The organism is Variovorax sp. V15, from assembly GCF_041154425.1.
Classification (GTDB): domain Bacteria; phylum Pseudomonadota; class Gammaproteobacteria; order Burkholderiales; family Burkholderiaceae_C; genus Variovorax; species Variovorax guangxiensis.
The window spans coordinates 4252509-4696327 of sequence record NZ_AP028659.1 but is presented as its reverse complement, the minus strand read 5'-3'; the positions used below and the strand labels follow the sequence as shown (position 1 = coordinate 4696327).

General features: G+C 68.2%; 415 protein-coding genes and 4 pseudogenes (2 of these 419 cut by a window edge). 199 read left to right on the top strand and 220 right to left on the bottom strand.

Translation table 11 applies throughout. From position 1 onward, the window contains the following. The 12 genes from ACAM57_RS22290 to ACAM57_RS22235 form a co-directional block, all read left to right on the top strand. On the top strand, positions 1 to 753 hold the 3' portion of the coding sequence (locus ACAM57_RS22290; RefSeq protein ID WP_369658966.1) for an alpha/beta fold hydrolase. Its footprint begins 66 nt before the window's first position; 753 of the gene's 819 nt are visible here — the last part of the coding sequence; its start codon lies off the left edge, out of view; its stop codon occupies positions 751 to 753. Positions 754 to 926: 173 nt separating this feature from the next. Then, positions 927 to 1133, top strand: coding sequence for a hypothetical protein (locus ACAM57_RS22285; protein ID WP_369658965.1), 207 nt, complete (start codon positions 927 to 929; stop codon positions 1131 to 1133). Beyond that, positions 1130 to 1729 carry a peroxiredoxin-like family protein gene (locus ACAM57_RS22280; RefSeq protein WP_369658964.1) on the top strand — a complete coding sequence of 200 codons (600 nt, stop codon included), beginning with the start codon at positions 1130 to 1132 and terminating at the stop codon, positions 1727 to 1729. The genes ACAM57_RS22285 and ACAM57_RS22280 overlap by 4 nt, the downstream gene beginning before the upstream one ends. A gap of 102 nt (positions 1730 to 1831) precedes the next feature. Next, a complete protein-coding gene (locus ACAM57_RS22275) occupies positions 1832 to 2845 on the top strand; it encodes a bestrophin family protein (RefSeq protein ID WP_369658963.1) in 1014 nt (337 codons plus the stop codon). Between the two features lie 177 nt (positions 2846 to 3022). After that, positions 3023 to 3502 (top strand): carboxymuconolactone decarboxylase family protein, encoded by a 480-nt coding sequence (locus ACAM57_RS22270; protein ID WP_145760058.1) that lies wholly within the window; start codon positions 3023 to 3025, stop codon positions 3500 to 3502. Positions 3503 to 3525: 23 nt separating this feature from the next. Then, on the top strand, positions 3526 to 4281 hold the full coding sequence (locus tag ACAM57_RS22265) for an SDR family oxidoreductase (protein ID WP_369658962.1): 756 nt from the start codon (positions 3526 to 3528) through the stop codon (positions 4279 to 4281). Between the two features lie 178 nt (positions 4282 to 4459). After that, the gene (locus tag ACAM57_RS22260) at positions 4460 to 5035 is read left to right on the top strand and encodes a YceI family protein (RefSeq protein WP_369658961.1); all 576 of its coding nucleotides are present in this window, start codon (positions 4460 to 4462) and stop codon (positions 5033 to 5035) included. A 10-nt stretch (positions 5036 to 5045) separates the two neighbouring features. Beyond that, positions 5046 to 5417 carry a cytochrome c family protein gene (locus ACAM57_RS22255; protein ID WP_369658960.1) on the top strand — a complete coding sequence of 124 codons (372 nt, stop codon included), beginning with the start codon at positions 5046 to 5048 and terminating at the stop codon, positions 5415 to 5417. Positions 5418 to 5467: 50 nt separating this feature from the next. Beyond that, positions 5468 to 5962, top strand: coding sequence for an Ohr family peroxiredoxin (locus ACAM57_RS22250; RefSeq protein WP_369658959.1), 495 nt, complete (start codon positions 5468 to 5470; stop codon positions 5960 to 5962). A gap of 95 nt (positions 5963 to 6057) precedes the next feature. Further along, positions 6058 to 6699, top strand: coding sequence for a DNA-binding response regulator (locus ACAM57_RS22245; protein ID WP_369658958.1), 642 nt, complete (start codon positions 6058 to 6060; stop codon positions 6697 to 6699). A gap of 32 nt (positions 6700 to 6731) precedes the next feature. After that, positions 6732 to 7358, top strand: coding sequence for a LuxR C-terminal-related transcriptional regulator (locus ACAM57_RS22240; RefSeq protein ID WP_369658957.1), 627 nt, complete (start codon positions 6732 to 6734; stop codon positions 7356 to 7358). Next, the gene (locus ACAM57_RS22235; protein ID WP_369658956.1) at positions 7351 to 10101 is read left to right on the top strand and encodes a winged helix-turn-helix domain-containing protein; all 2751 of its coding nucleotides are present in this window, start codon (positions 7351 to 7353) and stop codon (positions 10099 to 10101) included. Before ACAM57_RS22240 ends, ACAM57_RS22235 begins: the two co-directional genes overlap by 8 nt. Positions 10102 to 10108: 7 nt before the next feature. Here the strand turns inward: ACAM57_RS22235 and ACAM57_RS22230 are convergent, their stop codons facing one another. Continuing rightward, positions 10109 to 10858, bottom strand: a complete 750-nt coding sequence (locus ACAM57_RS22230) for an SDR family NAD(P)-dependent oxidoreductase (RefSeq protein ID WP_369658955.1) — start codon at positions 10856 to 10858, stop codon at positions 10109 to 10111. 97 nt (positions 10859 to 10955) lie between these two features. Here ACAM57_RS22230 and ACAM57_RS22225 point away from each other — a divergent pair, with 97 nt between their 5' ends. Then, positions 10956 to 11843, top strand: coding sequence for a LysR family transcriptional regulator (locus tag ACAM57_RS22225; protein ID WP_369658954.1), 888 nt, complete (start codon positions 10956 to 10958; stop codon positions 11841 to 11843). 2 nt (positions 11844 to 11845) lie between these two features. Here the strand turns inward: ACAM57_RS22225 and ACAM57_RS22220 are convergent, their stop codons facing one another. After that, a complete protein-coding gene (locus ACAM57_RS22220; RefSeq protein ID WP_369658953.1) occupies positions 11846 to 13720 on the bottom strand; it encodes a CocE/NonD family hydrolase in 1875 nt (624 codons plus the stop codon). A gap of 86 nt (positions 13721 to 13806) precedes the next feature. Between ACAM57_RS22220 and ACAM57_RS22215 the strand changes: the two genes are divergently transcribed. Both ACAM57_RS22215 and ACAM57_RS22210 read left to right on the top strand, forming a co-directional pair. After that, positions 13807 to 14898: an acyltransferase family protein gene (locus ACAM57_RS22215; RefSeq protein ID WP_369658952.1), complete on the top strand. Its 1092-nt coding sequence runs from the start codon at positions 13807 to 13809 to the stop codon at positions 14896 to 14898. A 470-nt stretch (positions 14899 to 15368) separates the two neighbouring features. Then, the gene (locus ACAM57_RS22210) at positions 15369 to 16466 is read left to right on the top strand and encodes an ABC transporter substrate-binding protein (RefSeq protein WP_369658951.1); all 1098 of its coding nucleotides are present in this window, start codon (positions 15369 to 15371) and stop codon (positions 16464 to 16466) included. A gap of 9 nt (positions 16467 to 16475) precedes the next feature. Here the strand turns inward: ACAM57_RS22210 and ACAM57_RS22205 are convergent, their stop codons facing one another. Continuing rightward, entirely contained in the window at positions 16476 to 17369 is an 894-nt protein-coding gene (locus ACAM57_RS22205; protein WP_369658950.1) for a LysR family transcriptional regulator, read from the bottom strand. Positions 17370 to 17461: 92 nt separating this feature from the next. On the opposite strand from ACAM57_RS22205, the gene ACAM57_RS22200 reads away from it, so the two are divergent. Together ACAM57_RS22200 and ACAM57_RS22195 are read left to right on the top strand one after the other, a co-directional pair. Continuing rightward, entirely contained in the window at positions 17462 to 18250 is a 789-nt protein-coding gene (locus tag ACAM57_RS22200) for a class II aldolase/adducin family protein (protein WP_126024542.1), read from the top strand. Between the two features lie 27 nt (positions 18251 to 18277). Beyond that, positions 18278 to 19255, top strand: a complete 978-nt coding sequence (locus ACAM57_RS22195) for a Bug family tripartite tricarboxylate transporter substrate binding protein (protein ID WP_369658949.1) — start codon at positions 18278 to 18280, stop codon at positions 19253 to 19255. Positions 19256 to 19353: 98 nt separating this feature from the next. Here ACAM57_RS22195 and ACAM57_RS22190 read toward each other — a convergent pair whose 3' ends face one another. The 7 genes from ACAM57_RS22190 to ACAM57_RS22160 all read right to left on the bottom strand — a co-directional run bounded on the left by ACAM57_RS22190 (position 19354) and on the right by ACAM57_RS22160 (position 25571). After that, positions 19354 to 20412 carry an MBL fold metallo-hydrolase gene (locus ACAM57_RS22190; RefSeq protein ID WP_369658948.1) on the bottom strand — a complete coding sequence of 353 codons (1059 nt, stop codon included), beginning with the start codon at positions 20410 to 20412 and terminating at the stop codon, positions 19354 to 19356. Positions 20413 to 20587: 175 nt separating this feature from the next. Then, on the bottom strand, positions 20588 to 21592 hold the full coding sequence (locus tag ACAM57_RS22185) for a zinc-dependent alcohol dehydrogenase family protein (RefSeq protein ID WP_369658947.1): 1005 nt from the start codon (positions 21590 to 21592) through the stop codon (positions 20588 to 20590). Between the two features lie 29 nt (positions 21593 to 21621). Further along, positions 21622 to 22200, bottom strand: coding sequence for an amino acid synthesis family protein (locus ACAM57_RS22180; protein WP_184635894.1), 579 nt, complete (start codon positions 22198 to 22200; stop codon positions 21622 to 21624). 7 nt (positions 22201 to 22207) lie between these two features. After that, positions 22208 to 23176, bottom strand: a complete 969-nt coding sequence (locus ACAM57_RS22175; protein ID WP_369658946.1) for a Bug family tripartite tricarboxylate transporter substrate binding protein — start codon at positions 23174 to 23176, stop codon at positions 22208 to 22210. Positions 23177 to 23325: 149 nt separating this feature from the next. Continuing rightward, positions 23326 to 24189: a fumarylacetoacetate hydrolase family protein gene (locus tag ACAM57_RS22170; protein ID WP_369658945.1), complete on the bottom strand. Its 864-nt coding sequence runs from the start codon at positions 24187 to 24189 to the stop codon at positions 23326 to 23328. A 53-nt stretch (positions 24190 to 24242) separates the two neighbouring features. After that, on the bottom strand, positions 24243 to 24794 hold the full coding sequence (locus ACAM57_RS22165) for a VOC family protein (protein WP_126024564.1): 552 nt from the start codon (positions 24792 to 24794) through the stop codon (positions 24243 to 24245). Positions 24795 to 24854: 60 nt separating this feature from the next. Beyond that, entirely contained in the window at positions 24855 to 25571 is a 717-nt protein-coding gene (locus ACAM57_RS22160) for a GntR family transcriptional regulator (RefSeq protein ID WP_369658944.1), read from the bottom strand. A 35-nt stretch (positions 25572 to 25606) separates the two neighbouring features. Here ACAM57_RS22160 and ACAM57_RS22155 point away from each other — a divergent pair, with 35 nt between their 5' ends. Next, positions 25607 to 26206, top strand: coding sequence for an NADPH-dependent FMN reductase (locus ACAM57_RS22155; protein ID WP_369658943.1), 600 nt, complete (start codon positions 25607 to 25609; stop codon positions 26204 to 26206). Positions 26207 to 26262: 56 nt separating this feature from the next. Then, positions 26263 to 27909 carry a phospholipase D family protein gene (locus ACAM57_RS22150; protein ID WP_369658942.1) on the top strand — a complete coding sequence of 549 codons (1647 nt, stop codon included), beginning with the start codon at positions 26263 to 26265 and terminating at the stop codon, positions 27907 to 27909. Here ACAM57_RS22150 and ACAM57_RS22145 read toward each other — a convergent pair. The 3 genes from ACAM57_RS22145 to ACAM57_RS22135 all read right to left on the bottom strand — a co-directional run bounded on the left by ACAM57_RS22145 (position 27906) and on the right by ACAM57_RS22135 (position 29661). Beyond that, positions 27906 to 28325 carry a low affinity iron permease family protein gene (locus tag ACAM57_RS22145; RefSeq protein WP_126024568.1) on the bottom strand — a complete coding sequence of 140 codons (420 nt, stop codon included), beginning with the start codon at positions 28323 to 28325 and terminating at the stop codon, positions 27906 to 27908. The two genes, ACAM57_RS22150 and ACAM57_RS22145, sit on opposite strands and share 4 nt — an antisense overlap. A gap of 147 nt (positions 28326 to 28472) precedes the next feature. Further along, complete coding sequence (locus ACAM57_RS22140; RefSeq protein WP_369658941.1) at positions 28473 to 29084, bottom strand: hemerythrin domain-containing protein; 612 nt, start codon at positions 29082 to 29084, stop codon at positions 28473 to 28475. 85 nt (positions 29085 to 29169) lie between these two features. Further along, on the bottom strand, positions 29170 to 29661 hold the full coding sequence (locus tag ACAM57_RS22135; protein ID WP_369658940.1) for a hemerythrin domain-containing protein: 492 nt from the start codon (positions 29659 to 29661) through the stop codon (positions 29170 to 29172). A 317-nt stretch (positions 29662 to 29978) separates the two neighbouring features. Between ACAM57_RS22135 and ACAM57_RS22130 the strand changes: the two genes are divergently transcribed. The 4 genes from ACAM57_RS22130 to ACAM57_RS22115 all read left to right on the top strand — a co-directional run bounded on the left by ACAM57_RS22130 (position 29979) and on the right by ACAM57_RS22115 (position 31938). Continuing rightward, the gene (locus ACAM57_RS22130) at positions 29979 to 30314 is read left to right on the top strand and encodes a hypothetical protein (protein ID WP_126024569.1); all 336 of its coding nucleotides are present in this window, start codon (positions 29979 to 29981) and stop codon (positions 30312 to 30314) included. Positions 30315 to 30367: 53 nt separating this feature from the next. Beyond that, positions 30368 to 30805 carry an Hsp20/alpha crystallin family protein gene (locus tag ACAM57_RS22125; RefSeq protein WP_369658939.1) on the top strand — a complete coding sequence of 146 codons (438 nt, stop codon included), beginning with the start codon at positions 30368 to 30370 and terminating at the stop codon, positions 30803 to 30805. A 19-nt stretch (positions 30806 to 30824) separates the two neighbouring features. After that, positions 30825 to 31235, top strand: a complete 411-nt coding sequence (locus ACAM57_RS22120) for an Hsp20/alpha crystallin family protein (protein ID WP_206169560.1) — start codon at positions 30825 to 30827, stop codon at positions 31233 to 31235. A gap of 214 nt (positions 31236 to 31449) precedes the next feature. Beyond that, complete coding sequence (locus ACAM57_RS22115; protein WP_369658938.1) at positions 31450 to 31938, top strand: PA2169 family four-helix-bundle protein; 489 nt, start codon at positions 31450 to 31452, stop codon at positions 31936 to 31938. A 5-nt stretch (positions 31939 to 31943) separates the two neighbouring features. Here ACAM57_RS22115 and ACAM57_RS22110 read toward each other — a convergent pair whose 3' ends face one another. Together ACAM57_RS22110 and ACAM57_RS22105 are read right to left on the bottom strand one after the other, a co-directional pair. Beyond that, positions 31944 to 32942 (bottom strand): OBAP family protein, encoded by a 999-nt coding sequence (locus ACAM57_RS22110; protein WP_369658937.1) that lies wholly within the window; start codon positions 32940 to 32942, stop codon positions 31944 to 31946. 20 nt (positions 32943 to 32962) lie between these two features. Further along, entirely contained in the window at positions 32963 to 33238 is a 276-nt protein-coding gene (locus ACAM57_RS22105) for a DUF2934 domain-containing protein (RefSeq protein WP_369658936.1), read from the bottom strand. Between the two features lie 238 nt (positions 33239 to 33476). Between ACAM57_RS22105 and ACAM57_RS22100 the strand changes: the two genes are divergently transcribed. Beyond that, the gene (locus ACAM57_RS22100; protein WP_369658935.1) at positions 33477 to 34007 is read left to right on the top strand and encodes a DUF4142 domain-containing protein; all 531 of its coding nucleotides are present in this window, start codon (positions 33477 to 33479) and stop codon (positions 34005 to 34007) included. 69 nt (positions 34008 to 34076) lie between these two features. On the opposite strand, the gene ACAM57_RS22095 is transcribed toward ACAM57_RS22100, so the two are convergent. The 4 genes from ACAM57_RS22095 to ACAM57_RS22080 all read right to left on the bottom strand — a co-directional run bounded on the left by ACAM57_RS22095 (position 34077) and on the right by ACAM57_RS22080 (position 37619). After that, positions 34077 to 35882 carry a thiamine pyrophosphate-requiring protein gene (locus ACAM57_RS22095; protein ID WP_369658934.1) on the bottom strand — a complete coding sequence of 602 codons (1806 nt, stop codon included), beginning with the start codon at positions 35880 to 35882 and terminating at the stop codon, positions 34077 to 34079. Positions 35883 to 35895: 13 nt separating this feature from the next. Then, positions 35896 to 36660: an SDR family NAD(P)-dependent oxidoreductase gene (locus ACAM57_RS22090; RefSeq protein WP_126024574.1), complete on the bottom strand. Its 765-nt coding sequence runs from the start codon at positions 36658 to 36660 to the stop codon at positions 35896 to 35898. Between the two features lie 184 nt (positions 36661 to 36844). Further along, entirely contained in the window at positions 36845 to 37243 is a 399-nt protein-coding gene (locus ACAM57_RS22085; RefSeq protein WP_369658933.1) for a VOC family protein, read from the bottom strand. A gap of 37 nt (positions 37244 to 37280) precedes the next feature. Next, entirely contained in the window at positions 37281 to 37619 is a 339-nt protein-coding gene (locus ACAM57_RS22080; protein ID WP_369658932.1) for a PRC-barrel domain-containing protein, read from the bottom strand. A 294-nt stretch (positions 37620 to 37913) separates the two neighbouring features. Here ACAM57_RS22080 and ACAM57_RS22075 point away from each other — a divergent pair, with 294 nt between their 5' ends. The 4 genes from ACAM57_RS22075 to ACAM57_RS22060 are packed head-to-tail and all read left to right on the top strand — an operon-like array spanning position 37914 to position 41006. After that, positions 37914 to 38927 carry an acyl-CoA dehydrogenase gene (locus ACAM57_RS22075; protein ID WP_369658931.1) on the top strand — a complete coding sequence of 338 codons (1014 nt, stop codon included), beginning with the start codon at positions 37914 to 37916 and terminating at the stop codon, positions 38925 to 38927. Further along, positions 38915 to 39673, top strand: coding sequence for a PIG-L deacetylase family protein (locus tag ACAM57_RS22070; RefSeq protein ID WP_369658930.1), 759 nt, complete (start codon positions 38915 to 38917; stop codon positions 39671 to 39673). The genes ACAM57_RS22075 and ACAM57_RS22070 overlap by 13 nt, the downstream gene beginning before the upstream one ends. Then, complete coding sequence (locus tag ACAM57_RS22065) at positions 39670 to 40275, top strand: class I SAM-dependent methyltransferase (protein ID WP_369658929.1); 606 nt, start codon at positions 39670 to 39672, stop codon at positions 40273 to 40275. The genes ACAM57_RS22070 and ACAM57_RS22065 overlap by 4 nt, the downstream gene beginning before the upstream one ends. Beyond that, on the top strand, positions 40272 to 41006 hold the full coding sequence (locus ACAM57_RS22060) for a glycosyltransferase family 2 protein (RefSeq protein WP_369658928.1): 735 nt from the start codon (positions 40272 to 40274) through the stop codon (positions 41004 to 41006). The genes ACAM57_RS22065 and ACAM57_RS22060 overlap by 4 nt, the downstream gene beginning before the upstream one ends. Positions 41007 to 41044: 38 nt before the next feature. Here the strand turns inward: ACAM57_RS22060 and ACAM57_RS22055 are convergent, their stop codons facing one another. The 9 genes from ACAM57_RS22055 to ACAM57_RS22015 form a co-directional block, all read right to left on the bottom strand. Next, positions 41045 to 42994 carry a PAS domain S-box protein gene (locus ACAM57_RS22055; RefSeq protein WP_369658927.1) on the bottom strand — a complete coding sequence of 650 codons (1950 nt, stop codon included), beginning with the start codon at positions 42992 to 42994 and terminating at the stop codon, positions 41045 to 41047. Positions 42995 to 43208: 214 nt separating this feature from the next. Beyond that, complete coding sequence (gene arsB, locus ACAM57_RS22050; protein WP_369658926.1) at positions 43209 to 44291, bottom strand: ACR3 family arsenite efflux transporter; 1083 nt, start codon at positions 44289 to 44291, stop codon at positions 43209 to 43211. Between the two features lie 6 nt (positions 44292 to 44297). Further along, positions 44298 to 44807: an arsenate reductase ArsC gene (locus tag ACAM57_RS22045; RefSeq protein WP_369658925.1), complete on the bottom strand. Its 510-nt coding sequence runs from the start codon at positions 44805 to 44807 to the stop codon at positions 44298 to 44300. 23 nt (positions 44808 to 44830) lie between these two features. After that, on the bottom strand, positions 44831 to 45265 hold the full coding sequence (locus ACAM57_RS22040) for an ArsI/CadI family heavy metal resistance metalloenzyme (RefSeq protein ID WP_369658924.1): 435 nt from the start codon (positions 45263 to 45265) through the stop codon (positions 44831 to 44833). Continuing rightward, positions 45262 to 45603, bottom strand: a complete 342-nt coding sequence (locus ACAM57_RS22035) for an ArsR/SmtB family transcription factor (protein ID WP_369658923.1) — start codon at positions 45601 to 45603, stop codon at positions 45262 to 45264. Before ACAM57_RS22035 ends, ACAM57_RS22040 begins: the two co-directional genes overlap by 4 nt. 72 nt (positions 45604 to 45675) lie before the next feature. Then, the gene (locus ACAM57_RS22030) at positions 45676 to 45924 is read right to left on the bottom strand and encodes a hypothetical protein (RefSeq protein ID WP_184635936.1); all 249 of its coding nucleotides are present in this window, start codon (positions 45922 to 45924) and stop codon (positions 45676 to 45678) included. Between the two features lies 1 nt (position 45925). After that, positions 45926 to 46228: a hypothetical protein gene (locus ACAM57_RS22025; protein WP_369658922.1), complete on the bottom strand. Its 303-nt coding sequence runs from the start codon at positions 46226 to 46228 to the stop codon at positions 45926 to 45928. 11 nt (positions 46229 to 46239) lie between these two features. Beyond that, positions 46240 to 50097 (bottom strand): OmpA family protein, encoded by a 3858-nt coding sequence (locus tag ACAM57_RS22020; protein ID WP_369658921.1) that lies wholly within the window; start codon positions 50095 to 50097, stop codon positions 46240 to 46242. Next, the gene (locus ACAM57_RS22015; RefSeq protein WP_369658920.1) at positions 50094 to 58109 is read right to left on the bottom strand and encodes an SdrD B-like domain-containing protein; all 8016 of its coding nucleotides are present in this window, start codon (positions 58107 to 58109) and stop codon (positions 50094 to 50096) included. Before ACAM57_RS22015 ends, ACAM57_RS22020 begins: the two co-directional genes overlap by 4 nt. 281 nt (positions 58110 to 58390) lie before the next feature. Between ACAM57_RS22015 and ACAM57_RS22010 the strand changes: the two genes are divergently transcribed. Together ACAM57_RS22010 and ACAM57_RS22005 are read left to right on the top strand one after the other, a co-directional pair. Further along, entirely contained in the window at positions 58391 to 59227 is an 837-nt protein-coding gene (locus tag ACAM57_RS22010; RefSeq protein ID WP_369658919.1) for a helix-turn-helix domain-containing protein, read from the top strand. Between the two features lie 75 nt (positions 59228 to 59302). Further along, positions 59303 to 61564, top strand: coding sequence for an ATP-binding protein (locus ACAM57_RS22005; RefSeq protein WP_369658918.1), 2262 nt, complete (start codon positions 59303 to 59305; stop codon positions 61562 to 61564). A 24-nt stretch (positions 61565 to 61588) separates the two neighbouring features. On the opposite strand, the gene ACAM57_RS22000 is transcribed toward ACAM57_RS22005, so the two are convergent. After that, complete coding sequence (locus ACAM57_RS22000; RefSeq protein ID WP_369658917.1) at positions 61589 to 61810, bottom strand: hypothetical protein; 222 nt, start codon at positions 61808 to 61810, stop codon at positions 61589 to 61591. A 222-nt stretch (positions 61811 to 62032) separates the two neighbouring features. Here ACAM57_RS22000 and ACAM57_RS21995 point away from each other — a divergent pair, with 222 nt between their 5' ends. Genes ACAM57_RS21995 through ACAM57_RS21980 form a run of 4 tightly spaced genes read left to right on the top strand, consistent with a single transcriptional unit; the run spans position 62033 to position 67241 of the window. Continuing rightward, a complete protein-coding gene (locus ACAM57_RS21995; protein ID WP_369658916.1) occupies positions 62033 to 63856 on the top strand; it encodes an FAD-dependent oxidoreductase in 1824 nt (607 codons plus the stop codon). After that, the gene (locus tag ACAM57_RS21990) at positions 63853 to 65703 is read left to right on the top strand and encodes a 2-oxoacid:acceptor oxidoreductase subunit alpha (RefSeq protein ID WP_369658915.1); all 1851 of its coding nucleotides are present in this window, start codon (positions 63853 to 63855) and stop codon (positions 65701 to 65703) included. Before ACAM57_RS21995 ends, ACAM57_RS21990 begins: the two co-directional genes overlap by 4 nt. After that, positions 65700 to 66755, top strand: a complete 1056-nt coding sequence (locus ACAM57_RS21985; protein WP_126024593.1) for a 2-oxoacid:ferredoxin oxidoreductase subunit beta — start codon at positions 65700 to 65702, stop codon at positions 66753 to 66755. Before ACAM57_RS21990 ends, ACAM57_RS21985 begins: the two co-directional genes overlap by 4 nt. 48 nt (positions 66756 to 66803) lie before the next feature. Next, positions 66804 to 67241 carry a CBS domain-containing protein gene (locus ACAM57_RS21980; protein WP_184635955.1) on the top strand — a complete coding sequence of 146 codons (438 nt, stop codon included), beginning with the start codon at positions 66804 to 66806 and terminating at the stop codon, positions 67239 to 67241. Positions 67242 to 67259: 18 nt separating this feature from the next. Here the strand turns inward: ACAM57_RS21980 and ACAM57_RS21975 are convergent, their stop codons facing one another. Further along, complete coding sequence (locus ACAM57_RS21975; protein ID WP_126024595.1) at positions 67260 to 67949, bottom strand: GntR family transcriptional regulator; 690 nt, start codon at positions 67947 to 67949, stop codon at positions 67260 to 67262. 114 nt (positions 67950 to 68063) lie between these two features. On the opposite strand from ACAM57_RS21975, the gene araD reads away from it, so the two are divergent. Genes araD through ACAM57_RS21955 form a run of 4 tightly spaced genes read left to right on the top strand, consistent with a single transcriptional unit; the run spans position 68064 to position 72712 of the window. Beyond that, entirely contained in the window at positions 68064 to 69794 is a 1731-nt protein-coding gene (gene araD / locus ACAM57_RS21970) for an L-arabinonate dehydratase (protein ID WP_369658914.1), read from the top strand. Between the two features lie 43 nt (positions 69795 to 69837). Beyond that, on the top strand, positions 69838 to 70548 hold the full coding sequence (locus ACAM57_RS21965) for a ribonuclease activity regulator RraA (RefSeq protein ID WP_369658913.1): 711 nt from the start codon (positions 69838 to 69840) through the stop codon (positions 70546 to 70548). A 36-nt stretch (positions 70549 to 70584) separates the two neighbouring features. Then, positions 70585 to 71565 (top strand): Bug family tripartite tricarboxylate transporter substrate binding protein, encoded by a 981-nt coding sequence (locus ACAM57_RS21960; protein WP_369658912.1) that lies wholly within the window; start codon positions 70585 to 70587, stop codon positions 71563 to 71565. 40 nt (positions 71566 to 71605) lie between these two features. Then, on the top strand, positions 71606 to 72712 hold the full coding sequence (locus tag ACAM57_RS21955; RefSeq protein WP_369658911.1) for an SMP-30/gluconolactonase/LRE family protein: 1107 nt from the start codon (positions 71606 to 71608) through the stop codon (positions 72710 to 72712). A 50-nt stretch (positions 72713 to 72762) separates the two neighbouring features. Here ACAM57_RS21955 and ACAM57_RS21950 read toward each other — a convergent pair whose 3' ends face one another. The 25 genes from ACAM57_RS21950 to ACAM57_RS21830 all read right to left on the bottom strand — a co-directional run bounded on the left by ACAM57_RS21950 (position 72763) and on the right by ACAM57_RS21830 (position 101859). Continuing rightward, positions 72763 to 73632, bottom strand: coding sequence for a hypothetical protein (locus ACAM57_RS21950; protein WP_369658910.1), 870 nt, complete (start codon positions 73630 to 73632; stop codon positions 72763 to 72765). A gap of 134 nt (positions 73633 to 73766) precedes the next feature. Then, positions 73767 to 74993, bottom strand: a complete 1227-nt coding sequence (gene tssA / locus ACAM57_RS21945; RefSeq protein ID WP_369658909.1) for a type VI secretion system protein TssA — start codon at positions 74991 to 74993, stop codon at positions 73767 to 73769. After that, complete coding sequence (locus tag ACAM57_RS21940; protein WP_369658908.1) at positions 74993 to 79057, bottom strand: type VI secretion system protein; 4065 nt, start codon at positions 79055 to 79057, stop codon at positions 74993 to 74995. Before ACAM57_RS21940 ends, tssA begins: the two co-directional genes overlap by 1 nt. Before the next feature lie 40 nt (positions 79058 to 79097). Continuing rightward, on the bottom strand, positions 79098 to 79859 hold the full coding sequence (locus ACAM57_RS21935; RefSeq protein ID WP_369658907.1) for a DotU family type IV/VI secretion system protein: 762 nt from the start codon (positions 79857 to 79859) through the stop codon (positions 79098 to 79100). Between the two features lie 7 nt (positions 79860 to 79866). After that, a complete protein-coding gene (gene tssK, locus ACAM57_RS21930; protein WP_369658906.1) occupies positions 79867 to 81207 on the bottom strand; it encodes a type VI secretion system baseplate subunit TssK in 1341 nt (446 codons plus the stop codon). A gap of 59 nt (positions 81208 to 81266) precedes the next feature. Further along, entirely contained in the window at positions 81267 to 81743 is a 477-nt protein-coding gene (locus ACAM57_RS21925; RefSeq protein ID WP_184635970.1) for a hypothetical protein, read from the bottom strand. Next, on the bottom strand, positions 81740 to 83206 hold the full coding sequence (locus tag ACAM57_RS21920; RefSeq protein ID WP_369658905.1) for a dicarboxylate/amino acid:cation symporter: 1467 nt from the start codon (positions 83204 to 83206) through the stop codon (positions 81740 to 81742). The genes ACAM57_RS21925 and ACAM57_RS21920 overlap by 4 nt, the downstream gene beginning before the upstream one ends. Next, a complete protein-coding gene (locus tag ACAM57_RS21915; protein WP_369658904.1) occupies positions 83194 to 83928 on the bottom strand; it encodes an aspartate/glutamate racemase family protein in 735 nt (244 codons plus the stop codon). Before ACAM57_RS21915 ends, ACAM57_RS21920 begins: the two co-directional genes overlap by 13 nt. Before the next feature lie 13 nt (positions 83929 to 83941). Further along, the gene (locus ACAM57_RS21910; protein WP_126024608.1) at positions 83942 to 85216 is read right to left on the bottom strand and encodes a dicarboxylate/amino acid:cation symporter; all 1275 of its coding nucleotides are present in this window, start codon (positions 85214 to 85216) and stop codon (positions 83942 to 83944) included. A 24-nt stretch (positions 85217 to 85240) separates the two neighbouring features. Then, positions 85241 to 86299, bottom strand: coding sequence for an ABC transporter substrate-binding protein (locus ACAM57_RS21905; RefSeq protein ID WP_369658903.1), 1059 nt, complete (start codon positions 86297 to 86299; stop codon positions 85241 to 85243). Between the two features lie 17 nt (positions 86300 to 86316). Beyond that, positions 86317 to 86541 carry a hypothetical protein gene (locus ACAM57_RS21900; protein ID WP_126024610.1) on the bottom strand — a complete coding sequence of 75 codons (225 nt, stop codon included), beginning with the start codon at positions 86539 to 86541 and terminating at the stop codon, positions 86317 to 86319. Between the two features lie 39 nt (positions 86542 to 86580). Continuing rightward, positions 86581 to 86970: a DUF4280 domain-containing protein gene (locus tag ACAM57_RS21895; RefSeq protein WP_126024611.1), complete on the bottom strand. Its 390-nt coding sequence runs from the start codon at positions 86968 to 86970 to the stop codon at positions 86581 to 86583. 3 nt (positions 86971 to 86973) lie between these two features. Beyond that, positions 86974 to 87714, bottom strand: coding sequence for a toxin-antitoxin system YwqK family antitoxin (locus ACAM57_RS21890; RefSeq protein WP_369658902.1), 741 nt, complete (start codon positions 87712 to 87714; stop codon positions 86974 to 86976). 8 nt (positions 87715 to 87722) lie between these two features. Then, positions 87723 to 89669: a type VI secretion system Vgr family protein gene (locus tag ACAM57_RS21885; RefSeq protein WP_369658901.1), complete on the bottom strand. Its 1947-nt coding sequence runs from the start codon at positions 89667 to 89669 to the stop codon at positions 87723 to 87725. Positions 89670 to 89691: 22 nt separating this feature from the next. Then, the gene (tssH, locus tag ACAM57_RS21880) at positions 89692 to 92445 is read right to left on the bottom strand and encodes a type VI secretion system ATPase TssH (protein WP_369658900.1); all 2754 of its coding nucleotides are present in this window, start codon (positions 92443 to 92445) and stop codon (positions 89692 to 89694) included. A gap of 13 nt (positions 92446 to 92458) precedes the next feature. Further along, positions 92459 to 93499: a type VI secretion system baseplate subunit TssG gene (gene tssG, locus ACAM57_RS21875; RefSeq protein ID WP_369658899.1), complete on the bottom strand. Its 1041-nt coding sequence runs from the start codon at positions 93497 to 93499 to the stop codon at positions 92459 to 92461. Further along, positions 93463 to 95256 (bottom strand): type VI secretion system baseplate subunit TssF, encoded by a 1794-nt coding sequence (tssF, locus tag ACAM57_RS21870; RefSeq protein WP_369662463.1) that lies wholly within the window; start codon positions 95254 to 95256, stop codon positions 93463 to 93465. The genes tssG and tssF overlap by 37 nt, the downstream gene beginning before the upstream one ends. Before the next feature lie 10 nt (positions 95257 to 95266). Continuing rightward, positions 95267 to 95728, bottom strand: a complete 462-nt coding sequence (gene tssE, locus ACAM57_RS21865) for a type VI secretion system baseplate subunit TssE (protein WP_369658898.1) — start codon at positions 95726 to 95728, stop codon at positions 95267 to 95269. A 32-nt stretch (positions 95729 to 95760) separates the two neighbouring features. After that, complete coding sequence (locus tag ACAM57_RS21860; RefSeq protein WP_126024616.1) at positions 95761 to 96243, bottom strand: type VI secretion system tube protein Hcp; 483 nt, start codon at positions 96241 to 96243, stop codon at positions 95761 to 95763. 59 nt (positions 96244 to 96302) lie between these two features. Next, entirely contained in the window at positions 96303 to 97805 is a 1503-nt protein-coding gene (gene tssC / locus ACAM57_RS21855) for a type VI secretion system contractile sheath large subunit (RefSeq protein ID WP_126024617.1), read from the bottom strand. A 61-nt stretch (positions 97806 to 97866) separates the two neighbouring features. Continuing rightward, entirely contained in the window at positions 97867 to 98448 is a 582-nt protein-coding gene (gene tssB, locus ACAM57_RS21850) for a type VI secretion system contractile sheath small subunit (protein ID WP_369658897.1), read from the bottom strand. A 460-nt stretch (positions 98449 to 98908) separates the two neighbouring features. Beyond that, the gene (locus tag ACAM57_RS21845) at positions 98909 to 99148 is read right to left on the bottom strand and encodes a hypothetical protein (protein WP_126024619.1); all 240 of its coding nucleotides are present in this window, start codon (positions 99146 to 99148) and stop codon (positions 98909 to 98911) included. Positions 99149 to 99342: 194 nt separating this feature from the next. Further along, a complete protein-coding gene (locus tag ACAM57_RS21840; protein ID WP_369658896.1) occupies positions 99343 to 100485 on the bottom strand; it encodes an App1 family protein in 1143 nt (380 codons plus the stop codon). A 10-nt stretch (positions 100486 to 100495) separates the two neighbouring features. Then, positions 100496 to 101020: a dihydrofolate reductase gene (locus tag ACAM57_RS21835; protein WP_369658895.1), complete on the bottom strand. Its 525-nt coding sequence runs from the start codon at positions 101018 to 101020 to the stop codon at positions 100496 to 100498. Then, the gene (locus ACAM57_RS21830; RefSeq protein WP_369658894.1) at positions 101017 to 101859 is read right to left on the bottom strand and encodes a thymidylate synthase; all 843 of its coding nucleotides are present in this window, start codon (positions 101857 to 101859) and stop codon (positions 101017 to 101019) included. The genes ACAM57_RS21835 and ACAM57_RS21830 overlap by 4 nt, the downstream gene beginning before the upstream one ends. A gap of 70 nt (positions 101860 to 101929) precedes the next feature. On the opposite strand from ACAM57_RS21830, the gene nthA reads away from it, so the two are divergent. The 4 genes from nthA to ACAM57_RS21810 all read left to right on the top strand — a co-directional run bounded on the left by nthA (position 101930) and on the right by ACAM57_RS21810 (position 105040). Next, positions 101930 to 102619, top strand: a complete 690-nt coding sequence (nthA, locus tag ACAM57_RS21825; RefSeq protein ID WP_369658893.1) for a nitrile hydratase subunit alpha — start codon at positions 101930 to 101932, stop codon at positions 102617 to 102619. Next, on the top strand, positions 102616 to 103281 hold the full coding sequence (nthB, locus tag ACAM57_RS21820; RefSeq protein ID WP_369658892.1) for a nitrile hydratase subunit beta: 666 nt from the start codon (positions 102616 to 102618) through the stop codon (positions 103279 to 103281). The genes nthA and nthB overlap by 4 nt, the downstream gene beginning before the upstream one ends. Beyond that, on the top strand, positions 103278 to 103646 hold the full coding sequence (locus ACAM57_RS21815; RefSeq protein ID WP_369658891.1) for a nitrile hydratase accessory protein: 369 nt from the start codon (positions 103278 to 103280) through the stop codon (positions 103644 to 103646). The genes nthB and ACAM57_RS21815 overlap by 4 nt, the downstream gene beginning before the upstream one ends. A 170-nt stretch (positions 103647 to 103816) precedes the next feature. Next, positions 103817 to 105040: a glutamate carboxypeptidase gene (locus ACAM57_RS21810; protein ID WP_369662462.1), complete on the top strand. Its 1224-nt coding sequence runs from the start codon at positions 103817 to 103819 to the stop codon at positions 105038 to 105040. A gap of 32 nt (positions 105041 to 105072) precedes the next feature. On the opposite strand, the gene ACAM57_RS21805 is transcribed toward ACAM57_RS21810, so the two are convergent. Together ACAM57_RS21805 and ACAM57_RS21800 are read right to left on the bottom strand one after the other, a co-directional pair. Beyond that, a complete protein-coding gene (locus ACAM57_RS21805) occupies positions 105073 to 105777 on the bottom strand; it encodes a glutathione S-transferase N-terminal domain-containing protein (RefSeq protein ID WP_369658890.1) in 705 nt (234 codons plus the stop codon). Between the two features lie 108 nt (positions 105778 to 105885). Continuing rightward, positions 105886 to 106725, bottom strand: a complete 840-nt coding sequence (locus ACAM57_RS21800) for a phosphate/phosphite/phosphonate ABC transporter substrate-binding protein (protein ID WP_369658889.1) — start codon at positions 106723 to 106725, stop codon at positions 105886 to 105888. 343 nt (positions 106726 to 107068) lie between these two features. Here ACAM57_RS21800 and ACAM57_RS21795 point away from each other — a divergent pair, with 343 nt between their 5' ends. Further along, positions 107069 to 107254 (top strand): hypothetical protein, encoded by a 186-nt coding sequence (locus tag ACAM57_RS21795; protein WP_126024628.1) that lies wholly within the window; start codon positions 107069 to 107071, stop codon positions 107252 to 107254. A 33-nt stretch (positions 107255 to 107287) separates the two neighbouring features. On the opposite strand, the gene ACAM57_RS21790 is transcribed toward ACAM57_RS21795, so the two are convergent. Further along, positions 107288 to 110305, bottom strand: a complete 3018-nt coding sequence (locus tag ACAM57_RS21790) for a PAS domain-containing protein (protein WP_369658888.1) — start codon at positions 110303 to 110305, stop codon at positions 107288 to 107290. Positions 110306 to 110551: 246 nt separating this feature from the next. Here ACAM57_RS21790 and ACAM57_RS21785 point away from each other — a divergent pair, with 246 nt between their 5' ends. Beyond that, a complete protein-coding gene (locus tag ACAM57_RS21785) occupies positions 110552 to 112042 on the top strand; it encodes an FAD-dependent monooxygenase (RefSeq protein WP_369658887.1) in 1491 nt (496 codons plus the stop codon). Positions 112043 to 112057: 15 nt separating this feature from the next. Here ACAM57_RS21785 and ACAM57_RS21780 read toward each other — a convergent pair whose 3' ends face one another. Continuing rightward, positions 112058 to 113407 carry a M20 family metallopeptidase gene (locus ACAM57_RS21780; RefSeq protein ID WP_369658886.1) on the bottom strand — a complete coding sequence of 450 codons (1350 nt, stop codon included), beginning with the start codon at positions 113405 to 113407 and terminating at the stop codon, positions 112058 to 112060. 154 nt (positions 113408 to 113561) lie between these two features. Here ACAM57_RS21780 and ACAM57_RS21775 point away from each other — a divergent pair, with 154 nt between their 5' ends. Continuing rightward, positions 113562 to 114482, top strand: coding sequence for a LysR family transcriptional regulator (locus ACAM57_RS21775; protein ID WP_369658885.1), 921 nt, complete (start codon positions 113562 to 113564; stop codon positions 114480 to 114482). A gap of 45 nt (positions 114483 to 114527) precedes the next feature. On the opposite strand, the gene ACAM57_RS21770 is transcribed toward ACAM57_RS21775, so the two are convergent. Next, a complete protein-coding gene (locus tag ACAM57_RS21770) occupies positions 114528 to 114752 on the bottom strand; it encodes a hypothetical protein (protein WP_369658884.1) in 225 nt (74 codons plus the stop codon). A gap of 305 nt (positions 114753 to 115057) precedes the next feature. On the opposite strand from ACAM57_RS21770, the gene ACAM57_RS21765 reads away from it, so the two are divergent. After that, positions 115058 to 115849 (top strand): transporter substrate-binding domain-containing protein, encoded by a 792-nt coding sequence (locus ACAM57_RS21765; RefSeq protein ID WP_369658883.1) that lies wholly within the window; start codon positions 115058 to 115060, stop codon positions 115847 to 115849. 31 nt (positions 115850 to 115880) lie between these two features. On the opposite strand, the gene ACAM57_RS21760 is transcribed toward ACAM57_RS21765, so the two are convergent. Then, positions 115881 to 116693: an alpha/beta fold hydrolase gene (locus tag ACAM57_RS21760; RefSeq protein WP_369658882.1), complete on the bottom strand. Its 813-nt coding sequence runs from the start codon at positions 116691 to 116693 to the stop codon at positions 115881 to 115883. 372 nt (positions 116694 to 117065) lie between these two features. Here ACAM57_RS21760 and ACAM57_RS21755 point away from each other — a divergent pair, with 372 nt between their 5' ends. The 4 genes from ACAM57_RS21755 to ACAM57_RS21740 all read left to right on the top strand — a co-directional run bounded on the left by ACAM57_RS21755 (position 117066) and on the right by ACAM57_RS21740 (position 124681). Next, positions 117066 to 122249 carry an AAA family ATPase gene (locus tag ACAM57_RS21755; protein WP_369658881.1) on the top strand — a complete coding sequence of 1728 codons (5184 nt, stop codon included), beginning with the start codon at positions 117066 to 117068 and terminating at the stop codon, positions 122247 to 122249. 40 nt (positions 122250 to 122289) lie between these two features. Beyond that, positions 122290 to 122937, top strand: coding sequence for a response regulator transcription factor (locus ACAM57_RS21750; protein WP_369658880.1), 648 nt, complete (start codon positions 122290 to 122292; stop codon positions 122935 to 122937). Positions 122938 to 123074: 137 nt separating this feature from the next. Further along, entirely contained in the window at positions 123075 to 123452 is a 378-nt protein-coding gene (locus ACAM57_RS21745; protein ID WP_126024648.1) for a response regulator transcription factor, read from the top strand. A gap of 158 nt (positions 123453 to 123610) precedes the next feature. Next, positions 123611 to 124681 carry an ATP-binding protein gene (locus ACAM57_RS21740; RefSeq protein ID WP_369658879.1) on the top strand — a complete coding sequence of 357 codons (1071 nt, stop codon included), beginning with the start codon at positions 123611 to 123613 and terminating at the stop codon, positions 124679 to 124681. 30 nt (positions 124682 to 124711) lie between these two features. Here the strand turns inward: ACAM57_RS21740 and ACAM57_RS21735 are convergent, their stop codons facing one another. Beyond that, positions 124712 to 126004, bottom strand: coding sequence for an epoxide hydrolase family protein (locus tag ACAM57_RS21735; protein WP_369658878.1), 1293 nt, complete (start codon positions 126002 to 126004; stop codon positions 124712 to 124714). 265 nt (positions 126005 to 126269) lie between these two features. Here ACAM57_RS21735 and ACAM57_RS21730 point away from each other — a divergent pair, with 265 nt between their 5' ends. Then, positions 126270 to 129131, top strand: a complete 2862-nt coding sequence (locus tag ACAM57_RS21730) for a winged helix-turn-helix domain-containing protein (protein WP_369658877.1) — start codon at positions 126270 to 126272, stop codon at positions 129129 to 129131. Between the two features lie 128 nt (positions 129132 to 129259). On the opposite strand, the gene ACAM57_RS21725 is transcribed toward ACAM57_RS21730, so the two are convergent. The 3 genes from ACAM57_RS21725 to ACAM57_RS21715 form a co-directional block, all read right to left on the bottom strand. Further along, on the bottom strand, positions 129260 to 129643 hold the full coding sequence (locus tag ACAM57_RS21725) for a helicase SNF2 (protein WP_369658876.1): 384 nt from the start codon (positions 129641 to 129643) through the stop codon (positions 129260 to 129262). Between the two features lie 196 nt (positions 129644 to 129839). After that, on the bottom strand, positions 129840 to 130439 hold the full coding sequence (locus tag ACAM57_RS21720; protein WP_369658875.1) for a cytochrome P460 family protein: 600 nt from the start codon (positions 130437 to 130439) through the stop codon (positions 129840 to 129842). A gap of 265 nt (positions 130440 to 130704) precedes the next feature. Then, positions 130705 to 132849, bottom strand: a complete 2145-nt coding sequence (locus tag ACAM57_RS21715; protein WP_369658874.1) for a glycoside hydrolase family 3 N-terminal domain-containing protein — start codon at positions 132847 to 132849, stop codon at positions 130705 to 130707. Positions 132850 to 132984: 135 nt separating this feature from the next. On the opposite strand from ACAM57_RS21715, the gene ACAM57_RS21710 reads away from it, so the two are divergent. Genes ACAM57_RS21710 through ACAM57_RS21695 form a run of 4 tightly spaced genes read left to right on the top strand, consistent with a single transcriptional unit; the run spans position 132985 to position 139728 of the window. Beyond that, positions 132985 to 134280: a glucoamylase family protein gene (locus ACAM57_RS21710; RefSeq protein ID WP_369658873.1), complete on the top strand. Its 1296-nt coding sequence runs from the start codon at positions 132985 to 132987 to the stop codon at positions 134278 to 134280. After that, a complete protein-coding gene (locus ACAM57_RS21705) occupies positions 134277 to 135665 on the top strand; it encodes a glycoside hydrolase family 15 protein (protein ID WP_369658872.1) in 1389 nt (462 codons plus the stop codon). The genes ACAM57_RS21710 and ACAM57_RS21705 overlap by 4 nt, the downstream gene beginning before the upstream one ends. 2 nt (positions 135666 to 135667) lie before the next feature. Next, a complete protein-coding gene (locus tag ACAM57_RS21700; protein WP_369658871.1) occupies positions 135668 to 137431 on the top strand; it encodes an ABC transporter ATP-binding protein/permease in 1764 nt (587 codons plus the stop codon). Continuing rightward, positions 137428 to 139728 (top strand): CocE/NonD family hydrolase, encoded by a 2301-nt coding sequence (locus ACAM57_RS21695; protein WP_369658870.1) that lies wholly within the window; start codon positions 137428 to 137430, stop codon positions 139726 to 139728. The genes ACAM57_RS21700 and ACAM57_RS21695 overlap by 4 nt, the downstream gene beginning before the upstream one ends. A 4-nt stretch (positions 139729 to 139732) precedes the next feature. Here the strand turns inward: ACAM57_RS21695 and ACAM57_RS21690 are convergent, their stop codons facing one another. Then, entirely contained in the window at positions 139733 to 141352 is a 1620-nt protein-coding gene (locus ACAM57_RS21690; RefSeq protein WP_369658869.1) for an alpha-amylase family glycosyl hydrolase, read from the bottom strand. Positions 141353 to 141785: 433 nt separating this feature from the next. Between ACAM57_RS21690 and ACAM57_RS21685 the strand changes: the two are divergent. The 3 genes and pseudogenes from ACAM57_RS21685 to ACAM57_RS21675 all read left to right on the top strand — a co-directional run bounded on the left by ACAM57_RS21685 (position 141786) and on the right by ACAM57_RS21675 (position 145596). Next, positions 141786 to 143101: pseudogene (locus tag ACAM57_RS21685) on the top strand (MFS transporter). 24 nt (positions 143102 to 143125) lie between these two features. Next, positions 143126 to 144553: an FAD-binding oxidoreductase gene (locus tag ACAM57_RS21680; RefSeq protein ID WP_369658868.1), complete on the top strand. Its 1428-nt coding sequence runs from the start codon at positions 143126 to 143128 to the stop codon at positions 144551 to 144553. A gap of 68 nt (positions 144554 to 144621) precedes the next feature. After that, a complete protein-coding gene (locus ACAM57_RS21675; protein WP_369658867.1) occupies positions 144622 to 145596 on the top strand; it encodes a LysR substrate-binding domain-containing protein in 975 nt (324 codons plus the stop codon). Positions 145597 to 145611: 15 nt separating this feature from the next. On the opposite strand, the gene ACAM57_RS21670 is transcribed toward ACAM57_RS21675, so the two are convergent. Then, positions 145612 to 146250 carry a TetR/AcrR family transcriptional regulator gene (locus ACAM57_RS21670; RefSeq protein ID WP_206169545.1) on the bottom strand — a complete coding sequence of 213 codons (639 nt, stop codon included), beginning with the start codon at positions 146248 to 146250 and terminating at the stop codon, positions 145612 to 145614. Positions 146251 to 146490: 240 nt separating this feature from the next. On the opposite strand from ACAM57_RS21670, the gene ACAM57_RS21665 reads away from it, so the two are divergent. From ACAM57_RS21665 to ACAM57_RS21655, 3 genes are read left to right on the top strand one after another with little or no spacing between them, the layout of a single operon-like run. Next, a complete protein-coding gene (locus ACAM57_RS21665; protein ID WP_369658866.1) occupies positions 146491 to 147294 on the top strand; it encodes an SDR family NAD(P)-dependent oxidoreductase in 804 nt (267 codons plus the stop codon). Positions 147295 to 147329: 35 nt separating this feature from the next. After that, on the top strand, positions 147330 to 148466 hold the full coding sequence (locus tag ACAM57_RS21660; protein WP_369658865.1) for a DUF5938 domain-containing protein: 1137 nt from the start codon (positions 147330 to 147332) through the stop codon (positions 148464 to 148466). Between the two features lie 5 nt (positions 148467 to 148471). Then, positions 148472 to 150025, top strand: coding sequence for a long-chain fatty acid--CoA ligase (locus ACAM57_RS21655; protein WP_369658864.1), 1554 nt, complete (start codon positions 148472 to 148474; stop codon positions 150023 to 150025). On the opposite strand, the gene ACAM57_RS21650 is transcribed toward ACAM57_RS21655, so the two are convergent. Both ACAM57_RS21650 and ACAM57_RS21645 read right to left on the bottom strand, forming a co-directional pair. Beyond that, on the bottom strand, positions 150007 to 151620 hold the full coding sequence (locus ACAM57_RS21650) for a class I adenylate-forming enzyme family protein (RefSeq protein ID WP_369658863.1): 1614 nt from the start codon (positions 151618 to 151620) through the stop codon (positions 150007 to 150009). The genes ACAM57_RS21655 and ACAM57_RS21650 overlap by 19 nt on opposite strands. Positions 151621 to 151733: 113 nt before the next feature. Then, positions 151734 to 152498 (bottom strand): hypothetical protein, encoded by a 765-nt coding sequence (locus tag ACAM57_RS21645; protein WP_369662461.1) that lies wholly within the window; start codon positions 152496 to 152498, stop codon positions 151734 to 151736. Positions 152499 to 152824: 326 nt separating this feature from the next. Here ACAM57_RS21645 and ACAM57_RS21640 point away from each other — a divergent pair, with 326 nt between their 5' ends. Further along, positions 152825 to 153496 (top strand): DUF1345 domain-containing protein, encoded by a 672-nt coding sequence (locus ACAM57_RS21640; protein WP_369658862.1) that lies wholly within the window; start codon positions 152825 to 152827, stop codon positions 153494 to 153496. 18 nt (positions 153497 to 153514) lie between these two features. Here the strand turns inward: ACAM57_RS21640 and ACAM57_RS21635 are convergent, their stop codons facing one another. From ACAM57_RS21635 to ACAM57_RS21625, 3 genes are read right to left on the bottom strand one after another with little or no spacing between them, the layout of a single operon-like run. Then, positions 153515 to 154465 (bottom strand): DMT family transporter, encoded by a 951-nt coding sequence (locus ACAM57_RS21635; protein ID WP_369658861.1) that lies wholly within the window; start codon positions 154463 to 154465, stop codon positions 153515 to 153517. A gap of 53 nt (positions 154466 to 154518) precedes the next feature. Continuing rightward, positions 154519 to 155016 (bottom strand): methylated-DNA--[protein]-cysteine S-methyltransferase, encoded by a 498-nt coding sequence (locus ACAM57_RS21630; protein WP_369658860.1) that lies wholly within the window; start codon positions 155014 to 155016, stop codon positions 154519 to 154521. Positions 155017 to 155022: 6 nt separating this feature from the next. Next, positions 155023 to 156624: a DNA-3-methyladenine glycosylase 2 family protein gene (locus tag ACAM57_RS21625; protein ID WP_369658859.1), complete on the bottom strand. Its 1602-nt coding sequence runs from the start codon at positions 156622 to 156624 to the stop codon at positions 155023 to 155025. A 112-nt stretch (positions 156625 to 156736) separates the two neighbouring features. Here ACAM57_RS21625 and ACAM57_RS21620 point away from each other — a divergent pair, with 112 nt between their 5' ends. Together ACAM57_RS21620 and ACAM57_RS21615 are read left to right on the top strand one after the other, a co-directional pair. Further along, on the top strand, positions 156737 to 158119 hold the full coding sequence (locus ACAM57_RS21620) for a phosphomannomutase/phosphoglucomutase (protein ID WP_369658858.1): 1383 nt from the start codon (positions 156737 to 156739) through the stop codon (positions 158117 to 158119). Positions 158120 to 158282: 163 nt separating this feature from the next. After that, complete coding sequence (locus tag ACAM57_RS21615; protein WP_184636071.1) at positions 158283 to 159671, top strand: 3-deoxy-D-manno-octulosonic acid transferase; 1389 nt, start codon at positions 158283 to 158285, stop codon at positions 159669 to 159671. Positions 159672 to 159701: 30 nt separating this feature from the next. Here the strand turns inward: ACAM57_RS21615 and ACAM57_RS21610 are convergent, their stop codons facing one another. From ACAM57_RS21610 to ACAM57_RS21595, 4 genes are read right to left on the bottom strand one after another with little or no spacing between them, the layout of a single operon-like run. Further along, positions 159702 to 161252, bottom strand: a complete 1551-nt coding sequence (locus tag ACAM57_RS21610; RefSeq protein WP_369658857.1) for a TolC family outer membrane protein — start codon at positions 161250 to 161252, stop codon at positions 159702 to 159704. A gap of 21 nt (positions 161253 to 161273) precedes the next feature. Further along, on the bottom strand, positions 161274 to 161618 hold the full coding sequence (locus ACAM57_RS21605; protein ID WP_126024088.1) for a rhodanese-like domain-containing protein: 345 nt from the start codon (positions 161616 to 161618) through the stop codon (positions 161274 to 161276). A gap of 20 nt (positions 161619 to 161638) precedes the next feature. Beyond that, positions 161639 to 162316: a protein-L-isoaspartate O-methyltransferase gene (locus tag ACAM57_RS21600; protein ID WP_369658856.1), complete on the bottom strand. Its 678-nt coding sequence runs from the start codon at positions 162314 to 162316 to the stop codon at positions 161639 to 161641. A gap of 21 nt (positions 162317 to 162337) precedes the next feature. Then, positions 162338 to 163060, bottom strand: a complete 723-nt coding sequence (locus ACAM57_RS21595) for a TetR/AcrR family transcriptional regulator (protein WP_369658855.1) — start codon at positions 163058 to 163060, stop codon at positions 162338 to 162340. Positions 163061 to 163162: 102 nt separating this feature from the next. On the opposite strand from ACAM57_RS21595, the gene msrA reads away from it, so the two are divergent. From msrA to ACAM57_RS21565, 6 genes are all read left to right on the top strand, one after another. Then, a complete protein-coding gene (gene msrA, locus ACAM57_RS21590) occupies positions 163163 to 163714 on the top strand; it encodes a peptide-methionine (S)-S-oxide reductase MsrA (RefSeq protein ID WP_369658854.1) in 552 nt (183 codons plus the stop codon). Positions 163715 to 163735: 21 nt separating this feature from the next. Further along, complete coding sequence (locus ACAM57_RS21585) at positions 163736 to 164116, top strand: hypothetical protein (RefSeq protein ID WP_369658853.1); 381 nt, start codon at positions 163736 to 163738, stop codon at positions 164114 to 164116. Positions 164117 to 164199: 83 nt separating this feature from the next. After that, a complete protein-coding gene (locus ACAM57_RS21580) occupies positions 164200 to 166299 on the top strand; it encodes a TonB-dependent receptor (RefSeq protein WP_369658852.1) in 2100 nt (699 codons plus the stop codon). A 159-nt stretch (positions 166300 to 166458) separates the two neighbouring features. Next, a complete protein-coding gene (locus ACAM57_RS21575; protein ID WP_369658851.1) occupies positions 166459 to 167412 on the top strand; it encodes an AEC family transporter in 954 nt (317 codons plus the stop codon). 171 nt (positions 167413 to 167583) lie between these two features. Beyond that, positions 167584 to 167964, top strand: coding sequence for a hypothetical protein (locus ACAM57_RS21570; protein WP_369658850.1), 381 nt, complete (start codon positions 167584 to 167586; stop codon positions 167962 to 167964). Beyond that, the gene (locus ACAM57_RS21565; protein ID WP_369658849.1) at positions 167958 to 169169 is read left to right on the top strand and encodes an OmpA family protein; all 1212 of its coding nucleotides are present in this window, start codon (positions 167958 to 167960) and stop codon (positions 169167 to 169169) included. Before ACAM57_RS21570 ends, ACAM57_RS21565 begins: the two co-directional genes overlap by 7 nt. A 205-nt stretch (positions 169170 to 169374) precedes the next feature. Here the strand turns inward: ACAM57_RS21565 and pdxH are convergent, their stop codons facing one another. Then, entirely contained in the window at positions 169375 to 170028 is a 654-nt protein-coding gene (gene pdxH, locus ACAM57_RS21560; protein WP_126024097.1) for a pyridoxamine 5'-phosphate oxidase, read from the bottom strand. 29 nt (positions 170029 to 170057) lie between these two features. Between pdxH and ACAM57_RS21555 the strand changes: the two genes are divergently transcribed. Next, positions 170058 to 170627 (top strand): NTP transferase domain-containing protein, encoded by a 570-nt coding sequence (locus ACAM57_RS21555; RefSeq protein WP_369658848.1) that lies wholly within the window; start codon positions 170058 to 170060, stop codon positions 170625 to 170627. A 16-nt stretch (positions 170628 to 170643) separates the two neighbouring features. Here ACAM57_RS21555 and ACAM57_RS21550 read toward each other — a convergent pair whose 3' ends face one another. After that, positions 170644 to 171183, bottom strand: coding sequence for a superoxide dismutase family protein (locus tag ACAM57_RS21550; RefSeq protein WP_369658847.1), 540 nt, complete (start codon positions 171181 to 171183; stop codon positions 170644 to 170646). Continuing rightward, positions 171180 to 171881 (bottom strand): gamma-glutamylcyclotransferase, encoded by a 702-nt coding sequence (locus tag ACAM57_RS21545; RefSeq protein ID WP_126024100.1) that lies wholly within the window; start codon positions 171879 to 171881, stop codon positions 171180 to 171182. Before ACAM57_RS21545 ends, ACAM57_RS21550 begins: the two co-directional genes overlap by 4 nt. A 135-nt stretch (positions 171882 to 172016) precedes the next feature. Here ACAM57_RS21545 and ACAM57_RS21540 point away from each other — a divergent pair, with 135 nt between their 5' ends. From ACAM57_RS21540 to ACAM57_RS21525, 4 genes are all read left to right on the top strand, one after another. Next, positions 172017 to 172583, top strand: coding sequence for an OmpA family protein (locus ACAM57_RS21540; RefSeq protein WP_184636094.1), 567 nt, complete (start codon positions 172017 to 172019; stop codon positions 172581 to 172583). Between the two features lie 193 nt (positions 172584 to 172776). After that, positions 172777 to 174618 carry a phosphogluconate dehydratase gene (gene edd / locus ACAM57_RS21535; RefSeq protein ID WP_369658846.1) on the top strand — a complete coding sequence of 614 codons (1842 nt, stop codon included), beginning with the start codon at positions 172777 to 172779 and terminating at the stop codon, positions 174616 to 174618. Between the two features lie 54 nt (positions 174619 to 174672). Then, complete coding sequence (gene eda / locus ACAM57_RS21530) at positions 174673 to 175308, top strand: bifunctional 4-hydroxy-2-oxoglutarate aldolase/2-dehydro-3-deoxy-phosphogluconate aldolase (protein WP_369658845.1); 636 nt, start codon at positions 174673 to 174675, stop codon at positions 175306 to 175308. An 11-nt stretch (positions 175309 to 175319) separates the two neighbouring features. Further along, positions 175320 to 176051: a haloacid dehalogenase type II gene (locus tag ACAM57_RS21525; RefSeq protein ID WP_369658844.1), complete on the top strand. Its 732-nt coding sequence runs from the start codon at positions 175320 to 175322 to the stop codon at positions 176049 to 176051. Here ACAM57_RS21525 and ACAM57_RS21520 read toward each other — a convergent pair whose 3' ends face one another. From ACAM57_RS21520 to ACAM57_RS21490, 7 genes are all read right to left on the bottom strand, one after another. Next, positions 176052 to 176618 carry a DUF1697 domain-containing protein gene (locus ACAM57_RS21520; RefSeq protein WP_369658843.1) on the bottom strand — a complete coding sequence of 189 codons (567 nt, stop codon included), beginning with the start codon at positions 176616 to 176618 and terminating at the stop codon, positions 176052 to 176054. Positions 176619 to 176640: 22 nt separating this feature from the next. After that, positions 176641 to 177054, bottom strand: a complete 414-nt coding sequence (gene gloA, locus ACAM57_RS21515; RefSeq protein ID WP_369658842.1) for a lactoylglutathione lyase — start codon at positions 177052 to 177054, stop codon at positions 176641 to 176643. Between the two features lie 66 nt (positions 177055 to 177120). Further along, positions 177121 to 177804, bottom strand: coding sequence for a glutathione S-transferase family protein (locus ACAM57_RS21510; RefSeq protein ID WP_369658841.1), 684 nt, complete (start codon positions 177802 to 177804; stop codon positions 177121 to 177123). Positions 177805 to 177908: 104 nt separating this feature from the next. Continuing rightward, on the bottom strand, positions 177909 to 178604 hold the full coding sequence (locus ACAM57_RS21505; protein ID WP_369658840.1) for an ABC transporter ATP-binding protein: 696 nt from the start codon (positions 178602 to 178604) through the stop codon (positions 177909 to 177911). A gap of 1 nt (position 178605) precedes the next feature. Then, complete coding sequence (locus tag ACAM57_RS21500) at positions 178606 to 180285, bottom strand: ABC transporter permease (protein ID WP_369658839.1); 1680 nt, start codon at positions 180283 to 180285, stop codon at positions 178606 to 178608. A 40-nt stretch (positions 180286 to 180325) separates the two neighbouring features. Further along, the gene (locus ACAM57_RS21495) at positions 180326 to 181387 is read right to left on the bottom strand and encodes a Fe(3+) ABC transporter substrate-binding protein (protein WP_369658838.1); all 1062 of its coding nucleotides are present in this window, start codon (positions 181385 to 181387) and stop codon (positions 180326 to 180328) included. Positions 181388 to 181573: 186 nt separating this feature from the next. After that, on the bottom strand, positions 181574 to 182122 hold the full coding sequence (locus ACAM57_RS21490) for a PaaI family thioesterase (RefSeq protein ID WP_369658837.1): 549 nt from the start codon (positions 182120 to 182122) through the stop codon (positions 181574 to 181576). Positions 182123 to 182197: 75 nt separating this feature from the next. On the opposite strand from ACAM57_RS21490, the gene ACAM57_RS21485 reads away from it, so the two are divergent. From ACAM57_RS21485 to ACAM57_RS21470, 4 genes are all read left to right on the top strand, one after another. After that, on the top strand, positions 182198 to 182653 hold the full coding sequence (locus ACAM57_RS21485) for a MarR family winged helix-turn-helix transcriptional regulator (RefSeq protein WP_126024114.1): 456 nt from the start codon (positions 182198 to 182200) through the stop codon (positions 182651 to 182653). A gap of 110 nt (positions 182654 to 182763) precedes the next feature. Next, entirely contained in the window at positions 182764 to 184077 is a 1314-nt protein-coding gene (locus tag ACAM57_RS21480) for an MFS transporter (RefSeq protein WP_369658836.1), read from the top strand. Positions 184078 to 184096: 19 nt separating this feature from the next. Continuing rightward, the gene (locus tag ACAM57_RS21475; RefSeq protein WP_369658835.1) at positions 184097 to 185518 is read left to right on the top strand and encodes an MATE family efflux transporter; all 1422 of its coding nucleotides are present in this window, start codon (positions 184097 to 184099) and stop codon (positions 185516 to 185518) included. 43 nt (positions 185519 to 185561) lie between these two features. Further along, entirely contained in the window at positions 185562 to 186278 is a 717-nt protein-coding gene (locus tag ACAM57_RS21470) for an SDR family oxidoreductase (protein WP_369658834.1), read from the top strand. 42 nt (positions 186279 to 186320) lie between these two features. On the opposite strand, the gene ACAM57_RS21465 is transcribed toward ACAM57_RS21470, so the two are convergent. The 5 genes and pseudogenes from ACAM57_RS21465 to ACAM57_RS21445 form a co-directional block, all read right to left on the bottom strand. Then, complete coding sequence (locus tag ACAM57_RS21465; protein ID WP_184636118.1) at positions 186321 to 186632, bottom strand: hypothetical protein; 312 nt, start codon at positions 186630 to 186632, stop codon at positions 186321 to 186323. 194 nt (positions 186633 to 186826) lie between these two features. Further along, positions 186827 to 187573: pseudogene (locus ACAM57_RS21460) on the bottom strand (aldolase); the annotation flags it as partial. Positions 187574 to 187595: 22 nt separating this feature from the next. Next, positions 187596 to 188243 carry a 2-dehydro-3-deoxy-6-phosphogalactonate aldolase gene (locus ACAM57_RS21455; RefSeq protein WP_369658833.1) on the bottom strand — a complete coding sequence of 216 codons (648 nt, stop codon included), beginning with the start codon at positions 188241 to 188243 and terminating at the stop codon, positions 187596 to 187598. Continuing rightward, complete coding sequence (locus tag ACAM57_RS21450) at positions 188240 to 189148, bottom strand: 2-dehydro-3-deoxygalactonokinase (protein ID WP_369658832.1); 909 nt, start codon at positions 189146 to 189148, stop codon at positions 188240 to 188242. Before ACAM57_RS21450 ends, ACAM57_RS21455 begins: the two co-directional genes overlap by 4 nt. Next, positions 189149 to 190885 (bottom strand): IlvD/Edd family dehydratase, encoded by a 1737-nt coding sequence (locus tag ACAM57_RS21445; RefSeq protein ID WP_126024122.1) that lies wholly within the window; start codon positions 190883 to 190885, stop codon positions 189149 to 189151. A gap of 149 nt (positions 190886 to 191034) precedes the next feature. Between ACAM57_RS21445 and ACAM57_RS21440 the strand changes: the two genes are divergently transcribed. The 5 genes from ACAM57_RS21440 to ACAM57_RS21420 all read left to right on the top strand — a co-directional run bounded on the left by ACAM57_RS21440 (position 191035) and on the right by ACAM57_RS21420 (position 196143). Continuing rightward, positions 191035 to 191778: a FadR/GntR family transcriptional regulator gene (locus tag ACAM57_RS21440; RefSeq protein ID WP_126024123.1), complete on the top strand. Its 744-nt coding sequence runs from the start codon at positions 191035 to 191037 to the stop codon at positions 191776 to 191778. A gap of 104 nt (positions 191779 to 191882) precedes the next feature. Then, entirely contained in the window at positions 191883 to 193265 is a 1383-nt protein-coding gene (locus ACAM57_RS21435; RefSeq protein WP_126024124.1) for an ABC transporter substrate-binding protein, read from the top strand. Between the two features lie 49 nt (positions 193266 to 193314). Beyond that, positions 193315 to 194199 (top strand): carbohydrate ABC transporter permease, encoded by an 885-nt coding sequence (locus ACAM57_RS21430; RefSeq protein WP_126024125.1) that lies wholly within the window; start codon positions 193315 to 193317, stop codon positions 194197 to 194199. Beyond that, positions 194196 to 195047 carry a carbohydrate ABC transporter permease gene (locus ACAM57_RS21425; RefSeq protein WP_126024126.1) on the top strand — a complete coding sequence of 284 codons (852 nt, stop codon included), beginning with the start codon at positions 194196 to 194198 and terminating at the stop codon, positions 195045 to 195047. The genes ACAM57_RS21430 and ACAM57_RS21425 overlap by 4 nt, the downstream gene beginning before the upstream one ends. A gap of 25 nt (positions 195048 to 195072) precedes the next feature. Then, on the top strand, positions 195073 to 196143 hold the full coding sequence (locus ACAM57_RS21420; protein WP_126024127.1) for an ABC transporter ATP-binding protein: 1071 nt from the start codon (positions 195073 to 195075) through the stop codon (positions 196141 to 196143). 12 nt (positions 196144 to 196155) lie between these two features. Here ACAM57_RS21420 and ACAM57_RS21415 read toward each other — a convergent pair whose 3' ends face one another. Together ACAM57_RS21415 and ACAM57_RS21410 are read right to left on the bottom strand one after the other, a co-directional pair. Continuing rightward, positions 196156 to 197193, bottom strand: coding sequence for an endonuclease/exonuclease/phosphatase family protein (locus tag ACAM57_RS21415; RefSeq protein WP_369658831.1), 1038 nt, complete (start codon positions 197191 to 197193; stop codon positions 196156 to 196158). A 143-nt stretch (positions 197194 to 197336) separates the two neighbouring features. Continuing rightward, positions 197337 to 199109, bottom strand: coding sequence for a DEAD/DEAH box helicase (locus ACAM57_RS21410; RefSeq protein ID WP_369658830.1), 1773 nt, complete (start codon positions 199107 to 199109; stop codon positions 197337 to 197339). A gap of 300 nt (positions 199110 to 199409) precedes the next feature. On the opposite strand from ACAM57_RS21410, the gene ettA reads away from it, so the two are divergent. Beyond that, positions 199410 to 201071: an energy-dependent translational throttle protein EttA gene (gene ettA / locus ACAM57_RS21405; RefSeq protein ID WP_126024130.1), complete on the top strand. Its 1662-nt coding sequence runs from the start codon at positions 199410 to 199412 to the stop codon at positions 201069 to 201071. Positions 201072 to 201177: 106 nt separating this feature from the next. Here ettA and ACAM57_RS21400 read toward each other — a convergent pair whose 3' ends face one another. The 5 genes from ACAM57_RS21400 to ACAM57_RS21380 are packed head-to-tail and all read right to left on the bottom strand — an operon-like array spanning position 201178 to position 206308. Further along, complete coding sequence (locus tag ACAM57_RS21400) at positions 201178 to 201633, bottom strand: carboxymuconolactone decarboxylase family protein (RefSeq protein ID WP_369658829.1); 456 nt, start codon at positions 201631 to 201633, stop codon at positions 201178 to 201180. Beyond that, a complete protein-coding gene (locus tag ACAM57_RS21395; protein WP_369658828.1) occupies positions 201560 to 202048 on the bottom strand; it encodes a MerR family transcriptional regulator in 489 nt (162 codons plus the stop codon). The genes ACAM57_RS21400 and ACAM57_RS21395 overlap by 74 nt, the downstream gene beginning before the upstream one ends. 51 nt (positions 202049 to 202099) lie before the next feature. Beyond that, positions 202100 to 203881 (bottom strand): aminodeoxychorismate synthase component I, encoded by a 1782-nt coding sequence (gene pabB / locus ACAM57_RS21390; RefSeq protein WP_369658827.1) that lies wholly within the window; start codon positions 203879 to 203881, stop codon positions 202100 to 202102. Further along, a complete protein-coding gene (locus tag ACAM57_RS21385) occupies positions 203871 to 205259 on the bottom strand; it encodes a TAXI family TRAP transporter solute-binding subunit (RefSeq protein ID WP_369658826.1) in 1389 nt (462 codons plus the stop codon). The genes pabB and ACAM57_RS21385 overlap by 11 nt, the downstream gene beginning before the upstream one ends. Before the next feature lie 17 nt (positions 205260 to 205276). After that, the gene (locus ACAM57_RS21380) at positions 205277 to 206308 is read right to left on the bottom strand and encodes a P1 family peptidase (protein ID WP_184636140.1); all 1032 of its coding nucleotides are present in this window, start codon (positions 206306 to 206308) and stop codon (positions 205277 to 205279) included. A gap of 41 nt (positions 206309 to 206349) precedes the next feature. Between ACAM57_RS21380 and ACAM57_RS21375 the strand changes: the two genes are divergently transcribed. Then, positions 206350 to 207645 (top strand): NAD(P)/FAD-dependent oxidoreductase, encoded by a 1296-nt coding sequence (locus ACAM57_RS21375; protein ID WP_369658825.1) that lies wholly within the window; start codon positions 206350 to 206352, stop codon positions 207643 to 207645. Here ACAM57_RS21375 and ACAM57_RS21370 read toward each other — a convergent pair. After that, positions 207642 to 208538, bottom strand: a complete 897-nt coding sequence (locus tag ACAM57_RS21370) for a LysR family transcriptional regulator (protein ID WP_369658824.1) — start codon at positions 208536 to 208538, stop codon at positions 207642 to 207644. The two genes, ACAM57_RS21375 and ACAM57_RS21370, sit on opposite strands and share 4 nt — an antisense overlap. 107 nt (positions 208539 to 208645) lie before the next feature. Here ACAM57_RS21370 and ACAM57_RS21365 point away from each other — a divergent pair, with 107 nt between their 5' ends. After that, the gene (locus tag ACAM57_RS21365) at positions 208646 to 209539 is read left to right on the top strand and encodes an isocitrate lyase/phosphoenolpyruvate mutase family protein (protein ID WP_369658823.1); all 894 of its coding nucleotides are present in this window, start codon (positions 208646 to 208648) and stop codon (positions 209537 to 209539) included. Here ACAM57_RS21365 and ACAM57_RS21360 read toward each other — a convergent pair. From ACAM57_RS21360 to ACAM57_RS21265, 20 genes are all read right to left on the bottom strand, one after another. Beyond that, a complete protein-coding gene (locus ACAM57_RS21360; RefSeq protein ID WP_184636164.1) occupies positions 209508 to 209798 on the bottom strand; it encodes a copper-binding protein in 291 nt (96 codons plus the stop codon). The genes ACAM57_RS21365 and ACAM57_RS21360 overlap by 32 nt on opposite strands. A gap of 41 nt (positions 209799 to 209839) precedes the next feature. Next, complete coding sequence (locus ACAM57_RS21355) at positions 209840 to 210295, bottom strand: DUF411 domain-containing protein (protein ID WP_369658822.1); 456 nt, start codon at positions 210293 to 210295, stop codon at positions 209840 to 209842. A gap of 10 nt (positions 210296 to 210305) precedes the next feature. Further along, positions 210306 to 210833: a plastocyanin/azurin family copper-binding protein gene (locus ACAM57_RS21350; RefSeq protein ID WP_369658821.1), complete on the bottom strand. Its 528-nt coding sequence runs from the start codon at positions 210831 to 210833 to the stop codon at positions 210306 to 210308. Between the two features lie 40 nt (positions 210834 to 210873). Beyond that, the gene (locus ACAM57_RS21345) at positions 210874 to 212262 is read right to left on the bottom strand and encodes a multicopper oxidase family protein (RefSeq protein ID WP_369658820.1); all 1389 of its coding nucleotides are present in this window, start codon (positions 212260 to 212262) and stop codon (positions 210874 to 210876) included. Between the two features lies 1 nt (position 212263). Further along, positions 212264 to 213772, bottom strand: coding sequence for a TolC family protein (locus ACAM57_RS21340; RefSeq protein ID WP_184636172.1), 1509 nt, complete (start codon positions 213770 to 213772; stop codon positions 212264 to 212266). A gap of 80 nt (positions 213773 to 213852) precedes the next feature. Further along, positions 213853 to 214257 (bottom strand): DUF2946 family protein, encoded by a 405-nt coding sequence (locus ACAM57_RS21335; RefSeq protein WP_369658819.1) that lies wholly within the window; start codon positions 214255 to 214257, stop codon positions 213853 to 213855. A gap of 36 nt (positions 214258 to 214293) precedes the next feature. After that, positions 214294 to 214524 carry a hypothetical protein gene (locus tag ACAM57_RS21330; protein ID WP_369662460.1) on the bottom strand — a complete coding sequence of 77 codons (231 nt, stop codon included), beginning with the start codon at positions 214522 to 214524 and terminating at the stop codon, positions 214294 to 214296. A 47-nt stretch (positions 214525 to 214571) separates the two neighbouring features. Continuing rightward, entirely contained in the window at positions 214572 to 215564 is a 993-nt protein-coding gene (locus ACAM57_RS21325) for a glycerophosphodiester phosphodiesterase (RefSeq protein ID WP_369658818.1), read from the bottom strand. After that, positions 215561 to 216142 (bottom strand): DUF1439 domain-containing protein, encoded by a 582-nt coding sequence (locus ACAM57_RS21320; RefSeq protein ID WP_184636180.1) that lies wholly within the window; start codon positions 216140 to 216142, stop codon positions 215561 to 215563. The genes ACAM57_RS21325 and ACAM57_RS21320 overlap by 4 nt, the downstream gene beginning before the upstream one ends. Next, complete coding sequence (locus ACAM57_RS21315; protein WP_369658817.1) at positions 216139 to 216684, bottom strand: GNAT family N-acetyltransferase; 546 nt, start codon at positions 216682 to 216684, stop codon at positions 216139 to 216141. The genes ACAM57_RS21320 and ACAM57_RS21315 overlap by 4 nt, the downstream gene beginning before the upstream one ends. 28 nt (positions 216685 to 216712) lie before the next feature. Beyond that, positions 216713 to 217204, bottom strand: a complete 492-nt coding sequence (locus tag ACAM57_RS21310; protein ID WP_369658816.1) for an AAA family ATPase — start codon at positions 217202 to 217204, stop codon at positions 216713 to 216715. A 192-nt stretch (positions 217205 to 217396) separates the two neighbouring features. Continuing rightward, complete coding sequence (locus ACAM57_RS21305; protein ID WP_126024150.1) at positions 217397 to 218179, bottom strand: amino acid ABC transporter ATP-binding protein; 783 nt, start codon at positions 218177 to 218179, stop codon at positions 217397 to 217399. Further along, positions 218163 to 218816, bottom strand: a complete 654-nt coding sequence (locus tag ACAM57_RS21300) for an amino acid ABC transporter permease (RefSeq protein ID WP_019654918.1) — start codon at positions 218814 to 218816, stop codon at positions 218163 to 218165. Before ACAM57_RS21300 ends, ACAM57_RS21305 begins: the two co-directional genes overlap by 17 nt. A 24-nt stretch (positions 218817 to 218840) precedes the next feature. Continuing rightward, complete coding sequence (locus ACAM57_RS21295) at positions 218841 to 219503, bottom strand: amino acid ABC transporter permease (RefSeq protein ID WP_369658815.1); 663 nt, start codon at positions 219501 to 219503, stop codon at positions 218841 to 218843. Between the two features lie 119 nt (positions 219504 to 219622). After that, positions 219623 to 220423: a transporter substrate-binding domain-containing protein gene (locus tag ACAM57_RS21290; protein ID WP_126024152.1), complete on the bottom strand. Its 801-nt coding sequence runs from the start codon at positions 220421 to 220423 to the stop codon at positions 219623 to 219625. Further along, on the bottom strand, positions 220420 to 221184 hold the full coding sequence (locus tag ACAM57_RS21285) for a GntR family transcriptional regulator (RefSeq protein ID WP_369658814.1): 765 nt from the start codon (positions 221182 to 221184) through the stop codon (positions 220420 to 220422). The genes ACAM57_RS21290 and ACAM57_RS21285 overlap by 4 nt, the downstream gene beginning before the upstream one ends. 99 nt (positions 221185 to 221283) lie before the next feature. Further along, a complete protein-coding gene (locus ACAM57_RS21280; RefSeq protein WP_369658813.1) occupies positions 221284 to 222624 on the bottom strand; it encodes an MFS transporter in 1341 nt (446 codons plus the stop codon). A 46-nt stretch (positions 222625 to 222670) separates the two neighbouring features. Further along, entirely contained in the window at positions 222671 to 223744 is a 1074-nt protein-coding gene (locus tag ACAM57_RS21275; protein ID WP_369658812.1) for a hypothetical protein, read from the bottom strand. 48 nt (positions 223745 to 223792) lie between these two features. Then, positions 223793 to 224566, bottom strand: coding sequence for an SDR family NAD(P)-dependent oxidoreductase (locus ACAM57_RS21270; RefSeq protein WP_369658811.1), 774 nt, complete (start codon positions 224564 to 224566; stop codon positions 223793 to 223795). Next, entirely contained in the window at positions 224563 to 225081 is a 519-nt protein-coding gene (locus ACAM57_RS21265) for an ester cyclase (RefSeq protein ID WP_369658810.1), read from the bottom strand. Before ACAM57_RS21265 ends, ACAM57_RS21270 begins: the two co-directional genes overlap by 4 nt. Positions 225082 to 225222: 141 nt before the next feature. Between ACAM57_RS21265 and ACAM57_RS21260 the strand changes: the two genes are divergently transcribed. Beyond that, positions 225223 to 225945 carry a Crp/Fnr family transcriptional regulator gene (locus ACAM57_RS21260; RefSeq protein WP_369658809.1) on the top strand — a complete coding sequence of 241 codons (723 nt, stop codon included), beginning with the start codon at positions 225223 to 225225 and terminating at the stop codon, positions 225943 to 225945. Between the two features lie 15 nt (positions 225946 to 225960). On the opposite strand, the gene ACAM57_RS21255 is transcribed toward ACAM57_RS21260, so the two are convergent. Together ACAM57_RS21255 and ACAM57_RS21250 are read right to left on the bottom strand one after the other, a co-directional pair. Next, on the bottom strand, positions 225961 to 226929 hold the full coding sequence (locus ACAM57_RS21255) for a tripartite tricarboxylate transporter substrate binding protein (protein WP_184636197.1): 969 nt from the start codon (positions 226927 to 226929) through the stop codon (positions 225961 to 225963). Positions 226930 to 226974: 45 nt separating this feature from the next. Beyond that, complete coding sequence (locus ACAM57_RS21250; RefSeq protein WP_184636200.1) at positions 226975 to 227415, bottom strand: OsmC family protein; 441 nt, start codon at positions 227413 to 227415, stop codon at positions 226975 to 226977. 226 nt (positions 227416 to 227641) lie between these two features. Between ACAM57_RS21250 and ACAM57_RS21245 the strand changes: the two genes are divergently transcribed. Then, complete coding sequence (locus ACAM57_RS21245) at positions 227642 to 229339, top strand: long-chain fatty acid--CoA ligase (RefSeq protein WP_369658808.1); 1698 nt, start codon at positions 227642 to 227644, stop codon at positions 229337 to 229339. A gap of 30 nt (positions 229340 to 229369) precedes the next feature. Here ACAM57_RS21245 and ACAM57_RS21240 read toward each other — a convergent pair whose 3' ends face one another. After that, on the bottom strand, positions 229370 to 229825 hold the full coding sequence (locus ACAM57_RS21240; RefSeq protein ID WP_369658807.1) for a hypothetical protein: 456 nt from the start codon (positions 229823 to 229825) through the stop codon (positions 229370 to 229372). After that, positions 229822 to 230301 (bottom strand): tetratricopeptide repeat protein, encoded by a 480-nt coding sequence (locus ACAM57_RS21235; RefSeq protein ID WP_369658806.1) that lies wholly within the window; start codon positions 230299 to 230301, stop codon positions 229822 to 229824. The genes ACAM57_RS21240 and ACAM57_RS21235 overlap by 4 nt, the downstream gene beginning before the upstream one ends. Positions 230302 to 230442: 141 nt before the next feature. Between ACAM57_RS21235 and ACAM57_RS21230 the strand changes: the two genes are divergently transcribed. Continuing rightward, the gene (locus ACAM57_RS21230) at positions 230443 to 230997 is read left to right on the top strand and encodes a thermonuclease family protein (RefSeq protein ID WP_369658805.1); all 555 of its coding nucleotides are present in this window, start codon (positions 230443 to 230445) and stop codon (positions 230995 to 230997) included. 96 nt (positions 230998 to 231093) lie between these two features. Next, entirely contained in the window at positions 231094 to 233037 is a 1944-nt protein-coding gene (locus ACAM57_RS21225) for a PhoX family phosphatase (RefSeq protein ID WP_369658804.1), read from the top strand. A gap of 21 nt (positions 233038 to 233058) precedes the next feature. Here ACAM57_RS21225 and ACAM57_RS21220 read toward each other — a convergent pair whose 3' ends face one another. After that, complete coding sequence (locus tag ACAM57_RS21220; protein ID WP_369658803.1) at positions 233059 to 233307, bottom strand: hypothetical protein; 249 nt, start codon at positions 233305 to 233307, stop codon at positions 233059 to 233061. Between the two features lie 11 nt (positions 233308 to 233318). Continuing rightward, the gene (locus ACAM57_RS21215; RefSeq protein WP_369658802.1) at positions 233319 to 234665 is read right to left on the bottom strand and encodes an NAD(P)/FAD-dependent oxidoreductase; all 1347 of its coding nucleotides are present in this window, start codon (positions 234663 to 234665) and stop codon (positions 233319 to 233321) included. Between the two features lie 167 nt (positions 234666 to 234832). On the opposite strand from ACAM57_RS21215, the gene egtB reads away from it, so the two are divergent. The 5 genes from egtB (at position 234833) to ACAM57_RS21190 (ending at position 239522) form a co-directional block, all read left to right on the top strand. Then, on the top strand, positions 234833 to 236092 hold the full coding sequence (gene egtB, locus ACAM57_RS21210) for an ergothioneine biosynthesis protein EgtB (RefSeq protein WP_369658801.1): 1260 nt from the start codon (positions 234833 to 234835) through the stop codon (positions 236090 to 236092). 131 nt (positions 236093 to 236223) lie between these two features. Further along, positions 236224 to 237120 (top strand): L-histidine N(alpha)-methyltransferase, encoded by an 897-nt coding sequence (egtD, locus tag ACAM57_RS21205; protein WP_369662459.1) that lies wholly within the window; start codon positions 236224 to 236226, stop codon positions 237118 to 237120. Positions 237121 to 237914: 794 nt separating this feature from the next. Next, a complete protein-coding gene (locus ACAM57_RS21200; RefSeq protein ID WP_126024165.1) occupies positions 237915 to 238199 on the top strand; it encodes a DUF427 domain-containing protein in 285 nt (94 codons plus the stop codon). Continuing rightward, complete coding sequence (locus ACAM57_RS21195) at positions 238196 to 238951, top strand: 2OG-Fe dioxygenase family protein (RefSeq protein WP_184636216.1); 756 nt, start codon at positions 238196 to 238198, stop codon at positions 238949 to 238951. The genes ACAM57_RS21200 and ACAM57_RS21195 overlap by 4 nt, the downstream gene beginning before the upstream one ends. Positions 238952 to 239081: 130 nt before the next feature. Further along, on the top strand, positions 239082 to 239522 hold the full coding sequence (locus tag ACAM57_RS21190) for a universal stress protein (protein WP_007833935.1): 441 nt from the start codon (positions 239082 to 239084) through the stop codon (positions 239520 to 239522). 16 nt (positions 239523 to 239538) lie between these two features. On the opposite strand, the gene ACAM57_RS21185 is transcribed toward ACAM57_RS21190, so the two are convergent. Further along, positions 239539 to 240189: an RluA family pseudouridine synthase gene (locus ACAM57_RS21185; RefSeq protein ID WP_369658800.1), complete on the bottom strand. Its 651-nt coding sequence runs from the start codon at positions 240187 to 240189 to the stop codon at positions 239539 to 239541. 87 nt (positions 240190 to 240276) lie between these two features. Between ACAM57_RS21185 and ACAM57_RS21180 the strand changes: the two genes are divergently transcribed. After that, positions 240277 to 241593, top strand: a complete 1317-nt coding sequence (locus ACAM57_RS21180; protein WP_369658799.1) for an MFS transporter — start codon at positions 240277 to 240279, stop codon at positions 241591 to 241593. Here ACAM57_RS21180 and ACAM57_RS21175 read toward each other — a convergent pair. From ACAM57_RS21175 to ACAM57_RS21165, 3 genes are read right to left on the bottom strand one after another with little or no spacing between them, the layout of a single operon-like run. Continuing rightward, on the bottom strand, positions 241590 to 241877 hold the full coding sequence (locus ACAM57_RS21175) for a 2Fe-2S iron-sulfur cluster-binding protein (protein ID WP_126024168.1): 288 nt from the start codon (positions 241875 to 241877) through the stop codon (positions 241590 to 241592). The two genes, ACAM57_RS21180 and ACAM57_RS21175, sit on opposite strands and share 4 nt — an antisense overlap. Then, on the bottom strand, positions 241874 to 242149 hold the full coding sequence (locus tag ACAM57_RS21170; protein WP_369658798.1) for a VF530 family DNA-binding protein: 276 nt from the start codon (positions 242147 to 242149) through the stop codon (positions 241874 to 241876). The genes ACAM57_RS21175 and ACAM57_RS21170 overlap by 4 nt, the downstream gene beginning before the upstream one ends. After that, positions 242149 to 242298, bottom strand: coding sequence for a hypothetical protein (locus ACAM57_RS21165; RefSeq protein WP_165909684.1), 150 nt, complete (start codon positions 242296 to 242298; stop codon positions 242149 to 242151). Before ACAM57_RS21165 ends, ACAM57_RS21170 begins: the two co-directional genes overlap by 1 nt. Before the next feature lie 87 nt (positions 242299 to 242385). Here ACAM57_RS21165 and ACAM57_RS21160 point away from each other — a divergent pair, with 87 nt between their 5' ends. The 3 genes from ACAM57_RS21160 (at position 242386) to ACAM57_RS21150 (ending at position 244612) form a co-directional block, all read left to right on the top strand. Continuing rightward, entirely contained in the window at positions 242386 to 242904 is a 519-nt protein-coding gene (locus ACAM57_RS21160; protein WP_126024170.1) for a GNAT family N-acetyltransferase, read from the top strand. A 15-nt stretch (positions 242905 to 242919) separates the two neighbouring features. Further along, on the top strand, positions 242920 to 243612 hold the full coding sequence (locus ACAM57_RS21155; RefSeq protein ID WP_184636220.1) for a PepSY-associated TM helix domain-containing protein: 693 nt from the start codon (positions 242920 to 242922) through the stop codon (positions 243610 to 243612). A 91-nt stretch (positions 243613 to 243703) separates the two neighbouring features. Next, positions 243704 to 244612 (top strand): DUF808 domain-containing protein, encoded by a 909-nt coding sequence (locus tag ACAM57_RS21150; protein ID WP_369658797.1) that lies wholly within the window; start codon positions 243704 to 243706, stop codon positions 244610 to 244612. 202 nt (positions 244613 to 244814) lie between these two features. On the opposite strand, the gene ACAM57_RS21145 is transcribed toward ACAM57_RS21150, so the two are convergent. Then, positions 244815 to 246236, bottom strand: a complete 1422-nt coding sequence (locus ACAM57_RS21145; protein WP_369658796.1) for a lactonase family protein — start codon at positions 246234 to 246236, stop codon at positions 244815 to 244817. A 355-nt stretch (positions 246237 to 246591) separates the two neighbouring features. Between ACAM57_RS21145 and ACAM57_RS21140 the strand changes: the two genes are divergently transcribed. After that, positions 246592 to 247173: a hypothetical protein gene (locus tag ACAM57_RS21140; RefSeq protein ID WP_369658795.1), complete on the top strand. Its 582-nt coding sequence runs from the start codon at positions 246592 to 246594 to the stop codon at positions 247171 to 247173. A 136-nt stretch (positions 247174 to 247309) separates the two neighbouring features. Here the strand turns inward: ACAM57_RS21140 and ACAM57_RS21135 are convergent, their stop codons facing one another. Together ACAM57_RS21135 and ACAM57_RS21130 are read right to left on the bottom strand one after the other, a co-directional pair. Next, entirely contained in the window at positions 247310 to 247522 is a 213-nt protein-coding gene (locus ACAM57_RS21135; protein WP_369658794.1) for a hypothetical protein, read from the bottom strand. 40 nt (positions 247523 to 247562) lie between these two features. Then, a complete protein-coding gene (locus tag ACAM57_RS21130; RefSeq protein WP_369658793.1) occupies positions 247563 to 248750 on the bottom strand; it encodes a YncE family protein in 1188 nt (395 codons plus the stop codon). Positions 248751 to 248840: 90 nt separating this feature from the next. Between ACAM57_RS21130 and ACAM57_RS21125 the strand changes: the two genes are divergently transcribed. The 4 genes from ACAM57_RS21125 (at position 248841) to ACAM57_RS21110 (ending at position 250949) form a co-directional block, all read left to right on the top strand. Beyond that, positions 248841 to 249350, top strand: coding sequence for an N-acetyltransferase family protein (locus ACAM57_RS21125; RefSeq protein WP_369658792.1), 510 nt, complete (start codon positions 248841 to 248843; stop codon positions 249348 to 249350). Continuing rightward, entirely contained in the window at positions 249347 to 249619 is a 273-nt protein-coding gene (locus ACAM57_RS21120; RefSeq protein WP_369658791.1) for a DUF2164 domain-containing protein, read from the top strand. Before ACAM57_RS21125 ends, ACAM57_RS21120 begins: the two co-directional genes overlap by 4 nt. Before the next feature lie 75 nt (positions 249620 to 249694). Further along, positions 249695 to 250117, top strand: a complete 423-nt coding sequence (locus ACAM57_RS21115; protein ID WP_126024179.1) for a hypothetical protein — start codon at positions 249695 to 249697, stop codon at positions 250115 to 250117. 31 nt (positions 250118 to 250148) lie between these two features. Continuing rightward, positions 250149 to 250949: an enoyl-CoA hydratase/isomerase family protein gene (locus tag ACAM57_RS21110; protein ID WP_369658790.1), complete on the top strand. Its 801-nt coding sequence runs from the start codon at positions 250149 to 250151 to the stop codon at positions 250947 to 250949. A 17-nt stretch (positions 250950 to 250966) separates the two neighbouring features. Here the strand turns inward: ACAM57_RS21110 and ACAM57_RS21105 are convergent, their stop codons facing one another. Continuing rightward, positions 250967 to 252070, bottom strand: a complete 1104-nt coding sequence (locus tag ACAM57_RS21105; RefSeq protein ID WP_369658789.1) for a M14 family metallopeptidase — start codon at positions 252068 to 252070, stop codon at positions 250967 to 250969. 44 nt (positions 252071 to 252114) lie between these two features. Next, positions 252115 to 253443, bottom strand: coding sequence for an MFS transporter (locus ACAM57_RS21100; RefSeq protein WP_369658788.1), 1329 nt, complete (start codon positions 253441 to 253443; stop codon positions 252115 to 252117). Between the two features lie 131 nt (positions 253444 to 253574). Here ACAM57_RS21100 and ACAM57_RS21095 point away from each other — a divergent pair, with 131 nt between their 5' ends. Continuing rightward, a complete protein-coding gene (locus ACAM57_RS21095) occupies positions 253575 to 254477 on the top strand; it encodes a LysR family transcriptional regulator (protein ID WP_184636240.1) in 903 nt (300 codons plus the stop codon). Here ACAM57_RS21095 and ACAM57_RS21090 read toward each other — a convergent pair. Further along, positions 254474 to 255133 (bottom strand): glutathione S-transferase, encoded by a 660-nt coding sequence (locus ACAM57_RS21090; RefSeq protein WP_184636242.1) that lies wholly within the window; start codon positions 255131 to 255133, stop codon positions 254474 to 254476. The two genes, ACAM57_RS21095 and ACAM57_RS21090, sit on opposite strands and share 4 nt — an antisense overlap. 69 nt (positions 255134 to 255202) lie before the next feature. Here ACAM57_RS21090 and ACAM57_RS21085 point away from each other — a divergent pair, with 69 nt between their 5' ends. The 3 genes from ACAM57_RS21085 to ACAM57_RS21075 all read left to right on the top strand — a co-directional run bounded on the left by ACAM57_RS21085 (position 255203) and on the right by ACAM57_RS21075 (position 257851). Then, positions 255203 to 256072, top strand: coding sequence for a helix-turn-helix domain-containing protein (locus ACAM57_RS21085; protein WP_369658787.1), 870 nt, complete (start codon positions 255203 to 255205; stop codon positions 256070 to 256072). Positions 256073 to 256125: 53 nt separating this feature from the next. Further along, complete coding sequence (locus tag ACAM57_RS21080) at positions 256126 to 257028, top strand: SDR family NAD(P)-dependent oxidoreductase (protein WP_184636246.1); 903 nt, start codon at positions 256126 to 256128, stop codon at positions 257026 to 257028. Between the two features lie 100 nt (positions 257029 to 257128). Beyond that, complete coding sequence (locus tag ACAM57_RS21075; protein WP_369658786.1) at positions 257129 to 257851, top strand: DUF899 family protein; 723 nt, start codon at positions 257129 to 257131, stop codon at positions 257849 to 257851. Here ACAM57_RS21075 and ACAM57_RS21070 read toward each other — a convergent pair. Then, positions 257845 to 258453 (bottom strand): GNAT family N-acetyltransferase, encoded by a 609-nt coding sequence (locus tag ACAM57_RS21070; RefSeq protein ID WP_369658785.1) that lies wholly within the window; start codon positions 258451 to 258453, stop codon positions 257845 to 257847. The two genes, ACAM57_RS21075 and ACAM57_RS21070, sit on opposite strands and share 7 nt — an antisense overlap. 101 nt (positions 258454 to 258554) lie before the next feature. Here ACAM57_RS21070 and zigA point away from each other — a divergent pair, with 101 nt between their 5' ends. Then, complete coding sequence (gene zigA, locus ACAM57_RS21065; RefSeq protein ID WP_369658784.1) at positions 258555 to 259748, top strand: zinc metallochaperone GTPase ZigA; 1194 nt, start codon at positions 258555 to 258557, stop codon at positions 259746 to 259748. A gap of 6 nt (positions 259749 to 259754) precedes the next feature. On the opposite strand, the gene ACAM57_RS21060 is transcribed toward zigA, so the two are convergent. Continuing rightward, positions 259755 to 260228 (bottom strand): Fur family transcriptional regulator, encoded by a 474-nt coding sequence (locus ACAM57_RS21060; protein ID WP_369658783.1) that lies wholly within the window; start codon positions 260226 to 260228, stop codon positions 259755 to 259757. A 135-nt stretch (positions 260229 to 260363) separates the two neighbouring features. On the opposite strand from ACAM57_RS21060, the gene ACAM57_RS21055 reads away from it, so the two are divergent. From ACAM57_RS21055 to ACAM57_RS21005, 11 genes are all read left to right on the top strand, one after another. Further along, complete coding sequence (locus ACAM57_RS21055; RefSeq protein ID WP_369658782.1) at positions 260364 to 261335, top strand: AraC family transcriptional regulator; 972 nt, start codon at positions 260364 to 260366, stop codon at positions 261333 to 261335. A gap of 81 nt (positions 261336 to 261416) precedes the next feature. Next, the gene (locus ACAM57_RS21050; RefSeq protein WP_369658781.1) at positions 261417 to 262355 is read left to right on the top strand and encodes a tryptophan 2,3-dioxygenase; all 939 of its coding nucleotides are present in this window, start codon (positions 261417 to 261419) and stop codon (positions 262353 to 262355) included. Between the two features lie 38 nt (positions 262356 to 262393). Further along, positions 262394 to 263584 carry an amino acid aminotransferase gene (locus ACAM57_RS21045; protein WP_184636259.1) on the top strand — a complete coding sequence of 397 codons (1191 nt, stop codon included), beginning with the start codon at positions 262394 to 262396 and terminating at the stop codon, positions 263582 to 263584. After that, positions 263581 to 264765: an FAD-dependent oxidoreductase gene (locus ACAM57_RS21040; RefSeq protein ID WP_369658780.1), complete on the top strand. Its 1185-nt coding sequence runs from the start codon at positions 263581 to 263583 to the stop codon at positions 264763 to 264765. The genes ACAM57_RS21045 and ACAM57_RS21040 overlap by 4 nt, the downstream gene beginning before the upstream one ends. Positions 264766 to 264847: 82 nt before the next feature. Beyond that, positions 264848 to 265846, top strand: coding sequence for a Bug family tripartite tricarboxylate transporter substrate binding protein (locus tag ACAM57_RS21035; protein WP_369658779.1), 999 nt, complete (start codon positions 264848 to 264850; stop codon positions 265844 to 265846). A 135-nt stretch (positions 265847 to 265981) separates the two neighbouring features. After that, positions 265982 to 266644 carry an alpha/beta hydrolase gene (locus ACAM57_RS21030; protein ID WP_369658778.1) on the top strand — a complete coding sequence of 221 codons (663 nt, stop codon included), beginning with the start codon at positions 265982 to 265984 and terminating at the stop codon, positions 266642 to 266644. A 33-nt stretch (positions 266645 to 266677) separates the two neighbouring features. Continuing rightward, entirely contained in the window at positions 266678 to 266995 is a 318-nt protein-coding gene (locus tag ACAM57_RS21025; protein ID WP_369658777.1) for a putative quinol monooxygenase, read from the top strand. Between the two features lie 137 nt (positions 266996 to 267132). Continuing rightward, positions 267133 to 268692: a glutamate--cysteine ligase gene (gene gshA, locus ACAM57_RS21020; RefSeq protein ID WP_126024194.1), complete on the top strand. Its 1560-nt coding sequence runs from the start codon at positions 267133 to 267135 to the stop codon at positions 268690 to 268692. A 149-nt stretch (positions 268693 to 268841) separates the two neighbouring features. Further along, positions 268842 to 269768, top strand: a complete 927-nt coding sequence (locus ACAM57_RS21015) for an SDR family NAD(P)-dependent oxidoreductase (protein ID WP_126024195.1) — start codon at positions 268842 to 268844, stop codon at positions 269766 to 269768. 115 nt (positions 269769 to 269883) lie between these two features. Further along, positions 269884 to 270303 (top strand): nuclear transport factor 2 family protein, encoded by a 420-nt coding sequence (locus ACAM57_RS21010; protein ID WP_369658776.1) that lies wholly within the window; start codon positions 269884 to 269886, stop codon positions 270301 to 270303. Next, a complete protein-coding gene (locus tag ACAM57_RS21005; RefSeq protein WP_369658775.1) occupies positions 270293 to 270760 on the top strand; it encodes a MerR family transcriptional regulator in 468 nt (155 codons plus the stop codon). Before ACAM57_RS21010 ends, ACAM57_RS21005 begins: the two co-directional genes overlap by 11 nt. Here ACAM57_RS21005 and ACAM57_RS21000 read toward each other — a convergent pair. From ACAM57_RS21000 to ACAM57_RS20990, 3 genes are all read right to left on the bottom strand, one after another. Next, on the bottom strand, positions 270747 to 271106 hold the full coding sequence (locus ACAM57_RS21000) for an HPF/RaiA family ribosome-associated protein (protein WP_369658774.1): 360 nt from the start codon (positions 271104 to 271106) through the stop codon (positions 270747 to 270749). The two genes, ACAM57_RS21005 and ACAM57_RS21000, sit on opposite strands and share 14 nt — an antisense overlap. A 102-nt stretch (positions 271107 to 271208) precedes the next feature. Then, complete coding sequence (locus tag ACAM57_RS20995) at positions 271209 to 271637, bottom strand: CBS domain-containing protein (protein ID WP_126024199.1); 429 nt, start codon at positions 271635 to 271637, stop codon at positions 271209 to 271211. Positions 271638 to 271783: 146 nt separating this feature from the next. After that, a complete protein-coding gene (locus ACAM57_RS20990) occupies positions 271784 to 272410 on the bottom strand; it encodes a cell envelope protein SmpA (RefSeq protein WP_369658773.1) in 627 nt (208 codons plus the stop codon). Positions 272411 to 272638: 228 nt separating this feature from the next. Between ACAM57_RS20990 and ylqF the strand changes: the two genes are divergently transcribed. Further along, a complete protein-coding gene (gene ylqF / locus ACAM57_RS20985; RefSeq protein WP_369658772.1) occupies positions 272639 to 273595 on the top strand; it encodes a ribosome biogenesis GTPase YlqF in 957 nt (318 codons plus the stop codon). A gap of 12 nt (positions 273596 to 273607) precedes the next feature. Here ylqF and ACAM57_RS20980 read toward each other — a convergent pair whose 3' ends face one another. Further along, the gene (locus ACAM57_RS20980) at positions 273608 to 274429 is read right to left on the bottom strand and encodes a hypothetical protein (protein ID WP_369658771.1); all 822 of its coding nucleotides are present in this window, start codon (positions 274427 to 274429) and stop codon (positions 273608 to 273610) included. Between the two features lie 140 nt (positions 274430 to 274569). Here ACAM57_RS20980 and ACAM57_RS20975 point away from each other — a divergent pair, with 140 nt between their 5' ends. The 7 genes from ACAM57_RS20975 (at position 274570) to ACAM57_RS20945 (ending at position 282456) form a co-directional block, all read left to right on the top strand. After that, the gene (locus ACAM57_RS20975; RefSeq protein WP_369658770.1) at positions 274570 to 275664 is read left to right on the top strand and encodes a suppressor of fused domain protein; all 1095 of its coding nucleotides are present in this window, start codon (positions 274570 to 274572) and stop codon (positions 275662 to 275664) included. 44 nt (positions 275665 to 275708) lie between these two features. Further along, positions 275709 to 276164 carry a Fur family transcriptional regulator gene (locus ACAM57_RS20970; protein WP_369658769.1) on the top strand — a complete coding sequence of 152 codons (456 nt, stop codon included), beginning with the start codon at positions 275709 to 275711 and terminating at the stop codon, positions 276162 to 276164. 104 nt (positions 276165 to 276268) lie between these two features. After that, positions 276269 to 276418 (top strand): type B 50S ribosomal protein L36, encoded by a 150-nt coding sequence (gene ykgO, locus ACAM57_RS20965; protein ID WP_125951190.1) that lies wholly within the window; start codon positions 276269 to 276271, stop codon positions 276416 to 276418. 159 nt (positions 276419 to 276577) lie between these two features. Beyond that, entirely contained in the window at positions 276578 to 277285 is a 708-nt protein-coding gene (locus ACAM57_RS20960; RefSeq protein ID WP_369658768.1) for an ABC transporter ATP-binding protein, read from the top strand. Between the two features lies 1 nt (position 277286). After that, positions 277287 to 278690 carry an ABC transporter permease subunit gene (locus ACAM57_RS20955; protein WP_369658767.1) on the top strand — a complete coding sequence of 468 codons (1404 nt, stop codon included), beginning with the start codon at positions 277287 to 277289 and terminating at the stop codon, positions 278688 to 278690. A 12-nt stretch (positions 278691 to 278702) separates the two neighbouring features. Next, positions 278703 to 280220, top strand: a complete 1518-nt coding sequence (locus ACAM57_RS20950) for an ABC transporter permease subunit (RefSeq protein WP_369658766.1) — start codon at positions 278703 to 278705, stop codon at positions 280218 to 280220. A 49-nt stretch (positions 280221 to 280269) separates the two neighbouring features. After that, positions 280270 to 282456 carry a TonB-dependent receptor gene (locus tag ACAM57_RS20945; RefSeq protein ID WP_369658765.1) on the top strand — a complete coding sequence of 729 codons (2187 nt, stop codon included), beginning with the start codon at positions 280270 to 280272 and terminating at the stop codon, positions 282454 to 282456. A gap of 13 nt (positions 282457 to 282469) precedes the next feature. Here the strand turns inward: ACAM57_RS20945 and ACAM57_RS20940 are convergent, their stop codons facing one another. Beyond that, the gene (locus ACAM57_RS20940; protein WP_369658764.1) at positions 282470 to 284119 is read right to left on the bottom strand and encodes a DUF4139 domain-containing protein; all 1650 of its coding nucleotides are present in this window, start codon (positions 284117 to 284119) and stop codon (positions 282470 to 282472) included. 223 nt (positions 284120 to 284342) lie between these two features. On the opposite strand from ACAM57_RS20940, the gene ACAM57_RS20935 reads away from it, so the two are divergent. Beyond that, entirely contained in the window at positions 284343 to 284789 is a 447-nt protein-coding gene (locus ACAM57_RS20935) for a PaaI family thioesterase (protein ID WP_369658763.1), read from the top strand. Here ACAM57_RS20935 and ACAM57_RS20930 read toward each other — a convergent pair. Then, positions 284701 to 285948, bottom strand: a complete 1248-nt coding sequence (locus ACAM57_RS20930) for an acyltransferase (protein ID WP_369658762.1) — start codon at positions 285946 to 285948, stop codon at positions 284701 to 284703. The two genes, ACAM57_RS20935 and ACAM57_RS20930, sit on opposite strands and share 89 nt — an antisense overlap. 166 nt (positions 285949 to 286114) lie before the next feature. Here ACAM57_RS20930 and ACAM57_RS20925 point away from each other — a divergent pair, with 166 nt between their 5' ends. From ACAM57_RS20925 to ACAM57_RS20910, 4 genes are all read left to right on the top strand, one after another. Further along, positions 286115 to 287065, top strand: coding sequence for a LytTR family DNA-binding domain-containing protein (locus ACAM57_RS20925; protein ID WP_369658761.1), 951 nt, complete (start codon positions 286115 to 286117; stop codon positions 287063 to 287065). Between the two features lie 152 nt (positions 287066 to 287217). Continuing rightward, on the top strand, positions 287218 to 288420 hold the full coding sequence (locus ACAM57_RS20920; RefSeq protein WP_019654985.1) for an ammonium transporter: 1203 nt from the start codon (positions 287218 to 287220) through the stop codon (positions 288418 to 288420). A 63-nt stretch (positions 288421 to 288483) separates the two neighbouring features. Further along, a complete protein-coding gene (locus ACAM57_RS20915; RefSeq protein WP_369658760.1) occupies positions 288484 to 289461 on the top strand; it encodes an MBL fold metallo-hydrolase in 978 nt (325 codons plus the stop codon). 111 nt (positions 289462 to 289572) lie between these two features. Beyond that, complete coding sequence (locus tag ACAM57_RS20910) at positions 289573 to 290508, top strand: succinylglutamate desuccinylase/aspartoacylase family protein (RefSeq protein ID WP_369658759.1); 936 nt, start codon at positions 289573 to 289575, stop codon at positions 290506 to 290508. A 39-nt stretch (positions 290509 to 290547) separates the two neighbouring features. Here the strand turns inward: ACAM57_RS20910 and ACAM57_RS20905 are convergent, their stop codons facing one another. The 8 genes from ACAM57_RS20905 to ACAM57_RS20870 form a co-directional block, all read right to left on the bottom strand. Further along, complete coding sequence (locus ACAM57_RS20905; RefSeq protein ID WP_369658758.1) at positions 290548 to 290880, bottom strand: DUF86 domain-containing protein; 333 nt, start codon at positions 290878 to 290880, stop codon at positions 290548 to 290550. A gap of 20 nt (positions 290881 to 290900) precedes the next feature. Then, positions 290901 to 291191, bottom strand: a complete 291-nt coding sequence (locus ACAM57_RS20900; protein WP_369658757.1) for a nucleotidyltransferase family protein — start codon at positions 291189 to 291191, stop codon at positions 290901 to 290903. A gap of 369 nt (positions 291192 to 291560) precedes the next feature. After that, on the bottom strand, positions 291561 to 293414 hold the full coding sequence (locus tag ACAM57_RS20895) for an AAA family ATPase (RefSeq protein ID WP_369658756.1): 1854 nt from the start codon (positions 293412 to 293414) through the stop codon (positions 291561 to 291563). Between the two features lie 254 nt (positions 293415 to 293668). Continuing rightward, positions 293669 to 293992 (bottom strand): M23 family metallopeptidase, encoded by a 324-nt coding sequence (locus tag ACAM57_RS20890; RefSeq protein ID WP_369658755.1) that lies wholly within the window; start codon positions 293990 to 293992, stop codon positions 293669 to 293671. Positions 293993 to 294145: 153 nt separating this feature from the next. Continuing rightward, a complete protein-coding gene (locus tag ACAM57_RS20885; protein ID WP_369658754.1) occupies positions 294146 to 294469 on the bottom strand; it encodes a hypothetical protein in 324 nt (107 codons plus the stop codon). Positions 294470 to 294483: 14 nt separating this feature from the next. Continuing rightward, positions 294484 to 295368 carry a restriction endonuclease gene (locus tag ACAM57_RS20880; RefSeq protein WP_369658753.1) on the bottom strand — a complete coding sequence of 295 codons (885 nt, stop codon included), beginning with the start codon at positions 295366 to 295368 and terminating at the stop codon, positions 294484 to 294486. Between the two features lie 142 nt (positions 295369 to 295510). Continuing rightward, positions 295511 to 296419, bottom strand: coding sequence for a peptidoglycan DD-metalloendopeptidase family protein (locus ACAM57_RS20875; RefSeq protein WP_369658752.1), 909 nt, complete (start codon positions 296417 to 296419; stop codon positions 295511 to 295513). A 37-nt stretch (positions 296420 to 296456) separates the two neighbouring features. Further along, positions 296457 to 297038 (bottom strand): pseudouridine synthase, encoded by a 582-nt coding sequence (locus tag ACAM57_RS20870; RefSeq protein ID WP_369658751.1) that lies wholly within the window; start codon positions 297036 to 297038, stop codon positions 296457 to 296459. Positions 297039 to 297142: 104 nt separating this feature from the next. On the opposite strand from ACAM57_RS20870, the gene ACAM57_RS20865 reads away from it, so the two are divergent. Further along, a complete protein-coding gene (locus tag ACAM57_RS20865) occupies positions 297143 to 297439 on the top strand; it encodes a hypothetical protein (protein ID WP_369658750.1) in 297 nt (98 codons plus the stop codon). Between the two features lie 87 nt (positions 297440 to 297526). On the opposite strand, the gene ACAM57_RS20860 is transcribed toward ACAM57_RS20865, so the two are convergent. From ACAM57_RS20860 to ACAM57_RS20845, 4 genes are read right to left on the bottom strand one after another with little or no spacing between them, the layout of a single operon-like run. Further along, positions 297527 to 298561 carry a hypothetical protein gene (locus tag ACAM57_RS20860; RefSeq protein ID WP_369658749.1) on the bottom strand — a complete coding sequence of 345 codons (1035 nt, stop codon included), beginning with the start codon at positions 298559 to 298561 and terminating at the stop codon, positions 297527 to 297529. Between the two features lie 8 nt (positions 298562 to 298569). Further along, positions 298570 to 298986, bottom strand: coding sequence for a hypothetical protein (locus ACAM57_RS20855; protein WP_369658748.1), 417 nt, complete (start codon positions 298984 to 298986; stop codon positions 298570 to 298572). Continuing rightward, positions 298976 to 299563 carry a DGQHR domain-containing protein gene (locus tag ACAM57_RS20850; RefSeq protein WP_369658747.1) on the bottom strand — a complete coding sequence of 196 codons (588 nt, stop codon included), beginning with the start codon at positions 299561 to 299563 and terminating at the stop codon, positions 298976 to 298978. The genes ACAM57_RS20855 and ACAM57_RS20850 overlap by 11 nt, the downstream gene beginning before the upstream one ends. A 46-nt stretch (positions 299564 to 299609) precedes the next feature. Next, positions 299610 to 301427, bottom strand: coding sequence for a glutamine--tRNA ligase/YqeY domain fusion protein (locus ACAM57_RS20845; protein WP_369658746.1), 1818 nt, complete (start codon positions 301425 to 301427; stop codon positions 299610 to 299612). Positions 301428 to 301575: 148 nt separating this feature from the next. On the opposite strand from ACAM57_RS20845, the gene ACAM57_RS20840 reads away from it, so the two are divergent. Beyond that, a complete protein-coding gene (locus ACAM57_RS20840) occupies positions 301576 to 301917 on the top strand; it encodes a hypothetical protein (protein ID WP_126024215.1) in 342 nt (113 codons plus the stop codon). A gap of 82 nt (positions 301918 to 301999) precedes the next feature. On the opposite strand, the gene ACAM57_RS20835 is transcribed toward ACAM57_RS20840, so the two are convergent. Genes ACAM57_RS20835 through ACAM57_RS20815 form a run of 5 tightly spaced genes read right to left on the bottom strand, consistent with a single transcriptional unit; the run spans position 302000 to position 305744 of the window. Continuing rightward, positions 302000 to 302839: a LytTR family DNA-binding domain-containing protein gene (locus ACAM57_RS20835; RefSeq protein WP_126024216.1), complete on the bottom strand. Its 840-nt coding sequence runs from the start codon at positions 302837 to 302839 to the stop codon at positions 302000 to 302002. 24 nt (positions 302840 to 302863) lie between these two features. Then, positions 302864 to 303934 carry a sensor histidine kinase gene (locus ACAM57_RS20830; protein ID WP_369658745.1) on the bottom strand — a complete coding sequence of 357 codons (1071 nt, stop codon included), beginning with the start codon at positions 303932 to 303934 and terminating at the stop codon, positions 302864 to 302866. Then, positions 303931 to 304233, bottom strand: a complete 303-nt coding sequence (locus tag ACAM57_RS20825) for a 2TM domain-containing protein (RefSeq protein ID WP_184636322.1) — start codon at positions 304231 to 304233, stop codon at positions 303931 to 303933. The genes ACAM57_RS20830 and ACAM57_RS20825 overlap by 4 nt, the downstream gene beginning before the upstream one ends. Next, a complete protein-coding gene (locus ACAM57_RS20820; RefSeq protein ID WP_126024219.1) occupies positions 304230 to 305183 on the bottom strand; it encodes a sterol desaturase family protein in 954 nt (317 codons plus the stop codon). Before ACAM57_RS20820 ends, ACAM57_RS20825 begins: the two co-directional genes overlap by 4 nt. 39 nt (positions 305184 to 305222) lie before the next feature. After that, on the bottom strand, positions 305223 to 305744 hold the full coding sequence (locus ACAM57_RS20815) for a DUF6622 family protein (protein WP_369658744.1): 522 nt from the start codon (positions 305742 to 305744) through the stop codon (positions 305223 to 305225). Positions 305745 to 306054: 310 nt separating this feature from the next. On the opposite strand from ACAM57_RS20815, the gene ACAM57_RS20810 reads away from it, so the two are divergent. The 4 genes from ACAM57_RS20810 to ACAM57_RS20795 all read left to right on the top strand — a co-directional run bounded on the left by ACAM57_RS20810 (position 306055) and on the right by ACAM57_RS20795 (position 316373). Then, positions 306055 to 307725, top strand: coding sequence for an efflux RND transporter periplasmic adaptor subunit (locus tag ACAM57_RS20810; RefSeq protein ID WP_369658743.1), 1671 nt, complete (start codon positions 306055 to 306057; stop codon positions 307723 to 307725). A gap of 49 nt (positions 307726 to 307774) precedes the next feature. Then, complete coding sequence (locus ACAM57_RS20805; protein WP_369658742.1) at positions 307775 to 310894, top strand: efflux RND transporter permease subunit; 3120 nt, start codon at positions 307775 to 307777, stop codon at positions 310892 to 310894. Positions 310895 to 311582: 688 nt separating this feature from the next. Further along, positions 311583 to 314879, top strand: a complete 3297-nt coding sequence (locus ACAM57_RS20800; RefSeq protein ID WP_369658741.1) for an efflux RND transporter permease subunit — start codon at positions 311583 to 311585, stop codon at positions 314877 to 314879. An 18-nt stretch (positions 314880 to 314897) separates the two neighbouring features. Beyond that, a complete protein-coding gene (locus ACAM57_RS20795; protein ID WP_369658740.1) occupies positions 314898 to 316373 on the top strand; it encodes an efflux transporter outer membrane subunit in 1476 nt (491 codons plus the stop codon). A gap of 42 nt (positions 316374 to 316415) precedes the next feature. On the opposite strand, the gene ACAM57_RS20790 is transcribed toward ACAM57_RS20795, so the two are convergent. Then, the gene (locus tag ACAM57_RS20790) at positions 316416 to 316781 is read right to left on the bottom strand and encodes an SPW repeat protein (RefSeq protein ID WP_369658739.1); all 366 of its coding nucleotides are present in this window, start codon (positions 316779 to 316781) and stop codon (positions 316416 to 316418) included. Positions 316782 to 316869: 88 nt separating this feature from the next. Continuing rightward, the gene (locus ACAM57_RS20785) at positions 316870 to 317871 is read right to left on the bottom strand and encodes a phosphotransferase enzyme family protein (RefSeq protein ID WP_369658738.1); all 1002 of its coding nucleotides are present in this window, start codon (positions 317869 to 317871) and stop codon (positions 316870 to 316872) included. A gap of 92 nt (positions 317872 to 317963) precedes the next feature. On the opposite strand from ACAM57_RS20785, the gene ACAM57_RS20780 reads away from it, so the two are divergent. From ACAM57_RS20780 to ACAM57_RS20760, 5 genes are all read left to right on the top strand, one after another. Further along, on the top strand, positions 317964 to 318773 hold the full coding sequence (locus tag ACAM57_RS20780) for an alpha/beta hydrolase (RefSeq protein WP_369658737.1): 810 nt from the start codon (positions 317964 to 317966) through the stop codon (positions 318771 to 318773). Positions 318774 to 318866: 93 nt separating this feature from the next. Then, positions 318867 to 319451 (top strand): TetR/AcrR family transcriptional regulator, encoded by a 585-nt coding sequence (locus ACAM57_RS20775; RefSeq protein WP_184636334.1) that lies wholly within the window; start codon positions 318867 to 318869, stop codon positions 319449 to 319451. Between the two features lie 35 nt (positions 319452 to 319486). Then, positions 319487 to 321754, top strand: a complete 2268-nt coding sequence (locus tag ACAM57_RS20770; protein WP_369658736.1) for a molybdopterin cofactor-binding domain-containing protein — start codon at positions 319487 to 319489, stop codon at positions 321752 to 321754. Positions 321755 to 321795: 41 nt separating this feature from the next. Beyond that, on the top strand, positions 321796 to 322257 hold the full coding sequence (locus ACAM57_RS20765; RefSeq protein WP_369658735.1) for a (2Fe-2S)-binding protein: 462 nt from the start codon (positions 321796 to 321798) through the stop codon (positions 322255 to 322257). 251 nt (positions 322258 to 322508) lie between these two features. Continuing rightward, complete coding sequence (locus tag ACAM57_RS20760; RefSeq protein ID WP_369658734.1) at positions 322509 to 323204, top strand: GntR family transcriptional regulator; 696 nt, start codon at positions 322509 to 322511, stop codon at positions 323202 to 323204. Positions 323205 to 323211: 7 nt separating this feature from the next. Here the strand turns inward: ACAM57_RS20760 and ACAM57_RS20755 are convergent, their stop codons facing one another. Continuing rightward, positions 323212 to 324090 carry a MurR/RpiR family transcriptional regulator gene (locus ACAM57_RS20755; protein WP_126024230.1) on the bottom strand — a complete coding sequence of 293 codons (879 nt, stop codon included), beginning with the start codon at positions 324088 to 324090 and terminating at the stop codon, positions 323212 to 323214. Positions 324091 to 324211: 121 nt separating this feature from the next. Between ACAM57_RS20755 and ACAM57_RS20750 the strand changes: the two genes are divergently transcribed. The 3 genes from ACAM57_RS20750 to ACAM57_RS20740 are packed head-to-tail and all read left to right on the top strand — an operon-like array spanning position 324212 to position 327197. Next, positions 324212 to 325558 carry an aspartate aminotransferase family protein gene (locus tag ACAM57_RS20750; RefSeq protein ID WP_369658733.1) on the top strand — a complete coding sequence of 449 codons (1347 nt, stop codon included), beginning with the start codon at positions 324212 to 324214 and terminating at the stop codon, positions 325556 to 325558. Positions 325559 to 325616: 58 nt separating this feature from the next. Next, a complete protein-coding gene (locus ACAM57_RS20745) occupies positions 325617 to 326519 on the top strand; it encodes an amino acid ABC transporter substrate-binding protein (protein WP_126024232.1) in 903 nt (300 codons plus the stop codon). Between the two features lie 18 nt (positions 326520 to 326537). Next, the gene (locus ACAM57_RS20740; RefSeq protein ID WP_369658732.1) at positions 326538 to 327197 is read left to right on the top strand and encodes an aspartate/glutamate racemase family protein; all 660 of its coding nucleotides are present in this window, start codon (positions 326538 to 326540) and stop codon (positions 327195 to 327197) included. Here the strand turns inward: ACAM57_RS20740 and ACAM57_RS20735 are convergent. After that, on the bottom strand, positions 327189 to 328070 hold the full coding sequence (locus ACAM57_RS20735; protein ID WP_369658731.1) for a hypothetical protein: 882 nt from the start codon (positions 328068 to 328070) through the stop codon (positions 327189 to 327191). The genes ACAM57_RS20740 and ACAM57_RS20735 overlap by 9 nt on opposite strands. A gap of 146 nt (positions 328071 to 328216) precedes the next feature. Here ACAM57_RS20735 and ACAM57_RS20730 point away from each other — a divergent pair, with 146 nt between their 5' ends. Next, entirely contained in the window at positions 328217 to 329044 is an 828-nt protein-coding gene (locus ACAM57_RS20730; RefSeq protein ID WP_126024235.1) for an undecaprenyl-diphosphate phosphatase, read from the top strand. A gap of 15 nt (positions 329045 to 329059) precedes the next feature. Here ACAM57_RS20730 and ACAM57_RS20725 read toward each other — a convergent pair whose 3' ends face one another. After that, positions 329060 to 329878: an IclR family transcriptional regulator gene (locus tag ACAM57_RS20725; RefSeq protein WP_184636346.1), complete on the bottom strand. Its 819-nt coding sequence runs from the start codon at positions 329876 to 329878 to the stop codon at positions 329060 to 329062. A gap of 114 nt (positions 329879 to 329992) precedes the next feature. Here ACAM57_RS20725 and ACAM57_RS20720 point away from each other — a divergent pair, with 114 nt between their 5' ends. Both ACAM57_RS20720 and ACAM57_RS20715 read left to right on the top strand, forming a co-directional pair. Next, entirely contained in the window at positions 329993 to 330967 is a 975-nt protein-coding gene (locus tag ACAM57_RS20720; RefSeq protein ID WP_369658730.1) for a Bug family tripartite tricarboxylate transporter substrate binding protein, read from the top strand. Positions 330968 to 330978: 11 nt separating this feature from the next. Next, positions 330979 to 333327, top strand: a complete 2349-nt coding sequence (locus ACAM57_RS20715) for a cytochrome P450/oxidoreductase (RefSeq protein ID WP_369658729.1) — start codon at positions 330979 to 330981, stop codon at positions 333325 to 333327. Positions 333328 to 333331: 4 nt separating this feature from the next. On the opposite strand, the gene ACAM57_RS20710 is transcribed toward ACAM57_RS20715, so the two are convergent. The 6 genes from ACAM57_RS20710 to ACAM57_RS20685 form a co-directional block, all read right to left on the bottom strand. Further along, positions 333332 to 335236, bottom strand: coding sequence for an ATP-binding protein (locus tag ACAM57_RS20710; protein ID WP_369658728.1), 1905 nt, complete (start codon positions 335234 to 335236; stop codon positions 333332 to 333334). Next, on the bottom strand, positions 335146 to 335853 hold the full coding sequence (locus tag ACAM57_RS20705; RefSeq protein ID WP_369658727.1) for a response regulator: 708 nt from the start codon (positions 335851 to 335853) through the stop codon (positions 335146 to 335148). The genes ACAM57_RS20710 and ACAM57_RS20705 overlap by 91 nt, the downstream gene beginning before the upstream one ends. A gap of 70 nt (positions 335854 to 335923) precedes the next feature. Further along, positions 335924 to 336520 (bottom strand): N-acetyltransferase, encoded by a 597-nt coding sequence (locus ACAM57_RS20700; protein ID WP_126024241.1) that lies wholly within the window; start codon positions 336518 to 336520, stop codon positions 335924 to 335926. A gap of 73 nt (positions 336521 to 336593) precedes the next feature. Further along, on the bottom strand, positions 336594 to 337397 hold the full coding sequence (locus ACAM57_RS20695) for an SDR family NAD(P)-dependent oxidoreductase (RefSeq protein ID WP_369658726.1): 804 nt from the start codon (positions 337395 to 337397) through the stop codon (positions 336594 to 336596). A gap of 97 nt (positions 337398 to 337494) precedes the next feature. Continuing rightward, a complete protein-coding gene (locus ACAM57_RS20690; protein WP_126024243.1) occupies positions 337495 to 337875 on the bottom strand; it encodes a YciI family protein in 381 nt (126 codons plus the stop codon). A 53-nt stretch (positions 337876 to 337928) separates the two neighbouring features. Further along, positions 337929 to 339179, bottom strand: coding sequence for an RNA polymerase sigma factor (locus ACAM57_RS20685; RefSeq protein ID WP_369658725.1), 1251 nt, complete (start codon positions 339177 to 339179; stop codon positions 337929 to 337931). 117 nt (positions 339180 to 339296) lie between these two features. Here ACAM57_RS20685 and ACAM57_RS20680 point away from each other — a divergent pair, with 117 nt between their 5' ends. Further along, positions 339297 to 340769, top strand: coding sequence for an amidase (locus ACAM57_RS20680; RefSeq protein ID WP_369658724.1), 1473 nt, complete (start codon positions 339297 to 339299; stop codon positions 340767 to 340769). A 20-nt stretch (positions 340770 to 340789) separates the two neighbouring features. On the opposite strand, the gene ACAM57_RS20675 is transcribed toward ACAM57_RS20680, so the two are convergent. The 4 genes from ACAM57_RS20675 to ACAM57_RS20660 form a co-directional block, all read right to left on the bottom strand. Then, positions 340790 to 341590 carry an alpha/beta fold hydrolase gene (locus ACAM57_RS20675; RefSeq protein ID WP_369658723.1) on the bottom strand — a complete coding sequence of 267 codons (801 nt, stop codon included), beginning with the start codon at positions 341588 to 341590 and terminating at the stop codon, positions 340790 to 340792. Between the two features lie 90 nt (positions 341591 to 341680). After that, positions 341681 to 342520 carry a proteasome-type protease gene (locus ACAM57_RS20670; RefSeq protein ID WP_126024247.1) on the bottom strand — a complete coding sequence of 280 codons (840 nt, stop codon included), beginning with the start codon at positions 342518 to 342520 and terminating at the stop codon, positions 341681 to 341683. Positions 342521 to 342554: 34 nt separating this feature from the next. Beyond that, positions 342555 to 345185: a DNA mismatch repair protein MutS gene (gene mutS / locus ACAM57_RS20665; RefSeq protein WP_369658722.1), complete on the bottom strand. Its 2631-nt coding sequence runs from the start codon at positions 345183 to 345185 to the stop codon at positions 342555 to 342557. Positions 345186 to 345251: 66 nt separating this feature from the next. Then, positions 345252 to 345503, bottom strand: a complete 252-nt coding sequence (locus ACAM57_RS20660; RefSeq protein ID WP_369658721.1) for an XRE family transcriptional regulator — start codon at positions 345501 to 345503, stop codon at positions 345252 to 345254. Between the two features lie 188 nt (positions 345504 to 345691). Here ACAM57_RS20660 and ACAM57_RS20655 point away from each other — a divergent pair, with 188 nt between their 5' ends. The 3 genes from ACAM57_RS20655 to ACAM57_RS20645 are packed head-to-tail and all read left to right on the top strand — an operon-like array spanning position 345692 to position 347795. Next, positions 345692 to 346741, top strand: coding sequence for a cyclopropane-fatty-acyl-phospholipid synthase family protein (locus tag ACAM57_RS20655; RefSeq protein WP_369658720.1), 1050 nt, complete (start codon positions 345692 to 345694; stop codon positions 346739 to 346741). Next, the gene (locus ACAM57_RS20650) at positions 346741 to 347367 is read left to right on the top strand and encodes a DUF6134 family protein (protein WP_369658719.1); all 627 of its coding nucleotides are present in this window, start codon (positions 346741 to 346743) and stop codon (positions 347365 to 347367) included. The genes ACAM57_RS20655 and ACAM57_RS20650 overlap by 1 nt, the downstream gene beginning before the upstream one ends. Continuing rightward, positions 347364 to 347795, top strand: coding sequence for a DUF2177 family protein (locus ACAM57_RS20645; protein WP_369658718.1), 432 nt, complete (start codon positions 347364 to 347366; stop codon positions 347793 to 347795). Before ACAM57_RS20650 ends, ACAM57_RS20645 begins: the two co-directional genes overlap by 4 nt. Here ACAM57_RS20645 and ACAM57_RS20640 read toward each other — a convergent pair. Together ACAM57_RS20640 and ACAM57_RS20635 are read right to left on the bottom strand one after the other, a co-directional pair. Beyond that, positions 347758 to 348417, bottom strand: a complete 660-nt coding sequence (locus ACAM57_RS20640) for a ChrR family anti-sigma-E factor (RefSeq protein ID WP_369658717.1) — start codon at positions 348415 to 348417, stop codon at positions 347758 to 347760. The genes ACAM57_RS20645 and ACAM57_RS20640 overlap by 38 nt on opposite strands. Then, positions 348417 to 348989 carry a sigma-70 family RNA polymerase sigma factor gene (locus ACAM57_RS20635; RefSeq protein ID WP_240650761.1) on the bottom strand — a complete coding sequence of 191 codons (573 nt, stop codon included), beginning with the start codon at positions 348987 to 348989 and terminating at the stop codon, positions 348417 to 348419. The genes ACAM57_RS20640 and ACAM57_RS20635 overlap by 1 nt, the downstream gene beginning before the upstream one ends. A gap of 187 nt (positions 348990 to 349176) precedes the next feature. Here ACAM57_RS20635 and ACAM57_RS20630 point away from each other — a divergent pair, with 187 nt between their 5' ends. Genes ACAM57_RS20630 through ACAM57_RS20620 form a run of 3 tightly spaced genes read left to right on the top strand, consistent with a single transcriptional unit; the run spans position 349177 to position 352588 of the window. After that, entirely contained in the window at positions 349177 to 350589 is a 1413-nt protein-coding gene (locus ACAM57_RS20630; protein ID WP_369658716.1) for an NAD(P)/FAD-dependent oxidoreductase, read from the top strand. Next, on the top strand, positions 350586 to 351374 hold the full coding sequence (locus ACAM57_RS20625) for a DUF1365 domain-containing protein (protein WP_369658715.1): 789 nt from the start codon (positions 350586 to 350588) through the stop codon (positions 351372 to 351374). Before ACAM57_RS20630 ends, ACAM57_RS20625 begins: the two co-directional genes overlap by 4 nt. Further along, positions 351371 to 352588 (top strand): class I SAM-dependent methyltransferase, encoded by a 1218-nt coding sequence (locus tag ACAM57_RS20620; protein WP_369658714.1) that lies wholly within the window; start codon positions 351371 to 351373, stop codon positions 352586 to 352588. Before ACAM57_RS20625 ends, ACAM57_RS20620 begins: the two co-directional genes overlap by 4 nt. A gap of 33 nt (positions 352589 to 352621) precedes the next feature. On the opposite strand, the gene ACAM57_RS20615 is transcribed toward ACAM57_RS20620, so the two are convergent. Then, positions 352622 to 354208 (bottom strand): cryptochrome/photolyase family protein, encoded by a 1587-nt coding sequence (locus ACAM57_RS20615; protein WP_369658713.1) that lies wholly within the window; start codon positions 354206 to 354208, stop codon positions 352622 to 352624. Positions 354209 to 354369: 161 nt separating this feature from the next. Between ACAM57_RS20615 and ACAM57_RS20610 the strand changes: the two genes are divergently transcribed. Continuing rightward, positions 354370 to 354924: a DUF2878 domain-containing protein gene (locus ACAM57_RS20610; RefSeq protein ID WP_369658712.1), complete on the top strand. Its 555-nt coding sequence runs from the start codon at positions 354370 to 354372 to the stop codon at positions 354922 to 354924. Positions 354925 to 354961: 37 nt separating this feature from the next. On the opposite strand, the gene ACAM57_RS20605 is transcribed toward ACAM57_RS20610, so the two are convergent. Then, positions 354962 to 356479 (bottom strand): sensor domain-containing diguanylate cyclase, encoded by a 1518-nt coding sequence (locus ACAM57_RS20605; protein WP_369658711.1) that lies wholly within the window; start codon positions 356477 to 356479, stop codon positions 354962 to 354964. Between the two features lie 232 nt (positions 356480 to 356711). Between ACAM57_RS20605 and ACAM57_RS20600 the strand changes: the two genes are divergently transcribed. The 3 genes from ACAM57_RS20600 to ACAM57_RS20590 all read left to right on the top strand — a co-directional run bounded on the left by ACAM57_RS20600 (position 356712) and on the right by ACAM57_RS20590 (position 359764). After that, positions 356712 to 357689, top strand: a complete 978-nt coding sequence (locus ACAM57_RS20600) for a magnesium and cobalt transport protein CorA (protein ID WP_369658710.1) — start codon at positions 356712 to 356714, stop codon at positions 357687 to 357689. Between the two features lie 72 nt (positions 357690 to 357761). Then, on the top strand, positions 357762 to 358235 hold the full coding sequence (locus ACAM57_RS20595) for a MarR family winged helix-turn-helix transcriptional regulator (protein WP_369658709.1): 474 nt from the start codon (positions 357762 to 357764) through the stop codon (positions 358233 to 358235). After that, entirely contained in the window at positions 358232 to 359764 is a 1533-nt protein-coding gene (locus tag ACAM57_RS20590; RefSeq protein ID WP_369658708.1) for a DHA2 family efflux MFS transporter permease subunit, read from the top strand. The genes ACAM57_RS20595 and ACAM57_RS20590 overlap by 4 nt, the downstream gene beginning before the upstream one ends. Positions 359765 to 359810: 46 nt before the next feature. Here ACAM57_RS20590 and ACAM57_RS20585 read toward each other — a convergent pair whose 3' ends face one another. Together ACAM57_RS20585 and ACAM57_RS20580 are read right to left on the bottom strand one after the other, a co-directional pair. Further along, entirely contained in the window at positions 359811 to 360656 is an 846-nt protein-coding gene (locus tag ACAM57_RS20585) for a siderophore-interacting protein (protein WP_126024263.1), read from the bottom strand. Between the two features lie 56 nt (positions 360657 to 360712). Beyond that, positions 360713 to 361294 carry a PadR family transcriptional regulator gene (locus ACAM57_RS20580; protein ID WP_369658707.1) on the bottom strand — a complete coding sequence of 194 codons (582 nt, stop codon included), beginning with the start codon at positions 361292 to 361294 and terminating at the stop codon, positions 360713 to 360715. Between the two features lie 277 nt (positions 361295 to 361571). On the opposite strand from ACAM57_RS20580, the gene ACAM57_RS20575 reads away from it, so the two are divergent. Continuing rightward, positions 361572 to 362372 (top strand): DUF1266 domain-containing protein, encoded by an 801-nt coding sequence (locus tag ACAM57_RS20575; protein ID WP_369658706.1) that lies wholly within the window; start codon positions 361572 to 361574, stop codon positions 362370 to 362372. Here ACAM57_RS20575 and ACAM57_RS20570 read toward each other — a convergent pair. The 3 genes from ACAM57_RS20570 to ACAM57_RS20560 form a co-directional block, all read right to left on the bottom strand. Further along, positions 362345 to 364246: a hypothetical protein gene (locus ACAM57_RS20570; protein ID WP_369658705.1), complete on the bottom strand. Its 1902-nt coding sequence runs from the start codon at positions 364244 to 364246 to the stop codon at positions 362345 to 362347. The genes ACAM57_RS20575 and ACAM57_RS20570 overlap by 28 nt on opposite strands. A gap of 95 nt (positions 364247 to 364341) precedes the next feature. Then, a complete protein-coding gene (locus tag ACAM57_RS20565) occupies positions 364342 to 365577 on the bottom strand; it encodes a PrsW family intramembrane metalloprotease (RefSeq protein WP_369658704.1) in 1236 nt (411 codons plus the stop codon). Next, entirely contained in the window at positions 365574 to 366134 is a 561-nt protein-coding gene (locus ACAM57_RS20560; protein ID WP_369658703.1) for a hypothetical protein, read from the bottom strand. The genes ACAM57_RS20565 and ACAM57_RS20560 overlap by 4 nt, the downstream gene beginning before the upstream one ends. A gap of 96 nt (positions 366135 to 366230) precedes the next feature. Between ACAM57_RS20560 and ACAM57_RS20555 the strand changes: the two genes are divergently transcribed. The 8 genes and pseudogenes from ACAM57_RS20555 (at position 366231) to ACAM57_RS20520 (ending at position 375253) form a co-directional block, all read left to right on the top strand. Beyond that, the gene (locus ACAM57_RS20555) at positions 366231 to 367145 is read left to right on the top strand and encodes a hypothetical protein (RefSeq protein ID WP_369658702.1); all 915 of its coding nucleotides are present in this window, start codon (positions 366231 to 366233) and stop codon (positions 367143 to 367145) included. A gap of 145 nt (positions 367146 to 367290) precedes the next feature. Then, positions 367291 to 368595: a glycosyltransferase family 2 protein gene (locus ACAM57_RS20550; RefSeq protein WP_369658701.1), complete on the top strand. Its 1305-nt coding sequence runs from the start codon at positions 367291 to 367293 to the stop codon at positions 368593 to 368595. 20 nt (positions 368596 to 368615) lie between these two features. Continuing rightward, entirely contained in the window at positions 368616 to 369569 is a 954-nt protein-coding gene (locus ACAM57_RS20545) for a hypothetical protein (protein WP_369658700.1), read from the top strand. Between the two features lie 396 nt (positions 369570 to 369965). Next, a complete protein-coding gene (locus tag ACAM57_RS20540) occupies positions 369966 to 370265 on the top strand; it encodes a hypothetical protein (protein ID WP_369658699.1) in 300 nt (99 codons plus the stop codon). A gap of 304 nt (positions 370266 to 370569) precedes the next feature. Then, entirely contained in the window at positions 370570 to 371976 is a 1407-nt protein-coding gene (locus ACAM57_RS20535) for a hypothetical protein (protein ID WP_369658698.1), read from the top strand. A 321-nt stretch (positions 371977 to 372297) separates the two neighbouring features. Then, a pseudogene (locus ACAM57_RS20530) lies at positions 372298 to 373913 on the top strand (TIGR04141 family sporadically distributed protein). A gap of 112 nt (positions 373914 to 374025) precedes the next feature. Beyond that, the gene (locus ACAM57_RS20525) at positions 374026 to 374622 is read left to right on the top strand and encodes a 2'-5' RNA ligase family protein (RefSeq protein WP_369658697.1); all 597 of its coding nucleotides are present in this window, start codon (positions 374026 to 374028) and stop codon (positions 374620 to 374622) included. A 139-nt stretch (positions 374623 to 374761) separates the two neighbouring features. Further along, positions 374762 to 375253 (top strand): hypothetical protein, encoded by a 492-nt coding sequence (locus ACAM57_RS20520; protein WP_369658696.1) that lies wholly within the window; start codon positions 374762 to 374764, stop codon positions 375251 to 375253. 73 nt (positions 375254 to 375326) lie between these two features. Here the strand turns inward: ACAM57_RS20520 and ACAM57_RS20515 are convergent, their stop codons facing one another. The 3 genes and pseudogenes from ACAM57_RS20515 to ACAM57_RS20505 all read right to left on the bottom strand — a co-directional run bounded on the left by ACAM57_RS20515 (position 375327) and on the right by ACAM57_RS20505 (position 378965). Then, complete coding sequence (locus ACAM57_RS20515) at positions 375327 to 376655, bottom strand: sulfatase (protein WP_369658695.1); 1329 nt, start codon at positions 376653 to 376655, stop codon at positions 375327 to 375329. Positions 376656 to 376788: 133 nt separating this feature from the next. Beyond that, a pseudogene (locus ACAM57_RS20510) lies at positions 376789 to 377738 on the bottom strand (Bug family tripartite tricarboxylate transporter substrate binding protein). A gap of 210 nt (positions 377739 to 377948) precedes the next feature. Then, complete coding sequence (locus ACAM57_RS20505) at positions 377949 to 378965, bottom strand: Bug family tripartite tricarboxylate transporter substrate binding protein (RefSeq protein ID WP_369658694.1); 1017 nt, start codon at positions 378963 to 378965, stop codon at positions 377949 to 377951. A gap of 132 nt (positions 378966 to 379097) precedes the next feature. On the opposite strand from ACAM57_RS20505, the gene pcaQ reads away from it, so the two are divergent. The 3 genes from pcaQ to ACAM57_RS20490 all read left to right on the top strand — a co-directional run bounded on the left by pcaQ (position 379098) and on the right by ACAM57_RS20490 (position 382008). Continuing rightward, positions 379098 to 380039 (top strand): pca operon transcription factor PcaQ, encoded by a 942-nt coding sequence (pcaQ, locus tag ACAM57_RS20500; protein ID WP_369658693.1) that lies wholly within the window; start codon positions 379098 to 379100, stop codon positions 380037 to 380039. Further along, on the top strand, positions 380036 to 381232 hold the full coding sequence (locus ACAM57_RS20495; protein WP_369658692.1) for a DUF418 domain-containing protein: 1197 nt from the start codon (positions 380036 to 380038) through the stop codon (positions 381230 to 381232). The genes pcaQ and ACAM57_RS20495 overlap by 4 nt, the downstream gene beginning before the upstream one ends. Before the next feature lie 92 nt (positions 381233 to 381324). Further along, positions 381325 to 382008: a hypothetical protein gene (locus tag ACAM57_RS20490; RefSeq protein ID WP_369658691.1), complete on the top strand. Its 684-nt coding sequence runs from the start codon at positions 381325 to 381327 to the stop codon at positions 382006 to 382008. 42 nt (positions 382009 to 382050) lie between these two features. On the opposite strand, the gene ACAM57_RS20485 is transcribed toward ACAM57_RS20490, so the two are convergent. Then, positions 382051 to 382683, bottom strand: a complete 633-nt coding sequence (locus ACAM57_RS20485; RefSeq protein ID WP_369658690.1) for a LysE/ArgO family amino acid transporter — start codon at positions 382681 to 382683, stop codon at positions 382051 to 382053. Between the two features lie 107 nt (positions 382684 to 382790). Between ACAM57_RS20485 and ACAM57_RS20480 the strand changes: the two genes are divergently transcribed. Continuing rightward, positions 382791 to 383255: an Lrp/AsnC family transcriptional regulator gene (locus ACAM57_RS20480; RefSeq protein ID WP_369658689.1), complete on the top strand. Its 465-nt coding sequence runs from the start codon at positions 382791 to 382793 to the stop codon at positions 383253 to 383255. Here the strand turns inward: ACAM57_RS20480 and ACAM57_RS20475 are convergent. Genes ACAM57_RS20475 through ACAM57_RS20460 form a run of 4 tightly spaced genes read right to left on the bottom strand, consistent with a single transcriptional unit; the run spans position 383252 to position 388068 of the window. Further along, positions 383252 to 383656: a YbaN family protein gene (locus ACAM57_RS20475; RefSeq protein ID WP_369658688.1), complete on the bottom strand. Its 405-nt coding sequence runs from the start codon at positions 383654 to 383656 to the stop codon at positions 383252 to 383254. The two genes, ACAM57_RS20480 and ACAM57_RS20475, sit on opposite strands and share 4 nt — an antisense overlap. A 7-nt stretch (positions 383657 to 383663) precedes the next feature. Continuing rightward, the gene (locus ACAM57_RS20470; RefSeq protein ID WP_369658687.1) at positions 383664 to 384749 is read right to left on the bottom strand and encodes a mechanosensitive ion channel family protein; all 1086 of its coding nucleotides are present in this window, start codon (positions 384747 to 384749) and stop codon (positions 383664 to 383666) included. Continuing rightward, the gene (locus ACAM57_RS20465) at positions 384749 to 387001 is read right to left on the bottom strand and encodes an FUSC family membrane protein (RefSeq protein ID WP_369658686.1); all 2253 of its coding nucleotides are present in this window, start codon (positions 386999 to 387001) and stop codon (positions 384749 to 384751) included. The genes ACAM57_RS20470 and ACAM57_RS20465 overlap by 1 nt, the downstream gene beginning before the upstream one ends. 2 nt (positions 387002 to 387003) lie before the next feature. Continuing rightward, positions 387004 to 388068, bottom strand: coding sequence for an inositol monophosphatase family protein (locus ACAM57_RS20460; RefSeq protein WP_126018166.1), 1065 nt, complete (start codon positions 388066 to 388068; stop codon positions 387004 to 387006). Between the two features lie 110 nt (positions 388069 to 388178). On the opposite strand from ACAM57_RS20460, the gene ACAM57_RS20455 reads away from it, so the two are divergent. After that, positions 388179 to 388946 carry an RNA methyltransferase gene (locus ACAM57_RS20455; protein WP_369658685.1) on the top strand — a complete coding sequence of 256 codons (768 nt, stop codon included), beginning with the start codon at positions 388179 to 388181 and terminating at the stop codon, positions 388944 to 388946. Positions 388947 to 389003: 57 nt separating this feature from the next. Then, complete coding sequence (cysE, locus tag ACAM57_RS20450; RefSeq protein ID WP_338067686.1) at positions 389004 to 389807, top strand: serine O-acetyltransferase; 804 nt, start codon at positions 389004 to 389006, stop codon at positions 389805 to 389807. Between the two features lie 39 nt (positions 389808 to 389846). Here cysE and ACAM57_RS20445 read toward each other — a convergent pair whose 3' ends face one another. From ACAM57_RS20445 to cadR, 6 genes are all read right to left on the bottom strand, one after another. Further along, positions 389847 to 390212: a copper-binding protein gene (locus tag ACAM57_RS20445; protein ID WP_369658684.1), complete on the bottom strand. Its 366-nt coding sequence runs from the start codon at positions 390210 to 390212 to the stop codon at positions 389847 to 389849. Further along, positions 390209 to 393394 carry an efflux RND transporter permease subunit gene (locus ACAM57_RS20440; protein ID WP_369658683.1) on the bottom strand — a complete coding sequence of 1062 codons (3186 nt, stop codon included), beginning with the start codon at positions 393392 to 393394 and terminating at the stop codon, positions 390209 to 390211. The genes ACAM57_RS20445 and ACAM57_RS20440 overlap by 4 nt, the downstream gene beginning before the upstream one ends. Beyond that, positions 393391 to 394899, bottom strand: coding sequence for an efflux RND transporter periplasmic adaptor subunit (locus ACAM57_RS20435; protein ID WP_369658682.1), 1509 nt, complete (start codon positions 394897 to 394899; stop codon positions 393391 to 393393). Before ACAM57_RS20435 ends, ACAM57_RS20440 begins: the two co-directional genes overlap by 4 nt. Then, positions 394896 to 396137, bottom strand: a complete 1242-nt coding sequence (locus ACAM57_RS20430; RefSeq protein WP_184636444.1) for a TolC family protein — start codon at positions 396135 to 396137, stop codon at positions 394896 to 394898. The genes ACAM57_RS20435 and ACAM57_RS20430 overlap by 4 nt, the downstream gene beginning before the upstream one ends. A 76-nt stretch (positions 396138 to 396213) precedes the next feature. Further along, positions 396214 to 396609 (bottom strand): hypothetical protein, encoded by a 396-nt coding sequence (locus ACAM57_RS20425; protein WP_369658681.1) that lies wholly within the window; start codon positions 396607 to 396609, stop codon positions 396214 to 396216. An 80-nt stretch (positions 396610 to 396689) separates the two neighbouring features. Continuing rightward, positions 396690 to 397160, bottom strand: a complete 471-nt coding sequence (cadR, locus tag ACAM57_RS20420; RefSeq protein WP_369658680.1) for a Cd(II)/Pb(II)-responsive transcriptional regulator — start codon at positions 397158 to 397160, stop codon at positions 396690 to 396692. 70 nt (positions 397161 to 397230) lie between these two features. Here cadR and ACAM57_RS20415 point away from each other — a divergent pair, with 70 nt between their 5' ends. After that, positions 397231 to 399552 carry a heavy metal translocating P-type ATPase gene (locus ACAM57_RS20415; RefSeq protein ID WP_369658679.1) on the top strand — a complete coding sequence of 774 codons (2322 nt, stop codon included), beginning with the start codon at positions 397231 to 397233 and terminating at the stop codon, positions 399550 to 399552. A gap of 7 nt (positions 399553 to 399559) precedes the next feature. On the opposite strand, the gene ACAM57_RS20410 is transcribed toward ACAM57_RS20415, so the two are convergent. Further along, complete coding sequence (locus ACAM57_RS20410; RefSeq protein WP_369658678.1) at positions 399560 to 400132, bottom strand: carboxymuconolactone decarboxylase family protein; 573 nt, start codon at positions 400130 to 400132, stop codon at positions 399560 to 399562. Positions 400133 to 400261: 129 nt separating this feature from the next. On the opposite strand from ACAM57_RS20410, the gene ACAM57_RS20405 reads away from it, so the two are divergent. Together ACAM57_RS20405 and ACAM57_RS20400 are read left to right on the top strand one after the other, a co-directional pair. Next, positions 400262 to 400579 carry a winged helix-turn-helix transcriptional regulator gene (locus ACAM57_RS20405; protein WP_369658677.1) on the top strand — a complete coding sequence of 106 codons (318 nt, stop codon included), beginning with the start codon at positions 400262 to 400264 and terminating at the stop codon, positions 400577 to 400579. Between the two features lie 31 nt (positions 400580 to 400610). Beyond that, positions 400611 to 401864 (top strand): cation:proton antiporter, encoded by a 1254-nt coding sequence (locus ACAM57_RS20400; protein ID WP_184636454.1) that lies wholly within the window; start codon positions 400611 to 400613, stop codon positions 401862 to 401864. 6 nt (positions 401865 to 401870) lie between these two features. Here ACAM57_RS20400 and ACAM57_RS20395 read toward each other — a convergent pair whose 3' ends face one another. Both ACAM57_RS20395 and ACAM57_RS20390 read right to left on the bottom strand, forming a co-directional pair. Continuing rightward, positions 401871 to 403193 (bottom strand): heavy metal sensor histidine kinase, encoded by a 1323-nt coding sequence (locus ACAM57_RS20395; protein ID WP_184636456.1) that lies wholly within the window; start codon positions 403191 to 403193, stop codon positions 401871 to 401873. Further along, on the bottom strand, positions 403190 to 403867 hold the full coding sequence (locus ACAM57_RS20390) for a heavy metal response regulator transcription factor (protein WP_126018189.1): 678 nt from the start codon (positions 403865 to 403867) through the stop codon (positions 403190 to 403192). Before ACAM57_RS20390 ends, ACAM57_RS20395 begins: the two co-directional genes overlap by 4 nt. Before the next feature lie 176 nt (positions 403868 to 404043). Here ACAM57_RS20390 and czcI point away from each other — a divergent pair, with 176 nt between their 5' ends. The 7 genes from czcI (at position 404044) to ACAM57_RS20355 (ending at position 412788) form a co-directional block, all read left to right on the top strand. After that, positions 404044 to 404418 (top strand): cation efflux protein, CzcI family, encoded by a 375-nt coding sequence (gene czcI / locus ACAM57_RS20385; protein WP_369658676.1) that lies wholly within the window; start codon positions 404044 to 404046, stop codon positions 404416 to 404418. A gap of 99 nt (positions 404419 to 404517) precedes the next feature. Further along, positions 404518 to 405867, top strand: a complete 1350-nt coding sequence (locus ACAM57_RS20380; protein WP_369658675.1) for a TolC family protein — start codon at positions 404518 to 404520, stop codon at positions 405865 to 405867. Positions 405868 to 405893: 26 nt separating this feature from the next. Next, complete coding sequence (locus ACAM57_RS20375) at positions 405894 to 407288, top strand: efflux RND transporter periplasmic adaptor subunit (RefSeq protein ID WP_369658674.1); 1395 nt, start codon at positions 405894 to 405896, stop codon at positions 407286 to 407288. Between the two features lie 10 nt (positions 407289 to 407298). Next, positions 407299 to 410511, top strand: coding sequence for a CusA/CzcA family heavy metal efflux RND transporter (locus ACAM57_RS20370; protein ID WP_369658673.1), 3213 nt, complete (start codon positions 407299 to 407301; stop codon positions 410509 to 410511). Beyond that, on the top strand, positions 410501 to 411415 hold the full coding sequence (locus tag ACAM57_RS20365) for a cation diffusion facilitator family transporter (protein ID WP_369658672.1): 915 nt from the start codon (positions 410501 to 410503) through the stop codon (positions 411413 to 411415). Before ACAM57_RS20370 ends, ACAM57_RS20365 begins: the two co-directional genes overlap by 11 nt. 150 nt (positions 411416 to 411565) lie before the next feature. Then, complete coding sequence (locus tag ACAM57_RS20360; RefSeq protein ID WP_369658671.1) at positions 411566 to 412318, top strand: SDR family oxidoreductase; 753 nt, start codon at positions 411566 to 411568, stop codon at positions 412316 to 412318. 92 nt (positions 412319 to 412410) lie between these two features. Next, positions 412411 to 412788 carry a hypothetical protein gene (locus ACAM57_RS20355; protein WP_369658670.1) on the top strand — a complete coding sequence of 126 codons (378 nt, stop codon included), beginning with the start codon at positions 412411 to 412413 and terminating at the stop codon, positions 412786 to 412788. 9 nt (positions 412789 to 412797) lie between these two features. Here ACAM57_RS20355 and mog read toward each other — a convergent pair whose 3' ends face one another. Beyond that, complete coding sequence (gene mog / locus ACAM57_RS20350) at positions 412798 to 413391, bottom strand: molybdopterin adenylyltransferase (protein ID WP_184636469.1); 594 nt, start codon at positions 413389 to 413391, stop codon at positions 412798 to 412800. Then, positions 413388 to 414044: a ribosome biogenesis factor YjgA gene (gene yjgA, locus ACAM57_RS20345; protein WP_369658669.1), complete on the bottom strand. Its 657-nt coding sequence runs from the start codon at positions 414042 to 414044 to the stop codon at positions 413388 to 413390. Before yjgA ends, mog begins: the two co-directional genes overlap by 4 nt. A gap of 104 nt (positions 414045 to 414148) precedes the next feature. Here yjgA and pmbA point away from each other — a divergent pair, with 104 nt between their 5' ends. Beyond that, entirely contained in the window at positions 414149 to 415519 is a 1371-nt protein-coding gene (gene pmbA, locus ACAM57_RS20340) for a metalloprotease PmbA (protein WP_369658668.1), read from the top strand. 40 nt (positions 415520 to 415559) lie between these two features. Next, on the top strand, positions 415560 to 416507 hold the full coding sequence (locus ACAM57_RS20335) for an AraC family transcriptional regulator (protein WP_184636472.1): 948 nt from the start codon (positions 415560 to 415562) through the stop codon (positions 416505 to 416507). Positions 416508 to 416509: 2 nt separating this feature from the next. Here ACAM57_RS20335 and ACAM57_RS20330 read toward each other — a convergent pair whose 3' ends face one another. Further along, positions 416510 to 417739 (bottom strand): MFS transporter, encoded by a 1230-nt coding sequence (locus ACAM57_RS20330; protein WP_369658667.1) that lies wholly within the window; start codon positions 417737 to 417739, stop codon positions 416510 to 416512. A gap of 283 nt (positions 417740 to 418022) precedes the next feature. On the opposite strand from ACAM57_RS20330, the gene ACAM57_RS20325 reads away from it, so the two are divergent. The 9 genes from ACAM57_RS20325 (at position 418023) to ACAM57_RS20285 (ending at position 427452) form a co-directional block, all read left to right on the top strand. Next, positions 418023 to 419267: a sugar ABC transporter substrate-binding protein gene (locus ACAM57_RS20325; protein ID WP_369662458.1), complete on the top strand. Its 1245-nt coding sequence runs from the start codon at positions 418023 to 418025 to the stop codon at positions 419265 to 419267. Further along, positions 419267 to 420160, top strand: coding sequence for a carbohydrate ABC transporter permease (locus ACAM57_RS20320; RefSeq protein ID WP_369658666.1), 894 nt, complete (start codon positions 419267 to 419269; stop codon positions 420158 to 420160). The genes ACAM57_RS20325 and ACAM57_RS20320 overlap by 1 nt, the downstream gene beginning before the upstream one ends. Next, positions 420157 to 421008, top strand: coding sequence for a carbohydrate ABC transporter permease (locus ACAM57_RS20315; RefSeq protein ID WP_369658665.1), 852 nt, complete (start codon positions 420157 to 420159; stop codon positions 421006 to 421008). Before ACAM57_RS20320 ends, ACAM57_RS20315 begins: the two co-directional genes overlap by 4 nt. Positions 421009 to 421055: 47 nt before the next feature. Beyond that, entirely contained in the window at positions 421056 to 422168 is a 1113-nt protein-coding gene (locus ACAM57_RS20310; protein ID WP_369658664.1) for an ABC transporter ATP-binding protein, read from the top strand. Positions 422169 to 422207: 39 nt separating this feature from the next. Beyond that, positions 422208 to 423257 carry an NAD(P)-dependent alcohol dehydrogenase gene (locus tag ACAM57_RS20305; RefSeq protein WP_369658663.1) on the top strand — a complete coding sequence of 350 codons (1050 nt, stop codon included), beginning with the start codon at positions 422208 to 422210 and terminating at the stop codon, positions 423255 to 423257. A gap of 114 nt (positions 423258 to 423371) precedes the next feature. Beyond that, the gene (locus ACAM57_RS20300) at positions 423372 to 424193 is read left to right on the top strand and encodes an SDR family oxidoreductase (protein WP_369658662.1); all 822 of its coding nucleotides are present in this window, start codon (positions 423372 to 423374) and stop codon (positions 424191 to 424193) included. Further along, positions 424190 to 425527, top strand: coding sequence for a flavin-containing monooxygenase (locus ACAM57_RS20295; RefSeq protein WP_369658661.1), 1338 nt, complete (start codon positions 424190 to 424192; stop codon positions 425525 to 425527). The genes ACAM57_RS20300 and ACAM57_RS20295 overlap by 4 nt, the downstream gene beginning before the upstream one ends. A 24-nt stretch (positions 425528 to 425551) precedes the next feature. Next, entirely contained in the window at positions 425552 to 426454 is a 903-nt protein-coding gene (locus ACAM57_RS20290) for a bile acid:sodium symporter family protein (RefSeq protein ID WP_369658660.1), read from the top strand. Beyond that, on the top strand, positions 426451 to 427452 hold the full coding sequence (locus tag ACAM57_RS20285) for an SDR family oxidoreductase (RefSeq protein ID WP_369658659.1): 1002 nt from the start codon (positions 426451 to 426453) through the stop codon (positions 427450 to 427452). The genes ACAM57_RS20290 and ACAM57_RS20285 overlap by 4 nt, the downstream gene beginning before the upstream one ends. Here the strand turns inward: ACAM57_RS20285 and ACAM57_RS20280 are convergent. After that, positions 427436 to 428347 carry a LysR family transcriptional regulator gene (locus ACAM57_RS20280; RefSeq protein ID WP_126018232.1) on the bottom strand — a complete coding sequence of 304 codons (912 nt, stop codon included), beginning with the start codon at positions 428345 to 428347 and terminating at the stop codon, positions 427436 to 427438. The genes ACAM57_RS20285 and ACAM57_RS20280 overlap by 17 nt on opposite strands. Before the next feature lie 102 nt (positions 428348 to 428449). Between ACAM57_RS20280 and ACAM57_RS20275 the strand changes: the two genes are divergently transcribed. Then, complete coding sequence (locus tag ACAM57_RS20275; protein ID WP_369658658.1) at positions 428450 to 429205, top strand: sulfite exporter TauE/SafE family protein; 756 nt, start codon at positions 428450 to 428452, stop codon at positions 429203 to 429205. Between the two features lie 17 nt (positions 429206 to 429222). Here ACAM57_RS20275 and ACAM57_RS20270 read toward each other — a convergent pair whose 3' ends face one another. The 15 genes from ACAM57_RS20270 to nirB form a co-directional block, all read right to left on the bottom strand. Then, positions 429223 to 429693: an NUDIX domain-containing protein gene (locus ACAM57_RS20270; RefSeq protein WP_369658657.1), complete on the bottom strand. Its 471-nt coding sequence runs from the start codon at positions 429691 to 429693 to the stop codon at positions 429223 to 429225. Between the two features lie 2 nt (positions 429694 to 429695). Next, positions 429696 to 430145, bottom strand: coding sequence for a GatB/YqeY domain-containing protein (locus ACAM57_RS20265; RefSeq protein ID WP_369658656.1), 450 nt, complete (start codon positions 430143 to 430145; stop codon positions 429696 to 429698). A gap of 108 nt (positions 430146 to 430253) precedes the next feature. Beyond that, entirely contained in the window at positions 430254 to 430466 is a 213-nt protein-coding gene (gene rpsU, locus ACAM57_RS20260; RefSeq protein WP_007833691.1) for a 30S ribosomal protein S21, read from the bottom strand. 269 nt (positions 430467 to 430735) lie between these two features. Beyond that, positions 430736 to 431965, bottom strand: a complete 1230-nt coding sequence (locus ACAM57_RS20255) for an NAD(P)/FAD-dependent oxidoreductase (RefSeq protein WP_369658655.1) — start codon at positions 431963 to 431965, stop codon at positions 430736 to 430738. Continuing rightward, the gene (locus ACAM57_RS20250; RefSeq protein WP_369658654.1) at positions 431962 to 432750 is read right to left on the bottom strand and encodes a YaeF family permuted papain-like enzyme; all 789 of its coding nucleotides are present in this window, start codon (positions 432748 to 432750) and stop codon (positions 431962 to 431964) included. Before ACAM57_RS20250 ends, ACAM57_RS20255 begins: the two co-directional genes overlap by 4 nt. Next, positions 432750 to 433880, bottom strand: a complete 1131-nt coding sequence (locus tag ACAM57_RS20245) for a sterol desaturase family protein (protein ID WP_184636500.1) — start codon at positions 433878 to 433880, stop codon at positions 432750 to 432752. Before ACAM57_RS20245 ends, ACAM57_RS20250 begins: the two co-directional genes overlap by 1 nt. A 65-nt stretch (positions 433881 to 433945) precedes the next feature. Further along, positions 433946 to 434836, bottom strand: coding sequence for an ABC transporter permease (locus tag ACAM57_RS20240; RefSeq protein ID WP_369658653.1), 891 nt, complete (start codon positions 434834 to 434836; stop codon positions 433946 to 433948). Between the two features lies 1 nt (position 434837). Beyond that, positions 434838 to 435755: an ABC transporter permease gene (locus tag ACAM57_RS20235; RefSeq protein WP_369658652.1), complete on the bottom strand. Its 918-nt coding sequence runs from the start codon at positions 435753 to 435755 to the stop codon at positions 434838 to 434840. Positions 435756 to 435895: 140 nt separating this feature from the next. Next, complete coding sequence (locus ACAM57_RS20230) at positions 435896 to 437161, bottom strand: PotD/PotF family extracellular solute-binding protein (protein WP_126018250.1); 1266 nt, start codon at positions 437159 to 437161, stop codon at positions 435896 to 435898. Positions 437162 to 437237: 76 nt separating this feature from the next. Beyond that, positions 437238 to 438359, bottom strand: a complete 1122-nt coding sequence (locus ACAM57_RS20225) for an ABC transporter ATP-binding protein (RefSeq protein ID WP_369658651.1) — start codon at positions 438357 to 438359, stop codon at positions 437238 to 437240. Positions 438360 to 438445: 86 nt separating this feature from the next. After that, complete coding sequence (gene cobA, locus ACAM57_RS20220) at positions 438446 to 439255, bottom strand: uroporphyrinogen-III C-methyltransferase (RefSeq protein WP_369658650.1); 810 nt, start codon at positions 439253 to 439255, stop codon at positions 438446 to 438448. Continuing rightward, on the bottom strand, positions 439252 to 440163 hold the full coding sequence (ybiB, locus tag ACAM57_RS20215; RefSeq protein WP_369658649.1) for a DNA-binding protein YbiB: 912 nt from the start codon (positions 440161 to 440163) through the stop codon (positions 439252 to 439254). The genes cobA and ybiB overlap by 4 nt, the downstream gene beginning before the upstream one ends. Positions 440164 to 440359: 196 nt before the next feature. Continuing rightward, a complete protein-coding gene (locus tag ACAM57_RS20210) occupies positions 440360 to 443152 on the bottom strand; it encodes a molybdopterin-dependent oxidoreductase (RefSeq protein ID WP_369662457.1) in 2793 nt (930 codons plus the stop codon). 7 nt (positions 443153 to 443159) lie between these two features. Next, positions 443160 to 443558 carry a nitrite reductase small subunit NirD gene (gene nirD / locus ACAM57_RS20205; RefSeq protein ID WP_126018258.1) on the bottom strand — a complete coding sequence of 133 codons (399 nt, stop codon included), beginning with the start codon at positions 443556 to 443558 and terminating at the stop codon, positions 443160 to 443162. Between the two features lie 36 nt (positions 443559 to 443594). Then, positions 443595 to 443819, bottom strand: the 3' end of a protein-coding gene (gene nirB, locus ACAM57_RS20200; RefSeq protein WP_369658648.1) for a nitrite reductase large subunit NirB. Its footprint extends 2214 nt past the window's final position; only the last 225 of its 2439 coding nucleotides appear in the window; its start codon lies beyond the right edge, outside the window; the stop codon is at positions 443595 to 443597.

The following is a 443819-nucleotide window of genomic DNA, read 5'->3' as shown; positions in this document are numbered from 1 at the left end:
GCCCCCGCCAGCACGGCGAGTGCCGCCGCCTCGCCGGAACGCCCCACCATCGTGCTGGTGCACGGCGCCTTCGCCGAGTCCGCGAGCTGGAACGACGTGGCGCGCGATCTGCGGGCGCGCAGCTTCCATGTGATCGCCGTCGCGAATCCGCTGCGGGGCGTGAAACGCGATGCGGACTATGTCGGCGCAGTCGTCGACTCCGTGAAAGGACCTGTCGTTCTGGTCGGTCATTCCTACGGCGGCTCAGTGATCTCCGCCGCTGCGCAGGGAAAGCCCAACGTCAAGGCGCTGGTTTTCGTGGCCGCGTTCGCGCCTGAGGTCGGAGAGTCCGCTGCGGACCTGTCTGGCAAGTTCCCAGGCAGCACGCTGGGGCCCGCGCTGGCACCGCCGGTCGCGCTGCCCGACGGCAACAAGGATCTCTACATCCTGCAGGACAAGTTCGGCAGCCAGTTCGCCGCCGACGTGGCGCCGAACACGACGCATCTCATGGCCGTGTCGCAGCGTCCGATCACGCAGTCGGCGCTGGCCGAACCGGCACCCGCCGCCGCATGGAAGAACGTGCCGTCCTGGTTCATCTACGGCGACAGGGACAAGAACATTCCTCCGGCTGCGCTGTCCTTCATGGCCGAGCGCGCGAAGTCGATGAAGACCGTCGTGGTCAAGGGGGCGTCGCACGTGGTCATGATCTCCAGGCCGGGCCCGGTGACCCGCCTGATCGTCGAGGCCGCCGGATCGGATGCACAGCAGCCCTGATACCGCCGCGACGCACGGGCAGGGCTTCGCACAAGTCATTGTTGCCCGTCGTGCAACACCGTGGTCCCCTGTGCCGGCCTACCGGCACGCCTTGGCGAGCACTACGCTTGGTCGGCCTCGTTGATAGGCGCATGAGCGCCGGTGACGACGCTCTACCGCCCTGGAGACTTTTCATGAACCCATTGCGACGCTCTCTCCCTGACATCGGTGGCCTGTCGCGCCGCCTGCAAGACGCCGTGAGCATCGCGGTACTGACTACGGCGGTCGTCGCCGGCTCCATCCTCGCTGCCTACGAGGCATTGCAGGAAACTTCCGGTGATGTCGCCATTGCCGCGCATCGTGCAGTGGGCCCTGGTTCGGCACTGGAACACCCGCAATGAGCCCCGAGGACACGCTCAGCGAAGCCGACGCCGTGTTCGACGCCACCGGCATCGCAGCCCGGGCTCTGCGCATCGGAACCCAGGCACCCGACGTGACGCTGCCGGACGCCTCGGGCAAGCCTGTGCGTCTCTCGGATGTCTGGCGGCGCGGCCCGCTGGTCGTCGTTTTCTACCGCGGCGGATGGTGTACCTACTGCAACCTCCAGCTTCGCGAATGGCGACAGTACACCGACGCCTTGACCCGGCTCGACGCGACCTTGCTGGCCATCTCGCCGCAGCTGCCCGAGCACTCGATGCGCACGGCCCAGGACAACGGACTCGGGTTCACCGTGCTGAGCGACTGCGCCCTCGAGGCCGCCAACGGCTTCGGGCTCGCCTACACGCTGCATCCCGACGTGGTGGACTACTACGGCAGCGTTGGCACCGACATCCCCGTGCTGAACGGCAACGGGCAGTGGGTGCTGCCGGTTCCCGCCACCTATGTGATCGACAGAACTGGCGAGATCTGTTTTGCCTCGATCGAGGAAGACGTGCGTGAACGCACGCGTCCGCGCGAGGTCGTTGCCGCAATCGAGGTCCTGCGACAGCGGCCCTGACGGCCGCACGGGCTGCCGCCCACCCTCAGAAATCCATCCAGAGCGAGCGCGCATCCGCCGAACGGGCGGCCGCTCGCTCTTTCGCATCTCCGAAAGCTCACCATGCACCTGGGCAAGACCTACAAAGTTTCCGAGTTCATCGCCTGGACGCGGCGACAGATCTATCTGCTGCTGGCCGTCGGCACCGTGCCCGTGCTGCTCTACCAGGTGCTCGGGCTGCGATGGCTCACCATCCCCCTGACCGTGGTGGGCTTGCTGGGCACCGCGACCTCTTTCATCGTCGGCTTCAAGAACGTGCAGACCTACAACCGCACGGTCGAGGCCCAGCACCTCTGGACTTCGATCCTCAACAGCAGCCGGTTCTGGGGCGCGAGCGTCGGCGGCTTCGTGCGCAACCCCATCGAGGCGCGCGAGCTCATCGATCGCCACGTCGCATGGCTGACCTGCCTGCGCTACGAGCTGCGCAGTGCCAGGCCGTGGGAGACGATGGAGAAGGCGTCGAACGTCGAGTACCGCGATATCTATCGGATCCCCGAGCGCGAGACACCCATCGACGAGGAGCTGCGCAGACATCTTTCGAACTCCGAGCATGCGCAGATCCACGAGGCCAGGCTCAGCCTCAAGGCGACGCAGGTGCTCTGGCTGCAAAGCCGTGCATTGAGGCGGCTTCACGATCAGGGCGACCTGTCGCTGACCACGTACATCGAACTGAACAAACTGCAGAAGGAGTTCATCGACCAGCAGGGGCGCGCGGAGCGCCTGAAGAACTATCCCTACCCGCGGCAGTACGCGATCATCAATACGCTTTTCGTGTGGGCGTTCTGTGTTCTCCTGCCATTCGGGCTCTTGAAAGAGTTCGACAAGCTCAACGATGGCATCAGTGGCCTGATGCAGGGTTGCATGGTGTGGCTCGTGATTCCTTTCAGCGCCACGATCTCGTGGATGTACACATCGCTCGAACAGGTGGGCGAAAGCACCGAAAACCCGTTCGAGGGAAGCGCCAATGACGTACCCATCACGCTCATCGCCAGGACCATCGAGCGCGAGATGAAGGAGTTCATCGGCGAGACCGATCTGCCCGTGCTGCCGGTACCGGTCCACGAAATCATTCTTTGAGACCTCGCGCCTACCGGTGCGCATTGGTGCGCATCGGTCAACACGGTGAGGCCCCTTGCATGGCTACCGGCCGGGCGCGACGAAACCTAGCATCAAGTCTCCCTTTTGCGAACCCTCGTGAACGGTGGCTCAGTCGCCCTGAGCCCAGGCATCCGCCGATTCTTCAAGGACCCAACCATGACCCAACGCATCAAGTACGCTGAGAAGTCCCCCGAGATTTTCAAGAAGTTCGTCGAGTTCCTCAACGCCATCAAGGAAGGCTCGATCGAGGAACCGATCCGCAACCTGGTCGCGATCCGCACCTCGCAGCTCAACGGCTGCACCTTCTGCCTGGACATGCATGTCAAGCAGGCCAAGATCCAGGGCGAGCGCGAACTGCGCCTGTTGCATCTGGCCGCATGGCGCGATTCGACGCTCTTCATCCCGCGCGAGCGCGCAGCGCTGGCCTGGACCGAGGCGCTGACGAAGCTGTCCGAGCAAGGCGTGCCCGACGAGATCTACGAGCGCGTGCGCACGCAGCTGTCGGAAAAGGAAATTTCCGACCTCACGTTCCTGGTGATGTCCACCAACGCGTGGAGCCGCCTGAACATCGCCCTCAAGACGGTGCCCGGCTCTTCCGACAAGGTCTTCGGCCTGGACAAGGCCAAGCTTTCCTGAACCCATCGCACTAGGAGTACCCCATGAAAATCGTCGTGATCGGCGGCTCTGGCCTCATCGGCTCTAAAGTCGTCAACAAGCTGCGCGAGGCTGGACATGAAGTCGTCGCGGCTTCGCCCGCGTCGGGCGTGAACACCATCACCGGTGAAGGCCTGGATGCCGCCATGGCGGGCACGCAGGTGGTGCTGGACGTGGCGAACTCGCCGTCGTTCGAGGACAAGGCCGTGCTCGAGTTCTTCCAGACCTCGGGGCGCAACCTGCTGGCGGCCGAATCCAAGGCCGGGGTCAAGCACCATGTGGCACTGTCGGTGGTCGGTACCGACCGCCTGAGCGAGAGCGGCTACTTCCGCGCCAAGATCGCGCAGGAGGCGCTCATCCGCGATTCCGGCATTCCGTACACCATCGTCCATTCGACGCAGTTCTTCGAGTTCCTGGGCTCGATCGCGCAGTCGGGCGCCGACGGCGACTCCGTGCACCTGTCGCCGGCCTTCGTCCAGCCCATCGCGTCGGACGACGTGGCGGCGGCGGTGGCCGACTACACCCTGGGCCAGCCGCGCAATGGCGTGGTCGAGATCGCGGGTCCCGAGCGCGTTCGCCTGTCGGATCTGGTGGCGCGCTACCTCAAGGCCACCAACGACAAGCGCACCGTGGTGCCCGACGTGCATGCGCGCTACTTCGGCGCCGAGCTGAAGGACGACACCCTGGTGCCGGGGCCGAATCCGCGCATCGGTGCGCTGGACTTCGATGCCTGGTTCGCACTGCCCAAGGCGCCGCGCTGACGCGTCGCCGCAGCGCTGCCGGGGCTCCCTCGATGCGAGCGCCTCCGCCGCGACAGGCCGTCAAGGCAGGCACACACGACAGGCGTCCCCTGACGTGTGCGCAGTCTTGCCCCACGGCGTTCGCGGCGGAGGTCGTGAGCTCCGGCCAGCAAACCGTCACCCGGCTCCATCCAGAGACATGACCGATACCGTCACTTCCCCCTCAACGACCCTGCCGCAGGAACTGAGTGCGGTACGCCGCGGCCACTACCGGCTGGACCCGGTGCACACGCGCGTGCTTTTCAGCGTGTCGCACTTCGGCATCTCCACATACTACGGCGAGTTCCTGAGTCCTTCGGGCGTGCTCGACCTCGCATCGCCGCAACCCGGCGCGGGAGCGCTGACGGTGTCGGTGCCCGTCGCCAATGTCCTGACCTCGAGCCGCGTGCTCGACGAAGAACTGCGCAGTCGCGACTGGCTCGACGCCGAGCGCTTTCCGGCCATGACCTTCACGTCGACGTCGCCGGTCTCCCTGGCGGCCCGGAGCTTCCAGGTGGCCGGCAACCTGTCATTGCACGGCGTGACACGCGAGATCGTGCTGGATGCGAGCTTCGTCGGGGCAGGCGTCAATCCGACAAAACAGGTCTACACGATCGGCTTCGATATCCGCGGCAGGCTTCGCCGCGGCGATTTCGGCGTGATGGCTGCACTGCCTCAGATCGGCGAAGAGGTCGGACTGGTCATCGGCGCCGCTTTCGAGCTGGAGACGCCTTGAGGGGCGGGTAATGAATATGCGTCGAATCATTCCGCTCTTCGGCTTCCTGTGGATTCTGCTGGTCGCCTTCGACGCGAGCGCGCAGGACGTGGCTGCGGGAAAGCAGGCCTACGCCCAGTGCGCGGCTTGCCACTCGATCGACGGAAGCCATGGCGTCGGTCCCAGCCTGCAGGGCGTGATCGGGCGTCAGGCAGGCAGCGCGCCGGGCTTTCGTTTCAGTCGCGCCATGAAGGGTGCGGGCTATCCGTGGGATGCGAAGACGCTCGACGCCTACATCGCGAACCCGCAGGGTGCCGTGCCGGGCAACGTCATGCCCTATGCCGGGCTGGCGGATGCCAGGCAGCGCGCCGATCTCATCGCTTACCTGGCTTCGCTGAAATAGTCCGCAGGCGCGGTGCTCGGCGCGCCGCGTCCTTTCGTGCAACCTCGACCATGACCAAGCTGCAACCTCCCCCGGTCTCCCTCCTGAACAGGTACCGGGGACCGGAGTTCCAACCCCTTTATTCGACCAAGGTCACCGTGAGCGGGGGCGAGGCAGCACACGGACGCGCCTCGGGCGTTGCTCGCTCGAACGATGGTTGCCTCGATATAGCGCTGCGGCTTCCCGTCGAACTCGGCGGCGGAGGAGGCGGGACCAATCCGGAGCAGTTGTTCGCCGCAGCCTATGCAGCATGCTTCCATGGCGCGCTCAACTTGCTGGCGACTCGCAAGGGCATCCCTCTCGTGGACGCCCGGGTCGAGGTGTCGGTGGCATTCGGGCGCGATCCCATGGACGGCCTTTTCATGCTCACGGCCGACGTCGCCATCCATCTGCCGGGTGTCGAGAAGAGCCTTGCCGAAGAGCTAGTGCGCCATACCGAGCGGTTCTGCCCCTACGCGAAGCTGGCTCGCAACGGAATGACCAGCATCGTGGCGCTCGCCGCATAGCCGTGCCGGCCTTAACAAGGTTTGACAGGCTTTAACTGGCGTACGGAACGCCCTTTGCCCAGACTCCATCCATGGTTTCAATAAGGACCGAGCCCATGACCGCACCGGCCCATGCCCTCAGGATCAACGTGTCGATCGCACATCACGACCCGTACGTCGCCACGGGCATCGCCGCGCTGCTGCGCTCCAGCACCGATTTCACCGTCCAACCCGAAAGCCTCGGCGAGGTCGACGTGGTGGTCACGGACTATTCGACCGGAATGCTTCGGGCTGCGGCTACGGCTACGGCACCGCGCCGCGGTGCAGCCAAGGTGGCATCGCTTCTCATCGTCAGCGAGCAGGACCGTGGGTGGCAGATCCGCCGCGCCGTCGACGCCGGCGTGCGTGGCTACCTTCTGCAAGACTGCTCGGCCAACGAACTCGCGGATGCGGTGCGTTGTGTGGCCGGCGGGCGCCGCTACCTGTCGCGGTCGGCGGCGGACCGGGTGCTGGACACGCTGGTTCAGTCCGTCCCGACTGCCCGTGAGTTCGAAGTGCTGCAGCACATGGCGTGCGGCCTGGGCAACAAGAACATCGGGCGGTTGCTCGGTATCAGCGAGGGCACGGTCAAGACGCACGTGAAGACGATCCTGGCCAAGCTCGGCGAGCAGACACGCACGGGCGCGATCACCGAAGCGATCCGTCGCGGGTTGCTGGATGCCCGGCACCCTCTCGCCGATGTGCCGTTGTCAGCCTGAACACCTTTCCAAAGTCTCCGAGTTTCTCCGCCATGACACAAAACTCCATCATCTCCGTCCTGGTCCGGCATGCGGACCCGCTTGTCATGGCAGGTCTGGTCGCGCTCCTCGACCGGGAGCCGGACTTCGACGTTCAAGCCGCTTCGGACATTTACCGGGGCTGCGCCGACGTGATCGTGACGGACTACGGCAGTGCAATGGGATTGCTGGCGGCCTCGCCGGAGGCTGGCAACGGTGCAGATGCTTCGCTGCGGAATCTTCCGCGACCCCGCGTCGTGGTGATGACACGCCAGGACAAGGAGGGCGAGATCGCGCAAGCCATGCACAGCGGCGTGCGGGGCTATCTGCTCCAGAGCGCCGATCCGCTCGAACTGGTGGACGCCATCCGCCATGTGGCGCGGGGCGGCTCGCACTATCTCTGCAACCGCGCGGCGGCCCTGTTCGACAGCTGCCCCCCTCGCACCTGGCTGACCGCCCGGGAAGAGGATGTGCTGCGCTTCCTCGTCAAGGGCGATTGCAACAAGGGCATCGCGCGCAAGCTCGACATCTCGGCCAACACCGTGAAGGCGCACGTCGCCCGGATATGCGAGAAGCTGCACGTCCGTTCGCGTGCGCAGGTGGCGATCCAGGCCACGCAACGTGGATTGGTTCGTGCCTGACGCATCGGCCGAAGCCGGCTCGCGCGTCTGGCGCTTCGGATCGTTCTCGCTGTGGGAGGCGCAAAGGCGGCTTGAACGCCATGGACTGCCGATCCGCTTGGGCTCCAGGGCCTTCGGCCTCCTGCTCGAGCTGCTGAAGCGAGCGGGGGAGGTCGTCGGAAAGGACGAACTGCTTGCGGCGGTGTGGCCTGACGTCGTGGTCGAGGAAGCCAGTGTCCGCGTGCACATGTCTATCCTGCGCAAGGCGCTGGGCGAGCCCGACGACGGGAATGGCTGTGTCGAGTGGATTTCCAATATCCCGCTTCGCGGCTATATCTTCCTGGGCAGGGTCCGTCGTGAATTCGGCCCGTCCGAGGTCGTCGCACTCGCGGAGGCTTCTGCCCCCATCGCGGAAGATGCAGCCGTATTGGCGGCGTTGCCCGTGCGCTTCTCCAGGCTGATAGGGCGCGACGTCGAGATGGCGCGGCTTCTTTCCATGCTGTCCGAGAGCCGACTGGTCACCCTGGTTGGGGCGGGTGGCGTGGGCAAGACCAGCGTTGCGGTGCGTGTCGCGGAGCGATACAGGGAGGTTCACGGTGGAAGCGTCTGCTTCATCGATCTGGCGCCATTGACTTCGCAGGACCACGTGCTGAGTACGGTCGCGCGCGCCCTGGGGGTGCGTGGCGACGTGGCGGACGTCGCTCAGGCCATCATCCAGCGCCTGGAAGGCACGCAAGCCCTGCTGTTGGTCGACAACTGCGAGCACGTCATCGAGACGCTGGCGCCGTTGCTCCACAGGTTCCTCGCGGCATTGCCGGACCTGCACATCTTCGCGACCAGCCGCGAGGTCTTGCGCATCGAGGGTGAGCATGTGTCCAGGCTCCTGCCTCTGGCGGTTCACGAGGGTGCTTCCGTCTCGCTGGCCAGCGCCTTGGACTCACCGGCGGTGCAATTGCTCGTCGAGCGCGCCCGTGCGGCGGGCACCGATGCATTCGACGATGCGAGCGCGGCCCCGCTCGCACGTATCTGCCAGCAGGTCGACGGCATCCCGCTCGCCATCGAACTGGTGGCGGCACGTCTTGGCGCGCAGTCAGCCAGCGATCTCGCGCTGAGGCTCGACGATCACATGCGTCTTCATTCGACGATCCGGCGGGCCGTGCTGCCACGGCAGCGCACGCTCGCGGCGACGCTCGACTGGAGCGTGGGCCTCCTCGGCGCGCCCGAGCTGATGCTGTTTCGCAGGCTGTCGATCTTCCGTGCGCACTTCGATGCTGAGGCCGCGCTCAGCGTCGTGGCGAGCGATCTGGATCCCGACGTGGCTTCGGATGCATTGATCTCGCTGGCCAGCAAGTCCCTCGTGGTCTACGACGAGGAGAAAGGAGTGCACCGCCCCTATCGGCTGCTCGACACCACCCGAAGCTATGCCCAGGCACTCATGCTGCGCGCGGGAGAGCAGAAACTGGTGTCAAGGCGGCACGCGCGGGTGATGCTCGACCTGATGGGCAGCGCCACGGCCGACCTGGCCTCGCTCGATGCTCGGGAGTGGGTGCAGTGCTACGGCACGTTGCTGGACGATGTCCGCGCGGCCTTGGACGCCTGCGTGGCCCAGGACGAGGATCCGGACATCGCAGGGGCGTTGACCATCGGCTCGGCGCCGCTGTGGTTCCGCCTGTCGGAGGTCGGCGAGTACCGCGACCGGGTCCGGGCGGTATTGACCTATGTGCAGACGCTGCCGCGACCTGACCACCTGGCTGCCGGTTGGCTTCAACTGGCGCTCTACAACGCGCTGTGGCACACCGGCGGCAGCGTGGCGGACATGACGCAGGCCTGCGAGCGCGCCCTGGATGCCGCGCTGGAGTTCAAGGTGAGAACCCTCGAATTCCAGGCACGCTGGGGCTTGTGCGCGCTCAATGTCACGCGCGGCGACTATCCCTCTGCGTTGCAGCATGCCGAGGCACTGAGGGCCTATGCGCTCCAGTCGGAGAGCGAGGTGACGCGCAACCTGTCGCATCGCATGCTCGCGCTCGCAAGCTTCTTCTGCGGTGCCTTGGCAGAAGCGCAGACGCACGCCGAAGCCGCGATGGACGTCGATGCTGCCATCCGGCACAACCAGGGCAATACCTTCCAGCCAGATGCGCGTATCACGGCCATGGCCATCCTGGCCAGGACACTGTGGATCCAGGGCGACATGCAGTCGGCGATGAGCACTGCCCGGCGCTGTGTGGAGGAGGCCGAGGCACTGGGTCACGCGATGTCGCTGTGCGTCGCGCTGTTCTGGATCTGTCCCGTGGCGATCTGGGCCGGTGAGCGGACGACGGCGCGCGCATGGGTCGATGCGATGCTGCGCGAGACCCGCTCGAAGGGGCTCGACTACTGGCACGAATGGGCATCGTGCTACGACGACGCACTCAGGCTCGAGGAATTCGATGCCGCCGAGGAGCGCAAGGCCTACATCGAGCAGTTGGCCGGCAAGGCCCTCGGCATGGACATGCCACGCCGGGAGATGCTCGTGACCTTCTGCCCGGCATGGGTGGACGACGATCTGCTGGCGCGTGCGATGCGCGGAGGAGGGCTGTGGAGCGCGGCCGAGGTATATCGGGCCATGGCCCGGCGTGAAGCACTGCAGGGAAATGCCGGCATGGCGGAGTCGCTTTGCCGGCAGGCCCTGGAGCTTGCTCGCGCGCAAGGCGCCCATGCCTGGGAACTGCGTGCCGCGCGCGATCTGGCCCGCATGGGAGATGAGCGCGGCAACGTTTCTGCCTGAGCTGGTCTCAGGTCAGCGACATGCCGCCGTCGACCTTCAGGTTGACGCCGGTGACGTACATGCTGTCGTCACTGGCCAGGAAGAGTGCCGCTTTCGCGAGTTCGTCGGGCCGACCCATGCGGCCCAACGGGATCGCGGCGGCCATCTGCTTGTCGAACGCCGGGCGCACGTCGTCGGAGATGCCGAGCTTCGCCAGGATGGGCGTATCGACCGGCCCGGGGCTCAGCACATTCACCCGGATGCCGCGCGCCTTGAGTTCCAGTGCCCAACTGCGCGCGAAGGCTTCGACGGCCGCCTTGCTGCCTGCATACACCGCATGGTTGTCCATGACCTTGGTGCCGGCGATCGAGCTCGTGAGAATGATCGACCCCTTGTCGCGCATGAGGGGCAATGCGCGGGTCACGCCAAAGAACACCGCGCGCGTGTTGATCGCGAACTGCAGGTCGAAGTTGTCCACTGTGACGGCCGAGGAGGGCTCGAGGATGGCCGTGCCCGCGTTCGCCATGTAGATGTCGATGGCACCAAAGCGGTTCTTGACGGCCTCTATCAGCCGGTCGTGCATCGAGAGATCGGCGACGTCGCCGACGAAACCCATCGCATCCGGTCCGAGATGTGCCAGCGCGGCATCGACGGCGTCCTGGCGCCTTCCCACGATGGCGACGCTAGCGCCTTCGGCCGCGAAGGCCTGGGCTGTCGCGAGGCCGATGCCGCTGTTGCCACCGGTGATGAGGGCGACCTTGCCGGAGAGTCTTTGCATGAAGTTTCCTTGGTTGATGCAGAAGACTTCCATCTAGGTTCCCCCTGCCAATGAAGTAGTGGGTAGAAATGGAAACACTTGTGCCCAGGAGTCCGCAATGAACCCCCTCGATCACGCACCCGGCCTGGTCGCCTTTGCAAGTACGGTGGAGGCCGGCTCGTTCAGCGCGGCCGCACGAGTGCTCGGCACCTCACCGTCGGCGGTTTCCAAGGGCGTAGCGCGCCTGGAGCAATATTTCGGCGTGCGCCTCTTTCAGCGCTCGACGCGCGTGCTGTCGCTGACCCAGGAGGGCAGCGCCTACTACGAGCGGATTGCCCCCTTGCTGCGCGCGCTCGATGAGGCGAGCGATGTGGTGAAGCCTGTCAGCGGCGCCCGGGGATTGCTGCGCGTCACCGCCCCCGGCGATCTCGGGCGCATTCTTCTGGGCCCCATGGTCGAGAGGTTCATTCCCCGGCATCCGGGCGTCAAGCTGGAGGTGAGCCTGGTCGATCGGCAGGTCGACCTGATCCGCGAGGGCTACGACGTCGCGATCCGCGTCGGCCGGATCGCGGATTCCGACCTGACGGTGCGCCGCCTCGCCGAGATGCCGCTCGTGCTGGTCGCGTCGCCCGGCTACATCGCCCGCCGGGGCATGCCGGACTCGGTCGAGGCGCTGCGCGAGCACGCGCATGTGCGCTACATGCTGGGCGGCAAGGCGTTTCCCATCCGATTCGCCGACGGCACGGTGCTGCACACAGACAGCGTGTTCGATGCCGACAACAGCGTAGCGCTGCGCATCGCGGCGCTGGGCGATCTCGGTGTCGCACAGGTCCTGCGCCTGTTCGTGCAGGACGACATCGAAGCGGGCCGGTTGGTCCCCCTGCTGCCGCGCCGGCCACTGCCGCCCGTGTCCATTTCCGCCTTGCACGCGTTCGGCCGGCAGGCGCCGGCGCGCGTGCGCCTTTTCATCGAGTTCGTCGCCTCGGAAATCGCGCGACTGTCCTGAGCTCAGGGGCCGGCCAGCGGGTCGCGGCGGCAGGGCTGCAGCAGCGTCTGGCCGCACTCCGGGTAGGTCGGCGGGCCTTCGACATCCGCAAGGATGCCCAGGCGCACGACAGAGTCGTATCGTGCGTTGTGCAGTACGTACACCCGCTGCTGCTGTGTGAAGGTGTCGAACACGAGGCCGCCCGTCTGGGCCGGCGTATCGATCCAGATCCGCAGCCTGGAACCCTTGCGGAAATAGTGGCCCATCTTGTTGATCTCGACGCGCGCGAAGACCGGGCGACCGGGCAGCAGTGGCATCAGTTGCCCCGGATCCTCGAGATGGATCGGCAGCAGCGGCGTCGACCGCGCGGTATCGAGTGCACGGTTGGACAGCCGCAGCCAGCCGCGCTGGACGTAGGTTTCCTGGCCGTCGGGTCGCAGTTCGGTGACTGTCACCTGGATGTCTGCGTCCCCGGCGTTGGCCATGATCCAGAGGTCGGCGCTGCCGGGGCCGTAGACCATCATGTCCTGCTCGAGGGCCGGCGAGGTGTAGGCCACGCTGGCTTTCTTCCAGTCGCCCGGCAGCGGGCCCCAGAAGGTGGTGCCGGCGACGTCGTTGACGACGACGCCGGTGCCGGGATAGTCGAACGCGTCGGCGGCGCCTGGCGTGAGCGTTTCGGCAAGAACATTGCCGGCGCCCAGGTGGAATTCCTTGACAGAGAGGTCGGCCGGCCTGATTGGCCCCTTGCGTACGAGCCAGCGCGGCTTGGGTGAAGAGCGTCGCTCCAGCACGCTGTCACCGGTGCGGGAAGCCTCCATCCACACCGTGGTGCAGGGTGTGTCGCGCTCGAAGCCGTTGTCCTGTCCTTTGACGAAGCGGTCCAGAAAGCGGATGGCCGTCTCCTGGAAAGCCTTGGCAAGGTACATGTCGTGCGGGCCGTTCGTCTGGAAGAGCCACAGCTTTTCAGGGTTCAGCTTGCTCTGGTAGTGGCTGCTGCGCGGCGTGATGGCCTGGTCCTGGAAGGCTTCCAGTGAAAGGACGGGGACGTCTATGCGATCCGCATGGCGCGCCAGGTCGAGGGTTTTCATGTATTCGTCGCGCAGGGGGTGTGCCACGGAGAGATGCATGCCCGAGTTCGTTTCTTCGGCCTCGAGGTTCTGCTCGACCTGCTTCAGGCAATCGGCGTCGCCTTCTTCCTTGGCGACCCCGGCGACGAGTTCGCTCCAGAAGGCACGGAAGAGAATGCGGAAGGGCGTCAGGAATCCCGGCGCCGGCACGCCGCCCGGCGCGACGGCGTCGCGGTAGTCCGTCAGCACCATGCCGGGGACGATGGCTCGCAGATGCGGCGGCCGGTTCTGCGCCGTCGCGACCTGAGACGAGCCGCTGTACGACGAACCGACCATGCCCACGCGGCCGTCGGACCATGGCTGCGCCGCGGCGAACTCGACGGCTTGCGCGCCGTGCAGGCCCAACTGTGGGCGGATGTATTCGAGTCTGCCGTTCGAGCAGCCCGTGCCCGCCGCGTTGACGCCCATCACTGCGTAGCCTGCTTCCACGAGCCGCTTGTCGAGCTCGACGGACATGGATGTCTTGTGCCTGAGGTAGGGCGCGCCGCCGATGGAGCCGGCGTCGTAGCCATTGAGGGTCAGGATCACCGGAAACCTGCCGCTTCCCTTCGGCAGGAGAACGCTGTAGCGCAGCCGTGTGCCGTCCGAGGTCGTGATGTAACCGGTGTGGCGGGCGGACCAGAACGGCGAAACGCGCCCCAGGTCGGGGAAGGCGAAGGGGCGTGATGCGGGCAAGCCTGTGTCGGGATCCAGCTGGGGCTCCTGGCCGTGTGTCAGCGGCGCGACCATGGCGGCCGCCAGCGCCAGTGCGGCTGTGATGACTCTCTTCATGTCCTGTCTTGTCGGGATGTCGTTTTCTCGGGTGGCGCTTCTCTATCCAGGCGCGCCCGAAGCGTATCGCTTTCCGCCAGGAGGGCATGGACCGTCGCGGAGATCCCGAGTACGAGAAGGGCTGGCGCGTGCGCGTGATAATTCCGCGCTTTCGATCTGCGGCTGCGGGCGCCCTCCATCCCTTCATGCAATACAACCCTGCGCTCGACGGTGTCCGCGCCATTTCAGTGCTCGCCGTCGTCCTGTTCCATTGCGGGATACCAGGCGCCCGGGGCGGGTTCGTGGGGCTGGACGTGTTCTTCGTGCTGTCCGGGTTCCTCATCACCTCCTTGCTGGCGGCGGAGTACCGATGCGGTGCCATCGAAGTTGCCCGCTTCTATGTGCGCCGCGCCATCAGGCTCTATCCGACCCTGCTGATCCTGCTGGCCGCCTACTTGGCGCTGGCTCCCTTCCTCTGGCCTTCGGATACCCAGTGGCTCGCCGCCACGCTCGCCGCGTTCTACATCTACGACTACGCGCTGGCCTTCTGGAATCCGACGAACACCGTGGGGCATACGTGGTCGCTCGGGGTCGAGGAGAAGTTCTACCTGCTCTGGCCACTTCTGCTGCCGCTGCTCCTGCGGACACGACGTCCCGTCATCTGGCTGCTTGCTGCATTCGCGGTGATCACGGCGTGGCGCTATGGCGTTGCGTGGGCGTGGGGATGGAAGCAGGCCTATTTCAGCTTCGATACGCGCACGAGCGGCATCGTGCTGGGCGCGATCGCGGCGCTGACGCAGTTCAGGGTGTCGAGATGGACATTGGCGGTGGCCCTTGTTGCCCTGGTCTTCGATGCTGCATTGCCGTCGCTGCCGACCACGGATCAGCTCGAAGCGGTGACGCTTCGCATCACCGTGGCCGAACTCGCCGCCTTCGTGCTGGTCTGCCACGCGGCGGCGAACGCGGGGGGCAGATTCTTCTCCTGGCCACCGCTGGTCTACATCGGAAGACTGTCGTACGGCATCTACCTCTGGCACTTTCCGATCGTCTCCCTGTTCGCCAAGTCGCTCTCTCCATGGTTCAAGCTGGGCGTGACCTTGCCATTGTCAATCGCCCTGGCGGCGATCTGCCTCCAAGCCGTGGACGTACCGCTTCGGAGATGGCGGGAGCGACGGGTCAGGTCGTTGCGAATCTCCTAGGCGCTTGGAAATCTGCCATTGGCGCAGGCAGGCATCACTGCGCTCATGTTCAGTCAGTCGAACAATTGCACCACGACGGACGACTTGTTCGTGATCACCCAGCTTCCCTGCATCTTGTGCAGGACGAAATGTTCGTTGAACAGCTTCGTCCCGATCCGCATTCTTACGGTTGCGGTTGAAAAGGCTGCCCGAGATGTTCTCCAGGGAGAGGATCGCCTCGTCTCTGAGCGCCCCCCATTGATCGGGGCCTCGGCCTGCCGAGGAGTAGCTGCGGTTTGGCGATGACAGCATCTGCAACTGGTCTTCATGAAGCCATTGCAAAAGACGGCTTGGATGAAAGACCTTGTCCAGTGTGAAGGGTATCTGTCGGTAAGTGTGCGTTGGCGCACATCCTCGGTCGAAGGGAGGGCCTACGCTGGGTGCTTTCCATTCTTCCCGACGCGATCATGAAGCTGTTCCGCTCCTTTCCCATGACTGTCCTGGCGGCCGTGCTGGCAGCCGGAACTGTCAACCTCTCGGCTCATGCCCAGCAAGCACCGGCGGTGGCTCCCCCGACGGCCACCGCAGCAGAGCGCGACGGTGGCGGCCTGAGCCTGAACGATCTCTACCAGGCGGCCCTGAAGGAAGGCGGAACGCTGACCGTCTACGCCGGCGGCGACGAGGTGACGCAGGGGTTCGGCATCAAGTCCGCCTTCGAGCGCCAGTTCCCGGGCATGAAGCTGGACCTGGTCGTCGACCTGAGCAAGTACCACGACGCGCGCATCGAGGAACAATTGCTGCGCAAGGACCTGCAGGTGGACCTCGCCCATCTGCAGACGCTGCATGACTTCGACGATTGGGCGGCCCGCGGGCTGCTGCTTGCGTACAAGCCCATCGGCTGGGAGCAGATCCCCTCGGCCTACAAGGACCCCCTGGGCCGCTTCACCGGCCTGTTCATGCTGACCTTCGCCAACAGCTACAACAAGAACTACGTCTCGGCCGAGAACGCGCCTCGCGACTACGCGGATTTCCTCAAGCCGGAGTTCAAGAACCGCATCATCATCACGTACCCCAACGACGACGACGCGGTGCTGTATGTGTTCGACAAGATCATCCAGAAGTACGGCATCGGCTTCATCGATCAGCTGAAGGCCAACGGCGTGCAGTGGGTGCGCGGCACGCAGACGCCGCGCGACGCAGTCGAGGCCGGCAAGTACGCCGTCTCCACGGGAACCTCCGGCAGCTTCGTTCCGGTCGAGTCGTCGTCGCTGCGGTTCGTGCTGCCCAGGACCGATCCTTTCCTGACCTGGGCCCAGACCGGCGCGATCTTCAAGGACGCCAGGCATCCTGCGGCGGCCAAGCTCTACATGAGCTGGACGCTGTCGCTGCCCGTGGCTTCCAACCCGCGGCAATTCCCTATCCGCAAGGACGTGCAGCCGCTGCCGGGCTTCAAGGGCATCGAGCAGTACAACACCAGCCCCGAGGACTTTCATGCCTTCATGAAAGACCGCGCACGCGTGGAGCGCCTCAAGAGCCTGTTCGAACGCCTGATCGGGCCGGTGCAGGGCATCTCGCCGCTGAAGGACTGACGCAAAGCGTCAGGGCTGGTACTGGAAGAGCGCCTGGCCGTCGCTCTCCAGCAGCTCCAGCGTCCTGCGTACGGCGGGCGAAAGGTAGCCTTCCCTGCGCAGCGCGACGCCGAACTCCCGGGGCATGGCGAGTTCGGGCACCGCCAGCGCGACCAGTCCTTCTGGCAGCATGCTGTGCGAGGTGAACACGATCACGTCGTGGAGCCTGGCGATGCCCAGCAGCAATGTCGGCGAGTTGGACTGCATCTGGATGGCTGGCGCGGCCAGCTGCAGGTCCTGCAGGCGGCGGTCCCACCACTGGCGGCTCGGGATCTCGCGCGTCGGCATCGCCCAGGGCCACGCCATCAATTCAGCGGCGGTCACGGATCCGCGAGCTGCGAGCGGATGGCCTGCACTTACCGCCGGGCCGACCATGTCGTCCGCCAGCGGCACCGTGCGCAGATCGGGGTCCGGCGGCAGCAGGCCGATCAGCAGGTCGATGCGGCCCTCCCGCAGTTCGCGGCGCATGCCCACGTTGGTGCCGAGCAGCACCTGCAGCCGGATGCCGCTTTGCTGCAGCAGCCGCGCGCAAATCTGCGGCAGCACGTGCGCGGCCGTGCTGAGGCCGCTGCCGATGCGCACGTCGCCGATCGCACCGGTCGAGAAGTCGCGCAGTTCCTGCTGTACTTGGCTCGCGTGCTGCAGCAGCGGCCGTGCGCGTTCGAGCAGCAGCAAGCCGGAGGGTGTCAGCGTCACGCCCTGGCCGTCGCGCTCGATGAGCCGCTCGCCCACCGCGGCTTCGAGGCGGCGGATGCACTTGGTGATGGCAGGCTGGCTGCGTCCGAGGAGCTCGGCGGCGCGGCTGACGTGGCCCAGGGTCGCCACCGTCTCGAAGAATTTGAGGTCCCGGAGGTTGTAGTCCATGAAAAAAGGATATGGCGTCCGCACCATTAGCGATTGGACCTCGCCAGGGCGACGCCGGACGATATCGCCATTTTCAGGAAGGATGGCATTTCATGCTTGTGCAAGACGGAAGGGTTCGGATCGCCTCGATGCGCGACCGCTGTTCGGAAGCGGAATGGCAGGCGAGGGTGGACCTGGCAGCCTGCTATCGCTTGATCGACTTCTACGGCATGGCCGACATGATGGCCAACCACATCTCCATGCGCGTGCCGGGCGAGGAGGCGTTCCTCATCAACCCGTACGGCATGATGTACGAGGAGATCACCGCCTCGTGCCTGATCAAGGTGGACCACGCCGGCACCATCCTTGACAGCCCCGATTTCGGCGCGCTGGGCTATGGCGTCAACAAGGCCGGCTACGTGATCCACAGCGCCGTGCACGAAGCACGGCCCGAGGTGGCCTGCGTGATCCACACGCACAGCTGGGCTTCGATGGCGGTGTCCGCGCTCGATTGCGGCCTGTTGCCCATCACCCAGACCGCCATGCGCTTCCTGAAGATCGGCTATCACGACTACCAGGGCGTCGTGCTCGATACGAAGGAGCAGGCCTCGCTCATCGAGGACCTCGGCCAGGGTGAGGCCCTGATCCTGCGTAACCACGGTGTGCTGACAGTAGGGCGCACCGTCGGCGAGGCGTTCAACTGGATGCACCGCCTGGAACTGGCCTGCCGGGCGCAGCTCGGCGCGATGGCCTGCAACGTGCCCTTGCGGCCGGTGCCCGCGCAGGTGCTGCAGGACACCTGGAACCAGTACCAGCCCGGCACGCGCCGACCTTACGGCGTGATGGAGTGGCCGGCCCTGCTGCGCAAGCTCGACCGGCTGGACCCCAGCTACGCGCTCTGACCACGACCAGAACATATGGAGACATCGATGAACATCCCCAATCCCTCGAGAAGGCGCGCACTGCTGCTGGCGGGCGCCGCGGCGTTCAGCTTCTGCACGGCGGCTACGGCCCAGACCTACCCGTCCAAACCCGTGCGGGTCATCGTGGCGTTCACTGCCGGCGGAACCACCGACATCCTGGCGCGCGCCGTGACGCAGAAGCTCTCGGAGAAGCTCGGCCAGCCCTTCGTCATCGACAACAAGCCCGGCGCCGGCGGCAACATCGGCACCGAGATGGCCGTGCGTGCCGCGCCCGACGGCTACACGCTGATCGTCAACTCGGTGGGGCCCATGGCCGTGAACCAGACGCTCTACAAGAGCTTGCCCTACGACCCGCTGAAGGACCTGGTGCCGATCGTGCAGATCGCCGACGTGCCCAACGTGCTGGTGGTGCACCCCAGCGTCCCGGCGAAGACGCTGGAGCAATTCATCGAGTACGCGAAGGCTCATCCCGGCAAGCTGTCCTACGGCTCCACCGGCGTCGGCACTTCGTCGCACCTGTCGAGCTACATGCTGGGCCAGCGCAGCGGCATGAACACGGTGCATGTGCCCTACAAGGGCGCCAACGTGCTCAACGACCTGCTGGCGGGGCGGCTTCAGTTCATGTTCGCCACGGTACCGTCGGTGATCCAGCACATCCGCGCGGGCAAGCTGCGGGCGCTGGCCGTCTCCAGCGAGGGGCCCTCGCGCTCCTTGCCCGGCGTTCCGACGGTCGCCGAGAAAGGCTTCCCGGGTTTTTCCGCCGGTTCATGGTTCGGTTTCTTCGCGCCCAAGGGCACGCCGGCGTCCGTCATCCAGCTGGTGAACAAGACCGTGAACGATGTGCTGCCATCGCTGCAGGAGCAGATGGTGCGGGAAGGTGCCGATCCGGTGGGAGGCACCCCCGAGCAGTTCGGGCAGTTCGCTCAGCGCGAGCACGAGAAGTGGAAGGCGATCGTGCGGGATTCCGGCGCCTCCATCGATTGAGCGGCGCCTTGCCCACGTTCCGCGGGGCGCTGTGCTACCTGCCAATTCGATTGCCGGAGACGACTTCATGGGCGCTCGAGGCGCATCGCACCGAGTGCCTACGCGCTCCACACCACCTGTGTGGCCCGCGCGCATTCGTTCATGACCGTCAGTGCCCGCACGACGTTGGCCGTACCCATGACGAAGGGGTTGCGGCCGCTGCCGCCCTGTTGGCGGGCCTGCAGCTTCTTCACCGCCTCGTCGAAGAGGTCGTGATTGGAGATGAACACGTCCACGCCCTGCGCCTCGACCAGGCGGCGCACGCGCTCCGTCTGGTCGATGTAGGCCTGCAGCCTCTGCATGCGGTCGGGGCTGCGCTGGAAGTTGAACGCGGTGCCTCCCCACAGCAGCGCACGGTGGCGTTTCGCGCCTTCGCGCACGTCGAAGAGCAGCGAGACCGTGCCCATCGTGTGGCCGGGAGTGAGCAGCACGTCTATGCGCGTATCGCCCGAGCGCAGCGTCTCGCCTTCCTTGAGCACCAGGTCGCGCTTGGGCGGACGGCCCCAGTCGGGGCGGTCGAATTCCAGCTTCGTTTCCGTCATCGTCCAGTCCGCCTCGCTCATGGCGGCGCGGGCACCGGAAATCGACTTGAGATGACCGAAGCCGCCGTAGTGGTCGCCATGGCCATGCGTGATCAGCACCGTGCGGATGGTGGCCGGGTCCTGTCCCAGTGTGCGCAGGCCGGCGGCCACCAGGGTGCGGGCTTCGTCGTCGTTGTCCATCGCATCGATCACGACCAGGCCTTCCGAGGTGGACAGGCCCCAGGCGCTCACCCATTTGTTGCCGACGAAGCACAGGTTGTCGAAGGCCCAGCCCGGGGCCGGCGCGGGCAGTGCCATCAGCGCTTCCGGCGACACCGGTGGCGCGCTGGGCGTGGGCGAGATGCCGTCGCCCAGGCGCATGTACGCGAGCAGATCGTCGCCGGCGGCTCGCCGGGCCGCCTCCAGGTGGGCCTGGGCCTTGGCCGGAAGAGGTCCGGTGGTCTGCGCACCGGCCAGCGGGAACGCGCAGCACAGGCAGCCTGCGGCCAGCAGGCGCCGGCGGTTGAGCGCCACGCCCTCGGGCGTGGGGGAGGCCCCCGATGGGGTGCGCAGGAACGCGAACAGCGAAGAAGCCATGGTCGATCTCCTCAAGGTTGAACGTATGCAGTCTTGACGGTGGTGTGGAACGCGGACGATGGCATCCCGCATTTCGATGCGGTCAAGGCAAGCGCCTGAAGCACGGGGCTGCAAATGCGGGCAAGGAGGGAGAGAGCTGATTCATGGACTGCCGGCATGGCCGTCGGTGGCGCTCTCAGGGCTTCAGAACGATCTTGCCCAAGGTAGCGCCCACGTCCAGCAGCTCATGGACCTTGCGGGCCTCGCCGAGGCCATAGATGCTCGTGGGCGGGGCCTTCACCGCACCCTGGCGCATCAGCTCGATGGCCTTGACCATGAGGCCGCGGCGCTGCTCTCGATCCGCATCGAAGGTGTGGATGGAGAAGGTCCGAACGGCCAGGCTCTTGGTCAGCAGGGCCCGCAATTCCTGGAACACGTCGTTGGAGGGAGGGCCCCCTGCGATGTTGTAGGAGACCGCGGTGCCCATCGGCGCGAGCGAGCGGATGCAGGCCACCAGCAGGCGGTCGCCCACGTGGTCGAAGGCCAGGTCGACGCCCCGGCCATCGGTCGCTTCCATCACGCGCTGCGCAAGGCCTTCGGGATCGGGGTCGACCAGGATGCTGACGCCATGCTTGAGCGCATGCGCCTGCTTGGCGGGGGTCGAGGCCGTGCCGATGACGGTGATTCCGTGGAAGGCCGCGAGCTGGGTGAGTGCCGTGGCCACGCCGCCGGCAGCGCCGGGGACGAGAATGGAGCGCAGGGGCTGAACGGCCGGCACGCCGAGCAACAGGGCCTGTGCCAACTGCACGTTGCCCAGGCTGCAGGCGTCGGCGTCCGGGATCTCGTCGGGCAGCAGGAACGGCGCTTCGGCGGGAACGCTGATGTATTCCGCGTAGCAACCTCCGCGTTCGGGCAGCTCGCGCGAGCTCACGAGCACGCGGCGGCCGAGCAGGCTCGATGCCACGCCTTCCCCCACGGCCTCGATCACGCCGACCATCTCGTTGCCCGGGATGGCGGGAAGTGGAGGCATCCACTTGTAGATGCCCTTGCGAATGAGGACATCGGGGCCGCCCGCGCCGATCGCCGACGCCTTGACGCGCACCTGCCCCGGCCCGCAGGCCGGAATCGCGAGTTCCACCGCCTCCAGCGCATCGGGGCCGCCGGGCGTGCGGACCTGGATCGCTCTCATCGTTTCAGCCATTGCTCGTTCGCTCCTGTCCGCCTGAGGGTTCAGCGTTGCCCGTCATGGACGGAAACCTGCTCGGTCGTCAGTCCGCCGAGGCGTGAATGCACGCGTCCGCCGGTGCCCATGACCAGCGCGAACAGGATCTCGTTGGGCCGCGGTGCGTCCTGGATGCCGATCTCCATGCTGTTGAAGTGGCTGCGCACGTAGCAGGCATGGATGTAGTGCAGCGGCACCATCAGGCGGTAGCCCGTCGCGGCCACGGCCTTGGCGGCCGGCACGATCGCCTTGGGCTCGTTGAGCACGGCGCGCATGGCCCAGCCGCCGGCCTCGTGCCAGACCGCGCCATGCTCCATCTCGCCGTTCACGCCGACGATGGCGGCCTTGCTGTAGACCTCGACCTTGTCCCTGCCCAGCGTATCGACCAGTTCCGTCGCCAGCAGGGTGCCGAGCGATCGCAGCTCGGCCATGAAGGGCATCAGGTCGGGTTCGTAGCGGCCGGCATAGGGGTTCTGGATGACGGCGCAGCTGGCCGCGAGTCTGAGCGGCGTGTCGACCGCCGGGCCGCCTTCATGGAAGACGGTCTCGATGGTCAGGCTGCGCTTGCGGATCTGGATCAGGGACATGGGGACCTCACTGTTTGGGGATATGGGCTTCGTTCACCACCGTCGTCCACTTGCGCAGCTCGTTCTGGACCAACTGCCGCATTTCTTCGGGAGTGCTGCCGCGCGCTTCGCCGCCGATGTCTTCGAGGCGAGCGCGCACTTGAGCGGATTCCAGCGACTTCTGCACGGCGGCGTTGAGTTGTTCGACGATGGGGCGGGGCGTCCCGGCAGGCGCCATCAGGCCCGCCCAGGACGTGACTTCATAGCCGGCGACGCCTTGCTCCTGCACTGTGGGCAGTTGCGGCATCTGGGACCAGCGGCGCGGGCCGGTGGTGGCCAGTGCGCGCAGCTTGCCCGCCTTGAGGTTGCCCATGACGGCCGTCGGCGGCGAAATGATGAAGGGTACCTCTCCCGAGAGGATCGCGGTGATCGACGCCGCATCGCCGCGGTACGGCACATGGAGCATGGGCACGCCCGCGGTCTTGACCAGCAGTTCGCCCGCCAGGTGGTGCGTGCTGCCGATGCCCGCCGTACCGTAGGAGATATTGGCACCAGGTGCGCGGGCTGCTTTCAGCAGATCCTGCAGCGAGGCATAGGGCGAGTCGGCACGCACCACGATCAGGAAGGGGAAGAAGGTGATCGTGGAGATCATCTCGAAGTCCGAGACGGTCTGGTAGCTGAGCTTGCCGTAGAGCGCGCCGGCCACCGCATGGCCGCCGGTGGCCAGCAGCAGGGTGTAGCCGTCGGGCTTGGCGCGGGCCACCGCAGCCGAGGCGATCGTGCCGCCGGCGCCCGTCTGCGCCTCCACCACCATGGGCTGGCCCAGGGTCTTCGTCATTTCGTTGCCCACCACGCGAGCGATGGTGTCCGCGTTGCCGCCTGCGGCGAAGCCCTGCAGGATCCGAACGGGCCTGTCGGGATAGCCCTGGGCCCGGGAGATCGAAGGGACGGCGCAGGCCAGGCTCAGGCCTGCGGCGAGAAAGTCTCTGCGCTGCATGATGTTGTCTCCGTCGTTTTGAATGAGGGTCCGCCTGCAAGGCGGAGGGCAGGCGGCGGCCCTGGAGGCGTGCCGCTGCCAGCGCCGACGGGATCAGCTCCGCAGGCGGCAGGAAAGGCGCCGACGGTGTCGGCGCGCAGCAAGGGGCCTCAGGCCTGCTGGACGATCGGGTTGCGCAGCACGCCGATGCCCTCGATCTCGACTTCGCACACGTCGCCCGGCTTCATGTACTGCGGCGGCTTCTTGCTCCAGCCCACGCCGGCGGGCGTGCCGGTGATGATCACGTCGCCCGGGCTGAGCGTGAAGATGGTGGATGCGTAGTTGATGAGCCTGGGCACGCTGAAGATCATGTGCCCCGTGTGGCTGGACTGCACCACCTGGCCGTTCAGCCGCGTCTCGAGCTTGAGTTCGCGTCCCGGCGCGATCTCGTCGGCCGTCACCATCCAGGGACCGAAGCCGCCGGTCGACTCGAAGTTCTTGCCCGAGGCGATCTGCTTGGCGTGGAACTGCCATTCGCGCACGCTGCCGTCGTTGTAGCAGGAGTAGCCGGCGATGTGGTCGTACGCATCGGCTTCCGCGATGTTGCGGCCGCCCTTGCCGATGATGACGGCGAGTTCGCCTTCCCAGTCGAGCGAGTCGGACACGTTCGGCCGCACGATGGGCTGGTTGTGGGCCGTCTGGGAGCGCCACACGCGCAGGAAGATGGGCGGCTCCGCCGACAGCTCGCGCTGCATGCCCGCGGCCAGGACCTCCTGGTGGTGATCCATGTAGTTGCGCACCGCGCAGACGATCTTCTCGGGGCGAGTGATCACCGGCAGGTAGGTGATGTCCGCCAGCTTGGCGACCGCCGGCAGGCCTTCCACATGTTGCGCGGCGTGCAGGTAGTCGCCGGACGCGATGTAGTCGAGCAGCGTGGGCTGCTGCGGGCGGGACTGGGCGAGTTCGACGACGCCGTCGCCGACGACGGCGCCCCAGGTTTCGCGACCTTGGTGCAGGAAAGAAAGCAGCTTCATGGGATCTCCGTGGAATGGGAAGGGTGGATGCGGTGACTGAAAGGCGCCGGCGCTCATGGCGCGGCAGGTGAACGGGCCTGGAACTGGGCCTGCCACTGCTCCAGCGGCATGAAGGTCGGGTCGCTGCGGCAGATGGCCTCGGTCTCACGCATCAGGGTCTCGTCGTCCTTGCTCAGGTCCAGCGGATCGCCGTGCGGCTGCGACACGTAGAACGGCATGTCCACGTAGATCTCGACCGTGTTGCCTTCGGGGTCCTTCAGGTAGATCGAGAGCGCGTTGCCGTGGTTGAGTCCGCGCAGATCCGTGGCCCCGCGTTCCAGGGCCCGCTGCGAGACGTCGCGCAGGTGCTGGATGCTGGGCACCACGAAGGAGATCTGCATCACCGTGCTGAAGGTCGCATCCGCCGGGCGGCCGGAGGCGAGCACCAGCTGATGGTGCTGATCGGGGCTCGCGCTGGTGAAGACCAGCTGGTTCTTGAAAGTCCTTCCCACGCCACGGTCGGTGACGGTCAGCTCGAAGGTCTCTGTGTAGAAGGCGACCATCTTCTCCAGATCGGTCACGAAGATGCCGAAATGGGAAGGCGTGGGTCTGAGGACCTTGAGCATGCTGTCTTGTCTCCGGCGAAAGCGGTGTTGTTATGGAAAACGGGGCGATCCGGGAAAGGGTCAGGGGACCGGTGGCACCCCGTCCTTGAGGATGGCCTCGACGTTGCGCAGCGTGCCGAGCATGTGCTCCTCCAGCAATGCGCACGCGGTATCGGCATCGCGCTTGAGCGCCGCATCGAGGATGCGGCGGTGCTCGTTGGTCTTGCGCTTGAGCGTCTTGCGGAAGCGTCCGCTGAATCGGCGGTACCTTTCGGCCTGGTCGAACAGGCTCTCGCTCCAGCGAAGCTGGCGCTGCGATGCGCAGGCCGCCAGCAAAGAAAGGTGAAAGCCGCGGTGCAGATCGGCCCAGGTGTCGTCCAGGATCACGGGACCGTCGGACAGGCGCGACTCCACCAGTTCCAGCCGGTGAAAGGCCGCGACCACATTGCCTTCCCATGCGTCGTCGCCGCGCTGGATCGAATCGCGCAGCGCCTGCACGTCGAGCATCAACCGCATGTGCGTGATGTCGGCCATGTCGGCCGCCGACAGGAGCGCCACGCGGAACCCGCGCCGCTCGTCGGCGGTGACCAGCCCTTCCTGCGACAGCCGGCTGAGGGCCTCGCGCAGCGGGCTGCTGGAAAACCCATAGGCGTTCTGCAGATCGTCGACCTTGAGCTTGGTGCCGGCCGCGAAGGTGCCACTGAGCACGTCATGCCGCAGCCGCGCCAAGGCCTGGTCGACCAAGGTGGGCTCTCGCTGGGCTGTCTGCATTTTTTGCATGGATTGCATTTTGTGCATAAAATTGGTTTTGTCAATATTTTGTTGGGATCCTGATGATGACTGCTTCCCGTTTGGATGTCGTTCCTTGCGCTGTTCGCCTTCTCGGCATTTCCGGCAGCCTGCGCCGGGGCTCGTACAGCACCATGCTGTTGCGCCACCTCGCGGCACGGCTGCCCGCCGAAGTGACGCTGCAAGTGGTCACCCTGGAGGAAGTGCCTCTGTACGACGCCGATCTGGATGGCGCAAACCCGCCGGCAGGCGTGGCCGCACTGAAGGCCGCCATCGCAGAAGCCGACGGCCTGGTGCTGTGCTCGCCCGAATACAACTACGGCATCCCGGGCGTGCTCAAGAACGCCATCGACTGGGCTTCGCGTCCGGCATTTGCTTCGCCGTTGAAGGGCAAGCCGTCACTGGTCGTCACGTCCTCGCCCGGCGCACTCGGCGGCGTGCGGGCGCAGGCGCAAGTCAGGGATGCGCTGGCCGCCACCCTGGCTCGGCCGCTGTCGCGCCCGCACGTGGCCATTCCCGTCATCGGCTCGCGCTTTCGCGACGGCGAACTCGTGGATGCCACCGCCCTGGAAATGCTCGACGGCGCCGTGGCCGATCTTCTTCAGGAAGTGCGGTTGATACGCGCCGCGACGGAAGCGGCGTGACGAGCCCCTCGCGACAAAGCTCGCCTGGAACTGCCTTCACTCGATCGTTCATCGTCATGAAGAAGACCTGCTGGACGCCACTGTTGATCGCCGCGCTGCTGATGCTGCTCCTCCAGGGCTGCGCGTCGTTGCCGCCACCTTCGCAGAGTCGGCAGGCCGATACATCCATCGCGGCCAGTACCGGCACCGCGCTTGGGCGCATCGCAGCGCAGAGCGTTCCTGCAGGAGAGTCGTCGGCCTTTCGACCGCTGCCCTTGAGCGCCTACTCGATGGATGCACGGCTGGCCTTGGCACGCCACGCCCAAGGCTCGCTGGATCTGCAGTATTACCTCCTGCAGAACGACGTGACAGGGCACGTGCTGCTGCAAGCCGTGAAAGATGCGGCGCTTCGCGGCGTGAGGGTGCGTGTGCTGGTGGACGACATGTACACGGCCGACAGCGACGGCATGTTGCTCGCGCTGGCGGCCTATCCCAATGTGCAGGTTCGCCTGTTCAACCCGTTCCCGGCAGGTAGGGCCTTCGCGTCGACGCGCTGGGCATTCTCATTGCTCGACTTTTCGCGCGTGAACCATCGGATGCACAACAAGATGTTCATCGCCGACGGTGCCTTCGCGGTTGCGGGTGGGCGCAATATCGCTAACGAATATTTCTTTCACGACAAGGAAGGAAATTTCCTCGACTTCGATCTGCTGCTGGCGGGAGCCGCGGTGCCGAAAATGCAGGCCATCTTCGACACCTACTGGAACAGCCCGCACGTCTATCCGCTCCATGAGATCGAAGTCAGCCGGGAGACGCCGCAAGCCCTGCGGGATTCCTTCGACAAGCTGGTGGCCGACGGCGAAGCGGCTTACCCAACGCCGCCGCCGGACTCGCCAGACCTGCTCGGCTACAGGCCACTGTCGGGCGACCTCTCGAGGCCCGTGCCGCTCAAGATGCTGTATGGGCATGTCGACGTGTTTGCCGACAACCCCGAGAAGGTGGGCGGTCGTGCCGAGCAGGGCGACGACGCGAGCACCGTCACGTCGCGGGTGATCGAGGCGATGCGTGCAGCCCGGTCGGACATCGCGCTGTCCACTCCCTATTTCATTCCTGGGCAGCGGGGTCTCGCGCTGTTTGGAGAACTGCGCCAGGCAGGACGGCGCATTTCGCTGCTTACCAATTCGCTTTCGTCGAACGACGAACCGTTCGCGAGCGCAGCCTACGCCAGATACCGTGTCCCGATGCTCAAGCTGGGGGTGGAGATCGACGAAGTCGACGCGAGCCAGCTCAAGCAGCTTGCGATGCGCACCACAGGCGTGCCTGACGATGAGGCCGGCGCGGGCGACGCCAGGGCGGCATCCGGAATCACGGCCTCGTCGCTGAAGAATGCGGTGGGACGTTCGCATGCCAAGCTACTGGTGATCGACCGTCGCAGGAGCTTTGTCGGGTCCATGAACATGGATCTGCGCTCCTCGCGCCTGAACACCGAGCTCGGCCTGATCATCGATTCGCCAGCACTTGCCAAGGACATATTCGGCCTGATCGACGGGGCGCGCGCATCGGGTACCTATCACCTGCGCCTGCTGGAACCAGGCGATCGGCTGCAGTGGATCAGCACCGGGAACGGCACCGAAGAAATCCACGACCATGAGCCTGAAGTGGGACTGGGAACGCGCCTGCAGCTGCTGTTTTTCTTTCCATTCGTCAGCGAAGGTCTGCTCTAGTCTCCTGCGGGGGGCTCGTGCCCGCGCCTGCGGCGTTCGGCCCGCGTCTGCTCGAGCGCGGCATGACCTTTCCTGGCCGCTGCTTCGCATCTTTCATGCAGAGCCGTCAGTTCCTGGTCGGTGAGCTTCTCGATCCCCATGAATTCGTTCTGCGCGTCGGACGAGCGAATGAGTTCGTCGAGCTTGGTCTGCAGCGCCACGCCGTCGCGGTTCTGGGTGTTCTGGATCAGGAACACCATGAGGAAGGTCACGATGGTCGTGCCGGTATTGATGAGGAGTTGCCACGTTTCCGAGTACCCGAAGAACGGTCCGGCGATGGCCCATGCAATCACCACAGCCACACAGGCCAGGAAGGTGAGGGGGCTACCCGCGATATGGGCGATCCGGTTGGCGAAGCGGGCGAAGATGTGGTCCATGGGGTGAAACTCTCCTGCGGCGGAGAGCGAGATTGGCCGGTGCCGCGGTGCCCGAACGTCGGCCATTGCCGCAAGAAGCCTGCAGGAAAGATCCGGAAATGCGTCAGCGCCGGCCGGACGATTCGATGCCGATGGGCCTTTCGCCGCTCAAGCCGCCTTGCCACCCTTGTCGCGAGCCGGCATCCCCGTATGCCCCGTGCGCTGGGCCATCAACAAGCCCACGGCGCCGATGCCGAGCGCGGTGAGTGCAAGGACGTTGCCCGATGCGGCCCGCCCCATGTCGAGCGCGATCTCGCCGCTGCGCGGACCCACCAGCTGGAGGCGACGCTTGGTCATGCGCATGCCGAGTTCGCCCAGCTCGTCGGCCAGGAGGCGCTCGGCCTCGGGGATCACGAGCGTTTCCTCGTCCGCCACGTGGTGCATCACGTCGCGCATCAGGTTCGCCACGGTTTCGTCGTAGTCGCGCGCTTCGGGCTCCATCTGCCGCAGCAGGCCGATCAGCCGCCGCATCTCCTGGTGCTCCTCCAGCGACTTGGCGATGAGCTCGTTCTGCGTGACCGCGCGCACCGCCGGGTAGAAGATCTCTTCCTCCAGCTGCGCGTGGATCTCCAGCGCAGTGCACATGGTGTTGACCAGGCCTTTTTTCACGCGCCTGGGCGCGCCCGCCTTGTACTGATGGAAGGTGGAAAGCACGTGCGTGTGATCCAGCCGGATCATGTTCGTCGCGCTCGGGAAAAGTCGGGAAAGAAGTCCGGTCACGAGGGCCTCCAGAACAGTAAGGCAGCGTGATGCTGGGTGAATAGGCCCGAAGTCGCCCGCCGGCGTCTTCGGGGGGCGGGCGAACTCAGGCGACGGCGCCGAGTTCCTCCATCAGTTCTTCCTTGCGGGCGGCCAGTTGCTCGCGCATGGCGACCAGGTCCAGCCCACGGGCGGCGCGCGCCTTCACGAAGATCTCGTTGCGCTCCTCCTTCACATGGTGATCGATGTACTCGCCCAGCACGATGACCTTGGCGTCGAACATCTCGTCGACCGCCGTGGCTCCCTGGATCTGCGCGATCAGGTCCTTGGCGCTCGCATGTTCCACCGCGGCTTCGTCGAGCAGGTCGGTCTCCTTGAGTGCCTTGCGGAGGGCGGGATAGAAAACCTCTTCCTCGATCTGCGTGTGGACCGTGAGCTCCATGCAGATCTCGTTGGCAAGCTCGCGCTTCTTCTGTTCGGCCGAAGCGGCGCGCGAATGGGTGAGTTCCTCGTATTCCTTGAACATCTTCTTGACTTTGCGGTGGTCGGCGTCCAGAAGGCTGCAGGCATCGGGTTCTGCGCGTCGGGAAGTTGGCATCGTGGGCTCCATCGGTTGGGTTGTCGAAGGCCGAACCATGGGGTGGCGATCGAAGCACCGGCGTAGGAAGGCGCCGTATCCGCGTAGCGGAGGGCGTGAGACGCGGCTTCCTGCGGTCTCTTCCCCGCAGGCTTGCGGCAGACCTCAGCCCGGCCCTCGTGGCCGAGCTTTTTACTCGGCTTTGTGAAGGCACCGCGATGCCTTTCCCGGCATGCCGCGCAGGTTCGGGGTGCCGAAGATTTTCCTCTTGAAATTCGCGGCACGTCGCCTATCTTCACCTCCGTCGGAAATTGGTCGACCGAAAAGGAGGTATCGAAATGACCATGAACTTGCTCAAGCAAATCGCCGGCTCTCGCCTGCCTGTCACGTTCTACCGCACGGAGGACATCGATCAGGTCAGGGTGTTGCGCGCCGCCGGGCTCGTCGTCGCCCTGGTGCCATCGCCTTCGGACCCGCTGTCCCTTTCCGGTTCCGCCCTGGCCGCGCAAGTGCTGGCCGTCACCCAGAAGGGGCGCGAGGAACTGGCGAAATTCAACTATCCGGAATCACGACCTCCGCGCTGGCGAAACCGTTTGCCGCGCATCACCGCACGGCTTCGCCCCTATGCGAACGGCTCCTCGCAGCCGACCCGTGCGCATCACCTGCCCCAGTAAGGGCTGCGGCCCATTCCAGGTTTTGTCCGTTCCAGTTTTTTGGAGGTTCAGCCATGTACCGGTCTTTCTTTCCCCGCGACATGCTCGCGGAAATGGATCGCCTGCAGCGGGACATGCAGCAGGCGTTCGATCTGGCCCCCACCATCCGGGGCTTCGGCAGCAACGGTTTTCCGGCGCTGAACGTCGGCACGACCCCGCAGGCGGTGGAAATCTATGCCTTTGCGCCCGGCGTCGACCCGGCCACGCTGGAGGTCCACCTCGAGCGCGGCCTGCTGACGATCGCCGGGGAGCGCAGGAGCGTGCTGCCTGAGGCGGGCGCGAAGGCCGCGGTGCACATCAACGAGCGCTTCGAGGGAGCGTTCCGCCGCATGCTCACGCTGCCCGACGATGCGGATCCCGAAGCGGTCGACGCCAAGCTGCGCGACGGCGTGCTGCGCATCACCGTTCGCCGCCGCGCGTCGGCCCAGCCGCGCCGCATCGCCGTCCAATGAACCCAAGGAGATGAACACCATGAGCAACGACATCCAGACCCGTTCTTCCGGTGCTCCGGACAGCACCGATTCCAGGCAGAAGGCGTCGCGCTACGGCAGCGCGGCGCTCACGCCCCCGGTCGACGTGATCGAGGACGCGGCCGGTATCACCCTCTACGCAGACCTTCCGGGGGTCTCGCGCGAGAACCTGAACCTGCATGTGGAAGCGGAGACCCTGACCATCGAGGCGCAGTCGAGCCTGAGCGTGCCCGATGGTCTGAAGACCAGCCACACGGAGGTCGGGCTCGGGCGCTTCCAGCGCGTCTTCACGCTCAGCAAGGAGCTGGACACCGAGAAGGTTTCCGCCGAGCTCGCGCAGGGCGTGCTGAAGCTGCGCATACCCAAGGCCGAGCACGCGAAGCCGAGGCGCATCGACGTCGAAGTGAGCTGAGCGGCGAGCCGGCACGCGGGACGGCTGCCCCGGCGGCTGTCCTGCGCCGGCTTGCATGCGGCGGGAAATGACTGACAGTGCTCCTGCGGGGTGGACGACACCGTCCCCGCGGCGCGTGCGCACCATGGACTGCAGCGGGCCATTCCGGTCCGTCGGTCGAATGCAGGCGCAAGCCGCCTGTTTCGGCCTTTGCCTCAACTTGAAGGAGCTTTCCATGCCTGACTACACAACTGCCAGCAACCCCGGCACCACTGGATCCGATGAGGTGGTCGATGTACTCGACGACCTTCTCGAGAACGCGCGCGACGGCGAATACGGCTTCAAGGCCTGTGCCGACGAAGTCAACTCCACTCAGCTCAAGCAGGTCTTCCAGGACCGGGCTTCGCAGTGCGCCGCAGCTGCCTCGGAACTGGCGCAGCTGATCCGCCGGCTGGGCGGGAAGGTCGACGACGGCGGGACTGTGAGCGGCGCAATGCACCGAGGCTGGGTGCACGTGAAGGGGTCCCTCGGCGCCGACAGCGCACTGTCGATGCTGGAGGAGTGCGAGCGCGGCGAGGACGCCGCGGTGGCCCGCTACCGCAAGGCCCTGAAGGCGCCGATCCCGGCGGATGTGCGCTCCGTGGTGGAACGTCAGGCTCAGGGGGCTCAGCGCAACCACGACCAGATCAAGGCCTTGCGCGACCAGATGCGCGCGAAAGCGTGAGGTCGCTATGACCGACGCATCTGAAAAGGCGTCCCGGCGACCGCCGCAGCTGTCGCCGGTGAACATCGACCAGAACCGCGCGGTGGGGCAGGACAGTCCCGCCGAGGGCAGCCGCATGGGGCGCGAAGCCGGCAAGAAGCACGGCTACCCCGGCTCGCGCGACATCGGCACCAACGCAGCGCAGAAAGAAGACGCGGGAGAGAAGCTCCCGCCCTCGGACGCCTGAGCGGCGCGCCCGAGGCAGGCGCAGGCGCGTGCGGCATCCCGGTGGGATCCGGCAACTGCATCGCGCGCCCGGTTTGCCAGGCGTCCGCGCCCGCCGCTACGGCCGGCGCGGCGATGTCCTCCCTTTCCTTGCGCTTCTCTGTGCTGCGCACGCCGAAGCGCCAGTCCCGCTCTTCGACCATGGCGGCATCGGCCTGGCCGTCGGCGGTGAAGCCCATCATGAGCTGCGGCACACCCACAGGCAGTTCCTTGTGCTGGTCGGTGTGCCAGGTGTGGAAAGTCTTGCCGTAGGTTCCGACCAGCTTCTTCATCAGTGCGTGTTCCGCGACAGCAGGAATGTCCGGTGCGATCAGCTGGCCCGATTTCACCTCGTGCGCATGGCTGTGCCAGAGCGATTTCTCCGCCTCCGGCAGCGTGTTGAAGAGGCTCTCGCTCACGATGTATTCGACACCCATGAGCTTGGCCTGCTTCGTGTTGCCATCGAAGATGACGCACTGGATCACTTCCTCGTTGAGGATCGCGCAGTAGTGGTGTGCCTCCATCTGAGCGTCCATCCGGCCGCTGTAGAAGTGGAAGCCGTCGAGATAGGCGTTGAGCGCCTCGACAGGGGGCTTGCTCTGCAGCAGGACCGCGCCGGCTTCGAGCACCGCGGTATCCGGGCGCTTCTGCGCGCCGGGCACCTCCACGTTCGATGGGCCGGGCTCGTCGCCGCAGCCCCCGAGCGCAAGAGCGAGCCAGAGCAACGCCGCCGCGCAGCGACGGTTTCGTGTTCGATTCATGCGATACCTGGGGCCGGGCGTCAGTCTTTGCGCGCGTCGACTTCCGCCTCGGCCTGCAGCCAGTCCTGCACGGCGTCGCCGGGGCCCTCGCCGCGAAGCACGTAGGCCTCGTAGGCGGCGCGGCGTATGCGTTCCTCGCGAGCGACGTCCAGGCCCGAGTCCTGGCGCCCGTCCTGCATCGACGGCTGCGACTGCGGTAGTGGCGTGGGCACCTCTTCTGCCGGCGGGGCCTGCGTGGCCGGGGCGGCGGGAGCGGCTGTTACGCCGCCGTTCTTGTTGATGGTCGTTCTTGGCATGGTCACCTCCGGAAAAAGCACTTGATCGTTGAAGAGACTGGCCAAGCTAGGTCGCCGCCGCGGCGGCGGTGTCGGACGGAGGCTCGAACTCGCGCGGATTGGCGGGAAGAAAGAGAAGGGCGAGAAGGGCGAGGACAGACGAAGGACTGTTCGGGCACATCGATCTGTTCCTTCTCCTACACCGCGCGCGGTGCGGGAATGGGAGCGTTCGGCGTTCGATCAACCCAGGAGTGCACCCATGACACCTTCTCAACGCCAATTCGCGGCAAGCCTCGCCGTCGTTTCCTCGCTGCTCGCGGCACCTGCCGGCTGGGCTGCGGACCGGCTCGCGGCGGCCGATGCAGCGATGCTCAAGGACATCGCCCAAGCCAATATCGCGGAGGTCGAGAGCGGCAAGATCGCGCTCGACAAGAGCTCGGACGCGGAGATCAAGAAGTTCGCGAAGATGATGGTCGACGACCATTCCAAGGGCCTGTCCGACGTGAAGACGCTGGCGGCCGCGAAGGGCACCGAACTGCCCGATGGCCCGGACGCGAAGCACAAGGCCGTGGCGCTCGAATTCAAGGCGCTCTCGGGCGGCATGTTCGACAGCCGCTATGTGAAGCAGGCGGGCGTCGGCGACCACGAAGCCACCGAGAAGCTGCTGAAGAAGACCCAGTCAGAAGCGAAGGACGCGGACCTCAAGGCCCTGGCCGGCAAGATGCTGCCTGTGGTGCAGACGCACCTTCAGCACGCGCGCACTCTCGAAGCGGGCATGGCCAGGAAATAGCGCGCTGCGCTGGCCGGCGGGCGTCCGCGATGCGGCATCCGAAGCTGCCCGGCAGCCTGAGATGCCGCATCAGGAAGTCGTTTCCAGCCGGCCAGCCTTGAGGCTCGCCCAGTATTCCCGTATCACCGCCTTCAGCGTGCGCATGCCCTCTGGGTCCCCCTGCCACAGCGCGGAGAAGTACGCCCGGGTCTGCGCCAGCGAAACGTCCGGCGGCAACGGCGGAACCGCCGAATCGGTCACCATCTCGAGCAGCACGGGCCTGTCGGCCGCGAAGGCCGCGTCCCATGCGTCGCCGATGGCTTCGGGCGTGTCCACGCGGATGCCTTCCAGTCCCAGCATCTGTGCGAAGCGCGAATAGGGAAAGTCGGGCAGCTCCTGCGATGCCTCGAACTTCGGATCGCCGCCCAGCACGCGCTGCTCCCAGCTCACGAGGTTCAGGTCGCGGTTGTTCAGCACCATCACCACGAGCCGCGGATCGATCCAGTCGCGCCACAGCCGCGCGATGGTGACGAGGCCGTTGATCCCGTTCATCTGCATTGCGCCGTCGCCCAGCAGGGCGACCACCGGCCTTTCGGGGTGAACGTGCTTCGACGCGATCGCGTACGGAATGGCCGGCCCCATGGTCGCCAGCCCGCCGGAGAGGCTGGCCTTCATGCCGCGGCGCAGCTTCACGTCGCGCGCATACCAGTTGGCGGCCGAGCCGCTGTCGCAGGTGATCACCGCGAAGTCGGGCAGGCGTGGCGAGAGTTCCCAGAACACCCGCTGCGGATTGACCGGAGAAGCCGGCACATGGGCGCGCGCCTCGAGCACACGCCACCATTGCGCGACCTGACTCTCGAGGGCTTCGCGCCACGAGGTGTCCTCCTTCTGAGCAAGCAGCGGCAGCAGGGCCGACAGCGTGGCGCGACTGTCGCCCGCCAGGCCCAGTTCGACTGGATAGCGCAGGCCCAGCGCGCGTGCGTCGGTGTCGACCTGCACACAGAGCGCCTGCCCCTCTTCGGGCAGGAACTCTGCATACGGAAAGGAAGAGCCCACGATCAGCAGCGTGTCGCACTCTTCCATCATCCACGAGCTGGGCCGCGTGCCGAGCACGCCGATGGCGCCCGTCACGAAGGAAAGATCGTCGGGCACCGCGGCCTTGCCAAGCAGTGCCTTGGCAATGCCCGCGCCCAGCCGTTCGGCCACCGCGATGAGTTCGTCGCCCGCATGCAGCGCACCCGCGCCGGCGAGGATCGCCACCTTGCGCCCGGCGTTCAGGATGTTCGCCGCGTACTGCAGCGCATCGGGCGGCGGCACCACCGACTGCGCCGTGGTGCCGATGCCGCTGTGCACCGTGCCGTGCTCGCGCGGCGGCACCGGCACGGCGGGAAGCTCCTGCACGTCGTTTGGGAAGATCACGCAGGTCACGGTGCGGCGGTCGCGCGCGATGCGCATCGCGCGGTCGATCAGGTGGCGCACCTGCTCGGCGCTGGTGGCCATCTGCACGAACTCGTGGGCCACGTCCTTGAAGAGCGAGACGAGGTCCACCTCCTGCTGGTAGTCGCCGCCCAGCGCGCTGCGCTTCTGCTGGCCGACCAGCGCCACCACCGGCTGGTGGTCGAGCTTCGCATCGTAGAGGCCGTTCAGCAGATGGATCGCGCCAGGCCCCGAGGTCGCGAGGCACACGCCCACCTCGCCCGAGAACTTGGCGTGCGCGCAGGCCATGAATGCGGCCAGCTCCTCGTGGCGGGCCTGCACGAACTCGATGGCGTCGCCCGCGCGGTCGAGCGCGCCCACGATGCCGTTGATGCCATCGCCCGGGTAGCCGTAGATGCGGCGCACGCCCCATTCGCGCATGCGCTCGACGACGAAGTCGCCGACTGTCTTTGCTGCCATGGCGTGCCGCTCCTCAGCCCATGTCGGGCTGGCCGTTGGAGGCCATCAGCCCGCCGTCCACCGGCATCGCGATGCCCGAGACGAAGCTCGCGTCGTCGCTCGCCAGGAAGGCGACCACGGCCGCGATCTCCGAAGGATCGGCGCCGCGCCCCAGCGGAATGCGTTCGGCGAACTTCGCCATCAGCGCGCTGTCGTCCTTCATGTCCTGCGTCATGGGCGTGAAGGTGAGGCTGGGGCACACCGCGTTCACGCGCACGCCGTCCTTGCCGTGGTCGAGCGCAAGGGCCTTGGTGAAATTGACGATGGCACCCTTCGACGCGTTGTAGAAGCCCATCGCCCAGTCGCCGCCCAGGCCCGAAACCGAGGCCGTGTTGACGATGCAGCCCTTGCTGCGCACCAGGTGCGGCATGGCCGCCCGGCAGCCGTGGAACACGCCGCCGGCGTTGACGGCCATGATCCTGTTCCAGTCTTCCAGCGGCGGCTGCGTGACCGTGCCTTCGACCGCGATGCCGGCATTGTTGAAAAGCACGTGCAGCGCGCCGAAGCGTTCGACGGTTGCGTCCACCAGCGCCTGCACCTGGCCGAAGCTGGAAACGTCGGCCACCTTCACCAGCGTGCGTTCTTCCGGCAGATCGCGCGCCACGCGCTGCAGCTTGGCGAGCGTGTCGCCCGCGAGCACCACGCTCGCGCCTTCCTGCGAAAAGCGGCGCGCCGTGGCTTCGCCGATGCCGCTGCCTGCGCCGGTCACGATGACGACGCGATCCTTGAAACGTTGCATATCGTCCTCTCGATCATCAGGGTCGGGTGGGTGAAGGAAACGCGCTTCCTGAATCTCCGAATCCTTCGGGAACGTTGACGATCACGCTGTGCGCGCCGCGTAGGAGAGCGGCGTGCGTAATTGGCAGTCCCGGTCTTCCGCGGCAGCGGGGCGCAACAACCTGTGCGTGTGGATGCGCGCGCAGCTAGGAGCCGTCCGTATGTACGAAGCAGAGCTTGTTCCCCTCGGGGTCGCGGCAGTAGGCTGCGTAGAAGTCCGGCGCGTAGCGCGCCCGCAGTCCGGGGGCGCCTTCATCGCGCCCGCCATGGGCGAGGGCGGCTGCCCACATCGCGTCCACCGTGCCGCGTCGATCGGCCAGGAAGCTGACCTGCGTGCCGTTTCCGACGCCGGCTTCCATGCCATCGAACGGGCGATTGATCACGAACTGCGGCCAGCGCCGTCCCGGCCGTCGCCAGTAGAGGCCAGCAGGTCCGATGTTCTCCAGTGCCACCACCCGCTCGAGCCCGAGGTGCGCAAGCACCTGGTCATAGAAGGCGCACATGAGGGGCAGGTTCCGGGCGCCGAGCTGGATGTGCGCGTACATGGGCTTTCAAGGACCTGCCGAAGGGGAACACCCGGACTCAGAGGCCGTAGTACTTGTTGATGCTCGCGGTGTAGCTTTCGTCGTAGTCGGGAACGCTGTTGTCCGCGTAGCGGGGCGCGCCTTCGAGCGTCTCCTTCTGAAGGGGAACCACGTAGCCTTCCTGTGCGGTGTCGTACTTCAGCATGCTCCAGGGGATGGGATAGCGATCCTTGCCCATGCCGAGGAAACCGCCGAACTCGAGCACCGCGTAACGCACCTGCCCGGAGAGCTTGTCGATCATGAGGTCGTCGATGCTGCCGAGCTTTTCGCCCCCGGCGTTGTAGACGGTGGTTCCTTCCACCCGGTCGGACGAGATGACGTTTGTGACCATGGCCATGACTTTCTCCTTGCCGACGCATCTGGGAGACGCCGACGCTCGCTTCAAAGCCCAGGCCACTGGTCTCCCTCCGATCGGCGGCGCGTCTCATCGGGAATGCTCGGGTCGGGGTGTAGGACTACTTGCCCACGATGGCCCACGATGGCCCGCGATGCTCCGGCAGCCCGGCCCTCGCGGTTCCTCCTACAGGTGCGAGCGCAGCCCACCGACGAACCGCGAGGCGCGGCCTGCCTAATTTCGCTCCAACGAAGTCCTTTCTGATCTTTCCCTTCCTTCGCTTCATTTCATATTTCCATGTACGACCAGCCCTCCGACGACGACTTGCGGCACCTGCAGCTTCGGCACGGCAGCCGCCTGGCGCTCAGGCACCTTGTCGAGGCAGGGCTCGACATGCTGCCCATGCCGGGCGCCGGCCAGACACTCGCGCGTTGGCGCGTGCTGGAGGAAGTGGCGGCCCACGATCTCTCGCTGGTCAAGCTCTTCGAAGGCCATACGGATGCGCTCGCGATCCAGGCCGAACTCGGTGGCGGGCTGTCCGCATCCGAAGGAGCGCGATGGGCGACCTGGTGTGCCGAGCCGCCGGATGCCCGGGTGATCGCCGAGGAGGAAAGAGGCACGGCCATCCGGTTGAGCGGCACCAAGGCCTGGTGCTCCGGCGCCGCCAGCGTCTCGCACGCGGTCGTGAGCTGCTGGAACCGCGACGACGAGCCCTGGCTTGCCGCCGTCGCCATGGACCAGCCCGGGGTTCGCGTCACGGACGAGGGATGGCACGCGGTCGGCATGGCGGACAGCGCCAGCGTGGACGTCCGCTTCGACCACGCGGCGGCCACTGCGATCGGCCGCCCCGGCGACTACACGCGGCGCCCCGGCTTCTGGCAGGGCGGTGCGGGCATCGCCGCATGCTGGTTCGGCGGCGCCCTGGGTATCGCCCGGGCGGCTCACGCGCTCATGGGCAAGGCGCCGGACCCGCACCGGCTCGCGCATCTAGGCGCCATCGACGCGGCATTGACGCCCGCGGCCGCGCTGCTGCGCGAGGCGGCCGCGTGGATCGACCGGCATCCGCGCGACGACGCCAGGCAGGTCGCCCTGCGCGCCCGCCTTGCCGTGGAGCAGGCCGCCAACGAGGTCATGCGCCATGCGGGCAGGGCGCTGGGCGCGGGCCCGCTGTGCCGCGACCGGGGCTTCGCCCGGGCGATGGCCGATCTGCCGGTGTTTCTTCGCCAGAGCCACGCCGAACGCGATCTCGCCGCCCTGGGCCTGCTCGCCGCGCAGGACGTCGGAAAGGAGCCTTCTTCATGGATGCTGTAGCCCGTCCCGCCATCCGCGGAGAAGGCACGGCCGAGACCGAATGGAACGGCTGGCCGGTTCTGGCCGCGTTGCCCCGCATCGATGCGCGCACGCTGGTTCCGCGAAACGCCCGCGCGGTGGTGGTGGCTCCGCATCCCGACGACGAAGTGCTGTCGGTGGGCGGGCTGCTTGCACAACTGGCGGATGCCGGTGCGCGGATCGAAGTCATCGCGGTGACCGACGGCACGGCAAGCCACGGCGGCTCGACGGAGTGGCCTGTCGAGCGGCTGGCGACGGAGCGCCCGCTCGAATCCCGGCTCGCGCTCGAGCGCCTTGGGCTGCCTGTCGAACCCGTGCGGCTGGGCCTGCCCGATGGCGGCCTGGCGGCTGTACGCGGCACGCTGGCTGCACGGCTCGTATCGCTGCTGCGGCCGCGCGACGTGGTGTTCACGACCTGGCGCCGCGACGGCCATCCCGATCACGAAGCCACGGGCCAGGCCTGCGCGCTCGCCTGCGCTGCTGCCGGTGCGAGGCTGGCGGAAGTGCCCGTCTGGGGCTGGCACTGGTCGCACCCCGGCGACACGCGCATGCCCTGGCGGCACGCGGTCCGCATCGACCTGGACGAAGAAGCCATGAGGCGCAAGCGCGCCGCGGTGCAGGCATTCACGAGCCAGCTGCGGCGCGATGCATCCACCGGCGCCGGCCCCGTGCTGCGCGCCACCACCGTCGCGCGGGCGCGGCGTCCCTACGAGGTGGTGTTCCTGTGAGCGGCGGGCGCAGGTCTTACTTCGACGCGCTCTATGCGGGCAGCGAGGACCCTTACGCAGTGCGCCATCGCTGGTACGAGATCCGCAAGCGCGCGGTGCTGCTGGCCGCGTTGCCCCGGGCCCGGTACAGGCGTGCCTACGAGCCCGGCTGCGGCACCGGTGAACTCACGCAGGCGCTGTCGCAGCGCTGCGACCACGTGCTGGCGAGCGACTTCTCGCCGCATGCGCTGGAGATCGCCCGCAGGCGCACCGGTTCACTCGCCAACGTACGCCTGGAGCGGCACGCCTTGCCCGCGGAGTGGCCGCGCGATGCAGGCGGCTTCGACCTGATCGTCCTGAGCGAGCTGGGCTACTTCCTCGAGCGCGACGAAATGCGGCGCGTGGCCGGATGCTGCGGCGAATCGCTCGACGCGGACGGCACGCTGGTCGCCTGCGACTGGCGCGCGGATTTCGCGCAGCGCAGTCTGTCCACGCACGAAGTGCATGCGGCGCTTTCTGCGCTCGGCCTGCCGCGCCTCGTGTTCCATGAGGAAGACGACTTCGTGCTGCAGGTGTGGGCACGCGATGGCCGCTCGGTGGCCGAACGGGAGGGCATCCGGTGATCGGCGTCGTCATTCCCGCGCACAACGAAGGCGAACGCATCGGCGCGTCGCTGGCATCGGTCCTGCGCGCGGCGGCCCATCCTGGGTTGGCTGGCGAGCCGGTGGAGGTTCTCGTCGTGCTCGACAGCTGCAGCGACGCGACCGCAGCCGTGGCCGAGCGTCACGGCGTTGCGCGCATTGCCATCGAGGCCCGCAACGTGGGCCTCGCCCGCGCTACCGGCGCCGGGCTCTTCGTCGATGCCGGAGCCCGCTGGCTCGCGTTCACCGACGCCGATACCGAGGTCTCGCCGGACTGGCTGGTCAGGCAGCTGGCCGAGAACGCCGACGCGGTCTGCGGCTCGGTCGGCGTCGACGACTGGAGCGCGCACGGCGCAGACGGCCATCTGCTGCGGGAGCACTTCTCGCGCGCTTACGTCGATGCCGACGGACACAGGCACGTGCACGGCGCCAACCTCGGCGTTTCGGCCGATGCCTATCGCCGTGCGGGAGGCTTCGAGCCACTGGCTTGCGACGAGGACGTGATGCTGGTGCGGGCCCTGCAGGCCAGCGGTGCCCGCATCGCCTGGAGCGCGCAGCCGCGGGTGACGACCAGCGCCAGGACCGATGCGCGGGCACGCGGCGGCTTCGGCGACGCGTTGCTTGCGATGGTCGGGAATCTCGCCGGCGCGGTGAATGCGCGGGAGGGTTCTCGAAGTCCTCCCGCGATGCAGGAGGCCCCGGGTCAGGCTTGACGCGGGTGATCCGCGCCCGGCTGGCACGTACGCAAGTTTCAGAAGCTCAGTTGCGCCGCCGGCCGCAGCAGATGCATGAGGATGTCGGCCAGCCGATCGACGTCCACCGGCTTGGTCAGGTGGCTGTGGAAGCCGGCCTCGTAGCTGGTCTCGCGGTCGCTGGCCTGTCCATAGCCCGTCACGGCGATCGCCGTGGGCGGATCGACCAGCTCGGCGCGCAGCCGCCGAACCACGGCGTGGCCGTCGAGGTCGGGCATGCCGATGTCGATGAGCATCACGTCGGGCCGCAGTTCCTTCGCCGCCTCGACGGCGGCGAGCCCGCCGTGGACCACCTTGGTCGCGTAGCCGAGGGCTTCCACCAGCAGGGAGAGCGTTTCGGCCGCGTCCTTGTTGTCGTCCACCACCAGCACCAGCCTGTCTCCGGCCGACCGGGGCGTACCGCTGCCCGGCTCGGGCGGCGGCGATGCGGGCAGCTGCACCAGGAACTCGCTGCCTTCGCCAGGCCGTCCGCTGGAGAACACGCTCACGCGGCCGCCATGCAGCGACACCAGCTGCTGCACCAGGCTCAGGCCAAGGCCGAGCCCGCCGCTGCTGTGCGAGGCGTCCTGCTCGCCCTGCACGAAGAGATCGAAGATCCTCTGCAGGTCCTGCGGATGCACGCCCACGCCGCTGTCGCGAACGGCGATCTCCGCCTCGGGCAGGCCGGTGACGGCATCGACCGCGCCGAGGCCCACCGCAACGCTCACCTGTCCGCCCACGGGCGTGAACTTGCAGGCGTTGTGCAGCAGGTTGCTCACCACCTGCACGATGCGCGCCCGGTCTCCGGTGATCCAGGGGTCTGCTGCGTCGACCCGCACGTCGAACTGCTGGTCCTTCTGCGCGGCCAGCACCCGCACCGCGTCGGCCGCGTCCTGCACCGCTTCGCGCAGCCGCACGGGCTTGGCCTCGAGCCGGATCTTTCCGCTGGTGATGCGGCCGACGTCGAGCAGGTCGTCGATCAGCCGCGTCATCTGCTTGAGCTGGCGATCGATGATGTCGCGGGTGCTGCGCAGCACCCGCGACTCGCTCTGTTCGCGCTTGAGCAGCTCCACCGCGTTGGAGATCGGCGCGAGCGGGTTGCGCAGCTCGTGCCCGAGCATGGCCAGGAACGTGGTCATGCGCCGGCCCTCGTCCTCCAGCGCCGTGATGCGGCGCCGCTCGGTGAGGTCGCGCGTGACCTTGGCGAAGCCCTTGTGGCGGCCCGCCCGGTCGTAGACCGCGGTGATGACTACGCTGGCCCAGAAGCGGGCGCCGTCCTTGCGTACGCGCCAGCCTTCGTCCTCGAAGCGCCCGTCGCGCAGCGCGTTGCGGAGCTCTTCCGCCGGCCAGCCGCGCGCCGCGACTTCCGGCGGGTAGAACTTCGAGAAATGCTGGCCGATGATCTCCTCGGCGGCGTAGCCTTTCGTCTGTTGCGCGCCGAGGTTCCAGCTCGCCACGTGGCCGTCGGGGTCGAGCATGAAGATCGCGTAGTCCTTCACGCCCTCGACCATGAGGCGGAAGCGTTCCTCGCTCGCGCGCAGAAGCTCTTCCTGCTGGCGCCGCTCGGTGAAGTCGCGCGTGATCTGCGCGAAGCCGCGCAGCGCGCCGTTCGCATCGTCGAGCCGCGTGAGGGTGGTTTCCGCCCAGAAGCGGGTGGCGTCATGGCGCACGAGCCAGCCTTCGCCGTGCGCCCGGCCGTTCTCGCGCGCCAGCTGCAGATCTCTGGCGGGCAAGCCCTCCTCGAGCGCCTCGGGCGGATGGAAGCGCGAGAAGTGCTGCCCCACGGCGCCATCGCGTTCGCAGCCGCACAGCACCTGGGCCGCCGGATTGCAGTCGACGATCAGGCCGTCCGGATCGAGCAGGAAGACTGCGTGGTCCCGCAGCGCCTCCACCATCAGGCGGAAATCGGCGTCGGCCAGGGTCAGGGGCGAGAGCGCCGCCGGCGAGCGAGGTGGCGGATCAGCGGCCATGGGGTCTGGCCTCTGCGGCGGTTCTGCCGGGTGTCACGGGAGTCTTGTGGGGCATGACGGAAAAATGTAGCAAAGCAGGCTCGACGCGCTTGTCGGCGTTTTTCCCGCGCTGCTGTGGCACACGCAAGAAGAGGCGAATCGGCAACGGTCGGGTTGACTCGCCGCAAGTCGCGGTGTGCGAAGCCTTCGCCGCCGCCGGCCCCGCCCGTACGCTTCAGCGCGGCAGCCCCTGCTCGTACCAGCGCCGTGACCGCGTCACGACCGACACGACGGCCAGCATGAGCGGCACCTCGATGAGCACCCCGACGACCGTGGCCAGTGCCGCTCCCGACTGGAAGCCGAAGAGGCTGATGGCAGTCGCCACCGCGAGCTCGAAGAAGTTGCTCGCGCCGATCAGCGCCGAAGGTCCCGCGACGCAATGCGCCACGCCGAGCTTGCGGTTCAGCAGGTAGGCCAGCCCCGAGTTCAGCACCACCTGGCAGAGGATCGGAACGGCCAGCAGCGCGATCACCATCGGCTGCGCGATGATCGCCTCGCCCTGGAACGCGAAGAGCAGCACCAGCGTGAGCAGCAGCGCGCCGATGGACCAGCGGCCCAGCCGCGCGCCCACGGCCTGCAGGCGCGACGGGCCCTTCTTCAGGAGATGCCCGCGCAGCAGCTGCGCGATGGCGACCGGCACCACGATGTACAGGCCCACCGAGATCAGCAGCGTGGCCCACGGCACCGTGATCGACGACAGCCCCAGCAGCAGCGCCACCAGCGGCGCGAAGCCCACCACCATCAGCGCGTCGTTGAGCGCGACCTGCGACAGCGTGAAGTACGGGTCGCCCCGGCAGAGCTGGCTCCACACGAAGACCATCGCGGTGCAGGGCGCCGCCGCGAGCAGGATCAGGCCGGCCACGTAGCTGTCGAGCTGGTCCGCCGGCAGCAGCGTCGCGAACGCATGGCGCACGAAGAGCCAGCCCAGCAGCGCCATCGAGAAGGGCTTGACGATCCAGTTGACCACCAGCGTCACGCCGATGCCGCGCCAGTGCGCCCTGACCTGCCCGAGCGCTGCGAAGTCGATCTTCAGGAGCATCGGCACGATCATCACCCAGATGAGCAGGCCCACCGGAAGGTTGACCTTGGCGAGTTCGAGGCGCGCCACCGCCTGGAACGCGGTGGGGAACCATTGGCCCAGGGCCACCCCGGCGACGATGCACAGCGCCACCCACACGGTGAGGTAGCGTTCGAAGCCGCCGATGGAAGGCTGCGCGGCGGGCTGGTCCGCGCCAGGCGGTGCAATGGAGGACGACATCGCGCGTCAGGACCCGGCCAGTTCGCGGGCGGTGGCCTGCAGCGCCATCCTGTCGAGGCTGGCCGCCGGCAGGTTCACCAGCAGCTCGAGGCGACGGCGGATGGCGTGCAGCGTCTGGCGGAAGGCTTCGCGCTTGCGGTCGTCGTCGCCTTCGACCGCCGAGGGATCGGCGTAGCCCCAGTGCGCGGTCGCCGGCTGGCCGGGCCAGTAGGGACAGGCCTCGCCCGCGGCGTTGTCGCACACGGTGACGACGAGGTCCATGCGGGGCGCATCCGGCTTCCCGAACTCGTCCCAGCTCTTGCTGCGCAGGCCCGATGTGTCGATGCCGGCCTTGTGCAGCACTTCGATGGCCATCGGATTGGGCTGCTGGTTCGCGCGCGGGCTGCTGCCGGCCGAATAGGCCCTGAAGCGGCCGGCGCCGATGTCGTTGAGCAGCGCTTCGGCAAGGATGCTGCGCGCGGAGTTGTGCGTGCACAGAAAGAGCACGTTGAGCGGGGCGGTGTTGGTGTCGGTCATGAAACGAGGAGGGGCTTGGTGGCTCAGCAGCAGGCGCTGGCCTTGCCAGGGGTGACGCAGCAGGCGGATGACCGCTCGCGCGCAATGCCGTGCACGGGCACCGTGTCGAGCGTGCGGTAGTGCTCCCAGGCGATGCCCTGCGGGTCGGTCACCCAGTGCTTGTCGCTGCGGGCGTAGCAGCAGGTGGTTTCGCCTTCGTCGAGCAGCGACCGGTCAGCCAGTTCGGCGCGCGAGCGCAGCTCCCGCAACTCGCCTTCGTCCTCTGCCTGGATGCCCAGGTGGTCGATGCCCTTGCCGCTGCCGAAGGTCGAGATGGCGAAGTTCACGCGCGGGTCTTCGAGCATCCACTTGGCATAGTCGGCCTCGACGCGCGCGGGCTCGGCGGCGAACAGGCTGGAATAGAAGGCAATGCTCTTGTGCAGGTCGTCGACGTGAAGGTGAACGTGGAATCGCTTCATGGGGTGGCTCCTTGGGTGTTGCAGGATCTGGTTCTGTCTTCCACCGCGCAGGGGGCGCCCGCACAGCAGTTCTCGGTGAGGAAGCCCAGCAGCGCATCCATCTGCTCGAAGGCGGCGCGGTAGACCAGGTTGCGGCCGCTGCGCTCCTGCGTGATGAGTCCGGAGTTGGTCAGCTCCTTCAGGTGGAACGAGAGGCTGGTGGCCGGCACTTCCATCGCTTCGACCAGCGCCCCGGGCGTCAGGCCCTCGGGGCCGGCCACGACGAGGGCGCGAAAGACGCGAAGGCGCAGCGGCTGGGCAAGCGCGGCAAGAGACTGAACGACTTTTGATTCTTCCATGATTCGAGAATATTTGAATTATTGAATGAATGCAAGCGCCATGTCGTGGGCGCCTGCATTGCTCCTGCCTGTTTATTCCGGCTGCTTCAGCTCTTGCGGCAGCAGACCCTTGGAGGAGGGCGGCGCCAGCATGCCGTGTTTCAGGCTCCATACGCACGCGCCGAGCCGCAGCAATCTCTCCACGTTGGCGTCGTGCAGTGGATTCTGCTTGTCTTCCCGCTCGATCAGCTCGCTGATGCAGGCGAGCGCGTCCGTGGGCGTGAAGCCCAGGCCGGCGCGCGCCATGCCGATCAACGTCACGAGAACATCCGTCTTCTTCATTTCAGCGCACGCCGGCGGCAAGCCGCATCTCGCTGCACAGCCGAGGGCCGTAGTCCTCGCTGCGCGCCGTGAAACCGTAAGCGGCGGCCCGGCGCAGCGCGAAGGCGGTCACGTCGCGCAGGTAGGTGCTGCCCGGCTCGCGGCCGGCGGCGGCGCGGGCCTCGAAGTCGGCCTGGAAGTCGCGGGCCCATTCCTCGCAGAGCCTGTAGCGCTCTCCTCGGGCGTCGAGGAAGCCCGCGCGCGCCAGCGTCTGCGCGATGTCGATCAGCGGCACGTTGAAGGGCATCTCCTTGGGTTCGCTCATGGCCAGCCTCTTCAGAACTTGCCCAGCACGTTCAGGAACCAGCCCTTGCTGCGGTAGCTCATGTCGGTGAGGTTGTCGGAGTAGTCGGTGAAGTTGTAGCCGACGCCGACCTTCAGGTTCTCGTTGACGTGGTAGTACGCGGCGGTGACCCAGCCGCTCTTGCGATCCTTGAGTTCCTTCGCGCGCAGGGTGCGCCATTCGAGCATCCAGTCCCAGTTGCGCACCAGCTTCCAGTCGACGCGCAGCACCGCGAGCTCGGCCGAGCTCTTGAACCACGGCGCGGAGCTGTCGCGGCTCGCGCGCAACTCGCCGCGGCGCCAGGCGTACTTGCCGCCCAGCGTCCAGCGCTCGTTGAGGTCCCAGGTGGCGTCGATGGCGAAGACGTGGCTGCGCTGCTGGTAGTCGACGCCGGTGGTCGAGACCGTGCCCAGCGTGGAATCGACGCCGCCCGACACCACCTGGCCCGGCGACGAGAGGTCGTACAGATAGGTGTACTTGAACAGCAGGTTGAGCCTGTCGTTCAGCGCCGGGCGCAGCGCGTAGCCCAGCATGGCCTCGGTGTACTTGGCCGCGGCCAGCGTGCCGGTGGTGCTGTCGCTGTCGGCCCAGTTGAACTTGCCGATCCAGCGCGAGTCGTCGTCCACCTTCCAGCTGAACGAGTTCTTCACCAGCCAGCTGGTGCGCGTCTCGGCGGTGGTGCGGTCCTTGCGGTATTCGAGGCCGCCGCTGTATTTCAGGCGCTCGCTCGAATAGCCGCTGGTGAAGGCCACGGCCTGGCGGCGCGTGGCGCCTAGCGTCTCGGCACCGATCCAGCCGTTCTCGAAGTTGACGCCGAAGGTCCAGCGCGTGTCGGGTGCGTACTGCACGCCGTAGGCATGCGTGAGGCCCGGCTGCGCGCCGGTGGCCTGGCGGTGCTCGGTGAAGAGCGTGAGGCCGTCGCCCACGCGCGAGCGCACGCCGGTCACCAGGCTGCCGCCGCGGCCGATGAGGTTCTCGTCGGTGCGGCCGGTGTCCGACACGTAGGTCATGTAGACGCTGGAGCGGTCGTCGTACTGGTAGTCGACGCCGGCCTTGCCCGCGAAGCCGCCGTCGCCGGTGGAGAGCTCGCCGCGCAGCGCCAGCTTGTCGTTGACGCGGTAGCGCCCGCCCAGGCCGATGCGGTCGTTCTCCAGCCGCGTGCCGGTGCGCCGCAGCGTCTTCTGCGCGAAGCCGTAGGCGCTCCAGCGGTCGGCGCCGGTGTATTCGAGCTGCACGGCCGCGTCGGCGCGCTCGCCAGACACCGCCTGCGTGGTCGGCAAGGAAGGGCTGGTGATGAGCGCGTCGCCGGTCTTGTCGTCGTAGCGCAGGCCCAGGCCCAGCTTCCACTCGGGCGACAGGGCGAGCGAGTACTGCGCGTCGAGCACGCTGCTGTTGTAGCCGTTCTGTTCGTCGCGGCGATCGGCCTTCAGGCGCAGCTCGCCGTTCTCCGCCTTCTCGCCGAAGGGCACGGTGGCCTGCACGCCGACCTGCCGCGTGGCGTTGCTCGCGTACTGTCCCGGCGCCGAGAAGCCGGCGCCGCGCGACTGCGCGTAGGCGCTCACGCGGCCGCCGCCGCGGATGTCGAAGTCGCCGAGGTCTGCCTGGCCTTCGAGGCGCCATGCGCTGGCGCTGCCGGTGGGGCCGTTGCCCAATCCGTTGGTCAGCGATCCGTTGCGGCCTGTGAAGCTGAAGCCGCCGTCCGTCGAGTCGAGCTGGCTGGTGCCCGGGCCCCGGCTGCGCGCGAACTCGCCCTTGAGGTAGGTGTTCTCGGTCTTGCGCAGCGTGATGTCGGCGCCGGCCAGGCGCTGGTCGCCGCCGATCTGGTCCTGCCGCGAGGCGGTGACACCCACGCCCACGTTGTCGTTGGCCCACCACGAGACGCGGCCGCCCACGGCCAGCGTGTCGAGCGATGTGGCCAGCGGCGTGTATTCGTAATCCACCACCAGGTAGGTCGGCATGCCGGTGAAGCCGCCGGCGCGCACCAGCGAGCCGTCGTCCGACAGGCTGGGCAGCGGCGCCGACAGCAGCACGCGGCCCTGCAGGTAGTCGATCTCGTAGTCGGTGGTGGGCACGAGCTGCGTGCGCTTGAGCACCAGGCCGGAGTCGCGGTCGCGGATCTCCAGCGTCACGCGCTCGGCGCCGTGCGTGATGTCCTGGTTGCGCAGGTAATAGAGCGAGCCGCCGGTGCCGCGGAACTCCTCGCGCGCGGCCAGCGTGCCGGGCTCGGCCGCGAAGGCGTCGATCTTCAGCCGCGCCTCGCCGAAGGAGGTCGACTCCTCGCCGAGGTAGCGGCCGTGGAAGCCGTAGAGGCCGCGGCTCACGCGGGTGAGTTCGGTGTCGCCGAAGTTGAGCTTGAAGTTGCCCCACATCGCCTGCGAGCGGCCGTCGTCCACGCGCAGGTAGAAGCGGCCCTGGGTGGGCGCGTCCTCTACGGTGGTGGAGTCGTCGCCGAAGGTGCTCCAGGAATCCTCGGGGTCGAAGCGGCGGAAGAGCGAGGTCGGGTCCTTGCGGTCGAGGTTGCGCAACAGCTCCTTCAGCGGACGCTCTTCGGTGTCGACGCTGGCGGTGAGCGTCCAGCGGTCGTTGAGCTGGCCCTTGGCGTAGCCGGCGATGCGGCCTTCGCTCCAGCCGCCGCCGCCGTAGCGGTTCTTGTCGTTGGTCATGATCGCGGCCGGGCCGCTCACGCTGTTGCTGCCCACGGTGAGGTCGGCCTGGCCCACGAAGAACCAGTCGCTGCTGGGCAGGTCGAAGTCGCGGCGGTAAACGCGCGTGGCGCCCTGCGCGTCGGTGACGGCGATCTCGCCGGTCTGCACGCGGCGCGGCACCAGCTGCTGGAACACGAAGCGCCCGCTATCGTCCACCGGCACCGCGAAGCCCAGCGCGCGCACGCTCTCGCCGGGGCGGATGGCCGCGCCGCTGGCGGTGACGGTGCCCGCGCTCAGCGGAATGTTGGCGATGGCGATGTTGTTCTGGCCATAGCCGCGCAGCAGCTCGCGCGCCGCGTCGGGCGGCGTGCCGGCCTCGGGCTTGTGGCGCTTCGCGAGCGTGAGCGAGAGGTCGTCGGTCTCGTCGAAGCGGCCCTGGCGGTCGTACACGCGAACGCGGTAGTAGAGCTTGCCGCTCGCGCTCTCGGGCAGGCGGTCGAGCAGGCCCTCGGGCACCTGCCACTCGCCGCGCAGGCCGGCGTCCAGCGGCACGGTGGCCAGCAGGCGGCGCTGCATCGCCTCGTTGGCGGTGTACACGCGCAGTTCGGCCTTCGAGGTGAAGAGCAGGTAGTTGCTGTAGCCCGCGAAGCGCACCGTGTCGCCGGCCACCACGGTGGTGGGCCAGGCGCTGGCGCTCAGGCGGCGCGGCTGCGAGAGGTTGTCGTACTGCAGGCGCAGCTGGTTGCGCTCGAGCTGCACGTCGACGCAACGCTGGCGGTCGGCGCTGGTGGCGCCGTCGGCCGCGGGCTGCTTGCCGTCGGGCGACAGCAGCTGGCCGTCCACGCTCAGGCGCAGCGGCGCGTCGTCGGTGCCGAAGGCGGTGAAGGTGCGGCACACGCCGGGGCCGGCGGGCGCGGCGACCGCCGGCGCGGTGGCGGGCAGCTCGCGTTCGCTGCTGCGCGGCAGGCGGCGTGCGCCGTCGATCTCCACCGCGCGCGGGTCGGCCGCGGCGTGGTCGAGCATGCGGCCGCGCACCGCGGTCTCCTGCGCGGCGGCCAGTCCCATGCCGAGGCAGGCGGTGGCCACGGCGCTCGCAAGGGCCATGCGCTTCGGAAGCGCCTTCTTCTTTCTTCTCATGTCGGCTCGCTCGATCGGGTTCGGTGTCTGTTGTCGGGTCATGGCGGCGGTGTCTTTTCCTCGCGTCATGGCTTGGCCTCCTCGGAAGAGGCGGCGGCAGGCACCAGTTCGATCTCGACGTCCAGGTTGAAGAGCGGCGGCTCGTTGCGCGAGGCGCGCTGCTCGCCGAGCTGCTTCCAGCGCGAGAGCACAGCGGCCTTCACCGCGTCGGTGCGGTCGCGGCCCAGCGAGGCGGGCTCGCCCGGCGCGGCCTTGTAGGCCAGCCGCAGCACCGATGTCTTCTCGGCCAGCACGGCGACCGTGCGGTCGAGTTCGCCCGCGAAGGCGGCGCGCAGCGTGGCGGCGCCTTCGTCGAAGGCCGCGCCCTGCAGCGCGAGGCGCACCACGCGGTGCACGGTGGCGCCGAAGTTGATCTTCAGCACCTTGCCGCGCGTGGCGCGCTCGGCCGCCGGGTTCTCGCTGGTGGTGCGATAGCCCGAAGGCAGGGTGCGCTCGTCGAGCTTGAGCACCAGGTTGCTGCCGGTGCCTTCCTTCGGTATGGCGGCGCAGGCGATGTGGTAGCGGCCCTCGGCGTCGGTGGTGGCCAGCACGCCGTTGACGGTGGCGATGCGCACGTTGGCCAGGCCCGGTTCGCCGTCGTCCTGGTAGCCGTTGGCGTTCCTGTCGTCGTAGACCTTGCCGATCACGTCGGTGCAGTCGAAGAGGGCGTCGGGCACCACGCGCACGCTGGCGGTGGCCAGGTTCGACAGCGTCCTGCCCCCCACGCCCTGCGTGGCGACGACCTGGTTGACGAACTCGCCTTCGCCCACGCCCACGCCGACGCCCGCGACCATCAGGTATTCCTTGGTCTCGTTGGGCGCGAAGTTCTGGCCGGGCACGATCACCTGGCGGCCGCTGACCTGCGGCACCACCGGCAGCGCCACGCCGCCGGGCAGCGTGCGCACGCTGAGCGAACCCTGGATGTACCGGAAGCCCGGCGGCAGCGTGTCGACCACGGCCACGCCCGGCACCGTGGTGCCGCGCGTGTTGCGCGCCGTGATGCGGTAGGGCAGCAGCTCGCCCTTCTTCACGGTGAGCTTCGAGGTGGTCTTGCGCAGCTCGATGAGCGTGGCGTCCGACGGATCGAGCGGGATGTTGTTGGCCACCACGTGCTGGCCGCCGCCGCCCGGCATGTTGAACAGCATGTAGTAGCCCGCGCCCGGCACCAGTGCCGCGCCGGGGCTCACCACGCAGGGCTTGGTCTGCGCGGGTGCCGGGCCGTTGGCAGGCGCCGCGCAGGACTGCGTGCCGAGCGCGCCGGCCGCGGGCGGGTACATCGAGGAGGGCAGGTAGGCCCCCGGCGGCGTGATGACGAGGCGGTACTCGCCAGCCGGTGCGCCCGGCAGCAAGAAGAAGTCGTAGTAGCCGCTGGTGCCGGTGGTGTAGCTGTCGCGTCCGTCGAGCAGGTGCTGCGAGGGGTCGAAGCCCGCCGGGCCGACCAGCTTCACCAGCGCGCCGGGCACGGGCGTGCCGCTCACGCTGTCATACACCACGCCGCCCGGGTCGTAGGGCAGGTCCTGCTTCTGGATGTTGGCGCCCGCGCTCACGCGCACCTTGATGCTGAAGCGCGGGTCGCTCGCGGCAGGCGTCGGGTAGGGGCCGTTGGCGCCGTTCTGCGCGGCATCGGTCGGCCACACGCCGCCCACGACGCGGCCGTCGGGCGAGCGGAAGCGCACGCGGTATTCGCCGGGCACGAGGTCGCCGAAGCGGTAGCTGCCGTCGGCGCCGGTGGTCACGGTGTAGAGAACGGTGGCCGCGTTCTCGGCGCAGGCGTTGCCGCCGTCGGCGCAGCGCATCAGCTCCACCGTCCAGCCTTCGCCCTGGCCCTCGCCCGATTCGCGGCTGCGGTTGTGGTTCTGGTCGAACCACACGGTGCCGGTGAGCGACGCGGGCTGGTTGCTGTGCTCGGTGAAGTCGTAGCCGGTGCCGTTGGCTTCCAGGCCGGTGAAGTTCACGCGGATCTGGTTGGTGCCCTGCGCGGTGCCGCCCAGCGTGCCGGGAATGGCGATGCCTTCGTCGTAGCCGCTCGGCTGCGTCTCGGTGACGGTGTAGCCCCCGCTGCCTGGCAGCGGAAGGCCGGGCAGCTCGTAGCGGCCGTTGGCGTCGGTGACGGCGGTGCGCGTCACCGGCTGGCCGGCCGCGTCGGTGCCGGTGAGCGTGATGGTCACGCCGGCGATGGGCAGGTCCTGCGGCTCGCGCTTGCCGTTGCGGTTGGCGTCGTTGTAGACCGTGCCCGCCAGCGATGCGCCGCGTTCGCCGAAGTTGTAGTTGTCGCCGTTGCCGCCTCGGTAGGCGATGGCGCTGATGACGTCGTTGCCCAGCGTGCCGGTGGCCGCGCCCTCGACCGTGCCCACGGCGTCGAGGCCGTCGGCGTAGGTCACGGGCTGCGTCTCGCGGATGGTGTAGCCCGCCGCGTCGGCCGGCAGCAGGCCGGTGAAGACATAGCGGCCGTTCGCGTCGGTGACCACCGTGGCGTTCACCGCGAGGCCGCTGGCGGAGCGGCCGGTGAGCGTGAGCGTCACGCCCGGGATGCCGGCCTCGGTCGGCTGGCGCACCCCGTCGTTGTTGGTGTCGACGTACACCCAGCCCGCGATCTGGCCGCCGCGTTCGCCGAAGTTGTAGTCGATGCCCGCGTCTTCCGACACCAGCGCGAGGCCGCCGAAGCGGTCGTTGGTGCCGCCGGGATTGGCGGTGCCGCGCGGCGCGCCGCCCACGGTGCCGAGCGACTCGGGGCCGTCGGCCACGCCGGCGGGCTGCGTCTCGTCGATCTGGTAGGTGCCGGGCGTGAGCGCGTCCACCAGGTAGTGGCCGTCGGCAGCGGTCTGCACCGTGCGGTCGACCGGGTTGCCCTGGAAGTCGGTGCCGGTCACGCGGATGGTGGTGCTGGCGATGCCAGGCTCGCCGGGGTCGCGCGTGCCGTTGGACGGTGCCACGTCGGCGTACACGTAGCCGGAGAGGCTCGCGGGCTTCACGGCCGAGAAGTTGTTGCCGGCGGAGCCTGCGCCCGCGGCGCCCAGCACGATGTTCTGGATCACGTTCGCGGTCGAGCCGTTGGGGCCGTTGGTCACGCCGCTGCCGCTGGTGGGCACGGATCCCGCCGTGCTGCCCGCACCGCTGACGGTGCCGGCGCGCGTGATGCCGGGCAGGTAGCCCGCGGGCCGCGCCTCGGTCACGGCGTAGCTGCCCGGCGCGAGGTTCGGGAAGCTGTAGTCGCCGCTGGCGTCGGTGGTGGTGGTGCGCGACACCGCCTGGCCGTTGACGTCGGTGCCGGTGAGCGTGATGACCACGCCCGCCAGGCCCGGCTCGGTGGCCGGCGCGCCCTGCGCGCCGTTGCCGTCGCGGTCGTAGTAGACGCGGCCCGAAATGCCGCCGGGCAGCAGTTCGCCGAACCAGTATTCGCCCTGCGTCAGCGGCACGTTGGTGCCCGGGACGGTCACGCCGCTGATGACGTTGCCGCCGCCTTGCGGCGTGCCGGGCTGGCCGTTGTTGTTGGCCTTGCCGGGCGCGTAGTTGGCCGGCTGCGTCTCGGTGATGGTGTAGCCGCCCGCGCCCGAGGGAGGCACGTTGCGGAACTCGTAGCCGCCCGGCGTGCCGGTGGCCACCGCGAGCAGGTTCACCGGGTTGCCCGCGGCGTCGGTGCCCGTCAGGCGCAGTTCGACGTTCGGGATGCCGGTGTCGCCCGCCTGCGGGACGCCGTCGTTGTTGCCGTCGACGAACACGCGCGTGGTGATGCGGGTGAGCAGCTCGCCGAAGTTGTAGCCGGTGCCGTTCACGTTGGAAGCCAGTGCGATGGCGTTCACCACGTCGTTGCCCGCGGTGCCGCCGGCGCTGCCGGCCGTGTCGCTGCCGTCGGCGAAGCCCGCGGGCTGCGTCTCGGTCAGCACGTAAGTGCCGGGCGTGAGGTTGTTGAAGGCGTAGTTGCCGGTACTGGCCGCCGTGGTGGTGGTCAGCGATACCGGGTTGCCGAACATGTCGGTGCCGGTGAGCGTGACGGTCACGCCGGCGATGCCGGGATCGCCCGGGCTGGCCGTGTTGTTGTAGTCGGCGTCCTGGTAGACGCGGCCGGCCAGGCTCGAGGCGCGCACCTCGCCGAAGTTGTTGGCGCTGGAGGCGCCGCCCGTGCCGAGCACGATGTTGTCGATGCGGTTGGCGTTGGAGCCGTTCGGGCCGTTGCCGGTGCCCGGCGGCACGGTGCCGGGCGTGCTGCCCGCACCGCTGACGGTGCCGGCACGCGTGATGCCGGGCAGGTATGCGGCGGGCTGGTCCTCCGTCACGCTGTAGGTGCCTGCGGGCACGGTGAAGGCCCAGTTGCCGCCCGCGTCGGTGGTGGTGGTCATCGAGACCGCATTGCCCGAGCTGTCGGTGCCGGTCAGGCGGATGGTCACGCCGGCGATGGCGGGCTCGCCGCCGTCGATCAGGCCGTTGCCGTTCAGGTCTTCATACACGCGGCCCGAGAGCGCGCTGTTCTGCACGGTCACGGAGCCGTCGTTGAAGTTGTTGCCGCCGTCCGGATCGGTGCCGCCGTTGGTGTCGCCCGAACCGGTGGTGACGATGTGGGCGCGGTTGGTGAGCACGGTGCCGTTGGCCGGCGCCGCGCCGCTGAAGCGCACCGGAATGCGCACGGCGGCCGTGCCGTTGGCCGGCATCGAAGCGATGGCGCAGCTCACGGCGCTGCTGCCGGCCGTGCCTGTGCAGGTGGGCGCGGCGGGCGTGAAGCTGCCCCCGGTCACGGTGAACACCGGCGTGCCGGCCAGCACCAGCGGTGCGGGCAGGTTGTCGGTGAAGGCGGTGGTCTCGGCGCTGTCGGGGCCGTTGTTGCGCAGCTGCACGATCCAGTCGAAGGGCACCGCCGAGGAGACGGTGCCCAGCGGCGTGTTGGTGCCGGCCACGACGGCGGCCTTGGAGACCACCTGCACGTCGGCCTTGAAGCGGAAGGTGGTGTTCTCGGCCACCGCGTTGTTGCCCTGCACGGTGTCGAAGGCGTTGCGCGCGGCTTCGAAGAAGTCGACCCTGGCGTTGTTCTGGAAGGTGCCGCGCGAAACGCCGCGCAGCACCACGCGGAACTGCAGCGTGTCGGGCTCTCCGGTCGCCCCCGACGAACCTTGCTTGCCGCCCAGCGTCGGGATGGTGAAGACAATCTGCCCGCCGGCCGAGCCGATCGCGGCGCCGTTGGCCAGCGCGAAGGTGGTGCCGCCCGGCGCGGTCACCGACACCAGCGTGGGCGGCGCCTCGCCGCTCGGCCCTGGCAGCGGCAGCGTGTCGACCATGCGCACGTCTTCCGCCGTCGAGGCGCTGTTGTTCGACACCGTGATGGTGTAGCCCACGTCGTCGCCCACGTTCACCGGGTCGACGTCGTCGCGCTTGGTGACGACCAGGTCGTACACCGGCGCACCGATGGTGGCCGGCACGGTGGCGTCGTTGTTGGTGGTGCTGATCTCCGGCGTGGCCGTGGAGACGTGCACGCTGTTGGTCACCGTGGAGCCGTTGAGCACGTACAGCGGCCGCACGCGCACCGTGACGGTCTGCTGCACGTTGCGGTCGAGCGAGGTCCACGCGCACTCGAGCTGGTTGTTGGTGGTGCCGGTGCCCGTGGGCTGGGTGGTGTTCGGCTGCGTGCTGCAGCTGCCGCCGCCCGAGGCTGTGGCCGAGATGAACATCAGGTTGGCCGGCAGCGTGTCGACCACGTGCACGTCGTAGGCGCGGCTCATGTTGCCCTGCGCGAGGCTCTGGTTGCGTGCCGTGAGCGTGTAGGTGAGCAGCTGGCCGACCGGCACCGTGGCGGGGCTTGCCGACTTGGTGACCGTGACATCGGCGCGCGCCAGCAGGTAGGCGGTGGCGCTGCCGTCGTTGTTGGCCAGGTTCGGATCGGCCGGCGTGGTTGCCAGCGCGTTGGCGGTGTTGTTGATCTGGAAGCCGTGATCGGTTGCCGATGCGCCGTCGCCGTAGTGCTTCGCGACCACCTGGATGACGGGGCACAGCGGCAGGGCGCTGGCGGGGTCGGTGCTCGCGCGGCAGACCGGCAGGGTCGACAGCGTGCAGTTCGACAGCGACGCCTGCCCGAAGCCGCTGCCGTTGGCCGGCAGCGCGCAGGTGCCCGCGAAGGTGCCGCCGTTGGGCGTCTGGGTGACGGCGCCCGCGCCGATCACCTGGGCGAAGGCGTCGGTGACGACCACGTTCTGCGCCTCGGAGGGGCCGGCGTTGACCACCTCGATCTGCCAGGTGACGTCCTGGCCCGCGACCTGCCGGTTGCCCGCGCTGTCGCCGATGCCCACCACGCGCTTGAGCACCTTCACGTCGGCCGCGGTGGCGCCGTCGTTCGCGCCGGTGCCCAGGCTCACGCAGTCGTTGCCGGTGTTGGCGTCGGGGTCGGCGCCGAGCGTGGGCGCTGCCGCGGGCAGCGCCACGTTCACGCACATGCTGTTGACGATCTGGCCGCCCGCCGGCAGCGACGGGATGGTGGCGTTCACGATGATGTAGCCGCCGTTGCGCGCGCTGCTGCCGTTGGAGGTGTCCACGCCGATGTCGGCCGCGAGCGTGCGCGTGCAGGTCACGGTGGCGGGGCCGGGCACCGGCGTCGCGGGCGTCGGCACGACGGTGGCGCCGCCCTTGGTCACCGTGCAGGTGTAGCCGTCGCGCTGGGTGACGCTGTTGATCTGCACGCCGGCGGGCAGGTCGTCCACCAGCTGGATGGTGCTGCCCGCGAGCAGGCGGGTGCCGCCGAGGTTGGTGCTGCCGACCTGGTAGTCGAAGGCCTGGCCCAGCGGCACGTTGTTCTGCGGCCAGCCGCGGCGCTTGTCGGCGCGGAAGTCGGTGGCCGAGACCGCCACGTCGGCCGGCACGCTGCCGGTGGCCGAGTTGGCGATGGGGCCGGTCGCGCTCACGGTGGCTTCGTTGACGATGCCGGTGCCGGCGGTCATCGCGATGACCGGCACCACGATGTCGCCGAGCGCCACGTTCGCGCCGCCGCTGCCGCCGATGTTGCTGCGCGTGCAGCTCACCGTCTGGCCGCTGGCGGAGCAGCTCCAGCCGGCCGGCTGGCTGGGCAGCGTCTGGATCGCGAAGTTGGCGGGAATGGTGTCGGTCAGCGTCACGCCCGTGGGCGCGGTGCCGCTGAAGCTCGGGCTCAGCCTGAAGTTGAAGCGCTGGCCCACCAGCAGCTGGCCGCCGTCGTGGCTCTTCGCGAGCGCGAGCACGTAGCCCGCCGTCACGGTGGTGTTGGCGGTGGCGCCGTTGTTGGTGGAAACGCCGTCCTCCACCGAACCCGCGGCCGCCACGGCCGGCTGGTGCGTGATGGTGGAGCCCGCGCCCGCGGTGACCACGGCGTTGATGCTGTAGGTGCGGCTGTTGCTGCCGGCGGTGGCCGGCGTGGCCGGCACGTTGCAGCGCAGTTCGCTGCCCGTGATCGAACAGCCCGAGGGCAGGCCGCTGCCCGACACCGACAGGCCCGTGGGAATCGGGTAGGTCAGCGTCGAGCCGGTGCTGGTGTCGGGGCCGTTGTTGGTGAGCGTGAAGACGATCGGCACCGTCGAGCCGCTCGGCGCGGTGGCCGGCGCGCTGATGGCCACCGCCACGTCGGCGCCCTGGTTCACGGTGATGATCTTCGTCTCGCTGGAGCCGCCACCGCTGGGTGTGGCGGTCACGGTCAGCGTGCCTTGCGAGACCGTGCGCAGCAGCACCTGGAAGTCGCGAAGCTGGTTCGCCGCGAGCGTGATGCCCGAGCAGGTCAGCGTGCCGGGGCCGGCCGTGCCCACGGAAATGGTCGCCGAGCAGCTGCCCACGGGGACCGTGCCGGTGCCCATGTAGATCGAATTGCCGGGAATCGTGTACGTGAACGACGCACCCGGTGCGCCGATCGGCAGGCTGTCGGTCTCGGCGATGGTGACGGTGCTCGTCACCGTGCCGCCGGCGGGAAGGATGTCCGGCGAATGCACCAGGCTCGACACCTGCGGCACCGCGTGCGCGGCCGTGGCGAAGAGCAGCCCCGCGAGAGGCGCGGCGATGCGCCTCAGGCAGTGCCGCAGTCGCGCGGCGTTGGAAGACAAGTCGCGGCGCTCCTGCGCGTGCGACAGATTCGATGGGGTCCTGAACATCCCGTCCCTCGTGATGGCTCTGGTGGCCGGGCACCTTTCGTTCTGGCGCCGCGAAGGCGGCGGGGTGCTCCGGAAAGGGCGGGATTCTTCGGCGGCCCCCCAGGGGCCACTTTTGCGATTCAGGACAAAAGCTTTGCCAATGATGACATTTGTTTACTAATGCAACATAATGTGAACTGAATGTGAACTAATTCACGCTGCGTTTAGGCGACGCACTCCTACGCTCGACGCCCATGTCCTACTGGTCGACCACGCCGCCCCGGCGCGCGCACATCCTCGTCATCGACGACAACATCGAAGAGCTGCAGCTGTTGCTGGCAACGCTGCGAGAGGCGGGGCACCGCATCAGCCTCGCATTCGATGCGCTCGAGGGCTACCGCCGTGCGACCGCGCTGCAGCCCGACCTGGTGCTGCTGGACGTGCGCATGGGCGCCACCGACGGCTACGCCACCTGCCGGCTGCTGAAGGCAGATCGCGCGACCGCGCGCATCCCGGTGATCTTCGTGACCTCGTCGAGCTCGGTGGAAGAGCGCCTCACCGGCCTGCGCGAAGGCGCCGTCGACTACATCCTCAAGCCCTTCGAGCCGGCGGAAGTGCTGGCGCGCGTGGCGGTGCACCTCGCGCTCGCGAGCTGCCGCGAGCAGGCGCAGGCCTGCATCGAAGAGGCCGAGAGCGCGCTGGAGCACGCCCGTGGCGAGCCCGCTGCGGACCATGCCGACCGTGTGCTCGCCCAGGCCGTCGAGCGGCTGGTGCGCGCCGACCTCGCCAACGTGCCGGCGCTGCCCGCGCTGGCCGCGAGCGTGGGCACGCACGAGAAGCGCCTGTCGCGCGTGTTCAGGGAGCAGACCGGCCGCACGGTGTTCGAGTTCGCGCGCGAGGCCCGGCTTGCCGAGGCGCAGCGGCTGCTCGCGGGCTCGGCGCTCAGCGTGGAAGAAGTGGCTCTGGCAGTGGGTTTTTCGGGTGCCGCCAATTTCTCGACCGCATTCCGCGAACGCTTCGGCCGCACGCCCACTGCATTCCGCCAGGCGCGCGCCGCGCCAGTCGCGCCGCCGTCGGTGCCTTCGGCCTGACGCGGCAGCGCAAAGGCGGTGACCACCCCGGGCCCTTGCGGCATTCGCGGCATTCACTGCGCTCGCGCGCTCCTGTTGTGCGCCGTCCTCTGGCTGATGGGGCTTCCCGCCGCCTGGGCGGACGTGCTGCGCATCGACGACGAGACCCGCTGGCCGGTGCTGCTCGACACGCGCGTCGAAATGTTCGAGGACACCGGCGCGCAGCTCACGCTCGACGAGGTCGATGCGCTGCAGGACGACTCGCCCGACGGCTTCCAGCCCGGTAACTCCGCGCGCATGCGTCCCGGCTTCTCCAGATCCGCCTTCTGGCTGCGCCTGACCGTGGTGAACGGCAGCGCCACCATCCAGCCGCTGCGGCTGGTGCTCGATGCCACCTGGCTGCAGTTCGTCGACTTCCACGCCCGCCGCGAACTCGCCGGCTGGGCCAGCTGGACGCACGAGCAGGCGGGCGTGTCGGCGCGCTCCAGCGCGGGCCGCGACCGTGACCGCGTGCCCACGCTGGACCTCGACCTGCGCCCCGGCGAGCAGGCGCGCGTGCTGGTGCGCGTGCGCACCGACAGCAGTGTCAAGCTCGTGCCGAAGCTGTATTCGGCGGAGGCGTGGCGCATGTCGGAAAGCAGCCACGCGCTGATCGACGGCCTGCTCATCGGCGGGCTGCTGGTGCTGTCGGTGTATTCGCTGTCGCTGTGGGTCATCTCGCGCAACCTCGCGATGGCGCTGCAGAGCATGGGCTTCGCGCTGGTGGCGCTCTACGAGAGCACCTACCGCGGCCACGCGCGGCTCGCGCTGTGGCCCGACAGCATCGAGTGGAGCTACCGCGCGGCCGGCGTCACCGCGGGCTGCTGCGTGCTCTCGCTGATGTGGTACCTGTACACCGTGTCGCGGCGCGGGCCGGTGCGCGTGCCCGGGCTGCGATGGCTTTTCGTGCTCGCGGTCGCGCAGTGCGTGGTGGTGCTGGGCACGCTCGTCGGCCCCTATGCGCCCTTCGCGATGGCGGGCACGCTGAGCGCGCCGCTGGTGGTGGTTTCGCTGACCGTCAGCACCTTCATCTACATGCGCCGTGCGGGGCCGGGCGGGAGGCTGGCGTTTCCGGTGATGAGCATCGTCGCCGTCGGCGTGTGCCTGCGGCTGGTCGAGCTGGCGATGCCGGCGCACATGATCCGCGGCTTCGACGCCTATGCGCTGGGCTTCCCGGGCATGCTGGTCGGTCTGGTGGCGCTGGCGGCGTGGGCGCAGCACCTGTCGCGGCAGCGGCATTCGGCGCAGCGCACGCTGGCGCACTGGCAGGCGGAAGAGCAGCAGCGGCTGCGCGAGGAAGTGGAGCGCAAGACGCACGCGCTGAACGCGGCGCTGGAGCAGGCCGACCAGCAGGCGCGCGAGCAGACGCAGCTGCTGGCCTACATCAGCCACGACCTGCGCGCGCCGCTGTCGACCATCATCGGGAACGTGCGCCGGCTCAACGACGACGACGCTGTGCCGCCCGAGAGGCTGCAGGCCATCGAGCGCAGCGCGGCCTATCAGCTCGCGCTCGTGGACGACCTGCTCGACTACGCCAGGAGCGAGCTGCTGCCCTTTTCCTTCGAAGCGAAGCCGGTGCACCTGCGTGCGCTGATCGACGACATCGCGCAGTACGCCGACACGCTCGCGCAGCGCCAGCACAACCGCTTCGAGCTCGACGTGCTCGGCGCGCTGCCGACCGCCGTGTACCTGGACAGCAAGCGCTTCCAGCAGCTGCTGCTGAACCTCCTGTCGAACTCCGCGAAGTTCACGCGCGACGGCAAGATGGGCCTGCGCGTGCAGGCCCGGCCGCGCGAGGATTCATGGCGGCTCGAGTTCGACGTGTGGGACAGCGGCGTGGGCATCGAGAAGGAAGAGCAGGCGCGCATCATGCGCGCCTTCGAGCAGGGTGCGCCCAGTTCCAACGGCCATGGGCTCGGGCTGGCCATCGCCCGGCGCATCGTGCAGCACATGGGCGGGCGGCTGCAGCTGGAGAGCCGCCGCAACCTGGGCACGCGCGTGCGCTTCTCGGTGATCGTGAAGGAGGCGCCGAAGGAACTGGTGCCCGTGGTCGCAAGGCCGCTGCCGAACCCGGCGCTGGTCCACAAACCCAGGCGCATGCCGGTGCCCGCCATCGAACCGTTGCCCGCGGCGGTGCGCGACGAACTGGAAACGCTCGCGCGCGACGGCCGCTGGAGCGACCTTCACGAATGGGCCGACCGCCTCGCGGCCGACGCGCGCCATTCGGCGCTGGTCGAGGCCGTGCGGCACGCACTGGACCTGCTCGATTTCGAGCACATCCGGCTGCTGGCGCGCGCGACGCCGAACGCCAGCCAGTGATCTTCGGCCCGGCTGAGGCCGGAGCTATTGCGGCGAGGCCTGTGCCTGTGCTTCCTGCGGCGGTGTCTGTGCCTGCAGCTGGGCCTGCTGCGCATCTGCCGCGGCGGCCTGTTCGCTCCCGGCGTGGTGCCTTATCGCGATGCCCTTGACGAGGTGGCGGGGCAGGTGGTGCGTCTTCCGCAACTGAGCCAGCGCCTCGCTGCGCGCCGGCTCGCATACCGGTAGAAACATGTGCAAAACGCTCATGGTGTCGTCCCGTGGAGTAACCGGCGGACATTGTGAGCGCATGAAGACCGCAATGGGGGAATCGCCCTCCCGGCGCAGATGCTTTGGCCGCAGCGCCAGCGGCCCCGGTGCGGGATTCCACCAAGCTTGCGCTTCCGTAGGCGGGGCGCATACTGCGCAGAAAACACCACCAGCCACTCGTCGGCCCCTGCGGGGTTCCGGGCGACAGCCAGGAGACACGTGTTGCAGCGAACGAACATTGCCAACCCGGCCTACTTTCACAAGGTCGTCGATTGCCAGTACGCCTGCCCGGCGCACACTCCCGTCCCCGAGTACATACGCATGATCGCGCAACGCCGATACGGCGATGCGTACATGGTCAACTGGGTCTCCAACGTCTTCCCCGGCATCCTGGGGCGCACCTGCGACAGGCCCTGCGAACCGGCCTGCAGGCGCGGGCGTGTGGAAGAAAGCAATACAGAGGCCCCGGAGCCGGTCGCCATCTGCAGACTCAAGCGCGTGGCCGCCGACATGAAGGAGGACGTGCGCGCGCGCATGCCCAGGCCCGTGCCGAAGAACGGCAAGCGCGTCGCTTGCATCGGCGCGGGGCCGGCCTCGCTCACCGTCGCGCGCGACCTGGCGCCATTGGGCTATGAGGTGACGGTGTTCGACGGCGAAGCCAAGCCCGGCGGCTTCATCCGCACGCAGATACCGCGCTTTCGCCTGCCCGAGTCGATCATCGACGAGGAGACGGGCTACGTGCTCGACCTGGGCGCGGAGTTCCGCGGCGGCGAGCGCATCGATTCGATGAAGACGCTGATGGGGCAGGGCTGGGACGCGATCTTCGTCGGCTGCGGTGCGCCACGCGGGCGCGACCTGGACATTCCGGGCCGCAAGGAAGCCGCAGCCAGCATCCACATCGGCATCGACTGGCTGAGCTCCGTCTCTTTCGGCCACGTCAGCAGTATCGGCCGGCGCGTGATCGTGCTGGGCGGCGGTAACACGGCCATGGACTGCTGCCGCTCGGCGCGGCGCCTCGGCGGCAGCGACGTGAAGGTCATCGTGCGCAGCGGTTTCGAGGAGATGAAGGCTTCGCCCTGGGAGAAGGAGGACGCCGCGCACGAGGGCATTCCGATCATCAATTTCCATGTGCCCAAGGCCTTCGTGCACGACAACGGCAAGCTCGTGGGCATGCGCTTCGAGATCGTCAGGGCCGTGTACGACGACAAGGGCCGCCGCACGCTGGAGCCCACGGGCGAGCCCGAGGCCTACTTCGAATGCGACGAGGTGCTGGTGGCGGTGGGCCAGGAAAATTCCTTCCCGTGGATCGAGCGCGACTGCGGCATCGACTTCGACAAGTGGGGCCTGCCGGTGCTGGACGCGAACACTTTCCAGTCGACAGTGCCCAACGTGTTCTTCGGCGGCGACGCGGCCTTCGGGCCGAAGAACATCATCACCGCCGTCGCGCACGGCCATGAGGCCGCGGTGTCCATCGACAAGCTGCTGCGCGCGGAGCCGATCGAGGTCCGCCCGCCGCCGATGACCAACCTGGTGTCGCAGAAGATGGGCATCCACGAGTGGAGCTACGACAACGACACCTCCAACGACCTTCGCTACAAGGTGCCGTGGGCCAAGGCCGAGGCGGCGCTGGCCAGCATCCGGGTGGAGGTCGAACTGGGCTTCGACGCCGCCACCGCCTTCAAGGAAGCCGCGCGCTGCCTGAACTGCGACGTGCAGACGGTGTTCAACGAGCCCGCCTGCATCGAATGCGACGCGTGCGTGGACATCTGCCCCATGGACTGCATCAACTTCGTCGAGAACTCCGATGAAGAGGGGCTGCGCTCGCGCCTGAAGGCGCCCGCGCTCAATCTGGCGCAGGACCTGTACGTATCCGGCGGGCTGAAGACGGGCCGCGTGATGGTGAAGGACGAGGACGTCTGCCTGCACTGCGGCCTGTGCGCCGAACGCTGCCCGACCGGCGCGTGGGACATGCAGAAGTTCCTGCTGAAGATGACGCTCGCCGGGCAGGAAAAGACCCCGGAGCAAAGCCGGAAGGAGACCGCATGAAGCAGATCGAGGCGGTCAACGACTTCGTCATCAAGTTCGCCAACGTCAACGGCTCGGGTTCGGCCTCGGCCAACGAACTGTTCGCCAAGGCCATCCTGCGCATGGGCGTGCCGGTGAGCCCGCGCAACATCTTCCCCAGCAACATCCAGGGCCTGCCGACCTGGTACGAGGTGCGCGTGACCGAGGAGGGACACCTGGGCCGGCGCGGCGGCACCGACATGATGGTGGCGATGAACCCGCAGACCTGGGACGCCGACATCGCAGAGCTGGCGCCCGGCGGCTATCTCTTCTACGACAGCACGCGGCCGCTGCCGCCTTCGAAGTTCCGGGAGGACATCCGCGTGATCGGCATGCCGCTCACCGAGATCTGCAACGCCGTCTACCAGGACCCGCGCCAGCGGCAGCTGTTCAAGAACATCGTCTACGTGGGCGCGCTGGCCATCCTGCTGGGCATCGAGCCCGAGGTGGTCGAGAAGCTCTTCGGCGAGCAGTACAAGGGCAAGGAGAAACTGCTCGCCTCCAACGTGCAGGCCCTTCACCTGGGCTGCGACTTCGCGCGCGAGAACCTGCGCGAGCCCGTGGGGCTGAAGGTGCGGCGCGCCGACCGGGTGGGCGACAGGATCTTCGTGGACGGCAACAGCGCGGCGGCACTGGGCTGCGTGTACGGCGGCGCGACGGTGGCCGCGTGGTATCCGATCACGCCTTCGTCTTCGGTGGCCGAGGCCTTCCAGAAGTACTGCACCAAGTTCCGCGTCGATCAGTCCACCGGCCAGCACCGCTTCGCCATCGTGCAGGCCGAGGATGAGCTCGCATCGATCGGCGTGGTGGTTGGTGCCGGATGGAACGGCGCGCGGGCCTTCACCGCGACCTCGGGGCCGGGCATTTCGCTGATGACCGAGTTCATCGGGCTGGCCTACTTCGCTGAGATTCCGGTCACGCTCATCAACGTGCAGCGCGGCGGCCCCTCGACCGGGATGCCGACGCGCACGCAGCAGGCCGACATCCTCTGCTGCGCCTATGCATCGCACGGCGATACCAAACATGTGCTGCTCTTCCCCGAAGACCCGCACGAGTGCTTCGAGCATGCCGCCGCGGCGCTGGACCTGGCCGACCGGCTGCAGACGCCGGTGTTCGTGATGACCGACCTCGACATCGGCATGAACCAGCGCCTGTGCAAGCCCTTCGAGTGGGACGACAGCAAGGCCTACGACCGCGGCAAGGTCATGACCGCCGAGGAGCTGGAGGCGGGCCGCGACTTCGGCCGCTACAAGGACGTGGACGGCGACGGCATCCCCTGGCGCACGCTGCCGGGCACGCACCCGACCAAGGGCAGCTACTTCACGCGCGGCACGACGCGCGATGCCTATGCGCGCTACTCGGAGCGCGGGCCGGACTACATCTACAACATGGAGCGGCTGCTGAAGAAGTTCGCGACCGCGGCCACGCTGGTGCCGCAACCGGTGCTGCGGCCTGCAGCCCAGAAGACCGGGCTCGGCGTGATCTATTTCGGCTCCACCAGCCCGTCCATGCACGAGGCGCTGCAGGAGCTGGAAGGGCGCGGCATCCATCTGGACGCGATGCGGCTGCGGGCTTTTCCGTTCCCCGACAGCGTGTTGCAGTTCCTGGCCGAGCATGAGCGCGTGTTCGTGGTGGAACAGAACCGCGATGCGCAGATGCGCAGCCTGCTGGTCAACGAGCTGGATGCCGATCCGGCGAAGCTGGTGCGGGTGCTGCACTTCGACGGAACGCCCATCACCGCGCGCTTCATCGTGCAGGCGATCGATGCGCACGTCGGCAAGGCGAACGTGCAAGGCAACACCACGACCGGCGCGAAGGAGGCCGCATGACTTACCTCGCCAAGCCGAAGCTGCGCCACCCGACGCTGGCCACCAACAAGGTCGGCTATACGCGGCGCGACTACGAAGGAAAGATCTCCACGCTGTGCGCGGGCTGCGGTCACGACTCCATCTCGGCCTCGATCATCGAGGCCTGCTGGGAGCTCGACATCGAGCCGCATCGCGTGGCCAAGCTCTCGGGCATCGGCTGCAGCTCGAAGACGCCGGACTATTTTCTCGGCGCATCGCACGGCTTCAACACGGTGCACGGCCGCATGCCCAGCGTGCTGACCGGCGCCAACCTGGCCAACCGCGACCTGCTTTACCTCGGCGTCTCGGGCGACGGAGATTCGGCTTCCATCGGCCTGGGCCAGTTCGCCCACGCCATGCGCAGAGGTGTGCGCATGGCCTACATCGTGGAGAACAACGGCGTGTACGGCCTCACCAAGGGCCAGTTCTCGGCCACGGCCGACCAGGGCTCCAAGAGCAAGAAGGGCGTGGTCAACACCGACAGCCCGGTGGACCTGGTGGCCATGGCGCTGCAGCTCGGCGCGAGCTACGTGGGCCGGGGCTTCTCGGGCAACAAGGCGCAGTTGGTGCCGCTCATCAAGGGCGCGATCAGCCATGGAGGCTCGGCCTTCATCGACGTGATCAGCCCCTGCGTGGCCTTCAACAACCACCCGGGCAGCACCAAGAGCTACGACTACATCCGCGAGCACAACGAGGCAGTGAGCCGCATCGATTTCATCAGCGGGCGGGAGGAGATCGCCGTGGACATGGAGCCCGGCGAAGTGATGGACGTGCGCCAGCACGACGGCACGCTGCTGCGCCTGCGCAGCCTGCACCCGGACTACGACCCGGGCGACCGCTTCGCCGCCATGGCCTACATGCAGCGGCATCACGAAATGGGCGAGGTGGTGACGGGGCTGCTCTACGTCGACCCGCTGGCCACCGACCTGCACACCGCACTCAACACCTGCGACCGGCCGCTCAATGCGTTGGGGCCGCAACAGCTGTGCCCCGGCGCCCAGGCGCTGGAACGGCTCAACGCCTCCTTGCGCTGAGCAACGGCCGGCGGCACCATTCAGGGTTCGACTCACGGAGGGCGCATCATGTCCGAGCGCACCGTTTTCCAATCGATTTCGCGCAAGCACGTGCTCAGCGTGGCCCCGCAGGCCACCGTGCGCGACGCCGCATGCGTGATGACGCGCGCCAACTGCGGCAGCGTGCTCGTCATGGAGCTGCCCGACACGCTGCTGGGCATATTGACCGAGCGCGACCTCATGACCCGCGTGCTCGCCAAGGGACTGGACCCCGACGGCACCTCGGTGCGCGAGGTGATGACACCCAACCCGATCTGCGTCCCGCCCGAGACGCTGGTGTCCGACGCCGTGGTGCTGATGCTGGAGCGGGGCTTTCGACATCTGCCGCTGGTGGCGGGCGCGAAGGTACTGGGCGTGTTCTCGGTGCGCGATGCGCTGCCGAGGGAGATCGGCGCGGCGGTGAGCCTGAGCGAGTTCAGGGAGCAGGTGAACGACGCGCTGGGCTGAAGCGCGGCGAGGCCCCGTTCAAGGGGTCACGTAGTCGGGATACTGCTTGCAGATATCGTTCACCGCGCTGAGCGTGCCCGACAGGTGCTTGCGCAGCGCGGCCTGGGCTGCGTCCGGATCCTTCGCCTCGATGGCCCGCACGATGGCGCGGTGGTCGCGCAGGATCGCCTCGGTCTTGCCGGCGGTCGGCAGGTGCAGGCGGCGCAGCCGGTCGACGTGGCCCGAGACGCGGCCCACCAGGTCCCACAGGCCCAGCACGCCGCCGGCTTCGTACATCAGGCGATGGAATGCGCGGTCGGCGCTGACGAAATCGCTGTAGCGCTGCGAGTTGGCGAGCGATGCCTGCTGGGCGATGACGCCCTTGAGCTGGTCGACCAGCCCCGGCGATTCTTCGATTGCCAGCTGGTGCACCAGCTCCAGCTCGATGGAGCGGCGAAGGAAGTGCGCTTCGCGCGCGGCGGAGATGTCGATGCGGCTCACCAGCGTGGCGTGCTGCGGATACACGTTCACCAGCCCTTCCTCGTCGAGCCTGAGCAGCGCCTCGCGCACGGGTGTCTGGCTCACGCCGAAACGATCGGCCAGCTCCTGCCGCTGCAGCACGGTGCCGGGGACGAGTTCGAGCGCAAGGATGGCTTCGCGCAGTTTCTCCAGCACCTGGGGCGCGGCAAGGCGGGTGCGGTCAAGTCGGATCTTCGGGGAGGCGCTCATCGCCGGCGATTGTGTCATTGACGCACTAATATACTAGTGTTTTAATTCTCGGAAAGACGCCGGCGAGCGCCGGCAACGCCGCACCTGCAGTGCAGCGCCCATGGAGACGACCCCTTGACGAAACGCCCCTACGAATCCCTTCGCAGCGCCCGCTGGTTTGCGCCCGACGACTTCCGCTCCTTCGGCCATCGCTCGCGCGTGCTGCAGATGGGCTACAGCTACGCCGACTGGATGGGCAAGCCCGTCATCGCCATCGTCAACACCTGGAGCGACGCCAACCAGTGCCACTCGCACTTCAGGCAGCGCGTGGAAGACGTGAAGCGCGGCGTGCTGCAGGCGGGCGGCTTTCCGCTCGAGCTGCCGGCCATCTCGCTTTCCGAGAGCATGGTCAAGCCAACCACCATGCTCTATCGCAACTTCCTTGCGATGGAAACCGAAGAGTTGCTGCGCAGCCACCCCATCGACGGTGCCGTGCTGATGGGCGGCTGCGACAAGACCACGCCCGGCCTCACCATGGGCGGGCTCAGCATGGGCATTCCCTTCATCTACCTGCCGGCCGGCCCCATGCTGCGCGGCAACTGGAAGGGCAAGGTGCTGGGCTCCGGCTCCGACGCGTTCAAGTACTGGGACGAGCGCCGCGCCGGCCGCCTGGGCGAACAGGCCTGGGCCGAGATGGAGGCCGGCATCGCCCGCAGCCACGGCACCTGCATGACCATGGGCACGGCCGCCACCATGATGGGCATCGCCGAAGCCGTGGGTCTGACGCTGCCCGGCGCGTCGAGCATTCCCGCGGCGGACGCCAACCACATCCGCATGAGCGCCGACTGCGGCCGCCGCATCGTCGAGATGGTGTGGGAAGACCTCACGCCCGCGAAGATGCTCACGCGCGCCAACTTCGAAAACGGCATCGCCTGCGCGATGGCCATGGGCTGCAGCACCAACGCCGTCATCCACCTGATCGCGATGTCGCGCCGCGCCGGCCACGCCGTGAGCCTCGACGACTTCGACGCCTTCAGCCGCCGCGTGCCCGTCATCGCCAACATCCGGCCCAGCGGCGATGCCTACCTGATGGAAGACTTCTTCTACGCAGGCGGCTTGCCCGCGATGCTGGAGCGCATCCGCGGCCACCTGCGCACCGAGGCGCTCACCGTCAACGGCCGCACCATCGGCCAGAACATCGAAGGCGCCGAGGTCTACGACGACGACGTGATCCGGCCGCTTGCCAACCCCATCTACGCCGAAGGCGCGCTGGCCGTGCTGCGCGGCAACCTCGCGCCCGACGGCGTGGTCATCAAGCCCAGCGCCTGTGCGCCGCACCTCTTGAAGCACACCGGCCGCGCGCTGGTGTTCGACGACTACCCGTCGCTCAAGAAGGCTGTGGAGGATCCGGAGCTCGACGTGACCGGCGACGACATCCTCGTGCTGCGCAACGCCGGCCCGCGCGGCGCGGGCATGCCGGAGTGGGGCATGCTGCCCATCCCCACCAAGCTGCTGAAGCAGGGCGTGAAGGACATGCTGCGCCTGTCCGACGCGCGCATGAGCGGCACCAGCTACGGCGGCTGCCTGCTGCACTGCTCGCCCGAGGCAGCCATCGGCGGCCCGCTCGCACTCGTGCAGACCGGTGACCGCATCAGCGTCGACGTGCCCGCGCGCAGCATCCACCTCGAAATCGACGATGCCGAACTTGCCCGCCGCAAGGCCGCGTGGACGCCGCCGCCACCGCGCTACGAGCGCGGCTACGGCTGGATGTTCGGCCGCCACATCCGCCAGGCCGACGAGGGCTGCGACTTCGACTTCCTCGAAACCAGCTTCGGCAAGCCGGTGCCCGAGCCCGACATCTTCTGACTCCAATCCGATTCCACCCACTTCCAGACAACGGAGACCCCACGTGAATCCCGCCACCCGCGAGCAGCTCATGAAGGTGAGCACCGCCACCCTGTGCACGGCCCTGTTCAAGCGCGGCCTGCGCCACCAGTTCATCCAGGACGTGCGGCCGCTCAACGCCGGCCTGCCCAACATGGTCGGCGAAGCCTTCACGCTGCGCTACATGCCCGCGCGCGAAGACCTCAACCAGATCGGCGTCTTCCTCGACCGCGACCATCCGCAGCGCAAGGCCGTGGAGCAGTGCCCCGAGGGCGCGGTGCTCGTCATCGACAGCCGCAAGGACGCGCGCGCCGCATCGGCCGGCGGCATCCTCGTCACGCGGCTCATGAAGCGCGGCGTGGCCGGCGTGGTCACCGACGGCGGCTTCCGCGACAGCCCAGACATCGCGAAGCTGGGCTTTCCCGCCTACCACCACCGCCCCAGCGCGCCCACCAACCTCACGCTACACCAGGCCATCGACATCAACGTGCCCATCGGCTGCGGCGACGCGCCCGTCTTCCCCGGCGACGTGATCGTGGGCGATGCCGAAGGCGTGATCGTCATCCCCGCCCACATGGCCGACGAGATCGCCGCCGAGGCGACCGAGATGACCGCCTTCGAAGACTTCGTGCAGGAGAAGGTGCTCGAAGGCCGCTCCATCCTCGGCCTCTATCCGCCCACCGACGAACACAGCCGCACCGACTTCGCCGCCTGGCGCCAGGCCAACGGCCGCTGAGCCCGCATCGATCACAGAAATCCAAGGAGACAAGACATGCGTTTCATCCGCTTCACTGCGGCGCTGCTTTCGGCTGCGCTCTTTCCCCTGGCCGCCACGGCCCAGACACCCGACTGGCCTGCCGCCAAGCCCATCGTCTACGTCGTGCCATTCACGCCCGGCGGCTCCACCGACATCGTGGGCCGTACGCTGGCCCAGAAGCTGGGCGAGAGCCTCAAGCAGTCGGTCGTGGTCGACAACAAGCCCGGACAGGCCGGAGGCATCGGCGCCGCCTACGTGGCGAAGGCGCCGCCCGACGGCTACACGCTCTTCGGCGGAACCATCAGCACGCATGCCATCAATGCCAGCCTCTACAAGAAGCTGTCGTACGACCCGATGAAGGACTTCGAGCCCGTCTCGCTGGTCGCGCGCCTGCCCAACGTGCTCATCGTCAACAGCCAGCTCGGCGTGAACTCGGTGGCCGACCTCGTGGCGCTGCTGAAGAAGGACGAGAGCAAGCGCACCTTCGCCTCGTCGGGTGCCGGCACCTCGACGCACCTTGCCGGCGAGATGTTCGCCGACCTCATCGGCGTGAAGCTCACCCACGTGCCGTACAAGGGCACGCCACCCGCGCTGACCGACGTGGCAGCTGGGCAGGTGCCCTTCATGTTCGACCAGGTGACGGCCGCGCTGCCGCTGGTCAAGAGCGGCAAGCTCAAGCTGCTGGCCGTGACCACCGCCAAGCGCATCGCGCTCGTGCCCGACCTTCCGACCATGATCGAGTCGGGCATTCCCGGTTTCGAGATGTCGTCATGGCAGGCCGTGTATGCGCCCAAGGGCACGCCCAAGCCCATCGTTCAGCGCCTCAACGCAGAGATCGTGAAGGCGCTGCACCAGCCCGACGTGCAGGCCAAGCTTTCGGGCCAGCTCGCGATGGAACTCGTGGGCAGCACGCCCGAGGAGCTGCGCGACCACATGGCCCGGGAGATTCCGCGCTGGGCCGAGCTGGTGAAGAAGTCCGGCGCCGTAGCCGACTGAACGACCCGGAACAACCGACAAGAACACCAGGAGACAACCGATGCAGAACAAGACGAACAACGGCCGCCGCCGATTCCTCAAGACAGCCGCGGGCGCCGGCGCCGCAGCCTTCGGTACGCTCGCGGGCGCGCAGGCCTTCGACTTCAAGCCCAGCCAGCGCTACCCCGACCCGGCGGTGCTGATCCTCGACCCGAGCTTCACCAGGTACCGGCTCTACAGCAGCACGCTCGAGCAACTGGGCTCCGGCATGCGCTGGGCCGAAGGGCCGGTGTACTTTCCAGAGCACGGCTACCTGCTGCTGAGCGACATCCCCAACAACCGGCTCATGAAGTACGACGAGAAGACCGGCAAGTTCAGTGTGCACAAGACCGGCGTCAACTACGCCAACGGCAACACCCGCGACCGCCAGGGCCGCCTCGTCACCTGCGAGCACTCCGTCACGCGGCGCGTGGTGCGCACAGAGAAGGACGGTCGCATCACCGTGCTCGCCGACAACTACCAGGGCAAGCGCCTCAACGCGCCCAACGACGTCGTCGTGAAGTCGGACGACACCGTCTGGTTCACAGACCCCACCTTCGGCATCAACGGCGAATGGGAGGGAAGCAAGGCCCCGTCCGAGCAGGCGACCACCAACGTCTACCGCATCGCGACCGACGGCAAGCTCACGGCGGTCATCACCGATCTCGTCAACCCCAACGGCATCGCCTTCTCGCCCGACGAGAAGAAACTCTACGTCGTCGAGTGGAAGGGAACGCCCAACCGCAGCATCTGGAGCTACGACGTGTCACCGGACGGCACGAGCGTCTCGAACAAGACCAAGCTCATCGACGCCGACGGCCCCGGCTCGCTCGACGGCTTCCGCGTCGACCGCGACGGCAATCTCTGGTGCGGATGGGGCCACTCCGGCGCCATCGCTTCGGAGCCCACCGACGTCGGAGGCGGCATGAAGGCCTACCTGCCCACTGGCAAGTCGGAGGAAATGGACGGCGTGAAGGTCTTCAACCCGCAGGGCAAGCCCATCGGCTTCGTCCGCCTGCCCGAGCGCTGCGCGAACCTGGAGTTCGGCGGGCCCAAGCGCAACCGGCTCTACATGGCGAGCAGCCATTCGCTGTATGCGCTCTATGTGGAGGCGCACGGGGCGGTTTGAGGGGCCGCTGCCGGGCGGGGGCGCCGAGCCCGCGCCCGGGCAGGAGTGGCTCAGTTGAACTTCGAATTGTCGGAGTCGTTGGTGTAGGCGGATTTCGTGACCGCTATGGACGAAATGGCAATCGGCTGCAGGAATGTGGTCACCGTGCCCGCGTAGGTCTTCAGGGCTTCCCAGTTCGTACTGGGGTCGTATTTCGCTTCCTTCTTGCAATAGCACCACAGCTTGCAGCCCACGTGCTTCGTCTTGTGCTCCAGGATCTTGGTGTCATGAGCGGGATTGCCGGGAATCAGGAGACCCATCTCGGCAATCTCTTTGCGTGTCTTCTCCATGATCTTGTTGGTGGCCTGCGTGAGCAGCGTCTCCTGGTTGCGCTCCAGGTCCGCGATCCAGCCGTCCACCGCGTCCATCACCCTCTTGAACTTTCCTAATTCCTGGTTGAGCCTCTTCTTGCGCCGCTGAACCTGCTCGTACAGAAGAGCAAACTGGTACATGTCGTCGCATGTCTGGCCGCTGTTGTTGTAGGCCTCGATTCCCTGGTTGAGCTCTTCGAATGCATGGGCCACCTTCCAGCGGTACCTGTCCAGGTTCTCGACGGTCAGCTCCTTGATGCCGAACTTGGCCACCTCCGCGTTCGAGGCGGTGGCACCAAGATGCCCTTCATGAAGCGCGCCCCGGACCTTTCCGTTGACCGCATCGACAACCGCGCCCACGACGGACCCCACGACAGGCACCGGTATGAGGGTAAGGAACAGTTTCCCCACCCCCACGAGGGCTCCGATGCCTTTGCTGGCGCGGGATCCGCCGCTCGAGAATGCACTGCGCGTCGAGTGGAAGATGCGGGAGTGCGCGATCTGCGAGCCCATGCTCTTGTTCGCCACCTCCAGCTCGGCCTGCTTGAATGGATCTGGATTGAACGCCATGTCTTTTCCTCAAAAAATAAAACGTCGATGAATGAAGCGAAGCCATTCCGCTCAGGGTGGCATTTGCCCGAAACAGGAGCGGCTCGCGCAGGGGCCGTTGCCGGTTGGGGCGTCGGGCGGGCAACCCGGCCGGCTCACTCCGGCCTGATGCCCAGAATCGAGAAGTAGCGGTTCAGGTCGCCGTCCTCGCGCAACACCTCCTGCATCAACTGCGGCAGCGGCATGCGTCCCCAGGCCACGGCACGGTTCACGAGGTAGGGCGTCGGGCTGTGCGGCTCCTCGCGCATCAGGTAGGCGGCGGCGAGTTCCAGCAACTGGTAGGCCTCGGCGCGGTTGCCGATGCGGCCGCTCGCCACGGCCTGCGGCAGCGACCCGGGAGCAGGGGAGAGGGGTGTGTCGCTCATGTCGTTGTCGTCCATCGGGATCGCGGGAGGGGTTGATTCGTCCGCCACCCAGCTGGCGGGAGCTTCGGCCGGTGCAAGCGGTTCTTCTTCCTTGTCGCGCGGATCGCGCCCCTGCAGCAGGCTGCGCAGCGCCTGCCGCATGCGGGCGAGCATCTCCGTCACCTTCGACAGGCTCGGCGCATCGATGCCCAGCCGCCCGTCGAGCAGGGCTTGCAGGCTTTGCCACGCATCGGTGGCCGCGGCGACGCGGTCGTCGAGCGCGGCGAGCGCATGCAGGTCGCGCGCTGCACGGTCGAGGATGTCCTGGCGCGACACCGTCTGGGCGCTCGGCTCCTCGGCCACTTCCTTCGCTTTCGCCTTGGCGTTGCCCGCAGCGCCGGCAGCTGCCGTGCCGTACTCGCTGGTCAGCGCGCGCTGCCAGTCGCCCAGGGTGATGAAGGGCGGCGAGAAATCCGGCCATTCGAGCAGCGGCACCCGCATCAGCAGCACGTGCGCGATGGTGTCGTTGACCCACACGAAGGTGGCGGTGCGCATGTCGGCGTCGCCGTCGTCGCCGATGCGCGGATGCGCGTCTTCCCAGAATTCGCGCGCCAGCCCTTCGAGCAGGCGCGCACCGGCGGCCAGTCCGTCGATCGAATGGCGGTGCACCCAGGCCTCGGTGAGCCAGGCGGCCATCTGCAAGTCCTTGCTGCGGCGCTGCAGGACCTCGGTGCAGAGCATCTCGGCGGTACGCCAGTCGGCCTTCTTCAGCGGGCGGGTCCATTCGCCCATCGGCAGGCTGGCGTCTTCCTCGGTGCGCGCCTCGCGGATGCGGGCGCACACCGGGTCGTAGCGCAGCGGAGGGCCGGCGGGGCCTTCGGGGCCTTGCAGCGGCAGGAGAAAGCTCGCGAGGTCGGGCGCGAAACCGCCGGTGGTTTCGTCTGCATCGGCGTTCAGGGGGGGCAGCAGGGCAGCCATCAGGGCATGTTCCATTCGGGAGCGCGCGCGGGGAACGCGGCGGGCCAGATCAGGGCGTTCTTCTTGCCGGCGGGGCTGGCCGCGATGCGCAGGAATACGCGTGCGCGTCCTCCGTCGGGTGCCTGCGCGGCGTCGCCGGCCGACTGGGCCACCAGCGGAAACTCGAACTTCAGCAGCTGCGAGCGGCCGTCGGGGCGCTGGGCGGGGTCGCCTTCGCGCTGCCGCTGCGCCAGCGTGAACAGCGCCCACGGGTCGGCAAAACGGAAGCTCACGGTCTGGCCGTCGGTGATCAGCGCGTGCTGCTGCGGATCGGCGCGCGCCATCAGCGGAGAGTCCTTCGCGATGCGCAGCACCAGCGCCACCGGCGTGCCGTATTCCCAGCGCAGCGTGCGCGGCGCGTCGCGCAGCCTGAGCACCTGGTCGCCGACCTCGAAGGACCAGTCGATGATCTTGTTGCCCTCGATCTCGGCCGTGGTGTTGGCGCGGAAATCCACGCTCAGGTCATAGCCCGGTGCGGCACCTTCCTCGCTCGGAAACAGCGGCTGCAGGAAGTCGCGTGCACGGGCGAACTGCTCCGTGAAACGGCGCGCGCCCGCTCCGGGCATGCCTGCATTGCGCACACCGGCGTCCGCGCCGCGGTTCTCCTTCAGCGCGCGTGCCAGCGGGTCGAAGGCGCGCGTCAGGTCGTTCACGTCGGCCGGGTCGGCCAGCTCGAAAGCCCGTCCCGTCGCCGGGCCGAACGGATGGCGGCCCGCCAGCGAACGGTTGAAGCGGGTGGAGAACTGCGTCCACAGCTCCTGCTGGTCGCCGAACTGCAGTTCCTGGCAGCGCGCGAGCAGGGCGCTGTAGATCTGCTGGTGGCGGTCGGCGAAGTAGTCGCCGATGCGCGTCGCCGGCGCCTTGCCGGCCAGCTTCGCGCCGCAGGTCTCGCGATCGATCTCCGCGCCGGTGGTGCCCAGGAACTGCTCGAGCAGCAGCAGGCTGCTGTTCGGGTTCTTCAGGCGGTAGCGCTCCAGGTCGCGGTTGATCGCCTGCCAGCGCTGCGCGAGCACCGAGCCGGTGCCCACGCCGTCGAGTGCCGCGATGTAGCTGTCGGCCTGCTTGCCCAGCGTTTCGGTGCGGTTGAACTGCTGGCCCAGGTAGGCCGCGAGCGAGCCCACGTCCGAGACGCCGAAGGCCACCAGCATCGGACCGCGCTCGCCGCGCCAGGCCTGGAAGTCGCGTCCGCGCATGGCGTAGAGCTCCGACTGGTTGAAGGCCTCGTCCACGGCCTCCAGGCGCTGCAGCGCGTCGCGCGAGATCATCGCGCGAAGGTCTTCGGCGCGGGAGCCGGCTCCCAGCTCGTACAGCAGTGCCTGGATCTTCACGAGGCGCTGGCGCGAGGCCTCGTAGGCGGTCGCCTGTGTGTCGATGGAGCGGCCGCCGTCGCCCATGCCGTTCGCGGCCTCGGCCACCTGGTCGACCACCAGCTGCGCGAAGTGCGCGTTCAGTGCGCCCTCGATGCCGGGGCGCAGCGTGGCCGGAAAGGCCTGCATGCCCTCGCTCATGTAGCGCTTGCGGATGTCGCCGACGGCCAGCGCCTGGTCGAGCCGGGGCAGGTCCCACACGGCCATGGTGCGCATCCCCGCGCCGGGCAGCTCGCGATCGCGCGCGGGTGCCATGAAGGGCTGCGCAAGCAGTGCGGTCAGCGCGTCGCGCAGCGCGATGCGCTCGGGCGCCAGCGCGAAGCGGCCGTCCTTGTCCTGCCACACCAGGCCGGGCTGCGCGCCGCCGAAGCGCAGGCTGAATTCGACGCGGAATTTCTGGAAGGCGTCCTGCGCGCGGTTTTTGACCGCGTCGGCCGATTCCAGCCCCAGCAGCCGGTTCTGCTCGATACGCGCGATGGTCCGGTCATACGAAGAGCCCAGCACCAGCACCGGCTGGCGCATCCAGCCGCCCTTGCCCGATGCGACCAGGTCTTCCTGGTCCTTGATGGCGGCGATCACCTCGCGGTAGCTCGCGGTTGTGCGCGCGAAGGTGCCGGTGCTCGCGAGCGAGGGCAGCAGCCGCGCCAGCGACTGCTCCGACACCAGCAGCTCGTTGTTGACGAAGAGCCGCGCATCGAGCTGCGCCGTGCTCTTGTCGAGCGCGCAGCGCAGCGCCGACTGCACGGGCGCCAGCGGAATGGCCAGCGCATTGCCCTCGGCCGCCTGGCGGAAGTAGCGCAGGTTGCGGCTCAGGTCGGCCGGCAGCTCGGCGCCCAGCGCGTAGCGCACGGCCACGCGCAGGTCGTCGGCATTTCCGGTGGCGGGCTGGCGCAGCCGCTCCACCGCCTGCAGGGCGGCATCGAGCTGCTCGACCGAGCCCAGGTAGCGCTGCAGCGCGCCGAACTCGGGCTGGTCTTCCACCAGCAGGCCGTTCTTGCGCGGCGCGTCGCCGATGGTCCTGAAGCTCGGCGGCAGGCCACAGCTGGCGCCGACGATGAATTCGCCGGTCGCCTCGTCCTGCTCCACACCACTGATCTGGCTCACGCGTGCCATCAGCTCGCGCCGCAGCGTGCTCACCGCGATGTCGCCGAACTCGCGTTCGATGCGCTCGATCACGCGCTCGTTCAGGTCGTCGAAGGGCTGCCACGAGCCGGGCATGAAGAAGGAGTACGTGCCGTCGGTGCGCAGCCGTTCGTTCATGGCCAGCAGCGACAGCGCCTTGTTGCGATACCAGGCGGTGGGAATGGTCTCGCCGCGCTGCAGCGCGCGCATGCGGTACTGCGCGTCGTGCTGCAGCTGGGCCAGCGCCGGCACCAGCGTGGCGTTGTGCCGGTGCAGCTGCCAGGTCGCGACCATCAGGCCGATGCCCCAGCCGCCGAGGAAGATCACCGCCGCCCAGCGCAGCGCACGGTGCAGCACCGGGCGCGTGAGCGTCTGCGTGCGCGAAGGCCTCGTGAGGCCGTACTCCAGGAAGATCTTCTTCTCGAACAGGTCGCGCAGGAAGGCCGGCTGGCGCATCAGCTGCGCGATCAGGTCGCCGCCGATGGGCTCCAGGTCCTTGTGGCCGTAGGCGTCGTGCTGCGCATCGATGGCCGCGACCGTCTGCGCCGATTCGCCGCTGTCGCCCGTGAGGTAGATGCCGCGGAAGAAGAAGGGCTCGTGGTAAGCGCTGGGGCGCATGAGCTCGTCGACGTACAGCTGCAGCTGGCCGCGCAGCGCCTCGACGCGCGAGGGCAGCAGCAGCTGCGCGCCGGCGCCTTGCGGCTCGGTACCGGTGGCGAAGAGCTCGGCCGACACGTCCGACACCGAGCGCACCACCGTGCCCACCGCCTCGTCGACCCACGCCGGCTGGTAGGTGGTCGACAGGTCATAGGGCGAAGACCAGCCCAGCATGCTCGCGCGCAGCGGCTCGGGCAGCGCGCTCGCGAAGGCGCTGAAGCCTTCGAGCTGCTCCGCGCCGGTCACCAGCACGTACACCGCGAAGCGCATCGCGAAGCGGTTCTGCGCGAGCCACAGGCGCCGGTGCGCGAGCTTGGCGCGCTTGGAGAGTTCGAGCCGCCCGTCGGTGCTGTCGTCCAGCAGCAGCGCCGCCGGAATGGTGATGACCACCGAGTCGAAGGGCCGCTGCGGCCGGTAGGCGCGGCACATGCCGAGGAACTCGTCCCACGGCTTCTCGGAGGCGTCGTCGTCATCGGGCGAGCCCAGGTAGGCGCCCTGGATGTCGATGACCACGCCGCGGTCGAAGAAATGCCACGAGATGCCCTGCGTGGCCGCGGCCGAAGCCGACTCGGTGCTCAGCGCGCTCGCCACGCCCGATTGCTCGATGGGCACCTGCCGGTGGTCGTCGCCCTCGTTGAGCAGCATGATCCACGGAATGCCGTAGCGGTCGGCGCGCGAGGCGATGTTGCCCTCGATCAGCTCCACCGCCTGGCGGAACGAGCTGCGCAGCGAGTCGAAGCGGATGCGCGCGACCTTCGGGTCGCTCGACGGCTTGGCATGCGAGCGCCGCGCCGCGAAGTACAGCACCATGCCGAGCACGAGCAGCACCACCAGCGTGAGCACCGCGATGGAAATGAGGAAGAGCTGGTCGGTCAGCATCGCGACGCCCTCCGGTGAATGCTGTGGAGACGCACGTCGTTCATCGCAGGTAGGCCCCCGATGCGTCGACCACGCCCGGTTGCAGCACCTGCCGCACCGGCCACGACTGCCACAGCCACAGCAGCTCCGACACCGCCAGCAGCGTGGCCACGCCCAGCAGGAACAGCACCGTCCAGCGGCTCAGCGTGGGCAGCTTGCGCGGCGCGATGTGCGAGAGCGTGCTCGCGTAGGCCCGCTCCGACACCACGCGGTCGCGGCCCGAGAAGTCGGCGGGCCGCTGGTAGACGAACTGGAACAACTCCTCGCGGTAGCCGAGCAGGCGGGCTTCCTCGCCCGCGCCCCGGTACTTGCCCTGGAAGCCCAGTGCCAGCGCGAAGAGGTACAGCCGCGCGATGTCTCGCTTGGAGGGTTCGCGGCCCGACAGCAGTTCCTCGATGCGGCTGAACACCAGGTCGCCCGCGATGTTGGTGCGAAAGAGCGACGACTCCAGCAGGTGGCCCGTCCAGCGCTCGCGGCCGATCCACGGCGTGTGCAGCAGGATCTCGTCGGCCAGCGCGGCCTTCAGGTAGCGCGCGTCGGCCACGTTCTCGAGTTCGAAGCGCGAGCTCTCGCGGCGCGACTCGAGCGACTGCAGTTCCAGCAGGTTCTCCAGGTGGCGCGCCAGCGTCTGCGCCACCGCGTCGATGTCGCTCTCGCGCGATTCGGCGGTGCGGTCGCGTGCCTTCACGATCTCGTCGTAGAAGGCGCGGAACTGCCTCGTGATGTGGTCGTCGACCGCGAGGTCGGGGAGGTTGCGTGCCATGGTCCGGTCAATCCTTGATGAACAGCACGATTTCCTGCGGAGGCTGCGCGGTGGCGCCTTCGTTGGCATTGGCGATCACCAGGAGTTCGCCGGGCACGGTCAGCCCCGGGCTGGTCTGGATCGCGTAGAGCAGGTAGCCCGAGCCCGGGCGCAGGCCCAGTTCGTCGGCCGATTCGACGCAGCGGCGCACCGCGCCCAGCACGCGGCGTTCGCGCAGCGAGGGGTACGCCGACTGCGAACCGACGATGGCGCTGTCCATCCAGGCCATCAGGTCCTTGTCGGACTGCCCGCGCAGGCCCACCACGATGCGCGCGCCCGACACCCACTGCGGCTGCAGCGTGGTCTCGAAGGCGCCCTGGCGGAAGTCGAACTTGTGCTCGCGGTACTCCTGGCTCACCTCCGACACCGCGTCGCGCAGCGCCAGCAGCAGCGGCTGGAACACGCGCGAGGGGTCGGCGTGGTCGTAGTCCATCGGCACCGGCGGCACGCCGCCCGGGCGCAGCAGGCTCAGCGAGGCCAGCAGCGCACAGAGCGACCAGTACATCGTCAGCGGATGCAGGTGCGGCGTGCGCATCACTGCCTCCGCATGCGGCAGGCCCGACAGCAGGCTGCGCAGCCGGTCCTTCAGCTCCAGGTGCGCGAGGCGGTCGTCGATGCGCGAGGAGGGCACGGCCGTCTGCTTGGCCACGAAGGCCGCCTTGCCGCGCAGCTGGCCGAGCAGGGCGGACGCGGCCGTCCACAGCGGGTTGTCGCGCGCCACTTCCAGCAGCGGCGGCTGCGCGTCGCCCAGCTTCACCACCTCGTTGTCCTTGAAGACCTGGCCCAGGCGCAGGTGCACGTGCGTGCCGGGCGGCACAGCGCCGGCGCTGAGCGCCAGGCGCGGTAGCATGCGCGGGATGTTCGCGGGTTCGGCGTCCGACACCGCATCTTCCACCGGCGCGCCGGCCACCGAGCGGAAGCGCACGGTCGCGGCGCGATGCCGGTTGGGCGTGGTGACGGGCAGGGTGAGGTAGATGTCCAGCGGCTCGCTGGCCAGCCGCTCGGCGTAGGGCGCGAGCGAGAGTTCGAGCGCGCCATGCGCGGCCTCGGCGGCGGAGAACTGCACCGCGGTGCCGTCCGGCAGGATGGCTTCGAGCACCAGCACCCGCAGCAGGCCGGCGGGCAGCAGGCCCTGGTCGAACACCAGGCGACGCACGCCCCAGGCGAAAGGCGCGGCGGCCAGCATCTGCCAGGCGACGAGAGTGTCCATGCGCGCGGAGAACTGCTGGAAGTGCTGCGGCGACAGCAGCATGCCTTCATGCCACTCGACGCGGTCGGTGATGGGGGCGGCGCGGTGCAGGTCAGACATGGTGTTCTCCCGCGCGGCTGTATCGAAGTTGTTTGTTCACTTGAAGGAATCCGGGTTGTTCAGCGTGCCGCGGCCGACACGTCGAAGCTCTGTGCATCGAAGCGGGCCACGATCGAGCCCTTGAGGTCTTCCACCCGGATGCGGTTGGCACCGGGCGTGGTGTAGTTCGCGAAGACGAGCACCGCCGCCACGCGCGGCGAGCCGATGGCGCTGGCGGGCACGCGAATCGTCTGGCCCGGTACCAGCTCCCACGAGAGGTACGACAGGCTCTGCGGAAAGGTCTTCTGCAGGTCGGCGCGTGCGCCGAACCACTTGGCGGCCGTGAGTTCGGTGACGCGCGCGAGCATCGCGTCGTCGAGCACCATCACCACGTCGACCGCGACCGGGCTGTTCTGGTTGGCGCCGGGCGCGGCCGAGAGCGTGAGTTCGTTCCAGCTCACGCGCGTGCCCTTGGGAAAGAGGCTGCCGCATGCGGCCAGCTGCACGACGAGCAGCAGCGCCGCCATCCGCCTGAGAAGGTTCTTGGTCCGGTTCATCGCGAAATTCCTGTGTTCGCCGTGGCGGGTGAGGCGTGCACGGCCGCCGGCTGCGCCTGCCGCACGCCCACGGCGATGCCCATCAGCATGATCAGCACCGAGGCCAGCACGCTGCACCCCGCGAGCAGCGCGACGTGCCCGCGCGCGAACACGAAGCGCAGCGGCTGGGCGGGCTCGACCTCGACGGCCGGCGCCGCCACGCGCTCCGAAGGCAGGCCGGCCGACACCACGGAAATCAGCGCGCAGGTGGCCAGCAGCGTCAGCACGTTGCGCGGGCCCTCGCAGATCAGGTCGATGGCCAGGAAGAGCGCGAGCGCGGCCTCGATGGGCAGCTGAAGCATCGACAGCACGATGCCCGCGTAGCCCACGTTGGTCATGCTGTTGTTGCCGGCCGAGGCGAAGGCCGCGATGGTCGCGCCGATGCCGATGGTGGCGAAGTCGGCCGGGACCAGCGTGCGGTCGTAGAGGTTGGCGACGAACAGCGCCGCCAGCACGTAGTAGAGCGCCGAGCCCGCGCGCAGGAACACCGAGGCCGTGGGCACCACCAGTTCGACGATGCCGCGGCTGAAGCCCAGGCGAGCGCTCATCGCCTCGATGGTGTGCGGAATGCTCGCCGTGGTGCTCGACGACATGAGGCTCACCAGCATCGGCGTCTTCAGGTGCTGCAGCACCTCGGCCAATGGCTGGTTGCCGCGCCGGTGGATCACCGCGATGGCCGCAGTGCCCAGCAGCGCCACGAGCACCACGAAGTGCAGCAGGAAGCCGCTCATGGCGCGGATCGTCGCCGCGTCGGTCTGCGACAGCACGTGCGCCGACATGCCGAAGGCCACCACCGGCAGCAGGATGTTGGCGCGCGCGATGATGAGTTCGAGTGTGCGGTAGATGCCCTCGAACATGTGGTTGAGCGCCGTGTGCTGAGTGCGCGCCAGCGCCGCGAAGGCCAGCCCGAAGAGCAGCGCGCACGAGAGGATGCCCAGCGAGCGGCCTTCCGCCAGCACGCGGAAGAAGTTGTCGGGCAAGAGCGTTGCCCTGGGGCGCTCGATGGGGGTGGCCTGCGTGCCGCTCTCGTGCAGCCGCATCTCGATGTCGCCGCCGTCGCCGGCGCGTTGCACGAGCTCGCCCAGGTGCTCGCGCGAAGCGGCGTCGAGCTGCGTGCCCGGCGCGTTCACCCAGCCCAGCGCCAGTCCGATCGCCGCGCAGCTGGTCACCAGCAGCAGCGCCAGCCCCGCGGTCATCAGGATGCGCCGACCCGGAAAGGGCAGCCCCATGGTCTGCCTCAGGCCGAAGAAGGTGGCCACCACCAGCAGCGGAATGGCCGCCATGCTCACGATCGACAGGTAGACCTGCGCCACCGCATACGCCACGTCGCCTGCCACCGGCAGGTACACGCCCGCGAGGCCGCCCGCCGCCATGCACAGGAGCAGGGCGAACAGGCTGTGGGACATGCGCGTCAGGAAACCCATGTCGGCTTGTTCCATCCCTTGTCGAGAGCGAAGGCGACCGTGGCGCGGGCCAGTTCCAGCGAGCTGTCGACCAAGGCGAGGGGCGTGTGCTGCGCGGCACGAGCGGCCTGCGCTGCGATGGGCAGCTCGGTGCAGCCCATGATCACCGCGGTCGCGCCCGTGGCGGCCAGCGCCTCCAGGGCGCGCCCGAATGCGGCCGCGCCGGCCTGCACGTCGCCGCCCTTCACGGCGCGGACGCAGGCGTCGACGTGGTCCTGGCCGGTGGAGGCATCGGGCACGAGGAAGTCGATGCCGCGTTCACGCAGTGCATGCTGGTAGAAGCCGGAGGCCAGCGCGCCGCGCGTGGCGAGCACCGCCACCCGTAACGGCCGGTCTTGCGACGCCGTCGCGATCGCGGCCACGCACGACTGCGCGATGTGGATCACCGGCGCGCGGCTGTGCGCCGCGATCTGCGCGTACCAGTGGTGCGACGAGTTGCAGGGGATCGCGATCACGCCCACGCCGGCGTCGTTGAGCACGTCGATGCCCGCGAGCAGCGCGTCCAGCGGATCGGGGCCGGTGCCCAGGATGGCGCTGGAGCGGTCGGGCACATGGGGCAGGTTCGCCACGATCACCGGCAGGTGTTCCTGGTCGCGCGTGGCGGGGGTGAGCTGGATGATCTTGTCCATGAAGTCCACCGTCGCCGATGGGCCCATGCCGCCGAGAACGCCGATGCGTGACATGAAGGCGCGCTCCCTAGATCTTCAACGGCCGCGGGCACACGACGGCCACGGCGGCCGTGTTGCCGATGACCAGCACCAGCGTGCGCAGCATGTCGCAAACCGGGTCCACCGCCAGGAACAGGATGAAGGCCGCTTCGAAGGGCAGGCCCAGGTAGGTGCAGGTCATGCCGATCAGCGACACCGTCACCAGTCCCGTCATGCCGGCGGAGGCGAAGCCGGCGAGCACCGAGGAGGTGAGCACGATGCCGATCTCCACCGGCGAGAGCGAGCGCCCGTAGATCTGCGCGATGAAGAGCGTGGCGCACACGTAGTACACGACCGGCCCGATGCGCAGCAGCGACACCGTGAGCGGCACCAGCAGTTCCACGCGCGAGCGCGCGAAGCCCAGCCGCGTGACCAGGCTCTCGATCATGATCGGCATGCAGGTCGCGCTGCTGCGCGTGGCCAGCGCCAGCGCGAAGGGGCCGCGCAGGGCGTTGAGCGTCTGGCCCAGCGTGCCGTTGGAGCGCTTCCAGATGATCACCGCCGCCACGGCCAGCAGCAGCGCCGACACGACGAGAAAGGCGACCACGAAGGCGCCCATCGCCTTCAGCGGCTCGATGCCGGTCTTGCCCAGCTGCGCCGCGCTCATGCAGAACAGCACCGCAGGCAGCGGAAAGCTCAGCCAGCGCATCAGCGTCTGGCAGGCGTGGTAGACGGTCTCCAGCGCCTGCGTGAGGCCGTCCGAGATGCGCGTGGGCACGTGTCCCACCGCCAGGCCGAAGAGCAGCGCGAACACCAGCGTCTTCAGCGTGTCGCCGTTGGCAAGCGCCGAGAAGATGTTGGCGGGCACCAGGCTCACCAGCATGTCGGCGAAGCTCGCGGTCTTCTTGACCTCGTCCACGCCGCGCAGGTTCATGGCCGTGTCGCTGGCGCTGAGGTCGCCGCCCACGATCTGGCCGAAGGTATGCATGGTGCTGCTCGGCAGGTTCTCGCCGGGGCGAAGAATGAGCAGCGTCGCCGCGCCCGCGATGGCCACGAAGGCCGAGAACGCGAGGAACACCAGCGCCACGCGGCCCAGCAGGCTGGCCGTGCCGCCGTCGCGGAACAGGCGCTGCAGGCTGAAGATCACGGCCGAGACCATGAAGGGCAGCGTGATCATCTTCAGCAGGTCGACGTAGATGTCGCCCACGAAGGCCAGCGGCGTGGCCAGCAGCGGCGCGAGCATGCCGAAGGCGACACCGGCGCCCAGGCTGATGATGACCACCCAGGGGTTGAGGACGAAGGCGTAGATCTTGGAGGTATTCATGATGGTTCGGGCGTCCTGTGCGGCTCAGCGGTCGAGTGCCTGCAGCACCTTCTGGATGTCCAGCTTCTCGGCGCGCTGCGCGAGGAACTGGTTGACGTAGGCCAGCAGCGTGGTGTCGGTAACCGCCACGCCGATGCCCAGCGTGTCCTCCAGGTCCTTCAGCGTCACGGTGCGCAGCACGAGCGAGACGGTGGGGTCGGCCTTGAGCACGCGCTTGACCTCGAACTCGTCGCGGTAGGCGCTCACGATCTCTCCCTTGTTCACGGCCACCAGCACGTCGTTCCAGGTGGCGTACTCCTGCACCTTGGCGTGCGGGAAGTTGGTGCGCGCGTAGTCCGCGAAGGACGACTTGGCGATCACGCCGATGCTGCCGTCGAAGTTGCGGATGACCTCCGGCAGCGGCCGTCCGCGCGAGAGCTGGGCGAACTTCACGCGGTTGAGGATCAGCGAGTGGTTCAGCGTGAGATAGGAGTCGCTGAAGGCGATGGTCTGCGAGCGCGCCAGCGTGCGCGACAGCTTGCTGATGGCCAGGTCGGCCTGGCCGTTGGCCAGCAGGTCCACCACCGCGTTGAAGGTACCGGCTTCGCGGTTGAAGCGCAGCTTCACGCCCAGTTCCTTGGCCAGCGACTGGGCCAGGCCCACCTCGAGCCCGGTCCACTGGCCACTGTCGTCGAAGAAGAAGAACGGCGGCGTGTCGACCTTGAGCATGGCCACCACCAGTTCGCCGCGCGTCACGATGCGGGCGATGTCGGGCGCGAGCAGCCGGCCGTCGGGAACGCGCACGAGACCGTTGACGAGCACTGGCGGCGTGGCGGGGGCGGCCGGTTCGACGGCGAAGGTGGTCGCCGGTGCCGCAGGAGCCGCAGGAGCCGCAGGAGCCGCAGGCGCAGCGACGACGGGCGTCGCTGCCGCGGCGGGCACCGCGGTCGCGGGCGCGCTGAGCGTGCCCTGCACCACGGGCCTTTCGCCCGCCGCGAGCGCGCCGATGCCGGTGCAAAGGCCGGCGAGCGCCAGCAGTGTGGGAAGGGCAAGGCGGCGAAGCGCGTTGTGCATGCCCGTGAGGTGTCGTGCGTTGTTCGACATGCTTGGAGTCGGTTTGGTCATTGGGTGGAGGCCGCGGGAGCAGGTGCCTGTGCGGGTGCCGGCGCGGCGGAAGGGGGTTGCTGCTGCGCCGGTGCAACCGCGGCGGGCACCGGCAGCGGCGCGGGCGCCAGCAGCTTGCCGATCTCGATGCCCATCAGGAACAGCAGGACGCACAGCAGCACCAGGCAGGCCGCCGTGATGGCGACCATGCGTGAACTCATCGTGAAAACGTATTGGGACATGGGGTGGTCGGGCGTGCCGTTTGTTGGTCGTCGTTCGTGTCAGGGAACCATGGAGGTGAATTGCCCCGGCGCTGCCACCTGGATCACGCCGCCCCAGTTGCAGGCGAGCTTGGAGCTGTCCTGCAGCGCGGGCATGTTGCCGACCAGCACCGTGGGCGAGCCCGGCGCCCATGGGGCGGCCGTCACGGGGATGCAGGGCATTGGCGTGAAGGCGCCGAGCGCGGCGGCGGTGGCCGCGGCCACCATCGGGTTCGACATGCTGTTGCAGGTGCCGAAGGGAAGGATGTTGACGATCGGCTTGTTGTCCATGATGTTGGCCGCCGGCACGCCGCCGGTGACCACGCAGCTCGCGGGCAGCACCACGAGGCTGGAAGGCGCGGCGCCGAAGCTGCACTGCAGCGTGGCTCCCATGCAGACGTGCATGCCCATGGCTCAGCTCCCCCTCACGAGTTTTTCCAGGCTCTTCATGAAGCCCGGCGACGCGGCGGTTTCCACGATCTCGCGGCCGGCCTGGTCGAAGCGGCGCGCATTGCCGTACGGCTTGCCCTGGCGGTAGGCGATCTCTTCCATCAGCTGACCGTTGGGCCAGAAGCGGCGCAGCGGGCCGTGCAGCACGTTGGCCACGTAGGTGGACGACTGCGCCACGCCGCCGCCCGGCGCGTAGTCGACCACCTCGCCATCGAGCAGCCCGGCGCGGTAGCGTTCGCGCCGCAGCATGCGGCCTTCGTGGAAGTAGCTGGCCTCGCCTTCGAGGCGGCCGGCCGCGTAGGGCAGGCGCGCGGTGACATCGCCTGATTCGGCATACGCCACCGCCTCGCCGTGCAGAACGCCGCGCACGTGCTGCTGCGTCTGCATCAGCTTGCCCGTGGGGTAGTAGGTGCGCGTGATGCCCTCGGCCACGCCGCCAAGGCGCTGCGTTTCCTGCAGCAGCTGGCCGCGCTCGTCGAAGAGCCGCATGGCGCCGTGCGGCAGGCCGGCCTGGTAGGAGGCGTCGAACGCGGGCTTGCCCGGGGCCGAGAAGACCTGCATCGGCCCGTGCGGCAGATCGCCCACGAAGGAGGCGCGCACCACCGTCTGGCCGGCATCGTCGAGCGTCTCGCGCACCACGGCGGCGGGAAGCGCGGCCGGCAGCGCGGCGATGTCGTTGGCGGGGAGGGAGGAAGGAAGTGCCATGGCGCCGCTCAATTGATCTTCACCAGCCCGCCCTTGAGCGTGACCATGCCGCCGCCTTCGACGGCGTTCATGCCCGAAGCCTTGCTGCTGATGGAAGGCGCCTCGTTCGAGAGCGTGGCGCCGCCCTTGGCCGACAGCGCCACGCCGGCTTCGGCCGCGAAGTTCATGCCGGCGTTGGCGCCCAGGTTGGTGCCGGCCTTCAGGTCCAGCGTCTGCGCCGACTTGATGAGCAGCGTGCCCGTCACGTCGATCACTAGGTTGCCCGTGACCTTGAGCTCGTAGTTGCCCGTCACCGTCTGCGTGAAATTGGCCTTGTTGTCGTGTGTCTCGTTGCCGGTGACGTCGAGCGCGCGCGTGCCCTTCACCGAGTGTGTCTCGTTGCCGGTGTCGACCTTGACGGTGCGATTGCCCTTGGTGACGGTGTGCAGCTCGTTGCCGGCCATCACCGTGGTGGTGAGGTCGTTCTCGATTTCCACGCGCATGTCCTTCTGCGCGTGCATGTAGAGCTCCTCGGAGCCCTTCTTGTCCTCGAAGCGCATCTCGTTGCCGGCTTCGCCGGCCTTGGTCGAGCGCGAGCGGATGGTGCTTTGCGACGAGCTGCCCGGCAGGGCGACCGGCGTGGCGTGCGTGCCGTTGTAGACGCTGCCCGAGACCAGCGGCCGGTCGGGGTCGCCGTCGACATAGCTCACGACCACTTCCTGCCCGATGCGAGGCAGGAAGAGCGCGCCCCAGCCTTCGCCGGCCCACATCTGCGAGACGCGGATCCAGCAGGAGCTCTTCTCGTCCTTCTTGCCAAGGCGGTCCCACGGAAACTGCACCTTGATGCGGCCGTGCTGGTCGGTCCATATCTCCTCGCCCGCGGGGCCCACCACCCGCGCCGTGTGGCTGCCCGCCACCACCGGCCGAGGCGTGATGCGAGGCGGGCGGAAGGGCATGGCCGGGGGCAGGGTCTCGAAGCTGTTGCCGTAGTGCTCCAGGTCGGCGTGGTGCCGCACGCTGTGCACCATGTGCTGCGCGTTGAGGTCCGCGCGCGGATGCTCCTCCAGCGTGAAGGTGGTGCCCGGCGTGAGGTAGTGGCAGTGGCTGTCGCCGCGGCCCGACTGGCTGCGGCTGCGGTATTCGTCCAGGCGGATGCGTGCGCGCGGCTCGCCCGCCGAGATCGCCACGCGCGAGGGGTATTCGTAGTCGGTGCCGCGCCCGGTCTCGGCCTCCTGCTTCTTCAGCAGGCTGGTGTCGGGCGTGAGGAAGTCGTAGTCGTCGACCTCCTGGCCCTTGGTCACCAGCCGGGCGTCGGATTCGAAGCGCGTGACGGCGTGGGCATGCGCGAAGCCTTCCTCGGCGCTGCGCACGACCAGCTTCTCCGCATTCGGGCAGGTGGTGCATGCGGAATTGCTGTCGGCCAGCACCAGCGTGTGCGCGCCGTCCGCGAAGGTGAAGAAGTAGAAGATGCCTTCCTCTTCCATCAGCCGCGAGACGAAGTCGAAGGCCGTCTCGTCGTAGCGCACGCAGTACTCGCGCGATGCGTAGGTGCCGGTCAGCGATAGCCTGAAGTCCACGCCGAAGTCGCCGAGCACCTTCTGCACGATGTCGGGCGTGCTCAGGTTCTGGTAGATCACGCGGTCGCGGCCCAGCGTGAGCAGCCACATGCGCGGCACCAGTTCGAGCGTGTAGGTCGCGAAGTCGCGGTTGCTGCCCAGGTAGGTGAAGCGCGAGACGATGCCGTTGAAGAAGCGGCTTTCCTTCTCGGGTCGCTGCAGCACCACCGTGGCCGAGGTGCCTATCAGGTCGGCGGCCTGCAGCGTGCTGTTTGGCGAGCGCATGGTGAGCGAGCACGCGAACAGCTGCGACAGGCCCTCGGTGGCCTGGAAGGCGTCGAGCAGCAGCTCGTCCGGTCCGAGCGCGGTCTTCACCGTCAGGAAAGCGGCGTGCTGGGTGAAGCCTTCGCGCATGTTCATCGCTTGTTCGTCCCGAGCCGGCTCAGCTCAGCGTCGACGGCTCGAAGCCGAAGGCGAAGGCACCGGCCGCGCCCACGCTCATGTGCACGCCGGTGAAGGCCGCGGCCATCGAGATGCGCTCCAGCACCTGGCGCGACAGCTCGGGCAGCACCGCGTGCGCGAGGATGTGGTCGATGTTGCGCGCGCCGCTGTCCACCTCGGTGCAGCGCGCGGTGATGGCGTCTTCCACCTGCTCGTCCCAGGTGAAGCCGGCGTGGTGGTTCAGCGAGAAGCGCCGTGCCAGCTTGCCCAGCTTGAGGGCGACGATGGCGCGGATCTGCCCGTCGCCCAGGTGGTGGTACGGCACCAGCGCCAGCCGGCCCAGGAAGGCGGGGCTGAACTGCTTGAGCAGCTCGGGGCGCAGGCGCTCCACCAGCTCCTCGGGGTCGGGCCTGCGCCCGCCCTGCGAAGCCTGCGTGATCACGTCCTGCGCGGCGTTGGAGGTCAGCAGGATCAGCGTGTTCTTGAAGTCGATCGGCACGCCTTCGCCGTCTTCCATCGTGCCCTTGTCGAACACCTGGAAGAAAAGCTCCAGCACGTCGGGGTGCGCCTTCTCCATCTCGTCGAGCAGCACCACGCTGTAGGGCCTGCGGCGCACCGCCTCGGTGAGCACGCCGCCGCGCCCGTAGCCCACGTAGCCGGGCGGCGCGCCCTTGAGGCTGGAGACGGTGTGCGCTTCCTGGAACTCCGACATGTTCACCGTGATGACGTTGCGCTCCCCGCCGTACAGCAGGTCGGCCAGCGCGAAGGCCGTCTCGGTCTTGCCCACGCCGCTCGGGCCCACCAGCATGAACACGCCCACCGGCTTGCCGGGGTCGTCCAGGTCGGCGTGGAAGGTGCGGATGCGCCGCGAGATGGCGTCGAGCGCGTCGTCCTGGCCGACCACGCGCTCGGCCAGCTTTTCCTTCAGGTTGAGCACCGTGTGCAGCTCGTCGGTCATCATCTTGCCGACCGGGATGCCGGTCCAGCCCGAGATGACCTCCGCCACCATCGTGCCGTCCACGCAGACGGGCACCATGGGTTCGTCGTTCTGCAGCGCCTCCAGGCCCTTCTCCAGGCGGCGCAGCGCGGCGGTGAGCAGGGCGGGGTCGTTCTCCTCGTCGGCCGGCGGTGCGTCGCTGCGCAGGCTCTCGGCGATCTTGCGGCGCAGCGCGACGATCTCCATCACCGCGTGCTTCTCCTCGTCGACCTTGTCCGAGAGGCGCTTGTGTTTCTGGCGCAGCGCGTCGAGCCGCGCCGAGAGGGTGGCGATGGCTTCCTGGCGGTCGCTGCCCGTGGCAGCTTCATGGCGCAGCACGCGCAGCTCGCTCTCGCCGGTGGCGATGTCGCGCGCGGCCGATTCGAGCTCGGCCGGCAGCCCGTTCTGGCCGATGGCCACGCGCGCGCAGGCGGTGTCGAGCACGCTGATGGCCTTGTCGGGCAGCTGGCGGCCGGTGATGTAGCGGTGCGAGAGCTTGACGGCTTCGCGCACCGCGTCGTCGACGATCTCCACGCCGTGGTGCTTCTCCAGCGTCTCGACCATGCCGCGCAGCATGTCGATGGCGACTTCCTCGCTGGGCTCTTCCATCTTCACGACCTGGAAGCGCCGCGCCAGCGCCGGGTCGCGCTCCACGTATTTCTTGTACTCGGCCCAGGTGGTGGCGGCGATGGTGCGCAGCTCGCCGCGTGCCAGCGCCGGCTTGAGCAGGTTGGCCGCGTCGCCCTGGCCCTCGGCGCCGCCCGCGCCGATGAGCTGGTGCGCCTCGTCGATGAAGAGGATCACCGGCGTCGGCGATGCCTTGACCTCGGCGATGACCGACTTGAGCCGGTTCTCGAACTCGCCCTTCACGCCGGCGCCGGCCTGCAGCAGCGCGAGGTCGAGCGAGCGCACCGACACCTGGCGCAGCGCGGGCGGCACGTCGCCCTGCACCACGCGCTGAGCGAAGCCCTCGACCACGGCCGTCTTGCCCACGCCGGCCTCGCCGGTGAGGATGGGGTTGTTCTGGCGGCGGCGCAGCAGCACGTCGATGATCTGGCGGATCTCGCCGTCGCGGCCGCGGATCGGGTCGATGGCGCCGTCGCGCGCGAGCTGCGTCATGTCGACCGTGTACTGGTCGAGGGAGGGCGTGGCCGAGCTGCCGCGGCGCGCGGTGGGCATCTGCATCGCGCCGGCTTCGCTCGCCGGCTGTGGCGCGGCGGGCTGGTTCGCGGCGGGCTGGTTCGCGGCGGGTGCGGAGGGTGCCGATGCGATCGGCGCGGCGGCCAGCGCGGCACCCGCCGCATCTTCGGGCGAAGACTGCAGCAGGCCCGCGAGCTCGTCGCGCAGCGAGCCGCGCGGAATCTGCAGCAGCGCGGGCGCGGCATCGACCAGCCGGCCGCGCAGGCGGTCGACCTCGAGCAGCGCCAGCATCAGCGTGCCCGAGCGCACGTGCTGCTGGCCCAGCAGCATCGAGCTCATGAGCCAGGCTTCCTGGAAGAGCGGCGCGAAGTCGGGCGCGAGGCTGGGCGTGCGGCCGTTGCCGCGCTTGAAGGTGTCGAGCGACTTCTGCAGCTGCGCCTGCACCGTGTCGGGCCGGATGCCGAAGCGGCCGAACACCAGCCGCAGGTCGGGCGCCTCGTTGTCCACCAGCTTCATCAGCAGGTGCTCGATGTCGACGTTGTAGTGCGTCTGCTGCACGCACAGCTCGGCGGCCTGTTCCATGGCGCGCTTGCATTCCGGGTTGAGCCGGCCGAGCAGGGTGCGGATGTCGATGTCCATAGGAGTGTTCGGATCAGGCGTGGGGCGCGTCGCCGCCGTCGCTGGTCAGGGTGTGTTGAACGGGCGGCAGCGCGCCGCGGAAGGCCGGTCCGGCGACCCACGAGGTCCAGCCCAGGCGCATCGGGTTGGCTGCGCCGAGCACGCTGCTGCGCGATTCGGCGGGCGCCAGCCGCAGCTCCATCTCGACCTTCAGGTCCTGCGGGATGAAGCGGCGCACCAGCCACTTGGCGAGTGCGTGGTCGGCGCCCTTGGGCAGCAGCTCGCGCAGCCGCTGCTGGCTCAGGTTGCCGAAGACGAGGCGGATGCCCGCGCCCTGGTCCCACACGCGCTTGCCGAGCACCGCGCCGCCGCCCAGCGGCGTGCGCATGTCCAGCCGCGCCGAGGCATCGGGCTCCAGGCCCAGCCAGCGGCCGCGGAACTGGGTGCCGTCCACCTGCACGCCCAGGCGGTCGCGCAGCAGCGCGAGCAGGGCGGTCATGCCGCGCGGCGCACCACCGAGCAGGCCGGCATGGCGCAGCCACAGGGCGGATCCGTCGGGCGCGCGCACGCCGGCGCGCAGGCCCAGCGCACTGGCGGCGTCGAGCGTGGAAGCTAGCGTGGAGCGCGCGGGCGACTGCGGGTTGAGCGCCACGTGGTGCTTGCGCCGGCTCCGGTAGAGGAAGGCCAGGAAGCGATGGTTGAAGATGTCGAGGAAATCGCCCGTGGCGTGGTCGCGCTGCTGGCGGCGCTCCAGCAGCATCTCGGTGAAGGGCATCGGCAGCGGGCCGCCGCTGCCGGCCAGCGAGAGCGCGGGCGTGGTGAGCGAGTAGGGCTCGCCGGTGACGGCCTCGGTGCCGACCTCTCGCACGTCGCTGGCCTCGAAGGCGAGCGAGACGAAGGCGTGCAGCCGCACGGCCTCGCGTTCGCGCGGGCCCTGCGAGCGGCCCACGGGCACAGCCTCGGGCGCGGCGCGCTCCAGCAGGCTGATGGCCTGGAACAGGTTGAAGTCCTGCGGGCGGGCGGCGAGTTCTTCGACGATCACAGCACCACCTGCCGGCCCGTCATCGGGGGCCATTGCTTGCGGATCTCCTCGCCGCTGCGCACCGCGAGGCGCACGAAGGAGTTGACCGAGGTGTACATCGCGAAGAAGCGCGCGAGCACCGCCGACATCATGAGCGGCGAGCCGCCGACGAAGGCGTCGTCCTCGAATTCGAGCGTGACCTGCGTGCCCCGGCAGTACCCGCGCCAGGCCTCGGTGCCCACGTGCGCCGTGACGCCGCGCGCCGAGAGCCCCGCGATGCCGCGGATCTGCGCATGGTCGCGGCGGCTGTCGGAGGCGAACAGCAGCAGCATCTCGCGCAGCTGCTCGCGGCCGGTGGAGCCGTCGACCAGCGACTGGTGGTTGAGCGTGAGCAGCGACACCAGCCGCCAGAGCGTTTCGCTGCCCAGCGGCGGATCGCGCTGGGCGGTGGGCTCGTAGAGGCAGCGCACGTGCGTGGGCTGCGGCGGGCCCTCGGCCAGCAGGCGCGCGCCCACGGGCACCTGCTCGGCCAGGCGCCGGTTGGTGCACAGCAGGTGCGCGTAGACCACGGGCTGCGCGGGGCGCGTGTGGGCCTTGCCCTGGTCGACGAAGGACAGGAAGACGTCGGTGCCCGGAATGTTCTGGCGCAGGCAGGGCTCCCGCCGCGCGGACCAGAAGACCGTGCCGTCCTTCGCGCCCGGCGCGCCGTCCACGTGGCCCAGCGCGGCGAAGCCGGGTACGTTCACCGGCTTGTCGGCGTCCGGGTCGGAGGCAACCACTGAGACGATGGAATGCACCTCGGTGGTCGCGTCGCGCTGGCGGTCGGGCACCAGCATGTATTCGTAGTGGCGCTGGTCCATCGCCAGCGGCTCGCTCACGCGCGGGAACAGGTTGACGATGGGCGTGCAGCCGAGCTGGAAGTTGTCGGCGTCGATGTAGCGCAGCGCGCGCGTGGAGCGGTCGAGCTGGAAGGCGATCTCGCAGCGGCGCCCGCCGCCCAGGCGCGATCGCAGGTGATGAAGGTCGAAGAAATGGAACTTGCGCGGGAACGCGAAGTACTCCTGCAAGAGGCCATAGGCAGGCTGCGCGTTGGCGGGCTGCGGCAGAACTTCTTCTCCCTCGGCGAAGCCGACCTCGCGCCAGGCGTCGGCCGGCAGCATCTGCGCCATGCCGCCTTCGGGAACGACGGCCACCGACTTCACCCCGGACACCAGCGCGTCGTACAGCGGCATGGTGGTCATCCAGTCGCCCTGCAGGTGGATGCGCAGGCTGTCGATCTCCAGCTCGGAGAAGTCGGTCTGCTCCTCGCATTCGAGCGCGAGCCGCAGCACGGCGTCGGTGTCGATGGCGGCACGTGTGATTCGCAGCGGCCACAGCAGGGTGTCCCAGGCGGTGCGGAAGCGGCAGTCCTGGGAGGAAGCCCCCGGAGCCCCCGGCGCGTGCGGCGATGTGCGCGCGTGCAGCATCGTGTGGCGAGGCACGCGAAAGCCCGCCGTGACCTTGCCCTGCGCCGGATCGAGGCCGAACTGCGCCACCGACATCGACGGCAGCGGTTGCACGAGCGAAGGGCAGAGGTTGTCGAGCAGGGCGTAGGCGACGTCGGGAAATTCCTGGTCGAGGTCGCGGTGAACGCGCGCCGACAGGAAGGCCACCGACTCGATCAGCCGTTCGGTGTGCGGGTCGAGCGATTCGCCGCCGTGCAGCGAGAGGCGCGATGCGACCTTGGGGTAGCGCTGGGCGAAGTCCGCCCCCTGTCCTCGCAGGTAGGACAGCTCACGCTTGTAGTACTGCAGCAGGTCGCTGTGCTGGATGTCGGACACGTCAGGCGACTTTCATCAGGCTGTCCGGCGTGCCCAGGAGCATCTCGAAGTCCACGCGGCGCAGCGCGAGCCCGGCGCGCGCCTGCGCGCCGATGCGCACCAGCGCCACCTCATGCCGGTTGGGCGCGGGGCTGACCTGCACGCTCACTTCCGACAGGCGCGGCTCGTAGCGCGAAACCGCCGTGCGCAGAAGCGCGGCCAACCTCTGCAGGTCGGCCGCGTTCTGCGAGCTGAACACGGAAAAGTCGGGAATGCCGTACTCCAGGACGGTGCCGCTGCCTTGCGCGTAGTCCTCCGCCGAAAGCGGCGAGCGCGTGTTGAAGAGCCGGCGCAGCTCACGGCCGATGGAGTCCTGCACGGACTCCATCGTCTCGAGATGCGCGGCCCCCCGCACGTGCTCGGACTGCGCGGACGCCAACCGGTCGAACAGGGGGGCGACGCCCCCTTTGACGAGTTCGGACACGGTGGTTGGCGCCCGGGGTCAGCGGCGCCTCATCAGGCCACCGCGACGTTCTTCGAGATGTCCCAGCCGAACGGTGCGACGCCTTCCTGGCCGCCTTCTTCCTTCTGCTTCGTGTAGTCGACCTTGATGGCCGCGTAGTTCAGGGAGATGCTTTCGGAAGGCAGGTCGCCGCCGCTGGAGACCGAGAAGCCGCTGAGGATCACGTCGGTCAGCGTCACCACCATCAGGGGCAGCAGGCCGCTCTTGTCCTCGCGCGGGAAGGTGATGACGGTGTCGCCCGCGAACACCTCGCCGCCGGCGAGCTTCTGCAGCAGCTGGGGCGTGGCCGAGTCGCTGATGCGCGTCACGGTGATCTCGGAGAAGCTGGGCTTGCCCGCGGTGCGTTCCTGGTTGGAGGTGCCCGAGGTCACGGCCAGGCCGGCGCCGAACTGGAAGCTCTGCACTTCCATTTCGTCCTTGTGGCCTTCGATCTGGGTCTGGCCGGTGACGCCCGGCATCTTGAGGTAGATAGGCATTTTCGAGAATTCTTTCTTTCAGTCGGTATGTCGACGTTGATTGAGACGGTGCGGTGCGATCAGGCGGCGGCTGCCGGCAGGTCGGCCACCAGGCGGATCGAGGCCGAGAGTTCCTCGAGCTGGAAGTGCGGCTTCAGGAAGGCGATGGCGCGGTACGAGCCCGGCTTGCCCGGCACCTCGGTCACGTCCACGCGGGCCTGGCTCAGCGGGTACTTGGCCTTCATGGCCTGCGGCGCCGAGGGGCTCACCAGCACGTAGTTCGCGACCCAGTTGTTCAGGTGCTTCTGCATGTCGGCCTGCGTCTGGAAGCTGCCGATCTTGTCGCGCACGATCACCTTCAGGTAGTGGGCGAAGCGCGATGCGGCCAGGATGTAGGGCAGGCGTGCCGACACTGCCGCGTTGGCATTGGCCGCGTCCTTGTCGTACACCTTGGGCCTGTTGACGGTCTGGCCGCCGAAGAAGGCGGCGGTGTTCGAGCCCTTGGAGTTGACGATGGCGATGAAGCCCAGGTCGCTCAGTTCCTTCTCGCGGCGGTCGGTGATGGTCACTTCCGTCGGCGGCTTCAGGGCGATGTCGCCTTCGTCCGTCTTGTAGGCGTGGGCCACCATGCCGTCGACCTTGCCGCCGCCTTCCACGCCGCGGATGGCCGTGGTCCAGCCGTACAGCGAGTGCGCCTGCGTGATGCGAAGGCCGAGCTGGTAGGCCGCGTTGGCCCACAGGTACTTGCCGTGGTCGGTGCCGTCCACGTCTTCCTCGTAGTTGAAGTTCTCCACGGGGATGGTCTTGGCGCCGTAGGGCAGGCGGGCCGCGTAGCTGGGCAGCACCAGCGACACATAGCGCGAATCTTCCGAATCGCGGAAGCCGCGCCACGAGGCGAGCTCGGCGCTCTCGAAGGTCTTGGAGAGGTCGCGCGGAACGCCCAGTTCGGTGAAAGACTTGAAGTCGAACAGGGCCGGGGCGGCGGCGGCGATGAAGGGCGCGTGCGCGGCGGCGGCCACGCGGGAGATGCGCTCCAGCAGTGCGATGTCCTGCGGATGGCGGCCGAAGTAGTAGTCGCCGATCAGCAGCGAGTAGGGGTGGCCGCCGTAGGTGCCGTATTCCTCTTCGTAGATCTTCTTGAAGAGCACGCTGGTGTCGTGGTCGACGGCGCCTTCCAGGTCCTTCAGCAGGTCCTTCTTGCTCACGTTGAGCAGGCGCAGCTTGAGGTTGCTGCCGGTCTCGGTGCCGAACACCATGTCGTGCAGGCCGCGCCAGGAGGCTTCGAGGGCCTGGAACTCGGGGGCGTGCAGGATCGCGTTGAGCTGGTCGGTCAGCAGGCGGTCGATCTCGGCGACGCGCTCGTTGATCAGCGTGACCACGCCCTTGTCGGGGCTGGTCTTCATGCCTTCGTCGAGGATCTGCGAAGCCAGCTGGCCGATCAGCTTCTTCGCGTAGGCGCCCTGCGAGGGCTCGGTCGTCATGTTGCCTTCGTAGACGATCTTGTCGAGCAGGCTCATGTCACTGGTCGTGACGGTGGTTGCTGCTGCGCTGCCGGCTTCGGCGGCTTTGGATTTGTTGGCCATCTCTATCACCATTCATGAAGTGCCGGGCTGCGCCGCGAGGGGCAGCGGCCGGCGTGGTTGATCACGCTGCCGGTGCTTCGGCTTCGGGGGAGGTCTGGGCAGCGGCTTCCGCGGAAGCCGAAGCCGAGGCTTGTGCCGGTGCCACGTCGGCTTCCGCCTTGGCCTGGCTCTGGACCGTCTTGAGGTCTTCGCTGTTCTGAACCACGCGCTCGAGCAGGCCGTCGAGTTCGTCGTTGCCGTCGAGCTTGGCCAGCAGGTCGCGCAGCTGCTGGCGCGCCTCGAGCAGCTTGGCCAGGCGTGGCACCTGGCTCACGATGGCTTCGGGATGGAAGTCGCCGAACTCCTTGAAGTTCAATTCGATCTTCAGGTTGCCTTCGCCCTTCATGGTGTCGGGCACCGAGAGGTCCAGGCGCGGGGAGATGTTGCCCATCACGCCGTCGAAGTTATCGCGGTCGATCTCGACGAAGCGGCGCTCCTTGAGCTTGGGCAGCGGCTGCGCGGGCTGGCCCGACAGGTCGGCCAGCAGGCCCACCACGAGCGGCAGCTCCTTCTTCTCGACTGCGTCACCGATCTCGACGTCATAGGTGATCTGGACGCGCGGAGGACGATTGCGTCCCACCCATTTTTGCAAGCTGTTCGACATTGTTCGCTCTCAGAAAAGGTTGAATTGACAAGAACACACGTTGGTGTCTTCGACGCTGCTGCGCCTTGTGGAAGCGCCCGCGCGGCCCGTTGCCGTTGCAGTCCCGGCATGCATTGAGACGAACGAAAGATACAAATCGAGATATCTGCTCACAATCCCCAGAATTGGGTAGGTACCCCATGAAGCGGGTAGAACCGCGCGAGAAAGCAAGCCATCGATCCGTAGAAAATCGTGTAATTGAGTGTTTTGTCACGCAATTGACGCGCAAAAGGCCAGCGTGGTAACGCAGATGCGCCCGAGCAAGCGCCTCCGGTCACGCGGATGAGCAAGAAAGGCGAAGCGGAGGATGGCCGCGAACCGGCCGGGTTACGCGGAAAAGAGGGCTATTTGTAACAGCCGATGGAGGGTGCCGACCCGCGGCCGCGGGGCTCGCGCGCAGGGAAGACGCAGCCGCGTCTTCCTACAGTTCGATGAATGCCGAGGTGGCCTTGTTGAGTGCCAGCATGCCCTTGGCCGTGATCGATTCGACCTGGGCGAGCTGGCGGATCGCGCGCTCGTCGGGCGCACGCTCCGAAGGCGGGATGAATGCTGTCACCAACTCTGCCGCACGCAGCACGCGCAGCCTGTCGATGTCGGCCGGCGTGTGGATGACATATGGCAATTTCTGCTCGGCGATGACCCGAAGAAATTCCATGGACATGAGCCGTCTCCTTTTGGTTGAGGGCGTTTCGGACATTGTGCGCACAAACAATTAGCGTTGTCTAAACCCTGTGCCGTGCGTGCCTTTCCTCGCGTGTACCGAAGTGTTCCTTTCGCGAAGAGAAGGGGACGAAGGTGCCAGTTTGTTTCCGGCGACCTGCCGCAGGCCTGACCGGTGCGCAGGCTGGCCGATGCCTAGTTGATGGCCTGCACGGGCCACTCGGCGGTGTCCGGCATCACGATGTGCCAGCGCACCGGATCGATGCCTTCGAAGGTCGCGCGATAGCGCTCGGAAGTGCGGCCTTCGCCCGTCACGTCGCGGATCACGATGCTGTCGATGCGCCGAGGATGCGAGCGAAACGTTTGCGCGTAGATCTCGGGATCGGCTTCGCCCGAATCGCCCACCAGCACGAAGCGTCGCTGCGGAAATTCCGCGAGCAGCCGGCCGATCACGCCGAGCTTGTGCGCGCGCGAATCGTCGTCGCCCGGAATGAGCGTGCGCCACGTCGTGCTCTCGCGCAGGTGCATGCTGCCCTGCGGGAAGTCCGCATTGCGGATGAAGTCCGACAGCGCCGGATACAGCTGTATGGGACTCGCCGAGAGATAGTGGAAGCGCGTGCCCGGCACCTTCGCCAGTGCGCGATACCAGCCCGCCATGCGAGGCGCCGCCTCGAAGCGGCGGGCGAAGGTGTTGAGCAGCATCTCGCGCCGCTCGCGCACCTGCGTGCGCTTGATGGTGTCGTCGATGTCCGAGATGACCGACACACCCTGCTCGGGCACCACGAGCGCGTGCCCCCTGAAGCGGTGCAGCAACTCGCCCGGACCGGTCACGCCGTGGAACTGCACCCACTCCTGCGGCGAGGGCGAAGTCGGCAGCAGCGGTGCGCGCGGCGTGTCGATCACGACGCGTAGGTTGCAGCGGCCATCCTTGCCCGATGGCGGCATCGTCACGCGCGTGCGCCCGCCTTCGAAATCGACGTCGATCACCTTGCCTTCCTCCGACTCCGCGTGGAAGAGCGCGGTGCGCTGGTTGAAGCGCAGGCGCGCCGCGGGCGAGAGCTTCTTCAGGCTGAGGCCCAGGTAGCGCGCGAAGGCCGCGTTGAGGCCCCAGCGGTTCTCGCGCTCGAAGATCCATGCGTGGATGTCGACCTCGATGCGGCCATCGATGGTGGGGCGCGCCGTGCCGGTCATGAAGAGCGCTTCCTCGTCGGGCTCCAGTGGCTCGGCCGCCTGCACAGCTCGCATCGGCGCGAGGCCCGCGAGAAGGACCGCGCCGGCGATCACCGAGCGGCGTCGCAAGCCGGGCGGAAGTGGCCGGTGCGCAACGCCTTCGCTCATGCCTGTTCGTCTATTTGTTCGCCGCGGCAGCGATGCGCTCGTAGGTCACGAAGCTGAAGCCCAGGCCGTCCTTGGCCGAGACATGCGATTCGCGCTGCGTCTCGCGCCAGGAGGCGGCATCGAGCTCGGGGGCGTATGCGTCGCCTTCGTACTCGCGGGCAACCTCCGTCACCACAGCGCGCTGCGCGAGCGGCGCGGCCTCTGCGTAGATCTGCGCGCCGCCGATGACCCAGACGGTATCGACCTCGGGCTGTTCGCAAAGAGCGAGCGCCTCCTGCAGGCTGCCCGCGCGCTGCGCACCCTCGGCCTGCCAGTCGGCCCGCCGCGTGACAACGATGTTGCGCCGGCCCGGCAGCGGTCGGAAGCGCGGCGGCAGCGAGTCCCAGGTCTTGCGGCCCATGATCACCGGCGCGCCTGCGGTCTGCTGCTTGAAGTGCGCCATGTCCTCCGGGATGTGCCAGGGAATGGTGTTGTTCAAGCCGATCACGCCGTTGGCGGCGCGGGCGAAGATGATGTTGATGCGGGGCTTGCTCATACCGCCACAGGTGCCTTGATCGCCTCGTGATGCCGGTAGTCGAGCACTTCGAAGTCCTCGTACTGGTAGTCGAAGATCGACGCCGGCTTGCGCTTGATGTTCAGCGTGGGGTAGGGGTAGGGCGTGCGGCTGAGCTGCAACGCCACCTGTTCGGCGTGGTTGCTGTAGATGTGGCAGTCGCCGCCGGTCCAGATGAAGTCGCCCACGTCGAGGTCGCACTGCTGCGCGATCATGTGCGTGAGCAGCGCATAGCTCGCGATGTTGAAGGGCACGCCCAGGAAGATGTCGGCGCTGCGCTGGTAGAGCTGGCAGCTGAGCTTTCCGCGTTCGCCCTCGGCCTGCGGCGGCGCCACGTAGAACTGGAAGAAGGCATGGCAGGGCATGAGCGCCATCTTCGAGAGCTCTGCCACGTTCCATGCGCTCACGATGATGCGGCGCGAGTCGGGGTTGGTCTTCAGCGTCTTGACGACTTCGGAAATCTGGTCGATGTGGCCGCCATCGGGGGTGGGCCAGCTGCGCCACTGCACGCCGTAAACGGGGCCGAGGTCGCCGTCCTCGCGCGCCCACTCGTCCCAGATGGTGACGCCGCGCTCCTTGAGCCAGTTGTTGTTGCTGGAACCGGTGAGGAACCACAGCAGCTCCTGGATGATGGACTTCAGGTGCACCTTCTTGGTGGTCACCAGCGGGAAGCCCTCGTTCAGGTCGAAGCGCATCTGGTGGCCGAACACGCTCTTGGTGCCCGTGCCCGTGCGGTCGCTCTTGAAGACGCCATGGGTGTCGACGTGGCGCATGAAATCTTCGTACTGGGAGCGGACGGGGCGGGCGGGCGTGGAGGTCATGGACGAAAGGCTTCCGGGGGATCTGGCGGGAGGCTTCGAATTTTAAGTGCCCGGGCGTAGCATCGCCCGGATGAGCTCCGACCACCCCCACGACGACAGCGGTCACGACCACGGCCACCACCACGGCCACCACCACGGCCATGGCCACGATCACGAACACAGCGAACTCGGCGAGATGGACCTGCGCGTGCGCGCGCTCGAAAGCGTGCTCGCGCAGAAGGGCTACATCGACCCGGCCGCGCTCGACGTGCTGATCGACACCTACCAGACCCGCATCGGCCCGCGCAACGGCGCGAGGGTCGTGGCGCGGGCCTGGGTCGATCCGGCCTTCCGGCAGTGGCTGCTGTCCGATGCCACAGCGGCGATTGCCTCGCTGGGCTACACCGGCCGGCAGGGCGAGCACATGGTGGCGGTGGAGAACACCGACGACACGCACCACATGGTGGTTTGCACGCTGTGCAGCTGCTACCCCTGGCCCGTGCTGGGCCTGCCGCCCACCTGGTACAAGAGCGCGCCGTACCGTTCCCGCGCGGTGAAGGACCCGCGCGGCGTGCTCGCCGACTTCGGCGTGACCCTGCCCGAGACCACGCGCATCCGCGTGTGGGATTCGACCGCCGAGGTGCGCTACCTCGTCATCCCCCAGCGGCCCGCCGGCACCGAGGGCCTGAGCGAAGAGCAACTCGCCGATCTGGTCTCGCGCGATTCGATGATCGGCACGCGGCTGGCCGGTGCGCCGGCTGAAGCAGGGAGTGCCGCATGAGCTACGCGACGAAGGCCGACCTCGGCGGCCAGCCGGGCTTCGGCAAGGTGGTGCCCGAGGCTGAAGGCGAACTCTTCCACGCCGCCTGGGAGCCGCGCGCGCTGGCGCTGGTGCTGGCCATGGGCGCGACAGGCTCCTGGAACATCGACGCAAGCCGCTCCGTGCGCGAGACGCTGCCCGACTACGGCGAGTTGAGCTACTACCGGATCTGGCTTGGCGCGCTGGAGCAGCTGATGCTGCAGCGCGGCCAGATCTTTCCCGACGAGATTGCGAGCGGCGAGATGAGCCATCCGGCCGCGCCCGTGGCCCGCGTGCTGCGCGCGGCCGACGTGCCGGCGGTGCTGGCCAAGGGCTCGCCCGCGCAGCGGCCGGCACCTGCGCCGGCACGCTTCGCCGCGGGCCAGGAGGTGCGCATGCGTCTCGGCAAGGTCGAGCATCACACGCGGCTGCCGGCCTATGTGCAGGGCAGGCGCGGCACCATCGTCCAGGTACACGGCGCGCACGTGTTCGCCGACACCAACGCGCAAGGGCTCGGCGAGCAGCCGCAGTGGCTCTACACGGTGGAGTTCGACGAGGCCGAACTGTGGGGCGAAGATGCGCCGCGCCAGAACCTCTCGGTGTCGGTCGATGCGTGGGAAAGCTATCTGGAGGCCGTTGCATGAGCGGCGAACGCATGCCCCTCGCGCCCGGCATGCCGCGCGATGCGCACGGGCCCGTGTTCAGCGCGCCCTGGGAGGCCCAGGCCTTCGCGATGACGCTGGCGCTGCACGAGCGCGGCCTCTTCACATGGCCCGAATGGGCCGAGGCGCTAGCCGCGCAGATCTCCGAAGCCCAGGCCGCGGGCGACCCCGACAACGGCCAGACCTACTACCTGCACTGGCTCGCCGCGCTAGAGAAGCTCGTGGCCAGCAAGGGCGCCAGCTCGGGCGACGAACTGGCCCGCTACCGGCATGCCTGGGAGCACGCGGCGGGCCGCACGCCGCATGGTCAGCCGATCGAACTGCGCGGGGAAGACTTTCCCGGCTGAACTGTCTGTAGAGTGCGGGCGGCAAGGCGGGTGCGAGCCCGCCTTGCCTTTCCCGAACTTCCTTCAACAGAACGGACAACATGACGACTCACCCGCGCCATCCCGCATCGGCTTCTTCCGCTTCTTCAGCTTCTTCGGCCATGAAGTTCCCGGCACCCGCGCGCCGCCGCATGCTCGCCATCGTCCAGGGCACCGCGCTCGCATGCGCGCTCTTCGCCGGCAGCGCCATGGCGCAGAAGGCCCACCAGGGCGTGCTCGACGCGGCCACCCAGAGCAAGGATGGCGCGCTCAAGATGCTGGAGACCATGGTCAACATCGATTCGGGTTCGGCCGACACGGCGGGCCTGGCCAAGGTGCGCGAGCTGGCGGTGGAAGAGCTGCGCAAGCTCGGCGCGCGCATCGAGACCTTTCCGGCCGATCCGCATCCCGGCACCAACGTGGTGGCCACGCTGACGGGGCAGGGCAAGAAGAAGATCCTGATCCTGGCGCACCTGGACACCGTCTTCAAGGAAGGCACGGCCGCGGCCAAGCCCTTCTACATCAAGGACGGCCGCGCCTACGGCCCCGGCGTGATGGACGACAAGGGCGGCGTGGTGGCCGGCCTGTACGCGCTGAAGATCCTGCAGCAGATCGGCTTCAAGGACTATGGGCAGATCACCTTCCTGCTCGACACCAACGAGGAGACCGGCTCCGTGGGCACCAGCGCGCTCATCGAGCGCGTGGCGAAGCAGCACGACGTGGCGCTGAACCTGGAGCCGGGCCGCCCGGCCGACGGCCTCGTGGTCGAGCGCAAGGGCTCGGCCACCGCGCTCGTCGAGGTGAAGGGGCTGGCGGCCCACGCGGGCGTGGCGCCCGAGGCCGGCCGCAACGCGGCGATGGAAGTGGCGCACCAGGTGCTGCAGCTGTCGAAGACGGCCGACGCGGCGAAGAAGACCACGGTCAACTTCACGGTGCTCACCGCCAACGGCCCGACCAACGTGATTCCCGCGACCGCGAGCGCCAAGGGCGACGTGCGCGCCGCCACGCCGGAGGAGCTCGACCGCGTCGAGAAGGATCTGGTGCGCATCTCGCAGAACAAGCTGATTCCCGAGACCGAGGTGCGCGTGCGCCTGATCCGCGGCCTGCCGCCGATGCCGCGCTCGCCCGCTTCCGACAAGCTGGTGAACATGGCCGAAGGCATCTACGCCGAGATCGGCAAGAAGCTCACCATCGAGAGCAGCGGAGGCGCGGCCGATGCGAGCCTGGTGGCGGGCGTCGGAGTGCCGGTGCTCGACGGCTTCGGCATCGTGGGCGGCGGCATCCACACGCCGGAGGAGTACGCGGAAGTCGAGAGCGTGGTGCCGCGGCTTTATCTGCTCTCGCGCATGCTGATGGACCTGTCCACCGGCAACTGAGTGCAATCGAAAGGGGCGCGCGGGCTTCCAGCTCAGCCGCGCTTCGGAATGCCCAGCCCCGCCACCACGGCGGGGCGCGCCACGAAGGCTTCGAGCGCGCGCGCGACGTTCGGGAAGTCCTTGAAGCCGACGAGGTCGCCCGCTTCGTAGAAGCCGATCAGGTTGCGGATCCACGGGAAGGTGGCGATGTCGGCGATGGTGTAGTCGCTGCCCATGATCCATGCGCGGCCGGCCAGGCGCTTGTCGAGCACGCCCAGCAGGCGCTTCGACTCGTTCACGTAGCGGTCGCGCGGACGCTTGTCTTCATAGTCCTTGCCGGCGAACTTGTTGAAGAAGCCGAGCTGGCCGAACATCGGGCCGATGCCGCCCATCTGGAACATCACCCACTGCAGGGTCTCGTAGCGGCCGGCGGCGTCCTGCGGAATGAACTTGCCGGTCTTCTCGGCCACGTACATCAGGATCGCGCCCGATTCGAACAGCGCCAGCGGCTTGCCGCCGGGACCATCGGGGTCGAGGATGGCCGGGATCTTGTTGTTCGGGTTGAGCGACAGGAACTCCGGCGACATCTGGTCGCCGGTCTCGAAGCTCACCAGATGCGGCTCGTAGGGCAGGCCGGTTTCCTCCAGCATGATCGACACCTTCACGCCGTTGGGCGTGGGCAGCGAGTACAGCTGCAGCCGCTCGGGGTGCTGCGCGGGCCACTTCTTCGTGATGGGGAAGCTCGAGAGATCGGTCATGAAAGGGTCCTTGGGGGAGAAGACTGCAAGCGCGGGATTCTGCCCGGGCCTGCGGCCGGGCGTGCGCGTGCGGTCTTGTCCTGCCGTCGGCCCTTGCGTGTCCTCGGATCAGATGCCGAGCCAGTTCATCAGCGAAGCCTCGACATCGGCCGAGGGCTTGACGAAGCCCACGTAGCTCGATGCCGCCAGCGCGCGCTTGCCGGCGTCGGTCTGCGCCAGGCCCAGCAATGCGTCGCGCGCCGTGTTCACCGTGGCCGCGTCGAGCTTGCTGGAAGCCAGCCATTGCTTGATCGGCACCGCGCGCGATTCCGCGCAGATCTTGCCGCCGCCGTCCTTCCAGGTCTTGATCACGCCCGAAGCCGCGGTGGCGCCGTAGGCCGCGAAACCGTTCTGCACATAGAAGGGCACGGCCTCCTGGAAGCGCGTGTTCGTCACCTTCACCGCAGCCGGCCCCTGCAGGCCCTGCTCGCGCAGCATGGCGCGCGTGATCACCGAGGTGATGGAGTCGGCGTCGGGCATCACCAGCTGCTTGCCGGCCACGCTCTTCCAGTCGGAGATCGGCTGCTGCTCCTTGCACAGGAACGACACCTTGTAGTCGGTGTAGCCGGTGGTCCAGGCGAAGGCCTTGTACTGCCCGCCCTTGATGGCGCCGAGCGCCACGTGCGAGGGATGCACGAAGGCCAGGTCGACCTGCTGCTGCTTCAGCGCCTCGCGCGCCCCGTTGTACGAATTGAGCACCTTGACCGTCACCGGCTGCTTCAGCGCCTTGGAGAGCACCTCGGCGATCGGTTCGAAACGCGCCGTGACCTGTGCGTCGGACACGTCGTAGCTCACGCCTTCGCTGACACCGATCACGAAGGCATGCGCCGAGGCGCCGGCCGCGACAAGCGCGCCCGTGGCGAGGCGAGCGACGAGGCGAAGCGAGGGATGAAGGGGCAGGCGTTGCATGGCGAGGGCTTTCTTCGGAGGGTGGTAGTGAATTTTGTAACTAAATTATTACATTGATCCGGTCTGGTGCAACAGCCCACGTATTCCATGGCACGCCGATGGCGGCAAATAGTAGGTTCGTGCTACGGCTTGCGCATTGACGCCGGTCAACGGGTGCACCCCTCGGGAGGCTGCCCGCCCGCCATCTATCGGAGGCGGAATACAAGGCGCGCCAGCTTTGTCCGACGCGACCGGAGCCCGGGGCCACGCAGACTCCTGCCGTCATCAACCGGAGGAACAAGAGATGAGAAGCCGCAGTCGACGAGGCCACCAGCAGCCACAGCCGCAATCCCAGCCCCAACCCTTGCGGGGAGAGCTATGGCTCGTGTTCGCCATGGCGGTGCTGATAGCAACCATTGCCCTCCTGCACCTGGCCGTGGAACGCGAGCGCGCCGGGGGCAGCTTCCAGTTCGATCTCCAGCAACTGATGTCCGAGGCGCCCGTCAAGAGCCCGGTGACGACGATGAGCCTGCAGCAGGAAATGCGTTGACGCCGGCGGAAAAAGCCCCGTACGGGAGGGACCTCAGGCCGGATGCCCCCCGACCGGATGCGACGCCACCTGGTAGTTGTTGCGGCCCGCGCCCTTGGCCTGGTAGAGCATCTCGTCGGCCTGCCTGACGAGCGCGGCGGCCGTCGCGTCGCCGCCCTGGTAGAAGGCCACGCCGATGCTCGTCCTGACGAGGATCGTGCGCTCCTCCAGATCGAACGGCTGCTGCATGGCGTCGATCAGCCCGGAGGCCACCGAGATCGCGGCATCCGCGCCGGGCAGTCCTTCCATGATCACCGTGAACTCGTCGCCGCCCAGGCGCGCGCGGACGTCACCGGAGCGCAGCGCCTGCGACAGCCTGCCCGCGAAGCCGCGCAGCAGCTCGTCTCCCACCTGATGCCCGAACTGGTCGTTGATCTTCTTGAATCCGTCGATGTCCAGGTACATCAGCGCCATCAGCGCGCCGGCACCCCGGGCGCGCTCCATCGCTTCGTCCAGGCGCGCCTCGAAGCCCGAGCGATTGGCGAGGCCGGTCAGGGGATCGACCTGCGCGAGAGTCACGAGGCGCTTCTCCTCGAGTTTCTGCCGAGTGATGTCGGTGATCACGGCATGGAAGCCGACGATGGTCTCGTCGTTGACCGCGGGCTGCGGGATGTACTGGGCCTCGTAGCAGTAGTAGCTGTCGCTCCTGGCGACCTCGCTCTGGAAGGTGACGGTTTCGCCGGCCAGTGCCGCGCGGATGTGCGGCTGCAGGGCCAGGTAGTCGGGCTCGCCCAGCAGCTCCTGCACGGTGTGCCCCTGGATCTGCTCGCGCGAGAGCCCGAAGCCGCGCTCGTAGGCCAGGTTGTTGAACCGGTAGCGCTCCTCCGCGTCGATGTAGGCCACGCGCATCGGCAGCGCATCGGCCACGGTGCGCAGGCGTGCCTCGCTTTCCTGCAGCGCCTCCTCCGCCTCGTGGTGCGCGGTGATGTCGCTGTCCAGCGTGTAGAGGCCGATCACCTCGCCGTGCTCGTCGCGCTCCGGTACCACCGTGGCCTGGACGTCGCGGCGTCCGCCGGGCGTCTTCAGCCTGCGCTCGTAGGTGACCTGCCTGCCGGCCAGAGCCGCGCGCAGGTGCGGCTCCATCTCGGCCCATGCCTCCTCGCCGTAGAACTTCCACAGGCCCATGCCCAGCAATTGCTCGGTGGGGATGCCGAACCAGTCCTGGTGGGCCTTGTTGACGAACCGGAACCGCAGGTCGCGATCGAGGTAGGAGATCAGCGCCGGCAGGTGGTCCGTCACCATGCGCAGGCGATGCTCGCTGTCGCGCAGCGCCCGTTCCGCGGCCTTGGCCGCGGATATGTCGCGCATCAGTCCGGAGAAGTACTCCACCTTGCCGTGCTTGTCGCGATGCGCGATCACCATGTGGCTCGCCGGGAACGCCTCGCGCCTGGCGTCCCACACCATCGACTCGCCCACCCAGATGCCCGCGCGCACGGCGGTGGGCACGATCTCCGTGGCGAGCCTTTCCATGGTCTCCGGCGGGTTGAAGTCGGCCACGCTGAACTGCTCGATCGGCGCGTCGAGCGCCAGGCCCGTGCGCAGCCGCGCCGCCGGATTCATGTAGATGAGCCGCCCCTTCGCGTCCAGCTGGACGATGTAGTCGGTCGTCATGTCGAAGATGGCGGTCAGCGTGCGCAGCGCCTGCTCGGCCCGGGTGCGCTCGGTGATGTCGGTCACCGTGCCCACATGGCCGAGCACGCGGCCGTCCGCCGCGAGCACCGGCCGGCTCCTCAACGCAACCAGCACGCGGGTGCCGTCCCTGCGATGGAGCCGGCGCGTGACCGCCACCGGCGTGGCCGAGTTGGCAAGGCGCGCCCACTCCTGGCGAACCGTCTCGCGGATCTCCTCGCGCACCAGCGTGAGCCAGCCCGCCGCCGCATCCTTGCGCGCGAGGCCGTGGATCGCCAGGTACTCGTCGTTCACGTAGGTCATGCGGCCTTCGCTGTCGCAGCGGAAGAGGCCCACCGGCGAAGCGTCGGTGACCGCGGCCATCTCGAGCCGCTGCTCGCGCAGCTCGGCCATCAGCGCGTCGAACTCGCGCGCGAGGTCTCCGCGCTCGTCGTTGGCGACGACATCGAGGCCGACCTGGCTATCGGGCGAGCGGCGCAGGGTACGGATCGCGCCGCTCAGCGCCTCCAGGGGGCGCATCACCCATGTAGTGCCCACCCAGACCAGGAGCGCGCAGCCCAGGCCGAGCCAGAGCATCTGCAGCAGCAGGTTGCGCCGCACCTGTTCCAGCGGCGCGTAGGCGATGGCGGCGGGCACGACCAGGCGCAGCTCCCAGCCGGCGGCGGGAATGGATGCATGAGTGGCGACGTCCTTGCCGATGCCGTCGCCGGAAGCGAGGGCGCTCGCGGGCTTGAGCAGCAGGTTCGCATCGGGGTGCATGACGATCTGCGGGGAGGGGCCGCGCGTGACGATCACGTAGTGGCCGCCCCGGCCGACGGTGGCGCGGCTGAGATCGCCGAGCACGTTGGCGCGCTGCAGGTTCAGCGCCGCGCCCAGCACGCCGGCGAGGCGGCCGTCCGTTCCGTCCACGGGCACGGCCATGATGACCGCCGGCTGCCGCGCGCTCCTGGTGAGAAGGGGCGCCGAGATCGTGGGCTGGCCCGTGTCGCGCACGCGGCGGAAGTAGTCGCGGTCGGCAATGCTCGAAGGCCGCTCGGTGGGAGGGTTGATCGCCACGATGGCGCCGTCGGGCGTGGCCAGCGCGGCGTTGTCGAACATCGTGCGCAGGTCCTGGTCCCTGAGAAAGCGCTGCTGCGCCGCGGGGTCCGCGAAGCCCTGCGCGCCGAGTTCGCGGGCCGCGCGCGCCAGGGCCGACAGATGGATGCCGAGCTTGTAGTCGAGGTCGGCCGCGGCGCTGTCGGTCAGCGCCTGCTGCTGCTCGCGCATCAGTTCGATGTACTCGCTGGACAGGCTGCGGTATTGCCACCCGCCCGTCACGCCGACCAGCACGAGCACCAGTGACGTGATCAGCAGTGCCGTCTTCGTTCTCAGCTTGAGCCGCACTCGCTTTCCTCCGCCACCACGGGGTGGCCGTGACTGCATGAGTCGATGATAGCAACGGGGTTTTTCTCTCGACCGCACGAGCAATGCCCTTGCGCCTGTAGGCACGGCGCTGAGGCGCAACGGGTCCTTTCGCCCGCGATGGACAATGAATCGGGCGCGGATGCCCCTGTGCGAAGGCCATCGTTAGGTCGAAGGTACAGGTGTCATCGCGATCTTTCCTGCGAATGAAGACAAATGGCTCTACGGATGACGGAAGAACATGCGGTAGTGATTGTCGGAGCGGGCCCGACGGGCCTGGTGCTGGCGGGTGAACTGGCTCTGGCGGGCATCGATGTCGCCATCGTCGAGCGCCGGCCGGACCAGGAGCTTGCCGGCTCGCGCGCCGGCGGCCTGAGTTCACGCACGCTGGAGGTGTTCGACCAGCGCGGGATCGTGGACCGGTTCCTCGCGCAGGGGCAGGTGGCGCAGGTCACGGGGTTCGCGGTCACGCGCCTGGACATCAGCGACTTTCCGACCCGGCACAACTACGGGCTGGCGCTGAGGCAGAAGCACATCGAGCGCATCCTCGCGGGCTGGATCGACGAGCTCGCGGTGCCGGTCCATCGCGGCCGCGAGCTGAAGGGCTTCGTGCAGGACGATGCGGGCGTGACCATCGAGCTGTCCGGCGGCGAGACGCTGCGCGCGGGCTACCTGGTGGGCTGCGACGGCGGGCGCAGCCTGGTGCGCAAGACCGCGGGCATCGAGTTTCCGGGGTGGGACGCGACCACCAGCAGCATCCTCGCCGAGGTCGAGATGGCCGAGGAGCCGCCGCTGGGCGTGCACCGCACCGCGCGGGGCGTGCATGCCTTCAGCAGGGAGCAGTACGAGATCCGCGACGGCAGGATCATCTTCGCCAGGGAAGGTCCTGTCGGCGTGATGGTGACCGAGAAGACCGCGGGCGCCACGAGCGAACCCACGCTGGACGAGCTGAAGGAACTGCTCGTCGAGGCCTGTGGAACGGACTATGGAATCCGGCGCCTGAACTGGATCTCGAGGTTCACCGACATGTCGCGCCAGGCCGCGGCCTACCGCAAGGGCCGGGTGCTCCTGGCCGGCGACGCCGCGCACGTGCATTCCCCGGTGGGCGGGCAGGGCCTCAACACGGGCGTGCAGGACGCGATGAACCTGGGCTGGAAGCTGGCTCAGGTGGTCAAGGGCGTCTCGCCCGAAGGCCTGCTCGACACCTATCACGCCGAGCGGCATCCGGTGGCGGCTCGCGTGCTGCGCACGACGATGGCGCAGGTCGCGCTGCAGCGCACGGACGATCGCACCGAGGCTTTGCGCGAAATCATGTCGGAGCTTCTCGGCATGGAAGAGCCCCGCAGGCGGATCGCGGCGGAGATGTCGGGGCTCGCCATCCGCTACGACCTGGGCGAGGGACACCCGTTGCTCGGTCGCCGCATGCCGGATCTCGACGTGCTCACCGCCGATGGCCCCGTGCGCGTGTTCGCGCTGCTGCGGGATGCGCGGCCGCTGCTGCTGGATTTGGGCGCGCCAGGCCGCTTCGATGTCTCGCCGTGGGCTGGCCGCATCAAGCTGGTCAATGGCAGATGCGACGGCCCGTGGGAGTTGCCCGCGCTCGGAGCGGTCGCGGCGCCGGCCGCGGTGCTGGTCAGGCCCGATGGCTATGTGGCTTGGGCGAGCGATGGCGCATCGGATGGTCTCCAGCAGGCGATGAACAGGTGGTTCGGCGCCTGAGCGCAGCCGCCTTGCTCAGCGTGACGCAGTCACATCCTTGCCCGGTCGCGCCGCCATGTAGCCGAGCGTGCTGCCCACCAGCGCACGCACGCCGATGCGCAGGGCCTTCTCGTCGATGACGAACTCGGGCGAATGATTGGGCGCGCCGGGCTTGTCGCCGAACGGGGATGCGTTGAGGTTCCAGAACACCACCGGCAGGTTCCTGCCGAAGGCGCCGAAGTCTTCCGAGGCCATGCGCGGGCCGATCTCTCGGGCCTGCGCGTTGGGGCCCGCCGCGGCTTCGAGGCTCTTCACCACCGTCTGGGTCGCCTCGGGGTCGCTCACCAGCACCTCGTAGCCGGTGTCGATGTCCACCTTGGCCGTCAGGCCGTACTGCTCGGCGATCTTCTGGGCCTTCAGGCGGATGTTCTCGTGCGCCACCTTCTGGTTCCTGGCCGACAGCGAGCGCACCGTGCCGGCGAGCTCCGCCGTCTCGGGCAGGATGTTCGCGCGGTTGCCGCTTTGCAGCATGCCCACGGTGACCACGGTGGGGCCGTCGAGCGGATCGATGCGCTGGCTCACGATGTTCTGCAGCGCCAGCACGATCTCGGCCGCCGCCAGCGTCGGGTCTTTTGCGGTCCAGGGCGAGGAGCCGTGGCCGCCCTGGCCCTTCAGCGAGATCTTGAACATGTCGCCGCTGGCCATCAGGGCGCCGCGCCGGTAGCCGATGCCCACCGCGCCGCTGGCGTTGATGTGCTGTCCCATCACCACGTCGACCTTCGGGTTGTCGAGCACGCCCGCCTGCACCATCGCCGAGGCACCGCTCGGCACCGGCCCCGGGCCCAGTTCCTCGGCCGGCTGGAACAGGAAGACCACCGTGCCGGGCAGGTCGGCACGCATTTCCGACAACGCCTGCGCCGCGCCAAGCAGCATCGCGACGTGCGTGTCGTGGCCGCAGACGTGCGCTACGGGTACCTCCTTGCCGAGCCAGTCGCCCTTGGCGGCCGACTTGAAGGGAAGGTCGTTGCGCTCCTCCACCGGCAGCGCGTCCATGTCGGCGCGAAGGGCCACCACCGGCCCCGGCTTGCCGCCGCGCAGCACGGCCTTGATGCCTGTCCTTGCAACGCCGGTCTGCACCTGGATGCCCGGCATCTTGCGCAGCGCCTCGGCCACGTACGCGGCCGTGCGCACCTCCTGGAACGAGAGCTCGGGGTTCTGGTGGATATGGCGGCGCCACGCGATCACCTGCGCCTCGGTGGCGTCCGCCAGCGACAGCCCGCGCTGCTGCAGTTCGGAGGGCGCGGCCGGGCCGTTGCCCTGGGCCACGGCATTCAGGTTGAACAGGCAGGCTGCGGCGAGTGCGGCAAGGAGATGCAGTTGCTTCATGCTGGTGCTCGAAAGGTTCGGAGGAGGGGAGGGCAGTCGTCGGTCGGCGCGAAGTTAATGGACCGGGGGATAGAAGAAAAGACAAAAATCTCCATCCGGCGATCAAATTTCTCGATCACCTTCCCGCGTACTCCGTACCCCGATGAGCTCCACGATGAACCTGCGACACCTGGAAATCTTCCGTCTCGTGGCCGAGGCCGGCGGCATCCGCGCCGCGGCCCGCAATGCCGCGCTGACGCAGCCGGCCATGACCTATGCGATCCGCGAGCTGGAGCGATCCATCGGCGCGCCCGTGCTGGTGCGCAGCGCCAGGGGCATCGTTCCCACGGAGATCGGCCAGGTCCTGCTGCGGCGCGCCGCCGTGCTCTTCGACGAGATCCGCCGCACGGAAAGCGAGATCGCGCAATTGCGCGACGGCGGCGGCCACCTGCGCGCCGCCTTCAGCTCGCTCGCGGCGGCGCGGCTGCTGCCGCAGGCGTTGCTGGCCTTTCGTGCGCGCTGCCCCGGCGTTTCGCTGGAACTGGTGGAGATCACCAGCGCCGAGGCCACCGGCCTTCGGGCAGGCCACGACCTCGCGGTGCTCAGCGACCTGGAAGGCGCGGCCGTGCAGGACGGCCTGACGAGCGAGGTGCTGCTGCAAGCCCCGCTGGCCGCCATCGCCCGCGCGGGGCATCCGATGGCGCGCGTGCGCACCATCGAGCGGCTGCAGGACGCGCTGTGGGCCGTGCCTTCCTACGGCGTGCGGGCGCTGGGCCAGGCCGGGCTGGCGGCGCCGCGCAACATCGTGGTGTGCCAGTCGGTCCAGTTCGGCCTTTCGCTGGTTCGCAATGCCGACGCGCTGACCCTGGCCGCCGCTTCGCTGGCGGACGACCCCGTCGCCTCCCGCGGGCTGGTCCGCCTGCCGCTGGCAGCGCCGCTGCCGCGCGTGCAGGTGTCGGTGTGCCTGCCCGCCGGCTCCGGGCCTACGCCGGCGGCGCAAGCCTTCGTCGAATGTCTGCGCGATGCCGCCGCGGGCCAGCGGGATCGTCTGCCTGCGAAGCCGGCTTCGCGGCAGAAAGTGCGGACGGTGAAGTGATTGCTGCATTGCGGCCTTGCACGCCAGCGTGCAGGCAAACCCTGCTCACCAGGGCTTCCACCAGGGCCGCTTTCCCTGCCGATGCTCGAGCGACCGCAGGTCCAGCGTGTCGTAGTCGGCATGGTGGTGGACGCCGGCGCGCCGGCGCAGTTCGGCCTCCAGCTGATGGGCGATGCCGCGGGCGTGCAGCTCGCCTTGCAGCGCCCGCCGACGCCACTCGGTGGCCTGCGCGCCCAGTTCTTCATCGGGCAGCGTCTCTGTCTCGATCATGGTTCGCCTGGTGAAAAAGGGTCCGGGGGCTTCATTGAAGACAACGCGCCCCGTGGCTTCCCGAGCCTACGGGTTTGCCGCATGTCTTCATCGCCAGAACATGGGATGCGGGAGCGTCCCCAATGTGGGGCTCCGATCCCTGAATCGGGGCTGCTTCGCGGGTTGCGCACCACCTTTGTCGTTCTGATCGGGTGCATGAGTCTTGTATACCACTGGCACGGTTCGTGCGGCTTGGTGCGGGCGCGGCCGGGCCCGGCCGCGCGCTCGACATCAAACCCACAACCACTCGTCATCGTTCAGGCATCATGAAATTCGGCAGATTGCAATTCGTTCTGGGGCTGGCGCTCAGCGGCCTCATGGCAACCGGGGCGGTTCATGCGCAGAGCGCGCTGGACACCATCCTCAAGAACAGGAAGATCGCGATCGCGGTTCCTCCCGATTTCCCGCCCTACGGCTCGATGGACCGCGACTTCAAGATGCATGGCCTGGACATCGACATGGCCAACTACATCGGCGCGAAGCTCGGCGTGGAGGTCGACCTGATCCCCGTGACCAGCGCCAACCGCATTCCGACCCTGCAGAAGAAGAAGGCCGCGCTGGTCATCGCCACCCTGGGCAAGAACCCGGACCGCGAGAAGCAGATCGATTTCACCGCTGCGTACTCGCCGTTCTATCAAGCCATCTTCGGCGCGAAGACCGTGAACATCAGGAGCTTCGCCGACCTGTCCGGCAAGTCGATCGCAGTCACGCGCGGCTCGGTCGAGGACCAGGAGCTCAACAAGGTCGCGCCTTCGGGCACCGACATCCGCCGCTTCGACGACAACACCCGCACCGTCTCGGCCTTCGTTTCCGGGCAGGTGCAACTGATCGCCACGGGGGCATCGGTCGCAAACACCATCATGGTCGGCAACCCCACGCTGGGCACCACCTACAAGCTGCTGCTGAAGGAGAGCCCCAATTACATCGGCGTGGCCAAGGGCGAGGACGCGTTGCGCCAGAAGGTCAACGCCATCATCGACGAGGCGAAGAAGAGCGGCGAACTCGACCGGCTGTCCATGAAGTGGCTGGAGCGCCCGGCCGGAGACCTGCCGCAGTAGATCCCCGAGACCGGAAACGCCAGGCCGATGCTCAGTGCCCGGCCGCCTCGACGATCACCCTGGTGACCGCCTCGGGCTGGGAGGTCATCACGACGTGCGAGGCGCCCTTGACCACCACCGTCTTGCGCGCGTTGGCGCGCTGCGCCATGAAGGCCAGCGCAGCCGGCGGAATGTTCTTGTCGCGATCGCCGTACACGAACCATGACGGCACCGACTTCCACGCCGGAGCCTGCGCCGCCTCGTTCAGCGCCGCCTCGGCGATGGGGCGCTGGCCCACGGCCATCAGGCGCGCCTTGGCCAGCGGAACGTCGGCCGCGAACTGCGCGGGAAACTTGTCCTGCTGGATGTAGAGGTCCTTGCCGCCGTCGGCGAGCGGCACCGCCGGTGCCAGCGTGGGCCCGAGCGTGCTGCCGGGGAACTTGCCCGTGAGGCCGAGCGCCGTTTCGCCCGCCTCGGGCGCGAAGGCCGCCACATAGACCAGCGCCTTCACGTTCGCCTTGCCGTTCGCGGCCGACGAGATGACCGAGCCGCCGTACGAATGCCCGACGAGCACGACCGGCCCCTTGACCGAATCGACGACGCTGGCGACGGAGGCCGCGTCGAACGAAGGACCGCGCAGCGGATTGGCGGCGGAGATCACGGCGTAGTGCCGTGCCTGCAGGCGCTGCACCACGCCGTCCCAGCTCGATGAGTCGGCGAAGGCGCCGTGCACGAGAACGATCGTGGGCCTGGGGGAGGGCGCCGCATCCGCCGGCTGCGCGAACGAGTGCAGGGGCGCCAGCGCTGCCAGGCCGAGCGCCTGGGCCATCAGGGTCGCGGCGAGACGGCGAGAGAACTTCTTCATGACGATTCTTCCTTTTGGACTTGGGTGAAACAGGATCGGCCCGGTGCCGACGGCGCTGAATCTATGGGCGATGCGGGGCAAGTACGGCCCGGTCTGTATGCCTCTGTGTCCGGGGCGCGTGCAGTGACATTACTTTTCAAGCCGGGTGGCCGAAACAGCGCCGGTACACCCCGGTTCGGGGCGGCGCATGCCCGCGCCTAACAACGCCTAACACCAGCCAACGCACGCAGCGCCAATCTCGCGACCGGCGAGGTTCCAATGGCATCCGCGCACGAATGCGCCCGAAGACGGGGAGAGAAAAACGAGCAATGGCGGGCTGTGCCCGCGCCCCACGCATTCCGCGGCCCGAGCGGCCGCAAGAGGCCCACATCCATGCAGCAACACCAGGAACTCAGCGGACCCGAAGAGGCGGACGCAGCCGTGCCGGACGCCCCCGTTGTCGCGCAGCACGGGGCCTCGTCGGTGCGGTACCGGGACTTTCGCGAACTCGGCGCGGGCACGCCGCGCCTGGAGCGCGCACGCGCGCACGGCGTGGCTTCTTCGCTCGTGGCCGGGCGTGGCCAGACCACGCCGGCCACCGCCGCGCTGCTTCAACGGGAGTACGCGCTGCGCCACATGCTTCGCGACGAATGGGCCGCCGTGCCGGTCGCGCTGGTGCCGCATGGCGAGAGCTTCCTGCTGATCCTGAAGGACCCCGGCGGCGAGCCGCTTCGCCGCGGTGGCGCTCCTTGCTCCGACGTGGGCGCCTTCCTCGCGCTCGCGCTGCGCCTCGCCACCGCCGTAGGCGCGATGCACGAGGCCGGCGTTCTGCATCGCGCGCTCACGCCCGATCGCATGCTGCTCGGCGAGGACGGGCGGGCCTGTCTCACCGGCTTCGGCCAGGCCGCCGCCATCGGCGACGCCGGCAGCAAGGCTGCGGGCGACGACCAGCTTTCCTGGGATGAGGACAGCTTCAACTACATGGCGCCGGAACTCGGCGCACGAATGAACCTGCGCGTGGATGCGCGCGCCGACCTCTACGCGCTCGGCTGCATCCTCTACGAGCTGATGACCGGCAGGCTTCCCTTCGAGGGCGCCGATGCCGCCGCGCGCGTGCACGCCCACGCGAGCCGTATCGCCCGCGCGCCCGCAGAGCTGGTGCCGCAGCTTCCGCCGCAGCTCTCGCTGCTGGTCATGAAGCTGCTGGAGAAGACGCCCGAACACCGGTACACGGACGCCGCCGGCGTGCTGGCGGACCTGCGGCGCTGCGAGACCCTGCTGCGCCAGCACGGGCGCATTCCCCTGTTCGCGCTGGATGCCCATTCGGCCCTGCGCAAGCCCGGCGGCGCGGGCCTCGTGCTGGGACGCGACGCAGAACTGCAGGCACTGTTCGCGCTCTACCGCGAGGTCGCGGACAGCGCCCGCATGCGCGCGGCCTGGGTCTGGGGCCCCTCGGGCATCGGCAAGTCGACGCTGCTGCGCGAGGCCGTGGCCCGCATGCAGCGCTCGGGCGCACCGCTGCTGGCCGCGGCCAAGAGCGAGGAAGGGCGCCGCGGCAAGCCGTATGCGCTGCTGGTGGAGGTGCTCGATCCGCTGCTTCGGCACGTGGTCGGCTGCGCCAACGAGGAATTCGCGGTCTGGCGCAACCGCATCGCGGCCGCCGCGAAGCCGGTGGAGCGGACTCTGGCGGGCCTGCTGCCGGTGCTCGGCGTCATCCTCGGCCTGCAGTCCGGGCAGCCCGTGCCCGCCGCTCCGGAGGCGGCCCCCGCGCTCGAGCGCGAGCGCGTGCTGCAGGGCATGGCGCGGCTCATCGCCTGTTTCGCCGTGCCCGCGCGTCCGCTCGTGATGCTGCTCGACGACCTGCAATGGGCCGATGTCGAAACCCTGCAGGTGATCGAGCGACTTCTGCATCAGCACGACGATGCCGCGCTGCTGCTCGTCGGAACCTTCCGCGACAGCGGAGTGGATGCCGATCATCCGCTGCGCGCCGGCCGGCTCGCCGAGGTGCCGCAGGCCCTGCGCATCGAGCTCGGCCCGCTGGACGAGAGCGCCTTGCGCGAGATGATCGCGCTCACGCTGCAGCAGGACGCGAGCGCCGTCGGCGAGCTCGCCGAGCTCATCGGCCGGAAGACGCAGCGCAATCCGCTCTTCGCCCGGCACCTTCTCCATCTGCTGGCCGACGACGGACTGCTCGCCTACGACGCCGAGACCGCCTCGTGGCGCTGGAGCCTCGAACAGCTCGCTTCCCACCCCGGTGCCGACACCGTCGGCGACCTGATGGCGCGCCGTTTCGAGCAACTGCCCGCGGCGGCGCAGGCCGTCCTGCGCGTGATGGCCTGCCTCGGCCACCGGAGCTCGGACGATGCGCTCGCGCTCGCGATGGACGTGCAGCCCGGCACCGAAGCGGCCAGGCGCCTGCAGGCGGCGCTCGACGATGCGCGCGAGGCAGGCAGCATCCAGCGCGACGGCGAGGACTGGGTCTTCTGGCACGACCGCATCCGCGAGGCCGCCTACGGCTCGATCCCGCCGGCGGAGCGGCCGCGCATGCACCTGCGGATCGTGCGGCGCCAGCTGCGGCAGGCGCCCGATCCCGCGCGGGTGTTCTCGCTCGCCGCGCAGGCCAGCCTTGCACGCCTGGCCGTCGAGGCACCGCAGGAGCGGCGCGAGTTCGCGCGGCTCAACCTGGAGGCCGGCCGCCAGGCGAAGGCCGCGACCGCCCACCATTCGGCGCTCGGCTTCTTCCGCGCCGCGCTCGCCTTCCTCGGCGAGGACGACACCAGCGAGGACGGCCTGCATGCGCGCGCGCTCTGCGGCGAGGCCGAGTTCATGACCGGGGCGCTGGAAGCCGCCGAGGCCCGCCTCGCGGCGCTGGAGGAGATCGCGGGAGACGGCATCTTCGGCGCCGATCTCGCGCGCCTGCGCGCGGCGCTGTACACCACGCTCGGCAACTTCGACCGCGCGCTGGACGTGGGGCTGGTCTTCCTGCGCAAGTCGGGCATCGACATGCCGAGGCGGCCCGACGCCGCGGCCGTCGACCGGGAGCACGCGGTGCTGCAGGCATGGATCGACCAGCACGGCATCGGGGCGCTGCGCCGGCTGCCCGTCGTGGCCGACCCGCTGCGCCGGGCGATCACCGACATCTTCGCGGACCTCATCCCGCCGGCGCTCTACACCGACCAGGACCTGGTCGACCTGATCCTCTTGCGCATGATCGGTCTCAACATCGCGCAGGGCCATTCCGACGCGTCGGCGGACGGCTACGTCTGCATGACGCAGGTCTTCGGCGTGCGCTACGGCAACTACGCCGCCGCGCGGGAGTTCGGCGCGCTCGCGCTGCACCTGGTCGACGAGCGCGGGCTCGCCCAATACCGGGGCCGGGTCTACATGACCTTCGGCACCATGGTGGTCCCGTGGACGCAGCCGGCGCGCGCGGCGCGCGACTACATCCGGCGCGCCTACGACGTGGCGGTTGCGAGCGGCGACCACACCTTCGCGATCTACTGCGGGCGCAACCAGGCGACGGGAATGCTCTTCGCGGGCGAGTACCTCGGCGACGTGCGGGATACGGTCGAGCGCGGGCTGGCCGTTGCACGCGACGCGAATTTCCAGCTCGTGATCGAGGCGCTGCTGGCCCAGAAGGTGCTGCTGGCGCAGCTGCAGGACGGCACCGCCGGCGATGCCGACGAGCAGCCGAGCCCGCCGCGGGAAGGCCAACCCGCCACGCTCGTCGATTTCGCCTGCTGGGTCTACAGGCTGCAGGCGGCGCTCCTCGGCGGCAGGCTCGCCGAAGCGATCGAGGCGCGCCATCGGGCCGAGGCCTGCGCCTCGTCGGGCCGGACCTTCGCCGAGAGCGGCGACCTGCCGTTCTACGGCGCGCTGGCCTTGCTCGCGCTTCCCGGGCGCGATGCGTCCCAGCAGGCGGCGCTGCAGCGTGACGTGAAGCAGCTGCAGGCCTGGAGCCAGGCCTGCCCGGCCAACTTCCTGGCCCGCTTCCAGCTGGTGCGCGCGGAGATGTGCCGCATCGACGGCGATCCGCTCGCCGCCGTGCAGGCCTATGCGCGGGCGGTGTCGCACGCGCGGCGCCACGGTTTCACCCAGGTCGAGGCGCTGGCGGCCGAGCTTGCCGCGGCCTTCCATGCCGGACGCGGCGACGACCTGTCGGCGCACGGCAACCTGCGCCACGCACGCGGCGCATGGCAGCGCTGGGGCGCCACGGCCAAGGTGCGCCAGCTGCAGGCTTCGCACCCGGGTCTCTTCGAGATCGAGGACCCGGCGCCGAACACGCGGCGGATGCAGGGGCTCGATGCGCAGGCCGTCCTGCGCATCTCCACGGCGCTGGCCGGCGAGATCGTTCCGGTGCGCCTGGTCGAGACGCTGCTTCGCACCGCGCTCGAGAACGCCGGTGCGGAGTCCGGCACGCTGGCGCTGTTCCGGCAGGAGGTGTGGCAGGTTCGTGCCCAGGCGCGGGTGCGCGACGGCGCCGTCGTGCTCGCGCAGGAGGGCGTTGCCTTCGATGCCGGGGCACTGCCTGTCTCCATCGTCCAGGCGGTGGCGCGCACCCAGCAGCACATCGTGGTGGACGACGCGCGCGAGAGCGCCTCGCTCGCGCAGGACGACTACATCCGACGCCGGCGTCCGCGCTCGATCCTGTGCGTGCCGCTGATGCGCCACGCCATGCTTGTGGGCGTGCTCTATCTGGAGAACAACCTGGCCTCCCACGTGTTCACGCCCGCCAAGGCCGAGGTGCTGGAGGTGATCGCCTCGCAGGCGGCCTTCGCGCTGGAGAACGCGCGGCTGTACGAGGAACTGATCGACCAGAACCAGCAGCGCGCGCGGGCCGAGGAGCAGCTGCGCAGCACGCTCACCGAGCTCGAGCGCGCGACCCGCCTGAAGGCGATGGGCGAGCTGGTGGCTTCCATCGTGCACGAGGTGGGCCAGCCGATCGCCGCGGTCGACACCTCGGCCAGCGCCGCGCTGCGCTGGCTGGACCGCAGCCCGCCCGACATCGGCGAGGCCCGCGAGATGCTCACGCACATCAGCAGGAGCGCGTTGCGCGCGCGCACCATCATCCAGGGCCTTCGCGCCAAGGCGCGCAACGCGGAGCCGCAGTTCGCCGCCTTCGATCTCGGCGAAGCCCTGAGCGAGGCGGCCACGCTGGTCGCCGGCGCGCTCGACACCATGGGCGTCACGCTGGAGACGAAGGGCCTGGAGGCGCCACTTGCCGTGCATGGCGACCGCGTGCAGCTGCAGCAGGTGGCGGTCAACCTGCTGATGAACGGCGCCGAGTCGATGGCTGGCCTGCCGCCCGGCCCGCGGCCGCTGTCGATGGCCTGCGTGCACGACGGCGGGCATGTGAGCATCGTGGTGGAAGACGCCGGACCGGGCGTCGGCCCCGAGGCGGCGCAGCATCTGCTCAAGCCGCTGTTCACCACCAAGTCCAACGGCATGGGCATGGGGCTGGCGATCTGCAAGTCGATCCTCGACGCGCACGGCGGCACTCTGGAGCTGCAGCAGCGCAAGCCCACGGGCATGCGCGCCGTCTTCAGCCTGCCGCTTCCGGGCACCGGCAGCCGCTGAAAGGGCTGTCGCCCCGAAGCCTTCAACAACGTCTCTGTCCATGCCTCCTTCCGATCCGACTCCGGCAACTCTTCGCTGCGTGTTCATCGTCGATGACGACGAGCTCGTGCGCAATGCGCTGTGCAGCCTGCTGCGCTCCATCGACCTGGCGGTGCACGCCTTCGCCACGACCGAGGAGTTCCTCGCCGCGCCGCGCTCCGGCGGGCCCTCCTGCCTGGTGCTGGACGTGCGCCTGCGCGGCCAGAGCGGCCTGGCCTTCCAGCAGGCCCTGCTGGAGCGCGGCGAGCCCCACATGCCGATCGTGTTCATGACCGGCCACGGCGACATCGCCATGACCGTGAAGGCGATGAAGGCCGGGGCGGTGGACTTCCTGGCGAAGCCTTTCCGCGACCAGGACATGATCGACGCGGTCATCGCCGCGCTGGAGCGCGATGCGCGGCGCCTGGAGAGCGCGCGGCTGCTGCAGGCGGCGCGCGCCTGCTGGGATTCGCTCACGCCGCGCGAGTGCGAGGTGGTGCAGCACGTGGCCGGCGGCCTGATGAACAAGCAGATCGCCGATCGCATGGGCATCGCGGAGATCACGGCCAAGATCCATCGCGGCCAGGCGATGCGCAAGATGAACGCGCGCTCGGTCGCCGAGCTGGTGCGCAAGATGGAGGCGCTGGGTGTGGTGGAGGGTGCCTGCTGAGGCGAAGCCATACCTACGGATGATGGCGCCGCGCGCTGGCGCCGCTATCCTGCAATCCTGGGCAGGGGCGGGAATGTTCCTGCGCCTTCACCGGAAACCCCCGGGGTAGAGAACGGGCTTCCTCCTTGTCCTCCTCCTTGTCCTCTTCAGCCATCGAACTCGTTTCCATCGTCGACGACGATCCCTTCGTGCGTGCCGCGACGAGCAGTCTCGTGCGCTCGTTCGGATGGGAGGCCCGCGCGTTCGAGTCGGCCGTCGACTTCCTCGCCTCCGACGTTCCGGCGCGCACGCGCTGCCTCGTCTGCGACATCCAGATGCCGGCCATGGACGGCATCGCGCTGGTCGAATGCCTGGAGCGCGAAGGCCTGCGCGTGCCCGTCATCTTCATCAGCGCCTTCGCCAGCGCCCGCACGCGGGAGCGCGTGGAGGCCAGCCCCGCGCTCTGCCTGATCGAGAAGCCGATCGACGCCGCCGAGCTCGAGACCTGGATCGGCCGCGCGCTGGGCCGGGCCTGAAACTCCCCGCAAGGAGACGGATTTCGCGGCACCCCGGCGCATGACGGGGGCAAACCTTCGTAGGGGGGCGACAAACGCTGATGCAATGGTCTGTGCGACCCCTCGCGTGATGTCATCACTCCCATGCCGGCACGTGCGCCGGCAGCAGGAGAAAACCAATGACGAAGAAGTCCCGCGCATCCATCAGTTCCTTCCATCCGCCGCGCGCATCCGCAGCGCCCGCCGGGGCCGTTTCGAGTTCCGGGCGTCCGGGCCGCCGGTCCCGCGGCCTGGCCTTGATCGCGGCGCGCGCGCTCGCGGTGGCCACGCTCGGGCAGAACGTCCATGCCGCGACGCTGTCGCCCCTGACCTGCCCGCTCGACGACAGCCTGCGGTGGATCTTGTGCGTGTCGGTGCTCGTCGGCCTCATGCTGCTCGCCGTCTTCCTCTGGCTGGAGGCGATGGACCACCGCGCGGGCGCGGCACGCCTGGCTCGCGCGCTGGAGCAGCAAGGCAGCGGCGCCGGCATGCCCGAGCTCGCCGAAAGCGGTCCGCGCGCCATCGTGCGGCTGGCACGCGCGATCAACAACGTCCGCCGCCGCCAGACGGAGCGCGACGTGGCGCATCTCGACGTGCAGGCCGCCTATGCGCACGACCTGCGCACGCCGCTGACCCGCATGGGCCTGCGCTGCGAGATGCTGGAAGACGTCTCGCTGCGCGAAGCCATGGAACGCGATCTGGCGCAGATGCGCGAGCTGGTCGAGGCCAGCGTGGCCAGCGCGCGGCTGCAGCGCAGCGTGGCCGAGCCGCTGCAGCGCGTCGATGCCGACGGCCTGCTCGGCAGCCTGATGCGCGACTACCGCGAGTCCGGCCGGGCGATCGCCGTCGACGGCCACATCGGGCAGCCGGTGATGGCCTGCCCGCTCGCGCTGCGCCGCGTGCTCGCCAATCTGATCGACAACGCGCTGCGCTACGGCAGCGACGTGCGGGTCAGCGCCCGCGTCGACGCCACGAGCCTGGTGCTGGCCGTGGTGGACTCGGGGCCGGGCATCCGGCCGGCGCAGATGGAGGCGGTTTTCGCGCCATGGGTCCGCGCGCAGCAGGGCGGCTCGGAGGCCAAGGCCGGCTCGGGCCTCGGCCTCGCGATCGCCAGGCGGCTGGCCCGGTCGATGCAGGGCGACCTGCAGCTGCAGAACCGCCGCTGCGGCGGGCTCGAGGCGCGGCTCACGCTGCCGCTCGTAGTCGCATGACAGGGGCGGCGGCGTGTGCTTCTACCTGGCTCAGCGCAGCGACCTGAACGCCGCGCGCACTTCCTGGCTGAACAGCGCCGGCTGTTCCCACGCGGCGAAATGACCGCCGGTGTCCACCTCGTTCCAGTAGATCAGGTCGTGGTAGGCGCGGTCGGCCCAGGTGCGCGGCGCCTGGTAGATCTCGCCGGGGAACACCGTCACCGCTGCCGGCAGCGAGATGTCGACGGCATTGAAGTTGTTCGAGTGGTCTTCCCAGTAGATCTGCGCGGCCGAGGTCGCGCTGTTGGTCAGCCAGTACAGCGAGATGTCGTCGAGCATCTCGTCGCGCGGCAGCACCCGCTCGGGCACGCCGCCCGAGTAGGTCCAGGTGGCGAACTTGTCGTAGATCCAGGCGGCCTGGCCCACGGGCGAATCGGCCAGCGCGTAGCCCAGCGTCTGCGGACGCGTGACCATCATCGCGGAGTAGCCCGAGCTGTTTTTGTAGAAGGCGTCCAGCTTGTCGAAGGCCGCGCGCTCCTTGGGCGACAGCCCCGCGGGCGCGGGGCCGCCCGCGGCGAGGATCGATGCGATCTCGGCAGGCACGGTGCCCGGCATGTTGACGTGGATCGCCATGAGGCCCGGCACCTTCTGCATCGCCATGCGGTGCGAGATGACCGAGCCGCAGTCGCCGCCCTGCGAGACGAACTGCCTGTAGCCCAGCCGCGCCATCAGCACGCCCCAGGCGCGCGCGATGTGGTCGGAGCCCCAGCCCGTGGCCTGGGGCTGGCCCGAGAAGCCGAAGCCGGGCAGCGAGGGCAGCACGAGGTGGAACGCGTCCTGCGCGCGGCCGCCATGGGCGGTGGGGTCGGTCAGCGGGCCCACGACCTTGAGCAGCTCGAAGATCGAGCCCGGCCAGCCGTGCGTCATGATCAGCGGCATCGCGTCGGCGTGGCGCGAGCGGATGTGCGCGAACTGGATGTCGAGGCCGTCGATGGTGGTCACGAACTGCGGAACGGCGTTGAGCCGGGCCTCGCCCTTGCGCCAGTCGTAGTCGGTGGCCCAGTGGCGCACCAGGGAGCGCAGCGTGGCGAGCCGCACGCCCTGCGAATCGTCGGCGACGGTCTCGGCGCTCGGCCAGCGGGTGGCGCCCAGCCGCCGGCGCAGGTCGGCCAGCGCTTCGCGGTCGACGCTGATGCGGAACGGGCGCACCGAGGTGTCGTCGGGGCCCGCGGCTGCGGGCGGCCGCAGCATGGCGAAGGCGCCGGAGGCAGCGCCCGCGGCGCCGAGGGCGATCGACGTGGCCAGCAGGTGGCGGCGCGAGAGGGATGGATGGAGGTTGCTCATGCAGGCATCTCTGTGAAGTTGAAACAGCTCCATTGAAGTGGGCGGATGTATCCCGCGTGTGTGAAGAAAGGGTCGATTCGCATGCGCAGGTACCTCGGGGGCGGGCCGACACACGGTCATACAAATCGGCACGCCGCGACCCTCGGTTATGCTCCGTCCGCCCGCGCTGCCGAGGCGGCCGGCGGGTCCGCCGGGCCGATCGGATCGACCGCGTGCGGCCTGGCAATCCGCCGCGTGCGCGGCACGCCGCAGTTCCCCCATCTCCATGAGCGACGACAACTCCTTCAAGACCGCCGGTCCCGTCTCCTTCGGCCCGTTCACCCTGCGCGTCGCGCAGCGGCTGCTGGAGCGCGAGGGGGTGCCGGTGGATCTGGGTGGACGGGCGATGGATGTGCTCCTCGCGCTGGTCGCCAATGCCAACACCATCGTGAGCAAGCGGGAGCTCATGGCGCTGGCCTGGCCCGGCATGGTGGTTTCGGACGGCAGCCTGCGCTACCAGATCGCGATGCTGAGGCAGGCACTCGGCGACGGGCAGGACGGCGCACGGTACCTGTCGAACGTCGTCGGCCGCGGCTACTGTTTCGTGGCCCGCATCACGCCGGCGGAGGCTGCCATCGAAGTGCAGCCCGAGGCCGAGGCAAGCTGCGTCGAGCCCGGCCTTCCCGCGCAGCCGGTGGAACTGGTCGGCCGCGCGAAGGACCTGGCCGCGATCCCGGCCCAGCTGGCCCGCACGAGGTTCGTCACCATCGTGGGCTCGGGCGGCGTGGGCAAGACCAGCGTCGCGGTCCGCACCGGGCAGGACATGCTCGGCGAGTTCGGCGGGGCCGTGGTGTTCGTCGATCTTTCGATGCTGCTGGACCCCGGCCTGGTGCCCAGCGCCATCGCATCGATGCTGGGGCTGTCGGTGCGCTCCGCCGACCCGGTGCCCAGCCTTATCGCCTACCTGCGCGAAAGGCGCATGCTGCTGATACTGGACAACTGCGAGCACGTGATCGCGGCGGCCGCCTCGCTGGCCGAGCGCATCTTCCAGGCGGCGCCGCGCATCCACATTCTTGCCACCAGCCGCGAGGCTTTGCGGGTGCAGGGGGAGCACATCCACCTGCTCGATCCGCTGGACAACCCGCCCGACCAGCCCGGGCTCGTCGCGCGCGACATCCTCATGTATCCCGCCACGCGCCTGTTCGTCGACCGGGCCGGCGCGAGCGGCGCGATGCCCGACCTGAACGACGAGGACGCGCCCGTCATCGCGAGCATCTGCAGGAAGCTCGATGGCGTCGCCCTCGCCATCGAACTCGCGGCGCGGCGCGTTGCCGCCTACGGGCTCCAGCAGACGGCCGCGCTGCTCGACGAGCGCCTGGCGCTTTCGTGGCTGGGACAGCGCACGGCGCAGCCGCGGCACCAGACGCTGCAGGCCACCCTGGACTGGAGCTACGAACTGCTCGACATGCCGGAGCGCCTGGTGCTGTGCCGGCTGTCGGTCTTCGTCGGCCACTTCTCGCTGGAGGCCGCTCGCGAAGTGGCAGCGGACCAGGAGCTGACGCAGGCGCAGGTGGTCGACGCGGTCGCGAGCCTCGCGGAGAAATCTCTGCTCTCCCTCCGGCGCTCCGGCGCCTCGACCCAGTACCGGCTGCTCGAAAGCACCCGCGCGTACGCGCATTCGAAGGCCGGCGCCGATCTGGCCGACTCGGCGGCGCGGCGCCACGCCATCTACTTCCGCAAGCGGCTGGAGCAGATGGCCGCGCAGGACGACGCCTTCTCGCGCGACACCGCCCGCGCGTCGGACCTTGCGGACCTGGGCAACGTGAGGGCTGCGCTCGCCTGGTGCTTCGATCGCGCCGATGCCAGGGAGCTGGGCGTTTCCCTGATGCTGGCGGCCGTGCCGGCCTTCATGGCGATGTCGCTGCTGGCGGAGTGCCACGACTGGTCGAAGCGTGCGCTCGCCGGGCTGGGCACGGCTTCCGCTGGCAGTGCCGCAGAGATGCATCTGCAGGCGGCCGTCGGCCTCTCGCAGATGTTCACGCGTGGCCACAGCGACGAGGTGCGCCATGCGCTCGAACGCAGCCTGCGGGTGGCCGAGGAGCTCGGCGATTCCCGCAGCCAGGTCGAGCTGCTGGGGCGGCTGCAGATATTCCACGAGCGCATCGGCGACTTCGTCGAATCGCTCAGCCACGCCAGGCGCTGTGCCGACGTGGCCGCGTCCATCGACGACGCGACGGCGCAGGCGACCGCCAATTCGCTGGTGGGCCTGTGCCACCACCTGGTGGGCGACCAGCCCCGCGCGCGGCATTTCCTGGAGGCCGCGATCGCCGGTGCCTCGGTGTCGCGGCAGCGCAGCAGCATCCACGCGGGCTTCGACTTCCACAACCGCGCATGCATCGCGCTGGCCAGGACCCTGTGGCTGCAGGGCCATCCCACGCAGGCCGTGGTCGTCGCCCAGCGTGCGGTCGAGGAGGCCAGGCACCTGAACCACCCGGTCACGCTGTGCATCGCCCTGATATGGGCCGTGTCGGTATACATGTGGGTCGGCGACCTGGCGCGGGCCGAGCAGGACATCGACCGCTTCATCGCCTATGCGGAATCGCATTCGCTGACGCCGTACCTGGCAGTGGGCCGCGGGGTGAAGGGCGAACTCGCGGTGAAGCGCGGCGATGCAGCAAGGGGCGTGCAGGCGATCCAGGAGTCGCTGATCGAGCTGCGCGCGTCACGCTACGAGTTGCTCACCACCTCGTTCAACATCACGCTCGCCGAAGGCCTGAACGCCATCGGCAGGAACGGCGAGGCGCTGGAGCTGATGAACGACACGCTCGCGCTGGTGCATGCCAAGGGAGACCTCTACAACCTTCCGGAACTTCTTCGCGTGAAGGCGCGGGCTTTCTCGGGTGCCGTGCCGCCGGACATGGCGAGCGCCGAAGAATCGCTGCTCGAAGCGCTGGCTGCCAGCAGGCAGCAAGGGGCACGCTCGTGGGAGCTGCGCGTGGCAATGGACCTGGCTCGCCTCCGGGAAAAAGCGGGGTGCGGGCGGGAGGGAAGGGAACTGCTGGCCGGCGTGCTCGCCCACTACACGGAGGGCTTCGAAACCGCGGATCTGCAGGAAGCCGAGCGGCTGCTCGACGGGTCGATGGACTAGGGAAGGCGCGGCCGCGCCGCGCGCTTCCTCGACGGGAAGCGGGCGGCGGGCTGCGGCCGGGAAACGATCATCGAGATTTCCCGGCGTCGGGAACGATGGAAGCAGATGCGATGCGCATCGATGGCCGCTTACAGCGTTCCCTCGGTCACGCCGTGGGCCGCCGTTGCGCGTGCCTGCGCGCGCACCGTCGAACGATCGAGCGTGCTGGTGAACGCCTGCGGCACGCCGGCGTCGGCACCGTCGGCATAGAGGTTGCCGGCGCGGGCAGCCGCCACGGCTTCGGCACGCGTGTCCGAGCGCTTGGCCAGGGTGGGCAGCGCGGGAGCGACGTCCGCCGAGGCGCCTTCGCGATAGGGGTCTGCGCTGTGCGAGGCGACGACAGCCTCGGCCCGGACGCCGGCGCGGCTCGCGCTGGAGTGGAACTGCAGCACGCCCTGGTATTCCTCGGCGCTCGCGCCCAAGGCGAACAACGACGAGACGGCTGCGGCGGCGAGGAGGACGGAAGCTTTCATGATGAATCCTTTCGGTTGGGTGATGACAATTGGCAATAAGGTTTGCAAGAGGGTTTGTCAGCCGGATCGCATGTGCTTTTCCGAACTGATGGAGAGATTGTTCGGCGCATGAGGCGGCTCGTGAGCGGTTTGCGTATGCCTCTGTATCCGGGCCGTATCCGCCAACAATAAATTTCAAAACGACCCGTGCGGCCTCTCAGGGCGCGAGCCGCGTGAACACGTAGTCGTGGTTCTTCACCAGCGACTGGTGGCAGGCGAAGCAGGTCTGGTGCTGTGCCAGGTCCGCGGGCTTGCCGTCGATGAAGCGGCCGAAGCCCCAGCCGCCGGTGGCGGCGTATTTCTTCGAGTCCTTGACCATCACCTGCACGGTGGTGGCCGCGCCAGGAATGGAGGCGGGCGCGAACTCGGGCGACTGCACGTGTTTCCATGCCAGCTTGACGAGCACGGTCCCGTCGGGAAAGGGCAGCGTGCCCTGGTCGTAGGCCTTGATCGCCTTGGTGTTGCCGAGCACGACGCGCAGTTCGTTCAGCGGCTCGGCCTCGATGGCGGGCGCGATCAGCTGCCACTGCCGGTAGCCCTTGGGCAGGGTGACGCCGTAGATCGGCGATGCCTGCGGGTCCGGCGCGGCAGCGCGGGTCTCCTTCGCCGCAATGGGAGCGACCGCGAAGGTGGCCAGGGCGGCTGCGAGCGCGAGAACGCCTGCGCCGACGAACTTCGCCGGAGCGCCTTTGAGGGAAAGGGGAAATGCCTTCGCCGCATTCGTGCTGGAAGGCTGGTGCGTGTGTGGGTTGTTCATGGGTGGACTGTGCTGTTGGACAAGAAAATGCCCACGACACGCGGGACCGCGCCCCGGGGCGCGCCGATGGTCCGCCGCCTTCTTCCCTGTCTCCGCACACTGCGTATGCGCGTGTATCGCGCTTCGCCGGTCCACACACTACGTTACCGGGGCGTACTGTCGCGCTCTTGGGCCCGCACACCCGCGGCGGCCTGCCGTGCGCCGTCGAGCACGCGCGGTGAAGTCCTGCACGAAGGCGCAGGCGTGAAGGCGGACCGGGCCCGGGTCAGTACAGCTCGATGGTCTGGCGCAGCAGCCCCGATGCATCGGCGCTCGGCCCGACGAGGATATCGACCTCGCCAGCCTCGAACAGGGGCTGCAGGTCCGGACCGGGATAGCGCAGTTCGGCCGCCGGCAACTCCAGTTTCACGGAGCCGGTTTCGCCGGGCGCCAGCCGCAGCTTCGCGTAGCCCTTGAGCTCCAGCAGCGGCCGGGTGACCCGGCTCACCTTGCGGCGGGCGAACAGGAAGACCGTCTCCTCGGCCTCGCGCGCGCCGGTGTTGCGCAGCCCGATGCTGATTTTCAGCGTGTCCTGCTCGCTCACCCGCTTCTGTTCGACCTGCAATTCCTCATAGCCGAACCTGCCGTAGCTCAGGCCGTGGCCGAAGGCATAGAGCGGCGAGTTGTCGACGTCCTGGTACTTGCTCGTGAAGTAGTCGGCGGGGTTCATCGGCCGGCCGGAAGGGCGCTGGCCGAAGAAGACCGGCACCTGCCCGACGGCGCGCGGCCAGCTCATCGGCGTGCGGCCGCCGGGGCTTGCCTGGCCCGTGACCACGTCGGCGATCGCATTGCCGGCTTCGACGCCGAGGAACCATGCGGCCAGCAGTGCATCGGCGTGCCCGGCCAGCCAGGGAACGACGAGCGGACGGCCCGAGAACAGGATCGCGATGACGGGGATGCCCAGCTTCTTCGCGCGGGCCATCACCGCTTCGGCCAGGGCCTGCTGCCGGCCGGCGAGAGCGGGCGTGGCGCGGCTGGCCGCTTCGCCGCTCATCGTGGCGCGTTCGCCCAGGCACAGCAGCACGGCGTCGGCGCCGTCGCACAGCGCGACGGCGGCGTCGATGCCGCTGTCGTCGTCGCTCTCGATGGCGACGCCGGGCGCGTGGCGTATCTCGGCCTGCGGCAGCGCGGCGCGAAGGCCGCCCAGCACGGTGACCGCCGGCTCGTGTTCGCCGGCGCCCCACCACGGGCCTTTCATTTCGGTGTTGGCGTCGGCAAGAGGGCCGATGACGCACAGCGTCTTCGCCGAAGCAGGCAAGGGCAGGGTGTCGCGCTCGTTCCTGAGCATGACGATGGCCTTGCGCGCTGCGTCGCGCGCTATCGCTCGCCGTTCGGCGACAGCCTGCGTGGACTCCGGTGTCGCTCCACGGCGGTAGGGGTCGTCGAACAGGCCGAGCTGTTCCTTCAGCCGCAGCACGCGTCGCACGCTCGCGTCGATCTCCTCGATGGTCACGCGCCCCTGTTCGAGCGCTACCGGCAGGCCCTTGCGGTACGCGTCGGCCATCATGTCGATGTCGACACCGGCCTTCAGCGCCAGCACCGCGGCATCGACCAGATCGGCGGCGACGCCGTGCTTGATGAGTTCGGCGATCGCGTTGTAGTCGCTGACGATCACGCCCTCGAAGCCCATCTCGCCGCGCAGCCAGTCGCGCAGCAGGGGGACGTGCGCCGTCATCGGCACGCCGTTGAGATCGGTGAAGGCCGGCATCAGCGTCGCGACGCCGGCGCGCACGGCGGCCGCGAAGCCCGGCAGGTGCACTTCGTGCAGGGTGCGCTCGGAGATGTCGACGGCGGCGTACTCCCGCCCCGCGTTGACGCCGCCGTATGCGACGAAATGCTTCGCGCAGGCGGCCAGTGTGCCGGCCGACGACAGGTCGGTGCCCTGGAAACCGCGAACCTTTGCCTGCGCGATGCGCGCGTTGAGCCAGGGGTCTTCGCCCGGGCCTTCGGCGGTGCGGCCCCAGCGCGGATCGCGCGACACGTCGAGCATCGGCGCGAAGGTCATCGCCAGGCCGTCGGCCGCGCCTTCGCGCGCGGCCTCGCGCGCCGTGCGCTCCCAGAGTTCGTCGTCGAAGGCGCCGGCCTCCGCGAGCGGAATCGGGAAGAGCGTGCGGTGGCCATGGATGATGTCCAGGCCGATCAGCAGCGGAATGCCCAGCCGCGACTTCTCGACGGCCAGCCGCTGCATCTCGTGCGTGGGGCCGGCCCCGACCATGTTCAGCAGGTTGCCGACGGTGCCGTCGATGATCGACTGCGTGGAGTCTCCCGCGAGCACCGGTCCGGTGACCGTGTAGCTGGAGGCGGTCATCGTGAGCTGGCCGAGCTTTTCGGCAAGCGTCATCCGGGCCATGAGGGAATCGATGCGGCTCATCAGGGATTTCGAATAGAACCCAGGGGCCTCAATGATGGCATGCTGCGGGGCAGGGCCATCGGCCATGTGGTGTGGTCGATGATTCGGTGAAACCAAACGTCACACCGAAGACGACAACGACGAAAGGATCCGTTCGTGTTGAAGGATGAGAGAACCCCGAAGGAACTGGCTGCGCTGCCCGACGAGGCCTTGATCGAGGCCGTGCAGCGGCAGACCTTCCGCTATTTCTGGGACGGCGCCGACGCCGCCAGCGGCCTTGCGCTCGACCGCCGCACGCTGGTCGCCGCCACGGGCGAGGACCTGGCCGACGAGCGCGTCGCGATCGGCGGCACGGGCTTCGGCATCATGGGGCTGATCGTCGCGGTGGAGCGCGGCTGGGTCTCGCGCGACGCGGCGCTGGAGCGGCTGGGCCGCATGCGAGACGCGCTCCTGCGCGCCAGGCGCTATCACGGCACCTTCCCGCACTTCATGGACGGGGCGAGCGGCGAGACGATTCCGATGAGCCCGAAGGACGACGCGGGCGACCTGGTCGAGACCTCGTTCCTCTGCATGGGCCTGCTCTGCGCGCGCCAGTATTTCAACGACGACACGGCCATGGCGCGCCGTCTTCGCGCCGACTTCGACATGCTCTGGCACGAGGTCGAGTGGGACTGGTTCACCCAGGGCGGACGGGACGTGCTGTACTGGCACTGGAGCCCGAACCACGGCTGGGCGATGAACCACGAGGTGCACGGCTGGAACGAGTGCCTCATCACCTATTTCATGGCCGCGGCGGCGCCGCGCCACGCGATCGACCCGCGGGTCTACCACCGCGGCTTCGCTTCGGGGCCCGACTTCCTCAACGGCCGCTCGTACCACGGCATCGAGCTGCCGCTGGGCCCGCCGAACGGCGGCCCGCTGTTCTTCGCGCACTACTCGTTCTGCGGTCTGGATCCACATGGCCTGAAGGACCGCTATGCCGACTACTGGAGCCTCAACACCCGCCACGTGCAGGTCAACCGCGCGCACTGCATCGCCAACCCCCGGGGCTTCGCGGGCTACGGCGAGTCGTGCTGGGGCCTGACCGCCAGCGACGACCCCGACGGCTACCTCGCGCATGACCCGAACAACGACAACGGCACCATCTCGCCGACGGCGGCGCTGGCCAGCCTGCCATATGCACCGGCCGAGGTGATGCGGGTGCTGCGGCACTTCCTCGACGTGCACGGCACGCGCGTTTGGCGGGACTACGGCTTCATCGATGCGTTCTGCGAGTCGCGCGGCTGGTTCGCCGACACCTTCCTGGCCATCGACCAGGGCCCCATCGTCGTGATGATGGAGAACCATCGCACGGGCCTGCTGTGGAAGCTGTTCATGAGCGCGCCGGAGGTGCAGGCCGGGCTGCGGCGGCTGGACTTCAGCAGTCCGCATCTGGGGGCGTCGGCGTCGTGAGTCCTGGCGCGGCGAATCGACAAGACCCGGGCTTCGAGTCCTGGCTCGAAGGGCAGCTGCGCCATTCGGCGGGCGCGATGCTGTCGAGCATCTCGCCGGTGTCGATCGTCAAGCATCGCCCGGGCTTCGGGCAGACCGTGCGGCCGGTCGCCGGCGCCATCGTCGCCTCGCCCGTGCTCGGCGACTACAACCCCGACCCGGACTACTTCTTCCATTGGTTCCGCGATTCGGCCGTCGTCATCGACGCGTTGCGGCTGCTTTACAGCGACGGACACATCGGCGCCGAGGCACTGCGGCATCTGCGCGACTTCACCCGCTTCAGCCTTGCCCTGAACGGGCTCGACGGCCGGGCGATTGCCGCCGTGCCGGACCGCAGGGCGCGCGTGGCTCCCGAACTGCTGCAGTACCTGCGCGAGGACCATGACCTGGCAAGCGTCCACGGCGACGCGGTCGTCGCCGAGACGCGGGTGAACCCCGACGGCACGCTGGACATCCTGCGCTGGGCGCGACCCCAGCACGACGGACCGCCGCTGCGCGCGCTGGCGCTGCTGCGCTGGGTGGCCGGCGGGCATCTCGAGGATGCGGACCTGCTGGCCGAGGTCGCGTCGCTGGTCCGCTTCGACCTCGAGTTCACGCTGCGCCACTGGCGCGAGCCGTCGTTCGACATCTGGGAGGAAGAAAGCGGGCATCACTACTACACGCTGCGAGTCTCGGCAGCGGCACTGGCCGAAGGCGCGGCATGGCTGGACGGCCTGGGGGAGACGGCTCAGGCATTGCACTGCAGTGAAGAATCGCAGGCCGTGCTGCGGCTGCTCGACGGCTATCGGGTCGATGACCGCGGCGCGACGCATGGCTACTACCGTTCGCGCGTGCTGGCGGACGGCGGGCCCGGCCCGAAGGCGCTGGACATCGCGGTGATCCTCTCGGCGATCCACTGCGCCGGCACCGGGGCCATGCACGGCCCGGCCGATCCGTGCATGCAGGCCACGCTGGCGCGGCTCGACGCGCTGTTCGACGCGGCCTATCCGATCAACCATGGCCGCTCCTCGAACCGTGGCGCCGCGATGGGCAGGTATGCCGGCGATGTGTACTGCTCAGGTGGTGCGTATTACTTCTCGACGCTCGGCGCCGCCGAGTTCTGCTTCCGCGCCGCGGCGGCGCATGGCGGCGACGAGCACCGGCGCGACCAGTGGATCGGGCGCGGCGACGCCTATCTCGCCACCGTGCGCGCCTACACGCCGGCCAGCGGCGATCTGTCCGAGCAGTTCGACCAGCGCAGCGGCGAGCAGACTTCGGCGAAGCAGCTGGCCTGGAGCCACGCCGCGTTCATCTCGTGCGTGTCGGCGCGCCGCGCCGCGCTCGCCGCTTCCGGGGAGCCGCGCTGACGATGAGCGAGAGGGCAGAGACCCCCCGCGCCGAGCCCGTCGCAAGGGTCGGCGTCTTCCGCCAGGTCGGCGAGCTGATCGGCGCCCTGCGGGGCTCTCCGGTCTCGAAGAAGCTGGTCGGGCTGATCGGTGCGATCGTCGTGGTCGTGGGGCTCACGGCCTACGGGCAGATCGAGCTCAACAGCTGGAACAAGCCTTTCTACGATGCCATTTCGCGCCGCGACCTGAACGAGTTCATCGTGCAGGTCGGCGTGTTCGCCGTGATCGCGGGCGCGCTGCTGGTCCTGAACGTTGCGCAGCGGTGGCTGGGCGAGACTCTGCAGCTGAGGCTGCGCGAGGCCGTGGTCAATGACCTCGTGGGGCTGTGGCTGCAGCCGCGCCGCGCGTTCTGGCTGCAGGCCAGCGGCCCGATGGGCGCCCATCCGGACCAGCGCATGCACGAGGACACGCTGAAGCTGTGCGACCTGTCGGTCAACCTCGGCGTGGGCCTGCTGCAGGCCACGATGCTGTTCGGCAGCTTCGCGAGCGTGCTGTGGGTGCTCTCCAAGGACTTCAGCATCTTCTTCAACGGCCAGGACCACGTGCTGCCGGGCTTCATGCTGTGGGCAGCGATCGCGTACGCGGTGGCCGGCTCGCTGGTGACCTACTGGGTCGGCAACGGCCTGATCTCGCGCAACGCCGAGCGCTATGCGCGCGAGGGCGAGCTGCGCTTCTCGCTCACGCGCATCAACGAGCATCTCGACGGCATCTCCCTGGCCGGCGGCGAGGCCGACGAGAAGCGCCGCGTCGCCGTGCATTTCGGCGACGTGCTGCGCGCCACCTCGCGCGTGGTGCTCGGGCTGACCAACCTGACGTGGGCCACGGCGGGTTTCGGCTGGATCACCGTCATCGCGCCGACGCTGGTGGCAGCGCCGCTGTACTTCTCGGGCAAGGTGTCCTTCGGCGGCCTGATGATGGCCGCCGCCGCCTTCACGCAGGCGCAGTCGTCGCTGCGCTGGTTCGTCGACAACTTCAGCATCATTGCCGACTGGCGCGCCACGCTGCTGCGCGTGACCGACCTGCGCCGGATGCTGGCGTCCGACCTGGAGGCGCAGGCGGGCGGCAGCCGCATCGCCTACGAGGAGGGTGAAGCCGGGACGCTCGCGATGGAGGCGCTCGATGTCCGCTCCTGGAACGGCCACGACCGGCTGGACGTGCCGGCGCTCGTCGTGCGCCGCGGCCAGTGCGCGCTGATCCTCGGCACGCCGGGTACCGAGAAGACGCTTCTGTTCCGGGCGCTCGCAGGCCTGTGGCCCTGGGGCTCGGGCACGGTGCGCCGGCCGGACGGCGAGACCATCCACTACATGCCGCGCGGCACGCCCTACATTCCGCGCGGCACGCTGGCCGAGGTGCTGTCGTATGCGATGGAGCCGACGACCTATCCGAGGGAAGCGATGGTGGCCGCCCTGGAGAGCGTGGGCCTGCAGCGCCTCGAACCGCTGCTGGACAGGACGGGCCGCTGGGAGAGCGACCTCAGCATGGACGAGCAGCTGCGGCTGGGCTTCGCCCGCGTGGTGCTGCAGGAACCGCCCTGGCTGGTGATGGACGAGGCCTTCAGCGCGTTCGACGACGACACGCTCGAACTCATCATCGGTGCCTTGGGCAAACTCACGCGCACGGGCATCATTCACATCGGCTCGGCCGGCGGGGCGCACGACCGGCTGTTCACGCAAGTGGTTCATCTGGTCAAGGCGCCGCACGACGTGCCCGAGGAGCCGCGACCATGAGACGCAAAGAGTCGACCGTCAGCCGCGTGCGCCGCGCCCTCATGCGGCTGGGCGTCGCGCTGCCTGCCTTGCCCTCATGGGCCTGGGCGGCGGATTTCGGCTTCCGGCCGCCGCGCGATCCGGAGGATGCCGCGGCCGAGGGCCTGATGCGGGACCTGGCCGAGCGCATCCTGCCGGTGTATCAGGACGCGGACAAGGACGCCTTCCTGGCCAACGTGACGGCCCTGCAGATCGTCAGCGGCGCCTATCGTGCGGCCCAGGACAGCAGCCGCTCCCTGCGCGAGCGCCGCAAGGGCAAGCCCTTCGACGTGCTGGCCGAGCGCGCGACTCTCGACGGCATCTATGCGGGCGCGCGCATGCTCGAGGCGCAGGGGCGCGTCGGCTTCGCCGAAGCCTACGCGCGCTCTTTCGACGAGCTGGTATCGCCGCTGGACAACGCGCAGGCCCAGGCCGTCATGGCGCGGCTGGAGATTCCGGCGGCGGCGTTCAGGGAGCCGCTGCGCCAGGCCTTCGATCTCTGGCGCGCCAAGGGCAGCCTGCCGGAGGCCGAGGCCCTGGCGCTCGTGCGGACCTGGCTGTCGTACCAGTCGCGCCGCAGCTTCAGCGGGCTGCTGCCCGAGCTGTTCGCGGCGCAGAACGGCAGCCGCTACGTGGCGCAGGCCGACGTCAGGATTCCCGTGCGCGGGGGAGTCATCCATGCCAGCATGGTCCGGCCCGGCCGCGCGGAAGGGGCGCTGCCGGCGCTGCTGCGCTTCACGCTGGACCCCGCCGAGGACGACGCGCGGCGCAGCGCGGCCAGGGGCTATGTCGGCATCACGGCGTACGTGCGCGGCCGCACGCCCGACGGCAAGGGCGCCGTGTGGCCCTTCGTCCGCGACAGCGAGGACGCCGCCGCCGTCATCGACTGGATCGCCCGGCAGGCGTGGAGCGACGGGCGCGTGGTCATGCTCGGCGAGGGCTATTCCGGCTACGCCGCCTGGGCGGCAGCCCGCAGGAGGCCGGCGGCGCTCAAGGCGATCGCCACCATCGCGCCGATGGCGCCGGGCATCGACTTTCCGATGGCCGGACAGATCTTCCGCAACGCCATGGTCCGATGGGCGCAGGAACATGCGCTGGCCGAGCCGCTGCACGCGAGCACCAACGGCGATGCCGACGCCGGCCCGGATGCCGTCTGGCAGGCGCTCGATGCTCGCTGGTATCGCGGCAATCGTCCCTATTGGGACATCGACCGCGTCCTCCTGGGCAAGCGCAGCAGGCTGATCCGCACGTGGCTGACGCACCCGAGCCACGACCGCTACTGGCAGAAGTTCCTGCCATCGGCGGATCAGTTCGCGCGCATCGACATCCCGGTGCTCAGCTTCGCGGGCTACTTCGGCGCCGACGCCGGCGCGCTCCACTTCCACCGCGAGCATCTGCGCAACCGGCCGCAGGCCGACACGACGCTGCTGCTCGGCCCCTACGACGCGAGCTCGATCCGGCGCGGCATGGCGACGACGCTGCGCGGCTATACGCCGGACCCCGTTGCGCATGTCGACCTGCCTGAGCTGCGCTACCAGTGGATCGACCACATCCTCAAGGGCGCGAACAAGCCTGCGCTGCTGGCGGATCGCGTCAACTACCAGGTGATGGGGGCGGACCAGTGGCGCCATGCTCCGCTGCTGGAGGCGCCGGAGCGCGCGCCGCTGCGCCTCTATCTCGACACCAGCGCGCGCGGCGAACCGCATCGGCTGCTGCCTGCGCCGGCCGAGGAGGGCGGCAACGCGCGGCTGTCGGTCGACCTGGCCGACAGGCGCGACGTGCGCACCCCCTGGCCCGACGCGCTGCGGATGAAGCAGCTGCCGGCGCGCAACAGCATCAGCTTCGTCGGCGATCCGCTGCCCGATGGCACCGAGATCATCGGCAGCCTGCGCGGGGTGTTCGACATCACGCCCTCGCGGCAGGACGTGGACTTCAGCGTCTCGCTGTACGAGCAGACGGCAAGCGGCGAATGCCAGTTGCTTTTCGATCCCTATGACTTCCGCGCGAGCTATGCGGGCCATCGCGTGCGTCGCCGGCTTCTGCGGGCGGGCGAGCGCCAGCTGCTTGCCTTCACCGTCGAGCGCGTCACCGCCTGCAGGCTGGCGGCGGGCAGCCGCCTCGTGCTGGTGGTCGGCATCAACAAGCGGCCCGACCGGCAGATCGACTACGGCAGCGGCAAGGACGTGAACTCGGAGACCATCACCGACGCGAAATGGCCTCTGCGCGTGCGCTGGCATGCGCGCAGCTACGTCGAGATCCAGACCGGCAAATCGTCCTGATTCACTAAGCTTGCCCGGTGCCGATCACGACGCCTTCGCAGGGCGCCAGCATCAGCGGCTCTTCGATCGATCCGGCGCGCGCGGGATCGGTCGATGCCAGCACGACCGGCTGTCGCGGCAGCAGCGACGGCTGCACAGGCGCCGGAGTGCCGCCGAAGTTCAGAACAACCACCAGCCGCTGCCCGTCGCTCTCGCGCGCATAGGCGAGCACCTCGCTCCCGGCTTCGAGCGCTTCGTAGCTGCCCCGGTGCAGCGCGGGCTGCGCGCGGCGCAGCGCGATCAGACGCCGGTAGAGCGCCAGCATGGACCCGGCGTCGCGCGACTGCGCCTCCACGTTGCACGTGCGCCAGTCGGACGCCAGGCGCAGCCAGGGGCTGCCCGTCGTGAAGCCGGCGTGCGGGGCTGCGCTCCACTGCATCGGCGTTCTCTCCGGGTCGCGGCCCAGGCCCATGCCGGGCTTGTTCTTCTCGAACGGGTCCTGGACTTCGTCGGCGGGAATGGGAACGTCCGTCATGCCGATCTCGTCGCCGTAATAGAGCGTGGGCGTACCGCGCAGCGTGAGCAGCAGCATGGCCGCGAGCCGCGCCATCCGCGGGCCGACGCGGCTCGCGATGCGCGACCTGTCGTGGTTGCCCAGCACCCAGTTCGGCGCGGCGCCGGGGGGCAGGGCGGCTTCGTAGTCGCGCACCAGCCGGTCGATGAGCGCGGCCTGCCATTCGGTCGCGATCAGCTGGAAGTTGAAGGGCAGCTGCACGCCTTCGAGCACGCCCCGGGCGTTGAGGCCGTAGTAGGCGACCAGGCGCGCGAGCGGCAGGTAGAGCTCGCCGATCAGCACGCGCGACGAGCGCACGTCGCTGAACTCGTCGACCACGCGGCGCATCTCGGCCACGATGGGCTGCACCTCCGGCAGGTCGGTGTTGTAGAGCATCGTCAGGCGCAGGAAGGGGTCCTGGCCCTCGACGAAATCGGGGTTCGGCGGGTTGTCGCGGAACTGCGCGTCCTTGACGATCTGCGAGAGCACGTCGACGCGGAATCCGTCGACGCCTCGCCGCAGCCAGAAGCGCAGCACCTCGTACATCGCGGCGCGCACCTCGGGGTTGCGCCAGTTGAGATCGGGCTGCTCCTTCAGGAACGAATGGGCGTAATACTGGCCGGTGGCCTCGTCGAAGCTCCACGCCGGGCCGCCGAAATTGCCGAGCCAGTTGTTGGGCGGCCCGCCGTCGGGCGCCGGATCGCGCCAGATGTACCAGTCGCGCCGCGCATCGGTGCGAGCCCTGCGGCTGTGCACGAACCATGGATGACGGTCCGAGGTGTGGTTGGGCACGAAGTCCAGGATGAGCCTGAGGCCCTTCGCATGAGCCTCCCGCACCAGCGCATCGAAGTCGTCCAGCGTGCCGAAGCGCGGATCGATGTCGCAGAAGTCGGAGATGTCGTAGCCGAAGTCGGCCATCGGCGAGGGATAGATCGGCGATATCCAGACGGCGTCGACGCCGAGTGCGACCAGATGGTCGAGCCGGGCGCGGATGCCGTCGATATCTCCGATGCCGTCGCCGTTGCTGTCCTGGAACGAACGCGGGTAGACCTGATAGACGATTCCGTACTTCCACCAGTCGTCAGCTGACATCGTGATTCCCTTGCCCAGGCGTCGATCGGGCCATTGTCTCCAGAAAGCGCGCCGGGCATTCCCGGGAGCGCCGGAATCTCCAGATATCCAAGTCGCCACGTCTTTGCCGAGCCTGTCGGCGGAAAAAGTCAAGAGGCGGTTGCCTCGAATACAGGCACTCTGGCGACGGCCCGCACGGATGCTGGCAACGCCGATGTTGTCCCTGCGTTATCCACAAAGATTTCCACAGACTGGTGGAACAACTTTCTGCTGGAACACTGTCCCGGCGCGGCGCGCACCGTCTTCGTGAACGCACCTGCATTGCGCATCTCGACGCGAGATACGCCGATCTTCAATCCATATGAATCTTGCGTGGAAACCCGCAACGGCGAGGCGGGGTGTGGACGCGACCATCGCCTGCAGCCGAACCAGGCGAAGGAAAGCGACGCACCCCATGAGCACCAGCACCATCGCGCAGCCCTGCGAGGGCCGCTTCGACAGCACCTCCGATGCCGTCTACCGCAAGGTCGGATGGCGGCTGATACCGCTGCTGTTCCTCTGCTACATCGTGGCGTACCTCGACCGCGTGAACGTCGGATTCGCCAAGCTGCAGATGCAGGGCGACCTGCGGCTCAGCGACGCGGTCTACGGGCTGGGCGCGGCATCTTCTTCATCGGCTACTTCCTGTTCGAGGTGCCGAGCAACGTGGTGCTGCACCGCGTGGGTGCGCGCCGCTGGATCGCGCGCATCATGATCACCTGGGGCCTGCTCTCGGCGGGCACCATGTTCGTGGGTTCGCCGTTGTCGTTCTACGTGATCCGCTTCCTGCTCGGAGCGGCCGAGGCGGGCTTCTTCCCCGGCATCATTCTTTACCTCACCTACTGGTATCCGGCCGCGCGGCGCGGCAAGGCGACCTCGCTGTTCCTCGCGGCGATCCCGTTCGCGGGCATTCTCGGCGGGCCGTTCTCGGGCTGGATCCTGCAGGGCATGGGCGGCGTGAACGGATGGGCGGGCTGGCAGTGGCTGTTCCTGCTCCAGGGGCTGCCGACGGTGGCGCTTGGCTTGATCGTGTGGCGCTACCTCGACGACCGCGTGAAGGACGCGCGCTGGCTCACGCCGGCCGAGCGCGAACTCATCGCCCGCGACATCGCCGCCGAGGCCGCGGGCAAGTCCGAGCCGCGCATCGCCGGCGTGCTGGGCAACGGCCGCGTGTGGCTGCTGGCGCTGGTGTACTTCGCCTACACCTCGGGGCTGTACGGCATCTCGTTCTGGCTGCCCAGCATCATCAAGGCGGCGGGTGTCAAAGGGGCGCTCGACATCGGCCTGCTCAGCGCCATTCCATGGACATTCGGCGTGATCGCGATGTATTTCATGGCCCGCAGCGCGGACCGCCGGCTCGAGTACCGCTGGCACAGTGCGACCGGCGCGGTGGTCGGCGCGATCGGGCTGATGCTGAGCGTAGCCTCCCACGGCGACGTGACGCTCGCGATGGCCGGGCTCACGCTGGCGACGATGGGCATCATGTCGACCTTCCCGGTCTTCTGGGGCATGCCCACGGCCTTCCTCGGCGGTGCGGCGGCGGCCGCGGGCATCGCGCTCATCAACTCCTTCGGCAATCTCTCGGGCTTCAGCGCGCCGTACCTGATCGGGCTCATCAAGGATGCGACGCAGAGCACCGATGCGGGGCTGCACATGCTCGCGGCGCTGCTGGTGATCGGCGCCGTGCTGGTGCTGTTCGTCGGGCGGGGCGCCACCTCGCCGAAGCGCTGATCGGTACCTGGCCAGGAGACATCCATGGACTCCATCGTGAACATTCCCGTGCGCTCGAACACACGGCGTTCGCCATCGCCCGAGCTGCTCGCCCTGCTGGAGAGCAGGTTCGCCGAGCGCTTCTCCACCAGCAAGAGCGTGCTGCTGCAGCATGGTACGGACGAGTCGATCTATCCGCCCCGGCCGCCCGATGCGGTGGTGTATGTGCGCAGCACGGAAGAAGCGGCTTTCGTGGTGCGAGCCTGCGCGAGGGAGCGGGTGCCGGTCATAGGCTTCGGTGTGGGCTCGTCGGTCGAAGGGCATCTGCTGGCGGTGGCGGGCGGCGTGTGCGTCGACTTCTCCCAGATGAACAAGGTGCTTGCGATCAGGCCCGGCGACCTCACGGCCACGGTGGAGGCGGGCGTCACGCGGGGGCAGTTGAACGCGGCGCTGCAGGGCACGGGTTTCTTCTTCTCGGTCGATCCCGGCGCCGATGCGTCCATCGGCGGCATGGTCGCGACGGCGGCTTCGGGCACCAACACCGTCCGCTACGGCACCATGCGAGACAACCTCGTGAGCCTCACGGTGGTCACGGCCGACGCAGAGGTCGTGCGCACCGCCTCGCGGGCTCGCAAGAGTTCGGCGGGCTACAACCTCACGCAGCTGTATTGCGGATCCGAGGGCACGCTGGGGCTGATCACCGAAGTCACCGTGCGGCTGCATCCGCATCCCGAAACCTATGCGGCCGCGGTGGTGCACTTTCCATCGGTGCGAGCGGTGGTCGACTGCGTCATCGAGGCGATCCAGATGGGTGTGCCGCTGGCGCGCGCCGAACTGCTGGACGCACTGACCATCCGCGCCGTGAACGCGCACAGCCGCACTACGCTCGGCGAGCATCCGACACTGTTCCTGGAGTTCGGCGGCAGCCAGGCGCAGATCGACGAGCAGGCGGGCATCGTGCGCGAGATCGCGAGCGGTCATGGCGGCGGCGCTTTCCAGTGGGCGAAGCGGCCCGAGGAACGCTCGCGCCTGTGGACGCCGCGCCATCACGCCTACTTCGCATGCCTGCAGCTGAAGGCAGGCTGCCGCAGCCTGAGCACGGATGCCTGCGTGCCGCTTTCCGCGCTCGCGCAATGCATCGAGGAGACGCAGGCCGACATCGCTGAACACGGGCTGCTGGTGCCGGTGCTGGGCCATGTCGGCGACGGCAACTTCCATTGCCTGGTGCTGGTGGACCCGGGAAATGCGGCGCAGAACGACGCCGCCGAGGCCTTCAGCCATCGGCTGGTGCAGCGGGCATTGCGCCACGGCGGGACTTCGACCGGAGAGCATGGCGTGGGGCTGCACAAGATGAGGTACCTGGTCGAGGAGCATGGCGAGCACACTGTGGCGCTGATGCGTGCAGTGAAGAAAGCGCTGGACCCGCATGACATCTTCAACCCCGGGAAGGTCGTCGCCCTGTCCCAGGGCTGAGCGCGGGTGTGCGATCTAGAATTTCCGGCCTTGCCTGCACCTCGCGGCGAGCGGCCGGAGGCCCCCTGATGGAGTTGCGCCAGTTCAAGTACTTCGTTGCCATCGTGGATTGCGGCAGCCTCTCGCGCGCCGCGCAGCAACTCTTCATCGCGCAGTCGGCCCTGAGCAAGCAGATGGCCGAGCTCGAATCCGAACTCGGCACGCAACTGCTTCTGCGCAGCCGCAACGGCGTTGCGATGACCGAGGCCGGCAAGGTCTTCTACGAATACGCGCAGGGCATCACCAAGCAGGTGCGCGACGCGAAGGCCGCGGTGCACGTCGCGGCCGAGTCCGTGGCGGGATCGGTGGTGGCGGCGCTGCCGCAGAGCGTGTCGCCGATGATCGCGCTGCCGCTGATGCGCGCTGCTGCGCGGCGCTATCCCGACGTGGTGCTGCATCTGAACGAGGAACTCACCGGCAACATGGCCGACCAGTTGCTGCGCGGCCGGGTCGACGTGGCGATGTTCTCGCCCACCATGCCCGAGGAGGACATCCGCTTCTTTCCGCTGGTGGAGGAAGACTTCGTTTTCCTCGACTCGCCCCAGAGCCCGCATGCGCTGCCGCCTGGTGACGTGAGCATCGCGCAGGCCACCGCGCGGCCGCTGGTGTGGCCGGCCCATGCCCACGGGCACTGCACGCGATGGCTCGTCGACACGGTGCTGGAGCAGGCGGGCCATCCGGCTGCGCGGGTGGCGGCGGAGATCAACTCCGTCTATACGCTGAAGGCGGCGGTGGAGGCAGGGCTGGGGCCGACGATCATGCCGTTCGGACTTGCGCAGCGCGAGGTGCAGGAGGGGCGGCTCGTGGCGCACCGCATCGATTCGCCTTCGATGCATCGCACGCTGGGGCTGTGCGTTTCGGTGCACCTGCCGACCACGAACGCCAAGCGCGCGGTGTGCACGCTGATCGGCGACGTGGTGCGCGACCTGTGCGAGAGCGGGCAGTGGGCCGGCGCGCGTGCGCTCGCGCCGGTGAAGAGCGCCGCGAAGACCGCCGCGAAGTAGGGCCGGCCCTTCGCTTCAGGCGCGGCGCTTGCGGGCCGCGGGCGCGGCCTTTGCAGCAGGGGTGAAGAGGCGCATGATGGCCTGGCGCACATCGGCCTGCATGTTCTCGACGGCCTTCGTGTCGCCGGACATGTGCTTCAGCAATGCCTGCTGGAAGAGCCCGTCGAACAGCGCATAGGTGGCCGATGGCGACATGCCGGGCTGCTCGCCGGAAAGCTCGGCGAAGCGGCTCATGATGCGCCAGATCATGTCTTCCAGGCTCTTGTCGATCTGCACGACGTCGGTGCGGAAGGCTTCCTCGAAAAGGGCCTGCGAGCGCAGGTCGTACCAGAGGCGGTGCACGTGGCCTTCGTCGCAGAGCGTGTCGCCCAGGCTCTTGAGGAAGCCGGCCATCAGTTCGTCGTAGGTGGTGGCGCTTTCCACCGCATGGTCGTAGCGCGTGACGCAGCGGGCCTTGTACTGCTTCACGCTGCAGATGATCAGGTCGACCTTGTCGCTGAAGTAGTAGTGCAGAACGCCGTGCGAGAACTCGGAGTTCTGCGCGATCTCGCGCAGGCTCGTACGCGCATAGCCCAGTGCCGCCAGTGTGGTCAGCGCGGCTTCGCCCAGCTCGGCTCGGCGCTCGGAGAACTTGTCGACCCGCGCCTTGGGCACTCGTTCAGCGTGTTTCTTTACCCGTTGATGTGTCGTCATTGAAAGCCGGGCCGCGTGGATGCCGACCCTGTGTTCCTCGTGATTGCAGAACATAGCACGCAAGCGGGAGAACCCGCATCCGGCGTGCCACGTACGCCATTCTAGAAAAACTTGACGAGTGACTAGAAAAATCTTGACAGTCGTAAAGTCGATTTCTAGGATGGCCGCTCCATCTCACAACATATCCACAGGAGACAAGTGATGGCCAAGTTCGACTTGAAAGGGCGCCGTGCGCTCGTGACGGGTGGTGCGCGCGGCATCGGCGCGAGCATCGCCGAGACGCTGGCCACCGCCGGCGCGTCCGTGATGATCGGCGACGTGCTCGCCGACCTGGGGCGGGAAACCGCCTCCAGGCTCGCTTCCTCCGGGGCCAAGGTGGGCTTCGTCCCGCTCGACGTCACGAAGGACGGCGACTGGGCCTCGGCCGCCGAGACCACGGTGAAGGAGCTCGGCGGCTTCGACATCCTCGTCAACAACGCAGGCATCGAGATCACCTCGCTGGTGGTCGACGTCGACGGCGACGACCTGCGCCGCATGCTCGACGTGAACGTGGCTGGCACCCTGCTCGGCATGAAGCACGCGTTCCGCGCGATGCGTCCCGGCGGCAGCGCGGGCAACGGCGGGGCGGTGGTCAACATTGCGTCGGTCGCCGCCACCATCGCATTCCCCGCCATCTCCGGCTACTCCGCCACCAAGTCTGCCGTCGACCGCGCAACGCGCGTCGCGGCCATGGAGTCAGGCAAGCTGGGCTACGGCGTGCGCGTGAATTGCATCTACCCGGGGCTCGTGCCCACCGAGATGGGCATGAAACTCGCCCAGGACATCGTGGCCGCCGGCCTTGCGCCCAGCGTCGAGGCGGCCGTGGGCGACGTGGTCGGCCAGACGCCGCTGGGCCGTCTCGGCGAAGTCGGTGACATGGCCGACGTGGTGGTCTTCCTCTGCTCCGACGCGGCCCGGTTCATCACCGGTGCCGGCATCGCGGTGGATGGCGGCATGGGCATGTAAGTCACGCAGACAAGCAATCAGGAAGGAGACACAACATGAGCAACAGCAAGAAGAAACCCGTCGTCGTCTACGGCGCTTCCGGCTACACCGGCCGGCTGGTATGCGAATACCTGCGCGAGTACAACATCCCTTTCATCGCCGCGGGCCGCAGCGCGCAGAAGGTGGAGGCGGCGATGAAGGCCAACGTGCCCGGCATCGAGACCGCGAGCTACGAGGTGGTGGAAGTGGCGCATTCGGTCGAGGCGCTCACCGAGCTCTTCACCGGTGCCTCGGTCGTGCTCAACACGGTCGGCCCCTTCGCCCGGTTCGGCCCTGAGGTCGTCGACGCCTGCCTCGCCGCCGGCTGCCACTACACCGACACCACCGGCGAGCAGGACTGGCTCATCACGCTCGACCAGAAATACGGCGCGCGCTTTGCCGCGGCGGGGCTGCTGCTCTCGCCGGGCCTCGCCCACATGTACACCACAGGCGAGATCGCGGCGCAGATCTGCCTGGAGACGCCCGGCCTCGACACCCTCGACATCGCCGTGTTCTGGGGAGGCAGCCCGACCATCGCATCCACCCAGACCATCCTGGTGAACGCCGCCACCTCCAAGGCCTTCTACCTGGAGCAGAACGAGTACGTCGAGTGGCAGCCCGACGCGGGCCTCTACCACCTGTCCATTCCCGGCCAGCACGAGGCGGCGCTTGCGCTGCCCTGGGGAGGCACCTCGCATCCGGTGTGGTTCAGGCGCGATCCGCGCGTGGCCAACGTGAAGGTGCTCGGCGGTGTCTTCAACAAGGCGCTGATGCAGGGCGTGCCGCAGATCGTGGCCGCCGCGCTCAAGGCCACCGAGGGCATGAACGACGACGACCGCTATGCCGCGCTGGCCCAGACCGCTTCGGGCGTGATGAACACCATGCCCCCGCGCGAGAACCCGCGCATCAACAAGTCCGTCGACTCGGTGCATGCCTCCGGGCCGCTGGGTCGCGTGCACTGCGTGATCTTCGGCAACTGCAACTACAAGCAGACCGGCCTGCTGCAGGCCTATGCGGCGGCCTCGCTGCTGCAGCAGCCGCCGCGGCGCGCAGGCTTCGCATCGGGTTGCCAGGCCTTCGGGCACCGCGAGCTGCTGGGGGCGTTGCGCGGCTTCGGACTGGTGCAGGAGCCCGTGTTCACCCGGATGGGCTGACTTCCATGCGCCTCGTCGACTATCTCGACAAGGGCGCCCAGCTGGGTGCCCAGGCGCCGTGCCTCACCATGGCCGGCAAGGACCTCGGCTACGGCGAAGTGCAGCGCATCAGCTGGCGCGTGGCGCGCGGCCTGCAGCGCGCCGGCATCGAGCCCGGAGACAAGGTGGCCGTGCTCTCGAGCAACGACGCCACCGCATTCGCCACGGTGTTCGGCATCTCGCGCGCGGGCTGCGTGTGGTGCCCGATCAATCCGCGAAACGAGGCGAGCGAGAACGCCTTCGTGCTCGACGCTTTCGACTGCGCCTGCCTGGTCTTCCACGGCAACTACGCGCCCATGGTCGAGCAGATGCGTTCGCAGCTGCCCAAGCTGCGCGCGCTCGTGTGCCTCGACCAGCGGCTGCCTTTCGCGCCTTCCATGGACGACTGGCTCGAAGGCCTGGACGATTCGCCGCTCGACATCGCGCCGCCCGATGACGTCGCGATGATCGCCGGCACCGGCGGCACCACCGGCCAGCCCAAGGGTGTGATGCTCTCGGGGCGCAACCTGGAAGCGATGTCCGCGCTGACGCTGATGGGCTATCCCTTCGAGGGCCGGCCCGTCTACCTCGCGCTCGCGCCACTCACGCACGCGGCCGGCGTGCTTTGCCTGCCGATCATGGCCCTGGGTGGGCAAGTGGTCATCATGCCCAGGCCCGATCTGGCCGAGTTCCTCGGCCTCGTCGAGGCGCATGGCGTCACCCACACCTTCCTGCCGCCCACGCTGATCTACATGCTGCTGCAGCATCCTCGGCTCGAGCAGACCCGGCTCGATTCGCTGCAGTGCTTCTGGTACGGCGCGGCGCCCATGTCTTCCGCGCGGCTCGAAGAGGCGCTGCAGAAGATCGGCCCCGTCATGGCCCAGCTCTTCGGCCAGACCGAGGCGCCGATGATGATCTCGATGATGTCGCCGCGCGAGCACTTCAACGCCGACGGCACCGTCGCGCGCCAACGCCTCGCGTCGGCCGGCCGGCCGGGGCCGCTGGTGCAGGTCGCCGTAATGAACGGCGAAGGCAAGTTGCTGCCCGCCGGCGAAAGCGGCGAGATCGTGGTGCGCGGCTCGCTGGTGATGCTCGGCTACTACAGGAATCCGGGCGCCACCGAAGAGGCTTCGCGCCACGGCTGGCACCACACTGGCGACATCGGCTACCTCGATGCAGACGGCTTTCTCTACATCGTCGACCGCGCCAAGGACATGATCATCTCCGGCGGTTTCAACGTCTATTCGGCGGAGGTCGAGCAGGCTCTGCTGCAGCACCCCGACGTGCAGGACAGCGCGGTGGTCGGCCTGCCCGACGACAAGTGGGGCGAGCGCGTGGTGGCCGTGCTGCAGCTGCACGACGGCAGGCAGGTGGATGTCGAGGACGTCAAGGCCTTCGTCAAGTCGCGCATCGGCAGCGTGAAGGCGCCCAAGCAGATCGAGGTGTGGCTCGACCTGCCGCGCTCCAGGGTGGGCAAGGTGCTGAAGAAGGAGGTGCGCGCGACGCTGCTGCAGCGCGCGGATCAGCCGCCGCGCTCGTAGTGGTCGTGGTGCGCCCGGCGCAGCTCGAACTTCTGGATCTTGCCGGTCGATGTCATCGGCAGCGCCGGTAGGAAGACGATCTTCTTCGGCACCTCGAAGCCGCCCAGGTGCTCCTTGCAGTGCGCGGTGAGCACGTCCTCGTCGAAGTCCGCCGGCGCATCGGGCCTGCGCGTGACGAAAGCGGTGATGGCCTCGCCCCAGCGCTCGTGCGGCAGGCCCACCACCGCCGCGTTGAGCACGGCGGGGTGCCGCAGCAGCACCTCCTCGACCTTGATCGAGGGCACGTTCTCGCCGCCCGACTTGACCATGTCCTTGAGCCGGTCGAGAAAGATCAGCTGCCCATCGGCGTCGAGCTTGCCCAGGTCGCCCGAGTGGTGCCAGCCGAAGCGCTGCGCGTTCGCCGTGGCCTCGGGGTCGTTGTAGTAGCCGAGCATCACGTTGGGGCCGCGAAAGACGATCTCGCCGACCTGCCCGGGCCCCAGCAGCTCGCCCTCGTCGCCCATCACCGCGACCTCGTTCACCAGCGTGCCCACGCCCCAGTAGGAGCCGAAGCGCCTGCGCTGCTCGTGCGCTTCGAAGATGGTGGCGCCTGGGTACATCTCGGTCTGGCCCGAGACGAGGGCGAAGTCCGGGCAGAACTCGTCGAGCAGGCGCAGCAGCAGCGTGCGCGACATCGGCGCCATCGCGTACACGCAAAGCCGCAGGCTCGAGATGTCCCGCGCGGTGCGCTGCGGGTGCGCGAGCAGCGCGCCGTACATCATCGGCAGGCCGACCATCACCGTGATGCGATGCCGTTCGATGGCCGCGAGCACCGCGCCAGGGTCGAAGCCGCGCAGCACCACCAGCGAGCCGCCCACCGCCAGCGCCGACATCAGCACCGTGTGCTGGCCGCAGTGGAAGAGCGGCAGCACGCTGCTCCAAACATCGGCGCGCTCGGGGCTGCTGCCCCATTCGACCATGTTGCTCAGCAGCACCGAATGCACCGAGGCGTGCGAATGCATCACGCCCTTCTGCCGGCCGGTGGTGCCGCTGGTGTACATGATGAGCGCGAGCTGCGTGCTGTCGATGGGCACCTCGGGCAGCGTCGCCGGGCCTTGCGCAATGGTCTGCGGCACCGTGGGCACGCCGGCGGGCGGCGCGTCGCCGTCGAGCACGCAGAGGATGGGCGCCACGCCTTTCTCGGCCAGCAGCTCGCGCAATTCGGGCCGCGCGTGCAGCGCCGTGTCGATCACCATGTGGCACACGCCGGCATGGCCGAGGATGTAGCCGATGGCATCCACCGCCAGCGCGGTGTTGATCGGCACCCACACGAGGCCCGCCTTCTGGATGCCCAGCATGGCGACCACCATCTGGATCGAGTTGTTGCACAGCATGCCCACGCGTTCGCCGCTCGCGAGGCCCAGGCCCAGCAGGTGGTGCGCGAAGCGGTTCGATGCGGCGTCGAGTTCGCTGTAGGTGATGCGGTGCTCGCCTTCGATCAGCGCGGTGCGCGCGCCGAAGCGGCGTGCGCTGCGATGGACCACGTCGCCCAGTGCGATGCGCGAGATGCGTGAATGGAACTGCGACGGCACAGGGCCGGGGGCGGCTGCGGGCATGCTCTTCGTCTCCGTTCTTCGATGATGCGTCGGGAATGCGCGCAGCCTAAGGCCGCATCCCGCGCCGCGTCTTGCGAAGACTGGCTACCGCCCCGCAGGCGGCCGAGAGGCTGCTAGAAGCGCGCCTTGAGAAAGGCCGATGGCCCTTGCAGCTTGACCTTCAGGCGCGACTCCGCGAAGTCGTTCTCGCGCGTCAGGTCGATGTTCGTCACGCCATAGGCCAGCACCACGCCGATGTTCTTCACGGGGAACCATTCCACGCCCGCCGAGGCGTTGTAGATGTTGCCGTGGAAGCGTCCGCTGCTCTTCCACACGCCGGAGGCGTCGGCGAAGAGCCGCAGGTCGGGCGTGATGGCGTGGCGCACGCCGATCTCGAGCAGCGGCGCCACGGTGCTGCCGCTGGAGCTTTCGCTGAGCGTGCCGATCTGGCCGTTCACCGAGGCCAGCGCGGTGGTGCCCAGCGTCGCCCGGTAGTAGGCCGCGCCGGCACCGACGCCGAACACGGTGTTGCCCGAGCCGATCCACCACTTGTACGAGAGCTTGGCGAAGTCGAGCTTGGTGCTGATGTTGGCGTTGCCGAAGGTGTTGAGCGTGCCGAAGGGGCCCAGTGAGGTGGTGCTGTCGATGCCGCCCGAATAGTCGCGCTTGTAGCGGTAGTAGTCGAAGGAGATGCCCTGGCTGTCGCCCAGCAGCAGGTCGGCCGAGATGCGCGGCATGGTGACGCGGCCGGGCTTGACGTCGCCCGTCTGCAGGGCGCCGTAGGCCGTGCCGAAGGAGGCGTCGAGCTTCGGATCGGCGCTGAAGCCGCCGACCGAGAGGCTGAAGCGGTCCAGCGCGGGCGAGGGGTCGGCGAAGGCCGGCACGGCGGCCAGCAGCATGCCGGCACCGAGCAGCGCGGGCTGGTGGATGAGGCTGGAGAGCAGGAAACGATCGCGGGAACGAGTGCGGCGATGCAGCGGCGTGAAGAGCGGCATGAAGCGGATCCTTGATGGCCCCGGAGGACCGGAAATGAATGAATGCCGCGGGCGCGCTGTCGTGACTTCAGGTGACGCTGGCGTGCTCCGGGCGGGGCTCCCTTGGACGGCAGCGACGACAGTAGTGGCGCGCGCACGTCCCGCGGATGCGCGGAATGCCGCAGTGGTTGTAGGAATTCCTCTACGCCGCGACGGCCATTGCGCGCCTTGGCGGGCGCTACAGTGCCGTCATGCGCAGACACCTTTCCACCACCACCGGCCCCCAGCGTCTTCTCTACGGTGCGGCCGCGGGCTGCGCCGTCGTCGCCGCGCTGATGCCGGTGCCGATGAGCGGCATGGCTCGCGGGCTGGCCGGCTGGTGCGCGGCCGTGGGCGTGTACCAGGTGCTGTCCTGGTGGCTGGCCAGTACCTTCGACGCGAGGCGCACGCGCGAGCGGGCGCAGTCGCTGGACCAGCCCAACGTGGTGATCCTGGTGTCGATGCTGGTGGTCGTGGCGATGAGCGTGGTGGCCATCGCCATGCTGCTGCAGCAGGTGAAGGGGCTGAGCGGCCTGGAGCGGGCGGCGCACATCGCGCTGGGCCTGGTGGCGCTGGCGGGCTCGTGGCTGACGATGCACACGATCTACGCCTTCCACTACGCGCACCGCTACTACATCGACCAGCGCGACGGCACGCCCGACGGCGGCCTCGACTTTCCGGGTAAGGGCGATGCGCCCGACGCGCCGGACTACTTCGACTTTCTCTATTTCTCGTACGTGATCGGCATGACCTCGCAGGTGTCCGACGTGCAGGCGACCTCCAAGGAGATGCGGCGCATCACGCTGCTGCACAGCGTGCTGGCCTTCGCCTTCAACATGCTGGTGCTGGCGCTCTCGGTGAACGTGGTCGCGGGCGCCGTTTAGGCGCCTCGCGATGCCCGTTCAGGCCGCGGCCTTGCGTGGCCAGCCGGGCTTGACGATGCCGGTCGACAGCGCCACGCCGCAGACGATCACCACCGCGCAGATCAGCATCCACTGCGTGATGCTCTCGCCCAGGAAGACCGCGCCGTAGAACAGCGCGAACACCGGCACCAGGAAGGTCACCGTCAGCGCGCGGGCCGGGCCGGCGCGCTCGATCAGTCGGAAGAACAGGATGTAGGCCACACCGGTACAGGCGATGCCCAGTGCCAGCAGCGCGAGCCACGCGCGCAGGCTGGGCATCTGCGCGGGCCAGAGCCAGATGGCGGGCAGGGCGAGGAATGCGGTGGCGCCGATCTGGCTGCCGGTGGCCGTGGTCAGCGCGGGCACGCCGCCCAGGTAGGCCCGCGTGGCGCTGGCCGAGATGCCGTAGCACAGGCACGCGCCCAGGCAGGCCAGCACCGCGAAGAGCGCGGCGTTGCCACTGGCGCCGGAATGCAGGCCGGCGTTGCGGCTGGCGAGCATTGCCACGCCGGCGAAGCCGATCACCAGTCCGACCAGCTGCCAGTTCGCCGGCCGCTCGCGGAACCAGGCCCACGCCACGAGCGCGCCGAACATCGGCGTTGTGGCATTGAGCACCGCCGCAAGGCCGGTGTTGATGGTCAACAGCGCGAAGCAGAAGAGCGCGAACGGCATGCCCGAGTTGAAGACGCCGACCAGCAGGCTGGCCTTCCAGTGCTTCGCCAGCGACGGCCCCTGTCCGCGCAGCAGCGCGATGGGCAGCAGGAACAGCGCGGCGATCGCCACCCGCACCGCGGCCGTCGGCAGAGCGCCGAACTCGGCGGCGCCGATGCGCATGAAGAGAAAGGAGGCGCCCCACAGCGCGCCCAGCAGCACCAGGTCGATGAGCCAGGCGGTGGGTGCGAGGGGCTTGGCGGGAGTGGCAGCGGCGATGTTGTTCTTCGTTGTGGTCATGCGGGCTCTGATCGGTCTCTTTCTTTCTTTCTCTTGCCATACGCCCGGATTGCTCAGATCGCCTTTTCGAGCTGCAGCAATGCCGTCTTGCGTTCGAGCCCGCCAGCGTAACCGGTCAGCGAGCCGTCCGAGCCGAGCACGCGGTGGCAGGGCACGATCACGCTGATCGGGTTGCGCCCAACGGCCGCGCCCACCGCGCGCACCGCGGCCGGGTTGCCCACGTTGACGCTCAGCGCGCCGTAGCTCGTGGTGGCGCCGGCCGGAATGGCCAGCAGCTGCTGCCACACGCTCTGCTGGAAGGCGGTGCCGTGCGAGAGGTCGAGCTTCATGTCGAAGCTGTCGCGCTTGCCGGCGAAGTAGTCGCGCAGCTGCGCAGCCGCCTCGACCAGCGCGGGGTGGTCTTCCTTCGCGACCCAGCCGCCGGTGTCGGGCCAGTGGCGCTGCTGGTCGAACCAGACGCCGGCCAGGCCCTTGTCGGTGGCGGCCATCGTGATGCCGCCCAGCGGCGTGTCGATGTGCGAGGTGTAGATGACTTTGCTCTTGAACTTCATGACGCTTCAGGCTGCGACGCCTGCCGTTGCAACAAGGGGAGAACCGGCGTCGTTCGCCGGAACAGGAGAAGGGGCCGCACCGGGCGCATGCCAGGCTCGCAGCACCGCGTAGCTGCGCCAGGGCCGCCAGGCCTGCGAGGCTTCGCTGGCGGCGCGCGCGGTGGTCACGCCCAGCGCCTTCTGCAGCGCGACGTCGCCGGCCGGAAAGGCGTCGGGCCAGCGCAGTGCGCGCATCGCGATGTACTGCGCTGTCCAGGCGCCGATGCCGGGCAGTTCCTGCAGCGCGGCGATGGTGGAGGGCACGTCGGCCCCCGCATGCAGTGCCAGCTTGCCGGCAGCCACTTCGCGGGCGATGGCGTGCAGCGCCGTCTGCCGCTGCCGCACGATGCCGAGGCGGCCCAGCTCGTCGCCGCTCGCGGCAGCGATGGCGGCCGGGGTTGGAAAGAGCCGGTTCAGCCCTTCGACGGGCGTGGCCAGCGGCTCGCCGAAGGCCTCGACCAGCCGCGAGCCCAGCGTGCGCGCCGCGGCCACCGTGATCTGCTGGCCCAGCACCGCGCGCACCGCGAGTTCGAAGCCATCGACCGCGCCGGGCACGCGCAGTCCGTCGCCATGCGGAAAGGCCGCGTGCAGTGCCGCGTTGATCGCCATCGGTTCCGCGTCGAGGTCGAACAGGGCACGGGCGCGGCTGATGACGATGGGCAGCACGGCGGCCAGCGAGTCGCTGACCGACAGCAGCATCTGCTCGCGTTCCAGGTCGAAGCGCAGCTGCAGCCAACCGGCGTGGGCCTGAGCGCCCTGCTGGATGCGCAGGGTGCGGATCAGCTTCACGTAGTCGGGCGTGCTGCCCTTGGCGGGCTCCTTGCCGTCGGCCGTGGAGACGACCTCCACGCCGCGCAGCGCGCGCCGCGCGAAGAAGCCCAGCATCGCGTTGGCGTCGTAGGGCGGGCGAAAGCCCAGCCGGACCTCGATGGCCTTGCCCTGGCTGCTACCGCTGCCATCCGCGTCGCCCCCGGCGCGCCGCAGCGCGCTCGGATTCAGGCCGTAGTGCTCCAGGAAGGCCGCGTTGAAGCGCCGCACGCTGGCGAAGCCGCTGGCCAGCGCGACCTGCGTCATCGGCAGGCGCGTGTCGGCGATGAGCTGCTTGGCGGCCAGCAGGCGGCGCGTCTGCAGGTATTGAAGGGGCGAGACGCCGAACTGCGACTCGAAGATGCGCCGCAGGTGGCGGTCGCTCACGCCCAGGCGTGCCGCGATCTGCGCGGCGCCGGGGCCGTCTTCCGACCAGGCGTCTGGCTCGTCGATCAGCCGTGCCGCCTGCAGCGCGAGGATGCGCGAGGCGTCTTCGGTCGACCAGCTGGCCGCGCGCGGTGCCAATTCGGGCCGGCAGCGCAGGCAGGGACGGAAGCCCGCGGCCTCGGCCTGTGCCGCATGGCGGAAGAACCGGCAGTTCTCGCGCCGCGGCAGTTTCACGCGGCAGACCGGGCGGCAATAGATGCCGGTGGATGTCACCGCGGTGAAGAACGACCCGTCGAAGCGCGCGTCATGCGTCTTCATCGCCAGGTAGCAGGCGTCGCTCTCGAGCGCTTCGGTGGAATGGTGGTTGGCAGGCATGGAGAAATGATACGGTTTCGACTCGTTTCAACTGGCCGTTTCCGGACATGTGGCCAGCCGGGCCCTTGCCTACAATGCCCGGTTTGCAAAACCATCAGGGAAACGCCTCTCCATGCAGCTCAGCGCGTCGATCTTCAAGGCCTATGACATCCGCGGCGTCGTGCCGGTCACTCTCGATGCGGAGGTGGCGCAAGCGCTCGGCAGGGCCTTTGGCAGCGCGGCCCGCGCGGCGGGAGAGAAGTCGGTGGCCGTGGGGCGCGATGGCCGCCTGTCGGGTCCCGCACTGGCCGAGGCGCTCATCAAGGGCCTGGTGGCCACCGGCATCGAGGTCATCGACGTGGGCGCGGTCACCACGCCGATGCTGTACTTCGCGGCCCACACGCTGTGCACCAGCGGCATCCAGGTCACCGGCAGCCACAACCCCAAGGACTACAACGGCTTCAAGATGGTGCTGGCCGGCCGCGCGATCTACGGCGACGAGATCCAGGCCCTGCGCAGGACCATGGAAGCCGGCTCTGCCCAGCTCGCCCCGGGTGGCAGCGTGCGCAAGGTCGACGTGACCGATGCATACATCAAGCGCATTGCGGGCGACGTCAAGCTGGCGCGCCCGATGAAGATCGTGGTCGATTCCGGCAACGGCATCGCCGGCGCCTCGGCCCCGGCCATCTTCCGCGCCCTGGGCTGCGAGGTGACCGAGCTCTTCAGCGAGGTCGACGGCAACTTCCCCAACCACCACCCCGACCCGAGCAAGCCCGAGAACCTGAAGGACCTGATCGCGGCGCTGGCCACCGGCGACGCCGAGCTGGGCCTGGCCTTCGACGGCGACGGCGACCGCCTGGGCATCGTCACCAAGGACGGCCAGAACATCTTCCCCGACCGCCAGATGCAACTGTTTGCACAGGACGTGCTCTCGCGCGTGCCCGGCGGCACCATCGTCTACGACGTGAAGTGCTCGCAGCGCCTTGGCCCGGCCATCGAGGCCGCGGGTGGCAAGCCGATGATCTTCAAGACCGGCCACTCGCTCATCAAGGCGAAGATGAAGGAAATCGACTCGCCCCTGGGCGGCGAGATGAGCGGCCACATCTTCTTCAAGGAGCGCTGGTTCGGCTTCGACGACGGCACCTATGCGGGCTGCCGCCTGCTGGAGATCCTGAGCAAGAGCCCGGACGCGAACGCCGTGCTCAACGCGCTGCCCACGAGCTTCTCCACGCCCGAACTGAACGTGGCCTGCGCCGAGGGCGAGCCGCACGCGGTGGTCGACAAGCTGGTGAAGAGCGCTGCCTTTGCCGCGCCCGCCCAGGTCTCGACCATCGACGGCCTGCGCGTCGACTGGCCCGATGGCTTCGGGCTGATCCGTGCGTCGAACACCACGCCCGTGCTGGTGCTGCGCTTCGAAGGGCAGACCGATGCGGCGCTCAAGCGCATCGAAGCCGAGATGCTGGCTTTGCTGAAGACCGCCAAGCCCGACGCCAAATTGGCAGAAGCCGCGCACTAGGATGACCCCCAGTCTTCGCGCACTTCGTGTCGCTACGCCAACCCCCTTTCAGGGGGCGATACCGGTGGCCCGGCAAAGCCGGTTCCACGGTATCCCTGGAGTGAAAGGCCGCGGCAATTTCACGCGCTACGGGTTCAGCAACGGTGTAGTGGGGCGCTGAATCGTGCGTTCCCTGCTGCTGCGCCTCTACGGCGTCTTCACCACCGTCGTGCAACCGCTCGTGCGCCGCAAGCTGCGGCGCCGCGCGCAGGCCGAGCCGGGCTATGGCGTGGCCGTGGAGGAGCGTTTCGGCTACTACGACGAAGCCACCACCGGCCAGGCCCAGTGCTGGGTGCACGCGGTCTCGCTGGGCGAGACGCGCGCGGCCGCCATCCTCATCGCCGAGCTGCGGCGGCAGTACCCGGGCGTGCCTATCCTGCTCACGCACGGCACCGCCACCGGCCGGGAGGAGGGCGCCAAGCTGCTCGAGCCGGGCGACACGCAGGTCTGGCAGCCCTGGGATACGCCGGGCGCGGTCGGGCGCTTCCTGGACCGCTTCCAGCCGCGCATCGGCGTGCTGATGGAAACCGAGGTCTGGCCCGAGATGACGGCCGCCTGCGCCGAGCGCCGCATTCCGCTGGTGCTGGCCAATGCGCGCCTCAACGAGAAATCGCTGGCCGCCGCCGAGCGCCTTGCCTGGCTGGCGCGGCCCGCGTACTCGGCCCTCACGGCCGTCTGGGCGCAGACCGAGGCCGATGCCCATCGGCTGGTGTCGCTCGGCGCCAAGGTCGCCGGCATCTACGGCAACGTGAAGTTCGATGCCACGCCCGATGCGCGCCAGCTCACTGCGGCCGCTTCGCTGCGCGAGCGCCTGCCCAAGCCGATGGTGGTGCTGGCGAGTTCGCGCGACGGCGAGGAGCGCATGCTGCTCGAAGTGCTCAAGCGCTTCGGCGCGACTTCGCCCGTGCCGCCCGAGCAGGGCGCGATCCGCTCGATTTCCAAGCGCGTGCACGACGTGCAATGGATGATCGTGCCGCGCCATCCGCAGCGCTTCGACGAAGTGGCGGCGCTGATCGAGGCTGAGGGCTTCGCGGTGGCCCGCCGCAGCGCGGCGGGCCAGCCGTCCGAGGCCGAGATCTGGCTCGGCGATTCACTGGGCGAGATGGCGCTTTATTACGGGCTTGCCGACGTGGCGCTGCTCGGCGGCAGCTTCGAGCCGCTGGGCGGGCAGAACCTGATCGAGCCGGCGGCCTGCGGCTGTCCGGTGGTCATGGGGCCGTCGACTTTCAATTTCGCCGAGGCGGCGCAGCTTTCGCTGGCTGCCGGCGCATCGCTGCGCGTCGAGGGCATGGAGCAGGCCGTGACGGCCGCCTTGAAGCTGGTCGAGAACCCCGAGCGCCGCGCCACCATGGCCCAGGCCGCGCTGGCGTTCTCCTCGTCGAACCGCGGGGCGGCCGAGCGCACGGCTGCCGCGGTGCTGGCCATTGCGCAAGCTGCGCAGCCGGTGACGGCGAAGGGCGAGCCGGTGGAAGAGGGCGGCGAACCGGCGCGGGCCGAGCCCACGCTCGATTGATCGAAAAGAGCTGAAGCCGCGCCCGGCGGCTCAGCGCACAGGTGGATTCACGATCACCGGCGGCACGGGTGCCGTCGGCATCGTCGGCGCGGGTGGATTGAACTGCGGCGTCTGCACCGGCGGAACCACTGGAATGCTCGGCGGCGTCACGGGCACCGCGGGCGTCGTCGTGCCGCGGTCGGGACCGATGGCCGGCGGCACGGCCGGCACGCTGCCGCTGCTGGCCAGCGTCGCGTTGATCGCGTTCATGTCGTCCACCGTCAGCGTGCCGTTGGCCTGGCGCAGCTTCAGGTTGCCCAGCAGCACGTTGTAGCGGGCCTGTGCGAGGTCGCGCTTGGTCTGGTAGAGCTGGCTCTGCGAGTTCAGCACGTCGATGTTGATGCGCACGCCCACCTGGTAGCCGAGCCGGTTGGCGTCGAGCGCGCTCTGGCTCGACGCCTCGGCGGCTTCCAGCGCCTTCACCTGGCCGGCACCCGAGACGAGCCCGAGGTAGGCCGCCCGCGTGGCCTGCGCCACGCTGCGGCGCGTGCCTTCGAGCACGCTGCGCGACTGGTCTTCGAGCGCCAGGGTTTCCTTGATGCGGTTCTCGGTGGCGAAGCCGGCGAACAGCGGCAGGTTGAAGGTGACGCCCACCGTGGCCGCGTTGACGCGAGTGCCCACGGTGCTCGTGCTGGTGCCGGTCGGGTTGCGCGTGACGTTGTAGCCCAGGTTGGCGTCCAGCGTGGGCTTGTGGCCGGCCTTGGCCTTGTCCACTTCGAGCCCGGCCACGTCGAGGCCCAGGCGGGCCTGCCGGATGGCGGGATGCGCCTCGTCGGCCTGCGAGACCCAGGCGTTGATGTCGGCGGGTGTCGCCGTCGGCAGCACCACCGGCACGGCGAGCGGCACCGGCACGCTGCCGGGACGGCCGACCAGCTGGTCGAGCACCACCTTCTTCACCTGCAGGTCGTTCTCGGCGGCGATTTCCTGCGCGATCACCAGGTCGTAGCGGGCCTGGGCCTCGCGCGAGTCGGTGATGGTGGAGGTGCCGACCTCGAAGTTGCGCTTGGCCGAAGCCAGCTGCTCGGCCACGGCCACCTTCTGTGCGCGCACGAGCGCCAGGCTGTCCTGGCTCGCGAGCACGTCGAAATAGGCCTGGCTCACGCGCACGATCAGGTCCTGCTCGGCAATCGTGAGCACCGCCTGGGCGATCTCGGCCTGGCGCTTGCCCTGCTCGTAGGTGGCCCAGTTGGCTGGCCGGTACAGCGGCTGGGTGGCGTTGATGCCGACGTTCTGCGTGTTGAAGTCGCGCGAGGCGGAGGTGCCCCGGCCGGTGCCCGTGAGGGTGTCGATGTCGAGGTCGCTGCGCGTTACGCCGGCCGTGAGCCCCACGCTGGGCAGGATGCCGGCCTTGGCCTGCGCGGCGCGCGCGATGTTCGCGTCGTACTGTGCCCGCGCACCCTGGTAGGTGGCGTCGAAGCCGCGGGCGGATTCGTAGAGTTCGTTCAGTGTCTGGGCCTGGGTCAGGGCCGGCGATGCGAGCAGGGCTGCGAAGGTGGTAGCGAGCGCTGCGGAAAGAGGCGAAAGCCGGGGCCTGGGGGGCATTGAACGTCCTTGGGGAAAGAATCAGTAGCGCGGGACCTTGGGGTCGTGCGAGGACCAGGCGTCGATGCCGCCCGCCACGTTGGCGAGCTGGTCAAAGCCGTTCTGGTGCAGGAAGGCGGCCACGCGCTGGCTGCGCGCGCCGTGGTGGCACAGGCAGGCAATCCGGAGTCCGGGTTGGCCGTCATTCAGCTCGGCCAGCCGCCCGGGGATCTCGTTCATCGGAATCGCCACCAGGGTGAAGCCCTGGGGGACGACACTCGCCGTCTGCAGCTCCCAGGGCTCGCGCACGTCGAGCAGCACGGGGGCGGCGTCGGCGTTCTGCGCGAACCAGGCGGCGAGGTCGGCGGGGCGGACTTGGTCGATCATGCTCGGGGTCAACCGTCTGCTCAGAACGCGAAGCGCGAGGGCTCGGGGAAGTTCAGCAGGCGCGGCGCCATCGTGTCCCAGGGCTGGATGGTGTCCCACTTGCTCTCGCTGGTGCGGGTCACGAAGTGGGCGCGCATCATCGGCTCGTCACCCACGATGGCCGAGAGGCGGCCGCCGACCTTCAGCGAACCCAGGAGGTTCTGCGGAATGCGTGCGACGGAGCCGCTGAGCACGATCACGTCGAAGCTGGGGCCGCTGGGCAGGGGCACGGAGCCGTCGGCATGGCGCACCTCGACGTTGGTCACGCCGTTGCGGCGCAGCGTCTCGGCGGCGCGGGCGGCCAGCACGGGGTTGATTTCGAGCGAGAGCACCTGCGCGGCGCGGGCGCCCAGCAGGGCGGCCATGAAGCCGGAGCCGGAGCCGATCTCGAGCACGGTCTCGTGCTTCTTGATGTGCAGGTCCTGCAGCGTGCGGGCCTCGACCTTGGGCGACAGCATGATTTCGCCGGGCACGGAGCCGTCGAGCAGCGGCAGTTCCATGTCGAAGAACGAGAGGGTGCGGTGCGCGTCGGGGACGTAGTCCTCGCGGTGGATCCGGGCCAGCAGCTCGAGGATGTCGTTGTCGAGCACGTCCCAGGGACGGATCTGCTGCTCGATCATGTTGAAGCGCAAGCGCTCGAGGGTGGGGGTGGGGTTCATGGCGTGGCTTTCCTTGTGGGCTCAGGACAAACCTTCAATTTTAGGTGCCGCCGATGACACCCCCGGTTCGGTCGGCCTTCCGGGACGCGCGCTGAGGCCGTTGATCACCACTTCGGCCTGGGTTGACACGTACTTTTCGGGGTCGAGCGCCGCCGTTGCGTCGACGCAGACCATGGCCGAATGCTTCCAGAGCATGAGAAAGACCATGGGCGCGACCACCGAGTAGATCGCGTGGTCGATGTCCATGGGCGCGAATTCGCCGCTGTCGATGCCGCGCTGGAAGATGCGCCGAAGCAGCTCGTGGCCGGGCCGGACCACCTGCTCGCGGTAGAACTCCGCGAGCGCCGGAAAATTGGCGCCCTCGCTCATCATGAGCTTGGTCAGGCCCGAGGCCTGGGTCTTGCCGACGCGCTCCCACCACACGTTCATGCAGTAGCGCAGCATGTCGGCGGTGGTGCCCTCGAAGGCCTCGAACTCGGCATTCCACTCGGTGAAACGGCCTCCGAGGTTCTCCATGACCACGGCCTTGAAGAGCTCTTCCTTGCTCGGGAAGTAGAGAAAGAGGGTGCCCTTGGAAACGCCGGCGCGGGCCGCCACTTCCTCGGAGCGTGTCGCCGCAAAGCCTTTCTCGACGAACAGATCGAGTGCGGCCGCCAGCAGTTCGCCGGGGCGCGCCTCTTTCCGGCGCTCGCGCTTGGCGCGCACCGGGCAGATCTTGTCGACGAAGGAGCGGGGCGTGGACATACTCTTAATGACTCGTGGGTTAGTAATGTAGTGACGGGCATCCGTCACGTCAAGCCGCGACAATATCGGGTTCGCCTTTTCAACCTCCGCCGGAGCAGCACCATGTCCACTTCATCGTCGGCCACCGAAACCATCGTCCTGGGTGGAGGCTGCTTCTGGTGCACCGAGGCGGTCTTCGACCGCGTGCAGGGGGTGATCGACGTCGAGTCGGGCTACAGCAACGGCCAAGCCGTCAACCCGACCTACGAGCAGGTCTGCACCGGCCGCACCGGCCACGCCGAGGTAGTGAAGCTCGAATTCGACCCGGCGCAGATCAGCCTGCGCGAGATCCTCGAAATCTTCTTCGTCGTGCACGACCCGACCACGCTCAACCGCCAGGGCAACGACGTCGGTACCCAGTACCGCAGCGGGATCTACTACACGGACGATGCCCAGAAGCAGGTGGCCGAAGACGTCATCCGCGAGATCGGGGCCAGCAAGACCTACTCCTCGCCCGTGGTCACCGAGGTGGCCCCGCTGGCCAACTACTCGACGGCCGAGGCCTACCACCAGGACTACTTCCTGAACCACCCGAACCAGGGTTACTGCGCCTTCGTCGTCGGCCCGAAGGTCGAGAAGTTCCAGAAGACCTTCGCGTCCCGCCTCAAGGCCTGATGGCCTGAACACGCCCTTTTCGTGCACCTCGCGATCCGACAGTCCAGACCCCGCTCGACCCGCGCGCTCGCGGTCGTGCTGGCGGTCGCGCTGTGGTTCGCGGGCACGCTGGGGCTGATGCACCGTTCGCTGCACGTGCCGGGCCTGCCGGACGCCGCGGCGCAGGCCGCGCAGGTCGTCCACAAGCACGCGGCTCATCACCTGGCCAGCCTGTTCGGCGATCACACCGACGCCGAATGCCGGCTGTACGACCAGCTCACCCATGGCTCGGCCGCGCCCGGCGTGCCGCTGGTGGTGCTGCCGGTTTTGCTGCCGTCGGCCACCTTCGCTTTCCTGCAGGGCGAGGCTCTCGCCCGCTGGGTTGCGCTTTTCGACGCGCGCGGCCCGCCTCCCTCTCGCTGAATCCCCCTGTGTGCCGGCTGCTGCTGCACCCGCCTTGCGCGCGGTGGCGGCTGGTCGTCCCTTGATTCACCGAGTTTCCATTCATGACCCCCAATTTCCGTCGCAACGCCATCGGCGTTGCCGTTCTTTCGCTTGCCTCCTTCGCAAGCATGGCTCAGACGCAGGCGCCCAATGCCGTCCCGGCCCAGCCCGCCGACGCCGCCAGCCTGCGCGAGATCACCGTCACCGGCAATCCGCTCGGCGCCTCCGACCTGATCGCGCCCACCACCGCGCTGTCGGGCGACAAGCTGCTGCTGCGCTCCCAATCGACCCTCGGCGAGACGCTGGACAACGTGCCGGGCGTGAGCAGCAGCTACTTCGGCCCCAACGCCAGCCGGCCGATCATCCGCGGCCAGGACGGCGACCGCATCCGCATCCTGCAGAACGGAGGCGCCGCGCCGGATGCCTCGGCGCTCAGCTACGACCATGCCGTGCCCGTCGATGCGCTGGTCACCGAGCGCATCGAGGTGCTGCGCGGCCCCTCGGCGCTGCAGTACGGCGGCAGCGCCGTGGGCGGCGTGGTCAACGTGATCGACAACCGCATTCCGTCCGAGCCCATCAACGGCTTCGGCGGCCGCGCCGACCTGGGCTATTCCACCGGCAACAAGGAGAAGAACGGCGGCGTGGTGCTCGAAGGCGGCAACGACCGCTTCGCCCTGCACGTCGACGCCTTCAACCGCGACTCGAAGGACGTCTCGGTGCCGATCACCCTCGAGTGCAGCAAGCCCGGCTCGCCCTGGACGGCGCGCAAGATCTGCAACTCGGCCAACGAGGCGAACGGCGGCGCGCTCGGCGGCACGCTGTTCTTCGACCAGGGCTACATCGGCGCCTCGGTCAGCAGCTACCGCAGCAAGTACGGCACGGTGGCCGAGGACGACGTGACCATCAACATGAAGTCCGACCGCTACGCGCTCGAAGGCGAATGGCGCCCGGGCGGCTTCATCAGCAGCATCCACGCCAAGCTCAGCCACACCGACTACCGCCACACCGAGTTCGAGGGCGGCACGCCCGGCACGACCTTCTCGAACATGAGCAACGACCTGCGCATCGAGGCGCGCCACCGGAAGATCGGCAACTTCGAGGGCCTGGTCGGCTTCAGCAGCGAGACCAACCGCTTCGCCGCCGACGGCGAGGAAGCCTTCGCGCCGCACAGCCGCACGCGCTCCAACGCGTTCTTCCTGCACGAGGAGTACGGCACTTCGTGGGGCCGCCTGAGCTTCGGCGCGCGCACCGAGCAGGTCCGCATCCGCTCGCTGGGCTATCCGGACGATCCGACAGTCACGCGCTTCGCCATCGGCGAGCGCACCTTCAACCCGCACAGCGCTGCATTCGGTGCGCTGGTGAACCTCGCGCCGCAGTGGCAGCTGACCTCGAACCTCGCCTACACCGAGCGCGCGCCCAAGGACTACGAGCTGCTGGCCAACGGCCCGCACGTGGCGACGGGCGCCTGGGAGGTGGGCGATCCGAACCTGAAGAAGGAAAAGTCGACCGGCTTCGACCTGGGCGCGCAATGGAAGTCGGGCCCCAACACGGCCCGCGTGAACGCCTACGTCACGCGCTTTCGCAACTACATCGGCCTGACCGCGACGGGGCGCAGCCTCGACGAGGAGGGCAACGTGGCCGAACCCGGCGCCACCGACACGCTGGCCGAGTACGTCTACGGCGGCGTGCGCGCGCGCTTCACCGGCATCGAGGCCAACGGCAACCTGCGCCTGCTGGGCTCCGACGGCTTCGCGCGGATGAACGATGCGGGCACGCTCGACCTGGAATGGCGCGGCGACATCGTGCGCGCCAGGAACCTCGACACCGGCGAGCCGCTGCCACGCATCGCGCCGCTGCGCCTGGGCGCCACGCTGGCCTACAACAACGGGCCGTGGGGCGCGCGCTTCGGCTTCGACTACAACGCCGCCCAGCGCCGCGTGCCCTCGGTGGGCGCGCGCGAGACCGATGCCTATACGCTGTGGAACGCCGCCATCACCTACCGCATGAAGGTGCAGCGCGCCAACCTCACCTGGTACGCGCGCATGGACAACATCACGAACAAGCTGGCCTACAGCGCGACCTCGATCCTGACGAGCACGGTGTATCCGAACGCGCCGCTGCCGGGCCGCACGCTGAAGGTCGGCCTGCGCGTGACGTTCTGATCGGTGTGTTTCTCCCTCCCTCTCTGGGGGAGGGCAGCGGTGGGGCAAGCGGCGTCCGATGAGGCCGCGGCCATGCAAAAGCGCCGCCTGCCCCCATCCCAACCTTGCCCCGGAGGGGGAAGGGGCAAGACAGGGGAGTCCGTGGGCTATTCTCGCCCGGTGAACTCCATCGTCGTCTCCTCGCTCGTGCCCGTGGTCGTGCTCATCGCCGCGGGCTACCTGGCCGGCAAGCGGCGCTGGATCGGCGGCGGCGCGGTGAAGGATCTTTCTCACCTCATCTTCCTGCTGCTGGCGCCCGCGCTGCTGTTCCGCGCGATGAGCACGGTGCACGTCGAGCAGCTCAGCCTGAAGCCGGTGGCTGCCTACTTCATCGCCTCGGGCCTGCTGTTCGCGGGCACGCTGGCGCTGCGCGGATTCAACCGCACGGCGGCGGTGATCGCGCTGGCCAACACCTACAGCAACACCGTGATGATCGGCATCGCGCTGATCGGCCTGGCCTATGGTGAGGAGGGCATGGTGGTGCTGCTCACGCTGATCTCGCTGCATTCGCTGGTGCTGCTGACCAGCGCCACGGTGGTGCTGGAGCTGGCCGTGGCGCGCGAGCAGGCCGGTGCCTCCGGCAACGAGAAGCGCCCCTCGATGGCGCGCACCGTGGTGCGTGCGCTGCGCAACGCGATCATCCACCCGGTGCCGCTGCCGATCATCGCGGGCCTGCTGTTCGCGCAGACCGGGCTGGCAATGCCCGAGGCGATCGACAAGCCGATCCAGCTGCTCGGCCAGGCCTTCGGCCCGATCGCGCTGGTGATGGTGGGCATCACGCTCGCGCTCACGCCCATCGGCCGGCATTGGCGCGGCGCGCTGACACAGGCGCTGGTGAAGAACCTGCTGCATCCGCTGCTGGTGGCCCTCATCGGATGGCTGCTGGGTGTGCGCGGCATTCCGCTCACGGTGATGGTGGTGGCCGCTGCGCTGCCCATCGGCGCCAACGTGTTCCTCTTCTCGCAGCGCTACCGCACCGCCGAGGACCTGGTGACCGCCAGCGTCGTGGTGTCGACGGTGCTCGCGCTGGCCACGCTCACGCTCGTGATGATGTGCGTGCAGTGGCTGCCCTGAGTCCTTCGGACTTCTTCAGGTAATTTCTCGCGCACTTTCGCCTTAGCGCTGCCGCCGGGCGCGCCTATGCCGTTCGGCAGGGTGGCCGTTTGGCGAGATGGCGCGCGGCCTTCGCGCACCTACATTTGCCGGCTGATGATTTACCCGGCGCGCTCTTCGCCCCTTCTTGCTATGGCGGTGGTCGCGACGGTGATCGCGCTGCACGGCCGACCCGCGCAGGCAGCCGAGACTGCCGCCGAGGCCCCCAAGCCGTGCCGCACGCCGTGCCTTTCGGCGGGCGTTGCGCGCGAGCCGGCGGAGGCGAAGGCGGAGAAAGCGGAGAAAGCGGAGAAAGCGGACAGGGCCGAGGAGGGGCCGTCGAAACCGAAGCCGGTGGCCAGGGCTCGCCCGCAGCCGGTCGCGCCGCCGCCGTCGCAACCACCCGTGCAACGCGAAGCAGCCGCCGCGCCGCGCCCCGCGCCGTCGAAGCGCTGCACCGAGATCAACATGCGCGCCGCCGTCGGCGAGCCGCTGTCGGACCAGGACATGAAGACATTGAGGAGCCAATGCTGATGACGACCACCATCCAACGCGCTTGCCTGGCGCTGCGCGCGTTCGCGCTGTGCGCTGCCGCCGTGCTCGCCGCCGCTTGCGCGCACCGCCCCGTGCCCGGCAACGCCATGCCCTTCGACCAGGCCGTGAACCAGGCGGTGGACGACCTGATGGTGCAGACGCAGAAGCTGCCGGCCTTCCTGGCCAAGGTGGAGTCGACGCTCACGCAGCGCCGCATCGTGATCGATCCGTTGCTCGAAGGCGCCAGCGGCCAGCAGACCGAGGTGACGCGCGTGGCCGAGCAGCGCATCGTCCAGCGCATGCAGGCGCAGTTCAAGCAGTTCACCGTCTCGCCCTTCAACGCCACCGAGATCGGCAATGCGCAGTACGTGCTCAACGGCACGCTGGTGCGCGACAAGGACGCCTCGGGCGGGCCCTACCGGCTGAACCTGGCGCTCACCGAGATCAAGAGCGGCGTGGTGATCGCGCAGTCGGTAACGCGCATCAGCGACACCTCGCTCGACACACGCCCCACCGCCTTCTTCCGCGACAGCCCGGTGAACGGCAAGGACCGCGGCGTCGAGGGCTACATCCGCACCGCCGAGACCCAGCCCGGCCAGGCCGCCGATGCGCTCTACCTGGAGCGCCTGCCGACCGCCACCGTGCTGCAGGAAGCCACCGCCGCCTACGAGGCCGGCCGCATGAGCGAGGCGCTGAGCCGCTACGAGGCCGCGTCGAAGCGGCCCGACGGGCAGCAGCTGCGCATCTACAGCGGCCTGTACCTCACGCAGTCGCAACTCGGCCGCACGGCCGATGCCGAGAAGACCTTCGGCACCATCGCCAGGCTCGGGCTCGAAACCAACAACCTGAGCGTGAAGTTCCTGTTCAAGCCGGGCTCGACCGACTTCCTGTCCGACCCGAAGATCAGTGCCGCCTATCCGATGTGGCTGCGCCAGATCGCGCGGCAGGCGGCGCAGATCGATTCGTGCGTGGTGGTCACGGGCCACACCAGCCGCACGGGTTCGGAGGCGGTGAACGAGCGGCTGTCGCTGCAGCGCGCGACGAGCGTGAAGGCGAAGTTGGTGGGAGAGGCCCCGCCGCTGTCGAAGAAGCTGCGCGAATCGGGCATGGGATTCCGCGAGAACATCGTCGGTACGGGCGCCGACGATGCGAGCGATGCGCTGGACCGGCGCGTCGAGTTCAAGGTTGTCGGTTGCGAGGCTTGATTCGCCCCCAGGCTGCGCGCACTTCGTGTCGCTTCGCCAACCCCCTTCCGGGGCAACACCGGCGGCCCGGCAAAGCCGGTTCTGCGGTAGCACTGGGCTCGCCCCCAGGCTGCGCGCACTTCGTGTCGCTTCGCCAACCCCCTTCCGGGGCAACACCTGCAGCCCGGCAAAGCCGGTTCCGCGGTGTTCCTTCAAGGAGTAGGGGTCAGGGGGCGAGGCGTTCGCGAATCCAGTCGCTGCCCTCGAGCCGGTAGCGCAGCCGGTCGTGCAGGCGGCTCTTGCGGCCCTGCCAGAACTCCCAGCGGTCGGGCACCAGGCGGTAGCCGCCCCAGTGCGGCGGGCGCGGCGGCGAGAGCAGGTGCTTGGCGGCGTAGAGGGCCGCGTTCTTCACCAGCACGTCGCGGCCGCTGATCACTTCGCTCTGCGGGCTGGCCCAGGCGCCGATGCGCGAGTCGAGCGGGCGGCTCGCGTAGTAGGCGTCGCTCTCATCGGCGCCGGCTTTCTCCACCCGGCCCTCGATGCGCACCACGCGCTCCAGCTCGACCCAGTGGAACTGCAGCGACGCATAGGGGTTGCCCGAGAGCTCGCGGCCCTTGCGGCTCTCGTAGTTGGTGTACCAGACGATGCCGCGCGCGTCGTAGCCCTTGATGAGCACGATGCGGCTCGACGGCCGCAGGTCGCTGCCCACGGTGCACAGCGTCATCGCGTTGGGCTCGGGCACTTGCGCCTCGACGGCCTCGGTGAGCCAGCGCTCGAACTGCTTGAGCGGATCGTCGGCGCTTCGCGTCTCGTCGAGCTCGGCCCGCTCGTAGCTCTTGCGCAGCGCGGCCAGCGCGTCTTTGGAAAGAGGGGAAGTCATGCCGGGATTGTTGCGCACATACTCGGCCCATGACGACGCAGAAGGCGAATTCCCCGGTGGTGATCGTGCTGGCCTCGGGCCGTGGCGAGCGCTTCATCGCGGCCGGCGGCACCGGCTCCAAGCTCAGGGCGCTGCTGGCCGGCAGGCCGGTGCTGGAGCGAACGCTCGACGCGGTGCGCGCCAGCGGGCTGCCTTGGCATGTGGAAGACGCGGGGCATCCCGGCATGGGCGATTCGATTGCCGCGGCCGTGCGCGCCACTTCCGGGGCTGCCGGCTGGCTGATCCTGCCGGGCGATCTGCCGCTGGTGCAGCCGCGCACGCTGCAGGCCGTGGCGGCCGCTCTGAACGGTGCGGTGAATGCCGTGCAGCCGCAGTACCGGGGGGAGCGCGGCCACCCGGTGGGCTTCGCCGCCGTATGCGGCGCGCAACTGGCGGCGTTGGAGGGGGCTGCCGGCGCGGCGTCCGTCCTGCGGGCGATGCGCGCCATCGATTCGGTCGTCGATCTCGCGGTGGACGACGTGGGCGTCGTCACCGACATCGACACGCCCGAAGCCCTGGCGAGGGCCGAGGCGCTGTGGCTGGCGCGCGAGGGCGCCTAGCTCTTTCTCTCGGCGATCAGGGCTTCGCGATCACCGCGCAGGCGATGCGCGGGCCGGAGTTGCCCGCGGGCTGCGTCGTGAAGTCGTCTGGGTCGCGGTGCACCACCAGTGCGCGGCCGACGACGCTGTTGGCTGCGCCCGGCGTGAGCGAGATCGAGTGGTCTTCCACGCTGAAGCGGGCCACGCCCTTGGCGTCGGCCACCAGGCTCGGCAGTTCGCCTGCATGGCTGCCCGGCGCGCCGAACTTGCCGTGCGTGCCGCCGGTCGGGTTGAAGTGGCCGCCCGAGGCATTGCCGTTGTCGCCGCAGTCGCCCTTTTCGTGGATGTGGAAGCCGTGCTCGCTGCCCGGCACCAGGCCGCGCACCTCGCCCGCCACGCGCACGCCATGGTCGAGGGCGGTGAAGGTCACCGTGCCGCTCGTCGGGTTGGGCGTGATCGCGGCGGTCGGCACCAGCTCGACGGCGGAGCTCGGCTTGCCGCCCATGCTGCCGCAGGCGGCCAGCAGGGCCGACGCGAGGAGGAGAGCGCCGATGGCGGTGAGACGACTTTGGTTCATGTGTTTTCCTTGTTGGGTCCGGATGGTTGGGAGGAAGACTTCTTGTCTGCTGACCCCGGAACATATACCGGAGCCTGCGGCACATCGCAATCAGCGGCGTTCTCCGACAGCAGCTGCTCCTTCACCTCGGCCAGCGCCACCAGCCGGGCCAGCGCGGCGTCGTGGATCGAATGGCGCCGCAGCTCCAGCAGCGTCTGCTGGGCGTAGTCGAGCGAGCTGCCGTAGCGGCCCACGGCATTGGCGAAGATGTGGCGGTAGCGCTCGTCGCTGAGTTCGCCCGTGAAGTTGGGGCTGCGCCGCGAGAGCGTGAAAGCCAGCGCGCGCACGTCGCCCTCGGCCGTGCCGCAGCGCAGCCACCTGGGGTCGTACACGCCGGTGGGCATCTCGCGCAGCCAGAGCCGCCGCAGGGTTTCGAGCCCCTCGGCCTTCGGCACGCGGAACACCATGCCGCGGCAGCTGCCGCCGGAGAGCAGCCCGAACACCAGGCCCGGCGTCTGCACGCTGCCCCGGTTCACGCGGCTCCACATCTTCAGCGCCCGGTGCCAGCCGCGCACCCAGGCCTGGCGCCGCTCGACGAAGTCGAACTCGGGCCGCCAGATCAGCGAGCCGTAGCCGAAGAGCCAGAGGTCCTCGTGCCCGCCCCAGTCGGCGATGGCGCGCTCAAGCATCGGCTGCGGGTCGCGCAGGGGCGCTGGCATGGGGTCGAGTCCCGGCGGACCGGGGTTCGGCGCCGGCTCCGACACGGAAGTGCCGGAACCGCCACCTACAATTTCCTGATCATGGTTCACCGCACCATTATTTACCGGCCCCTTCCTTACGGAGCAAGACCCCCGATGAGCGACGACGACAGCCAGCAGAACTTCATCCTCGGATTCGTCATGGCGTTGATCGCCCTGGTGATCTTCTTCGTGGTGGGCATCGCCATCTGGCACAAGGGCCACGGCAACGCGGCCGCTGCCAAGCCGCCGGCGGTGACCGCGATGGTGACGACCATGCCAGCTCCGCCCCCGGCCCAGCCGGCGCCCAAGGTGGCCGAAGTCACCGAGACGGTGACCGTGGTCATCCCCGACGGCGCGAGCATCCGCGTGGTCGACGGCGTGGTGAACTTCTATTTCGCGACCGGCAGCGCCGACCTCGCGCCGGGCGCCGCGGAGGCCCTGGCCGCGGTCATCAAGGGCGTGGAGAGCGGCCGCAAGGCGGTGGTCTCTGGCTTCCACGACACCACCGGCGACGCCGCCATCAACGAGCAGCTCGCGAAGAAGCGGGCTGAGACGGTGCGCGACGTGCTCGTGGGCCTGGGCGTTCCGGCCGCCAAGGTCGACCTGCAGAAGCCCGCCGTGACGGCCGGCTCGGGCAACAACGCCGAGGCGCGCCGTGTCGAGGTCAAGCTGGTCGACTGACAGCCGCCTCGCCGCAAGAACAACAAGCCCGGCCATGCCGGGCTTTTTTGTGCGCGGCCTCTTTCAGCGCGCAACTGGGTAAATTCGTATTGCCCCGCGCTCGGATTTCATCGGGCTGCCGCACCCGGCTTGTTACCATGGGCCTCCAGGCCCAGAGTCGCCCGGGCGACAGCAGCAAGAGCCATAGACCCCCATGAGCAGCAGCACCAACCCCACCGTACGCGACGTCACCGATCGCATCCGCGAGCGCAGCCAGGGGCTGCGCAGCGCCTACCTCACCCGCCTTGCAGAACTCCGCAGCCGCGACCGCGGCTCCGACCGCATGGGCTGCGCCAACGTGGCGCATGCCGTGGCCGGCATTCCGGCCAACGACAAGTTCCGCGTGGTGGCCGAGCGCGCGCCCAACATCGGCATCGTCACCGCCTACAACGACATGCTCTCGGCCCACGCGCCGTACCAGGGCTACCCCGACATCATCAAGAACGAGGCCCGCGGCCTCGGCGCCACCGCCCAGGTGGCCGGTGGCGTGCCCGCCATGTGCGACGGCGTGACGCAGGGCACGCCCGGCATGGAGCTGAGCCTGTTCAGCCGCGACCTCATCGCCATGAGCACCGCCGTCGCGCTCACCCACGACATGTTCGACGCCGCGCTGATGCTCGGCGTGTGCGACAAGATCGTGCCCGGCCTGCTCATCGGCGCGCTGCATTTCGGCCACCTGCCCACCGTGTTCGTGCCGGCCGGGCCGATGCCCTCGGGCCTGTCGAACGGCGCCAAGTCGAAGGTGCGCGAGCAGGCCGCGCAAGGCCTGGTCGGCCGCCAGGGCCTGCTCGACGCCGAGATGGCGGCCTATCACACGCTCGGTACATGCACTTTCTACGGCACCGCCAACAGCAACCAGATGCTGCTGGAGGCCATGGGCCTGCACGTGCCCGGCACGGCCTTCATCCAGCCGGGCGACGCGATGCGCGAGACGCTCACGCGGGAAGCCGTGCGCACGGTGCTGGGCAAGGCGGGCAATGCGCCCTTCGACTGCCCGCCGATCGGCGTGATGGTCGACGAGCGCTGCATCGTCAACGCCATGGTCGCGCTGCTTGCCACGGGCGGTTCCACCAACCACCTGATCCACTGGGTGGCCGTGGCGCGTGCCGCGGGCATCGTGATCGACTGGGACGACTTCTCGAAGCTCTCCGACGTGGTGCCGCTGCTGAGCCGCGTGTACCCCAACGGCAGCGCCGACGTGAACGAGTTCCAGGCCTCGGGCGGCCCGGGTTTCGTGATCGGCGAGCTGGTGGAGGCCGGCCTCATGCATGCCGACGTGCTGACGGTGCGTTCGGGCGGCATCCGCGAATTCGCGAACATCCCGTCGCTGGCGAATGGTTCGGATGAGAAGCGCCTGCAATGGACTCCCGCCGCGCCGCTGAAGAACGAGGCCGTCACCCGTTCCGTCGACAGCCCGTTCAGCGCCACCGGCGGCCTCAAACTGCTGAGCGGCAACCTGGGCCGCAGCGTCATCAAGGTGTCCTCGGTGCCCGACGACCGCCACGTCATCGAGGCGCCCGCACGCGTCTTCGATTCGCAGGCCGCGCTGCAGAAGGCGTTCACCGCCGGCGAACTGGAGCGCGACGTGGTCTGCGTGGTGCGCTGGCAGGGGCCGCAGGCCAACGGCATGCCCGAGCTGCACAAGCTCACGCCACCGCTGTCGGTGCTGCAGGGCAAGGGGTTCCGCGTGGCGCTGGTCACCGACGGCCGCATGAGCGGCGCGTCGGGCAAGATCCCGGCCGCCATCCACGTCTCGCCCGAGGCCGCCGCCGGCGGGCCGCTCGCCAAGGTGCGCGACGGCGACCTGATCCGTCTCGATTCCGTCGCGGGTACGCTCGCCGTGTTGCTGCCCGAGGACGAATGGGCCGCGCGCGAGGTCGCGACGATGCCCGAGGCACAACGCATTGCCGACGGGCACGGCCTGGGCCGTGAGCTGTTCGCCGGCATGCGCCGCAATGCACTGACCGCCGAAGAGGGGGCCTGCTCCTGGCTGTGACCAGGGCGGCTTCTTCCACAAGGCGAGGCATACGTAACCAGTTGGAGCCAGGAAATGACTGAAAAACTCACCCCCCTCGACGTGATGCGCGACGCCCCGGTCATTCCGGTGATCGTGCTCAACGATGTGAAAGACGCCATCCCGCTCGCGCGCGCCCTGGTGGCCGGCGGCATCCGCATGCTCGAAGTGACGCTGCGCACGCCGCAGGCGCTGCAGTGCATCGAAGCCATCGCCAAGGACGTGCCCGAGGCCGTGGCCGGCGCCGGCACCATCCGCAGCGCCGCCGACGCGCAGGCCGCGGCGCTGGCCGGTGCGAAATTCGGCGTGAGCCCGGGCTACACGCGCTCGGTCGGCAAGGCATGCCACGACATCGGCCTGCCGCTCTTGCCCGGCGTGGCGACCGGCAGCGAGATCATGACGGCGCAGGAAGACGGCTACACGCAGCTGAAGTTCTTCCCCGCGCTGCAGGCCGGCGGCCTGCCGATGCTCAAGGCATGGCAGGGCCCCTTCGGCGATGTCACCTTCTGCCCGACCGGCGGCATCCACGCCGGCAACGCGGCCGAGTTCCTCGCGCTGTCGAACGTGGCCTGCGTGGGCGGCTCGTGGATCGTGCCGACCGACGCGATCCGCGACGGCGACTGGACACGCATCGAGCAGCTGGCACGCGCCGCGAGCCAACTGCAGCGCTGAGCGCCGCCGCCATGAGCAGCGCTGAATTCGACGCGAGCGATCTCAAGGTCATCGCGTTCGACGTCTTCGGCACCGTGGTCGACTGGCACAGCGGCATCGCCGCCGAGGTCGAGCGCGTGTTCCCTGGCGTGGACGGCGCGGCCTTCGCGCTGGCGTGGCGCGCGGGCTACCAGCCGGCCATGAAGGCGGTGATGGAGCGCATCGCCGCGGGCGAGGGCGGCTTCACGCTGCTCGACGAGCTGCACCTGAGCATGCTCGACCAGGTGCTGCACGACTTCAGCTTGGCCGATCGCATCGACCACGCCGCCAGGCGCGACCTGAGCCGCGCCTGGCACCGCCTGCCGGCATGGCCCGACTCGGTGGCGGGGCTCGCGCGGCTCAAGAAGAAGTTCACCATCTGCACGCTGTCGAACGGCAACATCGGCCTGCTCACCGAGATGGCCAAGCGTGCCGGCCTGCCCTGGGACTGCGTGCTCTCGGCCGAGGTGTTCAAAGCCTACAAGCCCGATCCGCGCACGTATCTCGGCGTGGCGGGCGTGTTCGACGCGACGCCGGGCCAGGTGATGCTGGCCGCCGCGCATCACGACGATCTGGCCGCCGCGCGCGCATGCGGCCTGAAGACGGCCTACATCGAGCGGCCCCACGAGTTCGGCCTCGCGCGGCCGAAGGATGTCTCGCCGAAGCCGGACAACAACCTGCACGCGCGCGACATCAACCAACTGGCCGAGCTGCTCGGCTGCTGATCAGTCGGCGAGCAGCTTTTCCACCGTGCGCAGGTTGCGCGTCGTGGTGCTCGACTTGTAGCGGGCCTTGCCGAGCAGCTTGGCCACGGGCGTGTCCAGGCTCTCGCCGCGCGGGCATTGCCAGTACAGCACGCCCTTGCCGCGTTCGAGCCGCTCGGTATCGGTATTGGCATCGACCGTGCCGGCCTTTTCCATGATCTCGTCGAGCATCGCCTTGTCGGAGCCGAACACGATGTACGGGTGGCGCTCCTCGTCGATGCGTTCGAAGGGGTAGGCAGCGGCGATCGCGGCAACGGTCTTCTGCGTGAGCAGCACGATCCAGGCGTCGTAGCCGAAGCGCTTGCGCAGCGCCTGCTCGATGCGCGTGCGAAGTGCTGCCGCGTCGCTCTCGGTGGTGTCGAACAGCACGTTGCCGCTGGCGAGCACAGTGCGCACCGCGCCGAAGCCCAGTTCGGCGAAGAGCGCCTTCAGGTCCGCGCTCTTGATCGTGATGCCGTTGACGTTCACGCCGCGCAGCAGCGCGACATGGCGCGTTGCCGTGGCGGCTTGCTTCTTCGCGGTTGCCATGGCGTATCCGGCGCCGGGGCCTTCAGCGCAGGCCGCCGCCGGCAGCCTTCTCGTCGCGCTGGATCAGTTCCACCTTGTAGCCGTCGGGGTCCGTGACGAAGGCGATGACGGTGGTGCCGCCCTTGACCGGGCCGGCCTCGCGCGTCACGTTGCCGCCGGCGGCCTTGATCTTCTCGCAGGCCGCGTAGGCGTCGGGCACGCCGAGGGCGATGTGGCCGTAGGCGGTGCCCAGTTCGTAGCTCTCGGTGCCCCAGTTGTAGGTGAGTTCGATCTCGGCCTGGTCGGGGTTGCCGTTGCCATAGCCGATGAATGCGAGGCTGTACTTGTACTCGGGGTTCTCCGAGGTGCGCAGCAGGTTCATGCCGAGCACCTTGGTGTAGAAGTCGATGGAGCGCTGCAGGTTGCCGACGCGCAGCATGGTGTGGAGGAGTCGCATCTCGTTGTGCCTTGTTCGTGGTCGTGGAGAGGGAAGCCCGCTATTGTCGGCCTCCCGGCGCGGCGATCAAGCGGCCAGTGTCAGCAGGTGGGCCTGGTGGCGCTTCAGGAACTCCATCAGGTGCTGCGGGTACTCGGGCACCACCGCGTCGCGCACGCTGGGGCGTTCGGCCAGCGCCTTGCGCCATGCATCGACCTTGGGCAGGGCGTCGAAGATGTGCGAGTCGCTGATCGCATCGAACACCTCGAAGTAGCGGAACACCGGCGCGAAGACCGCGTCGACGAGGCTGAAGCTGCCGCCCGCGAAGTAAGGGCCCTGGCCCAGCGCCGCTTCCACGCGCTGGAACTTGGCGAGCAGTGCCTGGCGCTTCTGTTCGAACACCGCCGCGTCCTGCGTGGTCTCGTAGCCCCAGAGGTCGCCGAGGATGGCCGAGCCGAACTCCATCCATGCGCGGTGTTCGGCGCGGGCGAGCGGGTCCTCGGGGTGCAGGCGAGCGCCGGGCTGGGTTTCTTCCAGGTACTCGCAAATCACGTTGCTCTCGAACAGCACGGCCTCGCCTCCGTCGGGCCTGCGCACCTTCAGCAGCGGCACCTTGCCGAGCGGCGAGATGTCGAGAAACCACTGCGGCTTGTTGGCAAGGTCGATCACGACGCGCTCGAAGGGCACGTCCTTCTCGTGCAGCGCGATCGCGGCACGCTGTACGTACGGGCAAAGCAGGTGGCTGACGAGGGTGAGGGATTGCTGGGGCATGGGGCTCTCCGTTTTCTGGATCGGTTGTGTCTGGATCGCGGCGATTCTTGCGGTCCTGAACAACCTTTTCCCGGAAAGCCCATTAGGGAAGCGGGCGCCTTGTGCTAGATGGGATCGACGGCCGTCGTATCTATCCAGTGCGTGATGCGCCCGCCGTGCATCACGCCGATGCGGTCCGCCATCGCATGCGCCTCGGCCTCGTTGTGCGTGACGAGAATGGCCGTCTGCCCCGCCTGCTTCAGGATGTCGCGCACCTCCACGGTGAGCCGTTCGCGCGTGCCGCCGTCGAGGTTGGAGAAGGGCTCGTCGAGCAGCAGCAGGGCGGGCGAAGGTGCGAGCGCGCGGGCCAGCGCGATGCGCTGCTGCTGGCCCCCGGAAAGCTCGTGCGGATAGCGCTCGCCCGCATCGGCGAGACCGACCAGCGCGAGCATTTCGACGACCCGCGACTGTTGTTCGGCGCGGCCCAGCCGGCGCAGGCCGAAGGCCACGTTCCTCGCGGCCGAAAGGTGCGGGAACAGTGCGTACTCCTGGAACATCATGCCCACGCGCCGCTGCTCGGACGGCAGGTGCTTCTGCGCGGACGACAGAAGCACCTCGCCGAGGCGGATCGTGCCGGCGCGCAGCGGCTCGAAGCCCGCGATGGCGCGCAGCACCGTCGTCTTGCCACAGCCGGAAGGGCCGAACAGGCAGGCGATGTCGCCCGCGTCCAGCGCCAGCGAGAAGCCGTCGACGACGGTGTGCAGGCCGCGCGGCGTGTCGTAGGCGAGGCTGATCGCGTCGAGGTGCAGTGGGGAGCTCATGTCATGTCTTCTCGGGAGCCAGCGTGGCCGAAGGTGCGCCCAGCTGGTTGCGCGCGAGCAGCACCACGGGCAGCAGGCCTGCGAGCACGATGGCGAGCGCGGCGATCGCGCCTTCCTCGTAGGTGCCACGCGCGGCCTCGGCATAGAGCCAGGTGGCGAGGGTGTCGAAGTTGGCGGGCCGCAACAGCAGCGTGGCAGGCAGCTCCTTCATCGCATCGACGAACACCAGCAGCGCGGCGGAGGCCATGGCGGGGCGAAGCAGCGGCAAGTGCACGCGGCGCAGCGTGCCGGCGGTGGTCTCGCCGAGCAGGCGCGAGGCCTGCTCGATGGCGGGTGGAATGCGCGAGAGGCCGGCCTCGATGCCACCGACCGGCATCGCGAGAAAGCGGATCGCGCAGGCCACGACCAGCACCACGCCGCAACTCATGAGCGGCAGGCCCTGCAGGCCGAAGGCCGTGGCCAGCGCCGAATCGAAGGCCAGCGCCGGCGTGAGCAGCCCGATGGCCAGCACCGTGCCCGGCACCGCATAGCCCAGCGTCGCAGCGCGCGCCTGCCAACGCGCGCGTGCGGGCCCCGAGCCCTGGCTGCGAGCGGCCCAGGCGACGATCAGCCCGGCTGCCACCGCGACGGCGGTGACCCCCGCTGCCAGCGTCAGCGTATTGCCGAGGCTCGCGATCAGCCCCTGCGAGATGCCGCCGCCCTGGCGCAGCCGCTTGGCGCTTTCCCAGACCAGGTAGAGGGCAGGCGCCCCGAAGCCGATCAGCACCGGCAGCGAGGCTGCCGCCGTCGCGGCCCAGCCCGCGGCTCCGTGCAGCCTGCGTGGCTGCACCGCGCGCATTCGCTGCGCCGAGCCGAAGCGCTGGTGACGCCGGCCGTTGCGCTCCAGCCAGACCAGCGCGATCACCACGAACAGCATCGCGCAGGCGATCTGCGCGGCGCCCGCGAGGTCGGAGCGCGTGATCCAGGTGGTGTAGACCGCGACCGTCAGCGTGTTCACGCCGAGGAATTCGGAAGCGCCGATATCGTTGAGCGTTTCGAGCAGCGCGAGGCTCAGCCCCACGGCCAGTGCAGGACGTGCCAGCGGCAGCGCCACGCGGAAGAAGGCTCCGCGCCGGCTCTCGCCGAGCATGCGCGCCGCCTCCATCAGGTGCGCCGGCTGCGTCATGAACATCGCGCGCGCCGTCATGTAGACGTACGGATAGAGCACGAAGCCCAGCACGAAGATCGCGCCGGGCATCGAGCGCAGGTCGGGCAGGCGGAATTGGCGCGGACTGTCGAAGCCCAGCATCCAGCGGATCGCGCCCTGAACCGGGCCGATGGGGTGCAGCAGGTCGAGGTAGGCGAAGGCGACGATGTAGGTCGGCATCGCCAGCGGCAGCAACAGGGCCCAGTGCAGGGTGCCGCGTCCGGGGAAGTCGTGCGCCGTCACCAGCCATGCGCAGCCGGTGCCGATCACCAGTACCAGCGCGCCAACGCCGGCAAGCAGCACGGCCGTGTTGAGCGCCGCCTGCGGCAGCACGTGCGCGAAGAGCGGCCCCCAGTGGCCCAGGCCCGAGCCGAAGGCCAGCCACGCCAGCGTGAGCACCGGTGCGAGCACGCCCACGGCGATCAGGAACGACGCGCAGCGCCAGGCCGGGCCGGCGGCTTGCAGGCCCGGCGGCTGGCGCCGCAGGAGACTCATTCAGTCAGTCGCCGGCAGGCATGCCCGGCGCTCGTCGATGTCACTGGTCGAAGCCAACCTTGTCCACAAGCGCGCTCGCCTGCTTGCGGTATTTCGCGATCTCGGTCAGCGGCAGAGGGTCGACCTTCAGCTCGCCGATGGTCTGGCCGATGATCGGGTCGAGGGCCACACCCTTGCGCACCGGGTACTCGTAGTTGGTCTGGGCGTAGAGGGCCTGGGCCGGCTCCGACACCAGGAACTCGAGCAGCTTGACCGCGTTGGCGCGCTGCGGGGCGTTCTTCGCCACGGCCGCGCCGCTGATGTTGACGTGCGTGCCGCCGCTCTTGGCATTGGCGAAGGTCGGGCGCACCACCTTGATGGCGTCGCCCCACTTGCGCGCGTCGGTGCCTTCCTTGGCGCTCTTCATCTGGCCGACGTAGTACGAGTTGGCCAGGCCCACGTCGCAGATGCCGCCGAGGATGTCGCGCGCCACATCGCGGTCGCCGCCGGTGGCCTTGCGTGCGAGGTTGGCCTTCACGCCGCGCAGCCACTGCTCGGCCTTGGCCTCGCCGTCGTGCGCGATCAGCGCGGCCACGAGCGCGGTGTTGTAGGGATGCTGGCCGGCGCGGATGCAGACCTTGCCCTTGTACCTGGGGTTGGCCAGGTCCTCGTAGCGGAAGCTGGTGAGCGGCAGGTTCTTGTCGGCGTAGAGCACGCGCGCGCGCATCGAGAGCGAGAACCACTGGCCGTCGGCGCCGCGCAGGTTGGCCGGAATGGCCGACTCGAGCGCGGCCGACTTCACGGGCTGCGTCACGCCGCCGTCGACGAGGTCCATCAGGTTGCCGATGTCCACCGTCATCAGCACGTCGGCGGGGGATCGGGCGCCTTCGGCCTTGACGCGCTCCAGCAAGCCGTCCTTCACGAAGACGGTGTTGACCTTGATGTTGCTCTGGGCGCTGAAGGCGGCGATGAGAGGCTGGATCAGCGCGGGCTCGCGCGTCGTGTAGAGCGTGAGTTCTTCGGCGGCCTGCGCGGGCAGGGCGGTGGCGGCCAGCCACGCGGCGCCTGCGCCAAGCAGTGCGCGCGCGGCGCGGCCTTGGACGCGCGAGCGTTGTTCGGTCATGAGGATCCTCCAGGAGCGGGTGTTCTAGAAAGCTCCGGCGCCGGCAGCGGATGACGTCGCCGCCGGTGTCGCGTGTTGCGGCCGCCGGATGAGAATAATTATCACTGGCCGCCCTGGATCGCGACGCCTTTGGACTTACAGGTTGAAGGCCTACTGCAGTCCGCCTTCGCCCGCTGGCCTCGCGGCTCAGCGCGCCGGCGGCACCTCGAAGACGAGGCAGGTGGTCGTTGCGTGCGCGTACAGCGTGCCGTCGGGACCGTAGAGGCGGGCCTCGGCGGTGGCGAGCTGTTTGCCGCAGTGGATCACCTTGCCTTCGGCGCGCACGCGCTGCACCTTGGGCGTGAGGCCCTTCACGTAGTTGACGCCGAGCTCTGCGGTGGTGTAGGCGCGGCCGGGCGGCATCATCGTGTGGACCGAGCAGCCCAGGGCCGAATCGAGCATCGTCGCGACCCAGCCGCCGTGGATGGTGCCCAGCGGGTTCAGGTGCTGCGGCAGCGGCGTGCCCTGGAAGATGGCCACGCCCAGGCGTGCCTCGATGATCGTGAAGTCCAGCGTCTTGGCGATGGCGGCGTAGGGAATGTCGCCGTTGAGCATCGCCTGCATGATCTCCAGGCCGGTCTTGCCGGCGATCTGGTCGGGGCGGGCGAGGCCGGGGCCCGGGCCGGCCTCGAGGCGGCCGGTGATCTTCTGTTCCTCGGCGATCCATGCGTCGAGCTGGCTGGTGGCTTGTGTCATGCCTGTGTTCCTTCTGGGGGCTTTGTGCCGGGGTGTTGATTGCATATGCAATAGTTGCACATACAATAATAGCCTATGGACACTCCCGCCAAGCCACGCGGCTGCACCAGCTTCAAGGTGCGACAGCTTTCGCGACGCCTCTCGCAGCACTACGACGCCGAGGTTTCGCAAAGCGGCCTCAAGACCACGCAGTACTCGCTGCTGTCGCACCTCGCGCGGCTCGGTCCCTCGCGTCCCGTCGACCTGGCGGCCGAGCTCAAGATGACTGCCTCCACCCTGAGCCGCAACCTGCAGCCGCTGATCGTCGCGGGCTGGATCGCGCAGGGTGCCGGCGCCGATGCGCGCAGCCGGCTGGTGCAGCTCACCGAGGAAGGCGAGGTCAAGCGGCGCGAAGCGCTGGCGCACTGGAAGACCGCGCAGCAGAAGCTGAATGCGTTGCTGGGCGTGGAGCGCGTGCTCGCGCTGCACCTGCTGATCGACGAGGCCATGGAGCTGCTGGGCGGCGAGGAAGAGCACGCCAGCGACGACTGACCCCCCAACTTTTCTTCACCCACACCCCATTCGCTCAATCGTGCGCACAGGCGCGCGAGGGCCCCGTTTCGCCTTTTTTCCTCCCATTCAATTCCAACAGCAGAGGCCCCATGTTCGCCAACTCCGTTTCCGCGTGGCTGCAGCGCCGCGGCATCCACTACGGCTGGATCGTCGCCGCCATCACCTTCCTCACCATGCTGACCATGTCGGCCGCGCTGGGCCTGCCCGGCGCCATGCTGCAGCCGCTGGGCAAGGAATTCGGCTGGAGCACCGAGCAGATCTCCTCGTCGCTGGCACTGCGCTTCGCGCTCTTCGGGCTGATGGGGCCGTTCGCCGCCGTGCTGATGGAGCGCTACGGCCTGCGCGCGGTGGTCTGCGCCGGCCTCGCGCTCGTCGGGCTGGGCATGGCGCTGGTCACCATGGCCTCGCAGCTCTGGCAGCTCTTCGTGCTCTGGAGCCTGATGCTGGGCCTGGGTACCGGCATGACGGCGCTGGTGCTCGGCGCAGTGGTGGCCAACCGCTGGTTCGTCGCGCGGCGCGGGCTGGTGGTGGGCATGCTCACTGCGAGTTCGGCGACGGGGCAACTGGCCTTCCTGCCGCTGGCGGCCTGGATGATCGAGCACTGGGGCTGGCGCTCGGCCATCGTGCCGATCGTGATCGGCACCATCCTCATCGGCCTGCTGGCGCTGCTGCTGTTGCGCAACCGGCCCTCCGACGTTGGCCTGCTGCCCTACGGCGAGGCACCCGGCACGCAGCCCGCGGCGCCCGCCGCAGCCGCGCCCGCGATGAACTTCGCCACGCCCTTTCGCGTGCTGAAGGAAGTCTCGACCAACCGCACCTTCTGGGTCCTGGCCGGCACCTTCTTCATCTGCGGCCTGAGCACCAACGGCCTGGTGCAGACGCACTTCATCTCGCTGTGCGGCGACTACGGCATGAGCGCCGTGCCGGCAGCATCGGTGCTCGCGATGATGGGTGCCTTCGACTTCGTCGGCACCATCCTCTCGGGCTGGCTCTCGGACCGCTACGACAACCGCAAGCTGCTTTTCTGGTACTACGGCCTGCGCGGGCTGTCGCTCTTCTGGCTGCCGCATTCCGAGTTCACCATCTACGGCCTGGGCATCTTCGCGATGTTCTACGGCCTCGACTGGATTGCCACCGTGCCGCCGACCGTCAAGCTCGCCGGTGCAGCCTTCGGCCCGGCAAAGGTCGGCCTGGTGTTCGGCTGGGTTTTCGCCGCGCACCAGCTGGGAGCCGCCACGGCTGCGTACGGCGCCGGCTTCGCACGCACGCTGCTGCTGACCTACACCCCGGCGCTCTACACCGCCGGCGCGGCCTGCCTGGTGGCGGCGCTGATCGTGATGACCATCCGCCGCCCGGCTGCGAAGTCCGGCTCCCCGGCCACGCCGGCTGCGGCCCGTGCCTGAACCCGCCAAGGCTCCAGCCATGACCACACCCCACGGCACCACCGAACTCGATCCGCGCACGCGCCGCCTGCTCGAGGCTCCCATCGTCCCCACGCTGCTGCGCCTGGCCGCGCCCAATGTGCTGGTGATGGTGGCGCAGGCCTGCGTCGGCCTCATCGAGACCTACTTCGTCGGCAAGCTGGGCACCGATGCGCTCGCCGGCATGGCGCTGGTATTCCCCATCGTGATGCTGATGCAGATGACCTCCAGCGGCGCCATGGGCGGTGGCATCGCCTCGTCCATTGCCCGTGCGCTCGGCGCGCGCCGCCGCGACGATGCGAATGCGCTGGTGTGGCACGCCGTCGTCATCGCGCTGGGCTTCGGCCTTTGCTTCACGCTGGCGCTGCTTTTGGGCGGGCGCTGGCTCTACGGCGTGATGGGCGGCACCGGGGCCGCGCTGGAAGCGGCGCTCACGTATTCCAACTGGGTCTTCGCGGGCGCGACGCTGGTGTGGCTCTTCAACTCGCTCGGCGCCATCATCCGCGGCACCGGCAACATGTCTGTGCCGGCCAACGTGACGGTGGTGGGCGTGGTGTTCCTCATTCCGGCGTCGCCGCTCTTGATCTTCGGCGTCGGGCCGCTGCCGGGCATGGGCATCGCGGGCGGTGCGATCGCGCTGCTGCTGTACTACCTGCTGGGCTCGATCGCGCTCATCGCCTACCTGCGCTCGCCGCGCAGCCTGCTCAAGCCCACGCTCGACGCGCTGAAGCTGCGCTGGCCGCTGTTCCGCGACATCCTGCGCATCGGCCTGGTGGGCGCGGTGTCGACGGTGGCGACCAATCTTTCCATCGGCATCGCCACCGCGCTGACCGGCCATTTCGGCTCGGGCGCGCTGGCCGGCTACGGCACGGCATCGCGGCTCGAATACCTGCTGGTGCCGCTGGTGTTCGGCCTGGGCGCGCCGCTGGTGGCGATGGTCGGCACCTGCATGGGCGCGGGGCTGCGCGAGCGGGCATTGCGCGCCACCTGGGCCGGCGCGGCGCTGGCCTTCACGCTCACGGAGACGATCGGCCTCGCGGCGGCGCTGTTCCCGCGCCCTTGGCTGCTGCTGTTCGGCAACGACCCGGCGATGCTGGAGACCGGCGCGCACTACCTGCGCGTGGTCGGACCGATGTACGGCCTCTTCGGCGTCGGGCTGGTGCTGTACTTCGCCTCGCAGGGGGCGGGCCGGCTGCTGTGGCCGATGCTCGGCAACATCGCGCGCCTGGCGGTGGCGGGCACCGGCGGCCTGCTGGCCCTGCAGTGGGGCGCCGGGCTCACCGGCGTGTTCGCGGCGCAGGGCGTGGCGCTGGCGGTGTACGGCATCGTGACCGCATCCGCCATCGCGGGAGGCGCCTGGTTCGGCCGCGTGGGCTGGCCGCGAACCACCAGCGGGCTGCTGCGGCGCATGGCCCAAGCCTGAAATCCAGCCATCGATTCATCCACCAACCAACGAAAGACTCGTCATGAAAATCAAGGACTCCGTGGTCTTCATCACCGGCGCCAATCGCGGCCTCGGTCTCGCCTTCGCGAAGGCTGCGCTCGCCGCGGGTGCGCGCAAGGTCTATGGGGCCGCGCGCGATCCCAGGAGCATCGACCTGCCCGGCGTGACGCCGGTGGCGCTCGACGTGACGCAGCCCGCGCAGATCGAGGCGGCGGTGCGTGCCTGCGGCGACGTGACGGTGCTGGTCAACAACGCGGGCATCTCGCGCGGCTCCAGCTTCCTGGGTTCGCCCGATGCGGTGGCCAACGCGCGCGCCGAATTCGAAACCAACTTCTTCGGCCTGTGGGCGGTGACGCAGGCCTTCGCTCCGGTGCTCGCGGCCAACGGCGGCGGCGGGGTGATCAACGTGCTGTCGGCGCTGACCTGGACCACCTTCCCGAGCGTGGCGACCTACAGCGCGACCAAGTCGGCCGCGTGGTCGCTGAGCAACGGGCTGCGCAACGAACTGGCCGGGCAGGGCACGCAGGTCACGAGCCTGCACGTGGGCTACATGGACACCGACATGACGGCACACATCCAGGGCCTGCCCAAGGCATCTCCGGACGATGTGGCGCGCCAGGCGCTGGCCGGCCTCGAGGCAGGCCAGGCCGAGGTGCTTGCCGACGAGACTTCACGGCAGCTCAAGCAGGGCCTGTCGAGCGCGACACCCCCTTACGCCAGCGTGCCCCAGGCAGCCTGAACGGGAAACCCGGGCGCGGGGCCCGGGTCTCGTTCATCCTGGTCAGTAGCGGTAAGGGTTGTTGGGGCGGCGGTCGTAGCGGTTGGGCACACCGTCGCCATCGTTGTCGCGGCGGCCGTAGCGGCGGCGATCGTCCCAGCGGCGGTCGTAGTGGTGGTGAGGGCGGTAGCCCGGGCCGTAATAGTGGCGCGGCGGAGGCGGCGGCGCGTAGTAGCGGCGCGGCGGCGGCGGCGCCGGAACGACGTACACCTGCGCCTGGATGAACGAGCCGCCGGTCTGTGCCTGGGCGGGTGCGCTGATGGCGGCCAGCGAGAGCAGGGCCGCGGCGCCGAATGCGAAAGTGAGCTTTTTCATCTGATCCCCCGGTTGTGAGTTGGAAGCCTCATCCTCGCTGCCCTTTGTTAAGTTGGTGTAAGGCTCGAGCGAAATCGGATGAAGAGCTGTAACCCGTGCGCACGACCTGCGGCACGGGCAAGACACGATTGTGAATGGACTTTTCACCGCGGAAAACCTCCGCGGGTAGGCCATCGGCTCTATCGGCCGAAGGTTCAGCCGCGCGGCGCTGGCAGGAGGCGGCGCAGCGCCTCGAAGAACAGGTCGGACTGCTCGCGTTCGCCCTGGATCTGCGCCGCCACGTGGGCGGCCAGTTTCGGGTCCACGGGCGCCAGCGGGCGTCCGGTCGACTGCGCGATCACCTGGTGCAGGCAGGCGCGCTCCAGGTAGTAGAGATCGTCGTAGGCATGGGCGATGGTGCCCCCGGCCACGATCACGCCGTGGTTCGCGAGAAAGGCCACATCCTTGCCGGCCATCGCGCGGGCGATGCGCTCGCCCTCGGCGTCGTCAAGCGCGAGGCCGTTGTATTCCGCGTCGATGGCGATGCGGTTCATGTAGCGCATCGCGTTCTGGCTCGCGGTCGGGTCGAGCGCGCGGTCGACCGTGATCGTGAGCGCCGTGGCGTAGGGCATGTGGCAGTGCAGCACGACCGCATGGCCGGTGAGCCGGTGCACCGCGCCGTGGATGAACAGGGCGGTGGGCTCCACCCGGTGGCGGCCCGCCAGCACCTCGCCGTGCACGTCGATGAGCACGATGTCGTCGGGTCCGATCTCGCTCCAGTGCAGGCCGCGCGGGTTGATGAGATAGCGGTCCTGCGTGCCCGGCAGCATCACGCTGAAGTGGTTGCAGACGCCTTCCGACAGTCCGTGATGGTCGGCGGCGCGCAGGGCGAGGGCGAGGTCTTCGCGCAGCTTGCGCACGGCGGGGCTGGCGTAGAGGGCATCGGCGGACATCGGTGGGGTCTCCTGTTTCTTCTTTGGGGGATCAGGCGAGCGTGAGGCCTTTCCAGGCCGCGACGAATTTCCGGGTGTCCTCGCGCACCGCCGCGGCCTGCTTGCCCGGCTTGTAGAGCGAGGAACCGATGCCGAAGCCGGCGGCCCCGGCCGCGCGCCACTCGGCCATGTTCGTGGGGGAGATGCCGCCCACGGGCATTACTGGCGTGCCGGCCGGCAGCACGGCCAGCAACGCCTTCACCACGGCGGGCGAGGCCAGTTCGGCCGGGAACAGCTTGAGCCCCGTGGCGCCGGCCGCGAGCGCGCCGAAGGCCTCGGTCGGCGTCATCACGCCAGGCAGGCACACCATGCCCAGCCGCACCGCCTCGACGACGACTTCGGCATTGAAGTTGGGCGAGACGATCAGCTCGCCGCCCGCCGCATGCACTTCGCGCACCTGCTGCGCGCCGAGCACCGTGCCGGCGCCGACCAGCGCCTGGGGAAAGCGCTTGCGCATGAGCGCGATGCTTTCGAGCGGCTGGGGCGAATTCAGCGGTACTTCGAGCAGCCGGAAGCCGGGCTCGACGATGGCGTCACCGACGTCGGCCGCTTCGGCCGGCGTGAGGCCGCGCAGGATGGCCACCAGCGGCAGCTCGCGCATCGCGGCGTCGAATTTTTCGAGGGGAGTGGGGGCGGTCATGCGGGAGTCCTGTCGGAATCGAGAAAGCCGGACAGCGCGTGCAGTCCGGCCCATGTGGCCTCGGCGCCGAGCGTGCGCGTGGCGACGCCGGTGGCGCGCAGGGCCAGCGTGTAGCGCTCGGTGAGGTTGGACGAGCCGATCAGGATCACTTCGCCCGACGCCTGCAGCGCCTGCGTGCGCAGCTCCTCGCCGATCAGCAGGCCCGAGAGGTAGCTCGACAGCTCCTCCTTCGGCATGCGCTCGAACAGCGCGAGGGTGCGCGTGCCGAAGGCGTTGTGCAGCAGGCCGTGTCCGTTCTCGGAGCGGGTCACGCCTTCGAGGAAGGCTGCCTCGTCGAGCGGCGCCGATGCATCGAGCGTGCGCGCGAGGATCGAGTGCTGGCTCAGCAGCGCATAGAACTCGCCCGTCATGTAGGTGCGGAAGCCCGCGACGCGGCCCTTCTTCACCGATGCCCACTTGTTGTGCGTGCCGGGCAGCACGAAGACGCCTTCGCTCAGGCCGGTGAGCTCCATCGCGCCGAAGATCTGCACTTCCTCGCCGCGCATCACGTCGGGCACGCCGGCGTGCTCGTCGCTCAGGCCCGGCACGATCGCGATGCGCGCGCCCGCAACGGCGTCGATGTCGATAATTTTGCGGCCCACTTCGACGCGGCCGGCGGGGCAGGCGCAGTAGGGCGCCTCCACCCAGCCCTGCTTGCTGCCGGCCATGCCGGAGATCAGGCAGCGCGCGCCTTCGAGGCGCATCCAGTCGCCGAAGAGCTTGTCGAAGACGGCCGGAAAGCCGCCTTCGGGCACCATGAGAATGCCGCGCGCATCGTTGCGCTCTTCAAGCACCTTGCCGCTGGCGTCAAGCAGCGCGCCGCGCAGTGAACTCGTGCCCCAGTCGATTGCAACCAGTCTTGTCATCTAGTGATTGTCGCGCGGCACGAAGGCACCGCGGCGACCGCGCAGGAAGGCCAGGTCTGCTCCCTGGTCGGCCTGCAGCACCGTATCGACATACAACTTCCAGTAACCGGATTCGAGCGGCGCCTTGGGCGCGACCCATTTCTCGCGGCGCTTCGCGAGCTCTTCGTCGCTCACGTGCAGGTGCAGCCTGCGGTTGGGCACGTCGAGCTCGACGATGTCTCCGTCCTGCACCAGCGCCAGAGGGCCTCCGGCGGCCGCCTCGGGCGCGGTGTGCAGTACCACGGTGCCGTAGGCCGTGCCGCTCATGCGCGCGTCGCTGATGCGGACCATGTCGGTGATGCCCTTGCGCAGCACCTTCGGCGGCAGCGGCATGTTGCCTGCCTCGGCCATGCCGGGGTAACCCTTGGGTCCGCAATTCTTGAGCACCATGATGCAGTTCTCGTCGATGTCGAGGTTTTCGTCGTCGATGCGCCTGTGCAGGTCGTCGGCGCTCTCGAACACCACCGCGCGGCCCTTGTGCACCAGCAGCTCCGGCGTGGCCGCGCTGGGCTTGATGATGGCGCCGTTGGGCGCGAGGTTGCCGCGCAGCACGCAGATGCCGGCCTTGTCCTTGAAGGGCTCGGCCAGGGGGCGGATGACCTGCGGGTTGAAGTTCTCGGCGTCCTTCACGTTCTCCCACAGGCTCTGGCCGGTGGCGGTGATCACGTCCTTGTGCAGGTGCTCGGCGATCTCCTTGATGACCACCGGCAGGCCGCCCGCATAGCAGAAGTCTTCCATCAGGAACTGGCCCGAGGGCTGCAGGTTCACCAGGCAGGGCAGCTCGGAGGCGAGGCGGTCGAAATCTTCCAGCGTGAGTTCGACGCCCATGCGTCCCGCGATGGCCAGCAGGTGGATCACGAAGTTGGTCGAGCCGCCGATGGCCGCGTTGACCTTGATCGCGTTCTCGATGGCCTGGCGCGTGAGGATCTTCGACATGTTCATGTCTTCATGCACCATGCCGACGATGCGCCGGCCCGCCTGCCGCGCCAGCACGTTGCGGCGGCCGTCCACGGCAGGGTAGGCCGCGTTGCCCGGCAGGCCGATGCCCAGCGACTCGACCATGCTCGCCATGGTGCTGGCGGTGCCCATCGTCATGCAGTGGCCGTGGCTGCGGTGCATGCAGCTCTCGGCCTCGAAGAATTCCTGCAGCTTGAGCGTGCCGGCGCGCACCTGCTCGCTCATCTGCCACACGCCGGTGCCCGAGCCGAGCTCCTGCCCGCGCCACTTGCCCGAGAGCATCGGGCCGCCCGACACGCCGATGGTCGGCAGGTCGACGCTGGCCGCGCCCATCATGAGCGCGGGGGTGGTCTTGTCGCAGCCCATGAGCAGCACCACGCCGTCGAGCGGGTTGCCGCGGATGCTTTCCTCCACGTCCATGCTCGCGAGGTTGCGATACAGCATCGCGGTGGGACGCAGCAGCGTCTCGCCGAGCGACATCACCGGGAACTCGAGCGGGAAGCCGCCGGCTTCGTACACGCCGATCTTCACCTGCTCCGCGAGCGTGCGGAAGTGCGAGTTGCAGGGCGTGAGTTCGCTGAAGGTGTTGCAGATGCCGATGACCGGGCGGCCGTCGAACTGGTCGTGCGGAACGCCCTTGCCCTTCATCCAGCTTCGGTAGATGAAGCCGTCGCGATCGTGCCGGCCGAACCATTGCTGGCTGCGGAGTTCTTCGGGTTTCTTCCTGGGGGCGGTGCTCATTGGATGTCTCTCTTTGTTGTCGAAACCTGCGCCCGATCCTCAGGGTTTGTCCTGCCGATAGAGCGTTTCAATCATCATATGATAAGCGCGAACAACGCGCCGGACCCTTAGTGTTTTCGAGCGACGGGATACCAGTTTTCACATCACGCATGATCAAGAACATCCACGGTCGCACGCTCGAACTCCTCGGTGAAGCCGTGGTGTCGGGCCGCTATGCGATCGGTGCATCCATCCCGTCCGAGCCCGTGCTCGGCGAGGAGCTGGGCGTGAGCCGTACCGTGGTGCGGGAGGCCATCAAGTCGCTGGTGGCCAAGGGCCTGATCGTGACCGGCCCGAAGGTCGGCACGCGCGTGCTGCCCAAGGACAAGTGGAACTGGTTCGACCCCGACGTCATCACCTGGCAGGCGCGCGCCGGCCTCACGCCCGAGTTCCTGCGCGACCTGCAGGACCTGCGCCGTGCGGTGGAGCCGGCGGCGGTGCGGCTGGCCGCGGAGAGGGCCACCGCGGAAGACATCGACGAGATCGAGCGTGCCTACGCCGGCATGAAGGAAGCCGTGGAGAACGGCGGCGACTACGTCACCTTCGACCTGCGCTTTCACAACGGCCTGCTGGGGGCCGCGCGCAACAGGATGATTGCGCAGATGAGCAAGGTGCTCAACGCATTGCTGCGCACCAGCTTCGAGATATCGACCACCAAGCCCGACGGCCCCACGCTCTCGCTGCCGCTGCACCGTGCTGTGCTCGACGCGGTGATCGCGCACGACCCCGACGTCGCGGAACGCGCGATCCTCCGGCTCATCGACGGCGCCCGCCAGGACATCGAGGACGTGCTCGGCTCGCGCCGCCGGCTGCCGCGGCTGAGCAGGCCGCCACCCAGGCTCAGGGCCAGTTAGCCAGCCAGGCGCACTGGCGGCGCTCACGGTCCACTTCCGGTTCTTTCACCCCCACGCTCGCGCGCCGAGCAGATTCCACCCCAGAAGAGAAGGAGACAACGTCCATGAAATTCGTCAAGTCGCTGATCGCGCCGACGCTGGTCGCGATGGGCCTGCTGTCGGCAGGCCACGTCGCCGCGCAGGAGAAACTCACCGTCTGGTGGGTCAAGGGCTTCTACAAGGCGGAGGACGACGCACTGTTCGCCGCCATCAAGAAGTTCGAAGAGAAGAACAAGAACGTCAAGATCGAACTCTCGCAGTACCCGATCCAGGACATGATCCCCAAGACCGTGTCCGCGCTCGACTCGGGCAGCCCGCCCGACGTGGCGTACGCCGACGTCTACGACTTCCAGGTCACGGGCAAGTGGGCCTACGACGGCAAGCTCGAGGACATCAGCAGCGTGCTCACGCCCATGAAGGACCGCTTCGCGCCGAACACGCTGGAGACCACCTACCTCTACAACGACCAGACCAAGAGCAAGGCGTACTACGCCTTCCCGATCAAGCAGCAGACCATGCACATCGAGTACTGGCTCGACATGCTGGCCGAAGCCGGGTTCAAGGAGTCCGACATTCCCACCGGCTGGAAGGACTACTGGTCGTTCTGGTGCGAGAAAGTGCAGCCAGCCAGCCGCCAGAAGAGCGGCAAGCGCAACTTCGGCATCGGCATGCCGATGGGCGTGGACTCGAGCGACGCGTTCTATTCGTTCCTGACCTTCATGGACGCCTACAACGTCAAGCTGGTGGACGACAACGGCAAGCTGCTGGTCGACGACCCGAAGGTGCGCACCGGCCTCATCGGCGCCATGACCGACTACACCACGCCCTACGTCAAGGGCTGCACGCCGCCTTCTTCCACCAGCTGGAAGGACCCGGACAACAACGTCGCGTTCCACAATAAGACGACCGTGATGACGCACAACGCGACCATCTCCATCGCCGCCAAGTGGCTCGACGATTCGAACAACGCCTCGCTCACGCCCGAGCAGCGCGAGGAAGCGCGCAAGAACTACACCGAGCGCATCCGCACGGCCGGCTTCCCGAACAAGCCCGACGGCAGCAAGATGGTCTACCGCACGGCCGTGAAGACCGGCGTGGTGTTCAAGGACGCGAAGAACAAGGCCCGCGCCAAGGAGTTCGTCTCGTTCCTGATGCAGGAAGAGAACCTGACGCCGTACGTCGAAGGCTCGCTGGGCCGCTGGTTCCCGGTGACCAAGGCCGCGCAGCAGCGTGACTTCTGGAAGGCAGACCCGCACCGCCTCTCGGTCTACAACCAGTACGCCGCCGGCACCGTGACCTTCGAATTCACGAAGAACTACAAGTTCACCGTGCTGAACAACGAGAACGTCTGGGCCAAGGCCATGAGCCGCATCGTCACCGACAAGGTGCCGGTGGACAAGGCGGTGGACGAGATGATCGCCCGTATCAAGACGGTGGCGGGCCAGTAAGCCGCGCACGCACGGTACCCGTCGGCACGTTCACCACCAGCAGCACGCCATGAGCAGCGCAACTGCCTCCGCCGCCGCGCCGAGTACTTCGGCGCCTGTCGTCAATCCCGGAGCGCGGCATGCGCGCTGGCAGTTCTGGGGCGCGGTCATGGTCGTGCCCTACCTGCTGGTGTTCGTGGTGTTCGTGCTGTACCCGGTGGGCTACGGCCTCTGGCTCGCCCGCCATCCGCAAAGCTACGTGAAGCTGGTCGAAGACCCGATCTTCTTCCGCTCCGTGATCAACACGGCCATCTTCCTGGTCGTGGCGATCAACCTCAAGATGCTCGTGGCACTCGTGCTCTCGGGCTTCTTCGTGACATCGCGCTGGTGGATCAAGATCGTCTCGGCGATCTTCATCCTGCCGTGGGCGATGCCCTCCATTCCCACGATCCTGTCGATCCGCTTCATGCTGAACCCGGAGTGGGGCGTGATCAACAGCACCATCTTCCGCCTGACCGGCGCCGACGGCCCCAACTGGCTCAACGATCCCTCGCTGGCGCTGGCCTTCGCGATGATCGTGCACATCTGGAAGTCGCTGCCGTTCTGGACGCTCATCCTCGTGGCGGGCCGCCTGGCCATTCCCACCGAGCAGTACGAGGCTGCTTCCGTCGACGGCGCCTCGTCGTGGCAGAAGTTCCGCTTCGTGAGCTGGCCGGCGTTGAAGACGCTCTACATCACCTCGCTCATCCTCTCGATGATCTGGACGCTGGGCGACTTCAACAGCGTCTACCTGCTGACCGGCGGCGGCCCGGCCGACCTCACGCACGTGCTCGCCACGCTGGGCATCCGCTACCTGCGCCTCGACCAGGTCGACCTGTCGATGGCTTCCATCGTGGTGGCGATGCCGCTCGTTCTGCCGCTGGTTTACTTCATGATGAAGAGGCTCTCGAAATGAAGCGCTGGACACCAAGAGCCGTGCTCACCGAGGCCCGGCTGCTGCTCATCGGCATTCCGGTGCTGCTGTGGACGCTGATCCCGGTCTACCACATGGTGCTGTTCGCGATCTCGTCGAAGGACTCCGCGACCTCGGGCCACCTGTGGCCCAAGAGTCCGACGCTGGACAACTTCCGCATCGTGTTCCAGCAGAAGCACTTCTACCTCGACCACTTCTGGCTGCAGCTGTGGAACTCGCTGCTGATCGCGCTGTCGGTGGGCGCGCTCACGCTCTTCGTGGCGACCACGGCGGCGTTCGCCATCAGCCGGCTGCGCGTGCGCGGCGGGCGCACGGTGATGAACATGGCGCTGTTCACCTACTTCATCCCGGCGGCCTTCCTCGCGGTGCCCATGTACAAGACCATGGGCAACTACGGCCTGCTCAACAGCCAGTGGGCGCTGATCCTCGCGATGGTGACCATCGCTTCGCCGTACTGCATCTGGGTACTGAAGCAGGCCTCCGACAAGCTGCCCTACGAGCTCGACGAGGCCGCGCGCATGGACGGCGCCTCGCCGCTGCAGCTGTTCCGCCTCGTGTACCTGCCGCTGATGGTGCCTTCGCTGGTGGCCGTGGGCACGTATTCGCTGCTGCTGGCCTGGAACGAGTACCTCTACGCCTTCCTGCTGCTGTCCAACGACAAGAGCGTGACGCTGGCCGTGGCGCTGGGCAACTTCCTCTCGGCCGACGATTCGCCGTGGGAGCTGCTGATGGCCACCGGCCTGATCTACGCGCTGCCCCCGGCGGCGATCTATTACGCATTCAAGCGCTACATGGTCGGCGGAATAACCGCCGGCGCAGTCAAGAGCTGAAAAAGCCCACGCAGGAAACGAAAAAATGGCATCCGTATCCTTTCGCAATATCCAGAAATCCTTCGGCAAGGTCCAGATCATCAAGGGCCTGGGCTTCGACATCACCGACGGCGAGTTCGTCGTGCTGGTCGGCCCCTCGGGCTGCGGCAAGTCGACGCTGCTTCGCATGCTCGCGGGTCTGGAGGACATCAGCGGCGGCGAGATCGTCATCGACGGCCGCGTGGTCAACGACCTCGAGTCCAAGGACCGCGACATCGCGATGGTGTTCCAGAGCTACGCGCTCTATCCGCACATGACGGTGGGCGAGAACATGGGCTTCAGCCTGCGCCTGCGCAACGCCGACAAGTCGGTGACCGACGAGCGCGTGGCCAAGGCCGCGAAGATCCTCAACCTCGACGCGCTGCTGGGCCGCTATCCGCGCGAACTCTCGGGCGGCCAGCGCCAGCGCGTGGCCATGGGCCGCGCCATCGTGCGCGACCCGAAGGTGTTTCTCTTCGACGAGCCGCTGTCGAACCTCGATGCCAAGCTGCGCGTGGCGATGCGCGCCGAGATCAAGGCGCTGCACCAGAGGCTGAAGACCACCACCGTCTACGTGACGCACGACCAGATCGAGGCCATGACCATGGCCGACCGCATCGTCGTGATGCACGACGGCATCATCGAGCAGATCGGCACGCCGCTGGAGCTGTACGACCGTCCCGACAACCTCTTCGTCGCGCAGTTCATCGGTTCGCCGTCGATGAACGTCATCGAGGGCACGGTGCGGCGCTCGGGCGGGGAATGCTGGGTCGAGTCGCAGGGTGCGCGCTGGCCGGTTCCGGCCGCGACCGCGGTGCCCGACGGCCAGCCGGTGCACTACGGCATTCGCCCTGGCGACATGACGCTGGGCGGCGGCTCGCACGGCGTGGAGGCCAGGGTCGTCGTCGTGGAGCCTACCGGCGCCGAGACCGAACTGCTGGTGCAGGTCGGCGAGGCCAGGCTGGTGCTCGCAGTGCACGGCCGGGTCGATGCCGGGCCCGACGACATCGTGCGGCTCGCCATCGAGTCGGAGAACGTGCACCTGTTCGACCGGCAGACCGGCCGCCGCATGGGCTGAGCCCGATCGTGGCTACGTGCGCAGCCGCAGCAGGGCGCGCACGAAGCCGTGGTCCGAGCGCGAGCGGTCGCGCCCTTCGTGCAGATGGTCGTTGAAGTAGTCGACGCGCCGCACGTCGCCCAGGCTGTGCCGGCTGGTGGCGACGAATTCCTCGCTCACGAAGATCTGGTCGAGCACGTCCGGGTAGCCCTGGTGGATGTGCGAATAGGCCACGTCCTTCTTGAGTGCCGACTCGCCCTGCATCTCGTAGGCGTTGAAGAGGGCCACGTCGCGCGCCGCCTTGTCGTAGGCCACCTCGGAGGTGGCGGCCACGAGCTGGGTGGTCACGCTGTGCGGGTTGTCGTTGAAGTCGCCCATCACCACCAGCGGCACGTTGGTGCCCTGCAGCAGGTCGATCACGATGCAGCGCAGGGCGGCGGCCTCGGCGCCGCGCATCAGCAGCGAGCGCAGCGAAGCCATCACGCCCACCTTGCGGTCGTCGCGGTCTTCCAGCGGGTTGCCCTGCGCGTCCTGCAGGAACTTGGGGCGCTTGGACTTCAGGTGCACCGTAAGTACGTGCACCTGCTGGCCGTGCTTCATGCGAACCGTGGCGAGCAGGGGAGGCCGCTCGAAGCGCGTGTGCGGACCGAGCCCAGGCACATCGACGCCGAAGCCGGGCGGAAAGTCGACGAAGGAGCGGACCTCGTCCACCTTCAGCCGCGTCGCGATGCCCACGCGCGGCGTGCCCTGTGCGCCCGGTCGCGCGAGCGTACCCTCGAGGCTGCCGGGCGGCGGCGTGTTCTCCGCGCCGGGCACCGAGACGAAGTCGTAGCGCAGGCCGCTGCGCGCGATGCAGGCCTTCAGCGCCGATTCGTCCCACACCTCCTGCACCGCCAGCACGTCGGCATTGAGCGCGTGGAAGCGCTCACCGGTCCAATCGATCTTCCGCTCGTACTCGCGCTCGGTGTAGGCGTCCTGGTTCTCGTAATACACGCGGTTGGGCGCCGCGAGGTTGAGGAGGTTGCAGGTGGCTACGAAGAGGGTGGCGTAGTTGGGCGGGATGTATTGCATGGCGTGACGATTGTGTCTTGAGTCGTCGTCCGCCCGCCCTGTGCCGCGGCGCAGGAAAACCCCATGAAAAAAGGGCACCCGGCGGTGTGCCGGATGCCCTTTTCCGATTCCTGGCGGTAGCAGGCTGGCGCTACCGGCGGATCTCAGCGGCCGAACGAACGGCCACCGCCGCCGCCGCCGCCGGAGCGGTTGCCACCGCCGTAGCCGCCACCGCCACCCGAGCGACGGCCACCACCGCCGCCACCGTAGCCACCGCCGCCCGAGCGGCCGCCGCGACCGCGGCCGCCCATGTGGTCGACGCTGGTGCGCAGCGGATCGGGCTGGCCGGCGCCGCCTCCGACCGATTCGGCGCGCAGGTGCGCGACCTGGTTGGCCTGCGTCGGGCTGTGGCTGTTGCCGTGATGGCGCGGCTGGCGCTCCTCGTGCGGAGCGTGATGGTGATGCTGCGGAGCGCGTGCCGGGCCCTGCGGGTTGCGCGGCTGCTGTTGCGGACGCGCGCCCTGGCCGCGCGGGCCTTGGCCTTGTCCTTGACCCTGGCCGCCGCCATTGGCATTGCGGCCCTGGCCGTTGCCACCCTGGCCGCCGCCACGGCGCTGGCCGCCGCCACCGCCGTTGCCGCCACCCTGGCCAGCCTTGTTCTCGCGGATGCGCTGCAGCATCTCGGTGCGCGCGGCCTTGGCGGCCGCCTGCATGACTTCGCGGCTCGGCGGACGGCCGGCGCCGCCCCAGATGGTCTGACGGCCCATGGCGATGGGCTCGGCGCGCTCGCCTTCCTCGGGGCCGAAGCCCTCGATGACCTGCACGGGAATCGTCTGCTTGGTGAAGCGCTCGATCTCCTGCATGAAGCCTTCCTCGTCCAGGCACACGAAGCTCACGGCCTCGCCGCTGGAGCCGGCGCGGCCCGTGCGGCCGATGCGGTGCACGTAGTCTTCGCTGACGTTGGGGATCTCGTAGTTCACGACGTGCGGCAGCTCGTCGATGTCGATGCCTCGCGCGGCGATGTCGGTGGCCACCAGCGCGCGCAGCTCGCCGCTCTTGAAGCCGGCCAGCGCCTGCGTGCGTGCACTCTGGCTCTTGTTGCCGTGCAGCGCCATCGCCTCGATGCCGTTCTTGGTGAGGAATTCGGCCACGCTGTTGGCGCCGAACTTGGTGCGCGTGAAGACCAGCACCTGGCTCCACTTGTTCTCGTTGATGATGTGCGCGAGCAGCGCCTTCTTCTTGCCGCGGCCCACGGGGTGGATCACCTGGGTGATGCGCTGCACCGTGGTGTTGCGCGGCGTGACCTGGATGCTCTGCGGATTGCGCAGCAGGGTGGCGGCCAGGTCGCGGATCTCGTCGCTGAAGGTGGCCGAGAACAGCAGGCTCTGCTTTTCCTTAGGCACCAGTGCCAGGACCTTCTTCACGTCGTGGATGAAGCCCATGTCGAGCATGCGGTCGGCTTCGTCGAGGATCAGCATCTGGACCTGGCCCAGGTCGAGCATGCCCTGCTGCTGCAGGTCGAGCAGGCGGCCGGGGGTGGCCACGAGGATGTCGACGCCGCTCTTGAGCTTGCTGATCTGCGGGTTCATGCCCACGCCGCCGAAGATCACGGTGGAGCTCAGCTGCAGGTACTTGCCGTAGGTGCGCACCGATTCCTCGACCTGGGCGGCGAGTTCGCGGGTGGGGGTCAGCACCAGGGCGCGGATGCCGGTGCCGCCGAACTTGTTGGTGGCGCTGCGGCTCATGGTGAGCTTGTGCAGCATCGGCAGCGTGAAGGCGGCTGTCTTGCCGGTGCCGGTCTGGGCGCCGCCGAGCAGGTCGTGGCCTTCGAGGACGGCGGGGATGGCTTGCGCCTGGATGGGGGTGGGGGTGTCGTAACCGTGCTCGTGCACAGCCTTCAAGATGGCGGGAGCCAGCTTCAGTTCGTCAAAAGTCATTGAAAACAATAAGCGCCATACACGGCGCAGTGGCATCGGCCCGCTTGGCGTCTTGTTGACGCCGAGCCAGTCAAGGCAGATGAGGGTCAGGGGTGGGAGCCGGAAAGTCCGCCCTCGCAAAAGGGTGAAATGGACCTTTCTTCGTCCCCGGCAGAGAGCCGGTGTCGCGGGCAACTGGACCCGGCAACGGAGCCTATTGTCGCATGAGTCGATAATCGGTGGTTTGCCGCGCCCGAATGGCTCCATTCCGGCGGCCGCGCATTCCCTCGAATCCCGCTACCCAAGGTAACAAAACCACACATGGCTCAATACGTCTATTCGATGAACCGTGTCAGCAAGACCGTGCCGCCCAAGCGGCAGATCTTGAAAGACATTTCGCTGTCCTTCTTCCCCGGCGCCAAGATCGGCGTGCTCGGCCTGAACGGCTCGGGCAAGTCCACGCTGCTCAAGATCATGGCGGGCGTCGACAAGGAAATCGAGGGCGAGGCGCTGCCCATGCCCGGCCTGACCATCGGGTACCTGGAGCAGGAGCCCAAGCTCAACCCCGAGCACACGGTGCGCGAATCGGTCGAGGAATCGATGGGCGCCGTCAACGCCGCCAAGAAGCGCCTGGAAGAGGTCTACGAGCTGTACGCAGCCGAAGACGCCGACTTCGACGCGCTTGCGGCCGAGCAGGCCGAGCTCGAAGCCATCATCGCCACCGCCGGCACCGACTCCGAGCACCAGCTCGAGATCGCCGCCGACGCGCTGCGCCTGCCGGCCTGGGACGCCAAGATCGGCGTGCTCTCGGGCGGCGAGAAGCGCCGCGTGGCGCTGTGCCGCCTGCTGCTGAGCAAGCCCGACATGCTGCTGCTCGACGAACCGACCAACCACCTTGACGCCGAATCGGTCGAATGGCTCGAAGTGTTCCTGCAGCGCTTCCCCGGCACCGTGGTGGCCATCACCCACGACCGCTACTTCCTCGACAACGCCGCCGAGTGGATCCTCGAACTGGACCGCGGCCGCGGCATTCCATGGAAGGGCAACTACAGCACCTGGCTCGAGCAGAAGGGCGAGCGCCTGGCGCAGGAGCAAAAGAGCGAGGAAGCCCACGCCAAGGCCCTGAAGAAGGAACTCGAGTGGTCGCGCCAGAACCCGAAGGCGCGCCAGGCCAAGAGCAAGTCGCGCCTGGCCCGCTTCGAGGAGCTGAGCGACGTCGAATACCAGAAGCGCAACGAAACGCAGGAAATCTTCATTCCCGTGGCCGACCGCCTGGGCAGCCAGGTGTTCGAGTTCAAGAACGTCAGCAAGTCCTTCGGCGACCGCATGCTGATCGACAACCTGAGCTTCAACGTGCCGGCCGGTGCCATCGTCGGCATCATCGGCCCGAACGGCGCCGGCAAGTCGACGCTGTTCAAGCTGCTGGCGGGCAAGGAGAAGCCGGATTCGGGCGAGGTCACCATCGGCCAGACCGTGAAGATGGCCTTCGTCGACCAGGCGCGCGACGCTCTGGCCGACCAGAAGACCGTGTGGGAAGACATCTCGGGCGGCCTCGACATCATCAACGTCGGCAAGTTCCAGATGGCCAGCCGCGCCTACGCGGGCCGCTTCAACTTCAACGGCGCCGACCAGCAGAAGAAGGTCGGCACGCTGTCGGGCGGTGAACGCGGCCGCCTGCACCTGGCCAAGACGCTGATCGCGGGCGGCAACGTGCTGCTGCTGGACGAACCGTCGAACGACCTCGACGTGGAAACCCTGCGCGCCCTGGAAGACGCGCTGCTCGAGTTCGCCGGCACGGTCATGGTGATCAGCCACGACCGCTGGTTCCTCGACCGCATCGCCACGCACATCCTCGCGGCCGAAGGCGACAGCCAGTGGACCTTCTTCGATGGCAACTACCAGGAGTACGAAGCCGACAAGAAGAAGCGCCTGGGCGAAGAGGGCGCCAAGCCCAAGCGCATGCGCTACAAAGCCCTGAAATAAGGCTCGCCCCCAGGCTGCGCGCACTTCGTGTCGCTACGCCAACCCCCTTCCGGGGGCAACACCTGCGGCCCGGCAAAGCCGGTTCCGCGGTGTTCCTCGAATGGGCTCAGATCGCTTCGGCAAGAGCGCGCGGTTCCGCAAGGGGCCGCGCGCTTTTTTCATCCTCCGCCGCGAACACGTCGCGCGCCGCGAAGAGGCCGTTGAGCGCTGCCGGAAAGCCTGCATACACCGCCATCTGCATGATGACCTCGACCACCTCGTCGCGCGTCACGCCGACGTTCAGCGCGGCCTGGATGTGCACCTTCAGCTGCGGCGCGGCATTGCCCATGGCTGTGAGCGCGGCCACCGTCGCGATCTCGCGGGAGCGCAGGTCGAGGCCGGGGCGTGAGTAGATGTCGCCGAACGGAAACTCGATCACCAGGCGGGCGAAGTCCGGCGCGATGCCGGCCAGGCTCTCGACGACCTTGACGCCGCCTTCACCATCGATCTCACGAAGCTTGGCCAGGCCACGCGCGTAGCGTTGGCTGTCGTCTTGACCCTTGTCTTGTCGTGTGTTCGTCATTGCTCGTCTTTCCTTCCCGGGCCTTGCCCGACAGAGGGGGACGCTTCTTCGTCTTCTCGACCTCGCGGTAATGGTCGATCTTGAGCGACAGCGCCTGCATGGATTGCTGCAGCGCCGCCACCTTGGCCTGAACCTCGGCGAGATGCCGTTCGAGCATCTCGCGCCGTTCGCCGACGCTGGCGTCCCCCAGGCTTCGAAGCCTGACGAAGGCCTGCATGCCCTGGATGGACATGCCGGTCTCGCGCAGGCGCAACAGGAAATCCAGCAAGTCCATGTCGGCGCTCGCATAGCGCCGCTGACCCCCCGGTGCACGGGGCACCGCCGCGATGAGCCCGATGCGCTCGTAATACCGCAGCGTGTAGGCCGTGAGACCGGTTCGTTCAGCGACTTCCGCGATGGTCAGGCTGGTTTCCATGGCGTCGATTCTCGAAATTGGAGCGCGCTCTAAGTCAAGCGCTTTGTCGAACTATTTTTGAAAAGAGGCAAAGTCGGCATCGATCCAGCCGCGCAGGCTGTTGACGAAGGCGAGGGCCTGCACGCGGGGCAGATCGTCCACGCGCACGACCGCTTCGGCAAGCTGGCCGCTGCGCAGGCGACTGGCGCGGCCGATGCCGCCGAGCAGCCCGCAGCGCAGCGGCGGAGTGACCCAGCGGCCGTCCAGCAACAGGGCGATGTTGCCACGCGTGCATTCGGTGATCTCGCCGTCGCGGTTCCACAGCAGCGTGTCGAACGCGCCGGGTTCCGCGGGCGCGAGGGCTTCGTAGTGGGCACGGCGCGTGGTCTTGAAGCGGGTGAACTCGCTGTGGGCCTCGCCGAAAGGGCGCGTGGCAAGCTGCAGGCGCACGCGCGCGGGCGGCGCTTCCATCGCGAAGGCTTCGGCGCGCGGCGTGCCTTGTGCGTCGAGCAGCAGGCGCACACGCCACATGCCCGTGGCGTGCCGGGCCTTCAGATCGTCGAGGCAGGAGGCAACCGACGCCTGGTTCCACGGGCGCTCGAAATGCGCGGCTGCGATCGCCATGCGCGCCAGATGGGCCGGTGCGTCGCGGAGTTCGCCATCCACCAGCGCGAGGGTTTCGAGCAGGTCGAACGGCGGCCCTGATGCCCGGCCCGCCCGGTCCAGAAAGGCCCGCTTGTGCCGCCATTCCTCCCACTCCGCATCGGCCCGGGCATCGGCCGTGATGCCGCTGCCGATGCCGCAGCGCGCCTGCGCGCCGCGCAATGCCACGGTGCGGATCGGCACGTTGAAGATCGCATGGGCGCCGGGCTGCACGACGCCCACCGCGCCGCAGTAAACGCCGCGCGCCTCGGGCTCCAGCTCGCGGATCATGCGCATCGCGCTCACCTTGGGCGCGCCGGTGATGGAGCCGCACGGGAACAGCGCCGCGAACGCGTCGGCCAGCGTCGTGCCTTCGCGCGCGAGGGCTTCCACGTCCGACGTCATCTGCCACACGGTAGGCAGCGCCTCGGTGTGGAAGAGGCGTGGCACGCGCACCGAGAAGGGCTTGGCCACGCGCGAGAGGTCGTTGCGGATCAGGTCCACGATCATCACGTTCTCGGCCCGCTCCTTGGGCACGGTGCGAAGCCGCCGGGCCAGCGCCTCGTCCTCGGCGGGCGTGGCGCCGCGCGGGGCCGTGCCCTTCATCGGGCGCGTCAGGATGCGTTCGCCCTGCCAATCGAAGAAAAGCTCGGGCGACACCGACAGAAGCAGCTCCTCGCCGGCGTCGATGAAGGCGGCATAGCCGTCGGGCTGCGCCTGCCGCAGCGCCATGAACAGGGCCAGCGGCTCGCCGTGGAAGTCGGCGTGCAGCGCGGCGGTGTAGTTGAGCTGGTAGAGCTCGCCGTTGGAGATCGCGCGGTGGATGGCCTGCATGCGGCTGTCGAAGTCCGCGCGAGAGAGACCGAGCTGCCAGTCGAGCGATGGAGGAGCGTCGTTGCCCGTGGCTTCGGGCCAGGGCAGGGCTTCGTCGTGCACGCCGAACCATGCCAGCGGTCCATCCGCCGCATGCACCGCGAACGCGCGGTCGAACGCTGCCGCCGCTTCGTAGCGCAGATAGCCCACGCACCAACGCCCCTCGCGCGCCAGCGCTTCGACGGCATCGAGCACAGGCCGCACCTCGTCGGCGGTGCGCGCCACCAGCACGCGTGAAGGCTCGCCGAAACCCAGCCGCAGCCGGCCGCCGGCGCCGAGCGGCTGTGCGAAGTCGATCAGCGTGCGCAATGTCCCGGGCCGGGCCTCGTCAGGTGGCATCGTTCGCGGCGTTTTTAGGGGCCGCTTCGGTCGCGGCGCCCTGCGGCGTCCTGGCCAGCACCCGCTTGCGCACCGCGTAGATGTTGTTGCGCAGCGCATAGAGCTCGTCGGCGTACGACAGCGGCACCGCCACCTTGTTGACCACGCGGTCGAGCTGGTCGAGGTCTTCGAGCAGTTCCTTCTGCTCGCCCTTCTGTGCGTCGACCTTCGCCTCGATGTCGCGCAGCCGCGCATACCAGCGAAATACGCGCCGGCGCACGCGGAACTGGTACAGCGGCGGCACCACGCGGCTCAGCGGCAGCATCAGCACCAGCAGGCCGCCGAGCACCAGCCACATGCGCTCCACGAGGTTGCTGGCCCAGAAGGGCAAGTAGCGCTGCCACACCGGCGGCGTGCCGTTGATGGCGCGGTCGCCTTCGGGGCTCACCGGCAGTTCGCTGGTGCGGGTGTTGGGGAAGTCGCGCGCGCGGTTGAACCAGCCGGCGCCGCTGTGCACCGACTGCGCCGCCTGCGCGAAGAGCTGGCGCAGCGCGGGGTGGGTCTCGTCGCGCGACAGCAGCGAGGTGGTGGCCGCGAGCAGCGACATGTCGTGCGGCGGCATGTCCTTCGACAGGTCGATCATCCCGCGCGGCAGCGTCACGGCCGAGAGGAAGGGAAAGCGCCGCGAGTAGGCGTCGGCCTGCCCGAAGTCCATGAGCTTGATCGAGTCGGAGCGCAGCAGCCGCTGCACCTGCGGCGACTGCGGCGCGGAAGACAGCACGATGGCGTCGAGGATGCCGGCTTCCAGCGCCTCGGCGGCCGAGGCCTGTTCCAGGTTCGACAGCAGCAGGTCGTCGGGCCCGAGCCTGTTGGCCTTGAGCATGCGCTCCATGATGTCCGGCAGCCCGCTGCCGGGCAGGTCGACGTTCACGCGCAGGCCGCGCAGCTGGGCGAGCGAGGTCAGCGTGGCGGTCTTTCGGTCGATCTTCTGGGCCGAGTCGGTGCGGTAGAAGAGCCAGATCGGCTCGTAGAAGAGGCTGCCCAGCGAGGTGAGGCCGGCTTCCTCGTCGGCCTTCGGGTCGGCGCTGCCCCCGCGCACGAAGCCCACGTCGGCGCCGCCGGTGCGCAGCAGCTGCAGGTTCTCGGTCGAGCCCGAGGTGGCCTTGAGCTCCACCTCGATGCCGTTGTGCCTGAGCGCCTCGGCATAGCGCTTGCCGAACTGGGCGTAGGCGCTGCCCGTTGGGCCGGTGGCCAGCGTCACGTGCTTGGGCGGCTGCGGCTGCAGCCACCAGTAGGCCGCGACCAGCAGCCCGATGACGATGAACACGATCGGCCCCGCCGAAGCGATCAGGTCGCGGATCGACAGCAGTATCAGCTTCAGGGTTCTGGGGAACGCCATGGTGATGCCTCCCGTTGTCAGCCGCGCGCCTTGCCGAGATCCGCCGCGCAGGGAATGTGCAGCTCGCCCACCGTCACCGTGCGAGCCGCGTGCACCGCGCGCAGCGTGGCGATGGCGACGGCCTCGGCGGCCATGGTGCTCAGCACCGTCATGCCGGGGGCGTCGCCCTCCAGCGGCACGCGGCCGGTAGCCAGCGCGAACAGCGTGTCGCCGTCGCTCATGGTGTGAACCGGGTTGATGGCGCGTGCCAGGCCGTCGTGCGCCACCGTGGCGAGCCGGTTGGCCTGCACCTTGGTCAGCACCGCGTCGGTGGCGATCACGCCGATGGTGGTGTTGGTGCCCGCGAGCAGCGGCTTGGGGCTCAGGCCGCGCAGCAGCGCGCGGCGGGTGTCGAGCAGCGCATTGCCGTCCTCGGTGCGCGCGCCGGCCACGGGCTGGCCGGTGTCGTGGTCGATCACGTCGCCCAGCGAGTTCACGGCAATCAGCGCGCCCACCGTGACGCCGCCCACCTTGACCGATGCGGTGCCGACGCCGCCTTTCATCGCGCGGTGCACGCCGAAGAGCTTGCCCACCAGCGCGCCGGTGCCGGCGCCCACGTTGCCCTCGGCGGGCGCTGCGGTGCTGGCGGCTTCGCAGGCCGCATAGCCGGCGGCCGCGTCGGGACGGATGCGCGCGTCGCCCATGGGCAGATCGAACAGCACGGCGGCCGGCACGATGGGCAGGGTGCCGAAGCGCACGTCCATGCCGATGCCGCGTTCCTCCATCCAGCGCATCGCGCCTTCGGCGGACGCCAGGCCCCAGGCGCTGCCGCCCGCGAGCATCACCGCGTGCACCTGCTGCACGAGGTTGCCGGGCGAGAGCAGGTCGGTCTCGCGCGTGCCGGGCGCGGCGCCGCGAACGTCCACGCCGGCCACCGCGCCTTCGCGCGCCATGATCACGGTGCAGCCGGTGGGACGGCGGGTTTCGGTGAAATGGCCGACCTCGATGCCGGCGACGTCGGTGATGGCACCGGCGGAATGGGAGAGGAGGGAGGAAGACGGTGCTGACATGGCGGCCGATTATGAGACCGCACCCTCTACGATCGCCCTCCATGACGGTTGCAAGAAGTTTCTCTTCCCCCGGCGGGGTTCGCCACGTGGTGGTGATCGGCGCGGGCGCGGTCGGCAGCGCCACCGCCATCGAGGCGCTGCGCGCGGGCCTGCGCGTGACGGTGCTGGAGCCCGGTGAGCCGGGCGGCCAGCACGCCACCAGCTACGGCAATGCCGGCTGGCTTTCGTCGCACTCGGTGGTGCCGCCCGCGCTGCCGGGCGCATGGCGCAAGGTGCCGGGCTGGCTGGCCGATCCGCTCGGCCCGCTGGCCCTGCGCTGGCGCTACCTGCCGCGCGCCTTGCCGTGGCTGCTGCGCTACCTGGCCTCGGGCTGGACCGAGGCGCGCGTGCAGCGCACGGCCGACGCGCTTCGCACGCTGCTGGCCGATGCGCCTGCGCTGCATGCGCGGCTGGCAGCCGAAGCCGGCGTGCCCCAGCTCATCGAGCAGCGCGGGCTGCTGCATGCCTACCGCTCGCGCGCCGAGTTCGACGGCGACGCGCTGGGCTGGCGCGTGCGCCGGCGCACCGGCGTGCAGTGGGAGGAATGGCCGCAGGACGAACTCCGCCGCCGCGAGCCCGACCTGGATGCGCGCTACACGCTCGGCATCTTCGTGCCCGAGGCCGGCCATTGTCGCGACCCGGGCCGCTACGTGGCTGCGCTGGCACGGCATGCGCTCGACGCGGGCGCCGAGCGCATTGCGGCTCGCGCGACTGGTTTCCGCATCGAGGGCGGCCGGCTGCGAGCCGTGCTCACCGATACCGGCGAGATCGCCTGCGACGCCGCCGCCATTTGCGCCGGTGCCCGCTCCGGCCCGCTGGCGGCAGCGGCCGGCTCGGCGGTGCCTCTGGAATCGGAGCGCGGCTACCACGTGGTCGTCGAAGACGCCAAGGCCGGCCCGCGCACGCCGACCATGGTGGCCGACGGCAAGCTCATCGCGCACTGGATGGACGGCGGCCTGCGCGCGGCCGGGCAGGTGGAGATCGCGGGCCTCGAAGCCGCGCCGGACTGGCGCCGTGCCGAGATCCTGCACGCGCATCTGCAATCGATGTTTCCCTCGCTTGCACGGCCCGCATCGGGAGCGATCACCGTGAAGCACTGGCTGGGGCATCGCCCGAGCCTGCCCGATGGCTTGCCCTGCATCGGGCCGGCTGCCGCGACGCCCGACATCGTGCTGGCCTTCGGCCATGGCCATGTCGGCCTGTGCGGCTCGGCGCGCACCGGGCGGCTGGCGGCGCAACTGCTCGCGGGTACCGATCCGGAGATTCCGCTGGCGCCCTTCGACCCGGCGCGTTTCTAGAGTTCGGCGCGCTCCAGCTCGGCCAGCAGTGTGCGCGTCGCGCGGCTGAGAAACGCCGAGCGGCGCACCACGCACGCCACGGGCACGCGCACGTCCAGATCGTCGATGCGGATCAGCGCGAGGCTGCCCCGCGCGACTTCTTCCGCGATGCCGCTTGCCTGCAGGAAGGCGAGGCCGAATCCCGCCTCCACCAGCCGCTTCTGCGCCGTGAGGCTGTCGACCGCACTCCAGTCGATGCGCTCCACGCCCCGCACGAGGAACTGCGAAAAGATCGCCTCCGCATGCGGCTCGGTGCGCCGGGGCGGCTGCGGAAAGGCCAGCCACCGCTCCTTCGAGAGCCGCACCAGCGACTTCAGACGCCTGCCCGCCAGCGGATGCGACGGCGCGCAGGCCACCACCAGCTGCTCGTTGTGGATGACCTTGCACAGCAGGTCCGGCGATGGATCTTCGTAGTAGCGCAGCCCCACTGCCACGTCGCTCGCGCGCACCTTCTCGCTGACCTCGGCGCTGGTGGCCGTCTGCAGGCGGATGTCGAGGCCGGGCAGCGAGGTCCGCAGCTTCGCGAGCACCGCCGCGAGGCCCGAGCTTGCCAGCGTGCCGACGGCGGCGATGTGCACCGTTCCCGCCGCGTCGGATTTCGCGGCCTGCACGGCGGCCATCGCGTCGCCCAGCGCTGCAGCGACCTTCTCCGCATGCGGCAGCAGCGCCTCGCCCGCCTGGCTCAGCCGCAGTCCCCGGCCCACGCGCTCGAAGAGCGGAGCGTCGAGCTCCTCTTCAAGCAGCGCCAGGCGGCGGCTGATGGCCGACTGCGTGCGCGAGAGGGCGGTCGCGGCGGCCGACACGCCGCCTTGCCGGTGGACCGTCAGGAATGTGGCGAGGGCTTCCGAGTCCATGTGGCGAATCCATGCAAAGAATCGATGGGTTGAAGAAATATTATGCGTTTGACGCGCGCCACAGCGGCCGCGACGATCGGGCCTTCATCGATCAAGCCGGAGCTGGAATGGGCCCGAAGACACGCCTGGCGCGCGGCCGCGCCTTTCTCGAGCTGCACCGCGCGAATCGCGGATTCGTCATGCCCAACGCCTGGGACCCGGGCAGCGCGGTGCTGCTCGCGGCGGAGGGCTTCGAGGCGATAGGCACCACCAGCGCGGGCATCGCGTTCTCGCTGGGCAGGCCCGACTACAACGTGAGGGACTCGCGGCTCGCGGTAGGGCGCGAGGAGATGCTGGAAGTGGTCGGGAAGATCGCCGCAGCGGTCTCCATCCCCGTCAATGCCGATCTGGAAGCGGGCTACGGCGACGCGCCCGAAGATGTGGCCGACACGGCTCGCATGGCGATGGATGCAGGTGCGGCCGGCGGCAATATCGAGGACACCGATGCCGCGCACGGACGCCTTTTCGACGAGCAACTGGCCGTGGCCCGCATCGCGGCCGCCCGGGCCGCCATCGATGCGGCCGGCGGCAGCTTCGTGCTGAATGCGCGCACCGACGCGTTCCAGTTTCCAGGCAACGGCGCGCTGCGCATCGCGATCCAGCGCGCCAACCGCTTCATCGAGGCTGGCGCGGACTGCGTGTTCGTGCCCGGCGTCACCGATCCGTCGCTGGTGTCGACGCTGGCGCGCGAGATCGCGGGCCCGCTCAACATCGTGATGGGGCTGAACGAGGCGGGCGCCAGCGCCTTCAGCCTGATCGAGGCCGGCGCCAGGCGCATCAGCGTGGGCGGTTCGATCGCGCGCTCGGCCATGGCGCTCGTGCGGCGCAGCGCGCAGGAGCTGCGCACGCTGGGAACGGTTTCCTACGCGAGCAGCCAGATCCCGCAGCGCGAGCTGAACGCGGTGTTCGAAGCCGCGCTGCGGGCCGGGCTCAGTTCGCCGGAGCTATCGACAGCACGGTGAGCGCGCCGTCGACCTTGTCGGCGGTGAACTGCACCTTGTCGCCGGGCTTCACCTTGCCGAGCAGCGCGGGGTCGCTCACGCGGAACACCATCGTCATGCCCGTCATCTCGAGGTTGGGAATGTCGCCGTGCTTCAGCGTGATCTTCTTCGCGTCGAGGTCGATCTTGCGCACCTCGCCCTCCACGGAGGGCAGGGCAGCCTGGGCGAAAGCCGCGGCGGCGAGCAGGGCGGCGGAGAGGGCGGTGAACAGTTTCTTCATGATGAGTTTGCTTTCCTTGTCTGAGTGGTTCGAGGATCGATTCAGCGATAGCTCTGGAAGACGCGCGTGCTGCCATCGGCCAGCACCAGCAGCACGTCGTAGGGATCACGCTGGTCGCCGTAGGCCGGGCCGTCCATGCCCGGCGAGCCGATCGGCATGCCGGGCACGGCAAGGCCGACGGCCTTGGGCTTTTCCTTCAGCAGCCGCTGCATTTCGCGCGCGGGCACATGGCCTTCGATGGCGTAGCCGCCGACGAGGCCCGTGTGGCAGGAGCCCAGCTTGGCCGGAATGCCCAGCCGGGTGCGCGCCGCCGTGTTGCCTTCGTCGTGCACGCGCGTGGCGAAGCCGTTCCTGTTGAGATGCTTCACCCAGTCCTGGCAGCAGCCGCAGTTCGGGTCCTTCCAGATCTCGACCATCGGCGCGGCGGCCAGCGCTTTGGTCGCGGCGAAAGGCATGGCGGTGGAAGCCAATGCCAGCAACACGCGTCTTCTCTTCATGGGGTCTCCTTCAGGATTTGTGGCCGCTCATGGCGGCAGGCAGCACGCGGACGCGGCCCGCCATGCCGAGCTCGTAGTGGTCCTTCACGAGGCAGGCGAAGTCGAAGTCGCCGGCGCGGTTGAAGGTCCAGACCATGCTGCCGGTCTTGCCGGCGGGCACGTGGACCATCCATGGATCGTCGTGCTCCATGTCCGGAAACTTCTTCATCATGGCCGCGTGGGCCTCGATCTCGGCGGTGGTGCCGAGCACCAGCTCGTGCAGCTCCTTGCCGCGGTTCTTCAAGCGCAGGCGGACGGTGTCGCCCTCGCGCACCTCGATGACCGAGGGCGTGAAGCTCATGTCGTCGGCCATCGCGATGTCGATGGTGCGCTTCACCGCGCTGCCGTTGCCGGCGATGCCCCAGGGCTTCTGCTCGGGCGCGAGTTCGGCGGCGCCCTTCGGCCTGGGTTTGTTGTGGGCCTCGTGCGCGAACGGGGCGCTGGCGAGTGCCGCGAGCGCAAGGCCCGCGACGATGGACTTGAGTTGTGTCTTTTTCATGAGGTGAGCTCCGTGAGAAAGGAGGACGAAAGAGCAGAGGTCAGTGGTTGTGCGCGTCGTGCCCCGAGGGCTTGCGCACGGTCGCGTCGGGCTTGGCGCCCGTCGGCGAGGCCGGGGCTTCCTTGCGGGTCGCCGGCGGCACGTTCGCGCCCTTCACCTCGCGCGCGACGGTGCCCGGCGGGTGCCTGAACCAGCCCGGGTCGCGGTAATCGCCGGGTTTCTGGTCGCGCCGCACCTTCAGCAGCGTGAACATGCCGCCCATCTCGGTCGAACCGAAGGGGCCGGTGCCGGTCATCATCGGCACGGTGTTGTCGGGAATGGGCATCTCCATCTCACCCATGTCCGCCATGCCCTTGTCGCCCATCACCATGTAGTCGGGCACGAGCTTTTTTATCTTTTCGGCCACGCCCTTGTGGTCGACGCCGATCATGGTGGGCACGTCGTGGCCCATCGGGCCCATGGTGTGGTGCGACTTGTGGCAGTGCATGGCCCAGTCGCCTTCCTCGTCGGCGATGAACTCCAGCTGCCGCATCTGGCCCACCGCCACGTCCACCGACACCTCGGGCCAGCGCGCGGTGCGCGGCACGGGGCCGCCGTCGGTGCCGGTCACCTCGAACTCGTGGCCGTGGATGTGAATCGGGTGGTTGGTCATCGTCAGGTTGCCCACGCGGATGCGCACGCGGTCGCCACGGCGCACGTTGAGCGTGTCGATGCCCGGGAACACGCGGCTGTTGAAGCTCCAGATGTTGAAGTCGGTCATGGTGTTGACCTTGGGCGTGGCGCTGCCGGGCTCCACGTCGAAGCTGCCGAGCAGGAAGCAGAAGTCGCGGTCGGCCTTCTCGATCAGCGGGTGGTCGGCCTTCGGGTGCGTGACCCAGAAGCCCATCATCCCCATTGCCATCTGCACCATCTCGTCGGCGTGCGGGTGGTACATGAAGGTGCCGGGCCGGCGCGCGGTGAACTCGTAGACGAAGGTCTTGCCCGGCGGAATGTGCGGCTGCGTGATGCCGCCCACGCCGTCCATGCCGTTGGGCAGGCGCTGGCCGTGCCAGTGCACGGTGGTGTGCTCGGGCAGCCTGTTGGTGACGAAGATGCGCACGCGGTCGCCCTCGACCACCTCGATGGTCGGGCCGGGCGACTGGCCGTTGTAGCCCCACATGTTGACCTTGAAGCCCGGCGCCATCTCGCGCACCACCGGCTCGGCGACGAGGTGGAATTCCTTGACCCCGGCGTTCATGCGCCAGGGCAGCGTCCAGCCGTTGAGCGTGACGACAGGGTTGTAGGGGCGGCCGTTGGGCGGCGAGAGCGGTGGCGCGGTGGCGGTGGAGCCCTGCGACACCGGCTCGGGCAGCGCGGCCATGGAAACGCGGCTCACGCTGGTGGCGGCGACGGCCGTGGCCGCGCCCGCGAAGAAGTTGCGGCGGTTCATGTCAGTGCCCTCCCGTTGCCGGCGCTTCGGCGGCCGAAGCGGTCTGCAGCGCGGACATTCCACCGGGCGAGCTGCCCGTGAGCACCAGCTGCAGGTCGGTGTCGGCGATCCAGAAATCGCGCTGCGCCTCGATGCCCGCGTTCACCGCGAGCATGCTGGCGCGCGTCTCGCCCAGCAGTTCCCACACGCTGGCGAGCATGCCGTTGTAGCGCAGCACCATTTCCTCGTTGACCTTCCTGCGCAGCGGCAGCACCTCGTCGCGGTAGCGGCGGGCGAGCGCGTACGCTGTGTTCCAGCCCTGCCATGCCTCGCGCGCCTCGCTCGCGGCGAGCACGCCCACGTCGCGCACGCGGGCCGCCGACTGCAGGTACTGCGCCTCGGCGCGGCCGTTGCGGGACTGGCCCCAGTCGAAGATGGGAATCGGCAGCTCCAGGTCGAAGCCGCGCTGGGTCTTCTTCGTGCGGTCGGCGTCGTTGTCGAAGGTGGTGTTGCGCACCACGCCGATCTCCAGCGCGTTGATGACGCTGGTGGCGTGCGTGAGGCCGAGCGAGCCGGCCACAGCGTTGTTCTGCGCCTGTGCAGAGCGCACGTCCAGGCGGTCGCGCAGCGCCCGCGCCTGCACGTCGCCGAGTTCCGGCGCGGCCTTCGGCAGCGGCGGCAGGCGGTCGGGCAGGGTGTAGCTCGCGGCGCGTTCGCCACCCAGGCCCATCAGGCGCGTGAGCTGCTCGCGCGAGGCGACGGCGGCCTGCTCGGCGCGCGCCAACTGCGCGGCGGCATCGGCCAGCAGAAGCTGCTCGCGCGTGCGCTGCAGCGCGCTCCAGTTGCCGACCTGGGCCATGCGGTGAGCGAGCTCGGCGCCGGCTTCGGCGGCTTCCTTCGCGTCGCGCAGATAGGTCACGCCCTGTTGTGCGGCCACTGCGCGAACCCAGGCGCGGCGCGTGTCGGCCGCGAGCATCAGCACGCTCTGTGCGGCCTGCAGCTTGGCGGCCTCGTGCCGCTGGCCGGCCCACCGGGCCTGCCATGGCAGCGTGACGAGGCCCAGCACGTTGAAGCTGAGCATCCGTTCGAACTCGCGCTCGCTGCCTTGCGCCAGGCGACTGAAGGAGAGCACCGGGTTCGGCAGGCTCGCGGCCTGCACGCGGTCGGCATCGCTGAGCTGCAGGGTCGCGAAGGCGTCCTGCACGCGCGGGCCGTTGATGAGCGCGATGCGCACCGCGGACTCGACGTCCAGCGGCTTGGCCAGCAGCGCATCGACGCTCTTCTGCGAAGCCTCGTCGGGCGTACGCTGGGCGGTCGTGCCCGCCATGAGCGGATTGGTACCGACAAGCGCCTGCACGTCGGCGCTGCCGCCGTCGGGCGAGAGGCTGGCGCAGCCGGCGAGCACCAGCGCGGCGGCCAGCGCTGCGCCGGTCCTGATGGTTCTGATGGATGGGAGCCGGGGCGGGCGCGCTTCGCTACGCCTGCGATGGCCACGGGTGCCGGCAGCCTGCCGGCGAATGAGGGAATTCACTTTCGATCTCCATGAGCAATACGACGGACGCCGCGAGCCGGAACAACGGGCTCACTGCGGACGGACTACGGGCAGGGAGATCAGGAAATGGGCGGCTTCAGGCCCTGGACGGGCTCCGCGCTGACGAAGCGGGCCGCGTGGGCCGCGGGCGACGCCTGGGGCGCGCCGTGAACGATGGCGACAACAGGCATGCCGCCGAGCGCCACCGTGTGGCAGACCTGGCAGGCGACGCAGGTGCCGCAGCCTTGGTGGTCGTTGTGGCTGGTGTTGCTGCTGCCGTGGGCAGACATGGCCATCGCCATGTCGCCGCCTGCATCGGCATCCATCGCCTCGTGGCAATGGGCTTCGGCCGCTGCTGAGGCCACGGTAGCGGCCTCCATGGCCGCCGGCAGCGAATGCCGCACCATCTCGACCGCCATGGCATCGCCCAGCCAGCCGCGGATGGGCAGCAGGACGATCATGATGGCGAGCAGCAGGGTGCGCATGGGGCGGGATGATAAACCGGCGGATCGGTACGCCGGTCAAGACACCAGTTGGCCGCGGGCCTTATCGACCCACACCTGCAGGTTGTCGAGCAGGTCCTTCTGGCTGAAGGAGCAGCTTTCCTCGCTGAAGAGCGCGCTCGACTCCAGCCGGTCGAGCAGGCCGAGCAGCACCTCGCCGTAGCGCGGGGGCAGGGTGCCCAGCAGTTCGGTACTGGCGCGGGCCTCGTCCGACAGCGTGGTGACGGAGCCGCCTTCGTTGTTGCGCAAGGCCGCGACGCGCGCGGCGATGGCGTCGAGCTGCTGCAGCGCGGCGCTCACGATGCGTTCTTTCCGGGAGGCGGCAGCGAGAGGCCGCGTTCGCGCATCAGGTCGCGCAGGATGTCGGGGTAGTCGGTGATGATGCCGTCGGCGCCCCAGTCCATCAGCCGCTGCATGTCGGCGCGCTGGTTCACCGTCCAGGGAAGCACCTTCAGGCCGAGCTTGTGGGCCTCGCGAATGACCTCGGGCGTGAGGTCGGCGAAGGCCGGCGACCAGATCACCGGCCCCGGCGCATTGGCCGACGCGGCCCTGACCATCTGCGGCACCGAGGCGAAGCTGGCCGCGTCGAGGCCGTCGGTCCAGCGCTTGTCCTTCAGCGTGCGGGCCGTGGTGAGATAGGCGCGCGGCAGCTGCGGCGCGAGCTTGCCCACCAGCGTGAGCGTGCGCCAGTCGAAGCTCTGGATGGTCACGCGGCCGGCCATGTTCGCCTTGTCGATCTCGGCGAGCAGCGCGCGCACCATCAGCTCGGGCGCGGCGGTTTCGTCGGGCTTCGACGGGTCGATCTTGGTCTCGATGTTGAAGCGCACCGTGGCGGCATCCGCGCCGCGAGCCTGCACTTGCGCGAAGAGCGAGGCCAGCGTGGGAATGCGCTCGCCGTCGCGCGGAGCCTGCAGCGCGAACAGCTTGCCGTAGTTGCTCGCCGGGTTGATGCGCCCCACGTCGTAGGTCTGCAGCTGTGCCAGCGTGAGCGTGCGGATGGGCGCGCCGCTCTTCGGCGCGAGCCATGCGCCGCTCGCATCGCGCGTGTGGTCGGGGTTGAGCGAGGTGTCGTGCGAGATCACGACCACGCCATCGGCCGTGAGCCCGATGTCCAGCTCCAGCGTGGTCACGCCCATGTCGACTGCGTTGGAGAACGCGGCCAGCGTGTTCTCGGGCGCCAGTCCGCGTCCGCCGCGATGGGCTTCGAGGTCGAAATGCTGCCTGGCCGTGGGCATGATGGCCGAGCAGCCGGCCAGGAGCAGCGCCGAGGCCAGGAGGGTGTATTTCATTTGAGCTGTACCTTGATGCCGTTGTCCTGCACGGTGATGTCGCCGATCTCGTAGGTCTTGCGCCCCACGGTGAGCTCGTCGGCCGTGAAGCTGCGCAGCACCTGCCCCTGCAGCAGCTCCTGCGCGACCACCGCGCCCACCTTCTGCAGCCGCTCCGCGTCGCGGCCCTCGATGCCCTGCAGCTCCAGGCGCTCGGCCTTGGGCTGGTCCAGCCGCAGCGCGCGCGCCGTGGCGTCGTACCGCAGGGCGCTGCTGACCGACACCACGCCCTGCACTGGCGAAGCCGCGAGCAGCGGGCTCGCGATGGTCAGCGTGGCGGTGATGGCGGCGCGATTGGCCTTCGAATCCAGGCCCAGCTGCGGATCGCGCAGGCCGACCATGAATATCTCGGCATAGCGCTCAGCCACCGGAAAGCGCTTGGCGATCTGCGTCTGCAGCTCGTCGCGGCTGGCGGTGTATTCGCTCGTGAAGAAGTTGAAACCGGCCAGCGCCGCGAAGGGCGCCTGCAGCGCCGTGGCGCCCAGCAGCGCGCGCAGCACCCGGCGGCGGGAGTTGGGGGGCGGGTTGCGGTGGTTCATAGGGCTCCGAGCTTGCCACAGGCGGGAAGTTTCCCGGTGTCGGGCGGCGCGCCGATGGCCTGTACCTGCATCTCGTAGCGGGCGAAGGCCCGCTCGCCCTTGTGGATTTCGCTGTGCAGCGAAAAACCGAAGCGCTCGTACAGCGAGCGCAGCGGCGTCCGGTCGGCCACGCAGTCGAGCCGCAGCCACGGTCGGCCCAGTTGCGCCGTGCGTTCGCGCGCGAACTCCAGCAGCCGCACCGAAACGCCATGCCCCGCCCAGGCCCGGCTCACCGCGAGCTTGTGCACGTAGAGCGCGCTGCCGCTTTCCATCTCGGGCCAGAAGCCCGGGTCCTCGAGGTCGATCCGCACCACGCCGGCCACGTCGGCGCCTGCGCGGGCGATGAAGTAGCCGCCGGCATCGGTGTCGCGCTGCACGCGCTCCAGGCCGACGTCGGCAGCCGACCACAGCGGCCGGCCCTCGGCGGCGATCCATTGGGCGGCTTCGTTCAGCACGGCGGCGACTGTGGCGGCCTCGTCGGGCCTGGCTTGTTCGATCTGCATCGGGGGCAGAGCATAGCGGTGCGAGACCTCAGCCATGCCGGACGACGTCGAAGCCTTCCTCCGGCGACGGCGCGGCGAAGTGGCTGCCGATCAGGTCGAACTGCGCGTCCGTCGTCTCGAAGGGATGCGTGCCGCTCGCGTTGCGCGCGCGCAGGCGGGCCTTGCAGACCTCGTCGGGCACGTCGAGAAAGTGCAGCGCGTGCGCCGTGCCGGCGGCCTCGAAGATGCCGCGCATCCACTGGCGGCCGGCCACCGTGTTGGCGGGAAAGTCGAGCACCACCGAAACGCCCGCGCCGAGCAGCGCCGCCACATGCTCCGCCATCGCCTTCTTCAGCCGGCCCGCGCGGCGCGCATAGTCGGGCAGTTCGTGGATCTCGCCGGGGTACAGCGCGGCCAGCCATGTGTCCTCGCTGATCAGCACCGTGGCGGGCGCCTCGGCGAGCTGCCGCGTGAGCGTGGACTTGCCGGCGCCGATCTTGCCGCAGACCATGTGGAGCACGGGGCGGGGGAGTGGTGTCATTTCGATCTCCTGGAAGGGTGGAAGAAAGATGCCCCAGGAAACGAAAAACCCGCCTCGTGGGGCGGGTTGCATGGCGTGTACCTGTTGTCGTTCGAAGTGCCGCGCGCTAACCCACCGTCTTCCGGATGGGTCGAATAATGGACGCGGTACGCAGGCAGGCCATGGGCCGAGGATAACCCGGCCGGTTTCGATTCAGTCGTGCAGCGAAGACAGGAACTGCTTCAGCTCCGCCGTCCGCGGATTGCCGAACAGCTCCGCCGGAGGCCCCATCTCGTGCACGCGGCCCTGGTGCATGAAGATCACGCGGTCGCTGACCTTGCGCGCGAAGCTCATCTCGTGCGTGACCATCAGCAGCGTCATGCCCTCGTCGGCCAGCGATTCCACCACGCGCAGCACCTCGCCCACCAGCTCGGGGTCGAGCGCGGACGTGATCTCGTCGCACAGCAGCACGGCCGGCTCCATCGCTAGCGCGCGGGCGATGGCCACGCGCTGCTGCTGGCCGCCGGAGAGCTGGTCGGGCATGGCATCGAATTTCTCGGCCAGGCCCACGCGAGCGAGCAGCTTGCGCGCCTGCGAGGCGGCTTCGAGGCTGGTGCGCTTCTTCACCAGCGTGGGCGCGAGCATCACGTTCTTGCCGACCGTGAGGTGCGGAAACAGGTTGAAGCCCTGGAAGATCATGCCCACGCGCTGGCGCAGCTCGCGCATGGCCATGGCGCTCTCGTGCAGCAATGGTTTGCCGTCCACTGTGAGCGAGCCTTCCTGGAACACCTCCAGCCCATTGATGCAACGAAGCAGCGTGCTCTTGCCCGAGCCGCTCTTGCCGATGATGGCGATCACCTCGCCGCGCTTCACTTCGAGGTCGATGCCCTTGAGCACCTCGTTGGTGCCGTACGACTTGCGCAGCGCCGTGATGCGCACGATGGGAGAGCCTGCCACGGTGGCGGGCTGTTGTTGGGGTTCAAGCACGGCGGCCATGGGATTTCCTCTCGAGGTTCTTGGCGTACAGGCTCACAGGAAAGCACAGCACGAAATAAAGCAGGGCCACGCAGCTGAACACCACGAAGGGCTTGAAGGTGGCGTTCGAAATCATGCTGCCGGCCTTGGTGAGTTCGACGAAGCCGATCACCGACGCCAGCGCGGTGCCCTTGATGACCTGTACCAGGAAGCCCACCGTGGGCGCGATGGCGATCTTCACCGCCTGCGGCAGGATCACGTGGCGCAGCTGCTCGCCGAAGCTCAGCGCGAGGCTGCCCGAGGCCTCCCACTGGCCCTTCGGTATCGAGGCCACGCAGCCACGCCAGATCTCGGTGAGAAAGGCGCTGGTGTAGAGCGTGAGCGCCACGCTGGCGGCGGTCCACGCCGAGACGTCCACGCCGAAGAGCGCGATGCCGAAGTAGGCCAGGAAGAGCTGCATCAGCAGCGGCGTGCCCTGGAAGAGCTGCACGTAAAGGCCCACGGCCCGGCCGATCGCCTTGCCGCCGCGCAGCCGCAAAAAGAGCAGCAGCGCACCCACGATGCCGCCGCCGATGAAGGCGATGAGCGAGAGCACGACAGTCCAGCGCAGTGCCAGCAGCAGGTTGCGCAGGATGTCCCAAAGTGAAAAGTCAGCCATGGTGGTGAAAGTGCCCGTGTTCGCTCAGCGTCCGAAGAAGAACTTCGGCCCCGCCCAGTCGAGCAGCCGCCGCAGCGCCACCGACAGCGCCAGGTAGATCAGCGTGGCGACGATGAAGGCCTCGAAGGCCCGGAAGTTGCGGCTCTGGATGAGGTTGGCCGCGTAGCTCAGCTCCTCGGTGGAGATCTGCCCGCACACGGCAGAGCCCAGCATCACGATGACGATCTGGCTCACCATCGCGGGCCACACCTTCTTGAGCGCCGGCGGCAGCACCACGCGCAGGAACACCTGCGACTTGCTGAGCGCCAGGCTCACGGCCGCCTCGATCTGCCCCTTGGGCGTGGCCTCGATGCCGGCGCGGATGATCTCGGTGGAGTAGGCACCCAGGTTCAGCACCATCGCGATCACAGAGGCCACCTCCGGCGTGAGCTTGACGCCCGCGGCCGGCAGCCCGAAGAAGATGAAGAACAGCTGCACGATGAAGGGCGTGTTGCGGATCAGCTCCACGTACGTGCCCACGATGGCGCGCAGCCACTTCGGGCCGTCGGCGCGCGCCCACGCGCAGAAGGTGCCCACGATCATGCCCAGCACGGTGCCGACGGCGGTCAGGCCGATGGTCCACGCCACGCCGCGCAGCAGCAGCGGCCACTCGGAGAGCACCGCACCAAAGTCGAACTCGATGTTCATAAGTCAGCCTTCTCTTCGTGGAACGCCGCGGAACCGGCTTTGCCGGGCCGCAGGCGTTGCCCCCGGCGAGGGGGTGTGCGCAGCGACACGAAGTGCGCGAAGCATGGGGGAGTGCTTGTTCAGACAGGGAGGTCGCCAGCGGCCTTGCCGAGCCACTTCTTGGACATGGCGTCCAGCGTGCCGTCCTTCTTGGCGGCCGCGATGATCTCGTTGACCTTGGTCTTCAGCGCGGTCTCGCCCTTGGCCACGCCGACGAAGCAGGGGCTGTCCTTCAGCAGCAGCTTGAACTCGGCGCTGACCTTCGGGTTCTTGGCGAGCATGTCGCCGGCCACGGCGGCGCTGGTCGCGATGGTCTGCGTCTGGCCGGCCACGAAGGCGGCGATGGTCGCGTTGTTGTCCTCGAAGCGGCGGTAGTCGACGTTCGGCGGCGCCACCTTGTTCAGCTCCTGGTCTTCCATCGCGCCGCGCGTCACGGCCACGGTCTTGCCGGCCATGTCGGCGAAGCTGGTGAGCTTCATGCTCTTGGCGGCGTACACGGCCTGGAAGAAGGGCGCGTAGGCCGACGAGAAGTCGATCACCTTCTCGCGCTCGGGGTTCTTGCCCAGCGTGGAGATCACCAGGTCGGCCTTCCTGGTCTGCAGGTACGGGATGCGGTTGGCGCTGGTCACGGGCACCAGCTCGACCTTCACGCCGAGCTTGGCGGCGATCAGCTCTGCCATCTCCACGTCGAGGCCTTGCGGCTTCATGTTCTTGTCGACCGAGCCGTAGGGCGGGTAGTCGGTGGGCACGGCGATCTTGATGGTCTTGGCCTTGAGCACGTTGTCGAGCGCGTTCTGGGCATAGGCGCCGCCGGCCGAGGCCAGCATGGCGGCGGAAGCGAGCGCGAGGGCGATGCGGCGCTTGGAAGCAGAGAAAGTCATAGCAGGGCTCCTAGGTAAGTCGAAGAATCGGAATCGGGTGGTGCGCCGGGCTTGCGGCCCTTGCCTTTGGGCGTGGCCGTGTTCTGCAACGGCGCCAGCGCGTCGCGCAGCTGCGCCAGCGGATCGGTGGGCGCCTGCACGCGCAGGGCCGACTGCACCGTGCCGATGTGCTCGGCCATCAGCGCCTCGGCGGCGGCGTGGTCGCCGCGCTCCAGCGCCGCGACGATTTGCACGTGGTCTTCGCAGGACTGCACCGCGTCGTGCGTGGACTGGTAGAGCATCGCGATCAGCGTGGTGCGCGCCGTGTAGTCGCGCAGCGTGTCGGCCAGCAGCGTGTTGCCCAGGCACTCGGCCAGGCAGACATGGAAATCGCCCAGCAGGAAGCTGCGGTTGCCGACGTCGCTCTCTTTCAGTGCGGCCTTTTCACGCTGCAGGTGCGCTTTCAGTTGGCGCAGGGCGGTCTTCTCGATCTTGCCGACGGTGCCCGCGCTGCGGATGAGGCCCAGCTCGATCACCCGCCGCGCCTCGAAGGCCTCGCGCGCTTCGTCCTGCGAAGGCTCGATGACGAACCAGCCGCGACGCGCGCTCACCGTGACGATGCCGCGCGCCGCCAGCCGCGTGAGCGCCTCGCGCACGATGGTGCGGCTGCAGTCGAACAGCATCGCCAGCTGCTGCTCGCCCAGGCGAGAACCCGGCGCGAGCTTCTGTGCCATCACCGCCTCGACGATGCGTGCACTGATTTCGGATGCGGAAATGGCCATAGGCCTGCATACCAGCAGCTTCTGTGCCAACTGGTATGCAAGATTTGCGCACCTGAATGGAGCATGCCCCCGCACGGAGGCCCGGCGCGGTGCGCCGATTCAGTGCCGGCCGCGCCCCAGCGCGCTGGCCGGCAGCGCCACAAGCATGAGCAGTGCCGACAGCACCAGCGCCCCGCCCAGCACATACAGGCTGGCGGTGAAGCCGCCGGTGAGCGTCTTGAGCCAGCCGACCATCATCGGCGCCACCAGCCCCGCGCTGCCGCCGATGGTGCTGATGAGCGCGATGCCAGCCGCCGCCGCGCTCTTCGACATGAAGTTGCCCGGCACCGCCCACAGCACGGTGAAAGCCGCCGAGATGCCCATGGCCGCCAGCGCGAGGCACAGCACGGCGGCGATGGCGTCGTGCATGAAGAGCGTGGTGAGCGCCAGCCCGGCCGCGCCCACGACCGCGCTGAGCGCGAAGTGCCAGCGGCGCTCCTTGCGGCGGTCCGAATGCCGGCCCACGACGATGTTCGCTGCGATGCCCGCCACCGCCGGTATCACCGAGTAGAAGCCGATCTGCAGCACGCTCAGCCCCATCGACTTCAGGATCGTCGGCTGCCAGAACGACAGCGCGTAGATGCCCAGGATGATCAGGAAGGACATGAAGCCGATCAGCCAGACCCGCCCGTCGCGCATCGCCGCGCCGAAGGTGTGGCGCTCGCCGGCACCGTGCGCGGCCTGGTCCTCGGCCAGCAGGCGGGCCACGCGCTGCTTCTCGGCGGCGCTGAGCCAGGCCGCCTGCGCCGGGCTGTTCGACAGCAAGCCGAAAGCCGCGATGCCCAGCAGAACGCTCGGCAGCCCTTCGAGCAGGAAGAGCCACTGCCAGCCGCGCAGCGACAGCACGCCGTCGAGATACGTCATCGTCAGCCCCGCGATCGGCCCGGCCACGATGGGCGCCGCGCCGAAGGCCATGAAGAAGAGCGCCGTGGCCTGCGCGCGGCGGTGCGAGGGGAACCACAGCGTCAGGTAGAACAGCACGCCCGGCGCGAAGCCGGCCTCGAACACGCCGATGAGGAAGCGCAGCACGTAGAACTGCGCGGGCGTGGTCGCGAACATCATCGCGGCCGAGGCCAGCCCCCACAGGCCCATGATGCGCAGCAGCGTCGCGCGCACGCCGATCTTCGCGAGCATCAGGTTGCTCGGAATCTCGAACACCGCGTAGCCGATGAAGAAGATGCCCGCGCCCAGGCCGAACACCGCGTCGCTGAAGCCGAGCTGCTCCTTCATCTGCAGCTGCGCATAGCCCACGTTGGTGCGGTCCAGGTAGTTCAGCACGTAGCAGGCGCACAGCAGCGGCATCAGGCGCCAGGTGATCTTGCGGAAGAGGGCGGCGTCCTCGCGCGCGGTGGCGCCCGGGGAGGTGCTTGCCTGCGCCCCGGCCAGGGTGGCTGCGTTCATCGTCTGTCTCCTCGTTGTCGTTGTCGTTGTCGTTGTCGTTGTTGGGTCAGGCCGTCACCGGCGTTCCGAAGCTGGTCTCGCCCCAGAGAAAGCTGGCCGGTGCGCCCGGAAAGAGCCAGTGCGGCGTGCATTCGGCCGACGGCACCACGTTGCTGAAGCCGTGCGAGGAAGATGTGCCCGCGAGCGTCTTCTCCAGCACCATCGACAGGTACTGGTCGTTGCTGCTCTCCTGCGTGTTGCCGTTGAGGATCACCTCCGCACCGGTGGCCTGCGCGTAGCGGCGGATGCCGTTGTGCCGCGACTGCAGCGGTGCCCAGCTGTCGGCCGACACACCGTTCTCGCTGCTCACCCGCAGGCCGTCGGCGGCGCGGTAGACCAGCGAATGGTTGCCCTCGGTGTGGCCCGGCGTGTGCACCAGCGCCAGCCCGCGTCCGAGCTGGATGCTGCCGTCGAAGGCCACGATGCGATCGGCCGGGATGCCGTCGAGCCCGTGCGGGCAGTACCACTCGGCCTGCACCGGCATGAGGCCCTGCACGTTCGCGAGTTCCTGTAGGTGCACCAGCAGCTTCGCGTTCGGCAGCAGGCCCGGCGTGCCGTCGTTGCCCAGCCAGCGGCGCACGTCCTGCGTGTGCAGGTGGTCGTAGGTGATGTAGTCGACCTGCTCCGGCGCCACGCCGCAGCTCGCCAGCGCCTGCGGCACGGTCTGGTAGACCGGCGCGATGGCCTTGTGCAGGAACTTCGGCGTCTGCGCGGCCAGGCGCTTGAAGTAGGGCGTCTCGTTGCCGGCCTCGAAGTCGGCCGGCGTGAACAGCAGGGTGCGCAGCCGGCCCTCGAAGTCGTCGTACTGGACGAGCACCGTGCGCGCCAGCAGGTGAACCATGTGCGGCTTGAGCAACTGCTGCGAATACACGCCGGTGAAGGCGAACCAGGCTGGGTAGGGAATGCGCAGCAGGTCGAAGCTGCGTGCGTAGCGCACCGGCGGTGCGTCGAGCAGGCGCTCGCGCAGGCCCTCGGCGGCGCGGCGGACGGCGCGCAGGCGGTCCTGGGGCATGGCGGCGTCGCGCGCGCCGTCGAAATCCGCGAGCTGCGCGAGGCCGGAGGGTTCGGGGTCTCGGATCATGGGGGCTCCTTGTCTGCCTCGAAGGAAGCGAAATGGATGGGCGGGCGCTCAGTACATCGAGCGCCCGCCCGAGATGTCGAACACCGCGCCGGTGCTGAAGGAACAGTCGTCCGACGCGAGCCACGCGGCCATGGCCGCCACCTCGTCGACCTCGACGAAGCGCGCCATCGGAACGCGCGAGAGCAGGGCGGTGCGAAGCTGCTCGCGGTGCTCCGCGGGCACGGCCGCGAACACGTCGGTGTCGGCCGCCGAGGGCGTGATGCAGTTCACCAGCACGCCGGACGAGGCCATCTCCTTGCCCAGCGACTTGGTGAGTGCGATGAGCCCGGCCTTCGAGGCGGAGTAGGCGGCGTTGAAGCCGTTGCCCTCCTTGCCCGCGACCGAGGCGATGTTGACGATGCGGCCGCGGCGCCGGGCGAGCATCGTTGGCGCCACCGCTCGGCAGCACAGCCATGCGCCCGTCAGGTTGACGTCCAGCACGTTGCGCCATTGCGCGGGCGTGTGCTCCCAGGCCGGCACGGTCGGGCCGAGCACGCCCGCGTTGTTGACGAGGATGTCGGTGCCGCCGAAGCGCTCGTTCGACTGCGAGGCCGCGTGTGCGATCTGCTCTTCGTCGCGCACGTCGACCACAGCCGATGTGGCGGTTCCGAGCGGTTCGAGCTTGCGCAAGGCATCCGCCAGCGCCGATGCGTCGATATCCCACAGCGCGACGCTCGCACCCGCCGCCATGAGCCGCCGCGCGATCGCCAGCCCGATGCCGCGCGCCCCGCCGGTCACGATGGCGTGCCGGCCCGCGAGCGCATCGCCGCGCAGCGCGCTCATGCCGAGGCCGTCTCGGGTGCGCGTGCGGCGGCGGGCTGGCCCAGCAGGCCGCCCACCAGCGCGCCGACGTGCCCGGCCGGCACGCCCGCCAGCAGCTGCCGCAGCATCGTCAGCGTGTCGAAGTACACGCGCTCGCACACCAGCCGGTCGCCCTCGAAGATGAAGAAGGCGTTCATGCGGCAGCGGAAGCTGTTGCCCGTGGGCGGCAGGCCCTTCAGCGGGCCCTTGTGGGTGCCCAGCAGCCAGAACTCGACGACCACCGAATCGTCGGCGTGGCGCAGCTTGATGATCTCGTGGCGCTGGTCGGGAAATGCGCGGCGCGTGTCGATGTAGTACTGGCGCACCTCGGCGATGCCGTCGTGCACCTCGCCGCTGGGAACCAGCTCGTAGTGGGGGTGCGGGAAGGTGCCGAGCACCGCGTCGAAGTCCTGCCGGGTCTCGTCGGCGAAGTGGTCGAGCACGAGGCGCTCGCGGCGGGCCTGGAGTGCCGTGCGTGTGGTGTTGTCGTCGTTCATCGGGGTGTGCTCCATGTGACAGGAAAGCTGCTGACATCGGGTTGGCGCGAATGCGCCTGCCCGGGCTCGCTGCGTACTATCGGCACGCCCCTGAAACAAGACTGTCCGGTGTTGGCAATCGCCGCTACGGACAAACCCGCGATGCCACGCACGCCCCCTTCATCGACCGGCACGGCGCCGGACTCTGCACAGCCATCGCCGGTGCACAACGGCGACATGCGGCTGGCCGAGGACGTGCAGCGGCGCCTGCTCGAAGTGGCGCACCGGCGCACGCTGGCGCGCGGCGAGTCGCTCTTCCACAAGGGCTCGTCGCCCGATGCGCTCTTCGGCGTGGTTTCAGGATCGCTGCGCGTGAGCGTGGTGGCGCCGGGCGGGCGCGAGGCCGTCATCGCGATGCTCGAACCCGGCCACTGGTTCGGCGAGGTTTCGCTCCTGGTGGGGCGCGAGCGCGTCTACGACACCTGCGCGGTCGACACCACCGAGATGGCGGTGGTCGCGGCGGCCGATTTCCACCGGCTTGTGGCCGAGCATCCTGACGTGCACATGGCCTTCACCCGGCTGGTGTGCCTGCGGCTGCGCCAGGCGCTGGCGTGGATCGACGACGTGATCCTGATGCCGCTGCCGGTGCGGCTCGCGCACCGGCTGCTCACGCTGGACGCGCGCGCCGAGGGCACGGGCGAGGGTGGCGGCACGATGCTGGGCGTGTCGCAGGAAGACCTGTCGTTCATGCTCGGCGTGTCGCGCCAGAGCGTGAACCGGCAGCTCAAGCTCTGGGAGGAAGACGGCACGCTGCGCGTGCGCTACCGCGCCATCGAGCTGCTGGACCGCGCGCGGCTCGAGCGGCACGCGGCCACGCCGCCCTGAGCCGCGCCGGTCGGGTCAGTCCATCCGCGCGCCGGAGGCCTTCACCGCCTTCTCCCAGCGCGGCGTTTCCGTCGCGAGGAAGCGCGCGAAGTCGTCGCTGCCCAGGAAGGCCGGGTCGGCGCCCTGGCTCACCATGCGCTCGCGCACCTCGGGGTTGTTGAGCACCTGCTTGAAGGCGTCGCTGAGCTTCGCGACCACGTCCTTGGGCGTGTCCTTCGGCGCGAGGAAGCCGTAGAAGCCCACCACCTCGAAGCCCTTGACGCCCGATTCGATGACGGTCGGGATGTCGGGCAGGGCGGGGTTGCGCTCGCGGCTGGTCACGGCCAGGGCACGCACCTTGCCCTGCTTGTGATAGTTGGCCGCCTGCGGGATCGACTCGGCCATGAACTGCACCTGCCCGCCCATCAGGTCGGTGAAGGCCGGCGCGCTGCCGCGGTAGGGGATGTGAACCATGAAGATGCCGGTGGCGGTCTTGAACATCTCCGGCACCAGGTGGCTGATGCCGCCGTTGCCGGCCGAGCCGTAGTTGACCTGGCCGGGCCGCGCCTTGGCGTAGTCGATGAACTGTTTCAGGTTCTGCACCGGCAGCTTGGGCGTGACCAGCAGCGCCAGCGGCTGCATCGCGGTGCGCGCGATGGGCACGAAGTCGCGCTGCGTGTTGTAGGGCAGCTTGCTGTAGAGCGCGCCGTTGATCACCGCCACTCCGGTGTTGGCCAGCATCAGCGTGTAGCCGTCGGCCGGGCTCTTGGCGACTGCGTCGGCGCCCACCGAGCCGCCCGCGCCGGGCTTGTAGTCGACGATCAGCGGCTGGCCCAGCACGGCCTGCAGCTTGTCGGTCAGCAGGCGCGCATGCTGGTCGAGCGGGCCGCCGGCCGGGAAGCCGATGACGATCTTGATCGGCTTGTCGGGAAAGGCGGCCGTTGCCGCCGTGGCGCCGAGGCCGAGGGAAATGGCCGCGAGCGCGGCGCGAAAGGGCTTGTTCATGATCCGTCTCCTGTTCTTGTGAGGAGACGATCATAGGCAGCCCGCTCAGCCGGCCAGCGTCGCCTTCAGCGTGATCTCGGGCACGCTTGCCAGCGCCTTCGACAGCGGGCAGCCGGCCTTGGCGGCGGCCGCGATCTCCTGGAACTTCGCCTCGTCGAGGTTGGGCACGCTGGCGTCGAGTTCGAGCTGGATGCGGTCGATCTTGAAGCCCGCGCCATCCTTGGCCAGGCGCACGGCGGCCCGGGTGTCGATCTTCGTGGCCGTCAGGCCTTCTCGTTCCAGCGCGAACGCGAAAGCCATCGTCAGGCAGGCAGCATGGGCCGCGCCGACGATCTCCTCGGGGTTGGTGCCGCGCTTGTCGTCCTCGAAGCGGCTGGCGAAGCCGTAGGGGTAGTCCTTCAGGGCGCCGGTCTCGGTGCTAATCAGGCCCTTGCCGGTCTTGCCGGCGCCTTCCCAGTGAACGCTCGCGTGCTTGTCTGCTGCCATGTCGACTCCTTCATTGCGGTGACGGGTTGCGGGTCAGCAGGTATCGCCGAAGCGGGGGCGCTTGTCTGTAGTCGCACATCGCGTCGCATGCCGCGTCAGAAAAATGGGCGTCGCCAAGGTGACGCCCCGGGGGCTTCCCCGATGGGAGCGGCGGGCGCGGCGGCTTAGGCTGGCGCAAAGCTGCTTTCCCTTCCTTCCCTCTTTCCTCCTTCCGCCCGTTTCAACCATGGAACAACGCCCGCACCACAAGTTCTGGCCCAAGCGCCTGCCGCATTCGATCACCGTCCCCGCCACCTCGCTCTGGCACAACCTGGCCACCTCGGCCGCGCGCTACCCCGACAAGCCCGCGCTGGTGTTCTTCGGCCGGGTGACCAGCTACCGCGACTTCGCCGCGCAGGCCGAGAAGCTGGCCGGCACGCTGCACGCGCTGGGCGTGAAGCGCGGCGACCGCGTGATCCTGGACATGCAGAACTGCCCGCAGCTGGTGATCGCGCATTTCGCGATCCTGCGCGCCAACGCGGTGGTGGTGCCGGTCAACCCGATGAACCGGGCCGAGGAGCTCAAGCACTACATCACCGACCCGGACGCCAGGGTGGCCATCATCACCGGCGACCTGGCGCCCGAGCTGGCCAAGGCCAGCAACGCGCTGCCACCCGGGCAGCGGCTGGACCACATGATCGTGACCCAGTTCACCGACGCCTTCGATGCCGATGCCTCGGGCGACGACGCCCCGGCGCCCGCCTGGAAGGAATGGCTCACCACCCGCCATCCGCTGCCCGCTCTGGAAGGCGGCAAGGTCATCGCCTGGACGGACGCGCTCGAAGCCGGCCACACGCCGCCCGAGCACGTCGTGGGCGCCAACGACATGGCGCTGCTGCCCTACACCAGCGGCACCACCGGCCTGCCCAAGGGCTGCGTCCACCACCACTCGAGCCTGATGCACAACGCCTTCGCGGGCCTGATGTGGGGCGGCTCGACCTCCGAGACGGTGGTGCTGGCCGTGGTGCCCATGTTCCACATCACCGGCGTGGTGAGCATGATGCACACGGCCATCCTCGCGGCGGCCACGCTGATCATCATGCCGCGCTGGGACCGCGACGTGGCCGGCCGGCTCATCTCGCGCTGGAAGGTGACCGCGTGGACCAACATCCCGACCATGGTCATCGACCTGATGGCCAGCCCCAACTTCGCGAACTACGACCTGTCGAGCATGACCTACATCGGCGGCGGCGGCGCCGCCATGCCGCAGGCAGTGGCGCAGCGCCTGTTCGAGCAGTACGGCCTGAAGTACCAGGAGGGCTACGGCCTCACCGAGACCGCCGCGCCCTCGCACACCAACCCGTCGGACCACCCCAAGCAGCAGTGCCTGGGCATCCCTTTCATGAGCACCGACGCCCGCGTGGTCGACCCCGACACGCTGAAGGAAATGCCCATCGGCGAATCGGGCGAAATCATCATCCACGGGCCAGAGGTGTTCCAGGGCTACTGGAAGCGCCCCGATGCCACTGCGGCAGCTTTCGTCGAATTCGAGGGCAAGCGCTTCTTCCGCTCGGGCGACATGGGCCGCATGGACGAGGACGGCTACTTCTTCATCACCGACCGCCTGAAACGCATGATCAACGCGAGCGGCTTCAAGGTGTGGCCGGCCGAGGTCGAGCTGCTGATGTTCCGCCACCCGGCCATCCAGGAAGCCTGCGTGATCTCGACCAGGGACGACTACCGCGGCGAATCCGTCAAGGCCGTGGTGGTGCTGCGCCCCACCCACAAGGACACCACCGAGCAGCAGATCATCGACTGGTGCCGCGAGAACATGGCCGTCTACAAGATCCCGCGCAAGGTGCAGTTCGTCGACGCGCTGCCCAAGAGCGGGAGCGGGAAGGTGATGTGGCGGCTGCTGCAGGAGGATGAGAACGCGGGGAAGTGAGCTGGCGCGGCAAGGCAATCCGGAACGAGGCTACTGCCGCTCCTTGATCCAGTTCAGCATTTCGAGCACTCCAAGGGCCTTTCCTGGTATCAGATGCATCTGGGAGCGTGCCTCGAAGCGTGTACGGTCCTCGGCCGTGATGTTGGCTGCAATCCAGGCTTCCAGCAGCGCCTGAATGGCGCGCTCGCGCTCATCGCCGCGCACCACGTTCCTGGCGTAGGGAATGCCGAAGCAATTGCAGGCTGCGAACATCGGTTGCCTGGCAAGCTCCACGTCAAGGCTTCCGTGCCGGCCTGCAAAGAATCGCTTGCCATTGGCGCCTTGCAACTCCACGGCCATCGACCCGCCATCCGCGAGAAACGAGACCTCGCCGATGGACACAGGCTGGGTGAGTTCGCCGGGCTCCACGAAGCAGAGCCGCAGCGAGGCAAGGACCAGAACCGCAAGCGAGGCCAGGAAAATCACGGCATACCCCAATGCCTTCATTTGCGCCCCATCGACTTCAACAGCCTCCCGGCCTCCTTTTTCCCATCCGGCGAGACTGACGCCGCCAGCGTCGCCTTCGTCAGGTAGTCGACGACCTTGCGGTGGTTCCTGTGCGGGCCTTCCCAGAGGAAGAGGCGGCCCAGTTCCAGTGCCGCGTCGCCGTCGCCCTGGGCGTAGGCGCGCTCGAACCAGAAGCGGGCCCAGCGGAAGTTGCCTTCGTCGCGGTAGCAGATGGCCAGGTTGGCGCAGCCCGCAATGTCGCCTGCCTTGGCCGCCTTGCGATACCAGAGTCGGGCGGCGGCGCTGTCCTGCTTCACGCCGATGCCGTGGTCGAGGAAGTAGCCGACGCTGTTGAGCGCGTGCGTCTCGCCGGCTGCAGCGGCCTTGAGGAACAGCGACAGCGCCTTCTTGTGCGCGCCGGCGTCCCATGCGTCGTTGGCCGCGAAAAACCAGTCGTCCCGGGTGGGTTCCTGCATGTGCGGGTCTCCTTCGAAGCGCCGTTCAGGGAAGAACGCAAGAAAGAAAAAAACTGTGTCCCGATCTTTTCCGGCGTGCGCATCACTTAGCCTCGACCGGACCGGCCATTCTGCCAATCTCCTGGTCCTTCCGGCTTTTTCATGCACTTTCGCGCGCTGCCTTCCAGTCTTCTTGCTCTCGCTCTTCTTGCCTTTCCCCTTCTTTCCCAGGCCGCGCCGCGCAACTGCCTCGTCGTAGGCATCAGCGACGGCGACACGCTCACCGCGCGCTGCGGGCGCATCGGCGCCTACGAGCGCGTGAAGGTGCGCATCGCAGCCATCGACGCGCCCGAGAAGGCTCAGCCCTACGGCCAGCGCAGCAGGCAGGCGCTCGGCGGCATCTGCTTCGGCGAGCAGGCGCTCATCACCGAGGTCGATACCGACCGCTACGGCCGCACCGTGGCCGACGTGAGCTGCAACGGCGAGGACGCCGGCAGCCGCATGGTCTCCGAGGGCTGGGCCTGGGTGTACGACTACAACCGCCTCGCCACCAAGCGCGGCGGCGGCTTGTTCAAGCTGCAGGAACGCGCTCAGGCGCGCCGCGCCGGCCTCTGGGCCGACCCGAAGCCGACGCCGCCATGGGAATGGCGCAAGCACCAGCGCGACGAACAGGCACGGCCGCACTGGGGCGGCGGCCATTGGGGCAGCCTTTTCTGAGCCTGCCGGTGCCTGGAGCCCAGGTTGCCAATGTCACGGCAAATTCACGGGATCTCCGGAGCATGGCGGGTTCCCACAATCCCCCGCGACAACAACATGGCCAAAGACTTCGCCCGCATGGAGGACTCCAATCCCTCCGCCAACCCCACGATCCATGAAGTTTCCGACCCGGCCCGGCGTGTGTTCGTGCGCGGCGGCATGGCGGCGGCGGTGGCCGGGCTCTTCGGCCCGCTGGCGGCCGGCACTCTGGCCGGATGCGCCACCCCCGGCACCACCGGAGGAAGCGGCAACGTGAGCGGCCTGGGCCGCTCCATCGGCTTCAAGAGCGTGCCCATGGCAGCCGTCGACACCGTGGTCGTGCCCGAGGGCTACAGCACCCAGGTTCTCTATCGCTGGGGCGACCCGACCGGCATCGCGGGCGCCATGCCCGCCTTCAAGACCGACGGCTCCAACACCGCCGAAGAGCAGGCGCTGCAAGCCGGCATGCATCACGACGGCATGGCCTTCTTCCCGATCGAAGGCTCCAACCGCGGACTGCTGGTGCTGAACCACGAATACGTCGACGATGGCCTGCTTCACCCCGACGGCATGAAGACCTGGACGCCCGAGAAGGTGCGCAAGTCGATGAACGCGCACGGCGTGTCGGTCATCGAGTTGCAGCGCGACGGCGCCGGCAAGTGGACCCAACTCGCGCCCTCGCGCTTCGCGCGCCGCATCACCGCGCTCACCCCGATGACGCTCACCGGTCCCGCCGCCGGCCACGCGATGCTGCGCACCGCCGCCGACCCCTTGGGCACGCAGGTGCTGGGCACCTTCAACAATTGCTCCAACGGCCACACGCCGTGGGGTACCTACCTCACCTGCGAAGAGAACTTCGCCGACTACTTCGAGGGCACCGATACGCCCGACGCCCACCAGAAGCGCTGGGGCATCAAGAAGGGCAACGGCGCCAAGTACCGCTGGCACGAGCACGAGGCGCGCTTCGACGTGTCGAAGCACCCCAACGAGTCGAACCGCTACGGCTGGGTGGTCGAGATCGACCCGCAGGACCCCGCCTCCACGCCGCGCAAGCGCACCGCGATGGGCCGCGCCGCGCACGAGGGCGCAGCCACCGCGCTCACCAACGACGGCCGCGCAGTCGTCTACATGGGCGAGGACTCGCGCTTCGAATACATCTACAAGTTCGTGAGCCGCGACGCGGTCAAGCCCGGCGGCGCGGCCGCCAACCGCGACCTGCTCGACCACGGCACGCTGTATGTGGCCCGCTTCGACGTGGATGGCACCGGCGAATGGCTGCCGCTCACGCAAGGCAAGGGCGGCCTCGTGGCCGAGAAGGGCTTCACGACCCAGGGCGACGTGCTCATCAAGGCGCGCCAGGCCAGCGACCTGCTGGGCGCCACGAAGATGGACCGCCCCGAGTGGACCACGGTGGACCCGCTGACCAAGGAGATCTACTGCACGCTCACCAACAACAGCAACCGCGGCGCCGCCGGCCAGCCCTTCATGGACGCGGCCAACCCGCGCTCCAACAACACGATGGGGCAGATCATCCGCTGGAAGGAAAGCGGCGACCTCGACGCCACCAAGTTCACGTGGAACCACCTCGTGCTCGCGGGCGATCCGAAGCAGACGCGCTACGAGGCGCAAGGCAACATCAGGGGCGACACCTTCGGCAGCCCCGACGGCCTGATGGTCGACGCGCGCGGCGTGCTGTGGATCGAGACCGACGTGTCGACCTCCACGCTGGGCAAGGGCGAATACGCCAACCTGCCCAACAACCAGATGCTGGCCTGCGACCCGAGCAAGGGCGAGATCCGCCGCTTCCTGCTCGGCCCGGCCGGCTGCGAGATCACCGGCCTCACTGCCACGCCCGACCTGCGCACGCTGTTCATCAACATCCAGCATCCGGGCGAACCGGCCAACGAGCGCAGCGACCCCGACCGCCCGCTCGCCGTGTCGAAGTGGCCCGACGGCGCGGGCCGGCCGCGCTCGGCGACCATCGCCATCACCAAAAACGACGGCGGCGTGATCGGGACTTGAGGCTTGGGGGGCAGGGCGCTGCTAGCAGCTGCCCCAGCAACGCAGCCCCGGCACGAACAGGCCCGCGACGAAGCTGACGGCGCAGAACACCAGCAGGATCAGCGCCGCCATCTTCAGCCCCTCGGCGCTCCAGCGCGGCGCGAAGTTGCTGAAGAAAAAGCCCGAGGCGAAGGTGCCTTCGAGCCGCTCGGCGCCGCCCCAGCGCAGCACCCAGAGGCAGAACAGCGTTTCGGCCGCATGCGCCGCGATCCAGATGAAGAGCGAGAGCATGTAACTGGTTTTCAGGATTCGCTTTTGCCTTGAACGTCGGCCACCACGCGCGCGTTGCGCTGGAAGCTCCAGTAAGCGCTGGCCCAATCCATCATCACGACCACGCGGTTGCGAAAGCCGATCAGGAAGTAGGCGTGCGCGAACAGCCAGAACAGCCATGCGAGCCGGCCGCTGAAGCGCAGCGGGCCGAAAGGCGTGCCCAGGTCGACCACCGCCGAGTTGCGGCCGATGGTCGCAAGGTTGCCGTAGTCGGCATAGCGGAACGGCACCGTCGGCTGGCCCGCGATGCGGCGCAGGATGTTGGCGGCCGCCGCGCGCCCCGCCTGCTTGGCGCCGGGCGACACGCCGGGCACCGGCCTGGGCGGCTTGCCGGGCGCGTGGCTCATGGCGGCGGCGAGGTCGCCGACCACGCTGATCTCGGGGTGGCCCGCGAGGCTCAGGTCGGGCTCGACCTTGATGCGGCCCGCGCGGTCGCATTCGACGCCCGTGGCCGCGCCGAGCATGCGGCCCAGCGGCGAAGCCGCCACGCCGGCCGCCCACACCACGCAGCTGCTATCGATTCGGTAGCTGTCGACCGGAGCACCGTCCGCGCCGCCGCCAGTCTGCACTTCGAGCCCGGTGGTGTCGATGGCGGTCACCCGCGCGTTCAGCCGCACTTCGACGCCCAGCTTCTGCAACTGCTCCAGCGCCTTCTGGCTCAGCGACTCGGGCATGGCCTGCAGCACGCGCGGGCCGCCTTCGACCAGCAGCACCTGCGCGCTGGCCGGATCGATGTGGCGGAACTCGCCCGAGAGCGTGTGCTTGGCGATCTCGGCCAGCGTGCCCGCCATCTCGACGCCCGTGGGGCCGGCGCCGATCACCACGAAGGTGAGCAGGGCGCGACGGCGTTCCAGGTCGGCGGTGATCTCGGCGGTCTCGAAGGACAGCAGCACGCGGCGGCGGATCTCGAAGGCATCGGCCAGCGTCTTCAGCCCGGGCGCCACGGTGGACCACTCGTCGTGCCCGAAGTAGCTGTGCGTGGCGCCGGCGGCGACGATCAGGTGGTCGTACGGCACGCGGTCGCCGTTGGCCAGCTGCACCGACCGCGAGGCCGGATCGATGCCGCTCACCTCGCCCAGCAGCGTCGTGATGTTCTGCTGCTTGCGGAACAGCCCGCGCACCGGCGCCGCGATGGACGGCGCGGCCAGCCCGGCGGTCGCCACCTGGTACAGCAGCGGCTGGAACAGGTGGTGGTTGGTCTTGTCGATCACCGTCACGTCGACATTGGCGTTCTGCAGCTTGCGCGCCGCTTCGAGTCCGCCGAATCCGCAGCCGACGATGACGACTTTGGGCCTGCCCGATGGGTTGGTCGTTTGCATGCGTCGGATGATACGCAGCCCTCCTGCACGCCCCGGCGTCTTGTGCCACAGTGGCTCCCCCTTGTGCTCTTTGCCGAAGTCGCGGCGGCAGGCCTGCGGCGTTTTGTCCTACGTGCCGCCGCGACCCGGATGGGCTACAACTTGCGGCTGACCCGACTGGAGACTCCATGACGCTTTCCCGGCCGACCACTCAGGCGGCGGGCGCCCTGCGCGACAGGTTTCGCGAAGTGCGCGCAGCCAGCCTGACGCTTGCCGCCCCGCTGTCCGCCGAAGACCAGTGCATCCAGTCGATGCCCGATGCCAGCCCCACCAAGTGGCACCTGGCGCACACCACCTGGTTCTTCGAAAGCGTGCTGCTGCAGCCGCACGCCAGCGGCTACCAGCCCTTCGACGCGCGCTTTCTCTATCTCTTCAACTCGTACTACGAGGCGCTCGGCCCACGCCATCCGCGCCCGCAGCGCGGCCTGCTCACGCGGCCGTCGCTGGACGAGGTGCACGAGTACCGCCGCCATGTCGACGAGGCCGTGGTGGCGCTGCTGGAAGAGGGCGGGCCCGACTGGAGCGTGATCGAGCCCATCGTCACGCTGGGCCTGCACCACGAGCAGCAGCACCAGGAGCTGCTTCTCACCGACATCCTGCATGCGTTCTCCTGCAACCCGATGCTGCCCGCCTACAGGCCCGCCGGCGGCCCCGCGCTGCGCCTTGCCGCGGTGCCGCCCGCGATGCGCTGGATCGAGCAGCACGGTGGCGTGGCCGAGGTGGGGCACGACGGCACCGGCTTCTCCTTCGACAACGAAACGCCGCGCCACCGTGCGCTGCTGCAGCCTTATGCCATTGCCGACCGACTGGTGAGCTGCGGCGACTTCGCCCAGTTCATCGCCGACGGCGGCTACCAGCGGCCCGACCTGTGGCTGTCCGACGGCTGGGCCGCGGTGCAGGCCAATGGCTGGCGGCATCCGGCCTACTGGCTGGCGCAGGACGATCCGAGGCTGCGTTTCGCCGGTGCCGCCACGGCTCAGGCCGGAGGTGGCTGGCATGTGTTCGGCCTGCACGGCGTGCGGCCGATGGAGGCCGACGCGCCGGTGTCGCAGCTCAGCTTTTATGAAGCCGCCGCCTACGCCGAATGGGCCGGCGCGCGGCTGCCGACCGAGTTCGAATGGGAGGCGGCGCACGATGCGCCCGGCATCTCGCAGATGACCGGACATGTCTGGCAATGGACGCGGTCGTCGTACGACCCGTATCCCGGCTTCAGGCCACTGCCGGGCATCGCCGCCGAATACAACGGCAAGTTCATGGTGGGGCAACTGGTGCTGCGCGGCGGCAGCGTCGCCACGCCGGCCGGGCATGCGCGGCCCAGCTATCGCAACTTCTTCCCGCCGGCGGCGCGCTGGCAGTTCACGGGGCTGCGGCTCGCGAAAGACCTTTGATCATGCGCAATCCAACTTCCTCGTCCTCGCTGTCATCCTTCGTGCCCGCGAAGGCGCGGCAGAAGCCGGCAGCTTCGTCTTCGTCGCGGGCCGACGCAACTGCAGCGCCGCTGTCGGAGTTCGGCCGCGAGATGCAGGCGGGACTGGCGCGTTCGCCGCGCAGCATCTCGCCGAAGTTCTTCTACGACGCGGCAGGCTCGCAGCTGTTCGACCGCATCTGTGAACTGCCCGAGTACTACCCGACGCGTACGGAGCTGCGCATTCTTGGCGAATGCGCTGGCGAGATTGCGGGGCAGATCGGGCCGAATGCGGAGATCGTCGAGTTCGGGGCGGGGTCGCTGACCAAGGTTCGGCTGCTGCTCGATGCGCTGGAGACGCCCAAGCGGTATCTGCCTATCGACATCTCGGGGGAGTATCTGGAGGCTGCCGCGCAGCGGCTGAAGGCGGACTATCCGGAGCTGGTGGTGCAGCCTATCGCGGCCGACTACACGATGCCGCTGGTGCTGCCTGCGCCCATGGCTGGTTCAGGTCGACGGGTTGGATTCTTTCCCGGGTCGACGATCGGAAACTTCGAGCCCGACGAGGCGCTGGCTTTTCTGCAACTGGCTGCGCGAATGTTGCGTGGAGGCGGGCTGCTGATCGGGGTGGATCTGGTGAAGGATCCGGGGCGGTTGCATGCGGCTTACAACGATGCGCAGGGGGTTACGGGGGAGTTCAACCTGAATTTGTTGCGTCGGGCCAATGCTGAGTTGGATGCCGACTTCGACCTCGATGGGTTCTCGCATGCGGCGTTCTACAACGCGCCTCGGCAGCGGATCGAGATGCATCTTGTGAGCCGGCGGGCTCAGAGTGTTTCTTTGAATGGGCAGGTGTTCGGGTTTGAGGAAGGCGAGACTATTCATACGGAGTACTCGCATAAGTTCACTGTTGAGGGGCTTCGGGCGTTGGCTATTAGGGCTGGGTTTCGGCCTGGGGCGGTTTGGACTGATCCTGAGAGGCTGTTCAGCGTGCACTGGTTGGCTGCTTGAGTCCTTTGGTTGCTTGTTTCCCGGGGCCGGGTCTCGGCCCGGCGGCCGACCTACTTTCTTTTGCTTCGCCAAAAGAAAGTAGGCAAAGAAAAGGCGACCCCACTGTCTGCGACCCCTTCGCTGCGCTACGGGGCAACCTGCGGTGCTCGCGTTTCGCGGGGTCTCGCAGAACTCGCTTCGCTCAGACAGCTGCGAGCCCTGATCCGCGAAACGCTGCGCTCCTCGGCGCAGCCAGAGGGGAGGGGAAACCGCTCGGGCCTTTGCTTCGCTCGGCCCCCAAGGCACGGCAGGCGCTTCGCACCTGCCGTGCTTGGAATGAGACGACGGGCTTGTTGGGGTTGCGTGCGCTGTTGGCGCCGCCGGAATCGGTTCTGACATTGGATCCCTGGCCGAGCGAAGCGAAGGCCAGTCCAAGGCTGTTCAGAAGCCGAGCGCAGCGATGGCGCGTGGAGATCCCTTCTGGCTGCGCCGAGGAGCGCAGACGTAGGAGGGATAAGGGCCGCAGCTGTCTGAGCGCAACGCAGTGGAGCGAGTTCTGCGGACCCCCTCCTACGTCGAGCACCGCAGGTTGCCCGTAGCGAAGCGAAGGGACGCAGACAGTAGGGTCGCCTTTCTTTTGCCTACGTTTCTTTGGCGAAGCAAAGAAAAGTAGGTCGGCCGCCGGGCCGAGACCCGGCCCCGGAAAACAAACCCTCAAACAGGGTAGATACAGGTACCCCAAAAAAGCCCACCCCCCAGCAGCGGCACAATAACCCCCGCAGCGGCAGCCAGCCGCCCTGGAGACCCCAAAAATCATGAAAGCAACCTGGAACGGCGTAACCATCGCCGAAAGCGACGACACAGTCCTCGTCGAAGGCAACCACTATTTCCCGATGAGCTCGCTCAACCGCGACTTCGTCACCTTCAGCAATCACAAGACCACCTGCCCCTGGAAGGGCACAGCGAACTACTACTCGCTGCTGGTCAACGGCGAGCTCAACACCGACGCCGCCTGGTACTACGCCGACCCGAAGCCCGAAGCCGAAGAGATCCGCGACCGCGTCGCGTTCTGGAAGGACGTGAAGGTCAGCGCGCAGTGACCACCGCCGCCTTCACTCCCCCGTTCATCTCGCCGGCCGAGCTGCCCGCCGCGCTGCGCGATCAAGGCTATGCCGTGCTGAGCCCCCAAGGCGTAGCCGAATGGCTCGGTCTCCCGGTCGCGCAGCTCGAAGCGCTGCATGCCGACTGGAACGATCTTCCGCCCGACGACTACCTGAAGGACGGCGGCCGCTATCGCACGCGACGCCATGCCTGCTTCACCGTCGAAGCCGACGAGCAGGCCACGCTCGCGCAGGTGCCGCATCGCGCGCACTGGCAGCCGGTGGAATACAACGCGCTGCATGGCGGCATGCAGCGCTGGTTTGCGCCGATGCTCGACGCCACCATCGCGCAGCCGGTGTGGCAGCGGCTGCTGCAGCAGCTCGGGAAGGCCAGCAGCGAGATGCGCGGTGCGGCGCAGCGCTGGTACGTGGAAGCGCACCAGTTCCGCATCGACACCGCGGGCGGCATCGGTCGCCCCACGCCCGAGGGCGCGCACCGCGATGGCGTGGATCTGGTGGCTGTCGCGCTCGTGGGGCGGCACGGCATCAAGGGCGGAGAGACACGCGTGTTCGAGGCCAACGGAAGGCGTGGCGAGCGCTTCACGATGACCGAGCCGTGGACGCTTCTGCTGCTCGACGATGCGCGCGTGATCCACGAGTCGACGCCGATCCAGCCGCTCGAAGAGGGCGGCGAGGGCTGGCGCGACACGCTGGTGATCACCTGCCGGGCCGAGGGTTTCCAGGGGGACTGAAGCTGGGCGATCTCGGGGCTTGCCCTTGCTGGCACGAGTCCTACAGCCTGCTCCGCGCAACAACGGTTAAATTCGGGTCCCCGGTCCGGTATGGGCCGAGTCTGTCTGCGAACGAAAGCGAGGTCCCGCCATGTTCAATCACATCCTGGTTCCGATCGACGGCTCCGAAACTTCCATGCTCGCCGTCAGCAAGGCCAGCGGCCTCGCGCTGGCCTTCGGTAGCCGCATCACGCTGATCCACGTGATCGACAACTACCCCTTCATCGGCGTGGGCGCGGACTATGCGCTCGGCCAGAACGAATACCTCGCGGCGGCCACTGCCAGTGCCAATGCCGCCCTCGCACGCGGCGTGGCGGCGCTCGCGGCGGAAGGCCTTCACAGCGACCAGCGCGTGATCGACGGCCACGTGGTGCACGAAGGCATCGTCGACACGGCCATCGCCATCGCGGCAGACCTGATCGTGATGGGCTCGCACGGCCGCAGCGGCATCGAGAAACTGCTGCTGGGCAGCGTGACGCAGCGGGTGCTCCAGGACGCGAACATGCCTGTGCTGGTGGTGAAGGGCGGCTGAGGAAGGGCCCAGCCCGTCACGTCCAATCAGGCGGCCGGTTGAAGAAAAGGCTCTGCTGCGTCACCGGGTGCACGAACCCAAGTTCGCTCGCATGCAGCAGCAGGCGCGCCGCACGCGCCTGCAGTGCGGCGTCGCCGTACAGCGCATCTCCCAGGATCGGATGTCCGATCGACAGCAGATGCACGCGCAGCTGATGCGAACGGCCCGTCAGGGGCTCCAGCAGCACATGTGTGGCGGCGGGCTCGCCGGGCAGCACTGACAGCGCCTTCCATCGCGTGAGGCTGGGCTTGCCCTCCGGATCGATCTTCTGCAGCGGGCGGCGCGGCCAGTCGGCCATCAGCGGCGCGTCGATCAGCGACCACTCCTGGCGCAGCGGCATCGCGCCATCGACGATGGCTTCATAGCGCTTGTGCACCTCGCGGTCGGCGAAGGCCGCGCTCAGCGCGCGCTGCATCTCGATGCCGCGCGCCATCAGCACCAGGCCGCTGGTGGCCATGTCGAGCCGGTGCACGATCAGCGCATCGGGCCACTGCCGCATGGCGCGGGCGCTCAGGCAGTCCTGCTTGTCCTCGCCGCGGCCGGGCACACAGAGCAGGCCCGCAGGCTTGTCGAGCACCAGCAGGTACGGGTCTTCGTGAACGGGTTGCAGTGGCGGCGGGGCGGTCATGGAAGCCGCAGAGTGTAGACAGCGGGGCGCCGGGCCCCTTGCCCAGGCTCACGCCCCGCTCATCCGGCCTCGGCTATCCTCGGACGAATGTCCGGCCCCGCCCAAGCCTCCGCTTCCTCTTCCCCCGACGCCCAAGCCACATCGACGGCCGCAGCGGTTTCCCCCCCCAGCTTCTCCGACCTGACGCGCGAGCGCCCCTTCATGCAGATGTGGACGGCGCGCCTCTTCGGCACGGCCGCCTCGCAGATGTTGCTGGTGGCCATCGGCTGGCACATGTACGAGCTCACCGGCAGCGCCTGGGACCTGGGCCTGGTCGGCCTCTACCAGTTCGTGCCCGCGCTGCTGCTGGCGCTGCTGGCCGGGCACATCGTCGACCGTCACCATCGCGGGCGCATCGTGGCGGCCTGCTTCGCGGTGCAGGGGCTGGTGGCACTGGTGCTGCTGCTGGCGGTGCTCGAGAAGCACGACACGCGCGGCCTGCTGCTGGGCCTTTCTCTGGTGCTGGGCGCGGTGCGGGCCTTCCAGATGCCGGCGCAGCAGGCGCTGACGCCGCTGCTGGTGCCGCCGACCATGCTGTCTCGCGCGATGGCCTTCAGCTCGGCGGGCATGCAGGGCGCGATCATCGGGGGGCCTGCCCTTGGCGGCCTGCTGTTCGTGGCGGGCATGGCGGTGGTGTATGGCGCCAGCGTGGCCTTCTTCGGTGTCGCCTGCGCGCTGGTGCTGCGTCTGCGTTATGCCTACACGCCGGCCGCGCGCGAGCCGGTGACGCTGTCCACGGTGTTCGCGGGCGTCGATTTCATCTGGAAGCGCAAGCCCGTGCTCGGCGCCGTCTCGCTCGACCTGTTCGCGGTGCTGCTGGGCGGCGCGGTGGCGCTGCTGCCGATCTATGCCAAGGACATCCTGCACACCGGTCCCTGGGGCCTGGGCCTGCTGCGCAGCGCACCGGCGGTGGGCGCGCTGGTGATGTCCATCGCGCTCACGCGCCGGCCGGTGGAGCGCCACATCGGGCGCACGCTGCTGCTGGCCATCGGGCTCTTCGGGCTGTGCATGGTGGTGTTCGGCATTTCGAAGAGCTTCGTCGTCTCGCTGATCGCGCTGGCGGTCTCGGGCGGCGCAGACATGGTCAACGTGGTGATCCGCCAGACACTGGTGCAGCTGGAAACGCCCGACGCCATGCGCGGGCGGGTGAGCGCGGTCAACTCGATCTTCATCGGCGCGAGCAACCAGCTCGGCGAGTTCGAGTCGGGCGCCACGGCGGCGCTGCTGGGGCCGGTCGGCTCGGTGGTGGTGGGCGGCGTGGGCACCATGCTGGTCGCGCTGACCTGGTTCAAGCTGTTTCCGTCGCTGGCGCAGCGCGACCGGCTGGTGGTGGCGGCGCCTTCGGTCAGGCCGCCGGCCGCCTAGTCGGCAAACAGGGAGCGCGCGCCCGGCACTTCGAGCGTGACGTCGCCCAGCGCCTGTGCCACGCAGGGCAGGATCCAGCCCTCGGCCTTTTCTTCGGCGCTCAGGCCGGGCCATTCGATGATGTGGCGGGTTTCGCCCGCGAGCCGCAGGCAGATGCAGGTGCGGCAGGTGCCGTTGCGGCACGAGCTCGGCAGCTCGATGCCGGCGGCCTCGGCGGCCTTCAACAAGGTGGTTTCGGCGTCGGTCTCGAAGTCGAGGCCCGAAGGCTCGATCCGGACCTTCATGGTTGCTGTTGCTGTTGCTGCTCGCGGCGTTGCTCGCGCAGCATGAAGAGATACAGGCTCTCGACCTTCTCGCGCGCCCACGGCGTCTTGCGCAGGAACTTGAGGCTGGAACTCACGCTCGGGTCGAGCGTGAAGCAGCGGATGGGAACGAGCTCGCTCAGGCGCTCCCACCCGTAGTGGCCGGCCAGCGCCGTGACGATGGCCTCCAGAGTGACACCGTGCAGCGGATTGCGCGGCTGGGGCCTGGGGGCGGGCGCTGGCGCTTCGCTCATCACTTGTTCTTGAGCTTGCCGCGGGGGATCACTTCGGTCGTGATGGTGCGGACCGGCTCGATGCCGCCAGTGCTCACAGGCTTGGGCGGCGAGGTGTCCTTCTTCGGCTTCTTCGCTTCCTTGTTGCTGCGTTGCTGACCCTTGGCCATGTCGGTTTCTCCTGTAGTTGCGACGTATGCGGCCAGCAGTTTAGCGGTGCGGCGACAATAGCCGGTTCCATCCGATTTCCCGCATCCATGTCAGATTACGAAGTTCGCCCCGCGACCCTGCGCGACGCCAAGGCCGTCGCAGAAATCCACGCACTCTCCGTCAAGGCCGCCTACGAAGGCATCCTTCCCGAGGAAGAACTGCGCGCGCTGGCCCCGGCCTCGCGCGAAGCCAAGTGGCGCGAGGCCATCGAATACAGCGAACCCCAGGTGCACGTGGTGGTGCAAGGCAGCGAGGTCGTCGGCTTCGTGGGCTTCGACCGCTCGCGCGACCCCAAGACGCCGCCGACCACCGGCGAGATCTGGGCCATCTACGTCAAGCCCGAGCACTGGGGCAAGGGCGCCGGCGTGGCCCTGTGGGACGCCGCCCGCGAAGGCCTGGAGGAAGAGGGCTGCACCACGGTCACCATCTGGGTGCCCATTCGCAACGACCGCGCCATGCGCTTCCACGAGCTCGCGGGCTTCAAGCGCGAGATGAAGACCGCCAAGACCACCGCCATCGGCACCGTGCGCATCGAGGAAATCCGCCTCAAGCGCAACGTGGCCTGAGCCGGCGACCGCCACATGGACGCCGCCGGCAGCAGTTCTTCCTCCCTCGGCCATGCCGCGCGCGTGCGCTCGCACCAGCGCCGCACGGCCGCCGTGCAGTGGATCCGCCGCACCCACGGCTGGTTCGGCCTGTGGGGCGCGGTGCTGGGGCTGCTGTTCGGCTTCAGCGGCATCTGGCTCAACCACCGCAACGTGCTGAAGCTGCCGCAGGCCCAGGAGCGCAGCCGCGCCCAGCTGGCGCTGCCCGACCCGGTGCCGGAAACGCCCGAGGCCATGAGCCGCTGGCTGCAGGAGGCGCTGCGCATGAGCGGCCCGCCGAACTCCAGCCGCATCGAGGCTGCCAAGCCCGTCGCATGGGCCGACAAGAGCGACAAGACGGCTCCCGCGCTGACGCAGCCGGCGCACTGGATCTTCAACTTCGGTGGCCCCAACGAGATCGTCCAGGCCGAATACTGGCAGGGCAACCGCTCGGTCGGCGTGACCACCACGCGCAACGGCTTCGTCGCCACGCTCACCAACATGCACAAGGGCGGCGCCATGCCGCTGCCCTGGATCCTGCTGGTCGATACGCTGGCCGGCAGCCTGATCTTCCTGTCGATCTCGGGCGTGGTGCTGTGGATGCTCACGCACCGGCGCCGCCGCGTCGGCCTGGCGCTCTTCGGCGCCTCGCTGGCGGCCATGCTGGCCATTGCGCTGAGCGCACTCTGAGGGCCCGGGAGGCGCCGGCGTACGGGTATTGCGGGGGCGCAACCCGGCTGCGGATAAGCTCGCCGCTTCCTTTTCAGCCCGAATCCTGCCCATGGCCTCCAGCCTGCTCCTGCTGCTCGACGACATCGCGACCGTTCTCGACGACGTATCGGTCCTCACCAAAGTAGCCGCCAAGAAGACGGCCGGCGTCCTGGGCGACGACCTCGCGCTCAACGCGCAGCAGGTCACCGGAGTGAAGGCCGAGCGCGAGATCCCGGTGGTGTGGGCCGTGTGCAAGGGCTCCTTCGTCAACAAGGCCATCCTCGTGCCGGCCGCCCTGGCTATCGGCACCTGGCTGCCCTGGCTGGTGACGCCGCTGCTGATGATCGGCGGCGCTTTCCTCTGCTTCGAAGGCGCGGAAAAACTGGCGCACAAGTTCCTGCACAAGGACGAACACGACACCGACACGCAGCGCCACGAGAAGGCCATGGCCGATGCCTCGATCGACGTGGTCGCGATGGAAAAGGACAAGATCAAGGGCGCGGTGCGCACCGACTTCATCCTCTCTGCGGAAATCATCGCCATCACGCTGGGCACCGTGCAGGGCCAGCCCTTCACCACCCAGCTGAGCGTGCTGGCGGGCATCGCGCTCATCATGACCATCGGCGTCTACGGCCTGGTGGCCGGCATCGTGAAACTGGACGACGCGGGCCTCTACCTGAGCCAGCGCGCGAGCGCGGGCGCCCAGGCCCTGGGCCGGGGCATCCTGGCGGCGGCGCCGTGGCTCATGAAGGCGCTGTCGGTGGCCGGCACGGCCGCGATGTTCCTCGTGGGCGGCGGCATCCTGGTGCACGGCGTACCGGCGCTGGGCCATGCAGTCGAAGACTGGGCCAAGGCCACCGGCGGCGTGTTCGGCACGCTGGGCTCCATGGGCGTGAATGCCGGCGTGGGCCTGGTGGCCGGCGCCATCGTGCTGGGCGCGGTGGAGTTGGTCGGCAAGATGCGCGGCAAGATGGCCTGACGCGGTCCGGCTGCCGGTTGTTGGTGTGAGGGGCTGTTGAGCTTCGGCGGATGGCCGCTGCTGCACCGAGGGGCATTCTGTGGCCTTCGCCAACTGCGTATTGCAGGCGCGTTGCGCCTCATCTGACCTGTTCCGAGTCTTGCAGATGCGGCTGCGGGCCCATTCGCAAAACTAGCGGGGCCTGACCCGGAGCCCGCGCTACCTACTTCGTGAGCGCGAAGAACTGCGGCCCGTTGGCTCCGGCTGGTCGCGCGGTTTGCAGAGCGAGCGCGCCGGTGGTCCGGTCGATCGTGAAGATCGAGATCGTGTTGTCGCCTTGGTTCGCCGTGTAGGCGAACCGGCCTGTGCGATCCACGGTCACGGAGTTGGGCGTGTTGCCTCCGACGGAGAACGGTTGGCCCGGTACCGCTGTCAGCGCGCCGGTTCGTGGATTGATGGCGTAGGCCGAGACGTCGTGGGAGTTCCGGTTCGCAACGTACACGAAGCGTCCGGTCGGATCGATGGCCATGCCGAAGGGCGTGTTGCCGGAGGGCACCGAGCCGATCGAAGTCAACGCGCCCGTGGTCTGGTCGATGGAATAAGCGAGCAGGGTGCCGGGGTTGTTGCCGGTGCTCACGTAGGCGAAACGCCCGCTGGGCTCGGCCGCGACGTCGACGAAGCCGCCGACCGGCAACGCGACCGGCACGGGTGGCGAGATCGGAACGCCGGTGCCCTGGTCCAGGCGGAACACCTCGACGGACGCACCGTTGGGCACGAACGCGAATCGCCCGTCGGGATCGAAACCCAGCTTGCGGCTGTTGCCGCCGGCCACGGCCACGGCCGTGCTGCCGTCGAGGTCGCCGGTGGTCGCGTCGATATTGAGCCGATGGATCTGCCCGTCGCCGATCACGTAGGCAAAACGTCCCTTGGGTTCGACGCCGACAAAAACCGGGCTCGTGCCGACGCCGGTGGTGATATTGAGGTCTTGCGACAGCGTGCCGGCGGGATCGATGGTGTATTGGGTGACGCCTTGGGTACCGACGTAGATGCTGGCGTAGAGCTTTTTCCCCGAGGGATGCGCTGTCACGTGCTGGGGGGTGCCTGCCAGGGAGTACGCAGCGGGAGTGGCTGCCGACAAACTGCCATCCGCAGAAACGGTGTATGCAGTCAGATTATTCGATCGCTCGTTGGCCGCAAAGCCGAAACGATCGGCTCCGGCCTCCGAGCAATTGACCCTCACCGAGTTCACTGCCGCCCCCGCCACCGTCCCGAAGGCCTGTTTCGCAACGCAGACCTGCAGCGCCGTGGGCTGCGTCTTCACGGTCACGCCGTAGTCGGCACGGTCGTCCAGCGAAGTGGCGAAGCTGAAGCTGCCATCGGCGCCTATGGCCAGGTCGTCGCCCGCGTTGTTCTGCAGCACGAGCCCGCTGCCTGCCAGGCCAGTGACGGTGCCGCCGACGGCGAACTTCGGCGCGCCCGGGGGCGGTGCAGGAGGAGGCGGTGCGTCGCCTCCGCCGCCGTTGGCCGCAGGAAATGGCGTGAAGGAGAAGCCGCCGCCTCCGCCCCCGCCGCACGATGCAAGCATCAAGGGCACGGCGATGGCCAGGGCGAGGCTCAGGCGGGTGCGAGGGGGCAGCGGCGGCATTTTTTTCTTTGGGAAACAAATGTGGCCGCGATGTTATCGGGACACGCTTCCATTTGCACGCCCCGCGACTGGCCGCCTACCTCGCGGCGACTCGTCCGACGGCGCACGTTCCTTCCGCAGCGCGTCGAGCGGCTTGCGCCGTCCGCATGCCCGATGGCCGTGCCTATGAACAGCATCCGCTGCCGCGCCGGATGTCAGCAGGCCATACCGGCTGACGGCAACCAGTCCGGGGCTGCCGTCCGTCGCCTGGCGTGGAACGACCGCTTGAATCCGCCGCCGGATGCCGCTGTGGGCCAACTGGATCATGATGCAGGCCTTGGTCGTTTGCCGAGCCCATTTGCCGAGCTCATTTGCCATGAAAAAAATTCGCCACCTTCTCGTTCTTTTCGCTGCGGCCGCGTGCACCCACACCGGCGCTCAAACCGCGGGAGCCGCCCCGCGCGGTTCCAGCGACTTCCCGAGCCCCGCCGCGTCGCATGGCTCCGTTTCCGAATCGAATGCCGCCGTGTTCAAGGCTTGCGCCAACGCTCCGATAGCGAATGGGACGTGCCCGCTCGATGCGGTCTTCGGCCTCTTCAAGCTGGCGCCGAACAACGACGTGCTGGATTTCAAGGCTTCGAACACCGTCCCCCGGACGATCAACCAGAACTACGGCTGGATCCTGAAGCTCAACCGGAAGACCGGCAAAGTCCGCGTTCTCGAACGCATGACATTGCCGGAAACCCCGAAGACATGGGGCACCGGCGGCCAGCCTTACGGCATGTCGGCGGACCGCAAGACTCTTTCGCTGGACGTGACCTTGACCATCCACGACGGCACCATTTCGAAGTCCTGGGACGTGGTCGAGGGCGATCCTCCCGGCCACTACCTGATCACCGCCTACGTCGAAGACTCCGCCCCGGTGCAGTTCGAGTTCGATGTCATCGATCCAAGATGACCAACTGCCGTGGTCCTGTGGGTTGAATGCGGCTGAGCTGTCTTCCCACGGCAGTTCATGATCGTCCACAGGGGCGCGCCGCTTCGTGCCGTTGGCTGCTGCTGCTGCGCCAGCCCGCCGCGCTGCGGATTTTTCCCTACTCGCGCTTCCTGCCCAGCTTCACCAGCTCGACCACGATCAGCGCGACGCCCAGCACCAATGCGAACCAGCCCACCAGATAGGCCCCCGCCACCATCTCGAACCAGCGCGTGCCCTGCAGGAAGCGCGGCCCCAGCAGGACGGCGACGCCGATCACCAGGCAGAGGATGCCGCGTTCGAGCGTGCGGAGTTGTCGTTTGGGTTGCGCCATGGCTTCGTCGTTGTCCGGGAGAGTGAGGGGGAGCGGGAAATCAGTGCGTCATTTTCCCGCGCATCGCGGCCGGATGGCCCTGCAGCTGGAACGACTTGCCCGTCGGCACCAGCGTGTCGCCGTCCAGCCTCAGGATCGTGATGTCCTGGTCGATGAAGTTGCCCACGTACAGATACCTGCCATCGGCGCTCCACACCGCACCCTCCGGCAGCCCGCGCACCACCACCTCGTTGGCGCGCGTGACTTTCTTGCCGTCGATCTTCAGCAGCACCACCGAGCCGTTGCGGTTGTAGAAGTAGGCGTTCTTCGCCGCGTTGCTGCCGCGCAGGATCACCGCCACCGCATGCTTGCCGGTCGGGCTCACGGCCAGGCCCTCGGGGCCGTCGCCGACGACCACCTTGTCGACCACGCGCGGCGGCGCGGCTTCCATGTCGATCACGCTGACCGTGTCGACCTGTCCGTCGGAGGCGCCCGAGTTGCCGTTGTCGGCGGTCAGCGCGAGCTTGCCGTCGGGCGTCACGTCGACGTTGTAGGGCCACAGGCCCGCGGCGAGGTCGACCTTGTTGTAGCTGACCTTCTCGCCGTTCACGTCGAGCAGCGCGATCTTGTGGCTCGGGAACTTGGCCGCCAGCGCACGCTTGCCGTCGGGCGTGAAGCGCACGTGCGCCACAGAGTCGCCCATGGCCACGGTGTCGACCAGCGTCACCTTCTTGCCCGAGATGCGCAGCACGCTCACCGAGTTGTCGGCGCGGTTGGCCACCAGCGCCAGGTCGCCCGCGCGGTTGATCGACAGGCCCGAGGGCTGCCTGCCCACCTGCAGCGTGTCGAGCAGCTTGGGCGGCGTGGTGGTCAGGTCGATCACGAAGAGCCGGTTGTCGGGCACCTGCTTGCGCGCGCCGTTGTCCTCGACCACGTTGAGCGAGTTGGCGACCAGCGCCAGCGTCTCGCCGGGCGTGATCGCGAGGTTGGTCGGCGGACCGGCGATGGTGTTGTCCAGCTGCAGCGTGCCGAGCACCTTGGGCGCTAGCGGATCGGTGCCGATGTCCAGCACCTGCACCGTGTCGCGCCCCATCGGCCCGAGGATCACAGCGCCGGCGTCGTTCCACGACTGCTTCTCGTCGTTCGCCACCAGCATCAGCTGGCGCTGGGGCAGCGTTGGGGTGAGGTTCGTGCAGCCCGCGACGAGCGCAAGGGCAAGGGCCGCGAGCCCGGTGGAACGCAACTTCATGGGTGTCTCCGGTGTGTGTTGTTGTGAGCGCGCATGGTAGCGAAGGGCTGGGCGAATGCGGCAAGAATGCGGCAACCATTGATCTTTGCTATGAATCAGACGCCGACCGCCCTCGTCCGTGCTGCCACTATGGTCGATCTGCCAGCGGTGCAGGCGCTGTATGCCGAACTCCGCCCGAATGATCCGGTGCTGTCGCCGGATGAGGCGCAGCGCCTGTGGCGCGAAATCGTGGAAGACCCGCATGCCTGTGTCGTCGTCGCCGAAATAGCGGAAACGCTCGGCGCGACCTGCATGCTCGCGACGATTCCTAATCTCGCCAGTGGCGGACGGCGCATCGGCGTCATCGAGCACGTCATCACGGCCGCGGCCTTCCGCCGGCGCGGGCTCGCGCGGCTGGTGTTGCAGCATGCGCTCGATCTGGCCTGGCAGCAGGGCTGCTGCAAGGTGCTGCTGCTTTCCGGCGTGGCGCGCGAGGAGGCGCATGGCCTCTACGAGGCTGTCGGCTTCAGAGGTGACGTGGAGCGCGGCTTCGTCGCCAAGCCTGCCACGGATGCTCCGAGCGGCACAATCGACCGATCTCATCTGCGAGCCCAGTCATGACCATCGAGATACCGAAGGAAGCCCGCCAGCAGGCCATCATCTCCATCGAGCGCTATTTCCGCGAGAACATGGAAGAACCCATCGGCAACGTCGCGGCGGGTGCGCTGCTCGGTTTCTTCCTGGAGGAGATCGGGCCGCTGGTCTACAACCGGGCGGTGGCCGAAGTGCAGGAGCGGCTGCAGGCGCGAGTCTCTGAAATCGACCTCGAGGTACATGAGGACGAATTCCAGTACTGGCGCAAATTCGACAAGCAGAAGAAAGGCCGCTAGCGAAGCCTGCCAGCGTAGCGCCCGCGCATCGTGGCGAGTTCAGAAATGCTTCAAAACGTTGCAGAATTCGCAGCCATGCACCTCCACCGCACCTCCCAAAGCCGCGCGACTCCTTCCGTTCTGCGCGCCCTTGCGGCCTTGCCCTTCGTGCTCGCCGCTTCCTTCGCCACCGCACAGCAGGACCCGTCGGGCTTTCCGCTCGACTCGGTCGGCTACCTGAACGAGGAACTGCCCCGCATGGAGGCGGCCATCGCCGCGAAAGACCGAAGCTTCTTCCACGGCGCGATGGTCCGCACCGTGCAGTTCTCGGAGCGCTGGGGCTTCAAGAGCAAGGCCAATCCCGAACTCGCGGCGTACCCGATGTGCACGGCGGCGGTGATGGACTACGCTGTGGTCGGCATGTGCCGGCTCGCACCGTCCGACGAGTGCGAGCCCGGGCTGGCCTCGCGCTTCGACGCGAACGTGCAGCGCTGCCGGGAGCTGGCGGCAAGGAAATAGCCCAAAGAGACGAAAGAAAGAGACACCCGCCATGGACTACGCCGCCCGCTACAAGACCCTCGCCATCGAGCGCCGCGGCGCGAACGGCGGGGTGCTCGACATCCGGATGCTGGCGGCCAACGGCAAGCTGCCCACGGCGGGCCACGACGGCCATCGCGAACTCGCCGAGATCTGGCGCGATGTGTCGGCCGACGACAGCGTGCGCTGCGCGGTGCTGCGGGGCGAGGGGCTGGGCTTCTCGGGCGGCGGCGACCTCGCCATGGTGCAGGACATGACCACCGACGACGTGGTGCGCCAGCGCGTGTGGCGCGAGGCGCGCGACCTCGTCTACAACATCGTCAACTGCGACAAGCCCATCGTGAGCGCCATGCACGGCCCGGCGGTGGGCGCGGGCCTGGTGGCGGGGCTGCTGGCCGACATCTCCATCGCCGCGAAGAACGCGAAGATCGTCGACGGCCACACCCGCCTGGGCGTGGCGGCGGGCGACCACGCCGCCATCGTCTGGCCGCTGCTGTGCGGCATGGCCAAGGCCAAGTACCACCTGCTGCTGTGCGAGCCGGTGAGCGGCGAGGAGGCCGAGCGCATCGGGCTCGTGTCGCTCGCGGTGGAAGAGGCCGACCTGCTGCCCCGCGCCTACGAGGTGGCCGACCGGCTCGCGGCCGGCAGCCAGAGCGCGATCCGCTTCACCAAGTACGCGCTGAACAACTGGTTGCGCCAGGCCGGCCCGACCTTCGATGCTTCGCTGGCGCTCGAATTCATGGGCTTCGCGGGGGCCGATGTGCGCGAGGGCGTCGCCTCGTTGCGCGAGAAGCGTGCGCCCAACTTCGGCTGAAGAAAGACCGGCCGGCCTCAGGCCTTGCGCAATCCCTGCAGCGTCTGCAGCAGCACCACCCGCGTCTGCCCGAGGATCATCCCCTTCCACTCGTCGTTGTCGCAGTAGAAGCCGTCGCGCAGCCGCGTGCGGATCTCGCGCTTCTGCGCTTCCGGCGCCTCGGGGTGGCGGCGCAGCCAGGTGTCGGCGCGCAGGCGGTCGAGCACTTCCAGGTCGGGCAGGGTGCCGAATTCGAGGCCCATGGGCGCGATCTTCGCGTTGGGGCATTCGTCGTACGCGGTGGAAATCACAGGGCCCGACACGTCGGCCGAGGCCGAGTCGCCGGCGAAGGGCGCGAACACGTCGGCGCCCCACCAGTCGTGAGCCCGCGCCAGGTCTTCGGGCGTGTTACGGCCCGGGTAGATCTTCTCGCCGTGGCCGTAGGGGCCGAGGCCGGTGTGCACGTCGATCCAGCCCAGGTGCGTGGCCGAGGCGGCGTACTTGCGCAGGATCTTGCGGATGGTCCTGTTGCTCCACGAAGGCGCGGTGCCGCCGTAGAACAGGCCGTCGGGCGAGGTGTACTGGCCGCGCGTCACGGCGGCGCGGAAGGCGCGCATGCCGTGCTTCTCGACGTAGGCGGCCACGGCCGCTTCGTCGGCGGGCGTCGGCGGCCAGGTGGCGGGCAGCACCAGCGGCTCGACATCGGCGTACTCGGCATTCACCGGCAGCGGCGCGTTGAAGTCGATGTGGTTGCGGTTCAGGTCGATGTTGTCTTCGTTCGTGCGGTGCAGGTGCGAGAAGCCGTGCGGGTTGACCGCGTGCACCAGCAGCAGCGAGACGCCGGCCTGCTCCAGCCGCGAGAGCAGGTCCGCGTCGTTGAGCGTGGCGATCTGCGTGCCCGAGCCGCAGAAGCCTTCGGGGCCGTGCGTGCCCGAACTCACGAGCAGCACCTTCTTCGCGTCGATGGCGCCGACCAGCGCGACGTCGGTGGCCAGCTCTTCGCCGAGCGCGCCCCTGTGCGCTTCCATCACGAAGGATTCGACCGTGGCGCCGCGCTGCGCGGCAGCCTCCAGGAACTTGGCGCGGGCCTCGACATACGTGCCCGAGAAGAAGCGCGTGGCGGCGGTGGGTTGTGCTTGCATGGGGTGGAGACTCCTGTGCTTCGAATGGTGATGAAGGCCGTGGGTCAGGCCGATGCCGAATGGGCGCCGGCGGCGTCGATGTCGCGGCCCGTATGGTCGCGCAGCCAGAGCAGGCCCAGCAGCGAGACCACCGTCATCGCCACCAGGTACCAGGCCGGCGCGAGCTTGCTGCCCGTGGCGTTGAGCAGCCAGGTGCTGATGAAGGGCGCAAAGCCCCCGAAGAGCGCCACGCCCACGCTGTACACCAGCGACATGCCGCTGGCGCGCACCGCCTTCGGGAACATCTCGGGCAGCATCGTGATGCCGGGCACCGTCTGCACGACGAGGCCGAAGCTGAACACGCCGAGCACCACGAACAGCACCGTGGGCGTCGGCGAGGCGTTCAGCCACAGGAAGCCGGGATAGATCAGCAGGGCGAGCGCGACGCGGCTCCAGACGATCAGCGTCTTGCGGCCCACCACGTCCGACAGCTTGCCGACGAAGGGCGCGAAGGCGAAGGAGATGAGGCCGGTGAGCGCGGCGCCGAAGAGCGCCACCGAGGGCGTGAAGCCCAGCTCGCGCACGGCGTACGTGGGCATGTAGAAGGTCACGACATACGCCGCCGTGGTGCCGCCGACCAGCGAAAGAATGGCCGCCAGCACCGTCCTGCCGTGCTGCGTGCAGACGATCTTCAGGCTGCTCTCGCGCGGCGCCGCGGCCTCCTGCGGCGAGATGTGCAGCGACTCTTCGAGATGGCGGCGGATGTACATGCCCACCGGCGCGATCAGCATGCCGATGACGAAGGGAATGCGCCAGCCCCAGCTCTGCATCGATTCGGCAGACAGCGTGAAGGTCAGCAGGCCCACCACGACGGCGCCGAGCATCACGCCCAGGCCCTGGCTCGCGAACTGCCAGCTCGCCATGTAGCCGCGATTGGCCGGCGTGGCGTGTTCCACCAGCAGCGTGGTCGATGCGCCGACCTCGCCGCCGGCCGAGAAGCCCTGGATGAGCCGCGCCAGCACGATGACGATGGGCGCCGCGACGCCGATGGCTGCATAGGTGGGCGTGAAGGCGATCATGGCGCAGCCCAGCGCCATCAGGAAGATGGTGAGCGTCATGGCCTTCTTGCGGCCCGCGCGGTCCGCGTATGCGCCGATGACGATGCCGCCCAGCGGCCGCATGATGAAGCCCACGCCGAAGCTGGCCACCGTCAGCAGCAGCTGGCCGTAGGAACTGAAGGTCGGGAAGAACAGCTTGCCGATCACGAGCGCCAGGAAACCGTAGACGGTGAAGTCGAAGAACTCCAGCCCGTTGCCGATGGTGGTGGCCACGATGGTCTGGCGGCGGCGCGCGGGGGACGAGGACGGCGCGGGCCGGGTGCTTGGGGTGCTCATGTGTCTCCAGTGTTGGCTTTGCTTTTCGGAATGTCGGTCGAAGGTCTACGCCCTGGCCGCGCCGGATGCTAGAGATTCACCGCTGTCATGAAAAGACAATAATTGGGCTTCTAAGATAACTTTTGGTTTTCATGAAACCCAACCAGCTGCATGCCTTCGTGGCCGTGGTGGAGCAGTTGAGCATCCGTGCCGCCGCGCGCGTGCTGGGCATCTCGCAGCCGGCTGTCACCAAGATCGTGCGCGAGCTGGAGCGCGAGGTCGGCGCGCCGCTGGTGGAGCGCAGCGTCAAGGGCGTGCAGCTCACCGAATTCGGCAAGGCCTTCGCGCCGCGCGCCCGGCTGCTGCTGGCCGACATGCAGCGCGCCCGCGACGAGATCGCACAGATCCGCGACGGTCTCACCGGCAAGGTGGCGCTGGCCGTCAGCACCTCCTTCGCGCTCACCGTGCTGCCGGTGGCCTTCAAGGACTTCCACGCGCGGCTGCCCGCCGTCGATGTGCAATTCAGCGAAACCGTGCTGCCCTGGATGCTGGCGCGCCTGCGCGAGGGCTCGCTCGACTTCGCGGTGGCGCACGTGGTGCCGGGCCGGCTCGATCCGCAGTTCGAGGCGATGGAACTCTTTCCGGTGAAGCTGGTGGTGGGCCTGCGCGAGCGCCACCCGCTGCGCGCGAGCCGCTCGATCCGCGATCTCTACAAGGCCGAGTGGATCCTTCCGGGCGACGACCACTTCAGCGGCCGCGAGGCCGTCTCGCCGCTGCTGCCGCTGGGGCTGCCGCCGCCGGCGCGGGTGATCCAGGGGCAGTCGGTCACGGTGGCGCTGGCGCTGGTGGGGCAGATGGATCTTGTCGGCCTGTTCGTCGAGCCGCTGGCCACGCTGACATTCAAGCGCCACGGCATCCGCCGCGTGGAGATCGAGGAAGAGCTGCCGATGCTCAGCGTGAGCGTCATCAAGCGGCGCGGGCAACTGCTGACGCCGGCCGCGCAGCATTTCGTCGAATGCATCCAGCGGGCCTCGGCGGCGGCGGTGGCTGCCTAGGCCTGGGCAGGAGGAAAGACCACGCCGGCCTCGCCCGGCTTCCAGGGCTCGTACTTGTGCATGGCGCGCTCGAAGAGTTCCGATGCGGTCCAGCCCGAGAGCCAGGCCTGCAGGCGCGGCCAGGGCTGGGCGCCGAACCATGCCGCGTCGACCATCGCGAACTGGCGCACGAAGGGCATGAGGGCGGCGTCGGCCAGTGTCGTGCGGGTGCCGGCCAGGTTCGCCGAGGTCGAGAGCCGGGCTTCGAGATCGCGCAGGAAAGCCGCGCCACGCTCGCGTGCGGGCTCGCCGCCGTCCGCATGCCGGTCGGGGTACTTGTAGCGGTCGAGCTGAGGCTTGAAGCCCTCGTCGCAGGCGGCGACCAGCGCGAGCATGTCCTGCAGCGTGCCGGTCTCTGGCTGGAGCCAGCCGTGCGGATCGCTGCGGCGCAGCGCCCACAGCATCACGTCCAGGCTCTGCTCCAGCACCGCGCCGTCTTCGGCGACCAGCACCGGCACCGTCCCCTTGGGAGAGGCGGCGAGCATGTCGGCCGGCTTGTTCTTCAGCGCCACTTCACGCAGCTCGCACCGCTGGCCACTGGCGACCAGCGCGAGGCGGGCGCGCATCGCATAGGGGCAGCGGCGGAACGAGTAGAGAACGGGCAGGGCGGGAGGCATTCGATCCGGACAGGCGAAGCAGCCGATTTTCGGACATGCCACGGCCGTTTTTCCAGACAATCGGGCCCCATGGGTGAACGCCTCTTCCTCCGGCTCGACGACGACCCGCTGCACGGGCCGGAATCGGGTGCACCTGCCGGCACGCTGCGCGCGTTTCCGGTCGCGGCCGCGCTGCGCGGACATGTATCGCACCTCATGCTGTGCCGCGAGAGCCTTGCCGACGGCCACGAGGTACGCGAGCGGGTGTTGCCTGACGGCGCTGTGCGGCTGATCTTCAACTTCGGCGATGCGCCCTTCGTCGGGGACGAGCAGGGGCAGGCGGTGGAAGCCATCGGCGCCTCGATCACGCCGGTCATGTTGCGCATGCGGCGGAAGGTGGAGGGCCTTTCCGTCACCCTCCGCCCCGGTGCCGCCGCCGCGCTGCTGGGACTGCCGGCCGGAGAGATTGGCGGCACGGCGGTGCATCTCGACGAGCTCTGGCGTGGCGAAGGCGCGGAACTGCTCGAACGCATGACCGAAGCGCGTGACGACGCGACGCGTGTGGCACAGCTGCAGGCCGCGCTGCTGCGCAGGCTCCGCGATGACGATGCCGGGGGTAACGCTGCCGCCATCCGCGCGGCGCAACTCATCGCAGGCTCCGGTGGGCGGCGCCCTTTGCGCGAGGTGGCTGCGGCCGTGGGCGTCGGAGAGCGGCGCCTGCAGCAGCTCTTCCATGCCCACGTGGGGCTTTCGCCGCGCGCCTGGAGCCGGCTCGCGCGCATGCACGGCTGCCTGCGCGCGCTGCGGCAGCAGCCTTCGCCGGCCTGGGCCGAGGTGGCGCTGGAGGGCGGCTTCTACGACCAGTCGCATCTGGTCAACGAGTTCCGTGCGCTGTGCGGCGTCACGCCGACCGAGTTCCTCGACCAGGCGGTTTCGGGTTCTTCCAAGACGGCGGGTTGAGCGCTGGCTATCTTCATCCGCTCTCAGGCAAAAGGATCAAAGGAGCCATCAGGATGAACGACGAAGAAAAGACGCCAGGCCGGCCGCTGAAGGACTGCGTGGCGGTGGTGACCGGCGCGAGCCGCGGCGCAGGGCGCGGCATCGCGATCGAACTGGGCGCTGCCGGCGCCACCGTGTACGTCACCGGCCGCAGCACGCGCGAGCGGCCCGCCGACACCTACGGCCAGTTGCTGGCCCTCTCCGACATGGCGACGGTGCCCGGCAGCATCGACGACACGGCGGACGAGGTCTCGCGCATGGGCGGGCGCGGCATCGCGGTGCGCTGCGACCACACGAAGGAAGAGGAGGTCTCCGCGCTCTTCGCCCGGGTCGAGCGCGAGGCCGGCCGCATCGACCTGCTGGTGAACAACGCCTGGGGCGGCCACGAGACCTTCACCGGCGTGTTCGAGGCGCCGTTCTGGGAACACCCGCTGTCGAACTGGGACTCGATGTTCGACCGCGGCGTGCGCAACCACCTGCTGGCCAGCCGCTGCGCCGCGCCGCTGATGGTGCGGGCGAAGAAGGGCCTGATCGTCACCACCACTTTCTGGGACCGAGGCCACTACATGCGCGGCAGCCTCTTCTACGACTTGGCCAAGGCATCGATGACGCGGCTGGCCTTCGGCATGGCGCAGGACCTGAAGCCGCACGGCGTGGCCTCGGTGGCGGTGTCGCCCGGCTGGATGCGCACCGAGTTCGTGCTGGCCGGCCACAAGACCGACGAGGCCCACTGGCAGCAGCGCCCCGAACTGTCGCGCACCGAGTCGCCGCGCTACGTGGGGCGGGCCATCGCGGCGCTGGCCGGCGACCCGATGGTGATGGACAGGAGCGGCGAGGTGCTGCGCGTGGGCGACCTGGCGCGCGAATACAGTTTCACCGACATCGATGGCAGGCAGGTTCCGCCTTTCGAGATGTAGCAGGCCAGGGACGGCGGCCGAAGCAGGCAAATGCTGACAGGTGCAGGCGGCCGCGCGGTGAGGAAATCTCGTTCATCGTTTGTTCTTCCGGAGGCGATCCATGGCGACCCAGACATCCCCGGCCCGGCCACAGCTCAAGCCCGCCATCGAACTGGCCAGGGCCAACCCGGTGCGCTTTCCCAACGAGAGCGCCGAATACCGCGAGGCCCGCACGGCGCTCCTGGCCGAGGAGATCGAACTGCGCCGCCACCTGGAGCGCGTGGCGCAGCAGCGGCGCGAGCTGCCGCCCGGCGGCGTGGTGCCGCAGGACTATCTCTTCGAAGGCAGGGAAGGGCCGGTGCTGCTTTCCGGGCTCTTCGGCGGGCACGGCACGCTCATCACCTACAACTGGATGTTCGGCCCGAAGCGCGAGCGCCCGTGCCCGATGTGCACGTCGCTGTTGAGCGCTTACGACGGCGAGATGCCCGACATCCTGCAGCGCGTGGCTTTCGCGGTGATCGCGACTTCGCCCATCGCCCGGATGACGGCCTTTGCCGCCGAGCGCGGCTGGCGCTACCTGCCGCTGTATTCGTCGGCGGGCAACACCTTCAACCGCGACTATGCAGGCGAGACGCCCGACAGCGGCGACAACCCCGCGTTCAACGTGTTCCGGCGCGAGAGCGACGGAACCATCCGCCATTTCTGGGCCGGCGAAATGGGCGCCGGAGCGTCAGACCCGGGGCAGGACCCCCGCGGCGCGCCCGATCCGATGCCGATCTGGAACCTGCTCGACATGACGCCCGAGGGCCGAGGGACGGACTGGTATCCGAAGCTGGCCTACTGAGCGGCCGGGGCGAGCCCGCGTACATCGATGCGGAAGCGCAGCTCCGGGGTGCCGCCAAGCGCGGGCAGCTTGACGAATTCTTCCACCAGCACGCCGCCGTTGGCGCGGATCACCTGCTGCGAGGCGATGTTGCCGGGGTCGGTCGTGATTTCCACCTGGTCGAGGCCCCTGGCGCGCGCCTCGGGCAGCAGGGCGCGCAGCGCGGCCTTGGCGTAGCCCTTGCCGCTTTTCCACGGCACCACGGCGTAGCCGATGTGGCCGAGGCAGTAGGCGGGCAGGGAGTTGGTGCCCGGCTGCCAGCGCAGCTGGATGCTGCCGCAGAACTCGCCGTCCCACATCCAGCGCCGGTAGCCCGGCAGGCGCGGCACTGTGCCGCCATCGGGCAGCGAGACGGGCGGGCCCTTGGCTTCCGGGTCGACGAGGCTGGCCAGAAAGCGCGCGGGGTCGATGCGGATCTGGGCAAGCTCTTCCAGGCCGGCCTCGGGCCGGAGGTTGTTGGGCGACCAGCCGCGCTCCAGCGCCGCAATGTAGCCGGGGAGATGTTCCCGCGAAGGCCAGACGAGCTGCAAGGGCGAGGCGGAGAAATCGGAAAGGGCGGTCATGCCGCCGATGGTAGGCGAAGGCCCCGGCGCGGCAGAAAACGCAACGCAGTTGCATTGGGTTCATATAATGCAATCCTGTTGCATATATGGAGCCGATCCCCATGGCCGACCGCCTTCCCGTTACCGTGCTCTCCGGCTTCCTTGGCGCCGGCAAGACCACGCTGCTGAACCACATCCTCCACAACCGCGAAGGCCGGCGCGTTGCGGTCATCGTCAACGACATGAGCGAGGTCAACATCGACGCGGCGCTGGTGCGCAATGGCGGTGCCGAGCTCTCGCGCACCGACGAGAAGCTGGTGGAGATGAGCAACGGCTGCATCTGCTGCACGTTGCGCGAGGACCTGCTCGTCGAGGTGCGGCGCCTGGCGAAGGACAAGCGTTTCGACCAGCTGGTGATCGAGTCCACCGGCATCTCCGAACCCCTGCCGGTGGCCGAGACCTTCACCTTCGCCGGGGAGGACGGCAAGAGCCTGTCGGACGTGGCGCGGCTCGACACCATGGTGACGGTGGTCGACGCCTTCAACTTCCTGCGCGACTACGGCTCGCCCGACAGCCTCGGCCAGCGCGGGCAGTCGCTGGGCGACGAGGACACGCGCACGGTGGTCGACCTGCTGATCGAGCAGATCGAGTTCTGCGACGTGCTGGTGGTCAACAAGACCGACCTCGTCACGCCCGAGGAGCGCGAGCGGCTGATGGCGATATTGCGCAGCCTGAATCCGCGTGCGCGCATCGAGGTGTCGGAGTTCGGCCGCGTGGCGCTCGACCGCGTGCTCGACACCGGCCTCTTCGACTTCGAGCAGGCCGAGCGGGCGCCCGGCTGGCTGGCCGAGCTGCGCGGCGAGCATGTGCCGGAGAGCGAGGAATACGGCATCCGCAGCTTCGTCTACCGCTCGCGGCTGCCGTTTCACCCGATGCGCTTCTGGAAGCTGGTGCAGAGCGAGTGGGAGGGCGTGGTGCGCTCCAAGGGCTTCTTCTGGCTCGCCAGCCGTGCCACGCGCGCGGGTTCGTGGTCGCAGGCCGGCGGGGCCTGCCGCTACGGCGTGGCGGGCTTCTGGTGGGCGGCGGTGCCGCGCGAGCACTGGCCGACCGATCCGGATGCGCTGGAGCTCATCCGCAAGAACTGGGACCCTGCCACCGGCGATGCCCGCCAGGAGCTGGTGCTGATCGGCATCGGCATGGACGAAGAGGCGCTGCGCGCCCGGCTGGACGCCTGCCTGCTCACCGAAGACGAGATGCGCTTCGGCGCCTCGTGGTGGCAGAACTTCCCGGATCCGTTCCCGTCCTGGAACGTCTGAGGCGCGCTATCTGGCGCAGTCGCCGCAGGTGCCGTGGAGGGTCAATGCGGTGTGGCGCGTGTCGATGCCCTGCTTGCGCAGCGCTCGCCCCAACCGGCCCATCACCTTCGGCAGTTCCGGGTCAGAGGGCAGCGCCAGCACCTTGTGGCACTGGTCGCATTCGAAGGTGTTGCCCGACTCGGCCTCCACGTGGCGCGAGAAGCGGTTGACGCGGTCGGCGCCCACGCGGCGGTCGCACAGGCCGGCCTCGACCAGCCGGTCGAGCACGCGGTAGACCGTCACCCGATCGGGCGCCTCGCCGGTGGCGGCGGTGTAGGCGGCTGCCACTTCCTCGTGCGTCAGGGGTTGCGAGCTGTGCTCGATGAGCTCGAGCACGGTCTGGGCGGCGCGCGTCACGCGCAGGCCGTTCTCGCGCAGCAGCGTTTCGCTGTCGAACGGGGCGGCGCGCGGGGGCTTCGGGTGCGAGGTCGGGGTCTTCATGAGGTCTTCTTGCGAAACGCCATTGTGTTGCATCCCGGGGCGGCGTGGACAGCGGGCGGCCGAATCGCCCGCCTGGCATGCCAGATAATCGCCGCCATCGTCGAGACAGACAGACCACCGGGCGGCACGAACAGCATGGACATAGAGCGGGGCGGCGACGTACTCAGCCACGTGCTTGCGACATACAGGTCCGAAAGAGCCGTGACCGCGCGCTTCTCGCTGTCGGCCCCCTGGTCACTGCACTCCACCGGCGTGGCCGGCCCGCTGATCCGCATGTGCACCGGGGCGCCGTACTGGATCGCGGTGGACGGCGCAGAGCCGGTGCAGGTGGCGCCGCACGACATCGCGATGCTGCCGCAGGGCGGGGCGCATACCGTGTCGTCCGCGCCGGGGCTGGAGCCGGTGCCTTTCCGCTCGCTGATCGAGGCGCACTCGGTCGGCCGGCATGGCGACCACCCCATCGTCTTCTCGCACGGCGGAGGCGGCCCGGCCACCGAGCTCTTCTCGCTGCACCTGTGGATGCCCGCGCAGGGGCTGGGCTCCATCATCGGCAGCCTGCCGCCGCTGATCGTGCTGCGGCAGGCGCAGATTCCCACCACCGCCTCGCTCGCGCAGGCCATGGAAACGCTGGTGAACGAGACCATCACCCAGCGCCCGGGCTGGCAGCTGTCGGCGGCGCGCATGGCCGACCTGCTGCTGGTGCACATCCTCTGCGAGCACCTCTATGCCCAGCCGCAGGCGCAGGAGCACGGCGAAAAGTTCGGCAGCCTGCGCGGACTGGACGACGAGAGCATCGCCCGCGCGATCTCGCTGATGCACGAGCGGCCCGGGCATCCGTGGTCGGTGGCCTCGCTGGCGCAGGCCAGCTACCTGTCGCGCACCGTCTTCAGCGAGCGCTTCCGCGCGCTGGTGGGCGTGACGCCCATGCACTACCTGGGCTCCTACCGCATGACGCTGGCCGCCGAGAAACTCAAGAACCGGCAGCTGAGCCTGCACCAGGTGGCCGAGGCGGTCGGCTATGCGTCGGAAAAGGCCTTCTCGCGCGCGTTCCAGCGCTGGACGGGCATGACGCCGAGCGCCTACGCGCGCCGGGCCGAAACGGACTGAACCCACTGTCCCGTACGCCCGGTGCCCAAATCCGGCCTGCCGGAGGTTGAGGCCGCCACCCGCCAGCCGAACAATCGGCGCATGGCCATCACCCCACGCAAGAGAGTCGTTCCCGAAGTCCGCAACCCCGCGCTCGAGCTGTCGCTGGTGAAGCCCATCGCCACCGGCGACAACGCCCAGCGCGCCGCCACCGCGCGCGACACCGACGGCGAGCCGCTCACCGCCTTCGAGGGCGCGAGCAACCCCTACCTGGAGCACCAGCGCAACGACCTGCTGCTGAGCCTGCAGCACATGCGCAGCGAAGGCCACGACGAGATGGTCTTCATGTGCATCACCCACTGCAAGGAGCTGAGCTTCAAGGCCATTCACTACGAACTGGCCAACATGCAGGCGCGCATCCGGGCCGACGACGTGGCCGGCGCGCTGCAGCTGGTGCCGCGCGTGCGGGCGCTGCTCGAATTCCTCGGCAAGACCTGGGATGTGCTCTCGACCATCACGCCGCACGAGTTCAACCAGTTCCGCAACACGCTGGGTGTCGCCTCGGGCCAGCAGTCGTACATGTACCGGCACGTGGAATTCATCCTCGGCAACAAGTCTGTGCCGCTGGCACGCGCGCATGCCAACAACCCCGACGTGTGGCCCTACATGGAGCGCGCGCTGAATTCGCCGAGCCTGTACGACGACGTGCTGGCGCTGCTGCACCGCCGCGACATCGCCGTGCCGCCCGAGGCACTGTCGCGCGACTGGTCGGCGCCCTATGTGCCCAACCCGGGCGTGGAGGCCGCGTGGCTCTGGGTGTACGGCGACCCGACGCCCGAGAACGAGCTTTACCGCCTCGGCGAGGCGCTGATGGACATCGCCGACGTGTTCTCGCAATACCGCTGGCGGCACTTCGTGTCGGTCGAGCGCATCCTGGGCTTCAAGCCCGGCACGGGCGGCTCGGCCGGCGTGGGCTGGCTGCGCAGCGTGGTCGACCACCGGTTCTTTCCCGAGCTCTGGTCGGTGCGGACCCAGCTCTGAGCTTTTCTCGCTTCCTTTCTTCCTTCCCAGGAGTTTTCGTGTTCGACCAATTGCCGGCCTATGCCGACGACCCCATCCTCGGCCTCTTCGAGGTCTACAAGGCCGACCCGAGGCCGTTCAAGGTGAACCTCGGCATCGGCATCTACTGCGATGAAGCGGGGCAGGTGCCGGTGCTCGAATCGGTGCGGGCTGCGCGCGAGGCGGGCGTTGGGGCTCGCGGGCCCAGCGTCTATCTGCCGACCGAGGGTGGCGAGGCCTACCGCGATGCCGTGCGCGAACTGGTCTTCGGCAAGAACGCCGACGACATCGTGGTGGTGCAGACCGTCGCCGGCACCGGTGCGCTGAAGGTGGGCGCCGATTTCCTGAAGGGTGTGCTGCCCGATGCCGCGATCTGGATGCCCGACCCGACCTGGGCCAACCACGCCGCGATCTTTGCTGGCGCGGGCTTCCGTGTCGAAAACTACCCGTACTATGCGAAGGAGACCGGCGGCTTCGACCTCGACGGCGCCGTCTCCGCCTTGCAGAAGCTGCAGGCCGGCAGCGTGGTGCTGCTGCATCCCTGCTGCCACAACCCGACCGGCGTTGATCCGACCCAGGCCGAGTGGCACGCGCTTCTCGACGTGATCGAGCAACGCGGCCTGCTGCCCTTCTTCGACGTGGCCTACCAGGGCTTCGCGCACGGCGTGGACGAGGACGCCTGGGCCGTGCGCGAATGCGTGCGACGCGGCATCGCCTGCCTGGTGGCGAGTTCGTTCTCGAAGATCTTCTCGCTGTACGGCGAGCGCGTCGGCGCGTTGGGCGTGCATGCGCCCAAGGCCGACAAGGCGCGGCTGCTGGGGCAGCTCAAGCTGGCGATTCGCCGCAGCTATTCGTGCCCGCCTGCGCTGGGTGCGGCGCTGGTTGAGGCGGTGCTGTCCAGTCCGGCATCGAATGCGCAGTGGCGCGCCGAGCTCGATGCGATGCGCGGCCGCATGCGCGAGGTGCGCACCAGCCTGCACCGCAAGCTGGGCGAGGCACTGCCGGGGCGCGACTTCGGCTTCCTCGTCGCGCAGAACGGCATGTTCAGCTACTCGGGGCTGTCGGCCGCGCAGATCGAGGCACTGCGCTCGCGCTTCGGGGTGTACGTGGTGTCGTCGGGACGCATCTGCGTCGCGGGACTCAATGCTTCCAACATCTCCCATGTGTGCGAGGCACTGGCCGAGGTGTGTTCCGGCGGAGAAACCCGATGAAGCCGGTCTGCAGCATCCTGATCGTCGGCGCGGGCATCGCGGGCTGCTCGGCGGCCATCGCGCTGGCCCGCAAGGGCTTCGGCGTGACGCTGGTCGAGAAGCAGGCCGAATGGCGCTTCCAGAGCTCGGGCATCTTCATCTACGGCAACGGGCTGGAGGCGCTGCGCCGCGTCGGCGTGCTGCCGGATATCCTGGGCGCGGGCTTCGCCATCGAGGACGGACGCAACGTCTACCTGGACCATCGCGGCGAGCCCATCGTCGACGTTTTCTATCCGTGTTCCAGCGGCGGCGCGGCGCCCATCGTGGGCATCAAGCGCTCGGAGATGCACCGCATCCTGGCCGCGCAGCTCGACCTGCTGGGCGTGGAGATCAGGCTGGCGACGACGGTGGCGAAGATCGACGCGCCGGCCGGCGGCGATCGTGCCGAGGTCGTGTTCTCCGACGGCAGGGCGCGGCGCTTCGACCTCGTCGTCGGCGCCGACGGCATCCGCTCGCAGGTGCGCGAGGCCGTGTCCGGCGCGCTCGCGCCGCGCTACTCGGGCTTCGGCGTGTGGCGCAGCGTGCACGAGCGGCCGCGCGAGCTGGACGCCAAGATCATGATGATGGGCATCGGCAAGCGGCTGGGCATCATGCCGATCAGCAACGACAGGCTCTATATCTTCGGCACGGTCGCCGAGCCCGCGGGGCGCTGGTATCCGAAGGAGAGCTGGTCCGAGCAGATGCGCGAGCGCTTCGCCGAGTTCGGCGGGCCGGCGCGGCAGTTCCTCGACCAGCTCGGTGCGGATTCCGAGGTGCTCTACACGGCCGTCGAGGAAGTGCAGGCGCCGCTGCCCTGGCATGCGGGTCGCGTGCTGCTGATCGGCGATGCGGCGCATGCCTGCACGCCCTTCATGGGGCAGGGCGGCGCGATGGCGGTGGAAGACGCGGTGGTGCTGGCCGACATGCTCGCGCGCCACGGCATCGCCGAAGCCACGCTGCAGGCCTTCGGCGAGCGCCGCCATCCGATGTGCCGCTTCGTGCAGGAGGCTTCGCGCAAGGTGGGCGAGGCGGGCGCCGTGGAAGACGCCGAAAGCTGCGCCCGGCGCAACGTGGCGATGCGCGAGGGCGCGCAGCAGCAGGTCGATGCCTTCTACCGCCAGCTGGCGGGGTTCGCGGTGCCGCATATGCCGGAACCGGCCTAAGCATCTGACAAATGGGTCGTTCGCTTGCGGGCGAGGGTGCGACAGAATCGCGCCCTTTGTCTCCTGCAATCGAAGGTTCGCCATGCGTGCCCATCTCTCCTTGTCGAAGCTGCTGAAACCCGCCTTTGTGCTGCTGGCGTGTGCTTCGCTGACCATGGCGGCGCAGGCGCAGCCGGCGGCTGGCGCCTATCCGTCGAAGCCCGTGCACATCACCGTGGCGAACACGCCCGGCAGCTCGCCCGACGTGCTGGCACGCTACCTGGGGCAGCGCCTTTCGGAGCAGTGGAAGCAGCCGGTGGTCGTGGACAACCGCGCGGGCGCGGCGGGCATCCTGGCGGCCGACGGGCTGGCCAAGGCGCAGCCGGACGGCTATTCGCTGCTGGTGGGCGCCGACGGGCCCATCACCATCCTCCCCAACATCCAGGCCGGGCTGCCCTATGACGCGCGGCGCGACCTTGTGCCGGTGGTGTCTCTGGGGCAGATCGACTTCGTGCTGGTTGCCAATCCGAAGACGGGCTTCCGCACGGTGGCCGACTTCGTGCGCGCGGCCAAGGCCAGGCCGGGGCACATCAACTACGCCTCCGCCGGCAACGGCAGTCCGCAGCAGCTGAGCATGGAGCTGCTCAAGCAGAAGGCGGGCATCTACGTCACCCACATCCCTTACCGCGGTGGCCCGCTGGGCATGCAGGACGTGATCGCGGGGCAGGTCGACGTGATGTTCATCGCCGTCGGCCCCGCGCTGCCGCACATCCGCAGCGGCCGGCTGGTAGCGCTGGGCACCAGCGGCGAGAAGCGCCATGCGCTGTTGCCCGAGGTGCCGACGGTGGCCGAGAGCTACAAGGGATATCGCTCGGGCACGTGGTTCGGCCTGTTCGCGCCGGCGCGCACGCCGCAGCCGGCGCTGGACGCCATCGCCTCGGAGGCCGGGCGCATCGTGCAGGCACCGGCCGCACGCGCCGAACTGGCGGCGCAGGGCATTGAGGCCACGGGGTACGCGCAGCGCCAGTTCCAGACGCAGGTGTCGGCCGAGTACGAGCGCTATGCGCAGATCGTGAAGGCCATCGGCATCAAGGCCGAATAGCAACGTTTCGCCCCTGGAGGTAACGGCGGGGCCGCACATCGAAACGATGTGCAAGTCGGCCTACCGGCCGTTTCGGAGTGCCGGGCCGGGATGCGCTAAGGTCCGGACATCCGTTCCTGAATACCCTTGCCGACCATGTCCCGTCCTCCCATCGAGATCGAAACCGCCCCCAACCCCACCGCCACGGTGATCGTGATGCACGGCCTCGGCGCCGACGGCAACGACTTCGTTCCCATCGCCGGCGAGCTCGACCTGTCGGCCGTGGGGCCGGTGCGCTTCGTGTTCCCCAACGCGCCCGTGATGCCCGTGACCATCAACGGCGGCTACCGGATGCCGGCCTGGTACGACATCGTCGTGCCCGACCTCGAGGCACAGGAAGACGAAGCCGGCCTGCGCCGCTCGCAGGCGACCATCGAGGCCGTCATTGCCAACGAGAAGGCCCGGGGCATCGTGGCCGGGCGCATCGTGGTGGCGGGTTTCTCGCAAGGCTGCGCGATGGCGCTGATGACCGGCCTGCGCCACACCGAGCGGCTGGCCGGCGTCGTCGGCCTCTCGGGCTACCTGCCGATCGCGGCCACCACCGCGGCCGAGCGCCACGCGGCCAACCACGAGACGCCGGTGTTCCTCGCCCATGGCCGGCAGGACCCGGTGGTGCCCTACGCGGCGGCCGTGCGCACGCGCGAGGCGCTTTCCGCGCTGGGCTACGCCGTCGAATGGCACGAATACGACATGGCGCACTCGGTGTGCATGGAAGAAGTCGCCGACCTGAACCGCTTCCTGCTGCGGGTGCTCGGCTGAACCAGATCAACGCTCGCACGAAGGAGCCGCAACATGATCCTCGTCATCGGCCACGCACTGGCCAAGCCCGATACCCTGCAGGCGATGCGCGCCATCAGCACCGAGCACGTGCTGCGCTCGCGCTCCGAGCCCGGCTGCATCTCGCATGAAGTCTCGACCGACGCGCAGGAGCCGCTGCGCCTGACCTTCGTGGAGCGCTGGAGCGACATGGGCGCGCTGCAGGCCCACTTCCGCGTGGACGCCTCGCGCGCGTTCGCCAAGGCGCTTTCGGCGATGGCGGAGGGCACACCGGAGATCCACGTCTACCGCTCGGAAGAGATCGACCTCTCGGCAGGCCAGGCCAAGGCCTGAACCGCGTCCGGAACGCCGACAGCTATCAAAAACATAGCGCACAACAGGGTAACCAGCCCCGGGATTCCCTGCACGAGCAGTGCCCGCTTGCCCGTGCTACCTTCCAGCCCCTCAGAAGATTGATGGGTCATAACAATATGAGCAACAGATTGCAGGAGAGGTTGGGTGCACTTTCAGCCGCACGACTGAAGGGCATGCGACGCGGTATCGAGAAGGAGAGCCTGCGCGCGCTGCCCGACGGCAAGCTTGCGCTGACGCCGCATCCGCTCGCGCTGGGCTCCGCGCTCACGCATCCGCACATCACGACCGACTTCAGCGAATCGCAGCTCGAACTCATCACGGGCGTGCACGCGGACGTCGACTCGGCCGTCGAGGAACTCACGCGGGTGCACCAGTTCACCTACCGCGTGCTCGACGGACTGGGCGACGAGCGCCTCTGGGTGTCGAGCATGCCCTGCGGCCTGCCGACCGACGAGACCATTCCGATCGGCCGCTACGGCTCCTCGAACGTGGGCCGTGCCAAGAGCGTCTACCGCATGGGCCTGAGCCACCGTTATGGCCGCCGCATGCAGACCATCTCGGGCATCCACTACAACTGGTCGCTGCCCGAGGTGTCGAGCGAAGAGTATTTCGCGCTCATCCGCAACTTCCGCCGCCACGCCTTCCTGCTGCTGTACCTGTTCGGCGCCTCGCCGGCGCTGTGTTCGAGCTTCGTGGCGGGCCGCCCGCACGAGCTGCAGCCGCTGGGCGACGGCAGCATGTTCATGCCGCACGGCACCTCGCTGCGCATGGGCCGGCTGGGCTACCAGAGCGACGCGCAGGCCTCGCTGGCCGTGAGCTACAACAGCCTCGAAGGCTATGCCGCCTCGCTGCAGGACGCGCTCACCCGCCCGTGGCCGGCCTACGAGGCCATCGGCATCCGCAACCTGGGCGGCGACTACAACCAGCTCGGCACCAGCCTGCTGCAGATCGAGAACGAGTTCTACGGCACCATCCGCCCCAAGCGCGTGATCAACCCCGGCGAGCGTCCGCTGCACGCGCTGCGCGAGCGCGGCGTGGAGTACGTCGAAGTGCGCCTGATGGACCTCGACCCCTTCGAGACCGTCGGCATCAACGCGCAGACCATGCGCTTCATCGATGTGTTCCTGCTGCACTGCCTGCTGAGCGACAGCCCCGACGACACGCCGCAGGAAATCGCCGACCTCGCGCAGAACCAGCATCTCACCGCCGCGCGCGGCCGCGAGCCGGGCCTGAAGCTGCGGCGCAACGGCGCCGAGGTGACGCTCGCCGACTGGGGCCTGGAGCTGGTCGGGCAGTGCCTGCCCATCGCCGCCGCGCTCGACGCGGCGCAAGGCAGCGGCACGGCGCATGCCGACGCGGTGCGCGCCGCCGGCGCCGCGCTGCGCAACCCCGACAGCCTGCCCTCGGCCCGCGTGCTGGCGGCCATCGAGAAGGAACACGCCAACTCCTTCGTCGGCTTCGTGCGCGCCCGCTCCGAGCAGACCCGCGCCACGCTGCTGGACCTGCCGTTCTCGGCGGCCCAGCAGGCCGAGTTCGAGCGGATGACGGCCGAGTCCATCCAGGAGCAGAAGCGCATCGAGGCGGCAGACACCATGCCCTTCGAGATCTACCGCGAGCAGTACGTCTCGCCCGCGCGCCTGGGCATGCCACGCAGCCGCACTCCGGTCGCTGCCTGAGCGCCGCTGACACGCTGGCGACTGGGCTCGCCGCGCCGAAGCTGCCCCGCGGCCGCTTTCTGGGGTAAAACGCCACGCTGCCGCCCGGGCAAGGCAAGCCCGGCGCGGCAACGAACAACGGCAACTCCCATGGAAGGCGACACAGAGACATGAGCAACGGCAGCAACCTCGATTTCAAGGGCCGCGTGGCCATCGTGACCGGCGCGGGCGGCGGCCTGGGCCGCCAGCATGCGCTGGCGCTGGCCGCGCGCGGCGCGAAGGTGGTGGTCAACGACCTGGGCGGCGCGCGCGACGGCTCCGGCGGCTCGGTGAGCGCCGCGCAGGCGGTGGTGGACGAGATCAAGGCGGCCGGTGGCGAGGCGATTGCCAACGGCGCGTCGGTGACCGACTTCGAGGCGGTGCAGGCCATGGTCAAGGAGGCGGTCGACGCCTGGGGCCGCGTCGACATCCTAGTGAACAACGCGGGCATCCTGCGCGACAAGAGCTTCGCCAAGATGGACCTGGCCGACTTCAGGCTGGTGGTCGACGTGCACCTGATGGGCGCCGTGAACTGCACCAAGGCCGTCTGGGCGCTGATGAACGAGCAGAAGTACGGCCGCATCGTGATGACCACTTCTTCGTCAGGCCTGTACGGCAACTTCGGCCAGAGCAACTACGGCGCGGCCAAGCTTGCGCTGGTGGGCTTGATGCAGACGCTGAGCATCGAGGGCGCGAAGAACGACATCCGCGTGAACTGCCTGGCGCCCACGGCGGCCACCCGCATGACCGAGGACCTGTTTCCCAAGGAAATGCTCGAAGCCTTCCGCCCCGAGGCGGTGGTGCCGGCGATGCTGGTGCTGGCCGGGCAGGACGCGCCCAACCGCACCGTCCTCTGCGCGGGCGCCGGCACCTTCGAGGCCGCGCACATCACGCTGACGCAGGGCGCCTGGCTGGGCATCGAGGCCGACACGCCCGAGCAGCTGGCGGCGCGCCTGTCGGAAGTGACCGACCGCGAAGGCGAGGCGGTGCCGCAAAGCGGCGCGGCCCAGGGCGCCAACGAAGTCGCCAAGGGCATGGCGAACGCGAAGCGGGGCTGACCACCGGTTCGGCCCGGCACCGTGTTCATGGCGCGCTTGACCTTGAGCGCACTCGAGCATTTCCAATGAATTCACCGGATCTCCGGTTCATTCATTCAAGCAAGGAAATCGAGCCATGAACACGATCGAAAACAAGGCCCTGGTCCAGCACATCCACGACGAGCTGGACAAGGGCAACGGCCGGCCCTTCGTCGAGAGCCTCGCCGACGACGCGAGCTGGAAGCTCGAAGGCAGCACCGCCTGGTCGCGCACCTACCAAGGCAAGAAGGCGATCCGCGAGGAGCTGCTGGACCCGCTCTTCGCCCAGTTCGCCGCACCCTACAGGAGCAGGACCGAGCGCATCATCGCCGAGGGCGACCGGGTGGTGGTGCTCTTCCGCGGCGACGTGCCCACCAAGGCCGGCAAGCGCTACAACAACCGCTATTGCTATGTCTACCGACTCGAAGGAGGCAAGGTGAAAGAGCTGACCGAATACTTCGACACCGCGCTGGTGCAGGAGGCGCTGCAGCCTCCGGCCGTCGTCCATGCCGGCTGAGAAAGCCACCAAGAGGGGCTCTCCCTTCCACATCGGCGAACTGGCCAAGCGCACCGGCCGCACGGTGCACGCCATCCGCTGGTACGAGACGCAGGGTCTCGTGCCCGGCGTGGCGCGCGACGAGGGCGGCCGGCGCCTCTATGTCGAGCTGCATGTCGGCTGGCTCGACCTGATGGAGCGGCTGCGCCGCACCGGCATGTCGATCGCCGAGATGCGCGAATACACCGCGCTCGCGCTGCAGGGCAAGACCACGCTGCGCGAGCGGCGCGACATGCTTGCCGCTCACCGCGAGCGAGTTAACGAAACCATCACCGAGTGGAAGAGGGCGCTGTCGCTTGTCGAGCGCAAGATCGACTTCTACGACGAGTGGATGGCCAGCGGGCATCGCCCGCCGCTCATTGCCGCGGAACCCTTGCTCGCGCCGAGGAAGCGCGGAAGCGGCGCTACTCGGCGATGAAGCCCGGATCGGTGCGGATCGAACCCCTGTCCCGGTGGTTGTGAAGCCGTCCCAGCGTGTTCTCGATCAGGCGCTTGAGCTTGTCGGAGGCGCCACGGAAAGCCTCGTCGAGGCTGGCCGCGTGCTGCGTCACTGCCAGCGGCTGGTGGTGCGCCAGGCGCGCTTCCATCACGCAACACTTGTCGCTGCCCCCGGCCTTGTCGTGGTTCTCGTCGCTCAGGTGCACCTCGACGCGCGTCACGTCGTCGACGAAACGGCCCAGGTTGTGCTTGATCTCGGTGTCGGCCCAGCGCTCCAGCGCGTCCTTGTTGGTGATGCCGTTGCTCGTGTTGACCTGTATCTGCATGCAATATCCTCGCTGGATGGATGAACGAAGGCCCACTTTGCACCGTGCGGCGCCGGGTGGGCCGTAGGTCTGGTTCCTACCCGCGCGACGGGCAGGCCCCAATCAGCTCTGGATGTAGGTGGTCAGCTGCTCGATGGTGGCTTCCTGGTCCGAGATGATGTCGTCCATCAGGTCCTGGATGGAGATCATGCCGACCACCCTGTCGCCGTCGACCACCGGCAGGTGGCGGAACTTGCGCTGGCTCATGAGCGCCATGCACTCGCGGGTGCGGGTGTGCGGCGTCACGGTCATCACGTCGGGCGTCATGATCTCGCGCACCTTCATTTCCTTGGAGTTCTTGCCCTGCAGCGCGACCTTGCGGGTGTAGTCGCGCTCGGAGAGAAAGCCCACCAGCCTTTCGCCGTCCATCACCATCAGCGCGCCGACCTCGAAGCGCGCCAGGATGGAGAGCGCGTCGAACACGCTGGTGTCGGGGGAGGTGCGCCATGCCGCGGAATCATGGCGCTTGAGCAGTTCGGAGACGGGTTTCATCGTGTGCAACTCCATGAAGGGTTTTCGATTCGACCGACGCTCGGGCGCCGCACTCGCTCAAATCATAGGGGCGATGAATGACCGCGCGGCGCAAAAAACTCTAAGGGATTGCGCGTGTGTGCAAGACACGCGCAATGCGCGAGAACTTAAGGCTGCGCAGCCGCGGCCGCAGGGGTGGCGATGAACACGCGGTTCAGCGCCACTGCGTCGCCGACCACCGTCTTCACCAGGCCCTTCTCGTCGAACTGCACCTGGAACTCCGACCAGCTGTCGCGCCAGTAGCGCCACACCGGGGCGTCGAGGCTGGGGTTCTCGCTGGCCACCGGGTAGGCGATGGCCATCAGCACCTGCTCGCGGGTCATGCCGGGCATCACCTTGCCGGCGAGGATTGCCTCGCGCACCGGCGCGGGGAAGGTCGCCAGCTTCTGCTTCGGGTCGGCGGTCACCACGTAGCGTTGCGCGAAGGCCGGCAACGGGATGTTGCGGCTGTAGTCGTTCTTGATGCGCTGCTGCTTGCCGGCGAGCTCGAGGCTGAACCAGCGGAAGTCGTAGGCCGTGATGCGCGCCGGGGTGCCGACGGCGACGATGCTCGTGCCCTGCTCGTCGTAGTTGATGTCGCTGATCGAGTCGCCGTAGGTGCGCATGTTGCAGCACAGGTAGCCGCTGACGAGCGGGCCGGGCGGCGGGGAGGGCCGCTGGGCATGGGCGACGGTGATGGACGCGGGCACGACGGTGGCTGCCAGCAGGGCGGCAGCGGCAAGGCGCTTGAGCATTTGTGGATTTCCCTCGGAGTTGTTGGAATCGCTGCGGGATCGCTGTCCTCGGCAGCGAAGGGATTCTAGGATCGAACAATCCCCAAGCGAAGGCAGAATGAGCGTCTGCAGCTATCGAAAGCGTAGCAACCAGCTTGCGTTCAGGTTCCCGGTTCACAATGCGCGCCGGCGGCCCTGCCGCCCGCCCGAATTCACAGAGACAGCGCGAAAAGAAAGAAGAGCCCACCGATGGCGATCCAGTGGTTCCCCGGTCACATGTATTCGACCCAGAAGGCCATCACCGAACGGGTGAAGGACATCGACGTCGTCATCGAACTGCTCGACGCCCGCCTGCCGGGCTCCAGCGCCAACCCGATGCTGGCCGAGCTCACGGCCGGCAGGCCCACGCTGAAGGTGCTCAACAAGCAGGACCTGGCCGACCCCGCGCGCACAGCCCTCTGGCTGGCGCACTACAACGCGCTGCCCGCCACCCGCGCCATTCCCCTCGACGCGAGCCAGACCACGCCCGCGCAGCAGATCGTGAAGGCTTGCCACGAACTCTCGCCCAACCGCGGCGGGCTGGCCAAGCCGATGCGGGTGCTGATCTGCGGCATTCCCAACGTGGGCAAGTCCACCCTCATCAACACCCTCACCGGCGGGCGCAAGGCCAAGACCGGCGACGAGGCCGGCATCACCAAGCTCGAGCAGCGCATCACGCTGGCCGACGACTTCTACCTGTGGGACACGCCCGGCATGCTGTGGCCGCGCATCATCGTGCCCAAGAGCGGCTACAACCTCGCGGCCAGCGGCGCGGTGGGGCGCAACGCCTTCGACGAGGAGGAAGTGGCGCTGGAACTGCTCGGCTACCTCAAGGCCAACTACGCCGCCGGCTTGGCCGCGCGATTCAAGCTCGTGGAGCTCGACGCCGAGACCATGGCCGGCATGAAGGACGAAGCGCTGCTCGACACCATCGGCCGCAAGCGCGGCGCCCTGCTGGGCAAGGGCCGCGTCAACCTGCAGAAGGCCGCCGAGATCGTGATGCACGAGTTCCGCGCCGGCAACCTCGGGCGCATCACCCTCGAGACGCCCGGGGAGTTCGCCGTGTGGCTGGCCGACGGCCAGCGCGCCGACGCCGAGCGCGCGGCGAAGAAGGCCGCGCGCAAGCAGAAGGGCAAGCCGAAGGCAGAGGCGGCGCCGGAAGGCTGAATCGGCCGCGGCTCAGTCGAGCGCGAACAGCGCGGCCGCCGCCTCGTCGAGCGCCGCGACCCTGCGCGAGTCGGAGCGCGGGCCGGCCGCCTGCAGCGCGCGCTGATACATCGCCACGCGCGTGGCCGACACCGGCCTGCACAGCGGCCGCCCGCGCGTCTGCGCGATGCCGCGTCCGGGTACCACGTAGCGCCCCGGGCTGAGCCGCGCGAAGCGGATGTAGGCCTGCAGCGTGGGGAGCACGTCGGCGTGCAGCGCGTTCATGCGCTTCTCGGCCTCCTTGCCGATCTGCGCGTAGCCCTTGGCGTCCTTGGTGATGGGCAGGCCGAGGATGTCGGCCATGTCGATCTCGAAGTGCGTGAAGTCGCCGTACGGGCGCTTGCAGTCGATGACGAAGCTGCTCCAGTTCGCGTGCTGCAGCAGGCGGATGTGCTCTTCGGTCACGTCGAAGGCCGCGCGCTTCTCGAAGGGCGGCTGGAAGGCATAGTGGCCGGCCACGAAGCTCGCGTGCAGGAAGAAGGCGGCCGCCACGTTCACGAATCGGTCGAAGACCGGCGAGTTGCCGCCGTCGAGCACGTCGCCGAACTGTTCGAGCGTCATGTCGGGCGGCACGATGGCGGGCGCGCCGGATTCGCAGCCGACCCACTCGGCGTGGCTGCGGCGGAACCAGTCGATGTCGGCCTGCGTGATCTCGATGCTGCCCGGCTGGGGCGGCGCTGTCGGGGCGGATGCGGGCGCATCCTGCGACTGCCCGCAGCCCGAGGCGGCCAGCAGGGTGGTTGCGGCGCATGCGGCAGAAAGTACCAGCGCATCCCGCCGATGGAGCCATCTCAATTTGTTCTCTCCAGGGAAAAACTATCTGTCCGGCGCACGAGGATGCCATGCGGGCCTGACATCTGCCTGAGGACGGCCGGGGCATCGGGAGCGTCAGGGGCGCGGTGTAGGCTCGCCGCATCCACATCGCAAGGAGCGACATGACCGAAGCAGCGCAGGACCGAGGCAACGACGACGATGGTGACGGCGAGCTCTCGACCGGCTGGGACGCCATCACCGCCGCCGTGGAGCGCCTCTACCCCGGCCAGGAGCCGAAGCACTACGGCACGGTGATCAAGTGGATGCTCGGCGGGCCCGATCCGCTGGACGGCGTGAGCGTGTGGAAGCGCATGGAGCCGGTGCCGCACTGGCACTACCTGAGCTACGGGCTCAGCGAGCTCTACACCAAGGAGTCGGAGGTCGCCGAAACCAGCGGCTACGGCTTCGAACTCACTTTCCGCCTCGCCTGCGAGCCGGACGACGAAGAACCGCCCGCATGGGCCATCAACTTCCTGCAGAACCTCGCGCGCTACGTGTTCAAGAGCGGCAACGTGTTCGACGACGGCCACTGGATGACCGCCAACGGTCCCATCGCGCTGGAGCGCGAGACGCTGATCCGCTCGATGGGCTTCGTGTTCGATCCCGAGCTGCCGGCCATCGACACGCCCAACGGCCGCGTGAGCTTCATCCAGGTCGTGGGCCTGACGGAAGACGAGGAGCGCGCGGGCAAGCGCTGGGACACGCGCCGGCTGCTCGACGCGCTGCTGCCCGCGATGCCGCTGTGGGTGACCGACCTCGCGCGGCCTTCGCTGCTCGACGATGCCGAGGTGCGCAGGCGCGTGGAGGAGGGCGCGGCGCGCGACGGCTCGTCCAGCGGCTTCCTCTTCACCGACGTGCTGGGCTGGGAGACGAGCAAGCGGCTGCTGCGAGCGCCGGTCACCGAGATCACGCTCGGCGCGCGGCAGGTCGACGAACTGGTCGCGCTGCTGCCGCTGCGGCTGCCCTTTGGGCGCGACTTCCACTTCGCGAGCCGCGAGCGGGCGCTGGTCTTCGCGCATGGCGAGGCCGACAGCGTTTCTGAAGAAGACGGCAGCCTTACGCTGCGGCTTTCCGACGCCACGGTGCGCGAGCTGGTCCGCGCGCTGAAGCCGGTCGCCGGCACCTACGAGGTACAGGGTTTTGGCGCCGTGCGCTGGAAGGTGCAGAAGACGACAATCAGGGACCCGCAGGGGAACGTGGTCAGCACCGTCGGCTGACCGATCAGCCCCACGCCAGCCCACCGCCAGCAACCCGATTCCAGATGCAACGTCTCACGCGTCAACGCAACGCCGTCTTCTCCGCCTTCAGCGACGCAGGCCGCGTCCTCACCGCTCCGCAGATCCTGGCGCATGCGCGCGAGATCGTTCCCGAGATCAGCCTCTCGACCGTCTACCGCCAGGTCTCTCTGCTGCTGGCGGACGGCGAGATCGCCAAGGTCGAGCTGCCCGGCGAACCCGCCCGCTACGAGGTGGCGTGCAAGCCCGAGGCGCACGGCAAGGCGGGCCACGGCGCAAAGCACGTGGACCATCACCATCACTACTTCCATTGCTCCAGCTGCGGGCAGGTGTACATGCTGCATTCCTGCCCCGGGCCGATGGACGACCTGGTGCCCAAGGGCTTCAAGGTCAGCAGCCACGAGGTGACGCTGCACGGGGTGTGCGCGTCGTGCTCGGGGGCGGGAACGGCCGACAAGGCACGCGCGAGCAAAGCGCACTGACTGGCCGGTTTTCGTCCAGCTTCCATTCGGCTTTTGTTTTATTGAGAATGGATTCTCAATAACGTATAGTCTCGGGTCCAAATCCTTTGGTTCCTATCCCGATCATGCAAGTCCTGTCCTCGCTCAAAGAAGCAAAGAAGCGCCACCGCGACTGCCAGGTGGTGACGCGGCGCGGCCGCACCTACGTCATCTGCAAGTCCAATCCGCGCTTCAAGGCCAGACAGGGCGGCGCGAAGAACAAGCACAAGCGCTGAGGAGCGCATGCGCCGCTGACGGGCGCGGCGACTGAAGAGCCGGCGCCCGAATCTCCCCAACACCGAACAAACGAACGATCGACTGACCGCCTCGGCGCGCGTGCGCCGGTGCGTGCCTGCGCGCGTCCCGTTCGTCCTTCCATTCACCGGGTTTCCTTCATGCTCCGAGCCACCGGCCTCACCAAGCAATACGGCGCGCACACCGCGCTCGACAGCCTCGACCTCGACATCCGCGCGGGCGACATCTACTGCCTGCTGGGCGCGAACGGCGCGGGCAAGACCACCACCATCAACCTGTTCCTGAACTTCGTCGAGCCGACCTCCGGCACGGTGGAGATCAACGGCATCGACGTCGTGCGCCACCCGGTGGCCACCAAGCAGCACGTGGCCTACATCCCCGAGCAGGTCACGCTGTACGGGCCGCTCTCGGGGCTGGAGAACCTGCGCTTCTTCGCCGGGCTCGCGCTGGGCCGCGAGTTGCCGCGCGAGCGGCTGCTGGAGCTGATGACCGAGGTGGGGCTGGACCATGCAGCGGCCGACAGGCGCGTGTCGGCCTACTCCAAGGGCATGCGACAGAAGGTCTGGATCGCGGTCGCGCTGGCCAAGCAGGCGAAGGCGCTGCTGCTCGACGAGCCCACCTCGGGGCTCGACCCGCAGGCCGCCAGCGAGTTCTCGGGCCTGCTGCGCCGCGCCGCCGACAACGGCGTGGCCGTGCTCACCACCACGCACGACCTGTTCCACGCGCAGCAGACCGCCACGCGCGTCGGGATCATGAAGCGCGGCCGCCTCGTCGAGAGCCTGGACGGCGAGGCGCAGATCGCGCGCACCGACCTGCAGTCCCTCTACCTGGCGCACATGAGGGCATGACATGCAGCTCGTGAACTGGATCGCACGCCGCGAATTCCTCGAACGCCTGCGCGACGGGCGCCTCCACTGGGCCGGCGGACTGGTGGCGGTGCTGCTGCTGACCGCGCTCGCCGTGGGCTGGGCGCACCAGCGCGACGCGCAGGCCGAGCAGCGCGCCGCGCAGGCCATGGACTACCGCGACTGGCTGCGGCAGGACCGCCGCCATCCGCACGACGCCGCGCACCAGGGCATGCATGCCTTCAAGCCCGAGGCGGTGCTGTCGATGATCGACCCGGGCATCAACCTCTTCATCGGCAGCACCGTGTGGCTGCAGGCGCATCGCCAGAGCGAGGTGAAGTTCAACGCGGCGCAGGACGCGACCGGCCTGCAGCGCTTCGGCAATCTCTCGGTCGGCTGGATATTGCAGGTGCTGGGCCCGCTGCTCGTGATCGTGCTGGGCTTCAACGCCTTCGCGGCGGAGCGCGAGCAAGGCATCCTGCGCCAGACGCTGAGCCTGGGCGTGTCGCCGCTGCGGCTGCTGGGCGGCAAGGCGCTGGCGCTGACGGCGTCGCTGGCCGTGCTGCTGGTGCCGGCGGGGCTTGTCGCGGCCATCGCCGTGGGGGCCGGCGCGGACGACGGCGAGCGGCTCGACGCGCTGCTCAGGCTGGGCGCCTGGACCGTCGGCTATGCCGTGTACCTGGGCATCTTCGTGTTCCTGGTGCTCGGCGTTTCCGCGGCCTGCTCGACCTCGCGCATGGCGATCACGCTGCTGCTGGCCATCTGGATCGCTCAGGCGGTGATGGCGCCGCGCGTGCTTTCGGAGCTGTCGCGCGCATGGTTCCCGAGCCCGACGCGGCTGGAGTTCAACCGCCAGCTCGGCGCGGAACTCAAGACCGTGTCCGACGAGGTGTGGCAGAAGAACTTCGGCTCCACCGAACGCTGGGGGCGCGACGTGCCGCTGAGCAAGTGGGGCATCGCGCTGCGCCTGGACGACCAGGCCTCGTACCCGGTGTACGACCGCCACTACGGCCGCCTGTGGGACACCTGGGAGCGCCAGCAGGCGGTGCAGGAATGGAGCGGCCTGCTGGTGCCCGTTCTCGCGGTGCGCAGCTTCTCGATGGGCATGGCAGGCACCGACTTCGCGCACCACCGCAGCTTCACCACCGCCGCCGAGCTGCATCGCCGGCACATCCAGGACCTGATGAGCGAGGACCTGGTGGAACACGCCGATCCGCTGGGCGACCAGCATTTCGCCTACCAGGCGACGCCCGAACTGTGGGCGACGGTGCCGCCCTTCGACTACCAGCCGCCGCGCGCGGCCTGGGCGCTGATGCACCAGATGCGCAGCTTCGCCGTGCTGTGCGCGGGCCTGCTGCTGGCCGCCGCCTTCGCGGCATTCACCGCCTCGCGGCAGCGCGCGCTCTGAGGCAAGCCGTACATGACGACGACCACTTCTTCCTCGGTTTCTTCCCCCGTTCCCGTTTCCATCGTCGATCCGCCGCAGGGCCGCCGGCTGCTGGCCGTGATGCGCCAGGAATGCCGCCTGATGTTCGCCGAGCGCACGCTGTGGGCCGTCGGCCTGCTGTTCCTGCTGCTGGTGGCCTATGCGCTCGGCAACGGGCTGCTGCAGACGGCGAGCCGCGACCGCGCGCAGGCGGCTGTCGCGCAGGCCGACCGCGACACGCGCGCGGCGCAGCGCGCGCTGCTCGAAAGCATCCTCGCCGGCACCGCGCAGCCCACGCCCTTCGAGAACCCGGCCGATCCTTCTCGCATGGCCAGCGGCTACGGCGGGCAGCACGCGATCCTGCCGACCGCGCCGCTGGGCCCGCTCGCGCTGGGGCAGAGCGACCTCTATCCGAGCCAGTTCAAGGTCACGAACCAGAGCCGCGTGGTGTTCATGAACCCCAGCGACATCGAAAGCCCCTGGCACCTGCTGAGCGGGCACTTCGACCTGGCCTTCGTCATCGTCTACCTGCTGCCGCTGCTCATCTTCGCGCTGGGCTACAACCTGCTCTCGGCCGAGCGCGAGAACGGCACGCTGAGGCTGCTGCTGTCGCAGCCGCTGCGCCTGCGCACGCTGCTCGCCGGCAAGCTCACGGTGCGCGCGGCGGTGCTGCTGGGGCCCGCCGTGCTGCTGCCGGTGGCCGTGCTGCTGGTGGCGCGGCAGGCCGGGCTGGCCGGCTCGCCGGGTGCCGCCCTGTGGTGGTGGGCGCTGCTGGTGGGGGCGTACGTGCTCTTCTGGTTCGCGCTGGTGGTGGCGGTGAATGCCTTCGGCGCCTCGTCGGCGACCAACGCGATGGTGCTCGTCATCGCCTGGGTGCTGCTGGTGCTGGTGGCTCCGGTGCTGCTGAACCTTGCCGTGACGCAGGCCAGCCCCGCGCCCTCGCGCACCGAGCTGGCCACGCGGCAGCGCATCGTCACTGCCGAGGCGATGAAGCGCCACGCCGACCTGATGAGCACCGACTACCGGCACGTGGGCCGCGGCGCGATCCTCGTGCCGCGCGACGGCAAGATCGAGATCGCCGGCCGTGCGCTGGGCAACTACCTGATCGAGAAGGAAGTCGACGAGGCCATCAAGCCCGAGCTCGACCGCTTCGACGCGCAGCAGGCCGGGCAGCAGGCGCTGCTCGCGCGCTTCAGCGCGGTGTCTCCGGCGGCAGTGGCCTACGAGGGCATGACGGCGCTGGCCGGCACGGGCACGCGGCGCCAGGCGCGCTTCGAGGCCCAGACCATCGCCTATCACGAGGCCTGGAAGCGCTTCTTCTCCCCGCGCATCGACGCGCGCGACGCGCTGGTGCCCTCCGAGTTCGATCGCATTCCCGCATTCGCCTGGCAGGAAGAGCCCGCCGGCCTCGTGCGCGGGCAGGCGGCCATTGCCGTGATGCAGCTGCTGGTGCCGAGCCTGCTGCTGTTCGGCCTCGCGGCGTGGCGGCTGCGGCGCTTCCCGGTCGCCTAGCGGCCACCCGGCTTTTCTTTTCTTCCCGCAATTCCAAGCAATCGATCCAATGACAACCCTCATCCGCACGGCCATGGCGATGGCCGCAGCCACCGCATTCCAGGTTTCCTACGCGCAGCAGGCCGGCGGCGGCGAGCTCGGCACCATCACCGTCGAAGGCAGCCGCGACGCCAGCGGCCTGCATCTGGAGGAGTCGAGCGGCACGGCCTCGCGCCTTGGCCTCTCGGTGCGCGAGACGCCGGCCTCGGTCGAGATCCTGCAGCAGGACACCATGCAGCAGCGCGGCGCGCGCACCTTCAGCGAGGCGCTGCGCGGCATGGCGGGCCTGTCGGGCGGCGGGCCGCCGTCGTCGCCGACCACGCTGTCCACGCGCGGCTTCACCAGCCTCATGTACCTGTACGACGGCGTGCGCAGCTCCGGCGCGGGCGTGACCAACCGCGTGCAGGACATCTGGAACTACGAGCGCATCGAGGTGCTGAAGGGCCCGGCCTCGGTGCTCGACGGCGAGGGTGCCATCGGCGGCGTCGTCAACTTCGTGACCAAGCGGCCCGACCGCAGCAACCCGAACAAGGAGGCGCTGCTCTCGTACGGCAGCTACGGCTCCACGCGCGCTGCATTCGGCTTCGGCGGCGCGCTGGGCGATGCCAGCGCCTACCGGCTGGACTACAGCCGCAACGACACGAAGGTGGGCACCATCGCGCGCAACGGCGAGCGCATCGACCACTTCACCAGCGGGCTGATGGTCGACTTCGGCGGCTCGGTGAAGCTGGATCTTTCGTTCGACTATCTGCGCGACAACAACCAGGCCTACTGGGGCACGCCGCTGGTGCCGGCCAGCTTCGCCACGCAGCCGACCAACGTGGTCAGCACGCCCGACGGCCGCGTGATCGACCGGCGCCTGGCACGCAGCAACTACAACGTGCCCGACGACGAGAACACGTCGGAAACCTACTGGCTGCGTGCGCGGCTCACGGGCCAGCTCGACGGCGGCTGGTCGTGGCGCAACGAGTTCTCGGCCAACAAGGCGAACCGCGTGTTCCGCAACTCCGAAAGCGCGGTCTTCGTGGCGCCCGCCAGCATCGCGCGCGACCAGACGCTGATCACCCACGACCAGGACTTCTGGCTGAACCGCTTCGATGCCACGCACAAGGGCACGCTCGGCGGCATGGACAACCGCTTCGTCGCCGGCGGCGAATACAGCGAGACGCGCTTCGGCAGCCAGCGCCGCTTCTCCAACGGCAGTGCCGCCACCGCGAACCTGCTGCGCGTGCCGGTGTTCGACCCGTACATCGCACCCTTCAACGACAGCCTCGCGCTCACCACGGGCGCGGGCAACCGCACCGACACCACGTCGAACGTGAAGGTCGCGTCGGCCTTCGTGGAAGACGCGATCAAGCCGGTGCGCGGCCTCACGCTGGTGGGCGGCCTGCGCCACGACCGCACCGAGGTCGACCGCGGCATCGCCGACCTGAACCTGGGCAGCTACACCCGCTTCGGCACCAGCTACCGCTCGACCTCGGGGCGCATCGGCGCGGTGTACGACATCACGCCGGATTCGAGCGTGTACGCGCAGTACACCAACGCGACGCTGCCGGTGAACTCGCTCTTCCTGCTGTCGGCGTCGAATGCGGCCTTTCCGATGTCGCGCGGCAAGCAGGCCGAGGTGGGCTTCAAGCAGAGCCTGCCCGAGGCGAAGCTGGAGTGGACGGCGGCCCTCTACAGGATCGAGCTCGACAACGTGCTCTCGCGCGACCCCAACGATGCGCGCAACACGGTGAACAACGGGCGGCAGTCTTCGCGGGGCGTGGAGCTCTCGGCCGTGTGGCGGCCGACGCGCGAATGGACGCTGGCCGGCAACCTCGCCGCGCTCGACGCGCGCTACGACACGCTGATCGAGGCCGGCGGCGTCTCGCGCGTGGGCAAGACGCCGCCGAACGTGCCCGAGCGGGTGGCCAATCTCTTCGCGACCTACCGGCCCGAGGGATCGAAGTTCGAGTACTTCGCGTCGTTGAACCACACGGGCCACATGTACACCGACAACGCCAACGAGATCCGCATCAACGGCTTCACCACGCTCGACGCGGCGGTGAGCTACAGGATGCGCAACGCCTTGCTGACTTTCCGCGTGCGCAACCTGACCGACAAGCTCTACGCCACCTGGGTGGGCCGCGCGACCTCGCAGGTGCTGCTGGCGCCGCGGCGCACCTTCGAGCTGTCGGCCAAGTTCGACTTCTGACGGAGCAGGCGGCTCAGCGCATCTGCAGCCGCGCGTCCTTCGGATAGCCGATGGTGTAGTCGGCCGTCACGCGCGCGGTCTGGCCGGCCGCGAGGTCGAGCTGCCACATGGCCAGGCCGGGCTGCTTGTTCCAGGCCAGCTCGGCGGGCTGCGGCGTGAACTCCGAGGCCACGCGCACCTTCTCGTCGACCGAGACCGGAGCGGCTTCCAGCACCTGCACCGCGATCGGCGTGCGGTGGCGGTTCTCGACCACGTAGGCGCGCTGCACCTTGCGCTCGGCGCGCGAGCCGGCGAAGCCGCCCGTGCCCTGGTTGTCGCGCTCGGGCTCGGCCTGCACGCGCACCAGCTCGTCGCGGCCGAAGGAAAGCGTCAGGCGCGCATCGGTGGGCGCGTTCCAGCGGCCGCTGCCCACGAAGGCGCCGTCGCGGTAGAGCTGCATCGGGCCGGCGGGCCACACGCCGGCGGGCTGGTCGAGTTCGGCGACGAGGAAAGCGCTGGCGTCCACGCGCGGGCTGGTGCGCGCGGCGAGCTTGGCCGTGTCTTCGTGCTGGCCCAGCGCCATGGTCACGCGCTGGCCGTTGGAGGGCACGTCGATGGCCTGCGGCACCGAGAATTCGGTGGCGAAGCTGTTGTCGAACACGCTCACGTCGAACAGCGGCTCCGTCCGGCGCTCGCGGCTGTCCATGGACTTGCTGGCCATGATGGGCGAGGGCGCCATGGCCGCCGCCGGCGCGGCAGGGTAGGTCATCTCGGCCAGCGGACGCGGCGGCGGCTCGATGCCGATGCGCCACGCCGTGGGCAGGCGGCCGGCGGTCTCGCGGCGCGGCTGGCCGGTGGAGAGCACCAGCTTCACGCCGCGCCAGTCCTCGCCCGTGGCCTGCGCCACCAGCGCCTGGCGCTCGATGCGCACTTTGCGCGTGGTGGTGTCGAGCAGCGCGCGGTAGGTGGGCGTCCAGCCGGGGCCGTTGACCTGGTAGCTGAGCTTCACGTCGGCATCGGCGCCGGCGGCCAGGGTCACCGTCACGGCCGTCACCTGGCCGCCGTTGCCCTGGGTGCGGGTGCGCTCGGCCAGCAGCGGGTTGAGCTGGCGGTCGATCTCGGCCTGTTTGCGCTGGATCTGGTGCTGCTTGAGCAGCGAATCCTGCCCGGTGCGGCGCATGGCCTCGGTCATGGCGGCGAGGTTGCGCGCGTCCATCGGCGCGCGCGCGCCGGGGGCGTCGCCGCCGCCGCCGGCCAGGCCCTTGAGGTAGCCGGTGACCATGCCCAGCGCGTCGTTCTCGGCCTGCAGGGCGGCCTTCTGGTCCTCGAGCTCGCGGATGCGGCCGTCGAGCGGGCTGGTCGAGCAGCGTGCCGAGAGCTCGCGCTGCTCGCTGAGCACCGAGGTCTCGCCGATGCGCACCGAAGCATCGGCCGACACCTGCAGGCTCTGCACGTCCAGCCCCGCGGGCAGGCAGGCGAAGGTGACCGAGCGCGCGCCGGCCGCGACGCGCGCCACGCGCTCCACGGTGGCGCTGCCGGGGTAGACCTTGACCTGGGTGATGCGCGAGTCGGTGGCTGCCGTGGCGGGTTGTGTAGTCGCCTGACCCTGGGCGCTCAGGCTCAGGACCAGCAGGACGGCGGCACCGGCGGTGGCGCGGAGGAGGGCGGAAGTCGATGCTTTCATGGGATGCCTCTGGAGCGAAGGTGATGAATGACCCAGGCTCATACGGGCGGCCCCGGCGATCGGGGTTAAGGCATCGTCAAAAAAACTTCATGCAGCCGGCGGCGCTGTCGCCAATGCAACCGGCACGGCGTTTCCGGTCGCGCGCGCGACGGCGGATGCGGTGCGTGCTTCATAGAGTGGTTGCATCGTCTTTCCACCCAACCCCGGACAAGGACACACCGCCATGCTCGACACCATCCAGGCCATCAACAAGACCGCCGCCTTCAACCGCTGGGCCGGCTTCGAAGTCACGAGCGCTGCCAACGGCGAAGCCGAGCTGCGCATGAACTGGCGCGAGGAGGATATGGGCCAGTACGCCGGCTTCCTGCACGCCGGAATGATCGGCGCGATGCTCGACACCGTGAGCGGCTACGCGGCCGCCACCGTGGCGGGCCGCGTGCTGGCGTCGCATTTCTCGGTGAACTGCGTCTCGCCCGCCATCGGGCGCGCCTTCGTGGCGCGCGGGCGGGTGGTGAAGGCCGGGCGCAAGCAGGTGTTCGCGGCGGCCGAGCTCTATGCGCAGGGCGAGGGTGCCGATTCGCTCAAGCTCGTGGCGACGGGGAACGCAATCCTGGTTCCGGTCGAAGAGCCTGCTTCCGCGCCGCCGAAGAAGGCGCAGCCCGCGGCCTGAGCTTCAGCCCGAAGAGCGGCCGCAGCAGGTCGGTGCGGCGGATCAGCCCGTCCGTCAGCAGCCAGCAGCCCAGCAGCGTCAGCGCCACCAGCAGCGCGGGCTCCATGACCGGACCGAGCGCGAGCGGGGCCAGCAAGGTCACGCCGGCGATGATCAGCGTCTGGTGCAGCACGTACCACGGGTACACCGACTCGTTGGCCCAGCGCAGCCAGGGCCAGGGGCGGTTCAGGTGGCGATGGCCGTGGCCGAGGATGGTCGCGACGGCCAGCCACAGGTAGAGCATGCGCAGCGTGTCCATCAGCAGGCCCGGGGGCGGGCTCTTCATGCCGGTGCGCAGCGCGATGAAGGTGGCGATCACCGCGACCGCCAGCGCCAGCGACACGCGGCGCAGCCGTTCCAGCTCCTTCCACACGCCGGTGTCCACGCCCATCCAGTAGCCGTAGAGGAACATCGTGAAGTAGAGGCTGTGCAGGTGGAAGTCGCGCACCAGGTTGTGCGTGGCCGGAAAGCGCGAGGCCAGCAGCATCGTGAAGACCAGCAGCGGCACCACCGGCAACAGCAGCAGCTTCCAGCCGCGCAGGCCATTGAAGGCGCCGCGCAGCCGCTGGCCGGCAGCGGATTTCCACAGCGGCAGCGTCAGCGCGACCAGTGCCGTGTAGGTAAATAGATAGGGCAGGTACCAGAGGTGGTTCCAGGTGATGCCGAACTCCGCGCCGTCGAAGGCCTGCTTCGGCCAGGGCTGGGCCATCGACAGGTAGCGCAGCAGGAAGGCGCCGAAGCCCGGCGCGACCATCCCGTTGGCCACGCCCTGCGCGTAGGCCTGGTAGGGCACGATCACCGCCATGCCGAAGGCCAGCGGCAGCATCAGCCGCAGGCCCCGGCTGCGCAGCAGGCCCCAGGTGCCCTGGCCTCGGCTCAGGAAGCCGAGCGACACGCCCGAGATCAGGAAGACCAGGTCCATGCGCCACAGGTTCAGGATGCGCATCGGCCATTGCAGCCATTCGGCCGCGTGCGGGCTCTTGAGGTGCCAGGGCCAGTCGGCCACGTAGTACATGCCCACGTGATAGAGGATGACGAAGAGGAAGGCCAGCGCGCGCAGGGCGTCGATGTCGTGGCGGCGGTGGTCGAATGGAATTGCTGGAACGGGATCGGCGGTCATGGGCGGCTCCTCGAAGCGGGAAGGCCGCCATGCTCGGCCCGGCCGCCCCCGCGCGGCGCGGCCGGGGGACGGATCGCCCCCGCTTTGTGACGAGCGGTGGCCCGTGGGGACGAAATCCGGCCCCGAAAGGCCGTCCCCGGGCCCCGTTTTCGGGAGAATCCCGGCCATGGGAGACCCCCGCAAGAACCTGTACGAACGCTACGCGCCGTTCCGCCGTCCGCTGGAGGTGGCTTTCTGGATCGTGCTGATGACGCTGCAGGCCGCGTTCAGCACCATGGTGGCGATCATGGACGTGCGCACGCGCGCCGTGCCCCGGCCCAACTGGGAGGTCGCGACCTGGGAGGTGTCGAGCCACCTGGTGCTGTTGCTGCTGGTGCCGGCGCTGGCGGCGGTCGAGCGCCGGCTGTCGCCGCTGGCGCGTGCTCATCTGCTGCGCTTCCTGGCCTGGCACCTGGTGGCGAGCGTGGTGTTCAGCGTGGTGCACGTGGCAGGCATGTTCGGGCTGCGGTCGATGGTCTACGCCATGGCGGGCGAACGCTACGACTTCTGGAACTGGGCCAGCCAGTGGAGCTACGAGTACCTGAAGGACGTGCGGGTGTACGCGAGCATCGTGTTCGGCATCTGGGCGTACCGGCTGTTCCTGCTGCGCCTGCAGGGAGAGGCGCGGGTGCTGGATGCGCCGGAGGAGGGCGTGACTGCGCCGGTTCCCGTCCCGATTCCGGCTTTGGCAGAACCGGAGGGATTCGAACCCTCCGTGCCCGACGCACCCCCGCCACCGCCAGCCCGCCCCGAACGCTTCCTGGTGCGCAAGCTGCGCCGCGAATTCCTCATCGCCGCCACAGACATCGACTGGCTCCAGGCCGAGGGCAACTACGTCGGCCTGCACGTCAACGGCCACGACTACCTGCTGCGCTCCACGCTGACCGACTTCCTGGCCCAGCTCGACCCGGCGCTCTTCGTGCGCGTGCACCGCAGCCATGCAGTGAACCTGGGGCGCATCAAGGAAATCGAGCCGCTGGACGGCGGCGACGCCCGGCTGCACATGCACGACGGCACCACCGTGCCCTGCAGCCGCCGCTATCGCGATGCCCTGCGCACGGGCATCGGCGCGGCCTGATCCGGTGCGCGGCGGGCCGTGACCGGCCCGGTATTGGTTCATTCCGCACCATCAGAGAGATTTCAGGCACCATTTTTGCTTCATTGGCCCGCCGCGCCGGTTGATTCAGGTGCGACGCACCAATTCAAACCAAAAATCCGCAAGAAGCTCCAATGGACGCACTCAAACAGGGCGCAGACGCGCTGTTCATCCTTCTCGGCGCCATCATGGTCCTTGCCATGCACGCCGGCTTTGCCTTTCTCGAACTGGGCACCGTGCGCAAGAAGAACCAGGTCAATGCGCTGGTGAAGATCCTGGTCGACTTCTCGGTCTCGACCATCGTGTATTTCCTGGTGGGCTACGGCGTGGCCTACGGCACGCATTTCTTCGTGAGCGCCACCGAGCTGTCGGCAAAGAGCGGCTACGAACTGGTGAAGTTCTTCTTCCTGCTGACCTTCGCCGCGGCCATACCGGCCATCATCTCGGGCGGCATCGCCGAGCGCGCCAAGTTCTGGCCGCAGCTCATCGCCACGGCGGTGATCGTCGGCTTCGTCTACCCGCTCTTCGAGGGCATCGCCTGGAACAAGCACTTCGGCATCCAGGAATGGATCGCCTCGCTGACGGGCCACGAGTTCCACGACTTCGCTGGCTCCGTCGTGGTGCATGCGGTGGGCGGCTGGCTGGCGCTGCCGGCGGTGCTGCTGCTGGGGGCGCGGCGCAACCGCTACCGCGGCGACGGCTCGCTGAGCGCGCATCCGCCGTCGAACATCCCGTTCCTGGCGCTGGGCGCGTGGGTGCTGTGCGTGGGCTGGTTCGGCTTCAACGTGATGAGCGCGCAGAGCATCGACAAGATCTCGGGCCTGGTGGCCGTGAACTCGCTGATGGCGATGGTCGGCGGCACGCTGGTGGCGCTGGCCATGGGCAAGAACGACCCGGGCTTCGTCTACAACGGCCCGCTCGCCGGCCTGGTGGCGGTGTGCGCCGGCTCCGACCTGATGCACCCGCTGGGCGCGCTGGTGGTGGGCGGCGTGGCCGGCGGCATCTTCGTCAAGCTGTTCACGCTCACGCAGAACAAGTGGAAGATCGACGACGTGCTCGGCGTGTGGCCGCTGCACGGCCTGTGCGGCACCTGGGGCGGCATCGCGGCGGGCATCTTCGGCACGCAGGCGCTGGGCGGCATCGGCGGCGTGAACGTGTGGGCGCAGCTCATCGGCACCGTGATGGGCGTGGCCTGGGCCGCACTGGCGGGCGCGGCGGTGTACGGCGCGCTCAAGGCGGTGGCCGGGCTGCGGCTGTCGCAGGAGGAGGAATACGACGGCGCCGACCTGTCGATCCACCACATCTCGGCGACACCGGAGCGCGAAGTCAACTGGTAAGCGGCAAGGTGCAGCGGCTTGGGCTATTCTCGGCGCCCCTTACAACCGCCGAGGAGTAGACCCATGACAACGACACCCGCTCGCTGGCTGCGCAAAGGCGTCGCCGCACTGGCCGGCAGCCTGCTGATCCTTTCGTTCTCTTCCGTGGCGCAGGCCGGCGCGCCGCAGGTCAAGACCCAGGCGCCGGGCTTCTACCGGATGATGCTCGGCGACTTCGAGGTGACGGCGCTGTTCGACGGCACCCTCGACCTCGAGCCCAAGAAGCTGCTCACCAACACCACCCAGGCTCAGGTCGGCAAGCTGCTCGACCGCGGCTTCGAGAAGGACGCCGTGCCCACATCGGTGAACGGCTACCTCATCAACACAGGCAGCAAGCTGGTGCTGGTCGACACCGGCGCCGGCGGCCTCTTCGGCCCGACGCTCGGCAACCTGCAGGCCAACCTCAAGGCCGCGGGCTACCAGCCCGACCAGGTCGACGACGTGCTCATCACCCACATGCACGGCGACCACGTCGGCGGCTTGGTGCAGGACGGCAAGCTGGTCTTTCCCAACGCCACCATCCACGCCGGGCAGGAAGACGCCGACTTCTGGCTGAACAAGGCCAACCTGGAGAAGGCCTCCGCCGAGATGAAGGGCTTCTTCCAGGGCGCGATGGCCTCGCTCAACCCCTACGTGGAAGCCGGCAAGTTCAAGGGCATGAAGGGCGGCACCGAACTGGCGCCCGGCATCAGGGCCGTGCCCGCCCATGGCCACACACCGGGCCACAACATCTATGTCGTCGAGTCCAAGGGCCAGAAGCTGGTGCTGTGGGGCGACCTGATGCACGTGGCCGCCGTGCAGTTCGCGCAGCCGCAGATCACCATTTCGTTCGACGTCGACTCCAGGCCCGCAGCGGCCGAGCGCAAGAAGGCGTACGCCGACGCGGCCAAGGGCCGCTACCTGGTCGGCAGCGCGCACCTGCCGTTCCCGGGGCTCGGCCACGTGCGGGCCGAAGGCAAGGGCTACGCCTGGGTGCCGGTGGACTACCAGCAGGTGCGCTGAGCCAGCGATGAAGGTTGAGCGGCGCGGGCCGGTGTTGCGGCGCCCCGCGGGCGCAAAGGCGCGCCCTGTAGCAAACTGGCCGGCTGCTTCGCTTTCATCATCCATCGCCCCATGACCCAAGCTCCCCCCGCCCTCGAAGTCCTCCCCCGCGACCTGTCCGCCTACCGCAAGGGCAACGTCGGCGTCGACTACGTGCACCGCTTCGAGTCCGGCAAGCCCGGCCCGCACGTGCTGATCAACGCGCTCACGCACGGCAACGAGATCTGCGGCATGACGGCGGCCACGCACCTGCTCGACAACGACGTGCGTCCCAAGATCGGCACGCTCACCGTCAGCTTCGCCAACGTGGCGGCGTATGAATCCTTCAACGAGTCGCTGCCCTTCGACAGCCGGCAGCTGGTGCACAACCTCAACCGCATCTGGTCGCCCGAATGGCTGGACGGCAAGGAGGACAGCCCCGAGCTGAGCCGCGCGCGCATCCTGCGCCCGGTGGTGGACGCGGCCGACCACATCCTCGACATCCACTCGACCAGCCAGCCCGTCGTGCCCTTCTGGGTGTACCCGGGCTTCGAGCGCAACGCCCGGGTCGCGCAGGCCATCGGCCGCCCCTCGGTGCACCTCGTGATGCCCGACGGCCTGGGCTCCGGCACGCCGCTCATCCAGTACGGCAGCCACGGCGGCCCCGACGGCAAGGGCGTGGCGATGGTGGTCGAATGCGGCCAGCACTTCCTGCGCTCCGCGTCTGATCTCGCCACCGCCGTCACCTACGACTTCCTCGCCCACTTCGGCCTCGTCGACAAGGACCCGGCCACCCCGCCACCAGAGCCGCAACGGCGCTTCCAACTGCTGCAGACCTACGTCATCAAGTCGCCCGACTTCGCCTTCGTGCGCCCGCTCATCGGCTTCGAGACCTTCGCCAAGGGCGAGCTGATCGCGACCAACGGCGAGGAGGAGATCCGTGCGCTGTGCGACGACTGCACGATCTTCATGCCTGCCCAGCGTGCGATCGTGGGGCGCGAGGCGGTTTATCTGACCAAGCCGATCTGATACTCGGCGTGCCTGCGCCAACCAGGGGAGGCAAAGGGCTCAGGTTTCCAACAGCCGCACGACCTGCTCGCGAAGCGAAGGCAAATCGTGCTGGATGGTTTGCCAGACAAGGGTGTGATCGATGGTGAAGTAGCCGTGGGAAAGCGCGTTGCGCATCTCGTAGGCAAAGCGCCACGGAACAGCAGTGTGGGCGGCCGCGAATTCCGCGTGGTGCTTCACGATGTTGTTGCTGGCTTCGCCGATGACTTCCTGGTTGCGCACCACCGCGTCCTGGGTCTTGCGATCGGCCAGATAACTGTCGGCTGTAGCGTCGCTCGTGTACTCGCGGATGCTGTCGATCGCCTGCAGGATGTGGCCCAGGTAATCCGCCACTCGTTGCGGATCTCTTCGGCTCATACCGGCACAGCCTCGCGCAGCACCTGATCGCGGAACCTGGGAGGCAGGCCGTTGGGCGTGAGTACGTCCACTTCCATGCCCAGAAGGCTCTTCAGCTCATGCCTGATTGCCCCGATGTCCATGAGCGTGGTTTGCGCCGTGGGCTCCACCAGCAGATCGAGGTCGCTGTCGGCCTCGTCCTCGCCGCGCAATGCTGAACCGAAGACTCGCACACTGCTGACGTGATGGCTCAACGCGATCTCGCGGATGCGATCACGATGCAGCGACAGGGCTTCGGAGGGGCGCATGGTGCCGAGTGTAATGTTTGGCTACTCCAGGGCCCTCAGGGCAGGAGGCTGGTCGGTCAGCCAGTCAGCAGATCAGCAGGTGCCGGGGCTTGTCCACGGTGTAGTAGTCCGCGCGCCAGTATTGGGGATCGTCGCAGGGGCTGAAACGACTTCGGCGCTGACATGGCGGTTATCGAAGTGCCTGTCGAGCGCGACGTGTACCGAACCGGGGTCAGGCCATCGGTGCCTGCATCGCTGGGTCCAGCCGCTCGTTGAGCGGTGCGAGGGCGCTGCGACGTGAGACCGGTGAATAACGGAGAGACCGGCTCCGGCCAAAGGGCAACAGATATGCCAATTAGAAACCTCTGAATAGGTTGAAGACTTTGGAGTTCAACTCTTCAAGGGTTTAGATTCGAGTCCATCTAAATTTTTATGAAGAGTCGAGAGGATTTCTTCAAATCGATCCAAAGAAGCTTGATCTAATTCTATTTTCTCCGATCTGGAAAGAAGCTCTTGAATAGACTTGTGCAGTAATGGCTTGGTGAGACTGCTCTCCGATGGGAAAAATCTGGCGCGAATATTCTCTTTATCGATGTCTGAGAATATTTCTTCAATTCGGACTTTGTCAGTGATTGACAAGGTTTCTCCCAGAGTAAAAATGCGATTTCGCACAATTAATTCAAACTTTTCCGTGTAACGCCGTTGCTCGGATTTCCCGCTCGAATCGGAGTCGAGGAGAACAAGGAAATTATGTCCCCATCCATAGAGTAAAGAAATTAAAGGGTCTAAAGATCCAGAGCCTCCGCCGGGGAAGAAGGAAATGTTGAATTTCCCTGCAAATAGATGCTTATTCAAATACTCAAGACAATAAAAATCCGTCTTTCCTTCCACAAGAATGCATCTTGTGTCCAGGCTCAGTTTGCTTGGTCCATATTCCAATGCATCCAATATGGGCTTGTAGTAAAAGTATTGACCGGGGTGTTCGCCAACAAATTTTCGATATGGTGTGATTGAGATGTTGGTTTCGGTTGGGTCTGCATCAAATAAATCCGCTAGCTCTCCAAGGGCCTCATTTTTTACCACGTATGTGGACTCAAGCCAAAGAGGATTGACAAGATGGTGGCTGTGGGTTGTATAAATGAATTGATATTTCTCTGAGAGTTCGCTGAAACTCTCGAGTAATTGCATTTGAGCTCTCGGGTGTAGATTTGCAGCTGGCTCGTCAAACAAGAAAAGTAATCGGTCGTTTCTATGTGTGCGATAGCGAACTAGCATCGTAAATGCAAAAAACCATCTGAAACCTGCTGATCGCTCATTCAGCGAGTAAAGCCCTAGGCCTTCTGCTAGCTTAATCTCAACTCTCCATAGACCATCGGCGTCATTTTGAACGAAGACTCTGAATTTCTTGCTCTCAGAAGAATCTTTAAAAATACGCTTCCATTCCTTTAGGATGACGTTGTTTAAATGGGATTCTATTTTTACTAAAAGAGCCGAGAGATTTTGTTTGTCTGATGGATCGGAGCTTTTTGTGCGTGCGAGAATATGGGTCTCTATCCGAAGGCGAGAGTCGATGGCTCTTAAAACGTCCTCGAAGACTTTATAGTAAAAATTTTGCCTATTGGGTAGCGGTGCTCCCTTTTTTGTTTGGTCGAAAACTTCCAATTGAATGATGTCTGGGAAATCAAAAAGGTCATATGGGAAATAAATGATGCTCGGCACTAACGTTTCAACGAAATTTGTCGCCTTCAGCCAATCTTCGTCCGTTAAAAGTTTAAAAGGAGTTGAGCCTTTTCTTTTTCTACCTGCATATTTGATATTCCAGATATTTGTGACCTTTTCTCTTTTTGAGTTTTCGAATTTTATTTGACTTTCTATCGAAAATTCTTTTGTGATATTTGATTCAATGAATCCAAATTCAGCCTTTAAAAATTCCTTAATAAGAAGGATGTCATCGTCTTCGAGTTCAACTTTTCCTGAGATGGTGATTTTCCCGTTGAAAATGGAGCGCTTACTAATTGGGAGCATTGCTTGAAAATCTTGCTCCGTTTTGAAGTTTGAGGCAGCATTTTTCTTTCTCAGATTGGGGTTCGTTCTGAAATGATTGATTCCTTCGAGGATTGTTGTTTTTCCTGATTCGTTTAACCCTACTAAAACATGAACCGCCTTTTTTGAGGATTTTGATAGTTTGAAATGACTGCTTGCAATGCCTCTGAAATTTTCAAAGTAAAACTCTAAAAATCTCATTCCTCTCTCCTGTAGGTTTCGATGTTTGCTGCCGAGTGCTTGCTGGTCATGAAGGCTTCGGCTTTAAATTTGATGAAAATTAGGGGGATTTTGCGAGAGGATTTGGCTCTTATTCATGCGGGGAAACGCGAATGTGTTGAGGCGTGAGCGAGAAATTGAGTGCTCAACTTGCCGGAAACAACGCCGTTCCAACATCGCTCGCTTCAGCATCACCGACCAACGCAGGTGCGGCCCGTTACCCGCCGAGTCGCACCTCAGGCAGCCAGCGTTTCGCCGGTCTTTATCGCGTCGCCGACCTTCAGGTCGAAGCAACTCAGGTGGCAATACACGGTCAGGAGGCCGCCGCCGTGGTCGAGCCAGTCGGTCCGTTGAAGAAATTGTCTCCCGTATCGATCGCCTTGCTGGACAGTGGGCGAGCACCGGCGTGCCGGTGCCGGCCGGGATGTCCATGCCGCTGTACGGGTTGCGCGACTGGCCGTAAGCATGCGGCGCAGGCCGAAGGAACTGGGGCGGCGGTCGGGGGCGGGCACGTGCTTTTGCCACGCGGCAGCGGGGCGCATGTCGGTGAGGGTGGCCATCGCGACGGTAAGGTGGTCGCGCTCTGCGCTCGTAGAGTGACGTGGGCGTCACTCGCGCGATCCTAGAAGACAGCACGATCTTCGTGCCGGCCCAGCGTGCGCTCATGGGGTGCGAGGCGGTGTATCTGAACAAACCGATCGGAAACCGGGAGGTCAGCAGATCAGGAGATGCCGCGGCTTCTCCGCAGTGCTGTAGTCCGCATGCCAGTAGTGCGGATCGTCGGAGAGGCTGAAGACGGCCTCTGCGCTGGCATCGCGGTTGTCGAAGTGCCTGTCGAGCGTGACGTGTACCGACCCGGCGTCGGGCCAGTCGACGCCTGCGTCGCAGATGCGATTTCCCGAGGCGACCTCGGCCGCGACGATGGCCTGCAGCGCAGGGTGCAGGCGCTCGTTGAGCAGGGCGAGGATGTCTCGCCGGCTGCCGGGACAGATCGACGTGGCGAGGCAGGCTTCGGTGAACATTGGCTGAGCGGTCATCGTTCACCTCGTGTTCAGGCTGGCGAGGATGCCTTGGACATTGAAATCGTCCTGCCTCGGCATTTCGGATAGTTGGCACAGCCCCAGAAGCTCCCGCCGCTCCTGGATGAGTTCTTCTCGACCATCTTCGTGCCGCAGTTGGCGCAGGTGGGCCGCCAGTATTCGCCTTCATATGCCACGGCGAGCAAGACGGCCTGCTGCTCTGGCGTGCGCTGGTCAATCAGCTTGAGCAAGGCAGCGCCATCCTGCGCGTGAATGCCGTTGTCTTTGGCAAAGGCAAGGGCTTCGGCGGAAAAGGTCGAGCTCGTCACGTAGGTGCCGCCCTTGAGTTGGTGCGATGCCATCACGCCGAAGAACTCGCGCATCTCCTTCACGCCCACGGCCTTGCTCTGCCAGTGCTTGCATTGAACGATGCGCGGCACATCGCTGTGCTTGGAGTGAAGCCATATGTCGACGCCGCCATCCGCCCCATGCGATTGGCTGCGCGTGGTGAATCCGGCTTGTGCGTAGAGCGCTTCGCACAGTGCTTCGAAACGGCGCCACTCGATGGCTGCAAGCACTGCTGGGCTCCATTGCTGTTCGCGTTGCGGCTCGGACGCTGAGGGAGAAGGGGTGGATTGAGAAGTTGACGGGGCCAGTACAGGCTCTCGCCGAGCGTTGTCAGCAGAAGAGGATGGTGCGGGCCTGGACGGCTTGGCCGCAGATGGCTGTTGCACCGGATGTTCCTGTTCTGGCGGCGACGCCCTGCGGCTGAGGAAGTAGTGCAACCCCAGCAGCACCGCGCCAAGAGCAAGAGCTGCCCATCCTGCCGGCCGAAGCGCCGGGCCGAGCGTGCCGATGATGGAGCCGTGCATGAAGCTCGGCCCCACCAGGAAGATGACACCGATGATGGCTGTCATCCATCCCTTGCCTGCCAGTTCCCTCCGTGCGCGCTCGCGGCGTCGCTCGGCTCTTGTTTGTTTGGCCATTGCTCCAACCCACCCCTTGTATGAGTAGCGCGAGTTTAGGAGCTGGGCGAAATCAGGCGTTCAGGGTGAGTACTCAGGCCGCAATGAACAACGCCGGATCCACCATCGCCCGGTTCAGCATCACCGACCAGTGCAGGTGCGGCCCCGTCACCCGCCCGGTGGCGCCCACGGCTGCAAGCTGTTCGCCGGTCTTCATCACGTCGCCGACCTTCACGTCGATGCGGCTCAGGTGGCAGTACATGGTCAGCAGGCCGCCGCCGTGGTCGAGCCAGACGGTGCCGCCGTTGAAGAAATAGTCTCCCGTGTCGATCACCTTGCCGGGCAGGGGGGCGAGCACCGGCGTGCCGGTGCCGGCCGCGATGTCCATGCCGCTGTGCGGATTGCGCGACTGGCCGTTGAACACGCGGCGCAGGCCGAAGGAGCTGGAGCGGCGGCCTGGAACGGGCACGCGCATCTGCAGGGCGGAGTCGGGGCGCATGTCGGTGAGGGTGGCCATCACGCCGGTGAGGTGGTCGCGCTCCTTGACGTACCGCGCTTCGTCCTCGGGCGACAGGTCGACGGTGCGCGGGGCCACGGTGAGGCGCTGCTCGCGGTACTGCTTCGGGGCCACGGTGTAGGCGATCTGGCGTTCGGGCTTGCCTTCGGCGCGCACGGTGACACTTGCCTCGCCGGGCTCGGTCGCGAGCGGAATGCCGACGAGCGCGGTCCATTCGATGGCGTCGCCCACCACCAGCAGGGGGATGTCGCCCGCGAATGCCTGCGGCCGCCTGGCCGACGGGCCCAGCGACAGGCGGGCGACGCCGCCGGGCACCTGCGATGCGCGTGGCCATACGCCGGGTGTTGCCGCGGGCTGTTTCTTTGCTGCCGTCGACTTGGTCGCGGCGCCGGCGTGCATCGCGGCGATCAGGCCGATGGTGCCGAGCACGGCGCTGCGGCGGTCGAGGGCGAGATGGGTGAGGGAAGAGGAGGGCGGTTGCTTCATTTGAAGAGAAGGTCGGGAAGTCGGTGGATGGAGGACGCTATCCGCTCCAGGTTCCGGGCGCGAGGCCTTCGAGCGTGTGAGGGCCGATCGCGGCGCGGATCAGCCGCAGCGTCGGCAGCCCCACGGCCGCCGTCATGCGCCGCACCTGGCGGTTGCGGCCCTCGCGGATCGCGAGCTCGATCCACGCGGTGGGAATGCTCTTGCGCTCGCGGATGGGCGGCTGCCGTTCCCACACCTCGGGCGGCGGGTCGAGCAGCCGGGCGCGCGCCGGGCGGGTGGGGCCGTCGTTGAGCTGCACGCCATTGCGCAGGGCGGCAAGCGCCGCTTCGGTCGGCTTGCCTTCGACCTGCACCCAGTAGATCTTTTCCATCTTGAAGCGCGGATCGGCGATGCGCGCCTGCAGCTTGCCGTCGTCGGTGAGCAGCAGCAGGCCCTCGCTGTCGGCGTCGAGCCGGCCGGCGACGTAGACGCCGGGGATGTCGATGAATTCCTTCAGCCCGCGCCAGCGGCCCTCGGGCGTGAACTGGCTGAGCACGCCATAAGGCTTGTTGAAGCGGATCAGGCGGGAGGAGGACGGCGCAGGCGAAGAACGAGGGGACGAAGGGCTCGGACGATTCATGTGCCGACAGGATAGCCCGGGTCTGTCCTGCAACCTCTGGCGGCCGGCTCGGCTCCAATCGACCTGTTCATTCGAGACACAGGGAATCCGGTATGACGACGACGATGCGACGCTCCATCCAACTCGCCTGCGCGGCGATGCCCGGCCTGCTGCTGGCGGCGTGCAACAGCCCGGGCATCCGGGTGGGCGGCGCGCCCGAGGCCAGCGTGAAGAACTGCGTGGCAGCGGCCGCGCGCGAACTGAAGGTGCCGCCGGCCAGCATCGTCGCCGACAAGGGCACGACGCCGCGCGACGGCGTCTACACGATCAACCTGAAGGTCGGGCCGCAGGGGCGCCCGGCGGTGTGCACCACGGACGAGAACAGTGCGGTGATCGGGGTCGTCTATAGGCGAATAAACTGAATCGAATCGCTAAATAATTTCAGTATAAACCTCAACCTGAAGATGCGTTTGGATATTGATTTATTTAATGTAAAAGACAATTCTAGGTCAAAATCTCTTTAGAATTGTTTCTGGATCTTGGCAGTTTGCTTTATTGAATTTTGCTCTTTGAGATTTTGCGGAAGACGATATATTTTGGATTTTGCATATTTCATCTAGAGCTTGTTCGGTATATTTCTCGAAAATCATGCCATATGTAACAAGTAAATCAATGGCGTCGTTGCTAACCTCTGTCGGATCTTTGTTTGTTCCGAAATTATTAAGCGCACGTTCGCCGTAGGTGATCAGGTCGGATAGGTGGGGAAAACTACTTTTTTTTAACCTGGATCCAATTTTTAAGTGATTGTTTTTTAGGATGCTGCGATATCCATGCCCAGGTCGATAGTTGAGGGCATTTCGTAGCTGGCTCGGCCACGCACTGCCGGATTTGAATCTTGTTTTTCGAAATAAGTTGAGAGCCCGCATGTGAAGCAATTCCTCACTAGAGGCCGCACGACTAGATGTTGCAGCTGATATCCAGTTGTATGCGCTGTTTGCCTCATCCATGCTTTTTGCCCAGACGGCTTCATGGAAATGGCTTTTGTATTTCACGATGTGAATTTCAAATTGACCACTATTTGAATTCTCTTCGGCAGTCAATACAAAAGCTCCGCCGCCTGGTTTAATTGACGATCCTCCGCAAAATTCTTTAATTGCGTCAGTGTCTAGATAGATAACCGACTGATTGGCCGCTCTAGTCCATGCCATCGCTGCAAATAGCGCCATGTAGTAGATTGTGACAAAAGTCCATGTTGGACTAGGTTCGTTGCCTGTACTGACAGAGTTTATTAAATGAGCACGATGCTCTGCCACATGATTCATTAAATGTTGGGCATCTGCGAATAGTGCGGCGGCATATTCTCTTGGATTACTTGCGGCAAGAGTAATGCTATTTTTGCTGGAATTAAGTAAATGATAGGAGCCAGTTTTTCGCCAATTATTTAAATTGGAATCTCTATAGGGCTCCAAGGTAGTGAATGGAGGGATTACTGCAATTAGTGATTGCAGTAGGTACCTTGTTACTGGTGTAGCTGAGTCTGCCACAAGATGCTTTAAAGCATATTTGCTGCGATAGTCACGGAACCCGCAAGAGCCGCTCTGACTGTCTTTTTAACTTGCCCCACCGAGCGTAGCGCTGAGGGAGAGTAAGAGTATTTTGAAATAGGTTGAATGACTTTTGCGATGCTTGTGGCTTTTGCATCTTTATAACTTAAAAGACTTTGTCGAACAGCTTGTTCGAAAACATCGAAAATTGCTTCCAAAAACGCACTGCGCGTCAATAGCGTTATGTCGTCTAAAGTGCTTTCAAATGCTTGGATATAGTTGACGAGAAGAGAGAGTCGCTTTTTTGCATCTAAGCCCTGTAGGACAGATGAATCCAGGGCCTGCCCAATGGCTCGATTGAATGTGACTCTTGATATTTTCCCTGCAACTGATTTTGCAGGGCTCATCAGGCTGCTAATTTGCAAGGATGGTGTTTTTCTTACGCCGTCGAACAAATCTCTTAATATTGCATCTCGACTTGATTCCATTTCTGCGAGATGTTGAATGTCTAGCAAGAGAGGCGGCCGGTACGCCAACTTGTTTTGTATTTATGTCAATAAAGAGTTTTGCCTCTTCCGCTCTGCCTAGTTTTTCGTAAATCGAAACCGGGACTCGATGGTCTTTGCTGTACTTGCTTCGGCAAATATCGTAGCCCCACAGTCGATGCTGTCCATCCAGAACGAGAAAGGCTTTATCAATTCGATCAAAGCCAATTGTTTTGCTTTTTGAGTTGTATTTTAGGTTTGCTTGTGACTGTGCAGAGACTACGACATTTGTTGGAATTGATCCTGTGCCTTTGTTTAAATACGCTGCAATATCGTCTGCGCGCGATTTGCTGAGCTGGCGTTGAAACCCTTGGATGTTGTCTTCGCTTCTGTTGGAGACAAAGCAAAATGAAAAGAGATCGGAAACGGGAATGCTGGTTAAGAAGAAGCGATGATTGTTTTGCATCATCATGAGGCACGGATAGCTTACTGCTTTTGCTTTTTTTTGAGTGGCCATTTCTTTCTCAACTTTTGGTTCGTTTCAAAACTAAATTTGCGCTTGGCTACTTGCCCCAGCTGTCCCGCATCCCGGCCGCGCGGTTGAACACCGGCTTGCCGGCGGCGGCGCTGGCCTTCGCGTCGAGCACGAAGTAGCCGTGCCGTTCGAACTGGATGCCGACGCCCGGCTCGGCCTTGGCGAGCGAGGGCTCGACGAAGGCCGAACACACTTCCAGGCTGTTCTTGTTCAGCTCTTCGAGCAGTTCGCCGCTGCCCGGGTGGGCTTCAGCAAACAGGCGCTCGTAGAGCCGGACTTCGGCCTGCACCGCGTCGGCGGCGGCCACCCAGGTGATGTTGCCCTTCACCTTGATCGCGTCGGCGCCGGGGGTGCCGCTCTTGGTGTCGGGCACCAGCGTGGCCTGCACCTCGACGAACCTGCCGCTGGCGTCCTTGGTGCCGCCGGTGCATTCGATGACGTGGCCGTACTTCAGCCGCACCTTGTTGCCGGGGAAGAGGCGGAAGAAGCCCTTGGGCTGCACTTCTTCATAGTCGGTGCGCTCGATCCAGACTTCGCGGCCGAGCTTGAACTCGCGCTGGCCCATCTCGGGGTGGTGCGGGTGCACCGGGGCCGAGCAGTTGTCGAGCGCATCGTCACCGCCCATCAGTTCGCCCCAGTTGGTGATGACCAGCTTGACCGGGTCGAGCACGGCCATGGCGCGCGGGGCGACGGGGTCGAGGGTGTCGCGCAGCGCGGCCTCGAGGCTGGCGTAGTCGATCCAGCCGCCCGACTTGGTGGTACCGCTGCGTTCGCAGAACAGGCGCAGCGCCTCGGGCGTGTAGCCGCGGCGGCGCAGGCCGGCGATGGTGGGCATGCGCGGGTCGTCCCAGCCGTCGACGTACTTCTCCTCGACCAACTGGCGCAGCTTGCGCTTGCTGGTGAGCACGTGGGTCACGTTCAGGCGAGCGAACTCGTATTGGCGCGGGTGCGGGCTGGCGACGAGGCCTCCCTCGGCGAGGCGGTCGAGCAGCCAGTCGTAGAAGGGGCGCTGGTCTTCGAATTCCAGCGTGCAGATGCTGTGGGTGATCTGCTCCAGCGCGTCCTCGATGGGGTGCGCGTAGGTGTACATCGGGTAGATGCACCACTTGTCGCCGGTGTTGTGGTGATGGGCACGGCGCACGCGGTACAGCGCGGGGTCGCGCATGTTGATGTTGGTGCTGGCCATGTCGATCTTCGCGCGCAGGATGGCGGCGCCGTCGGCCACCTGGCCGTCGCGCATGGCGCGGAAGCGCGCGAGGTTCTCCTCGGGCGTGCGGGTGCGGAAGGGGCTGTCGGTGCCGGGCGTGTTGAAGTCGCCGCGGTTCGCGCGCACCTCCTCGGCGGTCTGCTCGTCCACGTAGGCGAGGTCGGCGCCGATCAGGTATTCGGCGGCCTCGTACATGAAGTCGAAGTAGTCGCTCGCAAAGTACTCGTGCGGCTGCAGGGTGCCGGGGGCGCTGGGGCGGTCGGCCAGGTAGGTTTCGTAGCCCAGCCACTTCACCGCGTCGCGGATGGAATCGACGTATTCCTGGTCTTCCTTCTCGGGGTTGGTGTCGTCGAAGCGCAGGTGGCTCACGCCGCCGTATTCCTTGGCCAGCTCGAAGTTAAGCCAGATGCTCTTGGCGTGGCCGATGTGCAGGTAGCCGTTGGGCTCGGGCGGAAAACGCATGCGCACCTTGGCCGGATCGGCCATGCCCTGCGCGTGATGAGCGGCGTTGCCGGGCGATCCGCCCCACTTGCGGCCAGAATAGGCACCCTGCGCGAGGTCGTTCTCGATCACATGGCGCAGGAAATTGCTTGGTGCAGCTGTCGTCTTGGTGCCGCTTTTGTCGGTCGGGGAGGTCATCGCGGCATTTTAGGGGGCACCCCCTATGGGTTACCTTTGGCAACGTTCTTCACATTGGCCGGTGCACCCCGTTTGCATTTGCCGCGTTCAATACACCACATGGGCGGTCCGGGTCCGGACTGTCCAGCCAAACAAGGAGAGCAGGATCATGAGCTTCACACGTTCAACCTTTTTCAAGTGGGCCGCCGCGGGCGTCGTGGCAGCCGGTGCATTGTTTGCCGCCACCTCGGCCAGCGCCCGCAGCGACGTGAGCTGGTCGATCGGCGTCGGCGTCCCCGGCGTGGCCGTGGGCGTTGGCAGCCCGGCCTACTACCCGGCCCCGGTCTACGTGCCGCCGGCCCCCGTCTACTACGCGCCGCCGCCCCCGGTTTACTACCGCCCGCCGCCGGTCTACTACCGTCCGGCCCCCGTTTACTACGGCCCGCCGGCCTATTACGGCCCGCGCTACTACGGTCGCGGCTACTACCGCGGCCATGGCCACTGGCGCTAAAAAGCCACGGCAATCGTGACTGAATGAAAAAAGCCGGCCCCGAAAGGGCCGGCTTTTTCTTTGGGCGCTCGCCCGGCCGATTTCACATCGCGCGAAAAAGATGGGCGTAGAGCCGGCTGACCGGAATCTTCTCGGCCCGCCCGCGCAGCATCAGGTGCAGCTTGCCGGCCTCGTCGCGGTGCACCGACTCGATGGCCGAACTGCGCACCACCACCGCCCGGTGCACCTGCCAGAAGGTGTCGGCGTCGAGCTGGGGCAGCAGCTGCTTCAGCGGCGTGCGGATCAGGTATTCGTGCGTGGCGGTCAGCACGCGCAGGTATTTGTCGGCCGCCTCGAAATAAAGCACTTCGTCGATGGGCACCATGCGCACGGTGCTGCCGCCGGCGTCGCTGGCGGCGATCATGCGCAGCGGGGCGGGTGTAGCCGTGGCGACTCCTGCGCCGGCGGCGCCCAGCACCTGGCGCCATTGGGCGAGCGTCTGTTCCAGCGCCGCATCCGCCAGCGCGGGCGTGGCCGCCGGCTGCCGCGCGGCCAGCGCCTGTTGCAGGCGGCCCACGGTCTTGCGCAGGCGGTCGGGCTGCACCGGCTTGAGCACGTAGTCGATGGCCTGCGCCTCGAAGGCGCGGGCGGCGTATTCGTCGTAGGCCGTCACGAACACCAGCTGGGGCATGGGTGCTTCGTCGGCGGGCCAGCAGTCGGCCAGTTCGGCGGCGGCGCCCAGGCCATCGAGCCCGGGCATGCGGATGTCGAAGAAAAGCACCTGCGGCAGCAAGCGCAACGCCTCGCGCACGGCGCTGCGGCCGTCGCCCGCGGTGGCGACGATCTGCAGTTCGGGCCATGCCGCGGCCAGTTCGGCCTTGAGGGCCTGGGCCAGAAGGGGCTCGTCCTCGGCGATGAGGGCGGTGGGGGATGCAGTGGTCATCTTGTCGTTGTTTTCGTGTTGCATTCAGGCGGGTGCCGGAAAGCTCAGCGTGGCGAGGGTGCCGCCCGAAGGCGAGGGCGCCAGGCTCATGCCGCCGCGCTCGCCGTACACCGTGGCCAGCCGCTCGCGCACCTGCTCCAGCCCGAAGCCGCTGCCCTGCGACGGCGGTGCCGCGCCGAGGCCCACGCCGGTGTCGCTCACCTCGATCACCAGCAGGCCGCCTTCTTCTTGCCGGCGCGCACGCACGACGATCTCGCCGCCTTCCACCTTCGGCTCCAGCCCGTGGCGGATGCTGTTCTCCACCAGCGGCTGCAGCAGCAGCGGCGGCACCGGCGCGTCGCGCAGATCCTGCGGCAGGTCGAGCGTGTAGCGCAGCCGGTCGCCCATGCGCACCGACATCAGCTCCAGGTAGTCGCCCAGCCGCTCGAACTCGGCCGCCAGCGGATGCGAGAGCGCGCGCGAGCCGCTGAGCGTCATGCGCAGGTAGCTGTTGAGGCGGTCGAGCATGGCCACGGCGCGGGGCGGGTCGACGGTGATCAGCACGCGCAGGTTGGCCAGCGTGTTGAAGAGCATGTGCGGCTCCAGCTGCGTCTCCAGCAGCTTCAGCCGTGCCTCGGTGGCATTGCGCTGCGCCAGCTCGATCTGGCTCTGCATGTGCTTGCTCTTGCCGAGGCTGTAGAAGAAGAAGCACATGCCGACGGTCGCGATGATGGTGATCGTGACGCCGGTCGCCAGCTTGTGGCCCTTGAAGTCGAGGAAGTCGTACCGGGGCGCGCCGAACACGGCGTCGCCGATGAGATTGCCCACGAAGAAACCGACGGCCACGCCCAGCGCGATCAGCATGAAGCCCCAGGGCCAGTTCGGCCAGTGGGTTTCACTGGCCCCGCTGAGCAGGAGCCGCCCTGTGTCGATGAACAGCCAGCTGATCATCCCGATGGCCAGCGAATAGACCAGATGGCCGGCCCAGTTCTCGCCCCCCGTGATGGTCATCGCGATGGCGATGAGGCAGCAGAAGACGGCGGTGATCAGGCCATGCCGCAGCATGTCCCGGATGTTTTCCGCGCGGAAGCGGTGCAGCGGCGTCGTGGAATTCATCCGCGGTCCTGGCCCCCCAGCGCGCGGCGCTCGCGTTCGACCAGCCGGTCGTAGAAGCCGCCGCCCGGTGCGATGAACCAGACCACCGCCCCATGGATCAGGAGCCCCAGCCCCCAGCCCATGAGCGGATACATCGCCCAGCTGCGACCGTTGGCGGCCGAGATGGTGACCAGCCCCAGGTTGACCAGCACATAGACGAAGGCGTGGATGTACCAGCCCATCTTGGCGCCGGCGCGGCGGCGGGCGAGGCGCTCGACGTCGCAGCGGGAGGAATCGGAGGACGATGCGTAGGAAGTCATGACAGCTCCTTGTATTGGACAGGAATGAAATCGGTGGTCGCCACGGCAGGCTGCGGCGCCGCCTGCAGGGCCGCGCGCTGGCGCAGCTCCTCGGTGGTGTCGCCTGGGCCCTCGGGCTTCCAGCCGGGCGGCTTCACGAGGTAGCCGACGAAGGCGCGCACCGAGCGGGCCGAGGCGAGGTCGCGAAAGAGCGCGCGCCACTGGCCGAACTCGATCTCCAGGATGTTGTGCGTGGTGACCGGGTTGACGAGGCCGTAGCGGCAGGGCACGTCGGCGCGCTCGGGGATGTAGGTGCCGAACAGGCGGTCGAACACGATCAGCACGCCGCCGTAGTTGCCGTCCAGGTATTCCAGGTTCGAGGCATGGTGCACGCGGTGGGCCGAGGGGGTGTTGAGCACCCATTCGAGAGGGCCCAGGCGCGGGATCCAGGTCGCGTGGATCCAGAACTGGTACAGCAGGTTCAGCGTGAGCATCAGCAGGATCACCCGCGGCGGCATGCCCAGCAGCGGCGCCAGCATGAAGAAGGCGAGGGTGCCGGTGAGGCGGCCGGTCCAGCCGAAGCGGTAGGCGGCCGACAGGTTCAGCTGGTTCGGCGAATGGTGGATGGCATGGGTGCACCAGAACCACCGCACGCGGTGCGCGGCGCGGTGGTACCAGTAGTAGCAGAACTCCTGGCCGATGAAGCAGGCCGCCCAGCCGGTCCAGTGGTCCATCGGCAGGGTGAAGAGGCGGTGGGCGTAGAACCAGTCCATCGCGCCGGTCCAGAAGGCCAGGGGCAGCAGCCAGCGCAGGGGGTATTCGCGCACCAGGAAGTCGAACACCGAGACGCCGGCGGCTTTCCAGTCGTAGCTGCGCCAGCCGTTGCGCCACGAAAGCACCAGGGCCTCGGCGATGGAGGCGACGAGCACCACCGTGACGGAAACCTTGAGGATCAGCAGGAGCGCGTTCATGGCGGCGTTTCTTCTTCTGGAAGTGGTGGCCCGGGAATATTAGGCGGCGCGGGCGGCGGCAGCCATAGCGTCAGTGCGGATGGCCAGCTTCCACAGGCGCGCGGCGCGGGCCGCGAACACACCGGTGAACGCGCCGTACAGCACGGGCACCACGAGTGCGAGGGTGGGCTGGTGGCGCAGCTCGGGGTGCATGGCCAGGGCTGCGCCGACCACGTACTTGGTCAGGAAGATGCCCATCATGAGCATCAGCGGCACCGGGCTGCCGGCCACGTCGAACTGGCGGGTGGCCGCGTCGTAGCGGGTGGCGGCGTGCAGCGGGCGCCGCAGCACCAGGGCGGCCATCACGGCGGCGGCGGCGGCCCAGCCCAGCAGGGCGCCGAAGGAGTCGCCGAAGACCGAGGCCACGCCGTACAGCGACAGGCCGCCCATGGCGACGGGCATCAGCGTGACGCGGGTCAGGCTCACCTGGTTGGCCAGCAGTTGCCGGGCGCCGAGCCACAGCAGCAGGAAGAAGACGGCGAACACCCACTTGGGCGTGTGAAGGATGATCTGCATCAGCATGGCGGCACTCCGTTGAAGGTGAAAGGTGAAGAAAAGCTGAAAAGGCGGCGCAAGGGAATCGATGGGGTGGACTGTGCCGGCGGCCCCCCATGCCCGCCATCGCCGTGCGACGGAATGCGCGCAGGCGGCGCCAATTGCAGCCGGGCGGCGCGAATTGCGGGGTTTCGCGGCAATTCGGGGAGGCTTCGAGGAGGCTCCGACGGGGCGCCAGCCAGCTTTACCGCCGCTTTACGGCCCAGCAAAGAGCCGGACTACCATCCGCGCTGTACTACGCTGGTCCGCACCTCTGCACCTTTCGCACGCACCGTCCATGGAACAAGAAAAACCAATCGAGCCTCTGCCTTCCACCGTGTCTCCCACGCATCCGACGGTACGCAGACGCCGTTGGATGGGCAGCCTGCTGGCCCTGCTGCTGCTGGCGGTGCTGGGCGGCGGCGCCTGGTATCTGGTCCAGCGCTCGAAGATGCCGGTTGCCGGCCCTGGTGCGGGCCCCGGCGCCGGGCGGCAGGGCGGTCCCGGAGGCCCGGGCGGGCCGGGGGGGCGTGGTGGCGGCGGCGGCGCGGCCTCCAGCACGGTCGGCATCGCGACCGCCCGGCAGGCCGACATCCCCGTGCAGCTCGAGGCGCTGGGCACCGTCACGCCGCTGGCCAACGTGATCGTCCAGCCGCAGGTGTCGGGCGTGCTCACGGCGGTGCTCTTCCAGGAAGGGCAGATGGTCAAGAAGGGCGACGTGCTCGCCACCATCGATCCGCAGCCGTTCCAGAACGCGCTCGGCCAGGCCACCGGCGCACGCCAGCGCGACGAGGCGCAGCTCGCGGCGGCGCGCGTCACGCTGCAGCGCTACCAGACCCTGCTGGGCCAGGACTCGATCGCCCGGCAGGACGTGGACACCCAGGCCGCGCTGGTCAAGCAGCTCGAAGGCACGGTGGCCATCGACCGCGCCAACGAGAACACCGCCAAGCTCAATCTCGCCTGGAGCCGCATCACCGCGCCGGTGAGCGGGCGCATCGGCCTGCGGCCGGTGGACGCGGGCAATTACATCTCCACCGGCACCACCAACGGCGTCGCCACCATCACTCAGATCGCGCCGATCGACGTCGAGTTCGCCATCCCGCAGGACCGCGTGCCCGAGGTGCAGGAGCGCCTGGCCCAGGGCGCCAAGCTCGACGCCACCGCCTTCGACCGCACCCGCACGCGCCGGCTGGCGAACGGCACTTTCTCCACGCTGGACAACCTGGTCGACACCGCCACCGGCACCGTCAAAGCCAAGGCCCGCTTCACCAACGCCGACAACGCGCTGTTCCCGAACCAGTTCGTCAACCTGCGGCTGCTGCTGCGCACCGTGAGCAGCGCCGTGGTGGTGCCCGTCACCGCGCTGCGCCACGGCCCCAACGGCGACTACGTGTACGTGCTGAACGAGGACAGCACCGTGTCGCAGCGGCCGGTGACGCGCGGCGAATCGAGCGTGGACAACGTCGCGATCATGTCGGGCCTGAAGGCCGGCGAGCAGGTCGTGACCGAAGGCGGCGACCGGCTGAAGGACGGCGCGCGGGTGCAGACCCAGGCCGACCGTCCGGCCGGCGCGGCGTCGGCGCCGGCAGGCGGTACGCATCGCGGCCGCCGCCAGGGTGGTGGCGCAGGTACCGGCGGGCCCGGTGCGCCCAGGGGCGGTGAAGCCGCTCCGGCTGCTGCTGCCCCCACAGCCCCTGCAGCCCCCGCAGCCCCTGCAGCCCCGGCCGCATCCCCGGCGCCCTCGGCCGAATCGGCCCCTGCTGCCCCTGCAACCCCCGCCAAGCTCCCTACCGCCGAGCAGCGCCAGCGCATGCTCGACTCCGCCAAGGACAACCCCGAGCAGCTCGAACGCCGCAAGCGTTTCCTCGAGGCGCTGGACCGCGGCGACCCGGCCGCGCTGGAACGCTGGCAGCGCATGTCCGAAGGCCGCGGCGGCGAAGGCGCGCAGGGCAGGCGCGGCAACCAATGACGAGCGGTCCTTGCAGTAGCAGTAGTAGCAGCAGCACGGAGGCCCCACGTTGAGCCCGTCACGTCCGTTCATCCTCCGGCCGGTGGCGACTTCGCTGCTGATGGTCGCCATCGTGCTGGCCGGCCTGGTGGCGTTCCGCTTCCTGCCGCTGTCGGCGCTGCCGCAGGTCGACTACCCGACCATCCAGGTCCAGACGCTCTACCCCGGGGCCAGCCCCGAGGTGATGAGCAACACCGTCACCGCGCCGCTGGAGCGCCAGTTCGGCCAGATGTCGGGGCTCGACCGCATGAGCTCGACCAGCGCCGCGGGCGTGTCGATCATCACGCTGCAGTTCTCGCTGGGCCAGACGCTGGACGTGGCCGAGCAGGAGGTGCAGGCCGCCATCAACGCCGGCGGCTCGCTGCTGCCGGCCGACCTGCCGGCGCCGCCGGTGTACGCCAAGGTCAACCCGGCCGACGCGCCGGTGCTCACGCTCTCAATCACCTCCGACACGCTGCCGCTCACCGACGTGCAGAACCTGGTCAACACCCGGCTCGCTCAGAAGATCAGCCAGGTCTCTGGCGTGGGGCTGGTGTCGCTCAGCGGCGGGCAGCGCCCTGCGATGCGCATCCAGGCCAACACCCAGGCTCTGGCGGCCAACGGCATCGGGCTGGACACGCTGCGCACCGCGATCTCGGCGGCCAACTCCAACGGGGCCAAGGGCAGCTTCGACGGGCCCAAGCGCGCCTACACGATCAATTCGAACGACCAGCTGATGACGGTCGACGACTACAAGAACCTGATCGTCTCGTACAAGAACGGTGCGCCGATCCGCATGGTCGACGTGGCGCAGGTGGTCAGCAGCGCCGAGAACAACCAGCTCGCCGCCTGGGCCGGCAACAAGGCCGACGGCACCAGCAAGCTGTCGCCCGCGATCATCATGAACGTGCAGCGCCAGCCCGGCGCGAACGTGATCGCCACCGTCGACGCCATCAAGAAGCAGCTGCCCGAGCTGCAGGCCGGCCTGCCGGCCGGGCTGAAGATCGAGGTGCTCAGCGACCGCACCGCCGGCATCCGCGCCTCGGTGCAGCACGTCGAGATGGAACTGGTGCTGGCCGTGGTGCTCGTGGTGCTGGTGATCTTCGCCTTCCTGGGCAGCCTGCGCGCCACCGTCATCGCGAGCATCGCGGTGCCGATCTCGCTGATCGGCACCTTCGGGCTGATGTACCTGCTGGGCTACAGCCTGAACAACCTGAGCCTGATGGCGCTGACCATCGCCACCGGCTTCGTGGTGGACGACGCGATCGTGATGATCGAGAACATCGCGCGGTACATCGAGGAGGGCGAGAAGCCGCTGCAGGCCGCGTTCAAGGGCGCCACGCAGATCGGCTTCACCATCATCTCGCTGACGGTGTCGCTCATTGCGGTGCTGATCCCGCTGCTCTTCATGGGCGACGTGGTCGGCCGCCTGTTCCGCGAGTTCGCGGTGACGCTGGCCATCACCATCCTGATTTCCGCGGTCGTCTCCCTCACGCTGGTGCCGATGATGTCGGCGCGCTGGCTCAAGCACGAAGAAAAGAAGCAGGTCTCCGACAAGGGCTTCGGCGCGCGCGCCCAGCGTTTTTTCAGCGGCGTGATGGTGCGCTACGACCGCTCGCTGCACTGGGTGATCGACCACCAGGCGCTCACGCTGCTGGTCGCGCTGCTCACCATGGTGCTGACCGTGGTGCTGTACCTCACCATCCCCAAGGGTCTGTTTCCCACGCAGGACACCGGCCAGCTCCAGGCCCGCGTGCAGGCTGCGCAGGACGTGTCGTTCGATCGCATGTCGCAGCTGCAGCTGCAGGCGGCGCAGGCCATCCTCGAAGACCCGGCGGTCGAGAACCTCAGCTCCTTCGTTGGCGTCGACGCGGCCAACAACACGATGCTGCACACCGGCAGCATGCTCATCAACCTCGCGAAGGACCGCGACAGCCAGCAGGTCGTGATGGACCGCCTGCGCGAGCGCGTGCGGCAGGTGGCGGGCGTCACGCTGTACCTGCAGCCCACGCAGGACCTCACCATCGACGCCGAGACCGGCCCGACCGAATACCGCATGTCGCTCGAGGGCGTGGACAGCGCCGCCATCACCGAGTGGATGAAGAAGCTCGTTGCGAAGCTGCAGGAATCGGACAAGGTGCGCAATGTGAGCAGCGACGCCGGCGCCCAGGGTCTGGCGGCTTTCGTGAACGTGAACCGCGACACGGCTGCGCGGCTGTCGATCACCGCGAGCACCGTGGACGACGCGCTCTACAGCGCCTTCGGCCAGCGCATCGTCTCGACCATCTTCACCGAGACCAACCAGTACCGGGTGATCCTCGAGGCCCAGCCCGGCATGGTGAACACGCCGCAGACGCTGGGGCAGCTGAGCCTGATCGCCGGCTCCGGCACCGCGACGCCGCTGTCGGCCATTGCGCAGATCAGCGAGCAGCAGGCGCCGCTGCAGATCACTCACGTGGCGCAGTATCCGGCGAGCACGCTGAACTTCGACACCGCGCCCGGTGTTTCGCTCGGGGCTTCGGTCGATGCGATTCGCGCGGCGGCGAAGGAAATCGGGCTGCCGAGCAGCGTGACGATGACCTTCCTCGGGGCTTCGGGGGCTTACGAGAAATCGTTGTCTAACCAGCTGTGGCTGATTCTTGCCGCCGTGGTGTGCGTGTACATCGTGCTGGGGGTGCTGTACGAGAGTTACGTGCATCCGCTGACCATCCTGTCGACGCTGCCTTCGGCCGGGGTTGGGGCGCTGCTGGCGCTGATGATCACGGGCAACGACCTGGGGGTGATCGGGATCATCGGGATCATCCTGCTGATCGGCATCGTGAAGAAGAACGCGATCATGATGATCGACTTTGCGATCGATGCGGAGCGGACACAGGGGAAGTCTCCTCGGGAAGCGATTCACCAGGCTGCCTTGCTGCGGTTTCGGCCGATCTTGATGACGACGCTGGCGGCGTTGTTCGCTGCGGTGCCGTTGATGTTCAGTTTCGGTGATGGGGCTGAGTTGCGGCGGCCGCTGGGGTTGGCGATTTTTGGGGGGTTGATCGTCAGTCAGCTGCTGACCTTGTTCACTACGCCGGTTATTTATTTGGCGTTTGATCGGTTGGGTGGGGGGAGTGCTCGGCGGGTTGAGATTGAGGAGGAGGCGGTTTGACTTTGCTTGCCTCTGGTCGTTTTGCCTTCCGGGGCCGGGTCTCGCCCCGGCGGGCGACCTACTTTTCTTTGCTTCGCCAAAGAAAAGTAGGCAAAAGAAAGGCGACCCTACTGTCTGTGTCCCTCCGCTTCGCTACGGGCAACCTGCGGTGCTCGGCGCAGGAGGGGGTCCGCAGAACTCGCTTCGCTCAAACAGCTGCGGCCCTGATCCCTCCTGCGCCTGCGCTCCTCGGCACAGCCAGAAGGGAGCGATCCGCGCCATCGCTTCGCTCGGCTTCTGAACAGACTCCTCGGGCCTTCGCTTTGCTCGGCGGTGCTTTTCGTTCCCATGGCCTGAGCAACCCCAATGGCCCATTCCAAGCCCAGCAGGCGCAAAGCGCCTGCTGGGCACCCGCGGCCGAGCGCAGCGATGGCCCGCAGGTTTGCAATCCCCTCTGGCTGCGCCGAGGAGCGCAGCGTTTCGCGGATCAGGGCTCGCCCTTGTCTGAGCGAAGCGAGTTTGGGCGAGACCCCGCGAAACGCGAGCACCGCAGGTTGCCCCGTAGCGCAGCGAAGGGGTCGCAGACAGTGGGGTCGCTTTTTCTTTGCTTACTTTCTTTTGGCGAAGCAAAAGAAAGTGAGTCGGCCGCCGGGCCGAGACCCGGCCCCGGGAAAGAAACCCTCAGCACGCTCCCACAAGGAGCAGCGAGATGAATCTATCCCTGCCCTTCGTCCGCCGCCCCATAGGCACAGTGCTACTGACCATAGGCGTAGCCCTGGCCGGCATAGCAGCCTTCTTCGTCCTCCCAGTCTCCCCCCTCCCGCAGGTCGACTACCCCGTCATCTCGGTAAGAGCCTCGATCCCCGGAGCGAGCCCGGAGACGATGGCCACCAGCGTAGCCACCCCGCTGGAGCGCCACCTCGGAACAATCGCAGGCGTCAACGAAATGACGTCGACGAGTTCGGTCGGCTCCACCCGCGTCACGCTGCAGTTCGACCTCAGCCGCAACATCGACGGTGCGGCCCGCGAGGTGCAGGCCGCCATCAACGCGAGCCGCATCGACCTGCCCGCCACGCTGCGCAGCAACCCGACCTACCGCAAGGCCAACCCGGCGGCGTCGCCGGTGATCATCCTGGCGCTCACGTCCAAGACCAAGACACCAGGCCAGATCTATGACGCCGTGTCGAACATCGTCAGCCAGCGCCTGTCGCAGGTGGACGGCGTGGGCGACGTGGAGATCGGCGGGGGCTCGCTGCCCGCCGTACGCATCGAACTGCTGCCGTTCGCTCTCAACCGCTACGGCATCAGCACCGAGGACGTGCGCGCCGCCATCCAGGCGTCGAACGCGAACCGGCCCAAGGGCATGGTGCAGGGCGACGGGCGCAAGCTGCAGATCTACACGCAGACGCCTGCGCTGCGCGCGAGCGACTACGCGTCGATGGTGATCGCCTGGCGCAACGGCGCGGCGGTGCGGCTGCAGGACGTGGCGGAGGTGGTCGACGGCGTGGAGGACACGCGCACGCTGGGTCTCTTCAACGGCGAGCCGGCGATCATCGTGCTGATCACCCGGCAGCCCTCGGCCAACATCATCGAGACGGTGGACAGTGTGCGGGCGCTGTTGCCCGAGCTGCAGGCCCAGCTGCCGCCCGACGTGACGCTGCAGGTGGCGTCGGACAGCACCAACTCCATCCGCGGCTCGCTGCGCGAGGTGGAGCTCACGCTGGTCATTTCCGTCATCCTGGTGGTGCTGGTGGTGAGCCTGTTCCTGCGCAGCGTGCGAGCGACGATCGTGCCTGCGGTGGCGACGGTGGCGGCGCTGCTGGGCACCTTCGGGGTGATGTACCTGCTGGGCTTCAGCCTCAACAACCTGAGCCTGATGGCGCTCACGGTGGCCACCGGCTTCGTGGTGGACGACGCCATCGTGGTGCTCGAGAACACCAGCCGGCACATAGAGTCGGGCATGACGCGCATGAAGGCGGCGTTGCTGGGCGCGAAGGAGGTGGGTTTCACCGTGCTGTCGATCAGCGTGTCGCTGGTGGCGGTGTTCATCCCGCTGCTGTTCATGGGCGGGCAGGTGGGGCGGCTGTTCCGCGAGTTCGCGGTGACGCTGTCGGCGGCGGTGCTGATCTCGCTGGTGATCTCGCTGACCACCACGCCGATGATGTGCGCCTGGATGCTCAAGCCCGGCGGCGAGCACGACAAAAACAAGCCGCAGGGCAGGCTGGGCCGTATCGCCGCGCGCAGCTACGACTGGATGCTCAAGCGCTACGAGAGCAGCCTCGACTGGGCCCTGGACAGCAAGGCGCTGGTGATGCTGATCCTGGTGGCGGTGGTCGGGCTGAACGTGTACCTGTTCAGCGCGGCGCCCAAGGGCTTCTTCCCGCAGCAGGACAGCGGCCAGCTCAACGGCGGCCTGCGGGCCGACCAGAGCATCTCTTCGCAGGCGCTCGGCGAGAAGCTGCGGCAGGTGGTCGACATCATCCGCAAGGACGAGGCGGTCGACACCGTGGTGGGCTTCACCGGCGCGGGCCGGGCAGGGGGCGGCTTCATGTTCGTCAACCTGAAGCCGGCGAACCAGCGCAAGGACAGCGGCCTCGCGGTCATCGCGCGGCTGCGCCCGCAGCTCAACCAGGTGACCGGCCTGCGCGTGTTCCTGGGCACGGTGCAGGACGTGCGCTCGGGCGGCCGGGCAAGCAACTCGACCTACCAGTACACGCTCAAGAGCGACAACGTCGCAGACCTGCGCACCTGGGCCGTGAAGCTGGCCGACGAGCTCAAGCTGCAGCCGGTGCTGACCGACATCGACACCGACCAGGACCAGAACGGCGTGGAAACGGTGGCCAAGGTCGACCCCGACAGCGCGCGCAGGCTGGGCCTGACATCCACGGCCATCGACAACGCGCTCTACAACGCCTTCGGCCAGCGGCAGGTGGCGACCATCTACACCGAGCTGAACCAGTACCACGTGGTGATGGAATGGGCGCAGCGCTACACGCGCAGCCCGAACTCGCTGAGCGACGTCTACGTGCCGGCCACCAGGACGTCGGTGGTGGGTGGGCAGACCGTGACCACGCAGGTGGCGGCGAGCAGCACGTCGACGGGGTCTTCGTCTTCTTCCTCGTCGAGTTCGTCGTCTTCCTCCTCGTCCTCGTCCGCCGCAGCCGCGGCCACCGTGCCGGTGTCGGCCAACGCGGCGCTGCGCAACGCATCGACGGGCAACGTGCTGAGCAACACGGCCACCGCGCTCGTGCCGCTGTCGGCGGTCGCGAAGTTCGAGGAGCAGTCGGTGGCCACCTCGGTGAGCCATGAAGACGGGGAGCTGGCCACGACCATCTCGTTCAACCTCGCCGAGGGCGCCAACCTGGGTGACGCGCGCGAGGCCATCGCCAAGGCAGAGGCCAACATCGCCATGCCCACCAACGTGCGCGGCGCGTTCGCGGGCACGGCGGCGAGCGCGCAGCAGTCGCAGGGCCAGCAGGCGATGCTGATCCTGGCGGCGCTGATCGTGATCTACATCGTGCTGGGCATCCTGTACGAGAGCCTGGTGCACCCGATCACGGTGCTGTCGACGCTGCCTTCGGCGGGCGTGGGCGCGGTGCTGGCGCTGCTGATGTTCCGCATGGAGTTTTCCATCATCGCGCTGATCGGCGTGTTCCTGCTGATCGGCATCGTGAAGAAGAACGCCATCCTGATCATCGACTTCGCGCTCGAGGCCGAGCGCCAGCGCGGGCTCACGCCGCTGGAGGCGGTGCGCGAGGCGTGCCTGCTGCGCTTCCGCCCGATCCTGATGACGACCATGGCGGCCGCGCTCGGCGCGCTGCCGCTGGCCATCGGCTTCGGCGAGGGGGCCGAGCTGCGCCGTCCGCTGGGCGTGGCCATCATCGGCGGGCTGATCGCGAGCCAGCTGCTGACCCTGCTGACGACGCCGGTGGTGTACCTGCTGCTCGACAAGCTGCGCCGCCGCAGCGCCAACGAGCGCGAGCTGAGCCGCGTGACGCCCGCCTGAGCGAGAAACGACAACGACATGAACGCACTGTTTACTTCCACTTCCCGCTTTTCGTTTTCGGCGCTCGCGCTGGCCGCCATGCTCGCGGGCTGCGCGGTCGGCCCGCGCTACGAGCAGCCGGCCACCGCCGCGTCGGCCAACTGGAAGGAGCAAAAGGCCGCCGAAGGCTGGCTGCCCGCGGCGCCGGCCGACGCGCTCGACCGCGGCGAATGGTGGAGGCTCTTCGGCGACGCCACGCTCGACGACCTGGCCGGCCGCGTGCAGGTGTCGAACCAGAACATCGCCGCCGCGGTGGCCAACTACACGCAGGCCCAGGCGCTGGTGCGCGGCGAGCGCGCGGCGCTGTTCCCGTCGGTGTCGCTCGACGGCAGCGGCAAGCGCTCGGGCACGGTGGGTGGCAGCAGCACGTCGAGCCCGTCGAACAGCTTCTCGGCATCGTTGGGCGCGAGCTGGACGCCCGACGTCTGGGGCCGGCTGCGCGAGGCGGTGAGCAGCGCGCAGGCCAACGCGCAGGCCAGCGAGGCCGACCTGGCCGCGGCGCGGCTGTCGGCCATCGGCGACCTGGCGACCAACTATTTCTCGCTGCGCGAGGCCGATGCGGAGATCGTGCTGCTCGACGAGACCATCCAGGGCTACCAGCGCGCCTTCGACATCACCAGCAATCGCTATGCCGCCGGCATTGCCGCGCAGACCGACGTGCTGCAGGCGCAGACGCAGCTGGTGAATGCCAAGGCCGAGCGCGTGGGCCTGCAGCGCACGCGCGCCACCTACGAGCATGCCATCGCGGCGCTGATCGGCGTGGCGCCGGCCGACTTCAGCCTGCCCGCCGCGCAATGGACGCCCACGGTGCCCGGCGTGCCGCTGGGCGTGCCCTCGACGCTGCTGCAGCGCCGTCCCGACATCGCGGCGGCCGAACGCTCGGTGGCGGCGGCCAATGCGCAGATCGGCATTGCGCGCGCGGCGTACTTTCCGAACATCAGCCTCACGGCGTCGGTCGGCAGCAGCAACGTCAGCCGCGTGAAGGACCTGTTCAGCTCGTCCAACACGCTGTGGGGGCTGGGGCTGTCGGTTGCGCAGGTGGTGTTCGACGCAGGCGCGATCGCGGCCAATGTCGATTCGGCGAAGGCGGGCTACGAATCCAGCGTGGCGCGCTATCGCCAGACCGTGCTCACGGCCTTCCAGGCGGTGGAAGACCAGCTCACCGCGAGTGCGACGCTCGCGCAGCAGGAGGGCCTGCGCCGCGAGGCCTCGGCGGCGGCGGACAAGACCGAGCAGCAGCTGCTCAACCGCTACCGCGCGGGGCAGGTCAGCTACACCGACGTGGTCACGGCACAGGCCGCCGCGCTCAGCGCGCGACGCACGCTGGTGCAGCTGCAGGTCAACCGCCAGACCACGGCCATCGCGTTGATCCAGGCGATGGGCGGTGGCTGGCAGGCCGGGTGGATGGACGGCGCCGCGCAGGCGCAGCCCGCCACGTTGCCTGCCACGCGGTAAGCGCGGCGAGCGCCGATACCACCTGATCGGCGCGGGCGGTCGTCAATGCGCCGGGCGGTCCATGGTGTGACCCAGGTAGTCCTTGTCGGTCACGAGAACCCACAGCGCCAGCACCAGGATCACCGCGGCCACGAGCACCGCGTTGACCATCGCCGTCTCGGTGCCGCGGAAGCCTAGCACCCAGGGCGATATTGCGAGCCAGGCCGCCAGCGCGACCTCGGTCCATTCTTCCCACTGCCGGGGCACGAAGGTCGCACCCAGGGCCACCGCGCCGAGCACGATGCCGGTCGCCACCATCGTCCACATGGCGGCCGTCATGCCCGAAAAGCCCAGGACCCAGGGCGAGACGATCAGCCAGGCGCCGGCGGCGGCGTTGACGGGGTCTTGCCAATGCTTCACTTGCTTCATGGTCATTACCTCCTGTCGCGACAAGGCGCCGCGACAGTTTTTTGACCCATGGCGCTGGGAAGGGGTTCCTGCCGGCGGGGCGCCGCGCCTAGAGTGGCAACTCCAATGTTTCCCACTTGCGCAGCATGGTCACCTGCCGGCGGAGGTAGTCGGTCGGCATCGCCTGGGAACCCCAGACGGGAATACGGCCAGCGTACTCTCCTAGCAGCCAGAACTGGCGCGCTGCCATGAAGCGCGGGATGGCGGCGAGATCGGCGTCCGGAACCGGCCGCGCCTCGCGATAGGCGGAGATGAAGTGCCGCCACTGCTGCGCTGCCTTGTCGCTCAGGACGCCATCGACCGTGCGGGGATGCAGGTTCCACGGATAGACGGCCAGTTCGTAGGCGAGGCAGCCGGGGCCTGCTTCGTCGAAGTCGAAGAACACCGCCTCGCGCCGCGCTTGCGCGTCGATCTGGATGAAGTTGTTGCTGCCGTGCGCGTCGCCGTGGCACAGCACCTGGCTGAGTTCGCCCAGGGCCAGAATGGCGGCTTGCAGGCGCTCGCCGAGTTCCTCGAACTGGGGGCGCAGTTCGGCGGTCATGGTTGGCGCGCGCAGCAGGCCTTGCAGTGGCCGCTGCAGCAGGTAGTCCAGGTCCAGGCGGTAGGCACTCTCCGGGCCGGCGTAGCTTTCGCCTGCGGTGTGCAGAACTGCAAGCCCGCGCGCGAAGGCTTCGATGTCGAGGGCCGTGTCACCGGTGAACTCGCCCGGCAGGTGCTCGAAGAGCATCAGCGCGCGCGGGCCTTCCGGCAGCGGCACCTCGATGGCGATCTCGCCGCCGGCAGTCGGCACGCAGCGCGAGACGCGGCACCCGGCTTCAGCCCAATGCTCCAGCGCTGCCGCCTCGAACTGCAGATTGGGCGCGCCGCGCGGACGTTCCGCACTGAGCCTCGCTACTAGGCTCCGTCCGTCCGTAAGACCCAGTCGGTAGACCTGATTGAAGCTGCGGCGAAGGAATTCGCTCTCGACCACCTCGCTCAGGCCGTAGTGCTCCTGCACGAGCATCGCGATGCTCGCGGCGGTCGGTGTGGATTGCGCGATTTCCAGTTTCATCCGACGCTCCCGAAAGGAAAAAGGGCGCGATTATGCGGGCTTGCGGCAGGCGGGGCCGGAAACTCGTCTTTCCTTCTTCAAGGAGATCGTCGATGCGCAGCATGGCCAGGTACTGGATCGCGGGCGTTCTCTTTCTTTTCCTTCTGATCGCATCGTCGGTCGCGCAAGTCCAGGCGCAGACCACGCAGAAGGTGGTCGAAATTCCCACCCGGCCCGGGGTGACGCAACGCATGCTCGTGCTTTCGCCGCCCGCGCCGAAGGTCGCCGTGATCCTGTTCGCGGGTGGGCATGGCGGGCTGCAGATATTTCCCAATGGCTCGTTCAACTGGGGTGCCGGGAATTTCCTGGTTCGCACGCGGCAGCTGTTCGCGGACCAGGGGCTGATGGTCGCCGTCGTCGATGCACCGTCGGACAGGCAGAGTTCGCCATACCTGAGCGGCTTTCGCCAGAAGCCGGAGCATGCGGCCGACATCAAGGCGGTCATCGCGTGGATGCGGGAGCAGTCCAAGGTGCCGGTGTGGCTGGTGGGCACCAGCCGTGGCACGCAGTCGGCGGCCTATGTCGCCACCGAGCTTTCAGGCGCCGAGGGGCCGGACGGCATCGTGCTCACGTCGACCATCCTTACCGACCCGAAAGGACGGCCCGTGCCGGCGATGCCGCTGGAGAAGATCCGCGTGCCGGTGCTGGTCGTGCACCATGAGCAGGACGGTTGCTCGCTCTGCGCGTTCTCCAACATGCCGGCGCTCATGGACAAGCTGGGGAACTCGTCGCGAAAGGAACTGTTGAGCTTCAAGGGCGGGGAGAGCAAGGGCGACCCGTGCGAGGCCATGGCGTATCACGGCTTCAACGGGCTCGAGCAGGAGGTCGTTCCGAAGATCGGCGCCTGGATCCTCGCCAGATAGAGCAGGGCCGGTCTTGGCACGAGTTGCCAGCCGCCGGATCGCATTCTTATAATTGAGCACGTACTCAATCAATAAAGACCGCAGCCGACCGCCATGGCCAGACCCAGAAGCGAAGACAAGCGCAACGCGATCCTCGATGCAGCCATTGCCGAGTTCGCCAGCCGGGGCGCGTGGAGCACGCCCACCTCGGCCATCTCGCGCGCGGCAGGCGTGGCCGAGGGCACGCTCTTCACCTACTTCGCGAACAAGGAAGTGCTGGTCAACGAGCTCTACCGCCAGCTGAAGACCGAGCTCGCCGAGGTCATGCTCGCCGACTGGCCCGAGGAGGCGGACCCCAAGACAAAGTACCGCCACATCTGGGACCGCTATGTGTACTGGGGCGTCGACAACCCGGAAAAATTCAAGGTGATGTCGCAGCTCAAGGTGTCGGACCAAGTGAGTGATGAAAGCAAGGCGGCGGGCATGGCGCCGTTCCTGCGGCTGGAGGTGCTGGCGACGGAGTGCATCCGCAACGGCCTGATACGCGACCAGCCGCTGCCCTTCCTCGGCGCGATGCTGGGCGCGATGGCCGAGACCACGATGGTCTTCGTCGCGCAGACCAAGAGCAGGAAAGGGCGCGCCGGCTACTGCGAAGCCGGCTTCGAGACCTTCTGGCGCGGCATCGTCGCCGGCGCCTGAGTCCCCCGCAGATCCCCACGAGAGAGAACCACACCATGCCCAAGCTCAAGCGCCGCCATTTCGTCCTCGGCACCGTGGGGGCCGTCGGCGCCCTCGTCGTCGGCTGGTCGGCCACGCCGGCCGCGTCGCGGCTCGTGCCGGCCCAACCCTTGCCGGCCGCCCCAGGGCAGGTCGCGCTCAACGGCTGGGTCAAGGTGGGCAGCGACAACACGGTCACGCTGATGATGTCGCAGTCGGAAATGGGGCAGGGCACGCACACCGGGCTGTCGATGCTTCTCGCCGAAGAAATGGGCGCCTCGCTCGAGCAGATCCGGCTGGAGACGGCCGGCCTCGACGCCATCTACAACAACCAGGCAGCGATCCTCGATGCGCTGCCTTTCCGGCCCGGCGATGAGGGCGCGGTGAAGCGCTCGACGCAGCACGTGGTCGGCAAGCTGCTGCGCTCGATTCCGGGGCTCTCGGGCACGGGCGGCTCATCGAGCATCACCGACCAGTGGATGCCGCTGCGCGAGGCCGGCGCATCGGCGCGCACCATGCTGCTGGGCGCCGCCGCCGCGCTGTGGCAGGTGCCCGTGGCCGAATGCCGCGCCGAAGCCGGACGCGTTCTGCATGTCAGCGGCAAGAGCGCCACTTTCGGCGAACTGGCCCCGAAGGCCGCGCAGCAGCCGCTGCCGGCGCAGGTGGCTCTGAAGAAGCCTGCCGATTTCAAGCTCATCGGCCAGCCCGCGCGGCGCGTGGACGGCGCGGCCAAGCTCGACGGCTCCGCCGCCTTCGGCCTCGACGTGCTCCCGCCGGGCCTGCTGTACGCGAGCATCGCGATGTGCCCGACCACCGGCGGCCGCGTCGCGAGCTTCGACGCCACGGCGGCGCAGAAGCTGCCGGGCGTGCGCAAGGTGATGGCGCTGGAGCCGGTCGGTGCCACGCTCATCGGCACCGGCGCCACGCCGGGGGGCGTGGCCGTGATCGCCGACACGCCCTACCACGCGATGCGCGCCGTGAAGGCGCTCGCCATCGAATGGGACCACGGCCCGGCCGCCAGCCTTTCGAGCGCCGAGATGATCGAGCGGCTCTCGCAGACGCTGCGCACCAGGCCCGGCAACGCGCAACTGAACGACGGCGACGTGGCCGCCGCGTTCCGGTCATCCGCCAAGACCATCGAGGCCGAGTACCGCGTGCCCTTCCTGGCCCACGCGACCATGGAGCCGATGAACTGCACCGTGCAGTTCAAGGACGGCAAGGCGACCGTCTGGGCGCCGACGCAGGCGCCGGGCTTCACGCGCAACGCCGCGGCCAAGGCGCTGGGCATCGACGCCGTCAAGGTCGAGCTGCACGTGACCTACCTCGGCGGCGGCTTCGGCCGGCGCTACAGCACCGACTTCGTCACCCAGGCCGCCACGCTGGCGCGCGAGACCGGCGGCGCGCCGGTGCAGCTCTTCTGGACGCGCGAGGAGGACATGGCGCACGACTTCTACCGGCCGGCCTACGTCGCGCGATGCAAGGCGGGCTTCGATGCGGCTGGCGCGCTGGTTGCCTGGCAGACCACGACGGCCGGCTCGAGCATGGGCGCGCCCTCGTTCATGGACACCACCACCGATGGCGCGTGGAATACGGCCTACGCATTTCCCAATGCGCGTGTCGCCCACGAGCCGGTGGAATCGGCCATGCCCACGGGCGTGTGGCGCTCGGTCGCGCATTCGCAGAACGCCTTCTTCGTCGAGAGCTTCATCGACGAATGCGCCGCCGCAGCGGGCAAGGACCCGGTGGCGTTCCGCGCCGCGCTGCTCGCGAAGGACGAGCGCCACCTGCGCGTGCTCAGGCGCGTGGCCGAGCTGTCGAACTGGGGCCAGCCACCGGAGCCGGGGCCCGACGGCGCGAAGAGGGCGCGCGGGCTGGCGATCCACCGTTCCTTCGGCAGCATCGTCGCGCAGGTGGCGGAGGTGTCGGTCTCGGCGGACCGGCAGGTGCGGGTGCACCGTGTTGTCTGCGTCATCGACTGCGGTGTGGCCGTCAATCCGAACCTGATCCGCCAGCAGATGGAAGGCGCCATCGTCTACGGCCTCTCGGCCGCGCTGCACGGCGAGATCACGGTCGAGAAGGGGCAGGTGCAGCAGAGCAACTTCCACGACTACATGCCGCTGCGCATGAACGAATGCCCGGCCATCGAGGTCGAGATCGCCGCCAGCGGCGAGGCGCCCGGTGGCGTTGGCGAGCCCGGCACGCCGCCCATTGCGCCGGCGGTGGCGAATGCCGTGTTCGCGCTCACCGGGCAGCGGCTGCGCAGCCTGCCGCTGAAGCTCGCCTGAGCGGCCGGACACCGGACAAACAAACAAGCAAGGAAAACGCGATGACCACCACGCTCACCGTCAACGGCAAGGCCGTCACCGTCAATGCCGAACCCGATACCCCCCTGCTGTGGGTGCTGCGCGGCGAGATGCGGCTCGTCGGCACCAAGTTCGGCTGCGGCAAGGCGCTTTGCGGCGCCTGCACCGTGCACCTCGACGGCGAGGCGGTGCGCTCCTGCGTCACCCCGCTGGAGGCGGTGGGCAGCCGGGAAGTGACCACCATCGAGGGACTGAATGGCAAGGAGGCCGACGCCCTGCGGCAGGCCTGGGCCGCAGTCGACGTGGTGCAGTGCGGCTACTGCCAGAGCGGTCAGCTGATGTCGGCCTGCGCGCTGCTGAAAAAGACGCCAAAGCCTGGCGATGACGACATTTCTTCCGCAATGAGCGGAAACATTTGTCGCTGCGGTACCTATCCGCGCATCCGCGCCGCCATTCACATCGCCGCGCAGACAGCCTCACGCTGAGAAGAACTGGCCGGGTTTCGGGCGGCGCAACCGGGCGGGGGCGGGTTAACGCTCGTGGTCAGAAAGCTGTTTACAAAAATTAAGAATTTTTCCGTAATCATCGAAAAAGCCCAGAAATAAAATTTTTACGGAAACAGGGGATATGAAGCTTTTGTACGCCGCCGTACCATCCGCGCGGCCCGCTTCCGGCCGCCCCCAGTTCCCGACTTTCGATGACCCCCCCAGATCCTTCACGGACGCGAGCGTTGTCCGTGGCCGAAACCCTGCGTGACCGCATCTTCGATGGCGAGATCGCGCCCGGCTCCCATTTGATGGAAATTACGCTGGCCAACGAGCTCGGCGTGTCGCGCACGCCTGTTCGCGGCGCCATGGCACGGCTGGCGGACGAGGGGCTGCTGGTCTACCTGCCCAACAAGGGCTTCCAGGTGCGCCGCTTCAACGCCAAGGACGTGCACGACGCCTTCAGCGTGCGCGCCACGCTGGAAGGCATGTGCTGCCGGCTGATCGGCGAGGTCGGGCTCGACGGCGCGGCCCTGTCGAAGCTGACCGCCATGCTCGACGAGCAGCACGAACTGCTGCATCACACCGGCGAATGGTCCGAAGGCCGCGCCGCCCGCTGGCAGGACCTGGACCTGGCCTTCCACCAGAAACTGCTGGCGCTGGCGGACAACCGCTGGCTCGCCGAGGCGGTGCAGCGCGCCAGCCAGCTGCCGATCATCTTCGACAGCAAGCTGCGTCCCCACAACCGCGATGCCTCGATGCTGCTGCACAGGCACGAGCAGGCCCTGCAGGCGTTCGCGGACCACTGCCGCATCGTCGAGGCGCTGGGCCGGCAGGAAGCCGCCGCCGCCGAGGCCGCCATGCGCGAGCACATCAACTCCAACCGCGATCTGCTGGTGCTCTACCTGAGCCAGAAGCACCCGACCCGCACCCGGGCCCTGGTCTGAAGCAGACTCAGGCCGGCCCCTGGCCGCCGCGCATGGCCGGCGCCGTGAGGTAGGCCCCCGACTCGAAGAGCTGCGCCTCGGCCTGGTCGATGCGCCGGATCACCGGTTTGCCGGCACGGCTGGCCAGCAGCTCGACCAGCGCCTCCGTCACCGCCACCCCGGCCGCGACCGAGGGGAAGAAGGAGGGACTGTTGATCGTGAAGAGCAGCGTCTCCTCCGCCAGCAGCGACAGCGGCGAGGCCACGCTGTCGGTGATGGCGACGATGCGGCAGCCCGCCGCCTTGGCTGCCCGCGTCACCTGCAGCGCCTCGCGCGAATAGGGCGCGAAGCTCGCCACCACCAGCGCGTCGCCCTTGGCGAAGGCGCGCTGCTGCATCTCCAGCGAGCCGCCCTGGCCGTCGACCAGGTGCACGCTGGCCCGGAAGAGCCGGTACACGTACACGAACGAAAAGGCGATCGGAAAGCAGGCCCTGAAGCCGGCGGCGTGCACGGCGGGTGCCTTCTCGATCAGCGCGCAGGCCTTCTGCAGCGCGTAGCCGCTTTGCTGGTGGGTGGCTTCGAGGTTGCGGCGCTGCACTTCGAACATCTCGCCGGTCAGCGTCTGGTCGCTGGCGCGGCCGACGAGCTGCTTGGCGCGGCCGCCGTAGGTCTCGGAGCCCAGGCCCATCCCGGCGGCGAAGGCTTCCTTGAGCTGTGGCCAGCCTTCGTAGCCCATGTGTTGCGCGAAACGCACGAGCGTCGCGGGCGTGCTCTGCGAGCGCATGCCTACGCTGCGCATCGAGCTGGTGACCACCGCGTTCGGGTGGTCGAGTACGTAGCGCGCCACCTGTTGCAGCGCGGGGCTCAGTTCGTTGAAACGCTGGCGGATCTGCTCTTTGGCGTCCATGACGATGTGTCTCCTTGGCTGAGTTGGAACAAATGTACCGGAGCAGGGAAAACACGGCAGTTGACGGAACAAATGTTCCAAACAATAATTCGCCGGAAACGTTAGTTCCAAACACCCAGCCATGACGCACGTCTTCCACCGCCACCTCCGCCAGACCCCGCCCGTTGCCGTGGGCTCCCACGGCATGTTCATTCGCGACGCAGAGGGCCGCGAGTACCTCGACGCCTCCGGCGGCGCCGCCGTGTCCTCGCTGGGCCACGCGCATCCCGAGGTCATGGCCGCGATGCACGCGCAGATCGACAAGCTGGCCTACGCCCACACCAGCTTCTTCACGAGCGAGGTGGCCGAGCAGCTGGCGGACGAGCTGATCGGCTCCGCCCCCGAGAGCATGAGCCACGTCTACCTGGTGAGCGGCGGTTCCGAGGCGGTGGAGTCGGCACTGAAGATGGCGCGGCAGTACTTCGTGGAAATCGGCCAGCCGCAGCGCACGCACTTCATCGCGCGCCGACAGAGCTACCACGGCAACACGCTGGGCGCGCTGGCCGTGGGCGGCAACGCATGGCGCCGCGAACCTTTCGCGCCCATCCTGGTGCCGGCCACGCATGTCTCGCCCTGCTATCCGTATCGCGAGCAGCGCGCCGACGAGAGCGCCGAGCAGTACGGCCTGCGCCTGGCGGCCGAGCTGGAAGCGGCCATCCTCGCGCAGGGCGCCGACCGCGTGATCGCCTTCGTCGCGGAAACGGTCGGCGGCGCCACGGCCGGCGTGCTCACGCCGGTGCCGGGCTACTTCAAGGCGGTGCGCGCGGTGTGCGACAGGTACGGCGTGCTGCTGATCCTCGACGAGGTGATGTGCGGCATGGGTCGCACCGGCTCGCTGCACGCCTGCGAGCAGGAGGGCGTGGTGCCCGACCTGATGACTGTCGCCAAGGGCCTGGGCGGCGGCTACCAGCCGGTGGGCGCCGTGCTGGCGCAGCGGCGCATCGTCGAGGCGATGTCGAAAGGCAGCGGCTTCTTCCAGCACGGCCACACCTACCTCGGCCACCCGATGGCCTGCGCCGCCGCTCTCGCGGTGCAGCGGGTGATCCGCCGCGACGGCCTGGTCGCCAAGGTGCGCGAGGACGGCCTCGCCTTCGGCCGCATGCTGGCCGACGCGCTGGGCGCGCATCCGCACGTGGGCGACATCCGCGGCCGCGGCTTCTTCTGGGGCATCGAGCTGGTGGCCGACCGCGCGAGCAAGGCGCCTTTCGATCCGGCACTGAAGGTCAACGCCACCGTCAAGAAGGACGCCATGTCGCGCGGCCTGCTGTGCTACCCCTTCGGTGGCACGGTCGATGGCCGCCAGGGCGACCACGTGCTGCTGGCGCCGCCGTTCATCGCCACCCGGCAGGACCTGCAGGAGATCGCCGCGCGGCTCGCGGCCTCCATCGACGCGGTCACGCGCGCTGCAGCAGCGGCTACGGCGCGCTGAGCGCCACCACTTTCCCGTCCGTTCGTCTTCCCCACACCATCGCCTCGAGGAGCGTTCCATGCCCAAGCTTCGTCCGCTGTTTTCCTTCGCCGCCGTGCTTGCGGCCGCGCTGATGCCCTTCGCCGCCGCGCAGGCGCAGGAGAACGACACGCTCGCCAAGATCAAGGCCAGCGGCGCCATCACCTTCGGCTACCGGGAGTCGTCCTTCGGCTTCTCTTACCTCGACGGCAACCTCAGGCCGGTGGGCTACAGCCTCGACATCTGCAACCGCATCGTCGAGGCGGTAAAGAGCGAGCTGAAGATGCCGGCCGTCGAGGTCAGGTACCAGGCCGTCACCTCGGCCAACCGCATTCCGCTGGTGCAGAACGGCACGGTCGACATCGAATGCGGCTCCACCACCAACCTCGTCGAGCGGCAGAAGCTGGTGGCCTTCTCGCCGGACATCTTCCGCTACAACGTGCGCATGCTGGTGAAGGCCGATTCGGGTATCAAGGGCATCGCCGACCTGCAGGGCAAGACCGTGGCCACCACCAGCGGCACCACCTCGTTCCGCCTGCTGCGCGAGGCCGACCGGGGCCGCAACCTGGAGGTGACCAATCTCGCGGGCAAGGACCACAGCGACTCCTTCCTGCTGGTGGAAACCGGCCGCGCCCAGGCCTTCGTGCTCGACGACATCCTGCTGGCCGGCCAGATCGCGAACGCGCGCAACCCCAAGGACTTCCTCATCACCGGCGAGAGCCTGCGCACCGAGAACCAGTCGCTGATGTTCCGCAAGGACGACCCGGCCTTCAAGGCGCTGGTCGATCGCGTGGTCTCGGGCATGATGAAGTCGGGCGAGATGGAAAAGCTCTATGCGAAGTGGTTCATGTCGCCCATTCCGCCCAAAGGCATCAACATCAACTACCCGCTGAATGCCGAGACGAAGGACGCCTTCGCCAATCCTTCCTCCAAGGGCATCTGAGCGCCGTCGCCTGAACTCATGACCCGCATCGCCCTGATCCACGCGCTCTCGCACTCCGTCGCGCCCATCAACGAAGCCTTCGCGCGCGACTGGCCCGTTGCCGTGCGCATGAACCTGCTCGACGACAGCCTCTCGGCCGACCTGGCGCGCGAGGGCAAGGGGCTCGACGCCGCCATGCACGAGCGCTTCCAGCGCCTCGCGCAGTACGCGGTCGACACCGGCGCGCAGGGCATTCTCTTCACCTGCTCGGCTTTCGGGCCGTGCATCGAGGCGGTGGCGCGGCGGCACGCGGGCATTCCGGTGCTCAAGCCCAACGAGGCCATGATCGACGAGGCAGTGCAGGGGCTGCAGGGCAGGCTGGGCCTCATCGCCACCTTCGCGCCCACGCTGGCGTCGATGCCGCCGGAGTTTCCTTCGGAGGTCGCGCTCGAAACCGCGCTGGCCGAAGGCGCGCTCGATGCATTGAACGCTGGCGATACGCAGCGCCACGACGCGCTCATCGCCGCCCAGGCCGCCGCACTGCGCGAACGGGGCTGCACGCGCATCGCGCTGGCGCAGTTCAGCATGGCACGGGCACGTTCTGCCTGCGAGGCGGCCAGCGGGCTGCCGGTGCTCACCACGGTCGACAGCGCGGTGCGCGCGCTGCGCCGCCGCGCCGGTGGCGGCGCTTCAGCGTAGGCGAGAGAACTCGATCACCGAGAACAGTGCGGTCATCGCGATCTGCGCCGCGTCGCTGCGCCCGAGGTTGCGGGTGAGGCCGGTCTCCCGGTCGGTGGCTTCAAGCCCCTGCGACAGGCGGCGGTAGATGTCCGCCGAGGGCATGCTCGCCGAGGTGCCCAGCGCGTCGCAGTAGGTGTCGGCGAGCACGGCCGCGAGCTGCTCGCTCTGCTCGTTCGACAGCTTCATCGGGTCGCCGGTGAAAACCGACGCGATGCAGTGCATCAGGTAGGCCTGTGTTTCGAGCGAGAACGACTGTTGCCGCACGTAGCATTCGACCGCTGCCCAGAAGAGCGGCTCGGAGGTGCGGCGCCAGCTTTCGAGCACCTTGCGCGCCTTGGCCACCAGGTCGGCGTGCGTGTCGCCGGGTTCTGTGGGGCGCAGCGCCAGCCCCTGCAGGGTGAGCGCGGCTTCCGGGCCGGCCGCGCCGAGGATGAAGCTCCAGAACTTCCAGCGCGCATACCACTTCTTGTCGTGCGCGGGGTCCAGCGGTTCGAGCAGCCAGAAATCGATGCTCTGCACCGCGTCGCCGCGCTGTTCGGCCACGTTGCCGTCGCCCAGGTCGAGCGCGGCCATGCCCGACTGCATGCGGTCGGCCTCGATGTGGCCCTGCGCGACGATGCCCGCGCTGGAGCCCGAGAGGTCGATGTCGCGCAGCCGCTGCATCAGCTGCCGCAGTTCGTGGGCCGACGCGCCCGTGGCCTCGGTCACGCGGCGCATCGAGGCGCTCTGCTCGCGTTCCAGGTCGAGGGCGTTCTTGCGGCGGTCTTCGCCGTGATCGTCGAAAGTCGAGGCGTGCTCTTCGAGTCTGTCGCCGGGCGTGAACGTTCGCATTACCAATGGCTCCTTAGGCGTCCATGCCTTCGCACACCCTCGACTGTGTGTCAACGCGCCGTGCCTGAACATCACCGGAACAGGGGAGTCTGAGCCCTGGCTGACCAGCCCCCTCGCGATAATGGCCGCACTTGAAAGGAGTACGCGTGGATATTGTTTTGCTGGCCAAGGCCGCCATCATGGGCATCGTCGAGGGGCTCACCGAATTTCTTCCGATCTCTTCGACGGGCCACCTGATCCTTGCGGGCTCGCTGCTCGGCGGCTTCGGCGACAACCGGGGCAAGGTCTTCGAGATCGCCATCCAGACCGGCGCGATCTTCGCGGTGATCCTGGTGTACTGGCAGAAGATCCGCTCTACCGTCGTCGCGCTGCCGCGCCAACCCAAGGCCCAGCGCCTGGCGCTGAACATCTTCATCGGCTTCCTGCCCGCGGTGGTGCTGGGCCTGCTGTTCGGCAAGGTCATCAAGGAGCACCTGTTCATCCCGACCGTGGTGGCGAGCACCTTCATCATCGGCGGCTTCATCATCCTCTGGGCCGAGAAGCGGCCGCCCGGATCGGTGCGCGTCGAGCACGTCGACGACATGACGCCGTGGGACGCTCTCAAGGTCGGCCTGGTGCAATGCTTCGCGATGATCCCCGGCACCAGCCGCAGCGGCTCGACCATCATCGGCGGCATGCTGCTGGGCCTCTCGCGCCAGGCAGCGACCGACTTCTCGTTCTTCCTGGCCATTCCCACGCTGATCGGCGCGGGCCTCTACAGCATCTACAAGGAGCGCGCGGCGCTGTCGATGGCCGACGTGCCGCTCTTCGCGGTGGGTCTGGTGTTCTCGTTCATCAGCGCATGGCTTTGCGTGCGCTGGCTGCTGAAGTACATCAGCAGCCACAGCTTCATTCCCTTCGCCTGGTACCGCATCGCCTTCGGCATCCTTGTGCTGGCCACGGCGTGGACCGGCACGGTGGTCTGGGCCGACTGATCCTGGTTTGATTCTTCAGCCCGCGGCGCCCAGCAGGGCGCTCGCGGCTCTTGCTTCCTGCCGCACCGCCGCGGCGATGGGCCCGTCGATCGACGGGTCGAAGCCGCCCGTGGCGCCCAGCGCGGTGATCACGGCGCAGACCCGCCCCGCATAGTCGTACACCGGCGCCGCCACGGCGCTGATGCCACGCAGGTAGGTGTCCTTCACGCTAGCGCAGCGCGCCTGGCGCACCTCGCGGCGCAGCTCGCCGATCGGGTCTTTCGCGTCGAGCTGCGCACGCATTTCCGGCGTGGCCTCGCCCAGCTCCTGCTCGGCCAGCGCGAGCACGCGCGATTCATCCAGCAGCCCCAGGAAGGCGCGGCCCGTGGCCGACCACAGCATCGACATCACCGAGCCGGCGCGCACGTTCACCGTGACCGGCAGGCCCGGTTCCTCGAAGCGCACGATGGTCGGGCCCTTGTTGCCCATCACCGCCACGAAGCAGGTCACCTCCAGCGATTCGCGCAGGCGGATCAGGCAGGGCTCGGCAGCGCGGATCGGGTCGGCCTGGCGCATGGCGGCCAGGCCGATCTGGATGGCTTCGGTGCCCAGGTAGTAGTGCTGCGAGGCGGCGTCCTGCAGCACGAGGCCCGCTTCCATCAGGCTCGCGAGGTAGCGGTGCACCTTGGCAGGGCTCTCGGCGACGTGCGCCGACAGCGCGGTCAGGCTGCTGCGCCCGCCCAGGTGCGCCAGCCCCTTGAGCACGGACATGCCGGTCTCGGCGGACTGCACCCGCTGGCGGCGTTCGCGCGCTGGGGAGGAGAGAGAGGGATCGGATTCCGGAGGCTGCTTCATGACGGCTGGATGTTAGGTGCTCGACTGGCAGAGCCGGGTAAACCCGCGATCCGTGAATTACGCATTGCGTATGATAATTACGCAATACACAAAATCCCTCACGGAGACTCCCTCATGAAGAAGCACTTCGCCCGCTGCCTCGCGGTTCTTTCGCTGGCTGCCGTCGCCGCCGGTGCCGGCGCACAGCAGGCCTTTCCCGCCAAGCCGATCCGCTGGATCGTTCCCTACGCAGCCGGCGGCGGCTCCGACTTCCTGGCGCGCACGGTCGCGCAGACGCTCTCGACCCAGGTCGGACAGCCGGTGCTGGTGGACAACAAGCCTGGCGGCAACACCGCGCTGGCCGCTTCCGAAACCGTGCGCGCCGCGGCGGACGGCTACACCGTGCTCTCGGCCGACAACGGCACGCTGGTGTTCAACCCCGCGCTCTACAAGTCGCTGAGCTACAACCCAACCAAGGACCTGGCGCCCGTCACGCTGATGGGCAAGTTCCCGATGATCCTGGTCGTCGGCGCCAACTCGGGCTTCAACTCCGCCAAGGACTTCATCGCCCAGGCCCGCGCCAAGCCGGGCGGCATCAACTACGCCTCGGCCGGCGCGGGCAGCCCGCACCATCTCGCGATGGAACTGCTGAAGGTGGAGGCCAAGCTCTTCATGGTCCACGTGCCGTACCGCGGCGCGGCGCCCGCGCTGGCCGACGTGGTCGGCGGGCAGCTGCCGGCCATGATGGTCGACCTGGCCGCGGGCTCCGGCTTCATCAAGGGCGGCAAGGTCAAGGCGCTGGCCGTGGCCAACCCCACGCGCCTGCCGCAACTGCCTGACGTGCCCACCTTCGCCGAGCTCGGCTACAAGAACGTCGAGGCCGCCGCGCTGGTCGGCGTGGTGGTGCCCTCGGCCACGCCCGCCGATGTGGTGACCACGCTCAACCGCCAGCTGGTCGCGGCCATCAACGAGCCCTCGGTGCGTACGCGCATGGTCGACTTCGGCGTGGAGCCGGTCGGCAACACGCCCGCGCAGTACGCCGCGCTGCTCAGGAGCGAGACCGAGCGCTGGCACAAGCTGATCCGCGACCTGAAGATCACCCTCGACTGAAGCTGTCCGCCATGCCCGATACCGCCACGTCCTCGCGCACTTCCGGCTGCCCCGTCGCGCACGGCCCGCTGTCTTCCGAGCGAACGCCCACCGGCTGCCCGGTGAGCCAGCGCGCCGCCGGCTTCGACCCCTTCGAGGACGGCTACCAGCAGGATCCGCCCGAGTACGTGCGCTGGGCGCGCGAGCAGGAGCCCATCTTCTACAGCCCCAAGCTGGGCTACTGGGTGCTCACGCGCTACGAGGACATCAAGGCGGTGTTCCGCGACAACATCACCTTCAGCCCCTCCATCGCGCTGGAGAAGATCACGCCCACGGGCGAGGAAGCCAACGCGGTGCTCGCCTCCTACGGCTTCGCGCTCAACCGCACGCTGGTCAACGAGGACGAGCCCGCCCACATGCCGCGCCGCCGCGCGCTGATGGACCCGTTCACGCCCGAGGCGCTGAAGCACCACGAGCCCATGGTGCGCGAGCTGGCGCGCGAGTACGTCGACCGCTTCATCGACGACGGCCGCGCCGACCTCGTCGACCAGATGCTGTGGGAAATTCCGCTGACCGTGGCGCTGCACTTCCTCGGCGTGCCCGAGGAAGACATGGACACGCTGCGCAAGTACTCCATCGCGCACACAGTCAACACCTGGGGCCGTCCGAAGCCCGAGGAGCAGGTGGCGGTGGCGCACGCGGTGGGCAACTTCTGGCAGTACGCCGGCAAGGTGCTGGCCAAGATGCGCCAAGACCCCGACGCGCCCGGCTGGATGCAGTACGGCATCCGCAAGCAGATGCAGCACCCCGATGTGGTGACCGACTCGTACCTGCACTCGATGATGATGGCCGGCATCGTCGCCGCGCACGAGACCACGGCCAACGCCACCGCCAACGCGGTGAAGCTGCTGCTGCAGCACCCGCAGGTGTGGCGCGAGCTGTGCGAGGACCCGGGGCTCATCCCCAACGCGGTGGAGGAGTGCCTGCGCCACAACGGCTCGGTGGCCGCATGGCGCCGCATGGTCACCAAAGACACGCAGGTCGGCGGCGTCGACCTGCCGGCGGGCTCGCGCCTGCTCATCGTCACCTCGTCGGCCAACCACGACGAGGGGCATTTCTCGGATGCCGACCTGTTCGACATCCGCCGCGACAACGCCAGCGACCATCTCACCTTCGGCTACGGCTCGCACCAGTGCATGGGCAAGAACCTGGCGCGCATGGAGATGCAGATCTTCCTGGAGGAGTTCACGCGCCGGCTGCCGCACATGCGGCTTTCCGAACAGCGCTTCACCTACGTGCCGAACACCTCCTTCCGCGGTCCCGAGCACCTGTGGGTGGAATGGGACCCGGCCGCCAACCCCGAGCGCGCGAACCCCGGCCTGCGCGACGTGCGCGTGCCGGTGCGCATCGGCGAGCCCTCGGCGCATGCGATCGCGCGGCCGGTGGTGGTGCAGGCTGTGACTCCTGTGGCCGAGGGCATCGTCAGGCTGCGCCTGGTGTCGCCCGATGGCAAGCCGCTGCCACGCTGGACGGCCGGCTCGCACATCGACGTCGAATGCGGCACGCCCGAACTCTCGCGCCAGTATTCGCTGTGCGGCGATCCCGACGACGCGGGCGCCTTCGAGATCGCCGTGCTGCACGAGCCCGAAGGCCGCGGCGGCTCCGCCTGGGTGCATGCGAACGTGAAGCCGGGCGATCGGCTGCGCATCCGCGGCCCGCGCAACCACTTCAGGCTCGACGAGTCGCTGGAGAAGGCGATCTTCATCGCCGGCGGCATCGGCATCACGCCGGTGAGTGCGATGGCGCGGCGCGCCAAGGCGCTGGGCATGGACTACGAGCTGCACTACAGCGGCCGCAGCCGCCGCAGCATGGCCTTCGTCGATGAGCTGGCTGCGCTGCATGGCGAGCGGCTGCACCTGCACGTTGCCGACGAAGGCCGGCGCAACGATTTGCAGGCGCTGCTCGCGCAGCCGGTGCCCGGCGCGCAGGTCTATGCCTGCGGCCCGCTGCGCATGCTGCAGGCGCTTGAGGCGTGCTGCGCCGCATGGCCCGAGGGCGCGCTGCGCGTGGAGCATTTCGAATCCACGCTGGCCACGCTCGACCCGTCGAAGGAACGGGCCTTCGAGGTCGAGCTGAAGGATTCGGGCCTCGTCCTCACCGTGCCGCCCGACCAGACCCTGCTGACCGCGCTGCGCGCCGCCAACGTCGACGTGCAGAGCGATTGCGAGGAGGGCCTGTGCGGCTCCTGCGAGGTGCGCGTGCTCTCCGGCAAGGTCGATCACCGCGACGTGGTGCTCACGCGGGTGGAGCGCGACGCCAACACGAAGATGATGGCCTGCTGCTCGCGCGCCTGCGAGGGGCGGCTGGTGCTTGAACTCTGAGGGCTCAGCCGGCGAGCGGCATCCGCAGCGCCACACGGGTCTCGCCGGGGCGCGACTGCAGGTGCAGCTCGGCGCCAAGGCGGCGGGCCCGCGTGCGCAGGCTGCGCAGCCCCGCGCCGGCCGTCCGGTCATCGACCGCGAAGCCGCGCCCGTCGTCGCGCACGCTGAGCTGAAGCTCGGCGCCCGCGCGCGCCACCGTCACGTCCACGTGGCGGCTCGCGCTGTGCTTGAGCACGTTGGTCAGCGCCTCCTGCAGGAAGCGCATCAGGTCCAGGCTCTGCGACGGCGGCAATTCCAGCGTGTCGATGCCCGACACCTGCCAGCGGCAGTCGATGCCATTGGCGTCGAGCAGCTCCGTGCTGCGGTGGCGCATCGGCACCAGCAGCTCGCCGAGCGCGCGGGCCCCGTCGTCGCGGCCGGTGGCGTCGATGATCAGCCGCAGGTCGTCGCGCAGGCGCTTGAGCATGGCGAGCAGCTCCGGCGCGCTGAGGTTCTCGGGCTTGCGCTCCAGCGTCGCGATGCTGCCCACCAGCATGCCGCCGAGCCCGTCGTGCAGGTCGCTCACCAGGTTCACGCGCTCGCCGATGCGTGCGTGCGCCAGTTCCAGCGCGTGCTGCTGGGCCAGCGTGGCGGCGAGCTCGGCCTTGGCTGCGTTCACCTCCTCGATCAGCTCGGTGTTGAAGTTCTCGATGCGCCGCAGGCTCTGCGCGAAGCGCGCGGCCTGCGTCAGCGCCATGCCCAGCAGCAGCACGTACGACGACATGTTGGTGTAGTAGACGTTGCTGTCGATCACCTGCGTGAACACCAGCAGGTCGTGCGCGCCCGTCACGGCCGAGATCGCCATGAAGGGCGCGATGGAGCGCACCGGGCTGCCGCGATGGCGCCAGCCGTACACCAGGGCGCAGCTGTTCACCACGATGACCGTGAGGCCGCCCACCAGCGTCCAGATGGCCCTGTGCGCCGCCAGCGACGGCTCGGGCGCCAGCCACAGGTCGAGCACGCCGGCCAGCGCCACCAGCGCGGCCGCGCCTTCGAGCCGTGGCAGGCGGCGCCCGCAGTAGCGCAGCACGAACAACAGATAGGAGACGCTGAACACCAGCAGCAGCGAGGTGTTGAGCGCCTGCCAGTGATGGTTGGAGTTGAAAGGCCAGGGGCTGGTCGCGATCTGGTTGTAGGCGAAGAGCAGCCACAGCACCGACATCGCCGCGAACCAGCCATAGGCCGTCTCGCGCCGGCGCAGCCACCACCAGGCGGCGAAGAAGGCCGAGACCGCCGCGCTGACCGCGAGGCCCAGCACCTGCAGGTCGTGCCGCACCAGCCGTTCGCGCTCGAAGCGCGACTGCATCGCCGCCGGTTCGCCGATCTCGACCGGCCCCAGCCCCGCTTGGTAGGGCGCCAGCCCCGAGACGCGCACCAGCAGGGTGTTGGTGCCTGGCTTCAGCAGCGGCGGCGCCAGCAGCCAGTAGCGCGGCGTGTTCCAGGCGCGCGTGAGCGGCTCGACCAGGCTTTGGTCGCGCGAGATCGTCGTGCCGTTGAGCGAGACCTCGCCGGCCATGTTCAGGTAGTGCAGCAGCAGGCCGGCTTCACGCGCCTGCTCGGGCTGCTCCCACGCCAGGCGGTACCAGACGACGCCGTCGAAGCCGGGCCAGCGGTTGGCCCAGCTGTCGGGCAGGGCGACGGGCGTCCAGCCTTCGGCGGGCGGGGCGGTGTCGTTCCAGCCGTTGCCGCGCACGGCCTCCACGCGCAGCGCGGGAGCGGCGGTTTCTCCGGCAGCGAAGGCCGGGCAGGCCGCGAGAAGAAGCAGGACGAACGCGCCGCTCAGCGCAGCAAGCCATGCCGTCGCGCTTCGAAGACGGCCTCGGTGCGCGAACTGACGGCCAGCTTGCGGTAGATGTTCTTGGTGTGGCATTCCACGGTCAGTCTGGAGATCGAGAGCGATTCGGCCATGTCGCGGTTGCTCAGGCCCTGCGAGACGAGCTCGAGTATCTTGAGCTCCCGGCGCGTGAGCGCGGCCGGTGCCTCTGCGCAGGCCTGCGCTTGCGCGGGCGCGTCGGCCGGTGGCTGGTGCGATGCGAGCCAGGCGAGGATGTGGCGCGCGATGCTCGGGTCGATGGGCGCGCCGCCCTGTTCGATGCTGCGCAGCGCGATGCCCAGTTCGACGTCGTCGCGCTCCTTCAGCAGGTAGCCGATGGCGCCCGCGCGCAGGGCCGCGAAGATGATTTCCTCGGTGCGCCAGGCCGAGATGACCACCGCCGGTACGCCCGGGTGGTGCGCCTGCAGCCAGCCGATGAGCTCCACCCCGCTGCCGTCGGGCAGGCCGATGTCCACCAGCACCACGCCGTAGCCTTGTTCGCCCAGCAGCTGCCGGGCGCCTGCGACGCTGTCGGTCACCGAGATGCGGCTCTCGTCGCAGCCGAGGGAAGACAGCACATGGCGCAGGCGCTCCTGCGTGGCCGGATCGTCCTCGACGATCAGCGTGGGGCTCAGCGAGACGGGTTCGGCGGCTTCAGCGGGAAGAGAGGACATGCGGCGGAATCTTCGGCCGGCCTGGCGCGGCGGGTGGAACGTATCTGCCTATTTTCCCGTTTGCTGCCGACTACTGCCGAGCCGGCCTGCACATGATCAGGTACGCCGAGTTCGTGACCGGCTCCAGGTGCTCGGCCTCGCCGCGGAAGCCCAGCCGCTCGTAGAAGGCCACGCTGCGCGGCGTGAAGGTTTCCAGGAAGCAGGGCACACCCGCCGCGTCGGCCTCGGCCAGCGTCGGCGCCAGCAGTTGCGCGCCCAGCCCGCGTCCCTGCGCCGAGGGCGAGATGCCGAGGATCGACAGGTACCAGGCATGCGCCGGCACCACGGCCGGCGAGCGCGCGGCCATGAAATCGACGATGCGGCGGTAGTTGCCGTGGCCGCGCGGGCCCAGCGTGGCGGCGAGGTATTCGCCCTTTGCCGCCGACTCGGCCGCGTCGAGCGCATCGGCGCGCGGCAGCAGCCAGGCCGCCGCGCCGAGCCGGGCATCTTCGGCGGCGAGGTAGCGGCCGGTGCGCGCGGCCTCGCCCAGCGAATAGGCGAAGTAGTCGGCGAGCACCGCCTTGCGCGCCGGCATGTCGTCCTCGAAATCGACGGAGATCGCCAGGTAGAACGGATCGACGATCAGGGCGTCGGCCAGCGCGGGCGCTGGCGGGAAGTCGGGCTGCATGCGGAATCGGCTCGGTTCGGGAATGACCCGGGCGATTCTAGGGAGCCCGGTCGGGCCCGGCCTCAGTCCAGCCTCAGTCCAGCGTGATGCCCCCGCTCAGGTTGAGCACCGCGCCGGTCATCGCGCCGGCGCCTTCCGAGGCCGCGAACAGCGCGGTGGCGGCCATCTGGTCGAGCGAGGGCAGCCGCTCCACCAGCAGCCCGGGCGGCTTGGCCGCGAGCATCTGCTCGACCGTGAGCCCCATGCTTTCCGCCGCCGGGCGGAACACCTCGCGGGCGTGCGAGCCGGCGGTCACCGCCTCGGGAATGGCATGCGAGCGGATGCACACGGTACGGATGTTGAAGGCCGCCATCTCGCCCGCCATGTGGCGCGACAGCGCCTCCACGCCCGCGCAGGCCACCGCATGGCCCAGGTAGCCCGGGCCCGGCATGCGCGAGGCCGGCGTCGATACCGACAGGATCACGCCGCCGCCGCGCTTGGCCATGTGCGGCGCCACGGCCTTCGCCGTGAGGAAGCAGCTCCTGGTGTAGGCCCGCACGGGCAGGAAGAAGTCTTCCAGCGGCAGCTCCGCCAGCGGCGTGCCCTGCACGTGCACGATGCCGATGGCATTGAGCGCGATGTCGATGCCCCCGGCGCGCCCGGCCACTTCGGCGGCGTGGCGGAGCATGGCCTGTTCGTCGAGCGCGTCGACCACGGCAGCCTCGGCATGCCCGCCGCCGGCCTCGATGGAGCGCACCGCCGCGTCGAGCCTGGCGCGGTCGCGCCCCGTGATGAACACCCTGGCGCCTTCACGCGCGAAGGCACGGGCCACCGCCGCACCGATGGCTCCGCTGCCACCATGAACCACCACGCATTTGTCCTTGAATGTCTGCGACATCGTCTTTTCCTTGGTTTGCCGCCCGCGAAATGCGTGCGTTCCAGCCAAGGACGGGCGGCGGTGGCCCGATCCGACAACGCCGGCAGATTTTTTTACTTCAGACCTGCGGAATGCGCGCAGCAATCACGCCTGGGTCGTACCAGGTGATCGGCCTGATCTCGAACACGCCGCCCTCGAAGGCCAGCCGGTGCGCTGCGTGGGTGGCTTCCTCGACCGACTCGCACTCCACGATGTAGATGCCCATGAGCTGCTCCTTCGTCTCGGCGAAGGGCCCGTCGGTGACCAGCGGATGCATGTCGCCCGCGCGGCGCACCGTGGTCGCCACATTGGGCATCAGCCGCAGCACGGTGCCGAGCCGGCCCTGGCCTTGGAGGTCCTCGCGCAGGTCGGTGTGGCGTTCGAGCATTTCCTCTTCGACACCGGGCTCCCAGGCGGCCACCGCGGATTCGGAGCCGTAGATGAGGATGGAATAAAGCATGGTCTTCCTTTTCTTTTCCGTGTTTCGTGGGTGGCGGGCGGGGTGGAATCGGGTCAGCCGGGCCTGCCCAGGCGGTCGAGCATCGCCCGGATGTGCGCGGCCTCCGCGGCGGTACGGGCCATGCCCAGGGCGCGAGCGAAGGCGGCGCGGGCCTCGTCGGGGCGCTGCAACTCCATCAGCAGTGCGCCCCGCAGGCCGTGGAAGTGAAAGTAGCCGTCCAGAGCGCCGGCCAGCGGTTCGGTCAGGGCCAGCGCGACCTGCGGCCCGCGCAGCTTGTGCACTGCCACCGCGCGGTTCAGCGTGACGACGGGAGAGGGCTGCAGTGTTTCGAGCGCGGCGTAGAGGCGGTCGATCTCGGCCCAGTCGGTGTCTTCGGCGCGCGCGGCCTGCGCGTGGGTGGCGGCGATGGCGGCCTGCAGCTGATAGGGGCCGGGCTTGCGCTGCCGCAGCGCGCCTTCGACCAGCGCCAGCCCTTCGGCGATGAGCGCGCGGTTCCAGCGGGAGCGGTCCTGGTCTTCGAGCAGGACGACCATGCCGCCCCCGTCGAGCCGTGCATCGGCGCGCGCGTGCTGCAGCAGGAGCAGGGCGGCCAGGCCCATCAGCTCGGGCTCGCCGGGGAAGAGTTCGAGCAGCAGCCGCGCGAGGCGTATCGCCTCTTCGCAGAGCGCGGCGCGCACGTGCTCCTCGCCGCCGCTGGCCGAATAGCCTTCGTTGAAGAGCAGGTAGACGGTGGTGCACACGGCCGCCAGCCGCTCGTCGCGCTCGCGCCGGCCGGGCGTGTCGAAGGGAATGCCGGCCGAGGCCACGCGCTTCTTGGCGCGGGTGATGCGCTGCTCCATCGCGGCCTCGCCGACCAGGAGGGCGCGCGCGATCTCCCGCACCGACAGCCCCGAGACGATGCGCAGCGCCAGCGCGATCTGCTGCGTGAGCGGCAGCTCGGGGTGGCAGCAGACGAAGAGCAGGCGCAGCACGTCGTCGCGGTAGTGCGCCTGGTCGAGCTGCTCGACCAGGGCGGCCTCGGTGTCGTCGAGGTCGGAGATGAGCGCGTCGTCCTCGGGCAACGGCTCGTGCTGGCCGCGCCGGCGCACCTCGTCGAGCGCCGCGTTGCGCCCCACGAAGATCAGCCAGGCCAGCGGGTCGCGCGGCGGGCCGCTCGCGGGCCAGTGCCGCAGGGCGCGCAGGCAGGCTTCCTGGAAGGCCTCCTCGGCCATGTCGAGCTCGCGGAAGTAGCGCAGCAGCGCGGCCACCGCGCGCGGGCGCGAGGCGGCCAGGGTGGTGGCGATCCAGGCGGTGTCGTCGGTCATGCGGTGCGCTTGTCCTTCGTTCTTGCTCACCCAAGGACGCGTCAGTATGCGTCGCGCCGACACGCTCGGCAAAATCGGACGCACTTTCCTCACCGAACAAGAAATGGAGCAATGCGAATGACGCTGGCAATGAGCTGGAGCGAATGGGCCGACCACGACGGCATCGGCCTGGCCGAACGTGTGCGCAAGGGCGACGTGAGCGCGGCGGAGCTGGCCGCGCAGGCTGCCGCCGGCATCACGAGGCTCGATCCGCGGCTCGACGCGGTCGTCGAAGTCTTCGACGACGTGGTGGCCGATCCGCTGAAGGACGGCATGAACCCCGAGGGCGTCTTCGCGGGCCTGCCCTATCTGATGAAGGACCTGGGCCCCACGTTGAAGGGCCGCCTGCAGGAGTTCGGCTCGATGATGATGCAGGGCCACCGCCCGGCAGCCGACAGCTTCCTCACGCAGCAGCTGCGCAAGGCGGGCCTCAACATCATGGGCCGCAGCACCACGCCGGAGTTCGGCGTGTGCAGCTCGGCGGAGAACGCCTTCCACGTCACGCGCAACCCCTGGGACCTCGAATACACCACCTGCGGCTCGTCGGCCGGCACGGCGGCGATCGTGGCCGCAGGCGTGCTGCCGCTGTCGCACGCCACCGACGGCGGCGGCTCCATCCGCATTCCGGCGGGCGTGAACGGCAACATCGGCCTGAAGGTGTCGCGCGGCGTGTTCTCGCTGGCGCCGGGGCTGTCGGATCTTTCGGGGCTGGTGTCGATCCAGGGCTGCCACAGCCGCACCGTGCGCGACACGGCCGCCTTCGTCGATCATTGCCGTGGCGGCGCGCCCGGCGAGTTCATGCCCTTCTGGTCGCCGGCCGAGCCGTACAGCGAGCTCATCCAGCGCGATCCGGGCCGGCTGCGCATCGCGCTGTCGCACGAGTGGGGCGACTTCCGCGCCACGCCGCATTTCGTGGCCGAGCTGGAGCGGGTGGGCAAGTTCCTCGAGGGGCTGGGCCATCACGTCGAATGGGTGCTGCCCGAGATCGACTTCAAGGCCGCCTTCGACGCCCAGACCACCTGCTACATCAGCAACTTCGCGCAGGTCATCGACGGCCACCTGCACCGGCTGGGCCTGGAGCGTCCGCCGGCCGAGCTGCTGGAGCCGATCAACATCAAGATCTGGGAAGCCGGGCTGCACACCTCTTACACCGAGCGCGCGAAGATGCAGGCGGTGTTCAACACCACCTCGCGCGCCTTCGGCGAATTCTTCCAGCGCTGGGACATCATCCTCACGCCCATCACCGCACTGCCCACGCCCAAGGTGGGCACCAGCGAGTACCTCACGACCAGCACGAACCCCTCGGTATACGACTGGTTCGCCAACCTCTGGCAGAACTTCGCGTACACGCCGCTGGCCAACCTGTGCGGCATGCCGGGCATCTCGCTGCCGATGGCGGCGCAGGAAAACGGCCTGCCGCTGGGCATCCAGGCACAGGCGGCGCAGGCCAACGACGGGCTGCTGCTGCAGCTGGCCGCGCAGATCGAGCGGGCGCTGGGCGGCAAGTGGAATGCGGGGCGCCGGCCGGGAGTGCACGTCACGCAGGCGTGACGGGGCCGCCGGCTGCCGGCTCAGAGCAGGTTGCGCAGCGCGGCCTCGATGGCCGCCGCGGTGGCCAGCGGCTTTTCCATCGGGAACAGGTGCGTGCCGTCCAGCATGGCGATGCGGCCCTTGGTGACCTGCTGGGTCATCGCCATGCCCACGCGCTTCATCTCGGCCGACTGGCGCCCGCCGATGAAGGCTGCCTTGCACTTGAGCGGGTGCGCCCGCAGCAGCGCGCCGAGGTTGTGGGGCAGGGTGTTGTAGATGGCGGTCTCGACGTCGCGGTCGAAGCTCAGCGCGCGTGCGTCATCCGCGTCGAAGGTGCCGTGGTCGATGTAGTCGTGCAGCACCTGCTCGTCCCACTTCGCGAAGGCCTTCTTGCTGCGGAAGTGCTCGAACACCGCCTCGCGGTGCTCCCAGCTGTTCTTGCGCTTGCGGCTGATGGCGCCGGGCGACACGCTCTTCATGAGCGGCGTGCGCTTGACCACGTTGAGCGTGTTCGCGCGCCAGCCGCCGAGGATGGGCGAGTCGATCAGCAGCACGCCGCGCGCCAGCTCGGGGTGCTGGGCGGCGCACATCAGGCTCAGGAAGCCGCCGAGCGAATGGCCGATAAGGAACACCGGCGCGCCCGCGCGGTCGGCGCGCGCCTTGGCGAAGTCGGCCAGCTGCTGCACCAGGTGCGGCCAGTTGTCGGTGACGGGGTACTTCGGGTCGTGCCCGAATTTCTCGATGGCATCGACCTCGAAGCCGCGGTTGCGCAGGCTGTCGAGGACGACGCGGTAGGTGCTCGCGGGAAAGCTGTTGCCGTGCGAGAAGACGACGGGGGGCATCACGGCCGTCGCCGGGCCGCCCCAAGGCGGCCGAGCCTCCCCCTCGGGGGGTGGAGAAGCACACGAAGTGGCAAGCCGGGGGGCATCATTTCAGATGAGCTTTTCGTCGGGGGTCGAGATCTTGCGCAGCGGGCTGTGGCGCGTCGCGGGCATCTTCAGCGGGTGCTCGGTATGGCTGTCGTCCCACACCGGGTCCTCGATGCTGTCGAACACCTCGCGCAGTTTCTGGCCCCAGCTGTTGTGCACCATGCGGTAGTAGGGGTTGTCGGCGTCGATGCAGATCACGCGGTCGGTCTCGAGCTTGTTGGCCTCGTAGACCACCATGTCCAGCGGCAGGCCGACCGACAGGTTCGACTTCATGGTCGAGTCCATCGACACGAGCGCGCACTTGGCCGCCTCGTCCAGCGGGGTCTCGGGCGTGAGGACGCGGTCGAGCACCGGCTTGCCGTACTTCGACTCGCCGACCTGGAAGTAGGGCGTCTCGGTGGTGGCCTCGATGAAGTTGCCGGCCGCGTAGACCAGGAAGAGGCGCATGCCCTCGCCCTTGACCTGCCCGCCGAAGATGAAGGACACGTTGAAGTCGAGCCCCGCGTGCTTCAGCGCCTCGGCGTCGCGGTCGTACACATGGCGCACCGCCGAGCCCAGCACGCGGGCGGCGTCGAACATGCTCCTGGCGTTCCAGATGGTGATGGGGGCGCCCTGGCTGCCATCCTCGCGGGTTTCGCGCAGTTCCTCGATCTGGAGGATCTCGCGCACCGACTGCGAGATGCTCAGGTTGCCCGACGAGAGCAGCACCATGACGCGGTCGCCCGGCTGCTCGTAGACGATCATCTTGCGGAATGTGCTGATGTGGTCCACGCCCGCGTTGGTGCGGGAGTCGGAGAGAAACACCAGGCCGGCGTTGAGTTTGATGCCTACGCAGTAAGTCATGGGTTCAGGTTCATCTGGCATGAACTGTGCCGGGTCATGCGGCGCCGAGTTCACGTTTGTTCAGTTTCTGAAGGGCATACAAGGCATCGAGGGCCTCGCGCGGGCTCATCGTGTCGGGGTCGAGCGCGGCCAGCGCGGATTCTACGGCGCTGGCCATGGGTGTTTCGGCCACCGGAGGCGGCGCGAACAGGTCGACCTGTGCACGAGTTTGCGCATGCTGCGATTCAAGTGCCTCCAGCGCCTGCCGCGCGTGGTTGACCACCGCCGCGGGCATGCCCGCCAGCCGCGCCACCTGGATGCCGTAGCTCTTGCTGGCCGGGCCGGGCTGCATTTCGTGCAGGAAGACGATGTCGCGGCCCGCCTCGGTGGCGCTCACGTGCATGTTCACCGCGCCGTGGTGCGTGGCCGGGAACTCGGTCAGTTCGAAATAGTGCGTGGCGAACAGCGTGAAGGCCTTGCTGCGGTCGTGCAGCTGGGCCGCGATGCCGGCGGCCAGCGCCAGCCCGTCGAAGGTGCTGGTGCCACGGCCGATCTCGTCCATGAGCACCAGCGACTGGGCGGTGGCGCTGTGCAATATCTGCGCGGCCTCGGTCATCTCCAGCATGAAGGTCGACTGCGCGTTGGCCAGGTCGTCCGCCGCGCCGATGCGGGTGTGGATCGCGTCGATCGGCCCGAGCCGGCAGGCTGCCGCCGGCACGTGCGAGCCGATGGAGGCCAGCAGCACGATGATCGCCACCTGCCGCATGTACGTCGACTTACCGCCCATGTTGGGGCCGGTGATGACCTGCATGCGCTGCTGCGGCCCCAGTTGCGTGTCGTTGGCGATGAAGCCGCCCGACGACTTCTCGGCCAGCCGTGCCTCCACCACCGGGTGGCGACCCTGCTGGATCTCGATGCACGGGTGCGACACGAAGCTGGGCGCGCGCCAGTGCAGCGTGTGCGAGCGCTCGGCCAGCGCGCACAGCGCGTCGAGCGTGGCGAGGCCGCCGGCCAGTTGCGTGAGCGCGGGCACCGAGGGCTGCAGCGCGTCGAGCAGCTGCTCGTAGAGCCACTTCTCGCGGGCCAGGGCGCGGTCCTGCGCGCTCAGGGCCTTGTCCTCGAAGGCCTTCAGCTCGGGCGTGATGAAGCGCTCGGCGTTCTTCAGCGTCTGGCGGCGGCGGTAGTTGTCGGGCACCTTGGAGAGCGCGCTCTGTGTCACCTCGATGTAGAAGCCGTGCACACGGTTGAACTGCACCCGCAGATTGCCGATGCCGGTGCGCTCGCGCTCGCTGATCTCGAGCTTGAGCAGGAAGTCGTCGCAGTTCTCGCTGATGGCGCGCAGTTCGTCGAGCTCGGCGTCGTGGCCGGTGGCGATCACGCCGCCGTCGCGCACCAGCGCGGATGGGTCGGGCTTGATGGCGCTGGTCAGCAAGGCGGCGCAGCCCGGCGGCGGGGCGAGCCGCTCGGCGATCTGGCCGAGCAGGGCGGACGCCGCGGGCAGCATCGGTGCGAGCTGCTCCGCCTTCGCGAGCGCCAGCTGCAGCGCCAGCAGTTCGCGCGGGCGCACCTGTCGCAGCGCGATGCGCGCGGCGATGCGTTCCACGTCGCTGGTGTTCTTGAGCTGCTCGCGCAGCGTGCGCCAGGGGGCGGCCGTGGCACCGGGGGCCGTGGCCTGCAGCGTGCCGATGGCTTCGAGGCGGCCTTGCGCCTCGGAGCGGTCGCGCCGGGGCGAGAGCAGCCAGCGCTTGAGCAGGCGGCTGCCCATGCCGGTCATGCAGGTGTCGAGCAGCGAGAACATGGTGGGCGAGTCTTCGCCGCGCAGTGTCTGCACCAGCTCGAGGTTGCGCCGCGTGGTGGGCGGCAGCTCGATCAGGTCGCCGTCGCGCTCCACCGAGAGGCGCTGCACGTGCGAGAGCGCCCGGCCCTGCGTGTGCTCGGCGTAGCCCAGCAGCGCGGCCGCCGCGGCGTGCGCGTTGGCGAGCGATTCGGCGTTCCAGGCCGCGAGGCTGTTGCTGCCCATCTGCTCGGCCAGCTTGCGCTCGCCGAGGCCGCCGTCGAACTGCCACGCCGGGCGCAGCGAAAGCGTGAAGGGCGTGGCGGCGCGCGCGGCCTTCAGGCGCTGCTCGAAGGCGGGCGTGACTTCGGCGCTGTAGAGCAGCTCGCTGGGGCCGATGCGCGCGATCCAGGCTTCGAGCGCGTCGGAGGGGCACTCGGCCAGCCGCAGCTCGGCGCCGGTCACGCTGAGCCAGGCCAGGCCGCAGACGTTGCGCGTGCCCGCGTGCACCGAGAGCAGCAGCGAATCGGCCTTGTCGTTGAGAAGCTCGGAGTCGGTCAGCGTGCCGGGCGTGACCACGCGCACCACCTTGCGCTCGACCGGGCCCTTGGCGGCGCCCACTTCGCCCACCTGCTCGCAGATGGCGACCGATTCGCCCAGCTTGATGAGGCGGGCCAGGTAGGTGTCGACCGAGTGGAAGGGCACGCCGCACATCACCACCGGCTGGCCGGCGGACTGGCCGCGCTGGGTGAGCGTGATGTCGAGCAGGCGCGCGGCCTTCTCGGCGTCGGCCCAGAAGAGTTCGTAGAAGTCGCCCATCCGGTAGAACAGAAGGGTGTCCGGATGGTCGGCTTTCAGGCCCAGGTACTGGGCCATCATCGGCGTGTGCCCAGAGAGGTCTGTCTTGGTCATTTCAATCAGTTGCTTGCGATCCATGCCGCCGGCGCGCGGGGCATGGGGGGCAGGTGGGGGACGTTCCTAGGCATTTTCCGCGCGGCTCTCCGTTCGGCCGGCCCCATGGCCGCCCTCGAGCGGCCACTGCCTCGTCTTGAGCATGAACAGCTCGAAGAGGCCCGGCGCCATCGAGCGGTCGCCGGCCTCCCACTGCTGCCATCCGCGCAGCGAGGCCTGCACCGTCTGCGCGGCCTCGGTCTGCGTGAGGCCCGCGGCAATGCGGGCGTCGCGGACGGCGGCGGGCGAGGGGCTGGAGTGCTTGTTCGGGGAGGGCATGGGAGGCATGGCGCATGACGCCTGCGCGCACGGGTGAAAGTGCCGCGGGCATTCTACGTTCAATGCGCGTATCGCCGGCCTGCGCCCGGCGCCGTGTTCGCCGCCGGCCTGAAGCGGAATTCGTCGCGCGGTGATCCGGCGCGCCCGGCCTTGCGTACCACGGGACCAACCACTGCCGACGTCCCGCCATGCCCCGAGCCTCCAGCGCATCCGCCGCCATCCACTGGGTCGAACAGGGTCTGGTGCCCGACGGCGCCGTCCGCATCGGCGTGCGGCGGCTGCTGCGCCAGCGCCTGGCCGAACTGGACAGCGGCAACCCCGAGGCCGTCGCGCGGCACTCGCAGGCATTCTTCGACGAACTGCGCAACGCCCCGCTGGCCCTGCTGCCCGAGAAGGCCAACGAGCAGCATTACGAGTTGCCGGCTGATTTCTTCGCCGCAGTGCTCGGGCCGCACCGCAAGTACAGCTGCTGCTGGTGGCCCGAAGGGGTCGACACGCTGGAGCAGGCCGAGGCGGCCGCGCTGGCCGAGACCTGCGCGCGTGCGGGCCTTGCAGACGGGCAGCGCATCCTCGAACTCGGCTGCGGTTGGGGTTCGCTGAGCCTGTGGATGGCCGAGCGCTTTCCGGGCTCGCGCATCACGGCGGTGTCCAACTCGCATTCGCAACGGATGTTCATCACTGCCGAGGCCGCGGCCCGCGGCCTGGGCAACCTCGAGGTGATCACCTGCGACTTCAACGACTTCGAGACGGCCGGGCGCTTCGACCGCGTGGTGTCGGTGGAAATGTTCGAGCACCTGCGCAACTGGCCGCGCGCCTTCTCGAACGTCGCGCGCTGGCTGAATCCGCAGGGGCGCTTCTTCATGCACGTGTTCGTGCACCGCGAGGCGCCGTATCCCTTCGAGGTGCGCGACGCGAGCGACTGGATGAGCCGCTACTTCTTCTCGGGCGGCATGATGCCCGGCGACGACCTCGCCCTGCGCTGCCAGGACGACCTGCGCCTGCTGAACCAGTGGCGCTGGAACGGCCGCCACTATGCGAAGACCTCCGCCGCCTGGCTGGCGCGCATGGACGCCCGGCGCGACGAGCTCATGCCGCTCTTGGCTTCCGTCTACGGCGAGAGCGAGGCGCCCATCTGGTGGACGCGCTGGCGCCTTTTCTTCATCTCGGTGGAAGAGTTGTTCGGCTACGCCGAAGGCGGCCAGTGGTGGGTCGCCCACTACCTGTTCGAGAAGCGCTGATGCCGGCGCGCGCCCTGGCTCTCGCCCTGGCGATGGCCGCCTGCATGGCCTTCACGGCCTCGGCGCAGGAGGGCGCGACCGAGGAAGGCGAGTGGAACTTCACCGCCACGCTCGACGGCAAGCCCATCGGCACGCATCGCTTCGCGGTCGGCGGCAGCGCGGCGGCGCGCAGCGTCGACAGCCGCGCCGACTTCGTCGTGCGCATGCTCGGCGTGCCCGTCTACCGCTATCGCCATCACGCCGGGGAGCGCTGGGCCGGCGACTGCCTGCGCGAACTGCGCGCCGACACCGACGACGACGGCACGCGGCAGCAGGTCGCGCGCCGCTTCGAGGACGACTGCGTGATGACTTTCGCCTACTGGAACCCCCGCCTGCCGAAGCAGCAGCGCCTGGTCGATCCGCAGACCGGCAAGCTGGAGCCGGTGCGCTTCGAGCCGCTGCCCGACACCAACATCGAGGTCCGCGGCCAGCCCGTGCGGGCGCGGGGCTGGCGCCTGCAGGCCGCACAGCAGCGCATCCGCATCTGGTATGCCGCCGACAGCGGGCGCTGGATCGGGCTGGACGCCCAGACCAAGGGCGACCGGCAGCTGAGTTACCGATTGACTTCTCCTACTGGCGCACCATGAAACCTTCTGCCCGCACCTTGTCCATCGCCTACCTGTGGGCACTCTTGAGCTTTCTCGTGCTGGACGCCGTGTGGCTGTCGCTCATGGGCCCGCGCCTGTACAAGCCGGCGCTCGGCGACCTGATGGCGTCCGACGTCGACTGGCTCGCGGCGGTGCTTTTCTATGCCATCTACCTGGCGGGCCTGCTGGTCTTCGCGATCGCGCCGGCCTTGGCAGAAGGCTCGGCCGGCGTGGCACTGCGGCGCGGCGCCTTCTTCGGGCTGGTGGCCTACGCCACCTACGACCTCACCAACCAGGCGACGCTGCGCGACTGGCCCTGGGCCATCACCATCGCGGACCTGGTGTGGGGCAGCTTCGTGAGCGGCGTGGCGGCCTGGGTGTCTGCCCGCCTCACATCCCGACGAGCGAACCCAGCACGCGCGCGATAGCGCTTTCGAAGCGCAGGCGGCCGTCCAGTGAGGCGAGGCAGATGCACTCGCTGCCGTCCTGGACCACGGGCTGGTGGTGGATTTCTCCATCCGCCGCGTCGAAATCCCCCGGGCCGAACAGGGCCCGCCCGTCGTGGAAGCGGCCGTGCAGCACCTGGGTCAGCTCCAGCCCCTGGTGCGTGTGCTGCGGCAGGTACTTGCCGGCGGCGATGCGCAGCAGGAAGACGTTCGCATCCGGCGCCTCGGGCACGCTCACGCGGCTCCAGCGCATGCCGGGGCCGATCCAGCGCCATGGCGTGGCGCTGCAGTGGGCGAGGGCGCGTGGCCAGCGCGCGCCGGGCGGCAGCGGCGGCGGCGCGCTCACCCGCACGGTCCCGGCAGGCGCGTTCTCGAGCGCGTCGATCGCTGCCCAGGTGCGCGCCAGCGCATCGTCGGCCATCGGCACGGGCTCAAGTTCGTCGAGCAGGATGCCGCCCAGGGCATCGAGCGTGCGCGCGCGCTCGCGGCACAGCGGGCACAGTTCGAGGTGGCTGGCCAGTACCAGCCGCGTTCCGGCCGGCAACTGGCCGGAGGCCCGGGCCAGCAGCAGGTCGTCGTCGGGGTGGTGTCGGATGTCCATCATCAGCGTTCCAGCAGGCGGCGCAGCTGAGCGACCGCCAGGCGCACGCGCGACTTCACGGTGCCCAGCGGAATGCTCAGCTGGGCCGCGATGCGGGCATGCGGTTCGTCTTCGAAATAGGAAAGGTGCAGCACCTGCTGCTGCTCGGGCGGCAGCTGCCGGAAGGCGCTGCGCAGGCGTTCGTTCAGGCGCGAGGCATGCAGCCCGTCGTCGAGCGAGGCGCCGTCCGCCTGGAGCAGGTCGAAATCGAACTCTTCCTCGGCCGACTCCACGCCCTGGCGCCGCCGCAGCGCGTCCACGCGCAGGTTGCGCGCGATGGTGAAGATCCAGGTCGAGACGGCGGCCTGCGCCGGGTCGAACAGCGCGGCCTTGCGCCACACGCTCACCAGCGCTTCCTGGGCCAGTTCCTCGGCCTGCAGTTCCGGGCAGCCGATGTGCATCAGGTAGTGCTTGACGCGCGGCGCGAAGTGCGAGAAAAGCCGCGCGAACGCCTCCCTGTCCTGCCGTTCGGCCACGGCCGCCAGGGCCTGCGCCCAGAGGTCGTCGGAGCGGCGCGGCTGCTTGAAATCGGTCACAACAACAGTCAAGTTGGGCGCTCGGCGGCCGCGGGGCACCGGAATGCCCGCAGGTTGGGTGGATGGGTCGGGAACGGCGGCCATGCTAACCCTTACGCAATCCGGCCGCGATCGGATCATCGCCGCAATGCGCCATGGTCCAAATGGTGGTTTCCTGCGTACAAGCTCCAACACTTGGATACGCACCATGCCGCCCTTCGACCCCCAGCCCGCCCAGCCCACCGTCCTCGCGACACCCATCTCGCCGGGGCAGGGCCAGCGCATCGCCGTCGTCGGCACCGGCATCTCGGGGCTTTCCTGCGCCTGGCTCTTGTCCCAGCGGCACGAAGTGACGGTGTTCGAGAGCGAATCGCGCCTCGGTGGGCACAGCAACACGGTGGACGCGCCCGGCCGCGAAGGCACGGTGCCGGTGGATACCGGCTTCATCGTCTACAACGAGCCCGCCTATCCGAACCTGAGCGCCTTGTTCCGGCACCTGGGCGTGCCGACCGCGGCCTCCGACATGTCCTTCGCCGTCAGCCTCGATGCCGGCCGCCTCGAATACGCAGGAACCGACCTGCGCGGCCTGTTCGCGCAGAAGCGCAACCTGGCGAGTCCGAGGTTCTGGTCGATGCTGCGTGAGTTGCTGCGGTTCTACCGCGAGGCGCCGCGCGATGCCCAGGCCGCCGGCGACCAGGCGCTGGACGACTACCTGGACGCCCGCGGCTACGGCCGCGCGTTTCGCGACGACCATCTCTATCCCATGGCGGCCGCCATCTGGTCGGCGCCCGCCGCGCGGGTGGGGCGCTATCCGGTGGCGGCCTTCGTTCGCTTCTGCGAGAACCACGGCCTGCTGCAGATCAGCGACCGGCCGGTCTGGCGCACCGTGGCCGGCGGCAGCCGCGAGTACGTGCAGCGCCTGAGCCGGCCTTTTGCCGACCGGGTCCACCTCGACCAGGCCGTGCTCGAACTGCATCGCGAGCCCGGCGGCGTGCGCATCCGCACCACCGGCGGCTGGTGGCCCGAGCGCTTCGATCACGTCGTGCTGGCGACCCACGCCGACCGGTCGCTGGCGCTGCTGCCCGACGCCTCCAGCGCCGAGCGAGCCCTGCTGGGCGCATTTCCCTACAGCCGCAACCTGGCCGTGCTGCACCGCGACCCGGCACTGATGCCGGCGCGCCGCTCCGTGTGGTCGAGCTGGAACTACCTCGGAACGCGCGGCAGCGGCGCCGCCCCGACGGTGACCTACTGGATGAACCGGCTGCAACCCCATCTGCCGCAGGGTTCGCGGGCCGAGCCGATCTTCCTGACGCTCAACCCCGTCGCCGGCCCGCGGCCCGAGCACCTGATCCGCACGGAGGTCTACGACCATCCGCTGTTCGATGCCGCCGCCATGGCCGCGCAGCGCCACCTCTGGAACCTGCAGGGCCAGCGCCGCACCTGGTTCTGCGGCGCGTACTTCGGCTCCGGCTTCCACGAGGACGGGCTGCAGTCCGGCCTGGCGGTCGCCGAGGCGCTGGGTGGCGTCCGCCGGCCCTGGAGCGTGCCTCGGGAATCCGGGCGCATCCACCTGCCTCAGGCCGCGCAGGCAGCGCAGGCGGCGAGGGCGGTCGCCCCATGAGCGGGCAGGGCGGCTCGGCGCTCTATGTCGGGCGCGTCATGCACCAGCGGCTGCGGCCCAGGCGGCACCGGCTCGCCTACCGCGTCTACAGCGTTCTGGTCGACATCGACGAGCTGCCGCAGCTGAACGTCCGGCTGCGCCTGTTCTCGGTGGACCGCTTCAACCTGTTCAGCTTCCACGCCGCCGACTACGGCGACGGCTCGGGCCGCGACCTGCGCGCCCAGGTCGAGGCGCGGCTGCGTGAGGCCGGCCTGCCCACGGGCGGGGCGATCCGGCTGCTGACCATGCCCAGGCTGCTCGGCCACGTCTTCAACCCGCTCAGCGTGTGGTTCTGCCACGCCCCGGGGGGTGAGCTGCAGGCGATGGTCTACGAGGTCAACAACACCTTCGGGCAGCGGCACAGCTACCTGATTCCGGTGGACGACGCCGCCGCCCCGGTCATCGATCAGCGCTGCGACAAGCAGATGTACGTCTCGCCCTTCAACGGCATGGACCTGCGCTACCGCTTCCGCATCGCGCCGCCGGGCGAGTCGGTGTCGATCGGCGTGAGCGTGCACGATGCCGACGGCGCCGTGCTCAACGCGCGCCAGGACGGCCAGCGCACCGCGCTGAGCGACGTCGCGCTGCTGCGCGTCTTCCTGACCCATCCGCTGCTGACCCTCAAGGTCGTCGCGGCCATCCACTGGCAGGCACTGCGCCTGTGGATCAAGCGCGTGCCACTGCATCCGCGTCCGGTGGCCCCGGAGCGCGACATCACCATCGTTTCCACGAGCGAGACTCCATGAGCCTGACCACGCCCTCCGCCCCCGTTCTCGACGCCGTGCCGTCCTTCTCGCCGCTGCGGCGCCTGCTCGCGCGCACGCGCTTCGGCCGGCTGGCGCTGACGCTGCCCGGCGGGCGCAGCATCGAGGTGGCCGGCCGCGAGCCGGGCCCGCATGCCAGCCTGCGCCTTTCGAGCTGGCGGCCGATCGTGCGGCTGTTCATGCAGGGCGACCTCGGCCTGGCCCTGAGCTTCCGCGACGGCGAATGGGACAGCCCCGACCTGCTGGCCCTCTTCGAATTCGGCCTGGCCAACGAGGCCGCCTGGGGCTCGCTGCTCAAGGGCCGCGGCCCTTCGCGCTGGCTGGCGCGGCTGCTGCACCTGGCGCGCAGGAACAGCCGCAGCGGCAGCCGGCACAACATCTCCTTCCACTACGACCTGGGCAACGAGTTCTACCGGCACTGGCTCGACGACAGCATGCTGTATTCGAGCGCGATCTTCAGCGACGAGCCCGACGACACTCTCGAGGCCGCCCAGGCGCGCCGCCTCGATGCCATCCACCGCATGCTCGACACCCCGCAAGGCGCGAACGTGCTCGAAATCGGCTGCGGCTGGGGAACGCTGGCGGCGAGCCTGGCCCGCCGGCACGAGGCGCGCGTGACGGGGCTCACGCTGTCCGCCGAGCAACTGGCCTTCGCCCGCGAGCGCGGCCAGGCATGGGGCGTGGCCGAGCGGCTCGACCTGAGGCTGCAGGACTACCGCGACGTGCAGGGCCGGTTCGACCGCATCGTGTCCATCGAGATGATCGAAGCCGTCGGCGAGGCCTACTGGCCCGCCTACTTCGCGACCCTGCGCGACCGCCTCGAGCCCGGCGGTGTCGTGGTGCTGCAGGCGATCACCATCGCCGACGAGCACTTCGACAGCTACCGCCAGGGCGCCGATTTCATCCAGCACTGCATCTTCCCGGGCGGCATGCTGCCCAGCCCGAGCGTGCTGCAAGAGCAGGCACGGCGCGCGGGGTTCGTCATCGAGACTTCGCACTGCTTCGGAATGGACTATGCGCGAACGCTCGCCGAGTGGCGCCGGCGGTTCCTGGCGGCCTGGCCGCAGATCGAGCCGCTGGGCTTCGATGCCGCGTTCAAGCGGCTGTGGACCTACTACCTGTCGTATTGCGAGGCCGGTTTTCGCTCCGGGCGCATCGATGTGGGGCTGTACCGGCTGCGTGCGGCCGATGCCTGAGGAGGGCGCCGGCGGCAGATGGCGAGCGCGGTGTCAGGGCGTGTAGCCGCCCGCCTTTTCGAGCGCGTCGCGAAGCGCGGCGGCCTGCGCCCTGATCGCCTCGGCCTGCTGCCCGGACAGCCGCGAGAGGTTGCGCACCTGCGCGCCGATGCGCTGGTGCTTCGCGAAGCGCTCGCGGTGCCTGAGCAGGAAGTCCCAGTAGAGCGTCGTGAAGGGGCAGGCCTCGGGCCCCTGGCTGACGCCGGGCCGGTAGCGGCACTGGGCGCAGTACTGCCCGCCGCTCATGCGCTCGATGTACTTGCCGCTGGCGATGTAGGGCTTGCTCGTCATCACGCCGCCGTCCGCGTACTGGCTCATGCCCGCGGTGTTGGGCAGCTCCACCCATTCCACCGCATCGACGTAGATGGCGAGATACCACTCGTGGACCTCGCGCGGCCGCACGCCGAGCAGCAGCGCGAACAGGCCAGTGATCATCAGGCGCTGGATGTGATGGGCGTAGCCCAGGCGCAGCGTCTGCCGGATCGCGTCCGACAGGCAGGCCATCGGCGTATCGCCGGTCCAGTAGAAGGCCGGCAGCGGCGCCCGCGCATCCAGCGCGTTCGACTCCACGAGGCCGGGCATGGAGGTCCAGTAGACGCCGCGCACATATTCGCGCCAGCCCAGCACCTGGCGGATGAACCCTTCGGCGCTCGGCAGCGGAATGCGGCCCTCCTGCCAGGCGCGTTCCACCCGCGCGACCACTTCGCGCGGCTCGATCAGCTTGAGGTTCATCGCGGCCGAGAGGTGGGCGTGCCACAGCCAGGGCTGGCCGGGCCAGATCGCGTCCTGCCAGGGGCCGAAGCCGGGCAGCCGCTCGTCGACGAAGCGCTCCAGCGCCAGCAGCGCCTGCTCGCGCGTCACCGGCCAGGCGAAGCCATCGAGCTCGCCCGGATGGCGTTCGAACTCCCGGGCCACCAGCGCCAGCACCTCCTGCGTGATCGCGTCGGGCTCGAAGCGGGCGGGCTCGGGCACGATGCCCGGACCCTCGGCGCCGAAGGGCTGGCGGTTGTCGGCATCGAAATTCCAGCGCCCTCCGGCGGGCCCGTAGCTTTGCGTTCCTTCCTCGCCTTCCATCAGCACGCGGTGCTGGCGGCGCATCTGCCGGTAGAAGTTTTCCATGCGCAGGGTGCGGCGGCTGCGGGCATGGTCGGCGAACTCGCGCACGGTACAGAAGAAGTGGCGGTCGTCGCGCAGCTCCAGCGCGAGCCCGGCCTCTGCGGCGGCGCGACGCAGCGCGCGCAGCACGCGCCAGTCGCCCGGCGCGGTCATCACCAGCCGCTCGGGCCGCAGCAGCCGGATCGCACGCGCCAGTTCGCCGGCCAGGCTGCCGGTGTTCGCGGGATCGTCCAGGCTCACGTAGTGCAGCGGCCAGCCGCGCTCGCGCAGCAGCCGCGCGTGATGGCGCATGGCGGACAGGAACAGGGCGATGCGGATGCGGCTGGAGGCGACGTGCGTGGACTCCTCGCGCACCTCGGCCATCCAGATGCCGTCCTGCGCGGGATCGAAGCCGTCGAAGGCCGAGGCCTTGCTGTCCAACTGGTCGCCCAGCACCAGCACCAGGTGACGGATCGGCGGCGTCATGAACGGCTCGCCCGCACCGGGGCTGGCGTGATCGAAGCTGGCATCGTGACTCCCGGAAATGCGGCGGCCCGGGCCGAACGTCGCCGGCCCCGCAACTTCCCTACGCCGCAGGGCCGTGCCCGGATCACCGCCGCAGCTTTCGCCGAACAGGCCCGGTCCGCATGAAGACACTGCTGCGCCAGTACGGCCCCACCGTTCTCAACCTCGTGGTCTTCCAGGCCGCCTGGTTCGCGTGCGTGCTGGGCGCCGCGCGCGGCGCCCCCGGTTGGGGCGTGGCGGCCTGCATCGGCGCCGTGCTGCTGAACCTGTGGTTCAGCGATGCGCGCCGCGACGAACTGCTGCTGGCGCTGTGCGCGGTGCTGCTGGGCCTGGCATGGGACACCGGCATGGCGCGCGGCGGCGTGCTGGTCTATGCCTCGCCGGGGCCCTGGCCGGGCGTGGCGCCCGCGTGGATCCTGGGGCTGTGGGCGCTGTTCTCGACCACGCTGCGCGGGCCGCTGCGCTGGCTGCACGGGCGCTGGCTGCTCTCGGCCGTGATCGGCGGCGTGGGCGGTGCCTTGTCTTACGCGGCCGCGGTGCGGATGGGGGCCGGCCACTTTCCCGACCCCAGCCGGGCGATGCTGGTGCTGGGGGCCGGCTGGGCGGTGATCACGCCGCTGCTCGTGGAGCTGGCGCGCTGGCTGGGGCAGCGCGCCACCCGCCGCATGCTGCGCTGATTCCGCCGGGCCCGTCTGCTTCAGAGCCGCATGAGGCTCAGCCCGCCACCCATTCCTCCTGGCTGACCCAGCAGTTGCGTCCACCCTGCTTGGCCTTGTAGAGCGCGGCGTCCGCCGCCTCGACGAGCCGCTGCTCCGGCGCGTGCGACTGCGGGTCCTGCAGGGTCGCCACGCCGATGCTGACGGTGACCTGCCCATGCGGGCTCTCGCTGTGGGTGATGCCGAGCGCGCGCACCTGTTCGAGCATGAGTTCCGCGACCTTGCGGGCGCCCTGCAGGCCGGTGCTGGGCAGCACGATCGCCAGCTCCTCTCCGCCGTAGCGCGCGACCAGGTCGCCCGGGCGCCTGATGCTGCGCCTGAGCGCCATCGCGACGGCCCTCAGGCACTGGTCGCCGGCGACGTGGCCATAGGCATCGTTGAAGCTCTTGAAGTAGTCCAGGTCCAGCAGCAGCAGCGACAGGGCCGTGCCTTCCCTGGCCGCGCGGCGGGATTCCTGCGCCAGCACTTCGTCGAAGCTGCGGCGGTTGGCCAGGCCGGTGAGCGGGTCCTGCGTTGCCAAAATCTCCAGCCGGCGGTTGGCCTGCAGCAGGTCCTCGCGCGCGGCCATCAGCGAAGCCTCGGCTCTGATCCGCCGCCCGATGTTGATGATCAGCTTCCAGCCCACCGCCGCCACCGCGGTCAGCAGGGCGCCGACGACGGCGAGCGTCAGCAGCGCCTGGTGCCTCCAGGCCTGCAGCGCCTGGTCGCGGCCCACCGCCACGGTGGTCAGCACCGGGTAGCGGTCGCTCTTGCGGAAGGCGTAGAGCCGCTTCGTTCCATCCACGCTGGAGCGGAACGATGCTGTACCCGAAGTGCCCGAGAAGTGGCGCTGGAAATTGACCGACTTCGAGAAATCGAGGCCGACGTACTTCTCGCGGTAGGGATAGAGCACCAGCATCTGCCCCGTGTTGGTGCTCAGGCCGATGGTGCCGGTGTCGGGCAGGGCGATGGTTCCGAATGCGCGCAGGAAGTTCTGCAGGCCCAGGCCGATGACGACGACGCCTGCGAACCGGCCCTTGTCGTCTTCGAGGCGTCGGCTGACCGTGATACCCCATTCGCCGGTGAACGGATTGCGAAGCGGCGGGCTGATGAGGACATCGTTGGAGCGCGTGTCGCGGTGATGCACGAAGTAGGGCCGATGGGCGCTGTTGGTGCCCGGCGGAACCTGTCCCTTGGAGTAGATCAGCCAGTCGCCCCTGGCATCGAGGACGGCGACGCCGTCGAGCGGGTCGAGCAGGCGCTTCTGCCGCTCGACCAGCGACTGCACGCGCTGCAGGTGCGCGTGCGGGTGACCGTCGGCCTTCAGCGTCTCGGTCACGCCCTGCAGCAGCATGTCGCTCTGGGTGAAGATGCCTTCGGCGTAGATGTTCAGCGCCTGGGCGAGATTGAGGTTGTTGGTGTCGGCTGCGGCCAGCGTCTGTTCGCGCGATGTCCAGAGCTGCCAGCCGGTGGCTGCCGACACCGAGACCATGACGGCCGCGAGCAGGGTCTTCGCAAGGCGAACGTCCCGCTTCACTTGAGCGACTCCTCGAGCAAGCTTTTTCTCATCGACTTCCTCCCTTTTCCCCATCTTGTGCGTTGCGGCGTCTGCGCTGCGCCGCTGGACTGCGTTCACCGGTCTCGCGCCGGCCGGACCATGGCGAACTCTAGCCGAGCCGGCCGAAGCCCCGGCGACAGCCCCACCGGCGGCAGCGGGAGGCCCGTGGCACCATCGAAGGCTTCCACCAACGTGAACTGCGAGGGCATCGATGCTGATCAACTGCGTCGCCTACGAAAACGGCTCCAAGCTCGCCGACATATCGGTCGAGGACATCAGCGAATACATCAGCCGGCCCGGCTGCTTCGTCTGGGTGGCGCTGAGCGATGCCTCCGACGAGGAACTGCGCGAGATGCAGAAGGAGTTCGGCCTGCATCCGCTGGCGGTGGAAGACGCCCACCACGGTCACCAGCGCCCGAAGATGGAGGAGTACGGCCACTCGCTCTTCGTCGTCATGCACCTGGTGGAGCCCTCGGCCGAGGGCGAGCACTGCATGAACGTGGGCGAGGTCGACGTATTCGTCGGCGCCAACTACGTGCTGTCGGTGCGCAACCGCAGCAAGCAGGGCTTCCTGGGCGTGCGCGAGCGCTGCGAGCGCGAGCCGGAGTTGCTGCGCCACGGCGCCGGCTTCGTGCTGTACGCGCTGATGGACGCGGTGGTCGACCGCTACTTCCCGGTGATCGACGCGCTGGAAGTGGAGCTGGAGTCCATCGAGCAGCAGATATTCGGCCAGGGCGGCGCGGCGCGCGACAAGATCAAGCAGCTCTACGACCTGAAGCGGCGCAGCATGGTCCTCAAGCGCGCGGTGGCGCCGCTGGTGGAGGCGGCCGGCAAGATGCACGGCGGGCGCGTGCCGCAGATCTGCATGAGTTCGCAGGAATACTTCCGCGACGTGGGCGACCACCTGGCGCGCATCAACGCGTCGATCGACGCGATGCGCGACACCGTCGCCACGGCGATCCAGGTGAACCTGTCGATGGTCACCATCGAGGAGAGCGAGGTCACCAAGCGCCTTGCGGCCTGGGCCAGCATCTTCGCGGTGTGCACCGCCTTCGCCGGCATCTGGGGCATGAACTTCGAGAACATGCCGGAGCTGAAATTCCGCTACGGCTACGGCATAGCGCTGGGGCTGATCGTGAGCACCTGCGGCTATCTCTACTACCGGTTCAGGCGCGCGGGGTGGCTCTAGAGACTCCCAAGAGCCTCGGATGCCCGCGTTGCTAATGCTCAACTAATAAACATGTAGACAATCAAGTCCCTTATGAAAAGGGACTTCACGCAGCGCTTCGGCTTCCTCGTCAAGAGCGTGGGCAAGCTCTACAGCGAGGAGTTCGACCGCCTCGCGCGCGAGCGCATCGGGCTCACCAGCGCGCAGTGCCGCCTGCTGGGCGCGCTGGCGATGCATGGCGATGAAGAAGAGCCGCTCTCGCAGGCCGAGCTGGCACAGCGGCTCGACCTCACCCCCATGGCCGTGGCCGGCCTGTGCGACCGCATGGCCGCCGCCGGCTGGATACGCCGCGAGCCCAGCCCCACCGACCGCCGCGTCAACAGGATCCACCTGGAGCCCAGCGCAGAGAAGGCGCTCGACAGCGCCCTGAGCATCAGCGACGGGCTCAACGCCCGCGTGATGTCGGTGCTCTCGCAGGCCGAGCGCGCCCAGCTGCTGAGCCTGCTCGCGCGGGTGCACGGCAGCCTCGTGGAGATCACCTCGCCGGCCGGCCGCAAGCCGTCATGAGCGTCGCGCCCGGAACCACCGTGCCGCATCGCGGCATGATCACCATCTCGATCATGCTGGCGACCATCATGCAGGCGCTGGACACCACCATCGCCAACGTGGCGCTGCCGCACATGCAGGGCAGCCTGCAGGCCTCGCAGGACCAGATCACCTGGGTGCTCACCTCGTACATCGTGGCCTCGGCCATCGCGCTGCCGCTCACGGGCTGGCTTTGCGGGCACTGGGGGCGCAGGCGCGTGTTCATCATCTCGGTGATCGGCTTCACCGTGGCTTCGGCGCTGTGCGGGCTGGCGACCTCGCTGGTGGGCATCGTGGCCGCGCGGCTGCTGCAGGGCATCTTCGGCGCGGCGCTGGTGCCGCTGTCGCAGGCGGTGCTGCTGGACATCAACCCGCGCGAGAAGGTCGGCCAGGCCATGGCCATCTGGGGCGCGGGCATCATGGTCGGGCCCATCCTCGGGCCGCTGCTGGGCGGCTGGCTCACCGAGAACTTCGATTGGCGCTGGGTGTTCTTCATCAACCTGCCGGTGGGCGTGTTCGCCTTCTGGGGCATCGCGCGCTACCTGCCCGAGAGCCGGCCGCAGGGCGAGCGGCTGGACATCTTCGGCTTCGTCACGCTGAGCATCGCCATCGGCATGCTGCAGCTCTTCCTCGATCGCGGCGAGCAGCTCGACTGGTTCGAGTCGTGGGAGATCAAGCTCGAAGCCGCGGCCGCGCTGGTGGCCTTCTGCTTCTTCGTGGTCCATACCTGGACGGTGCAGGGCGTCTCCTTCTTCGACCGCGACCTGCTGAAGGACCGCAACTTCGTCACCGGCCTGCTGTTCGCGTTCATCGTCGGCATGATCCTGTTCGCGACCATGGCCTTGCTGCCCAACTTCCTGCAGGGGCTGATGGGCTACCCGGTGATCTACACCGGCGAGGTGACCGCGCCGCGCGGCGTGGGAACGATGATCGCGATGATCATCGTCGGGCGGCTGGTGCAGCGCATCGACGTGCGCGCGATCATGGCGCTGGGCTTCGGCCTCACGGCCTTCTCGCGTTACCAGATGACGCGGCTCACGCTGCAGATGGACAGCACGCTCATCGTGGTCTCGGGCTTCATCCAGGGGCTGGGCATCGGCTTCACCTTCGTGCCGCTTTCCACCGCCACCTTCGCCACGCTGGCGCCGAGGCTGCGCAACCAGGGCACGCCCATCTTCAGCCTGCTGCGCAACATCGGCAGCAGCGTGGGCATCTCGATCGTGCAGGCGCTGCTGACCGAAGGCTCGAGCAGGGCGCATGCGCAGATCGCCTCGACCGTGGCGCCGGGCAACGCGGCGCTCGCGACCCTGCCGCAGACGATGTCGCCCGACACCGCCACGGGGCTTGCGCTGCTCAACGCCGAGGTGACGCGGCAGGGCGCGCTGATCGGCTACCTCGACGACTTCGCCATCATGATGATCATCACGGTGCTGGCGATTCCGCTGCTGCTGCTGATACGCAGCCCGAGGCGCAGCGCGGCGGCTTCAGGCCCGGCTGAAGTGCCGCACTGACCCCGGCATTTCTCCCTCCCCAGCGGGGTAAGGAGCAAACCCCGGCTCACTCGTCGTGCGAATCGTGCGTGGCCACCGCACCGCGGCGCCAGTAGCCCGAGGCCCGCGTCCATTTCGGGTTCGCGCCGCGCTCGCCCACCAGGTGCGCGCGCAGCGCCTTGGCGATGGCCGATTCGCAGCCCACCCACGCGTGGAAGTCGCCGGCAGGCAGCTGCATGGCCTTCAGCGTGTCGACAAGCACGGGGCTCAGGCCGGGCTCGGTGCCTCGGCGGTGCGCCCATTTCAGGGTGAGCTCGGCCTGCGTGTCGAACGCGATCTCGTCGGCTTCGCTGTCGACTTCCGCCAGCACCACCGCGCGCGAGCCGGCGGGCAGTTCGGCGAGGCGCCGCGAGATCGCGGGCAGGGCGGTGTCGTCGCCGATCAGCAGGTGCCAGTCGAATTCGGTCGGCAAGATGAACGAACCGCGCGGGCCGCCCACGCCGAGGATGTCGCCGGGTTTCGCCTGCTCGGCCCATTGCGTGGCCGGACCGGCCTCGTGCAGCGCGAAGTCGATCTCGAGCGTGCCGGCCTTCGCGTCGTGGTTGCGCGGCGTGTAGTCGCGCATGGTGGGGCGGCCTTCGGGCCACACCGGGCCTTCGGGGCCCATGGTGGGCAGGCTCAGCTTGCCGGTGGCGGCGTCGGGAAAGAACAGCTTCACGTGGTCGTCGAAGCCCGGGCTGTAGAAGCCCGCGAGGTCATCGCCGGCGAGCGTGACGCGGATCAGGTGCGGCGTGACGCGCCGCGCCGTCTTCACCGCGAGCTTGCGGAAGCGCAGCTCGTGGCGCACCCGGCGGGGCGTGCGGTCCGGCCCGATGGGTGCCGTGGACGCTGGTGATGTACTGAAGTCAGTCATTGCGGAAATCCTGTTGCGAGACAGGGTTGGTTGGGATTCGGGTTGCCCTCGGCCCCTCAGATCCTTTCGATCTGCTGGGCTGCGGCGTCGAGCACCGCGGCAAATTCGTGCGCCTGTTGATCGGTCAGCGGCGCGCCCGTCAGGCGCATGCGCATCGCGAGCTTGAGGTTCTCGATGGCGCGCGTGACCTGCGGCGGGCGTCCGCCGCGCGGGCCGGCGCCGTCGACGCCGCCGCTCATGCGGGCCATCATGGCGTCGGCCATCTCGCGGTTGGCCGCGAGGAATTCGCGGCCGCTGTCGGTGATGCTGTAGCTCTTGCGGCCGCTGCCGTCGGCGGTGTCTACGCTGAGATAGCCCATCTCCTCGAGCAGCGTGAGCGTGGGGTAGACCACGCCGGGGCTGGGCGCGTAGCTGCCGCCGAGGCGCTCTTCGATGGCCTTGATGAGTTCGTAGCCGTGCGAGGGCTTGTCGGCGATGAGCTGCAGCAGCACGAAGCGCAGGCCGCCATGGCCGAATACGCGCCCGCCGCCGCCACGTCCGCCGCGATGACCGCGGCCCCCGCCGGAAAGGCCGTCGTCGTGCTCGCCGCGGGCGACGTGGCAGTGGTGATGGCCATGGCCGAAGTGGAAATGTCTCATGGTGGGGATCCTTCTTGAGGTATGTCTGAATTATTTTAGATATATCTAAAATTTAGTCAAATCGATACCCGGAACGAAGGGCGTGCCTCTTATTGGCCAAGGCCCGAATTCATCGGATGTCCGGACGTCCGTTCTGGTTAACATCTGCCCTTCCTCGGGGCTGCGGCGTGCCTGCCACGCCAATCCGGCGCCAGTTCGCCGCGCGTGCGGCCCCACCATTTGTCAACCTGCCTGGCATCCGCCGGATGCATGGGCGCTTCGAACACAGGGAGTTTCAATGGGGATGATGGACACGCTCGGCCACGCGATGATGGACAACGACAAGCTTCACTTCGACGCGGCTGAGGCGCTCTCGGGCCAGGAGCAATGGCTGGTCACGCTCAGCGCGCCCTTGTCCGCCTTCAACGGCGACTTCGTGAACGCGGTGGCCACCGGCAAGGACAACGACGTGCTGCGCGAAGGCATCGCCGACGTGTGGAGCGTGCACGACCGCGCCAGCTTCGAGCAGACCGCCCGATGGCTCGTCGAGGAAGGGCAGCGATCGGCCTACCGGTCCCTTTGGAACGCCATTGCCGCGATCGACACGGCAACGCAGGAAACGCCAGCGGTCCTGCGCATGGTGATGGACGCCTTCTTCCCCTCGTTCTTCCAGATCAAGGCGCGCAAGAGCCTGGACTACCGCGAGCTCTCGGCGCAGAGCGGCAAGCCGATGGCGGACCTGGCCCAGTTGATGGCGGGCAGCCGCAGCTGGGTGGATGAGCTGCGCAAGCACTTCAAGGCTTCGCCCGCCGACATATCCAGCCTGGTCGCGTGGGACGCCGTGCGCCTGGCCAGCCTGTCGCGCTGGGCGGTGCAGCTCGGCTACATCGAGCGCGCGGAGTTCGCGGGCTTTGCCGGCGGGCTCGCCAGGCAGGTGCGCGAGGCGTACGGCAGCTGGCCGCAGGTGAGCGCTGCCTACATCGCCGGCGGCCTGATCTGGAAGTATTCCGATGCGCGCGAAGAGCACCTGCTGCGCACCAACCGCCTGCTGCTGAGCGACGCGCGCAGTCCCTATCGCAGCGTGCCGTTTGCCGGCTGAAGCGGCGGCCGGCCCGTTTCCCGCCCGGGCTCGCCCGGCGTCGTCGATGCCGCCGGTACCGGCAGGCGCAGCAGCAGGCTGGTTTCGCCGGGCTGCGAGCGCACGGTGAGCGTGCCTCCCAGCGCAGCGGCGCGCGTGCGCATGTTCGCGAGGCCCTTGCCGGCGAACGCCGCTTGCGTGTCGAAGCCGCGGCCGTTGTCCTGCAGCTCGATCTCGATGGCGCGTTCCCCGGAGCCTTCCAGCAGCCTCGCGCCAAGGCCGGCCTGCGTCGCCTGCGCATGCGCCATCAGGTTTCCGAAGGCTTCGAACAGCAGCATCTGCAGCTGGTGCGATTCGCGTGCGGTCCAGCCCGTCATCGTGGGCAGGGAACCGACGTCCCATCGCAGCTCGATGCCGGCAGCCTGCAGGCGAGGGCCGAGGCGGTAGCGCACGCTGCCGAGTGCGGAGGCCACGTCGCCTTCGCAGCCGTGCATGGCGTCCACCGTGAGCTTGAGCTGGTCGACCGCGTCGCGCAGGTGCAGCGCCACGTCGTTCATGGCGGCGCCGGGCTGCTGGGCCATCTGCAGGAGGCCGACCAGCTGGCCGCCGAGGCCGTCGTGCAGGTCCTGCGTGAGGCGCTGGCGCTCTTCCAGCGCGCCGCGTGCCTTCTCGCCTTCGCGTTCGCGCGCGAAGACGGCTTCGAGCGCCGCGTTGCGCTCGGCCAGCTCGGCCTCGAGCGATGCGTTCATCTGCGCCACGGCGCGCACGTCCTTGCGCATGCGCTCGGCGATCACCCAGGCCAGCGAGATCGCGAAGCCCACCCACGCGAAGCGTATCCAGGGCACCACCGCATAGGCCTCGGGCGAGGTGCGCATCACCCAGTTGTCGCGCGCGGCGCTCAGCACCACCAGCACCACCGCCACGCCCAGCACGCGGTGCTCCAGTACCGGGCTGCGCACCGCCACCCGCAGCACGACCACCACCATCGCCAGGCCGGACAGGAAGAAGAGGATCTGCCACGCCGGCATCAGCCACAGCAGCGGCACCGTGATGCCCAGCGTGGCCGTCACCGGAGACAGCAGCGCCAGCAGGCCGAGAAAGCGCGCGAGCCGCGAGTCTCCCTTGCCCACCACCGACAGCGCGAAGCGGCACAGCAGCGGCACCGCCGCCTGGAAGGCCGCCAGCGGCACCACGCCCCACCAGGGCCACGGCAGCGGCGCATGGGTGAAGAGCACCCGCGCCGTCTGCACCGACCAGAGCAGCTCGCCCAGGCCGTAGTAGAGATACAGCGACTCGCGTTGCCGCAGCCACACCAGCAGCGACAGCGCCCCGAGCACGCCGCTCACGATGGCGATGAAGCGCCCGCCGCTGATCTGCCAGAAGAGCGCGTCTTCATACAGCGGCCGGATCTCCGCCTCGGTGCCCGCCACCACTGGCGAGAGCCCGCCCTGGCGCGCGGCCTGCGCGGCGACGACGATCTCCACGCGCCGCACCGGGGCCGATGAATCCGGCAGCGCGAAGTACTGCGGCGTGAACGAGGCATCGTCGTACGGCCCCGGCGGAAAGGTGCCGAATCGCGCCAACTCCCGTCCATCGACCAGCACCCTGAAGCTGTTGCCGATGCGCGGCACGAACAGCGCGTGCGGCACGCTCGGATCGGTGACGGGAACGTCGAACGCGAAAGCCGCCTCGCCATCGACCGCGCCCTGCCGCTGGTCCCAGTTGTAGGGCAGCTGCACCGCGTGCGGCTGCGGCGGCTGGTCCGTGGGGTGTTTGCCATGCAGCGTCAGCGTGAGCTGAGCCTGTTCGACGAGCGTGACGGCCCTGGCGGGGAAGCTCCAGCCGGTGCCCAGCAAGAGGAGCACCAGCAGCGCCAGCAGGCGCAGTCCAGGCATTTCTTGTTGTTGTCGTCGCATGACGCGTACGACTTTAGCAATCTTTTTTCACAATTCGGGGCAGGAATTGCCCGTCATCGCGAGAAACCAACGCCTCAGGTCTTTGCCGTGATTCCTGCAGCGATGATCGGATCGAGCTTGGCGCGCAGCCGCCTCACGGCCGTTTCGTGCTTCAGCGTCTGCGGACCCCGGCCGTAGGTCGCGGCCTTGCGGATCAGCCGCAGCTGCTCGCGCTGCAGGTGCGTCTTCAGGCGTCTTGCGCGCCAGCCGTAGGTCCAGCCCATTTCGCGGCGCACCCTGTAGCGCTGCATGGGCGCGCCCAGCCGCACCCATTCGTCGTCCTGGATCAGGTCGCGCTCGGGCACGAACCAGGCCGCCAGCGCATGCAGGTAGGTGCCGTTCTCGCGCGCGGCAACATGCCAGAAGAGGGCGGCCACGATGATCGCGGGCAGGCCCTTGATGACCAGCATCACCGCCATCTCTCCATAGCCGCCGTCGAACAGGTCTTCGAGGAAGGGCGAATTCCAGATGAAGTGCATCGCCCACGCGAGCACGAAGCACAGCACCGCGACCGCGACGCGCACCACCATCGGCCGCTGCGGATGCAGCAGGAACCAGGCGACGCCGAAAGACGCGATCGCCGTGTAGGCCGCGTGGCTCCACAGCCCGCTCAGCAGCCCGCGCGTGAACAGGTTCAGAAGCACAGGATAGACCTGGTTCTCCAGCGGAAAGTGCACCGCCGACTTGACCGTGTAGCTCAGGTTCTCGACCACCTGGAAGCCCAGCCCCACCATCGCACCGACGATCAGCACCGACAGATATGTCTGGAACTGGTTGCGCGCCACCAGCACCAGCAGGACGACGCCTGCAAGCTTCAGGAACTCTTCCGTCACCGGCCCCGCAATGGCCGGCCCCCATGTGGCGACGAACTCCGGCGAAATCAGCTTGGCGCACAGGCTCTGGATGGCGACGTTGGCCGGCGCCGCGAAGTACACGGCGCCCATGCCGCCCCATGCGAAGGCCAGCACGTAGGCCTCCGTCGGGTGCTGCTCCAGCAGGTCGAGCGTGCGGAAGGCCTGCACGATGAGCATCGTGTAGATGCCCCACACCGTCAGCCCCAGAAAGGCGGTCACGGGCACCACCCGCACCCCCAGCGAGAACATGTAGACCGTGTAGAACAGCCCGTTCAATATCAGCGCCGCCAGCACCCAGAAGGCCACGCGCCGGGGCTGGAAGAAGGAGTCGGTGCCGACGGGCCAGCCGGCCACCTCGGTCACCTGCTGGCTGCCTTGGCCGCTTTGGTCGCCCTGGTCGAACACCGGCATGTTCATTGCGGCGCCTCCAGGTCCATCGAGTCGAGCATCGAGCGCGCCTCCTGCAGCGCGTCGTCCATGCCGTCGCTGGAGCCCCAGAAGTCGATCTGCACCAGCGACTTGCGCCGCACGTCGACCACCTGCCAGAACCGCCCCGCCAGCTTCGAGCCGTAGTAGGCGAAGGTCTTGCCCTGCAGGCCCCAGGAGGTGATGAAGTCAGACACGTCGCCGTCGATCTGCAGGCGCTGGCCGCGCTCCATCAGCCGCTGCTGGCGCACGAGAGGGCCATCGGGCCCGCCCGCCCACGGGAAGGTCGTCACCAGGAACTTGTGGCCGCCCTTGAAGAGCATCAGCGACTGGCCCGCCTTGGAGCGCGCAACGTCCATCTCCCAACCCTCGGCCGGCACGAACCTGGCCTGGCCCGCCTCGACCGTTTCGCCCGGCTGCAGCGGCCGGTTGCCCGGCGTGTGGCGGTCCCACCAGGTGAGGCCGCCCACGTAGGCGGCAATCGCGAGGAGCACCGCCAGCGCCCCAGGCCAGGTGCGATACGGTATGCGGCGTGAGGGCTCGTTCATCCTTTGATCGTGCCATACGATTGCCTGCGCACGGGCGTCGGCGCCGGGCGATGCGGCATACTCCCCACCCCCTCAAACTCAGCAGAATTCCACTGAATGGACAAGGAAGTCGACCCCCGCGTACTCACTGTGATCGACGAGATGCGGCTCAAGGGCCCACGGCTCACGCCGGTCGAGATCGTCGCCAAGATGGGTGTGTTCGACGCGCGCGACAAACCATTCGAGCACGCGTGGCTGGCCACCGGTGACAACGTCATCGCCACCATCTGGGCCGAATGGGTCAACGTGTCGGCCAGTGGGCGCTGGTTCTACCTTGAATCGCTCGACGCCCACCACCGCGCCGGCGGCGGCGAGCGCAACGCCCAGCAGCTGCAGCGCGCAAAAGACAGGCTCGCGCTGCTCAAGCGCAGCTACGACGCCGGCAACGGCTTCCGCGCCGTGGTGCAGACCAACCGCATCGCCATTCTCGAAGTCGAGAGCAACAAGGACGCCAAGGTGTCCACCCGCGTGCGCGACGACGACGAATGGCATGTGGCCAGCTGGGAGCCCGAACAGAAACTCGCCGTGCTCGTGCGCGGCCCGCGCGGCTGGGCGCCGAGCGAAGCCGAAGTGCAGGCCGCAAGGGAACGCGGCAACATTCCGCAGAAACTCTCCGCCGCCGCCAAGGCCGCCGACGACGAAAAGGCCACGCCCGAAGCCGTGCAGGCTGCCGCCCTCGAATACGTCGTCAAGCACTTCACCGGCTACGGCTACAAGGCCGAGAACATGACCGGCAAGGGCTTCGACCTCGAAGTGTCCAACGCCAAGGGCCAGACCCTGCTGCGCGTGGCCGTCAAGGGCACCGCGCCCGGCGTGCCCAGCTTCAAGCTCGGCAAGGAAGAAAGCGACTGCTCCGTGCGCGAGCCGCTGTGGCGCCTGCTGGTGGTAACAGATGCCGGCACCGGCATGGCGCAGCACAAGATCTACAAGCCGAACGAAATCAGTTCTGCGCCGGGCTACGACCCCTCGTAATAGCTCTCGCGCGCACCGATGCGCGACTGTTGCAAAAATGGCGTGACGGGGTAACGAGACTATTCATCGCCTCCGCGGAAGATTACATTTCGCGGAATTGTCACAAGGCGATATGACCGACAGCAGCCAAAAGACGCCTCATTCCATGATCTACCTGCCCGTATCGGGCAAGTTCTTCATCGCATTGATCGGCTCGGTTGCGTGGGTTGCCTTTTCGATCTGGGCCGCACAAGCCTGGCTGACCGAGCTGACCACCCATGTCGGCATCGTGCTGGCCGTTTTCCTGGTTTATGGCATTGCCATCGTTCCGGGGTTCATGAATGCATTTCTGGCCATCAGCCTGCTTCTGGACAAAAGGCCGCCGCGTACCGCGCTCTCCGTCTATCCCCCGATATCCATCCTGATCGCCGCGTACAACGAGGAAGCCTCCATTGAAGAGACCCTCGTCAGCATCGAGCGGCAAAACTACCCCGGCGAATTGCAGGTCCTCGTGATCAACGACGGCTCGAAAGACGGCACCGCCACCGTGGTCGAGGGCGCCTGCGCCCGGTATCCGTGGATCACTTTTGTCGACCTCAAGCAGAACGGCGGCAAGGCGCGCGCCCTGAATATCGGCTTCAAACAGGTGCTGCACGACATCGTCATCACGGTCGATGCCGATTCATTCCTCTACAAGGGCGCGCTCACCAGCATCGTCGAGCGCTACCACTCCGACCCGCCCAATACGCGCGCCGTTGCCGGAAAAATCCTGGTGCGCAACTCGCGCTACAACTGGATCACCCGCTGCCAGGAGTGGGACTACTTCCACGGCATCGCGGCCATCAAGCGCGTGCAGTCGCTCTTCCAGGGCACGCTGGTGGCGCAGGGCGCGTTTTCTCTCTACGACCGCGACGCACTCGAAGAGGTCGGCGGCTGGCCTGAATGCGTGGGTGAAGACATCGTGCTCACCTGGGCCCTGCTGAAGGCCGGCTACCGCATCGGCCACTGCGAGGACGCCTGCCTCTTCACCAACGTGCCCACCAGCATCCGCCAACTGGTGAAGCAGCGCCAGCGCTGGGCGCGCGGCATGACGGAGGCTTTCGCCAAGCACCCGGGCATTCTTCTGCAGCCCCGGCTTTCGACCTTCTTCATTTACTGGAACCTGCTTTTTCCGTGGCTCGACCTGGCCTACACCATCGGATTCATTCCGGGGCTGGTGCTCGCGCTCTTCGGCTATTTCTGGATCGTCGGCCCGATGACCCTTGCGCTCATACCGGCCGCATTCGCATTGAGCCTGCTGATGTTTTCCATCGAGCGCCGGATGTTCAAGCAAACAGGGCTCGTCGTGCGAAAGAATTTCCAGGGCTTCTTCATCTACGTGCTGCTCTACAGCCTGATTCTTCAGCCGGCCAGCGTTCTCGGATATCTGGACGAGCTCTTCAAAAGGCCCAAGGCCTGGGGGACCAAATGACCCGGGCATCGATGAAACCGATGAGACGACATTCGGCCACCGCTTTTCTTCTTTTTATTCCGGCGCTCGCGCTGCTTGCCGCCGCTCCCTGCAAGGCGCAAGAGGAAGAAAAGCCCAAGACCATGGCCTTCGGCCCCGAGTTCTACCTGACCAACGACAGCGACCATTTCCAGTCGCGCCGCGTGTCGGTCGAATTCTTTCCCGCCTTCGAAAATGCCGACCGTTTTCTCGGCTTCAGGCTCGGCGACTACCGATACAAGCAAGACAGCTGGAAAAGAAGCGGCCAGAAGCTCACCTTCCTCGCGCGCGACATCGAAACCCGAACCGCCGACGGCGGCTCCATGGAAGCCGGCGTGTTCGAGCAGGGCGGCCACACGCTGCTCACGCTCGACGGCAGCTACCGCATATCGCCCACCAAGAGCACGGCGGTCGAATTCCTCATCACGCGCGACTGGGTCGAAACCCCGAAGTCGCTCGACAGGGGCATCGACTTCACGTTCGTCGGCGTCGCGGCCGACCAGCGCCTGGGCGACCACGTCACCCTGGTGGGCCTCGTCGCACAGCAGTACTTTTCAGACGGCAACCGGCGAGACCACGGACGCCTGCGGCTCATCTACCAGCCCTCGCTCGACCTCGGGCTCACCCTGCAGGCGCGCTACCGCACATACCGAAGCACCCACGACGACGTCGACAGGGCCTACTTCAACCCCACGAGCTACAGCGAGTCGATGTTCGCCATCGGCTGGCGCCACCGCTTCCAGGGATGGACCGCCTCCGTGACCGCAGGCCTCGGCAACGAGACCATCAACCACGACATGAGCCAGCCCACGAGGCTGCTCGACGTGAGCCTGCAAAGCCCCGTGAGAGGCGCGCACGTGTTCCGCTTCGGCGCCGGCTACAGCCGCAGCACCACCTTCGCGGGGCCGAGCTACCAGTATCGGTATCTGCGTGGGGAGTGGATCATCCGGTTCTGATCGCAGGCACGAACCAGCCACCAAAGACACGAGCCGGCAGAGGGCGACAGGCTCTCAAAAGTCATAGCTTTGTGTCCCGCCGCAGCGCCCCGGCAGATATCCCGCCGTTTCGAGAAATCCTCGACGAAATCTTTTCTCTTGCGCGGCTTCGCTTCTCTAAAGTGAATGCCCCTGTCGCAAGACGCCCCTCCCTGTGGGCGACGACCACCGATCGTGAAAGGAGCTCCCCAACAGCTGACCCACTGACCTGATGAACCGCCTACCTCACGGCGGGTTGCCGGTGCTCCTCGGTGCACTGGTGCGAACGTGAGGCACAAAAGGCGACGGTCAGGGTGCGTGAACACCCTGACCGTCTGACCACATGACGTGCAACACCTTGGAAAGAAGGCACACCAAATGGCTACGCGAATTATGGCCGGGCGTCCCACGCCCAAATCTTCCCGCCGCAGCAGCAACAGCAGCACCACGCGCGGCACCACCACCAAGCCCACGGCGCCCGCCCCGACGCCCGACGAGGCAAGGGAACTACTCGAAATCAAACTGGCGCAGCTGAACTCGCTGCTGTGGTGCTGTTATGGCGACGGCAACGGGTGGTTTGAGGAGGCGGGGGAGAAGCATCGGGACAACATGCTCTGGATTGCTGCCGACCTGGCTCGGGAGGCGGAGATGTTGTTGGAGGTGAGCGCGCCGAAGTAAAAGGTTCTAGCGCTTTTTATCGGCTTCACTGGGCATCCCACAAAGTGGTGATGCCCAGCACTCGGCACTTCGCTACCGTACCGCTCGGGAGTGCCCGTGCCGAGACATGGGAGGCCGAAAAAGACGCTGTTGCAAATGGCAGGCGCATCCAGAGTGTTGGGGCGAGTGCTCTATGGCGTAAAGAAAAAGAGCAAGACGGCCGCAGAGAAGTGCTGATGTGACGGTCGCTACCGTGCCTGAGTTGAACCAATCAGCCTCCATGAGTCCCGGCTCTATTCATCTCTTCAAGCCAGGAGCTTCCGGTATGTACTTGATCAAGGCGATTCATGTGAGGTTCGCCGTCACGTTCACTCTCGACCTGGACACGGCCACGCTGGATGATCTGGCCAACGTCAAGGATCCGGGAAAGTTGCCGCAAGCAGACAAGCTGCGCTACTTCGCCCGCCAGAGCCAGCTGCAGAAAGAGGGACGCGTCGCGATCGTCCGGCACCATCATCAGCGCCTGAAAAAGATTCTCCACATGTTGGCCGAGCGGGCGATCGGACCAGATGAGGACACGGTTCATCAGGAGCTGAAGACCAGTGCAGCGACCCTTAGCGCAATCCTCGTGAACTGGAAGGTCAAGGCCGAGGCTGGAGACAAGCTGTTCAGCGAACTCAACCTCGTCAAGGCCATCCAGCCGGAACTTCAGAAGCTCAAGGGGAAGCTCGTCAATAGCGATCTGGACAGCAAGGCAACGGCCAAACACCTCGAGGCACTCGAGAAGGCTCGACGCCAGGTGGGCGATGCGCTGGCCCGTGGAGAAGCGGGAGTGCGAGCATGGATCCGTGACTCGTGCATCAAATATCGAGGAAGTCTGGCGACCGGATGGAGAAACGCCCAAAAATCCCAAGACGGCACTGCCATGCGGATTCGTGTGCCGGAATCCGGCATGGACGAAGAGCAAAGGGAGTCGATGAAGTTCGACAGCGATGCATTCGTTGAAGTCCCCGCGACTACATGGGAATCATGGGCTGACATGGAGATCGTCACGGAGCGTGAGCGCGAAGGGAAGATGGACCTCGCTGAGCTTGTTGTCCGTGTCAAAGCACTGATGAAGCCGGTTCAGTATCAATTGGCGTTGCAGAAGGAATACCTCGATGTCGAGAATCGATGGGGCCAGCCGAAATCCAGTCGCCGATCGCTCATCGAGATTCGCATTAATAACGCGCAGGTGTCCTTGGACCAGCTGGACCGCCCCTACCGTCAGTTGTTGGGGGTGCAAGCTGTTGAAGAGCAATTGAGACTAGCGATGAGCACCGTCGCAGGCTACAAGCGCACATCAAAAGGGGAAGCCGATTTCAGCTTTGTCCTGCAATCTTCAAAGAAGAGCGCGCGCGAATTGACTGCCGGCAATCTCTATCCACTGAATGAAATCGCGAAGGCTGGCTTGCCGCTCACGGAGTCCGATTTGGACCTGGTCTTCGCCGATCGGCAACTGATGGTGAAGATGCCTGAAAAGCACGTCAGCATGAGCCAGCCAGTCGCAACGACTACCTACGACTGGGAGACTCCGATGGATCCCCACACACGGAGCCGACCGACCGAAGCGATGTTGATTGCAGAGTATTTGGGTGCTGATCCGCAAACGACTCTGGCGCAATTCGCGGCGGCTGGAAAACAGGCACGGCTGGGTGCCGTCAAGGTTGTGGATCAGGCCTTGACTTTCTGAGACGGAGGTCGCTCATCTAGGCCAGGGCGCTGCACTGATACCTCGTGCGCGAATATCACGACGCATTCGGCACCGGATGTGGAGAAGTTGTTCGGAGTGGCTGAAAGGCGCGCAAGTGTTTCAAATAGGGTCATCCCACAAAGACGGGATGCTCTAGAACTTTCCACTCCGCTAATGTCGCACCGAGGAGGGTTCCTATGCCGATCCCAAACTTTTTCTGTGGGCGCCAAGATGCCCTGATGAACGGGGTGTCGTCCACGGCGCTTGCTTTGCGCGGTGCTTTGTCAAGGTGTCCGTTCCTCGAAAAAATGGGGAAATGAGATGGCAAAAATCTACCGCCGCCTGAACCTCTTTCTGGCAAAACCCTTAAGCGATGGCCAAGCGCTTGAGGATCTTCTTGCCAACGCGCCGGTGGACAACTATCCAATGGCAGATATCTTGGGCATCGAGGGCGTCCTTTGTGTGAAGAGAAGTACTGAGAAAAGGCCTATCTGGGGCCCTGTACTCGATGAGGTTACTGGTCGCGTCGTACCGGGTCTAGCAAATCGATCGAGTTCTGCGGTTCTACTACTTCGAGTGGACGGCGACGTCTTCGCGTTTGCCTTTGGGTATGGTCGGTATTTGATCGAGCAGTCGCTGTTTGTTCAGGACTTTGGTATCCGCACTGCGCTCAATACGCTCGATGACAAATCACTACGCAGCGTTGACTTGCATACTCTCGAAGACCAGCCTGTTCAGAAGAAGTCCCAAGCTGCTCGCGACTCGGAGGTAGGTGTCTTTGGCATCGACATCCTGCGGGACGTTCTTCGCGCCGTGACGGGTGTCCCCAAGAATGGAGTTGCTCTTGTGCAGATCGCAGGTGGAGACGCGATGTTCTCCTTCGGCGTCGAAATGGAAGCTTCGGATTTCCCCATGCTGGCTCGTCGCATCAAAGGCTACTACGTCAATGATGACTACAAAGAGTCCTTTTCGTGGGTGGACAACGTCCGCAAGATCAAGGATGAAGCCTCGATTAATGCGCTGAACACCCAGCTAGTTCAAGCTGTCGCCACGCGCAATCCCGAAGTCATGGTGACGCTGCCGGAGATTGGCGCGTGGGACACGATCCTAGGCTCAGCTTTACACGAAGAAAGGATGGTGTGCGTCCGGTCATTCATTCAGCGGACTACATCGACACCATTCCTGATTTGGCGCGTCTAACCATCGATGGTTTGAAACACGACCGGCTTTTTGTCCACGATGTCGACGGAAACATTACTGAACACTCGGTGTACCGCTGTATCTACTTTGAGATCGTTGACGGCGATAAAACGAAGATCGTGTTTGACGGCAAGTGGTATGAGGTTGATGCAACATTCATTGGCCGTATTGCCGCGACGCTGGACTTGATTCCAATATCCACCCTTGCATTCCCAGCCGTTGAAGTGTGGGAGGAAGGGGGTGAGTCGAAAATTGAGTCTGAAGGTAATTACAACATTCGAGCAGCTGCAACGTATGGGTATTTCTTGCTGGATAAAAAGCTCGTCAAAACCGATCGGACTACATCACCCATAGAACTTTGCGACCTTCTGACCCCTGCCAAGCAACTAGTGCATGTGAAGCATCGCAAGGGCGGATCGGCTGGATTGAGCCACCTCTTTGCTCAGGGCGGCGTCGCTGCTGAAATCATGCTCGGAGACAAGGCATTCCGTAAGAAGGCACGAACGGTGCTGCGTGGGGTAGATCCGGCTGCACGTGATCTTGTGCCCTTGGACACCCTCAGGAGTGCCGACTATGAGATTGTTTTCCTGATCTTGGGCGAGGCCAGTGCGATGCTGAAGCAGAGCCTGCCATTCTTCAGCAAAGTCAACCTGTCGAAGGCTTTCGAAAACCTCTCCCAGCGTGGATTCCGGGTTTCGATCGCCGGCGCTCCGACGACGCCACGTCCTATTCCCTAAGGAAGAAGTCAACGCATCGTCCATCGCGGCTCTCACATGCTATTGGCCCGCGGACTCAACGCCAACCTCGTTCAGGCATGGCCCCGCCGCCTGGTGTCCAATGTTCCCCACCATGGACATCGCCCCCTTCACCCCCGCCGATGCCGCGCGCCGCGCACGACTGGAAATGCCCATGCTCTATGCCTGGCTCAAGCCCGACGAGGCGGTGCAGGCCGCCATCGCTGAGCACCGCGCGCAGTGGGTCTGGCGCACGCAGCCCAAGCCGAGCCTCCCAAAGCCGAACCGGTTGCACATGACGCTGTGCCACATCTCGCCACAGGGCGATGCTGCCGTCGAAGGCATCCGCCAGGCATTGGGCGAGTTGCGAATGGAAGAGAGCTTCGAGCTGCTGCTGGACTGGTCCGGCGTCTGGGCCCACAACGGCATCGCCATCGTGCGCCCGCAGCCGCACCCAGCGCTCGACCGGTTGCAGCAAGCCGTGGTGCGTCAGCTCGCGCCGTGGCTGTCGGGCCGCCACGACGACTGGGCACCGCACATCACCATCGCCCGCAAGGCATCGGGGGCCGCCGCACCGGCCATGCCGCCTGTTCGCTGGCCGGTGCGCGAGTTTCTGTTCGTGCGTTCGTGGCTGAAGACGCGGCCTGTGTGGCACGAGGTGCTGGCGTCCTATCCGCTTCAGTCCTCCGGCAGTGGTCCCGTGCCGCAGTGACGCTGTTTCGAGTCCTTCACCACAGGCATCAGCAAGATGCCGTCCAGCGGATAGTCGGAGTGCGCGGCCACGCGGGCTGCGTCGAGCGTGGTGGCCGCGCAGGCGCCATTTGCGCAAGCGCGTGCCTGAGAATGGCCTCATGACGCTTGACCGCAATACATCGCTCGTCGAGTTTGAGGACGTACCGCGATGGGTGCCCAATTCGCTGTATCAGTACCTCTCGCAGGAATCCGCTTTGCTCAGCTTGGCCTGCCACGCTGATCTGTCTCCTGCAACTGTGGAAGGTATTCGCGTGTTGAACGCCGAGACGGGTCCGAGCGTCCGAATCGACTTCCTGCACACCGCCGCGGTCCGCATGCAGATGTGGAACGGAGATGCGCGGGATGGTCACCCACTGGTCTCTCTGGGCCTGCGGGCGAATCGCCTCTACGAAGTTGAGGATTCCCCCTGGCTACCGGCGCTCGCGCGCGAATCCGTGTGGAAAGAGGCGGCCCGGCTACGGCATTTTGTGTGTGCGTTTCGCGCCCACGTCTATGAAATCGCGGCAGAGCAGTTGCGTTGGCAGGTGTTCGACGACGCACCGCCTATCGCCTTGTCCCGACTCGGTGGCCCACCTCCGAGCTGGCGCTGACGTTCGCAAGTGTCAGGCGCGCAGGGCCTGCAGCTTGGGGAGCTGCTGACCTTTTCTGCGCGCTTCGGCCAACTCACCTCTGCGGCATATCCTTAACCGAATACCCCAGACTCACAGTCGCATCCTCCGGAATCGCCGGCATCGTCGCATTCCAGGCCTGCCAATCCGCCCGCATCGCGGCCAGCCGCTCCGGCTCCTTCTTCGCCAGATTAGCCCGCTCGCGCTCATCCCCGGGGATGTTGAACAGGTACTCGTTGCCGTCGACCTTCAGGTACTTCCAGTCGCCGTCGCGCAGCGCCTCTTGCCCACGATGGTTCATGCGCCAGTGCAGCGGCCGGCGGAAGCTCTTCGATGCGTCCTTGAGCACGGGCATCAGCGAGACGCCGTCCAGCGGGTAGTCGGGGTGCGCGGCCACGCCGGCTGCGTCGAGCATGGTGGCTGACCAGTCCATGGTCATGCACAGCTGGGTGCTCTCGCCGCCCTTGGCGATCACCTCTGGCCAGTGCGCGATCCATGGCACGCGGATGCCGCCTTCGGTCAGGTCCATCTTGCCGCCGACCAGCGGCCAGTTGTCGGAGAAGCGTTCGCCGCCGTTGTCGCTGGTGAACACCACCAGGGTGTTGTCGGCCATGCCGTGCTTCTTGAGCGCGTCCATGATCCAGCCGATGCCTTCGTCCATGTGATGGATCATGCGGCGGTACACGTGGATGTTGCCGCCGGCCAGGTCGAACAGGTTGTCCTTGATGCTCGGTGCCTTGGCCGCGTCGTCGCGGGTTTCCCACGGCCAGTGGGGGGCGGTGTAGTGCAGGCTCAGGAAGAAGGGGGCCTCCTTTTTCTTCTGAAGTTCTGACATGCGTTCGACGTAGTCGACCGCGCGCTTCGAGAGGATGTCGGTGAGGTAGCCCTCTTCCTGCTTGTCTTCCTCGCCGAACCACAGGTCGTGGCGGCCGGTGGAGTCGCAATGCGTGAAGTAGTCGACGCCGCCCGACATGGGGCCGAAGAACTCGTCGTACCCCGAGCGCAGCGGGCCGAAGGTGGGCGGGTAGCCCAGGTGCCATTTGCCGATGAGGGCGGTCTGGTAGCCGCTGGCCTTCAGCAGCGAGGGCAGGGTGGGGTGGTCGGTGGGCAGGCCCAGGGTGGTGCTGCCACGGCTCCTGCTGTTGATGGGCTCTTCGGCCGCGCCGCGCAGGCGGTACTGGTAGCGGCCGGTGATCATGCCGAAGCGCGTGGGCGAGCACACGGGCGAGTTGGCGTAGCCCTGCGTGAGCTTCAGGCCGTTGGCGGCCAGGCCGTCGAGCACGGGCGAGACGGGGCCGAACACCGCGTCGCGGCCGCCGTAGCAGCCGAGGTCGGCATAGCCGAGGTCGTCGGCGACGATGAAGATGATGTTGGGTCTGGTCATAAGTTGATCGCGCCTTCGAGGCTAGGAGGTCTTTTCGGGGAACACCGCGGAACCGGCTCTGCCGGGCCGCCGGTGTTGCCCCCTGCAAGGGGGTTGGCGAAGCGACACGAAGTGCGCGAAGACTGGGGGTCGTTCAAGGCTGGTAACCGGACTTCTGCACCACCGGCGCCCATTGGGCACGGTAGGCCTTGAGCATCGCGGCGGTCTGCGCCTGGGTGCTCACCACGGGCGTCATGCCCGAGTCCTTGAACTTGCGCTGCGTGTCCGGGTCCTGCATGACTTCGCGGATGACGACGGCGAGGCGCTCGACCTTTTCCTTCGGCATGGTGGCCGGCGCGAAGAAGGTGTTCCAGCCGGTGGCCGCGAGGTCGAGGCCGGCTTCCTTGAAGGTGGGCACGTCGGGCGCGAAGGGCGAGCGCTTGGCGCCCGAAATGGCGAGGATGCGCAGCTTGCCCGCGGTGTGCTGCGGCACGGCCACGTCTTCGGTGTCGACGGCCACGGGCACCTGCCCGCCGATCACGTCGTTCAGCAGGGGCGCCGAGCCGCGGTAGCCGATCACCTGGGTCTGCACCTTGGCCTTCTCGCCGACCATGAGGCCGAAGAAGTGCGGCAGGCTGCCGGTGGCCGGCACGCCCACGTTGGCCTGCGCGGGGTTGGCGCGCATCCAGGCGAGCAGGTGGTTCAGTTCGCGCACGGGCAGGGTGGGCGACACGGCGAGCGCGAAGTTGTAGTCGTTGACGTACGACACGGGCACGAAGTCGCGGTCGGGGTCGTAGTTGTTGTCCTTGAAGACCAGCGGCGCCACGATCATCACGGCGGGGTTGGCGAGCATCAGCACGTTCTGGCTGGCGGGCGTGGCCTTCACCTGCTGCGCCGCGAGGCGGCCGCCGGCGCCGGGCTTGTTGTCGACCACCACGGGCACGCCCAGGCGGGTGGTGAGCTTGTCGCCACGATGCGCGCCACGCGGTCGGTGGCGCCGCCGGGGGCGTAGCCGACGACGATGCGCAGGGGCGTGTCGAACTTGACCTCGGCGGCCGTCGCGCCGCCAGCGAAAGCCGTCGCGAGGCCGGCGATGGCCAGCATGCCGGCAAGGCGGCGGGTGATGGAGAGGGATGGGGTCGGCAGCATGGTGAGCAGGTCCTTGTTTCGTCGTTCAGGCGATGGCTATCGATGGCAATCGAGTATGGCCGCGGGATCCGCAGTTGCGGACGATTCTGAAGAGGCCGCGCTCGATTGATCAAATCAACCATTCACCGGACTAACCCTTCCTTCATTGCCGTTCTGCCTGCTGTCTCAATCCACCTTCATGCCGGTGGCCTTCACGATGCGGCCGTAGCGCGCCTGGCTGGCGGCCAGGTGCTCGCTGGCCACGGTGCCGGTTTCTCCCAGCGGAACCATGTCGAGCGAGGCGAGGCGTGCCTTGATCTCGGGCAGCGCCATCGCCTTCTGCAGCGCGGCGCGCAGCGTCTGCGCCACAGGCTCGGGCGTGCCGGCCGGCAGCATCGAGACGTAGAGCACCTCGAATTCCAGGCCCTTCAGGCCCAGTTCGCCCACGGTGGGCACCTGGGGCAGCAGCGGCGAGCGTTGCTTGCCGGTCACGGCCAGGGCGCGCAGCTTGCCCGCCTGCACCTGTGGCAGCAGGCCCGGCGTGGCGAGGATGCCGGCCTGCACCTCGTCGCCCATCAGCGCCAGCACGGCGGGGGCGTTGCCCTTGTAGGGCACGTGGGTGATCTTGGCGCCCGTGTCGCTGGCGAAGATCTCGGCGGCGATGTGGCCCGGGCTGCCGTTGCCGGCCGAGCTGAAGGTGGCGGGCTCGGCCTTGGCCTGGGCGATGAACTCGGGCAGCGTCTTCGCCTTCACGCCCTGCGCCACGCCGAAGGCCAGGCCCGAGGAGCTGAAGATCATCAGCGGCTTCAGGTCCTTTGCCGCGAAGGGCATCGAGGCGTACAGGTGCGGGTTGATGGTGAAGGTGCTGTCGATGCCCAGCAGCACGGTGTAGCCGTCGGCCGGGCTCTTGGCGACCAGGTCGGCGCCGATGTTGCCGCCCGCGCCGGGCCGGTTGTCGACGATGAAGGGCTGCTTCAGGTCCTTCTGCAGCGCGTCGGCCAGCGCGCGGGCGAGGATGTCGATGGGCCCGCCGGCCGGGAAGTTGACGAGCAGCCGCACCGCCTTGGCGGGGTAGGGCGCGTCGGCGGCCAGGGCCTGCGTGGTGGCGGTGGCGCCGAAGGCGAGGGCTGCGCAGGTTGCGAGGGCAGCGGCGAGGCGGCGGCGCGTGCCGCGAAAGGTGTTGCTGGGCGAACCGGTGGTCATGTCGTCTTGTCTCCGTTATCCAGGGCAACTCTAGGTGGCCGGCGGGGGCGGCACAACTGAAAGCTCTTCTGCCAGCTATTCCGGCTGGTTATATTGAGGCGGCCACTCTCCCAAGGAAACATCGTGTCAGCCATGAACTTTGGGCGCCTGAAGATGCGCCACCTGCAGTGCCTCGTGATGGTGGCGCAGGAGCGCAATCTGGTGCGCGCGGCCAAGGCGCTGTCGCTCACGCAGCCGGCGGTGTCCAAGACGGTCGCCGAGCTGGAGGAGATCGTCGGCCGCCAGCTGCTGCTGCGCCGCCGGCGAGGCGTGGAGCTCACTCCCGCCGCCGAGGTGCTGGTGCGCCACGCCGTCTCGGCGCTGCGCGGCCTGCGCGAGGGCCTGGGCCTGGCCATGGACCAGCCCGAGGCCGACCAGCTGCGCGTGGCGGTCGGCGCACTGCCCAACATGGTGGCCAACCTGCTGCCCGAGGCCGTGGCCATGCTGCACGCCTCGCAGCCGGCGCTGCGGGTGCGCGTGGTGAGCGGCACCAACGCGCAGCTGATGACGCAGCTGCGCCAGGGCGAGATCGACCTCGTGCTCGGCCGCCTCGCGCAGGCCTCGGCCATGGCCGACCTGGCCTTCGAGCAGCTCTACAGCGAGCCGCTACTGCTGGTGGTGCGGCCCGGGCATCCGCTGGCGGCTCGGCGCAAGCCGCCGCTCGACGCGCTGGCGGAGCATCCGCTGGTGCTGCCGGTGTCGGGCACGTCGATACGGCACACGGCCGACGCCTTTCTGATTGCGCAGGGCATGGCGCTGCCCGGCCGGCTGGTGGAAGCGACGGACACGAGCTTCGTGCTGGGGCTGCTGCAGCGCTGCGATGCGGTGTGGTTCGCGCCGCAGGGGGCGGTCGAAGGGCTGGTCGAGCGCGGCGAACTCAAGCGGCTGGCCATCGACACCTCCAGCACCGAAGGGCCGGTGGGGCTCACCATGCGGCGCGGCGACGAGCCGGCCGAAGGCGCGCGCCTGCTGATCGAGGTCATCCGCGAGATCGTGGCGACAAGGCATCGAACGATCGAGGGAGTGCCCGCATGAGCGGCAGCGACAAGACGATGCCCGCCGAGCGCCAGTCGCTGGTCGACGCCCTGCGCGGCTTCGCGCTGCTGGGCATCCTCGTCGTCAACATCGCGAGCTTTTCCTCCACGTACTACGGCGCGGGCATTCCCGACCCGATGGCGCAGTCGGTGCTCGAACGCGCGGCGCTGCTGGTGCGCACGCTGGTGTTCGAGACCAAGTTCTACCTGCTGTTCTCCTTTCTCTTCGGCTACAGCTTCACGCTGCAGATGCAGTCGGCCGAGCGCGGCGGCAAGGCTTTCGCGCCGCGCATGGGGCGGCGGCTGGTGGGCCTTTGGGTGCTCGGGCTGGTGCACGCGGTGGTGCTGTACCACGGCGACATCCTCACCACCTACGCGGTGCTGGGGGCGGTGCTGCTGGCGCTGCGGCGGCGCGGCGACGTGTTCATGGCGCGCGCCGCGGTGTTCCTGGTGCTGGCTACTTCGCTGCTGTGGGCGGGCATCGGCTACCTGCTGGTGAAGGCGGGCGCGCCCAACGACACGCGCACGGCCTATGCGGATGCCGCCAGGGCGCTGGCCGCGTATCGCGGAACGCCGTTCACGGTGATCGTGCAGCACCTGCGCGAGCTCTCGCAGATCTGGTGGATCACCGGGCTGGTGCAGGCGCCGACGGCGCTGGCGATGTTCTTCGCGGGCTTCATCGCGGGACGGCGCGAGCTGTTCGCCAATGCCGATGCGTACCGGCCGCTGTTCGAGCGACTGCTGCGCTGGGGGCTGGTCATCGGGCTGCCGGGCGCGGCGGTGTACGCCTTTCCTTCGATCCGGCTGGACAACCCGGTGCGCGAGCTCTACGGCCTCGCGGCCACGCTGCTCACCGCGCCATTTCTCACTGCTGCCTACGCGGCCGGCCTCGTGCTGCTGATGCTGTCGCCGCGCGGCCGGGTGCTCGAAGCCATGCTCGCGCCGGCAGGCCGCATGGCGCTGACCAACTACCTGATGCAGTCGCTGGTCTGCGCATGGCTCTTCCTGGCCTACGGGCTGCGCTGGATCGGCACCATGGGGCCGCTGGCCGCCACCGGCATCGCCTTCGCGATCTTCGCGGCGCAGCTGGTGCTGAGCCGCTGGTGGCTGGGGCGCTTCGTCTACGGGCCGGTCGAGTGGGTGCTGCGTGCGTTCACGAACCTTGAGCGTCCGCCGATGCGGCGCAAGCATTGACGCCCTTTGTCGCTGGCAAGCGGGCGTGGGTATGCGATCCTCTCGGCCAAGCGTGCGCAGAGTTGCCGCCGCCATTCATGACGGAGGAGTCCATGGGTATTGAGTACAGGCACTTTCTTGTCGTCGACGATGCCAATTGGCGGCCGAGCGCCGACACGGCCGCGCGGGTCGCGAAGCTTCTGGCCGAATGGTCAATCGGTACGGAGCTTGTCGAGGCGGTTGACTTGTCGCGGCGAGAGAACGTGTCTTTCGAGGAGGCGGGCGCGCTCGCTGCCTCTGGGCCGGGAGTCGCGCTGCGATATCGCGGCGTCAAAGCGACACCTGTGGCGGCGCTCGCGGGGCCTTCCAACTACGCGAGCGTGAGACCCTCCGATCGTTACACGACGGAGACCGTGCTGATATTGGGTAATGACTACCGTATCCAACACAGTTCCGACAGCATTTTTTTCGATCTTGTTTCACCGCCGCTGGCCGTGAATGGACAGCAACTCGCGCCGGATGAGGCGGAGCCCTACCGCTACATCTACAGCGAGAGTTTCTCGTCGGACTACGTCCTGAAGCCGCCTGTTGTACGCGCGCAAGTCGAGGGGTTCGCCCGTAAGAACATCGACTGGACCGAGTGCCTGGGTTTCTGGAGAGGTGGACTGGTGATCGATTTCGGCAAGGACCTGCCGGGTTTTGTCGAGTCGGTCCACCGACTTCCGGCGCGGGCGTTCGTGGAGGCGCTGCAGGATGTGTTCAGAGGGCCGGTGGTGGAGATTGGCGAGTTCTATTGAGGGTTTGATCGCCGAGTCGGGGCAGCGGCCGCGATCAGATGCTCAGCGCGGCAGCAGCGTCGACAGCTGATAGACCGCGAAGCCCAGCAGGATCGCGCCCGACAGCCGGTTGATCGACTGCATGGTCTTGGCACTGAGCTTGTGCCGCACCGACGACACCATCGTCGACAGTCCTAGCCACCACAGCGCGGAGCCCAGGAACACGCCGAGCACCATGGTCGCGGCCTGGGAGGCGCCGGGGGTGTGGCCTGCAACGTGGCCCGTCGAAATGGACGCGAACACCGCGACGAAGGACAGGATCGTCATCGGGTTCGCCAGCGTGAGCACGAAGACCGAGAGCGTGGCCTTCAGCGGCGTGGTGGCGTCCGCCGCCTGCCGGGCCTCGGTCGCCACCGGCGCGCGAAGCAGCTGAACGCCCATCCAAGCGAGGAAGGCGGCGCCGCCCAGCGCAAGCGGCACGCGGGCCGCCACCATCGACGCGATGACGGCCGACACGCCCAGTGCGCCGATGGCGCCATAGAAGGCGTCGGCCAGCGCGGCGCCGAGCCCGCTGAGAAAGCCGATGCCGCGGCCATGCGCGAGGGTGCGCTGGATGCACAGGAGGCCGATGGGGCCTACGGGTGCCGCGATGGAGAGCCCGATGACGAGGGCCTTGAGGAAGAGGGTGGAGTCCATGCTGTAAATTGTGTTTACAGCTTCGCCTGAGGAGAATGGCGAAGCTCAGGCGGAATGCGCTTCCTGCCTGAAATTCAAGACGAATCGACCGCCGAAGCCTGAAATCCATGGAAATCGACAGCAAGAACTGGCAGATCCTCGAAGTGCTGCAGGCCGATGCGCGCACCTCGCTCACGGCGCTGGCGCGGCAGGTGGGGCTTTCGGTGCCGTCGACCTCCGAGCGCGTGAAGCGGCTGGAAGAAGCTGGCGTGCTGGCCGGCTACCGGGCGGTGGTGCCTCCGCGCAAGGTGGGCTATACGGTGACGGCACTGGTCGGCATCACCACGCCGCAGCCCGACAAGGCGCGGCTGTTGAAGTTGCTGGAGGGTCGAAACGAGGTGCTCGAGTGCTTCCACGTGACGGGGCAGGACTCGTACGTGCTGAAGGTGGCGGCGCGCGACATCGAGCACCTGGAAGCCTTCGTGAGCAGCATCAACCACCTGGGCGAGACGCGCACGTCGATCGTGATGTCGGTGCCGATTCCGGCGCGCCCCATCGCCGCGCCCGAACCGGAAACGTCGCCGCGCCGCTAGGCCGGGGGCAGCGGCCGCGACCACAGCCAGGCCAGCACGCAGGCCATGCACCCGATGGCCAGCACGGCGAGCCACGCACGGTGCGCGGTGAACGACACGATCACCGCGCACACCGCCATCGTCACGGTCGCGCTCCATTTGGCGCGCCGGCTCACGGTGCGGCCGTTGGCCCAGTTGTGCAGCAGCGGGCCGAAGAGGCGGTGGTTCAGCAGCCAGGCATGCAGCCGTGGCGAGCTGCGCGCCGCGGCCCATGCGGCCATAAGGATGAACACCGTGGTCGGCATGCCGGGCACGATCACGCCGATGAGGCCCAGCACCAGGCACAGCACCGCGAAGGCGTAGAGCAGCGCTCGCGTGAGCGCGGGCTTGCGTTCGGGGGCGGGGGCCGGCTCTGGCTTCAAGACAGGATCAGGCCGGGGCCTGTCCTTGTTGCGGCAGCTGCTCGCGCTCGGGCAGCCCGTCGGCCGAGATGCGCATCTTCGGCAGGAACTGCGGGTACTCGCGCTGCATGAAGTCGATGAGGCCCTCTCGCACGCTGCAGCGCAGGTCGAAGGTCAGGCCCGAGGTGGCGGCCGTGCACAGCACGCGGATCTGCATGGTGCGCTCCGTGGCGTCGGTCACGCGCACGTTGAAGAAGCGGCCGTCCCACTCGGGCGCGGCCTTCACGATGCGCTCGACCTCGGCGCGCAGCGGCGCGAGCGGCATGCCGTAGTCGACGTAGACGAACACCGCGCCCAGCAGTTGCGACGAATGCCGCGTCCAGTTCTGGAACGGCTTCTCGATGAAATAGCTCAGCGGCAGGATCAGGCGGCGCTCGTCCCAGATCTTCAGGACGACGAAGGTGCCGGTGATTTCCTCGACGCGGCCCCATTCGCCCTCGACCACCAGCACGTCGTCGATGCGGATCGGCTGCGCCAGCGCGATCTGCAGGCCGGCGATGAGGTTGCTGAACACGGGCTTGGCGGCAAGACCGGCCACGATGCCGATCACGCCGGCCGAGGCCAGCAGGCTCGCGCCCACCTGGCGCGCGCCGGGGAAGGTCATGAGCATCATCGCGCCGCCGGCCACGATGACCACCGACATGGCGGTGCGCGCCAGCACACGGGTTTGCGTGAGCACGCGGCGGGCCTGCAGGTTGTCGGCGATGTCGGAGGGGTTCTGCGCCAGCACGCCTTCGGCGAAGCCGCTGATGGCCTTCACCGTGAGCCAGGTGGCGGCGGCGATGAGCAGCAGGCCGGTGAGATGGCGCACGTTGCCGATGAAGCGCAGGTCGTCCGGCGCGCCCTGCCAGACCATGGTGAGCGCCACCAGCGGGAACACGAGCCGGGCGGGAGCCCTGCAATTGACCACCATCGCATGGATGGCCGGCGCGGGGCGGGTGATCCGCCTGAGCACCAGGCCGACGATGCGGTGGGCGAGAAGAGAGAGGGGAACTGCGATCAGTGCGGCAAGCCAGGTGCCGAACCAGGGGTGGGCGAGTATCTCTTGGGTCATCAGGCGGGAGTCGTCTTCGCTTGTTCTGTTGTCTCGTTCAGAGGTTGAAGAATGCGCGCCGCGTCGTCGCGCAGCTGCGTGGCGAGTGCCGTGGCCAGGTCGAGGCGGCGAAGCAGCCAGGGGCTGATGTCGTTGTCGAACGGGTCGGGCAGGGGGATCGGGCCGCCGACGGCGGTCGAACCCGAACTCTCGGGGTGGGAGGGGCCGGTGGTCGGAATGGTTCCGATGGCCGCCTCGATTCGTTGCGCGGTGCGGCCGATGGGGCCTTCCACCTCCGCCGGCGTGAGGCGGTCGCGCCGCAGCACCAGCATCGACTTCACCGCGCTCAGCTGCGCGAGCAGCTGGTAGCTGTGGGCCTGCAGGTGCTCCAGCGGCTCCAGCGGCGGCTGCACGGCGCGCGGCTCGGAAAGCGAACGCTGCGTGGCCTGCACCAGCGCCGAGAGGCTGTCGTAGGCCTCGCGGCGCGCAAGGCGCCACTCGAGCTCGGGGCTGCTGTCGATGGCCTTGAGCTGGCCCAGGCCCAGCGCGAGGCGTGCATGGCGGGCCTGCGCGGTGAGCACGCGCGAGACCAGCGCCGGGATCTGCGTGCGCTCCCACGAAGGCAGCACGTAGCAGAAGCCCCAGGCCAGCGCGGCGCCGATGAGCGTGTCGGCGATGCGTTCGAACAGCGCGAAGATCGGCGCGACGCCCACGTTCAGCATGTGGGCCTGCACCAGCCCCAGCACGGTGGCGGCCACCGCCGTGATGAGGTAGCGCCGCACCGCGAAGCTGTGCGCGATGGCCTGCGCGACCGTGACGATGACCAGCAGCATCAGCGCCGAGGGGTGCGCCGACAGCAGCCCCACCGCCAGCACGCAGCCCAGCAGCGTGCCGGCCACGCGGGCGTTGCGCCGCTCCAGCGTCTGCGAGAGGCTGCCGCGCAGCACCACCACGATGGTCAGCAGGATCCAGTAGTCGTGCGAGCCCCAGGGCATCGACACCGCGATGGCGTAGCCGGCCGCGATGGCCAGCGCGGCGCGGATGGCGTGGCGCAGCGGCGGCTGGTCCCAGCTCCACAGCGTGAAGAAGGGGCGCAGCGACCAGTCGGTGGGGCTCACGAAGAGCTGCCAGTTGGCGCGCACCACGGCCAGGTTGGGCTCGGCGTCGCCGCGCGCCATGGCCGACAGGCGCAGCACCTCGTCGTTGATGTGGCCGATGCGGCTGGCCAGCCCGCGCGCGAGCATGGCGGCCGTGGGCCCGATGTGGCCGCCGCCGCTGCCATCGGCGCTGTCGTCGGCCGAGACGTGGATGGCCGCCAGGCGCGGGCGGCGGTCGACCACGGCGTCGGGGTGGCGGCCGAAGAGCAGGGCGTCGGCCAGCGCGACGGTTTCGTCGGCGAGTTCTTCGAGCACGCGGCGCATCTCGATGAGCGCGTCGGCATGCGCAGGGTGCGCGCGCAGGGTGTCGAGGTCGAGTTCGCTGGCCAGCAGCTGGTCGCGCATCTCGAGCACGATCACCAGCATGGCGGCCAGTCGCTGGCGGCGCGGGGTGCGCGGCGATTCGAGGACGATGTCGCGCGTGGCCTGCAGCTGGTCGGCCAGCGCGGCCTGCTCGCGCAGCAACTGGCCGAGCAGGGGCGCAGGGGTGTCGCGCACGTCGCGGGTCTCGTCCTGCGGCAGGAACTGGCTGGCCTCGGTGCGCATGAGCGCGGCCAGCGAGTACAGCACGTCGGCCACCGACTGGGTGCGAAAGCGCCCGTTGAGCGCCAGGTTGGCCAGCGTGGCCCAGATCACGTACAGCCCCGCGCCCAGCCCGAAGTGCCAGGTGCGCTCGATGGCGTCGGCCATGCCGGAAGGCGCGGGCGTGGCCATGGAGAAGATCATCGAGAACATCACCGCGATGGCGATCGGGATGCCGCGCTTGCCCCAGGCCATGGCCAGGAAGGCCATGAAGGTGGCGGGCACCAGCACCAGCCCGAGGCGGATGGGGGCGCTGTGCAGCATCTGCACCGCGAAGAAGAGCGGCAGCCCGATGAGCGGCGCTGGCAGCATCTGCAGGAACTTGCCGCGGCGCGGGCCGGGCAGGTCGGGCGGCGCGGTGACGATCACGCCGGTGGCGGCGGCCGATGCCGCGATGGTGCTCAGCCAGAGATGGACCCCGCCGGAGATGAAGAGCAGGCCCAGCGCGACGGTGAGCCCGCTCGCGACGTAGTGGCTCAGCGCGATGCGCAGAGCGGCACGGACCCGGGGCGCGGCGCTGCTGGGCCCCTGCATCGTCACTTGGCGGAGGAGTTGCCTTCGGAAGGCGCGCCGTTGGCGGGTGCCTCGCGGCGCACGCGCGTGAGCTTGCGCGGAGCGGGAGCCGCCGCCGGCGCGGCCGGGGTTTCGGCTTCGGCTGCCTCGTCGGCGAAGCCCGGCACCGTACTGCGGGCGTAGAGGTCGGTCGAGTCGTTGGAGTTGCCGGCGCTCGCCTTGGCGGAGGCAGACACGGCGCGCACGCGGTCGCTGGCGCGCAGCTTGTCGTCCACGGTGGCGAATTTGGAGTACTTGGCGAGCAGCGGCACCAGCTGGCCGTACACGCGCGGGGCGCCGGCCAGGCACTCGCGCTGGTCCATGAACTCGGGCTCGCCCGTGAAGTTGCCGATCAGGCCGCCGGCCTCGGTAACCAGCAGCGAGCCCGCCGCCACGTCCCAGGGGTTCAGTCCGGTCTCGAAGAAGGCGTCGGTGAAGCCGGCCGCCACGTAGGCGAGGTCGAGCGCGGCGGCGCCGGGGCGGCGCAGGCCGGCGGCGCGGGGCATCATGTCCGCCATGATGGCCAGGTACTGCTTGAAGTTGTCGCCGGTGCGGAAGGGAAAGCCGGTGGAGATCAGGCACTCGTTGAGGCGGGTGCGCTTCGAGACGCGGATGCGGCGCTCGTTCATGTAGGCGCCGCGGCCCTTGGTGGCGGTGAACAGGTCGTTGCGGGTGGGGTCGTAGACCACGGCCTGCTCGATCTTGCCGCGCACCGACAGCGCGATCGACACGCAGTAGACCGGGAAGCCGTGGATGAAATTGGTGGTGCCGTCCAGCGGATCGATGATCCAGACGTAGTCGGAGTCCTTGGCGCCGTACTGGCTGCCGGATTCTTCCGCCAGGATGCCGTGCCCCGGGTACGCGCCGAGCAGCGTCTCGATGATCGCTTGCTCGCTGGCGTGATCGACTTCGGTGACGAAGTCGTTGACCTGCTTCTGGGAAATGCGCACGGCTTCGACGTCGAGGGCGGCGCGATTGATGATGGCGCCGGCGGCGCGTGCGGCCTTGACGGCCACGTTGAGCATGGGATGCAGGTTGGGGGACGACATTGGATTGTGGGAAGAACGGTGGGGAGGGCCCCCGGAGACGGCCCGGCGATGCGGGCGGCGAGAATCGGGGGATTTTACCGGCTCCGCCCGTTAGTGTCCGCCAACCCTCCATGCGCACCCGTTTCATCCTGATCCAGACCAGCCACGCCGGCAACGTGGGCGCCGCCGCCCGCGCCATGAAGACCATGGGTTTTTCCGACCTGGTGCTGGTGGCCCCGCGCTGGGCCAACGTGCTGCGGCGCGAGGAAACCATCCAGCGCGCGAGCGGCGCGCTCGACGTGCTGGCCAACGCCCGCATCGTCGAGACGCTCGACGAGGCCCTCGACGGCGTCACACACCTGTGCGCCACGGCAATGATCCCGCGCGACTTCGGCCCGCCCACGCGCACGCCCCGCGAGCACCTGGAGCCGCTCGCCAAGCAGGGCGACCAGCACGTGGCCTTCCTGTTCGGCTCCGAGCGTTTCGGCATGCGCAACGAGGACGTCTACCGCTGCAACGTGGCCCTGAGCATTCCCACCGACCCGAAGTTCGGCTCGCTCAACCTGGGTGCGGCCATCCAGGTGATCGCCTACGAATGGCGGCTGGCGCTGGGCGGCTACGAGGTGCGCGAGGCCATCCAGCCCGTGCAGGCGGCAGACGCCCAGGCCGTGGCCGGCATGCTCGACCACTGGGAGCGCTCGCTGGTGGACATCGGCTTCCTCGACCCCGGGGCGCCCAAGAAGCTCATGCCCAGGCTGCAGCAGCTCTTCAACCGGGCCCAGCCCACGCCGGAGGAGATCCACATCCTGCGCGGCATCGCCAAGGCGATGAGCGACGCCACCCGGCCGCCGAGGGGAGACAAGGCAGACAAGGGCGGCAAGGCCCCCGGGAACGACTAAAACCTTATCGTTCGTACGCGAAGACGCCCGGCCTTAGACTGCGCGGCCCCTATCGATATAACGACAACAGACAGAAGGCACAAGGCAGCGATGTTCTCCAGACTGCGCGCCGACATCCGGTGCATCCTCGAACGCGACCCGGCCGCCCGAAGCGCCTGGGAAGTGATCACGGTCTACCCCGGCTTCCACGCCGTGGTGCTGCATCGCTGGGCGCACGCCTGTTGGACCCATGGCTTCAAGTGGCCCGCGCGCGCCATCGCGCACTGGGCCCGCTGGCTGACCGGCATCGAGATCCACCCCGCGGCCAAGATCGGCGAGCGCGTGTTCTTCGACCACGCCATGGGCGTCGTCGTCGGCGAGACGGCCGAGATCGGCGACGGCTGCACCATCTACCAGGGCGTGACGCTGGGCGGCACCTCGCTCTACAAGGGCACCAAGCGGCATCCGACGCTGGGGCGCGACGTGGTCGTGAGCGCCGGGGCCAAGGTGCTGGGCGGCTTCGTGGTGGGCGACGGCGCCAAGATCGGCAGCAACGCGGTGGTCATCAAGCCGGTGCCGGCCGGCGCGACGGCGGTGGGCATCCCGGCGCGGATCATCCCCTCGAAGGCCGGCGAGAGCGCCGACGTGGCCACGCCGCAGAAGTTCTCTGCCTACGGCATCACGCAGGACGACGATCCGCTGAGCCAGGCCATGCGCAGCCTGATCGAAAACGCATCGAGCCAGGAACACCAGATCGCGCTGCTGTGGCAGGCCATCGAGAAGCTCTCGGCGCAGCCCGGCAGCAAGGACTGCGTGCCGGGCGACGCGGCGCGCGACGAGAGCTTCGAGGCCGACAAGCTCTCGCAGCTCATCGGCAAGTAGCTGGCTGAAGGGGCCGCGTCCGCGCGGCCCTTCCGGTGCTCAGCGCGCAGCTTCGAGCTGCGTCACCGTCGGCTTGCCTTTCACGACCTCCACATGGAACCGGACCTTGTCGCCGGGCTTGAGCGGGTCGAGCATCTTTCGGTCGGCCACGTCGAAGCCCATGGTCATCGCCGGCATCGCGAGGTTGGGGATGTCGCCGTGCTTCAGCACGATCAGCCCCTTGGCCGCATCGATCTTCTGAACTACAGCGTCGGTCATCATGGCGCCAGCCTGCTGCCCGGCCGCCGGCATCTTCATGGACGACATGTCGTCCTTCGACATTTGGGCCTGGGACTGGGCCTGGGCCTGGGCGACGGCCGCAGATGCGGCGAGCAGCGCGAATGCGAGAGGGTGCAAGACTTTCATTGAGTGACTCCTTGGTCGGGTTGGTTGGAAACGAAGGGAAGCGAAACGGAAGATGAATGGCTGCGAGCCGAACGCCGGCGCAGCAGGTACCAGGCGGCCGGAACGACCAGCATGCTCAGCAGCGGCGCCGTGACCATGCCGCCCACCATCGGCGCAGCGATGCGGGTCATGACCTCCGAGCCGGTGCCGCTGCCCCAAAGGATGGGCAGCAGGCCCGCCATCACGACGGCCACGGTCATGGCCTTGGGCCGCACGCGCAGCACGGCGCCTTCGCGGATCGCGGCGAGCAGGGTCCGGTCGTTCATCGGCTCCCCGGCCTCGAGGCGGCGCGCCAGCGCGTTCTTCAGGTAGACCAGCATCACCACGCCGAACTCGGCCGCCACGCCGGCCAGTGCGATGAAGCCCACGGCCGTGGCCACCGAGATCGAATGGCCCAGCGCCCAGATCAGCCAGAAGCCGCCGACCAGCGAGAACGGCACGGCCGCCATGACCAGGGCCGCGTCGACGAAGGACCTGAAGAGCACATACAGCAGCACGAAGATGACCGCCAGCGTGACCGGCACCACCAGCTTCAGCCGCTCGGTCGCGCGCTCCAGGTACTCGAACTGGCCGGACCACGACACCGCGTAGCCGGCCGGCATCTGCACGGCCTTGCCGATCGCGGCCTGCATGTCGTTGACGGCGGAGCGCAGGTCGCGGCCGCGCACGTCGACGTAGACCCAGCCCGACAGCCGCGCGTTCTCGCTGCGCAGCATCGGCGGGCCGTCCTCGACAGTGATCCGCGCGACATCGCCCAGCAGCAGCTGCGCGCCCTTGGCGGTCACGAAGGGCAGCTGCCGCAGCCGCTCCAGCGAGTCGCGGATCTCGCGCGGGTAGCGCACGTTGATGGGGTAGCGCTCGCGGCCCTGGATGACCTCGCCCACGTTCTCGCCGCCGATGGCGGTGGAAACCACCGCCTGCACCTCGGCCACCGAGAGCCCGTAGCGCGCGGCCGCGATCCGGTCGACGTCGACATCGATGTAGCGCCCGCCCGTGAGCCGCTCCGCCAGCGCCGAGGACACGCCCGGCACGCCCTTGACCGCCGCCTCGATCCGCGTGGTCAGCGCGTCGATGGTGGCCAGGTCGGCCCCTGCCACCTTGATGCCCACCGGGCTCTTGATGCCCGTGGCCAGCATGTCGATGCGGTTGCGGATGGGCGGTACCCACACATTGCTCAGGCCCGGCACCTTGACCGCGCGGTCCAGCTCCTCGACCAGCCTGTCGGGCGTCATGCCGGTGCGCCATTGCGAGCGGGGCTTGAACTGGATGGTGGTCTCGAACATCTCCAGCGGCGCGGGGTCGGTCGCCGTGTCCGCGCGGCCGGCCTTGCCGAACACGCTGGCGACCTCGGGCACCGTCTTGATCATGCGGTCTGTCTGCTGCAGCAGCTCGGAGGCCTTCGACACCGACAGCCCCGGCAGCGCGGAGGGCATGTACAGCAGGTCACCCTCGTCCAGCGGCGGCATGAACTCGCCGCCCAGCCGAGCCAGCGGCACGGCGGTCAGCGCCAGCACCGCTGCGGCGACGGCGAGCGTGCCCTTGGGAAAGCGCAGCACCAGCTCCAGCGCGGGTCGGTACACGGCCATCAGGAAGCGGTTCACCGGATTGGCGCCTTCATGCGGGATGCGTCCGCGCACCAAGTAGCCCATGAGCACCGGGATCAGCGTGACCGAAAGGCCGGCGGCGGCAGCCATCGCATAGGTCTTGGTGAAGGCCAGCGGCGAGAAGAGTCGCCCCTCCTGCGCTTCCAGCGAGAACACCGGCACGAAGGACAGCGTGATCACCAGCAGCGAGAAGAAGAGGGCGGGCCCGACCTCCACGGAGGCGTCGGCCACCAGCCGCCAGCGCTCCGCCGTCGTGGGCTGGCGGCCCTGCGCCGTCTCGAAGGCCTCGATGTGCTTGTGCACGTTCTCGACCATCACGATGGCCGCGTCCACCATCGCGCCGATGGCGATCGCGATGCCGCCCAGCGACATGATGTTGGCGTTGACCCCCTGCCAGTGCATGACGATGAAGGCCGCCAGCACGCCGACCGGCAAGGCAACCACCGCCACGAGCGCGGAGCGCAGGTGGAACAGGAACACCGCGCAGACCAGCGCCACCACGACGAATTCCTCGATCAGCTTGCCGCGCAGGTTCTCCACCGCGCGATCGATCAGCAGCGACCGGTCGTAGGTCGGCACGATCTCCACGCCCGGCGGCAGGCTGGGCTTGAGCGTGGCCAGCTTCGCCTTCACGGCCTCGATGGTGGAGCGGGCGTTCTTGCCCGAGCGCATGACGATCACGCCGCCGGCCACTTCGCCTTCGCCGTCGAGTTCGGCGATGCCGCGGCGCATCTCGGGGCCGATCTGCACGTTAGCCACGTCGCGCAGCAGCACCGGCGTCGCTCCCGTCACCGAGAGCGGAATCGAGCGGAAGTCGTCCAGCGAGCGGAGGTAGCCGCGCGAACGCACCATGTACTCGGCCTCGGCGAACTCGACCACCGAGCCGCCCGATGCCTGGTTGGCCTTCTGCAGCGCCTCCACCACGGTCGACTGCGTGATGCCGAGCGCGCGCATGCGGTCGGGGTCGAGCACCACCTGGTACTGGCGCACCATGCCGCCGATGCTCGCGACTTCGGCCACGTCGGGCACGGTCTTGAGCTCGAACTTCAGGAACCAGTCGTTCAGTGCGCGCAGCTGCCCGATGTCGCGCTTGCCCGTGCGGTCGACCAGCGCGTACTCGTAGACCCAGCCCACGCCCGTGGCGTCGGGCCCCAGCGAGGCGTTGGCGCCCGCCGGAAGCCTGCTCTGCACCTGGTTGAGGTACTCGACGACGCGCGAGCGGGCCCAGTACGGGTCGGTCTTGTCGTCGAACAGCACGTAGACGAAGGAATCGCCGAAGAAGGAGTAGCCGCGCACCGTTCTTGCACCGGGCACGCTGAGCATGGTGGTGGTCAGCGGGTAGGTGACGAGGTCTTCCACCACCTGGGGCGACTTGCCGGGAAAGGGCGTGCGGATGATGACCTGCGTGTCCGACAAATCGGGCAGCGCATCGAGCGGCGTGCGGGCCACGGACCACCAGCCCGCGGCCACGAGGAACAGGGTGGCGATCAGCACCAGGAAGCGGTTGCCGACCGACCAGCGGATGAGGGCGGCGATCATTGTTTGGCGCCTCTTTCCACGCGCTGGACCGTGACCAGCTCATAGCCCGTCGGCCCGCCTTCCCTGAACTCGAAGCGGACCTGGTCGCCCGGCCTGATCTCCGCGAAAGCGCCCGGCGATGCCTTGGCGAAGCCCATCGTCATCGACGGCCACTTGAGCGTCGCGACGGGGCCGTGCGAGATCGTGATGCCGTCGGGGTCCACGCTCTCGACCTTGCCTTCGGCCTTGTGGACGGCCGGAGTTGGTGCTGCTGCCGCTTCGGGCGTCGGCACCGGCGCGGACGCAGCCATGTTGCCGAGCACGGAGCGCAGCCGCGCCTCCGAGTCGATCAGGAACTGGCCGCTGGCGACCACCTGCTCGCCTTCGCTCAGGCCCGACAGCACTTCGGTGTCCTCGCCCTGGTCCGCGCCCGGCGACACCTCGCGCGGCTCGAAGGCGCCGTCGGCCTTGCGCACGATGACGACGGCGCGCTTGCCGGTGCGGATGACGGCCTCGGAGGGCACGACCAGCCGTGTGTCCGTCGACGCGGGGCCGGCCACCTGCAGGCGCAGCAGCATGCCGGGCGTCAGCGCTCCGTTTCTGTTGTCGACTTCGAAGCGGGCCTTCAGCGTGCGGGTCGAGCCGTCGATTTCGGGAAGGATCTCGTCGAGCGTTCCGTCGAATGTCCGGGCGGCGTCGGCCTGGAGCACCGCCTTGATCTTCTGGCCGCGCGCGAGGCGCACCGCCTGCGCTTCCGGAATTTCGGCGACCGCCCAGATCTTCTCGAGGCCCGCGATGCGAAACAGCGTCATGCCGGGCGTGACGGCCACGCCTTCGCGCACGCCCAGTTCGGCCACCACGCCGTCGGACGGCGCGGAGAGTACGTAGCGCGCCTGCGCCGTGCCGGTCTGCTCGCTGCGGCGGACGAGCTCGTCGGGGATGGACATGGCCCGCATGCGCTCGCGTGCGGCGGCGACCAGATCGGGCGCGACGCCCGATCTCTTGAGGGCGAGGAACTCGTTCTGCGGCCCGAGCCATTCCGGCGCGAAGACGGTCGCCAGCGCCTGCCCCTTGCGCACGCGCTCCATCGGCGCGCGCACCGACAGGCGCTCGACGTAGCCGGCCACGCGCGTCTGCACGGCGACGTTGAGGCGCTCGTCGAATCGGACGGTGCCGAGCGCATCGAAGGAGGTGGAGCCTTGCGTCTTCCGCACGCTGGCGTAGCGGATGCCGAGGTTCCGCTGAACGCCGGGGCTCACCTGCACGCCGCTGCTGGCCGGGCCCGTCGAACTGTCTTCGTACATGGGGACCAACTGCATGTCCATGAACGGCGACTTGCCGGGCTTGTCGAAGCGCGGGCCGGGCACCATGGGGTCGTGCCAGTAGAGGACCTTGCGGCCGTCCGTCGTGGATGTGGCGGCCGGTGTGTTCGCGGGCTGGGCCGTCTTGCGGCCCAGGAGAAAGGCGCCTGTTGCGAGCAGCAAGGCTGCCAGCAGCGACGCGACGATCATGCGGGTTCTGTTCATTGCGTCACCTCTGCTGTGAGTGGCCGGTAGGCCAGTTGGATCTGTGTCTTTGCAAGGTCGCGCTGAAGCGCCAGCAGCTTGCGCTGTGCCTCGACTTCGGCATGCCGCGCCTCGAACAGCGCAACGAGGCTGCCCTGGCCCGACCGGTAGGAGGCTGTCGCGGCAGCCGTTCTCTGGCTGGCGGGAGCGACGACGGCGCTGCGGTAGCGGTCGATGCGCTGCTCCAGGCGCTGCGCGTCGCTGCGCAGCGAGCGGTATTCGGCGGTCGCGGCCCGGGAGGCTTCGGCCAGGTCGGCTTCGGCCTTCTCGGCCAGCGCGAGCTTGGCGGCGGTGTCGCGGTCCTGTCGTTCGCCGGGAGCCACCGGCAAGGGGATGCTCACGCCCACCGAGACCATGTCGGAGTAGCCGGTGCGCTGGCCGTAGGAAACTTCCCAGGTCCAGTTGGGCTTGCGTTCGGATGCGGTGACGGCGGCTGCTCGCCGCGCCACCTCGGCCTCACGCTGCATCGCCGCGACCGTGGGGTGAGAGGCGACGTAGCTTTCTTCGGAGGGCTGCGCGATGGTTCCGGGAGGCAGCAATTCCTCAGGCGGCACGCCTACCCATCGCTGGAAAGCGGCGGCTGCGCTGCCTTGCTGCTGGAGGGTCTCGGCTGACTCGTCTTCCGAGACGCCCTTGGCACCTGCGAGCGCGAGCACTTCCTGGCTGCTGGCCGTGGCGGAGGACAGGCGGGCGCGAGCGGCCTCCAGCTCCTCGTGCGCATGGTGCTCCATGAGCCTTGCGAGCTTCAGGCTCTCGCCCGCGTAGAAGGCATCGACATAGGCGAGCGCGGTCTGGCGCCGGGTATCGGCGGCGGCAGCCTGGACCAGCACGGTTTCTCGCTCGACCGAGGCATCGGCGGCGGCCTGGCGCGCGGCGCGCTTCTCGGCGGAAAGCCACTCCTGGCTGATGCCGATGCGCTTCATCGTCATCGAGTCGCGGGTGGTGCGAAAGCGATCGGGCCCGGTCGCCGGCAGGTTGTCGACGCCGATGCGCAGCGTGGGGTCGGGAAGCTGGGAGGCGGAATGCGCCGACTCCGTCGCGCTCAGTGCGCCAGCGCGGGCGGCGCGGGTGGTTTCGGAGCGCCGGGCCGCAAGCTGCAGCGCCGCCTCCAGGGACATGGGAGATATGGGAGCCGCCGTCGCAAGGTACGGCAGCAGCGCAACGGCCAGCACGGCCGCGCGCGAAAAGGGAATGGACATGAAAACTCCGCGGACGAACGAGGTGATCGCTGGCAGGCGGACGAGCCGCGCCAGCACCGGTCAGTCGACGGAGATTTCAGACGCGCAGTCTGAGCGTGGAGAGAAAGACGGGATCGGGCGGCGGATGCTGCCGCTCGGGAACGGCCTGCCGCGGAAGCTCAAGGCCTTCGGACGCCAGCACCACGGGCATGACCACGAGCTGCACGATGGCGGGCAGCGACGGGGTGGCGAGCTTGACGGGCTCGAACGAGAGCGACATGTCGGCCGCGTGCTGGAAGCACAGAACCGGCTGCGCCATGTCCATGCCCTCGCAGGGGGCGCCGGTGGCCATCATCTCGGCCATCGAGTCGGTGTCAGGGGTGCCGGGGCACACATAGCTCGCCAGTGCCAGCTGCGAGAAAAGCAGCGACAGGACCACGAGGAACGCGGTCAGGCAGCGATGGAGGGAGTGCCGGCGGGACATGTCGGGCATGTATTTCGGGCGTGGAGTGTAGCGCCGCGGAATTGCCCCGGGGGAGCGAGGGTGGTGGCCCGGGGGCTCCAGCCCGAACTTCAGCCCGAACGCTTGGCCGTGCCGTGCAGCGAACCGTGCACGTGGCCCGCGTGCTGCCCGAAGCTCTCGGGTGCCAGCGCGGTGGTGTCCAGCTCCTGCAGGATGCCGCAGGCGTTCGCCGATTCGGGGCCGCAGCACTGCTGGCGCAGCGCCTTCAGCTGCTTCTCGAGCGTCTTCAGCTCGGCGATGCGCGCGGCCACGTGGCCGATGTGGTCGTCCAGCAGCTGGTTGACCTCGCCGCAGTCTTCCTGCGGCGCATCGCGGAATTTGAGCAAGCTGCGGATCTCGTCCAGCGTCATGTCCAGCGAGCGGCAGCGGCGGATGAAGCCCAGGCGCTGGGCATGGTCTTCGTCGTAGATGCGGTAGTTGCCCTCGGTGCGCGCGGGCTCGGGCAGCAGCCGCTCGCGCTCGTAGTACCGGATGGTTTCGACCGGCGTGTTCGCGACCTTGGCCAGTTCACCGATTTTCATGATGCGGCAAATGAACGAGTGGGAATGAGTGATTGACTCTACACCTGCTTCAGGGTTTCCAATCGATTCCATGACGAACCAGAACGCCTTGAACCCGACCGTGCCGCGCGCGCATGCGCACTCTCATCCGCATCCGCATGCCCATGAAGAGGGGCATGGTCACACGCACGAGCATACGCAGCCGAAGGCGGCCGATGCGTGCTGCGGCTGCAGCGCAAGCAGCCACTCGGCGATCCCCCTGGCGCCCGATGTGAGCGATGTCTCCACCGGCGCGTTGCTCTTTCGCATTCCCACCATGGACTGCGCGGTGGAAGAGTCCGAAATCCGCCGTGCGCTGGAGCCCATCCCGGGCGTCAAGGCGCTGCGCTTCCGTCTCGGCGAGCGCACCATGGCCATCACCACCGACGACGGCGTGCTGCCCGAAGCGCTGGCTGCCATCCGCAAGGCGGGTTTCAAGCCCGAGCCGCTGAATGCACCGGGCGCGCAGGCAGCCCCGGCAGCGCCCGCGAAGATCGCCGGCATGAGCGCCGGGCTCGCGCGGCTGGTCGCGGCGTTGGTGCTGGCGATCGCGGCCGAGTCGGTCTCGTTCATGGGGCTGGAGGGCCGGGGCTTCATGGTGTTCGAGATGGCGCTGGCGCTGGGTGCCATCGGCCTCGCGGGCCTCGACACCTACAAGAAGGGCTTCGCGGCGCTGGTGCGCGGGCGCCTGAACATCAACGCGCTGATGGCGGTGGCCGTCACCGGCGCATTCATCATCGGCCAGTGGCCCGAGGCCGCGATGGTGATGGCGCTCTACGCCATTGCCGAGCTCATCGAGGCCCGCGCCGTGGACCGCGCGCGCAACGCCATCCAGAGCCTGCTGGCGCTCGCACCCGAGCAGGCGGAGGTGAAGCAGGCCGATGGCAGCTGGAAGACGGTGATGGCGAGCGAGGTGCCGCTGCAGGCCATCGCGCGCATCCGCCCCGGCGGTCGCGTGCCGCTGGACGGCATCGTCACCGAAGGCTCCAGCGCGATCGATCAGGCGCCGGTCACCGGCGAGAGCATTCCGGTCGACAAGACCATCGGCGATCAGGTGTTCGCGGGCACCATCAACCAGACGGCCGCGCTGGAGTTCCGCGTGACGGCCGTGGCCGCCAACACCACGCTCGCGCGCATCATCCACGCGGTCGAGGAAGCCCAGGGCTCGCGCGCGCCCACGCAGCGCTTCGTCGACAGGTTCGCCGCCATCTACACGCCCACCGTCTTCGTGCTGGCGCTGGCCATCGCGGTGTTCACTCCCTTCTTCATGGACTGGACCTGGCTGCAGGCCATCTACAAGGCGCTGGTGCTGCTGGTCATCGCCTGCCCGTGCGCGCTGGTCATCTCCACGCCGGTGACGGTGGTGAGCGCGCTGGCTTCGGCCGCGCGGCGCGGCATTCTCATCAAGGGCGGCACCTACCTCGAAGAGGCGCGCAAGCTCAAGGCCGTGGCGCTGGACAAGACAGGCACCATCACCGAAGGCAAGCCGAAGCTGGTGGAGTCGTCGCTGATCGGCGAATCCTCGGGCAACGAGGCGGCCGTGTTCGCCGTGGCTGCGAGCATTGCCGGCCGGTCCGATCACCCGGTGTCGAAGGCCATCGCCGAGGGGCTGAAGGGACCGCAGGGCGAGGTCGCCGACTTCACCGCGCTGCCCGGCCGCGGCGTGCAGGCCGCGCATGCGGGGCAGGTCTACGTGCTGGGCAACCACCGGCTGATCGAGGAGCGCGGCCTTTGCACGCCCTCGCTCGAAGCCGAACTCGAGCGACACGAGGAAGCCGGCCGCACCGTCACGCTGCTGGCTTCGGACAAGGCCGTGCTCGCGCTCTTCGCGGTGGCCGACACCATCAAGGAATCGTCGCAGGCGGCGGTGGCCGAGCTGCGCGCGCTGGGCGTCGTGCCCGTGATGCTCACCGGCGACAACACCGCCACCGCCAGGACCATCGGCGCTCATGCCGGCATCGAGGACGTGCGCGGCAACCTGCTGCCCGAGGAGAAGCTCGACGCCGTCAAGGCCATGCAGCAGCGCTACGGCGCCGCAGCGATGACCGGCGACGGCATCAACGACGCCCCCGCGCTCGCGCAGGCCGACATCGGCTTCGCGATGGGCGGCGCCGGCACCGACACCGCGATGGAGGCGGCCGACGTGGTCATCATGAACGACGACCTGCGCCGCATCCCCGAAACCATCCGTCTTTCGCGCCGCGCCCACTCGGTGCTCTGGCAGAACATCACGCTGGCGCTGGGTATCAAGGCCGTGTTCTTCGTGCTCGCCGTGTTCGGCAGCGCGACCATGTGGATGGCGGTGTTCGCGGACATGGGCGCCAGCCTGCTGGTGGTGGCGAACGGGCTGCGGTTGATGCGCGCGCAGAAGTGAGCGAGCCTTACCAGCGCGCGGCCCACTTCTCCAGCGGCACGCGCGCCGCGTTGCAGACATAGCTCACAGAGTGATACCAGCCCGCGAGCATCATCAGTTCGATGAGCTGTGCGTGGCTCCAGTGGGCGCGCAGGGCTTCCCACAGCGCGTCGTCGATGTCGCTGGTGTCGTGGAGCTGGTCGACCATCGACACCAGCAGACGGTCGCGTGGGGCGAGCAGCGAGAGATCGTCGTCGGGCGATGCCATCACGCGGCGGTCGGTGTCGTCGAAGCCGGCGGCGTCGGCGAATCCGGTCCAGTGAACGCCCCATTCGTATTCGGCGCCGCAGCGGGCGCAGACCCGCAGGATGACGATCTCGCGTTCCCGCAGGCTGATGGCCGCCTTGCGCCCCAGCAGGTAGCGGCCGAGTTCCATCGTGCGCTCGGCAAGCGCGGGGTTGACGGCCAGCACGCGGAACAGCGCGAGTATTTCGGGCGCCTGCGGCGGCGTCATGCGTGTGAGCAGCTCGCCGATGGGCTCGGGGTAGGGGGCTTCGAGCGGGGGGATGCGCGGGGTGCGCTGTGTGGTGGTGTCGGTCAAGAGGTTGTCTCCTTCGTTGCAACCGGGTTGAAATCGCTACGAAATACGTAGCGGTCGAGCGCAGTCTATCGCTACGGATTGCGTAGCGCAAGCGCGTACACTCGCCTGATCGATCAATGAAGGCTTCGCATGGAAGACGCACAACCCGCCGCATCGCGCCGCCCCGTCATGCGGCTGCTGGAGCAGCTCGGCCGCAAGGGCACGCTGCGCATCCTCTGGGAGCTGCGCGACGGGCAGCCTCAGAGCTTCAGGGCGTTGCGCACGAGCACGGACCAGATGTCGCCCTCGGTGCTGAACGACCGGCTCAAGGAGCTGCGCGCGGTCGGTGTGGTCGAGCTCGCCGTGGCGGGCTATGTGCTGACCGAGGCCGGCGCGGAGCTGGTCAGGCGCCTGCTGCCGCTGAACCAGTGGGCCAACCGCTGGCTCGATGACGCGGCTTCGAACTAACATCGGCCGAAATCCAACTCCCGGCTACCCGATGTCCGTCACTTCGCTCCTGCTGCAGCTCATCGTCATCCTGGTCACTGCGCGTCTTTGCGGCTGGATCCTTCGCCATGTGGGCCAGCCCGGCGTGGTCGGCGAGATGGCCGCGGGCCTGATGCTCGGGCCGGTCGTGATGGGCGCGCTCTTTCCCTCGCTGCACGCGCAGCTGTTCTCGAAGGAGTCGCTGCAGGGGCTCTCCTCGCTTTCCACGCTGGGGCTGGTGCTCTTCATGTTCGTGGTCGGCCTCGAGCTGCGTGCCTCGAAGGGCGTGCGCGAGCAGTTGCGCTCGGCGGGCTACGTGGGCGTGCTGAGCGTGGTCGTGCCCATGGCGCTGGGCATCGCGATCGCACCGGCGCTGCATCCCACGCTCGCGCCGGCAGGTGTCGGCTTCTGGCCCTTTGCTCTTTTCATCGCGGCGGCGCTGTCGATCACCGCCTTTCCGGTGATGGCGCGCATCCTGAAAGACCGCGGCATGACGCGCACGCCCTTCGGCCAGCTCTCGCTGGGCGCGGCTGCCGTGGTCGACGTGTTCGCCTGGATCCTGCTGGCCGTGGTGGTCGCGCTGGTCGGCGCGGGCGAGGGCTACCAGGGGCTGCTGAAGACCACGTTGGGCATGGCGGTGGTGCTAGCGGCGCTGTTCCTCGGGCTCAAGCCGGCCTTCGCGTGGCTGCTGCGCGTCAAGGCGCCCGAAGGCGAGCCCTCGACCACGGTGATGGCGGCGCTGATGATCGGTCTGCTGGCAACTTCGCTGGTCACCGAGTGGCTGCACCTGCATGCGGTGTTCGGCGCCTTCCTGTTCGGCGCCTGCCTGCCGCGCGACGACCGGCTGCTGAAGTCGCTCACCGAGCGCATCGAGCCGATCTCCATCGTGGTGCTGATGCCGCTCTTCTTCGCCCTTGCCGGACTTGGCACCACGGCCAACGCCTTCTCGGGCGCGAGCCTGGGCGCGATGCTGCTGATCGTGGGCGTTGCCACCGTGGGCAAGATCGCCGGCGGCGCGGCCGGCGCGCGCATGGCGGGCTACGGCTGGCGCGACAGCCTGGCCACCGGCTCGCTGATGAACGCGCGCGGGCTGATGGAACTCATCGTGATGAAGATCGGCCTCGACGCGGGGCTGATCGGCCCCGAGCTCTTCACCATGCTGCTGGTGATGGCGCTCGCGACCACCGCGATGACGGGTCCGCTGATCAACCTGTTCATCGGCCGCAAGCAGGCGGTTGCAGCGGACGCCGCGCACGCGAAGCCCTGACTTCCATCAGCGCTTCGCCACGGTGAAGCCGATACGCGTCTCGCCGCCCCGGCTGGCCGCGAACACCCGCCCGCCGTGCATGCGGGCAATGGCTTCCACGATCGACAGACCCAGCCCGTGGTGCCGGGTCGAGCCGTCGCGGGCCTGTGCGGCGCGATAGAAGCGCTCGAACAGGCGGGGCAGGGCGGCGGGGTCGATGGGTTCGCCCTTGTTGACCACGGCCACGGCGAACTCGGTGGCGCTTTCCTCGCCGATCTCGATGCGTATCGTCGAAGCCGGCGCCGCGAAGCGTATGGCGTTGCCCAGCAGGTTGAAGAGCGCGCGACGCAGCAGCGCCGCGTCCACATCGGCCATGGCCTCTCCGCGCACCTCGGCGCGCAGGCCGGCTTCCTCCAGCATGGCGTCGTAGAAGTCGATCACGTCGGTTGCCTGCGCCGCAAGGCTCGCCACCGCCCGCGTGCGCATCGGCGCGCCGCGCTCGGCCTGCGAGAGAAACAGCATGTCGGTGACGATGCCCGAGAGCCGGCCGACCTCTTCCAGGTTGGAGGCGAGCACGGTCTGCAGCTCCTCGTTGCTGCGCGGGCGGGTGAGAGCGAGTTCGGTGGAGCCGATCAGGTTGGCCAGGGGCGTGCGCAGCTCGTGCGCCACATCGGCGTTGAAGGATTCGAGCTGTACATAGGCCCGCTGCACCCGCAGCAGCAGGGCGTTGAACTGGGTGATCCAGGGGCGCAGCTCTTCGGCGAAGTCGCTGGCGTCGATGGGCTGGTTGGCCTTGTCGGGCGCCATCGCGGCGGTGCGCTCGGTCAGCGTCTTGAGCGGCTTCAGGCCCCGGCGCACCAGCCACATGCCGGTGAGAGAGACCAGCGCGGTGCCCAGCACCACGGCGCCCAGCAGCGTCCACGCCAGGCGGCGCAGCAGCTGGGCCTCCTGCGCGGTGTTCACGCCGAGGCGCACCGACAGCTGCGTGGTGGCGCCGGCCTGCGTCCACGGCACCTGCAGGTCGCGCAGCATCCATTTGCCGCCGGTGGCGGGCCTCGATTCGAAGAGCCGCCTGCCGCCGGCGGAGATCGACAGCGTCACGTCGTCCTGCATCGAGAAGAAGTCGTCGAGCTTGTGGCGCAGGAAGACGAGGTCGCCGCCTTTCTCGGCCTCCAGTAGCAGGTGCTCCACCAGCACCGCCTTGTTGGCGAGCTCCTCTTCCTGCTTCTGGCCGAAGTTCCAGGCGGTGACGAGGTAGATGGCGAAGCAGATCACGCTCAGCCCGAACAGGGTCTGCGCGGCGAGCCAGAGGGACAGCCGGCTCTGCAGGGATTGCGGCCGGGCGCTCAAGTCCAGGAGCGGTCTTCCAGCACGTAGCCCATGCCACGCACCGTGTGCAGCAGCTTCACCTCGAAGGGGTCGTCGAGCTTGCTGCGCAGGCGGCGGATGGCCACTTCCACCACATTGGTGTCGCTGTCGAAGTTCATGTCCCACACCTGCTCGGCAAGCGTGGTGCGCGAAAGAATCTGGCCGCGCCGGCGCAGCAGCACCAGCAGCAACGTGAACTCCTTGGCCGTGAGATCCAGCCGCGTGCGGTTGCGCATGCATTTGCGGCTGACCAGGTCGACCTCCAGGTCGGCCAGCCGCAGCACCGTGGAGTCCTGCGGCTTGCCGCGGCGCAGCAGGGCCTGCACGCGCGCCAGCAGCTCGGAGAAAGAGAAGGGCTTGACCAGATAGTCGTCGGCGCCCTGCTGCAGCCCCTGAACGCGGTCTTCGACCTTGTCGCGCGCCGTGAGCACGAGCACCGGCACGTTCTTCGTGCGGCGGATGGCCTGCAGCACCGCAAAGCCGTCGATGCCGGGGAGCATCACGTCGAGCAGGATCAGTGCGTAGTCACCCTCGGTGGCGAGGTACTTTCCCTCGATGCCGTCGCGGGCTATGTCGACGACGTAACCGTTCTCCTCGAGCCCCTTCTTGAGGTAGTCGCCCAGCTTGGGCTCGTCTTCGATGACAAGGATTCGCATCTGCGGATGGTATCGAAGCACTTCCGGTACGGGGGTTACGTTTCGGTAATCCTGCTGACAGACAAAGCCTCGCCCCCCGGTCGTACATTGCGCCGGCCCGCTTCGTTCAGGGCCTGCGCCTTGCAGGGCCATTGCCGAAATGCCCGATGCAGCCCGCCGATATACTTTTTGCCTCCATGCGCCGCTGGTTTCTCATCTTCATGCTCGCCCTGCTGCCGTTCCAGTTCAGCTGGGCGTCGGCATCGGCGTACTGCCAGCATGAGCGCGACACCCGGCCCGACCACTGGGGCCACCACGAAAGCGAAACCCGCGGCACCGACCGCAGCCACAGCGGCGAAGGTGCGCAGAAGAACTCCAGCACCCAGCCCAATGCGGTGGTCGGCGATTGCGCCGTCTGCCACTTCGGCCATGCCCAGCATGCCGATGCGCTGGACGAACCGGTGGCCTCCGTGGCGCGCGTGGCCCAGCCGCTGCGCGCGACGCCCGACGAGCGTTTCGCCTCGCATGTCTCCGACGTTCCGGTCCGCCCCGACTGGTCTCTCGCCTCCTGATTCGGCGAGAGCACACCACCCCCTTCTGATACCCACCATCAGCTAGCCGAGCTCTCGCCGAATTCGTCCGTCCGTTGTTTCGCAACCCAGGAGAATTCGATGCGCACGCTCTTCGTGCCGCTGGCCGTGCTGGCCATGGCGGCGCCCCCGGCTTTTTCGCAGGTCGCTCAGGCCTCCGCCGGAGTCCCCCATTCACAACCCGCGCCGTCCGGTGCGGCCAACACCCGTGTGCAGGAGCCCGCGGGTCCGCTGACCCTTCGCAGCGCCGTCGCCATGGCGATGCGGGCCAACCCCGGCCTGTCCTCCGCATTGCGCGAGCAGGAGGCCACCGAGGGCGCCGTCGTCCAGGCCGGCGCCTGGCCCAACCCCACGCTCGACGTGCAGTTGGAAGACATGCGTCGCGACAACCGCACCACCACGCTGCAGCTGAGCCAGCCCATCGAGCTGGGCGGCAAGCGCTCGGCCCGCGTCACGGCGGCCGAGCGGGCGCGCGACCAGGCGGCCTCGGCGCTGGCTGGGCGCCGCGCCGAGATCCGCGCGGCCACTGTCACAGCCTTCTTCGACGTGCTGACCGCGCAGGAGCGCCTGCGGCTCGCGCAGGATTCGGTAGGCCTCGCGCAGACCGCCACCCGCGCTGCCGCCAACCGCGTGGCTGCCGGCAAGGTCTCGCCGCTGGAGGAAACCAAGGCGCGCGTGGCCGAGGCCGGCATCCGCGTCGAGCTGATGCAGGCCGAGGGCACGCTGCGCTCGGCACGCCAGCAGCTCGCAGCGCTGTGGGGTAATCCCGCTCCCCGCTTCACGCAGGTGGATGGCGCGGTCGATCAGCTGCCGGCGTTAGCTTCGGCGCAGGACATCGCCAGCAGGCTCGCCGATGCACCGGTGGTGCGGCAGGCGCGGCTCGAGGTCGATCGGCGCAAGGCGCTGGCCGATCTGGAGCGCGCCAGGCGCATTCCCGACGTGACCGTCTCGCTGGGCGCCAAGCGCGTGCCGGCTTCCGAGGGCGAGACCGGCAGCAGCCGGCGCAACCAGGTGGTGCTGGGGCTGTCGGTGCCGCTGCCGATCTTCGACACCAACCGGGGCAACGTCGCCGAGGCGCTGAGCCGCGAGGAAAAGGCACGCGACGACCTCGCCGCCGCCGAGCTGCAGCTGGGCACCGACGTGGCCCAGGCCACCGAGCGCCTGCGCTCCGCGCACGCCACCGCCGAGACGCTGCAGCGCGACGCGCTGCCCGGCGCCGAGAGCGCCTACAAGGCCGCCACCAAGGGCTTCGAGCTGGGCAAGTTCAGCTTCCTCGAAGCGCTGGATGCGCAGCGCACGCTGTTCCAGGTGCGCGCGCAGTACCTGCTCGCCCTGGCCGACGCGCACCGCGCCGCGGGAGAGCTCGACCGGCTGCTGGGCAATGAAGGCGACGCGACCACTCCCGCGATGACCACGCCCGTCGCGCACTGACAGGCAAACAAGGAATTCCACAGATCATGAACACAGAAGAACGCAAGACTTTCGCCGAGCGTGTCGGCAAGAAGCAGCTGATCGCCATCGCGGCGGTGCTCGTGCTGGGCGCGGGTGCCGGGGCGCTGATATTGCGCAGCGCGCCAGCCAAGCCCGAGGCGGCCGGCCATTCGGAAGCCGCCGGCCATGGCGACGGCGAGCACCACGAGGAGGGCGGCCACAAGGAAGAGGGCCACAAGGAGGCCAAGGCCGGCGAAGACCATGACCACAACCACGGCGAGGCCAAGGGCCACGGCGACAAGGAGCATCACGCCGAGGAAGGCAAGGGCGAGGCCAAGGCAGCCTCCGGCGAAACCAGAGGCGAAGAGAAGTCCGCCGCCCACAAGGAAGACGAGGAAAAGATCGCCTTCACCGACGAGCAGATCAAGGCTGCCGACATCGCCATCGAGAGCGCCGGCCCCGCGCGCATCAAGCTGTCGCTGCAGCTGCCCGGCGAGATCAAGTTCAACGAAGACCGCACGGCGCATGTGGTGCCGCGCGTGGCGGGCGTGGTCGACAGCGTGCCGGCCAATCTGGGCCAGGAGGTCAAGCGCGGCGAGGTGCTCGCGGTGCTGTCGAGCCCGGGGCTCTCTGAGCAGCGCAGCGAGCTGCAGTCGGCGCAGCGCCGGCTGGAGCTGGCCCGCACGACGTATGAGCGCGAGAAGAAGCTGTGGGAGGAGAAGATCTCGCCGCAGCAGGACTACCTGCAGGCCGAGCAGGCCATGCAGGAGGCGCGCATCGCCGTGGCCAACGCCAACCAGAAGCTGCTGGCGCTGGGCGCCACGCCCGGCTCGTCGGCGCTGGGCCGCTACGAGCTGCGCGCGCCCTTCGACGGCATGGTGGTCGAGAAGCACATCTCGCTCGGCGAATCGGTGGGCGAGGCGGTCAACGTCTTCACCATCTCCGACCTGTCGACCGTGTGGGCCGAGATCAGCGTGGCCGCCAGCAACCTGAACCTGGTGCGCGTCGGCGAGCAGGTGAAGATCCGCTCCAGCGCCTTCGACCAGACCGCGACCGGCAAGGTCTCGTACGTGGGCTCGCTGATCGGCGCGCAGACGCGCACCGCCACGGCGCGCGTCACGCTGACCAACCCCGACCGCATCTGGCGCCCGGGCCTCTTCGTGAATGTCGAGCTGGTGGCCTCGGAGACCGAGGCGCCCGTGACGGTCGCGGCCGACGCGGTGCAGACCGTGGAAGACAAGCCCACCGTGTTCCTGCGCGTGCCCGGCGGCTTCCTGCCGCAGCACGTGCAGACAGGCCGCAGCGACGGCAAGCGCGTCGAGATCGTCGGCGGGCTGAAGCCCGGCGCGGCGTATGCGGCCAGCGGCAGCTTCGTCGTGAAGTCGCAGCAGGGCAAGAGCTCGGCCACGCACACCCACTGAGGAAGCCCGCATGTTCGAACGAATCATCCGCTTCTCCATCGAGCAGCGCTGGCTGGTGCTGCTCGCCGTGTTCGGCATGGCGGCGCTGGGCATCTTCAGCTACCAGAAGCTGCCCATCGACGCCGTGCCCGACATCACCAACGTGCAGGTGCAGATCAACACCGCCGCGCCCGGCTACTCCCCGCTGGAGACCGAGCAGCGCGTGACCTATCCGATAGAGACCGTCATGGCCGGCCTGCCGGGCCTGCAGCAGACGCGCTCGCTCTCGCGCTACGGCCTCTCGCAGGTCACGGTGATCTTCAAGGACGGCACCGACATCTACTTCGCGCGCCAGCTCGTCAACGAGCGCATACAGTCCGCGCGCGAGAGCATGCCGCGCGGCATCTCGCCGGTGATAGGGCCGATTTCCACCGGCCTGGGCGAGATCTATCTCTGGACCGTCGAGGCGGAGGAGGGCGCGAAAAAGGCCGACGGCAAGCCGTATTCGCCCACCGACCTGCGCGAGATACAGGACTGGATCATCAAGCCGCAGCTGCGCAACGTGCCGGGCGTGACCGAGATCAACTCCATCGGCGGCTTCGCCAAGGAGTTCCAGATCGCGCCCGACCCGGCCAAGCTGCTGGCCCACGGCCTGACCATGGGCGATATCGTGCTCGCGCTGGAGCGCAACAACGCCAACGTGGGCGCGGGCTACATCGAGAAGCGCGGCGAGCAATACCTCATTCGCGCGCCGGGGCAGGTGAAGTCGGCCGAGGACATCGGCAATGTCATTCTGGGCAACGCCAACGGCATTCCGCTGCGCGTGCAGGACGTGGCCGAGGTCGGCATCGGCCGCGAGCTGCGCACGGGTGCTGCCACCGACAACGGCCGGGAGGTGGTACTGGGCACGGTGTTCATGCTGATCGGCGAGAACAGCCGCACCGTGTCGCAGGCCGTCGACAGGAAGATGCAGGAAATCAACCGCACGCTGCCCGCCGGCGTGAAGGCTGTGACGGTGTACGACCGCACGGTGCTGGTCGACAAGGCCATCGCCACGGTGAAGAAGAACCTGTTCGAGGGCGCGGTGCTGGTCATCGCGATCCTGTTCCTGTTCCTCGGCAACATCCGCGCGGCGATCATCACGGCGCTCGTCATTCCGCTGTCGATGCTCTTCACCTTCACCGGCATGGTGAACCAGAAGGTCAGCGCCAACCTCATGAGCCTGGGCGCGCTGGACTTCGGCATCATCATCGACGGAGCGGTGGTGATCGTGGAGAACTGCGTGCGAAGGCTGGCCCACGCGCAGGCCCACAAGGGCAGGCCGCTCACGCGCAGCGAGCGCTTCCATGAAGTGTTCGCTGCCTCTCAGGAGGCGCGGCGCGCGCTGTTGTTCGGCCAGCTGATCATCATGATCGTGTACCTGCCGATCTTTGCGCTCACGGGTGTCGAGGGCAAGCTGTTCCACCCGATGGCCTTCACCGTGGTGATCGCGCTGCTGGGCGCGATGGTTTTGTCGATCACCTTCATTCCCGCTGCCGTGGCGCTCTTCATCGGCAACAAGGTCAGCGAGAAGGAAAACCGCTTGATGCTGTGGGCCAAGCGCGCCTACGAGCCGCTGCTGGCGCGCGTGATGGCGGCCAAGCCGCTGGTCATCACCTTCGCCGCCGTTGCCGTGGTGCTGTCGGGCCTGCTGGCCACGCGCCTGGGCACGGAGTTCGTGCCCAGCCTGAGCGAGGGCGACTTCGCCATCCAGGCGCTGCGAATTCCGGGCACCAGCCTGACGCAATCGGTCGAGATGCAGAAGCAGCTCGAGCGCACGCTGAAGACGAAGTTTCCGGAGATCGAGCGCGTGTTCGCGCGCACCGGCACGGCCGAGATCGCCTCCGACCCGATGCCGCCGAACATCTCCGACGGCTACATCATGCTCAAGCCCGAGAGCGAGTGGCCCACGCCGAAGCGCTCGCGCGCCGAGGTGCTCGCGGCGGTGCAGGAAGAAGTGGAGAAGCTGCCGGGCAACAACTACGAGTTCTCGCAGCCCATCCAGCTTCGCTTCAACGAGCTGATCTCGGGCGTGCGCAGCGACGTGGCCGTGAAGATCTTCGGCGACGACATGGACGTGCTGAACAAGACAGCGGCCGAGGTCTCGGGCGTGCTCAACGGCATTGCCGGTGCGGCGGAGGTGAAGATCGAGCAGACCACCGGCCTGCCGATGCTCACGGTGAACATCGACCGCACCAAGACCGCGCGCTACGGCCTCAACGTGGGCGACGTGCAGGACGCCATCTCCGCCGCCGTGGGCGGGCGCGAGGCGGGCACGCTGTTCGACGGCGACCGGCGCTTCGACATCATCGTGCGCCTGCCCGAGGAGCTGCGCACCGACCTTGAGGCCATCAAGCGCCTGCCCGTGGCCCTGCCCAAGGGCGCGGGCGCCGAGGGCCTGCGCACCAGCTTCATTCCGCTGGGCGAGGTGGCCACGCTGGATATCGCGCCCGGCCCCAACCAGGTGAGCCGCGAGGACGGCAAGCGCCGCATCGTGGTCAGCGCCAACGTGCGCGGGCGCGACCTCGGCTCCTTCGTGGCCGAAGCCGAGGAGGCGATGGGCAAGGTGAAGATCCCCACCGGCTACTGGACCGTGTGGGGCGGCCAGTACGAGAACCTCGCCTCGGCCACGCAGCGGCTGCAGATCGTGGTGCCGGTGTCGCTGCTCCTGGTGTTCACGCTGCTGTTCGCGATGTTCGGCAACATCAAGGACGGGCTGCTGGTGTTCACCGGCATCCCGTTCGCGCTCACGGGCGGCATCGTGGCGCTGTGGATGCGCGGCATTCCGCTGTCGATCTCTGCGGCGGTGGGCTTCATCGCGCTGTCGGGCGTGGCGGTGCTCAACGGGCTGGTGATGATCTCCTTCATCCGCAACCTGCGAGAGGGCGGCCTGCCGCTGGACGCCGCCATCCGCGAAGGCGCGCTCACTCGGCTGCGGCCGGTGCTGATGACGGCGCTGGTCGCCTCGCTGGGCTTCGTGCCGATGGCCATCGCCACAGGCACCGGCGCCGAGGTGCAGCGGCCGCTGGCCACGGTGGTGATCGGCGGTATCCTGTCGTCGACCGCGCTGACGCTGCTGGTGCTGCCGCTGCTCTACCGCATCGCCCACCGGCGCGACGAGGAAGAGGAGAAGGCGCAGCAACAGGCGATCGGCGCGCCGCCCGATCCTTCGGCCCCTTCACTGCGAGGCTCCCATGGCACATGAGCATGCGCACGCCACCGGCGGCAACGAGAAGGCACTGCGCTGGGCGCTGCTGCTGACCTCGGTCTACCTCGTCGCCGAGGTGGTGGGCGGGCTGGTGTCGGGCAGCCTCGCGCTGCTGTCCGATGCCGCGCACATGTTCACCGACACGGTGGCGCTGGCGATCTCGCTGGCCGCCATCTGGATCGGGAAGCGGCCGGCGGACCGGCGGCGCACCTTCGGCTACTACCGCTTCGAGATCCTGGCGGCGGTGCTCAACGCGGTGCTGCTGTTCTTCGTGGCGATCTACGTGCTGTACGAGGCGTACCGGCGCATCTCGGCGCCGGCCGAGATCCAGTCGACCACGATGCTGCTGGTGGCCGCAGGCGGGCTGGTGGTCAACCTCATCGGCATGCGGCTGCTGGCCTGCGGCAAGGACCGGAGCCTCAACGTGAAGGGCGCGTACCTGGAGGTGTGGGCCGACATGCTGGGCTCCATCGGCGTGATCGTCGGCGCCATCGTCATTCGCTACACGGGCTGGGGCTGGGTCGACTCGGTGATCGCCGTGGCCATCGGCCTCTGGGTACTGCCGCGCACCTGGCGCCTGCTGCGCGAAAGTCTCAACGTGCTGCTCGAAGGCGTGCCCGACGAGGTGGACCTGCCCGCGGTCGAGAGCGCGCTGCTGGGCGGCGAGGGCGTCGCGAGCCTGCACGACCTGCACGTGTGGGCGCTGTCCAGCGGCAAGGTGAGCCTGAGCGTGCACGTGGTGTGCACGCCGGAGGTGGGCGACCTGGCGCCGCTCACGCAGCGGCTGCGCGCGATGCTGGCCGAGCGCTTCGATATCCACCATTCGACCGTGCAGGCTGAACGGGTGCCCTGCGAGCAGGCGGCCGACACGCACGGTTTCGGGGCGGTGAAGGGGCGGTGAGGGCCCAGAGCGGGGGTTGGGCCGATTTTTTGGAAGAAAGAGCGATCCGGCTGTCACAAGCGCGTGCGGCCGGACGTCTTGCAGGCGAGGGCGGCCATCGGGGGCGCCCCTTCGCACTCCTTGCACTCTTTCTTGACCAAGGAATCGACCATGAAGATCGCCATCATCGGAGGCTCCGGCCTCATCGGCTCCAGGCTCGCCGCCCGCCTGCGCGAGGCCGGCCACGACGTCGTCGCCGCATCGCCCTCCACGGGCGTCAACACCCTCACCGGCGAGGGCCTGGACGAGGCGCTCGCGGGCGCCCGCGTCGTCGTCGACGTGGCGAATTCGCCCTCGTTCGAGGACCAGGCGGCGCTCGACTTCTTCGCGACAGCGGGGCGCAACCTGCTCGCGGCCGAGGTGAAGGCCGGCGTGGCGCATCACATCGCGCTGTCGGTGGTCGGCACCGCGCGCCTGCTCGACAGCGGCTACTTCCGCGCCAAGCAGCTCCAGGAAGACCTGATCGAGGCCTCGCCCGTGCCCTACACCATCGTGCAGGCCACGCAGTTCTTCGAGTTCGTGGGCGCCATCGCGGCGTCGGGCGTGCAGGACGGCGTGGCTCGGCTTTCGGACGCGCTCATCCAGCCGATGGCGTCCGACGACGTGGCGGCGGCGCTGGCCGAGGTCGTGACCGAGCTGCCGGCGCGCGGCCGGATCGAGATCGCCGGGCCCGAGGCCTTGCCGCTCGACGCGCTGGTGCGCCGCTTCTTCGCGGCGACGGGCGATGCCCGGAAGGTCGTGACCGACCCCGGCGCACGCTACTTCGGCGTGCAGCTCGACGACCGTTCGCTGACGCCCGGATCGAACCCGCGCCTGGGCACGATCCGCTTCGACGAGTGGCTGGCGCGGCGCGCGGCGGCCTGAGCGAGGAGGAACACAGCCACCGGCCGTTTCAGCCTGCGGGGGACGGCTGTTGGACAATCGCGTCCGGACTACCTCCCCATGCACGCAGATCGATGAGCAGCCGCTACGACAACAAGTCTTTCACCCAGACGAAGGCCGAGCCGCGCGCCCCGCAGCGCCGCAGGGTCCACGGCGGCTCGCCGGCGCAGCCGCCGATGGCCTTCGACGTGGGTTACGGCTCGGCACCTCCCGCCGCGCCGGCGCGGACCTGGCGCTCGACGGTGGTCGGCATCGCTATAGGCTTCGGCATCGTGCTCGCCTTCGCCATGAAGTGGCTCATGAGCTACCAGATCGATAGCGCCGAGGAACGGCGCGTTCAGCAGAAGGCCGTGCGCGCGGCCGCTGCGCGCTGCTACGGGCTGGCGTCGAACGCCGCCATCAACGCCTGCCTGAAGGACGTCGAGGCGAAGAGCGCGCAGGCGGCGCAATGAGCAACAGGCTCAGCGGGCTCGAATGGCCGACTTGGGCCTGAAGGCCTTGCAGACGGAATCGTCGGTCTCGAGATAGGGCCCGCCGATCAGGTCGATGCAGTAGGGCACGGCCGCGAAGATGCCCGGCACCACCTGCACGCCCTCGGTGTCCTTCAGCCCTTCGAGCGTTTCCGCGATCGACTTGGGCTGGCCGGGCAGGTTGATGATCAGGCTCTTGTCACGGATCACCGCCACCTGCCGCGAGAGGATCGCGGTGGGCACGAAGCGCAGGCTGATCTGGCGCATCTGCTCGCCGAAGCCCGGCATTTCCTTGTGCGCCACGGCCAGCGTGGCCTCGGGCGTCACGTCGCGCAGGGCGGGGCCGGTGCCACCGGTGGTCAGCACCAGGGAGCAGCCGGCGTCGACCAGCTCGATCAGCGTGGCGCTGATGCGTTCCGCCTCGTCGGGAATCAGCCGGGGTTCGAACTCGATGGGGTTCTTCAGCGCCCGGCCCAGCCATTCCTTCAGCGAGGGCAGGCCCTTGTCCTCGTAGGTGCCGCTGGAGGCGCGGTCGCTGACGGAGACGATGCCGATGCGCACCGGATCGAATGCAGCCTCGCTCATGCGTCTTCTTCCCGGTCCTGGGCTGCCGCTGCGGCGGCATGGTCGGCGCCGCCGTGCACGGCCAGCTGGGCGCGCACTACCTGGAACACCTCGCGATAGGCCTTGCCCTGGCGCGGCGCCTCGCCGGCGGGGCCGGCCTTCATGTCCTTGCGGGCCTGGCGCACCAGGGCGCGAAGCTGCTGGGCGTCGGTGGCGGGGTGGGTTTCGATCCAGCCGCCGAGGGCGTCGTCGTCGGCAATCAGCCTGTCGCGCCAGCGCTCGGCCTCGTGCAGGGCGGCGACTTCGGCGGCCGGCACGGTGTTCTGCTCTGCCAGGGCCCGCTTCACGGCCTCCAGCGCCTCGGGCTCCAGCTTGCGCATGAGCTTTCCGACGTACTGCATCTGGCGGCGCTTGCCCTCGAAATTGGTGATCCGTTTGGCTTCGGCGATGGCCTCGACCAGCTTCTCGTCGAGCTGGAGCGCGTCGAACAGGCCGGCGCGTAGGGTGAGCAGCTCGGCGCCCAGCTTCTGCAGTTCTTCGCTTTCGCGCTTCAGATCGGTGCGGCTGGCGTCGTCGGAGCCCTTGAGCTCGCGCTTGAGCTCGAGGTCGAGCTCGCTGCCTTCGGCCACGAAATGGCCGCGGACGTAATAGCCTTTTTTGGGTTTGCGGGACATGGGAGGGATTCTGGGCCGCGCCTTGCGGCGTTGCAACGCGTGCAATGCGCAGCGGGAAGCTGCTGAAAACGGGAAATGGGGGGCGCAAGTATCATAGCCACCACATGACGACATCCTCCTCGCGCGCCGATTCCGGCTTCGCCTACAGCCGCTCCTTCTTCGAAAACCTGGTCGACACCGCCCTGGCGCACGCCAAGCGGCTGGGTGCCACCGACGCCGGGGCCGAGGCCTCCGAGGGCTGCGGCCTGAGCGTTTCGGTGCGCAAGGGCGAGCTGGAGAACGTCGAGCGCAACCGCGACAAGTCGCTGGGCGTCACGGTCTACGTGGGCCACCGCCGCGGCAATGCCAGCACCTCCGATTTCTCCGAGGCGGCCATCGCCCAGACGGTGCAGGCGGCCTACGACATCGCCCGCTTCACCGCCGAAGACCCCGTGAGCGGCCTGCCGGACGAGGAAGACATCGCCAAGGAGCACCCCGAGCTCGACCTGTTCCACCCCTGGGACGTGACCAGTGAGCAGGCCGCGAAGCTGGCCCTGGAATGCGAAGAGGCCGCCCTGTCGACCGACAAGCGCATCACCAACAGTGAGGGCGCGGGCGTCTCGGCCCAGCAGAGCCACTTCTTCAGCGCCCACACGCACGGTTTCAGGGGCGGCTACGCCAGCTCGCGGCACTCCATCTCGGTGGCGCCCATCGCCGGCAAGGGCGACGACATGCAGCGCGACGCCTGGTACAGCTCCATGCGCTCGGCCGACGAACTGGCCAGCCCGCAGGCCGTAGGCCGCTACGCCGCCGAACGCGCGCTCAGCCGCCTGAAGTCGCGCAAGATCAAGACCGTCGAATGCCCGGTGCTCTTCGAGTCGCCGCTGGCCGTGGGCCTGCTGGGCTCGCTGGTGCAGGCCGTGAGCGGCGGATCGCTGTATCGCAAGAGCACATTCCTGCTCGACTCGCTGGGCAAGCCCGTGCTGCCCGCGCACGTCGACGTGGCCGAAGACCCGCACCTGTTGCGCGGCAAGGGCAGCGCCCCCTTCGACGACGAAGGCGTGACCACCCGGGCGCGCAAGGTGGTCGATGCCGGCCGCCTCGAGGGCTACTTCCTCTCGACCTACTCGGCGCGCAAGCTGGGCATGAAGACCACCGGCAACGCCGGCGGCTCGCACAATCTGACGCTGAGCTCGCGCCTGACGAAGCACACCGACGACCTCGACGCCATGCTCGCCAAGCTGGGCACCGGGCTCTTCGTGATCGAGCTGATGGGGCAGGGCGTGAACTACGTGACCGGCGACTACTCGCGCGGCGCCAGCGGCTTCTGGGTGGAGAAGGGCAAGATCGCCTTCCCGGTACAGGAGATCACGATCGCCGGCAACCTGAAGGACATGCTGCTGGGTATTGAAGCCATCGGGGCCGATGCCTACACTTTCGGCGCCAAGACCACGGGGTCGGTCCTGGTGAACCGCATGAAGGTCGCCGGCGCCTGAAGGCTGCGCCGCCGGCCTGCGCGCGAAGGCTAGTCGAACCATGAGGCACAACGCAGCGCGAAAACCCGAACTCGAGCACGAACTGATGCGCGACCCGAGGCTCGGCTTCGAGCCGGCGGGCGGCAGTTCGGTGCGCTGCCTGCAGCACGGCGTGCCCTGGCCCTTCGACTGCTGGCACTACCACGACGAATACGAGCTGCAGTGCATCAACCGCAGCAGCGGCGATGCCTTCGTCGGCGACCACATCGGGCGCTTCGAGCCCGGCTATGTGGCGCTGGTGGGCGCCCGGCTGCCCCATACCTGGATCTCGCACGACGTGCCACCCGAGGGCATCGCCGAGCGCAGCATGGTCATCCACTTCCGCGACGAGCCGCTGCGCAAGGGCACGGACCTGTTCCCCGAACTGAAGGCGGTGCTGCCGATGCTCGACCGGGCGAAGCTAGGCATCGAGTTCTTCGGCATCGGCGACCTCGTGCGCGAGCGCTTCCAGCGCGTGCAGGGGCAGGAGGGCATGGCGCGGCTGTCGGCCTTCATCGGACTGCTGCACGAGCTGGCCCGCTGGCCCGACTGGCGGCAGATTTCCAGCACGGCCGAGCCGGTGGCCGAGGATCCGAGCGTCAACACGCGCATGCGCCGCGTGCTCGACCACCTCGACCGGCATCTGACGGAGGAACTCTCTCTGCCCGCCGTGTGCGCCGTGGCCAACATGGCCGAGAGCAGCTTTTCGCGCTGGTTCCACAGGCACATGGGCGCCACCTTCACCGACTTCGTCACGCGGCTGCGCGTGGCCAAGGCCTGCGAGATGCTGCAGAAGTCGGACAGGCTGGTGAGCGACATCTGCTACGAGGTGGGCTTCGCGAACCTTGCGAACTTCAACCGCCGCTTCCTGCAGCTCAAGGGCATGACGCCCTCGGTCTACCGGCAGCAGGCGCAGGACCGCTTCGGGCTGCGCACCGCGCAGAACACGCCGCTGGCCACCACGGACTGAACTCAGGCGGCCGTGTCTCGCGGCGTCAGGTGCCCGGTCAGCGCCCAGAACAGCAGCGCCGCGCCGCTGACAAGGGCTCCGGCCAGGCAGACGCCATTCCAGCCCGCATGGGCGTACACCATCGTCGAAGCCATCGATCCGGTGGCGGAGCCGATGGAGTAGAAGATCATGTACCCGGCCGTCAGCCGGCTCTGCGCCTCGGGGCGCACGCGGTAGATCAGGCTCTGGTTGGCCACGTGCACCGACTGCAGGCCGAAGTCGATGACGATCACGCCGATCACCATCGCCCAGATGGACCACGGCAGCATCGCGATGAGCCCCCACGAAAGCAGCATCGCGCTCAGGCCGATGCAGGTGGTGCGCTGCGCGCGGCCTCGGTCCGACTGGCGGCCCGCTCGCGCGGCACCTAGCGCCCCGGCCGCGCCCGCCAGCCCGAACATGCCCACCTGCGTGTGCGAGAGCGAGAAGGGCGGTGCCGTGAGCGGCAGCACCATCGGCGTCAGCAGCATGGTGACGGACATGAAGATCAGCATCGCGAGCACGGCGCGGATGCGCAGCACCGGCTCCTGCGCGAAGAGCGCGAACACCGAGCGGATCAGCCGGGGGTACGAGATGCCCGGCGCGGGCCGCGTGCGCGCGGGCAGCACCATCCACAGCAGCCCGGCGACCACCAGCGTGGCCGCCGCCGAGGCCAGGTACACCGAGCGCCAGCCGAAGAGATCCGACAGCGTGCCCGAGACCGCCCGCGCCAGCAGGATGCCGATGATGATGCCGCTGGTGACGGTACCCACCACGCGGCCGCGCTCGCCCGGCACGGCCATGTTCGCGGCGTAGGCGACCAGCACCTGCGTCACCACGGCGAGCACGCCCACGGCGGCCATCGCCGGCAGCAGCACCGACGCGCTGGGCGCCAGCGCCACGGCCAGCAGCGCGGCCACCGACAGCAGCGACTGCCCGACGATCAGCCGGCGGCGGTCGACGAGGTCGCCCAGCGGAACCACCAGCAGCAGCCCCAGCCCGTAGCCGATCTGCGTGATGGTGATGACGACGCCGACAGTGGCGGGCCGGATGCCGAAGGTGTGCGCCAGCGTGTCCAGCAGCGGCTGCGCGTAGTAGACGTTGGCCACAGCCAGACCGCAGGCGATGGCGAAGAGGAGCGCCAGTGCGCCCGATATCGACGGCGTGGCGCATGGGCGCGCGAAGGTGGCCTGGCATGGCGGCGTGGTGCTCATGATTGCCCTATTTGGTTTCAAATAAAAACTGAAATCGATTCTATCGATGGAGTTTTGAAATGCAACCAGGAAGGGCCGAAAGCCCTCGACTCCGGCAAAACCCCAAGCAGGCTGGTCATGAAAATACCAGTGCCCCGGCTCGCGTGTACGCGGCGCCGCGCCGCCGCTGCCTACGCTTCGTTCCACCTGTTTCCGCCGCGATCCGCCGGCAATTCGCGACAGGTTCAAAGGAGACAAAACGATGGCTGTTCAAGAAAACCGGCACCGGCTCAAGGGCTGCGCGATGCTGCTGGCGGCGCTGGCCGCATGGGGCGGCGCGGCCCAGGCCCAGCAGGTCTGCAAGGAGGACCTGCGCGTCCTGTCCCAGCCCCGCGACGGGCTGACCCTGCTCGAAAAGTACAAGGACGAGTTCAAGGCCCTGAGCGGCGCCTCGTTCAACATCGACAACCTCAACGAGAACGACCGCCGCACCAAGACCCGCGCAGACGCCTCGACCGTGGGCAAGTACAACGTGTACTACGTCGACGAGGCCAATGTGCCGCTGTTCGCCCAGTCGAAGTGGATCGTGCCGCTGGCGAAGTACTACCCCGCCGACTACGACTACGCCGACTTCGACCCCGGCCGCCAGAAGGTCGCGACCTTCGACGGCCAGGTCTGGTTCGCGCCGCTCACCGGTGGCGGCGACCTGCTGGTCTACCGCAAGGACCTGCTGGAGAAGGCCGGCATCAAGCCCCCGACCACGCTGGAGGAATTCGCCGAGGCCGCGAAGAAGCTCAACGATCCGGCCAACGGCGTCTACGGCGTGGCGCTGCGCGGCCAGCGCGGCTCGGGCGCCAATGTGTGGCGCTGGATGCCTTTCTTCCGTGGCTACGGCGGCCAGTGGTTCGACGGCGACAAGCCCGTGTTCGACTCGCCCGCGGCCTTGAAGGCCACGCAGACCTATCTCGATCTCTTCAAGTACTCCGCGCCCGGCACCAAGACCGGCGGCTGGGACGAATCCACCGGCGCCTTCCTCGCAGGCAAGGTGGCGATGCTGATCGAGTCGACTCCGCTGGCCGGCAACGCGCTCGACCCGAAGATGTCGACCGTGATCGGCAAGATCGCCTACCTGCCGCCACCCGCACCGCTGACCGGCGGCGGCTACGGCCACGGCCTGGCCATCGGCGCCAAGGCCAACAAGACCGAGGAGGCCAAGAAGTGCGCCGGCCTGTTTGTCGCCTGGGCCACTTCCAAGAAGCAGGAGCAGCGCCGCCTCGCCGAAGGCCAGTTCGGCGAACTCAACCGCACCAGCGTGCTGGCCAGCCCCGAGTTCGCCAAGCGCTACGGCGCCGACCTCGGCAAGGCGCTGGCCGACACTGGCAAGGTCACGGCCGTGAACTTCTGGCAGGACCCGGCCTGGCCCGACCTCGGCGACCGCTGGGGGATCATCCTCGAAGAGCTGATCACCGGCTCGCGCACCGACATCAAGGCCGGGCTCGACGAACTCGATGCCTACGCGAAGCAACTGGTCGCGCGGCGCAAGAAGTAATGACGCTCAGGGAGAAGAAAAAGAAGACGGCGACGGCAACCCGGCTGCCGCTCGTCTTCATCGGGCCCGGCCTGCTGGTGCTTGCAGTGCTGGCGCTGGTGCCCACCCTTTTCGCGATCGGCATCTCGCTGCAGGACCGCGAACTGGGCCAGGCCGACACCGCCTGGGTCTGGCTGTCGAACTACATCCAGCTCTTTTCGGACCGGCGCTTCCTCAACTCGGTGCGCGTGTCGCTGGTGTGGGAGGTGCTGACGGTCAGCGCGACCATGGGCCTCGCGGTGCTGCTGGGCGTGCTGATGTTCCAGTGCACCACCGCGCGTTGGCGCAACGTGCTGTCGATGCTGTTCATCGTGCCCGTGCTGCTGCCGCGCGTGTCGGCGGCCTTCGTGTGGAAGTTCGCCTTCCACCCGCTGTTCGGACTGCTGACCTGGCCGTACAAGGCCGTCACCGGAGAACCGCTGGACCTGCTCGCCAGCCCGGTGACCGCGCTGCTGACCGTGGCCTTCGTCGACGTGTGGCAGTGGGGCCTGTTCTTCGCGGTCATCGTGCTGAAGCTGCTCGAAACCCTGCCGCCGCAGCCCTTCGAGGCCGCGCGCATGGACCACGCGAAGACCTGGGAGGTGTACGCCTACGTCGCGCTGCCGATGTTGAAGGCGCCGCTGGTCAGCCTGTGCTTCGTGAAGATGGTGGAGTCGCTGCGCGCCTTCGACCTGATCTACGTGATGACCCGCGGCGGCCCCGGCATCTCGACCGAGACGCTGGACATGTACGCCTTCTCGCAGGGCTTCATCGAGTCGGGCCGCATCTCGTACGCCTCGGGCATGGCGGTGCTGATGATGATCGCCTCGACCGTGGCCTTCACCTACATCTGGAAATGGACGCGGCCGAAATGAGCGCATCCCCCAACAGGAAAACGAAGAAGCTGTCCCTCGGCACGCTGCTCGCGCGGCTGGTGCTGGTCCTGGCCGGGCTCTCGGCGCTGGTGCCGGTGCTGTGGACCTTTCTCAACTCGTTCAAGAACCGGGTCGACATCGTCTCGGCCGTGCCCAAGTTCTTCTTCACGCCCACCCTGGAGAACTACGTCTACGTGCTGAGCCGCGAGGCGGTGGCGCAGGGGCTGCTCAACTCCGTCGTGGTGGTGGGCGCGGCGGTGATCGCGGGCGCGGTGCTCGGGCTGCCTGCGGCCTACGCGCTCGCGCGCTATCCGCTGCGCTGGGCGAACGACATCCAGTTCTTCGTGCTCTCGATGCGCTTCCTGCCGCCGGTGGCGGTGGCGATTCCGCTGATGGTGATCTGGCTGCAGCTGGAGCTGTACGACACGCGCATCGCGCTCGTCGTCACCTACACGCTGCTCACGCTCTCCACCGTGATCTGGCTCGCCATTCCCGCCTTCAAGGCGGTACCCAAGGAAGTGGAGGAGGCCGGCCGCGTCGACGGCTACGGCCCCTACGCGATCTTCTTCAAGGTGGCGCTGCCGATCGCCGCGCGCTCGCTGATCGGCGCCATCGCCTTCGGCTTCGTGCTGGTGTGGAACGAGTTCCTCATCGCGCTGATGCTCACCACTTCGGATGCGAAGACGCTGCCCATCGTGGCCTCGGAGCTGAGCCAGCTCGGGCGCGACGTGCCCTGGGGCATCCTGAATGCCTCCGTCATCCTGCTGTCGCTGCCGCCGCTGCTCATGGTCGGCGTGCTCAGCGGCTTCCTCAACGCGGTGTTCAAGCGCAAGCGCGACGCGGCATGAGCCCCGGCATGCACCACCGCGCACAACCCATTTCCCTGAAGAACGACATGTCCGCAATCAGCTGTCACAACATCATCAAGCGCTACGGCGATACGCAGGTCGTCCACCGGTTCGACCTCGACGTTTCCGACAACGAGTTCGTCGTGTTTCTCGGCCCCTCGGGCTGCGGCAAGTCGACCATCCTGCGCATGCTCGCGGGCCTGGAAGACATCTCCGGCGGCGACCTCATGATCGGCGGCCAGCGGGTGAACGACCTGCCGCCGCAGGAGCGCGGCATCGCGATGGTGTTCCAGAACTACGCGCTCTATCCGCACATGAGCGTGCGCGACAACATCGCCTTCGGCCTCAAGCGGCTGAAGGTGCCCAAGGCCGAGATTGACACGCGCATCAAGGAGGTGTCGGACACGCTGGGGCTGGAGCGCTACCTGCAGCGCAAGCCCACCGAGCTCTCGGGCGGTCAGCAGCAGCGCGTGGCGATCGCGCGGGCGATGATCAAGACGCCGAAGGTGTTCCTCTTCGACGAGCCGCTGTCGAACCTCGACGCCAAGCTGCGCAACCACATGCGCATCGAGATCGCCCGCCTGCACCAGGCGCTGAAGACCACCACCGTCTACGTGACCCACGACCAGCACGAGGCGATGACGCTGGCCGACCGCATCGTGCTGCTGCGCGACGGGCGCATCGAGCAGGTTGGCTCGCCGCGCGAGATCTTCGAGCGGCCGCGCTCGGCCTTCGTGGCGGGCTTCATCGGTACGCCGCCGATGAATCTGGTGGAGATGGATGTGCGCGACGACGGGGTGGCCACCGGAACCATCGAACTCGCCGGCCGCGAAGGCACCGTGTGGGTGGACGCGCACCGCTTCGCGCTCGAAGGCCGCAAGCGCGTCACGCTCGGCGTGCGGCCCGCGCACCTGCACCCCGACGCCAGCGAAGGGCAGGGTGGCGGCTTCCACGGCGAGGTGCAGCTCATCGAGTACCTCGGCAACGAGGTGCTGGTGAGCTTCGGACAGGGCGACGGCGAGATCGCCGCGCTCGTGCCCTCCGCGCAGTGCCCGGGGCTGCGCGAGCGCGTGCGCTTCGTGGCCGACCCGGCGCAGGTGCACCTCTTCGACATGGACTCCGGCGCCTCGCTGCTGCGCGCCGGCACCTCATTGCATTGACCGACGACACAGACAACACCCATTCAAGGACTCGAATACATGAAAGCACTGGTTCTGGAAAAGGCGCATGAGCTCAGGCTGCGCGACGTCGAACTGCCCCTGGACATGGGGCCGCGCGACGTGAAGATCCGCATGCACACCGTGGGCGTGTGCGGCAGCGACGTGCACTACTACCAGCACGGCGGCATCGGCCCCTACGTGGTGGAGGACCCGATGGTCCTCGGCCACGAGGCATCGGGCACGGTGGTGGAGGTGGGCGCCGAGGTCGCGCACCTCAAGCCCGGCGACCGCGTGTGCATGGAGCCCGGCATCCCGGCGGCCGATTCGCGCGCCACGCTCGAAGGCATCTACAACCTCGACCCCGCCGTGCGCTTCTGGGCCACGCCGCCCATCCACGGCTGCCTCACGCCCTACGTGGTGCACCCGGCGGCCTTCACCTTCCGGCTGCCCGACAACGTGAGCTTCGGCGAGGGCGCCATCGTCGAGCCGCTGTCGATCGGCCTGCAGGCCGCGAAGAAGGCGGCGCTGAAGCCGGGCGACGTGGCCGTGGTCGTCGGCGCCGGCACCATCGGCGCGATGACGGCGCTGGCGGCGCTCGCGGGCGGCGCGGCGCGCGTGATCCTCGCGGACCTCGTGCCCGAGAAGCTGGCGCTCTTCGACAGCAACCCGGCGGTGACGACCGTCGACGTGCGCGGCACCGACCTCGCCGAGGCCGTGAAGTCGCTCACCGACGGCTGGGGCGCCAACGTGGTCTTCGAGGCCAGCGGCAGCGCGCGCGCCTTCGAGGGCATCGTCGACCTGCTGTGCCCCGGCGGATGCCTGGTGCTGGTGGGCATGCCCGGCGGCAAGGTGCCGATGGACATCGTCGCGATCCAGTCGAAGGAAGTTCGCATCGAGTCGGTGTTCCGCTACGCCAACATCTTCCCGCGCGCGCTGGCGCTGATCGCCTCGGGGCAGGTCGACGTCAAGCCCTTCATCTCGCGCACCTTCGCGTTCACCGATGGCGTGCGGGCCTTCGAGGAAGCCGCGGCGGGGCGCGCGGGCGACGTGAAGATACAGATCGAGTTTCCGCAGGGCGCAGAAGCCTGACGCATTCCTGAAGCCCCGTTCCGGCGGCCGCCGGGGCAAGGGGAAATGCCGGGGGGCGGGGCGCGCATGCGCGGCTACAGTGGCCGGGTTTTGCCACCCGGAGACCGCGAGCCGATGCCCCTGCAGTTTCGCAACGTAGTCCTCACAGGCGCCTGCGGCGGCCTGGGCCAGGCGCTTGCACGCGAGCTGATCGAAGAAGGAGCGCAGGTTGCGCTGGCAGGGCTCGATGCCGGAAAACTGGAAGCACTGGCCGCGCTGGCACCCGGGCGCTGCGCGGTCTACACGCCCGACGTGTCGAACGGGCCGCAGATGCAGGCCCTGGCCGTCGACTGGATGGCCAGGGCCGGCGCGCCCGACCTGGTGATCGCCAATGCCGGCGTCGCAGGCGGCTACGACACCGCCCAGGCCGACGACCTGGCCGTGTTCCGCCGCATGCTCGAGATCAACCTGCTGGGCGCGGCCACCACCTTCCAGCCTTTCGTCGCCGCGATGCGCGCGCAGCGGCGCGGCGCGCTCGTCGGCATGGCCAGCATCGCCGGCTGGCGCGGCATGCCGGGCAACGGCGCGTACTGCGCGAGCAAGGCCGGCCTGATCCGCTACCTGGAAAGCCTGCGCGCCGAGTTGCGAGAGACGGGGCTCACGGTGCACACGGTCAGCCCGGGCTACATCCGCACCGCGCTCACCGCCGGCAACCGCTTCGCAATGCCGGGGCTGCTCGAAGCCGACGATGCCGCGCACCGGCTGCTCGCTGCGGTCGCGTCGGGGCGCGAGAAGATCGTGCTGCCGCGCCGCATCGGCTGGCTGTCGAAGGCGCTCGACCTGCTGCCGGAGAAACTGCACGACCGCCTGCTGCGCGGCCAGCCGCGCAAGCCGCGCGTGGGCGAGGCGGGCGCCACTGCAATTCCCGGACTTCCCAAGGAGCCTCCGACCCGATGACGACGCCGAACGACGCCGTACCCACCCACGAACAGATCGCGCTGATCGGCGCCGGCCCCTCCGGCCTTGCCGGCGCACGCAACCTGCAGAAGCACGGCGTGCCGTTCCAGGGCTTCGAGGCGCATGGCGACGTGGGCGGGCTGTGGGACATCTCCAACCCGCGTTCCACGGTCTATCACTCCGCGCACCTGATCTCGAGCAAGCGCACCACCGAGTTCAGCGAGTTCCCGATGGCCGACACGGTGGCCGACTACCCGAGCCACCGCGAACTGCGCCGCTACTTCAGCGACTTCGCCGACCGCTTCGGGCTGCGCGAGCACTTCCGCTTCAACACGCGCGTGCTGCGCGTCGAGCCGGTGAGCGATTCGCCCGGCACGCACTGGCTCGTGACCGCCGAGGATGCCGAAGGCACCATCGAGACGGCCGAGTACAGGGGCGTGGTCATCGCCAACGGCACGCTCGCCGAGCCCAAGCGGCCCAGCTTCGACGGCCACTTCGACGGCGAGCTGCTGCACACCAGCGACTACAAGCACCCCGAGCTCTTCAAGGACAAGCGCGTGCTGATCGTCGGCGCGGGCAACTCGGGCTGCGACATCGCGGTCGATGCCGTGCACTACGCGAGGAGCGTCGACATCTCTGTGCGGCGCGGCTACTACTTCGTGCCCAAGTACGTGTTCGGCAAGCCGGCCGACACGCTGGGCGGCAAGCGCCCGCTGCCGCCATGGCTCAAGCAGCGCATCGACTCGACGGTGCTCAAGTGGTTCACCGGCGATCCGGTGCGCTTCGGCTTCCCGAAGCCCGACTACCGGATGTACGAGTCGCACCCCATCGTGAACTCGCTGGTGCTGCACCACGTGGGCCACGGCGACATCGGCGTGCGCGGCGACATCGCGCGGCTCGACGGGCATACGGTGCACTTCAAGGACGGCGGCGCGCGCGACTACGACCTGATCCTCGCTGCCACCGGCTACGCGCTGCACTACCCGTTCATCGACCGCGAGCTGCTGAACTGGCAGGGCATGGCGCCGCGGCTGTACCTGAACATCTTCTCGCCGCGCTTCGAGAACATCGCGGTGCTCGGGATGATCGAGGCCAGCGGCATCGGCTGGCAGGGCCGCTACGAGCAGGCCGAACTGGTGGCGCGCTACTTCCGCGCGCAGGCTGCCGGCTCGGCGAAAGCATCGGCGCTGCGCACGGCGGCGCAGGGGCCGGCGCCCGACCTGTCGGGCGGCTTCAAGTACCTGCAGCTGGAGCGCATGGCGTACTACGTGCACAAGGACACCTATCGCGCGGCCGTGCGCAACGCCGCCGCGGCGCTGGCCGACCCCACCTGAAGAAAAACGAAGGAGGCCCTCCGCATGCTGCCTGTCGACGAGATACGCCTGCATTTCAATCCGGCCTCGCTGGTGCTGCTCAACGTGGTGCTGGGCTTCCTGATGTTCGGCATCGCGCTGGACACGCGCATCGAGGACTTCAAGCGCGTGGCGCGCATGCCCGGCGCGATGGCGGTGGGCATCGGCGCGCAGTTCATCGTGCTGCCGGCCGTGACTTACGTGCTCACGCTGATCCTCAAGCCGGGTCCGAGCATCGCGCTGGGCATGATCCTGGTGGCCTGCTGCCCGCCGGGGAACATCTCGCAGATCCTCACGCACCGCGCGGGCGGCAACGTGGCGCTGTCGGTGTCGATGACGGCGATCTCGAACGCGATCTCCATCGTGGTGATGCCGCTGAACTTCGCCTTCTGGGGCGGGCTGCATCCGACGGCCTCGGCGCTGTTGAAGACCATCGCGCTCGATCCGCTGGACATGCTGGGGCACATCGTGGCGATCATCGGCATTCCCTTCGTGCTGGGCGTGGCCTGCGCGCACAGGCTGCCGGCGCTCACGGCGCGCATCAAGAAGCCGGTGGGCGTGCTGAGCTTCGTCGCGCTGATCGTGTTCATCATCGGCGCCATCGCGGGCAACTGGCGCTTCTTCCTCGACTACGTGGGGCTGGTGCTGCTGGCGGTGGTGATCCACGACGCGCTGGCCTTCGGAACGGGATACATCTGCGCGCGGCTTTCGGGGTTGGGCGACTACGACCGGCGCGCGGTGTCCATCGAGGTGGGCATCCGCAACTCGGGGCTCGGGCTGGTGCTGATCTTCAGCTTCTTCGGCGGGCTCGGCGGCATGGCCGTGGTGGCGGGCGTATGGGGCTTCTGGGACATCATCGCGGGCCTCGCACTGGCGAGCTGGTGGGGGCGCAAGCCCGCGAAGCCATGAGCGGCGGCGAAGGCATCGTGGCGCGTCGCGTGCTGGTGACCGGGGCCGACGGCTTCCTGGGGCGCAGCCTGCTCGCCACCCTGGCGCAGCAGGGCACGCTGGAGGCGCTGGTCGCGGTCGACGTGCGCGAAGTGCCGCCGGACCGGCAGCTCATGGGCGTCACCTACCGGCAGCTGGACGTACGCGATTCGCGCATCGCCGAGACCATCGCCGACCACGCCATCGACACGGTGGTGCACCTCGCTTCCATCGTCACGCCCGGCAAGGATTCGAACCGCGCCTTCGAGCATTCGGTGGACGTGGGCGGCACGCGCAATGTGCTCGAAGCCTGCGTGGCGAACGATGTGCGGCACATCGTGGTGTCGTCCAGCGGCGCGGCCTACGGCTACCACGCGGACAACCCGGCGTGGATCACCGAGTCGCAGCCGCTGCGCGGCAACACGGTGTTCGCCTACGCCGACCACAAGCGGCAGGTGGAGGAGATGCTGGCCGACTACCGCGCCCGGCATCCCGCGCTGGCGCAGACCGTGCTGCGCATCGGCACGATTCTCGGCGAGCGGGTGGACAACCAGATCACGGCGCTGTTCGAGAAGAAGCGGCTCATCGCGATACGCGGCAGCGCGAGCCCCTTCGTCTTCATCTGGGACGAGGACGTGACCGGCGCCATCGCGCATGCGCTCGGCGGTGCGCCGCCCGGTTGCTACAACCTCGCGGGCGACGGCGCGCTGGGCATCCACGAGATCGCTTCGCGCCTCGGCAAGAGCGCGGTCGACTGGCCGGCCGGCGTGCTGAAAACCGCGCTGGCGGTGGGTTCGGCGCTGGGCGTGAGCCGCTACGGGCCGGAGCAGCTCGACTTCCTGCGCTACCGGCCGGTGCTGCTCAACACCGCGCTGAAGGAGCGCTTCGGCTACGTGCCGAGCAAGACCAGCAGCGAAGCCTTCGACGCCTTCGTGGCGGCGCGGGCGCGGCTGGGGCGGCCGGTCACTGCAGCTTCCTGACCTCGTCGGGAGGCGGCGCGACCAGGTAGTCGAGCATGCGCCGCGCGTTGAGCGGCAGGTCTTCCGACGAGCGCACGCAGGCCATCAGCGTGCGCTCGGCCCACGCGTCGGCGAGCGAGGCGCGCGCGATCTTCATCGAGCGGGCGCAGCGCTCGGCGGCAGTCTGCGGAACGATGCCGACGCCGATGCCGTACTCGACCATCCGGCAGACCGCCTCGAAGTTGCGCACGCGCACGCGGTAGGCCAGATGCCTGCCCAAGGCGCGCACGTGCTGGGTGATCAGCTGCTGCAGCGCGCTGTCGGCGGGCAGGCCGACGAATTCGCTGTCGACCACCTCGGCCAGCTTCAGGCGCCGCCGGGTAGCCAGTGCGTGGCCGCGCGGCATCACCAGCACGAGGTCGTCGCGGCGGAAGGGATGGCATTCGAGGCCCTCGCTGTCGATGGCGTCGGAGACGATGCCGATGTCGCACAGGCCGGCGCGCAGGGCTTCCACCGTGTCGGGGCTGGGGCGTTCTTCCAGGTCGACCGAGATGCGCGGATGCTCGGCGAGGAAGCGGCTCAGCACCTCGGGCAGGTGCTCGGTCAGCGCCGAGGTGCCGCACATGAAGCGCACGTGGCCCTTGAGGCCCTGGCCGTATTCGCCGAGTTCGCCGCGCAGGCGCTCCATCTGCTGCAGCACGACGCGCGCATGGTGCAGCAGCGTGCGGCCGGCTTCGGTGGGCTTCACGCCCTGTGCGTGGCGCGTGAGCAGGGGGCTGCCGAGGGCGTCTTCCATGCCGCGCACCCGCTGGCTGGCGGAGGCCAGCGTCATGTGCGAGCGCCCGGCGCCGGCGGTGAGGCTGCCGGCCTCGACGACGTGGATGAAGAGCCGCAGGTCGGTGAGGTCGAATCGCATGGTTGGGCGGAGTGTGCACCAGGAGCCTCAGCCTGAGACTGAGGCCTGCTTCGCGAATCCCGCATTTGCGGCGGCGGGCTTCGTTGGCAGAGTCGGCGTCCGATGACGCATCCGATCGACGCAACCGCTTTCTGGGCCGCCGCCACGGCCGTGTACCTGCTGGCCGGAGTGATCAAGGGCGTGGTCGGCCTCGGGTTGCCGACGGTGTCGATGGCGCTGCTCGCGCTGTGGATGTCGCCGGCGCAGGCGGCTGCGCTGCTGATCGTGCCCTCGCTGGTCACCAACATCTGGCAGACCGGGCCCCGCGCGACCTTCATGCCGGTGCTTCGGCGCATCGGCGGCATGCAGGTGGGCGTGGTGATCGGCACGCTGGCCGGGGCGCTATGGCTGGGCGTGCCGGCGGGTGCCTGGGCTTCTTTCGCGCTTGGGGTGGCGCTGGTCGTCTATGCGCTCTGGGGGCTGTCCGGGCGGCAGCTGCATGTGAGCGACTCGCAGGCGCGCTGGATCGGGCCGCTGGTGGGCGTGGTCACCGGGCTGGTGACGGCGGTGACGGGGGTGTTCGCGGTGCCGGCGGTGCCGTACCTGCAGGCGCTGGGGTTCCAGCGCGATTCGCTGATACAGGCGATGGGGATCTCGTTCACCACCTCGACGGTGGTGCTGGCCGTCGGGCTGGCCGGGAACGGCGGGTATCCGGTGTCGGCGATCGGAGGCTCGATCGCGATGCTGGCGCCGGCCATCGGCGGCATGGTGCTCGGGACCTGGCTGCGCAAGCGGCTGTCGGTGGCGGTGTTCCGGCGCTGCTTCCTGATCGGGCTGGCGCTGCTGGGGCTCTACATGGCCGTGCGGGCCGCGGCCTGATGAGGCGCTTCTTCCAGTCAGGCCGCGAGCACCAGGGCGGTGCGCACGCGCTCGATGGTCTGGCGATAGGGCAGGGCGAAGTCGTCTAGCGCGTCGCCGGCATCGAGCCAGCTGAAGAGGAACACCAGGCCCTCTTCCTCGGGGCTGCCCGTGGCCGTGTGGGTGAAGCTCTCGGGCAGGGCGCTCTCGGCGCGCATCAGGAACAGGTGCCACAGCTGCGGGTGGCGATGCGTGTTGCCTTCGACACCGGCTTCGCATTCGCGCTCCAGCGTGCCCAGCGACTGCAGCTCGCCGGCGTAGTCGATGCCGGATTCCTCGAGCAACTCACGGCGAACCGCCACTTCGGGCGATTCGCCGGGCTCGATGGTGCCCTTGGGAAGCTGCATGTTGCCGTCCTCGGGATGACGGAAGACCAGCAGCCGGCCCCGTGCGTCGATCAGGCAGGCGCAGGCCTTGGGGATGGTGACGCTCGGGCTGCCGGCGTTCATGCTCAGGCGCCCGTCAGAGCGGCCTTGACCGCTGCGCTGACCTGGCCCATGTCGGCCTTGCCGGCCAGGCGGGTCTTGACCACGGCCATCACCTTGCCCATGTCGCCCGGGCCCTTGGCGCCCAGTTCGGCCACGATGGCCTTCACCTCGGCGGCGACCTCGTCGGCGCCCATGCGCTGGGGCAGGTAGACCTCCAGCACCTTGATCTCGGCGGCTTCCTTGTCGGCGAGGTCGGTGCGGCCGCCGGTGGTGAAGGCGGCGATGGAGTCCTTGCGCTGCTTGACCATCTTGTCGACGATGGCGACCACCATGGTGTCGTCGAGCTCCACGCGCTCGTCGACTTCCTTCTGCTTCATCGCGGCCAGCAGCAGGCGGATGGTGGCCAGGCGCTCCGAGTCCTTGGCGCGCATCGCCGTCTTCATGTCTTCGGTGATCTGTTCTTTGATAGTCATTCGGCAACCTTTCGGAAAAAACAAAGCCGCGGCAGGTTTCCCTGGCGCGGCTGAGGCAACGAGGCGACCGGGCCGACTTTCGTCTGGGGCCCGCCGCCGGGGTGTCGCTTAGTACAGCTTCTTGGGCAGCTGCATGCTGCGCACGCGCTTGTAGTGGCGCTTGACCGCGGCTGCCTTCTTGCGCTTGCGCTCGGCGGTCGGCTTCTCGTAGAACTCGCGGGCACGCAGGTCGGTCAGCAGGCCGAGCTTTTCGATGGTGCGCTTGAAACGGCGCAGTGCGACGTCGAAGGGCTCGTTTTCTTTAACGCGGATGGTGGTCATTGATGAATCGTTGAAATGAATTTGGCCTGGAGAGATCGAGGCCCCAAGCCGGGGTTCCTCAACTGAAAACTTTTGCGGCCGTTGAGGGGAGGCCAGAGTTAGCCCGCGATTATAGCACTCCCCCAGGCGGAAATGGCACTCCCCCAGGCGGAAATGGCACTCCCCCAGGCTTCGCGCACTTCGTGTCGCTTCGCCAACCCCCTCGCCGGGGGCGACACCTGAGGCCCGGCAAAGCCGGTTCCTCGGTGTCTCTGAAGGGGGCGAGAAGGTCAGAGGGCCTGGGCGCACGCATGGGCGCTGGCCCAGGCCCACTGGAAGTTGTAACCGCCGAGCCAGCCCGTCACGTCGACCACTTCGCCGATGAAATACAGGCCTGGCTGCTTCGATTCCATGGTCTGCGACGACAGGTCGCGGGTGTCGACGCCGCCGGCCGTGACTTCGGCCTTTTTGTAACCTTCTGTGCCGCTGGGGACGATCTGCCAGCGCGCGATGCGCTCCGAAAGCGCGGCCAGCGCCTTGTCGGCCGCCTCGTTCACCGGCCGCTGCAGGGCAGGGGCCTGCCCGACCCAGGCATCGGCCAGCCGCGAGGGCACCAGCGCGGCCAGCTCGTTGGCGATGCGTTTCTTCGACCGCAGTTTCGCCTCGCCCAGCGCCTCGGCCACGTTCACGCCGGGGGCGAAATCGATGGTCAGCGGGGCGCCGGGCTTCCAGTAGCTCGAAATCTGCAGCACCGCCGGGCCCGACAGGCCCCGGTGGGTGAAGAGCAGGTCTTCGAGGAAGGCTGTCTTTTCCTTCTTCGCGCCGGTCTCGATGCGCACCGGCAGCGCCAAGCCAGCCAGTTCGGCATACGGCGCCCAGGCGTCGCCGCCGAAGGTCAGCGGCACCAGCGCGGGCCGGGGCGCGACCATCCGCAGCCCGAATTGCTCGGCGATGCGGTAGCCGAAGTCGCTGGCGCCGATCTGCGGGATCGACAGACCGCCGGTCGCGACCACGATCTTCGGCGTCTCGATCGGCCCCCGATTGCTCTCGATTCGATAGCTGCCGGCTCCCGTCCCATTTGCATTACCGGCGGAAAATGCAATCTCCCCGATCCTGCACGGCTGCCAGCGCTCGACCCCGCCCGCCTCGCATTCGGCCAGCAGCATGTCGACGATCTGCTGCGACGAGCCGTCGCAGAAAAGCTGCCCCTTGTGCTTCTCGTGGAAGGCGATCCCGTGCTTCTGCACCAGCTCGATGAACTGCTGCGGCGCATAGCGCGACAGCGCCGAGCGGCAGAAATTCGGGTTGTCGCTGATGAAGTGCCGCTGCGGCGCGCGCACGTCCAGGTCGCGGTTCGTGAAGTTGGCGCGTCCGCCACCCGAGATGCGGATCTTCTCGCCCACCTTCTCGCTGTGGTCCACCAGCAGCACCTTCAGCCCGCGCTGGCCCGCCACGCCGGCGCAGAAGAGGCCCGCGGCCCCGGCGCCGATCACGACGACGTCGAACTCCGCCGCGCTCAAGGTCCATCGGCCGCGAGCAGCGGCGGCGGGTTGTATTTCAGGTGGCCCACGTAGCGCAGCGGCTGCGTGGCGGCGATGGAGGGCACGTCGCCCTCGCGCATGTGCAGCAGGTCGGCCGGGCTCACCCAGCGCGGGTCGGCGTTGGTGATCGGCATGCCTGCCTGGCGGTAGGCCTCCAGCACGAACTGCGAGCAGAAGAACTGGTCGTCGCGGCTCGCGCCCAGCTGCACCATGGCCAGGCCGCTCATGCAGTAGTGGCTGACGGCGGTGGGCACCAGCGGCAGTTCGCACAGGCGGCGGTTCAGCACGAAGGGCGCGTTCAGCAGCACGCCCACGGTGTTGTAGCTGGTGCCGACCTGCGACAGCGCCCATTCGCGCATGCGCGCGGCGCCGGCGTCGTCCACGCCCGGCACGCGGAAGGCCACGACCATCTGTTCCTCGTCGACCACCTCCGAGAGCGGCCGCGCGCGCACGCCCGTGCCCACGGCCTCGGCGATCTGGCCGTTGCCCAGGTACAGCACCGCGTGGCTCACCGGCGAGAAGGTGCCCAGCCGGATGCCGAAGGAGTTCACCGTGGCGATGGAGGTCAGCAGGATGTCGCCCGGCGCCAGCGCGTCGGCGGCGATGAGCTCGCCGCCGTTGCCCGGCGCGATGACCGAGCTCTGCACGCGCAGGCGCAGGCCGGTGTCCTTGGTCGGCAGGTCGAGCCGTGTGGCGCAGGCCGACAGCAGCAGGGCGGCGCCCGCGGCAACAATGGCCGCGGCGGAACGGAAAGCGATGCGCATCAGCCCTTCCAGACGAACGGGAACTTCAGCTGCTTGAAGAATCCGTTGGGCACGTAGTCGCCCAGCACGCCGTACTTCTCGGGCCAGAGCTTGGTGCTCTTCACGGCGGTGCCGAAGATGTAGTCGAGAAAGGCGTAGTGCGCCGCGTAGTTCTTGTCGAGCGCCTCCTGGTCCTGGCTGTGGTGCCAGTGGTGGAAGTTGGGCGTCACGATCAGGTAGCGCAGCGGGCCGAGCCGCACGCTCACGTTGCAGTGGTTGAACACCGCCTGGAAGCCCACCACCACGATGTAGGCGTCGATCACGTCCTTGCTGAAGCCCAGCACGTAGATGGGCGCCAGCACCAGCGTGCGCGTGATCAGCAGCTCGAGGATGTGCTGGCGCGAGCCGGCCATCCAGTCCATGCTCTTCACGCTGTGGTGCACCGCGTGCAGGCGCCACAGCACGGGCACCTCGTGGTAGGCGCGGTGCGTCCAGTACTGCACCAGGTCGGCCACCAGGATGATCAGCAGCAGCCCCGCCCAGAACGGCAGGTTGCTCACCCAGCCCCGGATGCCGTCGTTGGCCGCCCAGCCGAAGAGCTTGTGCACCATCAGGTTGGTGGCCAGCAGCACGAAGCCCACGATCATGTGGTTCACCACGAAATGGTGGAAGTCGGTCTGCCACTCCTCGCGGAACACCGGCTGGTCCTTGCGCAGCGCGAACAGCTTTTCGATGAAGATGAAGATCAGCGAGGAGCCCAGCAGGTCGAGGATGAACCAGTCGAGCCCGATGTAGGGCGTGTTGTCCGCGAAGTCGTGCACCGGCACCTTGTGCCCGCCGAGCAGCGCCGAGGCCGCCACCAGCAGGAACGCGGCCGAGGAGAGCCAGCGCGAGCGGTTGAAGATGATGTTGACCAGCGAGAGCCCGCCCGAGACGACCAGCGCCGCCAGCAGGATCATGCGCATCACGTCTACGTTGTAGCTCTTGCGCAACTCCGGCGTCGTGAGGTACTGCGGGAAGTGGAAGGCCAGCACGCCCAGGAAGCACAGGATGGCCAGGCTCAGTGCGATGGTGCCGGTGACCAGGCCCTGTCCGCGGCGCAGCTCGCCGTGGTTCTGGGTGAATTCGTTGAGCTTGTCGATGTCCAGCATGCCCCGCCTCTCTCTCTTCTTGACTTTTGTGGGTGCGCGATTTTAGAGGCGCGGCGGGAAAATGCTCACCCCCTGCGCACGGAGCGCCGCCTCAGCAGGGCCGCCGTGCCCAGCGCCACCGCCATCACCAGCAGCGACACCACGGTGGTCACCGTCCCCAGCGCATAGATCGAAGGCGTCGTCACCGTCGAGGTCAGCCCCTGCAGTTCGAGCGGCAGGGTGTTCACGTCGCCGATGGCCTGGGAGGTGCGGGCGATCTCGTCCCACGACAGCGTGAAGCCGAACATGCCGATGCCGACGATCGAGGGGCCGATCAGCGGCAGCACCACGAAGCGGAAGGTCTGCCAGGGCGTGGCGCCCAGGTCGCGAGCGGCTTCCTCGTAGGCGGGGTCGAAGCGGTTGAACACCGCGAACATGATGAGCAGCCCGAAAGGCAGCGTCCACGTCAGGTGCGCGCCGAGCGCGGAGCTGAAGAGGCCCAGCGCGGTGCCGTAGCCTTCGAGCAGCGTGGTGGCGTCCATCGCCGTCAGCACGTTCTTGATGCCGGTGTCGATCAGCCGGAACTGCAGGCCGATGCCCAGCGAAATGATGATCGACGGCATGATGAGGCTGGCCACCGTCACGAAGAACAGGGCGTTGCTGCCCGCGAGCTTCTTGCGGAACGCCAGGCCTGCCAGCACCGACAGCACCACGGTGAATGCCATCACCACCGCGCCCAGCGCCAGCGAGCGCTTGAAGGCCGCGCCGATGTCGACCGTGCCCAGCCCTTCGGCCAGCTTGTGGAACCAGTGCAGCGACAGCCCGCGCAGCGGAAAGGTCAGCCCGCCCTCGGGGCCCTGGAAGCTCAGCACGAAGATCGTGATCATCGGGCCGTACAGGAACAGCACGAAGAGCCCGAACACGGTGGCCAGCGGCCAGAAGCCGGGGGCGCGCTGGGCGCCGATGGGTGTCTGCATTTCAGAGCTCCTTGCGGATGTCGACCATCCGGGTCAGGCCCCAGATGATCATCAGCACTACCGCCAGCAGGATCATGGCGTTGGCCGCCGCCAGCGGGAACTGCAGGTACGAGGTCTGCACCTGGATGATCTTGCCGATGGAGGCGATCTGCTGACCGCCCATCACGCCGATGGTGACGAAGTCGCCCATCACGATGGTGATGACGAAGATCGAGCCGATGAGGATGCCGGTGCGCGACAGCGGCACCACCACGTTCCACAGCGTCTGCCAGCCCGAGGCGCCGGCGTCGCTGGCCGCCTCGAGCAGCGAGCGGTCGATGCGCATCATGCTGTTGAAGATCGGCACGATCATGAACATCGTGTACAGGTGCACGAAGGCCAGCACCACCGAGAAGTCGGAGAACAGCAGCCATTCGACCGGCTGGTTCACGAGGCCCATGCCCATCAGCGCCTGGTTGACCAGCCCGTTGCGCCCCAGCAGCGGCACCCACGAGATCATGCGGATCACGTTGGAAGTCCAGAAGGGGACCGTGCACAGCACGAACAGCACCGTCTGCATGGTCGACGAGCGCACGTGGAACGCCAGGAAGTACGCCACCGAAAAACCGATCACCAGCGTGATGCCCCACACCAGCAGGCAGAACTTGAAGGTGCTCAGGTAGGTGTTCAGCGTGACGCACAGGTCGCCGTTGTCGGTCAGCCGCGAGCAGCCCTCGAACAGGCTCAGGTAGTTGCGCAGCGTGACGGCAGGTATCAGCTCGTACTCGTTGAAATTCCAAAGGCTGACCATCGCGACCAGCGCCAGCGGAATCAGGAAGAACAGCAGGAACACCAGCGCGAACGGCGCCGCCTGCCACCAGGCCTTCACGGCGTGAACGGGGGCGGTGGCGGCATGGCTGGACGCGATGGGAGTACTCATAGGTTATGTGTAAGGGCGAGCAAAGCGATGCCCGTTCGCGGGACACCGCGGAACCGGCTTTGCCGGGCCGCAGGTGTCGCCCCCTTACAGGGGGTTGGCGAAGCGAAGCGCAGCCTGGGGGTCGAGTTCGTGGACTGCCGTCAGGCAGCCACGAACTCGTTCCATTTCCTGACCATGTATTCGTTCTCGTCCATCACGGCGTTCCAGCACGCGATGCCGCCCATGCGCTGCTCGTAGCTGCCGCCGTCGCGCACCGCGCCGGCCTTGGCGATCACGTCGCCCTGCGGGCTCTTGATGTCCTGGGCGGCGGGCTTGCCTTCCATCCAGTAGGCCCACTCGTAGGCTTCCATCTTGGTCTTCGCGGTGTCGAGCACGGCGCTGTAGTAGCCCTGGCGGTTGAGATACGCGCCGGCCCAGCCGTCGAGGAACCAGTTGATGAACTCGTAAGCGCCGTCGAGCTTCTTGCCCGAGAGCGTGGCCGGGAGGCCGAAGCCCGAGGCCCAGGCGCGATAGCCTTCCTTGAGCGGCTGGAAGGTGCAGTCGATGCCCTTGCTGCGCACGGCCGTGACCGCGGGCGACCACATCGACTGGATCACCACCTCGCCCGAGGACATCAGGTTCACCGACTCGTTGAAGTCCTTCCACAGCGCGCGGAACTGGCCGGCCTTCTTGGCCTCGATCAGCGCCTTGATGGTCAGGTCGATCTCGGCCTTGGTCATGTTGCCCTTGTCGGCGTACTTGTGAATGCCCTTGGCCTCCACCACCATCGCGGCGTCCATGATGCCGATAGAGGGAATGTTCAGGATCGCGGCCTTGCCCTTGAACTCGGGGTTCAGCAGCTCCGCCCACGAGCCGATGGGACGCTTGATGAGGTCGGGGCGGATGCCCAGCGTGTCGGCGTTGTAGGTGGTCGGAATGAGCGACATGTACTGCGTGGCCGACTTGGCGAAGGCCTTGCTCTTCTCGCCTTCGAGGTAGATCACCTTCACCGGAGCCGTGCCCTGGTCGCCCACCTTCTTGCCGGCCACTTCGCCCTTGGTGAAGAGCGAGGTGATCTTGTCCGCGTTCTTCACGCGCCTGGTGTCGATGCCCTTGAGGTTGCCCGTGGGCACGATCTTCTTGAGCGAGAAGAACTCGGTGTCGATCAGGTCGAAGCTGTTGGGCGCGGTGACTGCGCGCTTGGTCACGTCGTCGGTGGTCACGGCCACGTACTGGATCTCGATGCCGGTGTCGGCCTTGAACTTCTCGGCAATGGCCTTGTCCTGGTTCACCGCGGTGCCGAGATAGCGCAGAACGACCTTCTCCTGTGCATGCACGAAGGGTGCGATGCCCGTGGCAAGGATGCCGGCGGTGCCTTGCAGCAGGGTGCGGCGCTTGAGGCCGTTGTTGTCGATGGAATCGGTCATGGGCAGGGTCTCCATTGCAGAAAGAAAAGGAAGGTGAAGGGAAACGAACGCGGAGAAAAGCGGGTGGCGCGGGCGCTCAGAAGGGAACGGCGAGCACGGCGGTGTCGTCCTGGCGGGTGGCTTCGGCCCCGGCGGGTGCCGGTGCCCGCTCGCTCGGCGGCTTGGCGCCGGGGCCGAGTACACGCGCGTCGGCTTCGGCCCACGAGAGGTGCACCGCCTCGCCGTGCGCATAGGGGCGCGCGAGGAAAGCGGCTTCGCTGAGCAGCACCGAAACGTTCTGGCGTCCGGCGGCGGCGACACCATCGAGCGCCAGCCCGAGCAGGACGTAGGTGCCCTGGTACTCGACGTCGGTGACAGTGGCTGCGAGGGCTCCATCCGTTGCTGCCTGCGCGGCGGCTGCGATCCGCATGCGGTCGTTGCGCACCGCGATCGGCCCGGCAGGCGTGTCGAACACGTTGTGGCCGCCCATGAAGCGCGCCACGAACTCGCTCGCCGGATGGTTGTAGACCGCGTGCGGCGAGCCGACCTGCTCGATCACGCCATGGTTCATGACCACCATGGTGTCGGCCAGCGCCATCGCCTCTTCCTGCGAGTGCGTGACGTGGATGAAGGTCAGGCCCAGTTCCTTCTGCCAGCGCCGCAGTTCGGCGCGCATCTGGATGCGCAGGAAGGGGTCGAGGGCGGAAAGCGGTTCGTCGAGCAGCAGCACGCGCGGCTCGGTGATGAGCGCGCGCGCCAGCGCCACGCGCTGCTGCTGGCCGCCGGAAAGCTCACCCGGCTTGCGCGCGGCAAGGTGGCCCATCGCGACGCGCTCGAGCAGGTCGTTCGCACGCTTGTGGCGCTCGGCCTTGCCCACGCCCTTCATCTTGAGGCTGAAGGCGACGTTGTCGGTGGCCGAAAGGTGCGGGAAGAGCGCGAAGCTCTGGAACATCATCGCCGTGCCGCGCGCGGCGGCGGGCAGGTTCGTGATGTTGCGGTTGTCCAGCAGGATGTCGCCGCTGCTGACCGATTCGTGCCCCGCGATCATGCGCAGCGTGGTGCTCTTGCCGCAGCCCGAAGGCCCCAGCAGGCAGCAGTAGCTGCCGCTGGCGATGCGCAGGTCGATACGGTCGACGGCAGCCGGCGTGCCTGGGGCGTAGCGCTTGGTGAGAGCGACGATCTCGACGGCGGCGGGTTCAGGCGTGGCGGCTGCATTCATTGCCCATCGCTGAGCACGATCCATGCCACGTTGTGGTGCGCGGCGCTCGCGCCGCCTGCACCTCAGTCGCCCAGGTCAGGTGCGGTTCAGGTGCCGAACCTGGTCGCGCCCACCGCTGTCTCGGCCGCTGCCAGCCCGCGCAGCACGTCGCCCACCACGATCACCGCCGGGCTCGCGAGGCCGGCTTCGGCGATGCCGTGCTGCAGGCTGCCCAGCGTGGTCGCGATGTGCTTCTGGTGCGGCAGGCTCGCGTGCTGGATGACCGCCACCGGCGTCTCGGCCGGCAGGCCGTGCAGCAGCTCGCGTTCGATGTGCGCCGCGCCCGACACGCCCATGTAGATCACCAGCGTGAGCCGCGCGTTGTAGGCGGTCGCTGCCAGCGCGCGCCAGTCGGTCGGGTCTTCGGCCGCGCCGGCGCCGGTCTTGGCATGGCCGGTGACGAACACCACGCCCTGCGCATGGTCGCGGTGCGTGAGCGGCACGCCCAGCGTCGTCACGGCCGCGAGGCCTGCGGTGATGCCGTTGACCACCGTGCATTCGATGCCGGCTTCGCGCAGGTGCTCCACCTCCTCGCCGCCACGTCCGAAGATGAACGGGTCGCCGCCCTTCAGGCGCACCACCGTCTCGCCTTCGCGCACGGCGGTGATCATCAGCCGCTCGATGAAGGCCTGCGGCGTGCTCTTGCAGCCGCCGCGCTTGCCCACGTGCACGATGCGCGCCCCGGGCCGTGCGTAGGCCTGAACGATCTGGCCGTTCACGAGGTCGTCGACCAGCAGCACCGTGGCCGCCTGGATCGCCTTCACGGCCTTGATGGTCAGCAGTTCCGGGTCGCCGGGGCCTGCGCCCACCAGCGTGCAGCGGCCGGCGATGAGGGAGGTGGGGTTGTCGTTGTTCATGCGTGAGATGCCAATGCCAGTTGCGTGATGTGCCTGACCTGCGTCGCGATGGCCTCCGGCACGGGAAGCTCGCCGGCCAGCACGCGGCGCGTGTAGTCGGCGGTGGTGGCGACGTCGATTTCCTTCGGCAGCCCAGGCACCTCCGAGGCGGTGCCGGCCTGCTGCGACTGCAGCTCGGTGCGCGCGCCGCGCACGAAGCCGTCGATCTGCGCGGTGCGGCGCGGGTCGGACACCACTTCGCCTTCGAGGCCGCGCGAGAGCAGGGCGGTCATGCCCATGAGCTCGAAGGTCTTGGCCATGACGCGCGCGTATTCGGGATGCGTGTAGCTGGCCACCACCACGCTCGGACCCGCGGTGGGCTGCATCAGCTTCACCACGCTGTGGCCGGGGTTGCGCAGGCCGACCACGCGGCGCACGTCGAGCAGGCGCTTGAGCGCGGGATTCAGCAGCTCGGTGGAGGCAAAGGCCGCTTCGCCATTGGCGACGGCGCGGATGGCCGTCATCGGCGCGTGGCCCAGGGCCGCGAGCACGTTCGAGGCCAGCACGCGCGATGTTTCGCTGGCGCTGCCGTGCACCAGCACCGGCAGGCCCTCGCGCGCCAGCAGCAGCGCCAGCAGCGGCGTGAGCACCGGCAGCTTGCGCGCGCCGTTGTAGCTGGGCAGCACGATCAGCGGGCGGTCGCTGGCGGGAACCATCCGGAGCCGCGCATGGGTGGCATCGAGAAAACCGGCCATCTCCTCGGGCGTCTCGCCCTTGATGCGCATGGCCAGGCAGAAGCCGCCGATCTCCAGGTCGGTCACGGTGCCGTCCAGCACCTGGCCGAACAAGTCGGTGGCCTGTTCGCGCGTGAGCGGCCTGGCGCCTCGCGCGCCGCGGCCGATTTCCTTGATGTATTGGCTGATTCCCATGGGTAGGCGGATTGTCCTGCAACGCTTATGCCGGAATGCGAGTCGGCTTATGCATTGGGTGTCTTGTCCCCTCTCCCGCTTGCGGGAGAGGGTTAGGGTGAGGGCGGCGGCCTTGCAACATGGCGCGGACGTCATTACCGCTCCCCCTCACCCCAGCCCTCTCCCCGAGGGGAGAGGGAGCAATGCAGACGGGGCATCACGGCAGCGCCTCCGCCTCGGCCGGCGTCGCCCGCACCATCCGCTTGAGCTCCGGAATGCACGAGCCGCAGTTGGTGCCGCATTTCAGCTCCCCCTGCAGCTTCGACAGCCTTTCGTCCGGGGTGCCGGCGCAGCGCGCCAGCTCGGCCTGGATCGCCCCATCCGCCACGTTGAAGCAGGTGCACACCGTCTTGCCGCGCGACTGCACCGCCACCGGCGCCTTCGAGCCGGGCGACAGCAGCAGGCGGCCGTAGCTCTGGGCGGGCAGTTCCTCGCGCAGCAGGGTGGCGATCCATGCCTCGGCGCTGGTGTCGCCGCCCAGCAGGAAGGCCTCGAGGCCCGCGCTGCCGTCGGCGCGGCGCACCAGCCGCGCCGAGCGGCGCTGGCCGCGGCGGCGGTCGGCGTAGCGCAGGGTGTCGGGCGTCTGCAGGCCGAGCAAGGCTTCGATCTTCCCGACCAGCGCGTCGTCGGGCGCGTCGTGCGCGGCGGCGCGAAAGAGCAGGCCGCTGCGTTCGCCTCCCTGCGTGTTGCCGGAAAACGGCACGCAGGTTGCAAAAGGAAAGAGCGCCATCATCGGCTGCAGCGCGCGGTGCGCCGCCAGCGCCTCGCCGTCGGGCAGCCAGGCCATGGCCAGCAGCGACCAGGGCAGCTCGGCCTTGAGGATCTTCACCGCCGCGTGCTTCAGCTCGGGCTGCTTCGAGGTCGGGCAGAAGGCCGGCGTGGTGATCGCGTTGATGCCCGCCAGCCGCGTGCCGCTCGACGAGCAGCCGCTCAGGTACTCCTCGCCCCAGTGCATGGCGACGAAGGCCTGGCTCAGCCCCACCTCGGCGCTTGCGCGCGCGGGCAGCATGATCGAGCCCCGCTTCGAGGTCAGGTGCACCAGGTCGCCTTCGCCGATCTGGCGGCGGGCCATGTCCTGCGCGTTCATCTGCACCACCGGCTCGGGCACGTGGCCGAACAGGCGCCCGGCCGTGCCGGTGCGGCTCATGCCATGCCACTGGTCGCGCAGGCGGCCGGTGTTCAGCGAGAAGGGGTAGCGGGCTTCGCGCGCCTCGGCCACCGGCTTGTAGGCGGTGTCGACGAAGCGGGCGCGGCCGTCGGGCGTGGGGAACACGCCGTCTTCGTAAAGGCGCGTGCGGCCGGCGCTTTCGCCTTCCTTCAGCGGCCATTGCTGCGGGCCGGCGCTTTCCAGCATGGCGTAGCTCAGGCCGGTGATGTCGAGGTCGCGCCCGCGCGTGGATTCGCGGTGTTCGTTCCAGACCGATTCGGCTGTCTCGTACGGGAAGAGCGAGAGGCCGCTGCCGGCCAGCGCTTCGAGCCGGCGCGCGAAGGCCACCGCGATCGACCAGTCGTTGCGCGCCTCGCCCGGCGCCGCAACGGCCGGGCGCACGCGCGAGATGCGGCGCTCGCTGTTGGTCACGGTGCCTTCCTTCTCGCCCCAGGTGGTCGCTGGCAGCAGCAGGTCGGCGAAAGCGCAGGTGGCGGTGGTGGCGAAGGATTCCTGCACCACCACGAACTCGGCGCGCTCCAGCGCGCGGCGCACGGTCGCCTGGTCGGGCATCGACTGCGCCGGGTTGGTGCAGGCGATCCACAGCGCGCGGATCTCGCCGTCGGCCGCCGCCTGGAACATCTCCACCGCGGTCTTGCCCGGCTTCTCGGGCACCGAGGGCACGCCCCAGAGCGCGGCCACTTCGGCGCGATGGTCGGGGTTGGCCAGGTCGCGGTGCGCGCTCAGCAGGTTGGCCAGGCCGCCCACCTCGCGCCCACCCATCGCGTTGGGCTGGCCGGTCAGCGAGAAGGGGCCCGCGCCGGCGCGGCCGATCTGGCCGGTGGCCAGGTGCAGGTTGATGAGCGCCGCATTCTTCGCCGTGCCGCTGGACGACTGGTTCAGGCCCTGGCAGTACAGGCTCAGCGTGGCCGGCGAGGTGGCGAACAGCCGCGCGGCCTCGAGCAGGTCGTCCTTCGGGATGCCGCAGACCTGCGCCACCTTGTCGGGCGTGCACTCGCGCACCGTGGCCTTCAGCGCGTCGAAGCCGCTGGTGTGCGCCGCGATGTACTTCGCGTCGGTCCAGCCTTCCCACAGCATCAGGTGCAGCATGCCGTTGAAGAGCATCACGTCGGTGCCGGGCTGGATCGGCAGGAACAGGTCGGCGATCTCGACCGTGTCGGTGCGGCGCGGGTCTGCCACCACGATCTTCAGCGCCGGGTTCGCCGCCTTCGCGTCCTCGATGCGGCGGAAAAGAATCGGGTGCGCCCAGGCCGTGTTGCTGCCCACGATGAAGAGGCACTGCGCATGCTTCAGGTCGTCGTAGCAGGCCGGCGGCGCGTCGGCGCCCAGTGTCTGCTTGTAGCCGGCCACCGCGCTGCTCATGCACAGGCGCGAGTTGGTGTCGATGTTGTTGGTGCCGATCAGGCCCTTGGCCAGCTTGTTGAAGACGTAGTAGTCCTCCGTCAGAAGCTGGCCCGACACGTAGAAGCCGACCGCATCGGGCCCGTGGTCGCGGACCACCTGCGCGAACTTGCCGGCGGCGTTGTCCAGCGCGGTGTCCCAGCTCACGACCTCGGGCGCTTCGCCGCGCGCGAGGCGCTGCATGGGCTGCAGCAGCCGCGTCTGGCGCGTGACCGTGGCGCTGGCCGTGAGGTGCAGCGTCGAGCCCTTGGTGCACAGCCGCCCGAAGTTGGCGGGGTGCGCCGGGTCGCCGCGCACGCCGGTGATCTGGTCGCCGGTCGACTCGATGATCACGCCGCAGCCGACGCCGCAGTACGGGCAGGTGGACCGGGTCTCCCGCATCATGGGTTTATTCCAGCGGAAGGACCGACAGCACCGCGAAAGGCTTCGGGCCTGCGACCGGGCGCTCCAGGTCGATGGCGTGCGTCGCCAGCTCGGCCGCGTCCAGGTGCACCACGCCGTCTTCCACCTTCACCGCGAACTTCGGCGTGCAGCCCTCGTCGGGCGCCTTGGCGCAGCCGTCGTCCAGCCCGATGGCCCAGTTGTGCAGCGGGCAGGCCACGCTGGTGCCGAACACGATGCCCTGGCTCAGCGGGCCGCCTTTGTGCGGGCAGCGGTCGAGCAGCGCGAACACCTGATCCTCGGAATTGCGGAACACGGCCACGTCCAGCCCGGCCGGCCGCGTCACGCGGCGCGCGCCGAGCACGGGGATGTCGTCGATGCGGCAGATCACTTTCCAGTCGCTCATGGTGGGACTCTTCTTTCTTTCGTTCCTTGTTGCGGTTCAGGCGGCCGCCGTCAGCGGCGTGAACTGCCGCACGTCCACCGAGGCCTGCGCCGACTCGAACCACGGATCGGGCTCGCCGTCGAGCGCGAACTGCAGGCGCTCCCACAGCGCCTTGCGGCCCTCGGCGTCGTCGAGGATCTTCTTCTTCACGTAGTCCAGGCCCACGCGGCCGATGTAGTGCACCGTGCGTTCCAGGTACCAGCCTTCCTCGCGGTACAGCTG

What these genes read in the sequence shown, in the direction of transcription:
- ACAM57_RS22285 (WP_369658965.1), top strand. Translation starts at nt 927, where the DNA reads ATGAACCCATTGCGACGCTCTCTCCCTGACATCGGTGGCCTGTCGCGC.
- ACAM57_RS22280 (WP_369658964.1), top strand. Translation starts at nt 1,130, where the DNA reads ATGAGCCCCGAGGACACGCTCAGCGAAGCCGACGCCGTGTTCGACGCC.
- ACAM57_RS22275 (WP_369658963.1), top strand. Translation starts at nt 1,832, where the DNA reads ATGCACCTGGGCAAGACCTACAAAGTTTCCGAGTTCATCGCCTGGACG.
- ACAM57_RS22270 (WP_145760058.1), top strand. Translation starts at nt 3,023, where the DNA reads ATGACCCAACGCATCAAGTACGCTGAGAAGTCCCCCGAGATTTTCAAG.
- ACAM57_RS22265 (WP_369658962.1), top strand. Translation starts at nt 3,526, where the DNA reads ATGAAAATCGTCGTGATCGGCGGCTCTGGCCTCATCGGCTCTAAAGTC.
- ACAM57_RS22260 (WP_369658961.1), top strand. Translation starts at nt 4,460, where the DNA reads ATGACCGATACCGTCACTTCCCCCTCAACGACCCTGCCGCAGGAACTG.
- ACAM57_RS22255 (WP_369658960.1), top strand. Translation starts at nt 5,046, where the DNA reads ATGAATATGCGTCGAATCATTCCGCTCTTCGGCTTCCTGTGGATTCTG.
- ACAM57_RS22250 (WP_369658959.1), top strand. Translation starts at nt 5,468, where the DNA reads ATGACCAAGCTGCAACCTCCCCCGGTCTCCCTCCTGAACAGGTACCGG.
- ACAM57_RS22245 (WP_369658958.1), top strand. Translation starts at nt 6,058, where the DNA reads ATGACCGCACCGGCCCATGCCCTCAGGATCAACGTGTCGATCGCACAT.
- ACAM57_RS22240 (WP_369658957.1), top strand. Translation starts at nt 6,732, where the DNA reads ATGACACAAAACTCCATCATCTCCGTCCTGGTCCGGCATGCGGACCCG.
- ACAM57_RS22230 (WP_369658955.1), bottom strand. Translation starts at nt 10,858, where the DNA reads ATGCAAAGACTCTCCGGCAAGGTCGCCCTCATCACCGGTGGCAACAGC.
- ACAM57_RS22225 (WP_369658954.1), top strand. Translation starts at nt 10,956, where the DNA reads ATGAACCCCCTCGATCACGCACCCGGCCTGGTCGCCTTTGCAAGTACG.
- ACAM57_RS22220 (WP_369658953.1), bottom strand. Translation starts at nt 13,720, where the DNA reads ATGAAGAGAGTCATCACAGCCGCACTGGCGCTGGCGGCCGCCATGGTC.
- ACAM57_RS22215 (WP_369658952.1), top strand. Translation starts at nt 13,807, where the DNA reads ATGGACCGTCGCGGAGATCCCGAGTACGAGAAGGGCTGGCGCGTGCGC.
- ACAM57_RS22210 (WP_369658951.1), top strand. Translation starts at nt 15,369, where the DNA reads ATGACTGTCCTGGCGGCCGTGCTGGCAGCCGGAACTGTCAACCTCTCG.
- ACAM57_RS22205 (WP_369658950.1), bottom strand. Translation starts at nt 17,369, where the DNA reads ATGGACTACAACCTCCGGGACCTCAAATTCTTCGAGACGGTGGCGACC.
- ACAM57_RS22200 (WP_126024542.1), top strand. Translation starts at nt 17,462, where the DNA reads ATGCTTGTGCAAGACGGAAGGGTTCGGATCGCCTCGATGCGCGACCGC.
- ACAM57_RS22195 (WP_369658949.1), top strand. Translation starts at nt 18,278, where the DNA reads ATGAACATCCCCAATCCCTCGAGAAGGCGCGCACTGCTGCTGGCGGGC.
- ACAM57_RS22190 (WP_369658948.1), bottom strand. Translation starts at nt 20,412, where the DNA reads ATGGCTTCTTCGCTGTTCGCGTTCCTGCGCACCCCATCGGGGGCCTCC.
- ACAM57_RS22185 (WP_369658947.1), bottom strand. Translation starts at nt 21,592, where the DNA reads ATGGCTGAAACGATGAGAGCGATCCAGGTCCGCACGCCCGGCGGCCCC.
- ACAM57_RS22180 (WP_184635894.1), bottom strand. Translation starts at nt 22,200, where the DNA reads ATGTCCCTGATCCAGATCCGCAAGCGCAGCCTGACCATCGAGACCGTC.
- ACAM57_RS22175 (WP_369658946.1), bottom strand. Translation starts at nt 23,176, where the DNA reads ATGCAGCGCAGAGACTTTCTCGCCGCAGGCCTGAGCCTGGCCTGCGCC.
- ACAM57_RS22170 (WP_369658945.1), bottom strand. Translation starts at nt 24,189, where the DNA reads ATGAAGCTGCTTTCTTTCCTGCACCAAGGTCGCGAAACCTGGGGCGCC.
- ACAM57_RS22165 (WP_126024564.1), bottom strand. Translation starts at nt 24,794, where the DNA reads ATGCTCAAGGTCCTCAGACCCACGCCTTCCCATTTCGGCATCTTCGTG.
- ACAM57_RS22160 (WP_369658944.1), bottom strand. Translation starts at nt 25,571, where the DNA reads ATGCACAAAATGCAATCCATGCAAAAAATGCAGACAGCCCAGCGAGAG.
- ACAM57_RS22155 (WP_369658943.1), top strand. Translation starts at nt 25,607, where the DNA reads ATGATGACTGCTTCCCGTTTGGATGTCGTTCCTTGCGCTGTTCGCCTT.
- ACAM57_RS22150 (WP_369658942.1), top strand. Translation starts at nt 26,263, where the DNA reads ATGAAGAAGACCTGCTGGACGCCACTGTTGATCGCCGCGCTGCTGATG.
- ACAM57_RS22145 (WP_126024568.1), bottom strand. Translation starts at nt 28,325, where the DNA reads ATGGACCACATCTTCGCCCGCTTCGCCAACCGGATCGCCCATATCGCG.
- ACAM57_RS22135 (WP_369658940.1), bottom strand. Translation starts at nt 29,661, where the DNA reads ATGCCAACTTCCCGACGCGCAGAACCCGATGCCTGCAGCCTTCTGGAC.
- ACAM57_RS22130 (WP_126024569.1), top strand. Translation starts at nt 29,979, where the DNA reads ATGACCATGAACTTGCTCAAGCAAATCGCCGGCTCTCGCCTGCCTGTC.
- ACAM57_RS22125 (WP_369658939.1), top strand. Translation starts at nt 30,368, where the DNA reads ATGTACCGGTCTTTCTTTCCCCGCGACATGCTCGCGGAAATGGATCGC.
- ACAM57_RS22120 (WP_206169560.1), top strand. Translation starts at nt 30,825, where the DNA reads ATGAGCAACGACATCCAGACCCGTTCTTCCGGTGCTCCGGACAGCACC.
- ACAM57_RS22115 (WP_369658938.1), top strand. Translation starts at nt 31,450, where the DNA reads ATGCCTGACTACACAACTGCCAGCAACCCCGGCACCACTGGATCCGAT.
- ACAM57_RS22110 (WP_369658937.1), bottom strand. Translation starts at nt 32,942, where the DNA reads ATGAATCGAACACGAAACCGTCGCTGCGCGGCGGCGTTGCTCTGGCTC.
- ACAM57_RS22105 (WP_369658936.1), bottom strand. Translation starts at nt 33,238, where the DNA reads ATGCCAAGAACGACCATCAACAAGAACGGCGGCGTAACAGCCGCTCCC.
- ACAM57_RS22100 (WP_369658935.1), top strand. Translation starts at nt 33,477, where the DNA reads ATGACACCTTCTCAACGCCAATTCGCGGCAAGCCTCGCCGTCGTTTCC.
- ACAM57_RS22095 (WP_369658934.1), bottom strand. Translation starts at nt 35,882, where the DNA reads ATGGCAGCAAAGACAGTCGGCGACTTCGTCGTCGAGCGCATGCGCGAA.
- ACAM57_RS22090 (WP_126024574.1), bottom strand. Translation starts at nt 36,660, where the DNA reads ATGCAACGTTTCAAGGATCGCGTCGTCATCGTGACCGGCGCAGGCAGC.
- ACAM57_RS22085 (WP_369658933.1), bottom strand. Translation starts at nt 37,243, where the DNA reads ATGTACGCGCACATCCAGCTCGGCGCCCGGAACCTGCCCCTCATGTGC.
- ACAM57_RS22080 (WP_369658932.1), bottom strand. Translation starts at nt 37,619, where the DNA reads ATGGCCATGGTCACAAACGTCATCTCGTCCGACCGGGTGGAAGGAACC.
- ACAM57_RS22075 (WP_369658931.1), top strand. Translation starts at nt 37,914, where the DNA reads ATGTACGACCAGCCCTCCGACGACGACTTGCGGCACCTGCAGCTTCGG.
- ACAM57_RS22070 (WP_369658930.1), top strand. Translation starts at nt 38,915, where the DNA reads ATGGATGCTGTAGCCCGTCCCGCCATCCGCGGAGAAGGCACGGCCGAG.
- ACAM57_RS22055 (WP_369658927.1), bottom strand. Translation starts at nt 42,994, where the DNA reads ATGGCCGCTGATCCGCCACCTCGCTCGCCGGCGGCGCTCTCGCCCCTG.
- arsB (WP_369658926.1), bottom strand. Translation starts at nt 44,291, where the DNA reads ATGTCGTCCTCCATTGCACCGCCTGGCGCGGACCAGCCCGCCGCGCAG.
- ACAM57_RS22045 (WP_369658925.1), bottom strand. Translation starts at nt 44,807, where the DNA reads ATGACCGACACCAACACCGCCCCGCTCAACGTGCTCTTTCTGTGCACG.
- ACAM57_RS22040 (WP_369658924.1), bottom strand. Translation starts at nt 45,265, where the DNA reads ATGAAGCGATTCCACGTTCACCTTCACGTCGACGACCTGCACAAGAGC.
- ACAM57_RS22035 (WP_369658923.1), bottom strand. Translation starts at nt 45,603, where the DNA reads ATGGAAGAATCAAAAGTCGTTCAGTCTCTTGCCGCGCTTGCCCAGCCG.
- ACAM57_RS22030 (WP_184635936.1), bottom strand. Translation starts at nt 45,924, where the DNA reads ATGAAGAAGACGGATGTTCTCGTGACGTTGATCGGCATGGCGCGCGCC.
- ACAM57_RS22025 (WP_369658922.1), bottom strand. Translation starts at nt 46,228, where the DNA reads ATGAGCGAACCCAAGGAGATGCCCTTCAACGTGCCGCTGATCGACATC.
- ACAM57_RS22020 (WP_369658921.1), bottom strand. Translation starts at nt 50,097, where the DNA reads ATGACGCGAGGAAAAGACACCGCCGCCATGACCCGACAACAGACACCG.
- ACAM57_RS22010 (WP_369658919.1), top strand. Translation starts at nt 58,391, where the DNA reads ATGTCCTACTGGTCGACCACGCCGCCCCGGCGCGCGCACATCCTCGTC.
- ACAM57_RS22000 (WP_369658917.1), bottom strand. Translation starts at nt 61,810, where the DNA reads ATGAGCGTTTTGCACATGTTTCTACCGGTATGCGAGCCGGCGCGCAGC.
- ACAM57_RS21990 (WP_369658915.1), top strand. Translation starts at nt 63,853, where the DNA reads ATGAAGCAGATCGAGGCGGTCAACGACTTCGTCATCAAGTTCGCCAAC.
- ACAM57_RS21985 (WP_126024593.1), top strand. Translation starts at nt 65,700, where the DNA reads ATGACTTACCTCGCCAAGCCGAAGCTGCGCCACCCGACGCTGGCCACC.
- ACAM57_RS21980 (WP_184635955.1), top strand. Translation starts at nt 66,804, where the DNA reads ATGTCCGAGCGCACCGTTTTCCAATCGATTTCGCGCAAGCACGTGCTC.
- ACAM57_RS21975 (WP_126024595.1), bottom strand. Translation starts at nt 67,949, where the DNA reads ATGAGCGCCTCCCCGAAGATCCGACTTGACCGCACCCGCCTTGCCGCG.
- ACAM57_RS21960 (WP_369658912.1), top strand. Translation starts at nt 70,585, where the DNA reads ATGCGTTTCATCCGCTTCACTGCGGCGCTGCTTTCGGCTGCGCTCTTT.
- ACAM57_RS21955 (WP_369658911.1), top strand. Translation starts at nt 71,606, where the DNA reads ATGCAGAACAAGACGAACAACGGCCGCCGCCGATTCCTCAAGACAGCC.
- ACAM57_RS21950 (WP_369658910.1), bottom strand. Translation starts at nt 73,632, where the DNA reads ATGGCGTTCAATCCAGATCCATTCAAGCAGGCCGAGCTGGAGGTGGCG.
- tssA (WP_369658909.1), bottom strand. Translation starts at nt 74,993, where the DNA reads ATGGCTGCCCTGCTGCCCCCCCTGAACGCCGATGCAGACGAAACCACC.
- ACAM57_RS21940 (WP_369658908.1), bottom strand. Translation starts at nt 79,057, where the DNA reads ATGCTGACCGACCAGCTCTTCCTCATTTCCATCGCGGTGCTCACGCTG.
- ACAM57_RS21935 (WP_369658907.1), bottom strand. Translation starts at nt 79,859, where the DNA reads ATGGCACGCAACCTCCCCGACCTCGCGGTCGACGACCACATCACGAGG.
- tssK (WP_369658906.1), bottom strand. Translation starts at nt 81,207, where the DNA reads ATGTCTGACCTGCACCGCGCCGCCCCCATCACCGACCGCGTCGAGTGG.
- ACAM57_RS21925 (WP_184635970.1), bottom strand. Translation starts at nt 81,743, where the DNA reads ATGAACCGGACCAAGAACCTTCTCAGGCGGATGGCGGCGCTGCTGCTC.
- ACAM57_RS21920 (WP_369658905.1), bottom strand. Translation starts at nt 83,206, where the DNA reads ATGGGTTTCCTGACGCGCATGTCCCACAGCCTGTTCGCCCTGCTCCTG.
- ACAM57_RS21915 (WP_369658904.1), bottom strand. Translation starts at nt 83,928, where the DNA reads ATGTCACGCATCGGCGTTCTCGGCGGCATGGGCCCATCGGCGACGGTG.
- ACAM57_RS21910 (WP_126024608.1), bottom strand. Translation starts at nt 85,216, where the DNA reads ATGAATACCTCCAAGATCTACGCCTTCGTCCTCAACCCCTGGGTGGTC.
- ACAM57_RS21905 (WP_369658903.1), bottom strand. Translation starts at nt 86,299, where the DNA reads ATGTCGAACAACGCACGACACCTCACGGGCATGCACAACGCGCTTCGC.
- ACAM57_RS21900 (WP_126024610.1), bottom strand. Translation starts at nt 86,541, where the DNA reads ATGTCCCAATACGTTTTCACGATGAGTTCACGCATGGTCGCCATCACG.
- ACAM57_RS21895 (WP_126024611.1), bottom strand. Translation starts at nt 86,970, where the DNA reads ATGGGCATGCACGTCTGCATGGGAGCCACGCTGCAGTGCAGCTTCGGC.
- ACAM57_RS21890 (WP_369658902.1), bottom strand. Translation starts at nt 87,714, where the DNA reads ATGGCACTTCCTTCCTCCCTCCCCGCCAACGACATCGCCGCGCTGCCG.
- ACAM57_RS21885 (WP_369658901.1), bottom strand. Translation starts at nt 89,669, where the DNA reads ATGAACATGCGCGAAGGCTTCACCCAGCACGCCGCTTTCCTGACGGTG.
- tssH (WP_369658900.1), bottom strand. Translation starts at nt 92,445, where the DNA reads ATGGACATCGACATCCGCACCCTGCTCGGCCGGCTCAACCCGGAATGC.
- tssG (WP_369658899.1), bottom strand. Translation starts at nt 93,499, where the DNA reads ATGGCCCCCGATGACGGGCCGGCAGGTGGTGCTGTGATCGTCGAAGAA.
- ACAM57_RS21860 (WP_126024616.1), bottom strand. Translation starts at nt 96,243, where the DNA reads ATGCCTATCTACCTCAAGATGCCGGGCGTCACCGGCCAGACCCAGATC.
- tssC (WP_126024617.1), bottom strand. Translation starts at nt 97,805, where the DNA reads ATGGCCAACAAATCCAAAGCCGCCGAAGCCGGCAGCGCAGCAGCAACC.
- tssB (WP_369658897.1), bottom strand. Translation starts at nt 98,448, where the DNA reads ATGTCGAACAGCTTGCAAAAATGGGTGGGACGCAATCGTCCTCCGCGC.
- ACAM57_RS21845 (WP_126024619.1), bottom strand. Translation starts at nt 99,148, where the DNA reads ATGTCCATGGAATTTCTTCGGGTCATCGCCGAGCAGAAATTGCCATAT.
- ACAM57_RS21840 (WP_369658896.1), bottom strand. Translation starts at nt 100,485, where the DNA reads ATGAGCGAAGGCGTTGCGCACCGGCCACTTCCGCCCGGCTTGCGACGC.
- ACAM57_RS21835 (WP_369658895.1), bottom strand. Translation starts at nt 101,020, where the DNA reads ATGAGCAAGCCCCGCATCAACATCATCTTCGCCCGCGCCGCCAACGGC.
- ACAM57_RS21830 (WP_369658894.1), bottom strand. Translation starts at nt 101,859, where the DNA reads ATGACCTCCACGCCCGCCCGCCCCGTCCGCTCCCAGTACGAAGATTTC.
- nthA (WP_369658893.1), top strand. Translation starts at nt 101,930, where the DNA reads ATGAGCTCCGACCACCCCCACGACGACAGCGGTCACGACCACGGCCAC.
- nthB (WP_369658892.1), top strand. Translation starts at nt 102,616, where the DNA reads ATGAGCTACGCGACGAAGGCCGACCTCGGCGGCCAGCCGGGCTTCGGC.
- ACAM57_RS21815 (WP_369658891.1), top strand. Translation starts at nt 103,278, where the DNA reads ATGAGCGGCGAACGCATGCCCCTCGCGCCCGGCATGCCGCGCGATGCG.
- ACAM57_RS21810 (WP_369662462.1), top strand. Translation starts at nt 103,817, where the DNA reads ATGCTCGCCATCGTCCAGGGCACCGCGCTCGCATGCGCGCTCTTCGCC.
- ACAM57_RS21805 (WP_369658890.1), bottom strand. Translation starts at nt 105,777, where the DNA reads ATGACCGATCTCTCGAGCTTCCCCATCACGAAGAAGTGGCCCGCGCAG.
- ACAM57_RS21800 (WP_369658889.1), bottom strand. Translation starts at nt 106,725, where the DNA reads ATGCAACGCCTGCCCCTTCATCCCTCGCTTCGCCTCGTCGCTCGCCTC.
- ACAM57_RS21785 (WP_369658887.1), top strand. Translation starts at nt 110,552, where the DNA reads ATGACGGAAGAACATGCGGTAGTGATTGTCGGAGCGGGCCCGACGGGC.
- ACAM57_RS21780 (WP_369658886.1), bottom strand. Translation starts at nt 113,407, where the DNA reads ATGAAGCAACTGCATCTCCTTGCCGCACTCGCCGCAGCCTGCCTGTTC.
- ACAM57_RS21775 (WP_369658885.1), top strand. Translation starts at nt 113,562, where the DNA reads ATGAACCTGCGACACCTGGAAATCTTCCGTCTCGTGGCCGAGGCCGGC.
- ACAM57_RS21770 (WP_369658884.1), bottom strand. Translation starts at nt 114,752, where the DNA reads ATGATCGAGACAGAGACGCTGCCCGATGAAGAACTGGGCGCGCAGGCC.
- ACAM57_RS21765 (WP_369658883.1), top strand. Translation starts at nt 115,058, where the DNA reads ATGAAATTCGGCAGATTGCAATTCGTTCTGGGGCTGGCGCTCAGCGGC.
- ACAM57_RS21760 (WP_369658882.1), bottom strand. Translation starts at nt 116,693, where the DNA reads ATGAAGAAGTTCTCTCGCCGTCTCGCCGCGACCCTGATGGCCCAGGCG.
- ACAM57_RS21755 (WP_369658881.1), top strand. Translation starts at nt 117,066, where the DNA reads ATGCAGCAACACCAGGAACTCAGCGGACCCGAAGAGGCGGACGCAGCC.
- ACAM57_RS21750 (WP_369658880.1), top strand. Translation starts at nt 122,290, where the DNA reads ATGCCTCCTTCCGATCCGACTCCGGCAACTCTTCGCTGCGTGTTCATC.
- ACAM57_RS21740 (WP_369658879.1), top strand. Translation starts at nt 123,611, where the DNA reads ATGACGAAGAAGTCCCGCGCATCCATCAGTTCCTTCCATCCGCCGCGC.
- ACAM57_RS21735 (WP_369658878.1), bottom strand. Translation starts at nt 126,004, where the DNA reads ATGAGCAACCTCCATCCATCCCTCTCGCGCCGCCACCTGCTGGCCACG.
- ACAM57_RS21730 (WP_369658877.1), top strand. Translation starts at nt 126,270, where the DNA reads ATGAGCGACGACAACTCCTTCAAGACCGCCGGTCCCGTCTCCTTCGGC.
- ACAM57_RS21725 (WP_369658876.1), bottom strand. Translation starts at nt 129,643, where the DNA reads ATGAAAGCTTCCGTCCTCCTCGCCGCCGCAGCCGTCTCGTCGTTGTTC.
- ACAM57_RS21720 (WP_369658875.1), bottom strand. Translation starts at nt 130,439, where the DNA reads ATGAACAACCCACACACGCACCAGCCTTCCAGCACGAATGCGGCGAAG.
- ACAM57_RS21715 (WP_369658874.1), bottom strand. Translation starts at nt 132,849, where the DNA reads ATGAGCCGCATCGATTCCCTCATGGCCCGGATGACGCTTGCCGAAAAG.
- ACAM57_RS21700 (WP_369658871.1), top strand. Translation starts at nt 135,668, where the DNA reads ATGAGCGAGAGGGCAGAGACCCCCCGCGCCGAGCCCGTCGCAAGGGTC.
- ACAM57_RS21695 (WP_369658870.1), top strand. Translation starts at nt 137,428, where the DNA reads ATGAGACGCAAAGAGTCGACCGTCAGCCGCGTGCGCCGCGCCCTCATG.
- ACAM57_RS21690 (WP_369658869.1), bottom strand. Translation starts at nt 141,352, where the DNA reads ATGTCAGCTGACGACTGGTGGAAGTACGGAATCGTCTATCAGGTCTAC.
- ACAM57_RS21680 (WP_369658868.1), top strand. Translation starts at nt 143,126, where the DNA reads ATGGACTCCATCGTGAACATTCCCGTGCGCTCGAACACACGGCGTTCG.
- ACAM57_RS21675 (WP_369658867.1), top strand. Translation starts at nt 144,622, where the DNA reads ATGGAGTTGCGCCAGTTCAAGTACTTCGTTGCCATCGTGGATTGCGGC.
- ACAM57_RS21665 (WP_369658866.1), top strand. Translation starts at nt 146,491, where the DNA reads ATGGCCAAGTTCGACTTGAAAGGGCGCCGTGCGCTCGTGACGGGTGGT.
- ACAM57_RS21660 (WP_369658865.1), top strand. Translation starts at nt 147,330, where the DNA reads ATGAGCAACAGCAAGAAGAAACCCGTCGTCGTCTACGGCGCTTCCGGC.
- ACAM57_RS21655 (WP_369658864.1), top strand. Translation starts at nt 148,472, where the DNA reads ATGCGCCTCGTCGACTATCTCGACAAGGGCGCCCAGCTGGGTGCCCAG.
- ACAM57_RS21650 (WP_369658863.1), bottom strand. Translation starts at nt 151,620, where the DNA reads ATGCCCGCAGCCGCCCCCGGCCCTGTGCCGTCGCAGTTCCATTCACGC.
- ACAM57_RS21645 (WP_369662461.1), bottom strand. Translation starts at nt 152,498, where the DNA reads ATGCTGCTGGCCGCCGTGCCGGCCTTCGCCGACCCCTCGCCCGCGCTG.
- ACAM57_RS21640 (WP_369658862.1), top strand. Translation starts at nt 152,825, where the DNA reads ATGCGCAGACACCTTTCCACCACCACCGGCCCCCAGCGTCTTCTCTAC.
- ACAM57_RS21635 (WP_369658861.1), bottom strand. Translation starts at nt 154,465, where the DNA reads ATGACCACAACGAAGAACAACATCGCCGCTGCCACTCCCGCCAAGCCC.
- ACAM57_RS21630 (WP_369658860.1), bottom strand. Translation starts at nt 155,016, where the DNA reads ATGAAGTTCAAGAGCAAAGTCATCTACACCTCGCACATCGACACGCCG.
- ACAM57_RS21625 (WP_369658859.1), bottom strand. Translation starts at nt 156,624, where the DNA reads ATGCCTGCCAACCACCATTCCACCGAAGCGCTCGAGAGCGACGCCTGC.
- ACAM57_RS21620 (WP_369658858.1), top strand. Translation starts at nt 156,737, where the DNA reads ATGCAGCTCAGCGCGTCGATCTTCAAGGCCTATGACATCCGCGGCGTC.
- ACAM57_RS21610 (WP_369658857.1), bottom strand. Translation starts at nt 161,252, where the DNA reads ATGCCCCCCAGGCCCCGGCTTTCGCCTCTTTCCGCAGCGCTCGCTACC.
- ACAM57_RS21605 (WP_126024088.1), bottom strand. Translation starts at nt 161,618, where the DNA reads ATGATCGACCAAGTCCGCCCCGCCGACCTCGCCGCCTGGTTCGCGCAG.
- ACAM57_RS21600 (WP_369658856.1), bottom strand. Translation starts at nt 162,316, where the DNA reads ATGAACCCCACCCCCACCCTCGAGCGCTTGCGCTTCAACATGATCGAG.
- ACAM57_RS21595 (WP_369658855.1), bottom strand. Translation starts at nt 163,060, where the DNA reads ATGTCCACGCCCCGCTCCTTCGTCGACAAGATCTGCCCGGTGCGCGCC.
- msrA (WP_369658854.1), top strand. Translation starts at nt 163,163, where the DNA reads ATGTCCACTTCATCGTCGGCCACCGAAACCATCGTCCTGGGTGGAGGC.
- ACAM57_RS21580 (WP_369658852.1), top strand. Translation starts at nt 164,200, where the DNA reads ATGACCCCCAATTTCCGTCGCAACGCCATCGGCGTTGCCGTTCTTTCG.
- ACAM57_RS21570 (WP_369658850.1), top strand. Translation starts at nt 167,584, where the DNA reads ATGGCGGTGGTCGCGACGGTGATCGCGCTGCACGGCCGACCCGCGCAG.
- ACAM57_RS21565 (WP_369658849.1), top strand. Translation starts at nt 167,958, where the DNA reads ATGCTGATGACGACCACCATCCAACGCGCTTGCCTGGCGCTGCGCGCG.
- pdxH (WP_126024097.1), bottom strand. Translation starts at nt 170,028, where the DNA reads ATGACTTCCCCTCTTTCCAAAGACGCGCTGGCCGCGCTGCGCAAGAGC.
- ACAM57_RS21555 (WP_369658848.1), top strand. Translation starts at nt 170,058, where the DNA reads ATGACGACGCAGAAGGCGAATTCCCCGGTGGTGATCGTGCTGGCCTCG.
- ACAM57_RS21550 (WP_369658847.1), bottom strand. Translation starts at nt 171,183, where the DNA reads ATGAACCAAAGTCGTCTCACCGCCATCGGCGCTCTCCTCCTCGCGTCG.
- ACAM57_RS21545 (WP_126024100.1), bottom strand. Translation starts at nt 171,881, where the DNA reads ATGCCAGCGCCCCTGCGCGACCCGCAGCCGATGCTTGAGCGCGCCATC.
- ACAM57_RS21540 (WP_184636094.1), top strand. Translation starts at nt 172,017, where the DNA reads ATGAGCGACGACGACAGCCAGCAGAACTTCATCCTCGGATTCGTCATG.
- edd (WP_369658846.1), top strand. Translation starts at nt 172,777, where the DNA reads ATGAGCAGCAGCACCAACCCCACCGTACGCGACGTCACCGATCGCATC.
- eda (WP_369658845.1), top strand. Translation starts at nt 174,673, where the DNA reads ATGACTGAAAAACTCACCCCCCTCGACGTGATGCGCGACGCCCCGGTC.
- ACAM57_RS21525 (WP_369658844.1), top strand. Translation starts at nt 175,320, where the DNA reads ATGAGCAGCGCTGAATTCGACGCGAGCGATCTCAAGGTCATCGCGTTC.
- ACAM57_RS21520 (WP_369658843.1), bottom strand. Translation starts at nt 176,618, where the DNA reads ATGGCAACCGCGAAGAAGCAAGCCGCCACGGCAACGCGCCATGTCGCG.
- gloA (WP_369658842.1), bottom strand. Translation starts at nt 177,054, where the DNA reads ATGCGACTCCTCCACACCATGCTGCGCGTCGGCAACCTGCAGCGCTCC.
- ACAM57_RS21510 (WP_369658841.1), bottom strand. Translation starts at nt 177,804, where the DNA reads ATGCCCCAGCAATCCCTCACCCTCGTCAGCCACCTGCTTTGCCCGTAC.
- ACAM57_RS21505 (WP_369658840.1), bottom strand. Translation starts at nt 178,604, where the DNA reads ATGAGCTCCCCACTGCACCTCGACGCGATCAGCCTCGCCTACGACACG.
- ACAM57_RS21500 (WP_369658839.1), bottom strand. Translation starts at nt 180,285, where the DNA reads ATGAGTCTCCTGCGGCGCCAGCCGCCGGGCCTGCAAGCCGCCGGCCCG.
- ACAM57_RS21495 (WP_369658838.1), bottom strand. Translation starts at nt 181,387, where the DNA reads ATGACCGAACAACGCTCGCGCGTCCAAGGCCGCGCCGCGCGCGCACTG.
- ACAM57_RS21490 (WP_369658837.1), bottom strand. Translation starts at nt 182,122, where the DNA reads ATGACACAAGCCACCAGCCAGCTCGACGCATGGATCGCCGAGGAACAG.
- ACAM57_RS21485 (WP_126024114.1), top strand. Translation starts at nt 182,198, where the DNA reads ATGGACACTCCCGCCAAGCCACGCGGCTGCACCAGCTTCAAGGTGCGA.
- ACAM57_RS21480 (WP_369658836.1), top strand. Translation starts at nt 182,764, where the DNA reads ATGTTCGCCAACTCCGTTTCCGCGTGGCTGCAGCGCCGCGGCATCCAC.
- ACAM57_RS21475 (WP_369658835.1), top strand. Translation starts at nt 184,097, where the DNA reads ATGACCACACCCCACGGCACCACCGAACTCGATCCGCGCACGCGCCGC.
- ACAM57_RS21470 (WP_369658834.1), top strand. Translation starts at nt 185,562, where the DNA reads ATGAAAATCAAGGACTCCGTGGTCTTCATCACCGGCGCCAATCGCGGC.
- ACAM57_RS21465 (WP_184636118.1), bottom strand. Translation starts at nt 186,632, where the DNA reads ATGAAAAAGCTCACTTTCGCATTCGGCGCCGCGGCCCTGCTCTCGCTG.
- ACAM57_RS21455 (WP_369658833.1), bottom strand. Translation starts at nt 188,243, where the DNA reads ATGACCGCCCCCACTCCCCTCGAAAAATTCGACGCCGCGATGCGCGAG.
- ACAM57_RS21450 (WP_369658832.1), bottom strand. Translation starts at nt 189,148, where the DNA reads ATGACAAGACTGGTTGCAATCGACTGGGGCACGAGTTCACTGCGCGGC.
- ACAM57_RS21445 (WP_126024122.1), bottom strand. Translation starts at nt 190,885, where the DNA reads ATGAGCACCGCCCCCAGGAAGAAACCCGAAGAACTCCGCAGCCAGCAA.
- ACAM57_RS21440 (WP_126024123.1), top strand. Translation starts at nt 191,035, where the DNA reads ATGATCAAGAACATCCACGGTCGCACGCTCGAACTCCTCGGTGAAGCC.
- ACAM57_RS21435 (WP_126024124.1), top strand. Translation starts at nt 191,883, where the DNA reads ATGAAATTCGTCAAGTCGCTGATCGCGCCGACGCTGGTCGCGATGGGC.
- ACAM57_RS21430 (WP_126024125.1), top strand. Translation starts at nt 193,315, where the DNA reads ATGAGCAGCGCAACTGCCTCCGCCGCCGCGCCGAGTACTTCGGCGCCT.
- ACAM57_RS21425 (WP_126024126.1), top strand. Translation starts at nt 194,196, where the DNA reads ATGAAGCGCTGGACACCAAGAGCCGTGCTCACCGAGGCCCGGCTGCTG.
- ACAM57_RS21420 (WP_126024127.1), top strand. Translation starts at nt 195,073, where the DNA reads ATGGCATCCGTATCCTTTCGCAATATCCAGAAATCCTTCGGCAAGGTC.
- ACAM57_RS21415 (WP_369658831.1), bottom strand. Translation starts at nt 197,193, where the DNA reads ATGCAATACATCCCGCCCAACTACGCCACCCTCTTCGTAGCCACCTGC.
- ACAM57_RS21410 (WP_369658830.1), bottom strand. Translation starts at nt 199,109, where the DNA reads ATGACTTTTGACGAACTGAAGCTGGCTCCCGCCATCTTGAAGGCTGTG.
- ettA (WP_126024130.1), top strand. Translation starts at nt 199,410, where the DNA reads ATGGCTCAATACGTCTATTCGATGAACCGTGTCAGCAAGACCGTGCCG.
- ACAM57_RS21400 (WP_369658829.1), bottom strand. Translation starts at nt 201,633, where the DNA reads ATGACGAACACACGACAAGACAAGGGTCAAGACGACAGCCAACGCTAC.
- ACAM57_RS21395 (WP_369658828.1), bottom strand. Translation starts at nt 202,048, where the DNA reads ATGGAAACCAGCCTGACCATCGCGGAAGTCGCTGAACGAACCGGTCTC.
- pabB (WP_369658827.1), bottom strand. Translation starts at nt 203,881, where the DNA reads ATGCCACCTGACGAGGCCCGGCCCGGGACATTGCGCACGCTGATCGAC.
- ACAM57_RS21385 (WP_369658826.1), bottom strand. Translation starts at nt 205,259, where the DNA reads ATGGCGTTCCCCAGAACCCTGAAGCTGATACTGCTGTCGATCCGCGAC.
- ACAM57_RS21380 (WP_184636140.1), bottom strand. Translation starts at nt 206,308, where the DNA reads ATGTCAGCACCGTCTTCCTCCCTCCTCTCCCATTCCGCCGGTGCCATC.
- ACAM57_RS21375 (WP_369658825.1), top strand. Translation starts at nt 206,350, where the DNA reads ATGACGGTTGCAAGAAGTTTCTCTTCCCCCGGCGGGGTTCGCCACGTG.
- ACAM57_RS21370 (WP_369658824.1), bottom strand. Translation starts at nt 208,538, where the DNA reads ATGGACTCGGAAGCCCTCGCCACATTCCTGACGGTCCACCGGCAAGGC.
- ACAM57_RS21365 (WP_369658823.1), top strand. Translation starts at nt 208,646, where the DNA reads ATGGGCCCGAAGACACGCCTGGCGCGCGGCCGCGCCTTTCTCGAGCTG.
- ACAM57_RS21360 (WP_184636164.1), bottom strand. Translation starts at nt 209,798, where the DNA reads ATGAAGAAACTGTTCACCGCCCTCTCCGCCGCCCTGCTCGCCGCCGCG.
- ACAM57_RS21355 (WP_369658822.1), bottom strand. Translation starts at nt 210,295, where the DNA reads ATGAAGAGAAGACGCGTGTTGCTGGCATTGGCTTCCACCGCCATGCCT.
- ACAM57_RS21350 (WP_369658821.1), bottom strand. Translation starts at nt 210,833, where the DNA reads ATGAAAAAGACACAACTCAAGTCCATCGTCGCGGGCCTTGCGCTCGCG.
- ACAM57_RS21345 (WP_369658820.1), bottom strand. Translation starts at nt 212,262, where the DNA reads ATGAACCGCCGCAACTTCTTCGCGGGCGCGGCCACGGCCGTCGCCGCC.
- ACAM57_RS21335 (WP_369658819.1), bottom strand. Translation starts at nt 214,257, where the DNA reads ATGCGCACCCTGCTGCTCGCCATCATGATCGTCCTGCTGCCCATCCGC.
- ACAM57_RS21325 (WP_369658818.1), bottom strand. Translation starts at nt 215,564, where the DNA reads ATGAAATACACCCTCCTGGCCTCGGCGCTGCTCCTGGCCGGCTGCTCG.
- ACAM57_RS21320 (WP_184636180.1), bottom strand. Translation starts at nt 216,142, where the DNA reads ATGAACCACCGCAACCCGCCCCCCAACTCCCGCCGCCGGGTGCTGCGC.
- ACAM57_RS21315 (WP_369658817.1), bottom strand. Translation starts at nt 216,684, where the DNA reads ATGCAGATCGAACAAGCCAGGCCCGACGAGGCCGCCACAGTCGCCGCC.
- ACAM57_RS21310 (WP_369658816.1), bottom strand. Translation starts at nt 217,204, where the DNA reads ATGACACCACTCCCCCGCCCCGTGCTCCACATGGTCTGCGGCAAGATC.
- ACAM57_RS21305 (WP_126024150.1), bottom strand. Translation starts at nt 218,179, where the DNA reads ATGGCCGCCGTGCTTGAACCCCAACAACAGCCCGCCACCGTGGCAGGC.
- ACAM57_RS21300 (WP_019654918.1), bottom strand. Translation starts at nt 218,816, where the DNA reads ATGGCTGACTTTTCACTTTGGGACATCCTGCGCAACCTGCTGCTGGCA.
- ACAM57_RS21295 (WP_369658815.1), bottom strand. Translation starts at nt 219,503, where the DNA reads ATGAACATCGAGTTCGACTTTGGTGCGGTGCTCTCCGAGTGGCCGCTG.
- ACAM57_RS21290 (WP_126024152.1), bottom strand. Translation starts at nt 220,423, where the DNA reads ATGACTTTCTCTGCTTCCAAGCGCCGCATCGCCCTCGCGCTCGCTTCC.
- ACAM57_RS21285 (WP_369658814.1), bottom strand. Translation starts at nt 221,184, where the DNA reads ATGGCCATTTCCGCATCCGAAATCAGTGCACGCATCGTCGAGGCGGTG.
- ACAM57_RS21280 (WP_369658813.1), bottom strand. Translation starts at nt 222,624, where the DNA reads ATGAACGCAGCCACCCTGGCCGGGGCGCAGGCAAGCACCTCCCCGGGC.
- ACAM57_RS21275 (WP_369658812.1), bottom strand. Translation starts at nt 223,744, where the DNA reads ATGATCCGAGACCCCGAACCCTCCGGCCTCGCGCAGCTCGCGGATTTC.
- ACAM57_RS21270 (WP_369658811.1), bottom strand. Translation starts at nt 224,566, where the DNA reads ATGAGCGCGCTGCGCGGCGATGCGCTCGCGGGCCGGCACGCCATCGTG.
- ACAM57_RS21265 (WP_369658810.1), bottom strand. Translation starts at nt 225,081, where the DNA reads ATGAACGACGACAACACCACACGCACGGCACTCCAGGCCCGCCGCGAG.
- ACAM57_RS21260 (WP_369658809.1), top strand. Translation starts at nt 225,223, where the DNA reads ATGCCACGCACGCCCCCTTCATCGACCGGCACGGCGCCGGACTCTGCA.
- ACAM57_RS21255 (WP_184636197.1), bottom strand. Translation starts at nt 226,929, where the DNA reads ATGAACAAGCCCTTTCGCGCCGCGCTCGCGGCCATTTCCCTCGGCCTC.
- ACAM57_RS21250 (WP_184636200.1), bottom strand. Translation starts at nt 227,415, where the DNA reads ATGGCAGCAGACAAGCACGCGAGCGTTCACTGGGAAGGCGCCGGCAAG.
- ACAM57_RS21245 (WP_369658808.1), top strand. Translation starts at nt 227,642, where the DNA reads ATGGAACAACGCCCGCACCACAAGTTCTGGCCCAAGCGCCTGCCGCAT.
- ACAM57_RS21240 (WP_369658807.1), bottom strand. Translation starts at nt 229,825, where the DNA reads ATGAAGGCATTGGGGTATGCCGTGATTTTCCTGGCCTCGCTTGCGGTT.
- ACAM57_RS21235 (WP_369658806.1), bottom strand. Translation starts at nt 230,301, where the DNA reads ATGCAGGAACCCACCCGGGACGACTGGTTTTTCGCGGCCAACGACGCA.
- ACAM57_RS21230 (WP_369658805.1), top strand. Translation starts at nt 230,443, where the DNA reads ATGCACTTTCGCGCGCTGCCTTCCAGTCTTCTTGCTCTCGCTCTTCTT.
- ACAM57_RS21225 (WP_369658804.1), top strand. Translation starts at nt 231,094, where the DNA reads ATGGCCAAAGACTTCGCCCGCATGGAGGACTCCAATCCCTCCGCCAAC.
- ACAM57_RS21220 (WP_369658803.1), bottom strand. Translation starts at nt 233,307, where the DNA reads ATGCTCTCGCTCTTCATCTGGATCGCGGCGCATGCGGCCGAAACGCTG.
- ACAM57_RS21215 (WP_369658802.1), bottom strand. Translation starts at nt 234,665, where the DNA reads ATGCAAACGACCAACCCATCGGGCAGGCCCAAAGTCGTCATCGTCGGC.
- egtB (WP_369658801.1), top strand. Translation starts at nt 234,833, where the DNA reads ATGACGCTTTCCCGGCCGACCACTCAGGCGGCGGGCGCCCTGCGCGAC.
- egtD (WP_369662459.1), top strand. Translation starts at nt 236,224, where the DNA reads ATGCAGGCGGGACTGGCGCGTTCGCCGCGCAGCATCTCGCCGAAGTTC.
- ACAM57_RS21200 (WP_126024165.1), top strand. Translation starts at nt 237,915, where the DNA reads ATGAAAGCAACCTGGAACGGCGTAACCATCGCCGAAAGCGACGACACA.
- ACAM57_RS21190 (WP_007833935.1), top strand. Translation starts at nt 239,082, where the DNA reads ATGTTCAATCACATCCTGGTTCCGATCGACGGCTCCGAAACTTCCATG.
- ACAM57_RS21185 (WP_369658800.1), bottom strand. Translation starts at nt 240,189, where the DNA reads ATGACCGCCCCGCCGCCACTGCAACCCGTTCACGAAGACCCGTACCTG.
- ACAM57_RS21180 (WP_369658799.1), top strand. Translation starts at nt 240,277, where the DNA reads ATGTCCGGCCCCGCCCAAGCCTCCGCTTCCTCTTCCCCCGACGCCCAA.
- ACAM57_RS21175 (WP_126024168.1), bottom strand. Translation starts at nt 241,877, where the DNA reads ATGAAGGTCCGGATCGAGCCTTCGGGCCTCGACTTCGAGACCGACGCC.
- ACAM57_RS21170 (WP_369658798.1), bottom strand. Translation starts at nt 242,149, where the DNA reads ATGAGCGAAGCGCCAGCGCCCGCCCCCAGGCCCCAGCCGCGCAATCCG.
- ACAM57_RS21165 (WP_165909684.1), bottom strand. Translation starts at nt 242,298, where the DNA reads ATGGCCAAGGGTCAGCAACGCAGCAACAAGGAAGCGAAGAAGCCGAAG.
- ACAM57_RS21160 (WP_126024170.1), top strand. Translation starts at nt 242,386, where the DNA reads ATGTCAGATTACGAAGTTCGCCCCGCGACCCTGCGCGACGCCAAGGCC.
- ACAM57_RS21155 (WP_184636220.1), top strand. Translation starts at nt 242,920, where the DNA reads ATGGACGCCGCCGGCAGCAGTTCTTCCTCCCTCGGCCATGCCGCGCGC.
- ACAM57_RS21150 (WP_369658797.1), top strand. Translation starts at nt 243,704, where the DNA reads ATGGCCTCCAGCCTGCTCCTGCTGCTCGACGACATCGCGACCGTTCTC.
- ACAM57_RS21145 (WP_369658796.1), bottom strand. Translation starts at nt 246,236, where the DNA reads ATGCCGCCGCTGCCCCCTCGCACCCGCCTGAGCCTCGCCCTGGCCATC.
- ACAM57_RS21140 (WP_369658795.1), top strand. Translation starts at nt 246,592, where the DNA reads ATGAAAAAAATTCGCCACCTTCTCGTTCTTTTCGCTGCGGCCGCGTGC.
- ACAM57_RS21135 (WP_369658794.1), bottom strand. Translation starts at nt 247,522, where the DNA reads ATGGCGCAACCCAAACGACAACTCCGCACGCTCGAACGCGGCATCCTC.
- ACAM57_RS21130 (WP_369658793.1), bottom strand. Translation starts at nt 248,750, where the DNA reads ATGAAGTTGCGTTCCACCGGGCTCGCGGCCCTTGCCCTTGCGCTCGTC.
- ACAM57_RS21125 (WP_369658792.1), top strand. Translation starts at nt 248,841, where the DNA reads ATGAATCAGACGCCGACCGCCCTCGTCCGTGCTGCCACTATGGTCGAT.
- ACAM57_RS21120 (WP_369658791.1), top strand. Translation starts at nt 249,347, where the DNA reads ATGACCATCGAGATACCGAAGGAAGCCCGCCAGCAGGCCATCATCTCC.
- ACAM57_RS21115 (WP_126024179.1), top strand. Translation starts at nt 249,695, where the DNA reads ATGCACCTCCACCGCACCTCCCAAAGCCGCGCGACTCCTTCCGTTCTG.
- ACAM57_RS21110 (WP_369658790.1), top strand. Translation starts at nt 250,149, where the DNA reads ATGGACTACGCCGCCCGCTACAAGACCCTCGCCATCGAGCGCCGCGGC.
- ACAM57_RS21105 (WP_369658789.1), bottom strand. Translation starts at nt 252,070, where the DNA reads ATGCAAGCACAACCCACCGCCGCCACGCGCTTCTTCTCGGGCACGTAT.
- ACAM57_RS21100 (WP_369658788.1), bottom strand. Translation starts at nt 253,443, where the DNA reads ATGAGCACCCCAAGCACCCGGCCCGCGCCGTCCTCGTCCCCCGCGCGC.
- ACAM57_RS21095 (WP_184636240.1), top strand. Translation starts at nt 253,575, where the DNA reads ATGAAACCCAACCAGCTGCATGCCTTCGTGGCCGTGGTGGAGCAGTTG.
- ACAM57_RS21090 (WP_184636242.1), bottom strand. Translation starts at nt 255,133, where the DNA reads ATGCCTCCCGCCCTGCCCGTTCTCTACTCGTTCCGCCGCTGCCCCTAT.
- ACAM57_RS21085 (WP_369658787.1), top strand. Translation starts at nt 255,203, where the DNA reads ATGGGTGAACGCCTCTTCCTCCGGCTCGACGACGACCCGCTGCACGGG.
- ACAM57_RS21080 (WP_184636246.1), top strand. Translation starts at nt 256,126, where the DNA reads ATGAACGACGAAGAAAAGACGCCAGGCCGGCCGCTGAAGGACTGCGTG.
- ACAM57_RS21075 (WP_369658786.1), top strand. Translation starts at nt 257,129, where the DNA reads ATGGCGACCCAGACATCCCCGGCCCGGCCACAGCTCAAGCCCGCCATC.
- ACAM57_RS21070 (WP_369658785.1), bottom strand. Translation starts at nt 258,453, where the DNA reads ATGACCGCCCTTTCCGATTTCTCCGCCTCGCCCTTGCAGCTCGTCTGG.
- zigA (WP_369658784.1), top strand. Translation starts at nt 258,555, where the DNA reads ATGGCCGACCGCCTTCCCGTTACCGTGCTCTCCGGCTTCCTTGGCGCC.
- ACAM57_RS21060 (WP_369658783.1), bottom strand. Translation starts at nt 260,228, where the DNA reads ATGAAGACCCCGACCTCGCACCCGAAGCCCCCGCGCGCCGCCCCGTTC.
- ACAM57_RS21055 (WP_369658782.1), top strand. Translation starts at nt 260,364, where the DNA reads ATGGACATAGAGCGGGGCGGCGACGTACTCAGCCACGTGCTTGCGACA.
- ACAM57_RS21050 (WP_369658781.1), top strand. Translation starts at nt 261,417, where the DNA reads ATGGCCATCACCCCACGCAAGAGAGTCGTTCCCGAAGTCCGCAACCCC.
- ACAM57_RS21040 (WP_369658780.1), top strand. Translation starts at nt 263,581, where the DNA reads ATGAAGCCGGTCTGCAGCATCCTGATCGTCGGCGCGGGCATCGCGGGC.
- ACAM57_RS21035 (WP_369658779.1), top strand. Translation starts at nt 264,848, where the DNA reads ATGCGTGCCCATCTCTCCTTGTCGAAGCTGCTGAAACCCGCCTTTGTG.
- ACAM57_RS21030 (WP_369658778.1), top strand. Translation starts at nt 265,982, where the DNA reads ATGTCCCGTCCTCCCATCGAGATCGAAACCGCCCCCAACCCCACCGCC.
- ACAM57_RS21025 (WP_369658777.1), top strand. Translation starts at nt 266,678, where the DNA reads ATGATCCTCGTCATCGGCCACGCACTGGCCAAGCCCGATACCCTGCAG.
- gshA (WP_126024194.1), top strand. Translation starts at nt 267,133, where the DNA reads ATGAGCAACAGATTGCAGGAGAGGTTGGGTGCACTTTCAGCCGCACGA.
- ACAM57_RS21015 (WP_126024195.1), top strand. Translation starts at nt 268,842, where the DNA reads ATGAGCAACGGCAGCAACCTCGATTTCAAGGGCCGCGTGGCCATCGTG.
- ACAM57_RS21010 (WP_369658776.1), top strand. Translation starts at nt 269,884, where the DNA reads ATGAACACGATCGAAAACAAGGCCCTGGTCCAGCACATCCACGACGAG.
- ACAM57_RS21005 (WP_369658775.1), top strand. Translation starts at nt 270,293, where the DNA reads ATGCCGGCTGAGAAAGCCACCAAGAGGGGCTCTCCCTTCCACATCGGC.
- ACAM57_RS21000 (WP_369658774.1), bottom strand. Translation starts at nt 271,106, where the DNA reads ATGCAGATACAGGTCAACACGAGCAACGGCATCACCAACAAGGACGCG.
- ACAM57_RS20995 (WP_126024199.1), bottom strand. Translation starts at nt 271,637, where the DNA reads ATGAAACCCGTCTCCGAACTGCTCAAGCGCCATGATTCCGCGGCATGG.
- ACAM57_RS20990 (WP_369658773.1), bottom strand. Translation starts at nt 272,410, where the DNA reads ATGCTCAAGCGCCTTGCCGCTGCCGCCCTGCTGGCAGCCACCGTCGTG.
- ylqF (WP_369658772.1), top strand. Translation starts at nt 272,639, where the DNA reads ATGGCGATCCAGTGGTTCCCCGGTCACATGTATTCGACCCAGAAGGCC.
- ACAM57_RS20975 (WP_369658770.1), top strand. Translation starts at nt 274,570, where the DNA reads ATGACCGAAGCAGCGCAGGACCGAGGCAACGACGACGATGGTGACGGC.
- ACAM57_RS20970 (WP_369658769.1), top strand. Translation starts at nt 275,709, where the DNA reads ATGCAACGTCTCACGCGTCAACGCAACGCCGTCTTCTCCGCCTTCAGC.
- ykgO (WP_125951190.1), top strand. Translation starts at nt 276,269, where the DNA reads ATGCAAGTCCTGTCCTCGCTCAAAGAAGCAAAGAAGCGCCACCGCGAC.
- ACAM57_RS20960 (WP_369658768.1), top strand. Translation starts at nt 276,578, where the DNA reads ATGCTCCGAGCCACCGGCCTCACCAAGCAATACGGCGCGCACACCGCG.
- ACAM57_RS20955 (WP_369658767.1), top strand. Translation starts at nt 277,287, where the DNA reads ATGCAGCTCGTGAACTGGATCGCACGCCGCGAATTCCTCGAACGCCTG.
- ACAM57_RS20950 (WP_369658766.1), top strand. Translation starts at nt 278,703, where the DNA reads ATGACGACGACCACTTCTTCCTCGGTTTCTTCCCCCGTTCCCGTTTCC.
- ACAM57_RS20945 (WP_369658765.1), top strand. Translation starts at nt 280,270, where the DNA reads ATGACAACCCTCATCCGCACGGCCATGGCGATGGCCGCAGCCACCGCA.
- ACAM57_RS20940 (WP_369658764.1), bottom strand. Translation starts at nt 284,119, where the DNA reads ATGAAAGCATCGACTTCCGCCCTCCTCCGCGCCACCGCCGGTGCCGCC.
- ACAM57_RS20935 (WP_369658763.1), top strand. Translation starts at nt 284,343, where the DNA reads ATGCTCGACACCATCCAGGCCATCAACAAGACCGCCGCCTTCAACCGC.
- ACAM57_RS20930 (WP_369658762.1), bottom strand. Translation starts at nt 285,948, where the DNA reads ATGACCGCCGATCCCGTTCCAGCAATTCCATTCGACCACCGCCGCCAC.
- ACAM57_RS20925 (WP_369658761.1), top strand. Translation starts at nt 286,115, where the DNA reads ATGGGAGACCCCCGCAAGAACCTGTACGAACGCTACGCGCCGTTCCGC.
- ACAM57_RS20920 (WP_019654985.1), top strand. Translation starts at nt 287,218, where the DNA reads ATGGACGCACTCAAACAGGGCGCAGACGCGCTGTTCATCCTTCTCGGC.
- ACAM57_RS20915 (WP_369658760.1), top strand. Translation starts at nt 288,484, where the DNA reads ATGACAACGACACCCGCTCGCTGGCTGCGCAAAGGCGTCGCCGCACTG.
- ACAM57_RS20910 (WP_369658759.1), top strand. Translation starts at nt 289,573, where the DNA reads ATGACCCAAGCTCCCCCCGCCCTCGAAGTCCTCCCCCGCGACCTGTCC.
- ACAM57_RS20900 (WP_369658757.1), bottom strand. Translation starts at nt 291,191, where the DNA reads ATGCGCCCCTCCGAAGCCCTGTCGCTGCATCGTGATCGCATCCGCGAG.
- ACAM57_RS20895 (WP_369658756.1), bottom strand. Translation starts at nt 293,414, where the DNA reads ATGAGATTTTTAGAGTTTTACTTTGAAAATTTCAGAGGCATTGCAAGC.
- ACAM57_RS20890 (WP_369658755.1), bottom strand. Translation starts at nt 293,992, where the DNA reads ATGGCCACCCTCACCGACATGCGCCCCGCTGCCGCGTGGCAAAAGCAC.
- ACAM57_RS20885 (WP_369658754.1), bottom strand. Translation starts at nt 294,469, where the DNA reads ATGACCGCTCAGCCAATGTTCACCGAAGCCTGCCTCGCCACGTCGATC.
- ACAM57_RS20880 (WP_369658753.1), bottom strand. Translation starts at nt 295,368, where the DNA reads ATGACAGCCATCATCGGTGTCATCTTCCTGGTGGGGCCGAGCTTCATG.
- ACAM57_RS20875 (WP_369658752.1), bottom strand. Translation starts at nt 296,419, where the DNA reads ATGAAGCAACCGCCCTCCTCTTCCCTCACCCATCTCGCCCTCGACCGC.
- ACAM57_RS20870 (WP_369658751.1), bottom strand. Translation starts at nt 297,038, where the DNA reads ATGAATCGTCCGAGCCCTTCGTCCCCTCGTTCTTCGCCTGCGCCGTCC.
- ACAM57_RS20865 (WP_369658750.1), top strand. Translation starts at nt 297,143, where the DNA reads ATGCGACGCTCCATCCAACTCGCCTGCGCGGCGATGCCCGGCCTGCTG.
- ACAM57_RS20850 (WP_369658747.1), bottom strand. Translation starts at nt 299,563, where the DNA reads ATGGCCACTCAAAAAAAAGCAAAAGCAGTAAGCTATCCGTGCCTCATG.
- ACAM57_RS20845 (WP_369658746.1), bottom strand. Translation starts at nt 301,427, where the DNA reads ATGACCTCCCCGACCGACAAAAGCGGCACCAAGACGACAGCTGCACCA.
- ACAM57_RS20840 (WP_126024215.1), top strand. Translation starts at nt 301,576, where the DNA reads ATGAGCTTCACACGTTCAACCTTTTTCAAGTGGGCCGCCGCGGGCGTC.
- ACAM57_RS20835 (WP_126024216.1), bottom strand. Translation starts at nt 302,839, where the DNA reads ATGACCACTGCATCCCCCACCGCCCTCATCGCCGAGGACGAGCCCCTT.
- ACAM57_RS20830 (WP_369658745.1), bottom strand. Translation starts at nt 303,934, where the DNA reads ATGAATTCCACGACGCCGCTGCACCGCTTCCGCGCGGAAAACATCCGG.
- ACAM57_RS20825 (WP_184636322.1), bottom strand. Translation starts at nt 304,233, where the DNA reads ATGACTTCCTACGCATCGTCCTCCGATTCCTCCCGCTGCGACGTCGAG.
- ACAM57_RS20820 (WP_126024219.1), bottom strand. Translation starts at nt 305,183, where the DNA reads ATGAACGCGCTCCTGCTGATCCTCAAGGTTTCCGTCACGGTGGTGCTC.
- ACAM57_RS20815 (WP_369658744.1), bottom strand. Translation starts at nt 305,744, where the DNA reads ATGCTGATGCAGATCATCCTTCACACGCCCAAGTGGGTGTTCGCCGTC.
- ACAM57_RS20810 (WP_369658743.1), top strand. Translation starts at nt 306,055, where the DNA reads ATGGAACAAGAAAAACCAATCGAGCCTCTGCCTTCCACCGTGTCTCCC.
- ACAM57_RS20800 (WP_369658741.1), top strand. Translation starts at nt 311,583, where the DNA reads ATGAATCTATCCCTGCCCTTCGTCCGCCGCCCCATAGGCACAGTGCTA.
- ACAM57_RS20795 (WP_369658740.1), top strand. Translation starts at nt 314,898, where the DNA reads ATGAACGCACTGTTTACTTCCACTTCCCGCTTTTCGTTTTCGGCGCTC.
- ACAM57_RS20790 (WP_369658739.1), bottom strand. Translation starts at nt 316,781, where the DNA reads ATGAAGCAAGTGAAGCATTGGCAAGACCCCGTCAACGCCGCCGCCGGC.
- ACAM57_RS20785 (WP_369658738.1), bottom strand. Translation starts at nt 317,871, where the DNA reads ATGAAACTGGAAATCGCGCAATCCACACCGACCGCCGCGAGCATCGCG.
- ACAM57_RS20780 (WP_369658737.1), top strand. Translation starts at nt 317,964, where the DNA reads ATGCGCAGCATGGCCAGGTACTGGATCGCGGGCGTTCTCTTTCTTTTC.
- ACAM57_RS20775 (WP_184636334.1), top strand. Translation starts at nt 318,867, where the DNA reads ATGGCCAGACCCAGAAGCGAAGACAAGCGCAACGCGATCCTCGATGCA.
- ACAM57_RS20770 (WP_369658736.1), top strand. Translation starts at nt 319,487, where the DNA reads ATGCCCAAGCTCAAGCGCCGCCATTTCGTCCTCGGCACCGTGGGGGCC.
- ACAM57_RS20765 (WP_369658735.1), top strand. Translation starts at nt 321,796, where the DNA reads ATGACCACCACGCTCACCGTCAACGGCAAGGCCGTCACCGTCAATGCC.
- ACAM57_RS20755 (WP_126024230.1), bottom strand. Translation starts at nt 324,090, where the DNA reads ATGGACGCCAAAGAGCAGATCCGCCAGCGTTTCAACGAACTGAGCCCC.
- ACAM57_RS20750 (WP_369658733.1), top strand. Translation starts at nt 324,212, where the DNA reads ATGACGCACGTCTTCCACCGCCACCTCCGCCAGACCCCGCCCGTTGCC.
- ACAM57_RS20745 (WP_126024232.1), top strand. Translation starts at nt 325,617, where the DNA reads ATGCCCAAGCTTCGTCCGCTGTTTTCCTTCGCCGCCGTGCTTGCGGCC.
- ACAM57_RS20740 (WP_369658732.1), top strand. Translation starts at nt 326,538, where the DNA reads ATGACCCGCATCGCCCTGATCCACGCGCTCTCGCACTCCGTCGCGCCC.
- ACAM57_RS20735 (WP_369658731.1), bottom strand. Translation starts at nt 328,070, where the DNA reads ATGCGAACGTTCACGCCCGGCGACAGACTCGAAGAGCACGCCTCGACT.
- ACAM57_RS20725 (WP_184636346.1), bottom strand. Translation starts at nt 329,878, where the DNA reads ATGAAGCAGCCTCCGGAATCCGATCCCTCTCTCTCCTCCCCAGCGCGC.
- ACAM57_RS20720 (WP_369658730.1), top strand. Translation starts at nt 329,993, where the DNA reads ATGAAGAAGCACTTCGCCCGCTGCCTCGCGGTTCTTTCGCTGGCTGCC.
- ACAM57_RS20715 (WP_369658729.1), top strand. Translation starts at nt 330,979, where the DNA reads ATGCCCGATACCGCCACGTCCTCGCGCACTTCCGGCTGCCCCGTCGCG.
- ACAM57_RS20710 (WP_369658728.1), bottom strand. Translation starts at nt 335,236, where the DNA reads ATGCCACACCAAGAACATCTACCGCAAGCTGGCCGTCAGTTCGCGCAC.
- ACAM57_RS20705 (WP_369658727.1), bottom strand. Translation starts at nt 335,853, where the DNA reads ATGTCCTCTCTTCCCGCTGAAGCCGCCGAACCCGTCTCGCTGAGCCCC.
- ACAM57_RS20700 (WP_126024241.1), bottom strand. Translation starts at nt 336,520, where the DNA reads ATGCAGCCCGACTTCCCGCCAGCGCCCGCGCTGGCCGACGCCCTGATC.
- ACAM57_RS20695 (WP_369658726.1), bottom strand. Translation starts at nt 337,397, where the DNA reads ATGTCGCAGACATTCAAGGACAAATGCGTGGTGGTTCATGGTGGCAGC.
- ACAM57_RS20690 (WP_126024243.1), bottom strand. Translation starts at nt 337,875, where the DNA reads ATGCTTTATTCCATCCTCATCTACGGCTCCGAATCCGCGGTGGCCGCC.
- ACAM57_RS20685 (WP_369658725.1), bottom strand. Translation starts at nt 339,179, where the DNA reads ATGACCGACGACACCGCCTGGATCGCCACCACCCTGGCCGCCTCGCGC.
- ACAM57_RS20680 (WP_369658724.1), top strand. Translation starts at nt 339,297, where the DNA reads ATGACGCTGGCAATGAGCTGGAGCGAATGGGCCGACCACGACGGCATC.
- ACAM57_RS20675 (WP_369658723.1), bottom strand. Translation starts at nt 341,590, where the DNA reads ATGCCCCCCGTCGTCTTCTCGCACGGCAACAGCTTTCCCGCGAGCACC.
- ACAM57_RS20670 (WP_126024247.1), bottom strand. Translation starts at nt 342,520, where the DNA reads ATGACTTACTGCGTAGGCATCAAACTCAACGCCGGCCTGGTGTTTCTC.
- mutS (WP_369658722.1), bottom strand. Translation starts at nt 345,185, where the DNA reads ATGACCAAGACAGACCTCTCTGGGCACACGCCGATGATGGCCCAGTAC.
- ACAM57_RS20660 (WP_369658721.1), bottom strand. Translation starts at nt 345,503, where the DNA reads ATGCCCTCCCCGAACAAGCACTCCAGCCCCTCGCCCGCCGCCGTCCGC.
- ACAM57_RS20655 (WP_369658720.1), top strand. Translation starts at nt 345,692, where the DNA reads ATGCCCCGAGCCTCCAGCGCATCCGCCGCCATCCACTGGGTCGAACAG.
- ACAM57_RS20650 (WP_369658719.1), top strand. Translation starts at nt 346,741, where the DNA reads ATGCCGGCGCGCGCCCTGGCTCTCGCCCTGGCGATGGCCGCCTGCATG.
- ACAM57_RS20645 (WP_369658718.1), top strand. Translation starts at nt 347,364, where the DNA reads ATGAAACCTTCTGCCCGCACCTTGTCCATCGCCTACCTGTGGGCACTC.
- ACAM57_RS20640 (WP_369658717.1), bottom strand. Translation starts at nt 348,417, where the DNA reads ATGATGGACATCCGACACCACCCCGACGACGACCTGCTGCTGGCCCGG.
- ACAM57_RS20630 (WP_369658716.1), top strand. Translation starts at nt 349,177, where the DNA reads ATGCCGCCCTTCGACCCCCAGCCCGCCCAGCCCACCGTCCTCGCGACA.
- ACAM57_RS20625 (WP_369658715.1), top strand. Translation starts at nt 350,586, where the DNA reads ATGAGCGGGCAGGGCGGCTCGGCGCTCTATGTCGGGCGCGTCATGCAC.
- ACAM57_RS20620 (WP_369658714.1), top strand. Translation starts at nt 351,371, where the DNA reads ATGAGCCTGACCACGCCCTCCGCCCCCGTTCTCGACGCCGTGCCGTCC.
- ACAM57_RS20615 (WP_369658713.1), bottom strand. Translation starts at nt 354,208, where the DNA reads ATGACGCCGCCGATCCGTCACCTGGTGCTGGTGCTGGGCGACCAGTTG.
- ACAM57_RS20610 (WP_369658712.1), top strand. Translation starts at nt 354,370, where the DNA reads ATGAAGACACTGCTGCGCCAGTACGGCCCCACCGTTCTCAACCTCGTG.
- ACAM57_RS20600 (WP_369658710.1), top strand. Translation starts at nt 356,712, where the DNA reads ATGCTGATCAACTGCGTCGCCTACGAAAACGGCTCCAAGCTCGCCGAC.
- ACAM57_RS20595 (WP_369658709.1), top strand. Translation starts at nt 357,762, where the DNA reads ATGAAAAGGGACTTCACGCAGCGCTTCGGCTTCCTCGTCAAGAGCGTG.
- ACAM57_RS20590 (WP_369658708.1), top strand. Translation starts at nt 358,232, where the DNA reads ATGAGCGTCGCGCCCGGAACCACCGTGCCGCATCGCGGCATGATCACC.
- ACAM57_RS20585 (WP_126024263.1), bottom strand. Translation starts at nt 360,656, where the DNA reads ATGACTGACTTCAGTACATCACCAGCGTCCACGGCACCCATCGGGCCG.
- ACAM57_RS20580 (WP_369658707.1), bottom strand. Translation starts at nt 361,294, where the DNA reads ATGAGACATTTCCACTTCGGCCATGGCCATCACCACTGCCACGTCGCC.
- ACAM57_RS20575 (WP_369658706.1), top strand. Translation starts at nt 361,572, where the DNA reads ATGGGGATGATGGACACGCTCGGCCACGCGATGATGGACAACGACAAG.
- ACAM57_RS20570 (WP_369658705.1), bottom strand. Translation starts at nt 364,246, where the DNA reads ATGCCTGGACTGCGCCTGCTGGCGCTGCTGGTGCTCCTCTTGCTGGGC.
- ACAM57_RS20565 (WP_369658704.1), bottom strand. Translation starts at nt 365,577, where the DNA reads ATGAACATGCCGGTGTTCGACCAGGGCGACCAAAGCGGCCAAGGCAGC.
- ACAM57_RS20560 (WP_369658703.1), bottom strand. Translation starts at nt 366,134, where the DNA reads ATGAACGAGCCCTCACGCCGCATACCGTATCGCACCTGGCCTGGGGCG.
- ACAM57_RS20555 (WP_369658702.1), top strand. Translation starts at nt 366,231, where the DNA reads ATGGACAAGGAAGTCGACCCCCGCGTACTCACTGTGATCGACGAGATG.
- ACAM57_RS20550 (WP_369658701.1), top strand. Translation starts at nt 367,291, where the DNA reads ATGATCTACCTGCCCGTATCGGGCAAGTTCTTCATCGCATTGATCGGC.
- ACAM57_RS20545 (WP_369658700.1), top strand. Translation starts at nt 368,616, where the DNA reads ATGAGACGACATTCGGCCACCGCTTTTCTTCTTTTTATTCCGGCGCTC.
- ACAM57_RS20540 (WP_369658699.1), top strand. Translation starts at nt 369,966, where the DNA reads ATGGCTACGCGAATTATGGCCGGGCGTCCCACGCCCAAATCTTCCCGC.
- ACAM57_RS20535 (WP_369658698.1), top strand. Translation starts at nt 370,570, where the DNA reads ATGTACTTGATCAAGGCGATTCATGTGAGGTTCGCCGTCACGTTCACT.
- ACAM57_RS20525 (WP_369658697.1), top strand. Translation starts at nt 374,026, where the DNA reads ATGGACATCGCCCCCTTCACCCCCGCCGATGCCGCGCGCCGCGCACGA.
- ACAM57_RS20520 (WP_369658696.1), top strand. Translation starts at nt 374,762, where the DNA reads ATGACGCTTGACCGCAATACATCGCTCGTCGAGTTTGAGGACGTACCG.
- ACAM57_RS20515 (WP_369658695.1), bottom strand. Translation starts at nt 376,655, where the DNA reads ATGACCAGACCCAACATCATCTTCATCGTCGCCGACGACCTCGGCTAT.
- ACAM57_RS20505 (WP_369658694.1), bottom strand. Translation starts at nt 378,965, where the DNA reads ATGACCACCGGTTCGCCCAGCAACACCTTTCGCGGCACGCGCCGCCGC.
- pcaQ (WP_369658693.1), top strand. Translation starts at nt 379,098, where the DNA reads ATGAACTTTGGGCGCCTGAAGATGCGCCACCTGCAGTGCCTCGTGATG.
- ACAM57_RS20495 (WP_369658692.1), top strand. Translation starts at nt 380,036, where the DNA reads ATGAGCGGCAGCGACAAGACGATGCCCGCCGAGCGCCAGTCGCTGGTC.
- ACAM57_RS20490 (WP_369658691.1), top strand. Translation starts at nt 381,325, where the DNA reads ATGGGTATTGAGTACAGGCACTTTCTTGTCGTCGACGATGCCAATTGG.
- ACAM57_RS20485 (WP_369658690.1), bottom strand. Translation starts at nt 382,683, where the DNA reads ATGGACTCCACCCTCTTCCTCAAGGCCCTCGTCATCGGGCTCTCCATC.
- ACAM57_RS20480 (WP_369658689.1), top strand. Translation starts at nt 382,791, where the DNA reads ATGGAAATCGACAGCAAGAACTGGCAGATCCTCGAAGTGCTGCAGGCC.
- ACAM57_RS20470 (WP_369658687.1), bottom strand. Translation starts at nt 384,749, where the DNA reads ATGACCCAAGAGATACTCGCCCACCCCTGGTTCGGCACCTGGCTTGCC.
- ACAM57_RS20465 (WP_369658686.1), bottom strand. Translation starts at nt 387,001, where the DNA reads ATGCAGGGGCCCAGCAGCGCCGCGCCCCGGGTCCGTGCCGCTCTGCGC.
- ACAM57_RS20460 (WP_126018166.1), bottom strand. Translation starts at nt 388,068, where the DNA reads ATGTCGTCCCCCAACCTGCATCCCATGCTCAACGTGGCCGTCAAGGCC.
- ACAM57_RS20455 (WP_369658685.1), top strand. Translation starts at nt 388,179, where the DNA reads ATGCGCACCCGTTTCATCCTGATCCAGACCAGCCACGCCGGCAACGTG.
- ACAM57_RS20445 (WP_369658684.1), bottom strand. Translation starts at nt 390,212, where the DNA reads ATGAAAGTCTTGCACCCTCTCGCATTCGCGCTGCTCGCCGCATCTGCG.
- ACAM57_RS20440 (WP_369658683.1), bottom strand. Translation starts at nt 393,394, where the DNA reads ATGATCGCCGCCCTCATCCGCTGGTCGGTCGGCAACCGCTTCCTGGTG.
- ACAM57_RS20435 (WP_369658682.1), bottom strand. Translation starts at nt 394,899, where the DNA reads ATGAACAGAACCCGCATGATCGTCGCGTCGCTGCTGGCAGCCTTGCTG.
- ACAM57_RS20430 (WP_184636444.1), bottom strand. Translation starts at nt 396,137, where the DNA reads ATGTCCATTCCCTTTTCGCGCGCGGCCGTGCTGGCCGTTGCGCTGCTG.
- ACAM57_RS20425 (WP_369658681.1), bottom strand. Translation starts at nt 396,609, where the DNA reads ATGCCCGACATGTCCCGCCGGCACTCCCTCCATCGCTGCCTGACCGCG.
- cadR (WP_369658680.1), bottom strand. Translation starts at nt 397,160, where the DNA reads ATGAAAATCGGTGAACTGGCCAAGGTCGCGAACACGCCGGTCGAAACC.
- ACAM57_RS20415 (WP_369658679.1), top strand. Translation starts at nt 397,231, where the DNA reads ATGACGAACCAGAACGCCTTGAACCCGACCGTGCCGCGCGCGCATGCG.
- ACAM57_RS20405 (WP_369658677.1), top strand. Translation starts at nt 400,262, where the DNA reads ATGGAAGACGCACAACCCGCCGCATCGCGCCGCCCCGTCATGCGGCTG.
- ACAM57_RS20400 (WP_184636454.1), top strand. Translation starts at nt 400,611, where the DNA reads ATGTCCGTCACTTCGCTCCTGCTGCAGCTCATCGTCATCCTGGTCACT.
- ACAM57_RS20390 (WP_126018189.1), bottom strand. Translation starts at nt 403,867, where the DNA reads ATGCGAATCCTTGTCATCGAAGACGAGCCCAAGCTGGGCGACTACCTC.
- czcI (WP_369658676.1), top strand. Translation starts at nt 404,044, where the DNA reads ATGCGCCGCTGGTTTCTCATCTTCATGCTCGCCCTGCTGCCGTTCCAG.
- ACAM57_RS20380 (WP_369658675.1), top strand. Translation starts at nt 404,518, where the DNA reads ATGCGCACGCTCTTCGTGCCGCTGGCCGTGCTGGCCATGGCGGCGCCC.
- ACAM57_RS20375 (WP_369658674.1), top strand. Translation starts at nt 405,894, where the DNA reads ATGAACACAGAAGAACGCAAGACTTTCGCCGAGCGTGTCGGCAAGAAG.
- ACAM57_RS20370 (WP_369658673.1), top strand. Translation starts at nt 407,299, where the DNA reads ATGTTCGAACGAATCATCCGCTTCTCCATCGAGCAGCGCTGGCTGGTG.
- ACAM57_RS20365 (WP_369658672.1), top strand. Translation starts at nt 410,501, where the DNA reads ATGGCACATGAGCATGCGCACGCCACCGGCGGCAACGAGAAGGCACTG.
- ACAM57_RS20360 (WP_369658671.1), top strand. Translation starts at nt 411,566, where the DNA reads ATGAAGATCGCCATCATCGGAGGCTCCGGCCTCATCGGCTCCAGGCTC.
- ACAM57_RS20355 (WP_369658670.1), top strand. Translation starts at nt 412,411, where the DNA reads ATGAGCAGCCGCTACGACAACAAGTCTTTCACCCAGACGAAGGCCGAG.
- mog (WP_184636469.1), bottom strand. Translation starts at nt 413,391, where the DNA reads ATGAGCGAGGCTGCATTCGATCCGGTGCGCATCGGCATCGTCTCCGTC.
- yjgA (WP_369658669.1), bottom strand. Translation starts at nt 414,044, where the DNA reads ATGTCCCGCAAACCCAAAAAAGGCTATTACGTCCGCGGCCATTTCGTG.
- pmbA (WP_369658668.1), top strand. Translation starts at nt 414,149, where the DNA reads ATGACGACATCCTCCTCGCGCGCCGATTCCGGCTTCGCCTACAGCCGC.
- ACAM57_RS20335 (WP_184636472.1), top strand. Translation starts at nt 415,560, where the DNA reads ATGAGGCACAACGCAGCGCGAAAACCCGAACTCGAGCACGAACTGATG.
- ACAM57_RS20330 (WP_369658667.1), bottom strand. Translation starts at nt 417,739, where the DNA reads ATGAGCACCACGCCGCCATGCCAGGCCACCTTCGCGCGCCCATGCGCC.
- ACAM57_RS20325 (WP_369662458.1), top strand. Translation starts at nt 418,023, where the DNA reads ATGCTGCTGGCGGCGCTGGCCGCATGGGGCGGCGCGGCCCAGGCCCAG.
- ACAM57_RS20320 (WP_369658666.1), top strand. Translation starts at nt 419,267, where the DNA reads ATGACGCTCAGGGAGAAGAAAAAGAAGACGGCGACGGCAACCCGGCTG.
- ACAM57_RS20315 (WP_369658665.1), top strand. Translation starts at nt 420,157, where the DNA reads ATGAGCGCATCCCCCAACAGGAAAACGAAGAAGCTGTCCCTCGGCACG.
- ACAM57_RS20310 (WP_369658664.1), top strand. Translation starts at nt 421,056, where the DNA reads ATGTCCGCAATCAGCTGTCACAACATCATCAAGCGCTACGGCGATACG.
- ACAM57_RS20305 (WP_369658663.1), top strand. Translation starts at nt 422,208, where the DNA reads ATGAAAGCACTGGTTCTGGAAAAGGCGCATGAGCTCAGGCTGCGCGAC.
- ACAM57_RS20300 (WP_369658662.1), top strand. Translation starts at nt 423,372, where the DNA reads ATGCCCCTGCAGTTTCGCAACGTAGTCCTCACAGGCGCCTGCGGCGGC.
- ACAM57_RS20295 (WP_369658661.1), top strand. Translation starts at nt 424,190, where the DNA reads ATGACGACGCCGAACGACGCCGTACCCACCCACGAACAGATCGCGCTG.
- ACAM57_RS20290 (WP_369658660.1), top strand. Translation starts at nt 425,552, where the DNA reads ATGCTGCCTGTCGACGAGATACGCCTGCATTTCAATCCGGCCTCGCTG.
- ACAM57_RS20285 (WP_369658659.1), top strand. Translation starts at nt 426,451, where the DNA reads ATGAGCGGCGGCGAAGGCATCGTGGCGCGTCGCGTGCTGGTGACCGGG.
- ACAM57_RS20280 (WP_126018232.1), bottom strand. Translation starts at nt 428,347, where the DNA reads ATGCGATTCGACCTCACCGACCTGCGGCTCTTCATCCACGTCGTCGAG.
- ACAM57_RS20275 (WP_369658658.1), top strand. Translation starts at nt 428,450, where the DNA reads ATGACGCATCCGATCGACGCAACCGCTTTCTGGGCCGCCGCCACGGCC.
- ACAM57_RS20270 (WP_369658657.1), bottom strand. Translation starts at nt 429,693, where the DNA reads ATGAACGCCGGCAGCCCGAGCGTCACCATCCCCAAGGCCTGCGCCTGC.
- ACAM57_RS20265 (WP_369658656.1), bottom strand. Translation starts at nt 430,145, where the DNA reads ATGACTATCAAAGAACAGATCACCGAAGACATGAAGACGGCGATGCGC.
- rpsU (WP_007833691.1), bottom strand. Translation starts at nt 430,466, where the DNA reads ATGACCACCATCCGCGTTAAAGAAAACGAGCCCTTCGACGTCGCACTG.
- ACAM57_RS20250 (WP_369658654.1), bottom strand. Translation starts at nt 432,750, where the DNA reads ATGCGCATCGCTTTCCGTTCCGCCGCGGCCATTGTTGCCGCGGGCGCC.
- ACAM57_RS20245 (WP_184636500.1), bottom strand. Translation starts at nt 433,880, where the DNA reads ATGCTGGACATCGACAAGCTCAACGAATTCACCCAGAACCACGGCGAG.
- ACAM57_RS20240 (WP_369658653.1), bottom strand. Translation starts at nt 434,836, where the DNA reads ATGCAGACACCCATCGGCGCCCAGCGCGCCCCCGGCTTCTGGCCGCTG.
- ACAM57_RS20235 (WP_369658652.1), bottom strand. Translation starts at nt 435,755, where the DNA reads ATGAGTACTCCCATCGCGTCCAGCCATGCCGCCACCGCCCCCGTTCAC.
- ACAM57_RS20230 (WP_126018250.1), bottom strand. Translation starts at nt 437,161, where the DNA reads ATGACCGATTCCATCGACAACAACGGCCTCAAGCGCCGCACCCTGCTG.
- ACAM57_RS20225 (WP_369658651.1), bottom strand. Translation starts at nt 438,359, where the DNA reads ATGAATGCAGCCGCCACGCCTGAACCCGCCGCCGTCGAGATCGTCGCT.
- cobA (WP_369658650.1), bottom strand. Translation starts at nt 439,255, where the DNA reads ATGAACAACGACAACCCCACCTCCCTCATCGCCGGCCGCTGCACGCTG.
- ybiB (WP_369658649.1), bottom strand. Translation starts at nt 440,163, where the DNA reads ATGGGAATCAGCCAATACATCAAGGAAATCGGCCGCGGCGCGCGAGGC.
- ACAM57_RS20210 (WP_369662457.1), bottom strand. Translation starts at nt 443,152, where the DNA reads ATGCGGGAGACCCGGTCCACCTGCCCGTACTGCGGCGTCGGCTGCGGC.
- nirD (WP_126018258.1), bottom strand. Translation starts at nt 443,558, where the DNA reads ATGAGCGACTGGAAAGTGATCTGCCGCATCGACGACATCCCCGTGCTC.